Origin of the sequence: Arthrobacter sp. NicSoilB8, from assembly GCF_019977355.1 — a bacterium.
Taxonomy (GTDB): domain Bacteria; phylum Actinomycetota; class Actinomycetes; order Actinomycetales; family Micrococcaceae; genus Arthrobacter.
In genome coordinates this window covers 1945561-2405307 of sequence record NZ_AP024655.1, presented here as the reverse complement: position 1 = coordinate 2405307, position 459747 = coordinate 1945561, and the positions used below count along the sequence as shown (strand labels likewise).

At 64.9% G+C, this 459747-nt stretch carries 399 protein-coding genes and 24 pseudogenes (2 of these 423 cut by a window edge); 218 read left to right on the top strand and 205 right to left on the bottom strand.

Features of this window, described 5'->3' with window-relative positions; genetic code table 11:
• Positions 1-618, bottom strand: partial view of a multicopper oxidase domain-containing protein gene (locus LDO15_RS10780; RefSeq protein ID WP_223986916.1) — the 5' end (the start) only. It extends 1092 nt beyond the left edge of the window; the window shows 618 of its 1710 coding nt (coding positions 1-618); its start codon is at positions 616-618; its stop codon lies beyond the left edge, outside the window.
• 116 nt (positions 619-734) lie between these two features.
• Positions 735-6398: a peroxidase family protein gene (locus LDO15_RS23380; RefSeq protein ID WP_263428365.1), complete on the bottom strand. Its 5664-nt coding sequence runs from the start codon at positions 6396-6398 to the stop codon at positions 735-737.
• Positions 6399-6981: 583 nt separating this feature from the next.
• Here LDO15_RS23380 and LDO15_RS10760 point away from each other — a divergent pair.
• Positions 6982-9330, top strand: coding sequence for an FdhF/YdeP family oxidoreductase (locus tag LDO15_RS10760; protein WP_223986914.1), 2349 nt, complete (start codon positions 6982-6984; stop codon positions 9328-9330).
• A 292-nt stretch (positions 9331-9622) separates the two neighbouring features.
• Here LDO15_RS10760 and LDO15_RS10755 read toward each other — a convergent pair whose 3' ends face one another.
• Together LDO15_RS10755 and LDO15_RS10750 are read right to left on the bottom strand one after the other, a co-directional pair.
• On the bottom strand, positions 9623-9940 hold the full coding sequence (locus LDO15_RS10755; RefSeq protein ID WP_223986912.1) for a DUF6457 domain-containing protein: 318 nt from the start codon (positions 9938-9940) through the stop codon (positions 9623-9625).
• 84 nt (positions 9941-10024) lie between these two features.
• Complete coding sequence (locus LDO15_RS10750) at positions 10025-11023, bottom strand: LysR family transcriptional regulator (protein WP_223987260.1); 999 nt, start codon at positions 11021-11023, stop codon at positions 10025-10027.
• 26 nt (positions 11024-11049) lie between these two features.
• On the opposite strand from LDO15_RS10750, the gene LDO15_RS10745 reads away from it, so the two are divergent.
• Genes LDO15_RS10745 through LDO15_RS10700 form a run of 10 tightly spaced genes read left to right on the top strand, consistent with a single transcriptional unit; the run spans position 11050 to position 21467 of the window.
• Positions 11050-12033 carry a xanthine dehydrogenase family protein subunit M gene (locus LDO15_RS10745; protein ID WP_223986910.1) on the top strand — a complete coding sequence of 328 codons (984 nt, stop codon included), beginning with the start codon at positions 11050-11052 and terminating at the stop codon, positions 12031-12033.
• 5 nt (positions 12034-12038) lie between these two features.
• Complete coding sequence (locus tag LDO15_RS10740) at positions 12039-12566, top strand: (2Fe-2S)-binding protein (protein WP_223986908.1); 528 nt, start codon at positions 12039-12041, stop codon at positions 12564-12566.
• Positions 12563-14956, top strand: coding sequence for an aerobic carbon-monoxide dehydrogenase large subunit (locus LDO15_RS10735; RefSeq protein ID WP_223986906.1), 2394 nt, complete (start codon positions 12563-12565; stop codon positions 14954-14956). The genes LDO15_RS10740 and LDO15_RS10735 overlap by 4 nt, the downstream gene beginning before the upstream one ends.
• Positions 14956-15879, top strand: coding sequence for an XdhC family protein (locus tag LDO15_RS10730; protein WP_223986904.1), 924 nt, complete (start codon positions 14956-14958; stop codon positions 15877-15879). The genes LDO15_RS10735 and LDO15_RS10730 overlap by 1 nt, the downstream gene beginning before the upstream one ends.
• Positions 15863-16579: a nucleotidyltransferase family protein gene (locus LDO15_RS10725; protein ID WP_223986901.1), complete on the top strand. Its 717-nt coding sequence runs from the start codon at positions 15863-15865 to the stop codon at positions 16577-16579. The genes LDO15_RS10730 and LDO15_RS10725 overlap by 17 nt, the downstream gene beginning before the upstream one ends.
• Positions 16576-17499 carry a MoxR family ATPase gene (locus LDO15_RS10720; protein ID WP_223986899.1) on the top strand — a complete coding sequence of 308 codons (924 nt, stop codon included), beginning with the start codon at positions 16576-16578 and terminating at the stop codon, positions 17497-17499. Before LDO15_RS10725 ends, LDO15_RS10720 begins: the two co-directional genes overlap by 4 nt.
• The gene (locus LDO15_RS10715; RefSeq protein ID WP_223986897.1) at positions 17492-18787 is read left to right on the top strand and encodes a VWA domain-containing protein; all 1296 of its coding nucleotides are present in this window, start codon (positions 17492-17494) and stop codon (positions 18785-18787) included. Before LDO15_RS10720 ends, LDO15_RS10715 begins: the two co-directional genes overlap by 8 nt.
• Positions 18777-19586 carry an SRPBCC family protein gene (locus tag LDO15_RS10710; protein WP_223986895.1) on the top strand — a complete coding sequence of 270 codons (810 nt, stop codon included), beginning with the start codon at positions 18777-18779 and terminating at the stop codon, positions 19584-19586. The genes LDO15_RS10715 and LDO15_RS10710 overlap by 11 nt, the downstream gene beginning before the upstream one ends.
• A gap of 9 nt (positions 19587-19595) precedes the next feature.
• Entirely contained in the window at positions 19596-20723 is a 1128-nt protein-coding gene (locus LDO15_RS10705) for an XdhC/CoxI family protein (protein WP_223986893.1), read from the top strand.
• 24 nt (positions 20724-20747) lie between these two features.
• Positions 20748-21467 (top strand): DUF5134 domain-containing protein, encoded by a 720-nt coding sequence (locus LDO15_RS10700; RefSeq protein WP_223986891.1) that lies wholly within the window; start codon positions 20748-20750, stop codon positions 21465-21467.
• Positions 21468-21497: 30 nt separating this feature from the next.
• Here LDO15_RS10700 and LDO15_RS10695 read toward each other — a convergent pair whose 3' ends face one another.
• Complete coding sequence (locus LDO15_RS10695; protein ID WP_223986889.1) at positions 21498-22046, bottom strand: NAD(P)H-dependent oxidoreductase; 549 nt, start codon at positions 22044-22046, stop codon at positions 21498-21500.
• Positions 22043-22921 (bottom strand): SDR family NAD(P)-dependent oxidoreductase, encoded by an 879-nt coding sequence (locus tag LDO15_RS10690; RefSeq protein WP_223986887.1) that lies wholly within the window; start codon positions 22919-22921, stop codon positions 22043-22045. Before LDO15_RS10690 ends, LDO15_RS10695 begins: the two co-directional genes overlap by 4 nt.
• Before the next feature lie 433 nt (positions 22922-23354).
• On the opposite strand from LDO15_RS10690, the gene LDO15_RS10685 reads away from it, so the two are divergent.
• A complete protein-coding gene (locus LDO15_RS10685) occupies positions 23355-26294 on the top strand; it encodes a BTAD domain-containing putative transcriptional regulator (RefSeq protein WP_223986884.1) in 2940 nt (979 codons plus the stop codon).
• Here the strand turns inward: LDO15_RS10685 and LDO15_RS10680 are convergent.
• The 17 genes from LDO15_RS10680 to LDO15_RS10595 form a co-directional block, all read right to left on the bottom strand.
• Positions 26218-26748, bottom strand: a complete 531-nt coding sequence (locus LDO15_RS10680) for a hypothetical protein (protein ID WP_223987716.1) — start codon at positions 26746-26748, stop codon at positions 26218-26220. The two genes, LDO15_RS10685 and LDO15_RS10680, sit on opposite strands and share 77 nt — an antisense overlap.
• 694 nt (positions 26749-27442) lie before the next feature.
• The gene (locus LDO15_RS10670) at positions 27443-28012 is read right to left on the bottom strand and encodes a phage tail protein I (RefSeq protein ID WP_223986881.1); all 570 of its coding nucleotides are present in this window, start codon (positions 28010-28012) and stop codon (positions 27443-27445) included.
• 1 nt (position 28013) lies between these two features.
• Positions 28014-29963, bottom strand: a complete 1950-nt coding sequence (locus LDO15_RS10665; protein WP_223986878.1) for a putative baseplate assembly protein — start codon at positions 29961-29963, stop codon at positions 28014-28016.
• Positions 29963-30376, bottom strand: coding sequence for a GPW/gp25 family protein (locus tag LDO15_RS10660; RefSeq protein ID WP_223986876.1), 414 nt, complete (start codon positions 30374-30376; stop codon positions 29963-29965). Before LDO15_RS10660 ends, LDO15_RS10665 begins: the two co-directional genes overlap by 1 nt.
• A gap of 45 nt (positions 30377-30421) precedes the next feature.
• The gene (locus LDO15_RS10655; RefSeq protein ID WP_223986873.1) at positions 30422-32215 is read right to left on the bottom strand and encodes a VgrG-related protein; all 1794 of its coding nucleotides are present in this window, start codon (positions 32213-32215) and stop codon (positions 30422-30424) included.
• 13 nt (positions 32216-32228) lie between these two features.
• Complete coding sequence (locus tag LDO15_RS10650; RefSeq protein ID WP_223986871.1) at positions 32229-33074, bottom strand: peptidase M23; 846 nt, start codon at positions 33072-33074, stop codon at positions 32229-32231.
• A 15-nt stretch (positions 33075-33089) separates the two neighbouring features.
• Complete coding sequence (locus tag LDO15_RS10645) at positions 33090-33524, bottom strand: phage tail protein (protein WP_223986869.1); 435 nt, start codon at positions 33522-33524, stop codon at positions 33090-33092.
• An 8-nt stretch (positions 33525-33532) separates the two neighbouring features.
• Positions 33533-36472, bottom strand: coding sequence for a hypothetical protein (locus LDO15_RS10640; protein WP_223986867.1), 2940 nt, complete (start codon positions 36470-36472; stop codon positions 33533-33535).
• A gap of 3 nt (positions 36473-36475) precedes the next feature.
• Positions 36476-36634, bottom strand: coding sequence for a DUF6760 family protein (locus LDO15_RS10635; RefSeq protein ID WP_223986865.1), 159 nt, complete (start codon positions 36632-36634; stop codon positions 36476-36478).
• Entirely contained in the window at positions 36631-37095 is a 465-nt protein-coding gene (locus LDO15_RS10630; RefSeq protein ID WP_223986863.1) for a hypothetical protein, read from the bottom strand. Before LDO15_RS10630 ends, LDO15_RS10635 begins: the two co-directional genes overlap by 4 nt.
• Complete coding sequence (locus tag LDO15_RS10625; protein WP_223986860.1) at positions 37095-37538, bottom strand: phage tail protein; 444 nt, start codon at positions 37536-37538, stop codon at positions 37095-37097. Before LDO15_RS10625 ends, LDO15_RS10630 begins: the two co-directional genes overlap by 1 nt.
• Before the next feature lie 24 nt (positions 37539-37562).
• Positions 37563-39119, bottom strand: a complete 1557-nt coding sequence (locus LDO15_RS10620) for a phage tail sheath subtilisin-like domain-containing protein (RefSeq protein ID WP_223986857.1) — start codon at positions 39117-39119, stop codon at positions 37563-37565.
• A 247-nt stretch (positions 39120-39366) separates the two neighbouring features.
• Positions 39367-43257: a hypothetical protein gene (locus LDO15_RS10615; RefSeq protein WP_223986855.1), complete on the bottom strand. Its 3891-nt coding sequence runs from the start codon at positions 43255-43257 to the stop codon at positions 39367-39369.
• Between the two features lie 18 nt (positions 43258-43275).
• Complete coding sequence (locus tag LDO15_RS10610; protein WP_223986853.1) at positions 43276-44064, bottom strand: DUF4157 domain-containing protein; 789 nt, start codon at positions 44062-44064, stop codon at positions 43276-43278.
• Positions 44065-44180: 116 nt separating this feature from the next.
• A complete protein-coding gene (locus LDO15_RS10605) occupies positions 44181-46268 on the bottom strand; it encodes an ATP-binding protein (protein ID WP_223986851.1) in 2088 nt (695 codons plus the stop codon).
• A gap of 19 nt (positions 46269-46287) precedes the next feature.
• On the bottom strand, positions 46288-46941 hold the full coding sequence (locus tag LDO15_RS10600; protein ID WP_223986849.1) for a DUF4255 domain-containing protein: 654 nt from the start codon (positions 46939-46941) through the stop codon (positions 46288-46290).
• 3 nt (positions 46942-46944) lie between these two features.
• On the bottom strand, positions 46945-47568 hold the full coding sequence (locus tag LDO15_RS10595; protein ID WP_223986848.1) for a response regulator transcription factor: 624 nt from the start codon (positions 47566-47568) through the stop codon (positions 46945-46947).
• Between the two features lie 249 nt (positions 47569-47817).
• Between LDO15_RS10595 and LDO15_RS10590 the strand changes: the two genes are divergently transcribed.
• Together LDO15_RS10590 and LDO15_RS10585 are read left to right on the top strand one after the other, a co-directional pair.
• Positions 47818-48633 (top strand): hypothetical protein, encoded by an 816-nt coding sequence (locus tag LDO15_RS10590; protein WP_223986846.1) that lies wholly within the window; start codon positions 47818-47820, stop codon positions 48631-48633.
• An 8-nt stretch (positions 48634-48641) separates the two neighbouring features.
• Positions 48642-48959, top strand: coding sequence for a PAAR domain-containing protein (locus LDO15_RS10585; RefSeq protein WP_223986845.1), 318 nt, complete (start codon positions 48642-48644; stop codon positions 48957-48959).
• A 538-nt stretch (positions 48960-49497) separates the two neighbouring features.
• On the opposite strand, the gene LDO15_RS10580 is transcribed toward LDO15_RS10585, so the two are convergent.
• Positions 49498-49677: a hypothetical protein gene (locus LDO15_RS10580; protein ID WP_223986843.1), complete on the bottom strand. Its 180-nt coding sequence runs from the start codon at positions 49675-49677 to the stop codon at positions 49498-49500.
• Positions 49678-50012: 335 nt separating this feature from the next.
• On the opposite strand from LDO15_RS10580, the gene LDO15_RS10575 reads away from it, so the two are divergent.
• A complete protein-coding gene (locus LDO15_RS10575) occupies positions 50013-50633 on the top strand; it encodes an L-threonylcarbamoyladenylate synthase (protein ID WP_223986840.1) in 621 nt (206 codons plus the stop codon).
• Positions 50634-50646: 13 nt separating this feature from the next.
• Here LDO15_RS10575 and LDO15_RS10570 read toward each other — a convergent pair whose 3' ends face one another.
• The 3 genes from LDO15_RS10570 to LDO15_RS10560 form a co-directional block, all read right to left on the bottom strand.
• The gene (locus LDO15_RS10570; RefSeq protein ID WP_223986836.1) at positions 50647-50910 is read right to left on the bottom strand and encodes a hypothetical protein; all 264 of its coding nucleotides are present in this window, start codon (positions 50908-50910) and stop codon (positions 50647-50649) included.
• 225 nt (positions 50911-51135) lie between these two features.
• On the bottom strand, positions 51136-51978 hold the full coding sequence (locus LDO15_RS10565) for a BTAD domain-containing putative transcriptional regulator (protein WP_223986833.1): 843 nt from the start codon (positions 51976-51978) through the stop codon (positions 51136-51138).
• A gap of 461 nt (positions 51979-52439) precedes the next feature.
• Positions 52440-53423 (bottom strand): trypsin-like peptidase domain-containing protein, encoded by a 984-nt coding sequence (locus tag LDO15_RS10560; protein ID WP_223986830.1) that lies wholly within the window; start codon positions 53421-53423, stop codon positions 52440-52442.
• Between the two features lie 184 nt (positions 53424-53607).
• On the opposite strand from LDO15_RS10560, the gene LDO15_RS10555 reads away from it, so the two are divergent.
• From LDO15_RS10555 to LDO15_RS10545, 3 genes are all read left to right on the top strand, one after another.
• The gene (locus tag LDO15_RS10555) at positions 53608-54117 is read left to right on the top strand and encodes an HtaA domain-containing protein (protein ID WP_223986828.1); all 510 of its coding nucleotides are present in this window, start codon (positions 53608-53610) and stop codon (positions 54115-54117) included.
• Between the two features lie 125 nt (positions 54118-54242).
• A complete protein-coding gene (locus tag LDO15_RS10550; RefSeq protein ID WP_223986826.1) occupies positions 54243-56153 on the top strand; it encodes an alpha-amylase family protein in 1911 nt (636 codons plus the stop codon).
• Between the two features lie 496 nt (positions 56154-56649).
• On the top strand, positions 56650-58074 hold the full coding sequence (locus LDO15_RS10545; protein WP_223986825.1) for a HAMP domain-containing sensor histidine kinase: 1425 nt from the start codon (positions 56650-56652) through the stop codon (positions 58072-58074).
• Here LDO15_RS10545 and LDO15_RS10540 read toward each other — a convergent pair.
• Together LDO15_RS10540 and LDO15_RS10535 are read right to left on the bottom strand one after the other, a co-directional pair.
• Positions 58022-58732, bottom strand: coding sequence for a response regulator transcription factor (locus LDO15_RS10540; RefSeq protein ID WP_223986823.1), 711 nt, complete (start codon positions 58730-58732; stop codon positions 58022-58024). The two genes, LDO15_RS10545 and LDO15_RS10540, sit on opposite strands and share 53 nt — an antisense overlap.
• A gap of 100 nt (positions 58733-58832) precedes the next feature.
• A complete protein-coding gene (locus tag LDO15_RS10535) occupies positions 58833-59132 on the bottom strand; it encodes a hypothetical protein (protein ID WP_223986822.1) in 300 nt (99 codons plus the stop codon).
• A gap of 247 nt (positions 59133-59379) precedes the next feature.
• Here LDO15_RS10535 and LDO15_RS10530 point away from each other — a divergent pair, with 247 nt between their 5' ends.
• Positions 59380-59682 carry a DUF4193 domain-containing protein gene (locus LDO15_RS10530; RefSeq protein WP_223987258.1) on the top strand — a complete coding sequence of 101 codons (303 nt, stop codon included), beginning with the start codon at positions 59380-59382 and terminating at the stop codon, positions 59680-59682.
• A gap of 178 nt (positions 59683-59860) precedes the next feature.
• Complete coding sequence (locus LDO15_RS10525; RefSeq protein WP_223986820.1) at positions 59861-62167, top strand: EAL domain-containing protein; 2307 nt, start codon at positions 59861-59863, stop codon at positions 62165-62167.
• Positions 62168-62188: 21 nt separating this feature from the next.
• Here LDO15_RS10525 and LDO15_RS10520 read toward each other — a convergent pair whose 3' ends face one another.
• The gene (locus LDO15_RS10520) at positions 62189-63136 is read right to left on the bottom strand and encodes a cation diffusion facilitator family transporter (RefSeq protein ID WP_223986817.1); all 948 of its coding nucleotides are present in this window, start codon (positions 63134-63136) and stop codon (positions 62189-62191) included.
• A gap of 421 nt (positions 63137-63557) precedes the next feature.
• Between LDO15_RS10520 and LDO15_RS10515 the strand changes: the two genes are divergently transcribed.
• The 3 genes from LDO15_RS10515 to LDO15_RS10505 all read left to right on the top strand — a co-directional run bounded on the left by LDO15_RS10515 (position 63558) and on the right by LDO15_RS10505 (position 65386).
• On the top strand, positions 63558-63881 hold the full coding sequence (locus LDO15_RS10515; RefSeq protein WP_223986814.1) for a cupredoxin domain-containing protein: 324 nt from the start codon (positions 63558-63560) through the stop codon (positions 63879-63881).
• A gap of 11 nt (positions 63882-63892) precedes the next feature.
• Positions 63893-64354, top strand: a complete 462-nt coding sequence (locus LDO15_RS10510) for a hypothetical protein (protein ID WP_223986811.1) — start codon at positions 63893-63895, stop codon at positions 64352-64354.
• Positions 64355-64591: 237 nt separating this feature from the next.
• Positions 64592-65386, top strand: coding sequence for a CDP-alcohol phosphatidyltransferase family protein (locus LDO15_RS10505; protein WP_223986808.1), 795 nt, complete (start codon positions 64592-64594; stop codon positions 65384-65386).
• Here the strand turns inward: LDO15_RS10505 and LDO15_RS10500 are convergent.
• A complete protein-coding gene (locus tag LDO15_RS10500; protein WP_223986805.1) occupies positions 65351-66856 on the bottom strand; it encodes an FAD-dependent oxidoreductase in 1506 nt (501 codons plus the stop codon). The two genes, LDO15_RS10505 and LDO15_RS10500, sit on opposite strands and share 36 nt — an antisense overlap.
• A 135-nt stretch (positions 66857-66991) precedes the next feature.
• Positions 66992-68428, bottom strand: coding sequence for a DUF2252 domain-containing protein (locus LDO15_RS10495; RefSeq protein ID WP_223986801.1), 1437 nt, complete (start codon positions 68426-68428; stop codon positions 66992-66994).
• A gap of 342 nt (positions 68429-68770) precedes the next feature.
• Here LDO15_RS10495 and LDO15_RS10490 point away from each other — a divergent pair, with 342 nt between their 5' ends.
• Positions 68771-69100 (top strand): carboxymuconolactone decarboxylase family protein, encoded by a 330-nt coding sequence (locus LDO15_RS10490; protein WP_223986798.1) that lies wholly within the window; start codon positions 68771-68773, stop codon positions 69098-69100.
• 132 nt (positions 69101-69232) lie between these two features.
• Positions 69233-69811: a TMEM175 family protein gene (locus tag LDO15_RS10485; RefSeq protein WP_223986796.1), complete on the top strand. Its 579-nt coding sequence runs from the start codon at positions 69233-69235 to the stop codon at positions 69809-69811.
• Between the two features lie 43 nt (positions 69812-69854).
• On the opposite strand, the gene LDO15_RS10480 is transcribed toward LDO15_RS10485, so the two are convergent.
• The 3 genes from LDO15_RS10480 to LDO15_RS10470 form a co-directional block, all read right to left on the bottom strand.
• Positions 69855-70202: a GNAT family N-acetyltransferase gene (locus tag LDO15_RS10480; protein ID WP_223986794.1), complete on the bottom strand. Its 348-nt coding sequence runs from the start codon at positions 70200-70202 to the stop codon at positions 69855-69857.
• A gap of 71 nt (positions 70203-70273) precedes the next feature.
• Positions 70274-71278, bottom strand: a complete 1005-nt coding sequence (locus tag LDO15_RS10475) for a pirin family protein (RefSeq protein WP_223986792.1) — start codon at positions 71276-71278, stop codon at positions 70274-70276.
• A gap of 64 nt (positions 71279-71342) precedes the next feature.
• Positions 71343-72626 (bottom strand): cyclopropane-fatty-acyl-phospholipid synthase family protein, encoded by a 1284-nt coding sequence (locus LDO15_RS10470; RefSeq protein ID WP_223986790.1) that lies wholly within the window; start codon positions 72624-72626, stop codon positions 71343-71345.
• A gap of 180 nt (positions 72627-72806) precedes the next feature.
• Here LDO15_RS10470 and LDO15_RS10465 point away from each other — a divergent pair, with 180 nt between their 5' ends.
• Positions 72807-73154 (top strand): hypothetical protein, encoded by a 348-nt coding sequence (locus LDO15_RS10465; RefSeq protein WP_223986788.1) that lies wholly within the window; start codon positions 72807-72809, stop codon positions 73152-73154.
• Between the two features lie 96 nt (positions 73155-73250).
• Here LDO15_RS10465 and LDO15_RS10460 read toward each other — a convergent pair whose 3' ends face one another.
• From LDO15_RS10460 to LDO15_RS10450, 3 genes are all read right to left on the bottom strand, one after another.
• A complete protein-coding gene (locus LDO15_RS10460) occupies positions 73251-74015 on the bottom strand; it encodes a sulfite exporter TauE/SafE family protein (protein WP_223986786.1) in 765 nt (254 codons plus the stop codon).
• Positions 74012-74605, bottom strand: a complete 594-nt coding sequence (locus tag LDO15_RS10455; RefSeq protein ID WP_223986784.1) for a rhodanese-like domain-containing protein — start codon at positions 74603-74605, stop codon at positions 74012-74014. Before LDO15_RS10455 ends, LDO15_RS10460 begins: the two co-directional genes overlap by 4 nt.
• A 162-nt stretch (positions 74606-74767) precedes the next feature.
• The gene (locus LDO15_RS10450) at positions 74768-76171 is read right to left on the bottom strand and encodes an MBL fold metallo-hydrolase (RefSeq protein WP_223986781.1); all 1404 of its coding nucleotides are present in this window, start codon (positions 76169-76171) and stop codon (positions 74768-74770) included.
• Positions 76172-76406: 235 nt separating this feature from the next.
• On the opposite strand from LDO15_RS10450, the gene LDO15_RS10445 reads away from it, so the two are divergent.
• Positions 76407-76772 carry a hypothetical protein gene (locus LDO15_RS10445; protein WP_223986778.1) on the top strand — a complete coding sequence of 122 codons (366 nt, stop codon included), beginning with the start codon at positions 76407-76409 and terminating at the stop codon, positions 76770-76772.
• Here the strand turns inward: LDO15_RS10445 and LDO15_RS10440 are convergent.
• From LDO15_RS10440 to ligD (LDO15_RS10430), 3 genes are all read right to left on the bottom strand, one after another.
• Complete coding sequence (locus LDO15_RS10440; RefSeq protein ID WP_223986775.1) at positions 76762-76899, bottom strand: hypothetical protein; 138 nt, start codon at positions 76897-76899, stop codon at positions 76762-76764. The genes LDO15_RS10445 and LDO15_RS10440 overlap by 11 nt on opposite strands.
• 87 nt (positions 76900-76986) lie before the next feature.
• Positions 76987-77592, bottom strand: a complete 606-nt coding sequence (locus tag LDO15_RS10435) for a thymidylate kinase (RefSeq protein WP_346655996.1) — start codon at positions 77590-77592, stop codon at positions 76987-76989.
• Between the two features lie 449 nt (positions 77593-78041).
• Entirely contained in the window at positions 78042-79064 is a 1023-nt protein-coding gene (gene ligD / locus LDO15_RS10430) for a non-homologous end-joining DNA ligase (RefSeq protein WP_223986771.1), read from the bottom strand.
• A 216-nt stretch (positions 79065-79280) separates the two neighbouring features.
• Between ligD (LDO15_RS10430) and LDO15_RS10425 the strand changes: the two genes are divergently transcribed.
• Positions 79281-79946, top strand: coding sequence for an alpha/beta family hydrolase (locus LDO15_RS10425; protein WP_223986769.1), 666 nt, complete (start codon positions 79281-79283; stop codon positions 79944-79946).
• A 48-nt stretch (positions 79947-79994) separates the two neighbouring features.
• Here LDO15_RS10425 and LDO15_RS10420 read toward each other — a convergent pair whose 3' ends face one another.
• The 4 genes from LDO15_RS10420 to LDO15_RS10405 form a co-directional block, all read right to left on the bottom strand.
• On the bottom strand, positions 79995-81218 hold the full coding sequence (locus LDO15_RS10420) for a macrolide family glycosyltransferase (RefSeq protein WP_223986767.1): 1224 nt from the start codon (positions 81216-81218) through the stop codon (positions 79995-79997).
• A gap of 160 nt (positions 81219-81378) precedes the next feature.
• Positions 81379-84030, bottom strand: a complete 2652-nt coding sequence (gene hrpB, locus LDO15_RS10415) for an ATP-dependent helicase HrpB (protein WP_223986765.1) — start codon at positions 84028-84030, stop codon at positions 81379-81381.
• A gap of 112 nt (positions 84031-84142) precedes the next feature.
• Entirely contained in the window at positions 84143-84871 is a 729-nt protein-coding gene (locus tag LDO15_RS10410) for a zf-HC2 domain-containing protein (protein ID WP_223986763.1), read from the bottom strand.
• Positions 84868-85374 carry a sigma-70 family RNA polymerase sigma factor gene (locus LDO15_RS10405; protein WP_223986761.1) on the bottom strand — a complete coding sequence of 169 codons (507 nt, stop codon included), beginning with the start codon at positions 85372-85374 and terminating at the stop codon, positions 84868-84870. Before LDO15_RS10405 ends, LDO15_RS10410 begins: the two co-directional genes overlap by 4 nt.
• A 157-nt stretch (positions 85375-85531) precedes the next feature.
• Here LDO15_RS10405 and LDO15_RS10400 point away from each other — a divergent pair, with 157 nt between their 5' ends.
• The 3 genes from LDO15_RS10400 (at position 85532) to LDO15_RS10390 (ending at position 87019) form a co-directional block, all read left to right on the top strand.
• The gene (locus LDO15_RS10400) at positions 85532-85966 is read left to right on the top strand and encodes a hypothetical protein (protein WP_223986758.1); all 435 of its coding nucleotides are present in this window, start codon (positions 85532-85534) and stop codon (positions 85964-85966) included.
• A 40-nt stretch (positions 85967-86006) separates the two neighbouring features.
• Positions 86007-86600, top strand: coding sequence for a hypothetical protein (locus LDO15_RS10395; RefSeq protein WP_223986755.1), 594 nt, complete (start codon positions 86007-86009; stop codon positions 86598-86600).
• A gap of 152 nt (positions 86601-86752) precedes the next feature.
• On the top strand, positions 86753-87019 hold the full coding sequence (locus LDO15_RS10390) for a hypothetical protein (protein ID WP_223986752.1): 267 nt from the start codon (positions 86753-86755) through the stop codon (positions 87017-87019).
• An 89-nt stretch (positions 87020-87108) separates the two neighbouring features.
• Here LDO15_RS10390 and LDO15_RS10385 read toward each other — a convergent pair whose 3' ends face one another.
• Complete coding sequence (locus LDO15_RS10385) at positions 87109-87438, bottom strand: DUF1508 domain-containing protein (RefSeq protein ID WP_223986749.1); 330 nt, start codon at positions 87436-87438, stop codon at positions 87109-87111.
• 834 nt (positions 87439-88272) lie between these two features.
• Here LDO15_RS10385 and LDO15_RS10380 point away from each other — a divergent pair.
• The gene (locus tag LDO15_RS10380) at positions 88273-89340 is read left to right on the top strand and encodes a quercetin 2,3-dioxygenase (RefSeq protein ID WP_223986746.1); all 1068 of its coding nucleotides are present in this window, start codon (positions 88273-88275) and stop codon (positions 89338-89340) included.
• Positions 89341-89471: 131 nt separating this feature from the next.
• Here LDO15_RS10380 and LDO15_RS10375 read toward each other — a convergent pair whose 3' ends face one another.
• From LDO15_RS10375 to LDO15_RS10320, 12 genes are all read right to left on the bottom strand, one after another.
• A complete protein-coding gene (locus LDO15_RS10375; protein WP_223986743.1) occupies positions 89472-90719 on the bottom strand; it encodes a DUF3500 domain-containing protein in 1248 nt (415 codons plus the stop codon).
• A complete protein-coding gene (locus tag LDO15_RS10370; protein ID WP_223986739.1) occupies positions 90697-92508 on the bottom strand; it encodes an FAD-dependent monooxygenase in 1812 nt (603 codons plus the stop codon). Before LDO15_RS10370 ends, LDO15_RS10375 begins: the two co-directional genes overlap by 23 nt.
• The gene (locus LDO15_RS10365) at positions 92508-93380 is read right to left on the bottom strand and encodes a fumarylacetoacetate hydrolase family protein (protein ID WP_223986736.1); all 873 of its coding nucleotides are present in this window, start codon (positions 93378-93380) and stop codon (positions 92508-92510) included. Before LDO15_RS10365 ends, LDO15_RS10370 begins: the two co-directional genes overlap by 1 nt.
• Positions 93381-93497: 117 nt before the next feature.
• Positions 93498-94403, bottom strand: coding sequence for an alpha/beta hydrolase (locus tag LDO15_RS10360; protein ID WP_223986733.1), 906 nt, complete (start codon positions 94401-94403; stop codon positions 93498-93500).
• Positions 94404-94566: 163 nt separating this feature from the next.
• Complete coding sequence (locus LDO15_RS10355; protein WP_223986730.1) at positions 94567-95634, bottom strand: alpha/beta hydrolase fold domain-containing protein; 1068 nt, start codon at positions 95632-95634, stop codon at positions 94567-94569.
• Entirely contained in the window at positions 95631-98324 is a 2694-nt protein-coding gene (locus LDO15_RS10350; protein ID WP_223986728.1) for a glycoside hydrolase family 78 protein, read from the bottom strand. The genes LDO15_RS10355 and LDO15_RS10350 overlap by 4 nt, the downstream gene beginning before the upstream one ends.
• Before the next feature lie 179 nt (positions 98325-98503).
• Positions 98504-98863, bottom strand: coding sequence for a VOC family protein (locus tag LDO15_RS10345; RefSeq protein WP_223986726.1), 360 nt, complete (start codon positions 98861-98863; stop codon positions 98504-98506).
• Positions 98864-98942: 79 nt separating this feature from the next.
• Entirely contained in the window at positions 98943-101702 is a 2760-nt protein-coding gene (locus LDO15_RS10340) for an alpha-L-rhamnosidase (protein ID WP_223986724.1), read from the bottom strand.
• Positions 101703-101771: 69 nt separating this feature from the next.
• Complete coding sequence (locus tag LDO15_RS10335) at positions 101772-102779, bottom strand: ABC transporter ATP-binding protein (RefSeq protein ID WP_223986722.1); 1008 nt, start codon at positions 102777-102779, stop codon at positions 101772-101774.
• Positions 102776-104869 (bottom strand): dipeptide/oligopeptide/nickel ABC transporter permease/ATP-binding protein, encoded by a 2094-nt coding sequence (locus LDO15_RS10330; RefSeq protein WP_223986720.1) that lies wholly within the window; start codon positions 104867-104869, stop codon positions 102776-102778. The genes LDO15_RS10335 and LDO15_RS10330 overlap by 4 nt, the downstream gene beginning before the upstream one ends.
• Positions 104866-105819, bottom strand: coding sequence for an ABC transporter permease (locus LDO15_RS10325; RefSeq protein ID WP_346655990.1), 954 nt, complete (start codon positions 105817-105819; stop codon positions 104866-104868). Before LDO15_RS10325 ends, LDO15_RS10330 begins: the two co-directional genes overlap by 4 nt.
• Before the next feature lie 64 nt (positions 105820-105883).
• Positions 105884-107437: an ABC transporter substrate-binding protein gene (locus LDO15_RS10320; RefSeq protein ID WP_223986714.1), complete on the bottom strand. Its 1554-nt coding sequence runs from the start codon at positions 107435-107437 to the stop codon at positions 105884-105886.
• 371 nt (positions 107438-107808) lie between these two features.
• On the opposite strand from LDO15_RS10320, the gene LDO15_RS10315 reads away from it, so the two are divergent.
• The 3 genes from LDO15_RS10315 to LDO15_RS10305 all read left to right on the top strand — a co-directional run bounded on the left by LDO15_RS10315 (position 107809) and on the right by LDO15_RS10305 (position 110772).
• The gene (locus LDO15_RS10315; RefSeq protein ID WP_223986711.1) at positions 107809-109089 is read left to right on the top strand and encodes a family 1 glycosylhydrolase; all 1281 of its coding nucleotides are present in this window, start codon (positions 107809-107811) and stop codon (positions 109087-109089) included.
• Between the two features lie 264 nt (positions 109090-109353).
• Positions 109354-110193, top strand: a complete 840-nt coding sequence (locus LDO15_RS10310; RefSeq protein WP_223986708.1) for an IclR family transcriptional regulator — start codon at positions 109354-109356, stop codon at positions 110191-110193.
• Between the two features lie 282 nt (positions 110194-110475).
• Entirely contained in the window at positions 110476-110772 is a 297-nt protein-coding gene (locus LDO15_RS10305) for a hypothetical protein (protein ID WP_223986705.1), read from the top strand.
• A gap of 244 nt (positions 110773-111016) precedes the next feature.
• Here the strand turns inward: LDO15_RS10305 and LDO15_RS10300 are convergent, their stop codons facing one another.
• On the bottom strand, positions 111017-111487 hold the full coding sequence (locus LDO15_RS10300; protein ID WP_223986703.1) for a universal stress protein: 471 nt from the start codon (positions 111485-111487) through the stop codon (positions 111017-111019).
• Positions 111488-111641: 154 nt separating this feature from the next.
• Positions 111642-114227 (bottom strand): LuxR C-terminal-related transcriptional regulator, encoded by a 2586-nt coding sequence (locus tag LDO15_RS10295; protein WP_223986700.1) that lies wholly within the window; start codon positions 114225-114227, stop codon positions 111642-111644.
• Positions 114228-114430: 203 nt separating this feature from the next.
• Here LDO15_RS10295 and LDO15_RS10290 point away from each other — a divergent pair, with 203 nt between their 5' ends.
• Both LDO15_RS10290 and LDO15_RS10285 read left to right on the top strand, forming a co-directional pair.
• Positions 114431-114991, top strand: coding sequence for a potassium channel family protein (locus tag LDO15_RS10290; protein ID WP_223986697.1), 561 nt, complete (start codon positions 114431-114433; stop codon positions 114989-114991).
• A gap of 501 nt (positions 114992-115492) precedes the next feature.
• On the top strand, positions 115493-117067 hold the full coding sequence (locus LDO15_RS10285; RefSeq protein WP_223986694.1) for a hypothetical protein: 1575 nt from the start codon (positions 115493-115495) through the stop codon (positions 117065-117067).
• A 115-nt stretch (positions 117068-117182) separates the two neighbouring features.
• Here LDO15_RS10285 and LDO15_RS10280 read toward each other — a convergent pair whose 3' ends face one another.
• Positions 117183-118013, bottom strand: coding sequence for a class II glutamine amidotransferase (locus tag LDO15_RS10280; RefSeq protein ID WP_223986690.1), 831 nt, complete (start codon positions 118011-118013; stop codon positions 117183-117185).
• A 344-nt stretch (positions 118014-118357) separates the two neighbouring features.
• Between LDO15_RS10280 and LDO15_RS10275 the strand changes: the two genes are divergently transcribed.
• The 4 genes from LDO15_RS10275 (at position 118358) to LDO15_RS10260 (ending at position 121236) form a co-directional block, all read left to right on the top strand.
• Positions 118358-118813, top strand: a complete 456-nt coding sequence (locus LDO15_RS10275; RefSeq protein ID WP_223986687.1) for a hypothetical protein — start codon at positions 118358-118360, stop codon at positions 118811-118813.
• 66 nt (positions 118814-118879) lie between these two features.
• Positions 118880-119266: an SHOCT domain-containing protein gene (locus LDO15_RS10270; RefSeq protein ID WP_223986685.1), complete on the top strand. Its 387-nt coding sequence runs from the start codon at positions 118880-118882 to the stop codon at positions 119264-119266.
• 107 nt (positions 119267-119373) lie between these two features.
• Entirely contained in the window at positions 119374-120528 is a 1155-nt protein-coding gene (locus tag LDO15_RS10265; protein ID WP_223986683.1) for an AI-2E family transporter, read from the top strand.
• Between the two features lie 39 nt (positions 120529-120567).
• Entirely contained in the window at positions 120568-121236 is a 669-nt protein-coding gene (locus LDO15_RS10260; RefSeq protein ID WP_223986680.1) for a GAP family protein, read from the top strand.
• Between the two features lie 51 nt (positions 121237-121287).
• On the opposite strand, the gene LDO15_RS10255 is transcribed toward LDO15_RS10260, so the two are convergent.
• Positions 121288-122883, bottom strand: coding sequence for an MFS transporter (locus tag LDO15_RS10255; protein WP_223986678.1), 1596 nt, complete (start codon positions 122881-122883; stop codon positions 121288-121290).
• Positions 122884-123275: 392 nt separating this feature from the next.
• Between LDO15_RS10255 and LDO15_RS10250 the strand changes: the two genes are divergently transcribed.
• The 3 genes from LDO15_RS10250 to trxB all read left to right on the top strand — a co-directional run bounded on the left by LDO15_RS10250 (position 123276) and on the right by trxB (position 127087).
• Positions 123276-123920 carry a LysE family translocator gene (locus tag LDO15_RS10250; RefSeq protein WP_223986676.1) on the top strand — a complete coding sequence of 215 codons (645 nt, stop codon included), beginning with the start codon at positions 123276-123278 and terminating at the stop codon, positions 123918-123920.
• Positions 123921-124088: 168 nt separating this feature from the next.
• Positions 124089-125957 carry an alkyl sulfatase dimerization domain-containing protein gene (locus LDO15_RS10245; protein WP_223986674.1) on the top strand — a complete coding sequence of 623 codons (1869 nt, stop codon included), beginning with the start codon at positions 124089-124091 and terminating at the stop codon, positions 125955-125957.
• 137 nt (positions 125958-126094) lie between these two features.
• On the top strand, positions 126095-127087 hold the full coding sequence (gene trxB, locus LDO15_RS10240; protein ID WP_223986671.1) for a thioredoxin-disulfide reductase: 993 nt from the start codon (positions 126095-126097) through the stop codon (positions 127085-127087).
• A 180-nt stretch (positions 127088-127267) separates the two neighbouring features.
• On the opposite strand, the gene LDO15_RS10235 is transcribed toward trxB, so the two are convergent.
• The 6 genes from LDO15_RS10235 to LDO15_RS10205 all read right to left on the bottom strand — a co-directional run bounded on the left by LDO15_RS10235 (position 127268) and on the right by LDO15_RS10205 (position 134632).
• Positions 127268-128500, bottom strand: coding sequence for a hypothetical protein (locus LDO15_RS10235; protein ID WP_223986668.1), 1233 nt, complete (start codon positions 128498-128500; stop codon positions 127268-127270).
• 103 nt (positions 128501-128603) lie between these two features.
• Positions 128604-129122 (bottom strand): universal stress protein, encoded by a 519-nt coding sequence (locus LDO15_RS10230; protein ID WP_223986665.1) that lies wholly within the window; start codon positions 129120-129122, stop codon positions 128604-128606.
• A gap of 194 nt (positions 129123-129316) precedes the next feature.
• Positions 129317-130174, bottom strand: a complete 858-nt coding sequence (locus LDO15_RS10225; protein ID WP_223986663.1) for an SDR family oxidoreductase — start codon at positions 130172-130174, stop codon at positions 129317-129319.
• Positions 130175-130347: 173 nt separating this feature from the next.
• Positions 130348-131145, bottom strand: a complete 798-nt coding sequence (locus tag LDO15_RS10220) for a class III extradiol ring-cleavage dioxygenase (RefSeq protein ID WP_223986661.1) — start codon at positions 131143-131145, stop codon at positions 130348-130350.
• A gap of 75 nt (positions 131146-131220) precedes the next feature.
• Positions 131221-132909 carry an acyl-CoA dehydrogenase family protein gene (locus LDO15_RS10215; protein ID WP_276572946.1) on the bottom strand — a complete coding sequence of 563 codons (1689 nt, stop codon included), beginning with the start codon at positions 132907-132909 and terminating at the stop codon, positions 131221-131223.
• Positions 132910-133216: 307 nt separating this feature from the next.
• On the bottom strand, positions 133217-134632 hold the full coding sequence (locus tag LDO15_RS10205; RefSeq protein WP_223986659.1) for a PLP-dependent aminotransferase family protein: 1416 nt from the start codon (positions 134630-134632) through the stop codon (positions 133217-133219).
• Here LDO15_RS10205 and LDO15_RS10200 point away from each other — a divergent pair.
• The 3 genes from LDO15_RS10200 (at position 134631) to LDO15_RS10190 (ending at position 136680) form a co-directional block, all read left to right on the top strand.
• A complete protein-coding gene (locus LDO15_RS10200; RefSeq protein ID WP_223986657.1) occupies positions 134631-135671 on the top strand; it encodes a DMT family transporter in 1041 nt (346 codons plus the stop codon). The two genes, LDO15_RS10205 and LDO15_RS10200, sit on opposite strands and share 2 nt — an antisense overlap.
• 124 nt (positions 135672-135795) lie before the next feature.
• Entirely contained in the window at positions 135796-136476 is a 681-nt protein-coding gene (locus LDO15_RS10195; protein ID WP_223986655.1) for an FMN-binding negative transcriptional regulator, read from the top strand.
• Between the two features lie 15 nt (positions 136477-136491).
• Positions 136492-136680 (top strand): hypothetical protein, encoded by a 189-nt coding sequence (locus tag LDO15_RS10190; RefSeq protein ID WP_223986652.1) that lies wholly within the window; start codon positions 136492-136494, stop codon positions 136678-136680.
• Positions 136681-136747: 67 nt separating this feature from the next.
• Here LDO15_RS10190 and LDO15_RS10185 read toward each other — a convergent pair whose 3' ends face one another.
• The gene (locus tag LDO15_RS10185) at positions 136748-137119 is read right to left on the bottom strand and encodes a VOC family protein (protein ID WP_223986650.1); all 372 of its coding nucleotides are present in this window, start codon (positions 137117-137119) and stop codon (positions 136748-136750) included.
• 730 nt (positions 137120-137849) lie between these two features.
• Here LDO15_RS10185 and LDO15_RS10180 point away from each other — a divergent pair.
• On the top strand, positions 137850-138134 hold the full coding sequence (locus LDO15_RS10180) for a hypothetical protein (protein ID WP_223986647.1): 285 nt from the start codon (positions 137850-137852) through the stop codon (positions 138132-138134).
• A gap of 67 nt (positions 138135-138201) precedes the next feature.
• Here LDO15_RS10180 and LDO15_RS10175 read toward each other — a convergent pair whose 3' ends face one another.
• Together LDO15_RS10175 and LDO15_RS10170 are read right to left on the bottom strand one after the other, a co-directional pair.
• Positions 138202-139404 (bottom strand): alanine racemase, encoded by a 1203-nt coding sequence (locus LDO15_RS10175; RefSeq protein WP_223986645.1) that lies wholly within the window; start codon positions 139402-139404, stop codon positions 138202-138204.
• Positions 139405-139445: 41 nt separating this feature from the next.
• Positions 139446-140375, bottom strand: a complete 930-nt coding sequence (locus tag LDO15_RS10170; protein WP_223986643.1) for an aquaporin — start codon at positions 140373-140375, stop codon at positions 139446-139448.
• 162 nt (positions 140376-140537) lie between these two features.
• Between LDO15_RS10170 and LDO15_RS10165 the strand changes: the two genes are divergently transcribed.
• Together LDO15_RS10165 and LDO15_RS10160 are read left to right on the top strand one after the other, a co-directional pair.
• Complete coding sequence (locus tag LDO15_RS10165) at positions 140538-141308, top strand: potassium channel family protein (protein WP_223986641.1); 771 nt, start codon at positions 140538-140540, stop codon at positions 141306-141308.
• Positions 141309-141489: 181 nt separating this feature from the next.
• Positions 141490-143178, top strand: a complete 1689-nt coding sequence (locus LDO15_RS10160; RefSeq protein WP_223986639.1) for an alkaline phosphatase D family protein — start codon at positions 141490-141492, stop codon at positions 143176-143178.
• 126 nt (positions 143179-143304) lie between these two features.
• Here the strand turns inward: LDO15_RS10160 and LDO15_RS10155 are convergent.
• Positions 143305-143571 (bottom strand): annotated as a pseudogene (locus LDO15_RS10155) (3-oxoadipyl-CoA thiolase); the annotation flags it as partial.
• On the opposite strand from LDO15_RS10155, the gene LDO15_RS10150 reads away from it, so the two are divergent.
• From LDO15_RS10150 to LDO15_RS10140, 3 genes are all read left to right on the top strand, one after another.
• Positions 143555-143701 carry a hypothetical protein gene (locus LDO15_RS10150; RefSeq protein ID WP_223986637.1) on the top strand — a complete coding sequence of 49 codons (147 nt, stop codon included), beginning with the start codon at positions 143555-143557 and terminating at the stop codon, positions 143699-143701. The pseudogene LDO15_RS10155 and the gene LDO15_RS10150 overlap by 17 nt on opposite strands.
• A gap of 291 nt (positions 143702-143992) precedes the next feature.
• Positions 143993-144136, top strand: a complete 144-nt coding sequence (locus LDO15_RS10145) for a zinc-binding dehydrogenase (RefSeq protein WP_263428360.1) — start codon at positions 143993-143995, stop codon at positions 144134-144136.
• 219 nt (positions 144137-144355) lie between these two features.
• A complete protein-coding gene (locus LDO15_RS10140) occupies positions 144356-145066 on the top strand; it encodes a dienelactone hydrolase family protein (RefSeq protein WP_223986633.1) in 711 nt (236 codons plus the stop codon).
• A 98-nt stretch (positions 145067-145164) separates the two neighbouring features.
• Here the strand turns inward: LDO15_RS10140 and LDO15_RS10135 are convergent, their stop codons facing one another.
• The 4 genes from LDO15_RS10135 to LDO15_RS10120 all read right to left on the bottom strand — a co-directional run bounded on the left by LDO15_RS10135 (position 145165) and on the right by LDO15_RS10120 (position 149192).
• Complete coding sequence (locus tag LDO15_RS10135) at positions 145165-145467, bottom strand: hypothetical protein (RefSeq protein ID WP_223986630.1); 303 nt, start codon at positions 145465-145467, stop codon at positions 145165-145167.
• Between the two features lie 96 nt (positions 145468-145563).
• Positions 145564-146838: an MFS transporter gene (locus LDO15_RS10130; RefSeq protein ID WP_223987254.1), complete on the bottom strand. Its 1275-nt coding sequence runs from the start codon at positions 146836-146838 to the stop codon at positions 145564-145566.
• 106 nt (positions 146839-146944) lie between these two features.
• A complete protein-coding gene (locus LDO15_RS10125) occupies positions 146945-148030 on the bottom strand; it encodes a DUF3616 domain-containing protein (protein ID WP_223986627.1) in 1086 nt (361 codons plus the stop codon).
• A gap of 529 nt (positions 148031-148559) precedes the next feature.
• Positions 148560-149192, bottom strand: coding sequence for a bacterial transcriptional activator domain-containing protein (locus LDO15_RS10120; RefSeq protein WP_223986624.1), 633 nt, complete (start codon positions 149190-149192; stop codon positions 148560-148562).
• Positions 149193-149597: 405 nt separating this feature from the next.
• Here LDO15_RS10120 and LDO15_RS10115 point away from each other — a divergent pair, with 405 nt between their 5' ends.
• Positions 149598-150671 (top strand): M4 family metallopeptidase, encoded by a 1074-nt coding sequence (locus tag LDO15_RS10115; RefSeq protein ID WP_223986621.1) that lies wholly within the window; start codon positions 149598-149600, stop codon positions 150669-150671.
• Entirely contained in the window at positions 150668-150979 is a 312-nt protein-coding gene (locus tag LDO15_RS10110; RefSeq protein ID WP_223986619.1) for a protealysin inhibitor emfourin, read from the top strand. The genes LDO15_RS10115 and LDO15_RS10110 overlap by 4 nt, the downstream gene beginning before the upstream one ends.
• A gap of 15 nt (positions 150980-150994) precedes the next feature.
• On the opposite strand, the gene LDO15_RS10105 is transcribed toward LDO15_RS10110, so the two are convergent.
• On the bottom strand, positions 150995-151435 hold the full coding sequence (locus LDO15_RS10105) for a histidine phosphatase family protein (RefSeq protein WP_223986617.1): 441 nt from the start codon (positions 151433-151435) through the stop codon (positions 150995-150997).
• Between the two features lie 410 nt (positions 151436-151845).
• Here LDO15_RS10105 and LDO15_RS10100 point away from each other — a divergent pair, with 410 nt between their 5' ends.
• From LDO15_RS10100 to LDO15_RS10090, 3 genes are all read left to right on the top strand, one after another.
• Positions 151846-153039 (top strand): zinc metalloprotease, encoded by a 1194-nt coding sequence (locus LDO15_RS10100; protein ID WP_223986614.1) that lies wholly within the window; start codon positions 151846-151848, stop codon positions 153037-153039.
• An 814-nt stretch (positions 153040-153853) separates the two neighbouring features.
• On the top strand, positions 153854-154417 hold the full coding sequence (locus LDO15_RS10095; protein ID WP_223986612.1) for a dihydrofolate reductase family protein: 564 nt from the start codon (positions 153854-153856) through the stop codon (positions 154415-154417).
• A 188-nt stretch (positions 154418-154605) separates the two neighbouring features.
• On the top strand, positions 154606-154839 hold the full coding sequence (locus tag LDO15_RS10090) for a hypothetical protein (RefSeq protein ID WP_223986609.1): 234 nt from the start codon (positions 154606-154608) through the stop codon (positions 154837-154839).
• Between the two features lie 45 nt (positions 154840-154884).
• Here LDO15_RS10090 and LDO15_RS10085 read toward each other — a convergent pair whose 3' ends face one another.
• Complete coding sequence (locus LDO15_RS10085) at positions 154885-156321, bottom strand: MFS transporter (RefSeq protein WP_223986606.1); 1437 nt, start codon at positions 156319-156321, stop codon at positions 154885-154887.
• Between the two features lie 235 nt (positions 156322-156556).
• Positions 156557-156832, bottom strand: coding sequence for a hypothetical protein (locus tag LDO15_RS10080; RefSeq protein WP_223986603.1), 276 nt, complete (start codon positions 156830-156832; stop codon positions 156557-156559).
• 416 nt (positions 156833-157248) lie between these two features.
• Between LDO15_RS10080 and LDO15_RS10075 the strand changes: the two genes are divergently transcribed.
• Together LDO15_RS10075 and LDO15_RS10070 are read left to right on the top strand one after the other, a co-directional pair.
• Complete coding sequence (locus tag LDO15_RS10075; RefSeq protein ID WP_223986601.1) at positions 157249-158937, top strand: FAD-dependent oxidoreductase; 1689 nt, start codon at positions 157249-157251, stop codon at positions 158935-158937.
• Complete coding sequence (locus LDO15_RS10070; protein ID WP_223986599.1) at positions 158934-160178, top strand: cytochrome P450; 1245 nt, start codon at positions 158934-158936, stop codon at positions 160176-160178. The genes LDO15_RS10075 and LDO15_RS10070 overlap by 4 nt, the downstream gene beginning before the upstream one ends.
• A 101-nt stretch (positions 160179-160279) precedes the next feature.
• Here LDO15_RS10070 and LDO15_RS10065 read toward each other — a convergent pair whose 3' ends face one another.
• Complete coding sequence (locus LDO15_RS10065) at positions 160280-161308, bottom strand: Gfo/Idh/MocA family oxidoreductase (RefSeq protein ID WP_223986597.1); 1029 nt, start codon at positions 161306-161308, stop codon at positions 160280-160282.
• Positions 161309-161659: 351 nt separating this feature from the next.
• On the opposite strand from LDO15_RS10065, the gene LDO15_RS10060 reads away from it, so the two are divergent.
• Positions 161660-163108: a sugar porter family MFS transporter gene (locus LDO15_RS10060; RefSeq protein ID WP_223986595.1), complete on the top strand. Its 1449-nt coding sequence runs from the start codon at positions 161660-161662 to the stop codon at positions 163106-163108.
• Between the two features lie 202 nt (positions 163109-163310).
• Complete coding sequence (locus LDO15_RS10055; RefSeq protein WP_223986593.1) at positions 163311-164348, top strand: LacI family DNA-binding transcriptional regulator; 1038 nt, start codon at positions 163311-163313, stop codon at positions 164346-164348.
• An 81-nt stretch (positions 164349-164429) separates the two neighbouring features.
• On the opposite strand, the gene LDO15_RS10050 is transcribed toward LDO15_RS10055, so the two are convergent.
• The 4 genes from LDO15_RS10050 to LDO15_RS10035 all read right to left on the bottom strand — a co-directional run bounded on the left by LDO15_RS10050 (position 164430) and on the right by LDO15_RS10035 (position 166571).
• A complete protein-coding gene (locus LDO15_RS10050) occupies positions 164430-164852 on the bottom strand; it encodes a hypothetical protein (protein ID WP_263428359.1) in 423 nt (140 codons plus the stop codon).
• Between the two features lie 239 nt (positions 164853-165091).
• Positions 165092-165451, bottom strand: coding sequence for a hypothetical protein (locus LDO15_RS10045; RefSeq protein WP_263428358.1), 360 nt, complete (start codon positions 165449-165451; stop codon positions 165092-165094).
• A gap of 95 nt (positions 165452-165546) precedes the next feature.
• The gene (locus LDO15_RS10040; protein WP_223986591.1) at positions 165547-165690 is read right to left on the bottom strand and encodes a hypothetical protein; all 144 of its coding nucleotides are present in this window, start codon (positions 165688-165690) and stop codon (positions 165547-165549) included.
• Positions 165687-166571, bottom strand: a complete 885-nt coding sequence (locus LDO15_RS10035) for a helix-turn-helix transcriptional regulator (RefSeq protein ID WP_223986588.1) — start codon at positions 166569-166571, stop codon at positions 165687-165689. The genes LDO15_RS10040 and LDO15_RS10035 overlap by 4 nt, the downstream gene beginning before the upstream one ends.
• Positions 166572-166673: 102 nt before the next feature.
• On the opposite strand from LDO15_RS10035, the gene LDO15_RS10030 reads away from it, so the two are divergent.
• From LDO15_RS10030 to ligD (LDO15_RS10005), 6 genes are all read left to right on the top strand, one after another.
• Positions 166674-168125, top strand: a complete 1452-nt coding sequence (locus LDO15_RS10030; RefSeq protein WP_223986583.1) for an MFS transporter — start codon at positions 166674-166676, stop codon at positions 168123-168125.
• A 111-nt stretch (positions 168126-168236) separates the two neighbouring features.
• The gene (locus tag LDO15_RS10025) at positions 168237-169268 is read left to right on the top strand and encodes a zinc-dependent alcohol dehydrogenase family protein (protein ID WP_223986581.1); all 1032 of its coding nucleotides are present in this window, start codon (positions 168237-168239) and stop codon (positions 169266-169268) included.
• Between the two features lie 185 nt (positions 169269-169453).
• On the top strand, positions 169454-170464 hold the full coding sequence (locus LDO15_RS10020; RefSeq protein ID WP_223986579.1) for an aldo/keto reductase: 1011 nt from the start codon (positions 169454-169456) through the stop codon (positions 170462-170464).
• A gap of 267 nt (positions 170465-170731) precedes the next feature.
• On the top strand, positions 170732-171064 hold the full coding sequence (locus tag LDO15_RS10015; RefSeq protein ID WP_223986577.1) for a carboxymuconolactone decarboxylase family protein: 333 nt from the start codon (positions 170732-170734) through the stop codon (positions 171062-171064).
• An 8-nt stretch (positions 171065-171072) separates the two neighbouring features.
• Positions 171073-171474, top strand: a complete 402-nt coding sequence (locus LDO15_RS10010; protein ID WP_223986574.1) for a cupin domain-containing protein — start codon at positions 171073-171075, stop codon at positions 171472-171474.
• Positions 171475-171669: 195 nt separating this feature from the next.
• Positions 171670-172893 carry a non-homologous end-joining DNA ligase gene (gene ligD, locus LDO15_RS10005; RefSeq protein WP_223986572.1) on the top strand — a complete coding sequence of 408 codons (1224 nt, stop codon included), beginning with the start codon at positions 171670-171672 and terminating at the stop codon, positions 172891-172893.
• A gap of 91 nt (positions 172894-172984) precedes the next feature.
• Here ligD (LDO15_RS10005) and LDO15_RS10000 read toward each other — a convergent pair whose 3' ends face one another.
• The 5 genes from LDO15_RS10000 to LDO15_RS09980 form a co-directional block, all read right to left on the bottom strand.
• A complete protein-coding gene (locus LDO15_RS10000; RefSeq protein ID WP_223986569.1) occupies positions 172985-174448 on the bottom strand; it encodes a protein adenylyltransferase SelO in 1464 nt (487 codons plus the stop codon).
• Between the two features lie 91 nt (positions 174449-174539).
• Complete coding sequence (locus tag LDO15_RS09995; protein ID WP_223986567.1) at positions 174540-175601, bottom strand: hypothetical protein; 1062 nt, start codon at positions 175599-175601, stop codon at positions 174540-174542.
• 42 nt (positions 175602-175643) lie between these two features.
• Positions 175644-175889: a DUF1876 domain-containing protein gene (locus LDO15_RS09990; RefSeq protein WP_263428357.1), complete on the bottom strand. Its 246-nt coding sequence runs from the start codon at positions 175887-175889 to the stop codon at positions 175644-175646.
• Between the two features lie 250 nt (positions 175890-176139).
• Positions 176140-176463, bottom strand: coding sequence for a hypothetical protein (locus tag LDO15_RS09985; protein ID WP_223986563.1), 324 nt, complete (start codon positions 176461-176463; stop codon positions 176140-176142).
• A gap of 215 nt (positions 176464-176678) precedes the next feature.
• Entirely contained in the window at positions 176679-177755 is a 1077-nt protein-coding gene (locus tag LDO15_RS09980) for a hypothetical protein (RefSeq protein ID WP_223986561.1), read from the bottom strand.
• Positions 177756-178320: 565 nt separating this feature from the next.
• Here LDO15_RS09980 and LDO15_RS09975 point away from each other — a divergent pair.
• The 5 genes from LDO15_RS09975 to LDO15_RS09955 all read left to right on the top strand — a co-directional run bounded on the left by LDO15_RS09975 (position 178321) and on the right by LDO15_RS09955 (position 182477).
• Positions 178321-179133, top strand: a complete 813-nt coding sequence (locus tag LDO15_RS09975; RefSeq protein ID WP_223986559.1) for an MBL fold metallo-hydrolase — start codon at positions 178321-178323, stop codon at positions 179131-179133.
• Between the two features lie 239 nt (positions 179134-179372).
• Positions 179373-179957 carry an HhH-GPD-type base excision DNA repair protein gene (locus tag LDO15_RS09970; protein WP_223986558.1) on the top strand — a complete coding sequence of 195 codons (585 nt, stop codon included), beginning with the start codon at positions 179373-179375 and terminating at the stop codon, positions 179955-179957.
• Positions 179958-180142: 185 nt separating this feature from the next.
• Complete coding sequence (locus LDO15_RS09965) at positions 180143-180670, top strand: DUF427 domain-containing protein (protein WP_223986555.1); 528 nt, start codon at positions 180143-180145, stop codon at positions 180668-180670.
• A 274-nt stretch (positions 180671-180944) separates the two neighbouring features.
• A complete protein-coding gene (locus LDO15_RS09960; protein ID WP_223986551.1) occupies positions 180945-181628 on the top strand; it encodes a DedA family protein in 684 nt (227 codons plus the stop codon).
• A gap of 375 nt (positions 181629-182003) precedes the next feature.
• Positions 182004-182477 carry an SRPBCC family protein gene (locus LDO15_RS09955; RefSeq protein WP_223986548.1) on the top strand — a complete coding sequence of 158 codons (474 nt, stop codon included), beginning with the start codon at positions 182004-182006 and terminating at the stop codon, positions 182475-182477.
• 369 nt (positions 182478-182846) lie between these two features.
• Here LDO15_RS09955 and LDO15_RS09950 read toward each other — a convergent pair whose 3' ends face one another.
• Positions 182847-183560: a dienelactone hydrolase family protein gene (locus tag LDO15_RS09950; protein ID WP_223986546.1), complete on the bottom strand. Its 714-nt coding sequence runs from the start codon at positions 183558-183560 to the stop codon at positions 182847-182849.
• A 218-nt stretch (positions 183561-183778) separates the two neighbouring features.
• On the opposite strand from LDO15_RS09950, the pseudogene LDO15_RS23525 reads away from it, so the two are divergent.
• The 5 genes and pseudogenes from LDO15_RS23525 to LDO15_RS09930 all read left to right on the top strand — a co-directional run.
• Positions 183779-183937, top strand: a pseudogene (locus LDO15_RS23525) (hypothetical protein); the annotation flags it as partial.
• Between the two features lie 47 nt (positions 183938-183984).
• The gene (locus tag LDO15_RS09945) at positions 183985-184431 is read left to right on the top strand and encodes a GNAT family N-acetyltransferase (protein WP_263428356.1); all 447 of its coding nucleotides are present in this window, start codon (positions 183985-183987) and stop codon (positions 184429-184431) included.
• A gap of 285 nt (positions 184432-184716) precedes the next feature.
• Positions 184717-185013 (top strand): hypothetical protein, encoded by a 297-nt coding sequence (locus LDO15_RS09940; RefSeq protein ID WP_223986544.1) that lies wholly within the window; start codon positions 184717-184719, stop codon positions 185011-185013.
• Positions 185010-185975, top strand: a complete 966-nt coding sequence (locus LDO15_RS09935) for a hypothetical protein (RefSeq protein ID WP_223986542.1) — start codon at positions 185010-185012, stop codon at positions 185973-185975. The genes LDO15_RS09940 and LDO15_RS09935 overlap by 4 nt, the downstream gene beginning before the upstream one ends.
• Before the next feature lie 25 nt (positions 185976-186000).
• The gene (locus LDO15_RS09930; RefSeq protein ID WP_223986540.1) at positions 186001-186858 is read left to right on the top strand and encodes an oxygenase MpaB family protein; all 858 of its coding nucleotides are present in this window, start codon (positions 186001-186003) and stop codon (positions 186856-186858) included.
• Between the two features lie 409 nt (positions 186859-187267).
• Here LDO15_RS09930 and LDO15_RS09925 read toward each other — a convergent pair.
• Positions 187268-188479: pseudogene (locus tag LDO15_RS09925) on the bottom strand (CoA-acylating methylmalonate-semialdehyde dehydrogenase); the annotation flags it as partial.
• Between the two features lie 295 nt (positions 188480-188774).
• On the opposite strand from LDO15_RS09925, the gene LDO15_RS09920 reads away from it, so the two are divergent.
• Positions 188775-189017 (top strand): hypothetical protein, encoded by a 243-nt coding sequence (locus LDO15_RS09920; protein WP_223986538.1) that lies wholly within the window; start codon positions 188775-188777, stop codon positions 189015-189017.
• A gap of 227 nt (positions 189018-189244) precedes the next feature.
• On the opposite strand, the gene LDO15_RS09915 is transcribed toward LDO15_RS09920, so the two are convergent.
• Positions 189245-189907, bottom strand: coding sequence for a DUF2182 domain-containing protein (locus LDO15_RS09915; RefSeq protein ID WP_223986536.1), 663 nt, complete (start codon positions 189905-189907; stop codon positions 189245-189247).
• Between the two features lie 122 nt (positions 189908-190029).
• On the bottom strand, positions 190030-190635 hold the full coding sequence (locus tag LDO15_RS09910) for a DUF1326 domain-containing protein (protein WP_223986534.1): 606 nt from the start codon (positions 190633-190635) through the stop codon (positions 190030-190032).
• Positions 190636-191002: 367 nt separating this feature from the next.
• Between LDO15_RS09910 and LDO15_RS09905 the strand changes: the two genes are divergently transcribed.
• The 8 genes from LDO15_RS09905 (at position 191003) to LDO15_RS09870 (ending at position 202251) form a co-directional block, all read left to right on the top strand.
• Positions 191003-194269: a BTAD domain-containing putative transcriptional regulator gene (locus LDO15_RS09905; protein WP_223986531.1), complete on the top strand. Its 3267-nt coding sequence runs from the start codon at positions 191003-191005 to the stop codon at positions 194267-194269.
• Between the two features lie 75 nt (positions 194270-194344).
• Positions 194345-195751: an FAD-binding oxidoreductase gene (locus LDO15_RS09900; RefSeq protein ID WP_223986528.1), complete on the top strand. Its 1407-nt coding sequence runs from the start codon at positions 194345-194347 to the stop codon at positions 195749-195751.
• 707 nt (positions 195752-196458) lie between these two features.
• The gene (locus LDO15_RS09895; protein ID WP_223986525.1) at positions 196459-197142 is read left to right on the top strand and encodes a GAF and ANTAR domain-containing protein; all 684 of its coding nucleotides are present in this window, start codon (positions 196459-196461) and stop codon (positions 197140-197142) included.
• Between the two features lie 307 nt (positions 197143-197449).
• Positions 197450-198631: a GAF domain-containing SpoIIE family protein phosphatase gene (locus LDO15_RS09890; RefSeq protein ID WP_223986522.1), complete on the top strand. Its 1182-nt coding sequence runs from the start codon at positions 197450-197452 to the stop codon at positions 198629-198631.
• A 736-nt stretch (positions 198632-199367) separates the two neighbouring features.
• On the top strand, positions 199368-199529 hold the full coding sequence (locus tag LDO15_RS09885; RefSeq protein ID WP_223986520.1) for a hypothetical protein: 162 nt from the start codon (positions 199368-199370) through the stop codon (positions 199527-199529).
• A 946-nt stretch (positions 199530-200475) separates the two neighbouring features.
• Positions 200476-201081, top strand: coding sequence for a dihydrofolate reductase family protein (locus tag LDO15_RS09880; protein WP_223986518.1), 606 nt, complete (start codon positions 200476-200478; stop codon positions 201079-201081).
• Positions 201082-201308: 227 nt separating this feature from the next.
• Entirely contained in the window at positions 201309-201749 is a 441-nt protein-coding gene (locus tag LDO15_RS09875; protein WP_223986516.1) for a hypothetical protein, read from the top strand.
• Positions 201736-202251: a DivIVA domain-containing protein gene (locus LDO15_RS09870; RefSeq protein WP_223986514.1), complete on the top strand. Its 516-nt coding sequence runs from the start codon at positions 201736-201738 to the stop codon at positions 202249-202251. Before LDO15_RS09875 ends, LDO15_RS09870 begins: the two co-directional genes overlap by 14 nt.
• A gap of 10 nt (positions 202252-202261) precedes the next feature.
• On the opposite strand, the gene LDO15_RS23370 is transcribed toward LDO15_RS09870, so the two are convergent.
• Positions 202262-202390: a hypothetical protein gene (locus LDO15_RS23370; RefSeq protein WP_263428355.1), complete on the bottom strand. Its 129-nt coding sequence runs from the start codon at positions 202388-202390 to the stop codon at positions 202262-202264.
• A 705-nt stretch (positions 202391-203095) separates the two neighbouring features.
• Between LDO15_RS23370 and LDO15_RS09865 the strand changes: the two genes are divergently transcribed.
• A complete protein-coding gene (locus LDO15_RS09865) occupies positions 203096-203488 on the top strand; it encodes a hypothetical protein (RefSeq protein WP_223986512.1) in 393 nt (130 codons plus the stop codon).
• A 202-nt stretch (positions 203489-203690) separates the two neighbouring features.
• Here LDO15_RS09865 and LDO15_RS09860 read toward each other — a convergent pair whose 3' ends face one another.
• Positions 203691-204239: a hypothetical protein gene (locus LDO15_RS09860; RefSeq protein ID WP_223986510.1), complete on the bottom strand. Its 549-nt coding sequence runs from the start codon at positions 204237-204239 to the stop codon at positions 203691-203693.
• 205 nt (positions 204240-204444) lie between these two features.
• Between LDO15_RS09860 and LDO15_RS09855 the strand changes: the two genes are divergently transcribed.
• Both LDO15_RS09855 and LDO15_RS09850 read left to right on the top strand, forming a co-directional pair.
• Complete coding sequence (locus tag LDO15_RS09855; RefSeq protein WP_223986507.1) at positions 204445-205137, top strand: GAF and ANTAR domain-containing protein; 693 nt, start codon at positions 204445-204447, stop codon at positions 205135-205137.
• A 28-nt stretch (positions 205138-205165) separates the two neighbouring features.
• Positions 205166-205879 (top strand): GAF and ANTAR domain-containing protein, encoded by a 714-nt coding sequence (locus tag LDO15_RS09850; protein ID WP_223986504.1) that lies wholly within the window; start codon positions 205166-205168, stop codon positions 205877-205879.
• Positions 205880-205979: 100 nt separating this feature from the next.
• Here LDO15_RS09850 and LDO15_RS09845 read toward each other — a convergent pair whose 3' ends face one another.
• The gene (locus tag LDO15_RS09845) at positions 205980-206987 is read right to left on the bottom strand and encodes an EamA family transporter (RefSeq protein ID WP_223986501.1); all 1008 of its coding nucleotides are present in this window, start codon (positions 206985-206987) and stop codon (positions 205980-205982) included.
• Positions 206988-207060: 73 nt separating this feature from the next.
• Between LDO15_RS09845 and LDO15_RS09840 the strand changes: the two genes are divergently transcribed.
• Entirely contained in the window at positions 207061-207966 is a 906-nt protein-coding gene (locus tag LDO15_RS09840; protein WP_223986498.1) for a LysR family transcriptional regulator, read from the top strand.
• 157 nt (positions 207967-208123) lie between these two features.
• Here the strand turns inward: LDO15_RS09840 and LDO15_RS09835 are convergent, their stop codons facing one another.
• A complete protein-coding gene (locus tag LDO15_RS09835) occupies positions 208124-208312 on the bottom strand; it encodes a hypothetical protein (protein WP_223986495.1) in 189 nt (62 codons plus the stop codon).
• Between the two features lie 168 nt (positions 208313-208480).
• Between LDO15_RS09835 and arr the strand changes: the two are divergent.
• A pseudogene (gene arr / locus LDO15_RS09830) lies at positions 208481-208891 on the top strand (NAD(+)--rifampin ADP-ribosyltransferase).
• A 279-nt stretch (positions 208892-209170) separates the two neighbouring features.
• Positions 209171-209614 (top strand): FCD domain-containing protein, encoded by a 444-nt coding sequence (locus tag LDO15_RS09825; RefSeq protein WP_223986493.1) that lies wholly within the window; start codon positions 209171-209173, stop codon positions 209612-209614.
• A gap of 230 nt (positions 209615-209844) precedes the next feature.
• Here the strand turns inward: LDO15_RS09825 and LDO15_RS09820 are convergent.
• Positions 209845-210048: pseudogene (locus LDO15_RS09820) on the bottom strand (L-arabinose isomerase); the annotation flags it as partial.
• A 168-nt stretch (positions 210049-210216) separates the two neighbouring features.
• On the opposite strand from LDO15_RS09820, the gene LDO15_RS09815 reads away from it, so the two are divergent.
• A complete protein-coding gene (locus tag LDO15_RS09815; protein WP_223986491.1) occupies positions 210217-210648 on the top strand; it encodes a nuclear transport factor 2 family protein in 432 nt (143 codons plus the stop codon).
• A gap of 857 nt (positions 210649-211505) precedes the next feature.
• Complete coding sequence (locus LDO15_RS09810) at positions 211506-212225, top strand: hypothetical protein (protein WP_223986490.1); 720 nt, start codon at positions 211506-211508, stop codon at positions 212223-212225.
• A 357-nt stretch (positions 212226-212582) separates the two neighbouring features.
• Here the strand turns inward: LDO15_RS09810 and LDO15_RS09805 are convergent, their stop codons facing one another.
• The gene (locus tag LDO15_RS09805) at positions 212583-212729 is read right to left on the bottom strand and encodes a helix-turn-helix domain-containing protein (protein WP_223987248.1); all 147 of its coding nucleotides are present in this window, start codon (positions 212727-212729) and stop codon (positions 212583-212585) included.
• Here LDO15_RS09805 and LDO15_RS09800 point away from each other — a divergent pair.
• Both LDO15_RS09800 and LDO15_RS09795 read left to right on the top strand, forming a co-directional pair.
• A pseudogene (locus LDO15_RS09800) lies at positions 212728-212937 on the top strand (aminotransferase class III-fold pyridoxal phosphate-dependent enzyme); the annotation flags it as partial. The gene LDO15_RS09805 and the pseudogene LDO15_RS09800 overlap by 2 nt on opposite strands.
• Positions 212936-213757: pseudogene (locus tag LDO15_RS09795) on the top strand (IS256 family transposase); the annotation flags it as partial. The pseudogenes LDO15_RS09800 and LDO15_RS09795, both read left to right, overlap by 2 nt.
• Before the next feature lie 310 nt (positions 213758-214067).
• Here LDO15_RS09795 and LDO15_RS09790 read toward each other — a convergent pair.
• Entirely contained in the window at positions 214068-214316 is a 249-nt protein-coding gene (locus LDO15_RS09790) for a hypothetical protein (protein ID WP_223986488.1), read from the bottom strand.
• 205 nt (positions 214317-214521) lie between these two features.
• Positions 214522-214779 (bottom strand): hypothetical protein, encoded by a 258-nt coding sequence (locus LDO15_RS09785; protein ID WP_223986486.1) that lies wholly within the window; start codon positions 214777-214779, stop codon positions 214522-214524.
• Positions 214780-215251: 472 nt separating this feature from the next.
• Between LDO15_RS09785 and LDO15_RS09780 the strand changes: the two genes are divergently transcribed.
• The gene (locus tag LDO15_RS09780) at positions 215252-215473 is read left to right on the top strand and encodes a hypothetical protein (protein WP_223986484.1); all 222 of its coding nucleotides are present in this window, start codon (positions 215252-215254) and stop codon (positions 215471-215473) included.
• A gap of 115 nt (positions 215474-215588) precedes the next feature.
• On the opposite strand, the gene LDO15_RS09775 is transcribed toward LDO15_RS09780, so the two are convergent.
• Entirely contained in the window at positions 215589-216083 is a 495-nt protein-coding gene (locus LDO15_RS09775) for a DUF1801 domain-containing protein (protein WP_223986482.1), read from the bottom strand.
• A 156-nt stretch (positions 216084-216239) separates the two neighbouring features.
• Here LDO15_RS09775 and LDO15_RS09770 point away from each other — a divergent pair.
• Positions 216240-216428 (top strand): annotated as a pseudogene (locus LDO15_RS09770) (hypothetical protein); the annotation flags it as partial.
• A gap of 190 nt (positions 216429-216618) precedes the next feature.
• Here the strand turns inward: LDO15_RS09770 and LDO15_RS09765 are convergent.
• The 5 genes from LDO15_RS09765 to LDO15_RS09745 form a co-directional block, all read right to left on the bottom strand.
• Positions 216619-217107 carry a hypothetical protein gene (locus LDO15_RS09765; RefSeq protein ID WP_223986480.1) on the bottom strand — a complete coding sequence of 163 codons (489 nt, stop codon included), beginning with the start codon at positions 217105-217107 and terminating at the stop codon, positions 216619-216621.
• A 345-nt stretch (positions 217108-217452) separates the two neighbouring features.
• Complete coding sequence (locus LDO15_RS09760) at positions 217453-218799, bottom strand: dipeptidase (RefSeq protein ID WP_223986478.1); 1347 nt, start codon at positions 218797-218799, stop codon at positions 217453-217455.
• Positions 218800-218802: 3 nt separating this feature from the next.
• Positions 218803-219249, bottom strand: coding sequence for a hypothetical protein (locus LDO15_RS09755; protein WP_223986475.1), 447 nt, complete (start codon positions 219247-219249; stop codon positions 218803-218805).
• On the bottom strand, positions 219246-220688 hold the full coding sequence (locus LDO15_RS09750) for an APC family permease (protein WP_223986472.1): 1443 nt from the start codon (positions 220686-220688) through the stop codon (positions 219246-219248). Before LDO15_RS09750 ends, LDO15_RS09755 begins: the two co-directional genes overlap by 4 nt.
• 364 nt (positions 220689-221052) lie before the next feature.
• Positions 221053-221253 carry a hypothetical protein gene (locus LDO15_RS09745; RefSeq protein ID WP_223986470.1) on the bottom strand — a complete coding sequence of 67 codons (201 nt, stop codon included), beginning with the start codon at positions 221251-221253 and terminating at the stop codon, positions 221053-221055.
• A gap of 310 nt (positions 221254-221563) precedes the next feature.
• On the opposite strand from LDO15_RS09745, the gene LDO15_RS09740 reads away from it, so the two are divergent.
• On the top strand, positions 221564-222739 hold the full coding sequence (locus LDO15_RS09740) for a glutamate--cysteine ligase (RefSeq protein WP_223986467.1): 1176 nt from the start codon (positions 221564-221566) through the stop codon (positions 222737-222739).
• 260 nt (positions 222740-222999) lie between these two features.
• Here LDO15_RS09740 and LDO15_RS09735 read toward each other — a convergent pair whose 3' ends face one another.
• The 6 genes and pseudogenes from LDO15_RS09735 to LDO15_RS09710 form a co-directional block, all read right to left on the bottom strand.
• Positions 223000-224139: an aminopeptidase P family protein gene (locus LDO15_RS09735; protein WP_223986463.1), complete on the bottom strand. Its 1140-nt coding sequence runs from the start codon at positions 224137-224139 to the stop codon at positions 223000-223002.
• Positions 224140-224559: 420 nt separating this feature from the next.
• Positions 224560-226026 carry a cardiolipin synthase gene (cls, locus tag LDO15_RS09730; RefSeq protein WP_223986460.1) on the bottom strand — a complete coding sequence of 489 codons (1467 nt, stop codon included), beginning with the start codon at positions 226024-226026 and terminating at the stop codon, positions 224560-224562.
• On the bottom strand, positions 226001-226435 hold the full coding sequence (locus LDO15_RS09725) for a hypothetical protein (RefSeq protein WP_223986456.1): 435 nt from the start codon (positions 226433-226435) through the stop codon (positions 226001-226003). The genes cls and LDO15_RS09725 overlap by 26 nt, the downstream gene beginning before the upstream one ends.
• Before the next feature lie 180 nt (positions 226436-226615).
• Positions 226616-226926: pseudogene (locus tag LDO15_RS09720) on the bottom strand (hydroxyquinol 1,2-dioxygenase); the annotation flags it as partial.
• 106 nt (positions 226927-227032) lie between these two features.
• A complete protein-coding gene (locus LDO15_RS09715) occupies positions 227033-227326 on the bottom strand; it encodes a hypothetical protein (protein WP_223986453.1) in 294 nt (97 codons plus the stop codon).
• 64 nt (positions 227327-227390) lie between these two features.
• Positions 227391-227660 carry an SOS response-associated peptidase family protein gene (locus LDO15_RS09710; protein ID WP_346655989.1) on the bottom strand — a complete coding sequence of 90 codons (270 nt, stop codon included), beginning with the start codon at positions 227658-227660 and terminating at the stop codon, positions 227391-227393.
• Positions 227661-228213: 553 nt separating this feature from the next.
• Between LDO15_RS09710 and LDO15_RS09705 the strand changes: the two genes are divergently transcribed.
• On the top strand, positions 228214-228768 hold the full coding sequence (locus LDO15_RS09705; RefSeq protein WP_223986450.1) for a putative immunity protein: 555 nt from the start codon (positions 228214-228216) through the stop codon (positions 228766-228768).
• A gap of 14 nt (positions 228769-228782) precedes the next feature.
• Here LDO15_RS09705 and LDO15_RS09700 read toward each other — a convergent pair.
• Positions 228783-228967 (bottom strand): annotated as a pseudogene (locus LDO15_RS09700) (carbonic anhydrase); the annotation flags it as partial.
• Between the two features lie 196 nt (positions 228968-229163).
• On the opposite strand from LDO15_RS09700, the pseudogene LDO15_RS09695 reads away from it, so the two are divergent.
• The 13 genes and pseudogenes from LDO15_RS09695 to LDO15_RS09635 form a co-directional block, all read left to right on the top strand.
• Positions 229164-229586 (top strand): annotated as a pseudogene (locus LDO15_RS09695) (CBS domain-containing protein); the annotation flags it as partial.
• A 168-nt stretch (positions 229587-229754) separates the two neighbouring features.
• Positions 229755-230291 carry a hypothetical protein gene (locus LDO15_RS09690; protein WP_223986448.1) on the top strand — a complete coding sequence of 179 codons (537 nt, stop codon included), beginning with the start codon at positions 229755-229757 and terminating at the stop codon, positions 230289-230291.
• Positions 230288-230521 (top strand): DUF6036 family nucleotidyltransferase, encoded by a 234-nt coding sequence (locus tag LDO15_RS09685; protein WP_223986446.1) that lies wholly within the window; start codon positions 230288-230290, stop codon positions 230519-230521. Before LDO15_RS09690 ends, LDO15_RS09685 begins: the two co-directional genes overlap by 4 nt.
• A 494-nt stretch (positions 230522-231015) precedes the next feature.
• Positions 231016-231507: pseudogene (locus LDO15_RS09680) on the top strand (MSMEG_4193 family putative phosphomutase); the annotation flags it as partial.
• Positions 231508-231531: 24 nt separating this feature from the next.
• Positions 231532-232086, top strand: a complete 555-nt coding sequence (locus LDO15_RS09675; RefSeq protein WP_223986444.1) for a DUF3090 domain-containing protein — start codon at positions 231532-231534, stop codon at positions 232084-232086.
• Complete coding sequence (locus LDO15_RS09670) at positions 232086-232853, top strand: SCO1664 family protein (RefSeq protein WP_223986441.1); 768 nt, start codon at positions 232086-232088, stop codon at positions 232851-232853. Before LDO15_RS09675 ends, LDO15_RS09670 begins: the two co-directional genes overlap by 1 nt.
• Positions 232854-233913: 1060 nt before the next feature.
• A protein-coding gene (locus LDO15_RS09665) for an IS3 family transposase (RefSeq protein ID WP_223979232.1) occupies positions 233914-235058 on the top strand; the annotation gives its coding sequence in 2 pieces (ribosomal slippage) (positions 233914-234187 and positions 234187-235058; 1146 coding nt in all).
• Between the two features lie 427 nt (positions 235059-235485).
• Positions 235486-235920, top strand: a complete 435-nt coding sequence (locus LDO15_RS09660) for a hypothetical protein (RefSeq protein WP_223983828.1) — start codon at positions 235486-235488, stop codon at positions 235918-235920.
• Positions 235884-236924 carry an IS3 family transposase gene (locus tag LDO15_RS09655; RefSeq protein ID WP_223983825.1) on the top strand — a complete coding sequence of 347 codons (1041 nt, stop codon included), beginning with the start codon at positions 235884-235886 and terminating at the stop codon, positions 236922-236924. The genes LDO15_RS09660 and LDO15_RS09655 overlap by 37 nt, the downstream gene beginning before the upstream one ends.
• Positions 236925-237227: 303 nt before the next feature.
• Entirely contained in the window at positions 237228-238436 is a 1209-nt protein-coding gene (locus LDO15_RS09650) for an IS110 family transposase (RefSeq protein WP_223986247.1), read from the top strand.
• Between the two features lie 265 nt (positions 238437-238701).
• The gene (locus LDO15_RS09645) at positions 238702-239028 is read left to right on the top strand and encodes a hypothetical protein (protein WP_223986439.1); all 327 of its coding nucleotides are present in this window, start codon (positions 238702-238704) and stop codon (positions 239026-239028) included.
• Positions 239029-239870: 842 nt separating this feature from the next.
• Entirely contained in the window at positions 239871-240869 is a 999-nt protein-coding gene (locus tag LDO15_RS09640; RefSeq protein WP_223987245.1) for an NADP-dependent oxidoreductase, read from the top strand.
• 47 nt (positions 240870-240916) lie between these two features.
• Entirely contained in the window at positions 240917-241798 is an 882-nt protein-coding gene (locus LDO15_RS09635) for an alpha/beta hydrolase (protein ID WP_223986437.1), read from the top strand.
• A gap of 333 nt (positions 241799-242131) precedes the next feature.
• Here LDO15_RS09635 and LDO15_RS09630 read toward each other — a convergent pair whose 3' ends face one another.
• Both LDO15_RS09630 and LDO15_RS09625 read right to left on the bottom strand, forming a co-directional pair.
• Positions 242132-242845, bottom strand: a complete 714-nt coding sequence (locus LDO15_RS09630; protein WP_223986434.1) for an SDR family oxidoreductase — start codon at positions 242843-242845, stop codon at positions 242132-242134.
• 67 nt (positions 242846-242912) lie between these two features.
• Positions 242913-243992: an alkene reductase gene (locus LDO15_RS09625; protein WP_223986432.1), complete on the bottom strand. Its 1080-nt coding sequence runs from the start codon at positions 243990-243992 to the stop codon at positions 242913-242915.
• Between the two features lie 163 nt (positions 243993-244155).
• Between LDO15_RS09625 and LDO15_RS09620 the strand changes: the two genes are divergently transcribed.
• Positions 244156-244758, top strand: coding sequence for a TetR/AcrR family transcriptional regulator (locus LDO15_RS09620; RefSeq protein ID WP_223986429.1), 603 nt, complete (start codon positions 244156-244158; stop codon positions 244756-244758).
• A gap of 663 nt (positions 244759-245421) precedes the next feature.
• Here LDO15_RS09620 and LDO15_RS09615 read toward each other — a convergent pair.
• A complete protein-coding gene (locus tag LDO15_RS09615; RefSeq protein WP_223986427.1) occupies positions 245422-246438 on the bottom strand; it encodes a LacI family DNA-binding transcriptional regulator in 1017 nt (338 codons plus the stop codon).
• Positions 246439-246740: 302 nt separating this feature from the next.
• Here LDO15_RS09615 and LDO15_RS09610 point away from each other — a divergent pair, with 302 nt between their 5' ends.
• From LDO15_RS09610 to LDO15_RS09560, 11 genes and pseudogenes are all read left to right on the top strand, one after another.
• The gene (locus LDO15_RS09610; RefSeq protein ID WP_223986424.1) at positions 246741-247439 is read left to right on the top strand and encodes an extracellular solute-binding protein; all 699 of its coding nucleotides are present in this window, start codon (positions 246741-246743) and stop codon (positions 247437-247439) included.
• The gene (locus LDO15_RS09605) at positions 247388-248032 is read left to right on the top strand and encodes an extracellular solute-binding protein (RefSeq protein WP_263428354.1); all 645 of its coding nucleotides are present in this window, start codon (positions 247388-247390) and stop codon (positions 248030-248032) included. The genes LDO15_RS09610 and LDO15_RS09605 overlap by 52 nt, the downstream gene beginning before the upstream one ends.
• A gap of 81 nt (positions 248033-248113) precedes the next feature.
• Positions 248114-249085 (top strand): sugar ABC transporter permease, encoded by a 972-nt coding sequence (locus LDO15_RS09600; RefSeq protein WP_223986419.1) that lies wholly within the window; start codon positions 248114-248116, stop codon positions 249083-249085.
• A 44-nt stretch (positions 249086-249129) separates the two neighbouring features.
• Positions 249130-249969 carry a carbohydrate ABC transporter permease gene (locus tag LDO15_RS09595; RefSeq protein ID WP_223986416.1) on the top strand — a complete coding sequence of 280 codons (840 nt, stop codon included), beginning with the start codon at positions 249130-249132 and terminating at the stop codon, positions 249967-249969.
• Positions 249970-250026: 57 nt separating this feature from the next.
• Positions 250027-251007, top strand: coding sequence for a glycosyl hydrolase family 32 (locus LDO15_RS09590; RefSeq protein WP_223986413.1), 981 nt, complete (start codon positions 250027-250029; stop codon positions 251005-251007).
• Positions 251008-251047: 40 nt separating this feature from the next.
• Positions 251048-253288 (top strand): alpha-galactosidase, encoded by a 2241-nt coding sequence (locus LDO15_RS09585; RefSeq protein WP_223986410.1) that lies wholly within the window; start codon positions 251048-251050, stop codon positions 253286-253288.
• A gap of 114 nt (positions 253289-253402) precedes the next feature.
• Positions 253403-253678 carry a hypothetical protein gene (locus LDO15_RS09580; RefSeq protein WP_223986407.1) on the top strand — a complete coding sequence of 92 codons (276 nt, stop codon included), beginning with the start codon at positions 253403-253405 and terminating at the stop codon, positions 253676-253678.
• Positions 253679-253765: 87 nt separating this feature from the next.
• Positions 253766-254791 carry an L-glyceraldehyde 3-phosphate reductase gene (mgrA, locus tag LDO15_RS09575; RefSeq protein ID WP_223986405.1) on the top strand — a complete coding sequence of 342 codons (1026 nt, stop codon included), beginning with the start codon at positions 253766-253768 and terminating at the stop codon, positions 254789-254791.
• Between the two features lie 2 nt (positions 254792-254793).
• Complete coding sequence (galT, locus tag LDO15_RS09570) at positions 254794-255957, top strand: galactose-1-phosphate uridylyltransferase (protein WP_223986403.1); 1164 nt, start codon at positions 254794-254796, stop codon at positions 255955-255957.
• A complete protein-coding gene (galK, locus tag LDO15_RS09565; RefSeq protein ID WP_223986399.1) occupies positions 255954-257126 on the top strand; it encodes a galactokinase in 1173 nt (390 codons plus the stop codon). The genes galT and galK overlap by 4 nt, the downstream gene beginning before the upstream one ends.
• Before the next feature lie 60 nt (positions 257127-257186).
• A pseudogene (locus LDO15_RS09560) lies at positions 257187-257323 on the top strand (NAD-dependent epimerase/dehydratase family protein); the annotation flags it as partial.
• Positions 257324-257908: 585 nt separating this feature from the next.
• Here the strand turns inward: LDO15_RS09560 and LDO15_RS09555 are convergent.
• The 6 genes from LDO15_RS09555 to LDO15_RS09530 all read right to left on the bottom strand — a co-directional run bounded on the left by LDO15_RS09555 (position 257909) and on the right by LDO15_RS09530 (position 265844).
• On the bottom strand, positions 257909-259240 hold the full coding sequence (locus tag LDO15_RS09555; RefSeq protein WP_223986397.1) for an MFS transporter: 1332 nt from the start codon (positions 259238-259240) through the stop codon (positions 257909-257911).
• A 45-nt stretch (positions 259241-259285) separates the two neighbouring features.
• Positions 259286-260515, bottom strand: a complete 1230-nt coding sequence (locus LDO15_RS09550; RefSeq protein WP_223986395.1) for a M20 family metallopeptidase — start codon at positions 260513-260515, stop codon at positions 259286-259288.
• A gap of 142 nt (positions 260516-260657) precedes the next feature.
• The gene (locus LDO15_RS09545; RefSeq protein ID WP_223986393.1) at positions 260658-261497 is read right to left on the bottom strand and encodes an ATP-binding cassette domain-containing protein; all 840 of its coding nucleotides are present in this window, start codon (positions 261495-261497) and stop codon (positions 260658-260660) included.
• Positions 261494-263188 carry a dipeptide/oligopeptide/nickel ABC transporter permease/ATP-binding protein gene (locus tag LDO15_RS09540; RefSeq protein WP_223986389.1) on the bottom strand — a complete coding sequence of 565 codons (1695 nt, stop codon included), beginning with the start codon at positions 263186-263188 and terminating at the stop codon, positions 261494-261496. Before LDO15_RS09540 ends, LDO15_RS09545 begins: the two co-directional genes overlap by 4 nt.
• Positions 263178-264209: an ABC transporter permease gene (locus LDO15_RS09535; RefSeq protein WP_223986386.1), complete on the bottom strand. Its 1032-nt coding sequence runs from the start codon at positions 264207-264209 to the stop codon at positions 263178-263180. The genes LDO15_RS09540 and LDO15_RS09535 overlap by 11 nt, the downstream gene beginning before the upstream one ends.
• A 15-nt stretch (positions 264210-264224) precedes the next feature.
• Entirely contained in the window at positions 264225-265844 is a 1620-nt protein-coding gene (locus tag LDO15_RS09530; RefSeq protein WP_223986383.1) for an ABC transporter substrate-binding protein, read from the bottom strand.
• Between the two features lie 287 nt (positions 265845-266131).
• Between LDO15_RS09530 and LDO15_RS09525 the strand changes: the two genes are divergently transcribed.
• Positions 266132-267715, top strand: coding sequence for an amidohydrolase (locus LDO15_RS09525; RefSeq protein ID WP_223986381.1), 1584 nt, complete (start codon positions 266132-266134; stop codon positions 267713-267715).
• Positions 267716-267842: 127 nt separating this feature from the next.
• Here LDO15_RS09525 and LDO15_RS09520 read toward each other — a convergent pair whose 3' ends face one another.
• On the bottom strand, positions 267843-269171 hold the full coding sequence (locus tag LDO15_RS09520; protein WP_223986378.1) for an MFS transporter: 1329 nt from the start codon (positions 269169-269171) through the stop codon (positions 267843-267845).
• A gap of 126 nt (positions 269172-269297) precedes the next feature.
• On the opposite strand from LDO15_RS09520, the gene LDO15_RS09515 reads away from it, so the two are divergent.
• The 4 genes from LDO15_RS09515 to LDO15_RS09500 all read left to right on the top strand — a co-directional run bounded on the left by LDO15_RS09515 (position 269298) and on the right by LDO15_RS09500 (position 275260).
• Positions 269298-270215: a LysR family transcriptional regulator gene (locus tag LDO15_RS09515; protein ID WP_223986375.1), complete on the top strand. Its 918-nt coding sequence runs from the start codon at positions 269298-269300 to the stop codon at positions 270213-270215.
• Positions 270216-270330: 115 nt separating this feature from the next.
• The gene (locus tag LDO15_RS09510) at positions 270331-272007 is read left to right on the top strand and encodes an amidohydrolase (RefSeq protein ID WP_223986372.1); all 1677 of its coding nucleotides are present in this window, start codon (positions 270331-270333) and stop codon (positions 272005-272007) included.
• Positions 272008-272207: 200 nt separating this feature from the next.
• Entirely contained in the window at positions 272208-273857 is a 1650-nt protein-coding gene (locus LDO15_RS09505; RefSeq protein ID WP_223986368.1) for a thiamine pyrophosphate-dependent enzyme, read from the top strand.
• A 29-nt stretch (positions 273858-273886) separates the two neighbouring features.
• Complete coding sequence (locus LDO15_RS09500; RefSeq protein ID WP_223986365.1) at positions 273887-275260, top strand: NAD-dependent succinate-semialdehyde dehydrogenase; 1374 nt, start codon at positions 273887-273889, stop codon at positions 275258-275260.
• Positions 275261-275640: 380 nt separating this feature from the next.
• Here LDO15_RS09500 and LDO15_RS09495 read toward each other — a convergent pair whose 3' ends face one another.
• Entirely contained in the window at positions 275641-276948 is a 1308-nt protein-coding gene (locus tag LDO15_RS09495) for a PLP-dependent aminotransferase family protein (RefSeq protein WP_223986363.1), read from the bottom strand.
• Between the two features lie 487 nt (positions 276949-277435).
• Here LDO15_RS09495 and LDO15_RS09490 point away from each other — a divergent pair, with 487 nt between their 5' ends.
• The 5 genes from LDO15_RS09490 (at position 277436) to LDO15_RS09470 (ending at position 282195) form a co-directional block, all read left to right on the top strand.
• Positions 277436-277726 carry a hypothetical protein gene (locus tag LDO15_RS09490; RefSeq protein ID WP_223986361.1) on the top strand — a complete coding sequence of 97 codons (291 nt, stop codon included), beginning with the start codon at positions 277436-277438 and terminating at the stop codon, positions 277724-277726.
• 70 nt (positions 277727-277796) lie between these two features.
• Positions 277797-277964 carry a hypothetical protein gene (locus tag LDO15_RS09485; RefSeq protein WP_223986359.1) on the top strand — a complete coding sequence of 56 codons (168 nt, stop codon included), beginning with the start codon at positions 277797-277799 and terminating at the stop codon, positions 277962-277964.
• Positions 277965-278794: 830 nt separating this feature from the next.
• Entirely contained in the window at positions 278795-279268 is a 474-nt protein-coding gene (locus LDO15_RS09480; protein ID WP_223986357.1) for a hypothetical protein, read from the top strand.
• Positions 279269-280030: 762 nt separating this feature from the next.
• Positions 280031-281239: an IS110 family transposase gene (locus tag LDO15_RS09475; protein ID WP_223986247.1), complete on the top strand. Its 1209-nt coding sequence runs from the start codon at positions 280031-280033 to the stop codon at positions 281237-281239.
• Positions 281240-281544: 305 nt separating this feature from the next.
• The gene (locus LDO15_RS09470; RefSeq protein ID WP_223986355.1) at positions 281545-282195 is read left to right on the top strand and encodes a hypothetical protein; all 651 of its coding nucleotides are present in this window, start codon (positions 281545-281547) and stop codon (positions 282193-282195) included.
• Between the two features lie 280 nt (positions 282196-282475).
• Here LDO15_RS09470 and LDO15_RS09465 read toward each other — a convergent pair whose 3' ends face one another.
• Positions 282476-283381, bottom strand: a complete 906-nt coding sequence (locus LDO15_RS09465) for a LysR family transcriptional regulator (RefSeq protein ID WP_223986354.1) — start codon at positions 283379-283381, stop codon at positions 282476-282478.
• Between the two features lie 146 nt (positions 283382-283527).
• Between LDO15_RS09465 and LDO15_RS09460 the strand changes: the two genes are divergently transcribed.
• The 8 genes and pseudogenes from LDO15_RS09460 to LDO15_RS09425 all read left to right on the top strand — a co-directional run bounded on the left by LDO15_RS09460 (position 283528) and on the right by LDO15_RS09425 (position 292375).
• On the top strand, positions 283528-284556 hold the full coding sequence (locus LDO15_RS09460) for an amidohydrolase family protein (protein WP_223986352.1): 1029 nt from the start codon (positions 283528-283530) through the stop codon (positions 284554-284556).
• 12 nt (positions 284557-284568) lie between these two features.
• Positions 284569-285261 (top strand): 4-carboxy-4-hydroxy-2-oxoadipate aldolase/oxaloacetate decarboxylase, encoded by a 693-nt coding sequence (ligK, locus tag LDO15_RS09455; RefSeq protein ID WP_223986349.1) that lies wholly within the window; start codon positions 284569-284571, stop codon positions 285259-285261.
• Positions 285261-286199: an amidohydrolase family protein gene (locus LDO15_RS09450; RefSeq protein WP_223986346.1), complete on the top strand. Its 939-nt coding sequence runs from the start codon at positions 285261-285263 to the stop codon at positions 286197-286199. Before ligK ends, LDO15_RS09450 begins: the two co-directional genes overlap by 1 nt.
• Position 286200: 1 nt before the next feature.
• Positions 286201-287502, top strand: a complete 1302-nt coding sequence (locus LDO15_RS09445; RefSeq protein ID WP_223986343.1) for a protocatechuate 4,5-dioxygenase subunit alpha/beta — start codon at positions 286201-286203, stop codon at positions 287500-287502.
• A gap of 25 nt (positions 287503-287527) precedes the next feature.
• Positions 287528-288481: a Gfo/Idh/MocA family oxidoreductase gene (locus LDO15_RS09440; RefSeq protein WP_223986340.1), complete on the top strand. Its 954-nt coding sequence runs from the start codon at positions 287528-287530 to the stop codon at positions 288479-288481.
• A complete protein-coding gene (locus tag LDO15_RS09435) occupies positions 288478-289452 on the top strand; it encodes an aldo/keto reductase (protein ID WP_223986338.1) in 975 nt (324 codons plus the stop codon). Before LDO15_RS09440 ends, LDO15_RS09435 begins: the two co-directional genes overlap by 4 nt.
• Positions 289449-290147 (top strand): substrate-binding domain-containing protein, encoded by a 699-nt coding sequence (locus LDO15_RS09430; RefSeq protein ID WP_223986336.1) that lies wholly within the window; start codon positions 289449-289451, stop codon positions 290145-290147. Before LDO15_RS09435 ends, LDO15_RS09430 begins: the two co-directional genes overlap by 4 nt.
• Positions 290148-291281: 1134 nt before the next feature.
• Positions 291282-292375 (top strand): annotated as a pseudogene (locus tag LDO15_RS09425) (IS701 family transposase).
• A gap of 414 nt (positions 292376-292789) precedes the next feature.
• Here LDO15_RS09425 and LDO15_RS09420 read toward each other — a convergent pair.
• From LDO15_RS09420 to LDO15_RS09400, 5 genes are all read right to left on the bottom strand, one after another.
• On the bottom strand, positions 292790-293332 hold the full coding sequence (locus LDO15_RS09420; RefSeq protein WP_223986334.1) for a hypothetical protein: 543 nt from the start codon (positions 293330-293332) through the stop codon (positions 292790-292792).
• A 942-nt stretch (positions 293333-294274) separates the two neighbouring features.
• On the bottom strand, positions 294275-294934 hold the full coding sequence (locus LDO15_RS09415; RefSeq protein ID WP_223986332.1) for a Type 1 glutamine amidotransferase-like domain-containing protein: 660 nt from the start codon (positions 294932-294934) through the stop codon (positions 294275-294277).
• A 1303-nt stretch (positions 294935-296237) separates the two neighbouring features.
• The gene (locus LDO15_RS09410; protein WP_223986330.1) at positions 296238-296606 is read right to left on the bottom strand and encodes a type II toxin-antitoxin system death-on-curing family toxin; all 369 of its coding nucleotides are present in this window, start codon (positions 296604-296606) and stop codon (positions 296238-296240) included.
• Positions 296603-296809, bottom strand: coding sequence for a ribbon-helix-helix protein, CopG family (locus LDO15_RS09405; RefSeq protein ID WP_223986328.1), 207 nt, complete (start codon positions 296807-296809; stop codon positions 296603-296605). The genes LDO15_RS09410 and LDO15_RS09405 overlap by 4 nt, the downstream gene beginning before the upstream one ends.
• Before the next feature lie 268 nt (positions 296810-297077).
• Positions 297078-297401 carry a VOC family protein gene (locus tag LDO15_RS09400; RefSeq protein WP_263428353.1) on the bottom strand — a complete coding sequence of 108 codons (324 nt, stop codon included), beginning with the start codon at positions 297399-297401 and terminating at the stop codon, positions 297078-297080.
• A gap of 235 nt (positions 297402-297636) precedes the next feature.
• On the opposite strand from LDO15_RS09400, the gene LDO15_RS09395 reads away from it, so the two are divergent.
• The gene (locus LDO15_RS09395) at positions 297637-298686 is read left to right on the top strand and encodes a transposase family protein (RefSeq protein WP_223986326.1); all 1050 of its coding nucleotides are present in this window, start codon (positions 297637-297639) and stop codon (positions 298684-298686) included.
• A 352-nt stretch (positions 298687-299038) separates the two neighbouring features.
• On the top strand, positions 299039-299206 hold the full coding sequence (locus tag LDO15_RS09390; protein WP_223986324.1) for a hypothetical protein: 168 nt from the start codon (positions 299039-299041) through the stop codon (positions 299204-299206).
• A 358-nt stretch (positions 299207-299564) separates the two neighbouring features.
• On the opposite strand, the gene LDO15_RS09385 is transcribed toward LDO15_RS09390, so the two are convergent.
• From LDO15_RS09385 to LDO15_RS09365, 5 genes are read right to left on the bottom strand one after another with little or no spacing between them, the layout of a single operon-like run.
• Positions 299565-299975, bottom strand: coding sequence for a hypothetical protein (locus tag LDO15_RS09385; RefSeq protein WP_223986321.1), 411 nt, complete (start codon positions 299973-299975; stop codon positions 299565-299567).
• The gene (locus LDO15_RS09380) at positions 299972-300628 is read right to left on the bottom strand and encodes a hypothetical protein (RefSeq protein ID WP_223986318.1); all 657 of its coding nucleotides are present in this window, start codon (positions 300626-300628) and stop codon (positions 299972-299974) included. The genes LDO15_RS09385 and LDO15_RS09380 overlap by 4 nt, the downstream gene beginning before the upstream one ends.
• 5 nt (positions 300629-300633) lie before the next feature.
• Entirely contained in the window at positions 300634-301020 is a 387-nt protein-coding gene (locus LDO15_RS09375; RefSeq protein WP_223986315.1) for a DUF1348 family protein, read from the bottom strand.
• Between the two features lie 12 nt (positions 301021-301032).
• Positions 301033-301965 (bottom strand): pyridoxamine 5'-phosphate oxidase family protein, encoded by a 933-nt coding sequence (locus LDO15_RS09370; protein WP_223986312.1) that lies wholly within the window; start codon positions 301963-301965, stop codon positions 301033-301035.
• Positions 301966-301980: 15 nt separating this feature from the next.
• Positions 301981-302850 carry an alpha/beta hydrolase gene (locus LDO15_RS09365; protein WP_223986309.1) on the bottom strand — a complete coding sequence of 290 codons (870 nt, stop codon included), beginning with the start codon at positions 302848-302850 and terminating at the stop codon, positions 301981-301983.
• A 104-nt stretch (positions 302851-302954) separates the two neighbouring features.
• On the opposite strand from LDO15_RS09365, the gene LDO15_RS09360 reads away from it, so the two are divergent.
• The 4 genes from LDO15_RS09360 to LDO15_RS09345 all read left to right on the top strand — a co-directional run bounded on the left by LDO15_RS09360 (position 302955) and on the right by LDO15_RS09345 (position 305438).
• Positions 302955-303551: an ABATE domain-containing protein gene (locus LDO15_RS09360; RefSeq protein ID WP_223986306.1), complete on the top strand. Its 597-nt coding sequence runs from the start codon at positions 302955-302957 to the stop codon at positions 303549-303551.
• Between the two features lie 201 nt (positions 303552-303752).
• A complete protein-coding gene (locus tag LDO15_RS09355; protein ID WP_223987238.1) occupies positions 303753-304346 on the top strand; it encodes a sulfite oxidase-like oxidoreductase in 594 nt (197 codons plus the stop codon).
• Between the two features lie 10 nt (positions 304347-304356).
• The gene (locus LDO15_RS09350) at positions 304357-305094 is read left to right on the top strand and encodes an FAD-binding oxidoreductase (protein WP_223986304.1); all 738 of its coding nucleotides are present in this window, start codon (positions 304357-304359) and stop codon (positions 305092-305094) included.
• On the top strand, positions 305091-305438 hold the full coding sequence (locus LDO15_RS09345) for a DUF6510 family protein (RefSeq protein ID WP_223986303.1): 348 nt from the start codon (positions 305091-305093) through the stop codon (positions 305436-305438). The genes LDO15_RS09350 and LDO15_RS09345 overlap by 4 nt, the downstream gene beginning before the upstream one ends.
• A 117-nt stretch (positions 305439-305555) precedes the next feature.
• Here the strand turns inward: LDO15_RS09345 and LDO15_RS09340 are convergent, their stop codons facing one another.
• Positions 305556-305768, bottom strand: coding sequence for a hypothetical protein (locus tag LDO15_RS09340; RefSeq protein ID WP_223986301.1), 213 nt, complete (start codon positions 305766-305768; stop codon positions 305556-305558).
• 425 nt (positions 305769-306193) lie between these two features.
• Between LDO15_RS09340 and LDO15_RS09335 the strand changes: the two genes are divergently transcribed.
• The 4 genes from LDO15_RS09335 (at position 306194) to LDO15_RS09320 (ending at position 309125) form a co-directional block, all read left to right on the top strand.
• The gene (locus LDO15_RS09335) at positions 306194-306871 is read left to right on the top strand and encodes a hypothetical protein (protein ID WP_223986299.1); all 678 of its coding nucleotides are present in this window, start codon (positions 306194-306196) and stop codon (positions 306869-306871) included.
• 168 nt (positions 306872-307039) lie between these two features.
• The gene (locus LDO15_RS09330; protein ID WP_223986297.1) at positions 307040-307744 is read left to right on the top strand and encodes a glycosyltransferase family 2 protein; all 705 of its coding nucleotides are present in this window, start codon (positions 307040-307042) and stop codon (positions 307742-307744) included.
• A gap of 8 nt (positions 307745-307752) precedes the next feature.
• On the top strand, positions 307753-308421 hold the full coding sequence (locus LDO15_RS09325) for a DUF2064 domain-containing protein (RefSeq protein ID WP_223986295.1): 669 nt from the start codon (positions 307753-307755) through the stop codon (positions 308419-308421).
• Entirely contained in the window at positions 308421-309125 is a 705-nt protein-coding gene (locus LDO15_RS09320; protein ID WP_223987236.1) for a methyltransferase domain-containing protein, read from the top strand. The genes LDO15_RS09325 and LDO15_RS09320 overlap by 1 nt, the downstream gene beginning before the upstream one ends.
• Here LDO15_RS09320 and LDO15_RS09315 read toward each other — a convergent pair.
• Together LDO15_RS09315 and LDO15_RS09310 are read right to left on the bottom strand one after the other, a co-directional pair.
• Entirely contained in the window at positions 309065-309511 is a 447-nt protein-coding gene (locus LDO15_RS09315) for a hypothetical protein (RefSeq protein ID WP_223986293.1), read from the bottom strand. The genes LDO15_RS09320 and LDO15_RS09315 overlap by 61 nt on opposite strands.
• A 50-nt stretch (positions 309512-309561) precedes the next feature.
• Positions 309562-310740, bottom strand: coding sequence for a molybdopterin-dependent oxidoreductase (locus LDO15_RS09310; protein ID WP_223986291.1), 1179 nt, complete (start codon positions 310738-310740; stop codon positions 309562-309564).
• Between the two features lie 112 nt (positions 310741-310852).
• Between LDO15_RS09310 and LDO15_RS09305 the strand changes: the two genes are divergently transcribed.
• From LDO15_RS09305 to LDO15_RS09295, 3 genes are read left to right on the top strand one after another with little or no spacing between them, the layout of a single operon-like run.
• On the top strand, positions 310853-312319 hold the full coding sequence (locus tag LDO15_RS09305) for a glycosyltransferase family 87 protein (protein WP_223986287.1): 1467 nt from the start codon (positions 310853-310855) through the stop codon (positions 312317-312319).
• A gap of 51 nt (positions 312320-312370) precedes the next feature.
• Complete coding sequence (locus LDO15_RS09300) at positions 312371-313252, top strand: MTAP family purine nucleoside phosphorylase (protein ID WP_223986284.1); 882 nt, start codon at positions 312371-312373, stop codon at positions 313250-313252.
• On the top strand, positions 313249-314310 hold the full coding sequence (locus LDO15_RS09295; protein WP_223986281.1) for an NAD-dependent epimerase/dehydratase family protein: 1062 nt from the start codon (positions 313249-313251) through the stop codon (positions 314308-314310). The genes LDO15_RS09300 and LDO15_RS09295 overlap by 4 nt, the downstream gene beginning before the upstream one ends.
• Positions 314311-314533: 223 nt before the next feature.
• On the opposite strand, the gene LDO15_RS09290 is transcribed toward LDO15_RS09295, so the two are convergent.
• The 4 genes from LDO15_RS09290 to LDO15_RS09275 form a co-directional block, all read right to left on the bottom strand.
• Positions 314534-314860 carry a YciI family protein gene (locus tag LDO15_RS09290; RefSeq protein ID WP_223986278.1) on the bottom strand — a complete coding sequence of 109 codons (327 nt, stop codon included), beginning with the start codon at positions 314858-314860 and terminating at the stop codon, positions 314534-314536.
• A gap of 129 nt (positions 314861-314989) precedes the next feature.
• Positions 314990-315427: an SRPBCC family protein gene (locus LDO15_RS09285; protein WP_223986276.1), complete on the bottom strand. Its 438-nt coding sequence runs from the start codon at positions 315425-315427 to the stop codon at positions 314990-314992.
• A gap of 32 nt (positions 315428-315459) precedes the next feature.
• Entirely contained in the window at positions 315460-316437 is a 978-nt protein-coding gene (locus tag LDO15_RS09280; RefSeq protein ID WP_223986274.1) for a TIGR03086 family metal-binding protein, read from the bottom strand.
• On the bottom strand, positions 316437-316952 hold the full coding sequence (locus tag LDO15_RS09275) for a metalloregulator ArsR/SmtB family transcription factor (protein WP_223987234.1): 516 nt from the start codon (positions 316950-316952) through the stop codon (positions 316437-316439). The genes LDO15_RS09280 and LDO15_RS09275 overlap by 1 nt, the downstream gene beginning before the upstream one ends.
• A 103-nt stretch (positions 316953-317055) precedes the next feature.
• Between LDO15_RS09275 and LDO15_RS09270 the strand changes: the two genes are divergently transcribed.
• The 4 genes and pseudogenes from LDO15_RS09270 (at position 317056) to LDO15_RS09255 (ending at position 319898) form a co-directional block, all read left to right on the top strand.
• Positions 317056-317490: an SRPBCC family protein gene (locus LDO15_RS09270; RefSeq protein WP_223986272.1), complete on the top strand. Its 435-nt coding sequence runs from the start codon at positions 317056-317058 to the stop codon at positions 317488-317490.
• 423 nt (positions 317491-317913) lie between these two features.
• A pseudogene (locus LDO15_RS09265) lies at positions 317914-318092 on the top strand (IS481 family transposase); the annotation flags it as partial.
• A 124-nt stretch (positions 318093-318216) separates the two neighbouring features.
• Entirely contained in the window at positions 318217-318651 is a 435-nt protein-coding gene (locus LDO15_RS09260) for a universal stress protein (RefSeq protein ID WP_223986270.1), read from the top strand.
• Positions 318652-318716: 65 nt separating this feature from the next.
• Positions 318717-319898, top strand: coding sequence for a cation:proton antiporter (locus LDO15_RS09255; RefSeq protein ID WP_223986268.1), 1182 nt, complete (start codon positions 318717-318719; stop codon positions 319896-319898).
• Positions 319899-320091: 193 nt separating this feature from the next.
• On the opposite strand, the gene LDO15_RS09250 is transcribed toward LDO15_RS09255, so the two are convergent.
• Both LDO15_RS09250 and LDO15_RS09245 read right to left on the bottom strand, forming a co-directional pair.
• Positions 320092-321279 (bottom strand): FAD-dependent monooxygenase, encoded by a 1188-nt coding sequence (locus LDO15_RS09250; RefSeq protein WP_223986266.1) that lies wholly within the window; start codon positions 321277-321279, stop codon positions 320092-320094.
• A 244-nt stretch (positions 321280-321523) separates the two neighbouring features.
• Complete coding sequence (locus LDO15_RS09245) at positions 321524-323647, bottom strand: transglycosylase domain-containing protein (protein WP_223986264.1); 2124 nt, start codon at positions 323645-323647, stop codon at positions 321524-321526.
• Positions 323648-323828: 181 nt separating this feature from the next.
• Between LDO15_RS09245 and LDO15_RS09240 the strand changes: the two genes are divergently transcribed.
• The 7 genes from LDO15_RS09240 to LDO15_RS09210 all read left to right on the top strand — a co-directional run bounded on the left by LDO15_RS09240 (position 323829) and on the right by LDO15_RS09210 (position 332138).
• Complete coding sequence (locus LDO15_RS09240) at positions 323829-324305, top strand: MarR family transcriptional regulator (RefSeq protein ID WP_223986262.1); 477 nt, start codon at positions 323829-323831, stop codon at positions 324303-324305.
• 53 nt (positions 324306-324358) lie between these two features.
• On the top strand, positions 324359-325345 hold the full coding sequence (locus LDO15_RS09235; RefSeq protein WP_223986259.1) for a cytochrome c oxidase assembly protein: 987 nt from the start codon (positions 324359-324361) through the stop codon (positions 325343-325345).
• Between the two features lies 1 nt (position 325346).
• Positions 325347-326249 (top strand): cytochrome c biogenesis protein CcdA, encoded by a 903-nt coding sequence (locus LDO15_RS09230; protein ID WP_223986257.1) that lies wholly within the window; start codon positions 325347-325349, stop codon positions 326247-326249.
• Positions 326250-326314: 65 nt separating this feature from the next.
• Positions 326315-327475, top strand: a complete 1161-nt coding sequence (locus tag LDO15_RS09225; protein WP_223986255.1) for a redoxin domain-containing protein — start codon at positions 326315-326317, stop codon at positions 327473-327475.
• A gap of 206 nt (positions 327476-327681) precedes the next feature.
• A complete protein-coding gene (locus LDO15_RS09220; protein WP_223986253.1) occupies positions 327682-329013 on the top strand; it encodes a DUF2254 domain-containing protein in 1332 nt (443 codons plus the stop codon).
• 294 nt (positions 329014-329307) lie between these two features.
• A complete protein-coding gene (locus LDO15_RS09215; protein WP_223986251.1) occupies positions 329308-330705 on the top strand; it encodes an amino acid permease in 1398 nt (465 codons plus the stop codon).
• Positions 330706-330839: 134 nt separating this feature from the next.
• Positions 330840-332138, top strand: a complete 1299-nt coding sequence (locus tag LDO15_RS09210; RefSeq protein WP_346655988.1) for a potassium transporter TrkG — start codon at positions 330840-330842, stop codon at positions 332136-332138.
• A 1945-nt stretch (positions 332139-334083) separates the two neighbouring features.
• On the opposite strand, the gene LDO15_RS09200 is transcribed toward LDO15_RS09210, so the two are convergent.
• Positions 334084-334389: a helix-turn-helix domain-containing protein gene (locus LDO15_RS09200; protein ID WP_223986249.1), complete on the bottom strand. Its 306-nt coding sequence runs from the start codon at positions 334387-334389 to the stop codon at positions 334084-334086.
• A gap of 722 nt (positions 334390-335111) precedes the next feature.
• Between LDO15_RS09200 and LDO15_RS09195 the strand changes: the two genes are divergently transcribed.
• Positions 335112-336320, top strand: coding sequence for an IS110 family transposase (locus LDO15_RS09195; RefSeq protein WP_223986247.1), 1209 nt, complete (start codon positions 335112-335114; stop codon positions 336318-336320).
• Positions 336321-336592: 272 nt separating this feature from the next.
• Here the strand turns inward: LDO15_RS09195 and mmuM are convergent, their stop codons facing one another.
• Complete coding sequence (mmuM, locus tag LDO15_RS09190; protein ID WP_223986245.1) at positions 336593-337564, bottom strand: homocysteine S-methyltransferase; 972 nt, start codon at positions 337562-337564, stop codon at positions 336593-336595.
• Positions 337565-337888: 324 nt separating this feature from the next.
• Here mmuM and LDO15_RS09185 point away from each other — a divergent pair, with 324 nt between their 5' ends.
• From LDO15_RS09185 to LDO15_RS09175, 3 genes are read left to right on the top strand one after another with little or no spacing between them, the layout of a single operon-like run.
• Positions 337889-338338 (top strand): hypothetical protein, encoded by a 450-nt coding sequence (locus LDO15_RS09185; RefSeq protein WP_223986243.1) that lies wholly within the window; start codon positions 337889-337891, stop codon positions 338336-338338.
• Positions 338335-339087 (top strand): cyclase family protein, encoded by a 753-nt coding sequence (locus tag LDO15_RS09180; protein WP_223986241.1) that lies wholly within the window; start codon positions 338335-338337, stop codon positions 339085-339087. The genes LDO15_RS09185 and LDO15_RS09180 overlap by 4 nt, the downstream gene beginning before the upstream one ends.
• Positions 339088-339120: 33 nt before the next feature.
• Entirely contained in the window at positions 339121-339897 is a 777-nt protein-coding gene (locus LDO15_RS09175; protein ID WP_223986239.1) for an IclR family transcriptional regulator, read from the top strand.
• Here LDO15_RS09175 and LDO15_RS09170 read toward each other — a convergent pair.
• From LDO15_RS09170 to LDO15_RS09160, 3 genes are all read right to left on the bottom strand, one after another.
• Positions 339894-340694 carry an IclR family transcriptional regulator C-terminal domain-containing protein gene (locus LDO15_RS09170; RefSeq protein ID WP_223986237.1) on the bottom strand — a complete coding sequence of 267 codons (801 nt, stop codon included), beginning with the start codon at positions 340692-340694 and terminating at the stop codon, positions 339894-339896. The genes LDO15_RS09175 and LDO15_RS09170 overlap by 4 nt on opposite strands.
• Before the next feature lie 53 nt (positions 340695-340747).
• Complete coding sequence (alr, locus tag LDO15_RS09165) at positions 340748-341896, bottom strand: alanine racemase (RefSeq protein WP_223986234.1); 1149 nt, start codon at positions 341894-341896, stop codon at positions 340748-340750.
• Positions 341897-341977: 81 nt separating this feature from the next.
• Complete coding sequence (locus LDO15_RS09160) at positions 341978-343417, bottom strand: amino acid permease (RefSeq protein WP_223986233.1); 1440 nt, start codon at positions 343415-343417, stop codon at positions 341978-341980.
• Between the two features lie 300 nt (positions 343418-343717).
• On the opposite strand from LDO15_RS09160, the gene LDO15_RS09155 reads away from it, so the two are divergent.
• From LDO15_RS09155 to LDO15_RS09145, 3 genes are all read left to right on the top strand, one after another.
• Positions 343718-344770: a homoserine dehydrogenase gene (locus tag LDO15_RS09155; protein ID WP_223986231.1), complete on the top strand. Its 1053-nt coding sequence runs from the start codon at positions 343718-343720 to the stop codon at positions 344768-344770.
• A complete protein-coding gene (locus tag LDO15_RS09150; protein ID WP_223986229.1) occupies positions 344763-346175 on the top strand; it encodes an aldehyde dehydrogenase family protein in 1413 nt (470 codons plus the stop codon). The genes LDO15_RS09155 and LDO15_RS09150 overlap by 8 nt, the downstream gene beginning before the upstream one ends.
• Positions 346176-346278: 103 nt before the next feature.
• Positions 346279-347688 (top strand): aspartate ammonia-lyase, encoded by a 1410-nt coding sequence (locus tag LDO15_RS09145; protein WP_223986227.1) that lies wholly within the window; start codon positions 346279-346281, stop codon positions 347686-347688.
• 5 nt (positions 347689-347693) lie between these two features.
• Here LDO15_RS09145 and LDO15_RS09140 read toward each other — a convergent pair whose 3' ends face one another.
• Positions 347694-348161, bottom strand: a complete 468-nt coding sequence (locus LDO15_RS09140; protein WP_223986224.1) for an Lrp/AsnC family transcriptional regulator — start codon at positions 348159-348161, stop codon at positions 347694-347696.
• 78 nt (positions 348162-348239) lie between these two features.
• Between LDO15_RS09140 and LDO15_RS09135 the strand changes: the two genes are divergently transcribed.
• Both LDO15_RS09135 and LDO15_RS09130 read left to right on the top strand, forming a co-directional pair.
• Complete coding sequence (locus tag LDO15_RS09135; protein WP_223986222.1) at positions 348240-349001, top strand: HAD hydrolase-like protein; 762 nt, start codon at positions 348240-348242, stop codon at positions 348999-349001.
• Positions 348995-349261, top strand: a complete 267-nt coding sequence (locus tag LDO15_RS09130; protein WP_223986219.1) for a recombinase family protein — start codon at positions 348995-348997, stop codon at positions 349259-349261. The genes LDO15_RS09135 and LDO15_RS09130 overlap by 7 nt, the downstream gene beginning before the upstream one ends.
• A gap of 798 nt (positions 349262-350059) precedes the next feature.
• Here the strand turns inward: LDO15_RS09130 and LDO15_RS09125 are convergent.
• Positions 350060-350587, bottom strand: a complete 528-nt coding sequence (locus LDO15_RS09125; protein ID WP_223986217.1) for a hypothetical protein — start codon at positions 350585-350587, stop codon at positions 350060-350062.
• A gap of 275 nt (positions 350588-350862) precedes the next feature.
• Here LDO15_RS09125 and LDO15_RS09120 point away from each other — a divergent pair, with 275 nt between their 5' ends.
• The 7 genes from LDO15_RS09120 to LDO15_RS09090 all read left to right on the top strand — a co-directional run bounded on the left by LDO15_RS09120 (position 350863) and on the right by LDO15_RS09090 (position 359267).
• Complete coding sequence (locus LDO15_RS09120; RefSeq protein ID WP_223986215.1) at positions 350863-352140, top strand: extracellular solute-binding protein; 1278 nt, start codon at positions 350863-350865, stop codon at positions 352138-352140.
• A 69-nt stretch (positions 352141-352209) separates the two neighbouring features.
• Entirely contained in the window at positions 352210-353097 is an 888-nt protein-coding gene (locus tag LDO15_RS09115; protein WP_223986213.1) for a sugar ABC transporter permease, read from the top strand.
• Positions 353097-354134, top strand: a complete 1038-nt coding sequence (locus LDO15_RS09110; RefSeq protein ID WP_223986211.1) for a carbohydrate ABC transporter permease — start codon at positions 353097-353099, stop codon at positions 354132-354134. The genes LDO15_RS09115 and LDO15_RS09110 overlap by 1 nt, the downstream gene beginning before the upstream one ends.
• A 24-nt stretch (positions 354135-354158) precedes the next feature.
• On the top strand, positions 354159-355526 hold the full coding sequence (locus tag LDO15_RS09105) for a NosD domain-containing protein (protein WP_223986209.1): 1368 nt from the start codon (positions 354159-354161) through the stop codon (positions 355524-355526).
• A 118-nt stretch (positions 355527-355644) separates the two neighbouring features.
• On the top strand, positions 355645-356736 hold the full coding sequence (locus LDO15_RS09100) for a LacI family DNA-binding transcriptional regulator (RefSeq protein ID WP_223986207.1): 1092 nt from the start codon (positions 355645-355647) through the stop codon (positions 356734-356736).
• A 49-nt stretch (positions 356737-356785) separates the two neighbouring features.
• Positions 356786-357739, top strand: a complete 954-nt coding sequence (locus LDO15_RS09095; protein WP_223986205.1) for a carbohydrate kinase — start codon at positions 356786-356788, stop codon at positions 357737-357739.
• Positions 357732-359267 carry a glycoside hydrolase family 32 protein gene (locus LDO15_RS09090; protein ID WP_223986203.1) on the top strand — a complete coding sequence of 512 codons (1536 nt, stop codon included), beginning with the start codon at positions 357732-357734 and terminating at the stop codon, positions 359265-359267. The genes LDO15_RS09095 and LDO15_RS09090 overlap by 8 nt, the downstream gene beginning before the upstream one ends.
• 802 nt (positions 359268-360069) lie before the next feature.
• Here LDO15_RS09090 and LDO15_RS09085 read toward each other — a convergent pair.
• Positions 360070-360483 (bottom strand): annotated as a pseudogene (locus LDO15_RS09085) (zinc-binding dehydrogenase).
• Positions 360484-360954: 471 nt separating this feature from the next.
• On the opposite strand from LDO15_RS09085, the gene LDO15_RS09080 reads away from it, so the two are divergent.
• The gene (locus LDO15_RS09080) at positions 360955-361989 is read left to right on the top strand and encodes a DUF4192 domain-containing protein (RefSeq protein ID WP_223986200.1); all 1035 of its coding nucleotides are present in this window, start codon (positions 360955-360957) and stop codon (positions 361987-361989) included.
• A gap of 273 nt (positions 361990-362262) precedes the next feature.
• Here the strand turns inward: LDO15_RS09080 and LDO15_RS09075 are convergent, their stop codons facing one another.
• The 3 genes from LDO15_RS09075 to LDO15_RS09065 form a co-directional block, all read right to left on the bottom strand.
• A complete protein-coding gene (locus tag LDO15_RS09075) occupies positions 362263-363723 on the bottom strand; it encodes an MFS transporter (RefSeq protein WP_223986196.1) in 1461 nt (486 codons plus the stop codon).
• A gap of 118 nt (positions 363724-363841) precedes the next feature.
• On the bottom strand, positions 363842-364027 hold the full coding sequence (locus LDO15_RS09070) for a hypothetical protein (RefSeq protein ID WP_223986193.1): 186 nt from the start codon (positions 364025-364027) through the stop codon (positions 363842-363844).
• Positions 364028-364361: 334 nt separating this feature from the next.
• Positions 364362-365579, bottom strand: a complete 1218-nt coding sequence (locus tag LDO15_RS09065) for an MFS transporter (RefSeq protein WP_223986190.1) — start codon at positions 365577-365579, stop codon at positions 364362-364364.
• Positions 365580-365983: 404 nt separating this feature from the next.
• On the opposite strand from LDO15_RS09065, the gene LDO15_RS09060 reads away from it, so the two are divergent.
• Positions 365984-366373, top strand: coding sequence for a MerR family transcriptional regulator (locus LDO15_RS09060; RefSeq protein ID WP_223986187.1), 390 nt, complete (start codon positions 365984-365986; stop codon positions 366371-366373).
• Positions 366374-366440: 67 nt separating this feature from the next.
• Positions 366441-366836 (top strand): hypothetical protein, encoded by a 396-nt coding sequence (locus tag LDO15_RS09055; RefSeq protein WP_223986184.1) that lies wholly within the window; start codon positions 366441-366443, stop codon positions 366834-366836.
• Between the two features lie 428 nt (positions 366837-367264).
• On the opposite strand, the gene LDO15_RS09050 is transcribed toward LDO15_RS09055, so the two are convergent.
• Complete coding sequence (locus LDO15_RS09050; protein WP_223986181.1) at positions 367265-367870, bottom strand: VOC family protein; 606 nt, start codon at positions 367868-367870, stop codon at positions 367265-367267.
• Positions 367836-368513, bottom strand: coding sequence for a GntR family transcriptional regulator (locus LDO15_RS09045; RefSeq protein ID WP_223986178.1), 678 nt, complete (start codon positions 368511-368513; stop codon positions 367836-367838). Before LDO15_RS09045 ends, LDO15_RS09050 begins: the two co-directional genes overlap by 35 nt.
• Before the next feature lie 167 nt (positions 368514-368680).
• Here LDO15_RS09045 and LDO15_RS09040 point away from each other — a divergent pair, with 167 nt between their 5' ends.
• The 4 genes from LDO15_RS09040 to LDO15_RS09025 all read left to right on the top strand — a co-directional run bounded on the left by LDO15_RS09040 (position 368681) and on the right by LDO15_RS09025 (position 375630).
• On the top strand, positions 368681-370879 hold the full coding sequence (locus LDO15_RS09040) for a thiamine pyrophosphate-dependent enzyme (protein WP_346655987.1): 2199 nt from the start codon (positions 368681-368683) through the stop codon (positions 370877-370879).
• Positions 370880-370905: 26 nt separating this feature from the next.
• Positions 370906-372219, top strand: coding sequence for a dihydrolipoamide acetyltransferase family protein (locus LDO15_RS09035; RefSeq protein ID WP_223986172.1), 1314 nt, complete (start codon positions 370906-370908; stop codon positions 372217-372219).
• 124 nt (positions 372220-372343) lie between these two features.
• Positions 372344-374026 (top strand): thiamine pyrophosphate-dependent enzyme, encoded by a 1683-nt coding sequence (locus LDO15_RS09030; RefSeq protein ID WP_223986170.1) that lies wholly within the window; start codon positions 372344-372346, stop codon positions 374024-374026.
• 101 nt (positions 374027-374127) lie between these two features.
• Entirely contained in the window at positions 374128-375630 is a 1503-nt protein-coding gene (locus LDO15_RS09025; RefSeq protein WP_223986167.1) for an NAD-dependent succinate-semialdehyde dehydrogenase, read from the top strand.
• Between the two features lie 95 nt (positions 375631-375725).
• On the opposite strand, the gene LDO15_RS09020 is transcribed toward LDO15_RS09025, so the two are convergent.
• From LDO15_RS09020 to LDO15_RS09010, 3 genes and pseudogenes are all read right to left on the bottom strand, one after another.
• Positions 375726-376184: a nuclear transport factor 2 family protein gene (locus tag LDO15_RS09020; RefSeq protein WP_223986164.1), complete on the bottom strand. Its 459-nt coding sequence runs from the start codon at positions 376182-376184 to the stop codon at positions 375726-375728.
• A 3-nt stretch (positions 376185-376187) separates the two neighbouring features.
• A pseudogene (locus LDO15_RS09015) lies at positions 376188-377383 on the bottom strand (IS481 family transposase).
• Between the two features lie 503 nt (positions 377384-377886).
• Positions 377887-378609: an NADPH-dependent F420 reductase gene (locus LDO15_RS09010; RefSeq protein ID WP_223987228.1), complete on the bottom strand. Its 723-nt coding sequence runs from the start codon at positions 378607-378609 to the stop codon at positions 377887-377889.
• Between the two features lie 146 nt (positions 378610-378755).
• Between LDO15_RS09010 and LDO15_RS09005 the strand changes: the two genes are divergently transcribed.
• On the top strand, positions 378756-379106 hold the full coding sequence (locus tag LDO15_RS09005) for a helix-turn-helix domain-containing protein (protein ID WP_223986161.1): 351 nt from the start codon (positions 378756-378758) through the stop codon (positions 379104-379106).
• Here the strand turns inward: LDO15_RS09005 and LDO15_RS09000 are convergent.
• The 7 genes from LDO15_RS09000 to LDO15_RS08970 form a co-directional block, all read right to left on the bottom strand.
• Positions 379094-379636: an NUDIX domain-containing protein gene (locus tag LDO15_RS09000; protein WP_223986158.1), complete on the bottom strand. Its 543-nt coding sequence runs from the start codon at positions 379634-379636 to the stop codon at positions 379094-379096. The two genes, LDO15_RS09005 and LDO15_RS09000, sit on opposite strands and share 13 nt — an antisense overlap.
• A gap of 35 nt (positions 379637-379671) precedes the next feature.
• Entirely contained in the window at positions 379672-380211 is a 540-nt protein-coding gene (locus tag LDO15_RS08995) for a flavin reductase family protein (RefSeq protein WP_223986155.1), read from the bottom strand.
• A gap of 75 nt (positions 380212-380286) precedes the next feature.
• Positions 380287-381036: an SDR family NAD(P)-dependent oxidoreductase gene (locus tag LDO15_RS08990; protein ID WP_223986152.1), complete on the bottom strand. Its 750-nt coding sequence runs from the start codon at positions 381034-381036 to the stop codon at positions 380287-380289.
• A gap of 394 nt (positions 381037-381430) precedes the next feature.
• Positions 381431-383131 carry an NAD(P)/FAD-dependent oxidoreductase gene (locus tag LDO15_RS08985; RefSeq protein ID WP_223986149.1) on the bottom strand — a complete coding sequence of 567 codons (1701 nt, stop codon included), beginning with the start codon at positions 383129-383131 and terminating at the stop codon, positions 381431-381433.
• Positions 383132-383377: 246 nt separating this feature from the next.
• Positions 383378-384526, bottom strand: a complete 1149-nt coding sequence (locus LDO15_RS08980) for a MaoC family dehydratase N-terminal domain-containing protein (protein WP_223986145.1) — start codon at positions 384524-384526, stop codon at positions 383378-383380.
• A complete protein-coding gene (locus LDO15_RS08975) occupies positions 384523-386649 on the bottom strand; it encodes an acetate--CoA ligase family protein (RefSeq protein ID WP_223986142.1) in 2127 nt (708 codons plus the stop codon). The genes LDO15_RS08980 and LDO15_RS08975 overlap by 4 nt, the downstream gene beginning before the upstream one ends.
• Positions 386650-387168, bottom strand: a complete 519-nt coding sequence (locus LDO15_RS08970; RefSeq protein WP_223986141.1) for a VOC family protein — start codon at positions 387166-387168, stop codon at positions 386650-386652.
• A 197-nt stretch (positions 387169-387365) separates the two neighbouring features.
• On the opposite strand from LDO15_RS08970, the gene LDO15_RS08965 reads away from it, so the two are divergent.
• Positions 387366-388187, top strand: coding sequence for an IclR family transcriptional regulator (locus LDO15_RS08965; RefSeq protein WP_223986140.1), 822 nt, complete (start codon positions 387366-387368; stop codon positions 388185-388187).
• Here the strand turns inward: LDO15_RS08965 and LDO15_RS08960 are convergent.
• The 3 genes from LDO15_RS08960 to LDO15_RS08950 all read right to left on the bottom strand — a co-directional run bounded on the left by LDO15_RS08960 (position 388173) and on the right by LDO15_RS08950 (position 392128).
• On the bottom strand, positions 388173-389735 hold the full coding sequence (locus tag LDO15_RS08960) for a CocE/NonD family hydrolase (RefSeq protein ID WP_223986139.1): 1563 nt from the start codon (positions 389733-389735) through the stop codon (positions 388173-388175). The genes LDO15_RS08965 and LDO15_RS08960 overlap by 15 nt on opposite strands.
• 40 nt (positions 389736-389775) lie before the next feature.
• Complete coding sequence (locus tag LDO15_RS08955; protein WP_223986138.1) at positions 389776-391032, bottom strand: M24 family metallopeptidase; 1257 nt, start codon at positions 391030-391032, stop codon at positions 389776-389778.
• Between the two features lie 268 nt (positions 391033-391300).
• Positions 391301-392128 (bottom strand): crotonase/enoyl-CoA hydratase family protein, encoded by an 828-nt coding sequence (locus LDO15_RS08950; RefSeq protein WP_223986136.1) that lies wholly within the window; start codon positions 392126-392128, stop codon positions 391301-391303.
• Positions 392129-392304: 176 nt separating this feature from the next.
• Between LDO15_RS08950 and LDO15_RS08945 the strand changes: the two genes are divergently transcribed.
• Positions 392305-393180 (top strand): isocitrate lyase/PEP mutase family protein, encoded by an 876-nt coding sequence (locus LDO15_RS08945; RefSeq protein WP_223986134.1) that lies wholly within the window; start codon positions 392305-392307, stop codon positions 393178-393180.
• Positions 393181-393355: 175 nt separating this feature from the next.
• On the opposite strand, the gene LDO15_RS08940 is transcribed toward LDO15_RS08945, so the two are convergent.
• From LDO15_RS08940 to LDO15_RS08885, 12 genes are all read right to left on the bottom strand, one after another.
• Entirely contained in the window at positions 393356-394171 is an 816-nt protein-coding gene (locus LDO15_RS08940) for an enoyl-CoA hydratase-related protein (protein WP_104187857.1), read from the bottom strand.
• Positions 394172-394378: 207 nt separating this feature from the next.
• On the bottom strand, positions 394379-396001 hold the full coding sequence (locus LDO15_RS08935) for an FAD-dependent monooxygenase (protein WP_223986131.1): 1623 nt from the start codon (positions 395999-396001) through the stop codon (positions 394379-394381).
• On the bottom strand, positions 395998-396918 hold the full coding sequence (locus LDO15_RS08930) for an SDR family NAD(P)-dependent oxidoreductase (RefSeq protein ID WP_223986129.1): 921 nt from the start codon (positions 396916-396918) through the stop codon (positions 395998-396000). The genes LDO15_RS08935 and LDO15_RS08930 overlap by 4 nt, the downstream gene beginning before the upstream one ends.
• Positions 396915-397520 carry a nuclear transport factor 2 family protein gene (locus tag LDO15_RS08925; RefSeq protein ID WP_223986127.1) on the bottom strand — a complete coding sequence of 202 codons (606 nt, stop codon included), beginning with the start codon at positions 397518-397520 and terminating at the stop codon, positions 396915-396917. The genes LDO15_RS08930 and LDO15_RS08925 overlap by 4 nt, the downstream gene beginning before the upstream one ends.
• Positions 397521-397544: 24 nt before the next feature.
• Positions 397545-398735: an acetyl-CoA C-acetyltransferase gene (locus LDO15_RS08920; RefSeq protein WP_223986125.1), complete on the bottom strand. Its 1191-nt coding sequence runs from the start codon at positions 398733-398735 to the stop codon at positions 397545-397547.
• 42 nt (positions 398736-398777) lie between these two features.
• The gene (locus tag LDO15_RS08915; protein ID WP_223986123.1) at positions 398778-399521 is read right to left on the bottom strand and encodes an NAD(P)-binding domain-containing protein; all 744 of its coding nucleotides are present in this window, start codon (positions 399519-399521) and stop codon (positions 398778-398780) included.
• 76 nt (positions 399522-399597) lie between these two features.
• Positions 399598-400521 (bottom strand): SDR family NAD(P)-dependent oxidoreductase, encoded by a 924-nt coding sequence (locus LDO15_RS08910; protein ID WP_223986121.1) that lies wholly within the window; start codon positions 400519-400521, stop codon positions 399598-399600.
• A 42-nt stretch (positions 400522-400563) separates the two neighbouring features.
• Positions 400564-401322: a glucose 1-dehydrogenase gene (locus LDO15_RS08905; RefSeq protein WP_223987226.1), complete on the bottom strand. Its 759-nt coding sequence runs from the start codon at positions 401320-401322 to the stop codon at positions 400564-400566.
• A 17-nt stretch (positions 401323-401339) separates the two neighbouring features.
• Complete coding sequence (locus LDO15_RS08900; protein ID WP_223986118.1) at positions 401340-402290, bottom strand: isocitrate lyase/PEP mutase family protein; 951 nt, start codon at positions 402288-402290, stop codon at positions 401340-401342.
• Positions 402287-402808, bottom strand: coding sequence for a cupin domain-containing protein (locus tag LDO15_RS08895; RefSeq protein WP_223986115.1), 522 nt, complete (start codon positions 402806-402808; stop codon positions 402287-402289). The genes LDO15_RS08900 and LDO15_RS08895 overlap by 4 nt, the downstream gene beginning before the upstream one ends.
• 35 nt (positions 402809-402843) lie before the next feature.
• Positions 402844-404046, bottom strand: a complete 1203-nt coding sequence (locus LDO15_RS08890) for an LLM class flavin-dependent oxidoreductase (protein ID WP_223986112.1) — start codon at positions 404044-404046, stop codon at positions 402844-402846.
• A gap of 74 nt (positions 404047-404120) precedes the next feature.
• Positions 404121-404657, bottom strand: a complete 537-nt coding sequence (locus LDO15_RS08885; RefSeq protein ID WP_223986109.1) for a flavin reductase family protein — start codon at positions 404655-404657, stop codon at positions 404121-404123.
• Between the two features lie 324 nt (positions 404658-404981).
• Between LDO15_RS08885 and LDO15_RS08880 the strand changes: the two genes are divergently transcribed.
• Positions 404982-405965 carry an AraC family transcriptional regulator gene (locus tag LDO15_RS08880; protein ID WP_223986107.1) on the top strand — a complete coding sequence of 328 codons (984 nt, stop codon included), beginning with the start codon at positions 404982-404984 and terminating at the stop codon, positions 405963-405965.
• A gap of 39 nt (positions 405966-406004) precedes the next feature.
• On the opposite strand, the gene LDO15_RS08875 is transcribed toward LDO15_RS08880, so the two are convergent.
• Positions 406005-406172, bottom strand: a complete 168-nt coding sequence (locus tag LDO15_RS08875) for a hypothetical protein (RefSeq protein ID WP_223987713.1) — start codon at positions 406170-406172, stop codon at positions 406005-406007.
• Between LDO15_RS08875 and LDO15_RS08870 the strand changes: the two are divergent.
• The 3 genes and pseudogenes from LDO15_RS08870 (at position 406159) to LDO15_RS08860 (ending at position 409645) form a co-directional block, all read left to right on the top strand.
• Positions 406159-407212, top strand: a pseudogene (locus tag LDO15_RS08870) (IS1380 family transposase). The gene LDO15_RS08875 and the pseudogene LDO15_RS08870 overlap by 14 nt on opposite strands.
• Before the next feature lie 870 nt (positions 407213-408082).
• Positions 408083-408643, top strand: a complete 561-nt coding sequence (locus LDO15_RS08865; RefSeq protein ID WP_223986105.1) for an OsmC family protein — start codon at positions 408083-408085, stop codon at positions 408641-408643.
• A 183-nt stretch (positions 408644-408826) separates the two neighbouring features.
• The gene (locus LDO15_RS08860; protein WP_223986103.1) at positions 408827-409645 is read left to right on the top strand and encodes an IclR family transcriptional regulator; all 819 of its coding nucleotides are present in this window, start codon (positions 408827-408829) and stop codon (positions 409643-409645) included.
• Between the two features lie 82 nt (positions 409646-409727).
• On the opposite strand, the gene LDO15_RS08855 is transcribed toward LDO15_RS08860, so the two are convergent.
• On the bottom strand, positions 409728-409940 hold the full coding sequence (locus LDO15_RS08855; protein WP_223986101.1) for a hypothetical protein: 213 nt from the start codon (positions 409938-409940) through the stop codon (positions 409728-409730).
• On the opposite strand from LDO15_RS08855, the gene LDO15_RS08850 reads away from it, so the two are divergent.
• The 5 genes and pseudogenes from LDO15_RS08850 to LDO15_RS08830 form a co-directional block, all read left to right on the top strand.
• Complete coding sequence (locus tag LDO15_RS08850; protein ID WP_223986099.1) at positions 409941-411209, top strand: MFS transporter; 1269 nt, start codon at positions 409941-409943, stop codon at positions 411207-411209.
• A 580-nt stretch (positions 411210-411789) separates the two neighbouring features.
• Positions 411790-412671 carry a hypothetical protein gene (locus LDO15_RS08845; RefSeq protein ID WP_223986097.1) on the top strand — a complete coding sequence of 294 codons (882 nt, stop codon included), beginning with the start codon at positions 411790-411792 and terminating at the stop codon, positions 412669-412671.
• A 156-nt stretch (positions 412672-412827) separates the two neighbouring features.
• A complete protein-coding gene (locus LDO15_RS08840) occupies positions 412828-412992 on the top strand; it encodes a hypothetical protein (RefSeq protein ID WP_223986095.1) in 165 nt (54 codons plus the stop codon).
• A 446-nt stretch (positions 412993-413438) separates the two neighbouring features.
• The gene (locus LDO15_RS08835) at positions 413439-414890 is read left to right on the top strand and encodes an MFS transporter (RefSeq protein ID WP_223986092.1); all 1452 of its coding nucleotides are present in this window, start codon (positions 413439-413441) and stop codon (positions 414888-414890) included.
• 289 nt (positions 414891-415179) lie between these two features.
• A pseudogene (locus LDO15_RS08830) lies at positions 415180-415749 on the top strand (IS1380 family transposase); the annotation flags it as partial.
• A gap of 157 nt (positions 415750-415906) precedes the next feature.
• Here LDO15_RS08830 and LDO15_RS08825 read toward each other — a convergent pair.
• Together LDO15_RS08825 and LDO15_RS23520 are read right to left on the bottom strand one after the other, a co-directional pair.
• Entirely contained in the window at positions 415907-417259 is a 1353-nt protein-coding gene (locus LDO15_RS08825; RefSeq protein ID WP_346655995.1) for a glycoside hydrolase family 15 protein, read from the bottom strand.
• Positions 417260-417376: 117 nt separating this feature from the next.
• Positions 417377-417700, bottom strand: a pseudogene (locus tag LDO15_RS23520) (trehalase-like domain-containing protein); the annotation flags it as partial.
• A 545-nt stretch (positions 417701-418245) separates the two neighbouring features.
• Between LDO15_RS23520 and LDO15_RS08820 the strand changes: the two are divergent.
• A complete protein-coding gene (locus tag LDO15_RS08820; protein WP_223986086.1) occupies positions 418246-419292 on the top strand; it encodes an AraC family transcriptional regulator in 1047 nt (348 codons plus the stop codon).
• On the opposite strand, the gene LDO15_RS08815 is transcribed toward LDO15_RS08820, so the two are convergent.
• Complete coding sequence (locus LDO15_RS08815) at positions 419289-420245, bottom strand: IS481 family transposase (RefSeq protein WP_223986083.1); 957 nt, start codon at positions 420243-420245, stop codon at positions 419289-419291. The genes LDO15_RS08820 and LDO15_RS08815 overlap by 4 nt on opposite strands.
• 393 nt (positions 420246-420638) lie before the next feature.
• Between LDO15_RS08815 and LDO15_RS08810 the strand changes: the two genes are divergently transcribed.
• The 8 genes from LDO15_RS08810 to LDO15_RS08780 all read left to right on the top strand — a co-directional run bounded on the left by LDO15_RS08810 (position 420639) and on the right by LDO15_RS08780 (position 431715).
• The gene (locus LDO15_RS08810) at positions 420639-422108 is read left to right on the top strand and encodes an MFS transporter (protein WP_223986080.1); all 1470 of its coding nucleotides are present in this window, start codon (positions 420639-420641) and stop codon (positions 422106-422108) included.
• 639 nt (positions 422109-422747) lie between these two features.
• Complete coding sequence (locus tag LDO15_RS23365; protein WP_263428351.1) at positions 422748-422876, top strand: hypothetical protein; 129 nt, start codon at positions 422748-422750, stop codon at positions 422874-422876.
• Between the two features lie 482 nt (positions 422877-423358).
• The gene (locus LDO15_RS08805; RefSeq protein WP_223986078.1) at positions 423359-424435 is read left to right on the top strand and encodes a sugar ABC transporter substrate-binding protein; all 1077 of its coding nucleotides are present in this window, start codon (positions 423359-423361) and stop codon (positions 424433-424435) included.
• Between the two features lie 572 nt (positions 424436-425007).
• On the top strand, positions 425008-426105 hold the full coding sequence (locus LDO15_RS08800; protein ID WP_223986076.1) for a sugar ABC transporter substrate-binding protein: 1098 nt from the start codon (positions 425008-425010) through the stop codon (positions 426103-426105).
• An 80-nt stretch (positions 426106-426185) separates the two neighbouring features.
• Positions 426186-427754, top strand: coding sequence for a sugar ABC transporter ATP-binding protein (locus tag LDO15_RS08795; RefSeq protein ID WP_223986074.1), 1569 nt, complete (start codon positions 426186-426188; stop codon positions 427752-427754).
• Positions 427751-428767, top strand: coding sequence for an ABC transporter permease (locus tag LDO15_RS08790; RefSeq protein ID WP_223986072.1), 1017 nt, complete (start codon positions 427751-427753; stop codon positions 428765-428767). Before LDO15_RS08795 ends, LDO15_RS08790 begins: the two co-directional genes overlap by 4 nt.
• Before the next feature lie 230 nt (positions 428768-428997).
• On the top strand, positions 428998-429759 hold the full coding sequence (locus LDO15_RS08785; protein ID WP_223986070.1) for a glucose 1-dehydrogenase: 762 nt from the start codon (positions 428998-429000) through the stop codon (positions 429757-429759).
• 249 nt (positions 429760-430008) lie between these two features.
• Positions 430009-431715 carry a CocE/NonD family hydrolase gene (locus tag LDO15_RS08780; RefSeq protein ID WP_223986066.1) on the top strand — a complete coding sequence of 569 codons (1707 nt, stop codon included), beginning with the start codon at positions 430009-430011 and terminating at the stop codon, positions 431713-431715.
• Between the two features lie 234 nt (positions 431716-431949).
• Here LDO15_RS08780 and LDO15_RS08775 read toward each other — a convergent pair.
• The 4 genes and pseudogenes from LDO15_RS08775 to LDO15_RS08755 all read right to left on the bottom strand — a co-directional run.
• Positions 431950-432078 (bottom strand): annotated as a pseudogene (locus tag LDO15_RS08775) (IS3 family transposase); the annotation flags it as partial.
• Between the two features lie 1131 nt (positions 432079-433209).
• Positions 433210-433503, bottom strand: a complete 294-nt coding sequence (locus LDO15_RS08765) for a Dabb family protein (protein WP_223986062.1) — start codon at positions 433501-433503, stop codon at positions 433210-433212.
• A 10-nt stretch (positions 433504-433513) separates the two neighbouring features.
• Positions 433514-434040, bottom strand: a pseudogene (locus tag LDO15_RS08760) (SDR family oxidoreductase); the annotation flags it as partial.
• A gap of 255 nt (positions 434041-434295) precedes the next feature.
• A complete protein-coding gene (locus tag LDO15_RS08755; RefSeq protein WP_263428350.1) occupies positions 434296-435030 on the bottom strand; it encodes an NAD(P)-binding domain-containing protein in 735 nt (244 codons plus the stop codon).
• A 140-nt stretch (positions 435031-435170) separates the two neighbouring features.
• Here LDO15_RS08755 and LDO15_RS08750 point away from each other — a divergent pair, with 140 nt between their 5' ends.
• Positions 435171-435539, top strand: a complete 369-nt coding sequence (locus tag LDO15_RS08750) for a winged helix-turn-helix domain-containing protein (protein WP_223986060.1) — start codon at positions 435171-435173, stop codon at positions 435537-435539.
• A gap of 531 nt (positions 435540-436070) precedes the next feature.
• Here LDO15_RS08750 and LDO15_RS08740 read toward each other — a convergent pair.
• The 8 genes and pseudogenes from LDO15_RS08740 to LDO15_RS08705 form a co-directional block, all read right to left on the bottom strand.
• Positions 436071-437393, bottom strand: a complete 1323-nt coding sequence (locus LDO15_RS08740; protein ID WP_223986058.1) for an NtaA/DmoA family FMN-dependent monooxygenase — start codon at positions 437391-437393, stop codon at positions 436071-436073.
• A gap of 52 nt (positions 437394-437445) precedes the next feature.
• On the bottom strand, positions 437446-437733 hold the full coding sequence (locus tag LDO15_RS08735; RefSeq protein ID WP_223986056.1) for a hypothetical protein: 288 nt from the start codon (positions 437731-437733) through the stop codon (positions 437446-437448).
• A 297-nt stretch (positions 437734-438030) separates the two neighbouring features.
• Positions 438031-439590: a DHA2 family efflux MFS transporter permease subunit gene (locus tag LDO15_RS08730; RefSeq protein ID WP_223986054.1), complete on the bottom strand. Its 1560-nt coding sequence runs from the start codon at positions 439588-439590 to the stop codon at positions 438031-438033.
• A gap of 534 nt (positions 439591-440124) precedes the next feature.
• Positions 440125-441465 (bottom strand): NtaA/DmoA family FMN-dependent monooxygenase, encoded by a 1341-nt coding sequence (locus tag LDO15_RS08725; RefSeq protein WP_223986049.1) that lies wholly within the window; start codon positions 441463-441465, stop codon positions 440125-440127.
• Positions 441466-441569: 104 nt separating this feature from the next.
• The gene (locus tag LDO15_RS08720) at positions 441570-441791 is read right to left on the bottom strand and encodes a flavin reductase (RefSeq protein WP_223986046.1); all 222 of its coding nucleotides are present in this window, start codon (positions 441789-441791) and stop codon (positions 441570-441572) included.
• A gap of 53 nt (positions 441792-441844) precedes the next feature.
• Positions 441845-442606, bottom strand: a complete 762-nt coding sequence (locus LDO15_RS08715; RefSeq protein ID WP_223986043.1) for a glucose 1-dehydrogenase — start codon at positions 442604-442606, stop codon at positions 441845-441847.
• Positions 442607-442831: 225 nt separating this feature from the next.
• Positions 442832-442948: pseudogene (locus LDO15_RS08710) on the bottom strand (NAD(P)-binding domain-containing protein); the annotation flags it as partial.
• A 60-nt stretch (positions 442949-443008) separates the two neighbouring features.
• Positions 443009-443743 carry an NAD(P)-binding domain-containing protein gene (locus LDO15_RS08705; RefSeq protein WP_263428350.1) on the bottom strand — a complete coding sequence of 245 codons (735 nt, stop codon included), beginning with the start codon at positions 443741-443743 and terminating at the stop codon, positions 443009-443011.
• A 140-nt stretch (positions 443744-443883) separates the two neighbouring features.
• Between LDO15_RS08705 and LDO15_RS08700 the strand changes: the two genes are divergently transcribed.
• From LDO15_RS08700 to LDO15_RS08685, 4 genes and pseudogenes are all read left to right on the top strand, one after another.
• Positions 443884-444243, top strand: coding sequence for a winged helix-turn-helix domain-containing protein (locus tag LDO15_RS08700; protein ID WP_223986025.1), 360 nt, complete (start codon positions 443884-443886; stop codon positions 444241-444243).
• 737 nt (positions 444244-444980) lie between these two features.
• A pseudogene (locus tag LDO15_RS08695) lies at positions 444981-445992 on the top strand (transposase).
• Positions 445993-446411: 419 nt separating this feature from the next.
• Entirely contained in the window at positions 446412-449531 is a 3120-nt protein-coding gene (locus LDO15_RS08690; protein WP_223986023.1) for an MFS transporter, read from the top strand.
• Between the two features lie 190 nt (positions 449532-449721).
• Complete coding sequence (locus LDO15_RS08685) at positions 449722-450618, top strand: hypothetical protein (RefSeq protein WP_223986021.1); 897 nt, start codon at positions 449722-449724, stop codon at positions 450616-450618.
• A 607-nt stretch (positions 450619-451225) separates the two neighbouring features.
• Here LDO15_RS08685 and LDO15_RS08680 read toward each other — a convergent pair.
• A complete protein-coding gene (locus LDO15_RS08680) occupies positions 451226-451366 on the bottom strand; it encodes a C40 family peptidase (protein WP_263428383.1) in 141 nt (46 codons plus the stop codon).
• An 807-nt stretch (positions 451367-452173) separates the two neighbouring features.
• Between LDO15_RS08680 and mobF the strand changes: the two genes are divergently transcribed.
• The gene (mobF, locus tag LDO15_RS08675) at positions 452174-455731 is read left to right on the top strand and encodes a MobF family relaxase (RefSeq protein WP_223986015.1); all 3558 of its coding nucleotides are present in this window, start codon (positions 452174-452176) and stop codon (positions 455729-455731) included.
• A gap of 1194 nt (positions 455732-456925) precedes the next feature.
• On the opposite strand, the gene LDO15_RS08670 is transcribed toward mobF, so the two are convergent.
• The 4 genes from LDO15_RS08670 to LDO15_RS08655 all read right to left on the bottom strand — a co-directional run.
• Positions 456926-457429: a single-stranded DNA-binding protein gene (locus LDO15_RS08670; protein WP_223986012.1), complete on the bottom strand. Its 504-nt coding sequence runs from the start codon at positions 457427-457429 to the stop codon at positions 456926-456928.
• 57 nt (positions 457430-457486) lie between these two features.
• The gene (locus LDO15_RS08665) at positions 457487-458566 is read right to left on the bottom strand and encodes an ArdC-like ssDNA-binding domain-containing protein (RefSeq protein ID WP_223986009.1); all 1080 of its coding nucleotides are present in this window, start codon (positions 458564-458566) and stop codon (positions 457487-457489) included.
• A gap of 163 nt (positions 458567-458729) precedes the next feature.
• Positions 458730-459242 (bottom strand): hypothetical protein, encoded by a 513-nt coding sequence (locus tag LDO15_RS08660; RefSeq protein WP_223986006.1) that lies wholly within the window; start codon positions 459240-459242, stop codon positions 458730-458732.
• On the bottom strand, positions 459229-459747 hold the 3' portion of the coding sequence (locus tag LDO15_RS08655; RefSeq protein ID WP_223986003.1) for a type IV secretory system conjugative DNA transfer family protein. 1164 nt of this gene lie beyond the right edge of the window; only the last 519 of its 1683 coding nucleotides appear in the window; its start codon lies off the right edge, out of view; its stop codon occupies positions 459229-459231. Before LDO15_RS08655 ends, LDO15_RS08660 begins: the two co-directional genes overlap by 14 nt.

Below are 459747 nucleotides of genomic sequence, written 5' to 3'. Positions count from 1 at the left end.
GTAGAACCCCGCGAGCCCCGAGTACACGTTCTGGGCGGTGATGTGATGCTTGTGGTCGTGGTACCAGAGCGTCCGCGCCGTCTGCCAGTTGGGATAGTGGTAGTTCTTGACGTTGCCCGGGACCGTGATGTCGTTGGCGTAGCCGTCATACTGCGGCAGCGACGCCGAGCCGTGCAAGTGGGTGACCGTGTCAAAGCGAGCGGGTTGTAGAAGCCCGGCAGCGGGCAGAGCGTTGCGGATCCGCACTTCGATCCGGGTGCCCTGCGTGGCTCGGATGGTGGGGCCGGGAAAGATGCCGTTGTAGCCCGCGACCGTGGTGTTCAGGCCGGGCACGAACTTGGCCTGCCCGAGCTTTTGGGTGAGGGCGTACTTGGCGAAGGGACGGGCGGGGTCGCCGCCGTCGAACCCCGTCTGATAAGGGACGAGTTCTGGCGGGCGGCGGAAGACGCCCGCGTAGGGTACGGGCATATTCTGGGGTGCAAGAAGGCTGGCGGCCACCGGAAGCGACGCCGGCGCGGTCGGGCTTGCGGTCGGTAGGTCGTCATCGCCGCCCTTGAATCCTGCAAGGCCGAGGGCGCCGACGGCTCCCAGTTTAAAAATCTCTCGTCGTGTAGTCATGGCCCCTCCAAGTGGGCAATCGAACTGAATACCGAGTCGAAAAGTATCTTTCGAACAAGTGAGGAAGCCGGCTGGCGGACCACTGTGGCCCGCCAGCCGGCGTTCTCGAACTGCTATTACAACGCTGCCCCCGTGGTGAACGTCCACGTACGGGTGACCAGCGGGTTCCCGGCCAGGTCACGGACGCCAGCGGTGCCACCGGTGATGGTGACGCGGTACTGGGTGTTCGCGAGCAGGCTGGTTCCGGGGTTGATCGTCAGCACCCGGGTGATGGTGTCGAACGCGATTGCCGAGGCAACCTCCGCTCCGGTGGAGACCTGATTGATCCGGACCGTGCCGGCAACCGTGAAGCCGGTAATGGCCTCACTGAACGTGGCGGTCACGTTGCTGTTGCGCAGCACGCCTGTGGCTCCCGAAACGGGTGTCGTGGCGGTGACGGTCGGGGCCGGGCCCGTGGTGAACGTCCACCTGGTGAGCGTGATCGGGTTGCCCGCCAGGTCACGGATCCCCGAGAGGGTCACCGTGTACACCTGGTCCGCGGCCAGCGTGGCGCTCGGGTTCAGAGTCGCAACCCTGGTGAGCACGTTGTACGACACGACGGCGGGGATCAGGGTAGTGCCGAGCCGCAGCTGGAACGTGGTCCCGCTGACTCCCGTCACCGCCTCACTGAACGTTGCCGTCACATCCGCCGCCTGACTTACGGAGCGGGTACCCGATCCGGGTACGTGCGACGTCACGGTAGGAGCCACGAATTCCGTCCGCGGTGTCACCGCTGCCGTTCGGCCCGAGAACCGGCCCGTACCAACAGCGTTGACGGCGGCGACGTCAAACGTATACGCCGTTCCGTTGGTCAGTCCCGTCACGACGGCGGTTCCAACGTTTCCGGTGACCGCCTGCGTGCGTGCCAGGACGGTTCCGGCGAAGGCCCGCACCGTGTAACCCGTGATGAGGGATCCGCCGTTGGAGGTCGGCGCGGTCCACGTCACCGTCGCCGAGGCGTTCCCGGCCGTAGCCGTCCCGATGACCGGCGTTCCCGGTATGCCCGCCGGCCTTACCGCTGCCGTCCGGGCTGAGAACGCGCCCGTACCGACCGCGTTGGTGGCGGCGACGTCGAACGTGTAGGACGTCCCGTTGCTCAGACCCGTCACGACGACGGTTCCGACGTTTCCGGTGACCGCCTGCGTGCGGGCCAGGACGGTTCCGGCGAAGGCCCGCACCGTGTACCCGGTGATTGCCGATCCGCCGTCGGACGCCGGTGCTGTCCAGGTCAGGGTCACCGAAGTGTTCCCTGAGGTGGCAGTCCCGATGGTCGGCGCTCCCGGCACGGTCGTCGTCGTCGGAGTCACCGTGTTGGAGGCTGCCGAGAACGGACTGTCGCCGAGGGCGTTGCTGGCCAGCACCTGGAACTGGTAACGGGACCCGTTAGTCAGGCCGGTCACCACGAGGCTGGTGGCGCCTGCCGGGGCAGTGCGCAGGGCACCGACCTGGACGCCGGCTGCGTTCGTCGTCACGTCAAGCACCTTCACCGAGAAGGTGTCGGCGATGCCGACGGTCGGAGCCGTCCAGGTCACCGTCGCCTGCCCGGCGCCTGCGGTTGCCGCACCGATGGCCGGAGCGTTCGGCAGGACGTTGTCGGAGAACTGCAGGAACTCGATGTTGCGGATCGTGTCCGTGCCGTCGGCGCCGACGTTGTCCACCACCGTGGTGGTTGAGCCCGCCGAGCCCACAGTGCCGTTGCCGCCGGTCGTGGTGACGGTGTAGTTGGCCCGCGGGCCGGAGAAGATCGCGACGTCCCGGTTACCCGTGGTTTCCAGGGCCGTGGGGGTCACGATTTCGCGGACAGCCACCAGGTTCCCGGGGTTGACCACGCCGGCAGCCACTGCGGCCGCCAGGGACAGCGGGTTCCCCGTCTGGTACTGGCGCTCCATGAGGTCGGTGGTGCCGATCTCGACGCCTGCGTCGTCCCGCACGCTGATGCGGATCTTCAGGTACCGGTCACCGTCGATGACGTCGTTGCCGCCGCGGCCCTCGATCTTGTCGCTGCCAAGCCCGCCGATGAGGATGTTGCCATCGCCCCAGACCGGACCGGTCAGCGGGCAGACGCCCATCGGTGACAGCGCAGCCACGGGAGCCAGCGGCGTTGACGGGGCCGGGAGGATGGCCGCCAGGCCGGCGACCCGGTTGATGCCCGTCTGGTCGAGGACGTCGCAGCCACTGAAGCCTGCACCACCTACGGTGCTGGGCACTGCGTCGTCGCCCCGGATGACGTCATCGAACTTCGAACCCGAGTTGGCTTCCACTTCCTGCCAGCGGTCGCGGTTGACCACGACGGGGAGCGGGACGCCGATCAGGTTGTTGTTGATCTTCATGTCGTCGTCCGCCGCCACGGTGTCGTACTGGTGCGTGGCCCAGTCGAAGCCGGCAGCACCGGCGTAACGGTCGATGGCGGCGTTGCTGGACATGATGTCGTCGCCGCCCTCGGCGTCGTAGTCGTTTTCACCGACCTGGCCGACGAAGATGTCGTTGCCGGGCTTCGTCTGCGCCGGGTCGTCGAAGAACGGTGCGCCGTGGTCGCCGATCAGCAGGTCCTGGCCGGATCCGCCTTGGATCCAGTCGTCGCCGCCGTCGCCGAAGGTCGCGTCCGCGCCGTCGCCGGACTGCACGAAGTCGTTTCCTTCGCCGGCGAACGTTTCGTTATCGTTGGCGCCGCCGTTCGTGAAGTCCTGGCCGTCGCCGCCCATGTTGATGTCGTCGCCGATACCGGAGTTGAGGTAGTCGTTGCCCGGTCCGCCCTTGAGGACGTCGGCGCCGGACAGGTCGGTGACCCGGTCGTTGCCGTCGCCGCCGAGTGCGATGTCGTCGCCGCCGTTGCCTTCAATGACGTCGTTGCCTTCGTTGCCGAGGAACGTGTCGTTGTCGTTGCCTCCGGTGACGCGGTCAGCGTTGGCCGTGCCGTTGTAAACGGACTGGCCGTTGATGCCGCTGGGATCGACCGTGTTCTTCTCCATGTACTGGATGGTGCCGTCAGGCTTGCGCAGCAGAAGCAGGTTCTCCTGGCACTCGGTGGTTACGTCATCGGCGACCGTGGTCCCCGAAGTCGTGTAGCCCGCCGGCGTGCCCGCCAGGTTGCCGAGCTGGAACTTGCAGTCGGCGGTGGCAAACGCATCGGCCTTGAGCGAGTGCGCGTTGGTGTTGCGCATGATCATCTCCGCAAAGGAGTTGCTCTCCAGCTGCGCCCGCAGGTTCATGCCGGGGGTGCGCAGGAGGTAGTAGAACCTGTCACCGTTCTGCAGATCGGTCAGCTGGTTTTCGAACACGTAGTTGAACGTGCTGCCCAGGAGTCCGCCGAAGAGGTTCGTCTTCTCCGCCAGGCCGCCGACCCAGAGATCAACCTTGTTCAGGCCGGTCTCCTGCGTCGCCCACGGGCCGGCACTGTTCAGGAAGTCCGTCATGTCAGCCGTGGGAGGGGTCGCCAGGGTGCCCGGATCAACGATCGCCTTGGCCGCTGCCCGTTTGCCCGCCAGCGTGGTTTCGCTGGTGATGGTCGGGTAGGTGCCGTAGGCGGCGACAAAGTTGATCAGCGATTCCGGGTGCTTGAGGTTCTGCCCGAAGTCTGCCCAGCTCGTGTAGGGGGCCAGCTGGGCGTCGCCGGTGGCGTTGTTGATCTGGCGCCGCAGCTCGTTGAGCGGCGGTACGCCTTCGGAGCGTGCGCGTGTCATGTTGATCGTTGCCAGGTCCAGGGGAAGGCCCAGCAGGTTGTTGCGCAGGGTGCCCGTCACGAACTCATCGAGTTCGTTGCCGACCTGGTCGCTCATGCCCATGACGATGCTGCCGGCGGCCTCTTCCGAGGTCAGGGACCCCGCCGATCCGCCGTTGGTGTACTCGGGCGGGTTCAGGAAGCCGTGCAGCAGGGAGATGGAGTTGTCACTGCCGTCCCCGTTGGTCCGGGAGATCGTCTCGGTCAGCATGGAGTGGCCAAACCGGTAGACCGCATGGGCGAACTCCGCCTTGATGGCCGAGTCGAGGTCGGTGTGATAGACGTGGAACGGCTGGACCGCCGGCTGGACCTTGCGGGCGAACTCCTCGAAGACGAGGTGCTGGTATTCCATTTCCGTGACGAACCGGGCCGCCTGGAACAGGCGCTCGCCGTTCCATCCGTTGGCACCGGCAGCCAGCTTCCACTCGGCCAGCGCGGCAGCGCCCGTGGTCGAGGTGTCGTTGGTCAGGGTGTTCTGGATGTCCGCGACAAGGCGGTCATGCTCCGAGTGGAATATCTGGTGGATGGTGGTCAGGCCGATGTTCTCATTGACGCGACCGTCGCCGGCACAGAAGTGCGCGTTGAGCATTTCGTCGTCGTAGGTCCCGGCGGGCTGGTTCGCGAAGTCTGCCGAGGCCGTCGTGTCAGCGTCCGGAGTGGGCGCGACCGGCGGGGTGGCAGGGTTGCGGTCCGTGTCCTGCGGTGACGGATCGGCGTTGTGCGCGATGTCGGTCAGGAACGGGGTGTCGAAGTACCGCACGTTCGCCGGCACCGGCACGGGGTTTGCCGTGTCGCCCTCGACCAGGCCGGTCAGGGTGACATACTGCGGCAGGCCGCGCGCGGGTCCGGGGATGAACTTGCCGTACGGATCCGCGGCGATCATCGGGATGTTGGTGACATCCTTGTCCTCGAGCCTGAGGCCCAGGAAAATTGCCGCCTGCGCCTTGACGTCCGCCCACGTCGCCATGCCGCCCGCAGTGGGGCCGGCAGGACCGCCGAGCAGTTTGCCGGTTGCGACCGGCCTGCCATCGGCGTTGTTGATGTATTCCCGCAGGAACACCTGGTGGGAGGGGTGGGACGTGTACGTCTGGGACTGGTCCACGTAGGGCGAGTCCGTGTTGGCCGCTTCCTGCACGTCATCAGCGGTGCCCAGGACGCCGTCCGGGCCGGGCTGGTTCTGTGCCCGGGTGAGGACCATGAACGCATTGGGGCTGTCGGGGGCCACCTCGTCGCCCGTGCCCGCCTTGCCGTCAGGTCCCACTGTGATCAGCGGGTCGTCGGCCTTGAGCGGAACGAACACCGTTCCGCCGCCCTTGACGGTCTGGTCCACCCCGTGATCGAAGAACTGCCCGAACAGGGTGAACAAGGAGTTGTACGGCGGGGAGAGCCCGACGTCGGTGGTGACGTTGGGGATGAACAGCGTGTCCCCGGTGGGGACACAGCCGGCCGGCACAGCCACGACCGGCGGAGTCGCCAAGGGGTCAGGATCGGTGGTGCAAGGGAACAGCCCGGGATTGCCTTGGGTTCGGACCGGGAACCCGGCAGCGGCCACAGCGGCGGGATTGGTGGATGTCTGGTCCACAATCAGATTGCTGATTTGGCGGGGCTGGGAGTCGAACACATTGCCCGACTTTTGCTGGTACGAGGACGGGCCGGCGGGACCGAAACCGGCCGGCACCGAATCCGCGTTACCGAATGACGGCGTCGTCAAACGCGGAAAAACCTGATCGGCGGCCCCGTAGGTTTCGCGGCCGGCGAGCAGGTTGTTGCAGGAGCCGTCCACTGTGCGGAGGCCGTACGAGGTGAGGGCGTCGGGAATCTGGTTGGGGCCCCTTCCGACGAGCGCCCCGCAGGGGCCGGTGGCCGACGTCGTGTTGGCGACGTGCGCCTCGGCGATCTTGATCTGCTTGAGGATGTAGGCCAGGTCGGCCGCGGTGACGGTGAAGCCCGCGCCGACGGGTGCCGGCGCTGCGTTGGCGCCAAGCGCCGTGGTGGTAAGCCCGATGAAACTCAGCAGGGTCATCGCTGTCCCTGCGGCAACTGCGCGGGTTGGCCGGCTAAAGACACGTCTTTGGCCATCGACCTTCCTGCATGCGAACAAATTCATTGCACACCTGCCTCCTTGAGTGAGTGATTGTGCAAGAGTGCTGGGTGTTTCCTTCGGGAAAGCTGGGACTTTCCGATTGCTTGAGATGCGGACCGCGGTCCGGTGATTTCCGTTGCTTCCGGCCACCCGGATCACCGGCTGCGGGTACGCGCGCCGGCCCCCGAGGATACTCGGGCCGAGACCGACGGCGGCACCGTAACCTACGCGGGCAGTACTGCGCCGACGGGACGCCGGCGGATAACAGACGGGTAACGGGTACGCCTGCAGGACCCGACTTTTGGCCTGTTGCTACTTGCGGTCTACGCACGGCGAATACTCAGCTTGCGCCATGTCAGCTCTGGTATAAGGGGGCTTACTCCGGTGCCGGACGGTGCCTGAGTCAGGGACGGGCCAACTGCTTGCGGCACTCAGGTCTAGCTGATAGGCCTGACGGTAGGGTGCATAGTGGCACATCAGCGTGCCGTCCTGTCCGGGCGGCGGTTGCAGAAGGGAAGTTCACGTGACTCGCAAGACTCCTCAGGTCGAGGAACCGTCCGAGAAAGAGCTTGTTGTCGAGAGCGGGCCGAAGAGCTGGGCCGCCGGAGTCCCAGGCGTGTACCACTCGATGAAACCGGCTATCGAGCAGATGGGGCTGAACCGGACCCGCAAGACGGTCATGGCCATGAACCAGAAGGACGGCTTCGACTGCCCGAGCTGCGCGTGGCCGGACCCGCACCACCGCAAGGCGTTCGAGTTCTGCGAGAACGGGGCGAAGGCGGTCACGTGGGAAGCGACGCCGGTGGTGGTCCCCGGAAGTTTCTGGGCCGAGAATTCCGTCAGCGAACTGCGCGGCCGGTCCGAGTACTGGCTCGGCATGCAGGGCAGGCTCACGGAGCCGGTCTACAAGCCGGCCGGCGAGGACCACTACAAGCCGGTCAGCTGGGACGAGGCACTCCGGCTTGTCACCGACAAGCTCAAGGGGCTGGACTCCCCCGACCAGGCGGCGTTCTACACGAGCGGGCGGACGTCCAACGAGGCGGCCTTCCTGTACCAGCTGCTGGTCCGCGGTTATGGCACCAACAACCTGCCGGACTGCTCCAACATGTGCCACGAGTCCTCGGGCTGGGCCATGGGCCAGACCATCGGCATCGGCAAGGCGACCGTCAGCTTCGACGACTACGCCAACGCTGACCTGATCATCATCATGGGTCAGAACCCGGGCACCAACCACCCCCGGATGATGACTGAGCTTGAGAACTGCAAGCACAACGGCGGCGAAATCGTGGCCGTCAATCCGCTTCCCGAGGCCGGGCTGCGCCGGTACAAGAACCCGCAGCAGGTCAACGGGGTCATCGGCCACGGCGTCCAGATCGCGGACCAGTTCCTGCAGATCCGGATCGGTGGGGACATGGCGCTGCTGCAGGCTGTCTCGAAGCGCGTGCTCGACGCGGAGGCGAAGAACCCGGGGACTGTCCTGGACCACGCCTTCCTTGCGGAACACTGCGAGGGGCTCGAGGAGCTAAGGGAGCATCTGGCCCGGCTGGATGAGCGCGCCGTACTGGAAGCCACGGGCCTGCGCAGCGAGGACATCGACGAGCTCGCCGCCCGTTACCTCAAGGCCGAGAAAGTCATCATCACCTGGGCCATGGGCATCACGCAGCAGAAGAAGGGCGTGGCCACCATCAAGGAGATCATTAACCTCCTGCTGCTCCGCGGCAATATCGGCAAGCCGGGCGCGGGGGCCTCCCCCATCCGCGGGCACAGCAATGTGCAGGGCGACCGAACCATGGGTATCTGGGAACAGATGCCGCAGTCCTTCATGGATGCCCTCGGCAAGGAGTTCGACTTCGAGCCGCCCCGCGAGCATGGCACCGACTCCGTTGAGACCATCAACCGGATGCGCGCCGGCGAGATCAAGGTCTTCGTGGCCCTGGGCGGGAACCTTGTGGCGGCTATCTCGGACACGAATGCCGCCGAAGCCGCGATGCAGGAAACGGAGATGACAGTCCAGATCTCGACCAAGCTGAACCGGTCCCACACCGTGACCGGCCGCGAGGCGTTAATCCTTCCCACGATGGGCCGGACCGAGATTGACATCCAGGAATCCGGGCCCCAGTTCGTGTCCGTGGAAGACACCGTCTGCGCCGTGCACCCCTCCTGGGGAAGCGTCGAGCCGGTGTCCCATCACCTGCTGTCGGAGCCGGCCATCCTGAGCCGGCTGGGCAAACTTCTGGTGGGCAACAAGATCAAGGCCGACTGGGACGGCTTCGAAAAGAACTACGACCTCATCCGCGACCACATTTCGCGGGTCGTGGGCGGTTGCGAGGACTACAACCAGCGGATCCGGCAGGAAGGCGGCTTTGTCCTCGCGAACGGCCCCCGCGACTCCCGCACGTTCCCCACTCCCACCGGCAAGGCCGTGCTGACGGTCAACGACCTCGAACTTGTCGACCGGCCGGCGGGCACCCTGATCCTGCAGAGTATGCGCTCCCACGATCAGTTCAACACCACCATCTACTCGCACAACGACCGCTACCGGGGCATCAAGAAGGGCCGCCATGTGGTGTTCGTGAACCCGGACGACATCGCCGAACTCGGCCTTGCTGACGGGCAGTACGTGGACATCCGCGGCGTGCACAAGGACGGCGAGGAGCGTGTGGTCCGCAAGTTCCGCGTGGTGGCGTATCCCACGGCACGCGGCTGCGCGGCGGCCTACTACCCCGAGGCCAACGTGCTCGTCCCGCTCAACCACACGGCCGAGGGCAGCAATACCCCGATCTCGAAGGCGGTCATTGTCCGGCTCGAGCCCAGCTTGGACCAGACGCCGGACGGCGCGGCGGCGGTCCCTGCCAGGATCACCTCGCCCTAAGCGCACGCGTGCCCAGGCCGGGGCCACGGGACATGCCCAGTCCCGGCCCCGGCCACTGGACATAACACCACTATGCCCACCCCCGGGCACCACCGCTGAGCATGTCCCACGGTACGGATCCGGGCAACGGAAAGGCCGCGGCCCCGATGGGAACGCGGCCCTATCCGGGATCGGGTCCTGTTCGGCCGACTCAGCCCGCGGCACTCGGCCCAGACGGCGGCCAGCCTGCGGCAGAGGCGCTACTGGGCCCGCTTATTGGGCCAGCCTGCGGCAGAAGCGTTGCTGGGCCTGCTTATTGGGCCCGCTTGGTCCAGCCCTCTTCGTCCGGACCGCCGGACTCGCCATGCTCGCAGAGCTCAATGACTTTGTTCGCCGCGGCGTGCACGGCCTCCTGGGTGCCCTTGCGGCCGTTGGTGGATGCGGTGCCGGCAGCGTAGCCCACGATGAACGCGCTGATGGCATCCGCATGCGGTCCAACGGCTTTGACGGATTCATCGGCGACCTGGACGATCTTGTCGTGGTCGACTTCCAGGTCGAGGATCTGCAAGGCCTGGATGAGTCGACTGCTCCAATGCCGCAGTGAGCTGTCTTCGTCTCGGGACAACGTCATTGCTACTCCTTCTCGCGGGGTGAATGGATCGTCTAACCCTCAAGGGTTAGCACCCGGCCCGGCGTTGCGCAACGCGACACAGCGTCAGGCGCCTGAGCTCCAGAGCGCCACGTGGAACTTGGACCCCCGCCGTTCCAGCCCCCGCGAACCGCCGGGAGCGACCATGGCCGCGGTCGCATCGGCAGTGGCGGCAAACCTTTGCAGGGTCCGCGCCATGGTGGTGGCCCGGCGGCGGTCCAGGGTACTGGCCCACCAGAGTCCGGCGACCGGCGTCCCGGCCACCGGCACCCGGACCAGTGCGCCGCTGCGGATTTCAGCCCGGACAATGTGTCCGAGCGCCATCATGGTTCCTTCACCCGCCCTGACGGCGGCCAGGGCCTCCGTTTCGCTGCTCAGCCGGACGATCTCCGGCGCCACCCCCTGGGCGGCCAGCCAGCGGCCCTCCTCGCTGGCCGCCTGGATGCCGGCGGGGCCGGCAAACCACGGCCTGGCCAGCAGTTCGGCCAACGCGACCGGCCCGTGGAGCGAGGCGAGGGCATGCCCGGCGGCCGCCACGACCACCCGCTGGTACCGCAGGAAAGCGACAGAATCGAGGCCGACGTCGCCGGTACCGTTGAGAGCTGTACCGTTGGCGGCGGCGGGCCGTGCACCCAGGGCGATGTCATAGACGCGTTCCAGCATCAGCGGCGCAATGTCCTCCGCATCCTCCACGACCACATCGACGACGGCGCCGGGAACCCGGCGGGTGAAAAGGTCCAGCAACCGCCCGGCAGCGTGCTCCGCAAACGGCGCGGTCGCCACGATCTTCAGGCGCCCGGTCTCGGTCTGGGCGTGCGCTACCTCCCACCGGGCCTTGTCTGCAAGGCCCACGATGTCCTGGGCGTAGTCGGCAAGTGCCCGGCCGCCGGGGGTCAGCGCGATCCCGCCATGGGCGCGCACAAACAGCGGGTCGCCAAGGTCCTGCCGCAGGGCTGCGAGCGCCGTCGAAACGGCGGGTTCGCTGACTCCAAGGTGAGCCGCGGCGGCGTGAAGTGAACCCAGCTTGGCTACCAGGGCGAACGTGCGCAACTGTCCCAATGTCATCGCCACGGCTTCATAACCTTTCGCTTATGACGATATTGACACTCCGGTTCACCCGGGGCAAGACTGACCTCAATCCGGCGCTCGACAACCGCTACACCATGCCGCCGGCACTTCGGAGTGAGGTAGGGACTATGCAGATTCCGGCTCCATTTGACTACGTGCGCGCCACCACGGTGGACAACGCGCTGGAACTTCTCGCCCGCTACGGCCCGGATTCGCGCGTGGTGGCCGGCGGCCACAGCCTCCTGCCGATGATGAAGCTGCGTCTGTCCCGGCCCGAATGGCTGATCGACATCAACGACCTCTACGAGCTGGACTTCATTCTTCGGGACGGCGACAAGCTGAGGGTTGGCGCCCTGACCCGCCACACCACCTTGCTGGAGTCGGACGAGGTTGCCACCCTGTTCCCCCTAGTGCGGGATGCGGAATTGGTGATCGCCGATCCCGTGGTGCGCAACCGCGGCACTATCGGCGGCTCACTTTGCCAGGCCGATCCAGCCGAGGACCTCTCCACCGTTTGTGATGTCCTGGCTGCCCAGGCAGTGATCCGCGGGCCGGGCGGCGAGCGCATTGTCTCCATGTCCGAGTTCCACCGCGGACCCTATGAAACGGCGGTCGGGCCGGATGAGCTGCTCGCCGAACTCAGGTTCCCCATCCGTCCCCGCTCGGGTAGCGCCTATGAGAAGGTCGAACGCCGGGTGGGAGACTGGGCCGTCGGCGCCGCCGGCGCAGCCGTCTCCCTCGCCGCTGACGGGTCTGTTGAGGACGCCGCCATCGGTCTCACGGCCCTGGGCCTTGACCACACGGTGGCCGAAGCCGCGGCCGTGCTCCGCGGCAATCGTCCGGACGAGGAGCTGTTCGCCGAGGCCGGCAGGCTGGCGGCAGCAGCCTGCAATCCGGTACCGGACCAGCGCGGCCCGGTCGACTACAAGCGGCATCTCGCCGATGAGCTCACCCGGCGGGTACTGCGGCGGGCCTGCGCCCGCGCCGCCCAGATGCAGGAAGGCTGAACGCCATGCAGATCAGCATGACCGTCAATGGCAGCGACGTCACGAGCGAGATTGAGCCCCGCGTGCTGCTGGTCCACTACATCCGCGAAGTCCTGGGCCTCACGGGTACGCACTGGGGCTGCGACACGAGCAACTGCGGGACGTGCGTGGTCCTGATGGACGGGCAGCCGGTCAAGTCCTGCACTGTCCTGGCCGCCATGGCCGCGGGGCACGACATCCGCACCGTCGAGGGACTGGCCACCGGCGGCACCCTCGACCCTGTCCAGCAGGGCTTCATGGAGGAGCACGGGCTGCAGTGCGGCTTCTGTACCCCCGGGATGATGCTCACCGCCCGTGCGCTGCTGGATAAGAATCCGCACCCCGACGACGCCGAGATCAGGCAGGCCATTTCCGGCCAGATCTGCCGGTGCACGGGTTACGCAACGATTGTCCGCTCGGTGCAGTGGGCCGCCGCCCATCCTGCCGGCAGCGGCCCGGACGATGCAGCGGCGGCAGAGGACGCCGCGGCAGAGGACACGGAGGTGAAGGCATGACCGTCATCCATGACCGGCCGTCAAACCCGGCCGCCGGCGACGCGGACCGCCCGATCGGCTATGGCCGCATCCAGCGGAAGGAAGATCCGCGCTTCGTGCGCGGCAAGGGCCACTACGTGGACGACATCGTGCTGCCCGGCATGCTGCACGGCGCCATCCTGCGGGCCCCGGTGGCGCACGCCCGGCTCGTGTCCATCGACACCACCAACGCCCTGGCCCATCCAAAGGTGGTGGCAGTCATTACGGGCAAGGACCTTCTGGGCCTGAAGCTGGCGTGGGCGCCGACGCTCTCCGCGGATGTCCAGGCCGTCCTGGTCACCGACAAGGTCCGGTTCCAGGGGCAGGAGGTCGCGTTCGTCGTGGCCGAGGACCGGTACGCCGCACGGGACGCCCTGGAGCTGATCGACGTCGAATACGATGTCCTTCCCCCGCTGGTGGATGCCCGCAAGGCGCTGGACCCGGACGCCCCGGTGATCCGGGACGAGATCGAGGGCCGGACGGACAACCGGATCTTCGACTGGGAGATGGGCGACAAAGCCGAAACCGATGCGGTGTTCGCGTCCGCCGACGTCGTGGTCAGCCAGGAGGTGGTGTACCCGCGGGTCCACCCTGCACCGATGGAGACCTGCGGCGCCGTCGCCGACTTCGACGCCGTCAACGGCAAACTGACCCTCTACGAAACCACCCAGGCCCCGCACGCCCACCGGACCCTGTTCGCGATTGTCGCCGGCATCCCCGAGCACAAGATCCGGATCGTCTCCCCCGATATCGGCGGCGGCTTCGGCAACAAGGTGGGCATCTACCCGGGTTACATCCTCGCCGTCGTGGGCTCGATCGTCTCCGGCCGCCCGGTCAAATGGGTGGAGGACCGCTCGGAGAACTTGATGTCGACCTCGTTCGCCCGGGACTACATCATGCAGGGCGAAATCGCGGCGACCAAGGACGGCAAGATCCTTGCCCTGCGCACCCACGTGCTGGCCGACCACGGAGCGTTCAACGCCACCGCCCAGCCCACGAAGAACCCGGCCGGCTTTTTCTCCATCTTCACCGGCAGCTACGACCTTCAGGCCGCCCACTGCTCCGTCACCGGCGTCTACACCAACAAGGCGCCCGGCGGGGTGGCGTATGCGTGCTCGTTCCGCGTCACCGAGGCCGTCTACCTGGTCGAGCGGATGGTCGACATCCTGGCCCGTAAGCTGGACATGGACCCGGCGGAGCTGCGGCTCAAGAATTTCATCAAGCCGGAGCAGTTCCCCTATGCCAACAAGACCGGCTGGGTCTACGACTCGGGCAACTACGAGGCCGCGATGCGGCTGTCGATGCAGCTGGCCGGGTATGTGGACCTCCGGCGCGAGCAGGCCGAAAAGCGCGAACGCGGGGAACTCATGGGCATCGGGGTCTCGTTCTTCACGGAGGTCGTGGGCGCCGGCCCCCGGAAGCACTTCGACATCGTGGGCCTTGGCATGGCCGACGGCGCCGAGCTGCGTGTCCACCCCACCGGCAAGGCCGTGGTGCGCCTCTCGGTGCAAAGCCAGGGTCAGGGCCACGAGACCACGTTCGCGCAGATCGTGGCCGAGGAGCTCGGCATCCCGCCGGAGGACATCGATGTGGTGCACGGGGACACGGACCAGACCCCGTTCGGTCTCGGCACCTACGGCAGCCGTTCGACGCCGGTCAGCGGCGGCGCCGTGGCCCTTGTCGCCCGGAAGGTGCGGGAGAAAGCCAGGCTGATCGCCGGGGCCATGCTCGAGACCCGCCCGGAGGACCTTGAGTGGGAAAAGGGCCGCTGGTTCGTCAAGGGCGACCCCAGCGCCGGGAAGACCATTGCCGAGATCGCCATGGGCGCCCACGGCACCGTGGCGCTGCCCGAGGGCGTGGACGGCAACCTCGATGCCGAGGTCACCTACGACCCGCCCAACCTCACCTTCCCGTTCGGAGCCTACATCTGCGTCGTCGACGTCGACCCCGGCACCGGACAGGTCAAGGTGCGGCGCTTCATCGCGGTGGATGACTGCGGCACGAGGATCAACCCGATGATCATCGAGGGCCAGGTGCATGGCGGACTGACGGACGGCGTCGGCATGGCCCTGATGGAGATCATCGAGTTCGACGAGGCCGGCAACTGCCTCGGCGGGTCTTTCATGGACTACCTGATTCCCACGGCCATGGAGGTACCGGACTGGGAGACCGGATTTACCGTCACGCCGTCCCCGCACCACCCGATCGGGGCCAAGGGCATCGGCGAGTCCGCCACTGTCGGCTCACCGCCGGCGATCGTCAACGCCGTCGTCGACGCCCTGGCGCCGTACGGCGTCACGCATATGGACATGCCCTGCACACCGGCCCGTGTCTGGGCTGCCATGCAGGGCCGGCCGAGGCCGCCGATCTGATGCCCACCGTCGCAGAGGCCCTGGCCGCCAGGGCGGAAGAACTCGCCGGCCGCCGTGAACCGTTCGTCCACGCCACGGTGGTCCGCGCCCAGCATCCCACGAGCGCCCACGCCGGGGACACGGCCTTGGTGCTGCCCTCCGGGGAGATCCAGGGCTTTGTGGGCGGAAACTGCGTCGAGGCCTCGGTGCGCGAGTACAGCCTGCAGGTTCTGGCCTCCCAGGAGCCGCTGTTGTTGCGGGTGCTGCCCGGAGAACCGTCCCGCACCGCCGAGGAAGGCGCCGTCGAGGTCTCCAACCCGTGCCTCAGCGGCGGCGCGATCGAGATTTTCCTCCAGCCGCGGATCCCGGCGCCCCGGGTCCTGGTGGTGGGCACGACGCCGGTGGCGCAGGCCCTCGCAACGCTCGGCTCCGGCGTCGGCCTGGACGTCGAACTCACGGACGGCGACTCCGCGGACCCGCGCCGCGATGACGCGGCACTGGTTGTCGCCTCGCACGGCAAGGCGGAGGAGGGTGCCTTGGAGGCGGCCCTGCGCGCGGGCGTCCCCTATGTGGCCCTCGTGGCCAGCGGGACACGCGGCGCCGCCGTGCTGGAGTCCCTCGACGTCGATGACGAGCTGCGACAGCGGGTTTACACGCCGGCCGGACTGCGGCTCGGTGCCCGGACGCCCGGAGAGATCGCTTTGTCAATCCTGGCCCAGCTGGTCGGGGAACGGTCCAAGGCGCGGCGCGCCGCCCCGCCCGTGGCCGGCACCGCCGCGGAGCCAGTGCCGGCCACCGCGGTGGATCCGGTATGTGGCATGTCCGTCCCGGCCGTCGAGTCCTCCCTGCATCTGGACTACAACGGGGTCAAGGTCTATTTCTGCTCGCCCGGTTGCAGGGCCGCCTTCCGCAAGGATCCGGAGCGCTATGCCCTCGCGACCTGAACCCCTGCGACAACCCCTGCGCCCGGGCGGTAGCCCCGGTTCCCGGACAGCAGGCATCATCCTCGCCGCGGGGGCCTCCCGCCGCCTTGGCCGGCCCAAGCAGCTCCTGCCCTACGGCTCAGGGGTTCTGCTGGATGCCGTCCTGGCGACCGTCCACAACTGCGCCTTCAGCCAGACGGTACTGGCCCTGGGCGCAGCTGCGGCCGAGGTGCAGCGTGCCGTCGACACCAGCGGCTGCGACGTGGTGCTCAATCCGGACTTCGGCGACGGGTGTGCGTCCTCGATCGCCGCCGCCTTGGCCGCCGTGCGCCCGGACACGGATGCCGTGGTCCTGTTGCTCGGTGATCAGCCCGGTGTCAGCGCCGCAAGCGTCCGGGCCGTGCTCGACGCCCTCCAGCCAGCAGGATCCGGGGCCGCTGCCGCCGCCGGCACTGCCGCGGGCACCGCGCAAACTGCCCAGGTTGCCCGGGCCGGCATCGCGGTGTGCCGCTACGACGACGGCGTGGGCCACCCGCTGGCATTTGCCCGTCGGCTGATCCCGGAGCTGGCCGCTCTCCACGGGGACAAAGCAGTCTGGAAGCTCCTCGAACAACGGGCTGATGACGTCGTCGAGGTCCGGACGCCGGGCCCCGTCCCCCTGGACGTGGACACCGAGGAGGACTATCGGCGGCTCCTCGATGGGCTGCAGGGGGTCAGATGACGACGGCGGCGCGGGCCGGCGCGGAAGAGGACGTGCGGCGCCGGGTCCCGGACGTCCCGTCACTGATGGCCGCACTGGACCGCAACAACTACCTTGCCGACGTCGGGCTGGCGACGGCGTTGTTCCTGGCCGTCCGCCTGCCGCAACCCATCCTGCTGGAGGGCGAGGCGGGAGTAGGGAAGACCGAGGCGGCGAAGGCCCTGGCCGAGCTCCTCGACACACCGCTGTACCGGCTGCAGTGCTATGAGGGTATCGACGCCGGTGAGGCGCTCTACGAATGGAACCACCAGCGCCAGCTACTCGGCATCCGGCTGGCCGAGGTACGCGATGCTGCCGTCACGGAAACCGACCTGTTCGCGCCCCAGTACCTGCTGCGGCGGCCGCTCCTGCAGGCGCTTGAGCATCCCGGGCCGCGGCCTGCCGTGCTGCTTCTGGACGAGATCGACCGCGCAGACGCCGAATTCGAGGCCTTCACCTTTGAGCTGCTGGCCGAGGCCGCGGTCACCATCCCTGAGCTGGGCACCATCCGCGCCACCCATCCCCCGATCGTGATCCTCACGTCCAACCGGACGCGCGACCTCCACGACGCACTCACCCGCCGCTGCCTGTACCACTGGATCGACTATCCCGGTCCCGCCCGGATCGCCGAAATCGTGCGCCGCCGGGTGCCGGCCAGCAGCGGCCCGCTGGCCCTCCAGGCAGCGGCCGTCATTACCCGGCTGCGTACCCTGGACCTGGCCAAGCCGCCCGGCATTTCCGAGGCAATCGACTGGGTCTCCGCCCTCGCCGTGCTGGGAGTTGAACACATCGACCCCGGGACCGCCGAGCAAACATGGGGATCCATCGTCAAGAACCGCGACGACCTCGAACTCGTCGGCTCCCGCGGGGCAGCTTGGCTTGTGGAGGGCACCGATGGCTGACGAGACCCGGGCCGCGGGGCCGCAGCCGCCGCGCGTCGAGGCAGCCGCCTTGTCCGCCGCGTTTGTCACGGCCATCCGCAGGGCCGGCCTGACCACGTCGCCGGACCGGGCCGCCCGGCTTGCCGAGGCGCTCCACCTGATTCCGCCGGCCGGGCTTGACCAGCTGTACTGGACCTGCCGTGTGGTGCTCGTGTCCGCGCGCGAGCAACTGCCCCTGTTCGATGCCGTCTTCGCAGCCGTCTTCCGCGGGTTCGCCGCCCCGGCCCGCCCCGGGAGCCCGGCCGGCCCGGCAGTGCCGCCGCCCGGGCCTGATACCCGGACCCGCCCCGCAGCGCCGGACGCCCGGGCCCGTGGCACCGCACCTGCCAGCACCCCCGGCACGCACCGGCAGCCGCACGTGGCCTCCCCGGGCCGGGACAGCACCACCGAGCCCGGCCGCGCCGGGCAGGAGGCCGTCCTGGCCATGGCGTCCGCGGACGAACACCTGCACGAAACATCCTTCGCCGAACTCTCGCCCGAGGAAGTCGCGCAGGTGCGTCGGCTGGCAGCGGCGCTGCTGTTGGCCACACCGCTCCGCCTAAGCCGGCGTACACGAGCCTCGGCGCACAGCACCGCGCGGCTGGACGTGCGGGCGACGGTCCGCGCCGCAAGGCGGTCCGGTTCGGACGCTCCACGGCTGCTGTATGCCCGCCGTCGCAAGCAGCGCCGCAAACTGGTGCTGCTGTGCGATGTTTCCGGCTCGATGGAACCCTACGCCCGCATCTTCGTGTCCCTCCTGCAGGGGGCGGTGGCCGGCGCCGGGGCCGAGGCCTTCGTTTTCTCCACGCGGCTGACCAGGCTGACGCGGCAGCTCGCCCTGAGGGATCCCGACGAGGCACTGGCCCGGGCCGCTGCCTCCGCGCCGGACTGGGCCGGCGGAACCCGGATCGCGGAAAGCCTCCGGCGCTTTGTCGACGAGCATGGCCGCCGCGGACTGGCGCGGGGCGCGGTGGTGGTGATCTTTTCTGACGGCTGGGCCGACGAGGATCCGGAGCAGGTGGCGGCCCAGATGGCCCGCCTGCGCAGGCTCGCCTACAGGATCATCTGGGTGAATCCCCGCAAGGCGGCGCCGCAGTACGAGCCCCTCGTGGGCGGCATGGCGGCGGCACTACCCTACTGCGACGCCTTCGTCAGCGGTCACAGCTACAGGGCTTTGGCAGAGGTGGCGGCCGCAATTCGCGGCAACGGCCAGGTTTCGGATCAGCGGTACATACGAACGAGAGGCAAGGGACCAGCTTATGCAGATTGACAGCACGTTCTCAGTAGTCGCACCGATAGACCGGGTGTGGGACACGCTCATGGACTTTGAGCGGGTGGCGGGATGCCTTCCCGGAGCCAAAATACTGAACAAACTTTCCGAGGACGCTTACCAGGTGGGCATGACGGTAAAGCTCGGCCCGGTAACCATGCAGTACAAGGGCTTGCTGAACGTCATCGAACGCAATGCGGCAGAACACCGCGCCGTCCTCGGCGGCAAGGCCCAGGAGACCCGCGGACAGGGCACCGCTGAGGCGACCGTGACCCTGGTACTGGCCGAAGCCGGCATGGCCACACGGGGGTCCGTCAGCGCGGATCTCGCGCTGTCCGGAAAGGCCGCTGCCATGGGCAAGGGCGTGATCGGCAGCGTCACGGAACAAATGATGGCCCTCTTTGCCGACAACCTGCAGGCCATGCTGGCAGAAGGAGCTCCAGCCGCCCCGGTAGCTGTGCCGGAACCGGTCCCCGCGTCGGCTGCGGTTTCTGCTCCCGGTTCTGCTGTAGGTTCCGCTGCAGGCCCGACGGAGGCGGCGGCACCTTCGCTGCCCGCCGGGCCCGCGAAAGCCGGAGCCGCCGGCGCCGGTTCCGCCGGCGCGGGTTCCGCCGGCGCGGGGCGGCAGGCCGCACCGGCCGGCAGCCTGGATGCCCTGAGCCTTGCCAAGGGCATCGCGGCGGACCAGCTGTCCAACCCGGCGAAGGTCCTCGGCGTCGTCGCCGTGGTGGCGTGCATCGCCTACTGGGCCGGCCGGCGTTCGGCGTTCCGGTTGCTCCGCCTGTGCGGAAGGCTCTGAGGAGCGCCGATGCGCGATGTCCTCGCGGCCATGTTGCCGGACTGGCGGAGAGGCGCCACGGCGGGCCTGGCCACTGTCGTGAGCACCTTCAAATCCGCGCCCAGACTCCCCGGAGCGGCCATGCTGGTGACGGCCGACGGCGAGGCCGTGGGCTCCGTCTCCGGCGGCTGCGTTGAGGGTGCCGTCTACGAGCTGGCCAGCCAGGTCAAGGACGAGGGCGGGCCCGCCCTGGTGCGCTACGGGATCAGCGACGACGACGCCTACGCGGTGGGCCTGACCTGCGGGGGGATCATCGACATCTTCGTCGAACCTGTCTCACGGCAGCACTTTGCCGAGCTCGACGACGTCGCTCAGGACATCGCCGCAGGGCGGCGGGTGGGCGTCGCCACGGTCATCGAACACCCTGATGCCAGCCGGGTGGGGCGGCACCTCATCGTCAGGCCGGAAGGGTTTGAGGGCGACCTGGGTTCGGAGCGGACGAATCACGCGGTGGGCGATGACACCCAGGGCCTCCTCGCAGCCGGGCGGACGGGAATCCTCACCTACGGTGTCGACGGCGAGCGGCTCGACACTGGCATGCGCGTCTTCTTCGCCAGCTATGCTCCGCCGCCGCGAATGATCGTCTTCGGCGCCATCGACTTCGCCGCGGCACTGGCACGGCTCGGCGCCTTCCTTGGGTACCGGGTGACCGTCTGCGATGCACGCCCTGTCTTCGCCACGCCCGCGAGATTCCCCGATGCCGCCGAGGTCATCAACGCGTGGCCGCACCGCTATCTGAGCGACCAGTTTGCCCAAGGACTGCTGGATGCCAGGACCGTGCTGTGCGTCCTGACCCACGATCCGAAGTTCGATATCCCCGTCCTTGAGGTTGCACTGCGCGGCGGCCCGGTGGCCTTTATCGGCGCAATGGGATCCAGGCGCACGCACGAGGACAGAATGGCACGGCTGCGTGAGGCGGGGCTGAGCGAGGCCGAGCTGTCCAGGCTCCACAGCCCCGTGGGCCTCGATCTGGGCGCCCGCACCCCCGAGGAAACGGCCGTATCCATCGCCGCAGAGTTCATCGCCCAGCAGTGGAGCGGCAGCGCGAACCCCTTGCGGGAACTCGGCGAGCGGATCCACCACGACGAGCAGCTGTGACAGAACTGCCATGACAGTGCAGCCATGATGGCGAACGAGGCCCTGCGCTGGATAGTGGCGGTGCTGCTGCTGGCGGCAACGCTGTACGCGGCGTTCCGTGCCGTGACGGTCCCCGGCCCGGCGGCCCGGACCAGCTCGGTGCTGCAGGCCCTCATGACGGCGGCGATGGCTCTCATGCTTGTGCCGGGGAGCCAGTGGCCCCTCCTGCCGCAAGTGCTCCTGTTTGCCGTCGGGGCCTGGTGGTTCATGCTCCAGGCCGTTTCCCGCCGCGTGCGTGCCAGGGACGATAAGTCAACGGTGGGACGCGTGAAACTTATTTACCATGCCGCGGCCATGGCATCGATGGTATTCATGCTTGCCGCAGCGGGTTTCTGGCCGGTCCCTCCGTCCGGAGCGATTCCATCAGCGCTGGATCGCCCGGTCCCGGCACCCCACCACGGCGCCTCGGCAGCCGCTGCGCTGGCGGCACCGGCCCACGGGTGGAGCGTTCAGCCGGCCCTGGTGCCGGCTGTGGCTTCCGCGCTGGCCGTGGTCTTTGGCCTGGCCAGTGTGCTGTGGGCCCTCCGGCTGATCCTGCAAGTCCGGGCGGGATCCAGCGGCCGGTTTGTGCCTGCCGCGTTCCGATCACACCCCGGGGGTCTGCGGGGGCGCCGTGCTGCCGCCTTCCGGGACGTTGCCGACACCGCGGTAGAGGTCGTGGGGGCCGCCGCCCTGGCCCTCATGTTCGCCGCCTGGGCCGTCTGAGCCCCTGTTGACCAGCGCGCCGGATCGCCGCTAGAGTCCGGCGACGGCCACCGCGGGGGTCAACAGTGCACGGTACCGGGCAGCGTGGCGCTCGAGTTCGTCGGCGTCCACCCGCGGGGCCGCGTGCAGGACGAGCGGCTCCGCCATGTCCAGTCCGCACAGGTGCGCGGTGGCGTCTAGGGGGCGCAGGAGTTCGTCCATGGTGAAGCGGTTGTGGCCCCCGGGAGCGTAGGAGGATTCCGGCCCTCCGGTCGACAGGACCAGCTGGAGCCGCTTTCCATGCAGCGCGTCGCCTCCCGCTCCATAAGCGAAGCCGTACGTGAGCACCCGGTCCATCCACTCTTTCAGGATCCCTGGCACAGAGTACCAGTGCCACGGGAACTGCCAGACGATCGTGTCGTGCCCGCGCAGCAACTCCTGCTCCCGGACGGCATCGATCCGGCGGTCCGGGTAAGCGGCGGAGAGGTCGTGGACAGTGACGCGTTCCATGTCCCTGATGGCGGTGGTGAGGTGTGCGGTGATCCGGGACGCTGCCAGATCAGGGTGGGCAACGAGGACGAGGGTGCGGGGTGGAGTCATGGAAGGTTTGTGCTTCTTTCTGAATCGGATTCGAGGCCGACCAGAGCCGCGCTGACCTGCCAAAGACGGTCAGCATCGGCCTGGCTGTAACTGCGTTTTGATGATTTCTTGGGTGTGCTGTCGGCGAAGTACTGTCCCGTGACGTTTTCAAGTTCGGGCGCCGAGGCGAGATGGATGGATGTCTGGGCACCTTGCTCCGGAGTTTTCATCCACCGCTGGACGAGCGGCGTCAGGAACCCCTGCAGCGGGCCCGGATCCTCGGCTCCGAACGCCGTTGCCACCACGCCGGGGTGCAGCGCGTTGGCGGTGACTCGGGTGCCGTGGAGCCGGGCGGCAAGTGCGTAAGTGAACAGGACGTTGGCCAGTTTCGATTGGTTGTAGGCCCGCTGCCCTGAATAGGAGCGTTCGGCCTGCAAATCCGTGAAGTCCATGCGCCCCATGGACTGGGCGCCCGACGAGACCGTCACGACACGGGCCGGTCCGCTCCCGTTCAACCGCTCCAGGAGAAGGTTGGTGAGCAGGAACGGCGCGAGGTGGTTAAGGGCAAAGGTGTACTCGAGTCCGTCAACGGTGACCCGGCGGGTGTTCCAGAAACCGCCGACGTTATTGGCCAGTACGTCGAGGCGGTCCAGGCTTTGCAGCACATCGGCGGCCAGGCGGCGGACCTCCTGCTGGGAGGAGAGGTCTGCGAGGAAGACCTCGACAGGTGCCGAGGCCACAGCGCGGATCTCCGCCGCTGCCCGGGCAGCGCGGTCAGCATCACGTCCTGTGATGGCTACCCGCGCACCCCGCGCGGCCAGACCCAGAGCCGTGGCCTTGCCGATCCCGCCGGTGCCGCCAGTGATCAGTACCGTCTTTCCGGCCAGTGGCTGCATGTGGGCCTCGCTCTCAGAATTGGTTCGCCGGATACATGCGTCAGTGGGTGCAAGCGTCCACACTGTGAACGAAGCTACCAGACAGAACTGTCTGTACACAAGCAGCGGTCCGGCACGCGCCAATCCATGTTCGCGGCGCCCAGGGCGCTAACAGGAAGTGCCGGCGGATGCTCCCGCTCACGTCGACCCCGGGACTCGTCAGCGGCCCGGATCGAGAGTCGAATTGTCGGGGAAAGCCGGCGGGTGCTCGATTCACTGGACGGATGAGTCCTACACTATAAGCCACGCTGGGACGCAATCCTTCCGGGGGAAGCAGGACGGTATGGCACCCACACAGCATGGATATTTCCTGAAGGGCCCGGAAGTCCAAGGTCTTCTGCGCCCCCGCCTGATCCCGTGCGTTGAGGGCACCCCAAGCGCGAGGCTAGGACTCGTGATCGCACCGCCCGGAACGGGTAAAACGACTCTCCTGGCGCAATGGGCGGCGCACCGGTCCTCCACGGTGGCGTGGTTCCGGTCGAGCCCGCGTGACGCGCAACCGGGCCGGATGCTCACCCGATTCGCCGCCGCCCTCGCCCTGGCTGCAGACGAGGCGTCGCCCCGGTCATTCGCCGAAATGGAACTCATGGCCGGCCGGCTTGATAAGCCGCTCGTCTTCGTCGTGGATGACCTGCATGCGCTTGCCCATACCTGCGCGGAGTCGGAACTTGAGCGGCTGCTCGCCCTGAACTCACCGCAGGTTCACTTCCTCGTGGGCAGCCGCCGCCCGCCACCGTTCAATCTTGCCAGATCCGAGCTCCCCGCCGCTGTGACAGTTTCCGGTGATGACCTGCGCTTTCGCGCCACTGAAGTGGACCAGCTTTTCCGACATATGTACAAACAGCCCCTGAGCCCGGCGGGGACGCTGAACCTGGCGCTGAGGACAGATGGCTGGGCCGCGGCGCTGCACCTCTTTCATCTGGCAACGAAGAACCGTTCCGAGGTGGAACGCAGGCGCGCGGCCGAGTCGCTCGGCCCGGCGCCGCAGTACGTCACGAGCTACCTGACACACCATTTCCTCGCCGGTGTGTCAGAGGACATGGAACTGCTGCTTCGCCACAACTGCCTGTTCGACGTGCTCACTCCGTCCCGCTGCGATGCGCTCCTTGAGCGCCGTGACAGCCGTCAACTGCTGGAGCGCCTTGAACAGATCGGTGTCGTTTCGAGCGAGGATGGCGGGGCAACGGTGCGGGCACCTGAGGTGCTTCGGCAATATTTCGTTGCGGCGCTAATCGAGGCGGAGCGCGGCCTGCCGCACGGCACACGTGAGCGCACGGCGATGATCCTGGAACAGGAGGGAGCCTTCGGCCCGGCACTGCAGGTCCTGGCAGAAGGCCAGGAGTGGGAGAAGGTGCGCGGCCTTCTGCACAGGGCGCGGAACGCAGCCATCCAGCCTGGTGCGTGCGCATGGGCCGCCCTTCTTCCACGGCCGGCCGTGCATGATGATGCCGCGTTTGCGTTGGCCTCGTCACGGCAGCTCGTCGACGACGGCTGTGTGGCAGCCGCCTACAGAACCGCCGCGCAGGTCCCCGCCCTAACCAGCGATCCCGAGTGGCTTGCACTGGCCCGGAACCTTCAGCTGACGGCCGCCTTGTGGGCCGGCGGCGCGCCCGCCAACGGCCCCGGCCCGGCACACGGCTTGCGGGACGCGACCCGGGGCAATCCTGGCGGCGTGGCCCGATCCATGGGCGATCCCCGCCGGCCTCAGGAATTTCTGGCCAAGGGGCTGGCCTACCTTCTGGCCGGAGATCAATGCTCCTCCCTCCCGCCGCTGCGGCGGTGTGCCGGACTGCTCGACGACGACCCGGGCGCCGCGCTCGCCGCACAGCTTGCGCTGGCAGTATTTGGGCCGGAATCGGCTGATTCGGGCCCTGGCGGACCTGCCGCCGAACTGGACGCCGTCCAACGGCAGGCAGAACGCCGCGGTTTCACGTGGCTGGCCCGCGTGGCGCAGGGTGTCCAGGCCGGCCTGGCGGGATCTTCCAGTTCCCAGGACGCCGTCCGGACGATCATTGACAGCTGCGAGCGGCGGGGCGATGACTGGGGTGCGGCGTTAGTGGCCGCTTCCGCAGCCCTGATGCAGTGGCGCGCGGGACACCCGGATATCCCGGCGTTCGATGCGCTGGCCGGACGATTCCGGCGTCTCGATGCCGGGGCACTGGAAGCCTGGGCGCAGTCGGCGCAGGCCCTCGTCAGTGCCACGATGGACCTGCCGGCTGCCACGGAGGAGTCGCGTTCCGCGGAGGCGTTCGCGCGGGCGGCGGGTGTTCCCGGCGCCCTGGCGGTCGCCTACGCGGCCGTGGCGGTGCAGTGGCCGGAGCACTATGGCGAACTGATGAATGTGGCACGCGAGACCGGCATGTCGGCCGGATTGGTATGCCGCCCCTGGACGTGGATGTTGCCGGCACCGCCGGCGCTCGCGGCCCGGTGCGCCCTGCCCCGTCCTGAGCCGGCGGCCCGCCGCGCGGACCGGTACGTCGGCGCTCCGGTAGTTGAGGTAGCCGACTGCTCGGCCCTGCCAGCCCTACAGATAGGCTGTTTCGGCGGATTTGCGCTCCTCAGTGACGGAGCTGGCGTGAACCTGTCCAGAGTGCGGCCCCAGGCACGGACCGTGCTGCGGATTCTTTCACTGAATGCCGGCCGCCCGATTCACCGCGAACGGCTTGCGGGGATCCTGTGGCCAGACCTGGACACAGCCTCGGCGCTTCATGCGTTGCAGGTGAGTGTGTCCAGTTTGCGGGGAGCTCTCCAGCCTGAGGGACAAGCCGACGGCCAGCAGCTCCTCGTTCGGCAGGGCGAGGCCTATGCCCTGGTACTCGGCAAGGGATCAGTGTTCGACCTCGCGGATTTCGACCGGACAATCCATGATGCATCACTGGCACGGTCAGCGGGAGACAACGCCACCGCCGCCGAAGAGCTCCGCCGCGCCGTCCAGCTGTACACCGGCGAGGTGCTTCCGGAAGATGGCCCCGCGGAGTGGGTGAGCGCCACCCGCGAACGGTACCGCCTGCGTGCCGCCGAAGCTGCGGCGTCGCTGGCGGGTCTGGAGCTCCATCTGGGCAATCCAGACGATGCCGCCGCGGCAGCCACCAGGAGTGTTGAAATTGATCCTTGGCGGGACGAATCATGGCGAACCTTGGTCGAGACCTTCCGGCGGCTCGGGGATCCCGCCGCAGCGGAACGCGCGCAGAGGAGATACGACCTCATTCTGAATTCCCTGGGTGTGCCAGCGGCATCTGCACTTTCGGGCACGGAGGTCACCGCCGGCCAGCGAACTGGACGTCCGCGACGGACACGTGTCCCCCCTCCGGACCGGCCGATTCCAGGATCCTAAGCTTCACGGCGGAAGTCTGGTCCGCTCCAAAGTAGAAACTCTGGGGACCGGACACGCTGTCGCTCAGTTCCACAGTGAGGGAGGCTTGGGCTCCGTCGCTCCGGATGGCGACGATCTCGACCTTGACCGGCCTCCGTTCCTTGGCGGGGTCTTGATCCGACCCGGACGCAACGGAAGTGATGACCACGTACGTCAAGCGGAACGGGACGCCGAAACCGGCCTCAAGGTAGTCAACACCGCCGTTGGCGGGGCCCTCGGACGCCCATGAGCGAACAGACCCGTCGAATGCCCGTTCCGCACCGCGTCCGCGCTCGGCGCTCGACGCCTGTGGGTTCTGGACAGAAATCGGTTTCTCCCAGATTTCGTCCACGACGCGCGTCACGGACGCGGCGATCACGTCCCGGCCAACGTAGGCGACGCCACAAAATAGTCCCAATACCGTGAGGAACGACACGGTCCCCGCGGGAAAGTGCCTCTGCTTCCGCCATCTGGGCCGGGTTCCTGCCGGCAGCGCAGGATGCTTCGTGCGGCTCAGGATCTGCCGCCACCATGGCGGAACGGGCGGTGCAGGAGCTGCTTCCTTCAGGCTCGCCCCGCATTGTCGACAGAAGTTCACTTCCGGCTTGTTCCCCGCCCCGCACCGGCGACAGATGAGTCCGCCCGGAAACTGCGGCGGTTCGTCCTGCGGTGCGTGCGGCATGGTCCTGTGTTGAACGCGGTCTCCCTCCCTCCCGGGTTGGCGCTCTTCCGGTCCGGCGCCGCGGGTCGCGGCGTCCCGCGTCGCCGTGACTCCGATGCTCCCGGGAGCAGTCACACGGGCGTTGCCCGCCGCGTGCGCCCCCGACGTCGCTCCGTCGGACGGGAGGTCCTGCAGGTCGCGGGTCGCAGTGACCGGTGTTCCAGCACCCGGTGATCCAGCACCCGATGATCCGGCGTGCCGGGCATCCGACGGCCCGGGAACTATCGGAAGCTGCGCCGTCGTCACGTCTGGACCTGAGCTGGTGCTCGGGCCTGTCCGGACCGGGCGTTCTTCTTCTGCCTCGGGGGGCGTCCGCTGCCAGACAAGGTAGGCTCCACAATTGCTGCAGAATCGCTCGCCGTCGTTGTTGCGGGCGCTGCAGTCTCCACAGATCAGCACCGTGGGCTCCTCAGGAATCGTGTGCGTCGGGGGCAACCACGGGCACGATCTCCAAGGTATGGGGAACATGCGCGGGCTTCACGGCATTGACAATGCCCTCAAGGCGCCGGATGTTCACGTCCTCCCGGGCAGCAGCGTAAACCCGTATGTGCAGCATCGCAGCGGACCGGCCCGGCAATGCCGCGCCCGGCGTCGAGGACCAGGTGGTGCCGCCGTTATCTTCAACTTCGACGCCCACCACACCTCCGACGGCGAGCCTGACTGCGTCGGCGACCCCTGCAACGGTGCCCCGTCGCCGGTGGATTGCTGCCGCGTGCGCCACCACGTCGCGGCGCCGTGCCGTGGACCATGACTCGTCCAGGCGTACCCCCACCCAATCGGCCAGCCAATTCAGGAAGTCTTCGGGAGCCAGGCTGGGATTGAGGTAGGAGTCGAGGCCGTCCAGAGTGGTAAATACCGGCGCTAGGGCGTCGTCGAAGGCGAGCAGGAACCGCTGCAGGAAGGCGTCTTCCTGCAGCACGGCCGGCAGGCCGGCGGCCAGCGGCACCGCGCTGGGCAGCCCCTCCACCATGCCCCGCATCTCAGACCCCTTCCGTCACCCGGACACGGTGGTCAAAGGAGAACACCAACGCATTCCGTTCCAGTTCAACGCGTTGCTGTGGCTCACCGCGCCGGCCCGTGACGGGGTCGGCAGCGAACACGAGCACTTCGTCCACGATTTCGGTTCCGGCGAGCCGCTGGAGCACCGCATGCACTTCGCCGGCCTGCACAGGACGGCCGAACGGCCATCCTTCGCCGTCCGGACCGCCCCGGATTGGATCAAAATACTCGTAGAGCGCCCGTAGCGCGTTACGTTTCAGCGCCTCGCGCGACACCCTGGGCCGCGTTGTGAGTTGGGCGACGACGGTAACCCCGCGGTAGTACGGCGGTTCCACCACGACCCTGGTACCCACCGGACGGCGTGCGTCCAGATACGCTGCGACCACAGAGAGCGTCTGTGCGTCCGGCACCAAATCCTCGAAGGTCAACCGCTGATCTTTGTCCGGGACGGCCGCCGGAACCACCAGCACCCTGACTCCGCCAGCTTCGTCGGGACCGTTGGCCGGGATGCACCGGACCCTGGCAATATCCGGGGCGGCGCGCTTCGCCAGTTGTTCGTAATCTTCGGCCGTGATGGCCCGGTCGCGGGTCCGCAGCGCAAGGGGCCCCCGGAGCTTGGCCTGTTCGATGGTTTCCGGAGCCACCCCGCCGTGGGCGGCACGGCGGTTCTCAACGCTGTTGACAAAGGGAATGCTGGATCGCAGCACTGAAAGCGCCCTGGCAGCAACGTTACCCGCCGGTCCCCCGCCCGTGCGGTACTGCGGAACCCTGACTGGGCTGCCGGCAGGCGGGACGGCACCGTAATGGCGCAGTGAGCCGTCGGGCTCCCGCACCGCCGGCGGGAAATGGACCAGGCCGGCCGTACGGTCGATGGCAACGACCCGGTCCTCAGGACCGCATCCTGCGAACGAGTCCACCTCGGTCCACGTATCCCAGCCGGAGCCGGAGGCGATCTCCACCACGAACGGCTCGCCGCCGGGAACTACGGGGTGACGCCCCAGTTCAAAAGACTGTCCCGGGACACCTTCAGACATCCCGATAACCTCATCGGCAATCGTCTCTGCATGGACGCCGGGAACAGACCCGCCGATAGTGAAAGCGCTCGCGGAACGCACGGTGGGGGACGCACTGTAGGGCGGGTAGCCGTCCTTCGGATCCACCACGCGGCATCGCAGCCAGCCCGCTCGTACTCCCCCCATCAGCGAGGCCGTGTGCGTGTGCGGCACATGGATGATCACGTCGCCCGGCCGGTTGAGGCCGCCGGTCCCGTCGCTGTCCAGCTCGCAGGACGCCCAGCCGTTTCCATCCCAGGCCTCCCAGACCAGCGGCGGGTTGCGGGGGTTAACGCCCACGCCTCGGACCTCGCACGCGAACCGCAGGGCCACCGCGCAGGAGGGCGCCTGATCGTTCAGCCCCAACAGCAGCGAGTCCCCCGGCAGCGGCGGCGTGCCGAAGCAGGCGAAGTCCCCGTCCCCGTGCAAAGCCTCGGAATGGAGCACCGGGACTCCGCCGCGGCCCTGCGTCAAAACGTGCGCTAGCCGTCTGGGCGGCACGGCCAGGTCCCGCGTCGTAGAGAAGACCACTGCCTCGTCCGATTCGGTGCGCCGGGTCGACACCTCTGTTCCTTGCGGAATGACGACGGTGTCCGGCTGCGGTGCTGACAGCCACATCAGCAGCTCAACTGAGGCGGCGGTCGGCGGGTGCAGCGTGACGCCGAGGAGCTCCAGGAATGCGATGTACAGGCGGTCGGGTACGCGGTTGAGCCGGTAGAAGAGCTGATCAACCATAAACGCGAAAGATTCGATCAGGGTGACGCCGGGATCGGAGACATTGTGGTCGGTCCACTCCGGGCAATACTGCGCGACCATGCGTTTGGCGTCGTCCACAAGGTCCTGGAACCGGCGGTCATCGAGGTTGGGTGATGGGAGCATTAGGAAGCGGCCTCCTCGCCGGTGCGCGGAATGACGTAGAAGGGAAAGACAAGGTTCCGGGGGTCGTTTGTTCCCCGGACGGTGTACTGCACATCGATCAGCAGCACTCCGTCGCCGGCCCCGTCAAAATGGACCAGCACCTTTTCGACGTCGATCCGGGGTTCCCAGCGGTCGAGCGCCACCCGGACCGCGTAGGCGATGTCGCCGGCTGTTGCCGCGTCTGCGGGTGCGAAAACATAGTCATGGACCGCGCAGCCGAATTCCGGGCGCATCGGCCGCTCACCCGGAGAGGTCGCCAGGATGAGGTGGATGCTCTCCTCAATCTCGCGCTGGTCATGAACGAGGGCGATGCTGCCGGTCCGGTCAGTGCGCAGCGGGAAAGCCCAGCCGGCTCCGATGAATTCCTGTCCCACCTTGCTGCCTCCTATCCCCCAGCGGGCTGTCCACTGCTTTGGGGCTCAGTTGATGCGGACCAGGCCGCCCTTGACCGTGGTGGTGGCGCCGCCGGACAGCTCGGCCGTTGCGTCGCCAGCCACCTTGACGCTCGGTGCCTTCACTTCGGCCGAGCCGCTGCCCGTGATCGTCACCGTGGCGCCCTTCAGGTCAAGGCCTGCGGCGGCTTCCACGGTCACGTTCTTGCCCTTGATGACCACCTCACCCGTAGACGTTGTCACCGAAACGTCCTTCCTGGCCGTGATGTTCACGGGGCCCTCGGACAGGATTTCGATCTTCGCGTCCGGTTTCTGCACGAGCGAGACTTTTTGCTTGCCGCCGTTGGTGCTCACGGTGAGTTGTTCGCCGTCGGGCGATTCCAGGAACTCCACCAGCATCCCCGTGCGGGAGACAAACGCGCGGCGCTGCACCGCGCCGTCGGTGGAACCGACGTGGTCCGACCAGGGTTTGTCCGGCTTGTCCTTGCCGTTGAACAGGCCGCCGAGCACGAACGGCTGCTGGAAGCTCCCGTGGCCGAAGGCCACAAGGACCTCGTCACCGACTTCGGGGAGGACGACGGCGCCGCGCGAGGCGCCGGCTCCGGCCTGGACGGTGCGCGCCCACCAGCTCTCGTAGGTGTCGGACAGGACCGGGAACTTCACTTTGACCCTGCCCTGGTTCTCCGGATCCTTCGCGGCGGTCACCACGGCATTGACGACGCCGGGAACCGGAGCCCTGCTGTCCGCCCCGGCGGCGACTCCGTAGAGTGAACGCTCGGACTCGTGGCTCACGGCGAACGTGGTGAGGTATCCCGTGTCGGGGCTGAAGTCGTGCCGGGAGGAGCTCAGCGTGTAGCTTCCGTCAAAGGGCTTCCCGGCCCCGTTCAGGGTGACGGCAGCTCCGGCCCGCAGCTTGGGGTTTCCGCGGGCGACGCCTTCCAGTTCAGCGAACGCCCCGCTCAGGCGGGAAGCGATGGCCGCTGCGGTGGCGTCGCACTGTGCCGCCTGGTCGAAGGCCGTAGCCGGAGCCACGTACCGGGGGCTGTCGAACTTCTTGGCAAGGGCACCGGGAGTCACCTCCGGCAGCTTGGCGCTGCGGGTCTTTGCCGGCGCGACGGCGACAATCGCCCGCTTCGCCGCGACGTCCCAGCCCCTGACCTCGACGTCGGGGACCTGATCAGCGGAGGTGACAGTTCCCCGCAACGACACGAGGTTCACTCCCCGTTGGAGCACAAGCGGCTCGTTCCTTGCCCCGCCGGCATCCGGCGGGGCTGTTGCCGCATCCGTCGACGCGGTGAAGTGCAGCGCGCCGCCGGACACGGAAAGCACCACACCGGCCTCGACGGCCAGCCTGTGCAGGAAGTCCCAGTCGCTGATGCCGTCTTGTGCGACGTGCTGCAGCACCGGTCCTTTGGCGTCGATCGTGCCGGCCTGGATTCCGGCGCGCCGGGCCACCTTGCGGACAATGTCCGCCGCGGTGCTCTGCAGGTAGGCCTCAACGCGGCGTCCCCTGAACAGGCGGTGGGAATGGTCCAGGCCCCGGACGATTGTGTACAGGCCGTCGTGGTCCATTTCCGTTTCGAGGGCAGTGACTTCGCCGGACAGTAGCGGCGCGGGGCCTCCGGGGCCGCTTTGTTGAACGAACAGCTTGACGGGCGCCCCGATGCTGATCCCGCCCTTGTCCAGCACGGTGGAGTACTCGTCGCTGAAGCGGAGCAGGAAAAGATCCGGAACATTGCTGCTGTCATCGACGTAGCCGGATACCAGCCGCGCGGCAATGTCTGGCGGAAGCGGCTGCCCGGCGACTTCCACCAGCAACATGTTGCTGAATTCTTCACCATGCGCCACGGAGCACCTCCCGCCCCTGGGCGGGGCCATCCCGCAATGCCACGGAGGGCAGCTCATTGACTGCGGGCAGCAACACGGAGGTGCCGGAGCGCAACCGCATCGGATCGTCGATGCGGTTGGCGGCCGCGACCGCCCGCCATAACGACGCGTTTCCGTATTCGTTGTAGGCGATGCCGGCTAGGGTTTCGCCCTCAATGAGGACATGCACGCGTCGCGGCACCAGGCCGCCGGACGTCGGGTTCTGCTTCGGCGGATCACCCGCTATCTCTTCAAGCGCCACGGTACAAGTGGCGCGCACCGGGACCCCTGCGGCAGTGAAGAGGGTGTACTTGACTTGCACGCTGGCGATGTAGGACAGCGATCCCGTCAGCTGCCCCCAGCGGAAGAGCACCCATGGCGGAGACCCCTTGTTCTGCTTCAGGGACGCAGGGGTTGGGGTGCAACAGGAAAATAGCTTTTCCACCCGTTTGACCACCGCGTCGTCCTGCTTCGCTGAAGCGTCAAAGAACATCTCCAGGGAGAGCTTGGAAGGCATCGGCCCGTTGTACTGCGGCGGCCCCGCCTTCTTGTTGCCCTTGGCAGTATGCCGGGTCCAGGACGCCGCCTTGCCCAGCGTCAGCTCCTTCGGGTTGAACTGAAAGTCGATCCTCCCCAGCAGCGGTCCGGCCTTGTCCAGCGAGCCGTCTTTTGATGGTTCGAACAGTTCCAGGTAGGCGTGGGAGAGCTTCAGTGCCGCCTCTCCGCCGGCGCCTGCAGGGCCGGCCGCGCTGGCTCCCGCCGCGGGCGCGGCGGCGGTGCTCGACGCCCTGCCTGCTACCGCGCTCGTAGTCACGTTTGGCTCCTTCGGCTAGCGTGTCTTTGAAACAAAGCCATGGTGGGCGATCTCCAGCGTCTCCATGACGACCTTCGGCTGGTCAGGGTTCAGTGACGGGCCCTTCCACCGCACCGGGACGACGTCGTAGAGCTCCCAGCCGGCGATCTTCCGGCCGTTGCCGGTCATCGCCTCGATGATGCCCGTGCACCGGGTGTAGCCGGAGGCCATGTCGGCGAACCACTTGGCAATCTTTTCGGTGTCCCGCCCGAGCGGCCGGCTCAACGTGATGTTGGGATATTTGAGCCGCGTGGGCAATTGCCAGATGAAGGAGTTGTTGCCTCCTTCTTCACGGGACTCGATCACTACCTCACAGCCCAATCCTTCGCAGGTGGTGAAGGTTCCGAGATCCAGATTGTCCAGCGCCACGGTGTAGCGGACGCTGACCGCCGTATCCACATCCTCCAACATGATCTTCCTCAGTTCGTGTCTGTCCGTAGACCGCGGCGCTCGCGGTCCAGCAGCATTTCGGCCTTGATGCGCCGGATCAGCGGTCCGGCAAGCCGCTTGGCGAGATCCTCAAGCTGTTCAGGTGTCGCCCCGGCCGGGATGCCCGACGCCGCCGCTCCCCTCGCTGCTACTCCCCCCGCTGCCTGTTCTTGCCGAGCTGCCCCGGCCGGAGTGGCGTCGGTACCGCCCTGGACCGGAATACCGCCACCGGCCTCTTCCGTCGCACCGGACGCCGATGCCGGCACAACCGGCATGGCGGATGGGGAATCCATCCCAGGGTGCCCGGTCTCACGCTGAACAGCCTCACCGCCCTCGTCCTGATGCGGAGAAGGAAAAGCCAGACTCAGGATTGCAGCTTGTGACATTTCCGATCCGGATCCAGCGACGGGATGGGCTGCCGTGCCGGTCGGGCCCATGGTGAACGATGTGTTCGGGAAATTTCCCAGCGTCGCCGTGCGCTCCGGCGTCGAACCGGCTGCTCCCGTCACCGGGCCCGCGGGGGCGCTCAAGCGCTGCACACGGGCCCGCTGTTCTCCGCCACGTGGTTGCACAGGCGCGGACGGGATGAGCATTTGCGTCGTTGCAACCGACCCGGCCGGGAACCGGGCCGCAACGGCGTCCGACGGGCCCGGCCCCACTGCCGGATATCGTTCCACTGAAATCGTCCGCTGAATGACCCTCCCGACGGCGGCGCTCGGTCCGGGAGGGGCGTCCGGCTCTTCGCGGGAGGCAGCACCGGCCGCCCGGCCGGATTCAGTCCGGAAATCGAGTTCCCCGTCGACGTCGAATCCACCGCCGGCGCCAGGGAGCATGTCTGCAGAGGGAGCGAATGCCGCTGCCGCGGCAGCGACGCCCCGTTGGCCTTCATCGGGCCCGGCAGTGTTCGCCGGTAACTGTCCTGACAGCGTGGCCGTGGCCGGCACCAAGGCGGTACGCGGCGCGGGCGCCGCTACGGGCAGGGTGGTCAGCGGTTGCCACGTAGCCGGAGCGGGGACCGGACCGGTGGCGGAGACAATCCGCAGGACAACCGGTCCGGCCGTGGTGGGGATTGCCCGGGCCTTCTGGTCGGGTGCCGGACTGGCGGGCCGCTGGATCCCGAGCGAGTCATGCGGAGTGGATGACTCGTTAGTTGCCGGGTTCCCCGCATCGGTCCGGCCGTCGACGCGTGGGGCGTCGGAGGACGATTCGGCGCTCGGACCGGGGGCAGGCTCAAGCGCGATGGCGGGAACGGTCCGCTCCGCCGCGCTCGGGGCCGTTTCGCCTGGGGCATCGTTGCCGATGCTGCGTTGAACTGCAGGACTGTCGGCCGGCATGGTCTGCCGCTCGGCGGCCGGACCCAACACGAGTGGAAGGGCAGCGGCTGCGGCGTGGGGCCGCTCATCGGCCCGCGGTATGTCGGGATGTGCTGTCAGGGCGCGCTCGGGCGGCCCGGTCACAGGCCGGGCCGTTTCAGGCACCTCGGAGAAGGACACCGCTGGGAAAGACATCGCTCGGAACGACGCCTCGCCGAGAGTCGCCACGGAATCCGAACCGTGGCCCGCGTCGTTGACTTCGGACACGGGGTCGGCGGCTGGCCCGGAACGGGAGACGACCGGCATGCCTGCCGGATTTCCTTCAATGATGCGAGGTGCGGGACGTTCCACACCGGCAGAACTGTCGCCTGCCGGGTCAAGGGCGCCCGAAGACACAGTGGCCGACAGCAGCGGCGCCGCCCCATCATCCGAAGGCGGCGCACCTTCCGAAGGCACAACCTCCGACGGCGGGGATATCGTCGCTGCTGCAGTCCCGGTGTCGGCCTCGGGGGCCGGCTCGTCAATTCCTGGGTCCGGCTCCGGCTCGGTCTCGAAGTTGGGCGGATCCGAAGACACTGCGGCTGTGGTCTCGGGACCGGTAGCCGTTCCTGCTCCAGCGCCCGGAGGGATGGCGTCGGCGGCGCCACGAGTGTTGGCGTCAGCGGCAGGTGGACCCGCGGGCGGGCCCGGAGGCGGGAGGTCCGGTGTCCGCTGGACTGGCAGCGGGAAGGCGCCGGAAGTCGCGCCGGGGAACGCAACGGCAGCCGTCCCGGAGAACGGCATCGAACCCGTCCCGCGGAAGGACTCAGGCGACTCGGCCGGTTCCGTGAAAGACAGCGGCATGCCGAGTCCCAGCCTTGGCGGGTGCGGCGCCTGCCGGATAGACGGCGACGAGTCTGCCGCAGCCGATGTCCGCTGCACGGCCCCTGCAGACGGCAGAGGAACGTACGTGGCACTTCCGTCGGAGGTGCTGCCGTCGGAGCGCCCGGGCAGGGCCTGGCCGGATGGTTCCGGGTGCGGAACCGGCATGGACACCGGACGGCCCAGAGATGGACCCGCTGCCTGCAGCGGTTCCGCATCGACATGCAGCACCGGAAAGGCCTCCGGTGGCGCCGCGAGCAGGGAGCCGCCGTCCAGGGAGCCGTTATCCAGGGTTCCACCATCCAGGGTTCCACCGTCCAGCGCGTCCCCATCCGGCCGGCCGCCGGACTCTGCGCGCTGCGCCGTCGTCGGCAACCCGCCCAGCCTGCCCGGCAACGGACTGATGCGTGGCGCCGGAGGCGGCAACAGCGTCATCTCCATTGATGGCGCAGCGTAGCCGCCGTAGCCCGGAACCGGGCCGCCGCCGTCGACGTCGATGACCCCCGCCGGAGCCTGTGTGCTGACCAGATGGGACATGGGGCCGGTGAACGACGGATCGCCCCACGAGGCGAGGGAGCCGGCGAAGTGGTCCGGGTCCGACGTCAGCTGGATGCTTCCGGTGCTGCGCTGCATCGGCGGCAGGAACGCCCAGCCCGCGGGCGCAACCGGAGGCTCAATAGCCGCTGGTGCCAGCGGCTCGCGCGGTGCCCTGTCCGTCCGGGGCTGGTCCGTCCCGCGTTGCCAGGGCCACCGCATGGTTCACCGCTCCTGGGACAGTCGCGTGTTGATTGCCGCGATCTCGCGGACATAGCGAAGCCGTTGTCCGTGTTCCAGATCCAGGATGTCATCGAGGGGCCAGTGGAAGTGATAGGCCACGTACGACACCTCCTCGTAGATCCGGTCCGGCGCGTACGTCATGATTCCCCCAGGCGGCCACCGGCGAGGTCGGCGGTGAAACGGTGGGAGCACTCCGGGCACGTGACGGCGATGCGGGTATGGCCCTCGGCATTGATCCGCCGGTAGAAGTCCTGAAGGAATGCGACGTCGGAGGCGAACATGTTTTCCACGACGGCGGAGGTGACGGCCCCCAGCGTGCCGAGCGAAGTAATGACTCTGCCGAGCAGGACCACTGTCGTATACGCCGCATTCTCCTGGACGCGGGCGTCATAGAGCGGCAGCAGTTCGTCGCGCGCGGTCGCCAGCCGCATGACGCCGGATTTGTGGACGGTCCCGTCCTGGTCCACGTAGCCGCGGGGAAGCTCGAAATTGAACTCGGTACGAAGCGGCTGGCGCCCGTTGTCCGGCCTCCGGTCAGCCGGAACACCGGAGGCAAGGGCCTCCGGGTCCGGCATCACCACCGCGCCATGTGTCCGCTGCATCACGAGATGGTGGATTCGTCGTAGCAGATGACAAATTTTTCCGTGGCCTGCTCAGTGGCGCCGGCCTTCAGGGAATTCAGTTCGACGCTCTTCACCCAGCAATTGACGAAGTTGTAGGTTTTCAGCGTCTCGCCCTTGTAGTCCAGGAGTGAGACGGCGGCAGTCTTGCGTGCCCCGGCAACGTCCCCCTCCATGACCTTCTTGAGCCAGTCGGTCACGGTTTTGCTTTCGGTCAGTCCCCTGGTGACCGTCAGTTCCCCCGCTTTCGGCCGGCCGATGAGCTGCCGGACGACGTATTTGCCGTCCTTCGTCTGCTGCTTCAGTTCGATCTTGTCGACCTCGGTCTTGAGGCCGCTCACCTCGATCACCCTCGGCACTTCAATGCCGTCAATCGTGACCGTGAATCCATTCGCTGATGAGTTGTCAAAATCGCCGAGGGCCATGGTCTTGCTCCTTTTGAACTGGGATTACTCGCTCACGAGGCTGGTGCCGCCGGAGAACTGGGACAACTGGAAAATGACGAACTCGGCCGGTTTCACCGGGGCCACGCCGATCTGGCAGACCACCTGTCCGGCGTCGATGCCTTCTGCCGGGTTGGTCTCTTCGTCGCACTTGACGAAGAACGCCTGTTCGGGTGTGAGTCCAAAGAGGGCGCCCTTGCGCCATTCGTTAGTCAGGAAGGCGCTGACGGTCCGGCGTATGCGCGCCCACAGCGCAGGGTCGTTCGGCTCGAAGACCGCCCACTGGGTGCCCTGCAGGATGGACTCCTCCAGGTAGTTGAAGAGGCGCCGGACGTTCAGGTACCGCCATTCGGCGTCGCTGGACATGGTGCGCGCTCCCCAGACACGGATGCCGCGGCCCGGAAAGGTGCGGATGCAGTTGACGCCGATGGGGTTCAGCAGTTCCTGTTCGGTTTTGGTGATCTGGGTCTGCAGGCTGGTGACGCCGCGAATCACCTCGTTGGCGGGCGCCTTGTGGACGCCCCGGGTGTCATCGTTGCGGGCCCAGACGCCGGCCATGTGGCCCGACGGCGGGATGAACCGGTTTGTTCCCGTGCTGGGGTCGAACGCTTTCACCCATGGCCAGTAGAGTGCCGCGAACTTGGAGTCGTAGCCGCCGCCGTCCATGCGCCAGTTCTTGATCTGCTGGGCGTTGAGATTGGGCGGCGGATCGATGATGGCGATCCGGTCCCCCATCAGCTCGCAATGAGCAATGACGGCAAGCTGGACGGCTTTGACCGTTTCCAGATCGATGGCGCCTTGCTCGTAGGCGGCCAGGAGGTCCGGAACGGCCACCATGGTCACCTCGTCGACGGCCTCGAGGCCACTGAACCCGGTGCGGTCGGCGGCGTCGCCGACGTAGTCGTCCACGTTCAGCTTGTCAGCTGTTGGCGGTTCTGGCTCCGGTTCCGGTGCGACCAGCTGGATGGTCCCCTTGTCCGGTTTGACCAGGGCGCCGCCTGTAGCTATCTCCTCGATGGTGACGATCTTCGACTCGGCGCTGATCTTGGTGGCGACGTTGTTAGTGCCACGTTTGGTGGTGACGTTGTCCCAGACCTCGGGCGGCTTGCCCTCCACCGTGATGACGATCTTGAACTGGTCCTCTGACGGATTCTCACCCCCCGGGTCTGCGATTTCCACGCTGACGGGCTTCGGGTTGGCCGCACTGGATTTGGCCGTCAGGCGGTACCCGCCGAGCTCGGCCGTCGGGGACGCCGTCACAGCTTTCGGCTGCTGCTTCGGTTTGTCCTCCCGTGCTCCGTCGGCGCCGATCCGGACCACGTAGCAGTTCCCTCCGCCGTTGAGGAAGTAGCCGTAGACGGCGTGGGCAAGATACGAGCCCGGAACGAAGTCTCCGAAGGTTTCGGAGAACTGGGTCCAGTTGGACACAAGGGTTGGTTCATTGTCAGGCCCCTTGGCGGCAAGCCCGACGAATGCAGCAACTGCCGTGCCTACTCCCTCGATTGGACGAGTGCCCGCTCCGACCTCGTTGACGTACACACCTGGCGAAAGATAGTTCGGCATTTTGTCTCCTCAGTGAACCCAAAACGTGGTTCAAGGGTCCCGCGGAGAGGTGTGCGGCGATACGGCCATCTGGATGCGCTCATGGGAAGGATGGGGTGCACGAAGGGGCAGTGAACGGTAGCCCTTGCGTCCGCCATGACAAGCGGTCCATCCGCGACTCGTGTGCCCGTTGCCTGCCGGCGCGCGGAGCTTGCTTCCCCCGGCGCAATCTTCTTCCCTCCGGACGGCCTGTGGAGTACTTCGCCCCTTACCGCAACCCGTTCGGGCCAGTGAAGTCCTTCCCGACTGGCGGATCGTAGTGGTCACCCAGCGATTGCTTCGAGTCGTTACACGCCTTGCAGAGGAGTTGGAGGTTATCGATGTTGCCATACCAAGAGACTCGATCGGTCTGGCCGCTATTGTTACCTGGCCTGCTTGAGAGCGATGCATCTCCGTTCTTCCAATGAGTCGCCGCACCGACGATATGGTCGACAGCGTACCCGTCGGCAAAACGTGCCAAATGTGCATACCTGTTGCGCTGCACAACGCCCGGACACCAGAATCTGTCAGCCACCTTGGTCGGATCCGGGTAGCGGGCGTTCCTCTCGTTGATCGTCTTCTGCCGAACGGCTCCGACGTGTTGCTGGTACACGCGAGACGGACCATAGAAGGTTTGGCGTTCCTTCCTCCGATAGTCCGGGTGCACCTGGTCATCAAGTACGTACTTGCCACCTGTCAGTTCGGAGATGTCGAAAGTCTTCCCGAGGTCGATCATTTCCGCCTCAATTTGGTCCACCGTGATGATCATGCTCGACTCAGTGTCACGGATACGCTTCATGTCGTCGCCGATCTGCATCGCTTCAAGGAACAGAGACTCAGCGCGCACGACCTTGGCGCGTGCCGTGCTCAACCTTCCGAGGACTCCCGGGGTGCCCTTCGCCTTCGAGCTGCTAGCCGCGCGGTCGATGCGCGCAATCAACTCAGAGGGTGTGCTGGCCAACATCACCTTGTATCCTCCGCTTCGCTGGCCGACAAACAGTTCGTGGGTCCTGCCCTCCATAGGCACGGATCGCTTTCTTGCGAGGCGTCGGAAGAAGGTATCGCGAATCGCCGCGACTCCTGTAGTGACCTTTTTCTTGGCCCAGGCCTTTCCGGCCTCTGCTTTGCCCTTCACCCATGCCTTGCCCGCGGCCACCTTCGCCTTCACCTTCCCGGCGAATCCCTTGATCCCGCGGATGATCGGGCCTGCCAGCTTGAGGCCGGTCTTGATCACGAAGTCGAGGGCCTTGTTGACCGGCTTCTGCAACGTCTCGATGATCTGGCGGACCTTTTGGCCGATGCCGCCGATGCCGATCACGCTCGCCAGGAAGCCGATGAGGATCGGGACCATCTGGCCCAGGACGTCTTCGATCTTGTTCACCACGCTGCTGACGTTGCCGCGCACGATGTCGGCGACCGAGTCGATGATCGTGTTGACGAACTTCATGATCCGTTCGGCGTTGGTCACGAAGAACATCACGACGTCGTAGATCAGCTTGCAGGCCTTGATGAACGCCGCGGCGGGGTTGAGCAGGCCGATCAGCCAGGTGATGCCGGCGGTGATGATCTTGGTGATGACGAAGTCCTTGACCTGCTCAAGGATCATGTCCTTGATGTTGCCGAGTTTCTCCAGGAGCATCTGCCACAGGCCTGCGAGGCCCTGGCTGGCGATGACCTGGAAGATCTCCACGCCCTTCTCCACGGCGGCCATCGCCTTCTCGCCGATCTGCTTGACGATCCTGTTGCGGATGTTGGCCCAGGTAAGCCCGAAGATCGAGGCGAGCAGCTTGATGATGCCCTTGATGTCGAAGGTGTCCGGAAGCTCGACGCCGCCCTCCGCCAGCGCGCCGAACAGCCAGCCCATCAGACCCTTCTTGAGGTGGCCAAGAATGTTGTCCTTGAACTTGAGGATGCCGCCCTTTACCCCCTCGATCAGGTTCCCCAGGAACGCGACAGGGTTCTTGATGATGTCCCCGACGACGCCCGCAGCCCGGGAGAGCACGTTCCTGAGCATTGCGGCGAGCTCGCGGATGGTGTTGATGATCGCCTTGATCGCGCCGATCGCCTTGTCCACCAGGCCCTTGTTTTCGGCCTGCAGGGCTTCAATCCGCTCGTCGAGCCCCTTGCGCGCCTCGACGTACTTGGTCGCCAGTGCATCAACCACCGACTCCTGCTTGGCGTTGACGTCGCTCTCGAGCGCGTCGAACTTGTCGCCGATTTCCTTCGTCGCCTCGGACCCGACCTTCTGCAGGTCGGAAGGGAGGCTCTTGACGTAAGACGCGATCTCGGTCTTGCCCCTCGCGATCCGCTGCTTGGCAGCAGTCAGGTCGTTGCCAACAATGTCCGCCACGTTGGAGATCACGACGTTCATCTGCCTGAGATACAACTCGCGGCCAGCCTCGTAAAATTCGTTGACCTTCGCCGGCATGCCCGCGATCTTGTCCCGCAGCCAGCGGTACCCGCCGAGCCAGCCGCCGTACCGGTCCTTCTTGTACGCGGACATCTTCGCCCCAACGTAGGCCTCGAACATCGACCGGGCAGCGGCCTCGCCTGTCTCGAACGCCTTATCCACCTTGGGATCGATCCCGTCGAGGGTCTTCTTCACCTCGGCTTCGGTGGCCGCAAAGATGCTCTGGACCTTGGCCGTGACCTCCGCGCGCTTCGACTCGTCCTTGGACTTGGTCTTGCCCTTGTCTGCCACCAAGTGCGCCAGCGCCGTGGCCTTGGCAGTTTGCATGCCGTTAACGCCCGCCGCGGTCTGCGCGCCGGCCTCCGCTTTGCCCTGCTGAAGGACCTGCTGCTCCTGCTGGCGGAACTCAGCGGGCGCGGTCCGGGCATGCTCGGCTGCGGCGTTCTTGTCGGCGAGGCCCTGCTGGAACTCAGGCTCGTTGGACTGCGCCAGCTGCGGCTCGCTGACCCCGGCGTCGGCCATCTCCTGGTTGGCTTGGTGCGGGCCGGCGGCGAGGTTGAGCTGCTCGGCCGGTGCCGGTTTGGGCACCGCGCCGGCGGCCGGGACGGGCGCGGCCTGCCCCGGCTGCTCCTGGGCCATCGGGGTGACCGGCTTCGGAACAGCCTTGGACTGGTCCGGCGGAGCCCCGGTCGCCGCTTCGATGTCCTTGGCCTGTCCCGCTTTCCCCTGCCCGACCAGGCCCTTGACCTCCCCCTTCGCCTCACCGGCTTTGCCGGACTTTTTGTATTCGTCGGCTTCCTCCAGGGTCTTCGGCGACTTCGCCTCAATCGCGGCCTTGACCGCTGCGATGAAACCCTGCTTGTCGAAGGTGCCGGGCTGCTGGGCATCCATGGTGTCGACCTTGGCTGCTTTGGCCTGCCCGGCGACGTCGTCGGTAGGCGGCAGCGCGGCCCCTTGGGCCTCCCTGGCCTTGGATGCAGCAGGCGGGTGGGCCTTCTTGGCCCGCGCGAACCCTTTGATGCTGCCCGTAACCCGAGTAAAGGCCGGATCTTCGTCAGGGCGGACAGGGGACGGCGCCACGGGAGGCTGAAAAAGCTTGTCGGCAGGCAGGGCAGCCGGTGCCATGATGGCCGGGGCTGCTGCGCCCCCTGCGGGAGCCGGGCCAAGGGCCTTTCCTCCTGCCACGTCTTTGCCCTGTCCACCCACCTTGGCGGCTGCAGCTTTCCCGAGCGGGCTCACGGCAGGGACCGGCTTGGGTGGCGGCACCGGCTTCTTGGCAGGCACAGAGCCGGGGCCGAATCCCGTCTTCGTCACCGCGAGCGCCGCGGCCGGAGGCTTGGGCCCCTCAAGTTCGACGGGCACGCCAACCGCCTTGGCGGCCTTGAGCCCCTTCTCTACCGTGGCGATCGCGGGCTCGTCCCTTCGGATCTCCTTCAGGGCTGCGTCGATCTCGGTCGCGGCCTGCTCCGCGGGCGACTTCAGCTTCGCCGCCACGAGAGCGCCCACAGCGGCGTTGCCGGCCAGGCGCTGAAGCGCCAGAAAGGCGTTCGGCCCGACGGCGGTGCCTGCCGGCCGGCCGGTCCTCGCGCGGCCCCCGGCGAGCGCCTGGGTCGCCTCGGTTCTCGCGGTCCCTGTCGCCTGGCGTGCGACGGTCGGCCCAACGCGTTGCGCCGGAACCTTGCCGGATCCGCTCTTGAAGGAAGTCGCCATGGACCGCTCCCGCCGGGATCAGCCCGGCTCTTCCTCTTCCGCCTCGTCGCGCTGCACGGCCCGCGCGTCAACGAAGGATCCTTGGGCGGTCTCCTCCTCTTCCTCTTCTCGCTGCAATGATTCCTCTCGCTGTAGCGCGGCGCCTTCGGCAAAGCTTTCTTGGGCTGTGTCCTGGTCAGCATCGCGCTGGACGACGGCGGCGCCCGCCGCGAAGCGCTGTGCCGCCGGGACGGGTGCCGACATGGCCCGCTCGGCTGTAGCGGCCGCCTCACGTTCAAACCTGTCGGACGGATCGCTCACACGCACACCTGTACCTGTGGCGGTCCCGTCCACCGGGCCGCTCCGCTGCTGGACCACATGTGTGAGTTCGTGGGCGATCATCGTACGGCCGGCGTCGGAGCCGGGATCGTACTTGTCCCGCTGGAACACGATATTGGAACCCACCGTGTAGGCGTGGGCGTTCACCGACGCCGCGGAATTGTGCGCCGCCTCGCCCGTATGGACACGGACGTCGGAGAAGCTGTGGCCCAGGCGGCCCTCCATGTCGGCGCGCACCGGCTCCTCAAGCGGCTGCCCGGCTCCAGACGCGACGACGTCGAGCACGGGCGACCGGTCCTCCTCCGCGAGGCCGCGCACACCGCTGTTGCCGACCGTGCGCTGAAGGGCCAGCATGCCCCGGGATCCGACGACGTCGGTCCGGCCGGCGGCCGCCGCCCGGTACAGGACTGCAGGATCCGCGGCTTCCACCCGCGCCGGTTTGGTGCCCACACCGTCGACGTCGGACTGGTCATGGTCGTGGCTGTGCATGGCGCACCCCTTTCATCAGACCTACACCGACGATGCTCCCGGCGATTCCGGCCCGCAAGCGCCGCCACGGCGCCGGAAAGGGCAGCCGCTCTTGCCCAAAAGGGCAGCGGGCGCTCTTAGGCGCCGGATTTCCTCGCAGTGGAGAGCATCCCCCAATACGGGCCGAACTCGCTCTCCAGGGTCAGCCTTCCCAGCTTGCGGTACTCGCGCTGCACTGCGGTGACCAGATGTGCCATGGTCAGCACTCCGCCGTCATCTGCTGCCAGGTACGCGCCGGTCACGGCGGCGGACCTGATGGCCCCGCCGGCCAGTTCGAAGGCCTGCCCCAGGAAGGCGAGGTCGATGTCCGCTGCCCGGTCGATCGTCCGTCCAAGGCACCGGTCCCAGAGCACGCTGCGGTGCGCGGCATCAGGCAGCGGAAAGTCCACGACGACGTCCAGCCGGCGGGTGAACGCCTCGTCGATGTTCGCCCTCAGGTTAGTTGCCAGGACGGCGAGCCCGTCGAACGTCTCCATCCGCTGCAGCAGGTAGGCGCTTTCGATGTTGGCGTAGCGGTCATGGGCGTCCTTGACCTCGGATCGGCGCCCAAAGACGGCGTCGGCCTCGTCGAAGAGCAGCACCCCGTTGACCCCCGCCGCCGCCGTGAAGATCCGTTCGAGGTTCTTCTCCGTCTCCCCCACGTATTTGTCGACAACGGTGGCCAGGTCCACGACATACAGGTCCAGTCCCAGCGCCCGGGCGACCACTTCGGCGGACATCGTCTTCCCGGTCCCGGAATCTCCGGCAAACAGGGCCGCCACTCCGTGCCCGCGGCCGGCTCCCGGCCGCATGGCCCAGTCACCGAGGACCTTTTCCCGGTGCTTGGCCCGCAACGCCACCTCCTTCAGGGCCAGCAGCACGGTATCGGGAAGGACCAGGTCATCCCAGCCCACCACCGGCTCCACCCGGCGGGCCAGCCGGTCAAGGGCTGATCCGTTTTCGGCGCGTGCCCCGGCGCTGAGATGCGACGCGGTGATCCGGCCGTCGGCAGTCAGGGCGGCCTGTACCTGAGCGGATCCGGCGGCCCGTGCAACCTGCTCCGGGCGCAAGCGGAACGCCGAGGTTGCTGCTTCCACGTCCACCCCATTGAGAGGGCCAAGCGCGGTCTGCCACAGGTCCGATCTCTCGGCCGACGTGCTGACGGGAACCTCCACCAGCAGCGGCGGACGGCTGGTCCACGCCGGGTCCCACGCAGCGTCCCCGATGAGCAGCACGGGCTGCGGTTCGGCATGCAGGGCCTCCAGCACGGCGGGGCGGTCCGCCACGGCAGCAAGGGGCCCTGCCACCAGTCCGGCGCCCCGGAGCCTGGCTTCCCTTACGGCGAGTTCCGCCAGTTGGAGCGGATCCCGTTCGGCCGCCAGCCGCACCAAGTCCACATACACGCCGTCGCATCCCCTGGCCCGCAGCGCCTCGGCTGCCAGCACACGGCCGGAACCGGTGGCAGGCTCCCGAAGATAGACGAGAAGGACACCGGCTCCTAGTGCCCGGGAAAGCGGTGCAGCGTCACCCCAGCTCACGGCCGGGCGTTCGGTCAGCACGGCTTGGAGAGCAGGTTCTGCGGTGTCATCGCCCAGCAGATGCCCGACGACGCGGTCCGGCACCCGCAGTGCCCGCCCGGGCAGCGGGCGCTCGGCGTCCTCGACGACGAGCAGCCCGCCCGTGATGAGCGGGCCGGACAGCAGCCGGGCCCTGCCGTCTGCTGCGGACAGGGGTGTGCCGCAGAGCGCCAGGGCGACGGCCACGGAGGGACGGCGCCGGGTGACGTCGTCGTTCAGATAGCCGAAGAGCTGCTCGAAGCGCGGGTCCAGGTCGGCGGCGAGCGCGACAAGCAGCAAATCGATGTCCAGGGGCAAGAGCCCGAAGTTGGCGCCGAGCTCCCGGAGCCGCAGCTGGTGCCCTGCTTGTTCGGCGTCGTCCGCCAGTTGTTCGCACAGCAGCTGCCGGGGTGCGAGACCGCCGGGTCCCTCTTCGCGACTGTCTGGCTCGAGGGACGGGTGCACGTCCCCTAGCAGTCGGTCCACGGCCTCATCGCTGAGATAGAGCCCGCGGAAGGGGTCGTCCGGCTGGGGGTCTTCGGCACGGCGGGCCGCCACGAGCAGGCGGATGCGTTCCTCCACCACTCCGACGCGGCCGAGCACGTGGGCGAGGCTGGGGTTCGCAGTCATCTTTGCTCCCACCGACCGATCACCCTGCCGTCCGGCGGGGCCCGCGGACCGCTGCAGGCGGGGCGGTGTGCTGGCGGCGGCCCACGTCGGCGGCGCCACCCGTGAGGTCGGCCATATCCACCTGAGTCCCCTGGGACGCCGGCGGACCGGCCTGGTAGACAATGCCGGTATCGACCGGGGCGATGACCACGATGTCGAGGGACGGCTTGAGCTCTCCCCCCAGGGCGGACCACACATCGGCGAACGCACGGTCCTCCGGCGGGGGAAGCCCTACCGTCACGGGCACCACCAACCCGGTCTCCGCGAGCGGACCGACCACGAGGTCGTCCGGGAGCGCGTCATACTTGAGGAAACAGCGCAGCAGCTGGTCAAGCAGGCGGTGCTCGTCTTCCGGGCGCTGAGTCCACGCCGTGACCAGGTAGGACAACTTGAAATGGCGGGGAGCGGGCCGGCGCGTTCGGACGTAGCCGTCATCTCCTCGTTGCTCGGACAGACCGCGTTCCCTGCGCCGGACGTCCTCACGGATGTCATAGAGGTACAGGTTGACCGTCGGGGCGTTGCGCCGGGCGGCCCAATCCTTGGTGGGCGCGTCGAACACCACGTCCACCTCAGAGCCGCCCAGGGCCTCGTTCCGTACCAAGGTGCGCAAGGCGTCGTCAATCTGCGCGATCACGGCTTAGATCAGTCCCTCCCGCAGCGCGTATGCGACGGCGTGGGACCGGTTGCGCAGCTGGAGACGCGTCGTCACGTCATGAACGACGTTCTTCACCGTCCGCTCCGAGTAGGACAGCTGGTTCGCGATTTCGGACGTGTCCAGCCCATCAGCCAGCAGCCGCAAGACCTCCACTTCCCTGGGTGCCAGGCCGGTAAACATGATTCCGCGCGGCCCCAGAACGTGCCGCTGCAGTTTGCCGACCTGATCCAGGAGACGGCCGAGCAGATCCGGAGGCACGCTGCCTTCACCGGCGGCGGCGGCCGTGATCACCGCCACCAGGCGATCCGGTGTCGCTTCGCTGCGACGGACCAGGCCAACCACCCCCGTTTCAACTGCCTTGACGAGGTCGCCGTCGTCGAGGTGGCCCGCCACAAGCACGGCGCGGGACAAACCGCGCCGCTGCACAACGCGGAGCAGCGTCAGCGCGTCATCGTCTACCGAGTCCGTTACGACGACGACGACCCGCGCCTGCTCGGCGTCGTTTGCCCTGACCACCCGCACCTCGGGGCGCGCCCGCAGCTCGCTGGCCACGCCCGCCTCGGAGATCGGGTCACGCGCGTGGACCCGGACAGTTATTGGTTCCATGAATCCTCCCATCGAGAATGCGGGGCTGACTGGGTGTGGCACGGGTCTGCCGTACTTGCCTGTTCCATCCCGCTGCATCGACCATAGCGGGCGGTGCTCTTCGTGCAGTCAACACAGGCTCAACGGGCAGCGGCCTTGCCCGCAAGTCCGGCCGACAGTGGTGCTGCGCCCACGGGCGTCCCCGTAGCCTCGGAGTACGGATGTGGTCCTTTCGTCGTTGGACGCGGAGCAGGTCCGCAAGGAGGAGCCATGAGCACCACTGCAACATTGGATTCGCCGTTGGTCAGCCTTGAGGCCGGCGCCAAGGCGGCTGTTCCGCTGCACATCCGCAACGACGGCGAGATAGTCGAGGAGTACAGGCTCCAAGTCGTGGGGCCGAGCGGCGCCTGGACGGAAGTGGTACCCGGAATCGTGTCCCTCTACCCGGGCCAGGATGCCACGGCTTCCGTGGAGTTCCGGCCGCCGCGGTCCTCCGAAGTCCCGGCCGGCGAGTTCCCCTACGCGGTTCAGGTGTTGCCGACCGAGCATCCTGAGGATGCCGTTTCGCCGGAGGGCGTTTTCCAGCTCCTTCCCTTCCACGAGACAAGGGCTGAACTGCTGCCCCGGCAGTCCCGCGGGTGTTTCGGCGCCCGGCACCGGGTCGCCGTAGACAACTACGGAAATGTGCCCATCACTGTCACGCTCACCGGTTCCGACCCAGGCGATCTGATGCAGTTTTCCATCCGGGAGCCGGCTCTGACCGTTGCCGCCGGAACTGTCGAATTCGCCCGTGTTCGGGTGCGCGCGCGCAGAACGGTCTGGCGCGGGATGCCTGCCGTGCACCCTTTCACGGTGGCTGCCAAGCCCGCGGACGGCCCCCCGGTCGTGCTGGATGGAATCCACTTGCAGGAACCTGTCCTGCCGCGATGGATCGTCAAGGCCGTGCTCGTCCTTGTGCTTTTCGCTTTGGTCCTGGTGGCCCTGTGGTTTGTGCTCCTCCATCCTCCGGGGGAAACTCGTTCCTCCGGGGTGGACGCCCCCCGAGCGTCAGCCAGTCGCACATCCGCTGCACCGGCTTGGCTATAGGCGCCCCCATGCCCACCGGGCCAGCTCTCCGCGCAGGAGACACGGCACTCTGCCCCTTGTCCGACGGTCCTAAGCCGCATGTCGGCGGACCCGTCACCCCTGCCGCGGCCGTTGTGACCGTTCTCATCGGGGGGATGCCGGCCGCCGTCGCGAACTCAATGCCCGGGGGCATCGTCTGCGTTTCCCCTGCACCGAACGGCATCGCCAGCGGCAGCCTGACCGTGATGATCGGTGGCTTTCCCGCTGCCCGGGTGGGGGACCTGAGCCTGCACGGGACACCCATCGCTCCGGGTCCGGGGTGCCCCACCGTCATTATCGGAGGATGACCGCGGTGGAAGATTCGGCCGGTATGTAGTCGCCGCAACGCCCTGGCGCGACGTCCCTCCCTCGGGTGTCCTGCAAGCCACTCAGCCCGGCTTGGAGGGATCGGACAAGGACGGACACGGCGTTCCAGTCGGGGACTGGGTCACCGTTGGAGTCTCTTCCGGCCTCGCTCCCAGCGTCGGCGTCGTTGTAGGGGAAACGCATGCCTCCGGCTGGAGCCCGGCGGCCGTTATACACGGCGCCGGGCTCCCGCCAGGCTCCGCCGGTGGACACGTCACACACGGCGACGGCGACGGCGTCCCGTTCGGGTCCGGCGGCGGACACGTCACACACGGCGCAGGCGTCCCCTCCGCAACCGGCGGCGGACACGTCACACACGGCGCAGGCGTCCCCTCCTGTCCTGGTGTCGGACAGGTGATACAGGGTGGCACCGGCGTCGTGCCGGATACCGCTGTCGGCGATGTGCACGCCGGGGTTGGCGTCTGGGTAGTCACAGTGGGCGTCGGGCTGGTCGATCCGCTCGATTCAGTGGACGTCGGGCTAGTCGACCCGGTCGACGGCGGACTGGTCGAGCCACCCGACCCGGTCGACGGCGGACTGGTCGAGCCACCCGACCCGGTCGACGGCGGACTGGTCGACCCGCTGGTCGCATTGGCGGATCCGGTAGTAATCGGGGGCGACGATGCAACGGCAGAAAGCGGTTCCGTGGGGGGCCCGCAACCCGCAACGCCAAATTGGAGCAGGACGAGCAACCCGATGCAAGCAGCGTATCCACGACGATTACCCATATTGCGTCCCGCTCCGCTCGTAGTCGGTTCGCCAGCTCAATTCCCTGCGCGGCAGGGCTCTGGCCCACTACGCATCCAGCTTGCGGTTCGCACCCGAAAGGAACACGCCTCGACGGGGCACACTTTCGGGCAGACTTGACGGCCGTAATGTTTGAGACCGCAGACGGCGCGCGAGCCGCTGCCAGGGTTCGGGGTTTGAACCAAGGCTGAAGCAACGGTGCCCACCCGCTGAGGCACCCGGGCCGCCGTCGGGCGTAAGCTCGTGGCATGGCGAGATACTTCGATGTGCACCCCGAGAACCCCCAGTCGCGTTCGATCCTGCAGGCAGTGGAGATCGTGCGATCAGGCGGCCTGATCGCGTATCCCACCGATTCCTGCTACGCCCTCGGCGCGCAGTTGGGCAACCGGGAGGCCCTGGACCGGATCAGGAGCATCCGCCATCTCGACAGCAAACACCACTTCACCCTGGTCTGTAAGGACTTTGCCCAGTTGGGTCAGTTCGTGCAGATCGATAACGATGTGTTCCGCAGCATTAAAGCCGTGACCCCCGGCAGCTATACCTTCATCCTGCCCGCCACCCGGGAGGTCCCCAAGCGGCTCCTGCACCCGAAGAAGAAGACGGTCGGCGTGCGGATCCCGGACAACCATGTGGTCCAGGCACTGCTTGCCGAGCTCGGGGAGCCGCTGTTGTCCAGCACGCTGTTGCTTCCGGACGAGGAGGAACCGCTCACGCAGGGCTGGGAGATCAAGGAGCGCCTGGAGCACGTGGTGGATGCTGTGATCGATTCCGGTGACTGCGGTGCCGAGCCAACAACGGTGATCGACTTCTCAAGCGGCGTCGCGGAGGTCGTCCGGCGGGGCATGGGCGACCCCTCCCGCTTCGAGTAAGAGCAGGTGCCGGCTAGCCGGATTCCGCCGCGCGCACTTGCCGGTTCCGCAGCCAGCGACGCACGAGGTCGATGGCGGCGACCAGCCCGGCGAGGGGCGACAACACCGCTGCCGCGTAGACGAACAGCAGCCAGGTCAGCGTGGTCACCGGTGACTGGCGGGTGCTCAGCAGCGACAGTCCGCCGAAGAGGCCAAGGACCCAGAACAGAATGACCCCTGACAGCACTGCTGCCGCGGGGAAGTACTCGTTCGTGACGACTTTCTTCAAGGTTTCCATGGGCCCTCCTCACACCCTGCGGCGGGACTGTCCGCCAGGGTCCTTCCCAGTATGAGGCCCGGCGTGGCGGATTCTCCGGAGAATCCCGGCCACGTGACGAACCTAACTCCCTGCCCGCTTCCGGGTACCGCGCAGGCGGTCATCTTTGCTATCAGTCCGGCCCGGGCGAAGCTCCGCCGACAACGTTCGACGTGCAGTGCCTTGCCGGCCTACGGCCCCGGAGCGTTAGACGGCCGCCCGGACACGCTGCAGGAAGGAATCGAGCACCCGCCCGGCGTTCTCATGCATGCGCCGCGACTCCGCCGCCGGCAGTTGCCGGCTCTTGGGCCCGTTGAGCCGCTCACCCAGATAAAGCAGCGCCGCCAGCACCTCGGAGAGCTCGGAATTGCTTTCGGCACGCTGCCGCAGGAGCCTCAGATGGGCCTCCTGCAAGGCCGGCCCGGGCGTGCAGCCAAGGTCGCGGTCAAAGAGCCGACGGCAGCGGTCGTAGGCCGCGAGGCCCTCTGCCGGCAGGCCGGCCTGTTCATAGGCTGTCACCAGGACGGTCCACGCCCGTTCGTTGAGGGGCTCAGCCCTGATGGCCGCCTGAACAAGGTTGACGGCGTCATCCGGTTTGTCCAGCAGGGCCGCCGTTTCTGCGGCGAGGATCTGCAGTGCCACCTTGTCGGCTGCATGGCGCGTGCGTGCCTCTTCGGCCCAGTCGGAAGCCAGTTCGAAGCCAAGGAGCGGCTCGGCGGAGATCTCCAGGGCCTCAAGCAGCAGCGGGTACGCCTCAGCGGGAGGCAACTCCCCGGCGTCCCGGACCAGCCCACGGAACCGGAAAAGGTCCAGGTCCACGAGGCTGGGGTCAAGGACGTAGCCGCTGTTGGCGGTGCGCAGCGGGCCGGTCTTGGTCTGGCCCGGCTGGATGGCGCGCCGGATCCCGCTGATATAGCTCTCGAGCGTCGCCACGGATCCATCGCTGGCGCCCGCTCCCCAGAGAAGGTCGATCAGGCGGGTCTTTGACACGGGCGTGCCAAGGTTCAGCAGGAGGATTTCCAGTATGTGCCGGGGCTTGCATCCCCCCATGTCGGCGGCGGTGAGCGCGACGCCGTCCCGGCGAACTTCGAATGATCCGAATAAGCGGACCGAAATGGAGGGGGCAGTTCCCGTTAGGCTTTCCACGATGTTCTCCGATTTCCCCAGGTAAAACGAACTCAATCGTCTGTGAAGAGCCGAATCAACCACGGAACCAGGCCGTACTGAGACTCTGTTCCCTCCGGCTTCCAATGACACCGTGACACGCGGAACTTGGCGCAACAAGGCATGCCGCTACCCGAAATTTCGCCCAGAAAAAGACGCGTACAGGCCTCAGTACCGCCGAGTAAGGCCGCGCAGCGTCGCGCAGGTATTTACGCAGCAAAACAAGTAATTCCGCGCGGCGCCGCGACGGGAATATAGGTAGTTCGCGGGACGCCGAGGATCGGCTCCGGCAGGATAACTCCATCGAGTGGAATCGCTACAGCCCCACTGTCGGGGCTGGATTTCGGCTACTGGTTGTCGGTCATCTCCGCCGGCACCGCCACCAGTCGCAGTTCCGCACCGTCACGGAGCACGGCAAGATCCAGCGGTTCCCCGATCGCTTCCGCAAAGAGCAGTTTCTGCAGGCTCTCGGCATTGGAAACGTACATCTGCCCGACCTTCAGGAGGATGTCGCCGGCCCTCAGCCCGGCGCGTTCAGCGGGCGAACCGGGGAGGACTTCGACCACGAGCAAGCCCTCCCTCCGGCCGGTCCGGACGACGGCCCTGGGCTGAAGCTGGATAGGTGTGTTCACCAGGCCAAGGTAGGCGCGGCGCACACGGCCGTCCTTGAGCAGGGAAGCGATGATCCGCCGGGACGTGGCGTTGATGGGAACGGCCAGGCCGAGCCCCACGCCGGCCACTGCCGTATTGATCCCTACGATCCGCCCGCGGGCGTCCGCCAGCGCACCTCCGGAGCTGCCGGGGTTGAGGGCTGCATCGGTCTGGATGACGTCCTCGATCACCCTTCGGTTCCGTCCGGACCAGACGGGGATGGAACGGCCCAGCCCGCTGACCACTCCGGCCGTGACGGAGCCTGAGAGCCCGAGCGGATTGCCCACGGCGATGACAAGCTGGCCGACCCGGAGCAATTCTGCGTCGCCCAGTTCAGCCGGCGCCGCCGTCGGTGCCCTGCCGTGGACCACGGCAAGATCGGAGAGCGGGTCGGCACCCACCACTTCCACGGCCGTAGTGGTGCCGTCAGCAAAAGCCGCATTGCCGGACTCTGCGCCACCTACCACGTGGGCGTTCGTGAGCAGGTACCCGTCCGTGGTGAAGAGCACGGCCGACCCCGCACCTACCCTGAGCCGGCCGGCACGCCCGCTGCCGGTCATTTCAAGCGCGGCGACGTGCGGAGTTACAGCCGCCGCCACGCGGATGACTGTTGCGGAATAGGAGTCCAGCGGGTCCTCGAACACTTCGGATCCGGATGCCCTGCTGATAGCTTTGGCCACTGTAAACCTCCTGCGAACCAGTTCTCATCCAAGTCAACCACCGCCGCCCCGGCGGTAGTCCTGGAGCGCCTACGCCGTCAGAGAAATACGCCGGATGAAGCGGTTGCGGTGCAACAGTTCAGCCCGGCACGGATCCGCGACTAGGCTCGGACGTAGATCCGCACGACAGCCCAGGAGAACCTTCGTGAAACCAGCGTCCGCTTCCCCCGCTCAGCTGCCCCGGCAGGGTCTGACCTGGGGCATCAAGCGCAGCTTTATGGATTACATCGCGGGGCTCCCGGACGGTGCCGTCTCCGCGGCGGACGGTGCCACGGTTACCGCGTCCGGTGAGTTCTGTTTCTCCCCCGCCGGTTCCGAGTACGATCCCGCCCGCGGCACGGGCGTGCTGCGATTCCGCGGCGACGTTCGCGTCGCAGGCCATCACGGAATGATGTTTGTCCGGCTGCTGGATCCATGGGTCGAGTTCACCGCGGGCCACGGCGTCCTGTCCATCAGCACCGGCGACGACGGCGGGAAGGAACGCACCGACGTCGGAACCCTGCGCACGGCCGCGCCCCGCAACATGGACGGGTTCCTGGTCTGGGAGCACGTCGACGTAGCCGTATCCGAGGCAGGCTCCGAACTGTTCGACGGTCAGTACGCCGCCGGCCAGGCGATGGATCCTCTGGTCATCCGCGTCCCTGCACAAGCCTAAGGGGCTGTGCCGGCGTGGCGGAGCCGAGCCGGGACGCACCCGTGCTGGGCACCGGTCCCTTCGTCTGCAAGGATGTGAACTGTCGTGGCGCCGTCGAGGGCCGAACTTCGTCGAAGGAGACCCCCATGGTTGAACCTGTGCTGATGGATCAGCTGGCCCGCGGACACGTGCTCAGTGCCCTGTCGGATCAGGGAATCGTGCGGGAAGGCCCGGACCGGGCCGCCTTCGAAGAGCGCTTTGACCGGCACTTTCCGTCCTTGTTCCGGCTCTTCCACGATCTGTACGGCACACGGCACGACTGGCTGGACCAGCTCACCGAACTCGTCATGCAGTCTGCCCGGTCCTGGGCCGAGAGGCCGGCCGATCTCAAGGCCCTCGACGCTAAACGGGAACACAACAGCGGATGGTTCCAGGCCAACACCATGCTCGGCGGCGTCTGCTATGTCGACCGGTATGCGCAGGACCTGGCAGGCGTCCGCGCCCGGATCCCCTACTTCAAGGAACTCGGCCTGACCTATCTGCACCTCATGCCGCTCTTCCTGACCCCCGAACCGCATTCCGACGGCGGGTATGCCGTCTCCAGCTACCGGGACGTCAACCCGAAGCTGGGCACCATGCAGCAGCTGCGCGACCTTGCCACCGAGCTGCGGGCGAACGGCATCAGCCTGGTGGTCGATTTCATCTTCAACCACACCTCCGACGAACACGAGTGGGCCCTGAGGGCGGCCGCAGGCGACCCGGCGTTCAGCGACTTCTTCTGGATCTACCCGGACCGGTCGATGCCGGACGCATTCGAGCAAACCGTGCGCGAGATCTTCCCGGACGACCACCCCGGCTCCTTTATCGAATTATCTGACGGCCGCTGGGTCTGGGCCACCTTCCACACGTTCCAGTGGGACCTGAACTATGCCAACCCGGAAGTCTTCCGGGCCATGGCCGGTGAGATGCTGTTCCTGGCCAACCAGGGCATCGACATTCTCCGGATGGATGCCGTCGCCTTCATCTGGAAGCGGCTCGGCACTCCGTGCGAAAACCTCCCGGAAGCCCACACGCTGCTGCAGGCCTTCAATGCCGTGTGCCGGCTGGCCGCGCCCTCGCTGCTGTTCAAGTCCGAGGCGATCGTCCACCCCGATGAGGTGGCCCGCTACATCGACCCCGCCGAGTGCCAGCTGTCCTACAACCCCCTGCAGATGGCACTGATCTGGGAGGCACTGGCAACCCGCGACGTGTCACTGCTCTCGCAGGCCCTGGAGCGGCGGCACACCATCCCGGCCGGCACCTCCTGGGTGAACTATGTCCGCAGCCATGACGATATCGGCTGGACGTTTGCGGATGAGGACGCCGCCGAACTCGGCATCAACGCCTTCGACCACCGCCGCTTCCTCAATGCCTTCTACGTCAGCCGGTTCCCGGGGAGCTTCGCCCGCGGCGTGCCCTTCCAGGACAACCCCCGGACCGGGGACTGCCGGATTTCCGGCACGACGGCATCCCTCTGCGGGCTGGAGGGCGGGACAGCCACGGCGGTGGACCGGATACTACTGGCCCATTCGGTGGCATTCAGCACCGGGGGCATCCCGCTGCTCTACCTCGGCGACGAGGTCGGCCAGCTCAACGACTACCAGTACGCCCTCGAGGAGGGTCACGAAGCGGACAGCCGCTGGGTGCACCGGCCGCATTACCCGGCCGCGGACTACGCGCGACGCAACGACCCGGCCACCCCCGCGGGTGCGGTCTACGCCGGGCTGCGCCGGATGATTTCCGTACGCTCCGCGACCCCGGAACTTGCCGGGACAATTTTGCTCGGATTCGCCACGAACAACCCGGGGGTCCTGGGATACCAGCGTCCGGGGGACGGAACCCTGATTTTGGCGCTGGCCAACTTCAGCGACGAGCCGCAGGAGGTCGCGGCGGTGACGCTGTCCGGCTTCGCGCCCGACGCCGTCGACATCCTGGCCGGCGCCGACGTGCACCTCGACGCCGGAATCGTCCTGGATCCCCTGAAGTTCGTCTGGCTCCGGGTGACGCCGCGCCTGTGAGGCCGGTGGTCGTGCTTCAACGGCCCGGGACGCAAGGGGGCTCAACAGACCGGGACGAGGTGCGCCGGATATCAGCCGCAGCACTGTAGGGAGGCTGCTGTGGGGCCTGTGCAGAGGGACCGTTCGGAGGCGCTGTGCGGAGAAGGTCGTGCCCGGCCGCACGCTGGTTGAGGAGAGCGTGCGGCCGGAAACTGTGGACTAACGGCTGCCGGTGCACCCGGCGGCCCGTATCCGGGTCCTGGTCCAACTTTCCCGCATCCCGCTGAGAAGAGACTGAGAGGCTCCTCTCCCGAAGAGGCCGCCCCCGGGGCGGACCCCCGAGGCGACCATGCTACCCGCGGACCGCCTCCGGCCAGGGGCGGGAGGCCTGCGGGGGCCGGGCGCGGGCCGCGGCGCCGCGGCCGCAGTGGTTGTCCGGAGCCACGCCTTGCCGCATCCTTGGAGCATGGCACTAGGCAAGCGAGCCACATCCGGCAGAAGCGAGCATCGTTGGGGCGTGCGGAAGCGCTCGACGGCGGTGGCCGTCGGAGTCGTGGCCGTTGCGCTGTTGCTCGGCGGCGTGCTCCTGCTCGTACTGCTGCAGACGTCCCTGGCCAGGTCGACTGACACCGCCGCCCGGCAGAAGACCCTGGACGTGATCGCCGAAATGGAGGACCTGGACGTCGCGGACGCCAAGGCGTACATCATCGAAACGGCGCATGCCGGCCAGTTTGTCCAGGTGCTGGACGCCAGCGGGTACGTCCTGGCGGCCTCTGATCCGGAGGTCGCCAACGCCCCGCTCTCAGCCCAGCGGCCTGCACCGGGGCAGACCATGACGCAGGATGTCTCGAGCCTTCCGAGCATCGGTGACGGCGACGACTACCACATCGTCACCGTCGGCGCCCGGACCGGAACGGTCAACTACACCGTGGTTGTGGCCCAGGCGTCGCAGATCCAGGCTGACACCATTTCCACGGTCGCATGGTTCATGCTGGGCGCCATGCCGGCCCTGCTGGTCACCGTGGCAGTGTCCGTGTGGCTGTTGGTGGGGCGTTCCCTCCGCCAGGTGGAGCGGATCCGGGGCCAGGTGGCCCGGATCAACGCCGAGCGGCTGGACGGACGCGTCGATGTGCCGCCCACCAACGATGAAATTCAGGCCCTGGCACTGACCATGAACACGATGCTGGACCGGCTGCAGGCCTCGGACAGTGATCAGCGCAGGTTTGTCTCCGACGCCAGCCACGAGCTGCGCAGCCCGCTGGCCACTCTGAAGGCAGGAATCGAGATCGCCGCCGCTGATCAGACCGGGGCGATGTGGCTCCAAATGAAGGATGTCCTGGCCGAGGAGACGGCCAGGATGAGCTTCCTCGTGGAGGACCTTCTGACGCTCGCGAAGGCAAACGACGGCGGGCTGAAAATAGAGCAGAAGGACGTCGATCTTGACGACGTGCTGGACCAGGAGATCCGTCGGCTGCGGTCCACCAGCCGGAAGCAGATCACCGTGGACCTCGTCCCGGCACGGATCCGCGGTGACTCCCGCCGCCTGGCGCAGGTCCTGCGGAACGTCCTGGACAACGCAGATCGCCACGCCCTGACCCGAATCGCCGTGGACGTCCACACCTCCGGGGACCAGGTCATCATCACGGTCGACAACGACGGCGAGTCCATCCCGGAGGCGGACCGGGACCGGATCTTCGAACGTTTTGTGCGGCTCGACGGAAGCCGCTCGCGTGAAGGTGGCGGCAGCGGACTGGGCCTGGCCATAGCGGCCGGCATCGTGGCCGCCCATCACGGCACCATCCGTGCCACGGACGCGCCGGCAGGGCTCTGCCGTTTTGAGATCGCCTTTCCCAACCCTGAGCCGGCTGAACCGGCGGGCCCGGCGGCCGTCAGTCCCCGGGGACTCCGGCGTCACGGGTCCCAGGCGTCGGGTCGGCGCTGAGCAGATAGCCCATGCCACGCACGGTGGTCAGGGTGTGGAGACCGAAGGGGACGTCGATCTTGCGCCGCAGGTAGCCGATGTAGACCTCCACCACGTTGTCCGCCCCCTCAAAGGCCGGGTCCCAGACGTTTTGCAGGATCTCCGGCTTCGAGACGATCTGGCCGTGCCGTCGCATCAGGTAGTGCAGAAGCCCGTATTCGCGCGCGGTGAGGCTGATAGCGGTTTCTCCGCGCCGGACACTGTGACTCCCGGGGTCCAGTGACAGGGTGCCGAGGGTCATGATGACGGGCCGGGCTGGTGCTCCGCGCCGGATTAGCGCCCTGATCCGGGCCACCAGGACCAGGAAGCTGAAGGGTTTCGTGAGATAGTCATCCGCACCGAGGTCGAACGCATCGGTCTGGTCGTACTCGCCGTCCTTGGCCGTCAGCATCAGCACCGGAGTCCAGACTTTGCGCTGCCGCAGTTCTTTCAGCACGTCATAGCCGTTCATCCGCGGCAACATGAGGTCCAGCAGGATCGCGTCGTAGGCGTTCCCGACCGCCGCCGCGAGTCCGCTGACGCCGTCATGGGCCACGTCAACGACGAATCCCTCGTTCTTCAGTCCGCGGCGGACTGTTTCCGCAAGGGCGTGCTCATCCTCCACCAAAAGAATCCGCAATCCGGGACCCCTCTCTCTAAGAGAAGTATGGCCCCTTCCGGGCCGGCCCGAGGGGAATCCGGCGTGTCCCGGCGCGTGTCTGAGCTTCTCCTGGGTCCGGCTATGCCTGCCGGGCGGGCCCGAAGAGCCAGCCGGAAACGTCGCTGCGCAGGATCATGTAGGGTCCCCCGGTGGAACTGACGCTGCCGTTCGGGACGTAGTATCCGCGACCGGCCCCGGGGCCGCCCGCGGCGCGATCCAGGGCGTCGGTGAGCCGCCGTGTCAGGTGCCCACTGGGCCCCACGGATCGCAATTCATCGAGTTCGTCCGGTGTGAGCCGTCCCAGCACTGCAGCGATATCGGCCATGGTGGTCCTCCGGCGGATGGTGCGGTTGGTGGGGTTGGTGCGGATAGCGGTCAAGACAGATCGTCCCTAAGGACTCAGGCTAGGGCACACACATTAACGCCACATGACGCCCTGGTGACCAGTGGCGAACGGGACGTGAACGGCGGCGCCGCGGGCTGCCGCCCCCGGGTGTCACGAGAGTCACTGCCGCTACGGCCCCGCTCCCCAGCATTTACACGGTGTAATGCTGTACCGTTCAATCCCGGAGATCCGCCAGAGACTCCAGACCAAACACCACAGCAACGGAAATGAGTACCACCAGGTGGCAACCGATTATGACGAAGTACGCTCCGACGTCGCGGAATCACGCAACGCTTCCCTGGAGGCCCTCCGTTCGGCGAACGCGCCCGACGCCCGAAGCGTCGTCCGGGAACTCGACGAGGCTGACACGTCCGAAGGCGTAGAGCTTCCGGGAGCAGACTTGTCCGGAGAGGAACTGACCGTCACGGTCATCCCGCAAAAAGAGGACGAATTCACCTGCTATTCCTGTTTTCTGGTGCGGCACCGGTCCCAGCTCGCCAAGGAGAAGGGCGGCCACGCGTACTGCGCGGACTGCCTCAGCTGACGAACTCCCGCGGGAGGAGTTCAGTCCGGAAGAAGTAGCGCCCGCCTGCCGAATGCACTTCTGTAACATGCTTCACAATAGTGTCCTTAGGACTCCGGACATGACCCGCCGGGGGCGGTTCGGCTACGCTCCTGAATGACGATGCGGCGAGTGCCGGCACGTGGCCGGAGGCAGACCCATGCGTAACTCCAACAGCAAGTTGACGGACCCGGCTGTTGTGACGCCGTCGCACGCTGCCGCCAGCGTCCCGGGACCTTCGGACGATGCGGCGCCGCTGCCGGCTGGGGGGCTGACCGCCCCGCGAACTCGGACCGGAACGCACCCCCGTGCCGGGAGCCTCAAACGCGAGTGGTCCAGGGTCTTCACGCTGATGCTCCTGGCCCTCCTCGCGGGCGTGGCGGCGACTGTCGTTGGTGTCCGTGTTGTCACGGAGCAAATCCAGCACGCCACCGCGCAGCACCGCCTCGAGTCGGAAGCCGTCGCCGAGCTGAGGGCCGGCCTTGATGCCCACGAACAGGCGGCACTGCAACTGCTGTCCGCGGTGCCGGTCGACACATCGGCTTTCTTGCGGCAGCAAAATGGCATTTCCGCCCAGTTCGATACCGCCGCCGGTATCCTGCCGGACGAGCACGGCATGCGGGCCACAGTCGGCGAGGCTCGGGCCGCGTGGCAGGAAGGCCTGTCCGCGCATGGTCTCTGGGGCGAGCAGGCGGCCAGGCTGCAAGGCGATCACGTCGCGGAGACCCCTGCTTTCGCCGCTTCCGGCGCCAAAGCCCGTGCCCTGCTGGCCGAGGTCCGACGCGCCTCCCTCGACGCTCTCGACGACGGCGTCGCCTACGGGGCGCAGCTTCAGCAAATGGTGGTGGCCGGCCGCGCGGCCCTCTTCACGCTGGCCGGGGCGGGCGTGCTCTTTTTCCGCCGCAGGATGACAAAGTACCTCGTGCGCCCCGTCGAGGAGCTATACCGGGGAGTCCTGAAGCTGCAGTCCGGCGATTACAGCCACAGGATCAACGTTGTCCGCAATGACGAACTGGGTCAGTTGGCCGGGGCATTCAATTCCATGGCAGCCACAGTGCACGACAGCCACCTGGAACTGACTTTCCGGGCCACCCACGATCCCCTCACCGGTCTGGCCAACCGGGCAGTCCTCACCGAACGCCTCGCGGCCGCGTTCGGTTCGGGAGCCGACGGGGCGGCCACCGAAGGAGCCGACACCAGCCGGCCCGGCAACGGAAGCAGGGACCATCGCGCGGGCCTGTTGATCATCGACGTCGACGATTTCAAGGACGTCAACGACTCGCTGGGCCATGAAGGCGGCGATGCGCTGCTCATACAACTCGCTCAGCGCCTACGGCGCTGCGTGCGCGCCCACGACCTCGTCGCCCGGCTTGGCGGGGATGAATTCGCGATCGTCGTGGTGGACGATCGCGGCACGGCCACGGGCGACGTCGCCGGCCGCGTCCAGGACGCACTGCGTGATCCGTTCTCCATCGGTGACGTCCGGCTGAAGGTGACTGTCAGCATGGGCGCCGCCCAGCGCGGCGCCGAAACGGCGGATCCGGCCGAGCTGATGCGCCAGGCAGACTTCGCCATGTACATGGCCAAGCACGGCGGCAAGGGGCGTTACCAGCTCTTCGATGCGCGGGGCTATGACGAAATGACGTACCGGGCCGCCCTCCGGGCCGACCTCGCCACGGCCGTGCAGGCCGGACAGTTGCGCCTCGACTACCAGCCGGTGGTTGACCTGGGGACCGGCGGGATTGTCGGCGTGGAGGCCCTCGTGCGCTGGGAACACCCGACGCTCGGCCGGCTGGGACCCGCAGACTTCATTCCCCTGGCCGAGGAAACCGGTGAGATCGGCTCCATCGGCTGCTGGGTGCTCGACACCGCAAGCCGTCATGTCGCCGGCTGGCGGCGCTCCCCTGGCACGGCCGCTGACATCTGGGTTTCGGTCAATCTCTCCACCCTTCAGTTATCCAGCGACCGGAACCTCGCCGCCCTCGAACGCATCCTGGCCAACCCCGCGGCCCAGGCTGACAAGGTGATCCTCGAGGTCACGGAATCTGCCCTGGCCACGAGTTCCGACGGCGGGGTCGGCGCACTCAACCGGCTAAAGAGCTTCGGCGTCCGCATCGCTATCGACGACTTCGGGACCGGGTTCTCGTCGCTCAGCACTCTCGCGGTGCTGCCGGCGGACATCCTCAAGATTGACCGGGCGTTCCTGGCCGGGCTGCCGCAGGACGCTCCGGCTGCGGCGATGCTCGAAGGCATCCTGGAGGTGGCCCGGAAGCTGAATCTGGCCGTCATCGCCGAAGGCATCGAGGACACCGGGCAGCTGGAGCTCCTGCGTTCCCTGGGCTGCGACATGGGGCAGGGCTTCCTCCTGGCCGGGCCCAGCCCGTCCCCGGTTCTTGAAGCGCTGCTGGCCTCCGGGGCGGCTCTCCATCCACCGGCCGGAATAGGTGCACCGGCGGACCGCGCCTAGGCACCATCTTCCTCAGCTTCCTCACACACCCGGGAAGACCAGCGATGGTTCGTCTGCGGTGGCGAGTGTCAGGACGGCCTCTTCGACTGTTTCGTGGTCTTCGAGTTCGTGCTCGACGCGGCGCAGGGCCACGGCGACATCATGTTCGGGGTGGTCCCCCAGCATGTCCACTGCCGCCACGACGTAGAGCTTGCGCGGGCCTACGAACTCCAGATGCAGGTAAGTGATGCGCTCGATCTCCGGGTGCCCGAGGAGGCGCCTCGCCATGCTTTCTTCGATATCGCTCGTCACTGCCTGCCCGACCAGGAAGCGCCGGTTCCGTTCGATCAGCACGAAGGCGACAGCCGCGAGCAGGATGCCCACAAGAATGGAACCCACGGCGTCCGGCACGGAGGACCCCGTGAGCTGATGAAGGGACATACCGGCAAACGCGATGACCAGGCCGATCAGCGCGGCCGCATCTTCGGCAAAGACCGCACGCAGTGTGGGGTCGGAGCTCTTGAGGACCTGCTCCAGCGTGTTCCTGTCCAGCGCACGAGCAGCTTTGCGGCTCTGCCGGAAGGCCTGCGTGAACGATACGCCTTCGAGGACGAAGGCAACCGCCAGGACGACGTAGGCGATTGCGTAGTCACCCGCCGGCTCAGGCGTGATGAGCTGTTGGATGCCGTGCATCACCGACACCACTGCACCGGCCGTGAACAGGCCGAAGGCGGCGAACATGGACCACACGTAGGCCTCACGTCCGTAGCCCATGGGATGCGTCTTGTCCCGTTTCCTGGCCGCCTTGCGTTCGGCAACAAGCAGGAATATCTGGTTGCCGGTGTCGGCCCAGGAATGCGCGGCCTCGGCAGTCATGGAAGCCGAGCCGGAGATGAGAGCGGCAACGGTTTTGGCGGCAGCGACGAGTACGTTGGCTGCGAAGGCGATGAGCACCGTGAGCGATACGGGCCCGGACTTTTCACGATTCACGCAATATTCCTTCCTGGAGCCGCTGAAATGCGTGCCAGTGACTACGCTATCCCCCCGGCCCGGCCCCCGGACATCGCGCCGCGGAGCGGCCCTTGGGGCAGGCGGCACTTGGGGACGCACCCCGGAGACAGGTCCCGCTCCCGGCCGGACCAATTTGTACGGATCCATTTGTGCAGTTCCATCCGTACGGTTCGGCTCCTGCCCTCCTGCCGGTGTAATTCGTGCCGGTTTCATTCGTGCAGTTCCACTGGTGCCGGTTCAATTGTCACCGGGCAGGCGCACAATGAAATGAGCACGTTCCATTGCAAGTTGTCCCATAATCGGTTCGGGGTGGTGCGCCATGAATGCTGGCCGGAAGCTGTCGTCGCTGGGGATGGCTTTGATCTTGTTGGGGACCGCCGGGTGCGCGGGCGGAAGCGGCATGCCGGCGTCGGCGTCCGCGTCCAGTCCCGGTTCCGGTTCCGGTTCCGGGGCCAGTCCGGCGGCGGGCACGGCCGCCGGGACCATCACGATCAAGGACTTCGGCTACGGCGACCCGCTGACCGTGGCGCCCGGCGCGACGGTCAGCATCACCAACATGGATACGGCTGCGCATACCGTCACCGCCGACGAGGGCTCGGCGTTCGACACGGAGGTCAAGGGCGGCGGAGGCACCGCCACGTTCACCGCCCCCACAAAGCCCGGTTCCTACCCCTTCCACTGCACCTTTCACCCGGGGATGCACGGGGTGTTGATCGTCAAATGAACGATCGTTAAATGAGCGCCCAAAGCCACCCCGCACGGTCCGTAGGGGCCCACGGAACCGGCATGACCCTGCGCATCCTCACAGCCGGTGCCTTGTTCATCGACGCCGGCATCCACCTCCACCTGGCCCCCGGCTACCAGGCGGGGAACTCCGCCGGGATCGGCCAGGGCAACCTGTTCCTGCTCGAATCGGCCGCGGCTGTGTTCGCCGGGTTGTACGTGCTGCTGCGCGGCAGCAGAGCCGCCTACGCCGTCGCGTTCGTGGTCGCGTTGAGTGCCTTTGTCGCCGTGGTCCTGTACCGCTATGTGGATGTTCCGGCGTTCGGGCCTTTTCCGGCCATGTACGACCCCGTCTGGTTCTTCGAGAAATCCGTCAGCGCGGTGGCCGAAGGTGCCGGAGCAGTTCTGGCGGCCGTCGGCTTCGCGCGGGCCGGACGGCGGACGCCCCGGCCGCGCACCCACTCCCCGAGTTGAGCGCACCGTGTTGAGCGCACCGAGTTGAGCGCACTGGCGTGAGAGTACCGGCGTAAACGCCCGGAAGGGGGCACCGGTGCCGCTGCCGGCGGGGCGCCGGAGAGGCGTCCGGAAAGCCGCCCCCGTAATTGCTAGCATGTTGGCGGGGTGGTTCAGGCTGAAGTCGTTTGCAGAGGGCACGAAACTGACGGGCAACACGTCCGGAGGCTCTGCGCGCAAAGCGCAGGGCCAACCGGCATGAGGGCAACAGTCGAAGGCGCACGCCGTGCCGTGGCCGATGCCGGAGTTGCCGTCACCGCCTATCTGCTGGCTTGGGGCTGGCTCGGCGCAGCAGTCCTAGCCGATCCCGGGCTCTGGGCTCTGGCCTTTGGGGCCGGCGCCGCCGTGATCATGCGCGCGGCAGGCTCCGTTCTACGGCGCAATCCCCGGTTTTCGACGCCCGCGGACCGAGTCACTCTGGGCAGGGCCGTCGTCGTGGCCTGCTGCGCTGCCCTGACCGCAGGCGCCTCGTTCGCCGGAGCCCGGGTAAGCGCCATGGTAGTTCTCTTGGGTACCGCGGCGTTCCTGCTCGATGCCGTGGACGGATGGGTGGCCAGGCTGACGGGATGGGCAACAGCCGAGGGGTCGCGGCTGGATTCGGATACGGATGCCGCGCTGGTCCTGGTGCTGTCCTGCGCGGCGGCGGGGGTCTTCGGCCCTTGGCCCCTGGGCATCGGCCTCATGTACTACGCGTTCCTCGCGGCAGCATGGTTCCGGCCGTCGCTGAAGAAACCGCTGCCGTCCAGCCCTCTGCGCAAGCTGATTGGAGCCATCCAGCCTGCGGCCCTGCTGTTCGCCCTGTTGCCCGGCGTCCCTGCCGGGCCAGGTGCCGTGGTGCTCGGCCTGGCGCTGGGGCTGCTGGTCTATTCGTTCGGCAGGGACGTCGTCGAGTTGGAACGGCTCCGTGGCCCGGTCCAAACGGCGGAGGCCGGCGAGGAATCGGCGGCGTTCCGGAGCTCAGCCGGGCAGGGGCCCAGCCGGACGGGAGGGTAAAGGCCTCGGCCCCAGGTCCTCTGCCGCCGGGCCCTGGATGACAGCGCCGTCCGCGGCAAACCGGGAGCCATGGCAGGGGCAGTCCCACGTCACGTCGTCCGCATTGAACTCGACCGTGCAGCCCAGATGCGTACAGATGGCCGAAACGGCGTGGAGGTCGCCGGCGTCGTCGGCATACACGGCGGTCTTGTGGCCGCCGATCTCCACGACAGTGCCTTCGCCCGGACGCAGGCCAGCAAGGGCTGTTTGTTCTGTCTGTGCTGGTTGTTCCGGTTGTTCGCTTGTTTCTGCTGGTACCGTTTCGGGTTGTGCTGCTTCTGCTGGTTCCAACCGCTGTCCCTCCCGGCCGGCCCGGCCTGCCGGAGAAATCCGGCTGGTGTCGAAAACGGCGGCCCAGGGGTTGTGCCGCCCGGACAAGGTGTCGGCCAGAATCAGCGCCCCGGCGGTGCCGTTCGTCAACCCCCATTTCCGCAGGCCGGTGATCACATGGACGTGGGCCGCAGTAGGGGACAACGTTCCCACGTAGGGCAGACCGTCGAGGGGCATCACGTCCTGCGTGGACCAGCGGAAGCTGGTCACCCCGGCGCCGAGGCGTTCGCGGGCGAATGCCTCGAGCCGGCGGTACCGGAGGGCGGCGTCGCCGGTCTCGGTGGCCCGGTGGCCCTCACCGCCGGTGAGGACATACCTGGAACCGTCGACGTCGATCGCCAGGATGGAGCGCATCGGTTCGTCGACGCTGATGAAGGTCCCGTCCAGGCGCGCCGATGGGGCCTGGCTGGCGACGATGTAGGAACGGTGCAGGTAGCACCGCTCGGCAAACAGTCCGGGGTCGCCGATGGGGAAATTGGCGGCCACGATCACCTCGCGCGCCCGAACGGTCCCGCCCCCGGTCTCGACGACGGCGGGGGCACCATCGCGGACAGCGGTGACACGCGTGTCCTCGAACACGTGGCATCCGCTCCCGTCCACGGCGCGGGCGAGGCCCTGGAGGTATTTCACGGCGTGAAACTGCGCCTGGTGGTCGAAGCGGAGCGCGCCGCGGACGGCGAACGGCAGCGGCACGTCGGAGGTGAAGGTTGAAGGCAGGCCGAGCCGTCCGGCCAGGGCGGCCTCGTCGCGGATCCGGGCGAGGGCATCGTCGGATTCCGCGTACGTGTAGTTGGACACCCTGCGGAAGTCACAGTCAATGCCTTCCTCCGCGACGACGCGCGCAATGTGCTCGACGGCGGCCTGGTTGGCCTGCCCGTAGCTGCCCGCGACCTTCGGCCCGTGCCGGTCCGCGAGTTCGGTGTAGACGAGCCGGTGCAGGGAGGTGATTTTTCCGGTGGTGTGCCCTGTGACGCCGGTGCCGATGCGCGCGGCCTCGAGTACGGCGACCTTGTGCCCGGCACATTTGAGGGCCAGCGCCGCGGTCAGGCCGGCGATTCCTCCCCCAATTACGGCGACGTCGACGTCCAGATCCGTCTCCAAAGCGGGATAGGTAGTAACTCCGGCGGTCGCGACCCACAGGGAAACTTGTCTTCCTTCAAGCCGTCCGGTCATGGTGCGGCACTCCGGCGTGCATGTCTTCCCTGTCCCGGCATCCGAACGGCTCCCCCTGCCGGCCTACAGGCCCTCGACTGCTTCCAGGCGGCCGGAACGAACGGCCTCGGCGAAGGCCTGGTAGTCCTTTTCGTTCTGGTCGGCGTAACGCTCGGAGAAGTCGGTGATCGACACGTCGAATTTGTCGCTTTTGCCCAGATACGCGGAGATCGCGATCGGGTCACCTGAGCGGGCGTGCGCGCGCGCCAGTGTCCATCCGCAGGCCCCGGCATAGAACCGCATTCCGAGCGGTTTCATCGCTTCCACAACGGCGGATCCCTTCATGTCACGCAGTTGGCGCCAGTACAAGTACCGGTTGTCCTGCGCGCCCTTGGTCCAGCCGAGGAAGATGTCGCTCGCGGCCTGCATCATCCGCTGCCCCTGTACCACGCGCTCGCCCGGCTGTTTGAACCGGCTCTTGGGCAAGTGGTCCTCGAGCACTGATCTCGTGGCCTCCTTGACCTGCAGGAACAACGGATCCTCTGGATCACGCCCTTGAAGCAGGGCGATGAACGCCCGAGTGCCGACGCTGCCGACGCCCACCACCTTGCGGGCGACGTCGATGATTTCGAAACGCTCAAGCAGATGACGCCGGTCATCCGGCAAGGACGCCCGGTAGGACCGCAGCTGCACACGGATAACGTGCTCAAGCTCATCGGCAGACATCCCGAACGATGCACCCAGTTCCCGGGCCGGGATCACGATCGGCGGCTGGCTGACGATTCGGTACCTCCCGTCCACACGCTCGCCCAGCTTAGCGAGCGCCTGCAGGCTGTCCCGGGTATGGGCTTTCGCAACGTTTGCGCGCGCCGTCTTTTCCATGCCCTCGGCGGTCTTCTTCTGCGCTTTGCCCTTCTGCGCGCTCACGGCCAGTTCCATAGCTTTCATCAACTGTTCCTCGGACAGCTTCGCGTACCAGATGTCCAGGGTGCGCATTTGCGCGAACTGGGCCATCGCCTCGCGGTAGGCCCGGACCGCGGTGAGGGTCATGTCGCGGGTTTCGTCCTGGGTGAATGCGTTGTTCCGCGCCGCGATCGTGAAACTCGCGGACATGCGCTTGACGTCATACTCAAACGGTCCGGGAAGCGTCTCGTCGAAGTCGTTCAGGTCGAACAGCAGGTTCCGCTCCGGCGAGGCGAAGACACCGAAGTTGGACAGATGGGCGTCCCCGCACAGCTGGGCAATCAGGCCGGCCCGCGGCGTGTCCTTCAGGTCGGCGGCCATGATCTTGGCCGCACCCCGGTAAAACGTGAATGGTGAGACCATCATCCGGCCGTGCCGCACCGGCACGAGGTCCTGTTCCCGGGTGAGGTTCTGCTCCTCGAGGAGCGCGACGGGATCCGGGCGGTCCGGCGCGGGAACCCAGCCGGTGTGGCTGGAGACGGGCGTGTCCTTCCGGCACTCCTTGCCCTTCGCCTCACGTTCCTTGACGCTCGGGTGCTTGACTTTGGTCTCGGCCATGATCGGCGACCTCCCTTTGACGTCAGGAACCGCCACCGGCACGGGTTGCCTGGGTCTGTCCTGCTGAGCGCGCGAACGCGCATGGGTCGAGCTAATGCGATTCTGGCCCCGAAGCGGCCCCCCGTCAACGCGATGCCGCTGTCTTGCCGGACCCCATCACTGCACACTCACGGCCCGTCCGTCCCGGAGCCCGCTCGCTGGCAATCGGCTCATCCCGTTCGGGTGATGTCATCCCGGGCCGTATCGGGTTACGTTGCAGACGAGTCGTGGCGGCCCGTCCGCGTCGCACCGCTCCCCCGCAAACACCCCGCACCAACACTGCAATCAATTGGAGACATGACCATGGCCGAAGCAGAAGCCCCCGTACTGGAAGCCCTCGCAGACATCACTGCTGTATCGCTTGAGCGCTCCATGCTCGATCCTCGCGAGTTGATGCTGGCCCGGATTGCGGCACTCGCCGCGGTCGATGCTCCGGCCGCCTCCTACCTGTTCAACGCCGGTACCGCGGTGGACGTCGGCATCACCCTGGAGGACGTTCAGGGCGTCCTCATCGCTGTCGCTCCCATCGTCGGCACTCCCCGCATCGTGGCGGCGGCCGGCAACGTTGCCAGCGCCCTCGGCTTCGCCGTGGAAATGGCCGAGGCCGAACTCGAAGCCGAGGCCGAGGGGTAGGGGGCAAAAGGGGTTGAGGGCTAGAGGGGTCCCCGACAGGCGGACTGCGCGGTAGCGTTTCCTTAGACCCGCGCGTGGCGGCGTCTGCAGTCCCCGCTGCATCGGCCACGATGCCCTGATCAAAGGCGCCCCATGAATAAGAACCGGCTGGAAGCCTTCAGCGACGGTGTACTAGCCATCGTGATCACCATCATGGTGTTGGAGCTTCGCGTCCCGGCTGAACCCACGTGGCCGGCGTTGTTTCATGAGCTCCCAACGATTCTCAGCTACGTGCTGAGCTTCGTTTATGTCGGGATCTACTGGAACAACCACCACCACATGCTGCATCTGGCCGGGAGGATCAACGGCGGCGTCCTCTGGGCAAACCTGCATCTGCTGTTCTGGCTGTCCCTCATCCCGTTCACCACACGGTGGATGAATGACGCGGGTCTGGCGGAAGTCCCCGTGCTGGTCTACGGACTAAACCTGCTGCTTGCCGCCCTCGCCTACTACATCCTGAAGTCGGCGCTGATCCGCCAGCAGGGCCGGGGCGGTGCCCTGGATGTGGCCATGGGACAGGACTGGAAGGGCAAGGGATCCCCGGCGTTGTACATCGCGGGGATGGGGCTGAGCCTGGTGAACCCGCTCCTGGGAATCGCCGCCTATTCCGTGGTCGCCGCGATCTGGCTCATCCCCGACCGGCGCGTGGAGCGGTTCATCGCACGCACCTGAATCGCACACCCTTCAATCGCATGCACCTGCGGGTCACGAGCGGTTACTGCCGGACGCGGTGGGCCAGCGAGGCGCTCAGGAACTCCAGATGGACAGGAGTGGGCGCCAGCACGTTCGCAGCATAGCCGGGGTGCTTTCCTACGTACTTCTTGATGTACGGGCACACGGGAACGATCAGGAGGCCCGCGGCAACTGTCTCATCCAGCGCCTGTGCCGCCAGCACACCCGCCAGCCCCCGGCCGCCATATTCCTCGCTGATCACGGTGTGGTAGAAAATCCGCTGATCCGACCCGACATCATCCACGTACGCGGCCTGGCCGATCACGGCGTCGGCGTCGAGCACCTCGAACCGGCTGCGGTCCGGGTTGTTCCTGATGGTGATCGTGGTCAATGTGGTCTCCTGGGCTGGAATCGGGCGTGCTCTTGGTCTGGCTGGCGTGTATGGCCGGGGAGGCGCACCACTTAGCCGCGTGGCTTGATACGGGCATTCGGCAGAGCCGGGGCCGGAAGCGCCGCAGGCTGACCCGGCGGAAACGGGCCGAACCGCAGGTCCGAGGATCCCCCGGTACCCGCCGCAGGCGCTGCAACCACCTCAGCACCGATCTCGGACTGCCACTGGGCCCGGTACGCGACGATCTCCTCGTGGCTTCGTCCGACGAAGTTCCACCACATCACAATCTTTTCGCCCAGCGGCTCCCCGCCGATCAGGAGGACGCGGGCTCCGTCGCTGCCCGCGGACAGGGTGAGGGACCCGTGACCGACGGGTAAGTACGCGAGGTTGTCCTTCGGGACCGGGTGTCCTTCCAGGACCAGGCTGCCGGAGTCCACCAGCAGGCCGTGCTCAAAGGACGCATCTGTTTCGAGCGTCAGTTCCGCCCCCGGGTCGAGCAGCAGCTCCGCTCCCAGCAGGGGCGTGTGGGTGGTGACGGGCGAGACGGACCCGCGGAGCGCACCCAAGAAGACACGCAGGGTCCAGCCTCTGCCGCTGACAGGCTCCGGACGATAGTGCTCAAAGGTGGGGGCCATGTGGCGCGCAGTGTCTGGCAGCGCAACCCACAGCTGTGCACCGTGCAGGACCGTTGTGTCCGGGGTGGAAAATTCCGAGTGGCTGATGCCGCGGCCGGCGGTCATGAGATTCACTTCTCCCGGCCGCACCGCTGCGTGGAAACCGGCCGAGTCCCGGTGTTCGATCTCCCCGGTGAACAGCCAGCTGACGGTTTGCAGCCCGGTGTGCGGGTGGCGCGGGACCTTCATCCCGCCCGAATCGCCCACCCGGTCCGGACCGTAGTGGTCCAGGAAGCACCAGGCGCCGATGAGGCTGCGCTGGCGCTGCGGAAGCGTGCGCCGCACGTCCATTGCACGCGGGCCGCCCAGCGGGACCTGCCGCGGAACCAACAGCTCGACGCCTGAACGGGTCTCGTCGGCTTCACAGAGGATTTCCTGCGGTGCAACTTCGGTATTGCTCATGATGACAGCCTAGTCTCGAGCGCCCCGGGGGTCAGCCGCCGCGACACGGCCGGAAGCACAAGTCTCAGATCCACGCCGAGCGCCGCAAGGGTGGTTCCGCGCCGCCCGGGCGCTGGACCAGGATCTGGTTCACGCCCGTGATGCCCGCTTCAAAGCCGAGGGCGCTTGCTGCCATATAGAGCCGCCAGATCCGGGCGCGTCCCGCGCCGGCGTAGCGCACGGCCTCGTCCCAACGCTCCTCCAGGTTCCGCACCCAGGCCCGGAGTGTCAGGGCGTAGTGGCGCCGCAACGCCTCAACGTCCAGGACTTCCAGGTCCGCCGATTCAAGTGCGGCCACCATGTCGGAGAGGCTGAGCATCTCGCCGTCCGGGAAGACATACCGGGGAATGAAGGAGTCCGGGTCCGGTGCGGCCGCTCCGGCGTTCCAGGAGATCGCGTGGTTGAGGAGCCGGCCGCCCGGGCGGAGCAGGCCCTGCAGCCGGGCAGCATAGCGCTGGATCTGCTCGCGTCCCACGTGTTCGGACATGCCGATGGAGCTGATCGCATCGAACGGACCGTCGTCCACGTCGCGGTAGTCCTGCACCCGGATGTCCACCCGGTCCGTCAGTCCGGCGTCCGCCGCCCGTTTGCGCGCCAGGGCTGCCTGTTCGACCGAGAGCGTCACCCCGACGACGTCGACGCCGTAGTGCTGCGCGGCGTGCAGCGCGAAGCTGCCCCAGCCGCACCCCACGTCCAGTACGCGCATCCCCGGCTGGAGTCCGAGCTTGCTGCAAACCAGATCGAGCTTGGCCGCCTGAGCTGCTTCCAGGCCGGTGTCCTCCGTCTCCCAGACCGCGCACGAGTAGACCATGGACGGCCCGAGGACGAGCGCGTAGAAGTCGTTCCCGACGTCGTAGTGGTGGGAGATGGCAGCGGCGTCCCGCCCCTTGGAATGCCGCCGGCCGTACCGGCCCACGCGTGCTTCCTCCGGCGGCGGCGCCGGGTTCGGTCCCAGTGTGCCGAGCCGGACGGCAGTCTTGAGCAGCGCAAACACTTCTCCGGGGCGCGGCGGCCGGAACGGGCCGGGCTCGGCGAATTTCCCGGCCGAACTGAGGGCGGCGAAGGCGGCGAAAATGTCGCCGGGTGCCTCGATATCACCGGCAACGTAGGCCCGGCTGAGTCCGAGTTGCCCGGGTGACCACAACATCCTGCGAAGTGCCCGCCGGGACCGGAAGACAACAACCGGGGCGTCCTCCGGTCCGGCTTCCGTGCCGTCCCAGGCCCGCAGCCGCAAGGGAATCCCGTCGGTGCCAAGGACGATCGCTAATGCGTCGGCCAGCCGTGATGCCGCAGTCGTGGATTCTGTCATGTCCAGTGCCTCATTTCCGGTGTCTCGTATCCGGTGGATTGGGCAGCGCCCCCGCCAGCACAAACATAAAGGCAAGTCCTGTCCTGAAGCCAGAGTTTAGGTCCTTATTGCTTCCCGCCGGGGCAGGCCGACGTCGTACGGCTCTGGCGCTACAGAGTTCGGTTGCCTATCGTGTGTCCCATGACTGAGTCCTTCTCGTCCCTCGTGGACACGTTTAAGAATGTGGGGGTGTCGCGGGCGTACGGCCCCGCCGTGAACGTCGCGGGCGAAGAGATTATCCCCGTGGCGGTGGTGTCCTTCGGCTTTGGTGGCGGGAACAGCCCCGAAGACGGCCAGCCCGGCAGCGGGGGCAGTGGCGGAGGGGGCGGAGGCTTTGTGCTTCCCCTGGGCGTCTACGCCAAGGGGCCCTCCGGCCGCATGACGTTCCGACCAAACACGGTGGTGGTGCTTGCCGCGCTGGTTCCGCTGGTGTGCGCCGCCGGCGTTTCCATCCGCGGCATTCTCCGTACCGCCCGCTCCCGCGGCTAGGGCGTGGCCCGCGGGCCACGGGTCGCGCCGCAGAAGTGTCGCGCCAAATCGGGGCGTCGGAGGCTGGACCTCCGATGCCCCGTGCCGGCGACGTGGTCAGGCCATGAGCGCCTGGACTGCCACGTAGGCGGCGATCACCAGGACCAGGATGCCGAAGCCGCGTTTGAGCACCCTGTCCGGGATGCCGGTGCCAAGCCTGCCCGCGGCCAGCGAGGCGATCATTGCCGCCCCCGCGAAGGTCCCCGTCACGGCCCAGTCGAGGTGCAAGTCGCCGAGGTGCGCCGAGAAACCGGCCAAGGAGTTGATGACGATGATCACCAGCGACGATCCCACCGTCAGCGCCATGGGGAGGCCCAATACGAGGGACAGCGCGGGGACGATCAGGAACCCGCCTCCCACACCCAGCAACCCGGTCAGGAAACCGACGACGGCGCCCGTGGCGACTGCCTTGGGCAGGCAGCTGCGCCAGTTGACCCCGCCGCCGGGCAGCGCGCAGGCCCCGCCCCGTGCCTGGGTGGTGCGCAGCATCCGGAGGCCGGCGAGAACCATGATGGCGGCAAAGGCCGCGAGCAGGACCTTCGGGTCCAGCAACCGGTTGACCATGGCCCCGAGGTAGGCGGTTGCCATCCCGGCTGCGCCGATGATCAGCGCAAGCCGCCAGTTGACGCCGTTCCGCAGCCTGGGCAGGACCGCGACGGCGGAGGAAGCCCCGACGACTACCAGCGAGCTGGGGATGGCCGCGGCAAGCGGAATTCCCACCCCGTACACGAGGGCGGGCACGGCCAGGATCGCTCCCCCGCCGCCGACCAGGCCCAGGAGTCCGCCGACCAGCAGACCGAACGCCGCCGCGGTGACGATCACGCCGTGGCGCCCAGTCTCTGCAGGGCTTGGTGCGCGGTGGGCTCGTTGGCCGAACGGTTCCACGGCATCCTTGAGAGGACCTGGCCCATGGCGCAGCTGTTCGTGGCGGCAGAGAACGTCAGGCCGGCGCCAATCCCGCCGGCCACAAGGCCCAGTTTCGGGGAAATGAATTTGCTGCCCAGGACGCCCGCGAGAACCAGCGATCCCGCGGCCATGCGGACCTGACGTTCGAGAGCCCAAACGCGGCGGCCCCTGACGACGTCGCCGCCGGCCGCCTCGTACGACGGGACCCCGCCGGTGAGGACGCTGGCGGCCAAGAGGCCCGCGGCACCCAGCTTGTTCCGTGCCTGTTCAGCGCGGTTGCCGGACTGGCATACGAGGACGACGCGGGTGCCGAGCTTTGCGGCGAATTCGGCGGCGTGCTCGCTGAGCATTCCGAGCGGGACGTGGTAGGAGCCCTTGATGTGCAGGGATTCGAACTCGGCGCCGCTGCGGACGTCGATGATCATCAGGTCGTCGTGCCTGTCCTGCCAGTTCTTCAGGGTTGCGGCGTCGATGGCTTTGGGGGTTGTTCCAACAGTCGTGGTCATGATCTCTTTCGATGGTGCGGGGGGTGACGGCCGGTGGGCCGTGCATGGACATGCCATGCCGGCGTCGCAAGGCGCGGCGTCACAGGGCGGTGAGGTGCCCGGGCGGCTTGGGGGAAACTGCCCGGGCGGTCAATGGCGGCCGGATTACCCGGCCAAGCTGAACTACCCGGCCAAGGCCGAAGCCTGCTGGCGGGCGGCCCAGGCGGCGTAGCTGCCGTCGAGTTCGACGACGTCGTAGCCGGCCCGGCGCAGGGCGCTGGCCGCGACGGAGTTGCGGACGCCGCTCTGGCAGTAGGACACGATGGTGCCGTCGGCGGGGAGCTGGTCCAGGTTCCACATCACCCGGCCGCCACTGAGCTGATGGGAACTGGGGATGTGTCCAGCGGCGTGTTCGGTGCGGTTGCGGACATCCAGGACCATCGCGGCGTCAAAGCCTTCGAGGTCTTCGGGCTGGATCAGCTGCGGCGTGCTGGAGGGCAGCCCCTCGAGGCTGGTGACGTAGCCGGCGACCTGGTCGATGCCGACCCGGACCAGGTGGTCCCACATCTGGTGCGCGGCGGCCTGGCCGGGGGCCAGCAGCACGAGCGGATTCGTGTCGGTTTCCGGGTTCACGACCCAGGCGCCGAAGCTGGCGGTGGACTTGCCGGCGGGGATGTTCAGGGATCCGGTGACGGTTCCTGCGTGGACCTCGGTGTTGTGGCGGGTGTCCACGAACGTCAGGGTGTCCTCTTCCAGGCCGCGGGCGACGTCGGCGGTGGCGAGTTCGGTCAGCGGCTTGCGTTCGCCCATGACGGCGGGGCCCTCACGGTTTTCGCGTTTCATCCGGCCGAAGTAGGCGTGGGCGTCAGGCTGGCCGTCGAGGAGTTCGGCGACGAAGCCTTCCTCGTCGTTGGCGGCCAGGTAGGGGCCCCACCACGAGTAGAGCCGTTCGTAGCCGACCGTGGACGAAGGGATGGCGCCGAGGGCCTTGCCGCAGGCGCTGCCGGCCCCATGGCCCGGGTGGACCTGGACGTGGTCGGGCAGGGTCAGGAACTTATCCCGCAGGCTCGCGAAGAGCTGCCGCGCGCCTGCGAAGCGGGTGTCGATGCCGCCGGCTGCCTCGTCCAGCAGGTCCGGGCGGCCGAGGTCGCCGGAAAAGACGAAGTCACCGGAGAGCAGGTAGCCGGGAGTGTCGGCGAACGCGCCGTCGGTGATGAGGAAGGACAGGTGCTCGGGGGTGTGCCCCGGGGTGTGCAGGGCCTTGACGGTGATGTTGCCGAGGGTGATCTCGTCGCTGTCGTTCAGTCGCTCGGCCTCGAAGCCGTACTGCCAGTCGGTGCCGCCCTCGCCGGAGACGTAGGCGGTGGCGCCGGTCGCGGCGGCCAGTTCACGGGTGCCGGAGAGGAAGTCTGCGTGGATGTGGGTCTCGGTGACGGCCACAATCTTCATCCCGTTGGCTGCCGCAAGCGTCCGGTAGACGTCGATGTCGCGGCGGGGGTCGACGACGACGGCCTCGCCTTTGGCCTGGCAGCCGATGAGGTAGCTGGCCTGGGCGAGGTCTTCGTCGTAAATGCGCTCGATGAGCATGTAGCTCTCCTTCAGGGACGGGGCTCGGTGGGTGATCCGGAGGAGATTTCCTCCTCGTCACATATCCAGAATAATACCCCCAGGGGTATCTTTACAAACCGGCATTACGCAGTCACCCCCTCCTTCCCCGGCCAACGCCCCAAGGATTCCCCAAGCAGGGCAGTGCATCGTGTGGCGTGGGCGGCCTGGGTCTCGGGCAGCTCTGGGAACAGGCGTCGGACGGAAATGATCGACGATGAAGAATTTCGCAACTGCATGCGCCGCGGCTGTGGGCGTCGTGCTCGTGACGGCAGCCTGCGCAGCCCCTGCGGCCACGCCGGGTCCCACGACCACTGTGACGGCCACGCCTCCGCCGTCGGTGGTGGTCTTCGACCCGCAGACCAGCGGCAAGGTTCTGGCGGAGCGGATCAAGGCCCGCGCCAAGCCCAAGGATCCCGGTGTCACGATTTCCGGGGTGGAGTGCAAGAACTTCCCGGACATCAAAGTAAACACGCATACGGACTGCCAAATGGTGGTCAACGGGGTCAAGCGCGGGTACCGGGCAACGTTTACCGAGCGCGACGGCCACTACGAAATCAAGGCGCAGGAACTCACGTGGTAGGCGGGACGGAATACGACATGGAGGGTTCCTGGTCGTCGTCGGCGTCGACCCATGCCGCGAAGTCCTTCAGCGACATGAAGCAGTAGTAGTCGCAGTACCGCAGGTTCTTCTTCTCCGCCTTGCTCATGCCGGTAATTCGTTACGGCGGCGGACGCGGATTGGATCGCGACGGCGGCCGGGCCGGAAGGATCGTCCCGGCCTTGATGAGCCGGTTCTATTCGGCCGGTTTAGCTGCGGCAGGGGCCGGGCCTGCGCCCGGGCGGTTGCCGGCGTCGGCGATGGCGAGCGTCAGGTTGGCGACCACTTCCTCCGGTGTGCCCGACGCAGCCAATTCGGTGAAGTGCTCGTATTCGGGCATCGATTGGTAGCCGGCACGCAGTGAGGTGAGCTCCTCGAGCGTTTCCGTGTCAGTTCCGCGTGCCAATACTCTCCGGTGGGCCTGTTCAGGGTCGATGACGAGGTGCACCACCGCGTCTGGCTGCGGAAGCCTCGTCAGGAGGAAGGGAAGGAGCCGGCCCCGCGGAAGGCCCCGCGCCTCCCGCAGCGCAAGCTGGCAATGCAGGTGCCGGTCCATGATGACCAGGCCGGGACGCCTGTGCGCCCTGGCATGGGAGACCACGACATTTGCTGTGCGGATAACCGTCTCCACCGCATCCGCCAGCCGCGGGTGGAGTTGTATGCCGAACTGCGTGCTCAAGAGGGACATCCTGCGCCGGCCTGCGTAGTTTCTGAGCAGAAGCGCTTCCGTGCCTGCCCGGCGCGCGGCTGTGACCGCTGCCCGTGCAGCAGTTGTCTTCCCTGATCCATCAATTCCCGTCAAGACAATCAGCAATCGAACTCCTTCTCATCGTGGGGTGTTCGCGCCCGGGATCCGGCTAGCGATCTTCCGGTGGCGGGGCCGCACCAACGGGAGTCGTGTGCACCACCCACAGCCCAGGACACCGCCAGCTTGTAGCCGCCGCAGCCCTGCCTACTACTACCAACGGTAGAAGCCGCTAATTCGTCCCGCGACGGAGCAGTGAAGCGTGCCACGACCAGAAAGGCGTCGGTGAACGGCACGGCCCGCGGGGATACACACGGCGCACCGGACCACCGGCAAATGGCCGGCAAATGGACGGCGCAGCCGGCGTAGTGGATTCGGCGCTGCCGCCGGCGTAGTGGATTCGGCGCCGCGGCCGGCGTAGTGGATTCGGCGCCGCGGCCGGCGCGGTGGATTCGGCGCTGGCTCTGCCCCGCTGCTCGGGCCCGACGGCGGGGAGCCCGCCACAGTCACCCGTTGCTGCGGGCCCGGCTGGGCTGCACCCGCGGCGGCTCCCCGGGCATCTTGGGGAAGTCCGGCGGGAAGGGCAGCTCCCCCAACCCGGTCTCGAGGTCCCGCTCCCACCATTCCAGGAGGCGATCGATGGTGCCCGAATTCGCATGCATGCCGGCCCACGGATCACCGGTTGCCTTAAGCCGCTCCGGCACGGTCATGATGGTGAAGGCAGCAGGATCGGCGGCCTCGAGCTCCTCCCAGCGGAGCGGGCACGATACCGCCGCGTTCGCGAGCGCGCGCGGGCTGTAGGCCCCCGCCATCGTGCGGTCGCGGTTCGCCTGGTTGAAGTCGACGAAGATACGGGCACCCCGTTCTTCCTTCCACCAGGCGGTGGTGACCTGCGCGGGCAGGCGCCGCTCGAGTTCCCGCGCTGCAGCGATGACAGCGTGGCGCACGTCCAGGAATTCACGGACAGGCTCAATCGGGGCAAAGACATGGAGCCCGCGGCTGCCCGAGGTCTTAATGAAGGCTTCGAGCCCGGCCTCTGCGAGGACGCGCCTCAGCTCCCACGCGACCGGCACGGCTTCCGCGAACCCGGTGCCGGGCTGCGGATCGAGATCGATCCTTAGCTCGTCGGGGTTGTCGGGATTGCCGGCCCGGGAAGCCCAGGGGTGGAACACCACCGTATTCATCTGCACCGCCCACACCGCGGCGGCGATCTCGTCGATGACCAGCTGGGGATGCGAGCGCCCGCTGGGATAGGCGACGTCGACCGACCGGATGAAGTCCGGTGCACCCTTGGGCGGGTTCTTGGAGAAAAACTGTTCGCCTTCCACCGTGTCCTTGAAGCGTTGAAGGGTCAGCGGGCGGCCGCCGTTCGCCGCGAGGAAGGCGTCCCCGACGTCCACGATGTACCGGGCAAGATCCAGCTTGGTCAGTCCCGGCCCGGGCCAGAGGACCCTGCCCGGGCTCGACACCCTCATCTCCCGGTCGCCGTGCGGACCGCTGACAGTGAGGTGCGCTTCTTCCCTGGCCATGGGGACAACGTACTCCGGCGGCCTGGGCAATTGAAGAGCAAAGATCCCCAGCGACCGCCGGGAGGCACCGACGACGGCGGGCAGCGCCGGCGGCGGATCGACGTCAGCGCCCGCGCGTCGCCGCCGTCGCCGGCTTTGCAGTCACCGGCGACATCGCCGTTGCCATCGTCTTGTCCCGGAGAAGCGGAACAGTCCGTGGCACGGCATGATGGACGCATGACCACCACCGAGTACCCGATCACCATCGACGTCGGTGATGCCACCGTTTCGGGTGACTTCGCCGACCCTGCCGGCGCTTTCGCCGTCCTGGTTGTTGCCCACGGTGCCGGCGCGGGAAAGGACCACCCGTTCCTGTTGGGCTTCACCCGCGCCTTGAACGCCCTGGACGTGGCCACGCTGCGATTCAACTTCCCCTACCGTGAGGCCGGCAAGAAATTCCCGGACCGGCCGCCGGCGGCTATCGCCGCCTGGCGGGCCGCCATGGACGTCGCCGCTTCGCGTTCAGCCGGCCGGCCGGTGTGGGCCGCCGGTAAGTCTTTCGGCGGACGCATGGCCTCAATGGCGGTGGCTGACGGCATGCCGGCCGCCGGGTTGGTCTACCTTGGCTATCCGCTGCATCCGCCGGGGAAACCGGAAAAGATCCGTGATGAGCACCTCTACGGGTTGACACTGCCGATGCTTTTCCTGCAGGGCACGCGCGACACGTTTGCCACCCCGGAACTGCTCGAGGCCGTGGCGGGCAGGATCGGGCCGTCCGCGACCGTGGAGTGGCGCGAGGGCGGCGACCACTCCTTTGCGGTTGCCGGCGCGAAACTGAGTGCCGAAGCGGCGGGGGCGTCGCTGGCGGCCACGGTCGCCGAGTTCCTAAAGACCCGCTCCTAAAGACCCGCTGCGACAACACCGCGGCCGTCCTCCCCTGAACGTCCGCCGCTAACCGACGTTCCCGAACCGGCTCGCCCCGTGGCGTACATGGGCTTCGATCGCCTCAGCGGCTGCCACGGCTCCTCCGGCGTTGCGGACGATATTGCTCATCGCGGCAACGTTCCGCCAGACCCCGGCATCAGTGTGGAGCGAGTCCACGGCAGCCCGCAGTGCCTCCGGTGCGACATCCTCCGCGGCTAAGTGCCGGCCAAGGCCCAGTTCCTCGAGCCGGCGGGCGGTGGCCGCCTGCTCCGGCTGCTGCGGCACGGCCAGCATGGGGACGGCGTAATAGAGCGCCTCCATGGTCGAATTCATGCCGGCGTGGGTGATGAACACAGCCGCCTGGCGGAGGACCTGGAGTTGCGGGAAGAACGGCCGGATCCGGACGTTGGACGGAATGGTCCCGAGCTCGGCCATGCTGGTCTGTTCCCCGACGGCCATGGCGACGTCCCAATCGCTCCCGCCGAAGGCGTCCAGGCACATTTTGAAGAAGTCCGGCTGGCGGTTCAACGGCGTGGTACCGAGCGATATGAACAGCAGCGGGCCCGTTCGCTCACGGGTCCACTCGCCGTCGATGTCCCTGCCGCCCACGCTCGGCCCGACAAACCGGAACCGGTCATCGAATGTCTCCCCCTTGGGCTGGAACTCGCGGGGAATGAACACGATGTTGAAAGGTGCCGGCGGACCGTCGAACATCCGTGGGGTCCGCACCCCCTGCTCGGCCGCGAACTCCGCGAGCAGCCGGCCCATGGCCATCCTGACCTTGGCCATATCATCCGCGCTTCCGGGGGGCGGGGCAGGCATGAGTGACCGCAGCGAGAAATGTTCGTTCGTGGCGTAGGTGGGCATGAGGGCGATGGGCGGGGCGCCGATCTTCTCTGCGGCCATGCTGCCGCTGAGCGTCATCGCGTCGAAGCAGACAGCATCCGGCGGGTCTTGCCGCAGGCGATCCACCAGCGCGGGAAAGCTGGACCGGATGTCCTCGAAGACCTGATTCATAACGGGCAGCATCAGGTTTGCCTGCGCCCGCTGGCCGGGGCCCAGGCCGGGCAGTGATGCCAGCCAGTTGCCGCCGGAGGCGAGGAAGTCCGCGCCCGCGTTGCGGATCCGCGGTTCGAAGTCGGCCGACGTGAAGTACGTGACGCGGTGCCCCCGGCGGACGAGTTCCGCCACCAGTGGCAGTGTCGGGTTCACGTGTCCGTAGGCGGGAATGGAGACGAACGCGAAATGCATGGCCATCACTCTTCATCGCCGGGCTGAGATCACGCTTGATTGACCACTTGGCCGGCGTCCCGCGTGCCTGGCGTTCCGCCGGCGTCGCCCACCTTCATCATGCCCCCGTTGTCCGGGCGGCGCGAGTGCCCGGCCGACGGCGTGGGGCCGGGTTCCGGCCTCAGCCGCGGGGCTTGGTCCGGGCCGTCGCGGGGGCGGTCCACGGGTCTTCGGGCCAGGGATGCTTGGGGTAACGGCCCCGCATTTCCGCCCGGACCTGCGCATAAGGGCCGGACCAGAACGATGCGAGGTCATCCGTCACTGCCACGGGCCGGCGGGCCGGCGAGAGCAGGTGGAACAGCACAGGCACGCGCCGGTCGGCGAGCCGCGGCGTCTCGGCCCAGCCAAAGCACTCCTGCAGTTTCACGGCGACCACCGGCCGGCCGGTGGTGTCCTCCGCGTCCGGGTAGTCAATCCGGATCCGTGACCCGCTGGGGACCGCCAGCTGCTCCGGTGCCAGTTCCCCCAGGCGGGCCGCCTCGGGCCACGGGAGGAGACGGCTGAGCGGGCCGGCGAGGTCGATCCCGCCGGTGGATGCGCCTCCCGCCAGGGCGGCGAGCTCCGGGGCCAGCCACTCGTCCAGCCGGGCCAGCAGCGCCGGTTCGGAGACGTCCGGCCAGGGCGCGCCCAGCTCCCGGTGCAGAAGGGCAAGACGGCGGCGCAAGGCTCCCGCCGACGCCGACCATCCGATGGTCGCCAACCCCTCGCGTGCCAGGGTGCGGGCCACTGCCGCACGGCCTTCCTCCGCGGTGGGCCTTACCGGGGTGGAGGAAAGCACGATCGCTCCCAGCCGGCGCTCCCGCCGGGCTGAGACCCGGCCGTGGCCGAACCGTGCCTCCAGCGTTTCGCTCAGGAGGTGGCGTGCGGCGGCTTCGGCGGTGTCCGCCGTCAGCGGAGCCGCTGAGCGGATGACGGCGCCGGTCCCCGCGGCGTCGCGACCCTGCGCGCGTGATACTTCGGCCACGGCCAGCCACTCGTGCCCTGACAGGGGGCTGCCGGCCGGCAGTCCGGCCCGCGTGCCGGAGGTAAGCAGGTAACGTTCCGGTCCGTCACCGGGCACGCGGCGCGCCACGCGGTCCGGGAAAGCCAGGGCGACAACGAAGCCGGTCGCCTCCGCGGCGCCCACGCTTCCGGCAGCCGCGGACAGTGCGACGCCGGACGACTCCTGGCGGGCGATCCCCTCCATCCGCCGGACGTCCTCCGTCCAGCGCCGCGACCCGGGATCCCTGCCCGACTTCAGTGCGGTCATCAGGCGCGTGAGGTCTGCGCCCGGGGCGCGCTGGTCTCCAGAGACGAGCGCGACAGCCTCGGCCGCAGTGCGGTGGCCCGCCGTCGCGGCGCCGTCGAGCAGGGCGCGGGCGAGCCGGGGGTCCGTCGGGACCCGGGCCAGGATTTTGCCCAGCCCGGTCGCGTGGCCGTCCTGTGTCACGGCGCCAAGCTCCCGCAGCACTTCGACGGCCTCGTCCATTGCGGCCTGGGGCGGCGCGTCCGGCAGGGCCAGCCCCCGGCCGCCGGGGGCACCCCAACACGCCAGGACCAAGGCGGCGCCGGTAAGGTCTGCCGCCGCGATCTCCGGAGTCTGGTGGGCCGGCGCCGCGCCGAAGGCCCTCTCGTCATAGCAGCGGACCACGGTACCCGGCCCCTGGCGGGCCGCACGGCCGGCACGCTGTTCCGCGGACGCCCGCGAGCAGGACGCTGTCACGAGTCCGGACATACCGCGGCTGGAGTCGCGCCGCGGCTCGCGCGAGAGCCCGGAGTCGATGACCAGCCGGACGCCCGGGACGGTGAGGGAGGACTCGGCGAGCGCGGTGGAGACGATGATCCGGGCGGTCGCGCCGGGGCTGCGCCCGGAGACGGCCCGGTCTTGCTCCGCCGGGCTTGCCTGCCCGTGGAGTTCCAGGACCTCGGCCTGGCTACGGCTCCGCAGCCGGGCAGCAATGTAGGACACTTCCCATGCGCCGGGGACGAACACGAGTGCGTCAAGGTCCTGTCCGGCAGCCAGTGCGGCGGCGTGAGCCGCCGCCGCCGTGTCGGCCACATGGTCCAGGAACGCCCGGGTCACGCCCCGTTCATCCAGCCGCGGCACCGCCGCGGGGGCCCAGTCCACGTTCAGGGGGAACAGCGCGGAGGGACAGTCGACGACGGGCGCCGGGCCGCCGTCGTCGTCTCCGGCCCCCGCGTCGCCGATCAGCGCGGCGAAGCGGGGCGCGTCGAGGGTCGCCGACATGGCCACCAGCATGAGGTCACCGCGCAGCTGGCGGACTTCGGCGAGCATGCCGATGAGGAGGTCGGTCTCCAGCCCGCGTTCGTGGACCTCGTCGAGGATCACAGCATCGGTGCCTTCAAGTCCCGGGTCAGCGAGGAGGCGGCGCAGCAGGATGCCCGGAGTCACGAACTCAATCACGGTGCCGGGGCCGGTCTGGCGTTCCCCGCGGACGGTGTAGCCCGCACGGTCACCGAGCCGGGTGCCGTCGAGGGCGGCCAGGCGCCGGGCGGCGGAGCGCGCTGCGACGCGGCGTGGCTGGGTGACGACGATCCGCGGACGCCCGGAACTCGAGGCGGCCGCGATGTTGGCGAGCAGCGGCGGTACCAGCGTCGTCTTGCCCGTTCCCGGTGGAGCCTGCACCACCGCGGATGCCCCGGCACCCCTGCCCTGCAGCGCCGCGGCGAGGTCCCCCAGCGAGTCCGCAAAGGTCAGGCCCGCCCCGATGACGCGGAGGTCGAAGAGCCCCTGGCAGAACGCCGGGTCCAGGAGTGCGGTCGCGGAAGTCACCCCTCCATTGTCTCTGCAATTCCTTCCCGGCTGTGCCGGTTGACCAGCACGCCGTCGCCCCCAGGGCATCTATGGGCATCCGGCCGGCCTCCGCCTGGGCGTGAGCCCGGGATTACACGCTCGCACTCAGGAGCGTCCGTCCGCCGGCGACGGCTCGGATTTCGACCCGGCGGATGTCGGCCACCGGGACATTGGTGGTCGCCGTCGGCGCGGCGACCGTCCCCGGTGTTGCCGTCCAGGTAGCCACCTGCGTGGTGCCACCCCGGGAGTCGATGACCACCAGGCCGTACTCTTCCGGTGTACGGGGCCCGCCGGGTCCCGCCCATGACGGGGATTCGGCCGGGGAAATCTTGTACGTGCACTCCCAGTCGATCCGCGTTCCCCACGGCTGCCGGGTCAGGGAGCCCTTCGCAACCAGCGCGCTGTCCACCACAGGGGTGAAGTTCAGAGTCACGTCAGACGTCGCCTGTGTCTGCACGGCCGTCGGGGCGGGGGTCGTGACCGCGACAGCGACCACGCCCGATGCGGCAGCCGCGCCCAGCACCAGTCCGGCAACTGCGAGGCGCGCACGCCGGCGCCCGCGCTGGGCCCTTTTCGCCAGCCCCGGGGGCAACGCGCGCACCGGGCTCTCCCCGTCCGTGCGCCCGAGGGCCTGCGCCTCCTCCGGCGAAAGGGCGGCCAGCAGCGACGGCAGTCCGGCAAGTTCGGCCACGGCCGCCCTGCATCCCGCGCAGCCGGACATGTGCTGCTCGAACTCGTGGCGTTCGGAGGACACCAAGGATCCCAGCACGTAGGCGGCATCCCAGCTGCGGTACTCATCGAATCCGTTGTTGTGGCTCATGGGGTCACGCCTCCCTCCTGCAGAGCCAGCCGCAGCGCCCTCAGCGCATAATGCAGCCGCGACTTCACAGTTCCCTCGGCCAGTTGGAGGCTTTGCGCGATTTCAGCGGTTGTCTCACGCCGGTAGTAAGAGTGGATGATGACTGCCCTGTGCTCGACGGACAATCCGGCCAGGGCATCCGATATGAGCCACTCCTCCAGGATCCTGTCCACCCGGTCGGCCTCTGGGATCTCCGGAAGCTGCTCGGCGCGGGTCTCGTGCCGGCGCCGGGCGCTGCGCCGGTCATCGATGACGAGGTTGCGGGCAACCGTGAAGAGCCAGGCCCGCACCGCCGCCTCCGGGCGCTGCAGAATCGCAGGGTGCTGCCAGGCGCGGATCAAAGTCTCCTGCACGACGTCGTCGGCAAGGGTGCTGTCACCGGTCAGTCTCATGACGAATCGCCATAGCGCCGGGCCGTAGGCCTCGTGCAGCGAACGCAGCAGCTCGGCTTCATGATCGGACATGTCCGCCTCCTAGCCTTTAATACGACGCCGGCACGCTTTCCGTTCACCGCTCCGGGCGGTGTCCGGAAACCGGGCCCGGCGTTGAACCCCGGGGCGGCCGGGACCGTTCTAGGGACAGCCCGGCTGAACACGGCCGGCCTTCCCCGAGGAGTGCACCATGAAGATTTCCCGTCCGGCGTATGCTGCCGCTGCGCTGGGCACGACGCTGTTGCTCGGAGCCTGCTTCGCCGGGAATACGGCGACGCCGGCACCCGCCCCGGTCACCCCGGTGCCCGCGACGGCGAGCCCCTCACCGTCGCCCAAGGACCCCGTGGGCGCTACCCCGCCGCCGCCGGCCGGGCCGGCACCGGTGGTCCCGGCCCAGGTGGTCCCCGTCCCGGTCCCGGCGGCCCCGGTGGCGCGGCCGCCCGTCCCGGCGGTCCCTGCTCCGGCACCGGTAGTGCGGCCGCCCGCCACCGCGCCGCGACGCGTGGTTCCGCCGGCAGCCCCTGCACCGCGCCCCATGATTCCGCCGCCCGCCCGCGCGCCGGGTGGGAACGACCACGATGCCGATAACAACGGAGGGCCCGACGACGGTGACGGCAACAAGTAGGACCATCAGGCCGCTTCGATCGAGCCGCCGAGGGGCACTGTTGGTCGTCGGGCTGCTGGGGGCTACGGCGGTGATGGTCGCCGGCGGCTGCGGTTCCCGGCCTGAGAGCCAGATACCGGCGTCGCCTGCTTCTGAGGCCGGGGCGACGCCGTTCGCCTGGTTCCTCGCCCGCCCGGCCCCGGCAGGGTGGCAGAGCCTGGAGCTTCCCGATGCCACGGCAACGCTGTCCATCCCGCCCGATGCAACCCCGGTACCGGGCGATCCCGGCAGCGTGTCCGCCGTTGTCACCGGACCGAACGGTGAACTCAGAATGTATCTCAACGCTACGCCGCAAGAGGGCGAGGAGTCGCTGTCCAATTGGCCCGGGTTCCGGCTGGCCCACCTGACAGGCGAGAACGCCGCATCAGCGGACCGGCTGTCGGACCGTACCGGAGTGCCGTTCCGGGGAGGCCTCGGTTCGTGCGTGGAGGACACTTACGTGACACGCATTGGCTCGCATGTGTACCGGGAAATAGCCTGCCTCGTTGCAGGAACCCGGGGCGGCAGCGTCCTGGTGGTCGCCGCACCCGCCGGCTCCTGGGACCGTGACAGCGCCGTGCTCGAAGAAGCTGTGGACTCGTACAATGCCGAGTAGGCGCCGGAACGTCAACGACGCCGGCCACCGACCGGATGGATCAGTCAGGTTGGATCTGGCCCGCTGGATTACACCGGTTGGATCACACCGGTTGGCTTAGGCACAGCGAAGACGGGAGACTGGATCAACTCGATCGCGAAAGTGGGAACCACATGATCAATCTCAAACAGGACGCCGACGGCTTCATCCGCATGAACCGGCATTTCCCGGACACGGCGCTCATCAGCATCACGTTTACGGACGGCTCAGAGCAGACATATTCCGGACGCCGGCTCAACGGCGTCTATGACGAGGCCCTGGCCGTCTACCGGACCCGGAACCATTTGGACGCCAAGGGCTATTCGCGGGCACCCAGGAAGACGGTGCACCCCGCCAACAAAATCGAGTTTGTTCCGGTACACGCCGGAATGGCCCCGTAGGGTCGGGGCCCGGCATCCGTCCGGGCGGCCCGGCCATCGCGCCAGAGGTCCAGCCCGAGGGCTTCGGCCGGGGGTTAGGATCCGCCGGGTCAAGCCACTCCGATCGTCCCGTGCGCCGGGCGCCGGAGCGCCCTGGCGCGGATGCGGAGATCGTTGTCGTGCACCCGCCGGTCCACGCCGGGAACCGGTGCCGCGGCTGCCCTGGGCCGCGGCGCGTCTTGAGAGGCCGGCGGCCCCGCCGGACATAAGTCACTGATCAGCCCCATGCCGGCGTATTCACGCACGGCGGTGATGCCGGCCACGGCCGAGGGCTTGTCCGCAAATGCCTTGGAGACGGCCAGTATCGCCCCGTCCGGGGCCCTGAGCCGGAACCTGAAGCAGGCATCGGCGTCAACAAAGAGTTCAAATGTGCCGGCCATGATGATCCTCCCGAAGTGCGGGCTCCGCCCCGGACATCGTTGCCACGGATTGGAAGGGAAAGCTTCGCTGCTGCCCGCTGGTTTGGTTTTCATAGGCTGAACAGATCGTGTCGGCCCGTACTAAAAGTCTCGCTGTGGCCTTGAAACGCTCACAAGGCCGTGCACGTAAATCCTAGGTAAACAGGAGTCAACCGCTTCCTGCGGGGACCCTGCTTGCGCCGGAATCCCTGCACCTGAATCCCGCGCCTCACACCCGTGTCCGCACCGCGTCCGCACCGTGACCGGCACATGGTAGAGCCGGGGGCCGGCACGGTGCCGCCTGTCGCGATTCCGCCTAAACGCGGTTCCGCCTATAGGGGCGGCCAATGGTCGCGGCAGTAGGCCACGCGGCTGGCGCCGGATGATGCTGGCGGGGTGACCCGGTCCCGGTTCGGGGCGACGGCGTCGCTCCGCTCGGAAGACTCCGTCGCAGCCATGCGGCCTGCATCGCCGGGTAGCCAGGTCGTGACTGAATCGTTGGACAACGTACCCCCCATTGTTCTTGGCTGGAGACGCACCGGCTCGAATCACGGACCGCCATGCGCCTTACGCCACCCTAGCCGGGGGACCGACGCGGAAACAGGGACTTAGGACCGTATCCAGGATCATCGTTGCCGCCTAGACCGAGGCGGGCGGACCGCCACAAAGAACGCCACAATGCCTCATCTCCGGCGCACAGCCGGGCGGAAGGATCCTGCGGAAGTGTTTCATCCATTGGAAATTGATGTCCTCGAACCGGACAATTCGAGGCAGTCTAGGGGCAGACCGCGGTCAACAAACAGGAAAGAAGGAACCATGTCCCTCAGCGTTGAGGAAATGAACAAGCAGCTCCCGGTGGCCAATGTGCTGCCCGGCGAAGCCGTTCCGTACTATATGGCGTCGGGCGAAGGTGCCCGCTACGAAATCAACGGCCAGCTCGTCACAGTCATCGCCCGCGCGGCGGATACCGGCGGGATTTTCAGCGCCGCCTACATTTCCGGCGGCATGGGCCCGGAATCGCCGTTCATCAGCCACGCGGTGGAGCACAAGACGCTGTACGTCTTCGACGGCGTCCTGCACGTCTGGCTGCCCGGCGAGAGCCGCATCCTGACGCCCGGGGATTCCGTGGTGATCCCACCCGGGACCCCGCACGCCTACCGGATGGCAAGCCACTACACCCGGTTCCTGAACTGGATGACCCCCGGCGGCGCCGAGTCGTACTACGAGCGCCTCGGCACGCCCATCGATTCGCACGTCCCGCCGGTCCGTCCGGGCCGGAAGCCCAGCCTGCGGGAGTGTGCCGAGGTGGGCGCCGAGTTCGGCATCACGTTTCCCGACGTCGAACGGGTGGCGCCGAGCTTCCGGCAGGATGCCGGTCTGCCGGCCACCCAGAGCCCGTACTTCCTCAGCGCCGGCGAAGGCGAGCGCATGGTCAGCTACCAGACCATGTTCGCCTACCTGTCCCGGCCGGCCAATACCGGATCGAACTACTTCGCCGTCCACACCAAGGGCGCCAAGTCTCCCTACATACCACTGCATTTCCACGAACAGCACACGGAGAACTTCCTCTGCACCGAGGGCCGGATGTGGATCTACGCCAACGGGCGCGAGGTCCTGCTCACCAAAGGCGACTTCCTCCATGCCCCGGCGGGGACCATCCACTCCTTCGCTTTCGATTCCCACAACACGCAGATGGTCGGGTTCCTGACGCCGTCGGTCTTCAACGGCTTCTTCGAGTATTTCAACACGCCGACCGAGGACTACATGTACGCCGAGGGCGGCGCGCCTTATATGGATGTGGAGGGCTTCGGCCGGGCCCAGGCCGAGATGGACCTGACGGTGGTGGGTCCCCCGCCGCAGCGTCGCGCAGCGTTGGACATCTAGCAGCGCTGGACATCTAGGCGCCGGCTAAGAACTCAACTTTTTCAACAGTCAGGGTCCGGACCTCCTCGGAGTTCCGGACCCTGGCTGTTTATTCTGTGGCCGCGTATTCAGTTCCGGGCCTGGCCGGCTCCCTAAAAGCGGCCGGCCTCCTGATGCTGGCGGACCAGCGCGCGGCCGTAGTCGTTGCCGTTGGGCGTGCGCATCACCGTGTGCATGTGAAAGGGCGCGGGGGTGTCATTGCTCAGGAAGACGCCGGTATGGTGATCCAGCTCCAGGACGACGACGGGACTTTGGATCCGGAAGTAGAAGGCATCCTCGAGACCCCAGCCCCCGATCCAGCAGAACCAGGTTTGGCCGTACTGCTCCTGGATTTCCCGGCGGCGTGCTGCCCTCGGCCCGTCCGGCAGGTGGGCGATGAAGTCATCCACCAGCAGGTCAAGTGTGGCGCGTGACCCGGCCGGCATCGACGCCACCCTGATGCCCTCGTACGGGATCACCCGGTTGTCCTGGAAGCACCCCGCCAGGTGCCGCTCATCGCCCGGGTGCATCCGGCCTTCAGGCATGGCGGGGTCCTGCATGTCCTCAAACACCGTGGCGTCACACTGCAGCTGCTCCGGGAGGGATGCCATCAGCTCGCGTGCCAGGGCGATCCGCTCCTTGAGCACTTTCACGCCGCGGTGCGGGCCTGCGTCGATAACATCCGGCTCGGCTCCCAGGAATACCGGTGAGACCACCAGCTGGCTTCCCGCCACGAGGCAATTAAGGGCCACGTGATGGCCGAAAATTTGCCAGCCCCACGGTTCGGTCAGGGACGGGGTACCAAACAGGGCGACGTTGTAGCTGAACTCGTTCATCAGCTCCGGCAGCTGCACCAGATCTCCCAGGAACCCGTTGATCCGCATCAGGTTCCGGACCAGCTCGTAGCCGGCCGGGCTGAGGCTGGCCTCCACCAGTGACAGGGCGGCATCGCGAACCGGGCCGTCCAGTTCGTCGAGCCGGAGCCCGGTGTCGTGCTGCATGAACTCCGGGTTGGCCCAGCTCTGCCATTCCTCCGCGTCCACCGTGTACACGAGCTGTTCGGCCTGGGCGGGCGTGAGGGCGCAGAGCAGCGTCCCGGCAGCCGCCACCATGGCGGCCGCAGGAGCTTCCTCGCCGGGTTCTGCCGGGCCCGCCCGGTACAGGCCGGGGATCACGGTGCCGTCGCTGGTGACACCCACGAACGGCTGCGGGTACAGCGCTTTCCAGCCCTCGATCATGGGCCCGGCGAAGGAGTCCGATCTGGCGGATTCGGCATAGGACCTGGCGTCCAACCCGCGGATCGCCGCCAGCCGGGGATGGTCCGGCGGGTAGAGGAAGTCACGGAACGATTGCTTCGACACGGGAACTCCTGTCATCTACGTCGGAAATTTGTTGGTCGGAAATTTGTTGGTTGGAAATTTGCTGGGTGGAATCCGCTGCTGTGCTTTCAAGCGGCCAGCCGGCGGCTACGCCGATCGCCGCCGCCGCGGCGTCGGGGGCGGTTCCGCGCCAGGCGACGTGCTGGTCCGGCCGGACCAGCACAGCGTCGGCACGCCACAGGTCCGCCATCGGTGTCCCGTCATCTGTTGGCCCGACGGCGGCGACGGTCACCGGAATGCCCTGCCGGGCCGCCGCAGACAGCACCGGCTCATAGGCCTCCCGTGCGGGCACGCCGGCCAGGCTCCCGGCGTCCACTAGCAGGGTGAAGCCGGGGCCGAGAATGTCGTAGAGCGATGTCGAGCGGTCCAGCCAGGCATGCGGCAGCAGTGCGCCGGGGCTGGCCGACGGAACGTACCTGATCGGGTCCTCGGCCGGCACGGGCAACCCGTCCGGGACAACCAGGGGCGAGGAAGGGTAGCCGTAACCCAAGACCAGGCCCAACGAATCGAATTCGCTCAGTTTGATCGAGAGTGCCTCCCTCGCCCGGAGCCGCGCGTCCTCGCCCGGAGCTCCGGCGCTGCGCAGTGCGGGGTCCGCGAAGTGATACGCAAGCGCCTGGCCGTTGGCGGCGGCGTCCCGGATGGTCCGGTCGGCTACCGGGCGCCGCTCCAGTTCGTAGCTCCCGAGGAGTGCCGGACCTCCCCAGCCCTCTATCGCCGCGGCGATTTTCCAGGCCAGGTTGGCGGCGTCGCCGATGCACGTGTTGAAGCCGTGGCCGCCCCACGGCGGGTTCAGGTGCGCGGCGTCGCCGACAAGGTATACGCCGTCGCGGCCATAGCCGGGTGCCAGCAGCATGCGCGCTGTCCAGGGGTCTGTGGCGACAATCTCGAGGTCAACCTCCGGGCCCACGAGCGAACGCACCAGGGCGGTGGCGTCGAAGGACTGCCGCCCGTCCACGCCCTGGATGATGGCCCACCAGGTGCCATCGAGGTCCATCCTGCCCACCATGCCGGCCACGCCCGGTCCCAGAACCCAGTACTGGACGGCGGGATCCAGGGCAATGGCGTTGCCCAGGTCCCGGGAGCGGAAGAGGACGCTGATGTTGGACAGTTCCGCGGAGCCGCCGTCCAATCGGATGCCGAGGCTGCGCCGGACGGCGGAGGATCCGCCGTCGGCGCCGGCCAGAAAGCGGCATTCGACGGCGCGGCGGCGTCCGGTGCTGTCGGAGACCGACACCCGGGCGTGGGAAAGGTTCTGGCTGGAACCAGGGTCGCCATAATCGTGGCCGTAATCAACGTCGCCAACGCTGAGCCCGGTCAGCAGGGTAACCAGCGGGGATGCTGCCACGGCGTCCCGGAGGACGGTTTCCATCACGGGCTGCGGTACCTGCTGCCCGCACTCGGGCTGTTGTTCGTAGCGGCCGGGAACCAATTGGAAAGCCTGGCGGAACCGGGTGATTTCCCGGCCGGCGTCCCCCGTCAGCCCCGAGCAGAAGATAACGTCCTGGGCGTAGGAAACAGGCAGGGGCGCCGCGTTCCGCAGGGTGTCCGCGAGGCCCAGCCGGCGCAGGTGCGTCATGGTGCGCGCGTTGGTGGTCTTCGCCCGCGGCCTGTGCGGATCGATTGACGTCCGGGGTTCGATCACGATGCTGGGGATGCCGTGCCGGGCGAGGTCCAGGGACAGGAACAGCCCACTGGGGCCGCCGCCGGCAACCAGGACCGGGACGTCCTCCGGCAGGTCGTCCAGGGAGGCGTTCTCTGTGGCGGTCATCAGGCCCTCGCCCTGAGGCCCGGCGCGCCGATTGGAGTGGTCAGGGTCCCCAGCCGGTCGATTTCCACCTCTACCGTGTCGCCGGGCTGCAGCAGACACTGCGGGGTCCGGGCATAGCCCACGCCTTCAGGGGTGCCGGTGGCGATGACGTCGCCGGGATGCAGGGTAAGGATCTGGCTGATCAGCGCGATGATGGCCGGGACGGAGAAAATCATGTCCCGCGTGTTGCCGTTCTGGACTTCGGCGCCGTTCACCCGGGTCCGGACGTGCAGGCCGTCGCGCAGGTCCCCCACCTCGTCACGGCCGACCAGCGGGCCCATCGGCCCGGTGAAGTCGCCGTTCTTGCCAAGGGTCCACTGCGACGTGAGTTTCTGGGCCCGGCGGGCGGTGAGGTCATTGAACGTGGAGTAGCCGAAGACCGAGTCTGCGGCCGTGGCCTCGTCGGCGGATTCCACGCGCTGGCCGATGTAGGCGGCCACCTCACCTTCCCAGTCCAGTCCGTCTTCGCCCGCGGGTACGGGGACCGGCACGTTTCCCACCGACAGGGAGGCCGTCCAGCGCCCGAACAGTGTGGGGTAGGGAGGCAGTTCCTGGTCCTTGTAGCTGCCTTCCGCGGCGTGCGCCTTGTAGTTCAGGCCGACGCAGATCACCCGGGCCGAGGCCGGCACCAGCGGGACCTCGGTGACGTCGGCGCGCTCCAGCGCGTCCCCGGAGTCATCCGTCAGCGCGCCGGGAGAGAGGGAGAGCGCTTTCTCCTGCCAACCGGCGGCATCGGCCCAGAAGTCCGGAACCGGGGCCAGCGGGATCACCCGTGAGCCGAGGAGGGCAGCCGCCCATGCGCCGCCGTCGTGATTGATGCCTATGTACTGCATGTGGTTGGCCTTTCTGGTGCCGCCCGCAGGGGCGGGGTGGTAGGTGGGCACGGCAATTTGGGGCCCTGTGCAGGTGTCTGTGGGCCGATTGTTGGTGTGCTGTTGTGGAGTGCCCGGTCAGGTCGCCGGGGCTCCCGGGTGCCGGGATTGCCGGAGGAAGAAAGAGACGGTCGCCGCCATCGCCTTGTCGGCCGCGGCCTGGCTGTGGTCCGGGAGGATCCACATGTGGTCTGCATCCTCAATCAGGAGAAGTTCGACGGCGGCGCCGGCACCTTTCAGCGCGGCAGCCAGCGACGCTGACTGGGCGGGCGGAACGAAGCGGTCGGCGGTTCCGTGGGCCAGGAAGAACGGAGGCGCCGAACGGCTGGCATAGCTGATGGGGCTTGCCGCCGCCGCCTTCGCCGGCTCGTGGGCCAGCACGGCACCGACAAGGAGTTCCTCGCGGGATCCCGGATCGTCGGCCCGGGCGACGGCTGCGGGGAGGGCCTGTTCGGCCATTCTGGCCAGGTCCGTGGGCGGGTACCAGGCTGCCACCGCGGCGACGGCAGCGTCAGCACTGGCAGCGTCTGTACCGGCAGTGTCTGCACCGGCGGCGCCGGCATTGGCCGTGAGACCCACCAGGGCGGCGAGATGGCCGCCCGCGGAGTCGCCCCACGCGTAGATCCGGTCCGGGTCCACGTTGTAGTCGGCGGCATGGTTCCGCAGCCAGCGGACGGCGGCCTTCGCGTCGTGCAGCTGCGCCGGGAAGTGCGCCTCCTGGCTGAGCCGGTAGTCGGCCGACACCACCACGAATCCGGCGTCAGTGAGCTTTTCGAAGGCGCCGATGCCGGATCCGTCCAGGACCGGGCCCAGGGAAGACCGCTCCCCCGCACGCCAGCCGCCGCCGTGGAAATGGACCACCGCCGGGCGGGGAGCCGCCCCGCCTTCAGGACCGGGAAGGTAGAGGTCCAGCAGCAGCGGGCGGGAGCCGTCGTGGCCCGTGCGGGCGAATTCGATGCCGCTCAGCACCCGACTTTCCGTCATCGTCGACTCCATCCGTTTCCTGTGCCGGTTCACATGATGTCCCCGTTCACTTGGCGCGCCGGTACGCCCGACGCGCCTATTGGCTTGTGCGCCGGTTCCGTGATGCCCGGCGTCTCCCCTAAGACTGTCGGAACGCCGGACCGGCGCAAACCATGGATTTCAATCATTGAAAGGGCTTTGCCGAGGCCAGTTCCGCCGCAAGGAATGCCAGCCCTCGCCGCACGATCTCCAGCGCCGCCGAGTGGTTGAGGTACCCGTGCGTGGCCCCCGCTTCGAGCCGGAATGCCACCGGAACGCCGGCCGCGCGGAGCGACGCCCCGAAGAACTCGGCCGACGGACGCAGGTCATCGTATTCACAGGCGATGACCGCCACCGGCGGGAGCCCCGAAGGATCGGCGTGGCCGGGCAGGGCGTACGAGGACGCCATCCCGGCGGGGCCGCCGATGTAGTTCTCCACCATTGCCCGGCAGTCATCCTCGGTGAAGCGCAGGATCCGCGGCAGGCCGGAAAGCACCCCGCCGTCGGGCACCGGGGCCGGCGCCAGTGGCGGCAGCACGGCGTGCAGGAACGGATACGCCAGAAGCAGCTTGGCGGGCAGCGCCAGGCCGGCGTCCTTGAGATACATGGCGGCGCCGACGGCGAGGTTCCCGCCGGCGCTGGCACCCCCAAGGCAAAGACCTCCCTGCGCCACCCCAAGCTCCTCGGCGTGGTCGGCCGCCCAGATCCACGCCGCGACCGCGTCTTCGTGCGGAACCGGGAAATGGACGCCGTCACGGGCCAGACGGTAGTCGACGGAAAACACCAGGCCGCCGGTCCGGTCAGCCAGTTCACGGCCAACCTGGTCGGCCTCCCGCATGTCCAGCGTCCCTCCGGCGAAGCCGCCGCCATGCAGCCACACCAGGCCGGGCAGCCCGGCACCGGACGCGTTCCCCGGCGCGGAACCCCGGCCACCGTCCCACCCAATGGCACCGTCCCACCCAGTGGCACCGTCCAGCCGAATGTCACCGTCCAGCCGAAGGACACCGGGGCCGTAGATCCGGATGGGCACGGGTCCGTTGGGCCCTGGCGCCTCCGCGGAGCGGGTGGGAACCGCAGGGGCCGTGTAGGGCAGACCCCCGCCGCTGAACGCCTCCAGCCGCTGCATCCCGGCAGGGTCGGCGAAGAGATCGGCGAAGGAGCCGGCTTCAGCCACGTGGTGCATGAGCCCGGCCAGCTCCGCGTCCAGGCTCATGGCTGAAACACCGGCTCCCGGGAGCCCGCGGTCGCGGCCTCGGGAACTGCGCAGCTGAACGAATGCGTGCCGGACCCGACCTCGACGCCGGTGCTCACGCCGTCGGGCAGGTACACCTCGGCAGTGCAGCCGGCCGGGACCGTCACCGCAAGCGAGAATTCCTGGCCCGCCAGGTCCCAGCGGACCGCGGCTTCGCCGTAGGGAGTCTCGTGCCGGGCCTCCGCCCAATGCAGTCCCCCGCCGGGCAGCGGCCGGACCAGCAGCTTCCGGTACCCGGGTTCCGCAGGTGCCAGGCCGGCCACGCTGCGGTGCATCCAGTCGGCCACGGCGCCCAGGGCGTAATGGTTGAAGGAGGTCATTTCGCCCTCATTGATGCTGCCGTCGGGGAGCATGGAGTCCCAGCGTTCCCAGATGGTGGTGGCGCCCATTGTTACGGGGTACAGCCAGGACGGGCACTCGGTCTGGAGGAGCAGACGGTAGGCCGCCGTGGCGTGGCCATCATCGCTGAGCGCGTCGCAGACGAGCGGGGTTCCCACGAACCCGGTGGCGATGCGGTAGCCGTCTGCTTCCACGGTTTCCGCCAACCGGGCGGCCGCGGCGGGATGTTCCGCCGGTTCGAGGAGCCCGAAGCGAAGGGCCACGGCGTAGGCGGTCTGCGTGGACGGCCGGAGCCGGCCGTCGTCGTCAAGGTAGCGCTCCCGGAACACCAGCCGGGACCGGGCGGACAGCCGGCGAAGCCGTTCCGATTCAGTGTCGCGGCCCAGCAGTCCTGCGGCCGCACCCGCCACCGAGGCCGAGTACGCCAGGTAGGCCTGCGCCACGAGCTGCCAGGGGGTGCGCGCATCACCGGGTGAGTCCGGTGGTGCGGCCGGGTCCAGCCAGTCGCCGAACTGGAAACCCTGCTCAAAACGCAGCTCCGGGCCGGCGGCCTGGGCCGCGGCTTCCAGCCAGGCCATCATTCCCGGCAGTTGCCGGCGGAGGAACTCGAGGTCCCCCGTGCGCTGGTACAGCACCCAGGGAACAAGAACGGCGGCGTCACCCCAGGCGGCCATCACCGGGCGGTCCGGGAACGGCGGCTTTTCGGCCACCACTTCCGGAACTACCAGCGGCGGCGGCCCGTCGGTCCCCTGCTCTGCGGCGAGGTCCTTGAGCCAGGACGTGGTGAAGCCTGGGATCCGGTACAGGAAGGACGCGGTGGCGGCGAAGATCTGGAAGTCGCCGGTCCAACCGAGGCGCTCGTTGCGCTGCGGGCAGTCCGTGGGCACGTCGACAAAGTTCCCGCGCATTCCCCACACCACGTTTGAGTGGAGCTGGTTCAGCATCGGGTCGGAGCATTCAAAGGCGCCGGTTCGCACCAGTTCGGAATGGATCACGACGGCGGTGAAGGCTTCGGGGTCCAGCTCGCCGGGCCAACCGCTGACTTCCACATAGCGGAACCCGTGGATGGTGAACTCCGGTTCCCACCGCTCCTCCCCGCCGCCGCGCAGGAAGTAGCGGTCGGTCTGCTTGGCTACGCGCAGCGGCCTGACGCCGAGTTCGCCGTGCTCCAGAACCTCGGCGTGCCGCAGCACCACCTCGGTGCCGGCCGCACCGTTCACCTTGAAACGCACCCGGCCCACCAGGTTCTGGCCAAAGTCCAGGATGGTCTTTCCGGACGGCGTTCCCAGAACGGTTCTGACCGGCAGCTCGTCGGTGGCCCGGACGGGCGGGCCGTCGGGTGCGGCCAGGACTGCAGGATCGAAGCCGCCAACCACGACGGCGGGCTGCAGCGTGTCGGTGCCCGCTCCGGTTTCAGTCCCGGTCTCAGCCCAGCCACGGTTCCGGAGCCGCGCATCAAAAGTTTCGCCGTCGTACAAGTCTGCCGACAGCACCGGCCCCCGCCCGGCCAGCCACGACGCATCCGAGCCAATCACGCTGACTGCCCCGCCGGCGTCGGTCATTTCCAGCTGGGCGATCACGGCGGTGCGGCTCCCGTAGGTGTTGCGCTTCTCCTGGAAGCCCAGATTGCCGCGCCACCAGCCGTCCGCGAACTCCAGGCCGATCACGTTGGTGCCTTGCCGGAGATACTCAGTGACGTCGTAGCTCTGGTAGCGCAGGCGGTGGTGGTAGCTGGTCCAGCCCGGGGCCAGGATGTCCCGGCCCACTCGGCGGCCATTGATGTGTGCCACGTAGACGCCGTGGGCGCTGGCGTAGAGCCGGGCGGACGCCACGGGCCCGGCCACTTCGAATGTCCGGCTCAGGCGCGCTGCCGGCTCGTTGGCGGCGCTGGCCTCGACCCAGGCCGGGCGGATCATGGCTGCCTGCCAATCGGACGCGGTCAGCAATCCCGCCTCTACGTAGGCAACGGGGCTCCATTCGGAGGGCATGTCGTCGCCGTTGCCCCAGACGCGGACGCGGACTGCGGCGCGCTGGCGGCTCTCCAGTGGCGGTGCGGGCCAGGGCTGCAGGAGCTGCTCCCTGGTCTCGGTGCGGCCGTAGCTTGTCAGGCTGGCCTCATCGGGGCCGAGCTGGAGTTCGTAGGCGGTCTGGACCCAGTCACGTATCCCTGTGGCGACCTGCCAGGAAAGTCGGGGCCGGCCCTCGCCGATGCCGAACGGTTCCTCATGGTGCTCGAAGCGGACGGCGGAGGGAATGGTGGCCATCGGGAGGGCGGTGTCCTGGGACGGGGAACGCAGGGTGTTTGGAGTCAACGTCGGCTCGATTCGTCACGAAGGGGAAGTCTTGGGCTTCCCCCAGCGTCCCGGGAACTGCTATGCGCCCGCTAGCGAAGTTTCATTGACTGGAAACCGGGTACGAGAGCCGGCTTGCGCGGCTGTCCTGCCGCCGAGGCTGACCGGACACGGCAAACTGCCTGGTCAGTGCCGAATGCTCAGTCCACGCAGAGACAGAAGGGGTGGCCGGCCGGGTCGAGGAATACACGGAAGGTGGTGCCGGGCTGGACGTCCGCCTTGGTGGCCCCCAGCCCGACGGCGGCCCTCCCGCCCTCGTCCAGGTTCTGCACCATCAGGTCCAGGTGCATCTGCTGTGGCACTGCCTGGCCCGGCCATTCCGGCGCCCGGTAGCCGTCCACCTGCTGAAACGAAATGCAGTCGCTGCCATCGTCAGGGCGGATCTCGGCCCAGTCACCGTCAACCTTCACGTTCCAGCCGAGCAGGGCACCGTAAAAGCCCGCGAGGGCCCCGGCGTCGGGGCAATCAATGACGAGACCTGGGAAGCGTGCGATAGCCATACCGGAATGCTACCGCCGGACATTGAGCCCGTCGCTAGAGCGCGCGGGCGAAATAGTCCACCGACGGCGGCTTCCGGGGTCACGATGAACTCCTTGCAAGTCGGGGTTGGTGGTCGAGGCCGCCGGCCGGGGCGGCGAGGATATGCCTCCCGGGCCCGACGACGGCGGGCGGCAGGCCGGGCAGCCGTACTTCCGCGGTGGTTCCGGACGGAACGGATGCCGTAAGCGTCAGCCCGCCGTCGTCGATTGCCCAGCTGACTTCGATGAGGCCCTGCGGGCCGCGATGCGACGTGGCCGCCGAGGTGATCCCGGCACCGGGCCGGGGCTCGATGATGATCCGCTCGTAAGCCGCGCTCCCGGGTGCCTGGCGCAGGCCGGCCGTGTAGCGGTGCAGGAACGAGATGACGGCGCCCTTGCTGTAGTGGTTCAGTGACTGGCGCGCTGTACCGTCCGCGCCTATTCCGTCCCAGGCCTCCCAGACCGTGGTGGCTCCGCGGTCCACCATCACCAGCCAGGACGGCTCGGAGTCCTGTATGAGCAGCTCATAGGCGAGGCCTGGGAATCCGTTGTCGGCCAGGACGGGCAGCAGGTACGGCGTGGCCAGGAAGCCGGTGCCAAGGTGCGTGCCGGCGTCGCGGACGAGTTCTGCCAGTTGCCTGGCCACGGCGGAGCGGACGTCATCGGACACGAGGTCGAAGGCGAGCGCCCGTACACAATTGGCCTGCGTGCCGCCGTCGGCTGTCCCGTCTCCGGCTGTCGTAATCCCCACTGTCCTGGTCCCCGCTGTCTTTGTCCCCGCTGTCTTTGTCCCCACTGTCCTGGTCGCCACTGTTCCGTCGGCCCGCACGTATTCCCGCTGCCAGGCACGGCGGACGTTCTCGGAGAGCTCCGCCAGTTCCCGGGCTTTGTCCTCCTTGCCCAGGACGGCGGCAATCCTGGCCATGATGGCGGAGGTGTGCCGGTAGTAGGCGGTGGCCACGATGCCGTTGTCGGCGGACCGGGAGGCGAAGAGGTCCGGCTCCGGCCCGCCGGGCTCCATCCATTCCCCGAAATGGAAACCGGTGTCCCAGAGGAACTGCTCATGCGGGGCCGGCGTGCCGTGCGCCGCCGCCCTGGCCGGGTGCCGGCTGCCCTCGGCGGTGCTGCGGATGTAGCCGAGCCAGCGTTCCATGGCCTCCCAGTTCTGTTCCAGGATGCCGGCGTCCCCGGTGGCGAGATGGATCTCCCAGGGCACCATAACCACCGCATCCCCCCACCCTGCAGACCCGTTCGTGAATGCCATGAATTCGGCACTCGCTATCTCCGGTCCCGGCGAGGGAGAGATGTTGGTGACCACCCCGTTGTCCCATTGATCGGTCCGGACATCCCTGAGCCACTTCGCCGTAAAACCTGCAACGTCGAAGAGGTAAGCGGCGGTGGGCACAAACAGCTGCCAGTCGCCGGTCCAGCCGGCCTTTTCCCGTTGCGGGCAGTCGGTGGGAATCTCACAGGCGTTGCCGCGGAAGCTCCACTCCACAATGTCGTGGAGCTTGTTAAGCCTGACGTCGCTGCACTTGAAGGTGCCCAGGCGTTCCAGGTCCGTCTGGACCATGCATCCCACGATGTCCGCCGGTTCAAGGTCTGCGTCCAGGCCCTGCACGGCGATGTACCGGAAGCCATGGGTGGTGTGTCGCGGCTCGAACACCTCGCCCCGGGCTCCGGCGGCCACCACGGAATCCACTTGCCCGGCTCCGAGGAACTGCCCCGGATTGCGGAAATCATGCGGACGGAGGTGTTCCAGGCTGACGTCGCCGTCAGCGCCCAGGGCTTCGCCGTACACCAGCGCGACAGTCTTGCCCGGGGCGCCAAGCCGGCTCAGGCGGATCCAGCCATTGATGTTCTGGCCCAGGTCCACGATCTGGTTGCCGTTGCCCAGCCGGGTGATGGCCACCGGGCTGAGCTCTTCCACGATGCGCGTCGGCGGCGCCACCGGGCCGGTGAGGGTGGCGCCGCCGCCGTCGCGCATTACCGCGTGCCCTGCTCTCTGGTGGCTGCGGCGGAGATCCACGCGCTGGCCGGCCATGAGGTCAGCGCTGAGGATCTCCGTCGCGGAAACGTGCCACGAGCCGTCGGTGCCGACGACCGTCCGTTGTCCGCCGGACTCCAGCTCCAGCTGAGCCAGGAAGGCCGTCTGCGTTCCGTACATGTCGGCGTCGCGCGTGTACCCGAAGGTGCCGCGGTACCAGCCGTCGGTGAGGACGGCCCGTACCGTATTGGCGCCGGACCGGAGCAAGCCGGCAATGTCGTAGGCCTGCACCTGGAGCGTGCTGTGATAGCTCGTCGAGCCGGGTGTGAGCTGTTGGTCCCCCACCCGCACGCCGTTGATGAAGAGCTCGTAGATGCCGTGGGCTGTGGCATAGGCGCGCGCCGTTTCGGGGGCTTCGTCCAGCGCGAAGGTCTTGGACAGCCCATAGCCGGGGCGCTCCGCTGCTTCCGGGACCGGCGTTTCGTCCGGGCCGATCCAGCGCGCGGTCCAGTCCGCGGGGTGCAGGAGGCCCAGTTCCACGTCCATCGGGTCGGACCAGGCGGACAGCACTTCGGTGCCATCAGAGGCCACGTTCCAGGTCCGGACCCGCCAGTCGAAACGATCCCGGGAGCCAAGGTCCGGCCCTCCGTAGGGCACGAACCCATGGGTGCCGCCATCCACGCGCCCGCTGTCCCAGCCGTTGCTCGTGGTGAGCTGGTAGGCGGACTGCCGGAGCGTGCCCTCCGGCGGTGTCCAGCTGAATTTGGGCAGCGGATTGGTGACCCCGAAGGCTTCGCTGAGGTGGTCGGTCCTAAGGCGCGTGGGGTGGTTCATGCGGGCGGAGGCTTCCTGACGTTGGGTTCATCCGGCTGAGGCGGACCTGAAGTTGGGCTGCGCACGGGCTCAGGCGTAGTGGCAAGCGACGTCGGCGGCGCCCACCCGGCGGAGGGCCGGACGCTCGGCGGTACAGAGTTCCGTGGCGAGCGGGCACCGCTGGCTGAAGGGACAGCCACCCGGCGACGCCGCCACTGCAGCCGCCGTGCGGACGCCAAGGGATTCGCGCACGGCCCGACGTTGGGCCTGTTCTGCGGGCCTCGGCACGGGTGAGGCGGCCACGAGGGCCTGGGTGAACGGGTGCCCGGGCGACTCCGTGACGGCTTCCGTGGGCCCGCTTTCCATGACCTGGCCGCGGTAGAGGACCACAACACGGTGCGCCAGGAACTGGACCACCGAGATGTCGTGGACGATGAACAGGTAGCTCAGGCCGAGCTCGTCGCGGAGGTCGGCCAGGAGGTTGAGCACCTGGGCCTGGGTGGAGAGATCCAGGGCGCTGACGGCCTCATCGCACACCACGAGCTTTGGTTCGCAGATCAGGGCACGGGCAACGGCGATCCGCTGGCGCTGGCCGCCGGAGAGCTGGCTGGGGTAGCGGTTCACGGCTTCGCGGGGCAGGCCCACACGTTCCAGCATGGCCTCGGCCTTGTCCCGCGCTTCCGCGGCGGAAGCTCCGCGGAGGCGCAGCGGTTCGGCCAGCGAAGCACCGATGCTCTGGCGCGGGTTCAACGAGGAGTTGGGGTCTTGGAAGACCGCCCGCAGATCTCCGCCGAGGGCACGTCGCTCTGCGGCACCGGCGTGGGTGATGTCCTTGCCCTGGTAGTGGATGGTGCCGCCGGCGCTTTTCTGGAGGCCAAGGATCGCCTTGCCGATGGTGGATTTGCCGGAGCCGGATTCCCCCACCAGGCCCACGGTTTCGCCGGGACGGATGGAGAAGCTGACGCCGTCCACCGCTGCCGGGGCTGCTGCAGCTTTACGGCCGCGGCCGTACCGGACCAGCAGGTCCTTGACCACCAGCATGGGCTGCTCCGGTGCAACCGGCGCCGTGTCCTGCCGTATTGCCGTCTCGATGCTCATGCCAGGTCCTTTTCGACGATTTTCAGTACTCGGTGAGTGGGCACTTCGGTGGCAAGCCATTCCAGGCCCTCCACCGCCAGTTCGTCCGCCTTGACACAGCGGACCAGTCCGTCCTCGGAGCCGGAAGACAGCAGCGGCACCGGGGCGGCGCACGCGGACCCGGCGAACTGGCAGCGCGCCATGAAGCGGCAGCCGGCGGGCCAGTCCTTCGGCTGCGGAACCTGGCCACTGATGGTGGCCAGCCGTTCAGGCATCTCCGCCGCGGAGTTGGCGTGCGGGTCGGCGGCCAGAAGCGCCAAGGTGTAGGGGTGGCGGGGGTTGTCGAGAATATTGCCGGTCCGCCCGCTTTCCACCACTTGGCCGGCGTACATCACGGCGACGTTGTCGCAGATGTCCGCCACGACGCCGAGGTCGTGCGTCACCATCACCACGGACATCCCGGTGTCCTTCACCAGGGAGCGCAGCAGCGAGAGGATTTCGGCCTGCACGGTGACGTCCAGCGCTGTGGTGGGTTCATCGGCCACCAGCAGCCGGGGCCGGCCGGACAGTGCGAGGGCAATTGCGACGCGCTGGGCCATGCCGCCGCTGATTTGGTGCGGGTAGGTCTTGAGGATGCGTTGGGCATCCACGATGCCCACCTTTTCGAGCAGGCCGAGGGCTTCGGCACGCGCCTCGGCTTTGCCCAGCTGCCGCAGCCGGCGGATGGCCGCGGTGAGCTGGTAGCCGACGGTGAACATGGGGTCCAGGGCCCGCATGGGTTCCTGCGAGATCAGGGCGATGTCCCGGCCGCGGATGCCTTCCATCTCGCGCTCAGTGGCAACAGCCAGGTTCTTGCCGTTCCACAGGATCTGGCCGCAGGCGGCCGACACCCCGGCGGGCAGTAGTCCCAGCAGCGACAGCGCCGTCATGGTCTTGCCGCAGCCGGACTCCCCCACCAGGCCCAACACGGTTCCCTGTTCGACGTCGAACGAGACGTCCGTGACCAGCGGAGTTCCGCCGTCGACCCCTACAGAGAGTCCGCGGACGCTCAATTGGCCTTTCGCCGGGAGGGCTCCCGCGTCGGCAGGCGGTGCCGCGGCGCCCGCGGCGGCGCCTGCCCTGGCAACAACACTGCCACGCAGGCGGCGCGCCGCTGCCGAGGGCAGGTGCGAGACGCCAGCGTTCGGCGCCTTCGCCAGGGCGTTGCCGATCGCGTTGGCGGCCAGGACGGTCACGGCAAGGACCGCGCCGGTGGGAACCATCAGCCACGGGGCGTCGTAAACATGCTGGGACGCGCCCTGGATCATGCCGCCCCAGCTGGGTTGCGGGATGGGCGGGCCGAAGCCGATGAACGCCAGGCCGGCCTGGATGAGCATGCCGACGGCGAAGATGAGGGCGGACTGGACCACGACGGTGTTGGTCAGTCCGGGCAGGACGTGGCGGAGGCTGATCCCCAGGGTGCTGACGCCGTCCACCTTGGCGGCGTCCACGTACAGCTGTGACTGGAGCGACTTGGCCTGGCCCAGCATGACGCGGTAGATGCCGGCGGAGATGAGCACGCCCAGGATGGCCATGATCAGCGGGATATTGGTTCCCACGGCCCCTATGACCGCCAGGATGATGACGGTGCCGGGCAGGGACATCATGACCTCGGTGACGCGGCTGATCAGTCCTTCCGTCCGGTCTCCGCCGGCGGCCACCATCGCCAGGGCGGTTCCAATCCCGACGCCGACAATCACCGTGATCAGTGAGGTTCCCAGGGTGCCTGCGGCGGCAGCGAAGATGCGGCTGAGGAGGTCCCGGCCGAGTTCGTCGGTGCCGAGCCAGTGCGCGGCGGTGGGACCGGACAGGATTGCGGTGAAGTCCTGGTCCTCCGTTTTGTAGGGTAGCCACCATTGGGCCGTCAGTGAGGCGACCACCAGGGCGGCCAGCCATACGACGCCGGCCACACCTCCGGGAGAGGCGAAGAACCGGGGCGCGGAAAGTTTGCTCAAGGCGGGCCGCGGACCAGGCCTGGGCGGGCCGGACGTGGGCTGGTCTGTGGCCGCAGTCGTGGCTGTTGCACTGGCTGTTGCACTGTCGGCAGGGGCGGGAGCGACGTTGGGGATCATGAGGCACGCAACTTCGGGTCGAGGAACTTGGTGGCGAATTCCAGCACCAGGTTCACTGCCACCACCACGACCGTGGCGATGACCACGACGCCTTGGACGGCGGGGGCGTCGTGGGTGCTGACGGAGGTCTGGACCGCCTGGCCCAGGCCCGGCATGGCGAACAGCTGCTCCGCGATTACTGAACCGCCGAACAGTCCGATGAACTGCAGGGCGATGCCGGCGACGATGGGGAGGCTGGCGAAGCGCAGGGCGTGGATGTAGAGGATCTTCCAGGTGGGGGTGGCCGTGGCGCGGAGCGTCCGGATATGTTCCTGCTGCAGCGCCTCAAGCATGGAGGCCCTGGTCTGGCGGGCAATGAACGCCGCGCCGCCCACGGCGAGGGTGATCACGGGAAGGGCCAGTGACAAGGCCCAGTCCCGAGGCGAGACCTCGAAGGGGATGTAGCCGGTGGCGGGAAAGATCGAGGACTGGACGGCGAACAGGTACACGAAGATGATGCCGATCCAGAAGGCGGGCAGGGCCACAGCCAGGCCGCAGATCCCGCCGACGATACGGTCTGCGATGCCGCCGCGGACCGCCGCCGTGACGCCCAGGCCAATGCCGAGGACTGCGCTCAGCACGGTGGCGCCGGCGGCGAGGGACGCGGTCACGGGAAGCCTGGTGGCAAGGTCCGCCGAGACGGAACGCCCGTCGATGAGGGACGTGCCCAGATTCCCGCCGACTGCGTCTGTGAGCCAGCGGAAGAACTGGGCGGGGAGCCGGTCGTTCCAGCCGAGCCGGACGTTGACCTCGTCGATGGCCTCCTGGGAGGCGCCGGCGCCGAGTGACACAGCGCCTGGGCTGCCGGGCATCGCATGCACCACCAGGAAGGCCAGTACCGCGACCAGCAGCACGGTGGCCAGCGCCATCAGCAGACGCTTGGTGATGAATAGTGCCATGGTGACCTCCATCGGTCAGGACCTGCCTGACGGCTGCCCCCTTTGCGAGGCGGTGGCCGTCCGGCAGGTTCGGTGATCAGCTAGCCGGTGCGTAGGACGAGAGCAGCGGGTACGCGTTCGAACCTGCGAACTGCACCTGCTGAACTTTCTTGGTGTTGTAGCCCTGGTTGGTGAGTGACTCGTAGAGCGGGATCATCCAGCCGGATTCCACCAAGCGGGCGTTGAGCTTGATGAGGGCGGTCTTCTTGGCGGCGGCGTCCTTCGCGGCCGCGGCCTCGCCCGTAGCCGCAGTCAGCTGCTCATCGGAGGCCTTCTGCACGTTGGTGAAACCGTTCAGGACCACGCCGTACATCAGGCCCACCGGGTTGTCCCAGCCGAGCGCGGCGTAGCCGAGCGGTGTGGTTGCGACGGCCGCGAAGGCTTCATCGGTGGAAGTGGCCATCTTGATGTTCATTGTGATTCCGACGGCGGCCAGATCCTTCTGGACGGCCTGCAGGTCCGTCTGGGTTTCGGCGCTGCCTACAATCGTGAACTCGAAGCCGTTGCCGTAGCCGGCCTCCGCCAGAAGGCTCTTGGCCTTCTCCGGGTTGTAGGCAAAGGTGGTTTCCAGTTCCGTCGTGAACCCGGCAGAGTCTTTGGGCAGGGCGTTCCAGGAGGGGATGTCGCCCTTGTGCAGTGCGTCCACCAGTGACTGGCGGTTGATGGCGTACTGGAACGCCTGGCGGACCTTCTCGCTGGCGAAGGCGGGAGCGGTCTTCCCTGTCTTATCGAAGGAGACCATGGTGTGCAGCGTTCCACCGATCTGCGACACGCCGAGTCCCTTGGACTTTGCGAAGTCCACCGTGGGGGAAGTGAGCATGGCGACGTCGGCCTGGCCGGAGACAAGAGCGTTGGCGCGCGCCTGGGGATCCTGGATGACGCTGAAAGTGATCTTCTTGTAGGCGTAGCCTGCGGCGCCGGCGTTCTTGTCGTTCTTCACCATGACGTACTTGTTGCCCTTAACCGTGGAGGGGTCGAGCGTGTAGGGGCCGGAGCCGTCCGGGGTTTTGGCGAGGCTGGCCGTATCGGCAACACCGCTCTTACCGACAACCATGCCCATGGTGGAGGCGAGGTTCTTCTCGAATCCTGGCTGCGGCTTGGCGAACCTGATGGCCACCTGCGTGGGACTGACAACACTCACCGAAGTGACTTCCTGGGCTCCGCCCTGGGCGATTGCGGAGTAGGCGCTGAGTGCGGGGTCGCTGCGGCGGTCCAGGTTCGCCTTCACCAGAGCCGCATCCAGGGCAGCACCGTCCGTGAAGATGACGCCCTCCTTGAGGTTCAGCGTAAGGACCGTGTTGTCCGCGCTGTAGCTGAACTCCTTGGCCAAGCCCGGCCCAACCGAACCATCCGGCTGCAGGGTCAGGAGGTTTTCGTAGAGGCCTTCAAAAAACTGCCGCTGCGCGTCGGCGACTCGCAGCGGATCGAACCCGAAGGAAGCGCTGTCGCTGTCGACGGCGATGGTCAATGTGTCTTTGTTGGCGGCGGTTGCCGCCTGGGTCCCGCCGCCACAAGCGGTGAGCGAGCTCATCAGAAGCGCCCCGGCCAGAACGGCCGCGCTCCGTCGTGCGGTGGAGTTCAGAAGTTTCATGTAGTGCGCCTTCGCATTCTTTCTCAGGAAACGGGGGTCAACATCCGGGGGAGCCTGGGGCCTGTATGCCGATCGTCCGCGACCAGCTACCGGGCCGTTGCGCCGGTGCCCCTCTCGCCAGATGGGTCCCGGCGACCGGCTCACTCAAGGATCACGGTGACGCCTCAAACGGAAACACGAGAATGTCATTGATTGAAAAAGTATTGTGGTGGGGGTCACTCCTGACGGGCCCGGAATGGACGCAGTGGCCGCACGAAGCAGCGATAAGCCTTTCAACCAATGAAAACGGCCGCCCCTCCCTGACCTTGACCACGGAGGATGGACAGTCAGCCCAGGCACCGTCGCTTGGCGCTCAGCTCGAAAGGAACCAGATGACCGACTCTTTTGCCTTCCCGCACGATTTCCTGTGGGGCGTCGCCACGGCAGCCCACCAAGTTGAAGGAAACAACACCAACAGTGACTGCTGGTTCCTGGAGAGGCTCCCAGGCACGATCTTCGCCGAACCGTCCGGGGACGCCGTCGACCACTACCACCGGTACCGCGAGGACATCGCCCTGATCGCCGGCCTGGGGTTCACCAGCTACCGCTTCTCGCTGGAGTGGGCACGCATCGAGCCCGAGGAAGGCCATTTCTCGGTGGCGGAACTTAATCATTACCGCCGCGTGCTGGAGACCTGCCATGAGCACGGACTCACCCCGGTAGTCACCTTCCATCACTTCACCTCACCCCGCTGGCTCCTGGCGGCCGGCGGCTGGGAGGACCCGCAGACTCCCGAACGGTTCGCCCGCTACTGCGACCGGGCGATGCGGCACCTCGGCGACCTCATCGGCGTCGCCTGCACACTCAACGAGCCCAACCTCCCGTGGCTGCTCAAGGAGCTCGGGCTGGGCGGCGAGGCCCCCGAGCGCAGGGCGGACGTGCCGCTGTGGGCGGCAGCGGCTGACCGGCTCGGGATCGATGCAAGCCGCGTGGCGCCCTTCCAGTTCACGGTTTCCGAGCCGGGCTTCGATATCAAGCTCGCGGCGCACCACGAGGGCCGGGCCGCCATCAAGGCGATCCGGCCGGAACTCCCGGTCGGGTGGACGCTGGCCAACACCGACATCCAGGCGGCCGGACGCGGACAGGAGCGGGCGGACAGGATCCGCCGTGAGGTCAACGAACGCTTCCTCGTGGCGTCCCGCGACGACGACTTCGTGGGAGTCCAGACATACGGCCGGACGGTCTTCGGCCCGGACGGGGTGGCATCGGTCCCCGAGGGTGCCGAGACGAACCAGATGGGCGAGGAAATCTACCCCGAGGCCCTCGAAGCGACGATCCGTGAGGCGGCCCGCGTCGCCGGCATCCCCGTCATTGTCACGGAGAACGGCCTGGCGACTGACGACGACTGCCAGCGCCTGGCCTACCTCCGCACGGCGGTAGCCGGCGTGGCCTCCTGCCTCGCCGACGGCATTGACGTCCGCGGCTACATCGCCTGGACCGCCTTCGACAACTTCGAGTGGATCTTTGGCTACAGGCCGAAGTTCGGCCTCATCGCGGTGGACCGGACCACGCAGGAACGGACCCCGAAGGAGAGTGCACGGTGGCTGGGCGGGCACGCCCGCACCAGCAGCGCCCGGCTGGCCCCCTGGGCAGTTGACGCTCCCACCAGATAGAGAGGCACCCCGTGTCCCGCCTGTCCGAAAGGATCCCCTTCGGCGCCGCCTATTAGTGCGGGTACCGGACCTGGACCCGGCGTGAAGCAGACCTGGACCCGATGCAGCTGGGGCGCCGGCCAGGAAATCCACGGCACCCATCCGGCGCACGGCCGCCGTACGCCTTGGCCCGGCAGGAGGCCGTGGTGAGGTGCGCTGGGGGTTTCATTGGATGAAACCGTATTGTGGTGAGGGTCTCTGGCGGCGAAGAAGGAACGGTTTGAAATGACAGCATTCCCGGAAAAGGATCCGGACAGGGCGGGGCCGGCCGCCCCCGCTCCTGCCCGCGGCAAACGCCCCAAACAGGGCGAACCGGTCATCGACCGGGCCCTCAGCCTTCTCGCCGTCTTTTCCGACCGCCGGCGGGCGCTGACGTTGTCGGAAATGGCCAGATACGCCGACATGCCCGCCCCGACAGCACTCCGCTTGATTGCCCGGCTGGTTGCCTGGGGCGCCTTGGAACGACTCGAGGACGGCCGTTACGTGGTGGGCGTGAGGTTGTGGGAAGTCGCGTCACTGTCGCCCCGCGGTCATGGCGTGCGGGAAATTGCGCTGCCGTATCTGGAAGACCTCTTTGAGGTGACGCGCCATCACGTCCTGCTGGCGGTGCGCGACAAGAACGAGGCCGTGCTGATCGAACGGCTGTCCTCCAAAGAGGCAACCGAGGTGGCCTACCGGGTTGGCGGCCGCGCGCCGCTGCGCTCGACTGCAGTAGGCCTGGTTCTGCTCGCCGGAGCCGACACGGCCTTCCAGGAATCCGTCATCCAGCAGCCCGCTGACGTGGAGGCCGGCGTGGACGCGATGCCGGAGGGGCAGCTTAGACGCACGCTTTCCGACGTGCGCCGCACCGGCGTCGCCATGATCAGAAGGTCGGCGCCCTCCCGGACAGTGTCCGTGGCCTCGCCCATTTTTGACGCCCAGGGCGCCGTCGTCGCAGCACTTTCCATTGTGGTTCCCGACGGCGCCACTCCCCCGAACGTGCTGGCGCCGGCAGTTCAGGCAACGGCCAGGGCGGTGTCCCGAAATCTCGGGTACAGGGCCGAAGTCAGCGCCGTTTCGAGGTAGGGTCCGGATCCGGGCCCTGCCTGGGACACGAACAGTAGCTGCTAACTCACCCGGGTTGGTTGGTCCTGGCCGAGGGCGGCAGCGAACGCGGCCACGCGGTTTCCGCCTGCCGGAGCACTTAGCCTCCGAACGCCCGCACTGGCGCTGGATATCACCGGGCAACCAGCCCGCTCTTTCACCGCCAAGTCTCCTGAGTGCCCTAAACCTCAGCCCCTTGACAGGCCCCGCGGCGAAGTCTAGGACTGGCCTTGTCGAGATCCGTCCACCATCCTAGGAGTAGCCATGGAAACCTCGCCCTACGGAGTCGTGCATTTTTTCCCGGGAGGCACCAAGGAGCAGTACGAAGCGTCGCTTGCCGCGGTCCATCCTGGCCAGGGACTCCTGCCGGAGGGCCAGATCTTCCACGCCGCAGGGTCGTCCGCGGGCGGTTGGACCGTCGTGGCAGTCCATGATTCGAAGGAGAGCTGGGAGAAATTCCGGGACACGATTCTCGTGCCGCGGATGCAAGCGGGCATTGAGGGCGGCTTCACCTCTCCGCCTGAAGAGACGGTCATCGACCTCTACAAGGTCCTGCCCTAAGTACCCGTTTCTGCCGGAGCTGCCAGCCCCTGCCCTAACGCCAGCCACTTCAGGCCGTGTGTTCGGACCAGTCCAGGGGCCCGACGGCGGAGGGCACTGCCGCTGTCCCTCCGGAGTCCGCCCGGCCGTCAGCAAGGGAGCCAGTCAGCAAGGGAGCCAGTCAGCAAGGGAGCCAGTCAGCAAGGGAGCCAGTCAGCAAGGGAGCCAGTCAGCAAGGGAGCCAGTCAGCGAGGGTGGGAGTCAGTCAGCTGGACGCGCCCGCCGCCTTCGGACGCACCACCAGCACAGGGCACGGAGAGTGGCCTACCACGTGCGTCGAGACCGAGCCGATGTGCATGCCGGCAAAGCCACCGTGGCCGCGGGAGCCGATGACGACCAAGTCGGCTTCGCGTGCGGCCCCGAGAATGGCCGATGCCGCAGAGTCGTGATGGACGGTCCGCGTCACAACGTTCACACCCGCCGCGGCCGCCGCCGCGGCCGCCGCCGCGCTGAGGGCCTCAGCCTGCTGCTCCGGGGACTCCTCTGCCACGATTTCCCCTGCGGCGGTTTCCAGCAGCGCCGGATACCACGACATCGGCGCCTTGTTCCAGACTGTCACTACCCGCAGTTCCGCATCGCGGTATCGGGACTCTTCAATGGCCCATTCGAGGGCGCCGTGCGATTGCTTCGAACCGTCAAACCCAACCACAATCACAAAGGGATCTGAATTTGTCATGGTTCCAGACTTTCACTGCCGGCAAGCGGCGCCTAGAGGCCTCTGGCCCGATCTGGTCCTTGCCGGAAGAGTCGCGCGGCCCGGGCCAACTTCCCGGCACCGGACCTCGCCTGGATTTGGCCAAGACTCGTCAGGACTCACCAGGAACGCAGGTTCAGACGATGCCGCGCTTGGCTGCAGTCTTGAGGGCGTCCCGCCGGCTTCCCGCACCAAGTTTGCGGTAGATGGACCGTTCGTGCGTCTTGACGGTATTCACCGAAATGTACAGCGCGTCGGCAATTTCGGCCGCGGTCATGATGGAGCGCATGTAGGCAAGGACTTCGCGTTCACGTTCCGTCAGGCTCCAATACGACTGGGGCCGGAGACGGGTCTCACCTTGCGTCTCGCGTGCCATGAGGGCCGCGATGAAGGACTCATGGGCGGTCCCCCAGACCGCATGCTGCACAAGCAGGTCCGCGAGTTCGCCTCGCCGCTCCACGAAAGGCCGCAGAACTGACTCGGGTTCGGCCCGTTGGACTGCGTGTTCAAGCCGCTCGTGTGCGGCCGCAGTATCCCCGGTCCCGTTCGCCAGAAGCGCCTCGGTCAGGCTCAGGCAGGTGTCGACATAGGAGTTCCGACGGCGGTCGGCCACTGACTCCGCACAGCGCTGGGCAGCGTCGACGTCCCCTCCGCGACGCAGCATCTCCGCCAGCAGGGCGTCCGCCAACGCCCCATGGCCTCCGGCGCCCAGCGGTTGAACGATCGCCAACGCACCGGCGACGTTCCCCTGGGCTTCGGCGAGTTTTGCCACGGCGATGGTATGCAGGGCATCTCCCGACACGGCGTAGAACCCACGGGTGTGAAAGGACTCCAGCGCCGCACCGGAGTCGGCAAGCCGGGGCGCATCACCCGCGGCATGATCGACCAGCACCCGATAAACGGCGCTGAGCGGACCGGCCGGGAAGAGGTCGCTGCCCAATCGCTGGGCTTTCACCAGGCACGTCCGCGCGGCTGTCAGGTCATCGCGCCAGTAGCACGCAATACCGCGTGCCAGCCAGGCCGGAGCGATCCGCTGCCTCGAACTCCAGCCCAGCGCTTCTGCCCGCCCCACGGCTTGGGTGGCATGTTCGTCCGCGCCGACCAGGTCGCCGGCTGCCGCGAAAGCCAACGCGAGATCCGCCTGGGCGGGGATTTCCACCGCTTCCAGTTGTTTGGGGTTGCCGCTGCCGCTGACTGCGTGGAGCAGTACGGTCGCCTGATCGCTGCTGCGGTGCAACCGATATTCCGCCTGGGCTAGGAGGAAGAGTCCGGACGAGCAGGAAGCGGAACGGCCGTCGTCTGAAGCGCCAACAGCTGACCGGCCATCGTCCGCCAGGGTAGTGAGAAGGTCCAGACGGCCACCGGCAGGCGAAGACTCGAAGAGGACCCGGTAGCCGTCAAGCTGCCGGCGGCGGACTGCATCCAGCACAAAAGTCCGTGACAGCGCCCGTTCGGAGAGCTCCGATGCTGCCGCGGCATCGCCGGCAAGGACGCGGCAGACAGACCGGATCATCAGGATCTCTGGGTCCTCGTTCCACGGCGCCGGCAGTTCCCTGCACAGCCGCTCCAGGGTCTGGGCATCCTTTCCAAGCACGAACTCGAGCCAATGCGCTCCGAGGGATATCACTGCCTGCCGGGGTGCACGCCCTTGCAGCGCCTGGGCTGCGCACTCGACGACGTCGGTGTCCTGGTAGTACCGCGCCGCCACGCGGTGCAGCCGCTCGGCCAGAAGGGGATCCCGCCTCTGAAGTATCCGCCGGCATTGCGCCGCGAAGAGTGACTGCCAGCGGTACATGGATTCACCGCCGCGGTAATCGTGCTCCTCAATGAAGAGACCGTTGCGGAGGCATTCCTCAAGCAGCACGCCGCCGCGGGGCCGGCCATAGAGTTCAACGGCGAGCCGACGGCCGAGCCAGTCGCTCGTGGTGGCCCGAAGGATGAACTCCGCCAGCGCCGGTTCGAGCTGGTCGAGGATCTCTTCCGCGACGTAGTCGGCCAGGGGGATGTGCGCCGGCGTGGAGCCCGGCGTCGTGACCGGTACGTTGCGGGATTGCGCCAATGAAACCAGGCTGGCGTGGACGGCGACCGGCCAGCCGCCTGTCACCGCCCACAGGGATCCGGCGTCGAAGTCTCCGTCCTGTCCCAACGATGTGGCAAACTGGGCAACTTCCTCCCGGGTGAGGGCGAGTTCGGCGGCGCGAAGCTCGCCAAGGCCCTCGCCGTACCGGAACCTTTCCAGCTGGATGGACGTGTGGCCACGTCCGGAGAGCACCAGCCGCAATGAAGGGGGTGCCGAGGCCGCGAGGACCCCGACGATTCCGTTGGCCAGCCCCGGCCCTGCCAAATGAACGTCGTCGATCACCAGGGCAATCGGCTCGGTGAGGTGCTCCAGGGCACCGAGGAGTAGGTCGTAGGAGGCGGCCCGGTCGTGGGCAAGGCCCTGGTCGAGGGCCAGGAGGGCATCTGTGCCGGGCAGCGGAAGCCTGCCGGCCGCGGCCTGCACCGCTCCGACGACCCCGCTAAACAGCCGTGCGGGCTGAGTATCGAACCGGTCGAGCGACAGCCACGCGCACGGAAGATCGCACTTGCGGACCCAGTCACCCAATAACGTGGACTTGCCGTAGCCGGCTGGTGCCGCGACGAGCGTCAGACGGTGCGAATCGGCGGACGCGGACAAGGCGCTTTCCAGGCGCGGGCGCTCCAGCGCTCCGAGGCCTCGCACAGGTGGCCTGATCTTGAACTGAGGACCAGGCACCCATCCGGCATTTAGCATCTCTCCCACGTAGCACATGCTAGGCTCGCGCAAAAGGGCCCTAACAGGGCGCAAAGACCCCTTGTCGTCCTCGGCGTGGCGCGCCGGAGTAGCGGCCAGGAATGTCCAAATGCGCCACGGCACAAATTTCGCGGGCGGGGGTATCATCAGTCATGGCTTCGAAGCACGGCAGCCAAACGGACCCGCTTTTCCTCCGCGACCTCGATAAAGCCGGCCGAAGGCGCGTCCTTATTTTCGCGGTAGTCCGTCTGGTCGCATTCACCGTCATAGTGCTCGGCCTTTATTTCCTTATTCCAATAGGGGGTTTCAACGACGCCAATCCCGCGGCCGCGTGGATCCGGCTGGCGGTCATAGTGCTGATTTTCTTGGCCACCATGGCCATCCAATTACGGATGATCCTGACGGCGCATATCCCCCAGGTCCGGGCGGCAGAGGCGGTCGTCGAATCCGTTTTGCTGTTCTTGTGTCTCTTTGCCTTGCTCTACACATCCATGTCGGTAACAGACCTGTTGTCATTTAGCGAACCCCTGGACAGAACAGACGCGCTCTACTTCACAACCAGCACGTTTGCCACAGTTGGGTTCGGCGACATTACGCCGACAAGTCAACTGGCCCGCGCAGTCGTATCCGTGCAGATGATTGCTGATCTGGGGGCTCTCCTTTTAGTGGCAAAAGTGTCCTTTTTTGCGGCCGGCCGGCGTCTGGGCCATTAGACCCAAATCCGGACTTTCTAATCACCCGCACGGGGTGATGCCGCATCGAGGCGCCAAGGAGATACGGAACTGAAAGAGGCGGATATCCCGCCCCTGCGGCCATGCCGGGATCCGATTTGCCCATCATCACGACATCCCACGTTCCGCCCCAACCACCGCCCGGCCGGGGCGAAGTACCCTTCGGGCTAACAGATCACCCTGTGTGGATGGGGCTGGGCACGCACGCCGAGCGGACAATGAAAATTGTCATGAGTGCCCAACCGCGGAACGGGAGCGGCATCCGCCACTCCCGCTTCCTGCTTCAGGCAGGCGTCCAAGGAAGACGCGTCAGACCCGGCAACGCGGCCAGACGCCGTCGGCATATTGTTGGAGGTGGTTCGCGTGCCCGTATCCAGCAGCCCTGCCTCAACGGGTGCTTCCATGACGGCGCTGACTCATCCACACCCAGCCGCCTGTAGCAACGGGCCGGCGCGACGAGTTGCTACTTAGGCGGAGCCCCTCATGTCTCTCCAGGACCAGACCCCCGGCACCGGCAGCCCGGAACAGGAAGAAATACTGCGGCTTCGGGCGGAGGTTGCCCGGTTGCAGCGCGAACGGGACGACGCCAGAAAGGCCCGCCCGAGGACGGCCGGGCCTCATCCCGGACTGGCCCGCCGGATCATAGCGATCGTGCTGGTCGTACTGACCGCCGTACTGGCCCTCGCCGCCGTGCCCGCCATGTATTTGCGCAGCGAATTAATCGACACCGACCGCTACGTGGCCACCGTGGCGCCGTTAGCGTCGGACCCTGCGATCCAGGCCGAGATCGCAGACAAGGTCACGAAACAGATCACCGACTCCGTGGACTTTGAGACCATCACTCGCGATGCGCTCAACGAACTCAGCAAAACGGCGCCGCGCGTGGCCGCAGTGATCACCGGGCTGGCTCCGGTGATTGCGGAGCAGACAAAGAACCTCATTCATTCCACCGTGTCCAAATTCGTGGCAACGCCACAGTTCCAGGATCTTTGGATCCAGGTGAACCGGGTGGCACACCAGGGCCTGGTGAACCTTGCCACCGGTAACACCGGCGGCACGGTCAATATTGACCAGAACGGCACTGTAACGATCTCCACCAAAGAGATCATTGCCCGGGTCAAGACCGCCCTGGTCCAGCAGGGAATCGAGATCGCCGCCAGGATCCCGGACGTTGACGCGCAGATTACCCTGTTCCAGTCGCCGGAGCTGGTCCGGGCCACTAACGCCATCAGGACCCTGGACTCGACTGCCCCAATACTGGCGTGGCTGACGGTGATTACCGCCGTAGGTGCCATCGCGGTGGCACCGCGTGGCCGGAAACGGAGCACCACCAGCGGCGTCGGTTTGGGCGTGGCCATAGCCATGGCGGTGCTGGCGCTGGGACTAGTGATCGGGCGCAGTATCCTGTTGAATTCGATTCCTCCCGACTCTGTCTCCCCGGCGGCGGCTCAAAGCCTGGTCGAGACACTTCTGGTGCCCCTGCGGAGCAGCGTGCGGCTCGTCTTCGTGGTGGGACTCATCATTGCCCTGGCCGCATTCCTGAGCGGCCACTCACGTCCCGCTGAGTTTGTCCGCCACGGGCTGGCGAGTGCGGGCGACTACATCAACGGCAAGGTTGGTGCCGGCCAGGTCCAACCGTGGCAGCGGTGGTTGGCCCGTTACCGGAGGATACTGGACGCCGTCGTCGTCGGAATCGCCGTGCTGGTGCTGATCTTTTGGCAGGACCCGACGGCAGCCGTCGCCATCTGGACGGCGGTCCTCGCCGTCCTGGCCATTCTCCTCATCGAGCTGCTATGCCGGCCAGCCATTGTCCTAGGTCCGGAGGCCGACTCCGCCGCGGTGTCCGGGACCGGGACCGTCATGGAGCCCGCCGCCGGGACCGGTACCGCCGCCGGGACCGGTACCGCCGCGGGGGCCACTACCGACGCGGGGTCCGCCGCCGGGCCGACCGCGCCGGCGGCCTCATCCGGCCCCGGGTCCGTCGCCGCGTCCGCCGCCGGCCCCGCCACGTCGGCCGGTCCGCGGGACGAACCAAACCCGACGATTCCTCTGCCGTAGGGGCTCACGGTTTAGGGGCTGTCAGGGGCTCATTTGCCCCCGGCAAGAGGAAGCCGCCCGCCTGCTGCGGCGGGCGGCCCGGCTCTCGGCAACTGCGGGCTAGGCAACTGCGGGACTAGACAACTGCGGGCGAGAACTCCAGCAGGTCTTCCCCGCCGCCGTGGACCACAACGCATGTGGACTCCGGCACTTCCCGCCAGGCGCCGCGCAAGTCGCCCAACGGCTCGGAGACAATCAGCCGGGCGTCGTCCGAGAGGGCATGGAGCATGGGGTTGTCCGGGTACTGGGCGCGAAGCGTCGCGACGTCAGTGCTGTGGAACAGCGACCTGGACCGGCCTTCGCTTGAGTAGCGGAACGCCCAGGTGGTGTCGCCGTCGGTGGTTGCCACCGTCATCTGGATCGGAAAATCGATGCCGTGCTGCCTTCCGACGTCTTCAATCAGCCCTACCGCGGCAGAAACGGCCCCGTGGGGATCCTGCTCCAGGCCGAAGGTGAGCGCGAGGAAGAAGAACAGCTCCGAGTCCGTAGCTCCCTCGATCTGCGGAAAAAGCGAAGGTTCCACGGCCATGGCCAGGTCACGCTTCACCGCCGGAAAATCCGTGATGAGCCCGTTGTGCATCCACAGCCATCGGCGATGCCGGAACGGATGGCAGTTCGTCTGTTGGACAGCCGAGCCGGTCGAGGCCCGGATATGTGCGAAAACCCGCCCGGATGACGCCTGGCCGGACAGTTCGCGGAGGTTACGGTCGTGCCAGGCCGGCTCCGTGCTGTGGAACAGTCCGGGATACGGCGCCGAACCATACCAGCCAACACCAAAGCCGTCCCCGTTGGTGGTTTCAACTCCCAACCGTGCGTGTCTGCTTTGCATCACGAGCGAGTTGGCGGGTTTGTACAAAAGCTCCTCAAGGTTGATCGGCGAACCCGAATACGCGAGCCAACGACACATGGCGTCCTCCCTCTCCTGTGGACTGAAGTCCATCACGTGTGCGTGGCCGGCACATCATCACCCCGGGGTGATTCGACGGCCCAGATTCTCCGGCACGGATTTGCCGGCCCAGATTCTCCGGCACTGCTCCGAGGGGCCCACTTGGGGAAACTCCGACGACGCCGATCACCCCCTCTGCGTCTGAGGGACGGCCTTGCCCGGCGCTGGTGGGTGCCGCCCAGGATCACCCCCGGCGGGTGAGGTGCCCGTGTGGCGCGAAGCCAACACTGGTGATACCTGCCAGTGCCTGGGCTGCCAGGCGCAAGCGCATGAAGAGTGCGAGCCCATGAAGAGAGGGGCCTCCGATGTCGAGACCACCATCAACCGTCGCCCGGGTGTTGGCGCTCGGGGCCGCAATTGCGTTGCTCGGCGGCTGCAGCACCACCAGCCCGAGCAGCAGCCCCAGCGCCAGCCCCACCACCAGCCAGACTAAGACCGTTTCGCCCGTGTGTGCCGCCGCCGATGCCTTCTCGGCGGCCTTGACCAATTTCAAGGACACCCTCAAACCAGGCGCCACGATAGACCAGATCCAGACGGCCCGGGATCAGGTCCGGACGGCCTATGACGAGCTGGTCAAGGTTGCCGGGGACGCCGCCAAGGACCGGGTGGATGCCGTCAAAGCTGCTCAGCAGAAGTTTGCTTCCGCCGTGAACTCCGTGCCCGACAGTGCAACGCTTACTCAGGCTGTGAACTCGCTGCGGGACGAAGCCGCTAACGTGCAGGCGGCCATCAGCGACCTCACGAATGACGTCAAGTGCTAGGCCCACGGCCCGACCAGAGCCTGCGTCCAAAACAACGCCGCGCCGAGTGAAAGCAGGGAAGCCGAAATGAGTTTCTTCCAGAACTTTTGGGACATTGTCTGGTGGTTGTTCTGCGTCTACGCAATTTTCGCCTTCCTGTGGGCATTGTTCATGGTCATTGCTGATCTCTTCCGGGACCACGAACTCAGTGGCTGGTGGAAGGCCGTCTGGATCTTCTTCCTGGCCTTCGTGCCCTTCCTGTCGCTGTTGGTATACATGGTCGCGCGCGGCAAGGGAATGACGGAGAGGTCCAGGGAACAGGCCCGCAAGAGCCAGGCGGAAATGGATTCCTATATCCGGCAGGCCGCCGCAGCGAGCCCCAGTGAGGAGATCGCCAAGGCCAAGGCGCTCATGGACGCCGGAACCATCAGCGCGGCGGAGTTCGAACGGATCAAAAGCAGAGTAATTGCCTGACTCAGATTGGGGATCCCTATCAGCCGGCCAGCAGGCCACTATTAATCCACTACTCGCCACGCCTCCTCGCCTCTAAACTAGGGCCAGACTGAACCAAGGAGGGCTCAATGGAGCCGGCATCATCGGAATCCGATCCACGCCCTGCCCTCCCCCGCACCGTCACGATCCTGCTCACACTGGCCGGCGCCACTGTCGTGGCGTTCGGCCTTGGCGCCATGAGGGGAATCGTCACCCCCATATTCTTTGCGTTCGTTCTCACGCTGTGTGTTCATCCCATTCGCCGCTGGATGCAAGCACGGGGAATTTCCCGGGGCATCGCCACGGGGACAACCATCGCAGCCGTCTTCGGGTTGCTGACAGCTTTCGCGGCTGTCCTGATTGCCTCCCTCGCACAGTTCTCCGCGCTGCTGCCGCAATACGCCCCCCAGGTGGCCCAACTCGGCGCCAGTCTCGCCGGTCTGTTGGAATCGGTAGGTTTTGGGCCAGAGCAAGCCCAGGAAGTCCTCAACGGGTTTACGCCGGGCCGTATCATCGGGTTCCTCGGCGGCCTCCTGGGGAATATTGCGAGCCTGGTGGGGAGCCTCGTGGTCATCCTGACCATGCTCATCCTCATGGCCGTTGATGGCTCCCGCGTACCGGCCCTCCTGACGCATCTGAACTACCACCGGCCGGCACTGGTCACCGCGTTCATCGGCTTCGGTATAGGTGTGCGCCGTTACATGGTCGCCACCACGGTCCTCGGAATCGCCCAGGGCCTGTTCAACTGGCTGGTCCTGGTCATCCTGCAGGTCCCCGGCGCCCTGCTCTGGGGGTTGTTGTCGTTCATTTGCAGCTTTATCCCCAACATCGGCTACTTCATCGCGATCGTCCCGCCGCTGTTCTTTGGTTTCCTCACCGGCGGCTGGCCGACTGTCGTGGCCATCATCGTCATCTATGGCGGGATCAACAGCGTGATCCAGTCCATCATCCAGCCCAAGTACGTGGGCAACGCGGTGTCGCTCAGCGAGACTCTGACCTTTGCCTCCGTCCTCTTCTGGGCCCTGCTTCTGGGCCCGGTCGGAGCCATCCTTGCAGTCCCCCTGACGCTCTTCGTTCGCACGATCCTGCTCGATTCCGACCCGTCGATGTCATGGTGGCGGCCCTTCACGGGCGACAGAACCGACCTGCAGGTGCTCCTCAAGCAAGAGGACGAGGCGATCCGGGCCCGCCGCGGACGGCCCCGGCCGGGGCGCCCGGAAACGGGCAGTGCGCCGAAGGCATGACGTGCCGCCAGGGTGCCGTCCGGGGCAGGTGACAGCCGCATGCTGAACACGTTAGCCAGTCTGGTGCTCTTCGCCCTCGCCGGGGCCGTGAGCACCGTGCCCGTCAGCGTGACGATCATGATTCTGCTCTCGCCAAATCCACGCCGCGGCGCGCTTCCCTTCCTCATCGGCAGCCTCGTCGGTTCAATTGTGATGGTGAGCCTGTCGGCGGTCGGGCTCCAGCTCTTGCCCGTCAGGCCGCCGCTCCTGCGCAAGGACGAATGGGTGGCCCAGTTTGGCATTGTGATCGGTGCAATGCTGATCGGCTACTCCCTGTACCTCTTCGTGAGCAAGAGCCGGCGGGAAAACGCCATGCTCGGCAAGATGAAGTCGAGGTTCCGTTCGGCCCGGCCCTGGGAATTCGTCGTCCTGGGCCTGGGCCTAAACCTGCGTCCCAAGGCAATCCTGCTGGCCGTCGCGGCAGGTGCCGTGATCGGTGTCCAGGGCCTGCCGCCGCTGGAAGGAAGCGTACTGGTCCTCGCGTACGCCGCGGTGGTCCAGTCCGCCGTCGTTGTTCCGGTCGCCGTGTGGCTCCACTCTCCGGAGCGCGCCCAAGTGCCCCTGACCGCCCTCTACAACTGGCTGCAGCGCCACGGCCGCAGGATAGCGGCGATCGTCACCCTCGCGATCGGACTCTTCATCGTCGGCTACAGCTTCCTGCAACTCTGATCCGGAAGAGGCCGCGCAGATCAGGCCCGGGCGGGCACACCCCCGCGAGGCTCAATCCAGGAATGCGCCCTCGCCGGTGCCGGAGGGCTTGGGATCAGGGATCCGCATCATGCGGAAGGAGATCAAGAGGCCGGCCACGCTGGCGAGAATCGGGATCAGCAGACCGATCTGCAGGGCGATGGGCCGGGCGTCCGTGTTGATGCGGATGACTTCGGCCTGGATGTCCGCCGGCTGGCTGACGAGGAGTTCCGAGAGTTGGGTGTTGCTGAGGACCTGGGCGTCCTCCTCCAGCGCCTGCGCCACCTGCTGCTGTTCGGCGGGCGGGAGCACCGTGCTCGAGGTCGCCATGGCGGTGAAAATCAACGACAGCGAGGCCAGCATGATGGCGCCGGCGAACGCGAGACCGAACGACAATCCGAACGACCCTGCGGCCGAGTTCACTCCGGCAGCCTCGCTGACGCGCTCGTCCGAGATCGGGGACAGCGTGTAGTTGTTCAGCTGCGACACCAGCAGCCCGAGGCCGCAGCCCGCAATGATCAGCGGGACCAAGAGCCACCAGCCGGAGTCAGCGCGCGGCACAACAGGCAAGATCGCGAGCAAACCCACCAGCAGGAGAATGAAGCCCCATCTGATGATGCTTGCAGGGCGCCGCGTCCCGGCCCTCTTGCCGGCCAGCAGGGCAATGCCGAACATGCTCAGTGAGAGCGGCGCAATGGACAACCCTGCCTGCATCGCGTTGTACTCGAGCACCATCTGAAGGTAGATCGGCAGCACGATCATGGTGCCGCCGAGGGTGACCTGCTGGAGCATTTGCTGTGTAGCGCCGAACCGGAAGCCTTGCGACCGGAACAACCCTGGATCCAGCAGCATCGGCTTTTTGAGGCGCTCACGCCGCACGAGCCAGAAGAAGAGCCCGCCCAGTCCGGCCGCCCCGACAATCAGGAGGGCGCCAACAGCCTCGCCGCCTTCCTGCCAGACCAGTATTCCCAGGACGATTCCGCCCATGCCCAAGACGGAAAGGAGTGATCCGACGACGTCGAACTCCCGGGGTCCCGTATACGGGACGTCCTTCACGAGCTTGATTCCGGACAGGACGACGGCGATGATGACCGCTTCCAGCAGGAAGGCCACCCGCCAGGACAGAAATGTGGTGATGAAGCCGCCCAGGAGGGGCCCGACGGCGGCGGCGATCGCCGCCGAGGCCCCGACGAACGCATAGACGCGCTTGCGGGCATCGCCGTCGAAGTTGCCGTGGATGAGGGACTGCATCGCCGGAAGAAGGAGCGAGGCGCCCAGGCCGCCGATCAGGGCCCAGAAAATGAGGATCGCCGTGATGCTCTGAGCCAGCGTCATCGCCACGGCGCCCACAGCGTATCCGCAGAGGCCCAGGACATAGGCGCGCTTGCGTCCGATCAGGTCGCCCACTTTGCCGCCGATCAGGATGAACGCGGCGGATACCAGCGCTTCAAGGGCAATAGCCGCTTGAAGGTCACTGACGGTGCTGTTGATGTCCCTGACAACAGCGGAGATCGAGACGTTCATGATCGATGTGTCGACAACGAGCACGAACATCGCCATCGCCAACAGCAGCGCGAGTTTCTGGTTGAACTGCACCGGCTGGTTCCCGGCGTCGTTGGGAACGGTCATCGGTGGCCATCCCGCCGGTTTGCCGGGTCCGGGGTCATTTCACGACTCGACGTTTCACAACCGGGCATTTCACAACCGGGCATTTCACAACCGGGCATGTCGCCTCCTCTGGCGTTTGGCCGGGCAGGCGCACACATCAGCACGGCACTGCGGGAAAACATCCCGCCAGAGCCCGCCGTGGTGCGATGTTAATGCAAAGCTAACCGTCCGGTGCCCGGACCGAATCATTCCCGGCGGGTGAAGTTCCAGCCCCCGCCGCCCGCGCAGCCATAGAAGAACCGTGATCAACGCCGGTCATGCCGAATATGCCCTAACGTAGAAGCCTGCCCTGCTCTGTCGCGGGCAGATTCATCCCGTCCCGCTGAAGAACCCGACGCCCGGAGGCAACCACCATGGTCGAACAGCTAACGGCCTTTGTGCTGACCTGCCTGGTGGTGGTCCTCGTGCCCGGCCCGGACTTTGCCTTGGTCATCAGGAACGCGGCCCGCGGCCCCCGGTCCGCTGCAACAGCTGCCGCCGGCATCATGGTGGGCAACACGATTCTTGCGCTGCTGGCGGTGCTCGGTGTCACGGCGCTGCTGGGGGCCTCGGAGGTGCTCGGGACCGGGATAAAGATCGCCGGGGCCGCCTACCTGCTCTATCTGGGTGTCCGCGCGCTCGCCGAGGCATTCGCCAGGGCTCCCAAAGAACACACGCAGCCCGCGGGACCGCGGCCGGGCCGACAGCTTGGTGGCAGCTCGCCATTCGTGCAGGGAATGGTGAGCAACCTGCTCAACCCGAAGGTCGCCGTTTTCTATTTGTCGCTGTTCCCGCAATTCAATTTCGCCCCGCTGCCGTCGCTCGCCCAGCACACCGTAATGGCGTGCATCTTCCTGCTGATTGCCTTTGCCTGGTATGTGCTGCTCCTCAGCGGGCTCAAGAAGATCACGGGCTTTCTCGCCCGGCCCCGGACCGGCCGGATGGTCGTCGGTGGTTCGGGCGCTGTCCTCGTCGGGGTTGGCGGCACGATCCTGACCAAGACGCTGGCCTCCGCCTAAGCGCTCGGGCTAAGTGCTCGGGCTGGGCGCTCGGGCGTAAGCACGGGCGTCAGCACGGGCACGCTCAGTGACCCCGGCCCGGGTGTCACCCGAATCGGGTGATGGCCTGCGCTCCGGCTGTGTGCCACGATGAACGCCCGTGGTCCGTCGGAGGGATGGCGAAATCCTATGACCCGCAAGCCAGCCGAGCAGGCCGTCGCGGCTGCCCACCGTGAGCTGTCCGCATCATTGCCCTTCGCGGACGCTGCCGATCAGGAGGACGCGGCACGCGGGTTCATCGCGGCCCTGAGTCCCGCCGTCGTGCACGCAGCCGACGGGCGGGTGGTGTGGGACAACGACAAATACTCGTTTCTTGGCGGTGAGGCCCCCGACACGGTGAACCCGAGCCTCTGGCGGCAGTCCGGCCTCGTGGCCAAACAGGGCCTTTTCGAAGTGGTGGACGGCATCTACCAGGTCCGCGGCCTCGACCTCTCGAACATCACCTTCGTGGAAGGTGACACCGGGGTCATTGTGATCGACCCCCTCATCTCGACTGAGACGGCCGCCGCCGCGCTCAGGCTCTACCGGTCGCACCGGGGTGAGAGGCGTGTTGCCGCCGTCATCTACACCCATAGCCATGTAGACCACTTCGGCGGAGTCTTCGGTGTTGCCACCCAGGCGGATGCCGATGCCGGGCTTATCGAGGTGATCGCCCCGGACGGCTTCGTGGAGCATGCCGTCTCGGAAAACGTCTACGCCGGCACCGCCATGGCGCGCCGGGCCGGCTACATGTACGGGGCGGCCCTCGCATGCGGCCCGCGGGGCCAGGTGGGCGCCGGCCTCGGCCAAACGACCTCAACAGGGGAAATCGGGCTCATCGTGCCGACGCTGGACATCCGCGAGACCGGCCAGCGCCACACAGTGGACGGCCTCGAGATCGAGTTCCAGATGGCTCCTGGGACCGAGGCGCCGGCGGAGATGCACTTCTACTTTCCCCGGTACCGCGCCCTGTGCATGGCCGAAAACGCGACCCACACGCTCCACAACCTGCTCACCCTGCGGGGCGCGCTGGTCCGTGATCCGCATGTCTGGTCCACGTACCTCACGCAGGCGATCAGGATGTTCGGCACGCGGACGGACGTCGTCTTCGCCTCCCACCATTGGCCGACGTGGGGAGCGGACCGGATACTTTCCTTCCTCTCGACCCAGCGCGACCTCTATGCCTACCTCCACGACCAGACCCTGCGATACCTCAACCGGGGGTATACCGGCGCCGAGATCGCCGAGGCCATCGAGCTGCCGCCGGCCCTCGCGAACGCCTGGCACACCCGGGGCTACTACGGCTCCGTCAGCCACAATGTGAGAGCGATCTACCAGCGCTACATGGGGTGGTTTGACGGGAACCCGGCGCGCCTCTGGCCGCATCCTCCCGCCGGGCTGGCCACCCGCTATGTCGATGCCATGGGAGGGCTGGACCACGTCATCGGGACCGCGCGGACTGCCTTTGAGGCAGGTGACTTCCGCTGGGCAGCCACGCTGCTCGACCACGCCATCTTCGTCGATGCCGGCAACCCCGGGGTGCGGGAGCTCTACGCCGACACGCTGGAACAGCTCGGTTACGGCTCGGAGAACGGGACGTGGCGGAACTTCTTCCTCTCCGGGGCCACCGAACTGCGCGACGGCAACTTCGGGACGCCAACGGCGACGGCGGCACCGGCGATCGTCGCCCAGCTCACCCCCGAGCAGCTCTTCGGATCCCTCGCCATCGCGGTGGATGGACCCAAAGCCTGGAATCTGGACCTCTCGCTCAATGTCACGTTCACGGATCTCGACGCCACATACCATCTGACCCTCCGCAATGGCGTGCTCATCAGCGAGTTAGTGGCGGGCGAATCGGCGGACGCCGAGATCCGGCTCACCAAGGCCAGGCTGCTTGCCCTGCTCGGCGGGGACACCGCCTCGCCGGGCATCACCCTGACCGGCAGCACCTACGTCCTGCCGGCCCTGCTGGGAGTGCTCGACACCGGGGACCCGGCGTTCAATATCGTCACCCCGTAACGGGGGCAGTTCCCCGCGGCCGCGGCCCCTTGATCGAAGTCGCCGTCCTTGTTGCACTGGATACCTGGCCCTGATCGCATCCCTCATTCCCGCCGCCAGGCAACCGGAGCCGATACCAACCGCCAAGGAGCATGACCATGAGCGCTGACAACGTAACTACTGAACAGCTGATCATCATCGGATCCGGCCCGGCCGGCTACACCGCGGCGATCTACGCCGCCCGCGCCGGGCTAAGGCCGCTCGTCATCGCCGGGGCCGTCACCGCGGGAGGTGCCCTGATGAACACCACCGAGGTGGAGAACTTCCCCGGCTTCCCGGACGGCATCCAGGGCCCGGAACTGATGGACGGGTTGCAGAAGCAGGCCGAGAAGTTCGGCGCCCAGGTGGTGTTCGACGACGTCACCGGCGTCCGGCTCGCCGGCCACCTCAAGCGCGTGGTCACCGGCGCCGGAGAGACTCACGAGGCTCCCGCCGTCATCCTCGCCACCGGCTCCGCCTACAAGGAACTCGGCCTGCCGGAGGAAAAGAAGTTCAGCGGCCACGGCGTCTCCTGGTGCGCCACCTGCGACGGCTTCTTCTTCCGCGACCAGGACATCATCGTGGTCGGCGGCGGGGACTCCGCCATGGAGGAGGCGACCTTCCTGACCCGCTTCGGAAGGTCCGTGACGGTGGTGGTCCGCAAGGGTGAACTGCGGGCCTCCCGCATCATGGCCCAGCGGGCAAAGGACAACCCCAAGATCAGTTTCGCGTGGCACTCCGCCGTCACCGCGATCCACGGCAATGCCAAAGTCACGGGCGTCACCTTGACGGACACCCGCACCGGCGCAACCCGCGAACAGGCCGCCACCGGGATCTTCGTCGCGATCGGACATGTCCCCCGGACCGAACTGCTGGCCGGCCAGGTGGAGCTCGACGCCGAGGGCTACATCACGGTGGACTCCCCGACCACCGTCACCAACCTGACAGGGGTTTTCGCGTGCGGGGACGCTGTGGACCACCGCTACCGCCAGGCCATCACCGCCGCCGGCACCGGCTGCGCCGCGGCCCTCGATGCCGAACGCTACCTCGCCGCGCTCGACGACGCGGACAGCATCGCCACCGCCCTCGTCGAGGAACCCACCCATTCGTAGGTCACCGCATCCGCCCCGCCCAGCCCCGCCCCGCCCCCAACTAGCTAGCAGCAGGGGCCGTTTTGAGGGCTCAAAACGGCCCCTGCTGCTAGCTAGTTGGGCGGCCCTTCACTGAACCGCCACACCAGGACCAGGTCCAGGCCCAGGCAACACCGCTGCACGCAGTCTTGGCCGGCCGCGCTACGGCCCGGACGCCGTTTCATCCTTCGCGGTTGACGCCGGCCCGCCTTTACTGTCCAGTGCCTGCCGCCGGGCTGGCCTGGCCGCGTCGAACTGAGCCGTGTCGGTTTGGTCCGCGTCGAACTGAGCGGTGTCGAGCCGGTCCGCGTCGAGTCGGTCCGGGTCGAACTGAGCGGTGTCGGCTTGGTCCGCGTCGAGCCGGTCCGCGTCGACGGCGGCGAGGTTGCGGATCAGGACAATGAGCCAGGAGAAGATCAGCGAGGCGGCGATCAGCTCCACAGCGGTGAGGTTGTAGTAGCCGACGGGGAACCACAGCACTGCCGCGACGCCGATGGCCGCCAGGAACACCCACCCGAGCGCCGCGAAGGTCGCCGGGAGGGACGGGACGAGCGCGCGGATGCGGACAGCCAGGGATCCGAACACCACCACCATGCCGGACGCGGCCAGCGTGTGGAGGCCGAAGCGCTCATCGACGGGGAACACGCCGACGCAGGCGAGGAAGACGCCCATGAGGATGATGCCGCCTTCGAGCAGCTTCGCCCGATGACGCGCGGAAGGCGTGGTCGACGTCGTCGCAACAGTCATGGTGGCGTATCCCGCGAGGGTGGTGACCACGACGCCGGCGATGATCAGGGTCAGGTTGAAGGCCACCCCGGAGACGTCGGAGCTCGCGCCGAGGGCACTGAGGTTCTCCTGCCACCACTGAGGGTCCTGTGCCGTGAGCATGCTCGTGAGGACACCGGTGACCAGGAACGCGGCGAGGAGCGCGGCGAGCCGGTAAGCGCTCATGCCGAGCGCCGAGAGGTACGCGATGTAGGCGCTGACGGCTCCCGTGGTCCCGACAAGGACAGCCGCCGCCACGGGATAGAGGACCGCACCGATAAACGCCTGCTGGAAGATCGAGAAGAGGGCCAGCCAGCCGAGCAGGAAGATACACCCGTGGGCCAGTGCAAGCGCCGCGATGTCAATGACCTTGCGCGTCCGGCCGCCCCCACGCCCCGGCGGTGACAACGGCGGCCGGCGCTGCAGGCAACCGGCCACCACCGCCCCGGCACCAAGGACGGCCGTGCCGATCGCCGCGATGTCACCGGCTGAGCCGCGACCCGACAACGGAACCGGTTCCCGTCCGACCAGCAGAAACGCGACGCCGCCAAGGACCACGAAGCCCACGCTGCCGATGAAGAGCGCCCGCGACTCTGACGTGACGGCTGCGTGTTTGTTCCGGCCTGACATCACTCACTTCGATTCGCTGGCGTGGTGGTAACCCAACGCTAAAGCCCTCTGGGTTCGGCGCCGTCACCCGGAAGGGGTGAAACCCGCAGCGTCGGCCGGCGGATCACGGGCCTGGGCGCGGAATAATGTGCGGAACGATCAGCACGGGCTTGGCCTGCAGGCGGGTCAGGGACACGCTGACGGAGCCTTCCAGGAGCCGGACCATTTTGGCAACCCGCCCGGGCCGCTGCCCGCCGACTATCAGCGCAGCCGCATCCGCGCTTTCCGCCAGGCGACCCAGGGCCTGGGCCACTTCCCCGTTCAGCACCCTGAAGGACCATGCCCCGCCGGGCGGCCCAAGCACGCGCTCGAGCCCGGCCAGCATCTGCCGGGAGGGATACTCGGCGTCGACATTGCGGACGGGATCGAGCGAGGTGCCAGGCTGCGAGCCGGCGGGTGCCCACTCCGTGAGGTAGCTCGCCGGGTCCACGAACGCGCAGATCAGGTGAGCGTCCATGATGGCCGCGAGCCCCGCGGCGGCCCGCACCAGCCGCACCTCGAAATCCCATGGCACGCCGAGAACCAGCGGGCCGTCCGACCACGCCCCGGCGCCGGCCAGGCCGAAATCACCGGACGATTCCACGGGAACCATAAGTCGAGCCGCGCAACCGCTGGCCGGTTATGCCTTGAGGGCATGCAGAGAATCCACGCCTTCATTATGCCCATTCCCGGCCCGCCGGCGAAGGGCGCCGGGACTCCGGTTCACCCGGTCCGCCTCCGGCGGCTGACCGAGCGGCTGCTGACCGTCTGGTCCGGGGGCCGGGCCGGACGTGGTGCCTAGCTCGCGGTGGCAGACCGCAGGGCCTGCAGCAGCGGCGTCGTCGGGCGCCCGATCAGCCCGGACAGCTCGCCTGTGACGGTTGCCAGCAGACCGGCTTGGGTGTCCGTGTCAAGGGCGGCGAGGAATCCCGCGGTCCCCTGGTCGAGTCCGGCGCTGGTCAGGACCTCCACCAGCTCGGCTGCGGAGACGGGCTGATACACCACTTCCCGGCCCGCGATCTCGGTGAGCGCGGTCGCAAGTTCCTTGAAGTCCCAGGCGTAGTCGCCGGAGAGTTCGTAGACGCGCCCCTCGTGTCCCGCGGAGCTGAGCACCGCCGCCGCGGCGGCCGCGTAGTCGGCCCGCGCCGCGCTGGCGACCCGGCCGTCTCCTGCAGCGGCCACGACGGCGCCGGTCTGACGGGCCGTGGTCACGGCCTGGACATAGTTTTCGGTGTACCAGCCGTTGCGCAGGATCGTGTTCTCGAGTCCGGACTCGCGGATGAGTTCCTCTGTCGCCTTGTGCTCGGGTGCCAGGATCAGCTCCGTGGTGTCCGCGGCCAGGACGGACGTGTAGGCGATGAAACGGACGCCCGCGGCCTTGGCCGCGTTGATCACATTGGCGTGCTGCGCCACACGGGAGCCCACTTCGCTGCCGGAGACCAACAGGAGTTTGTCGACACCCGCGAGGGCGGCCTCCAGCGCGGCCGGATCGGAATAGTCCGCGGCGCGCACCTGGACGCCACGGACACGCAGCTCCTCAGCCTTCCCGGCGTCGCGCACTACCGCCACCAGCGAGGCTGGTTCCTGGCTGGCGAGCAGTTCCTCGAGGACCAGCCGGCCCAGCTGTCCTGTGGCACCTGTTACTGCAATTGTCATGCTGCGCTCCTAGAGTCCGCGGTGAAGTTCATCAAGCTTTCGGCGGGCCGGCGAACCGGCCCGCGGTGCACAACCGGTCCCCGGTCCGGGGCATTCCGGTGTTACGTTGTGCGACGTTAATGCCGTGCGGCGCCGGCATTCGGCCGGCTGACCCTACCCCGGCGGTCGCGTGGTTAGGTCAGGGTCCAGGAGCGCTTGGACAGCCCGAACCAGAAACCGTCGATCGCCGTCTTGGCCTGGATGTCCCCCGAGCCGTATGCCGCCCCGAGGGCCACATAGAGCGGGGCCCAGTGCTCGCTCCGGGGGTGCGCCTCTCGGGCGGCCGGTGCTTTGTTCAGGAAATCGAGGATGGCGTCGACGTCGCCGCGGGCCATCGCTTCCTCGGCCCAGTGGTCGAATTCGCTGGAGGCCGCCGGCGGCGTGGTGTCCGGTCCGCCGGCGGGATTGAACCAGCGCAGGTTGTGAGTGGTGAATCCCGAACCGACGATCAGAGTTCCCCGGTCGCGCAGCGGCCCCAGCGACATCCCGAGTTCGAACAACCCCTGCGGGTCAAGCGTCGGCATGGACATCTGCACCACCGGCACGTCCGCCGCGGGGTACATCTCCTTCAGCGGAACGTAGGCGCCGTGGTCCAGGCCGCGGCTTTCGTCGCGCTCCACATGGTGGCCGTGGGCGGCGACGAGTTTCTCCACTTCGGCAGCGAGCTCCGGTGCCTGCGGGGCGTCATAGGCCACCTCATAGTACTTCTGGGGGAAGCCCCAGAAGTCGTAGACCAGGCCGGGATCGCGACCGGTGGCGCTGAGCGTCACCGGGGCGTTCTCCCAGTGGGCGGAGACCATGAGGATGTCCTTGGGCTTGCCGAACGTGCCGGACCAGGCGTTGAGTTCGCGGGTCCACGTGGAGTCGTCGGCCAGCGGCGGGGCACCGTGGCTGAGGAAGAGGACCGGCGGCCGGTCAGTGGTCTGAGTCATGGCATCATCCTATCCTGTTTTTGTTGAAGCTTCAAGCTTCTTGCCTGCCGCCCTGCCAGCGGCGTCGCCCGGCTGTCAGAACGACGGCACAGTGAACCCGAGGCCCAGGAGGCCGCGGCCGGCCTGCTCAAGAATCGGGTCCCCGGCCAGGGCCGCGTGGTTCATCAGGACGTTGACGTCGCGCTGGATCCGCTGCAGTGGATGCGCTAAGCGGTGCACGCTCCCGCCGGATCCCGCCATGACCACCCGGACCGCCGCGGCCGACGCCTCCCCGCTCAATGCGAGGGACAGACGGTACTGGCTGCGCTCCCGGTCGGTCATCGCTGCCGGCCGGCGCGCGTGCGAGGCAGAGACCACCCCAACCGCTTCCTGCCAGTGCAGCCGGGCCGTGCCGACCAGCCCGTAAGCCTGCGCATAACGGACCTGCGCGAGCGGTGAATCCGCCTGCCTGGCTTCCGCCGTATGTTTGACCTTCCGCACCATCATCAGCTCGCCGAAGAGTTCGACGGCGTACTCGGCGGATCCAAGGGCGGCGGCAGGAGCCACCATATTCAGCAGCGCACCCATGGGGGTATGAATCAGTGGGTCCAAGTGGAGCTCGCTGCCCGGATTCTCTTCCGCGGCCAGGAGTTCCCAGTCCAGCGCCCGATGCTCCGGGACGAACAGGCCCTCCGCCAGGATGTCATTGCTCCCGGTCCCCCGCAGTCCGGCCGTCTGCCACACGTCGAGCACCTCGACCTCGGCCAGCGGCACCAGGCACTGCAGGCGCACCGCGCCGTGCTGCGCTGCCAGCAGCGCCCACTCGGAATGCATCACCCCGGACGCAAAAGTCCACCGGCCCGAGATAGAGTAGCCGCCAGGAACTTTCTCGGCCACACCCGCCGGCGCGCCGGTTGCGGCCGCCAAAGGGGCCGGCCCGCTCGCGAAGACTTCATCCTGCGCCTCCCGGGGCCAGCGCGCCAGCATCCAGACATGCTCGATCAGATGGCCGGCGCTCCAGGCGGTGGAGGCGCAGCCCCGGGCAAGCCGGCGGACCACTTCGCCATAGGTCTCCAGCCCCATGCCAAATCCGCCGACCGCCGTCGGAGACAGCAGGTGAAAGATTTCGGCCGACTGCAGCTCCGCCATGGTGGACTCCGGAATGCGGCGAAGGCGCTCCGTTTCCTCGGCCCGCTCCCGCAGGGCCGGAACGAGCCCCTGGGCCCGGGCGAGCATATCCTCATGGGCCGGGACAACCGATGCCACAGCATCGGCCCGCGCCGCAGGCTCGTAGCCGACGCTGATTTTCGCCTCACTGCGGCCGGGTCCGACGTCGGGCGGCAGCGCGAGCGTGTGGGCGGTGTGGTCCTGCAGCGCATAGGCATCGAGCTTGCTGTACAGTCCGATCCCGCGGCCCTCCTGGCGGAGGTAGAGCAGGAATCCGCCTGCTGCGGCGATGCGCTCCACGGCCTCCCGCAGCTGCGGGCCGCAGTCACACCGCTGGCTCCCGAACACATCCCCGGTCAGGCACTCGCTGTGCAGCCGCACCAGCGGCCCCGCACCATCCGGCCCTATGCCGCCTGGCGCCGCATCCAGCAAGGCCTGCTCCCACTCGCCGAGGGCCAGTAGCAGGTGCTCCTTTCCGTCGGCGAGCCCGCTGAAGGTCATCACTTCAGCCTCGGCGGTGAAGCCGTCCGGAAAGCGCAGCGGCACCGAAACACGGGTGCGCACGGCGGCCGCAGGTACGGCAGACGCCTGAAAAATGGTCTCTGACGCAAGGGTCATCTCGGGTCCTCAGGTATTCGGCACTGGGCTCAGACGCCTGGCCAGAGCGGATGTGACCGGCCAGGCGGCGTCACGTTCCGCGGCTCTCCCGCGAAACTTTACTTGAAACTTTACTTGAAGATTAAAGTTATCGCCCGAACGGCCGGGGATGCAAGGGGTGACTCCGTGTGACGGCTTCTTCGACGGCTTCCGGCCGGACCAGTGGGACACTCCAGGGTCGGTGACCTGCCTGCCCGGGGCCGCCGTCTTCATGTTCGTGCCCCGCGACGCCGGATAACACCGGCGGGCGCTCCCCCGCCGGTTCGCCCTACCGGCCTGTCATGCGCTCAAGCACCCGGCCGAGGATCCGCGCACCTTCACGGAAGGCGCCCGGGTTGGGTCCGGCGTAGTTGAGCCGGATGAACGGGCCGGCCGGTTCGGCCGGGAACCACTCGGTTCCGGCGGCGATGATGACCCCCGCCGCCTCGCAGTCACGGACAAGCTGGTCGACGTCGGTCCCGTCAGGCAGGCGCGCCCAAAGGTTCAGCCCGCCCCTGGGCATATGCTCAACGTGGGCCAGCGGGGCATGTTCCCGCAGGCTGCCGACCAGCAGGTCCCGGCGGGACTGGAGCTGGTGGCGGAGCCCGCGAAGGTGGGTCTGCCACGCCGGCTGCGTCACGACGTCGAGGGCGGCCGCCTGCAGAACGCCACTGACGTACATCGACTCGGCACTGCGGTCGGCCAGAATACGCTCACGCGCCGGTCCGCGGGCGATCACCGCGGCAATGCGGATAGCCGGGGACACACTCTTCGTCAGCGAGCGCAGGTAGACGACATGGCCGGAATCGTCCCGGCTTGCAACGGGCACTGCATCGGTGGTGATGCCGAAATCGTGCGCCCAGTCGTCCTCGAGAAGGAACGCGCCGTGCGCCCGCACAACGTCCAGGACCTGCTCGCCCGCACGGGCCGACCACTGCGCGCCGGTGGGATTGGCATAGTTCGGCTGCGCATAGAACAGCCGCGCGCCGGTCTCGTCAAAGGCGCGCGCCAACTCCTCCGGATCCGGACCCTCGGGACCACTTGGCACGGGAACAACCCGGACACCGGCCTGCGCCGCGGCCAGGATGGCTCCCCAGTACGTCGGGGACTCCACCAGCAACGGCTGCCCGCTGCCAACCAGCGCCCGGAACACTGAGCTGAGTCCGCTCTGGCTGCCGGGAAGCACGATGACGTCGCTGGGCGTGGGCGGGATGACGCCGGCCGGAGTGGAGGCCCGGAGTTCGTGCGCGAACCAGGACTGCAGTTCGGGCAGGCCCGCGGCGGGCGGACGGGACAAGGCCGCATCTGCCCGGGCTGCGCGCGTCAGTGCCGCCCGGACCAGGCGCTCGGGCAGGAGTTCGCGGTCCGGATAGCCGGAGTGGAAAGCAATGGCATCGTTCGGTGCACTCCGCATCGCCGTGGAGACGGACCGGAGCGGAGCACGAGGCGTTCCCAGCGCGGCGGTCTGCCAGCCGTAGTCCGCGGGACGGGCTATCCGGACGGCCCGCACGAAGGTTCCGACGCCGGGACGGCTCTCGATCAGGCCCTGCGCGGCGAGCGTGCGGAGCACTTTCTGCACGGTCACGGGGCTGGCCTGGTATTCGGCAACCAGGGACCGCGTCGACGGCAGCCGGGCCCCGGGCGCGGCACCCGCAATCCATTCCCGGAGCCGGGCCGCGATTATCGAAGTGCTATCGTTGGACATGAAAGTCAATAGTAGCGCTACTCATCATCTTGACCAACCGTTACCGTCCCGGCCGGTCACCGGACTGTGGTGGGGCCTGCTCGGCGTCGCCGCGTTTTCCTTCACGGTTCCGTTCACCCGGGTGGCGGTTGGGGGCCTGTCGCCGCTGTTCATCGGATCAGGCCGGGCCGTCGTCGCGGCGGTCCTCGCCGCGTGTGCCCTCGCTTTGACCCGGCCGCGCCGGCCCCGGGGCGCCCAATGGGCGCGCGTTGCCGTCGTCGCCGGCGGGGTGGTGGTCGGCTTCCCCCTCCTGACCTCGTTCGCCCTCGCCTCCGTGCCCGCCAGCCATGGCGCCGTCGTTATCGCGCTACTCCCCGCGGCGACCGCGACGATGGCGGTGCTGCGTGGCCACGAGCGCCCGCCCGTCATGTTCTGGGTCATCACCGGCGTCGGCGCCGTCGCGGCAATCGGATTCGCGTCCGCGCAGTCCGGGGGCCTCGGACAACTGCACCTGTCGGACCTGCTGCTCTTCGGTGCGGTTGCGTCCGCGGCGATCGGTTACGCCGAAGGCGGCAAACTCGCCCGCGAACTCGGCGCCTGGCAGACCGTCTCCTGGGCGCTCGTCCTGGTCTCACCTCTCATGGTGTGCATGGCGGCAGTCTCCGTGGCCGGGCAGCCGCCGTCGGCTACCCCTGTGCAGTGGGCCGCTTTCGCGTACCTTGGGGTCGTGAGCATGTTTCTTGGCTTCTTCGCCTGGTACCACGGGCTGGCCATCGGCCCCATGGCGCAGGTCAGCCAGGTCCAACTGGTCCAGCCCGTGCTGAGCATCTGCTGGGCCGGGCTCCTCCTGGGCGAAACCCTGACGTGGACCACCATCCTCGGCGGCGCCGTGGTCGTTTTCTGTGCCGGCCTGGCCGTCCGCTCCCGCCCCGGCCCCATCAGGCCGTCCAGCGCAACAGTGCCTTTCAGCGAAACAGTGCCTTTCAGCGAAGCAGTGCCGTCCAGCGCAGGGCAGGAGGCGGAAGCGAAGGACCTGGCCACGGCGAAGCAGTCCCGCTGATACGGCCACCTTCTTCCCCCGGCCTCTCCGCCGGCAGCCCGCATCCGCAACCCGTACCCGTACCCGCTCCTCCTTACAACTCATCCGGTCCGCGTCCGATCCGCCACCCGAAGGAAAGATCTCCGTGTATATCCCCGCACATTTCGCCGTCAGCCCCGATTCGGTCCGGCACTTGCTGACCCGGCCGGCTGCGGCCAACCTGATCACCGCCACGGCGAACGGCATCCTTGCCACACTGCTGCCCTTTGTCTATGACCCGGCGGCCGGCGAGCTGGGTGCGCTGCACGGTCACCTCGCCCGCAACAACCCCCAATGGTCCGAACCCGCCCTCGGCGAATCGCTCTTCATCATCCAGGGGGCCGACGCCTACATCACACCGTCGTGGTACGCGTCCAAGGCAGAGCACGGGCGGGTCGTACCCACGTGGAACTACTCCACCGCCCACGTCTACGGCAACCTGGTCATCCATGACGATCCGGTCTGGCTCGCCAGCCATGTCCGACGGCTGAGCGATCACAACGAAGCCGGTTCGGAGCGGCCCTGGACGGTCGACGATGCCCCCTGGCGCTACATTGCCGGCCAGCTGCGCGCGATCGTCGGCGTCGAGCTTCTCATCACCCGGATCGAGGCGAAACACAAACTCAGCCAGAACCGGCCCGACGCCGATATTGACGGCGTCGTGGCCGGGCTGCGGTCGCGCGGGCACATGGAGAGCGCCGCCGACGTCGAGGCGGCACGCGAGGCCCGCGAGCAGGCACGGCGCCCGCACTCCGGCGACCCGGCCGGGTCCTCCGAGCTGAGCTAGGAACCGGCCCTCACGGTGCGCGGAACACCTGCGCTGCATGCTGTGGAGCTGATGGCACGGGCCATTGCCACGCGCCTAGGAGTCAAGGCATCCGGCGACCGATTCTGGGCGGCCGCGCAGGCGATGAGCACCGCCGGCGGCACCCGGGTAGGGCTCTGCGGCACCGCGGACGGCCTCATCCGCGGACGCAGCACCGGCTACTGACCCAGCGCGATGAGCCCCTGCCGCCAGCCCTGGCCCCACGGCCCGGGGCGCGGCGGGGGTTCGCTTTCTAGCCCTGGCGCAGCCCCAGGATGTTGCCGTCCGGATCACGGAACCACGCAGCCCTCGCGGGGCCGAGCTGGGCTATGTGGCCCGTCGTCGTGAGGGGGCCTTCGGCATAGTCCAGGAATTCGACGCCCCTAGCGCCCAGGTCTTGGACCACGGCCTCGATGTTCCCCACTTCGAAGTGAGCGAGGGTGTGCTCCGTCTCGACGGGCGGGCGCTTGAAAACGGAGATTTCGCTGGCAGTTCCGCAGCGGTACCGCACGCCGACGGGGGTTTCCCACAAGAATGTCAGGCCGAGGGTTTCGCCGTAGAACGCTTTCGCCCGCTCCAGGTCCGTGACCGGAATCGTGGCTACAACCATCGTGGCAGTGATCATCAGATACCTCCTAGGTGGACCTCGCAGGTTGACATCACCGGCCGAGTGCGCCCGACGCCGGGAACCGGCAGCCAGGAACCGAGAACGGCAACGGGGTCCTAGTACTTATACCCACGGATCGTCCCACCGTTCACCGGCAACGAGACAGGGTCATCGGGCCCTGCGGGCAACCGGGCGGCCGCCGTCTGAGCGACCGTGAGAAGAAGGCGGCCGGCAAGGTAAAACGGCAGAAAGTGGTATCGCTATCGAAGGGCTATCGCGACCGGCTCCGTCGCCTCTGGAGTCCATGCGAAACGCAGCCGGTGCCTCCGACACGGCCGATTTCGCGGCGTTTTCCTGCGTTTTCCCTGCGTTTTCCGGTTCCCGATGCGTCCAACGTCCGGCGCTACGGTTATGCCCGTAGCGCCGGAACTTCTCCGCATCATGAGTGCTTTACCGCAACGGAATCCGCCGCCGATATCCTCTGACGACGGCCGCCGTCTGCACCGCATGGGCGACAGTGCGTGGGTGACGCCGGCCGCCGCCGCCGAGCCCGGCCGGAGAGACTCACGTTGCCCGTCCCGGCTGGCAGCCCGTTCCGGCCTTGTGCATCCGCGCTCACAGGTCCTTACTGGTGGGAGGAGAGCGGGCCGACGGCGACCAGGGCCGCCCGTTGTGAAGGTCAGGTCCCCGGGTCTGGGGCAAGATCGGCAGGCACTCCAGTCGTCGGATCTGGATGAGGAGGATGGACATGTTCGCTCGCGTCAGCACATATCAGCCCGGCCCGGACAGTTCAGGAGCACCATCAGAGGACACGGTCAGCCGGGTGCTCCAGCTTCCGGGGTGCTTGGGCATTTATTACCTGTTGGGGAAGGACAATAAGTCACTGTCGATCACGCTGTGGGAGGATGCGGCTGCCCTGGCCGGCAGTGAGGAGGCTGCAACGAAGATCCGCACCGAGACCAGCGCTGAGCAGCACCTGCAGATCCTCGGCGTCGAGGAATTCGAAGTGCTGACAAATCAACTCAAGGAATGAGAGGGCGCCGGTTGCACGGCGAGTTAGTCACAGTCCAGGTCGCGAACCCCGCCGCTCGTCAGGCCGATCAGGAAGGAACTCTCAGGGAGGACCGGCGGAAGTCCGTTTGCCACACGTCGATCTCGTGTCCGTCTCCGTCGGTGAGGACGTAGTCGGGCCAGCGGTCAAAGGCGGAGCAGGGATGGGACAGCCCGAAATCCACGGTATCGGTGACCTCCAGTCTGGTTACCCCGGTGAGGACTGCGTGATGGTCGAAGAGATTCCGGACCACGGCGGCGGCACCGTCCTTTGGGGCACCATCTGCCGTCCGGGCCGTCAGGAAGGTGGGCAGTCCGGCGTCGTACGGAAGATCGCGTTTGCCGGCACCGACGACGGCCATCCCCTCCTCGGGGGTGGACAGTACGACGGCGCGAACGGAAATGGCCGGGATGAGTCCCGCAACGGGGCTGACGGCGGCGTATGTTCCGTGATCGTGGGTGACATAGCAGCCGGACCGCAGAACAATCCTGGTTCCAGGCACCTGGCGGGGGTCGGGAAGGAACTCAACAACGCGGTCCGGGAACGCGGACCCGCCCATGGAATAGACCGGCGCGGCGGTCTCAAAGTACGTCGCCGCCTGCAGATAGACGTCCCGCACCAGCCTGCAGTGCCGGTCAACGGCAGCGACCGTGTCCTCGGCCCTGCTGTTCGGCACGACGCCTTCGTATCCGGCGACGCCGACCAGTCTCAGCCCCGGCGCGGCACGGACCATCTCCGCCAGGAGCAGACCGTCGTGAAGGCTGCGCACGCCTGTGCGCCCGCCGGGTGTTCCGACGTCGATCAGCACTTCGAGAGGGACTGCCGCGCCGTCGAATATTTGCGCCGCCGCCTCGACCCCGGCTGCCGAATCGACGAAACAACGGAGTTCCCGTTCGGGGTCGTCCTCCAGCCACGCGCGGACACGCGTAAGTCCGGGCCTGTCGACGATCTCGTTGGCGACGAGAACGCGGCCATGGCCCCACTCCAGTACCGCGGCGACTTGATCCACGGTGGCGACGGTGACGCCGACCGCGCCGGCAGCCACCTGCCTCTCGGTGATCGGTGCCGACATGGTCGTCTTGACATGCGGGGCGAGCTCCACGCCCCGCCCGCGGCACCACTCCGCCATGACCCGGATGTTGTTTTCGAGGGCAGCGTTGTTGAGCCGCAGTTGCGGGTACGCCGGGCCCTTGAAGGTCTGCGCCGGCCCGGCCACGTCTGCGCCGCCCTGGCTCCTGTTCAGCCTGCCCACACGGATCCCCTATCCCCTATGCTTCCCGTTCCGATGCGGGCTCAGTCTTGTTTCCTGGCGGCCTCCGTGAAGAGGTCGCCCTGCGCGGCTCCGGACCCCGATGTGCCGCCGCCCGCGCCCCGCAGGATAAAGGCTATACCGACGGCGGCCACCGCACCGGCCAGCGGACCGGCGACATAGACCCAGTAGTCGCTGAAATTGCCGCCGGCAAGATCGGGCCCGAACGTTCGCGCCGGATTCATTGATGTGCCGGAAATGGGACTGCCCCACAGGCCCGCCACGGCAATGTACGCGCCCACGGCAAAAGCGCCGAGCAGCCCGACATTTTGCGCCCCGGACGCGGTTCCCAGGATGACACTGACCAGCGCCAGCGTCAGCAGCGCCTCCATCCAGAACGCGGCGCCGGCGGAATAGCCTGCCGCCGGATAGTTCGAACCATAGGTGGCGGATACGCCGATCACGGCCTGGAGCAGCAGGCAGGCAAGGGTCGCCCCGATGAGCTGAACGACGATGTAGCCGGGGACCCGGCGCCAGGGAAAGTCGCCGCGGAGCGCGAACGCGATGCTGACGGCCGGGTTCAGGTGCGCGCCGGAAATCTTGCCCATAAACAGAATGATCCCCATCACCATCAAGCCGGGGGCCACCACGGCCGCCGTGCGGCTGATGACACCGGGGAAGGCCTGGCTCATCATGCCTCCCCCGGCCGCGACGATGACCAGCAGAAATGTGCCATAGAGCTCCGAGAACAGCCGCCGCCATTCCTGGCGGGGATCATCAAAATTCTGAATCCGCAACAGGATATTTTGCTCGACTACTCCAAGTTCGCTGGCGAGATTGTGATTGCGCGCCTGGTCCTCACGCGCCCCCGCCCGTCCGGTACCGCTTTTGCCCTGATTTTCCGCCATGGCACGTCGCCTCCGCCGGTTCTGGACCCGTACCTTGCCAACTTGTTGACCCAAGCCGGCCGGCACTTGAGAGCCCCAATGTACCGCTGCCGGGCCCGCTTGTCAGCGGTGCGCCGGTGGCTCGCTGACGGCCCGGCGTCGTGCCGGCCCGACCGCCGCCTCCGGAGCCCCGAAAAGCGCCAGCAAATTCGTGCGGACATCACGAGGGCAAAGTCCTACGATTCAGCCATGACGCAAGAAACATGGCAAAAGTATTCGGAGTGGCCCCTCGTCGGCGCGGCTTTTGTTTTCCTGGCGGCCTACTCCATCCAGGTCATAGCCGATCCCCCGGACCCCTACGCCTCCGCCCTGACTCTTGTCATGGTCACGACGTGGATTGCCTTCGGCGTCGACTACATCGTGAAACTGCTCCTGGCACCCCATCGGGGCCGATGGTTCGTCCGCCACCCGCTGGACCTGCTCATGGTGGCGCTTCCGGTCGCGCGGCCCTTGCGGCTCCTGCGTCCCTTCACCCTGCGTCGGGTCATGGAAAGGGCCCCCGGCACTGCCATCAGGGCGCGCGTCATGGCCTACGTCATTGTCTCCGCCATGCTGCTGATCTATACCGTCGCCCTGAGCGTCCTCAGTTTCGAAAAGGGCGCTCCGAACGCGAATATCACGACGATGGGCGACTCCTTATGGTGGGCGATTGTCACGATCACCACGATCGGTTATGGCGACTTCTACCCCGTCACCATTCCCGGCCGCTGGGCCGCGGCGGCATTGATGGTCGGCGGGTTTGCCGTGCTCAGCATGGTCACCGCGGCGGTGTCCTCCTGGCTGGTTGAGAGTGTGACCGCCGCAACCAGTGCGCGCACGAACGCGGACGACGCCGCCAGCCGGGAGGAGCTCGCCCGCCTCACCGCCCAGATCAACCGGCTCCATGACCGGCTAGCCCGGGACGCGGGCGAATCCACCAGCAGCCCTGCCGAAGACATGCCTCACAAGGACGCCGGGTAGCGGCAGGTCCCTATGCCGACGGACGGGAACCGCCCATCCCGTGAAGCGCGACATCAGGGGCGCTGCCCACAAAACTCGGCCAGGACAGTTCGGTCAGCCGCGCTGGCGACCTCGGACCCGGTCCGCCGCATCTTTCCGCCAGAGCATGGCCGCATCCAGCCCAAGCCGGTACAACTGAGGCATGACAACCTCTCCCCTGGTGCTCGGCCCCATGATGCGGTACGTGGATGAGAAATCGGCGAGTGTCTGGGTGGAGACCCGGTTCGCTGCCCGCGTCTCGATCCGTGCCGGCGGCAGGGACTGGGCAGCCAGTACGTTTGCAGTTCATGGTCACCACTACGCGTTGGTGGAGTTGCACGGGCTGGAGCCGGCAACGGTCATGCCGTACGCCGTCGACGTCAACGGAACGCGGGTCTGGCCCGATCCGGAGTCCGGGTTCCCGCCGTCCATGATCGCGACGCTGAAGCCCGGGAAGCCGCTGCGGATGGCCTACGGCTCCTGCCGGACCAGTGTCCCGCACGATGCGTCCGGCAACCGGACCCACGGCGTCGACTCGCTGCGCGCCTACGCCCTGCAGATGGCCTCCTCCGGCGGCGGTGACCTGCCGTGGCCGGATCTGGTCGCCTTCCTCGGGGACCAGGTGTACGCCGACCTGACCAGCAAGCAGATGCAGGAGTTCATCCGCGCCCGACGGGACATCAAGGCACCACCTGGCCAGGAGCTCAAGGACTACGAGGAATACGCTCACCTGTACTATCTGGCCTGGTCAGACCCCGCGAACAGGTGGCTGCTGTCCACCCTGCCCAGCGCCATGATCTTCGATGACCACGACATCCGCGACGACTGGAACACCTCACTCAGCTGGAAGAGGAAAATGGAAGCGACTTCCTGGTGGCATGGGCGGATTGTCGCGGGGCTGGCCTCGTACTGGGTCTATCAGCATCTGGGGAATATGTCACCGCAGGAGCGGGCCGAGGACGCCATCTGGCAGCTGATCGCCGCTCACGCGGGCGAGGATGAGATCGATGTGAGCGCGGCACTGGACAGTTTCGCGGAGCGGGCCGACCAGGACCCGGGATCGTACCGGTGGAGCTACTGCCGGGATTTTGGCGACACCCGGCTGATTGTGGTGGATTCCCGGGCAGCCCGGGACCTGACGCCGGACGATCGAGCCCTCGTGGACAAGGCGGAAATGGCCTGGTTCGACGGCCGGATGCGCGGCGGTTTCCGCCACCTGCTGGTCGCCACGTCGCTGCCCTACCTGCTGCCGATGGGCCTGCACTACGTCGAGTCCTGGAACGAGGCAGTGTCCCAAGGCGCCTGGGGGAAACTTGCCGCCCGGGCCGGCGAAAAGCTACGTCAGGCTTTGGACCTTGAACACTGGGCCGCGTTCCAGAACAGCTTCCGCGAGGTGGCGTCAATGGTGACTGATGTCGCCGACGGCAAACGCGGCCAGGCACCGGAGACAATCACCTTCCTCTCCGGGGACGTGCATTACTCCTACGTTGCGGAGGTGGAGCGCACGTCGGGCAGCCGGGTCGTGCAGGCGGTCTGCTCCCCCATCCGCAACCCGCTGCCGCGGCTGATGAGGTCCTTCGCGGCGATCATGTCTTACGGACTGGCCACGCCGGTTGGCGCCCTTGTGGCACGCTCGGCGAAGGTCCCGGACCCGCCGTTTCACTGGTCCGGCATCGACGGGCCGTGGTTCCAGAACAACCTGGCCTATCTGGAGGTGGCGCCGGAGGGGCTGAAGCTGTGGTGGCAGACGGGCGTCCTGGACGACGGCGACAACCTGCATCCCAGGCTGGAACGCGTCGCTGCCCTCACTGTGGCTCCGCGGAGCGCCGCCACCGGAGCCCGGCCCGCATAGGATTGCGGGGCCGCCATGACAACAACCGCCTGCACGGCCCCGCATCCCGACGTCTGCCCAGCGGCGGGAATGTGCCCGGATCCACGCAGTCCCTGCCGGGTTATGCCGGCTGGTTAGGCCGGCTGGTTATGCCGATGCGGCGGTAGTGACGTTTTCGAGGACGACGGCGAGACCCTGGCCGACGCCGATGCAGATCGCCGCGACGCCCCAGCGCTGCCCGGAGGCCTGCAGGGACCGGGCCAGGATGCGCCCGCCCGACGCGCCGAGCGGATGGCCCATCGCGATCGCGCCGCCGTGCCGGTTCACGATGGACGCATCGATGCCCCAGGCGTTGATGCAGGCCAGGGACTGCGCGGCGAACGCCTCGTTCAGTTCGATGGCGCCCACCTCGTCCCTACTCAAGGACGTTGGACTGCTCCGCGGCGAAGTCGGTGCACTGCCCGCCGAAGAGCTCAACGGCGACGTCGAACAGGCGATCCTCCAGGCGCGGGCACTCCTGGGCTCTGGTTCCGCACGCGAGTAGCCACGAAACGGTCGCCAGGCACCGAACTCCCAGACGCTGAACTACCGGAAGGCCGTGAGCGGCGGCACCATGCGGGCCATTGTGCTGGGCAGCCCGGGATCGAAGCCGCCGGAGAAGTGGCGGACGCCCCGGCGGTGAATTCCGCGCCGGACAGAAGGCGACCACCCTAATGGGCGGCATGGGCCGCGTGTTCGACGGCGGCTACGCCGAGTACACGTGCGTGCCGGCCCGGCACTTCATACCGTTCGACGCAGCGCTGCCCTGGTCCGTCATAGGCGCCATCCCGGCAGCGTGCTGCAGGGATTCCTGCAGGCCGTCAGTGACGGCACCGCAACCGTGCCCATCGGCAAGGTCTACACCCTGAATGACATCGTCCAGGCCCACACCGACATGGAGGAAAGCCGCTCCAGCGGCAAACTCGTCGTCGCCACCTAAAGCCCCGGCGAGAGCCGCTCGGGCATGCAGGCGAGGGCCCGACGGGTATGAAGTTGTCACCATCAACAGCAGCGAAGCCTTGGTGTCCGGCCTCGTCGTGACGCCGGGCGGATCGCATCGGCAGCGGCCACATGGCGCCCGCAATAGTTGACGGCAAATACGCACTCCTGCATGATAGTTGAAACTTCAATAAATTTGCCACTACCCTCAGGAGCAGCCATGCGAATCCCCGAGACGCCCGAAATCGCGGACGGCCCATCCCAGACCGGTTCACCCGTGGTGGCGACCGCCGGGTCACCCGACCCGGCAGCGCCACTGGTGGTGCTGCTGCACGGCCGCGGCTCGAGCGAGCGCGAGATCATTACCCTCGCCGGCCAGCTGCCGCCCGGCCCTGCCTACGCCGCTGTTCGGGCGCCCATTGCCGAGGGCGGCGGCTATGCATGGTTCGCCAACCGGGGCATCGGCCGCCCGGTCGCAGAGTCGCTGGCTGATTCCGTGGCCTGGTTCCGTATTTGGCTCGATGCCACGGCCCCGGCCGGCAGGCCGGTGGTGCTCGTCGGCTTCAGCGGCGGAGCAGCATTCGCGGGCGGCCTGATACTTCAAGATCCGGAACGATTTTCCGGAGCCGCCATTCTGTACGGGACCTTGCCGTTCGAGGCCGGGGTACCGGTCACGCCGGCGCGGCTGGCCGGCCTTCCGGTTTTCGTCGCGCACGGCGACCAGGACAGGGTAATTCCGGCAGAGCTGCTGGACCGCACATGGCAATACCTGCTGACGCATTCTGCTGCCGTCACCCATGCCCGCCGCGACCCCGGAGGGCATCACATGAGCGGTGAAACGCTCGGAGAACTCGGGGCCTGGATCCAAGAGCGGTTCTCATTCCCTGCCCGTCCAGCTGCAAATGGGGACACCGTTAACAACGGGGGGTGACTGGCGCTGCCCGAAAGTAGCCAGCGAACTTCTCGCTCAAGACGCTTCAGGCATGGTCTCCGGGCCCGGTAAGGCACCGGCCCCACAGTGCTGAGGACTCAGGGGGCGGTCACATTCTCGATGGAGACCGTTTCGATGATTCTGGTCGATGGCTCACCGACCAGCGCCGGCGCCGTCACACCGGTTTTCCACGTGTCGTTCTGCAACCGGCCCAGGAAGTCCACGGCGGCCTCCTGCGTTTCGAAGTCCATCTCCAGCATCACGTAGTCTTGCTGGCCAAGCGGACGCGAGATCCGGTACGACTTCACGCCGGACGCGGCACGGTTCAGAGGATCACTGTCGAAAGCCCTCCTCCACATGTCGAAGTCCCGGACCTGGTGTTCGATTTGCAGAGTAATCACTGAGGCTCTCCTGTCGACGGTTCTACACGCCCAACTGTAGGCCCGGAAGGCCTCGGCAAGTAAGGCGCCCGGCGGAAACGATTTTCCGGTTCGCGTCTAGGCCGTCTGGGGTCCGGTGTTCGTCCCTTGGGTCGGAGCGTTGGCCTGATCGGCCCGGTGGTGCTGACGGCGGCTCGCCAGCAGGAAGGGCACAGCGAAGAGTTCGATTGCGCCGCCGATTGCCAGCGAGGCCGGGTAGCCGTACACATCGGCTGCCCGGCCGAGCATGGGCTGCACCACCACGCCACCGCTTGATCCCATGAGGGAATCGAAGCTGAGCACTGTTGCCCTTTGCTTGGAGGCGATCATGTCGTTCAAGTACGCCTGACGCACCGGGATGCCCGCCGAGGAGATCACGGCCCAGAGCGCCAAGAGCACCAGAGCCACCCAGAACACCTGCGTGAACCCGAGCACCACCAGGATTATTGCGCCCGTGATGCTGCTCAGAATCAACACCGTCGTGCGCTTGCGGACGAGGCGCCTGACGCGGGGCGCTATCCAGCCGCCGAGCACCTGCGCTCCGGCCACGATGGCCGCCGCGAGGCCGGCGACGGAATACGCGTGCGGATCCCCGAACAGCTCCAGCAGGTACGGCTGCAGGGCGTAAAACACATAGATCCCGACGCCGGCGCTGAACGGCGCGGCCAGCATCACGTAACGCACGGGTGGGTTCTTCAAGCCGTTCTCGATTGAGGCAGACAGGACTGCCCGTGTCGCCTGAAGAGGATGGGTCGAGCGTTCGGGGGTGAATCCGACGTCGCGCATGAGCCCGAAGGCCACCGCAAACATGGCTAACAGCACGCCCACGCGCAGCAGGAACGGCACGCCCAGGTTGGTGGCCTGCGCGATCACGCCGCCGGCCACCGAGCCGGCGAGCATCGCGACGCCGGAGACCATCTGGCCCCGCCCCAGCACCGTCTCCATCCCGCCTTCATACCCCGAGAAGCGCAGCGCGTCGATCAGCCAGGCCTCGACCGCACCAGAGAAGAAGGTGAACCCCAGGCCGAGCAGGACCGACACCACGGCCCACGACCAGAACGGGGCGGAAAACTGCCAGAGCAGGTAGTAGAGGTAGGTCGATCCTGCCAAGGTCACGGTGCCGAGCAGGAACGAGACGCGGCGCCCCCACGAGTCGGCGACGACGCCGGTGGGCACCTCGAAGAGCACCATTCCGGCCGTGAAGAAGGCGTTCGCGGCAAACGCCTCAAAGTTGCTGAGTCCGGCATCGAGCAGGAAGAGGGTGTTGATCCCCCAGATGAACGACGCCGCAAGGGTATTGCCCAGCGTCAACGTCAGATAGATGCGCTGAATCTTGCGGGCGGCGGCGTTCATCGCCTCGCCGCCCCCGCCGGGGCGAAGGGGAAGCACGAGCCCATTCTCGTCCCGCCGCGCCGGTGCGCGCCAGATGATCCGGCAATCCGCCGCCCGGCCGCAGTCCCTACGGGCTCAAATGGAAGACATCGGCTGTGATCTCGTGGCGTCCGGTCTTGCGTTGTCCGGCCGGTGTGCCGTACAAGACCAGGGCCGACCGGCCGTCGTCGAGTACGGTGATCCCCTCGGCGTGGTCGTCGCCTCTTCCGAACGGTGCGTCGAATTCGCAAGGCAAGTCGTCTTTGCGCAGGACGGCCTCGGCTTGCGACGTCAGCGCGTTGCGCCAGCGAAAGACGGGCGTGCGCCCGTCGAGCTCCATGGTGGGTCCTGCCAAAACGAGCAGGTCATCTCCGTGACGGCAGAGATCCCGCACGCCCAAGCCATCGAGGTGGAGAAAGTGTTTGCGGTAGCGCCGGTTCCCCGGACCGATCGGCTGTGGCTCGATGCCGGGCCCGTCGCCCACGGTGAGTTCAATAATCATCGCCCAGCCGCGCAGCACCGGCCCGCGCAGGCCGATGAACACGCGGCGGCCTGCTACGGCGAGGCCCTCGCAGTCAATGCCGTTTTCCTTGCCCGGGATCGGGTGCACCCCGGTCTTCGAGGCCTGTATGTAAACGCCAAGGTGCGGGTCATCGGACAGAAGCTCCACCAGATCCTCGCTGCGACCGAGGCCAAGCACAGCGGCGGGCTGCTGCTGCCTGGTCCGGCCGCCCGGATCCAGGAGAACCGCAGTCGGGACTCGGGCCAGCACCCGCCGACGCTGGCTGACCTCCACCGTCGCCAGGGATCTCTGCGCCTCTGCGGGCGTGGACTTGTCCTTCACCTGTTTGCGGGCCGAGCTGTGCGATCCGAGCAGCCAGAGCGTGTCAGCTTCGATATCGAGGCCTTCGATGTCCAGCTCACCCGTGTCCCCGGGCAGTTCAAGGACATTGGTGAGATCGAAACTACGATGGGCCCGGGCGCGGTCCCCATCCTCAAGCGTGAGCCGTTCGACACTTGTCGTCTCGTCATTGGCGACCCAGAGGTGGGGGCCCTGGCGAGCGATCGCGGAAAGTCCATCGCGGAGGTCATCCCCTGGGTCCAGGGTGCTGCGCTGATCCAGTACGAGCGTGATTTGGCCGGACGGTTCGTCCGGCCGCGGCCATCCGCGCATCGTGGTTCACCCTCCCAACCAGCGGGGAGCCGCCCCGCGTCCAAGCCTCAGTGCTTCATCTCGTCACCCTCATCATCCACCCGGCGGGCAGTCGGGGCCACTGCCCCGGGGCCGGGTTGAGCTGATGCAGGAAATCTCGAGATTTGTCTGAGAGACTGCGCGGAACCAAGCTGCCACAGTTGGCGAGCCAGATCAAAGGAGCCACTTTATGGTTGGATCGAGAGGAGCTGATAGTGGCAGACAAGGTAACGTCGGGGGGCTCCGAGGGCGGGAACGGTGGTCCGCCCAGCCAGGCAACCTTGGTCATCCGAGTCTGGAGGGACACGGAAAGTCCCGTCCCCTTCCGTGCCCGGATCATTGCGGGATCATCGAACAGTGACGAGCGCACGATTAGTTTTGCTCAAGACCGGGAAGAAGTCATTGCGGTGGTGAACCGTTGGCTAGACAACCTGCCTGATGTTTAGCAACCTGGCCAATTCCGCCTGGCCGGGCCGCTCCTCTTACGGGCAGCGCCAATTACCGGCTGCGCTTATAGAACGTCGGCGACGAGGCGCCGAATGCCCTCCGACGGTACAAGGCCCATGTCCTCGTTCAGTTTCGCTCGATACTTTTCGAAGGCCCGAAGCGCGGCAGCATTGTTGCCCTGATGCCTTTGAGCCTGAATGAGAAGTCCAACTGCACTTTCGTAGAGCGGTTCAAGTTCCAGTGCTGCCTCCGATGCTTCCAGGGCCAGCTCAAAGTCGCAGCGCGCCAGCGACTCGCGGGCAATGATGTGGAACGCGTGGAGCCGGTCCTGCCGCAATCTGCTCTGTTCAAAGAGCACCCAGTCGTCGTACCAGCCCGGGAGCAGTTCGGCATCGCGTAACAGGTTCAGGGACGACGCGGGGTTCCGGTTGAGCCCGGTTTGGCTTAGCTCTCGAACGCAGGACCGGACCCGGTACAGGTCGACGTCGACCAAATCGCTAAGCGAAAGCTCGGCGCCCCCGTTGACCAGCAGGCCCGGGGCTTGTCGGGAGACCAGGTGCATGCTCACGCGCAGGCTCTCCATGGCCCGGCTCTCGCGACTCTCCGGCCACAGGAGCCCGACCAGGTAGCTTCGCGGGCGGGGACCGTGGATGGCCAGGGCGGTAATGAGCCGCTGCTGACGCGCCGCAACATGCATGATGCACGAGTCACTGCGGAGTTTCCACGATTGGAAAAGGCTCAGCTGAAAATGGCAAAAGTCGCCGCTTCCCATTGGCACCCCCAAATCCAGCGTGACTGCGAGCTGGAACAGTTCTAGCCAAGAGGATCCGCATTTCGGCTGGGCCTGTCAATGGCCCGCCGATTGTGCCGGTTTTGTGAAGCGACACGGCGTGAGTGCGGGCACCCGCACAACGTGGGAGTAACGCTGCAGTAACGGCTGGGGAATTAACCTGCGGTCGACCGATCCCCTCACGGCTGGGGAAGTTCACCAGCCTGAACCGCCGCGCCGAGTCCGGCGCACCGACGTCGGACTCCATGCCCTTCGCCACTCACAAAAGGTGTTTCGCAGATTCTCAATCCTGAACTCCATGGAAGGAACATCATGACCCGAACTCCCAGGACCTGTTGCCAAATTGCCCCTCCCGACCTGCTGGGCCGGCTTGCCATCGAGGGTAAGCCCAAACAGCGCGAAGCCGCAGTACGTGCACTGGCCACATCAGCGGCAATCCGCTCACAACGGGCCGTGATGGGCCGGTTCGCACGACAGTTCAGCCTGGACGGCGGACGTATGGCCAGCTTGGGCATCAGGACAGAACGCCGTCAAACTGTCTACGACAACCAGAAGAAGGGCAGGTCGTTCCTCCCCGGTGTCCGGGCCCGCGGATGGACAGAACCACCCACCGCAGATGAAGCGGTAAACCAGGCCTACGACGGCAGCGCGGCAACATACGAGTTCTACCGCGATGTCCTTCATCGTAATTCCCTGGATGGAGCCGGCATGGAGCTCGTATCCTCCGTCCACTACGGGGTGGCGTTCGATAATGCGTTCTGGGACGGCGCGCAGATGGTCTATGGCGACGGCAGCGGCCGGATTTTCCAGGTCGGCGGCCTGACCCGGTCCCTGGATGTCATCGCCCACGAGCTCACCCACGGCGTCACCGAATTCACCGCGGGACTTGTCTACAGCAAGCAGCCGGGCGCCCTCAACGAACACTTTTCGGACGTGTTTGGTTCGCTCGTCAAGCAGTACAGCCTGAAGCAGTCGGCCGCCGAAGCGGACTGGCTCATCGGCGAGGGGATCCTTGTTCCCGCGCTGGGCAAAGCGCTACGCTCAATGAGCCAACCCGGCACGGCATACACAGGAGACCGGCAGCCAAGCCACATGGACAACTACGTTGATCTGCCCGACGATAACGATCCGCGCAACGACAACGGAGGCGTGCACATCAACTCTGGAATCCCAAACCACGCGTTCTATCTGGCGGCCACAGCGCTGGGCGGTCACGCCTGGGACGTCGCCGGCAAGATTTGGTACACAACCCTGACCACGCGCCTGGGACCCAGCACCCAGTTCGATGAGGCCGCGCAGGCCACGGTCGACGTCGCGGGCTCGTTCGGCGAGACCGAGCAGAAGGCCGTCAGGAAGGCATGGGAGGAGGTCGGCGTTCTGTCGTGAAACTGACAATCCGCAGGGGCGGCGGCATCGCGGGCATTGTCGCGCGGACTGAACTCGATGCGAGCGACCTGCCGCCGCCTGATGCGGAGATGTTTGCCGCACACATGAATCGGTCCGGACTGCGGGAGCCAGGGGAACCTCCTGCTGCCGTGCGGCGGCCGGATGACCAGCTCTACGAGGTCTCCTGGGAGGAGTCCGGACGCCAAGACAGCCGCCGATATTCCGAGGCGTCCCTCCCCGAAGGCGTCCGCCAACTGCTCGCGTGGGTTGACGGGCGGCCCGAGCGCGTCGAATCCATAGAGCCGTAGCCCCGCCCGGTTTCCCTACCCGTACCGGAGGGTGCAAAGCCTGCGGCCTGCCAGGACGAGGAGCCGGTCGAACTCGGTGGCTGCGATGGGCGTTACCGCCGGGCCGTCCAAGCGTGCGACCACGTCAGGCACGGTATTGCTGTGTCCGACCACCAGCGCCGTCGTGGAGTTCGCCAGATTTCGGATCGCGGCCGCAATAGACGCCGCGTCGTCCTGGATGATCGGCTGCAGTCCGAGGGCTGCCGCCAGCGGTTGCGCGGTCGCCTGCGTCCGCTGGAGCGAGCTCACGAAGATTGCCGTGACCCCGCAGTCGCCGAGCACGTGCCTCAGTTGCTGCGCACGGGCGGTACCGGCGGCATTCAGCGGAGGATCCGCGCCGCCACCGGGCGTTACATCCGCGTGCCGGATCAGGACCACAACAGGCCCCGGCTCTTCCACCCGTTCCCGGGAAGTCATGACGCCTCCAGTCTTCAGCAGCTCACGGTGGTGAACGACGGCGAGGACCCGATGTGAAGGGCCGGTAGCCGCCATCACCAGAGACTGCGACTCTAGCCCTACCGCGTTATTGCGGCGTTACTTGCACTGACCGGCCGGGCAACTCTTTGAGGCTGGTAACACCCGAGTAACGCCTGATGACGGAGACTCAGCGCGAGAAGGCCGACAAGGATTCTTCAACGGACGTCGGCCGACCAGCGACGTTGAATGCAACGAGGTACCGTTCGTCACCGCGCACCTCGACACCGTGCCGGGCGCCGGCGGTTTGGGCTTGTGGCCGGAGCTCCTGCGGATGAACGCCCCGTTCGTTGCTCAGCTCCTGGACAGTGGCAGCCGCATTGCTCGACCGAACAGGTGAAGGAGACCTTACGATGACCGAGTTGGACCAGCTAAACCTCACGAATCCGCGTACCCGTGAATTGTGCGGGACCATGGAAGTGCACCGCCGGCTTCTCAATACGAGCATCAGTTACCAGGAACGGCGCGCCCTGATTGACAACCGGGCCTTGGCCTACGAGCACCGGACACGCAGCATCGCGCGAAGCGGCGTAGTCAGCATTCCGGTGGTGGTCCACGTGGTGCACAATCAAGCTGATCCTTCCCAGAACATCAGCCAGGCGCAGATCCAAAGCCAGATCGAGTCCCTGAACAAGGATTTCCGGGCCAGCAACCCCGATGTGTCGCAGGTTCCTCCCGTGTGGACGGACCGGGTGGCTGATTGCAGGATTCAGTTCGAGCTCGCGTCCCAGGACCCGCACGGTAATCCAACCGACGGGATCACCCGGACCCCGTCAACAATGCCGTTCTTCTCCACTGAACTGGACGACGTCAAGTCGAATGCGACCGGCGGGGCAGACCCCTGGCCAAGCGACGAATACCTCAACCTCTGGGTGTGCAATGAACTCAGGGACGGGATCGGGCGGGTGATCCTCGGATACGCCCAATTCCCTGGCGGCCCTCCGTCCACCGACGGCGTTGTCATCGCGAGCTTTTGTTTCGGCACGAGTGGAACGGCGCAGCCTCCTTTCGATCTCGGTCGGACCGCAACGCACGAGATCGGCCACTGGTTGGACCTGCGGCACATCTGGGGCGACGACCGCGGCTCGTGCAGCGGAAGCGACCTTGTCGCCGACACGCCCAATCAGGCCGACGCCACCTTCAACAAGCCGTCGTTCCCCCAAATCAGCTGCAACAACGGACCCAACGGCAACATGTTCATGAACTACATGGACTACACCGATGACGCAGCCATGTTCATGTTCACTCACGGCCAGTCAAGGCGCATGGACGCATGTCTCGAGGGTGCCCGGGCTTCCTTCCTGACAGCGCCGGCCTTCGCACCGGCTGCCGCCCAGCCCACACCCGCGCCGGCGACTCCCGCGGCATTGGCTCCCCCGGCCCCTACCCCTGCACCTGCACCTGCACCTGGCGAGGGGGACGCTGAGGTACTCCGGCTCCGCCAAGAAGTCGAGCGACTCCGCCGCGACTACCAGCGGGCCGAGTCACTCCTGGACAGCATCCGCGCGGTGCTAAAGAGTGACGCCGCCAACCCCGGCGGTGGATGATGGAAGGATGACGACACTAACCGGGTGGGTGCAGCAGTGACTGGCCCCCCGCCGGAGATTATTGGCATTTGGCTCCACTCCCACGAGGATGACACTGCCTCGACAATGGTATTCCGCCCCCGCCACTATGCCTTCGGGCCGGCACGTTGGCGGGACGCCATTGAGCTGCAAGAGGACGGCAGCTGCGTCTGGCATGGCAGCGGCCCGGACGACCGCGGGCAGGCGATCCCGGGTCGCTGGGAGGACCTTGGAAACGGGCGGGCACAAATCACGCTCCCCACGGCGGCGGGCCAGCCCTCCCACCGCCGGATTCAGTCGTGGACGCCCGACAAACTGGTTGTAGAGAAAGAACACTAGCCGCAGGTCGCTAAAAGCACGCCAGACCGGGAAGAGCTCCCGGTGGAGCAGGCGGATGTGCGATCGCGAGCCGCCAGGCTACGCGCCGATTGTGTCGTCCGCCAATTGCCGGGCCGCTTGGCGGAGTGCCTTCAGCGCCTCCTCATAGTTGCGGGTTTTGTTTCACGATGAGATGCGGAATCGGGATGCCCAGACGCCGAACGAGGACGTGTACGGACGACGATAGAGTCATGCTGCCGGGATGCGTGGCATTTTCAGAAGTCGCCTGCACTTCGGTTGTCTGTCCGTAAGCCGATCCTTCACCGGGCAGCTCAGTTGAAACGCGGACCGAAGGCTATGGCATCCAGATCATGGGCAGTTACGGTGGTTCCATGAGCGACAGGATGCTGCCGATCATCTGCGGGACGGCAGAGTTCAATGCCGCCCTCGACCACCACGAGACGGAAGGGCTGGCGCCGTGCGGAAACTGATCTACGGCATGAATCTGACCTTGGACGGCTACATCGCTGCGGCCGGCGACGACATCGGCTGGAGCGCGCCGAGCGACGAACTGTTCCAGTGGTGGCACGACCAGGAGCGGGCTAGCAGCCTGTCCCTTTACGGGCGCAAGCTCTGGGAGACCATGAGTTCCTACTGGCCGACCGGCGACCAGCAGCCCAACGCCACCCCGGCGGAGATCGAATTCGCGCGGAACTGGCGGGACACGCCAAAGGTGGTGTTCTCCTCGACGATCGACAAGGTCGACTGGAACACCCGCCTGGTCACCGGCGACGCGATCGCCGAGATCACCCGGCTCAAGGCCGGGGACGGCGGACCGATGAGCGTCGGCGGCGCAACGCTCGCCGGGGCGGCCATGCGGGCCGGGCTGATCGACGAATACGCGCTAGCCACCCATCCGGTCCTGGTGGGCGGCGGCACGCCGTTCTTCACTGCGCTGGACAGTTGGGTGAATCTGAATCTGGTGGAGACGCGGACGTTTCCCGGCGGCGTGGTCCTGACCAGGTACGAGACGCGACGCTGAGCACGATTCCTCCGCGCGGCCGGGTAGGTACTCCGCCACCAGCGGCCCCACGTCGACGGGCGGCAGATGGTCCGGATATGCCTGCGCCCCGACCGCTGGGGGCGGCTGGGTGGTGGTCCTTGAGGATGCCCGGGTGGGTAGCGCGATGTTGGAGGCTCCGGCCGGACGGCCACGGTCGGCTCGAGCTAATGAAATGCCACTACCCGCTGGCCTTGGGCGGCGGCCGGAACGCGGCGCCGAACACCCTTGGTATCCGCCGTGTCGCGATTTCTGTCGATGACATCGACGCCGCAGCAGACGGGCTGCTGGCCCGAGGCACGGAGCTCTTCGGTGGGGTCGGAAAGTTCCAGGATACCGGCCGGTTCTGCTACGTCCGCGGCCAGGAGGGCACCATCGTCATGCACGCGGAGCGGATTGGCTGACGGCCGGACCGACCCCAAGCAGGTCCCCAGGCACCCGCTTCCGGGTCACCGCCGCGCGGCGGCCTGGGCCTGTTTGACGGGTTTTGTGGCCGGCATCGCGATGACGGCGACGACAGTAAGTACGGCACAGATCATGACGGCCAGGAACACGGCGGCGGAGGCAGCAACGATGGTGTGGGGGTCCGTGTCGCCGTGCGGGGTGCCGGCGTAGACGGCGTTCGCGATCGCCCCGAAAACGGCGACGCCGATGGAGCTGCCGATCGATCGCGCGAAAAGGTTGGTGCCGGTGACGACGCCACGCTCATTCCATTCGACACTCGACTGGGCGGCGATGAGGGTCGGGGTCGCAACGAGCCCGAGACCGAGTCCGACGATGAAACAACTGGCCGCCACCAACCCAATGCTGGGCGAGGAGGCCGTCAGGGCAAGTGCTGCCGTGCCGATGACGGTGACTGTGACGCCGATCAGGGCGGTGTTCCGGAACCCGATCCGAAGGTACAGGCGGCCCGATTGGGACGCGCTGATCGGCCAGCCGATGGTCAGCGCCGCCAGGGCGAGCCCGGCCAGGATCGGGGAGGTCGACAGGGCTCCTTCGAGGAACGTGGGAACGTAAGAGGTGAGGCCAAGCATGACGGCTCCCACGCCGAAGGCGATCATCGCCGTCGTCGCCAGCAGCCGCCGGGACACAACCCACGGCGGCAGGACCGGCTCCGCCGCCCGCCGCTCGACGAGGATGAACGCGACGAACAGGACGGCGCCGCCGGCGAACACTGCGCTGCTGATGGCGGAGTTCCAGGCCCAGGCCTGGCCGCCCTCGAGGGCGCCCAGAATGAGCAGGGTGAGCGAGACCGTGAGCAGCCCCGCCCCCAGATAGTCGACCCGGTGCTTGACGCGCTCGATATTCTCGTGGAACGACCGGAGCAGCATCCAGCCTGCCACCAGGCACAGCGGGATATTTATGAGGAAGATGCCACGCCAGATCCCGAGTGTGGCAAACACTCCGCCGAGTGTCGGGCCGACGACGGAGGAGACTGCCCACACGCTCGCCAGGTAGCCCTGCACTTTTGCCCGCTCCGCCAGGGTGTAGATATCGCCGGCGATCGTGATCGCCATGGGCTGGACCGCTCCGGCGCCCAGGCCCTGCACCACGCGGAACGCAATGAGGACCGGCATGCTCCAGGCGACTCCGCAGAGGACGGAGCCGAACAGGAAGAGGCCGATCCCGATGAGCATGATGGGCTTGCGGCCAATGATGTCCGAAAGCTTCGCATAGACCGGTACTGAAACAGCCTGGGCCAGCAGGTAGGCCGAGAATAGCCACGGGAACGACGTGAACCCGCCGATGTCATGGACGATTGAAGGCACCGCTGTCGCCACAACCGTCGCGTCGATCGCCACCAGACCCGTCGAGAGCATCAGGGCAATGAGCACCGGTCCGCGTTGGGACCGGAAGCCGACTCCCTCGGCAGGCGTTGTGGTCACGTGAGCTCATTCCCCTCGGCGCCCCAACGGGCGTTGCGCGCGGAACCGGTTCCGGCTCCGACTGCATAACCGCGTCGTTCACCGAATTAGTCCCGCATGCACCCTCAGACAATCGTCCGAGGAAGGTTCAGGCGCCCATCACCGCCAGCAGAGGAAGATTCCTTAAGAAATCCCCGCAGGTCATGTCTGGAAAGAGCCCCGGACCAGCATGGTCCGGGGCCTGCGTGGGCGCCTGTTAGCGCCCGATGCAGACGGTGAGATCCAGATGGATGTCGTTGTCGGCGACGAAGCGGTCCTGGAGGTACTGGGCAAGGCTCGCGTCGGTGGCGGTGTGAACGCTCTGCGCGATCGCTCCGCGCAGTAGCGCCTGGGTATCGGTGGACTTGACGACGTCCAGCGGCGCCCATCCGCGATGGCCGCCGGTAAGACGTTCGATGTCCGTCCGGAAGGAGCGCTTGTGGTCTTCGCGGACGGTGGCGCGCATGGTGAACGGGATAAAGGAAGTGGGCAAGGAGGTCCTTTCACGAGGCAGCCGGTCGTCGACGCCCCAGTTAGAACAAGACCGGCGCGGCCCCCGTTATTCCTCCGAAGAAGCCAAAGAGTCCGGAATCACGGCGAAGCAGATGGAATCACGGATCAGCGGACTGCAGCGCCGCCAGGGACCGGTGCCGTGATTCCTGGACGTCGGCACGTTCGCGACCGGATCCGGCCGCGGTCCCGGCCCCGCATTGTCCGGTCGCAGGCCTCTTCCGCCGCGCGTGCACGGGGCCTACACTCATCACGTCGAATCGAGTGCAGGCCCCGTTCCGTTGCCCCGGTTGGGGGAACGGAAGTTCTGACGGACCCGGGCCGCCCCGGCTGGTTCGGAAGAGGCGCCGGCCGGCTGGCTGACGGCCGGCGCAAGCCCGCTAGAGGGAGAGAAGCGGCATGAGGATCCTCGTCGATCTCACCAAATGCCAGGGCTATGCCCAGTGTGCCTTTCTCGCCCCGGACGTGTTCACGATTCAGGGGGACGAGGCACTGACCTACGATCCGCACCCTGACGGGGCGCATCTGCAGAGGGTTCGGCGGGCCGCCGCGGCGTGTCCGGTTCAGGCCATCCGGCTTGAAGAACCGGACGGGCAGGACGGGTGGCCGCATCCGGCCACACGACCGGCGACGGCTGCTCCGGTCGAAGACAGCGGGGGCACTTTTAGGAGAACTGGACGGATCGTCATCGTGGGGGCATCGATGGCGGGGCTGCGCGCGGCGGAGCGGTTGCGCGAGGAAGGTTTCACCGGATCGCTGACCCTGGTCGGCCAGGAACCGCACGAGCCCTACGACCGTCCTCCGCTGTCCAAGCAGGTCCTGTCCGGGTCGGCGCCCCTGGAAGACACCTCACTGCCACGCCGCCGGGACATCCGCGCCACTTGGCGGCTGGGCATGGCGGCGACCGGGCTGGATCTGGCTGCGAAGCAGCTCCACCTCGCCGACGGCAGCCGGATTGGATTCGACAAACTGTTGATCACCACCGGCCTGCGGGCCCGCCCCTGGCCTAACCCTGGGGAAGCGGCCCTTGCAGGTGTGATGACATTGCGCACCCGGGAGGACGCCGCAACCCTGCGGCAGCACCTCGCGAGGCGTCCGCGTCGGGTACTCGTCATCGGCGCCGGGTTCATCGGGTGCGAGGTCGCGTCCGTCTGCCGCGAACTGGACCTGCCGGTCACGGTGGCAGAAGCTGGGCCGGCTCCGCTCGTCGCTGCTCTTGGCGGGGTGATCGGCGCAGTCGCCGGGGAGCTGCAGACAGACAATGGCGTGGACCTGCGGTGCGGGGTCCGCGTGCTGTCCCTTGAGGGTGACGCCACCGGACAGCTGTGCCGGGCCGTCCTCTCCGACGGGACAACGCTCCAGGTGGATGTGGCGGTCGCCGCGCTGGGCTCCGTCCGCAATGTCGAATGGCTTGCAGATTCCGGTCTCGCGTGCGGCGTCTGGGGTGTAGCGTGCGATGCCGGCTGCCGCGCGTTCGACGCCAACGGGCTGGTCACGGATGATGTGTTTGTCGCCGGCGACATAGCCCGCGCCCCGCAGCCGATGTACGGCTATCAATACCTCGCCGTCGAGCACTGGGGAAACGCCATCTCCCAGGCCGAGGTCGCGGCACACAACATGGTCAGCGGCGAGACCGAACGGTGGCCCCACTTGGAAGTGCCGAAATTCTGGTCAGTCCAATTCGGCACGGAAATAAAGAGCGTCGGAGTACCGTCGGTCGCCGATGAGGTGGCCATCGTCCAAGGATCGGTGGACACCAAGCGATTCCTGGCCGTCTATGGCTACAAGGGCCGCATCGTGGCGGCGGTGGCCTTCAACCAGAATAAGTGGCTCGACTTCTACGAACCCCTGATCGAGCAGGCCGCACCCTTTCCGCCGGCATTCCGCCACGTCGATGAGTCAGTCCAGGCCCGGCCCGAGCCGGCCGGCTTCAAGCCCGCTGTGAGCCCTACCCAGGACGCGACTGTCGTTGTGACCGGCCACGATCCCAATGAACGCCGCGCCAGGCTGACCAACACCGCAGCCGGTGAAACGCCGTCGCGGAGACCCGCGGAATCCACCCCCCGATTGAAGGAGGCTTCACCATGACAGAGGCCAGCATCTGGGAGCAGATCCTTGACTTCTCCAACCGGGCTAACCCCTACCCGTTTTACGACGAGCTCCGCAGGACCCCCGTGACACGGCTTCCGGACGGAAGCTACCTCGTAAGCACCTACGCGGAGATCGCCGCCCTGCTGCACGACCCGAGGGTCAGTTCCGACATCAGCCGCAACCCGGCTGCTGCTGCTGCGGGCGCCGCTGCCGTCGGCGACGACGGGGACGGCCCGGGTATGTCTCCGACTTTCCTCAGCATGGACCCGCCTGATCACGACAAGTTTCGACGGATCACCATGCGCCACTTCGGACCGCCTGCGACGCCGGGCAGGGTCGCAGGGATGGAGGCGAGGATGGCGGAAATTGTCACGGACTTGGTCGACACCATGGCGGCCCACCCGCGGATCGACGTCGTCGATGATCTGGCGTATCCGCTGCCCGTCACGGTGATCTGCGAGCTGCTGGGGGTGCCTCCGGGCGACGAACAGCGTTTCCGGGTCTGGGTGGAGGTAGCCCTGCAATCCACGGATCCCGGGCTCGATCCCGAAACACAGCAGAAGAAGAGGGCCGAGGCCGGCAGGGAACTGCGCGCCTTCATGGAGGAACTGGTTGAAGCCCACCGGCGGTCGCCGGGCCCGGACCTGCTCTCGGCGATGGTCACCGATGACGGTCCGGAAGGCCGAATGCCGGACGAACAACTGGTGAGCACCGGGCTTCTTCTGCTCATCGCCGGACATGAAACCACCGTGAACCTCATCTCCAACGGCGCACTGACGTTGCTCCGCCACCCGGCCGAACTCCAGCGGCTACGCAACGACCCCGACCTCGCCATCCCGATGGTCGAGGAATTGCTACGCTACGAGCCGCCAGTACATTTCGTCCCTTTCCGCACAGCACTCGACGACATCGACATCGCCGGCACCACCATCCCCGCTGGCGCCTCCCTCACTCTGCTCCTGGCCTCGGGGAACCGCGACCCCGCCCACGTCACCGACCCCGACCTCTTCATCCCGGACCGGCGCAACAACCAACACCTCGGCTTTGGCGGCGGCATCCACCTCTGCTTCGGCGCACCCCTGGCCCGGCTCGAAGCCCAGATCGCCCTCACCGCGTTCGCCACCAGACTGGAGAACCCGCGGCTGGTCTCCGACCCGCCCCCGTACCGGCCGAGCCCGTTCCTTCGCGGCCCCGCACATCTCCTGATCGACATCGACGGCGTCGCCCCTCATCAGTAGGCAACAGCGAAGCATGCTGTCGGCGTGCGCGGCGGCGTGGAACGGGAGCCTGCCCGGCGTATCGGAGTTGGGCTGGCCGACGGGGTCAGGGAATCCGTCGTTTATTCGCCGGGGAACCCGATTCCCAGCTGGTTCCTGATGGCGTCGGCGACGGCCATGGTCCGGATGGATTCGGCGAGCGGGCGCTGCGGGACTTCCAGCTCCCCTGCCGCAATGGCGCGGGCGACGGCGGCAGCCTCGTAATGCAGGCCGTCAAAATGCGTGCCGGCCGGCTCTTCATAGGCCAGCAGGGTGCCGTCCGGGAAACGGATAGTGAAGCAGCCGGGCATGTTGAAAGGCCCGTCAATGGTCAATGAAGCCTCCGTGCCCACGATGGTGGCCGAGGTTGGCGTGAAATTGTGCAATTGGGTGTTCATCATCGCCTGGCGCCCGCCAGCAAAGGACATCACCGCCGAAAGCTGGGCGTTGACTCCGGATTCGTGCGGTTCACCGAGCGCCAGGAGGCGGTCCGGTTCGCCGAGGATGGAGGTGATCAGCGCGAGCGGATAGGTCCCCAGGTCCAGCAGCGGGCCGCCTGCCAGGGCCGGGTCGAAGATCCGGTGGCTGCGGTCAAAGTGCTCACCGTATTCGGCGAAGACGGTCGTGACGTCCCCGAGCATTCCAGCGTCGAGCACTTGACGGATGACGTCGAACTTGGGCAGGAAGAATGTCCACATGGCCTCGGCGGCGAACAGACCCGCCCCGGCTGCCCGGCTGGCGATGCCGGCCGCCTGTTCGCGGCTGATGCCGATCGGCTTCTCGATGAGGACGTGCTTGCCGGCGTCCAGCGCCATGAGGGCAGCCTTGTAGTGGAAGTTGTGCGGGGTGGCGACGTAGATGATGTCGACGTCGGCGGCCGCCAGCTCCTCATAGCTGCCGAAGGCTGCAGGGATGCCGTGGCGACCGGCAAACGCTTCGGAACGGTCCAGCGACCGGGATCCGATCGCGGCAATCACCTGCGAGGTGTGCGCTTGGACGGACTCCGTGAAGCGTTCCGCAATCCAGCCCGGCCCCATGATCCCCCACCGGAGCGGAGGTGCGTCGCGGGAGTCCGGCACCCTGGACGCTGGGAGCGAACGAATCGCGGTCATGAGCTGGCCGCCGTGGCATTGACGTCAATTCGCATGAGAGTTACAGCCTTTTTTCGATATTTTGTCCGGACATAATAACAAACTATCCCTATCGGGAGAAGCCCTCGGGACTGCGCGCCGACCCCTTTCCGCACGGCACGCCGGCTTCACGGCGCTGCGCCGCCGCCCCGCGCCGGACTGGAGGCGACCGTCATTCAGCCCGACGCCGGGCACTTTGATTGAATGTCAGTACAAAGTCTTGACGGCGGCGTTAGAGCGCTCTAACGTTGAAGGCACGTGATCCAGCACACTCCCGGAACGCTCCGAATTCAAAGTCCGCCCTTCAGGTCGGCCGAATCGAGGAAGTCAACAATGTCGTTGCACACAGCAAGCTCGCCCGCATCGGGCTCCAAACATCGCGGATATCTCGCCCGTCTTACCGTCATCTCCACGCTCGGCGGCCTCCTGTTCGGCTATGACACCGGCGTCATCTCCGGTGCGCTGCTCTACATGCAGGACTCCCTGAACATGAGCCCCGTCGAAGAGGCCACGGTCGTCAGCGCGCTGCTGTTTCCCGGCGCCGCGGTCGGCGCGCTGAGCGGAGGCCGGCTCGCCGACAAGCTCGGACGGCGCGGCACGCTGCTCGTCTGTGCGCTCCTCTTCCTCTTCGGCGCAATCGGCTGCGCCATCGCGCCGACTGTGGGATTCATGGTCGTGGCCCGCGTCATCCTCGGCCTGGGCGTCGGCGCTGCCGCCGTGACGTGCCCCCTCTACCTCGCGGAAATGGCGCCGGCGCACCTGCGCGGACGCATGGTCACGATCAACGAACTGATGATCGTTACCGGACAGATGCTCGCTTTTGCCATCAACGCCCTCCTCGACGCCGTCATCCACGACTCGGAGGTCTGGCGCATCATGCTTGGCGTTGCCTCCATCCCCGCCATCGCGCTCCTGATCGGCATGTACGTCCTGCCCGAGTCGCCGCGCTGGTTCGCTATCCGTGACAGGTTTGACGAGAGCCGCCGCATCCTCGATCTCAGCCGCAGCCCGGAAGAGGCCGACTTCGAGTACAAGGAAATCGTCGAGTCTGCGAATATAGCCCGCAATGAGCGCTCCAGTGCCTGGCGCGATCTGAAGAACAACCCCTGGATGCGCCGCCTCCTCTGGGTCGGCATCGGGCTCGCCGCTGCCCAGCAGGCAACGGGCATCAACACCGTGAACTACTACGCCCCCACGATCCTCGAGCGCAGCGGTCTCGGCGTGAGCGCTTCCCTCGTGGCGACCATCGCCGTCGGTGTGACGTCGGTGCTGATGACCGTCCTGGGCATCTGGCTGCTGGGCTTCGTCGGACGCCGCCGCATGCTGGTCATTGGCTTCTCCGGGGTCGTGGGTTCGCAGGCACTCCTCGCCGTCGTCTTCACGCTCCCCCAGTCGGACGTCGTCAGCTACACCATCCTGGCTGCGATGATGCTATTCGTGGCCTTCGTGCAGTGCTTCATTGGAACCTGTGTGTGGCTGCTGCTTTCCGAAATCTTCCCGATGGCCATCCGCGGCTTCGCGATGGGCATTGCGGTGTTCGCCCTCTGGACCGTGAACGCGGCAATCTCCTTCCTGTTCCCGATCCTGGTGGTTGCCCTGGGTTCAACCGGCACGTTCACCGTGTTCGTGCTGGTCAACATCGTGTCCCTGATCTTCGTGGCGAAATTTGTCCCGGAGACAAAGGGCCAGTCCCTGGAAGAGTTGGAGGTGCACTTCCGCACCGGAGCGATACCCGTCATCGTGCCCCCGGCGGCGGCTGGCGAGAGGGCCGCGGCCCTGTAAGTTGCTGAACGGCGCAGAGATCCACGCCGGCGGTTTACCAACGCAGTCCGGCTGGCAGGCGGCCGCCGCGGTCCTCGTCACCGCGGCGGCACCGGTTCCACCGGCGGTCCTGGTAACCGCGGCGGCGCCGGTTCCCTGGTCCAAGGTGAAGGAGCCGGAGCCCCTGTCCGTCCCGCGATACGCTTGCCGGCAGGAGGCCATTTTGTCGGGGAGTGAACTGAAGCAGCACGGTGCGGCCAAGCGCGCCACCATTGAGGACGTGGCGCGCGAAGCCGGTGTATCGCGTGCACTCGTTTCCCTGGTGCTGCGGGGCTCACCAAAGGTGAGTGAACAAAAAAGAGAAGCCGTTGCCAAGGCCATAGCCGCACTCGATTACCGCCCAAGCAACGCGGCCCGCACTCTTGCCAGCGGACGCACGCGAACAGTCGGAGTGCTGCTCGATGACCTCGCCAATCCCTGGTTCGTGGAGCTTCTCGACGGGATGCAGAGCATCTTCCGGGAGCAGAACCTCCGGATGGTCCTCGGCGACCCCCGCTATCTGGCCCACCCGGGGGAAAGCCCGGTGTCAGCCTTCATGGAACTGCGCGTCGATGGCCTCATCATCGCCGGAGACTTCAACGCCGATGAAGACCTCACACGCGCCACACTGCACACGCCAGCCGTGGTCGTCGGTACCCGCGCCTTCGATCTCCCGGCGGCGGACCGGGTGACCAACGACGACGACGCCGGCGCCCGCCTGGCCGTCGAGCATCTGATTGGCCTAGGCCACAACGACATTGCCTTCCTCACCGCTCCCACCGGATCCGCCAGGGCGCGGGCGGACGCCTACCGGGAAACGATGACCCGGCACGGCCTCCAGGAGTACATCCGGGTGATGCCCACGGACATGAGCGAACACTCCGGATATGCGGCCATGAGCAGCCTGATCGACGGCGGACGGACGCCCACAGCGGTCTTCGCCGCCAACGATATCCTCGCCGTCGGTGCCCTTTCGGCCGCCGACGGCCACGGCGTCAGCGTCCCTGCGCAACTCTCACTCGTCGGTTACGACAACACCTATCTCGCCGGAATCCGGCACGTCTCCCTTACCAGCGTGGACCCCGTCAGCCGGGAAGTAGGCGTCCGCGCCGCGGAGTTTCTCCTCGCCCGCATCGCCGATCCCTCCCTGCCGCCACGTACCAGCGTGCTGGCCCCGCGCCTCATCGTTCGCAACAGCACCGCCCGCGTCATGCAAACCTGACGCGGCCGCCCGACGGGAGAAAACGGCGCAGCCACCCTCGCCGCACCCGGATCCGGATCCGAACAGAACAGAACAGGTCTCTCACTCTCCAACCCCAGCCCTTGGGCAGGAATTCCTGTGATGCCGCATCCCCTTGCCAGGCAGGCCATGAACGTGACCAGAATGACCCGTTGCCCGAGACCTTTCCATCAGCACAGACCGCTCCCGGCCTGCTGGCTGATCCTGAGCAGACACCACTGAATAGTGCCCACCCTGCCAGTGGGCGCCAGTCCGGATCGCTGCGGAAGCGCCGGTAGAAAACGAGCTGAGCGGCGCGGACGTGAAGACGATGGCGCCGAAGATGCCGTGCGGAGTGGCCTGGGCGAAGATCGCCGACGGGTCGGCGACGAACGGCCTGGAGGCAATTAGGCTGACTCCGGTGCCCTGCGCAAGCACCCGCCCGGATTTGGCAGCCGCGCCATCGTTGAGAAATGCGGCGAGGCCACGGACGAACGTCAGCAGCAAGGTTCCTGTCTGCACGAAGTTGAGGACCTGGGCCCAGCCGTAGGGGCCAAGAGACAGCTAACGCGGCAGCTGGAGTTCCCCAAACGATATCGGCCGCGTGCAACACACAGATTCATCTGATCGCAGCTCAAGACTGTGAATAGCAGAGCTATCTGTCTCGTTTTCCACCACGCCTTTTGGAATCACCCAGGCCGCGTTCATAGCGGCGCCTGGCTGTCATGCGGAGAAGGAGCCCAGATTCAGTCCCCGGCTTTGAGGCTTCCTGCTGTAATTGTGGCCAGGTCGTCACGGAACATCTTGGGCTCACTCTCCATGGGGAGGTCGACCACGTCCTCGGCTGCATCGAGGGATCCGGCTGAGTCCGGTGCCAGGGAGGTGAAGTCGGTGGTGAGGTCGTCTTGGTCGGGTCCGTGCTCGGCGACGAGTTCGAGAGTCTGGTGGTCCGCGGCATCAGTGTGAAGACTCTCAATGAGGACGCGCGCGATCTGGTCCCAGGCGATGGCGCCGTCGGCGGGTGATCCGGACTGTCGCCTGTCGCCCTGGAGCGTGACGATCGACCGCTGGTCGGGTTGAGTGTAGGCAAACCAGCCGGGGCGCACGATCGTGTACGGGTTACCGCTGGCGCGGACGAGCCGCTCACTGCGCAGCTTCCACTGGGCTTAAGCGACGCCTGGCCGGGTGGTGCCAATGGCAGTCATGAGCGCGATATGTGTCCGGCGGCCGTCCAAGGCTTTGAGGCCCGGACCGCGTAGCCCTGCCGCAGCGCCTCGGCCACGGCGTAGCGTCCGATGCTGCCGGTGGCGCCGACCACCAGGACAGTGGAGGGACGGTGGCTCATTTATTCTCCTTGACCGCGGCCCTTGACGTTGCACGCTGGGTGGCGGCCCAGCTGGCAAGGACTTTCAGCGCGTCCTCGGAGGGTGTCCCGGGATCTGCCGTGTAGACGTTGATGCGCAGTCCCGGGTCGGCGGGGAGTTCCAGCGCTTCAAAGCTTAGGTCCAGGTCCCCGACGATCGGGTGGTGGAGCCGTTTGCGGCCGGCGCGGTGGTATTTCACGTCGTGTCTGGCCCACCGGGTGCGGAACTCTTCACTCCGGGTGGACAGCTCACCGATCAGGTCCGTGAGGTCCTTGTCGTAGGGGTTCTTCCCGGCGGTGGAGCGCAGGACCGCGACAATGTCGTCCGCTGCGCGCTCCCAGTCGGCGAAGAACTCCCGCGCTTTCGGGTTCAGGAAGGTAAATCGTGCGCTGTTCGGCGGAGTTAGCCCCTCCTCTGCCATCATGTCCAGGTACAGGGCCCGGCCCAGTTCGTTGGCGGCGAGGACATCCCCTCGATCGTTGCGGACCCAGGCCGGCGCCGTCGTGATCGCATCGATGACGCGCTGCACGCTCGGCCGGACCGTTAGCGGGCTTCGCTTGCGCCGGACCCGGGGGGAGGCCGTCGCGGCGCGGGCAAGGTCAAACAGGTGCGCCGTTTCGGCGTCGTCGAGCTTCAGCGCACGCCCGAGGGCTTCAAGGACACTGTCCGAGGCGCCGGAGAGGTTTCCCCGCTCAAGGCGTATGTAGTAATCAATGCTCATCCCGGCGAGCATGGCGACTTCCTCGCGGCGCAGCCCGGAAACCCGCCGGTTTCCGCCATAGACCGGCAGACCGGCATCCTCCGGCGTGATCCTTGCGCGGCGGGAGGTCAGGAACTTCCGCACGTCGTCGCTGTGTGTCATGGCATCCACGCTACGCGCGGCCGATGGAACGAGGGAGGCACTGGCGTTACCCGGAACGACAGTGACTCCCGACCCGCAGGAAACCAGGGTTGCCTTGAAAGCATGAAACCTGCACCCACAACCGCTCCCCGCCCGGCAGCGATCCTGGCGATCATCCTCGTCAGCTACTTCATGATCCTGCTGGACAACTCGGTCATCTTCACCGCCCTGCCGAGCCTGCAGGCAGACCTGCAGCTGAGCACCGGTGAGCTCTCCTGGGTCCAGGATGCCTACACGCTGGTCTTCGGCGGCCTGCTCCTCCTCGGCGCCCGGGCAGGCGACCTGCTCGGCCGCCGCCGGGTGTTCGTGTTCGGGCTGGTGGTGTTCTCGATCGCGTCCCTGCTGATCGGACTGGCCCCGGCGGGCTGGTGGGCAATCGCCGGCCGCGCGGTCCAGGGTATCGGAGCGGCGATCGTAGCGCCCGCCTCGCTGTCCCTGCTCACGGCAAGCTTTCCGGAGGGCCCTGGGCGCACCCGGGCCGTCGCTTTGTACGGGGCCACCGCGGGGATTGGCGCCAGCCTTGGCCTGGTCATCGGCGGGGCGCTGGCGCACTGGATCTCCTGGCGGGCCGGGTTCTTCGTCAACGTCCCCATTGGCGCCGCGATGATCGCACTCGCGCCGCGGTTCATCCCGGAGACAGGCCGGGCCAGCGGACGCTTCGACCTTTTCGGTGCGCTCAGCGCCACACTGGGTGTCGGCGCGCTTGTGTTCGGCATCATCAACACCGTCGACGCCGGCTGGACCTCACTGGTTACCATCACGGCCGTCAGTGCCGGCGTCGTGCTCCTGGTCGCGTTCGTGCTGATCGAGCGCGGGGCGGCCCAGCCGATCATGCCGCTGCGGCTGTTCGCGAGCCGCCGCCGCACCGGCGCCTACGTCGCCCGCTTCCTGTACCTGGGCGCGATGATCGGGTTCTTCTTCTTCACCACCCAGTTCCTGCAGGAAGTGCTGGGCTTTGACCCGCTGCAGGCCGGCATCGGATTCCTCCCCATGACGGCGGTCAATTTCGCCGTCGCGATGAGCATGCCGCGGCTGGCAGCACGGATGCCGGGCTCGGTTCCGCTCGTGGCAGGCATCCTGGTCACTCTTGCCGGGATGTTCTGGCTGAGCCGGGTCGGCGTGGACTCCGCATACCTGACCGGGGTGGCTCTGCCCATGATCCTCATCGGGGCCGGCCAGGGCCTCGCTTTTGCGCCGCTGACCTCGTTCGGCATCATCGGCGCCCCCGCGGCTGACGCCGGCGCGGCATCGGGCCTGGTGAACACCTTCCACCAGGTGGGCACCTGCCTGGGACTCGGCATCGCGGTGGCTGCCGCAGCGACCGTCCCGACCACGGGTTCTGCCGTAGCGCACCTGGCCGAGCAGGTCAGCGTTGCGCTCACTGCAGGCAGTGTCCTCCTGCTCATGGCCCTGGCAGTCGCTGCGGCCCTCATCCTGCCCGCAGAATTGGCCGAGCGCCGCACCAGGAGGTTTCCCGCAGTGCGGCCCGTGGCCCTGGCCGAGACCACCCGCTGAACCAGTAACCCCAAGGGGGTTCTGTCGATACCCTGATCAGCCGTGACTCCCAAGAGGTGCTTGCCCGGTGTTGACTGGAAATTGTCCGATAACTTAGTAAGGAATCCCACCATGCGAGCAACACTGATGTACGGCGCCGGAGACGTGCGCGTCGAAACCGTCCCCAACCCCACCATCCAGGAGCCCACAGACGCCATCGTGCGCATCGTCGCCGGCTGCATCTGCGGCAGCGACCTGTGGCCGTATGCCTCCAAGCCGGAGTCCGCCGAAGGCTCCCGCATGGGCCACGAATTCGTCGGCATCGTCGAAGAACTCGGCTCCGAGGTGACCGGCCTGGCGATCGGCGACTTTGTCATCGCACCATTTGTCGCCTCCGACGGCACGTGCGACTTCTGCCAGGAAGGCCTGCAGACCTCCTGCCGCCACGGCGCACACTGGGGCGGCCACGACGACGGCGGCCAGGGAGAATTCGCCCGCGTGCCACAGGCCTCGGGCACCCTTGTCGTGGTCCCTGCCGGCTTCGATGAGAAGCTGATCCCGTCGCTGTTGAGCCTCTCCGATGTCATGTCGACCGGATACCACGCGGCCAAGAAGGCCGGCATCAAACCCGGCCAGAGCGTCACCGTGATCGGCGACGGCGCAGTCGGCCTCTCCGCCGTTCTCTCGGCAAAGCTCATGGGCGCCTCGCGCATCATCCTCATGGGCCGCCACGAGGCGCGTACCGGTCTGGGACGCGAATTCGGTGCCACCGACGTCGTCGCCGAACGCGGCGAGGAGGGCATCGCCAGGGTCAAGGAACTCACGAACGGCGACGGAACCCACGCCGTCCTCGAAGCTGTCGGTCTCAAGCCGGCGATCGAGATGGCGATCGGGGTGGTCCGTGACGGAGGCGTCATCAGCCGTGTCGGCGCGCCGCAGTTCTCCGAAGTGCCGCTCGGATTCCCCGAGTTCATGCGCAACATCACCCTCACCGGAGGCGTCGCACCCGCTCGCGCGTACATCGAGGAACTGCTGCCTCTCGTGCTCGATGGAAGCATCGAACCGGGCAGGGTCTTCGACCGCATCGTCGGCATGGACGACGTTCCTGCCGGCTATCAGGCCATGGCCGACCGCGAAGCGCTCAAAGTACTCGTCCGCCCGTAACGACCGAATCAGACTTCGGCGGCTTCAACGTCGAACTCAGTGCCGACGAACTCGCCGCCATCGACGCGACCGCCACTGGAATGCGCAACGAACCGGACCCCGACGAGGCCCGCAAGGGCCGCTTCGCCCTGGTCATCCCCGAAGTCTAAGACCGGAAAAGCCCACGACAGAGAGAAGGAACCACCATGGAATACCGGCCCCTCGGCCGCACCGGGGTGCAGGTCAGTCCGTTGTGCCTGGGCGCGATGATGTTCGGCCCCTGGGGCAACAAGGACACCCCCGATTCCATCCGCATCATCCACCACGCCATCGACGCGGGCATCAACTTCATCGACACCGCCGACGTCTACTCCGGCGGGGCATCCGAAGAAATCGTCGGACAGGCACTGGAGGGCCGGCGCGATGACGTGTTCCTCGCCACGAAGTTCTTCATGCCCATGAGCGAGGACCCCAACCGGCGCGGTGGATCCCGGCGCTGGATCATCCGTGAGGTCGAAGACTCCCTGCGCCGCCTGAACACCGATTACATCGATCTCTACCAGGTCCACCGGCCCAGCCCCAATACCGACGTCGAGGAGACCCTCAGCGCCCTCAGCGACCTTGTCCGCCACGGGAAGGTCCGTTACATCGGCTCCTCGTCGTACTCCGGATCCCAGATCGTGGAAGCCCAGTGGGCATCCCGGGAACGCAACCTGGAGCGGTTCGTCACCGAGCAGCCGCCCTACTCGATCCTGGTCCGCGGCATCGAGGAAGACATCCTCCCGACGGTGCAACGCCACGGCATGGGCACACTCACGTACAGCCCGCTCAGTGGCGGGTGGCTCTCCGGGCGCTGGCGCCAAGACTCAGCGTCCGCACCCACCTCGTCCGCGCGTCCGAGCGCCCGCTTCGATATGAGCAGCCCGGCCAACCAGCGAAAACTCGATATCGTCGAAGAACTTGCCCGGCTGGCCGAACAAACCGGACTGACCCTCATCGAGCTGGCGATCGCGTTTGTGATCAACCACCCCGGTGTCACGGCGGCGATCGTAGGACCGCGCACCATGGATCAATTGGAGTCGTATCTGCCGGCGGCCGACATCACTCTTTCAATCGACGTATTGGACCGCATCGACGAGCTCGTCGCACCAGGCGTGACCGTCAACCCGGACGACAACAGTTACGGTACCCACGAACTGACGCCCGGGGCACGATGACGGCGACAGATGTGACCGCCGCCGCGGTGAGAGCGCTTCATGATGCCCTCTGCGAGGCGATGGTCGCCGGGGACGTGGCAGTGCTGGACAGCATCCTGACCGAGGAATTCACCCTTACCCACCTGAAGACATCAGGCTCCGCCAAGCCGTACTCGCGCGGAAGCGGGAAGTACTCCTGGGCTTCCGCCTCGCCGGCGTCGAAATCATCGGCCGACAGTCGTAGGAACAACCGGCCACTAAGCAGTTCAAACCGGAAGAAGGATCATCATGACTGACCAACCCAGGCAGCTCGGAGGCGGCCGAAAAATGTTCGGCGACTTCGCACCGAAGCTTGCCGAGCTCACCGACGACATGCTCTTCGAGGACGTCTGGAACCGGCCCGAACTCTCCGCACGGGACCGCAGCCTCATCACCGTCGCCGTTCTCACCACCGGCGGAAACACCGAGCAGTTGGGCTTCCATCTGGGCCGCGCCATCGAAAACGGCGTGACCCGGGACGAGCTCATCGAAGCCATCACCCATGTCACGCTCTACGCCGGCTGGCCGAAGGGCATGTCCGCGATGGGCATCGCCAAGCAGCTTTTCACAGAGAACACCTAAGGAAAATCATGAATATCGAACCCACTGTGCCGACAACCAAAAACCCGCCAGCCCAGTTCGCCGGCGACGTGTGGCTGGATCCAATCGCTCTTCCCCACGAGAGCGACCAGACGATGGTCGTCGCGACCGTCCGCTTCGCGCCCGGAGCACGTACCGCCTGGCACTCCCACCAGCACGGCCAGTACCTGCGCGTCACCCAGGGTGTAGGCCGCTTCGGCACCCGGGACGGGAAGATCATCGAAGTCCACCCCGGCCAGACGATCTATACCCCACCCGGCGAGGAGCACTGGCACGCCGCCGCCCCCGGCTGTTTCATGGAACACATTGCCATGCTGCAAAACGGTGAAGACCCGTCCAAGACCACCACTTGGAACGGGCACATCACAGACGACGAGTACAACGGCCGCTAACCAGCGGGTGACGTTTACAGGCCCAAATTGTCACGGCGTTTCCCCTCGGCGCCGGTCTATGAGTCCCGCGGCGAGAAACGGCGTCGGGATGACACAACTGCGCCGCCCAGCCGCGGGTCGGGCACTTTTCACCGCAGGCTCGTCTGCCGCACAGATGCTCTGGCTGGTACATCCGATCATTGCTAGCGTGGCGGAATGAACTCGTCGAAGACCCCCGCCGAGATCCTCAACATTGCCGGTAACGCGGTTCGCATCTCGAATCCGGACAAGGTGGTGTTCCCCGAGCCCGGGCTGACCAAGCTCGACGTGGTTCGTTACTACCTCGCCGTCGCGGACGGTGCACTGAGGGGCGCCGGCGGACGACCCATGGTGCTCAAGCGTTTCCCGAAGGGGATCGGCGCTGAGCCGTTCTTTCAGAAGCGCGTGCCTGAAAACCACCCCGACTTCATCGACACAGTGACGCTGCACTACGCGTCGGGGACATCCGCCGAAGAGGCCGTCATCCGGGATGCCGCGGGCCTGGCGTGGGTCGTGAATCTTGGATGCCTGGACCTCAACCCGCACCCCGTGCGCGCCGAGGACCTCGAGCATCCCGACGAACTCCGGGTCGACCTCGACCCGATGCCGGGGGTCGACTGGTCGCAGATTGTTGACGTCGCCTATGTCGCGCGTGACGTGCTCGACGACGTGGGACTGGTGGGGTGGCCGAAGACGAGCGGTTCGCGGGGTCTCCACATCCTGGTGCGCATCGCGCCCCGGTGGGCCTACCGGGACGTGCGGCTCGCCGCCGAGACCCTCGCCCGCGAGGTCGGGAAGCGGGCCCCGGGCCTCGCCACGGCGCGGTGGTGGAAGGAGGAGCGCGGCGAGAGTGTGTTCGTCGACTTCAATCAGAACGCCAAGGACCGCACCGTGGCATCGGCATACTCGATCCGGCCCCTGCCCGACGCCCGAGTCTCGACTCCGCTCACTTGGGATGAGGTTGCCTCCACCCGGCCGGAACAATTCACGGTGCCGACGGTGATTGAGCGTTTCGCAGTGATGGGCGACCCCCACGCCGGCATCGACAATGCTGCAGGGACACTCGACGGACTTATCAGCTTGGCTGCCGACCTCGGTCCCGCCGAAAAGCCGCCGCGCGGCGGCGACGGCGTGGGCCGCCGGCAGTCGGTGATGCCGCTGATCGAGGTGGCCCGTACCAAGACCAGGCCCGAGGCGCTTGCGGCGCTCGACGAGTGGAAGACGCTGCATGCGGACCTCGTCCCCGCCCTGCATCCCGCCGACATCCTCGTTGACGGAATGCGCGGGTCGAGTTCGCTCTGGTATCGGGTGCGGGTGAACCTGCAGCACGTCCCCGAAAATGAGCGTCCGGGCCAGGAGGGGCTCATCGCTGACTACGACCCCTGGGCGGGCAAAGAGTGACCGGGGGCTTGGGTCACGAGACCGAAGGCCCCGCCTGCCTCGACGAGCTTGGCCATAGCTCAGGACAATCCTTCAGTTTCATTCCGGGCGCTCAGGTTCCGCAGAAGGTCCGGTAAGGGCCGAAACTTTCCGGGGCGGCAGCGGCGTAATGCTCGAGACCGGTCCGTTCGTCGAAGGGTGAGGCTAATGCGTCCATCAACCCTTCCAGCGGACCGGTATTCCCGCCGGTTGCGGCAGTCAGGGTCTCTTCTACCAGGTGGTTCCGCGGGATGTAGACGGGGTTGACCCGGTCCATGGCGTCAGCATCCGGGGCCTCGGCGCGCCAGCGCCTTACCCAGGCATCGAACCCTGCCGGGTGCAGAACCTGGTCCCGCGCAGGTCCAGCGTGGCCGCGCGCGGCCTTGCCGAGGTGCCGGAAAAACGATGTCCAGTCCGCCCGTGACTCCTGAATCAGTGCCACAAGTTCGTCCACAAGAGGCGAGGTCACTTCGTCGTCGAGCCCTTCACGGAACCCCAGCTTGGCCTTCATGCCTGCCGACCAGGCTTCGCTGTACTGCCGGCGGAACTCGCTGAGTGCTTCCACCGCGAGGTCCACCGCCTGCTCCTGGTCATCGTGGAGCAGAGGCAGGAGAGACTCCGCGAGCCGGGCAAGGTTCCATTCCGCCACCACCGGCTGATTGCGGTAGGCGTAGCGTCCGGTCTCGTCGATCGAGCTGTAGACTGCGGCGGGGTCAAAGCCCTCCATGAAGGCACACGGCCCGTAGTCGAGGGTTTCCCCCGAGATCGTCATGTTGTCCGTGTTCATGACCCCGTGTACGAACCCTACGAGCATCCATTGGGCCACCAGTGAAGCCTGGGCCGATATGACCGCTTGCAATAGTGCGAGGTAACGGTTCCCTGCCTCCCCGGCGGCCCGGTGGTGACGGGTTATTGCGTAGTCGGCGAGGCGGCGAAGGAGACCGATGTCCCCCGTGGACCGGGCGTACTGGAAGCTGCCCACACGCAGGTGGCTGCTCGCAACCCGGGTGAGAACGGCGCCGGGCAGGAGTGTCTCCCGCTGCACCGAACGCCCCGTCGCGACGACGGCGAGGGATCCTGTGGTGGGGATGTGAAGCGCGTGCATCGACTCGCTCACGATGTATTCGCGCAGCATGGGACCGACGACTGCCCGGCCGTCGCTGTTCCGCGCAAACGGCGTGCGTCCTGATCCCTTGAGGTGGATGTCGCGGAGCTGCCCGTCGGCGTGCCCGATCTCGCCGAGCAGGAGCGCGCGCCCGTCGCCGAGACGTGGTGCGTACCAGCCAAACTGGTGGCCGGCGTAGGCCTGCGCCACCGGGCTGGCCTCCGCAGGGATGGAGTTGCCGGTCAGCAGAAGCAGACCCTCAGGGCTCCGGAGAAAGGCCGGATCGAGACCAAGCTCAGTGGCGAGGCGCTCGTTGAGCACCAGAAGGTGCGGGTCGGGCGCCTCCTCCGCGCGCCAAGGAATCGCCATCTCCTTGAACTCCCGGGCGAAACGGCCATCAAAGGTGACGGTTGACTGCGCAATGTCACTCATCTATCAAGGATACGGGCGACACCGTCAGCAACGTCGCGTGGTCGGATTTCCCCGCCCGGGTTCCTGAGGCGCTCGCTGTCCCGTATGACTGTCATCGCGGTACGGTCGGCCCCGGGACGATCCTGGCGTTCCACGAGCTGAGAAAGGCCAGGGCCGCAGCCAATCCCGCACTCAGCACGACGGCTCCCAGCCACATCGAAACGGGCCATTGAATCCCCGACGCGAGGGCAATCCCGGTCAGCTGGCCCGCCCAGATCAATGCCGCCAGCAATGCGGTGACCGCCGGTAACCGGCGCCTCAGCCACGGCCCATCCCGTCTGGCGAGCAACACGTCCGCCACGACGGCGACTAGCGTGGCGCCTGCCGCGCCGGCGGCCGCGGCCGGACGCAGCCCCGACATGGCCAGGGGCAGCCAAGCCACCACGGCGACCAGGATCGTGGCAATGCCGTGAGGCGGCCGCCGGGCTCCGGAGAAGCCGTAGAGGAAGGGGATGATGATCAGCGCCGTGGTCAGCAGATAGCTGGCCATTCCGAGGGCCGGGGGCAGTTCAGCTTGCGTGTGCCCGGGGCTCCCGATCGGCGTCTGCACATACGGGACGGCCGGCGGGGTCCGGACGAAGGCAGAGCAGTAGATGAGGAAAAAGGCGCCCAGACCGGTCATCAGGGCGAGAGCCAGCAGGGCAGCTGGCGTCCACTCGAAGGCTTCTGAACCGCTTGCCGCCCGCGCGCTCCGGATGCCGGTGCCGAGGATGAGGAAGAGGCTGAACCCCAGCAGCAAATGTGTCGGGCTCACCAGCGCGTCGAGGGAGACTTCGATGCCCAGGATCTCATGCCAGGCCAGATCGAGAACGCCAGCGACGGCGAAGAGGGCGAGTCCGAGGGCCGTGCCCTGATAGCCGGCTGGTATGGCCCGGGCCAGCGGCTGTCCGGGCTGACGGTTCCTCCAGATCACGATGGCCGTCCAGGCGGCCGTGGCCACGAGGCCCGAATATAGTGCCGCGTGCCAGGGGGTAAAGAAGGTCTCCAGCCCGGGAAGGTGAAGGTGTGCCCAGCCGTCCAGAAAGACCGCCAGGAGGAGCCAGATGCCCAGCAGCTGCGTTATGAAGTCGTTCCGTGCGCCTGCCCGGCGAGTCTGTGCCGCCGTGTCAACCATGGTCGCTCTCCTCAGGCAGGAGCGGATATTTCTTTCGCGAGTCTAAGGGCGGAGATGCGCAGGTTCCTTGGTAATTTTCTCGATGTCCGCAGCCGTGATTTCGATCAGCTGATGCGCCAAGTCCGCCAGGGCGCGTGCGGTCGCCAGCTCGTCTCCAATCTCGGGGACATCGGAGTCCACCGGATTCAGCCGGGCCAACCCGACCCCTTCCAGTTCAGCCCGGCCCTCGGCCTTCAACCGCGCCGTGGCCCGCGTTTGGTTTTCATGTTCGTCGATGACGATGCTCACCGACCAACTTTTCTCTTGCATAGTGCTCGCCTCCTCGATCCAATTTCCACCATGCCAAGCCCGAGGCAAGCCGTCAAGATCCCTAAACTTCCCCGCAGACCGATGCGCCAAAGGTCCTAAATTGCCCATGCGACCGGGCATTCACGGAGCTCATACAGTCACTGATGGCGCACCGGGTGCGAGGCCGTGGTCTCCACGTTCCCCGCCCGTCCCCGGCAGATCGCCACTGATCCTCAACCCGGGCACAAGGCTACGTGTTGAGGTCCCAATGGACCCGGATTGCCTCTGCAATCGGTCCAGCAGTGACATCAATTTGAAAAGCAACGGGCGCGGTCCCCGTCTCTTCGATGACCACGTCATGGTAAACACGGCCGCATGAGGGACACAGGGTGTAGAGATCCTCGTCCTCAGGCCACGATGCCAGCCCCGCGGGCACGGGAGTGGTTCCGCCGATGTGAACGGGGATGCCTTGCGAGTTGGCCTGAATCAATCCCTCATTGCTGACCGTATTGCCGCATACGCACGTGATGGTGGTGACGTCATGATCGATGACATCAGCGAATTCGGTGTCCATGATGAGCTCCCGGGCGTTGGAAGAAAGCGTTCTGTCGTAGATTATGCCTGCGGACCTGCTTTTAGGGCCCTGCGAAAGAAAAGTCAGCGGTGCCGCCGGCCTTCCGTCAACCAGTGCAGTGGCCTGCCAAGAATGACAAGCCCTTGGTCTGGCGGTCCCGTCACCCTTGAGACTTCGATGGGCCGGCACCACCACACACCGAACAGAGCACGGCGTCAGAACTCGACACCGCGCACGAGGGTGATGAGCCGGTCCTTTGTCTGTTCGGCCGTAGGCCCGGTCGGAGAGATCAGGACCTGCGCGGTGAATGTCGCGAGGTTCTGGCCCCTGACCACCATGACGGACAGGATCGTGATCGGCACGTCGCCCGCGGGGCGGAGGGACTTCGGGCCCGCGGGTTCGGTGCTCATGTTGAACGCCGCTCTGTCCCCGACTCCGTCGAGCGGCTCGCCTGGCATGTCCCGGGCGGCCGGCGCTGAGGCTGCCCCCTTGAAGACTTCGATTGAGAAGACAAGGGAGTCCGGGCCCGGTGTGCCCAAGTCACCGAATGTGTAACGGCAGTTGGCCTCGCCCGGGAGGATCTGCGGCTGGGTCGTCGCCCCGAAAGCCTGCTTGACCTCATCGGGACTGATCAGGGCGCAGACCGCGTTGTTCGTCGTGGCCGGCGGACCCACCGGCGGAGCCGCGGGGACACAGAGTGTAGTGCCGTTGCCCCAGCCGGCGTCCACTGCTGCCTGGGCGAGCGAGCGGGCCATCGCGTTGCCGTCCGGGACGCCGGACCCTTCCATCGGCGGTGAGGCCACGTAGGGCATCTCGAGAGTCTCGTGGCCCCGGACAGCCGTCAGGACGACGTTCGCGGACGCGCCGCCGGCCTCGCCGCGGAAATAGCCCGTCCACTGCAGGCAGACGAAGTCGCCGATGCCCGTGACAGGTGAGCAGTCGGACGTCGACCTGGCTTTCGAGATGTCAGCGGCCGACGCGGGAGACGTGAGGGCCACCGACAGGAACGCCGCTCCTGACTCCTTGGACTTGCTCGAATACGTGCAGAGGTAGGCTTTGCTTCCCGGCGGCTTGGGCGGGATGCTCTGCCCGACAGGCACGAGCCCGGATTCGGCCTTCGCCGCAATCTCCGGAGTGATGAGATCGCAGGCCGGGTTGCCCGTACTCGATGAGGGGCCCGGCGACGACGTTCCGTTTTGGCCCGCGAGCTGAGAACACGCGGCGAGGAACAGGGCGAGCACGGCGACGAGCGTGACGCCGAGTCGAGTTGGCCAGCGCCGGGGGCTAGGCATGGGGCTCCTTTCCGAGGCCGCAAGGGTGATTCCAACGCTGGGGCAGTCGCGCACGCGGCCGAGGGGCGGAGACAAGGAGGACGAGCCCGAGGACGACGACGCAGTTGGGCTCGGCCGGGGGAATCAGCGTCAGTACGTCACTCATGGCATCAGTGTGGCGCTGCGCGGCGCCGAGCCCCCAGAGCCAAAAGGCCGGGCCATCTGTCGCTGGCCCTCCCCCTTCAACCCATTTATGGACAGGCATCGAAAAATGGCATGACCGGACGCCAACGGCACCATAGCCAGGGTTTGTGTGCGCTCGCACAGTCAAAGGCCATTGGGCAACGTCGTCGGAAGCGGCGAAACGGCCAGTGAACAATGCTGAACCGGGTTTCACGTCCATGAACCGATCACATCTGCCTCACGTTTGCCAGACTGTTTACATAGAAAATCGACGGCCCAATAAATACCGCCATGTGCGCTCTTCCGGGGACACTTTCGCGCGGCATAGTCTGGGCACGCCAGCCTGCGGCCGAAGTTGACGGAGGCGGAAAGCGGGACACGAGTCGGTTGGAAGGGACAAACCATGCTGATCTGCGCAACCTGCGCCGTCGAACGCGACGAACCTACCCCGGGGGTCTGCCCGATCTGCGCCGACGAGCGGCAGTATGTGCCCGAGCGCGGACAAGAGTGGCTCACCCTGGACGGGCTGGCGGAGGCGGGCCAGCAGACATTGTTGAAGGAGAACGAGCCTGGGCTGATCGGGATCAAGACGGAGCCAAGAGTCGGGATCGGCCAGACCGCTCAGCTTGTAGTGACGAACGAGGGTTCTCTGCTGTGGGATCCGGTCGGATATGTCGATGACAGCGCTGTCAAGGCAGTGCTTGAGCGAGGCCCGGTCCTGGCGATCGCCGCCAGCCATCCGCACATGTTCGGCGTGCAGGTCGAATGGTCGCGGCGGCTCGGTGGCGTCCCTGTACTTGTGGCGGACGCAGACCGGCGCTGGCTCGGGCGCCATGATCCGATCATCGAATACTGGTCCGGCAGCCAGACAATCGCCGAAGGGTTGAGACTCCACCAGACCGGGGGGCACTTCCCGGGCAGCGCGGTGGTGCACTGGTCTGCAGGAGCAGACAGCAGAGGAGTCCTGCTGACCGGTGACAGCGTGTACCCGAACCCAGACCGTCGTTCCATCTCTTTCATGCGCAGCTACCCGAATCTCTTGCCGCTATCCGGCGCGGTCGCGTTGCGAATCGCCGCGCAATTGGGAGAGCTAACGTTCGACCGGATCTATGGCAACTTCAACAACGTAATCGCGTCCGGAGCCAAGGCCGTCCTGCACGATTCCGCCGAAAGGCACGCTGCGTGGACGCGAGGAGACTTCGACCATTTGACCTGACCTGTCCATGTCCCCCTTTAGCGTCAGTTTGGGATCGGGTAAAAGTTCATGCTCGTATTGACGATTACCCGGAAGCCCCGGCCTCCGCCGGCGAGCGCCAGGCGTCAAAGTTCCATGAATTCTGGAGGACGGCGCTTCAGCATCCCGCTTGCGGAGTTCGTGGGACGCCGGCGTGGACGGCAAGGCAGTGGTGTCGTCGGTGCCATGACGCGGCTCGAAGCAGATGGGAGGATGGGCCCATGGAACTGCATATCACTGGCGACCCCGCCGCCGACCAACTGCTCAGCAATGACGCGTTCGCACTCCTGATCGGCATGCTGCTTGACCAGCAGGTGACCATGGAATCTGCGTTTGCCGGACCCGAAAAAATCCGGACGCGCATCGGGGCCATGAACCCTGCCGCAATCGCCGAACATGACCCGGCAGACTTCGTGGAGATCTTCAAGGAACGTCCGTCCATCCACCGCTTCCCTAGCTCCATGGCCAGCCGTGTCCAGGACCTCGCCGCGACCGTACAGCGCGATTGGAATGGGGACGCTACTGCCATCTGGAACCAGGACGACCCCGACGGCCAGGAGGTGCTGCGCAGGTTGAAGGAATTGCCCGGCTTCGGCGAGCAAAAGGCGAAGATCTTCCTCGCACTCCTCGGCAAGCAGTGCGGACTGCAGGCACAAGGATGGCGTGAGGCCGCCGACCCCTATGGCCGGGAAAGCGCATTTCTTTCTGTCGCCGACATCGTGGATCCCGAGTCGCTGAAAAGAGTCCGCGCCGGTAAGCAGGCTGCCAAGGCCGCCATCAAGGCCGCGAAGGCATCAGAGCGCTGATACGAATGGCCTGAAGCAAAGTTGGGCCGCTGGCGACGGACACGGCCCGGCGCACAGCGGACAAAACGTGGGGATCACGACTGACTGGAACTGACCATGTCCGGTCCGACTCAACGGCGCATATGTCGGCCGAGACCTCCCGGCGTTCATGGTGGCATCCCGGCAGAAGATGGCAACATGGGGACATGACTCCTGCTCATGGTCTTTCCGGCTTCTTCCGGCGTCCCCAGCCCGTCAAACCCCAGGCCGGTCAAGAATCAGTATGGGACTACCCGCGGCCGCCAAGGGTCGAGCCGCGATCCGAACGGATTACCGTGCGGCTTGGCGGGCAGGTAATCACCGACACCACCGATGCAGTGCGCGTCCTGGAGACGAGTCATCCGCCCGTCTACTACTTGCCATTGGAATCATTCCCTGCCGGTGTACTCGTCCCGGTCGAGGGCACCAGCTTCTGCGAGTTCAAGGGAGAAGCGCACTACTTCGACGTCGTTGCTGGCGGAGTCGTTGTTCCCCGTGCCGGGTGGACCTACCCGGAACCCACCCCGGGGTTCGAGGCGCTCAGTACCCGGGTGGCCCTCTACCCGGGTCACATGGACTCCTGCGAGGTCGACGGCGAGCAGGTAACCTCCCAGGAAGGTGACTTCTACGGCGGTTGGATTACCAAGCAGATCGTTGGCCCGTTCAAGGGTGGCCCGGGCACCGACGGGTGGTGAGCACGTCACCCTTGCGCCGGCAAGATCTCCCCACTGGTTGGTGCCGCCGCGGGGACCGGAGCGCCGGGAGTGCTGTCGCGGAGCATGGCCCACAGGACGTTGAGTCGTCGCCGGCCGGGCTGTGACCGTAGCGTGCTCTTGACGCAGCCCGGCCACAAGGGTATACAAGGGCCATCCCGGTGTCGTCGCGGGGGTCACGGCCGCAGAGCAAGAGCGGGCAGCGCGGTGACCGTCATTAGGGACTACGGCGGAGCAGCGGAGTGAGGTGTGAGGGATGACCGGATTAGCTGCCCTTCGCTTCGTGGCGCTCGGCTGGGCAGGTTTCGTCGCCGCGGAAGCAGGGATTGCGGACGAATGGGGGTACTACTTCGGCGTTTTCGTGATTGTGCTTGCCCAGTGCGCCGGTGTACCGCTTCCTGCCGTGGCCGTGCTGCTTGGGGCCTACGCCTCGGCGCGCCACGGAGATCTGAACCTTGCTGCCGTTATCGCGGTCGGCAGCCTGGGCGCCATGCTCGGGAGCACCATTGGCTACGTACTCGGGCGGGTGGGAGGCCGTCCGTTGATGCTGCGACTTGCAAAGCGCTTCCACGCAGACGAGAAACGCATCGTCCAAATGGAGTCGTTCTTCGATCGGCACGGCGGCACGGCCCTGTTCTTCGGCCGCTGGGTCATTGTCGTCCGACTCTGGGGCGCCATTGCCGCGGGGGCTGCCAAGATGCCGTGGCCCAAGTTCCTGCTGTGGAACATCACCGGGTCCATTGCCTGGGTCGCGAGCCTCAGCGTTCTCGCCTATCTCGCCGGCGCACTGGCCCATGCCATCGGTGACGCTCTCGACATCGGCGGCTGGGTGCTGCTCCCCATCGTCGTGCTTGGGTTGTGGATAGTCTGGCGCCGGCGCAGACGCCGGAAGCTCAAATCCGCGGCCGCGTCAGGGGACGGCGTGCCCGACGCCGACTGAAGCCGGGGCATGAATGTCGTGCCCGGCGCCGGCGATCAGCCGCGCCAGTGGATCGGGCGGTTCGATGAATTCTCCATCCACCGGCCTTAAACGTACGAAGGTCCTTCGCCTCTGATCCAGGCCCGTGCCGGAGCCTAGCGTGAAGCACGGGCCGATCGCCAAAGGACGGCTGGAATATATAGCGTTGTCTGGCGTTTCGTGGTGCTGAGGATCCGCCGGCCCGGCCCGAGGCGCGGGTGTTCAAGTTGACGAATCCCGCTGAAGGGATCTGAATTCGGGTGATGAATCTAAAGCGGGAAAGACGTCGCCGACCACAAGGATCGACGTGCCGGCCCCGTCATGGCGCCAGTTGCCTGACCGGGAGGTGCCGGGATAGTGCCTAGCATTGAAGGTGAGATCGTCATCGGCCGGCCGGTGGGTGAGGTGTTCGACTTCGTCGCCGACGAACGGAACGAGCCACGGTACAACCCCCGCATGCTGCACGTCGAGAAAGTCACCGACGGCGCCATCGGCAACGGGACGCAGTTCCGGGCGACCGTGAAATCCATGGGACGGCCGCTGACCCTGCTCCTGGAAACCACGGATTACCAGCGTCCCACGCGGCTCGCGAACACGACAAGCACGTCCTCGGCCACGATCCAAGGAGTTCTCACGTTCGAGCCTGACCGGGCAGGCACACTGATGCGCTGGTCGTGGGACATCCGGCCCCGTAACGCCCTCAAGTTCCTCTCCCCGCTCATCAGCCGAATGGGCAAACGTCAGGAAGCCGCCAACTGGGCAAACCTGAAACGCTATCTGGAATCAATGCCGGCAGCGGGCACGCCCGAAAGCGGACCGGCACTGACGTGACTTTGCACGGTGATGCGCCCGGGCCTCGTGCATGACGCCGGTGACGTGCAAGGGGCGAACTATTGGTGAGACCCGGACCGCCCAGTGGATTCCCGCGCGGCCGGCTGCCCGCTCGCGTGGGGAGCGGATTCCCGGACCCTTACGGATGGCTTTTTCAAAGGCCGGTTCCGGACGGTGGCGGCCTCAGGCGCTGGTGATCCCGGCGAGGCGCAAGAGGTTCGAGAACTGGCGGGTCTGCATGACCCAGTGGGAAGGCTCCAGCAAGACGACACTGATGAAGGGTTGAAGCCATCGCGGTGCAAGCGCCCAATACCCGGACACCGGCGGCGGCACCCGCGGCCGGCACCACCCGGAGCGGTCCGCGGAGTGTCATTGCCTTTCCCCCTCGGCGTTCAAGTGATTCCGGAAGAAGGCCAGGATGCGCCTGCGCGCGTCCTGGGCGGAGGGCTCGTGGTAGCCGGCGGCAGCCAGCTTCGCCAGTAGCTTGTCCCCGAACGTCAGGTCCGCCGGGCCATGCTGGTTGAGGAAGCCGTGACCGGCACCGGGATAGACCTTGATGTCATGGTCGATCCCGGCGGCGGCCAGCAACGGTTCCAGACGGGCCGGTACGTTACGCACCCCCGGCCAGCGGTCACGGGCCCCGTAGCTGGCCACGATCGGGCAGGCCCGAGAGATTGCGCGGGCTGTCTCGTCGTCGAGTCCGCCGTAGTTCACGCTGGCCGCGGCGAAGTCATGATCCGGGGCCACCATGAGGGCAAAGCCACCACCCATGCAGAATCCGATCACCCCGACCCGGCCCGTGCAATCCTCACGTCCTGCCAGCCAGGCCCGGGTGGCGTCCAGGTCGCCGAGGGGCCGCCAGCCGCGGATGAGGGACCACAGACAATCGGCCCTGCTGCCCCAGTGAAACAGGTCCGGCGCCACCGCGAGGAACCCTTCGCCGGCCAGCCAATCGGCCTGTTCCCGGGTATCGCGGCTCAGGCCCAGCGCGTCATGGATGACAACGACGCCGGGCCAGGGACCGTGGCCCGGCGGGGTGGCGGAGTAGGCAGGCATTTCCCCGCGTTCAGTGCTGATGCTCACTTGGGCCACAGGAGCCTCCCGAATGTTCGGATTGGTCACGGCGTGGATATCGGTCTACCTGCGTTGAGCCGGTCACCGGAAGAGTCATTCGACACTTTGGAGTGCACGTCCCCGCTGCAGTCTGCACCGCATGCTGCGGGACCTTAGTAACCACTGTGTTGCGTCCACGGTGGCGGGGCTGACGGACTAACCGGCGCAAGCTGATTTTCGCGGACTTGATGCGCTCTGAACGAGTGGGCGGCAATAGAGTGAGGGGCCTGCTCTGTGAAGCGGCCGTCTGCGAGAATGTCTGCATGTTCACCTTCCTGGAGACTGAACGACTTCTGCTCCGGCAGTTCACCCCCGACGACGCCGAGCTACTTGTGGAACTGGACAGCGATCCGCGCGTGATGCGGTACATCACCGGCGGAATCCCCACCTCCCGGTGCGAGATAGAAGGCGATTCCTCCCGGCATTCCTCGACTACTACCAGCGCTTTCCCGGCTACGGGTTCTGGGCCGCACTCGAGAAGAGGACCGGGGAATTCCTCGGCTGGTTCCACTTCCGGCCGGGACCCGACGATCCACAAGATCAGCCGGAACTGGGCTACCGGCTGCGCCACGCGGCCTGGGGAAAGGGACACGCGACGGAGGGATCGCGCGCGCTGATCGCCAAAGGGTTCACCGAGTTCGGGGTGCAACGGGTTGTAGCCTCGACCATGGCCGTCAACACGGCTTCCCGAAGGGTGATGGAGAAATCCGGGATGCGCCTCGTGCGGGCCTTCGTCGCTGACTGGCCGGTGTCCGTTCCGGGCGAGGAGCACGGTGACGTCGAATACGCGATCACCCGAGACGAATGGGAGGCTGACAATTCTCGCCTTCGTCGCCGGTGACCCGCCGGTATCACTCGGCCGGACGTAAAGACCCCGAAATGTGGCCAACGCACACACCCCAAAGTGGCTAGCTTGAGGCATGCGGCCACCAGCCACACCCACGCAGAGGTGCGGCACGCGTACTCGTGCTCCTGTCGCCGGCAATCATGCTCGAAATCGTTCACGGGACTGCATGCCCGAGAAGCCGCCGGCAAGAAGCCTTGGCGGGAAGTCGGGGCCATCGTGAAAGACATCAACGCCGACACGGTACCAGCCAGCTGATACGCTCCTGCTTTGGGGTGGGGTGTGCCCCACGCCGCATTGGACTACTTCGAGGACTCGTTCCACATGGACTACAGCGTTGCCCGAGAGCGGGCGCGAACTGCCGCAGCCCGCCTGCAACTGACCGAACCCGTCTCCATGCGCTCCATCCAGGCCCACCTCGACCCGGATCACGTCGTCTCGGCCCTGAAGCGCACCGACCTCGTCGACGAGCCTGAGGTATCTGCCGAACTCGTTGTCGACCGGCTGGCCTCCCGCATCCGCCGTTCCTGCCGGCAGGCGGACGCGGAGCCGGACAACGTCGGGGCGGTCTTCGGATGATGCAGTTCATTATGGCCGCGTCGCTGTTCCTGCTGGCCGGGGCCCGCATTCCCGCCCTGCTTCGCAACCGGACCGATCTGGTGTTCTCCTGCGCCGTCTACGGAGGCATGGGCTCTTTGCTCATGTCCCCGACCGTCTACGTCCCCGTCGACACAGCACTAGGCGGGATGAACCTGGTCAAGCTGGTCCTGAACTCCCTGATGATTATCTCTCTCTGGTATCTGCGCCTCGCCGCGTTCGCCGCCGTCGCCCCGGAAGCCGGCGGTCGCCGGTCCTGGTGGACACGCACCCTGCCTCTGACGCTCACGCTGACCCTGCAAACCGCGTTCTTCCTCCTCACAGGACCCACTATCACGACCGCCACGTGGGGCATCTACGAAGACCGCTTCCCGGCTCTCCTGTTCTCGCTGATGCTCACCCTCTTCATCTGTTCGATGAGCGCGGAAATTGCCGTGATCTGCTTCCGCTACGTACCGCGTATGAGCCGCTCGTTCCGTGTCGGATTCTCCATGCTGGGCGCCGGCTGCGTCATGGGTTTCCTGGTGATGGCCGAAATGTGTCTCTCCTTGCTGGCCCGGCACCTGACATTCCTGGCTGTACTGGTCAGACCTGATTTCCCGTACCATCAGCTGGAACTGGTCGCGACCGTCCTGGCCGGCGCCGGACTCACGATCCCGGCGGTTGCCGGCAGGGCTGCCCGCAAGAACCTGCACCGCTGGAACACCGAAACCCTCGCCCGCGTCGAGTCCATCTGGGCCAAAGCGCTGAAGAGCACTTCTCTTGACCAGATCCTCGAGGCCGACCCCCAGGCGTCGGTACAGGACAGGCTGCACCGGATGGTTGTCGAAATCCGGGACGCTGAACTCGCCGCGGGCACTTCGGCGACCTTCCTGACCGCGGAGGAGCGCAGCTACCTGCTCTCCGTCGAAGCAAAGCTCCATGTCTCCCCTGCCCTGGCATAACCTGCGGCAGCTACAGAAAGCCCCCATGCACCTTCTGACGCACCCGACCCGCCGAACACGCCCCAGCGGTACGGACATGTACGGGATCTACCGGAACATGGTCCTCTTCGATTTCAAGAATGAAATCCATTCGGGCTTCTTCGTCGCCTACTACCGCAACTTCGCCATCCCCTCCACAGCGAGGACCCTGGCGGCGACCGGGGAGATGAAATCCCGGCCGATGAAGCGCTCCTACGACACCGGCATCATCATCCACGAGGTCATCGCCAACGGGTTCGAGCACGAACGCAGCCAGGCCATGATCGAACTGCTCCGCCGGGTCCACAAAGGGGTGCCCGGTACCTCGGACGACTTCGTCTACGTCCTCATGACCTTGCTTGTCCTGCCGCTGCGCTGGACCGAACGTCACGGTTGGCGCCGGCTGACCGGGCTGGAGAGGCAGGCCGCCACGGACTTCTACGCCGAACTGGGCCGGCAGATGGGGCTCGAGGGGATCCCAGCCACCTTCGCGGAGGCGGAACGGTTTTTGGACGGGTACGAGGACCGGAACATGGGCCCGAGTCCCGAGGGCTCGATGCTGCTCAATGCGACCGTCGAGGCCTTCGCCAGCCGCATCCCCACCCGGCTTCGCCGGTTCACCCCGACCATCCTGGCTCTGATGATGGACAAACCCCAGGTCGCTGTTGCCCTGGGCCTGAAACCTGCCCCGGCAGCGCTGCGCATGCCGTTCAACGCAGTGCTGAGGTTCCGCTCCCTCAAGGCCAGGCGGCGCCCCTTGCCAACCGAGCCCATATTTGTGCCGGGAAGAATGAACGTCGTGGCATACCCGGACGGTTACACCTTGGACCAGATCGGCCCCTGGGGGAAATCAGCCAACATCTGAGGCCGGGGGGAGCCGGTGTCCGAGCCACTTCCGCTGGCCGGCTAGCCTGACCTCTCCCCAAACCCCAGTACGCGAGGAATCCGGGGAAAATGTTTTGAGAAATACCCTCAGGTCATGTCGCAAGCAGGACCCCGCGGCATGAATAGGTACAAGACCAACCACGCCGAGCCGAACCAAGAAAGGTGAACTGCTCCCCGAAAGCCAGGACGGAATTCTCAGTCCAACTTTCGGGGAGCAATTCGTTTAGAAGTCATCACTCCTTCTCTGCCGGCGCTCCCCGACTATCCTGCGTGGGTGTGCAGGACAGTCGCGAGGACGGAGGGACCGTCTGCGCTGACCACGCCAGCGCGGCCGGTCCATGTGGGTGTCTTCCGACACCGGTCATATAGCTCCGGCCAACGCATTCAGATCAGTTCGAGGGGAAGTTGTAGGAGGCGCCGGAGGCGTGGGTCGGTTCGGGCCACCGGGAGGTGATGACCTTGCCGCGGGTGTAGAAGGAGACGCCTTCGGGGCCGTAGATGTGCTTGTCACCGAAGAGGGATGCTTTCCAGCCGCCGAAGGAGTGGTAGGCCACGGGCACGGGCAGCGGGACGTTGATCCCGATCATGCCCACCGTGACGCTGCGCTGGAACTTCCGGGCCGCGGCGCCGGAAGAGGTGAAGATCGCGGTGCCGTTGCCGTACGGGTTGGAGTTGATCAGGGCGATGCCGGCGTCGAGGTCCTCCACCCGGACCACGACCAGGACGGGGCCGAAGATTTCCTCGGTGTACGCGGTCATTTCGGTCTTGACGTGGTCCAGGACGGTGGGGCCGACCCAGAAGCCGTCCTCATGGCCGGGGACCACGAGGTCGCGGCCGTCCACCACCATGGCCGCGCCGGCGGCTTCGGCTTCGGTGACGATCTTCACGATGCGTTCCTTGGACGCCGGCGTGATGACCGGGCCCATCTCGGCGTCGGGCACGGTGCCGTTGTTGACCTTGACGGCCAGGGCACGCTCCTGGACCTTCTTGACCAGCAGGTCGGCGGCTTCGCCGACGGCGACGGCGACGGAGATGGCCATGCAGCGTTCCCCGGCGGAGCCGAAGGCGGCGGCGGCGAGGTGGTCGGCGGCGTTGTCGAGGTCGGCGTCGGGCAGGATGATTGCGTGGTTCTTCGCCCCGCCGAGCGCCTGGACGCGCTTGCCGTGGGCCGTGGCGGTCTCGTGGACGTAGCGGGCGATCGGGGTGGAGCCGACGAAGGAGATGCCGTCCACGTCAGGGTGGGTCAGCAGGCCGTCGACCGTTTCCTTGTCGCCGTGCAGGACCTGGAAGACGCCGTCGGGCAGGCCGGCCTGCTTCCACAGCCTGGCCAGCAGCATCGAGGCGGAAGGATCACGCTCGGAGGGCTTGAGGATGAAGGCGTTGCCGGTGGCGATCGCCATCGGCGCCATCCACAGCGGGACCATGACCGGGAAGTTGAACGGGGTGATGCCGGCAACGACGCCGAGCGGCTCGCGGAAGGAGAACACGTCGATGCCGGTGGAGACCTGGTCCGAGTAGTCGCCCTTGAGCAGCTGCGGGATGCCGCAGGCGAACTCGATGACCTCGAGGCCGCGGCCGATCTCGCCCTTGGCGTCGGAGAGGGGTTCCCTGTTCGAAGACACACGCGACAATCGCCGCCTCTGCGGGCAGGGCGACCAGGATGTCGCAGGGTTCATCAAGACACTGAAATCCATTGGCTTCAACGGTCCCTGGGGCGTGGAAATCCTGTCCGAAGAACATCGCGCACTTCCCGTCCGGGAGGCACTGCGGGCGGCCCATGAAACGGCTCTCGCGTGCTTCCCGGCGGATCCCGCGCCAGCCGCCGGGAGTCCTTCCGAGAATGATGGGACAGCAGGCTAACCGGGAGCCGTGGAAATCCGCTGAGGAGGAATTCCAGTGAAGAAAAAGCTGCACCTTCAGCCGCACTGGTCGCCCGTTGTGGGAGAAACTGTAGAAATTCGGCACCAGGACAAGGCTGTGAGGACGGGCAGGGTGGACGGCGTGACTCCCGACGATCAAGTCCTCTGGATAGCTGCCGACGGCGCCGAACCCCGGGCAATGTTCGAACGCTTCCACGACTATTCGGTGTGGATTGAATACAGGTGGGAAACCGCGTCCGTTGGGCCGCCACGAAGCTGAAACTACGGCGGAGCGCTCCAGCAATCATGCGGAATCAGGGCCAATGCGGCACCAAGCAAGTCAGCATAGAGGGGTCGCGCGAGCTTGTAAGCCGTGCAAGGCTTCTGCCACTAGACGGAGGGAGGGGTTATTCTGTGGCTCTCTCCCTCGACTGTGGCGCTAATGCGCAGTAACACCGTCCCCCCAGCTTCCCCGGAGGGTCATTCGACGGTAGCGATTACCTTTCCTCACATGGCCGCCGTCATGTGGAGCCCTGGCAGCAACTCCGGGTGAGCCGGTACGAAGAGCGCGAACACGATTAGTGAGACGCCGGTGATCCGGCTGAGGGCGGGCCCGTATTTCCACGTCTTCTCCAGGAAGATGACCACCGTGAGCACCGCCATCCATGCCAGGTTCATCACGCCAACAGCAATCAGCACCACCATGAGCCCCCAACAGCAGCCCACGCAATACACTCCGTGGTACATGCCGACGCGGACATCCCGCAGGCGGCCCTTGTACCCTGATACGTGCAAAAGGAATGCTACGGGAGACCGGCAGTGCCTGAGACAGAAATCCTTCAGCGGGGTCAGCTGGTAGGCGCCCGCCGCCGCGAGCACGCCAGCTCCCACCCAGGGTGCGATATCCGCCGCGTCCTCGGCCAGCAGCGCAGCGAGCGCCGCGGCCGTGTAAGCAACGACTCCGAATCCGATCCACGTCAAGAGGTAACCGCAGACCAGGGCAGTTGTCCGGACGGCCCGGACCCTGCGGCTGCGGACGGCACGGAGGGACCGGAGGTACGTCGAAGTGAGCGGCGCCAGCGCCGGCAGCATCATGGCCGTCATCATCAGTGTCCATACGCCCAAGAAACCCCAGAGCCCCAGTCCCATGGTTCCCGGGCCTGTGGACATGTCGGCCAGGCCTGAGAAAGTGAAATACCACGCCAGTGCGGCACATCCGATCAATGCCAACTCCGCGGCATGGTGGCTGGCGGTCAGGCCGCTCCTGCCCGGCACTTAGTCCTGCCCGGCACTTAGGCGGACCAGGCGAAGGGGGCAGAGAAGGAGTTCTTCCCGGCGTTATCCCAGGTCATCCCGAACACGTCGACGCGGGCGGTGCTGGATGTGCCGGCTGCCAGGGTGTCGGCCGGGAATCCGACCCCGCTGATTTTCACTCCCAGTCCTGTGGCATCAAAGGGAGACACGAAGTCCTCGACCGCCATGTCGACGGCACTGCCAATCCGGACCTGGTGGACACGCCCGTCGTCGGCGTAGGTCATGTTAAGGGACTCCATGCCCGCCATTTCACCGATCAAGGGGGCGAGGCCCTCCATCGGTCCGCCGAGCTGTCCGCCGAAGACTGCACCGAGCGCTTCGGCCTGCTCGGCTGAGGCGGCGGCGTCCATCAGAACTCCGACTTTCCAGCCTCCGTCACTCATCAGGGCCGGGGTATCGGCTACGACGCAGACTGTCAGGCCGCCGACGTCGACACCGTTCACTTCGCCGGTTTCGAGGTGGAAGGCCAGGGCCACGTTGCAGCGTTCGTTATCGGCCGGTGCGGTCTGTCCTGAAGCCGTACACGGGCAGACCATGTTGCAATTGCAATTCTCAAAATATGTGCCCTCGATATGCCACGGCATTTAGGGCTCCTTTCGAAGAGGCACCCCCCAAAAGAAAGTCTCCTCGCGGCCCTGAACCGTGTCAACGGGACGCGGCGACCCTTTCAGAGGCCCCTCTGGCCCACCCCGCGCTTCCAACCGGAGGGGTGCGACGAGCCACAACCTACCCAGCGGAAGAGACTAAACGCCGACCTGGTGCGCCTCTTCGGGAAGGGACTTTGGGACCGTACGCCGGGGCTGCAGGAGCTGGTATCCGCGGGGTGCCGCGACGTGGGTCTGGTGGCTTGCTTGCTAGTCAGGGACCGCGCACAGAGTGCGCCAAGGAAGCGAGCGTGTGGGAAATTTGCTTGTTCGACAACCCCGGTTGGCGAGCGGATACTGAAGAATCATGAAGCCTACCCAAAGCGGGTTGCGCATCCAGCTTCTCGGCGCGTTCATTGTGTACATCAACGGGAACGCCGTCGAGAACAGCCGCTGGCGGCTGCAGAAGGCAAAGGCCGTGGTGGCGATGCTGGCGTTGGCGCGTGGTCAGCGTGGCCGTCGCGAGCAGGTACTGGACCGCCTGTGGCCTGACATGGAGCCGGTGGCCGCCGCACGAAATCTGCATCAGACCCTGTACGTCGCTCGCCGGACGCTCGCGGGCGCCGGAGCCGACAGCGACGGGCTGCTCGCTATCCGCGGTGAAGTGGTGGTGCTGGATGACACGGGCCCGGTCGACGTTGATGTCCTGCAGTTCGAGCGTTCGGCCGTAGCAGCGTTGGCTGACGGTGTCGAGGCAAGCCTGCGCGATGCCGCCGACTTGTACAGCGGTGACCTTCTGCCGGATCTGCCGGATGCGGATTGGCTGACGACACGCCGCGATGAGCTCCGGGAAATCCATCGCGAAGTACTGGTGAAACTGGCGTCCACGGTGGCGGAGCGCGCACCGGAGGAAGCGCTGATCATCCTTACCCATGTGCTCGAATCCGATCCCGTCCACGAGGCAGCCGTACGCGCGCAGATGGTGGTGCTGGCTCGAATGGGCCGGCGGTCGGAAGCATTGGCACGATATGAGCGGCTGGTCGATGAACTCCTCGACGCGTTCGGGACCGACCCGGACACCCGGACGACGGGACTGTTTCGCGAGTTGTTGACCGGCTCGCCGCCCGAGCAGCGCCTCCAACAGCCCGCTGGCGTGACCGGCAAAGACGATGCCATCGGTTATCTGCCATCCCCGTTGACAAGCTTCATCGGGCGCGAGCGTGAGCTCGTCGACGTCCAGCGGCTGATGGGCCATGCCCGCCTGCTCACCCTCACCGGGGCTGGCGGCAGCGGCAAGACCAGACTGGCGTTGGAGGCCGCGAAGGCACTTCGTAGTGAGTACGTGGACGGAGTCTGGTTCGTCGACCTCGCGGCCGTTGGGGAGTCGCTGCTGGTGGCCGATGCCGTAGCCGAGGTCCTCGGGTTGGATTCCGGCGCGGCGCCAAGCCGCGTGCAAGCGCTGGTCGACCAACTGAGGCGACGCTCGCTGCTCCTCGTGCTGGACAACTGCGAACACCTGCTCGCGGCCTGTGCGCAACTCGTCGTCGCGCTACTTGACGGATCCCCCGGGGTTAAAGTGCTGGCCACCAGCCGGGAGCCACTCCATGCCGACGGGGAGTACACCTACCGGGTGCCGTCATTGCCCGTCCCCTCGCCCCTGCGGACCGAAGATCTCGACCTGGCCGTGCTGGGCCGTCTGCCCTCTGTCCGGCTTTTCGTTGAGCGGGCAGCGCAGGTCCGGCCGGGTTTCGCGCTCGACGCCGACAACGCGCAGGGAGTGACAGAGTTGTGCCGACGGCTCGACGGGATGCCGCTGGCCCTGGAATTGGCCGCGGCCAGAACCGCCTTACTCGAACCCGCCGAGATCGTCCAGAGATTGGGCGATGCTTTGTCCATGCTCGGCGGGGGAACCAGTGGCGTCACGCGGCACCAGACGCTGCGCGGCACCTTGGAATGGAGCCACGAACTGCTCACCAAACCGGAGCAGGTTCTGCTGCGCCGGCTCTCTGTGTTCGCAGGGGGTTTCACCCTCGACGCTGTGGTGTCAGTCTGCGCTGACGCGCCCCTCCAGCCGAACTTCCTGCTCGACCTGTTGGCCAAGCTGGTGGACAAGTCTTTGGTGATCGCCGAAAGGAGGGGCGCCGGGACCCGATACCGGCAATTGGAGACCGTCCGCCAGTTTGGCCACGAGAATCTAGATCATGCAGGTGAGGCGGCTCAACTGGCGGCTGCGCATTGCGCATATTTCCTTGCTATCGCCGAATCCCACAATCCCGAACAGGCCACCGGGGTGGTTATCGAACAGCCGAAGTTGCTCGACCGCGAGCACGACAACCTGCGCGCTGCGCTGCGCTGGTCGTGCGCCCACGAGCCCGAGACCGCGCTCCGGCTCGCCGCCAGCCTGTGGCGGTTCTGGTTCGTCCGCGGTCACGCGGTTGAGGGAGCACGTTGGGTCGAGCGTGCCTTGGCGGTGGCTCCCGACCCGACCCGGCCGCGCGCGGCCGCTCTAATCGGCCTGACCGGGCTGGACAGCCGGCAGGGCCGCAGCGATCGGCATCGGGCGCTCGGCGCGGAGGCCCTGGCAATCATGCGGGAGATCGGCAACCCCGACGAGGTGGCAATGGCCCGGCTCATTGAGACCTCGCTCGCCTGGAGCACTTTCGACCTGGACGAGGCCGAACAGCTGGCGACTGACGTGCACGCCGAGGCAGCCGAGGGCGGCAGACCCGACCATGCCGCTGCCAGCAGTTGGCTGCTCGGCCAGTGCGCGTTGTCCCGAGAGGACGGACCACTCGCCGCCCGTCACCTAAACACCTGCCTGAGCGAACTCGCACAGTCTCAGACCAGCACTCCACCCTTCCTGCCGGTGATCACGCCGAGCCTGCAACTGGTACCGATCGCCGGACGGTTGGTCCCCTGCGTCGAAGAGACCCTGCTGTTGGGCCGGCGGGTTGGCGTCATCCAAGCCAAAGGCTACGTGCTGTCCGCGATCGGCTACGCGGCCAGGCTTTCGACGGACACGCAGTCTGCGATATCCGTCATCACGGATGCAGCCGAACATTTCGCCGAGTTAGGAGACGACCTGGCCAGGGCGCAAACACTTCACCAACTTGGCTGCATTCTGCGCGACTGTGGCGACCACAGCAAGGCCGATGAGGCCCTGTCCTTGGCGCGGGAGCTTCGGCTCGGCCTGGGCGACCGGCGGGGCGAGCTGCTGACTGAGATTAATATCGCCCTGCTCCGCGCCATGGGTGGTGATATCGACCGCGGCCTGACAGACGCCCGGCGTTGCCTTTCAGGGTTCGAGTCCGCGGGAGATCAGGTGGGGATGGGCGCCACGCTGACCATTCTCGGTGCCGCCGAACTGATCTCCGGGGAGGTCCGGGCGGCGCGGGAAATGTACAGGCAGGCCGCGGAAAGACTCGACCCGTGGCGGCGACACGCTGGCTGGCAACGGTTGATGGTGGCAGAGCTATCCGGCGAGCTCGGCGATCCGCATCGGGCGGCCCGCGAAATTGACAGGGCTGGGGCGATCTTCGGCCGAACGAGATGCCTCATCGCCGGTCAGCGGCTGGACGCACTGCGTAGGCGGGACTCGGATGATGCTGTTGAGACGGTGTTGAGTGCTGATTGAGGACGCGTCACTAGCGTTGTTCCTGGATCTGACAAATGGATCTGACAAACAATCAGCAATCAGGAGGAACGCATCGTGACAACGACGCAGACTGGGCCGACCCGCATCGGCGAGGCCACCATCGCCGAGTTCGCCGTCGGCCTGCGCGGCACGGTCGTCCGGCCAGGGGACGCGGACTACGACCACGAACGCAGTATCTGGAACGGGGCCCACGACCGGCGCCCGACGCTCATCGCACGCTGTGCGGGGGTGGCAGATGTGATCCGCACGGTCGATCTCGCGCGCAGCGAGGGGTTGCCGTTGTCGGTTCGCGGCGGCGGCCATTCGATTCCCGGGTTTTCCACCGTCGACGACGGTATTGTGCTTGACCTTTCGCTGATGAAGGGGGTCCAGGTGGACCCTGCCCGCCGCCGCGTGGCGGCACAGGCAGGGTGTACCTGGAAGGACGTGGATGCGGAGACCCAGCAATTCGGGCTTGCTGTGACCGGCGGCCTGGTGTCCTCGACCGGCATCGCCGGCTTCACCACCGGCGGCGGCATCGGCTGGCTCGTGCGCAAGCACGGGCTGGCCAGCGACAACATGGTGGGCGCCGACGTCGTCACCGCTGACGGGCAGTTTATTCATGCCAGTGCCGACGAGAACCCCGATTTGTTCTGGGGACTGCGCGGCGGCGGCGGAAATTTCGGTGTGGTGACGTCCTTCGACTATCAATTGCACGAGGTGGGACCTATCGTCCTTTCCGGCCTGGTTTTCTACCCCGCAGAAGAGGCGGAGCAGGTATGGCGCGGCTATCGGGCGGCCTGCGCGGCGGCCCCCGATGAGCTGACAACGCTGGTCAATATGACCACGGCGCCGCCCGTCCCGTTCCTGCCAGAATCAGTGCACGGCAAGCCAGTCATCGCTGTGGGAGGGTGCTGGTCCGGCGATCTCGATGCCGGTGAGGCCGCCACCGCGCCCTTCCGGTCATTGGGCACGGTCATCGCCGATGTCTTCGCGGCCAACCCGTACGCGGGGTGGCAGCAGGCGCTCGATCCGCTCTACCCGCGGGGCGTGCACAACTATTTCCGCTCGGCATTTCTGCGCGCCGCCGACGACGTCTCCGTGCGCGTGCTGCTGGACTCGTTTGCGGCATTGCCCAACGCCATGACCGAGATTCACGTGCACCACCTTGGCGGCGCGGTCGGCCGGGTTCCGGCCGAGGCAACGGCCTTCGCAGTCCGCGACCAAGAATTCATCGTCAATGTTATTGCGCGGACGCCGACGGCGGAAGGCTTCGCGGATGTCGTCGAATGGGCCCGGGGCGTGACGTCCGCGCTCGGTCCGGATGCGGCGGCCTACGTGAATTTCACGGGTGAAGCGAATTCGACGCTCGTCCGGGCGTCTTACCCGGCGGATACCTACCGGCGGCTCGTGGGACTGAAGAACGAATACGACCCGACCAATCTGTTCCGGTTGAACCAGAACATCGCCCCCACGGTATGACAGCACTTCCTCCGTGAGAAGTGGATGATCGGCCGAGGAACGCGAAGTAACCTGACAGCCCGCGCCAAAGGAACCTCGATTTCCCCGGCAACTGACCGGTAACGCCGCCGTAGCGGTGGTCGTGTCGTCGCTCAATTCCTCAATAATCAAATGGTGCCAATTTCACCAACATTGACACCGCGGTTGGGTCCGCAGCACCCAGCAAACCGCTGACTTAAAGTTGCGTGAGTTGAGGCAGGAAGATCCCCGGGTTTCCCGGGATCTTCCTGCCCGTCTCCTGGTAGGCGGGCAAGGAGCGAGCCACAAAGCAGCAACGGCAGGACGCTCACGCCGGTGTGGGCACCGTAAACACTTCTTGACCGGACAAACGGGATGCGGCCCCGCCCCTACCAACAAGATCAAGAACCTGGGAGTAAAGGTGTACGGCGGCCCGACCGGCCGGTTCGGGCGATCAGCGCATGGTAGGCGTGTCCTGCAAACGAAGGATCCTAACGATCTTTATCGAGAGCCTAAAGATGCACCAGCCCTGCGGGAGAAACGTCTCAGGAACAGTTCTCGAAATCGGGCATCCGAGCGAGGTCCACCCGACCCTTCTGTTGACGGCGGAAGGTTATGCTGGGGTTGGACAAGGTGATGCTTGCAACGGTCCCGGCCAGGCAGGGGGCGCCCATGACGGACAGTATTGTCCTTAGCGCAGAAGGTCGCCCGTGCCGCACAAAATGCCCCGCAATGAACTCATGCTCGTCCTGGCCCGCATCAAAGGCCTTCTCCTCACCGCAGAGAAAGTCGACCGGGCACTGCAACTGTTCACCGCCGGCGTCCATGAGACATTCCCCGGAAGCACCGGCGCCAGTGTGTCGCCTTTCGACGAACAAGGCCGCGGGAGCAGCACCGCAGCCACCGACCCGCTCGTGCTCCTGGCCGATGAGGCCCAATACAAACTCGAACAAGGACCGTGCCCCACGGCAAGGGACACTCAACGAACAGTCCTGATCCACGACGTCGCCACTGATGACCGTTGGCCCCTATGGACTCAGGCGATGGACGGCCACCCCGTACGGTCAGTAATCAGCGTGCCGCTCATGTCCGGGACATATGACGAAACAACCGCATTGGCCCTCGAAAAGCTTGCCGCTCCCGCAGCCCTGCTCCTCGCTCACATTCAAACACCCGAAACACCCCGCCGATTCAGCAAACCTTTCACCGCGGCACTCACCAGCAGGGACAGCATCATCCGCGCCCAAGGAATACTCATGGAACGCGACGGGCTGAGCCCGAATGCCTCCCTCCAAAAACTCCTCCGCTTAGCCCGCACATCCACGCAGCCGATGACTGTCATCTGCACCGAGATCATCGCCGGGGGACGGCGCAGCAGCCGCGACGGGAACTGAGGGCCACGTCCGGAACCAGTGCCGCGATTTCCAGCGCCCAAGTCAGGATCCGAGGCCGAGCAACGCGCGCCAGGGGCACCGCTCAGCTCGGACAACCGCGACAGTTGCATCCCTGCCCGCGCAGGTCATCGGCTACGCGCGGTCCCCACCAACAAACAAGACCTCACAGCGCAGCGCAAGCGGTCATCAAGATGTTCAGGAGCACGTGACGCGGCCTTCGCTGATCCTTCTGGTCAGGTGTTTACGCGTGCCGCGATCCGGGGCAGCCCCAGGCAGTTAGGCTGAATCCGACGAAAGCGGGGAAGCTGTGCAAATCGACGAGGCACCAACCATCACCGAACAGGACCGGATCGCGGCTTTGCACCGTCTTAAGCTCATGGATACACCCGCGGAGGAGCGGTTCGACCGGATCACCAGGGCCGCGCGGGAGTTGTTCGGCGTCCCGCTGGCCGCAGTCAATCTTGTGGACTCCGACCACCTGTTCGTGAAGTCGCCCCAGGGCCTGGCACGGTCGGTAGTTCCCCGCGAGGAGACTTTCTGCGACGCCACTATCACGTCGCCCGACATCCTCGTGGTACCCGATGCGACGGCCGACCGCCGCTTTGCGGCACTGCCTGATGTTGTCGGTATCCGCGGTGTCCGCTTTTACGCCGGGCGTCCTCTCAGTGCCGAGCCCGGGAGCCGGGTCGGGACCCTGTGCCTTTTCAACACCCGACCGCGCGAGCTCTCCGCCATCGAACTCCGGCACTTGGATGAACTCGGAACATGGGCCGAAGCCGAGATCCGGGATTCCGCAGACCGGGACCGGGCTCGGGCCACCCAACAGGCCCTGCTTCCCGCCGCAGGGCCCGCCGGTTCCGACTACGTGGTCGCAGGGATCTGCCTTCCAAAAGCCGACGTCGGCGGGGACTTCTATTCATGGGAGGAATCCGAGGGAAGAGTGTGCCTGGCTATTGCTGACGTGATGGGAAAGGGCACAGCTGCCGCCCTCATGGCCGCCACTGTCCGGAGCGCCATCCACAGCACCGGCAGTCAGCACCCCGGCACCATCCTGGACATTGCCAGCGGCCGACTCGCCCGCGATCTCGACCGTACCTCCACCTTCGCCACGGCTTTTCTGGGCACCCTGGACACGGTCACCGGGCAGCTCCAGTACGCCGACGCCGGGCATGGGCTGACCATGATCGTCTCCCCGGACGGTTCCCACCGCCGCCTTCACGGCAGCGGCCTGCCTCTGGGTATCGGCGAACCAGGGTCCTGGACAACCTGTAGAACGGTGATGGGGCCCGGGGACACGCTGGCAAGCTTCACCGACGGAGTCCTGGATCTTTACGGCGGAACACTGACTGCCCTCGATAAGCTCGCTGACCTCATCAGGGACACGCATCCGTCAGACGTGACCAAAGCTCTCAGGGACCTGCATGTGCGGACTGCATTGGAGGACGATCTCACCGCCATCCTGCTGCGACGCGGCAGCGCGCCCGTCTGATGCCACCTACGCCCGAGACGGCCCGTCAGACCCTGTGAAGAAGGGCCGCTCGGGGAGCAGTTCGGTTCCGCCGGAAAGCCACGCTGCCGGTGCGGCGGCTTTTGAGTCTCGCACCGTTCCGCACTGCGTCTCGTGATGCCGACGACCTGACCCCCACCGCTCCCAACACACGTGTGCCCTGTCCGCATTCGGGGTAGCACCGCTCCCCCGGCATGGTCTGTCGAACAGGCGCCGGGTCGGCGGTCATACTGGCGATGCACACGGCATAAAGGAACAGACAGGAGCTGCATTTTGACCGGTTCCTGACAGAGGCACTGACTACCGACCGGGAAACCGACCGCGGCCTGGCCAGGGAAGAGCTGTACGGCCTCTACACCAGCTGGTGCCTGATGAACCAGAGCCAGCCGGAGCCCGCCGAGGCCATCCGGGCGGACCTCGATGGCCGCCGGATAAAGCCTGACGACAATAATCTCGCCATGTCCGAAACCGCGGCAATGGATTACATCGTGAGCAGCTCCCCGGACCTGACGACAAGGTCATCGTCAGCGCCTGCGACTCGACCCCCCACAGATCAGCTCCGTCGTTCAACGCCAGAGCCGGTTCTGGGTCAAGGACCAGCCCTACTCGCTCGAGAACCTGCTCGCCCAAGACGAATGGTGGATCACTCAGGACAGACGCCGTCGAGCCGACCCTCTCGCAGTCATACTTGACCCATGTCGCGGCCCGGGCGATTATCATGATCCAGTCCGACGACCCCGTCATCAGTCTCATGGCGCTCCCCGTCGGCATGATTGAGTATTGTTCGGAAGCAATGAGGTCGCTGCCCCTAAAGCGGTCGTTGGCCAGGCTCATCCTCGCCCAGCTGCCCGACCAGAATCCCGTCCTCGCCTTCGCCTAAGGGAACCCGCAACCCCGTTTGCCTGCTTGGATCCCGCGCGGGGACCAGCACGGGACCGCGCAGCTCTCATCGGCCCGCAGCTCGGCTGACCGCCATGCACAACGCATTCTAACCGGCCAACGCCCAGAGGCTCGGCGACGTTATTCCTTGAAGTTCCGGCGTCGGGCGCGCAAAACAGCCCAAACAGCGAAGCTCACGATGAACGCGACAGGCAGAAGTACCAGCGGGTTCCAGCCTTTAAGTGTCATTTGTCATCCCTTCGATCCGGTTTGCAGTGTCCTGCCCAGACTCTACGCCAGCGGAAATGAGGCGAGAATGCTGTGGGACCACTTGTCGGTGCTCCTTCTGTCCCCTTGGGCGGCGGGGCGTGCGCCCTCCAGCGCGTCCTCCATGGCAATGAGTGCGTCAGAGTCCGCCTCCGAGGCGGCTGGCCACTGCCGAACGAGACTGTATTGCACATCTGCCAACCAAGGGTGTGGAGGTGGACGAAGACCCGGGCCCACCTGCTTCTGGATGTAGAACAACTGCCTCTCCTCGGGTCCGATGACAGGTCTCGCGGAGTGATCGCTCGAGGGCGAGCATATCTGGCTTCGACCCCCGAGCGAGGACGGGGGACGAACGCGGCGGCCGCGCTGAGCAGTGCCAGATGCCAACGCCATAGCTACGCAGCCCGCCATGGCTGGACTACTTCAGCCAAGCAGTTACCCAATGTGCGCAAACAGAGCAGGGAGCGGCACGGATGCGCCAGGGCATCACGTTTACACAGGTCTGGGCGATGTACACGCCACCTTTGGCGGCTGGGCAGACAGCCACTCGGAGTGGCTTTTGAGAAAGCCCTGCAGGCGACCAGCCGCCGGACGAGGTCGGCGAGGATGCCATCACGTGCTAAGCTCCCCAGAATCCCTGCACGACCGCACGCAAGTCGCAATCACTCAGGAGGTTCGCGATGCCGGACACCACCTGCCACATGTCGATCTCCCTGGACGGCTTCGTCGCCGGGCCGGACCAGAGCCGCGAGAACCCCCTGGGCAAGCGAGGGCTGGAGCTGCACCGCTGGCACATTGGCGACCCGCGGGCCAACGGCGCCGACAAGGTCGCGAACGAGTGGCTCATGCGCCCGCGGGGCGCGTACGTGATGGGTCGGAACATGTTCGGCCCGATCCGCGGGGACTGGGATGAGGAATGGACCGGGTGGTGGGGAGCCGAACCGCCGTACCACGCGCCTGTGTTCGTGCTGACCCACCACAGACATGACCCAATCCAGTTGGACGGCGGGACGACCTTCCACTTCGTCACCGAGGGCTTCGACGCGGCCTACTCCGCAGCGCGCCAGGCCGCCGGGGACAACGGTGTGGACATCGCCGGTGGGGCCTCGACCGTCAGGCAAGCATTGATCGCCAGCGTGATCGACGAGCTCACCCTCGACATCGCACCGGTCCTGCTCGGTTCGGGCGAGCGTCTCTTCGACGGGGTTGAATCCTTCGGCTTCGAGCCCGCCGAGGTGCTTCACTCACCCTTGGCCACCCACATCCGATATCGCCGCGTCAGCTAAGTCCGTCCGCGCCGCCGGCCTCCAGTGCAGCAGAACCAAAACAACCTCCGCCGGCTACCTCAGCGGTCGCGCCGGCTACACCCTTGATGAGACGCCCCGAGGTGCAGTGAGCCGGGCCATCCAACGGAACGGCGGGCCGGGAGGGTTTCGCGGGTTCCGGTGTCCCCGGTGAACGGCGCAGGATCGGTGAATCCGGTGATGCCCTCCAGGGTTCGCGGGACCTCCTCATGGTTGCCGGCGGCACCGGGCTCGCCCCGATGGCCTCGATAGTCGACGCCGCGCGGCAGCAATGGAGCGAGCGCGGCACCGGGCCGCGGGTGGACCTCTTCCACGGGGCGCGGGTCCCGTGGAACCTCTATGACCAGCAGCGGGTCGCCGAACTCGCTTCGAGCGAGCCCTGGTTCAGCTACCACCCGGTCGTCTCCGACGACGCGACCTTCCCCGGCGCCCAGGGCTACGTGGGCACCGCGGCCGCGGCCCACCCAGAGGCACCCCGCCGACTGGCCCTCGTGGCCGGGTCGACGGCGATGGTCGGGCACACCATCAGCGAACTCGTCGCGGCGGGCACGCCGCGCTCCGACATACGGTACGAAGACTACGCAGGCGTCGAGGACAACTCCTCGGCCACCGGCGAAGACCAGGAAGAGGTATACCATGAGCACCGCTAGCCCAGAAGACCGCATCAGCCCTTCCGACATCCGCAACGCTTCGTTCGAGGTGATTGACCGCGGGTATGACCAGCATGCCGTCCACGAGTTCCTTCGGGCTGTTGCCGAGCAACTCGAGGCGGACCAGCGCCAGCCGGGCGCGGTAAGCCCCGCAGCGAAAGACGAGATGGTCAAGGTCATCACACAGGCGCAGATCCTCGCGGAGAAGTTTGTGGCCGAGGCCGAGCAGTACTCGAAGGACCTCGTAGCCAGCGCCCGCGCCCAGTACGGCGAGATCCTGCGCCGTGCCGAGGATTCCGTGGCCACGCGCCAGGCTGTTCCGGCCCCGGAGGCCACGGCGGACGGCTACATCAGCCCCATTCAGGAGATCGAGTACGTCCGCACCTACACCAAAGTGGCCCAGGTCCAGCTCCGCGCCGTGATCGACGCCCTCGCCGAACAGGTGGACCGGCTCGGCGACCTCCCCGTGGCCCGCACTGACCGCCGCAACGAGAACGGCTAGCACCCCGGAGCTAGGTCTTGCCCTCGGCGCGCCTCGCGTCCGAGGGCAGCGCGTCGGAGGACGCCTCAGCTGACGCGCGGTCGTTCACCGGCTGCGCCCGGACGGCGGTGATGGCCGCCGTGTTCACGATCTCCTCCACGAACGGAGCCTGGTCCGAAACTACGGCCCCGCCAGTGACCTACCGACAGTGGCTGACCCAGCAAAGTGTTGCGTCTGCGAGGCTTTCTCAACAGGCAGGCGGCAGCGACTGGCATGGATGACGTCGCGGGTGCGGCTCGAGAGCAGGTATGGCCAGCGCTGAACGAGGGCCTGAACAAGGGATTCGAAGTCCTCTACACCCGGCTCGCCCTCTCCCGGCCGCCGTAGGAGCATGCCGGCAGGCACTTGACCGGGCCGACGCCGGCCCCCAACCCCAGGCCTCCCACCCCGCGCCGCATTCCACGGGCCAGCTTGCCCCGAGATGCAAGGAAACCCGTAGGTTGGCCGCATACTCTCATGCCGTGGCACAGCAGCCCGCATAGGGGCACGCCACAGCGTCGTTCTCCCTCGGAATGACGATTCGCAACCCCAGTGACTGGCTCCATCGTCCGTTGGCGGCGGAGCCAGTCTGACGCGGGCACGTTATCAGTGGGTGCGTGGCTCCGCAGCGTGCTCTTCTTCGTCGGGCTTTTCATCACCCTCCTGCTACTGAACTTCCGCTAGAGTGCAGCACTCCCCTGTGAATCTCAGAGATCCAGGGAGCCCCGACCCGTCGAGCGGGATTCCCCTGTTGGGGCCCATGGCGGACTGTTAGCATGGCCCGGTGGTGACGTTATAGCGCGACTGGAAGCCAGGAGAATCCCCCATGACGGCCCGCCTCAATCCCTATCTGAGCTTCCGCAACAACGCCCGCGAAGCCATGGAGTTTTACAAGGACGTCTTTGGCGGCGAGCTGACCGTCAGTACCTTTGCCGACTTTCAGGCGAGCCAGACCAGCGACTCCCCTCGCGCCGAGGTCAGAGACCTTGGCCGCCTCAAGCCGGTCGAGCCGATGGCCCGACGGATGGGAGTACCCCTCCTCGGCGCGCACCAGGTGTACGTGATGAAGCACGGGTGGGAATACCACACCGCGTGGTGCCAGGTCGTGGCCGACAAATGGGGCCACGTACCCGGAGGACTGCTCGTGACCTTGTTGGCCGACGTCGGTGCGCGGACGCCGTGCCGGGAATGCGACCGGCCGTTGAACACAGCAGGATAGTCGTCTGCGCGAGAAGACCCAAAGCACCCCCTGCCCGAGGCGGTGATCACGCTGACGGTCGTCGGCGTCGCCCATGGAATCCTCTTCCTAACGGCCGGCCCGGAGTATCAGAATCGCTTTCGGGAAACCTCAGTGGAGCCAGCGACCCCGCTTTCGGAGATGGGCCATCGGCCGCTAGGTGTGTCCACCCCGATACGGCTGGTCATTCTGCGCTTCTTGCCGTTTGTTCCTGGGCTGCCTCAATCTTCAAAGCCTGGTCCCCGGCCATCCCCGTCCGAAGGAACAGCTCCCGGGATGCGATTTCCAGACCCATGGCAGTCGCGGCCATATCTTCCAGGGCCTGGTGAATCCGCGCCACAGCAGTCGCATCGGCCGGGCCCGTGTTCGCGCCGGAGGATTGGACTGCCCGCAACGACGCATACCGGGCTACCTTCCTTTTCAGTTCCCCGGCGAGATCCTCGATTTCACCCAGCTGCTGGTCCCGCCAGACACCGGAATCCTGCGCTCCGCTGCGACGCCGAATGGAAGAAGGCAACTGTTCCGGCCCCGGCCTTCTCCGCCCTCTCAGGAACTCGGCCAACTCGGTGGCGAGGTCCTCGAGTGCCAGGGCCGACGGCGACGGCGGCCATCCCTGGCCGGCATTAGGTTGTTCGGCCGGTGGTTCCTCTTCCAATTGCCACCGTACGATGCGCGGAACATCTGAGATGGGTCCGGACCGATGATACGGGTGGGTGGACGCTGGACGGATCATGGGATTGCCTCGCATCACGGGCCTCCTGGAAAGTGCGCTGACAGGATGGCGCTACCAGGGTCCGGGGCAACACACTTATTTTATCTGGCATTGGATCGGGGAGGTAGGCCTGAAAGGACCGGGCCATGGCACTCCCCAGCCGCCGGCAGAATATTCAACAGCTGCCAACCGGTTCCATTTCAGGCGTGCACAAACTGGAGGAACAATGGCTGACGGCACGGGCTCGGGCGCAGGTTCAATGGCGGAAGGGCTGGATGCCAGTCTGTGCAAGGGATTTCTTGAGTCGCTGACGATCTCCGGCGCCGCGATTTCAGTGTTTTCCGGCCTGTCACCCGCGACGATCGTGTGCGCCAGCGACGCGGTGGCGGCCCGAATCGATGAGTTGCAGTTCGACCTCGGCGAAGGGCCGCGCTGGGAGGCTCTGATATCCCGCAGGCCTGTGCTTCTTCCCGACGTGCGGCGGGGGCCACACACCGTGTGGCCGGTCTTTGCCGAATCCTTGTTGGAACTGCACGTTGGAGCCCTTTTCGTCTTCCCGCTCATGCTCGGTGCCCTGGACGTCGGCGTGGCAGAGCTTTACAGGTCAGAACCCGGCCCGCTCAGCCCGGCGGAGCACTCTACGGCCGCACAACTCGCCGACGCCGCGACCTGGCTGTTGCTGCGCCAGCTCCTGACCCTTACCCCGGCGGACGGAGCCGACGCCCCGGCGGATGACTCCCCGCTGTCCCGGCGCGAGATCCACCAGGCCACAGGGATGGTTCTGGCACAGGCGGGTACTTCGGCACGGGACGCACTCCTGCTGATGCGGGCGTACGCATTCGCCCAGGGCCGTACCGTCCGGGAGGTCGCCCGGGATGTGGTCAGCAGGAGCCTTGACTTCACCCCTGAGGGCGACTGAGGTGGGCCCGTACAGGTAAAATCCGAGTATGGCGATGATGGGCCGTGCCGTTCGTGTGAGCGCCGCTTTCGTCAAGATTGCGGACTCCCTTGTGGCGGACTACGACGTCTTGGACCTCCTGCACACCCTGGTGGATGAATCAGTGGGCGTTCTTGACGCCGCTGCGGCCGGACTCGTGCTTGTCGATCCGGCCGGAGACCTTCAGGTGATGGCCTCCACGAGCGAGGAAAGCCAGCTGGTCGAAGTGCTCCAACTCGAGGCCGGTGCGGGGCCGTGTGTGGACTGCTACCGTTCTGGAGCTGTTGTAGCCATCGATGACATAGCGGCCGAAGCCTCACGGTGGCCTCTCTTCCAGTCTTCTGCCCTGTCTCAGGGTTTCCGGTCCCTGCACGCCGTCCCGATGCGCCTGCGCAGCCGGACCATCGGTGCCCTGAATCTCTTTGGCCAAGAGACCGGCCCCCTCAGTGCCGAGGACGCCGCAATAGCCCAGGCGTTCGCGGACGTGGCAACCATCACTCTCCTGCAGGAACGCGCGGCGCGGGAAAACGCCCTGATCAACGAACAGCTCAAGCACGCCCTCAACAGCCGCATCCTGATCGAACAGGCCAAGGGCGTGATCGCCCACACCTCGAATGTCGACATGAACGAGGCGTTCGTGCTGCTCCGCGCCTACGCCCGCGCCCACAACCAGACCCTCTACGACACCGCGGAAAGAATCATCAACCGCAGAATCACCATCTAGCTCCTGACCCCACTTGAAAAGCGGCGGAGCGTCTCAGAAGTGAACAATGCATGGACCACCGCACAGGACCTCAGCGCGACGGGCAGTCGATCCCTTTAGGTCAGTTCCCAGGCGGTTTTCCACTGGCTGATCCCTGCAGCTGCTGGGGTTTTTGTTCGTCGGCATCTGGGACCTGCAAGCCACTGGCCGAAGCCGGCCCCAACGCTGGCGGCAAAGCGGGGCCCGGTCGTTGAATCCGCCCGCCGCTTCTGGTGAGCACCGCCGTCGCCACTCCTCCCAGCAGGAGCAGCCCGCCAGCCACTTCGGTGGCCGAGGGCACCTCCTGCAGGGCCAGCCACGCGGCGCTCATCCCCACGACCGGCACTAGCAGCGTGAAAGGGACCACGGCCGACGGCGAGTACTTGGCGAGCAGCCGGTTCCAGATCCCGTAGCCCACCAGCGAAGCGAAAACCGCAGTGTAGAGCGCGCTCAGGACAGTGGCGGGCTGGAGGTCTCCGATCGTTGCGGTGATGGCATCGGGACCATCGATGATCAGTGAAAGTCCGGCGAGCGGGAGCGGGACCACCGCGCCGGACCAGACCACCAGCCCCAGCCCCGACGCCGCCTTCGCTTTGCGTGCAACCACGTTGCCCACAGCCCACGAAAGCGCCGCGGCCAACACAACGACGAACGGAAGTAGCGGGGCAACGGCACTGCGGCCCACCGCCACTACTGCCAGGCCGGCGACGCCAAGTACGACGCCGGCCAACTGACGCCCGCTGGGCCGCTCGCCAAGGAACACTGCAGCCAACAGAACCGTCAGCAGAACCTGCGCCTGTAGTACCAGGGAGGCCAGGCCAGCCGGCATGCCCAGCGCCATGGCCAGGTACAGCAGCCCGAACTGGCCGGCGCTCATGAAGAGTCCGACGCCGATAATTGCGGTCCAGCTGACATCAGGCTTGCGCACGAAGAAGATCCAGGGGAAGACCACCAGGACAAACCGCATGGCCACGAACAGCAACGGCGGAACGTCGCGTCCGTTGGTGTGGAGGCCCAAGTCGATGGCCACGAAGTTTAGGCCCCACAAGACAGCGACGAGGGTGGCAAGCAAGGAATGGCGAAGGTTCACGCTCCTCACCCTGACAGACAGGAGAATGAAGCACCAGCGTTGATTTACACCGCATAGCATGTAGGTTTGCTTCATGATAGACATCGGAGCGCTCCGGGCGCTGGCAGCGATTGAGCACCATGGTTCCGTCATTGCAGCATCAGAGGTGATGGGCTTCAGCCCGTCGGCGGTATCGCAGCAGATCAAGAAGCTGGAAAAACAGACCGGTGTCTCGGTTCTGGAGCGGCATGGCCGAGGGGTGCTGCTGACTGAACGCGGACTGACCCTGGCCGCTTATGGGCGCCGCATTCTCGCCGAACTGGAGGAGCTCCAGTCCACGCTCCTCGCCGATCCCGCCAAACCGTACGGCCGATTGAAGGTGGTATCCTTCTCCACCGCGTGCCGGGGGCTCGTGGGGCCGATGCTGGGCATGCTGGCTTCCTCCGGAACTGATCTGGACGTCACGGTACTGGCCGAAGACCCACGTGAAGCGGTGGAACGTGTAGCCGGCGGGGAAGCCGACCTCGGCATCGTCCACGACTGGAACTCCGTCCCGCTTGTGATCCCAGAGCACGTGAAGCTCGAGTGGCTTTGCGATGACATCGCTGATCTTCTGGTTCACCGCAACCATCCCCTGGCGAGGAGGGCGGAGGTGGAAGCTGCCGCTATGGTTGATGAGCGCTGGATCAGCACCCCGCACGGCGCCATCTGCAACGAGGCCCTCTTGCGGATTTTTGCCGATCTGGGCCGTGTCCCGGATATCCGGGTCTACGATCCGGACTTCGCAACCCACATCGCGTTGGTGGAGCAAGGGGCCGTGGTGGCGCTCGTGCCTCGTCTCGGCAGGCCCGCACTGCCCGCGGACGTGGTCGCTGTACCGGTCCATCCCGTGCCGGCCCGTCGTGTGGGGATAGTCCACCGCAGGACCATGACCGAAAGCCCGGGCATTCAGCACCTTGCCGGACTCCTGCGCAAGATTGCGGGCCCGGCTGCGGGCTAGAGCGCCGTCGGCGCAAAGTAACACGCGCCCTCCCGGCATCACCACCGGAGACTCTGACGGCCGAGCATCAAGAAATGGAAGTCGGTGGCGAAGCTGCCGACCAGAAATGCCGGGTCGGCGCCGGTCACGAGGCGTATGAGCTGCCGGTGGTTCGGGATCATCGCCGCTCACCCCCAAGGGTACGGAAACTGCCGACAACAGCCCGCAGCGTTGCCGCCAGCCCGTCGCGACCGTCCACCCGGGACGCTTCTCGGGCGGCGTCGGCGAGTGGTTTTTCCCACACGGCTCCGAGGACCGCCCGTTCACCTTCCTCCGCCAGATCGCTTTCGGCCAGGACCTTGAGCACCCTGAGTCCTACCGTGCCGCGCTTCTTGTCCCCGGAATAGACCGCATCGAGGGCACCGCGATAGATGGCGGCTATATCGCAGCGATAAATGGCGTCCCCATCGCCTTTAAATCGAGAGTCCTCCGGGCCCGAGGCCGTTCGGCGATGTCGTCGGCTTAGGCTGTACCTGTGAGCCAACCGCTGGACTAGGGTCCGTTCTTTCACGGCACGAAAGCCAACCTCCGGGACGGAGATCTCCTTACGCCTGGCTTCAGGTCGAACTACCGTCCCGAAGTCGTGATGAATCACATCTATTTCACCGCTCTTCCCAACGGTGCGGGACTCGCTGCGGAACTCGCGGCCGGTGACGGCGCCCCGCGCGTCTACGCCGTCGAGCCGACCGGGGCATTCGAGGACGACCCGAACGTGACCGACAAGAAATTCCCCGGCAACCCCACCCGGTCATATCGCAGCAATGCCCCGCTCAGGGTCGTCGGCGAAGTCACCGACTGGACACGACAGACACCCGAGGCGCTACAGGCGTGGAAAGAACGTCTGGCAACACTCCGCGCGGATGAGCGAGGCGAAATCATCAACTGACGAGGATCAACGACTCCTTCAAAGGCATATGACGTAAGCGGACCCCCTTCGAGGGCGACCGCATCCGCAGAAGGGAGTGCCCTGGATCATACCGGGGCGCTCCCTTTGCTGTACCAGGGCCGCGGAGCTGCCCGGATAGAGCCTCCATATCCGCCGCCCCCGCACTTCCCATCCGGTCATGGATAGGTATGACTGATCCGCCCCAGGAACATCGGCGACGCCCCGGTCCCGGGCAACTCGAAGTCGACGGATTTGTGCGCACCCCCCAGCCGGAGCGCTGTGGTGTTCGAGTGGGACGAGTGGGCCGCCAACGACCTGTTCGACGTCAGGCTTGCCATCGAGCCGATGGCGGCCGCGCACGCCGCCCGCCAGGTAGCGCGGGGCGCGAGCATCGACGGGGGGAATGCCGCCATCGCCGCCTCCCACGCAGCGATCGACCGCGGCGACCCCTACGAGATCGCCGGGGCCAGCACACTCATCCGCGAGCGCGTCGCCGTGTTCTCCGGCAACGAACTGCTCCCTGATGCGAGCCGTCAGCGGTCGAATCACGTAGCTCGTCTACCTGACGTCCCAGCGCGATCAGAACCTCGCCTGCCAACGGCACCAAGACCCAGCAACACCATCGCTTCGGGCAACGAGGAGCTCGCTCGCGGGGTCGCCTTCGCCCACATCGAGGCGGGACGCGCCCCCTCCCTCGAGGCAATCTCCCGGCTCGCGCACTAGGAAACTGCTGAACTAGAGCGCGCTTGCCGTGCGGGCCCTTGGGTCCGTCGCGCGGGGCTCAGCCGTTGTTCGCCGGTTCCGTCGGTTCCGCCCCGCCTTCGGGTAGGTGGAGTGATGTGCGTCTTCGGTCAACAACGACTTGAATCGACCCTGAATCGCTTGCAACAGTGAGGAAATCCACGTGCTGCGACTGGTGCAGTCTCCGTGACGGAGCCCGTATTCGGCCCCCGTCACGGGCCGCCGTCCAGTTTGTAGAAGGCGGCGATCCAGGCCAGTTCGTTCTTGAATCCGCGGATGGTGGTGCCGTCGTCGATGGTGAGGAGTTCGGTTTGGGCGATCTCGGCGAAGTCCTCGAAAACGTCCATGCCGACGGCGGTCGAGAGGAGGGTGTGGTGGGCTGCGCCGGCGGTCAGCCAGGGGTCGGCGGCGGTGGCCGGCCCGGCTTACCGCCTGCCTCATTCGATCCCTTGCCTGACGCGGCGCCACTCTGACATCCTGCTGCTCTGACCACATCCTCCTCCTTCACCATCATCTATGGGCAGGCGCTGTTGACCACTGCCATACTGTGAGAACTGGACTGGAGTGGAAGGGGAGGATGCGCTGTGGGAGCTACCGAGTTTGATGAATTGCTGGTTCAGGCAAAGGCCGCGCTCAATGCCATCGTCAACGGCGACCCGAGCGGCTACAAGACCATCTACTCCGAGGGCGAAGACATCACCCTGGGGAATCCGTTCGGTGGATTCGGGCGCGGCAGGGCTGCAGTCTACGAACAGCTCGAACGGGCGGCGTCCTACTTCCGGGACGGGGCACTGGTCTCTGTCGAAACGATCGCGAAGGGTGTCGGCGAGGATCTGGCTTACACCGTGGAAGTTGAGCGTGTCCGTGTGAAGGTCGGCGGGCAGGACGACCTGAGCGACGTCGCGATCCGCGTTACGTGCGTATACCGACGCGAAGCGGACGGGTGGAAGCTCCTTCACCGGCACGCCGATCCACGAGTGGGGCGACAGACCGCTGAATCCGTGATCCAGCGCTAAACCTGTTTGGCGCGACGTGGCATCCCCGTCAAACTGGCGTTCCGAATCACCCTCCTTCACTAGCGATCGTCGGTTAGAACCAAGGACATAATCGCCTGCCCGCAAGCCGGTCCCCCGCCGCGACACTCTCAACCTCACTAGCCTGGGTGTTGGCATATCTTTTGCGCTAGGTCCGGAATCAATGGATCCACATCGGAGCCTTTTTCGCGGCGCCCACCCTCGTGTTCTGGCTGCAGTGAAGCGTCGTGGGCCTGGGCAGCCCTGGCTACTGATCCCATGGGCCACAGTTGGCGCAGCGGCAGCCATCGCGCGTTGGGCAATCCGCAAAGACGTCATTGCCTCGAATTCTGCAGCTGACCCGGTCTGACTGCCCGCTGCACGATCCCTCTGCGGACGGGTGAAAGCGGCTGCACTAGAGCAGGGAAGGTGTTGTGGCGCGGGAGGCCGGGCTTTCAGTCGACGTGGTGTCCTTCGATTGTTCCCCGTCATCGCCTTTCCAGGTGATGCGGAGAATGCCCTAGCCGCCACCGTAGGTGTAGAAGGTATTGATACGCCGTGTTTGGCCGTGATGGACGAGCGTCGACTCTTCAGAATTGCCCAGATGCATCGCTGTGGGCTGTCCGACCGATGCAACGTCGCCCCTTCAGCGTCCTGAGTTCCCGTGCTGGAAGATGGTCTCCGAATATGCCGGGTTCCCTCCAAGGGGCTACCCTCGCGCTGATGCCCGGCCCCTTTCCCCCGGGGCCGGAGCGCAGCTTCCAGCCCGCGGCGCCTCTCGCGCGGCCCTTGCCATCCCCGCGGCCGTTCGGGATGATGCCTAGGCGCGGTGCTTTAGTGCCTAAGCCGAAGGGGGTCCGATGCTGCAGGCATTTGGTTGGGGTCTGCTAGCCGGGTCCTCGTACTTCCTGGGTGGACTGCTCGCGCTGCGATGGCGCGTTGGCAACAGCGTCCTGCTCGGAATCCTGACCGGGCTCGGCGCCGGCGCCCTGCTCTCGGCCGTCGCCTACAAGCTTGTCGCCGAGGCCGGGCGGCTGGCCGGCGGAAGCGGTTATGTCGGGGTGGGACTGATCGGCGGGGCCGTGGCAACGGCGTGGGTGGTGACGGGTGCCGTGAGCGGCCGGCGGCTGTCCGAACCACCCGTCCATGAGCCCAGGTTCCTTGTGATCGGGCTGTCCGTGGTCGCCGAAGCGGTTGTTATCACCGGGGCGCTACTCAGCGGCTACGGCATCAGTGCCGCGGTGCTTGCCGCTGTCTTCCTCTGTGGCGTGCCCGAGGCCATGGCCGACACCGGACCCCTGCGCAAGTCAGGCATGACCACCCGCCAGGTCATGTCCGCCTGGCTGGCCATGACGTTCTTGTGCGCCGTGTCGGTGGCCTTCTTCATGGTGCTGCTGCGGGCAGCCCCGCCCGAGGTGGTGGCCTTCGCGCTGGCCTTCGCCGGCGGCGGCATCCTGACGAACGTAACGACCCGCATGGTGCCGGAGGGGCTCCGGGACGCCGGCGCCGCCACCGGCATCGCAATCGCCGTCGGATTCGGCCTCTCCTTCGCCCTTGTAGAGATCCTCGGCGGCCACTAGGCCGTCCTTGCGACGGACGATGACAGTTTTTATCACGCCGTGTTCCTTGATGCTGGCATTGAAATCGGGTGTCAGGACCGCGTCTTTGCGGAGTTGATATCCACGGTCCGGCTTGGGCGTCCCCGTGAATCCGCCGGGCCGGTTGCCAGCCGCTTACTCGCGGCCGGGCGCCGAGACGGTCGCCGTTGTGCGCTCGATGACGAGCGCGCTGCGCTGGCTTCCTGCTGCCACCAGGCAGGCATTGCGTTCCACGAACCAGGTTTCATCCAGGAGGGATGCAACCTGGTTCCATGCTGCACGGCCATCCTCCCGGCGGATGGCTGCCTATCCCGTTTGCCTGGAACGGAGATTCCGCTGCTAGAGCCCCCGCAGTCGGCGCAGCAAGAGTGCGACGTGAAGGGATGTCCTGGATTCGGCGTCGTCCAGATCCACCGCCAGCAGTTCCTCCAGCTTGGCCAGCCGCGCGTAGAGCGTAGGACGGCTCAGATAGCCGCTGCGGGCCATCGCCGCCCTCATCCTGGAAAGCGTCCCGGGCACAGCCGGGATCTACATGCCGCCCCCGGGATACCTGCAGGGCGTCCGCGAGCTCTGCACACGACACGGCATAGTCTTCATCGCCGACGAAGTCATGTCCGGCTTCGGCCGCACCGGGACGTGGTTCGCCGTCGAGCACTTCGACGTCGTCCCTGACCTGCTGACCTTCGCCAAGGGAAGACACCGTCAGCCGCATCACGGAGAAGGTCGCCGGGGAACTCGCCGAATGGTCGGCCCGACCTTTGGATCCGATCTATCCGGTGCTCTTCGTTGACGCGGTCGTGGTCAAGGTCCGTGACGGGCAGGTGCGCAACACCCCGTTCTACGTCGTCATGGGCGTCACCGTGAACGGGGAGCGGGAGATTCTGGGGATCTGGGCCGGCGACGGCGGCGAGCGTGCCCGGTTCTGGCTGCAGGTCTTTGCCGAGCTGAAGAGCCGGGGCGTGGAAGATGTGTTGATCGCTGTCTGCGACGGGCTCAAGGGCCTTCCGGAGGCGATCACGACCACGTGGGAGCGAAAGGTGGTGCAGCAGTGCATCGTGCACCTGATCGGCAACAGCTTCCGCCACACCGGACGCCAGCACCGTGACGGCATCGTCAAGGCACTCAAGCCGGCCTACACGGCCCCCTCCGAGCAAGCGGCAAAGGACCGGTTCGCCGAGTTCACGGCCGAATGGGGCCAGCGATATCCGGCAATCGTGCGGCTCAGGGAGGCCTCCCGGGCGGAATTCGTGCCGTTCCCGGAGTACGACGTGGAAATCAGGCGGGTGATCTGCACAACGAACGCGATCGAGTCGATCAACGCCCGCTACCGGCGGGCGGTGAGGGCCCGGGGGCACTTTCCAAACGAGGCCGCCGCGCTGAAATGCCTGTATCTGGTCACCAGGTCTCTTGATCCGACCGGCGGCGGTCGGGCACGCTGGGTGATGAAGTGGAAGCCTGCGCTGAATCCGTTCGCGATCACCTTCGCCGGTAGGTTCGAAAGAGCCATTCACTAATGAAAACCGGCCGGACCCACACACCGTCTATCGGACAGTCCCGTCGATAACCGACTGTAGGGCGTCGGCGCCCTGCTTCATCGCGGCCCGCTCTTCGGCGGCGCTCTTGGACCCCGAAGTTTTCGACGCAGCCGTGCGCCTTTTTTGCAGGCGCGCGGGTGGGCCCGGCGCAGTGTAGCGGCGCTTCTCGGGGCTGGGTGCCACACTTGGCGTCGCGTAAGGGGGCATTGGTCTGCACGGCATGTGTATGGACGGTCAATGACCAGAGTGACTCTGCCATGCCGGGGGGCTTGGGGAGCACTTGCCGCAATCAACGTGGTTGCTGCTCCGTGCCGGATCTGCTGTAGAACCGGTCCACTGCGGTCTGAACCCTTTCAAGAAGGGTATTGGCCGCCGCGGCCCGGTCCAGAAAATACTGCCGCTGGTTCACATCCGCCTCTGCGGCCGCCCCGTGATCTGCCTGCGCGCTAGCGGCCCCCAAGGCGTAAACCAGGATGGCATAGTCATCTTGGCCACTAAGGTCAAGGGTGACGACCAACGGCCCCTCCGATGTGCTCATGGCCTATGCCTATCGTCCGAGGAACCTGTACACGGATCCCGGGGTGCCGGCCGCCTTAGCCCTGAAGGTGCACGCATGGTGCCCTTGTGTTGGAGAGTCCGGTCCAACAGGCGGAAAGATTGCGGCCGGGATTCCCGACCGCTGGTCCGTCTGCCCGGACGGCTTCCTGCAGCGGCACCGCCCCCATGCCCGCTGGAGGTGGTGGTCAGGGTTGGACGGCGTCAAAGAAGCGAAAGTCTGAAGGGGTTCCAGTGCCCAGGGCTTCGCGTGCCTTGGCCTGAATGAATTGCCTGTCCTCTTCCGTGAGCACTGCTTCGCCATGCATATCGGTGTCGGCTTTCTCACTTGTTTCCTTGTTGAAAATGGCCGCTAGGGTGCGTGGCAAGACCATGCAACCGGGGTTGTCCATCAGCCACTGCTGCGTGGTCGGATCGAGCCGGTTCCATTGTTCCTTGATATGCATATGAGTCACTGCTGCCTCTCGGGCATCGGTTCAACAAAGAGACCTGTCAGACCGTTGTCAGCAGGGGAATGCGTGCCATGCCATCGGGCTGTCCGTTACGGAACGTCGATGCCGCCTAACCCCCTTGGACTTGAGGCAGGACCGGGAGGAAACATCCGGACGGTGAGGATGCGTCTGGATTGGTGCACGAGGGGCACTTGTGCCGACAGGACTGAAGTCCCCCACCGGAGTCCGCTCCCCCTAATCAAACCTTACGTTCCCCAAGGTAGAAAAGAACGTCAGTCAACTTGACAAATTACCTGTCAAGTTAGGGCTCAACGCCGGCAAAAGCGCATTGTACTGATCTTCGCTGACGCCTGTATCTTCTCTCCGGGCGTCCTGCGCTGCCGTACTCCAGGCGGACGGCCACTAGCTGGTTCGCGTCCGGCCAATTCATGAAACACGTGCTCACAGCCGTCGGTTCCACTGCCTGATGACCACAAAACGGATCGACGACGGCCAAGGTGAAGAACAGGCCGTGGTCGTCATGTCAATAACCGCTCTGTCGGGCAAGGACAGACCAACCACGGCGGGAACGGCGCAGATGAAGGTCACGATCCCGCCCACCACGCTGCCGTTCGACATTCGGACGGGCGACTTGGCCATGACCCGCAAAAAAGGACAGCACAACGCGCCCGAAAATCATGTCAGATAGCACTCGTCGATGCGCGAAGTCGTGTGAGCAGAACTGGTCTTCAACCGCAAAGACTATTCGCGTCACGTGTCATGCATTTCCCGGCGACGGCTTGCCTCGGCAGCAAGCCTCGGGTTCAACGCTTCTTGCCCCCAACACCCGGCACGGACGCGACTTGCTTCATCCACGCCGCGATCTGACGTTCGTCGATGTCGTCCACAGATTCGAGCTCCACACCCCGCGTCGACTTGCCCATCCCCACCGGTGACACCGGCGGTACAGGCTCGAGCGCCACGCCATTGATAAACATGAGCTTCACGTGGCCGGCAAAACCGCCGCAGCTGAAGCACCACCCCTCGCCGACGCCGTAGTACGACATGCCCCACTTCACGGAGCGCCGGAGGTCGGGCAGCGTCTTCGCCGCCAGCACATCGACCGCTTCCGCGATGCCGCGCTGCGGCTGCGGCAGGCTGGCGATATAGGCGAAGACCGGCTTGTCGCCGACCGCCGCTTTCGCGGGGCTGGCCCTGCCGGTCATGGCCTCCGGCAGAGTAATGACGACATCGACATGTGCCGCTGTGCCCGTGGCGGGCCTTTCGGACTCCCTCTTACCGGTCTCCCTGCTGGCCATGCAGAGCAATATTCCTCACGCATCGCGAGAAGGAGCTGGCGAGTATCTCCGACCCAGACGACCACCCACCAAGCCTCGAGGTCCAAGCATGCCGTAACGGCGTTTCTCGGGGCTGCGCGTCCCGCTTGGCGTCGCGTAAAGAGGGATCCCGGGACAATCCAGTTCTTCGATGACCAGGGCACCCACATCACGTCCTACCCCCACCCACAGGCCGGGACCAAAACAGTCGGAAACGGCAAGCCCCCCGGACGCACCGTCAAAAACAACCCGCAACCGTCACCAATGTCCCGATACAGAACCGTCACCCATGCCCCGAGACACCACACGACCCGATCCAAAGCCTAGGGTGCGCACAATGTACACACGCCAAATTGGCTAGCTCCAAGGATTAGGACGAGGCCGTGCCTGCCCTAGTGCCCCCATACGCTTGAACAGTCACTGATAGCAGCCAATGAGTCAAGCGGCTGCTCGGGAGGACCTGATTCGGGAGTTCCTATGAGTCTCTGGCTTCCGGCAATCGGGCTTCCGATTTCTATCAGGACCGGATCGAAGGCGAGCCCGGCGGGGTGGTTGTGGAGGGTTCCGCCTGGACTGGCCGGGCCTCCGGCGCGGTCGCTTCCGCACGATCCGGCGCCGGCTCGGCCGCGTGTAGCACACGCCACACGGCTACCCCGGCGAGCACGGCCGCAATGGCGGCGCCCACGATTAGCCACGGTTTCCCTGTCCAACGTCCTTTGGGTTTGTGAGTGACCCGCGCTTCCACTTCGGGAATGATCCGCGCAATGCGCTCGTGGACCCGCGGGGTGACCGCTTCCACTCCCCCGGCCAGCTCGTCGGCAATGGACCTCAACGTGGCTTGGAGCCGGGGCGACGCTACGTCGATGCCAGCATCAATTTGTCCCAGCGCACGGCGGAGGGCGGCTTCGACGCCGGGTGTCGCCCATTCCCTGCCCTTGGCCAGACGGTCTATAAGGTTTTCTTCGAGATGACGGGCTTGAACCGCCCGGTCAGGTTTTTCGGACACACGCACAGTGGCCTCCACAGATCGATAAGTGTGAGGCACAGCCTAGAGTTTGATCCGTGTGAAGAACAGCCTTGATTTTCAACCGCGTCTGCACCTTCCGTGCAGGATCGCCGGCATGCGTCGGCTATTTCAGTGGGGGACGGCCGAGGCCTCTCCCCTCTGCGTTCCGCTCCTCAGCGCAACATCCATGTTGGGCATGGCAAGTATCTGTGGGCAGACGGGCGGCCTCTTGTATTTGTCGATGGTTCGAGCCCCATGGTGAGACTTTATTAGAGCCACACCGGATACTGCATCGTCATGGAATGCGGCGCTTGCCTTTGCCGCGGCGTGGGTGGCCGGACGCGACTAACCGCGCAGCGTGGCGTACCGCTGGAAAAACAGGGCCAAAGACTCGGCCAGGGCGCTCATCTCGCCCGGATCGACGCTCTCGTTCGGTGCGTGGATGAGCGCGAGTGGTTCCTCGACGCCCAGCAGGATGATCTCCGCGTCCGGGTAGGTGTCGGCGAACACGTTGCACAGCGGGATCGACCCGCCTTGCCCCAGGGTTGTCATCGGTCGTCTGTAGGCCTCGGACATCGCTGCGCTCATTGCTTCAAAGGCCGGACCGCCGACCACTGCTTGGAAAGGTGATCCGATAGCCTCCAGGTCCACGGTGACTCGGACTTTCCAAGGTGCGGCGGCCTTGAGATGGTCGACCAACGCCCTGTGGGCGTCGACGGCCGCCATGCCTGGCGGGACGCGCAGGTTAAGGCGAGCGGACGCGCGCGGCACGATCGCCGCCGTCGAACCTGTCACCGGCGGGCAGTCGATGCCGAGCACGGTGAGCGCCGGACGTGCCCAGAGCATGTCGGACACGCTGCCGTCGCCCAGAAGCGCGACACCCTCAAGCACTCCGGCGTCGGATCGGAACTGTTCGGGCGGATAGGGCGCGCCGGTCCAGGTCTGGGTGTTGTCCAGCCCGGTGACAGTGGTGTTGCCTTGTTGGTCGCGCAGTGATGCCAGCATCGAGATCAACGCAGCGAGCGCATCTGGGGCTGCACCGCCGAACATGCCGGAGTGGAGTTCGGATGCCATGGCCTCCACGCTCACGACAACGTTGACCATCCCACGCAGGGTCACGGTCGCCGCGGGGTGTCCCACGGCGGCGTTGCCGGTGTCGCAGACGAGGATGGTATCGGCACTGAGCAGCCCGGGGTGACTCGCCACGAATGCCTCGAGGCCGCCGGTACCCTGCTCCTCCGAGCCTTCAACTACCAGCTTCAGGTTCACCGGCACGTCGTTGCCGAGCGCTCTCAATGCGAGCAGATGGGCGAGGATGTTGCCCTTGCAGTCGGCGGCGCCGCGTCCGTACCAGCGGCCGTCTACCTCTGTGAGTTCGAAGGGCGGCGTGCGCCATGCGGCATCATCGAGGGGTGGCTGCACGTCGTAGTGCGCGTAGAGGAGCACAGTGGGCGCATCCGGATCCGGGCCGGGTCGCGAGCCGACCACCGCGTCGGAGCCGTCCGGCGTCCGTTCGAGGTGGACATCTGAAAAACCGAGCCCGGCAAATTTATCGAGCACCCACTGCGCCGCCCTGGCGCATTCCTCAGCGGGAAACTGCCGCGGGTCCGCCACCGACCGGATGGCCACGAACTCGGCCAGCTCCTCCCGTGCCGGACGCATCAGATCGGTGATGCGTGAGCGCAGGTCCACGGTTTACGCACCACCCGTGTGGTACGTCTTGAGGCCGTCGATGAACTGCTGGAACTCAGCCAGCTTGTCCGGGCAGTAGACCTTGATAATCGCGAGTTCGCCTAAGGCAATCTTGGCGTTCGCGATCACCGGCCTGTTTCCGGGCCCGGTGGCCCCGTTCGTCAACTGGCTCAGGAAGGTGGCCCGGCTCAGCGCGTCGTTGGGGTTCGCGCAGACTGCGCCGCCGTCGTCGCCAAGCACCCGGGCTATCTGCTCGCGCGAGGGGGCCGTCCCCCCGGCCGCATCGATCGTCGCTATCAGCTGGTCGGCCTTCGCCAGCGACTGCTGCGTCTCCCTCGCCTGCCTGAATGTCAGCAGCGCGACAACGGCGAACACCACGAGCAGGATCATGGAAACGATGTAAAGGACCGAGCGGCCGCGCTTGGTTGAGGACTCCATATGCGTGCTCATGACCTCGGAACCTCCGTCTGCGTTTCTTGGTCGGGCAGCTTCCAGGAGGGCTTGCGCAACTTGTAAAACAGGAAAGGCACGAGCAAGCCGAGCCCCAGCGCGCCGCCGCCGACGATCAGGAAGTAGACGAGCGGATCGCCGTTGCCGAACTGCGACGGCGGGACGAACCCGACGAGCAGTGCCGCCAGGGAGGCGGTGAATCCGACGCCGCACAGCGCCATCAGCATCGGTGCCCGGAAGCCACGCGGGTGGTCCGGGTCGTTGCGCCGGAGCCGGATCGCGGCCACGAACATCAGCAGGTACATGATCAGGTAGACCTGGGTGGTGATCACCGAGAAGATCCAGTACGCGCTGGAGACATCCGGGATCAGCGCGTAACCGAGCGCGATCACGGTGGTGATGAGTCCCTGGACGACCAGAAGGTTTTGCTGGACGCCGTTCTTGTTCAGCTTTTGCAGGAACGGCGGGAGGTAGCCTTCCTCCCGCGAGATCAGCAGCAGGCCCTTGGACGGACCGGCCAGCCAGGTCAGCATGCCGCCGAGGGCAGCGGCGACCAGCATGATGCCGAGGATCGGCGTCAGCCCTTGCATATTGAACGAGGCCAGCACCGCGTCGAAGGCCTGCATGACACCTGCGGTGAGGGAGAGCTCCTCGGCCGGGACGATCCAGCTGATCGCCAGTGCCGGCAGGATAAAGATGAGCAGTACGAGTCCCATGGCCAGGAACATCGACTTCGGGTATTCTTTGCCGGGGTCTTTCAGGGAGGACACGTGCACCGCGTTCATCTCCATGCCGCTGTAGGACAGGAAGTTGTTCACGATCAGCACGAGGCTGGCCAGCCCGGCCCACTCGGGGAAGAAGTTCGCCGCGGTCATCGGAGCCGCCGACGGATTGCCCTGGCCAAGGAAGACGGCGCCCAGGATCACGAGCAGCGCGCCGGGGATCAGGGTGCCAATAATGAGGCCGCCGCTGGCCAGGCCTGCCACGCCCTTCGTGCCGCGCGATGAGACGTACACACCGGACCAGTAAGCAACCACAATCACCAAGGCTGTCCACACACCGTTGCTGGCCAGCGCCGGGTTGAAGACATAGGCGAGCGTGCTCGCGACGAAGCCTAGCAGGGTTGGATAGTAGAAAATCGTCATCGCGAACTGGCACCACACCGCCAGGAAGCCCATCGGTTTGGAGATTCCGGACGATACCCAGTTGTAGATGCCGCCCTTCCACCCGGACGCCAACTCGGCGGACACGAGGGAGGTGGGCAGCAGGAAGACAATCGCGGGAACCACATAGAGGAAGACTGAAGCGAGGCCGTAGACGGCCATGGTCGGGGCCGCGCGGAGGCTGGCCACCGAACTCGTGGTCATCAGCGCCAACGCCACCCAGGAGATCCACACGGCCGGAGGCGCCTTCGGCCTGGTCACTGCCTGCTCGCTCACTTTAGACACACCTTGCGGTGCACCGTGGTCAGTGCCACGGGCCGTGCGGGAGAATACCGCCTGAGGCGAGTAGTTGACGGTTGGAACATGCCACAGCCCCCTATCACACAAAGTGCTCGGTGCGTACAGCATGGACCTTGGAATTCGCCGGGAGTAGTCTCTATCTCCTCTTTACGTCAAGTCGCCGCGGTGCTAGTTTGCGCGGCTCTGAGCGCGTCCAGAGCAGGGCAGCGGTCAGGGCCCAAGGCAAGAACGACCTCCAGCGCTGCGGCGGTGGCGGGTGTATCGGCCGTTCTGGTGGCGGATGTCACCACCACCGGCGGGTGGCAGTCAGAGGGCTGGGAGAACGTCCATGACAACATTCTCACCGCACGTCGGTAGCCAGCTTCCAGCGGCTCCAACCGGCGTAGGGTTTGCGGGCGTGGTCGGACAGTTGGGCTGCCTTTAGGGCGAAATTGTCCGGGCCGTTGGACTGGCCGGACTTACAGTGGAAAAACACCTCGGCGGTGATCGCATCGAAACAGGCGCCACGGATGCAGAACCAGAGCGTGGTGGTGTCGTCCACGAAGTGGGTGCCGTACCCGAAAAGTTCCCTGTTCCGGTCACTGATGCGGCCGACGGTGAGGATGATTTAGGGCCACGATCCGGCGTCCCATCCCTCGCTGCCCCGGTTCGGCATGCCCGCGAGCGTCTGGATGGCCGTCTTAGTGTCTTTTCCTTCCGGTGTGCTTTTATCGGGGATACTCTGGGGAAATCAGCAGCGCGAGCGGGCCGGTGATCATGGCTCGTGGAGGAGGCTGCATAGCTTCATTGGCAGCCGCCCTGCAGTAGCAGGGCTGGAGGCCTTCCTGTTAGGAGCTGCCTTGAATTCTTCAATGACGAGACCACCCAACCGTTCTGGCGGCGGGGTTCAAAGGACGTTCGGCGTCGAGGAGGAATTCCTGCTCGTCGATGCCACGACAGGGCAGCCCGTACCCGCCGCTGAAGCGTGCTTGGCCAAGGCCCCGCAGCGCCCTGAAACCAGTGGCGGCCCATTCTTGGCTTTGGAGGTCCAGCAAGAGCAGCTCGAGGCCGTTGGGCCTGTCTGTTCCACGCTGCAGGAAGTGGTTGCGGGCATCCGCGAGGGCCGGCGGCTTGCCGACGAAGCGGCCCGTTCGGTGGGCGCACGAGCGGTCGCTGTGGCCACCAGTCCCGTCCCGGCCACTCCTACCCTTGTACCGCAGCCCCGATTCCTGAACATGGCAACCCGGTTCGGGTTGACGCTCCGGGAGCAACTCACCTGCGGCTTCCATATTCATGTCGGTATCACCGACGGTGAGGAAGGGGTGGCAGTCCTGGACCGAATCCGGGTCTGGCTGCCCGTGCTGCTGGCGCTGAGCGCGAACTCCCCTTTCTGGCAGGGCGCCGACACCGGATACGCAAGCTTCCGCTACCAGGCTTGGAACCGCTGGCCGACCTCCGGGCCCAGCGAAAGGTTCGGATCAGAACGGGAATACCACCGGTACGTGCAATCCCTGCTGACAACGGGTGTACTCCTCGACGAAGGCATGGTGTACTTCGACGCGCGCCTCTCCCGGAACCACCCGACGGTGGAGGTACGCATAGCCGACGTCTGCATGGAGGCCTCACACGCGGCCGCGATTGCCGCGATAGTGCGGGGACTCGTTGAACGGGCCGCCCAGGAATGGCGCGCCGGGATTTCTGCGCCCCGGCTTTCCGCCGGGCAACTGCGCCTGGCGGCGTGGAAGGCAAGTCAATCAGGAGTCGACGACACCCTCCTGCACCCCCTGCTGAACATTCCATGCCCGGCCGGAGAAGCGGTCCAGGTCCTCCTCTCCCATATCCGCCCAGCCCTGGCCGACAGCGGAGACGAGGAGCAAGTGACCTCGGAAGCAGCCCGGATCCTGACCTCCGGCACGGGTGCCCGCCGGCAGCGGGAGATCATGATGAGCACCCAGAGCCTGCCCGCCGTGGTGCTCGAGGCCATCGGACACACCCACGGGACCGCCCCGGCCCCGCATCGCCGGTCACGGCGCCTGCAATCTAGCTGACAGACCCTCCAGGACACGAATGGACAGCCACGACAGCGTTCGGTGGATGCTCACGCGAGCCAGAAAACGGGCACGTCTGGGCCGTGGCCGCTAAGCCGGACTACCTGCTTGTCCGCATCGGCCAAATCGCGCCTGCCGGCGGGATCGGTGGTGCATGGGTTCTGCCTAGCGCTGAGCCTGGCCAATATGAGATCGTTCCTGAGGACTCTCCGGAGCGATCTCGTTCCGGTCCACGTCAGGTCGTGGACCACGTCGGCTGACTAGTGGACGATTCTCATCTGGTGCGAGGTCTGATTGAGTCGCCGTCCGCCGTCGGGAACGACCGTCACAATGTCCTCGATCCTTACGCCGAACCTGCCCGGCAGGTAGATTCCGGGTTCGATCGAGAAGCACATGCCGGGGTGGAGGATCTGGGTTTCGCCCTCAACCATGTACGGCGGCTCGTGAGTCGTCAGTCCGATTCCGTGACCGACACGGTGAATGAAGTAGTCGCCGTAGCCGGCTTCAGTGATCACCGCCCGGGACACGCGATCGATCTCCTGGCACTCGACGCCGGGCAGCACGGCCTCGAACCCGGCCTGCTGTGCATGTCTGACGACGTCGTGAACCTCGCGTTCCTCGGCGGTGGGTTCGCCGACGTGCACAGTCCGCGTCGTGTCTGATCCGTAGCCATGTTTGAGGCCGCCGAAGTCGAGCACCACCATGTCGCCGTTCTCGATGATCCGCGGGCCGATCTCGTGGTGGGGGTTGGCGCCGTTCGGACCCGAACCGACGACGGTGAAGTCCACCTGCGAATGACCGAATTGGCGAAGTAGGTCTGCGAGTTCAGAGCCGACGTCGGCCTCGCTGCGCCCAGCGAACCGGACGGTGACGATCTCCTCGTACGCCTGGTCTGCGGCCGCGCCGGCCGCCGCCAGCCGCTCGATCTCGTCGTCATCCTTGATCGCCCGAAGCATCGGCAGGGCGGTCGTCATCGAGACGTAGGACGACTTGGGCAGTCGATCCTGCAGGCCGAGGAGGTGCATGGCCCAGGCCGAGTCAGAGACGGCATAACGTCCGGTTCCGGCCATCAGCCTCGCAGATTCCGTGTAGGGGTCGCTCCCGTCGGTCCAGTCGGTGATCCTCAGAATCGAGGCGCCAGCGGACGCTTCCGCGTCGGGCCTCTCGAGCCTCGGAACGATCATGGCGGGCTCCGCATCGACGGGGATCACGAGCATGGTGATGCGTTCAGTGATGGCCACGGGTGCATACCCCGTGAGGTAGAGCAGGTCCGGTCCGGGAGTGACCAGGATGCCGTCGAGCCCGGCATCCTGGGCGGCGTGGGCTGCTCGCCGCAACCGCTTGGCGAAGTCATCGGCGGTGAACGGAGCCGGCTCGGAAAGGCTGCGACGATCACTCATGGTTCGCATTTTCGTGCGCGGGGCATCACTGGTCAACCCGTCGCGCCTACGGCCGCTCCAGTAATTCTGGAATCACCCGTCGCGGGTGAGGCGGTGGTCTGTCGCTGCGGACGCGCAGCGGCCGCAGCGAGCTGCTCATCATCGACGAATCCGACCGGCTGAAAGTCACCGGCCTCGAACAGGTTCGGGACTATTGCTGAACGACGCCCTGGCGGCGGTCCGGGCCGGCCGGACCCTGGTCATCACCCAACCCGAACGGTTCGCCCGCTAGCATCGATCCGGCGTTCAACTCCCTGCTGGAACGGACTCCCCCGTGGTCAGCGACTGTCATCGACTGTCATCGACTGAGCCTGACCACGTCTACGGCTTCCTCGCGAGGGCTTCGGTGCGTGCGGCGCGGTCGGTTCTGAACCTGTTTCCCTATTGGAGGGAGGCGGTCAGGCGTGCCAGGTTGTCGAATACTTTTTGGGCCACGGGCCGCCGGATCCAGTCCTCGAGCTGCAGCTCACGGCTTTCCACGCGGTACCCGTCTTCGATCCCGCGAATTGCGTCGACAAAACCGCGGCCGTGCACAAGTACGGATACCTCCATGTTGAGGCTGAAAGAACGGACATCCATGTTGCTGGACCCAATCACCGCTACCTCCTCGTCGATGGTGAAGTGCTTGGAGTGCAGCACCTTGGGCGCCCGGTATAGGTAGATCCTGACGCCGGCGCGAAGCAGTGCCTCGTAGTAGGAACGCTGCGCGTGATAGACCATGCTCTGGTCTCCGACCTCGGAAACAAAGAGCTCGACGCTGAGCCCCCGCGCGGCTGCCGTGACGATAGCCATGAGGATGGATTCGTCCGGCACAAAGTAGGGGCTGGTGATGCTGACGCGACGCTCAGCTTTGTGAATAAGCGTCGCGTAGAGCTTCAAATTGTTGTCGTTGTCGAAGCTGGGACCACTGGGCAGGACCTGGGCGTCAACAAGCGCGGAATGTTTGCTGACGCCCATGGGGCTTGAATCCAGAGGCAGCATCACCCCGGTTTCGCTGTACCAGTCCGTCGCGAAGACCGCATCCAGCTCCCGGACCACAGGTCCCTCAACGCGCATCATCAACTCGTGCCACTGGAGCCCGCGCTTCAGGTTGGCCTTCGTGTCGTAACTCGCGTCGATGACGTTCTGGGACCCGGTGAATCCCACGCGGCCATCGACGACGAGGATCTTCCGGTGATTGCGCAGGTCCGGCCTCTGCCATTCGCCACGCCACGGCCGCACCGGCAGCATGGGGCGATATTCCGCCCCTATCTCCTGGAGGAAGTCCAGCGTTTCTTTCCGTCCAGGGAACTTCAGGCCAGCCAGATGATCGGACAGGACCCGGACTGCAACGCCGCGTGATCTTGCCCGGGCCAGCGCTTGAAAAAACGGCGCCGTCGTTGCGTCCAGCACCAGGATGTAAAACTCCACGTGCACATAACTGGTGGCCGCATCAATCTCAGCGATCATGGCGTCGAAAGTGCCGTTGTAGTCGCCCAACAGGGTCGCACTGTTGTCCGCGACCATAGGGAGCGCCCCAAGGTTACTGTTCAACACCACCGCCGAATGCAGCCACTCCGGCCAGTCGAGACCGCGGCTAATCAGCGGGCTGCCCTCAGTCCGTGCCAGGACCAGATTGTTGATTTCGCGCTGTTTGTCGCGGCGCGCCTTGGGCAGTTTCGAGTAACCGACAAAGAAAAACGCGACGGCACCAAGAATCGGGATGAAAATTATGGCGAGCACCCAGGCAATAGCGGACGATGGACGCCGATTCATCGACACCAGGACAGCTGCTACGGCCACAATTAAAATGTGGGCCGCCAGCAGGAGTAACGCGAACGTTTCAGCGTCCTGGAAGAATCCGCGCACTGCTGCCTAAATGTATGTCGATGCCGCGAACGCCGTCAAACCAGCACCCGGCTCTTGATTCCTTCAAATCCTTTAGCGCTGAGGGTTCCAGCCTCGACGTGGAAATACCCTCCGCGGGGTTTACTAAAGCGACCGTACCGCTGCAGGAAGTGTCGGACTTCGGGTCCCGCTGGTCGTATTCCATCGACCGCCCAGCCATGCCGCTACACCGGGCAGCCAGATGCGCCAGCAGGGTCACGACGGGCAGGAAGCATAGGAATAAGATCCAGACCGCCTTCCACCAGCCGTTCAGTCTCTGATCGCGAAAAAGGTCACCGATGATCGCAAAAACACCACACAGGCAGGCGAAGAATACGGACGCTGTGAAGATCCACCAGAAGAAATCCCAAAAGTCGTCCCAGAAACTCATTTGCCTTTCCTGCTCTCAAACATGCGTTCTCATTTCCGGGACGGCCTATCCCTCAGCCCTACCAGTGGAGGGTATGACTATTGTTGGCGTCAAGCCCGGCATGGACCTCACCCACTGCGGGTGAAATCCCTAATTGTTGCCAGACGGCTGGTTCCCGGACTTCTCCAGCGACGAGGCCGCTCAGGGCTTTTCTGGAGTGAGGACGATATCGAAGCGGGCTCGAGCCCACTCACCTTCGAGCCGCCGCTCATCGGGGTGGGAGTTCCCTTGAGCTGTGTCTCGAAGTCCTTGATGAGTGAGTCTTTGACGCCGAATACCGTGTCGTGTTCCACCTGTTCGTCACCTCTGACGAAGATATGGGTCACCAGGGTGCGCAGCCGAGTTGCGGTGACCATGAAGTGCAAGTGGGAGGCGCGCATCGGCGAGCGGCCGGTGGCTTCAAGCATCTTTCCGACGGGCCCGTCGGGCGGGATGGGGTAAGGCGTCGGTGTGAAGCCTGCGTTCATATGCCGACAAGGAGTGGAACAACAATCTGCTCTCGTTGCCCCACTCTGAGCGTCCGGCAGCGATCGTCCGGCCAAGGCTCAGAAATCGGCTTCACATACCCTCGGCGATCATGCTGAAGAGGGCAAGCAACAAGCCGGCGCAGCATATTCCCAGAGCAATGGCTCCTGGCACCCTGCCGCTCTTATCGACGAGGGAGCTCACGCCCAGAATGGCGCCGAGCACAGTCAAGATGGCGACGAAGATCCCCATGTAGCCCGCACCATAGCCTGATGTGGGATCCCTGAACGCCCAGATCATCCACGCGACAACGGCGGCATTGAAAATCATGAGAATCAGTGCAATCAGCCCTGTCGTGATTCTTGGGCGGCGCTTCACTGGCGTCATCTCGGCGTCCTCCCAGATCTCCCAGATCTCCCAGATCTCCCAGAGTTCATCTGACCGTCGGTGCTCACTCGACCGGCTCGATGAGCTTAGGCACAGCTAGGGGGATCTTCTTGCCTTCTTCGGTTTTCTGCCATTCAAAGTAACCGTCGGCCGGGACGATCGCCCGGCGTTTGACGGCAGCTTTGCGGAAAGAAGGCATCTCAAGGATGGTCTCGCCGCGGGCATTGATCAGCTTGTTGCCGGTCTTGGTGTCTTTGGCCCAAGAAGGCACCATGTCCCAGTGGGCCACGAGCAGATGCCGCTCGACGCTACCCTCGTCCATGCGTTCAGCCACGATGGGCACGTCCTGGGTAGGTGCTGCGTTCCACCTCCTTGGCATCGAAGTAGCTCAGAAGGTCGCCGGTGGCCTTGGACATCACGTATCTGCCGCACATGAGGCCATTCTGCCTGACGCCGCCCTGGATAGAAGTTGCCGATGTGAATGACCATGAGCTTTTGGTCTTCCGCCAGGCGCTTCCAACTCGACGAGGCTGCACGCGACGCCCCACCTGCAGCCTCGCATGGCAGTCGACCGACACCGCCCACCAAGGCCGTATCCGTCCGCGGGCAGCCGTCCGAGGGTTACTTGAAGGTTGTCCACCTCGAACGCCACGTTGGGCAGGCCTAATTCGGTGGACATCTCGGCTGGAGAACATGGCTCGTGGTCGGGTTGGACAATGCTCGACAGCCCCAAGCCGGCGCCTCCGTCATGCGGTCTCAGCATGACGATCTCGCTGCGGGATTCGGGAATACCGATGACGGTGTCCGCGAACTCGCCCTTCATGACCATCCGCCCCTCGACCTCAAGACCGGGGGATGTGTTTGCTAGCCGTGTGTAGGGTACTGATATGGCTTCCCCGCAGACGCTAAGCGAGGCCGAGCGCCGTGTCGTAGCGGCTTGGGCCGCAGACTGCGCTGAGCGGGTCGTGGCCTTATTTGAGGCAGAGGCGCCGGCAGATGGTCGCCCCCGCGACGCCATCGCCCGGGCCCGGGCCTTCGCCCGCGGTGAGCTCAGTGCCACCGAAGAAATCCGCCGGCGGTTTGTTGCCGGACGTGCCGCACGCGAGGTGACTAGCCCCGCTGCGGTGGCTGCCGCCCGGTCCGCCACGCAAGCCGCCGCCGTCGCCCACATGGGAGCGCACGCCTTGGCGGCAGCCGCGTATGCCGCGAAAGCGGCCGGACTGGCGGCGCCCGATCGGCCCCAGGCGGTCGACGACGAGATCCACTGGCAACTCGAGCACATGAGCGCCGACGCCCGGTCCGCGCTCCGGTGCTTGCCACCGCTGGGCGGGAATTCCGCCGGTCCGCTGGGGCCAGGACTTCTCACGTCCGGGATCCTCGCCTCGATCATCCGCGCGATCCAGACCGACGTGGCCCGCCCCGACCAGCCTGCCGCCAGCTGAACCTGCCGCTCCACGGCTGTGCGCACAGCCAAAACGTCGCCAAGGCCAACGTCGAAGATGATCTCCGCGGCCAGACGGGAGTCCGCGCAGCCAACGATGACTGCTAACGGGTTTTGGCTGCTCACCAGCTCGCGGCGTCGGAGGCGTTCTAGTGCGGGTGTATCGAATCTCCCGAGACGAAACGGTCGTTGACCTGTATGTGTGCGGCCGGGTGGTCTGGCGGGGCGGGGACCCCAACCGTGCTGGCGACGCCAGTCGTGCGGGGCCTCCGCGCTCCCGACCGTGAAGGTTCGGAACCGCCGTCGACATCGGCGCTGGCCCCGGCGTAGGCTGGCAGCATCGGCGCATGTGCCCGGTGACTCTGCGTCGATACCTCAATCGATGAAGGAGGACCAATGAGTGCCGTACGTGAATTCATGAGTACGGAGGCACAGTGCATTAAGGAGAACCAGTCCCTCGTAGATGCCGCACGGATGATGCTGGATCTGGACTGCGGATCGTTGCCAATCTGTGGTGACGACGGCAAGTTGAAGGGCATGATCACTGACCGGGACATCGTGCTCAGGTGCGTTGCCGTGGGCCGTGATCCACGCGAGATGATGGCCCGCGACCTCGCCACCGGTACACCCCACTGGATTGACGCCGACTCGAACGTTGACGCCGCCATCGAAATGATGGAGAAGTACCAGGTCCGGCGGCTCCCGGTCATTGCTGACCACAAGTTGGTCGGCATCATCAGCCAGGGTGACATCGCGCGCAACTACTCAGAGGAGCGTGTGGGCGAACTGGTGGAGCACATTTCGGAACGCAGCCGAATGCAGTCGAGCAGTTCAAGAAATTCATCCGCAAACAGGCGCCACGGAGCAATCTCCGTGGCGCTACTCTGTGCCCGCAGGGAACCGGTCTACGAAGACAATTCCTAGCTCCTGGCCCGTGCTTTCCAAGGCGGCCACGCGACGCGCCTCCAACAACGCCGTGCCCGCCGGGTGGTCTCAGCAGGCCTTTGCGGACATGGCCGGGGTGTCACGGAATTCCTCATCGACCTGGAAGCAGGCCACGACCGCGCCGAACTCGGCAAGACCCTGGCCGTCCTCGGCCTCTCCTTGGCCGCCACCGATCCCATCCCCCGCGGCAGCGGCCACGACCCGGCACGGCGCGACTACGCGGCAACGTTTACCCGACTCATCGCCGAACGCGACTTTGAGTTCGCCATCAAAATGCTCGCCGGCTACGCCACCGCATCCCTCACCGCAGGCGCCCCTCTGCTCCAGCGCAGCCCCCGCCCCAAGGACCCGCACTGGTCAGCGGCCCTCGCCGGAATCACCAACTACACCGCGCACCGCCTCGGCCAACCAGCGCCATCCTGGACGCGACGAATCAAGCCCCTCGACGCGGCGTGGATGCCGGCAGAGTCCTACCGCAGCATCCGAACACCTATGAAGGAACTCACTCGCGCCGAAACACCCCCGGAACTAGCAGCTTTGAACGTCTTCATCCGCGAACGCAGCCTGGCCACCGCATGACCGGCGGAGAACTCACCGCCGCACAAATCCGGGCCCTCCTCCACGAACTCGGCCGACGCCTACAGGCCGCCGGCGCCCACGGCGACATCAAACTAGTAGGCGGTACCGCCCTCATCCTCCAAGGCATCGGCAACCGCCCCACCGCAGACATCGACGCCAGCTACGCCGACCCACACACCATCCACGCCGTCGTCGCCGACATGGCGGCAGACTACGACCCTCGCCCCTGACTGGCTCAACACCAACGCGTCAGCCTTCGTCCCCGACAACGCCACCTAGGTCGACATCGAACAGCTCGACGGACTCACCATTCAGGCCGCAGACACCGAAACCCTCCTGGCCATGAAAATCGCCGCCGAACGCGACAAAGACACCCTCGACATCGCCCGGCTCCTGCGCCGGCTCAACATCACCAACGCCGCCGACGCGGCGACCCCGCTCCAACCCGAAACCGACAAATAAGTCACCCGTCCCGAACGATCGATACTCAAAGCAGAACCCAAATTCGAAGCACATACGGGCTCCGAGGCAGCAAATGGTCAAAACGCTGCCCCGCGCTTCATGACCCATTTCTGCGTCGCGGACATGAAGTCCATTGGGACTTCTCTTCGCCCAGGCATGCGAGCCGTTCGAGCAGTTCCGAACCAAGATGGGCGCTGCGCTGGCGCAAGCCGACAAGGCGGGCAGTTCGGGCCGCGTCGTCGCCCGCCGTCTTCTCTAAAGAGTGGCGCGCCAGGCTGGCACACCGTACGCGCCGGTCGATCCCGATCTCACCGAGTGCGATTACGGCCGGTGGCAGGGCCGTACGCTCAGTGATCTCGCGACCGAGGATTTGTGGCCGGTTGTGCAGTCGCAACCGTCCGCCGTCGTCTTTCCCGGCGGTGAATCCATGGCCGCGATGCAGGCTCGGTCGGTGGCAGCGATTCGACGCCACGATGCAGCCTTCGAAGCCGAGTACGGGCCAGGGGCCGTGTGGGTGGCGGTGAGTCACGGTGACATCATCAAGTCAATCCTCGCCGACGCGCTCGGCATGCACCTTGACCTGTTCCAGCGGATTAACGTAGGCCCCGCCTCCGTGTCGATCGTGCGCTACGGCGCTAATCGGCCGAGCGTCTACGCGACCAACACCGACGCGGGTGATCTGTCGTGGCTGTCGAACGGCATCCACTCTGGCGATGCGCCGGTGGGCGGCGGGGCAGGGCAAAAGGCGCCATGAACCTCATGTGCCTAGAATACTGACATGCCTACACGTGTTCACGAGTTTGCCTGGCCTGATCGGGTCGTCGTTGGCACCATTGGCCTTCCGGGCGCGCGCACGTTCTACCTGCAGGTGCGCGCAGGGACGCAGATCGTGAGTATTGCCCTGGAGAAGCAGCAGTCGGCTCTGCTCGCGGAGAAGATCGACGAAATTCTCGACCAGCTCAGCACCGTCGAGGGCAACCCCTTCAGCGTTCCCACGAGTACCCCCCTTGAACTTGTCGACAATGACCAGCTCGAGGCCGTCCAGGAGCAGTTTCGCACCGGCGCCATGAGCCTAGGGTGGGACCCAACCACAGCCCAGGTCGTAATAGAGGCCTACCCCATCGCCGATGTCGATGCTGATGACAACGACGAATCGCTTGATGTGGACGGCGCTAACGAGCCCGAAATGCTGCTGGTGCGAATGCCGGTCGGCACCGCCCGCGCATTCGCCAAGCGCACCCGGGAGATCGTGGGCGCCGGGCGTCCGACGTGCCCGCTCTGCGGATACCCCATGGATGCCGACGGGCACATCTGCACCCTTCCCGAGGTCTGATGCCAGCGCCGGACCTAGTGGCCGCCGAGCTGACGCTCACCGGCCGCATCACGACGGCTTCAAACGCCACATTTCTGGGCCGCATCGGCGACGTGGTGGTCGTCTATAAGCCGATAGCAGGCGAAAGTCCGCTGTGGGATTTTCCCCACGGCACTCTGGCTCACCGGGAGGTGGCCGCCTACCTGGTCTCGCAGGTCTTCGGCTGGGACGTTGTGCCGCACACCTGGCTGCGCGATGGTCCGATGGGCGAAGGAATGGTGCAGCTCTGGCAGGAGCGAGACCCCGCCCAACGCGCCGTGAACCTGGTCGCGACGGAGCACGTGCCGGAGTCGGGCTGGAAACACGTTCTCGAGGGACGAGATGAGAACGGGCGGATGGTCGCCCTTGTTCACGAAGACTCGCCAGCGCTCAGACGCATGGCGGTGTTCGACATGGTCGTCAACAACGCCGACCGTAAAGGCGACCACATTCTTGCCATGACGGACGGACACCGGCACGGCGTGGACCATGGGCTCACCTTTCACCGCGACCACAAGCTGCGCACGGTGCTGTGGGGATGGCTGGGAGACGCTCTGACCGCCGAGGAACGCGACGGCATAGATCGTGTCAGCGAAGGACTGCACGGTGGGCTGGGCCGGAACCTGGCGGACTTGCTCAGCGCCGATGAAATCGCATCACTCGCCGCCCGCTGCGCCCGGTTGCGTTTGGCAGGGCGGTTTCCGGCTCCGAGCGGTGAGATGTCGGCCGTGCCCTGGCCGCTGTTCTAAGGGAATTGCGGCTACGGGCTTCGCAGCTGCAAGACAACCCCATGGGCGCCACACTACGACTGGATCTTCCTTCCAGCTCGAAACATGCAAAGATTTACGGGCCCGGACCGTCGCCGGCCACCTCGGAAGCGAAGCCGACGCGACAGCATCGGTCTTCGCAATCTTCGCGGACGCACCCCGAACAGCGCAGCGACGGCAATTCCTCCGTCCAACCATCCACGAAGTCGCACAAGAGCTGGCAGAGGCCGGCATGCCGATCCGTGCAGGCTGGATCGTAGGGCCGTCTTCAGTCGCCGGGTACCAGCCACACACAGCGTCCCACGGCCCGGAAGTCCCGCTCGAGACTGTCCAGTCCAGCTACATCAACGCGGATCGCATCTTCCGCGGGAGCCACATCCAGGACAGCCTCACAGTCGTCCCGTCCCGACCCGCCGCGTGGGCAATTCAGCGATGACGTCCGACGCCGGCAATCCCCGAAGGAGGCGACCGGCGCCTTCGCTGTAGACCAATCACGCCCGGCCCCATCACCGTTGATGCCGCTGTCTGATGACTCGCCAAAGGAATCTGGTACGACCAACGTAGACGAGCTCTCGCCGGAGTCATGTCGGAAAGTGTCCTGCCGGTTATGGACAGGTATGACTGAAGAAGCACCGCAGGAACGGCGACGGAACACGTCGCCTGTCTCGAACACCGCTATTTCGTGGAAGCTTCTGACGCAGTCCACGAAATCCAGGGCGCCCGTCCCGGCGGAGCATTCGGAAAGTCATGCCAAAGGGACTTCATGGGTGTATGACCTCGTGTCATCAGAATTAGGGACGAAGGGAACCAGCCGCCAGCAACGGCGCCACTCGCACACAGATGTGGACAATGTACACGCCGCCTTTGACCGGACAAGACGGCAGCCATCTCTCTCCCCAGACCACAGCAAACAAGGAATCCGGACAAAAATATTCAGGAAAATCCCCGCAGATCATGCCAACACCACAACCCCAGGGGACTGCCCCCGGTTTTGTTGACTCCTGACTTGTGAGGATTCAGTCCTTGCAGCAAGGATGTTCACATGCCCAAGCCTTTCCCCGCTGAGTTCCGCCGTGACGTGGTCGCCGTGGCACGCAAGCACGAAGCCCCGATCTCACAGATCGCTAAAGACTTCGGGATTTCCGAAGCGACCCTGCACAACTGGCTCAAGAAAGCCGACGTCGAGGACGGCGTCCGCCCCGGAGTGACGGAGAAGGAAGCGGCAGAACTCAGGGATGCCAGGAAGCGGATCCGGCTGCTGGAGCAGGAGAACGAGATTCTGCGCCGGGCAGCGGCCTTCTTCGCCCGGGAGCTGCCCCCAAAATGAAGTTTCCGCTGGTCCTTGACCTTGCCGCGGACGGAATTCCCGTCGCGGTGGCCTGCCGGGTGCTGGGTTTCTCCAAACAGGCCTTCTACGAATGGAAGAGAAGTCCCGTCTCCGAGCGCGACTGGTCAGATGCCCACCTGATCAACGCGGCGGTGGACGTCCACCGGGACGATCCGGGGTTCGGGTACCGGTTTATCGCCGACGAGCTCGAAGACCAGGGTTTCAGCGCCGGAGAGAACCGGGTCGCACGGCTGTGCAGCAGCCAGCGGATCTGGTCTGTCTTCGCCAAGAAGCGCGGCCTGACCCGCAAGGCCGGCCCGCCCGTGCACGATGACCACGTCCGGCGGGACTTCACAGCAACGGCACCGGATCGGCTGTGGCTCACGGACATCACCGAGCACCGGACCGACGAGGGCAAGCTCTACCTGTGCGCCATCAAAGACGTCTACTCCAACCGGATCGTGGGTTACTCCATCGATTCCCGGATGAAGGCGTCCCTGGCAGTCTCGGCCCTGCACAACGCAATAGCGCTCCGGGAGCCGGAGGGAACCGTGATCCATAGTGACCGCGGCTCCCAATTCCGCTCAAACGCCTTCGTGCGGACGTTGAAGGGCAACCGGCTCACAGGATCGATGGGACGGGTCGGCGCGTGCGCCGATAACGCCGCCATGGAATCCTTCTTCTCGCTCCTGCAGAAGAACGTGCTGGACAGCCAGCGATGGTCCACAAGGGCGGACCTGCGCCTGGCCATCGTGACGTGGATCGAGAAAACGTACCACCGGAAACGCCGCCAGCGGCGCCTCGGACGGCTAACACCGGTCGAGTTTGAGACAATCAATAGCGGCCTCAAAGCCGCCTAGCGACACCAAACCCCGAGAGTCAACGAATTCCGGGGCAGTCCCCAGGGCATGAATAGGTACAGGACCAAGCACGCCCGCCAAAACAAGCCACAAGGGGACCCGCATGCCCCACATCCCAGCGGACTGAGGGCCCACCAGCCTGGGCTCTGAACCCGCCACCCACACAGCTTCACAGGCCACAGCGACAGGCCGCTACAAGCGTCAGAGGGACCCCAGCAGCGTCAATATACACACGCTAAAGCAAAAACCCCCTCTGACGAGGGGAAATGCCGTGCCCGAGGTGGGACTCGAAGTGCATTCCCTCCCCCGCAAACACCGGGCTCCCGCGGAAACATGCGGAATACCCTGTGTGTCAGGCTGTTGTGTGACAGGTTTCCTGTTGCTGGAGCCGGGGCAGTGCGGGGAAAGGTCCATCATGGATTTCGTTATGCCTGTTCGTGTTTCGAACCGGAAGCACTTCACTACCGAGCAGAAGCACGCGATGCTGGATGAGTACGACAAATGCCTCGAGTGGGGCGCTAAAGCCGCATTCATCAGGGCGGCGGGCATCACCGAGGGCACCATGAACCGTTGGTGCCGCCAGCGGGAGTCCGGGGAGCTGAGGTCCAGATCGGACAACCTGGAGGAGGACCAGCGATTGAACGCGGGCGATAAGCAGTTACTCAAACGGGTCTTGAAGGAAAACGAAATCCTCAAGGCCAAGCTGGCGCGGTCCGAGGCTGCCGTGGACATTCTGGGAAAAGCTTCCGCGCTCTTGGACGCGATGGCCAAGAGCGCGGCGGCGACGGATCCAAAAGTGGAGGAACCGGAGCCGGGCCGGCCGGAGTGGCTGACGCCAAAACCTGGAAAGACATCGCCCTGACCTTTGCCGGGAAACTGATCACGGCCGGCTGGTCCGCGGTGAAGGCCTGCGCCCTGGTGGGCGTTCACCGCACGGCCTGGTACCGGCACCTGAGCCCGCCTGCACCGTCGGGGATCATGGTGCCCCATCCCGACCGCGCCTACCCGAACCGGATCACCGATACCGAAGCCGACGCCTTCATGGAACTGCTGAACTCCAGGGAATACGCCAACCTCTCCGTCACCCAGGCCTACTACCGGATGCTCGACGCGGGGCACTGTTTCTTCTCCATCGCCGCCGCCCACCGCATCGTGGCCCGGAACGGGCAGAACGGCGACCGCCGCGAACAGCGCACGGGAACCGGCCCCAAACGAGCCAAACCCATCATCCACGCGACCGCCCCGAACCAGCTCTGGAGCTGGGACATCACGATGCTCCACGGCCCGGGAAAACACACCTACCGGCTCTACGCGATCCTGGATGTCTTCTCCCGCAGAGTCGTCGGGCACCGGGTCGAACACACCGAAACGGCCGCCCTGGCCGCCGCACTGATCACAGGCGCGGTCACCGAAAACCGGCAGCGCCCTGCCGTGCTCCACGCCGACAACGGCGCACCCATGCGCGCCGGCAGCACCCTCCAGCTTGCCCAGTCCCTGGGCATCACACTGTCCTACTCCCGCCCGCGGGTCTCCGACGACAACCCCTACTCAGAATCCCTGTTCAAGACAGTGAAATACGACCTGGACTTTCCCCGCCGGTTCCAGGACCTCCAGCACGCCCGCGACTATATGGCGGCATTCTTCGCGGACTACAACGCCAACCACCGCCACAGCGGCCTGAACTACTACACGCCCGACACCGTCCACGCAGGACGAGTCGACCAGGCACGCCAACGCCGCCAAGCAACCCTCAACGCCTGCCACGCCCGGCATCCTCACCGCTACCGAAACAAACCCACCGCACCAGCCGCCCCGGCCCACGCCGGCATCAACCACAAAGCCAACCCGCTGTCACAAACAGCTTGATTCATTCCGAATACGGGCCAGTCCGGCACCAGCACGACCCGATCCGTAACCCGAAGTGTGCACAGTAATGATGGAATTGGCCTGTGTTGCGGCGTGGCTCGAAGTGTGACTGACGCCCGTGTGAGGGTTTGTCTTGACATTGATCTGTCCGCCGCACCACAGCCTGCAGTTGACGCGGCGGCCAGGTGGACATGACCTCATAGGAGCCTGTTCGAAGAGTCCCATTACTGTCTTGTCTGCCCACCCGGCCGGCGTGCCCTTCGTGTTCCACCGCACGCAACGGAAGGTCAGGGCAGTTTCATCATGGCAAACGAACAAACGAAAGTCATCGCCGGGATCGACACCCACGCCGATACCCACCATGTCGCCGTCATCACCGATACCGGCCGGCACATGGCCGACAGGGAATTCCCGGCCGCGGGTGCCGGCTACCAGGGGATCATCGACTTCATCACCGGATTCGGTCCCGTCCTCGCCGTGGGCGTGGAAGGGACCGGCAGCTACGGTGCCGAACTCTCACGCGTGCTCGTGCGCGAGGGCATTCACGTCGTGGAGGTGATGCGCCCGAACCGGCAGGCGCGCCGGCTGCAGGGAAAATCCGACCCGCTCGATGCCTACCAGGCCGCCGAATCGGTGCTCGCCGGCCGCGCCGCCACCACCCCGAAATCCCGCGACGGAGCGGTGGAATCGTTGCGGGTGCTGCGCGCGGAACGTGCCACCGCCATGCGCGCCCGGGTCGCCGTGATGGCCCAGGTCAGGGCGATCCTGGTGACCGCGCCGGAGAGCATCCGCGCCAAATACCGGGCCATGACGAGCCCGGCCCTGATGGCCGCGCTGGAGAGGACACGGCCCGCCGGACCGGTCTCCGAGCCGCTGGCCAGCACCGCGACCGTGCTGAAACGGCTCGCCGTCCGCTACCGGCACCTGCACCACGAGCTGGCACAGATCGATGCCGAACTCGACGCCATCCTCGCCTTCCACGCACCGATGCTGCGCGACCTTCAGGGCGTCGGCACCGACGTCGCCAGTCAGCTGCTGGTCACCGCGGGCGACAACCCCGAACGCATCACCACAGAGGCGAAGTTCGCCGCCCTGGTCGGCGTCGCACCGATCCCCGCATCATCGGGAAAGACGTCCCGTCACCGGCTCAGCCGCGCCGGCGACCGGCAGGCCAACAAAGCCATCCACCACGTGGTCCTTGTGCGGATGCGCTACGACAGCAGAACCAGGGCCTACGTAGCCAGACGGCGTCAGGAGGGCAAAAGCACCAAAGAAATCATGCGTTGCCTCAAACGCTACGTCGCCCGGGAAATCTACGACCAACTCCGCCACCCGCGCCCCGCACCCGACGCCGGAACCCTCCGGACAACACGCACAGCTAAGCACCTGACCCTTCAGCAAGCCGCCGACGCCCTCCACGTCTGGCCCACCGCCCTGTCCCGCCTGGAACGCGGACTCAGCCGGGATGATGTCTTCCACCAGCGCTACGAAACCTGGCTCAGAGAACATTGACGTGTATAGGAGCATCAATGTACACACGCGAATTTCATCATTCCAATGCACTTCACCAGCGCACCGCCCCCAGATCGTAGGGGCGAGGCTCGCCTTTTAGTACCGACAAAATTCGACTGTCTTGAAGTAGGCATGATCGCCCTGCGTGTGCAGTCGCCAGCACGGTTGCGTCCCACTCAGGGATGGTGTTGTTATCCAGGTCACATTGCGTCTATCGTTGTCGGGGGCCACAGCGTGGTGGCCCCGATTTAGAGCGGAGAACTTTGTGAACGAGAAGCTTCGGGTGCTGGTCCGCGTGGACCTCGACGGCGCCAAGGCCCATGTCAGGGTCCAGGGCCACGTGACGGTTCAGAGCGTCCATGGCCTGTATGACGTGGTCAAGCGCGCCAGCTCACTCGCCTCCGGACTGGCGCTGGAACTCGACGTGACCCGTGCACAAATTGAACCCGACGCCATGGGAGAGCTTCACGCGTGCGCAAAGTCGCATCACCTGCCGGTGCACGTCGACCCGCTTCAGCACGACTATCGGATCGGCATCCTGACGCCGGAGCACGCGACGTCCGCGGCCCCGTCACTAGCCCTGGCAGCCTGACAAGCCAGCACCAGCTGCCGCAGCAAGCCCCGCGGTAACCCACAACCCGGTTCCGCGTGCCTGAATCCTCCACGCACGCAGCGCGCCTATCGCTCTATCGCTAGCATGCGACGCGAGCAACGGGACGATACGCCTTCAGATCCTCGCCGCCGCGCAGGAGAAACAAAGGCCCTGAGTCAATGCGTCTCCCGACAAACACGTGGGATACGCACGAACAGTTGACTGACTTCTTGACGTGAGTGCTTGCGAAGGCAGCCTCATGTGGCCACAGCCCAGCCCCGGTCACGCACCTTGCCCATCGCCGCGAGGATCCCTTCACGAGACCCGCTGGCGGCAGGCAGTCCTGAGCGCGGGGCTGGGCAACGGCTGTCAGCCCCTCTTCCGGATCCAGCGCCAACAGCAGGACCATGCCCTGCGACCTCAGCAGTGCGGGGAACCTGGTACCGATACCCACCGCAGGGCAAGGAATTCTGGAACTACGACCGGCGCCAGCCGCCAGGGCGGTGTTCGCCGAAGCACCTCAACAGACTAGGCGCTCCTGTTTCCTTGCGCGAATGAAAGCAACGGTCCTGCGGTGGTCTTCCGCGAAACTAGGGCCTGCTGAATCACCCATGCGGTCTTCAACAGTTATGCGTCCCTGGAAAAGCGCATTCATGTCTGGCCGTTCAACGGCCGCGAGGGCGAAGGGACGCTTGACTGGAGAAATTCCCTGTCGCACGTCCTCGGGAACATTTAGATGAACGCGCTCACCTACCGATCCTACTTGACAATATTTCCGAGTATACTCACTATTGAGTAAGCTCATTTTTAGCCTAATGCACGTCATAGAGGAGCAGCACGCCATGAGGGCATTCGTCGTCACCAAGTACAAGGAACCGCTGCGCGCAGCAGACGTCCCTGAGCCGACCGTCGGCGACCGCGATGTGCTGGTCCGGGTCCAGGCAGCGGGCCTCAACCAGTTGGACGAAAAGATCCGCCTGGGTGAGTTCAAGCAGATCCTCCCGTACAAGCTCCAGCTGATCCTCGGCAACGACGTCGCCGGCACCGTCATCCGGGTCGGGGCGAAGGTGCGCGGGTTCAAGCCCGGTGACGAGGTCTACGCCCGCCCCGGCAAAGACCGCATCGGCACGTTCGCCGAGCGCATCGCCATCACCGAGGCCGATCTGGCGCTGAAACCCGCATCGATCAGCATGGAGGAGGCTGGCTCGCTGCCGCTGGTTGCGCTTACGGCGTGGCAGGCCCTCGTTGAGCAAGGCAACGTAGGGCCGGGGCAGAAGGTTCTCATTCACGCCGGGGCCGGAGGGGTCGGGTCGATCGCGATCCAACTCGCCAGGCACCTCGGCGCCACCGTCGCGACCACCGCAAGCGCCTCCAATGCCGACTTCGTGCGCGACCTCGGTGCGGACACGGTGATCGACTACCGTACGCAGGACTTCGAGCAGCTCCTCGCCGGATACGATCTGGTGCTCGACAGCCTCGGCGGGGAGAACCTCGTGAAGTCACTGCGCATCCTGAAGCCCGGCGGGAAGGCGATCGGAATCGCCGGTCCGCCGGACCCGGCGTTTGCGCGCCAAGCCGGCCTGAACCCTGTGCTGCGCCTGGCCATCGCGGGGCTCAGCGGCAGGATCCGGCGGCAGGCGAAGAAGCTCGGCGTCAGCTACGAGTTCCTCTTCATGCGTGCCAGCGGCGACCAGTTGCGCCAGATCACCGCCCTGGTTGACGACGGCGTGCTGCGCCCGGTCGTGGGGCAGGTCTTCGACTTCGCCCAGACCCCACAGGCGCTCGAGTCGCTGGCAAAGGGCGGCCTCCGCGGCAAAGCCGTCGTCACCCTTCCCTCCTGAGCCGCCGGCAGCCAGACCCTCAAAGACCACCCAGGAGAACAACCAGCGTGAGCAGCACCGACACCCCGAACGGCTCCGTCGTCACCTCGTACGCGAAGGCCGCCACACGCACCATCACCGCCGGTGGCGTCACCTACGCCTACCGTGAACTGGGGCCCAAGACGGGCATCCCCGTCGTGTTTTTCACGCACCTTGCCGGGACCCTGGACAACTGGGACCCCCGCATCATCGAGCCCATCGCGACGAACCGCCACGTCATCACCTTCGACCAGCGCGGTGTCGGCGCCTCCACCGGAAAGGTTCCCGACAGCATCGAGGCGATGGCCGATGACGCCTATACCTTCATCAAGGCCCTCGGGTTCGACACGATCGACATCTTCTCCTTCTCAATGGGCGGCATGATCGCCCAGGACCTGGTCCTCAAGCATCCCGACCTTGTCCGTAAGCTCGTGCTGGCCGGTACCGGGCCGCGGGGCGGCAAGGACATCGACAGGGTGGTCAGCACGACCTACTGGGACCTCCTTCGCGCGACCCTGACGCGCGCGGACCCGAAGGAGTTCCTGTTCTTTAACCGCAACGCCACCGGCAAGCGGACCGCGAAGGCGTTCATCAAGCGCCTGCAGGAGCGCACGGTCAACCGCGACAAGCCGATCAGCACCAAAGCCTTCCAGACGCAGCTGAAGGCAATCCAGAAGTTCGGCCGCTCCGCGCCGTCGGACCTGTCGAAGCTCACTCACCCCACCCTCATCGCCAACGGCGACAACGACCGCATGGTGCCGTCGATCCTGTCCGAGGACCTGCACCGGCGCATCCAGGAATCCGAGCTGATCATCTACCCCGGCTCGGGCCACGGCGGCATCTTCCAGTTCCACGACAGGTTCTCCCCCGTCGCCGTAGAATTCCTCGCCCACCGACCAGCACGCACCTGACAAGATCCCGCCAACAGAGTAGAAAGACACAATGGCGCTGCCCGCCCGTGACTACGGGCGGGCAGAGCCATTGGCGTGGGGCCTCGTCGCGCTGGCCGGCTCGAACAGGGCCCGCACAAACGCATCAGCACGGTGAGCAAACGTATCGCCACCCCTGACGCGGCCTCTGGCTGGTGACTACCCCGGCGTGTCAGGCCAACCCCGGATCCACCCTTATTCTTACACTCCCCACCCGTTCCGTCGTCTCTTAGGCATCGTGGGCCGCGGCGTCCTTGGGCAGGGGTGATGCCACCGCGCCCACTTTTGGTGAACGCGGTGGCGCCGGATGTTCGCTTATGCGTTCGCGTCCACCAACTGCGGGTAGACCGCTTCGAGGGGGGCGCTGAGTCCGGCCTTGAGCTGGACAGACGTGTCGTCGGCGAGGACCTCGTACTCCCCCGCCTCGGTGGCGTCGAACACGGTGCGCACCAGCACGGCCGGGTCGAGCTTCGGGTCGGTGGCGTGCGCGGCCATCGCGGTGTCGACGTATGCGACGTGGACGCCGACGACGTGCACGCCGGCGGGGGCGAGTTCGAGGCGGAGGGAGTTGGTCGCTGACCAGAGGGCGGCTTTGGTGGCGCTGTAGATGCCGGCGACGGCGTACCAGCTCAGGGCCGAGTGGATGTCGATGATCGTCGCTTCGTCCTTCGCCGACAGGACCGGAGCGAACGCGCGGGCGACGAAGAGAGGTCCGAGGAAGTTCGTCTCGACGTTCCGGCGGATCTCCTCGTCCGTGTGAGTGAGGATCCCGGCACTGGGAACCGACGCGCCGGCGTTGTTGATCAGCACGGTCACGTCCGGTGCCGCCTCGACCGCTGCCTGGATGGAGGCGGAGTCGGTGACGTCCAGGGCGAGTGGAACGATGCGTTCGTCGTTCCAAGTGCGGGGGGTGCGGACGGAGGCATAAACCTTTGCAGCTCCCCGTGCGAGGGCTTCGTGCACGAACTGCGTGCCGATTCCGCCGTTGGCTCCGGTGATGAGGACGACTGCTCCGTTGAGTGATGGCATGGCTGTTTCTTCTTTCTGAGGGGTGTGGGTTGGGTGAGGTCGGTGGCGGACGGCCCGCGGCAGACGATTAGGCGTGTGCCAGGGCCGGGTAGTCGGTGTACCCGGCCGCGCCGCCGCCGTACAGGGTGCCCGGGTCCAGCTCGTTCAGCGGTGCGCCGGTGCGCAGGCGCTGAACAATGTCGGGGTTCGCCAGGGCGAATCGGCCCAGCGGCGCGATGTCCGCGAGCCCGGCGTCGATGTCGTCGGCAATCTGCTCGCGTTCGCGCCCATACCGGACGACGAGGATGGCAGCAGGCCACGTGTCGCGGAAGGACCGAAGCAGTTCGTCGTCACCGAGGTGGTGTACGTGCAGGTACGCAAGGTTCAGGGTGGCGAGTTCGCCGACCAGGTGGCGGTACTGTGTCCGGACGTCCGCGGGGTCCCCTTCGTTGATTCCGCCCAGCGGGAACGCCGGTGAAATCCGGATGCCGGTCCGCTCTGCCCCGATCTCCTCGGCCACCGCGCGGGCGACCGCGACGACGAACCGGGACCGGTTCTCCACCGATCCGCCGTATTCGTCCGTGCGGTGATTCGAGTTCGGCGAGAGAAACTGGTGCAGCAGGTACCCGTTCGCGCCGTGGATCTCCACGCCGTCCGCTCCCGCTGCAATAGCGGAGGCTGCCGCCTGGCGGAACCCGGCGATGGTGGCCTGGATATCGTGGGCGCCCAACTCACGCGGCACCGGGGTCTTCTGCGGGCCTGTCGGAGTGAAAATGTCCTGCTCGGCCGAGATCGCGGACGGGCCCACAGGCCGACGGTGGTGCGGGGTGTTGTCCGGGTGCGACATGCGGCCGACGTGCATCAGTTGGATGAACAGCGCTCCGCCGCCGGCGTGCACTGTGTCGGCGATCTTTCGCCATCCCTCGATGTGTTCGGGAGTGTAGATGCCGGGGGTGTTCAAGTAGCCCTGGCCGTCCTCGGAGGGCTGTGTGCCCTCCGTGATGATCAGCCCGAGCGAGGCGCGCTGGCCATAGTACTCTGCGGCCAGTTCCCCGGGGGTGCCGTCCGGGTTCGCACGGCTCCGGGTCAGCGGGGCCAGCGCGAGCCGGTGCGGCAGCTCCACTTTGCCGAGGGTGAATGGCTGCCAGAGCGTGGATGACGTGGTCATGAGTGCATAGTCCTTTGTATTGATGGGTAATCGGCCATTACCACCCGGGTGGACCGTTGCAGCCCCCAACGGCGTGGGAGAATTAGCGAAGAGTTCAACCCGCTACAGTAATGACTATACTCAAAACTGAGTGCAGTCAGAATATATTCCCGGAGGATCCATCATGTCTCTCGCCTCCCAGCCGGTCGGACGGCGTGAGCGAAACAAGCAACAAAAGCTGGACCGTATCACCGCGGCAGCCAGCGAGCTGTTCGCCGAGCACGGCATCGAGGATGTCACGACCCAGCAGATCGCCGACAAGGCGGACATCGGCACCGGGACCCTGTTTCTCTACGCCAAGTCCAAAGGTGAACTCCTGCTGCTCGTGCAGAACGCACTCTACGCCGAAGCACTCCAGCAGGGTCGGGCGGATGCCGAAACCATACCGGATGTCCTCGATGCGGTGATGGCCATCGTCCAGCCAATCGTGGAATGCAACCGCATCCAGGTCGACAACGGACGCACTTACCTGCGGGAGATGGTCTTCGGCGATCCCGAGGAGCCTCGACACAGCGAAGCTCTGTCCATCGTCGCGCAGACCGAGGAGGCCACCGCCGCCGTCCTGGGCAGGCACGAGCAGGCCGGTGCGGGTGATGCCGCAACGATGGCCCGCATCGTCACCGCGATCATGTTCCTCAGCATGGCGGCGAGCGTGAACGCCGCCTTGAGCATCGACGATATTGTTCAGGACATCCGGGCCCAGGTCGGCGTGCTGCTGTCTCGCTGACGCAATCAAGTGCTCGCACTAACACCGGTGTCCACCAGTCGCCTGCGGTCGTGGATCGGCAGGCGCCAGTCGTCAAGGACCTCATGGCCACGGTAGGAGCCAGAGACCGCGCCCAGCTGGTCGCCCACGCATACGGGGCATGTCTCGCCTCCTGATCCATCTACTGCGAGTGCGGTCGATGGATCAGTCCATGCGGACGATGCGAGCCGACCCCATTGACTGGACGATAAGAGGGTAAGCACCGGCCGCGGCAGCGGCGGGACCCCGCCGTCTAAGGTTGCACGTGACACAGCTACCCGACAGCCAGTGCCGTGCGAGTGAACCGGTAGGAGCGCAGTCAGCTCCGTCGCCACAATGGGCGCCTCCGCCGCCGGACCTGGCACGGCAGAGGCCCTCCGCCGGAAAAGCTCCGAGGGCGGGATGTCCTGATGCGTCGCCCACAACCGCAGCATCAGTCAGGCCAGACCTGTCACCTATGCCTAGCGACCAACTGCGCGCGGTCCGTAGCCGACGTTTGCCGTACATGTCTCCGACCCCGCCGACAATGGGCGCGGTAGCAGCGCCGTCCGGCAGAGTGAGAGTGATGACCAGGTGGTGTCGCCTGGCGGCCCGTTCAGGTGCAGGGGCAGTTGAGGCACAACGTGGATCTGCTCAACGGGCTCGTCAGCAGCCACAGGAGCGGCGGATGATGAGCTCCGTGGGCAGGAGCTGGATCTTCCCGTCTGTGTTCTTGGGCGAGAGGGCTGCTTCGAGGACTGCATCTGCGATTCGGTTGATGGGTTGCCGGACAGTCGTGAGCTGAGGCCAGCTGAATTCCGATTCGGAGGTTCCGTCGAACGAGACGACGGCGATGTCCTTTGGAATGGACAGGCCGGCTTCGTGGATGGCACGCAGTGCGCCTACTGCCAGCAGGTCGGAGCTAGCAAAGATGGCCGTGGGCAGCTTCGGCAGATCAAGCAGTCGACGGGTGGCTTCGTAGCCGCCCTGCCTCGTGAAGTCGGTGAATTCCGCGGGCCCCTCGGGCAGGCCTGCCTCGTGCAGTGCCTTCTTCCAGCCGTTATGTCGTGGGTCCACGCGGGAGGGGTCGATGTCTTTGCCGACCAGAATGGCAATGTCCTTGTGGCCATGGCCGATCAGGTGCTGCACTCCGATTGCGGCTCCCTGTTCAAAGTCGGTACTGATCGTGGGGATGCCGTGCACGGCGCTGGACTGGTCAATCAGGACCCTCCGAATCCCTTGGACCGGCATGGCGGCGACTTCACTTGGGCTGAGCACGGTGGCGAGGATGATCGCGTCGACCTGGCGTGATACGAGGTTGAGGGTATTTTGGCGCTCGGTGTCGGCGTCCGTGCGGGAGTTGGCGGCCAGGAGTGCGTACCCGCGGGATCCGGCCGCCTGCGCGATGGCGTCAGTGAGCTCGGCGAAATAGGGGTTGGTGCTGTCGGGGACGATCATCCCCAACAGCCGCGCGGAACCTATTGTCAGGGCGCGGGCGGTTGCGTTGGGCTGGTAGTGCAGCGCCTTGATGGCTTCGCGCACCCGGGCCGCAGTTGTTGCCGCGACCGGCTTGGGGCCGCCGTTGATGACGTAGCTGACAACTGCCGTGCTGACCCCCGCATAGCGGGCAACATCGGTTCGCGTTACCCTTCCGGTTCCGGCCTGTACCTGCGGATTTGCCATGTAGACCACCTTCCACTCCCTTGTTCTCAGTAGTCTACCCGCGTTGACCAGCTTTCTTGCCGAACTTAACCAGCATTTGTGGGTCTCAATGAGCCCCTTGCACGACAGAGTCTACCCGGGTAGACTCACTTTTGAGCCCATGAGCAGTGATCCTCCTCACGTTTCTCGCCTGACGATATCCAGGCATTTTGCACGCATTCCAGAAAATTTCAGCTTCTCCGAAGGGATCAATGATGACCATTCCGAAATCACCGAGCGGGGCGCGGATCCTCGCCGCGGCTGCCGCTGTCTCTATCGCAGCCGTGGCGCTCACCGGCTGCGGCGGCCCGGGAGCCAGCAGCACCGGCAGTACCGGAGCCACCGTCGTGGCTGGCTCGGGCGAGGGCACGATTAATGTTTGGGCGGTCGACGGCCAGGCGGCTGAGAACGACGCGTTGAAGAAGATCATCTCGAACTTCGAGAGCTCCCAGAGCAAGATCAAAGTGAATCTCAAACTCTTTCCCTCCGACCAGTACACCAAAGCCGTCAACTCCGCAGCCCCGGGTGATTTGCCCGATGTCCTTGACTTCGACGGGCCCACCTTGGCCAGCTTCGTCTACAACGGCAAAATGGCCCCGCTGAAAGGCTCCGTGTCCGACGCGACGCTGTCGAACCAGACCGACTCCATCAAATCGCAGAACACTGTCGATGATGCCGTCTATGGCGTGGGCATGATGAACGCCGGCCTTGCACTGTGGGGCAACAAGAAACTCCTGGACGCCGCCGGCGTTGCCTACCCCACCACTCCTGAAAAGGCTTGGCCGCTGACGAGTTCACGGGAGTTCTGGACAAGCTCGTCACGGTGGTTCCGGGCGGCAAGCCGCTGGATCTTTCGGAGCAGTACGGCTTTGCCGGCGAATGGGGAACCTGCTGTTCGGCGGGCCCGGTCATCTGGTCCGGCGGCGGCACCATGCTCAAGGACAACAAAGCATCCGGAGCGCTGGACTCAGATGCCAACGTGAAGTCCCTGACACAGTTCGCCAGCTGGAAGAAATACACTGACCCGAACGCAGACGGACTCGCCTTCACGAGCGGACGCGTCGCTTTGAGCTGGGTTGGTCACTGGACCTACCCGACATACAAAGCCCTGGGCAGCGATCTCGTCTCCATCCCCCTGCCGAACTTCGGCAAGGGCACCAAGACCGCATCCGGAACCTTCGCCTGGGGCATGGGCGCCACCACCAAGAACGGCTCCGCGGCCGGGAAGTTTCTGGACTTCCTGATGACTGACCAGAGCGTCAGCACCTACACCGACGCCAATGGCGCCCCTCCCGCCACCAAGACCGCGCTGGCCGCATCCACTCTCTACGGCCCCGGAAAGCAGCTGCAGCTCCTCGGCGATCAGCTAAGCAAGGCCTGCGGCACCGAGGACCAGATCGGCGACACCTGCGTCAGCGTCACCCGGCCGGTGACGGCAGGCTACCCCGTCGTCACAGATCAGGTGGGCAAAGCCGAGGCAGCCATCTACGCCGGCAAGGACGCCAAAGCGGCCCTGAGCGCCGCCGCCCGCGCCATCGACCAAAACTTCGCCGACAACGACGGATACAAGAAATAGACCTCCGGCAGTCGTCCGGCCGCCGCATCCAAGACGGCCGGCCGGACCACTCCGGACTCGCTCCCAGCGAAAGCCACCATCATGACCACTCAAACCAAACCGCAACAGATCCAGGCCACCACGGTGCCGGCAAGGCGCCGGTCGGCCGCCGGTCTTTCCGGGCACCGGTTCGCGGGCCCCCTCTTCGCCAGCCCGGCCCTGCTCGGACTCGCTATCTTCCTTGTCGCACCTTTCGTACTCGCACTCGTGCTGTCCTTCTACCGCGTGCAGCTCAACAGCCCGCGTCCGGCGCGTTTCGTCGGATTCGAACAGTACACGCGCTTGTTCACCGATCCTGACCTGGCCGCAGCCTTCGGCAACGCGCTGCTGAACAACTTCACGTTCGCCCTCATCGTCGTACCTGTGCAGACCGTTTTGGCCCTGGCACTGGCCGTCCTCGTCAACCGCAAACTGCGCGGCATGGTGATCTTCCGAACATTCATCTTCATGCCCCTGGTCTTCCCGCTAGCCTTGACAGCCGTGATCTGGCGGCTCATCTACTCCAGGGGAGACCAAGGACTCCTCAACGCCATCCTGGGTCTCTTAAGCGGCGGCTCATATACCGGCCACGACTGGCTCGGCGATCCCTCTACCGCACTCGGATCGATCATCGTCATGTCGATCTGGCAAAGCGTCAGCTTCCAGATGATCATCGTTCTCGCGGCGCTGCAAAGCGTGCCGACCGAACTTTACGAGGCGGCATCGCTCGACCGTGCCAACAAATGGGCTCAATTCCTCAATGTCACGGTGCCTGGCATCAGAAACACCCTGATCTTCGTCGCTCTCATCACCACGATCTTCTGCTTCCGGCTCTTCGACCAGGTGTATCTCCTGAGCCGGTCCGGGAGCGTCGACCGCGCCTCGACCGAGACGGTGATGACCCAGATCATCAACACCGGCTTCGACAACAACAACGTGGGTCAGGCCGCAGCCATGACCGTCATCTTCATGCTGATCATCACCGTGATCGCAATCATTCAACGCGCCGCGGTGCGCCAGCGAGGAGGAGTCTGATGACGATCTCAAAGAGTCTGAAGTCAGGGCGGCGGGGCGGCAGCATGAAACGCACCCGACGTTGGCAAACCGCACTGCACTACCTGATATTGACCGCCGTTTCGCTGTTCTTCTTCCTGCCCGTCTATTACCTCATCGTTGGAAGCTTCCGCCCGTCTTCGGAGGTCCTCAGCGGTATCAGCGGCTTCGTCCCCACGAACCTGTCCTTCCACAACTACACCGGTGTCTTCGAGCACCTCAGTTCAGAGGCCACGGGATACTTCGGACAGTTCGCGGCCGTTTCCATCATCGTCACCACCGCGGTGGTTGCCGGCAGCCTGGTCGTAAACTCGATGGCAGCCTATTCGTTCGCCCGGATGCAATGGCGGGGAAAAAAGGTCCTCTTCCTGCTGGTGATTGTCCTGACCATCATCCCGTTCGAAGCCGTCGCCTTGCCCCTGTATTACATGTTCTCCGGACAGCGGGACACCATCGTTATCCAGGCAATCCCGTTCATTGCCAACGCGTTCTCGATTTTCCTGTTCTACACCTTCTTCCTCGACGTCCCCGGCGAGATCGAAGAGGCAGCACGCCTTGACGGCGCCGGGCCATTCCGGACGTTCTTCCAGGTCGTGGTGCCCATCACCAAGCCGGCATTCGCCACCGTCGCCATCCTGACCTTCCTGGCCCAGTGGGGATCCTACCTGTGGCCGGTCCTCATGGTCTCGGACCCCACCGTCCGGCCGCTCCCGCTGGCAATCAGCATCTTCCAAAACCAACAGCCACCGGAATGGGGCCAGGTACTGGCCTTCGGAACGATGTTCATCGTCCCGGTCCTGGCAGTTTTCCTGATCTTCCAGCGCTGGTTCGTCGCCAGCATCAGCAGCTCCGCAGTCAAGGGCTAGCACTTCCCTACCGCGGCCCCGCCCGGGCGGACCGCCACCAACAGAAAAGGTAATGAATTGGTTTTCAGTCTCAACGACTCCTGGGTGTGGGACTTCTGGCTAGCCGACGACGGCTCCACCTTCCACATGTACTACCTCCACGCCCCCAAGAGCCTGGGTGACCCGGCTCTGCGACACCGCAACGCCCGAATCGGGCACGCCACCTCACAGGACTTGAGCACTTGGGTCTCTCACGGCGTCGTCCTTCAGCCCGATAACCCCGATGCATTTGATGCAACCTCGACCTGGACCGGAAGCGTGCTCCAGGGCCCCGACGGAATCTGGCGGATGTTCTACACCGGGGCCAGATTCTACGAAAAACACAACATCGAAGCCATCGGCGTCGCAACCTCACCAGACCTCCACACCTGGACCAAGCACCCGGCCACCGTCATTGAAGCCGACAGGCGCTGGTACGAAAAATACGGCGACTCCAGTTGGCCCGAAGAAGCCTGGCGGGACCCCTGGGTCTTCGCCGACCCTGCCGGCAACGGATGGCACATGCTGATCACAGCGAGGGCAAACACCGGAGACGTCGACAACCGAGGCGTCATCGGCCACGCCGTATCGCCGGACCTGGAAACCTGGGAGGTACGGCCGCCCCTGAGCCGGCCCGGAGCCGGCTTTGGACACCTCGAAGTCCCCCAGACCACCGTCATGGACGACCGGACCGTCCTGCTGTTCTCCTGCGGGGTGGACACGCTCGCTGCCAGGAAGGCAGAAGGATTCGGCGGCGGCGGGATCTGGAGCCTGGAAACGGACCAAACCAGCGGACCTTACGACGTCGCATCAGCGGCGATCGTCACCACGGCCCCGCTCTACAGCGGCCGCCTCATAAAGAACCGTGCCGGCCAATGGATGATGATGGCCTGCCATGACGCCAACAGCGACGGCTCCTTCGACGGCATCGTCTCGGATCCAATACCAGTCCAATGGGACGCCGAACGCGGCAGCCTGACCACGACACCACCGCACACCAGCACCGCCAACGCTCTTTAGCCCGTGACGAACCTGACCGCACCAACGCATGAGGAGTTCCATGCCAACCGATAACCGGGACGCGATCCTGCAACTGACAGCCGCCGGAGTGTCCGTGCTGATAGACGCCACGGACGGCCAACTGCCCGCCATCGTCCACTGGGGAGCCGGACTTCCAGCTTTGACCGCCCAACAGGCCGAAACCCTGGTTGGGGCCAGTGTCCCGGTGACCAGCTCCAACACCGTCGACCTGCCACCCCGGCCGGGTCTGCTGCCCGGGCACCACAGCGGCTGGACGGGACGTCCGGGATTGCGCGGCTCCTTCGATGGCATCGGCTGGTCACCCAAATTCCGCACCCAAACCGTGGCACTGAGCGGCACCCCGGTCACAGCATCCACGTCCTCCGGTCCCGGACTCCTTGAAATCAGCGCCCTCGACGACGCTGAACGGCTGCGCCTTGACCTGACACTGGAGCTGCTTCCCGGCGGCCTGCTGCGCAGCCGGGCACAACTGACCAACCTCTGCGACGAAAAGTACACGGTCGAAGACCTCGCACTGTCCTTCCCGATTCCCTCGGAAGCCACGGAACTGCTGGACTTCGCAGGCAACCACAACTACGAACGCATCCCCCAGCGGGGCACGCTGCGGACCGGCACGCACCTGCGCGAGAACCGCAAAGGCCGCACCGGCGCCGACAGCGCGTACATCCTGCACGCAGGAACCCCCGGATTCGGATTCGGCCACGGCCAAGTCTGGGCCGTCCACACGGCCTGGAGCGGAAACCACCAGCACTACGCCGAACGCGTCTTCACCGGCGAGCAACTGCTCGGCGGCGGGGAACTGCTCCTGCCCGGCGAAATCCGGCTGGGCCGCGGTGACAGCTATACAAGCCCCTGGATCTACGCCTCCTATGGGACCGGACTCGACGAGGTCGCACGCCGCTTCCACACCCATGTGCGCAGCCGCAGCCCCCAGGTCCCGGCTGAGCGGCCGGTGACGCTCAACGTCTGGGAAGCCGTCTACTTCGGCCACGACGAGGACAAACTCATCGACCTGGCCGAGCGCGCCGCCGCCATCGGCGTCGAACGTTACGTGCTCGACGACGGGTGGTTCGGTTCACGCCGCGACGACACCTCCGGGCTGGGCGACTGGGTGGTCTCACCGGACGTGTGGCCGACCGGACTCCACCCCCTGGCGGACCGCGTCCACGCTCTTGGTATGCAGTTCGGCCTGTGGTTTGAACCCGAGATGGTCAACCCCGACAGCGACGTCGCCCGCGCACATCCGGAATGGATCATGGCCGCCCGCACCGAATGGCCCGCGGAGTCACGCCACCAGCAGGTCCTCAACCTCGGCATCCCCGAAGCCTACGAGCACGTCAAAAAGCAGATCCTCGCGCTCCTGGCGGAGTACCGGATCGACTACATCAAATGGGACCACAACCGCGACCTCATCGAGGCCGGCAACCAGCTCGAAGCAGGCCGCCCGGGCGTTCACGCCCAGACCCTCGCGTTCTACGCCCTGCTGGAGGAAATCCGGTCACTGCACCCGGAGTTGGAGATCGAATCATGCTCATCCGGCGGTGCCCGGGTCGATCTGGGCGTCCTGGAACACACGGACCGGGTCTGGGTGTCGGACAACATCGATCCCCACGACCGGCAGACCATGCTGCGCTGGACCACGCAACTTCTGCCGCCGGAGTACATGGGCTCCCACATCGCTTCGGGGCGCTCCCACACCACCGGCCGCCAGCACGACCTGGCGTTCCGGGCAGGCACCGCCATCTTCGGACACCTCGGCGTCGAGTGGGACCTTGCCAAGGCCTCACCCGAGGAGATATCAGGACTGCGACGGTGGATCGCCTTCTACAAGCAGGAGCGTAGCCTCCTGCTCACCGGGGACGTCGTCCGAATGGACGGTCACGATTCCAACGCCCTGTTTCACGGCGTCGTCAGCAGGGACAGGTCGTGCGCGATTTTCGCGGCTGTGGCACTCGACAGCCTTTACCCGGATCCTGCCGGCCGCCTGAAGCTCCGCGGACTCGACCCGGACGCAACGTACCGGGTGGAACCCGTCTTCCCCTGGACAACACCCTCCGGGCTTCTGCCGCCCGAATGGTGGGGCCAGCCGGCGGCCTCCGGCCGGGCGACCGAACGCACGTCCCTGCGGGGAACCACTCAGGATGACGTGGTTTTCCCCGGAGCCACCTTCCCCGGCAACGTCCTGTCAAAGGTCGGCGTCGCATCCCCGAGGATCCACCCCGACCAGGTAGTCCTCTACCGCGTCACCAAGACCGGCTGACGCGGCGCCAACCTATACCGGAAGGCGCGCACCTCGTGTCCTGTGAGGCCGGGGCGACCACGCTGACCCCCACGGGTCGAATAATTGACGAGTTCTTGAGCAGCAAAGGGAACCATGATGATCACTCCAATCGAACCAGGACAGACCTTGCACGTCACCGGCAACAGCACCGGCCACATCGAGGACGAACTGAGCGCCGCGGTGATGCTGCTGCGCCAACGAGCCAGGGACGCCCGGCAGGGCATCCTCATCACCCGACTGGGTCCCGGCACATACACCGTCGCCTGCGATGCCAGCGTCCCCTACGGCGTCACAGATGAACGCGATACATGGACCTCCCAGGGACTGTGTTGCGGCCCGGACGTAGCCGCTAAAGACCTCCCGCAGTAACCCTTCCGGCCGGCTCGTTCCTGCCTATTTCGACTCCTTACCCGTGTGCCGCACCGGTTTCTTCCAGCGGCAGGCAGAAAGGCACCCATGACTTATTTGGCAGCTGACACCCGCTACGACTCCATGCCCTACCGCCGCGTGGGGCGCAGCGGCCTGAAACTCCCGGCCATCTCGTTGGGCCTGTGGCACAACTTCGGTGACGACAAGCCGTTCGAGATCCAGCGCGCCATCCTGCGCCGCGCCTTCGACCTCGGCGTCACCCACTTTGACCTGGCCAACAACTACGGCCCGCCCTACGGCAGCGCCGAGACCAACTTCGGCCGCCACTTCAAGGACGACTTCGCCCCCTACCGCGACGAACTCATCATCTCCAGCAAAGCCGGCTACGACATGTGGCCCGGCCCCTACGGCAACTTCGGCTCCCGCAAGTACCTGCTGGCCAGCCTCGACCAGTCCCTGGGCCGGATGGGCCTGGACTATGTGGACATCTTCTACAGCCACCGCCCGGACCCGGAGACGCCGATGGAAGAGACCATGGGCGCCCTGGACCAGGCCGTGCGCTCCGGCAAGGCGCTCTACGCCGGCATCTCGTCCTACACCCCTGAACAGACCCTCGAGGCGGCCCGGATTCTGAAGGAACTCGGCACCCCGCTGCTGATCCACCAGCCCAGCTACTCCATGCTCAACCGGTGGACCGAGAACGGCAGCCCCAACCTCTTCGAGGCCTTGGAACAGGTGGGCGCAGGCTCCATCGCCTTCTCGCCGCTGGCGCAGGGCATGCTCACCGACCGCTACCTGGCGGGCATTCCGGCCGATTCCCGCGCCGCCCAGCACAAGTCCCTGGGCGAATCCATGATCACTGAGGACAAGCTGGACCGTGTTCGCGGGCTCAGCCGGATCGCCGAGGGCCGCGGGCAGACCCTCGCACAAATGGCCATCGCCTGGATCCTGCGCGAGCAGGGCAAGGGCTCGCCCGTCACGTCCGCACTGGTCGGCGCGTCCAGCGTCCGGCAGCTCGAGGACACCCTGACCGCCATCAACAACCTGGATTTCACGGCCGACGAGATCGACGCAATCGATGAGTTCGCCGTCGAATCCGACATACAAATATGAACATGACACGCACCACCACGACCAGCCTGGCCGACGGCCGGGAGATTCTCTACTTTGACGACGCCGCCACAGCGGATCGGGCCCCCGAGTCCCTGGCGGACCACCGTGAACTGCCCGTTCGCCCCGACCCGGGCCAGTTACGCTTCGACGCGCTCAGCCGGGAATGGGTCGCCGTCGCCGCCCACCGGCAGTCCCGCACACACCTGCCGCCGGCGGACCAGTGTCCGATCTGCCCGACGACCCCGGCCAACCTGACCGAGATTCCGGCTCCGGACTACGACGTGGCTGTCTTTGAAAACCGCTTCCCCTCACTGGGCCCCGTCACGAACGAGATCCCCTCGGCGCCGGGCTGGGGAACCTCGACGCCGGCCGTGGGCCGCTGCGAGGTCGTGGCCTTCACCCCGAAGCACACCGGATCCTTTGCCGAACTGGGCTGGCGCCGCACACGAACCGTGATTGACGCCTTGGCCCACCGGACCGAGGCCCTCAGCGCCCTGCCCGGCATCCGACAGGTCTTCCCGTTCGAAAACCGGGGTGCCGAGATCGGGGTCACCCTGCACCACCCGCACGGGCAGATCTACGCCTACCCCTACGTGACGCCCCGCGCGGCGGTCCTGGCCGCCGCAGCCGGCGCCCACTTCGATGCTTTGGACGGCACGGCGACGCTCGCCGCGTCCGTGCTGCAGGCCGAGCGCAGTGACGGCAGCCGCATGGTCCTGGAAGGCGAACACTTCAGCGCCTACGTGCCGTTCGCCGCGCGCTGGCCCCTGGAAGTCCACCTCGTCCCGCACCGCCAGGTACCGGACCTGGCCGCGCTGACCGGGGCCGAACGCGATGAGCTGGCGCACCTCTACCCCGAACTCCTCAAGCGCTTTGACGCCCTGTACCCGACGCCGACTCCCTACATTGCGGCCTGGCACCAAGCCCCGCTGGAGGCGGATATGCGCAGAGCCGGTCAACTGCACCTGCAACTGACCTCCCCGCGGCGCGCAGCGGACAAGCTCAAGTACCTGGCGGGCTCCGAGGCGGCAATGGGGGCCTTCATCAACGACACCACCCCCGAATCGGTCGCCACCCGGCTACGGGAAGTGGCCAGTGAAGCCGTCGGCCACCCAGCCGGCATCCCGACCCGCACCACCCTGACCCCGGAAGGCGCCCCTGCATGAACACGACCAACCGCGCCGACACCCCTCCGGACAGCCTGATCAGCCGTTTCGAGGTCACCTTCGGTGCGGCCCCGGACGGCGTCTGGGCCGCCCCCGGCCGGGTAAACCTGATCGGCGAGCACACCGACTACAACCAGGGATTCGTCCTGCCCTTCGCGATCGAAAAGCGGGCCAGAACCGCCGTCCGACTCCGCGACGACTCCACCGTCCGGCTGCTGTCCACGATTGGCGACCAAGGGCTCGTCGAGGCCGACGCCGCCGCCCTGGCGCCGGGCGCCGTCACCGGCTGGGCCAAGTATCCCCTCGGAGTGGTTTGGGCGCTGCAGCAGCACGGCATCAAAGTCCCCGGCTTCGACCTGCTGCTGGACTCCGACGTCCCGCTCGGGGCGGGGCTGTCCTCCTCGCACGCCATTGAATGCGCCCTCATCACGGCCCTCAACGAGCTCACCGGTGCCGGGCTGTCAGCCGAGGAAATGGTTATGCTGACCCAGCGCGCGGAAAACGCGTTCGTCGGCGCGCCGACCGGCATCATGGACCAGTCGGCGTCGTTGCGCGGCGCCAGCGGCCACGCCGTCTTCCTCGACTGCAGGGACCAAGCCGTGCAGTTGGTCCCGTTCGAGGCGCAGGAGGCCGGGCTGGTCCTGCTCGTCATCGACACGAAAGTCTCGCACTCCCACGCAGACGGCGGTTACTCCTCCCGCCGAGCGTCGTGCGAACTCGGTGCCCAGATCCTTGGCGTGTCCGCCCTGCGCGATGTCGCCGTCACCGACCTACAGAACGCCCGCGGGCTGCTTGATCCGACGACGTTCCGGCGGGTCCACCACATCGTCACTGAAAACGACCGCGTACTCCAGACGGTGGACACCCTCCGCGCCCACGGCGCCGCGCACATCGGGGACCTCCTCGATGCCAGCCACGCCTCGATGCGGGACGATTTCGAAATATCCTGCCCCGAACTCAACCTCGCCGTGGACAAGGCACGGACCAATGGCGCCATCGGCGCCCGCATGACCGGCGGGGGCTTCGGCGGCTCGGCGATCGCCCTCACCCCGGTACAGGACGAGCAGCAGGTCCGCGACGCCGTCATCCTTGCCTTCGCGGCGGCGGGATTCACCCGGCCGGAGATCTTCTCCGTCACCCCGTCGGCGGGCGCAGCCCGGACCTCCTGATCTGTGGCAACGCCGGCCGCATGAACACGCCACAGTCCAGTCCGCCATCCTTGGAGCCGGATGAGAATTCTCGTCAGCGGAGGCACCGGTTCCATTGGTTCGCGCACCGTTCGGTCCTGCAGGAGGCCGGGCACGATGTGGCGGTGATAGACAACCTGATCAACGCCAGCGAAAAATCACTGCACCGGGTCGCCGACACGCGCCTAAGGCTATTACTCCCGCGGACCGGGGAAGGCACCGGCGCCGCTGTGGTCTTCTGAGAAATGCGGGTTGGCTGCTTCAGTGTGAGCACAGGCTCCGTCCGGCCCCGACCCTCCAGCACGGTCGATAGCGGAAATTACGTCAACCCGGGCAGTCCCTGGCGGGAGCTCCGCCAGATAAATCTGGGGGGCGGCGACTGGAGATGTCTGATTGCACAAGTTCTCCTCAACATCTGTTCTGATCTTTTTGGGCATGGAACAACTATTGGGGTGGGACCAATGACATGGCTTCCGTGCCTCTCCGGCAATTCCGGGGCGACGCCGGTATACGTTGCATGCTGATGCAGTCGACGGCGCGGCTGATCGGGACACTGACGTTGTGGCGTGACCTGGCGGCCTAGGAGTCGCTGCCAGACGCGTTCCTCTATCGCAGGACGAATCGGCGGCGCCGACAACATCACCGACGGCCGGGTCCAGAGCCGGGAGTCTACACGATGTCCACCCTCTGGTTGCAGTTCGACAGACATTACGAGACGTCGTGCACTGATCAGCCCCTTGCTGAAAAACGCCCTTGCCGCAGGTCTATCCGGTGAGGTCCTTCGCCCGGGTTTCCGGAAGACTCCACGCGACCAGCGTGGAGATTGCCAGCAGAACCACCACATAGATGGTGAACCCTCCCGGACCGAACGACGCATTCGCCCAGTTCTGGAGATACGGTGCCGTCCCGCCGAAAACGGCCACGGCGACTGCGTAGGGCACAGCGACGCCCACTGTGCGGATCCGCGTGGGGAAGAGCTCTGCGAATACCGCAGGTGAAATGGACAGCGTTGCACCCATGAAAACCAGGATGATGGTGGCCGGCAGAAAGAGGGACCAGAAGCTCTGGCCCACAGTGTTTACCAGCAGCGGGAAGAGGATGATGGGCGCGCCGGTTCCTATCAAAAGGCTGGGTCGGCGGCCGAAACGGTCAGAGAACTTGCCCCAGAACGGCAGAGAAATGATCAGTACGACGTTGCTTAGAACGCTGGCCAGAAGTGCGGTTCCCTGGTCCATCTTGTGGATGAGGACAGCCTGCTGCACCGCGCTGACAGACCAGACGTAGTAGCAGACGGTACCCCCGACGCCCAGGCCGATCACTCGGAGGGCGGAGCGCCAGTTCCTGCGGATCTCCGGCCACATCGGCTGGCGAACGGTCGCCTTCGCGGCGGTGAACGCCTCGGTTTCCTTCATCCGTGAACGGGCGATCAGGGTGTACAGGCCCAGGAGCGCGCCGACAACGAAAGGGATGCGCCAGCCCCACGACTGCATGTCGGGCTTACTGAGGACTGTGTTCAGCAGCACCCCGAACAGCAGCCCGATCACAATGCCGGAGGTGCCGGAGACGTAGATCAACGAGGACCAGAGACCGCGGCGGGACGCCGGGGCGGACTCTGCAATGTAGGTCTGGGCTGAGGGCATTTCACCGCCGTGGGCCAGCCCCTGTAGGAGCCGGGCAGTGAGAAGCACTACGGCGGCCCAGGCACCTGCGGAGTTGTAGGTGGGAACCAGCGCGATCATCAGGGATCCGAACGATGCGAGGCCCACGGTGGAGATCATCGACGCGCGGCGGCCAAGATGGTCCGCCATCCAGCCAAAGAGTAGGCCGCCAACTGGGCGGGCAACGAAGCCCACGGCGAAGACCGCCATCGCCCCCAAAAGGGCGGCCAGGGGGTCTTTGGGGTTGAAGACCTCTGTGGCGAAGTAGATGGCGAAGGCTGAGTAGATGCCCCAGTCATACCATTCGAGAGCGTTGCCCATGCCGGTGGCGACGAGAGTCTGCCGCTGGGATTTGGTCGCCTTGAGCGAGGCCCGGGCGGCCGGGATCTTTTCCTGCACGGCGAGGGGCGCCATGCCGTTAGTTGTTGGATCCATCATCAAAAGTCCTTGGTATTGGGGGAAGGATTGGGGTAGCGGGGAAGGTCAGACGCCGGCGAGCTGGGCCAGTTGGCCCACGGCCAACTGGGTGTACAGGGCGGTACCGTCAACCAGGACGCTGTCATCGAACGCCGCGCGCGGGGAGTGGTTGAACGCCGCGTCCGGGCCGCCGGCAAGCGGGGTGGCGTCCAGGCAGATGAAGCTGCCCGGCACGCGGGCGAGGACGTCCGCAAAGTCTTCGGACCCGCCCAGCGGTGCGGCGAGCCGGTGGTGGCGTTCGGCGCCGAAAAGTTCGGTGATCTGGTCGGCGGCAAATGCGGTCTGGGCCTCGTCCGTCACCGTGACGCGTCCCCCCACGTGATAATTGATGTCGACTTCCAGCCCGTGGGCAGATGCGATGCCTTCCAGCAGGCGCGGAATGGCCGACTGCATTTTGGTTCTGGCCTCGTCGGAATACATCCGCAGGCTCGCGCCGAATTCGGCGGTGTCCGGAATGACGTTGATGGCCTCGCCGGCCTTGACCATTCCGACCGAGACCACCACGGGGTCGTGGGCGTTGAACTGGCGCGTGACCATGTGCTGGAGGCCGAGGATCATTTCCGCCATAACCGGGACGGGGTCCTGCGCCTGGTGCGGCGCCGACCCGTGACCGCCGCGGCCTATGACCTTGACGAAGAGCGCGTCCGCGGCGGACATCATGACCCCCGGCTTGGTTTCGAAGCGGCCCGTATTGCCGCCCGCGCTGAAGACGTGTAGCCCGTAAGCGGCGTCGGCCCGCCGGCCGGACAGCTCCAGAATGCCTTCCTCAATCATCATCGGAGCGCCCGCCAGCAGTTCTTCGGCGGGCTGGAACATGAAGACGACGTCGCCGGCCAGTTGGTGGCGGCGCTCGGCGAGCAGACGTGCCGCACCGACGAGCATCGCCGTGTGCAGGTCGTGGCCGCAGGCGTGCATGCGGTTGGCCACCTCCGACGTGAAATGGATGCCGGATTCCTCCTGGAGCGGCAAGGCGTCCATGTCTGCGCGTAGCAGAACGGCCGGCCGGGCGGCGCCGTCGGACGTGTCTCCGGCGGTACCGCGCAGAACGGCACCCACGGAGGTGAGGCCCTTGCCCAGGGTGATCTCCAGCGGCAGGTCGGCCAGCGCTTCGAGTACCTTCTCCTGGGTGCGGGGCAGTTCCAGACCCAGCTCTGGGTGGCGGTGCAGGTCGTGGCGCAACTGAACGATGTCGCCGTGGAGCGCGCGGGCATCTTCAAGAATTTTGGCGACGGACACGGAGTGTTCCCTTCGAATGAACAGGTGATCCACAAAAACGTGGTTTGGCTTCTTTCGAGTATGTGAGCTGTACTACCTGCCGTCCATGACCAATATTGCAGGAATAGCATGCCGTCGCGGCATGGATCAGTCGCTGGCGCCCTCAGTCGAGGGCGAAGCCGGGTGAGCCGGGGACGGAGGCGAGGAGCTTCCTGGTGTAGTCGTGTTGCGGGTCCCGGTAGACGGTGTCGATGGGGCCCTGTTCCACGATGCGGCCTTGGAACATGACCACCACTTCGTCGCAGACCTGCTGGACGACGGCGAGGTTGTGCGAGATTAACAGCATGGCGCTATCCACGGTGCCGCGCATGTCCTGGAGCAGCCGGATGACGTCGGCCTGGACTGAAACGTCCAGGGCAGAGGTGATCTCGTCCGCGATGACGAGTTTGGGCTTGAGCATGAGGGCCCGGGCGATCGCGATTCGCTGGCGTTGCCCGCCGGAAAACTCGTGCGGATACCGGGTGGCGGCGGACGGGTCCAGTTTGACGCGTTCCAGTGCGGCCGCGATGGCGTCCCGGTGCTCTCTGGGGTCCGCGCCGTGCGGGTCGAGCGCTTCGGCCAGAGTCTGCCCTGTGGTTCGGCGCGGGCTGAGCGAGGAGTAAGGGTCCTGAGGGATGTACTGGACTTCGCGGCGCATCTGCTGCCGGCGCTTGCCCTGCATACGGGTGAAGTCCTCGCTGCCGATGAAGATTTCGCCGCTGCTCGGTTTGTTGATGCCCACGAGGGTCTTGCCGAGGGTTGATTTCCCTGAGCCTGATTCACCGACCAGCCCCACCACGGAGCGGGCGGGGACGGCGAGCGTCACGTCCTTAAGCACGTGGGCGGCGCCGAAGCTGACATCGAGGTTGCGGACGGACGCGGCCATCGGAACGTCGGTTCCGCCTGGTTGAAAGCCGGCCCCGGGCCCTCCGGGAACATTGAGAACATCTGCGTGTGCGTTCATGACGTGAGAACTCCAGGATTTTCCGGAACCGGGCCGCGATCCAGAACCGGGATGGCGGCCAGCAGTGCCTTGGTGTAGGGGTGGTGGACATCTCGGGCGGCCAGTTGGGCGGACGTCAGCCGCTCGACGATTTCGCCGGACTTCATCACCAGGATGGTGTCGCAGAGTGCTTCCACAACACCAAGGTCATGGGAGATGAACAGCATGGCGGTCCCCTGCTCCCGGCGGATGCGGCGAAATTGCCGCAGGACTTCTGCCTGGACGGTGACATCGAGCGCCGTCGTAGGCTCATCGGCGACGATCAGCTTCGGCGAAGTGACAATCGAGGCAGCGATCATGGCCCGCTGGCGCATGCCGCCGGAGAGCTCATGCGGGTGCTGCCGAAGCCGGCGGGCCGGTTCAGTGATGTTCACGCTGGCCAGCGCCTGGGTGATGACGTGGCGTGCCTGGGCGCCTCCCATGCCCAGGTGGGTACGGAGCACCTCGGTGAGCTGGGAACCCATCCGCAGGGCCGGATTGAACGTGGTTCCCGGATCTTGATAGACGATGCTGATGTCTTTGGCCAAGCGTGACGTGTCGGGCTCAGCCAGCATGTTCATGTTGTCCACGCGCAGCAGGTCTGCCTCCACCGTCAAGCCTTCGGTGGGCAGCCCTGCGATGGCCATGGCCGTGAGGGACTTCCCGGAACCTGATTCGCCTACCAGGGCCAGCACTTCACCGGGATCGATACTCAACGAAATGCCCTTCACGAGGTCGGGCCCGCCGGGGACACCGATCTTCAGGTTCTCGACTCTCACGAGTGCGCGGTCCGACGCCGGGACCGCCACCGAGCGGTTCTGGTGGACCACCCGGCGGAAGAAGCTCCGCTTGGCGCGGGGATCGGCGTCGGCAGCCAGCGCGTCCCCGATCAGCATGACCGAGAGCCCGGTCAGGGCGATCATGACAGAGGGGCCGAGGGCCTCGACCGGCTGGGTGTAGAGGGCCCCGAGGCTGTCGTTCAGGAGCCGGCCGAAGTCGTAGTCCGGCGACTGCACACCGAGCCCGATGAAGGACAACGCGGAAATTTCAACAAGGGAGAGCGCGAACACCGTGGCGGACAGGATCAGCAGGGGCTCGGCCATGTTGGGCAGCATGTGCCGTACCGCGATGCGGACCGGGCTGACGCCGAGGAGGCGCGCTGTGACCACATAGTCGCTGCTGGACACCGAGGAGGCCAGATTGGCCGTGATCCGGACGAAACCGGGAATGCCGGCGATGCCGATCGCGACGACGGCGGAAGAGACACCGGGCTCCAGCACGGCGGCGATCACCAGCGCGAAGATCAGGCTGGGGTACGCTACGGCGGTCTCGAGGACGCGCAGGGCGGCCTCGCGGACACGCCGGCCCGAGAGCCAGATGGCCAGGCCGATCAGGATGCCGGAGACCGCCGTAATAGCCGCGGCACCGGCGGTCATGAGCAGGGTCAGCCGGGTCGCCACGAGGGCGCGTGCCAGCAGGTCCCGGCCGAAGTCATCGGTGCCCAGCCAGTGTGCGGGGCTGGGTCCCTGGGCGGCGTCGGGGGTCAGCTGTTCGGCCGCCTGCTTCAAGGTCAGTGGTGCAATGACGGCGATGAGAATCAGTGCGAGCATCAGCGCGGCGCCCGTTGCCATGGCGGGAGTCCAGAACTCCCGGCTCCTAAACCTAGACGTCATGGGAAGTTCCTCCGAGGTTGCGGGGGTCGATGATGGCCAGGATCAGGTCCACCAGAATGATGATGAGGGTGGCCAGAAGCCCGAGGACAAGGATGATTCCCCGGATCACGGGATAGTCTCGCTGCAGGATCGCGTTAACGATCCCCTGCCCCAGTCCGGGCCACGCAAAGACGGTTTCGATGACCACGGCGCCGCCGAGCTGCGCGGCGAGGATGAGTCCCGAGAGCGTCAGCGTGGTGGTGAGCAGGTTCGGCAGGACGTAGCGGGCATGCGTGCGCAGGGCGCCCAGCCGCCAGCCGCGGGCGGTCCGGATGTAGTCCTTGTCCAGGACCACGGCGGTTTCGCGCCGCACAATCCGGGAGATGACGCAGATCGGGCCCAACATGAGGGCCGCGGTGGGAAGCACCAGCGAGTTCAGGGTCGCCGCCCCCGCGGCGGGTAGCCATCGCAGGGTCACGGCAAACACCACCACGAGCAGTGTTGCCACCACGTACTGCGGAATCGAGTAGATGAGGCTGGTCAGGAAGTTGAACCCGGCGTCCAGCCACCGGTTCCGCCCGCCGCGGGTGAGGATGGCCACCGCCATGCCCAGCGGCACGGAGACGAGCAGGACCAGGGCAATGGCCAGCAGGGCGATCTCGGCGGTGAACGGGAATCGAGTGAAGATCAGGGTGGAGACGCTCTCGCCACTGACGAAAGAGGTTCCCAGGTCCAGGCGGAGGACGCCCGAGACATAGTTGACGAACTGGGTGAGGAGCGGCAGGTCCAGGCCGAGTTCGGCCCGGACATTCGCGATCTGCGCCGGGCTGGCGCCGTCACCGGCGGCGATCACGGCCGGATCGCCCGGGATGAGCGGCACGATCAGGAATGTCACGACGGTGAGTACCGCGAACGAGAGCAGTAGCCCGCTGAGCCGGCGCAGCGAGAACCGGGCCCACGGATGGCGGATGAGGCGGCGTCCCGCACTCCCGGCATTAACTCCGGGAGTGCGGGAAGCTTCAGCAATGCTTGAAGAAGTCATGAGCTGTTTTCCGTGCTACTTCGTGATCCGCATGGTGCTCTCGTCCGGCTGGCCATTCATGGTGTGCATGGCGAAACCGGACCGGATGGTCACCTGCGAGGGAAGGCTGGCCAGCGGGATCACGTGGGCTTCGCCGATCATGATCTTCTGGGCTTCCTGGTAGGTCCCGCAACGTTCGGCGTCGTCGGTCTGGGTCATGGCTTTGGCCACGAGGTCCAGGACGGGCTGGTTCTCCAGGCCGCCCCAGTTGAGGCCGCCCTTTTCCACCGGTGTGCCGATGACAGTGGACAGTGCGCCGTACATGGTGCCCCCGGCGTTGATACCGCCCATAACGGTGACGTCCCAGGTGTCGAGCTTCTGGGTCAGGTCGGTGCTCCACGTGGCGAGGTCCACGTTGCGTAGTTCAATGTCAGCACCGGCTGCCCGGAGGGCCTCGGCGACATAGGTGTTGGCTGCACCATTGGGGCCGAAGATCTGCGCACCGACCATGCGGATCTTGACGCCGGCCAGGGCCTTCTGCGCAGCTGCAGGGTCCGTCTTGATGAGCAGGCCGGTGTCCTTGTTGGAGCACGGCACGCCCGGGTGGGCGAAGGAGGAATAGATTTCGCCGAGACCGCCCGAGGCTGCCTGGTTGAAGGCCGTCACGTTCAGCGCCTGGGCCAGGGCTCTGCGCAGGGCCGGATCGGTGAACGGATGGCCGGGCCGCTCATTGAACATCATGTACAGACTGCCCTGCGGGATGACCTGGGTGCTGAAGTCCTTGTTGCCGTCAAAGCGGGTGGTGTCTTTGCCGCGGATGTTGGCGATATCTTTCGTGCCCGTCAGGAGCTCATTGGAGATGGCGCTGGCGTTGGCGTTGACGCTGGCCTCGGTGGTCTTGGCGGGAGTGCCCTCGATCTTGGTTTCGTATGCCGGCCAGGTCTTGTAGTCGTCCCGGAGCGCGAACGTGTATGCCACGCCATGCTGCTTCTTGCTCAGGGTGTACGGCCCCGAGAACGCGCCGGCAACGTCCCCCGTGGTCAGGGCCTTGGGGTCTTTGAGTCCGGCAGGGCAGACGATGCCGGTGGCGTGCAGGCTCATGCCCTGCAGGAGGTCGGTCCACGGCTGGGCGAGCTTGACGGTGACGGTGCCGGCGGCGTCGTCGGCCGTGACTGCGGCGGGGCCATCACCGAGGACGAGGGGGCGGAAGCTGGACTTGCTGTCCGGGGCAGCGAACACCTTGAGGGATTCCGCCACGACGCCGGCGGTAATGGGGGTGCCGTCGGAGCAGGTGGCGCCACCGCGAATGGTAAACGTTCCCTGGGTGGGGGTGATGTCCCACTTGCTGGCCAGGTCGGAGACGATCCTGTTGTTCTCGTCGCGGCGCACCAGCGTGGAGAACAGGAGACGGTTGACGGCGTAGTCGTCAGCGTTGCGGACCTCGACCGGCGCAAAGCTGGTGGGGTCGGCGCTCAGCACCGTACGGATGGTGTCGGTGGAGATCTGGCCGACCGCGGCGGCGCCCGGGGCGGTTCCGCCGCCAGTGGTACAGCCGGTGGCAGCGACAGCGATAACCGCAGCTGCGGCGGCCAAGGGAGCGAGCCTGCGTCCGCGGCGGGCGGAGATGCCTGCCGCTGACTGGTGGTTCTGGGTCACGAGTGGTCCTTCGATTGGTCCGATGCGGGTGCGGGTGCTGCCTGCAAGAGCTGAGGCGAACACCTGCTGATCGAGTATGTGATCCATCTCTCAGAACGTCTAAGACTCATTTTGTAGATATTCGATGCCTCTACGGCATAGACCGCGGCGTTCTGCGGGCAGGCGTGGGGCGCCCGCGCCGGGGCGCCCACGCGGACCGGAAATGGCCGCTCCTCCGGCACCTCATATGACTCGATTGTTGCGGGGGCCGGGGCGGCATTCCGAAAACGCGCCCGTACCCTGATTGCGTGACCCCCACCCTCTTCGCCAACGCCACGTTCCATACCCTCAATCCGAAGCAGCCACGCGCCGGGGCCCTCCTGGTGGAGGACGGCGTCATCCTGGCAGCCGGCTCGGCAGCAGAACTCCAAGCCCATGCACCCGCGGGTACGAGGACCCTCGATTTGGACAACGCCGTAGTCATTCCAGGGCTGACGGATGCTCACATCCACACGGCGAGCCTGGCCCGGTCCATGCACGAGGTCGACCTGCGGCAGGCCGGGAGCCTGACGGAAGCCCTGGCCGGCGTCGGTGCCGTGCGGCCGCGCTACAGGGATGGCGAGTGGATTTTCGGCGGCTGGTGGGACTTCAACAAGTGGCAGGTCCCGGTCCAGCCGGACCGCACCGGTCTGGACGCCATCTGCCCGCGAAACCCCGTGGCCCTGACCAGCGCGGACGGCCACACGGTGTGGGCCAACTCGCGGGCGCTGCAGCTATTGGGCATTACCCGGACGACGCCGGATCCCGCGGGCGGTGAAATCGTCCGCGACGAACACGGCGAAGCCACCGGGATCCTGCGGGAGAGCGCCGTATACCCGGTCCGGAAACTCGCCGCATCGGGGGTCTCGGGAAATCTCCCGGATCAACTGCGGGAGGCCCAGCGGTACCTGCTGTCCCTGGGCCTGACCGGCGTCCACGACATCGACGGGGCTGACGCCCTGGACGCCTACAGGGCCCTCCGCGCCGAGGGCGCACTGGCCCTGCGCGTCCACAAACTGCTGGCCCAGGACGATCTGGAAGCCTCCATTGGTGCCGGAACTCGGACCGGACAGGGCGACAGTTGGATCCGGCACGGCGCCGTGAAGATTTTCGCCGACGGCGCGGCCGGCTCCCACACCTGCCACATGAGCGAACCGTTTCCGGGCGGCACCAGCCACGGCATGGAGGTGACCGCCTACCCCGACCTGCTGGGACAGGCTACCCGGGCCGCCTCCGCGGGAATCGCCGTCGCCGTCCACGCCATCGGTGACCGCGCCAACCGCCTGGTACTCAACGCCCTGGCCGAAATCCGGGACACCACCGCCCGGCTCGGCCTGCGTCACCGGATCGAGCACGCCCAGTTTCTGCAGCCCGCGGATGTTCCGCGGCTGGCCGCCCTCGGCGTCTTGGCGTCCATGCAGCCCCAGCACTGCCCCAGCGACCTGCCCATCCTCGGCATGGTGGAGGGCCGGGGCCTGGCATGCTACGCGTGGCGGAGCCTTCTGGATGCCGGGGCCACCGTGGCCTTCGGCTCGGACTCCCCCGTAGAACTTCCCAACCCCTTCCACGGACTTCATGCCGCCCTCACGCGGACAACGGCTGAGGGGGAGCCCGACGGCGGATGGGAACCCCGGGAGCGGATCTCACTGGAGGAGGCCCTCCACGCGTACTGCGTCGCCCCGTCCTACGCCTCGGGCGAGGAAGCCGCCAAGGGAACGCTAAGCCCCGGGATGCTGGCCGACTTTGCCGTGCTGGACACCGATATCTTCGCGGCAGGCGCCGCCGAGATCAGGGCGACGAAGGTCCGGATGACCGTCACCGACGGGCTTGTCCGGTACAGGAGCGAGGACTGACCAAAGCCCGCTGAAAAGGACCTGCGGGAAGCCAGTACTCTCCGAAGCAACAACCTCAGGACAACACAACACCCCCGCAAACAGGCTGCGGGGGTGTTGTTGTTACGGGTGGACCGACGGGCGGCGGCTAGTTGCCGCGGGCGGGCACCTTGGACGTCGCGATGGCGCCGCCGAGTGAGATCAGGCCGATGACCACCAGGAGTGTGGCCGGTCCCCAGGACGCGTTCCCGGACAGGGACAGGAAGACCGTGGCCAGCGCCGGCATGAATCCTGCGACAACCGCAGACAGGTTGGCCGACAGCCCCATGCCCGTGTACTTGACCTGCGCCGGGAAGAGCCGGTCGATCAGGGCGCCGATGATGGCATAGGTGATGGCACAGGGGCCGAATGCCAGCACCATGGCCACGATGATCAGCCCGGGATCCCTGGTGTCGACGAGCCAGAAGATGGGAAACGCCAGGGCCAGGAAAATGGAGTAGCCGATGATGCCCACGCGGGCGGCCCCGAAGCGGTCGGCAAGGCGTCCGGCGACGATTGTCATGACCATCTGGGCGACGGCACCGATTGTCATGGCGGTGAGGATCACCGAGGACGGCAGGCCCAGCACCCGGGTCACGTAGCTGATCATGAAGGTGGTCAGGATGAAGAAGCCGGCGTTGCCCACCAGATAGGTGCAGACACCGATCGCCAGCCTTCCCTTGAACTTGCGGAACAGCTCAATGACGGGAGCTTTCTTGGTCCCGTCGCTGGCCTTGAGTTCCTGGAACTCCGGAGTTTCCTCCACGTTCCAGCGGAGCCAGAGAGCCACGGCCACCAGGATGATGGAGGCAATGAACGGCAGCCGCCAGCCCCACGCCATGAAGTCTTCCTTGGGCAGCAGGGCCACCAGGGTGATGGCACCGGTGGAGAGCAACGTGCCAACGGGCGAGCCAAGCTGCACCAGGGCTGCGTACAGCCCGCGGCGCTTCGCGGGGGCATATTCGATGGCCATCAGGGTGGCGCCGCCCCATTCGCCGCCGGTGGCAACACCCTGGACCGCCCGCAGCAGCGTCAGCAGGATCGGGGCGACGACCCCCGCGCTCGCATAGGTGGGCAAGAGGCCCATGAGGGTGGACGCAGCGCCCATGAGCATCACGGTCGCGACCAGCGCGCCGCGCCGGCCGTACTTGTCACCGACGTGGCCAAAGATGATCGCACCGATGGGCCGGGCAACAAAGGCCGCGCTGAAGCTCAGGAAGGCCGAGACGGTGGAGGCCACGGGGTCGGCGCTGGGGAAGAACAGCGGTGCGAAGACGATTGCGGCCGTAGTTCCGAACAGGAAGAAGTCATACCACTCAAGGGCGGTGCCGATGAAGGCTGCGGCCACAACCTTTCCGGGGCTGGACGGTCCCGGCCCGATAGCTGCCCTAACGGCACCTGCCGGGACGGCAGTGGATTGTGATGTTGGAGTTGTCATGGGTGGATCCCTCAGCTGGATAGTTCAATGTTCAATGGGTTCTGACCATGACCGTACTGCGGGCCAGTGCATACCCGCCAATACTTCTTCTTGCATTTGTGTATGCCGAAAGGGCATGCTTTCCCCATGAATCTACGCCGCCTGCAGTACTTCCTGGCCGTTGTGGACGCCGGCACCGTCACTGCCGCGGCGGAACGGATCCACATTGCCCAGCCGGCCCTCAGCCGGCAGATCAAGACCCTGGAAAATGAGCTCAAACTGCGTCTGTTCGAGGCACAGGGCAACAAGCTTGCGCTCACGCCCGCCGGCCGGGCCTTCATTCCGGCCGCCCGCCGCCTCATGCTGGAGACGCAGAGCCTGGAAGATGCCGCTGACGCGCTGCGGACAGGACGGGTCGCCACGCTCGTGGCTGCCGCTACCGCAGCCTCCGTCCGGGGCTTCCTGGCACCCTACATCGCCACCACCAGCCCGGAGGATCCGCTGATTATCACGCGCGAAACCAGCCACTTCGCCATTGCCGAGGCCCTCCTTCACGGCAGCGACTTCGCCGTCTCCCCGGCGCCGCCGGAGCCGGGCCTGGCCACCATGCCGCTGGGCAGCATCCCGCTGACCGCCTACGTCGCGGCGGACCACGAATGGGCGCGGGACGGGGTGTCCGAACTCCCGCTATCTGCCCTGTGCGGCCAGCATGCCATCCTGCCCTCACACCAGAGCGTCAGCCGCTACATTCTCGACGACGCCCTCAACCAGAGCCACCTGAGCTTCCGCCAGGTCTCCGAATGTGACGACGGGCAGACCATCATGGCACTGGCGGCGGCCGGGCACGGCATTGGCGTGACCACCGACCTGCCTGCCTATGGCACCCACCCGATTCGAATCCTGGCGGGCAGTAACGGTCAGCCGGGACATGCCCTCCGGCTGCCCCTGCACACGGCCTGGATCCCCGGGCACTTCGCCGAGGAATCCATCCGGGCGGTGGCCGTTCGTCTGCGGAGGTTCCTGAACAGGCAGGGCGCGATCATTGAGGACGAGTCGAAAGCCTAGAATAGGATGCCAGATTGGCATTGACTATCAACCAAATAGACATTAGACAGCATGAAAACGGATTCCGATACTGGATTGAACGCAATGATGCAATCCACAGAATCGGGAGAAATGCATGCTCTTGGACGTGCTCTACACCAACGGATCGTTTTACACCCAGGATGCCCGGCGTCCGCGGGCCCGCAGCGTGGGCGTCCATGATGGACGCATCATCAGCCTCGATGACGAACTGCCCGGTTCCCTCTTCCGCGACGTCCACGATCTGGGGGGCGCCGCCGTCGTGCCGGGGTTCAATGACGCGCACTGCCACCTCAGCTATGTGGGCCAGGCGCTGGTCCAGGCCGATGTCCGCCCCTCCGTGTGCGCAAATATGGACGAGTTGCTGGCCACGGTGGAGCGCGCATGCGCAGCAGCACCGCCAGGGGCGTGGGTCCAGGGCGCAGGGTACGACCAGAACTACCTCGGCAACCAGCACCCCACGGCGGAGCAGTTGGACGCGGTCAGCCACGGCCACCCCGTCTGGCTGATGCACAACTCCCGGCACATGGGCGTGGCCAATACGGCCGCCTTCGAGCGGGCCGGGTACCCCGGCCGGCGCAACGTCACCGCGCCCGACGGCGGGGCCGCCCCCGCCGATGCCGACGGCAGGGCCGTCGGGCTGCTTCAGGAGACGGCCCGGGCACTAGTCATGGACGCCATTCCCGCGCCAAGTGTGGACGACGTCGCCGCGATGGTTGGCGCGGGCAGCGCCGCGCTGCTGAAACTGGGCGTCACCAGCATCACCGAGCCGGGGCTGGGCGCCCCGCAGCACATCGGCCACAGCCTGTCCGACCTGGCCGGCTACCAGGCTGCGCGCGATGCCGGGATGCTGGGCGTGCGCGCCACGGTGATGCCCTACCTCACCACCCTGCACGGGCTGGGCGACGAGTCCGGTCCGGTCGGTCAGGCTGGCGCCGGCCCTGTTGCCCGCATGGGCCTGGATCTGGGCATGCGGACGGGATTCGGCGATGAGTGGCTCCGGCTGGGCCCGGCCAAGATCCTGTCCGACGGCTCGCTGATCGGCCGCAGCGCCTTCATGTGCTGCGACTACCAGCACGACGCCGGGGCGGAGAAGGGCAACCGCGGGCTGCTCCAGTTCCCCGCCGCGGAACTGCGGCGGCGGATCATCGGCGCGCACCGTGCCGGCTGGCAGGTGGCCACCCACGCCATCGGCGACGCCGCACTGGACGTTGTGCTGGACATTTTCGAGGAGGCCCAGGATCTCTACCCGCGGCCGGACGCACGGCACCGGATCGAGCACGTGAACGTTGCCGGCGATGCGCAGATCCGGCGGCTGGCATCGCTCGGCCTCATCCCCGTACCGCAGGGCCGCTTCATCAATGAACTCGGCGACGGCGCAGCGCGGGCGCTGGGGCCCGAAAGGACGCGACTGTCCTACCGCGTGAAGGCCCTGCTCGATGCCGGGATCGAGATTCCTGCCAGCACCGACGCGCCCGTGGTGTCCGGGGATCCCATCCTGAACGTCCATGATCTCGTGAACCGCCGGACCTCCTCCGGCGCGGACTTCGTGCCCGAGGAGCGCATCAGCGTCGCCCAGGCCGTGCGCGCCTACACCGTGGGCAGCGCGCACGCCGCACATGAGGACCACTACAAGGGCACGCTTTCCCACGGCATGCTCGCGGACTTCGTTGCCCTGTCCGAGGACATTTATGAGGTTCCGGCGGACGCCATCTGCGACGTTCGGGTCACGGCCACGGTCGTCGACGGCAAGGTGGCCTGCGGCAGCCTTTAGGCCGGCATGCCCGCCACTGAGTCCATGGACCACTCGGTGCCATCTACATGCTTTTTAGTTATGTATTTTGAACTTTTTATGTATTAGACAGCATGAACTTGATTGCCAATACTTGAGGGAAACCCACATGCCGGCCACCCTGCCAGCACCCCAGCTGTCCGCCAGTTCCCTGGCTCAAACCCCTGTTTAGGAGCACTACGTTGGAGAAGAACACCCACGCCGGCCAGGCGATCGTCGATTCCCTGGCCCTGCACGGCGTCAACCGTGTATTCGCGGTCCCGGGCGAAAGCTACCTTGCCGTGCTCGACGGGCTCCACGGAGCCGATATCGAGACCATCGTGTGCCGCCAGGAAGGCGGTGCCACGTACATGGCGGAAGCCCACGGCAAATTCACCGGCGAACCGGGCGTGGCCATGGTGACCCGCGGCCCGGGAGCCGCGAATGCCTACGTTGCCATCCACGCCGCGTGGCAGGACGCTACACCGATGGTCCTGTTCGTGGGCTTGATCCCGGTCGCGGACCGCATGCGCGAGTCCTTCCAGGAGTTCGACCCCAATGCCTGGTTCGGCACCCAGGCCAAGCGCGTTTTTGTGCTCGACGAGGCCTCCCGGGCGTCGGAGGTGGTGGCCGAGGCGTTTTTCGCCGCCAAGTCCGGCCGTCCCGGCCCCGTCGTCGTCGGCCTGCCGGAAGACGTCATCACCCACGAATTCGTCGACGACCTGCACCCGGTGATCACGGTTGCCGAAGGGGCAGTATCCTCCGCGGAGTTGGAGCTCATCACCACGGCCCTTGCCGGTGCCGAAAAGCCCGCCATCTTCGTCGGCGGCCAGCGCTGGACGCCCGCAGCGGCGGCCGCCGTGACGGCCTTTGCCGAGGCCAACGGCATCCCGGTAATCCAGGACTGGCGCGCCTCGGACCGCATCCCCTTCCACTCCGAGGTCTTCGTCGGCGCCCTGGGCTACGGCCGCACTGGAAACACGGCACGGATCTTCGCCGAAGCCGACGTACTGTTGGCCATCGGCGCCGTACCCACTGACGTTCCAACGGACGGCTACACCCTGCGGCAGTCGCCCCAGGCCACGAATATCCTCGTCAACATCGACAGCTCCCTCCGCGGACGCTCCGGCGCCGTCACCGCCCACATCCTCGCCAGCCCGGTCGCGTTCGCCGACGCAGTCAAGGACCTCCGGCTGGGAAAGGCCGCACAGTGGGACGCCTGGCGCGCCGCCGGCCGCGCCGCGCAAAGCGCGTTCAGCACGCTCCCGGATCTGGCCGCCCTCCCTGCCACCCGGGAAGGAACCGGCCACATGAGTGCCGTGATTTCCGAACTGGTGACCCGCCTGCCGCAGGACGCCGTCTACAGCTTCGGCGCAGGCAACCACTGCGCCTGGGCCCAGCGGTACCTGCCCACGAATGTGTTCCCATCGCAGCTGAGCATGCGCAACGGTTCCATGGGATACAGCGTTCCGGCAGCGGTGGCAGCATCCCTGCAGAGCCCGGAGCGCCTGGCGGTCGCGATCGCCGGCGACGGGGAATTCCTGATGAACGGCCAGGAGTTCGCAACGGCAGTGCAGCACGGCGCCGCCATGCTCATCATCGTGATGGACAACGGCCAGTACGGCACCATCCGCGACCACCAGGAGCACCACTTCCCGGGCCGCGTCAGCGGCACCCAGCTGACGAACCCTGATTTTGCCGCATTTGCCCGCGCGTTCGGAGGCCACGGCGAAACGGTGACCAGCGACGACCACGCCGCGATCGCCGTCGAACGCTCCCTCAAGGCCGTGCAGGACCAACGGATCCCGGCCATCATCCACGTCATCACCGACCCGCAGATCGCCCTCCCCTGAGCGATCCGAACCAATTGAAGGAGCACAGCATGAGCCTCTATGCCGTCACCAACCCGGCCACCGGGAAACCCGTCAAGGCCTACCCCACCGCCACCGCCGCCCAGATCCACACCGCAGTAGCCACCGCCGACGCCGCCTTCAGGGCATGGAACAAGACAGCGCTGGCGGACCGGGTGAAACTCCTCGGCCGCGTGGCCGAGCTCTACACCGAGCGCCGAGACGAACTCGCCGCGATCATCACCCGGGAAATGGGCAAACCCGTTTTCCAGGCGCGGATCGAAGTGGACATCGTCGCGTCCATCTACCGGTACTACGCCGAGAACGGCCCGTCGTTCCTCGAAGATGACGAGCTCAAGGTTGCCGCCGGTGGAAAGGCGATCGTCCGCAAGGACGGCCTGGGCGTGCTCTTGGGCATCATGCCGTGGAACTTCCCCTACTACCAGGTGGCCAGGTTCGCGGCCCCCAACCTGATGAACGGCAACACCATCCTGCTCAAGCACGCCCCGCAGTGCCCGGAGTCCGCCCTGGCCATGGAACAGATCTTCCTCGATGCCGGCGCACCCGAAGGTGCGTACGTCAACATCTTCGCCACCAACGAGCAAGTCGCCGGCATCATCGCGGATCCCCGCGTCCAGGGCGTCTCCCTCACGGGATCCGAACGCGCGGGATCCGCCGTCGCCGAGATCGCCGGCCGCAACCTCAAGAAGGTGGTGCTGGAACTCGGCGGCTCGGACCCGTTCCTGGTGCTCGACTCCGCCAACCTGGAACAGGCGGCTACCCACGCGCTGTTCGGCCGCTTCGGCAACACCGGCCAGGCCTGCAACGCCGCCAAACGCATCATCGTCGCCGACGCCGTCTACGACGAATTCGTCGAGAAATTCGTCGGCGCCGTGTCCGCTGTGAAGGTGGGCGACCCCACGGAGGCAGACACGTTCATGGGGCCGCTGTCCTCCGCCGCAGCCCTAGACGGTCTGGCCGCGCAGGTGGACGACGCCGTCGCCAAGGGTGCCACCGTGCTCACCGGCGGCAGCCGGATGGACCAGCCCGGTGCCTGGTTCGAGCCGACGGTCCTCGCCGGAGTGACCGAGGACATGCGCGCGTTCTCCGAGGAACTCTTCGGCCCGGTCGCCGTTCTGTACCGTGTTTCGTCCGAAAACGAAGCGGTGGAACTGGCCAACAACTCCGTTTACGGCCTCGGCGCCGTCATCCAGTCCACTGATCCTGTCAAGGCCCAGGAGATCGCGGACCGTCTGGACACCGGCATGGTCTACATCAACGAGGCCCCCGGCACTGCCGCCGAGCTTCCCTTTGGCGGCATCAAGCGGTCCGGGGTCGGCCGCGAACTGGGCAAGTACGGCATGGACGAATTCGTCAACCGGAAGCTGATCCGCACCGGAAAGTAGGCATGGTTATCGGCGAACCGGCCCGGCCCGTTTCGCTTCCAGCGGCCGTTGCAACGCCCCGGAACAATTTCCGGGGTGCTGCAACGGCCGCGTCGTCTATAACGAGGGACGTCAAGGCCCGAGGAGGTGCACACAAGGACCACTTAGCTGTTAGGGCGTCGAGGCAAGCCGCGGTTGCCGCTGCTTCCACGACGTTCATCGGGACCTGTCCCGCCATCGGCCGACTGGCCAGGGCACGCCACTAGCCCGGCAACGAGATGCTTCGCCATCCCCAGGGGCGATGAAGTCCGTTGCCAGGCTAGTGGTGCCGCCCCGCACGGAGCCCGCCTGCCGGCATACGGGCGACGTGGCGGTTTCGGCAGGACTTTAGGCGATTGGCCCTAGTCCGTTCGGGACCCGGCGGTGCCGGGTTCAGCGGACACCTTGGCGGCTGCGTCGCGGAAAACGTCGCCGAGGATGGCCGCGCCCTTGCGGATATCGTCCAGCGTCGGCAGACAGAAGGACATCCGGAGTTCGCTGTGGCCTCTTCCGTCCGTGTAGAACGCGGTGCCCGGAACGTACACGACGCCGCGTTCGATGCATTCGTAGACCAGCGCTTCGGTGTCAATACCCGCGGGGAGGCTCACCCACAAGTAGAAGCCGCCGGTAGGCCGGTTCCAGGTGGTGCCAGCCGGCATGACCTGTTCCAGCGTTTCCACCAGGGCGGTGAACTTCTCACGATAGATCCCCCGGTATTCCGCGAGCTTGTCCGGCCAGGCCGGATCGTCGAGGTAGGCGCTGATGAGCTGCTGGGAGAACACCGAGGGATTGAGCTGGGAGGTCTCGCTGGCGTTGACCAGGTGTCCATATAGCGTTGCGGGCGGCAGAACCCAGCCCACGCGCAGGCCTGGTGCGATCATCTTGGAGAAAGAGCCGAAATACAAGGTGATGTCTTCGAATTCCGGCTGGATGGCGCGCATGGTTTCGCCGTCGAAACCAAGCAGCCCGTAAGGGTTGTCCTCGAAGATCAGGAGATCGTTGCTGCGGCAAAGTTCTCCAACCCGGTGGCGGCGTTCCGCCGAGAGGTTCACGCCCCCGGGATTCTGGAAGTTGGGGATCGTGTACAGTCCCTTGGCCGTCTTGCCCGCGGCCCGGACTTCACCAATGAGCCGCTCCAGTTCCTCCGGGATCAAACCGTCGGCATCCATCGGCACGTGCACTATTTCGGCCTCGTAGCTGGTGAAGATGGCCATACCGCCGGCGTACGAGGGTGCTTCAGCAAAGATGACGTCCCCGGGGTTGACGAGAACGCGCGCGGCGACGTCTAGCGCCTGCTGGCTTCCCGAGGTCACGATAACCTGGTCCCGTCCGGCCGTGATGCCCTCGAATCTCATGAGTTCGACGATGTGCGCGCGCAGCTCGGGAATGCCGTCGCTGGACCCATACTGGAACGAGCGCTCACCGTTCTCAAGCAGAATCCGCTGGGCATCCAGCGCAATCCGCTCGAACGGTAGCGCGCCGAGGTAGGGCGCCCCGTTGGCAAAGGAGATCATGCCCGGCCGCTGGGCCGCCCTAAACACTTTGCGGACTTCTGAGGGGCGGGCGCCAAGGGTGCGCTCCGCAAGGACCTGCGGGGAGACCTGGACGCTGGTGCCGGTGGCTGCGGGAGTGCGGGCAGCGCCTGCGGAAGATTCCACTGATATGGACATGGGATTCCTTTCAGCCATGAGTATCCATCCATTCTCGGTTTCGCCGGCGGATGCTGTCTAAGACCAAACTCCGAAGAATGCCATACCAGAAGGGCATGAACCGGTGGGCGACGGAGGGCCAGAACGTGGCGGGCGGGTGGCAGTTCAAGTCGCCGCCTTGTGGCGCCACAGCGACCCGCCCCGTAGGGTCACGGAAGTGCAGAACTAGCTGGAATGCATCAATAGGTACGTCCGTATCGCTTGTCCCCACCGATCACGCCCCGCACTGACGGAACAAGAAACCACTATCCCGCTCCCCCAGTTGCGCCAGGTCATGCAGTTCCAGACGCTCCCGGCCATGAAGGTTGCACCGGTGGCCCGTCGGGTCGTCCCGGGAAGACCGCCGCAGGACCAAATGGCAGCAGGGCTGAGGCATGGATCGGCCGGCATGACGACACGCGCGGCGCAAGTTCCTCTAATTGACGATAACCGGTGCCACCATCGAGATATGAGCACTCCAACAGTGGAAGCAGCGATCAATGAGCTCATGGATTGGGAATGGCACGCAGTCGAGGAGTTACTCGCGAAACGTGGCCTCCTGGGCGACGGACTCCTCATTGAGGACTACACCGGACTGATGTCATGGCTCGAATCAGTGACCCGGTACACCGTCGTGCATTCCGCGTCAGTGGCCGTCCTTTTCGTGAACTCCTTCCCGGTCGATGCCATCTCCTTCCACCGCGACCTTCTCGGCTCCGACGATCCGAAGTCGTTCTTCACCCTCATGCCGCGGACGTAGCAGCTCAGCGGCACGCGGACAGGCGCGTCGACTGGCACCTTCGGCCGGTCATGCCGTACAAATGATGGCTATGACGACGACCACGACCGCGCCGGCCTTTCACGCGACAGACGAAACCGCGACCGCTCAAACCCATCGTGTGGTCTTCTCGGACCCCGACGCCGCGACGGCGACAGCGGTAGGCGACACCGACACTCGGGGCGCCGCCCAGGCCCCGGTCTTCTCGAGCCCCTACTGATCTCCCCGGCCCGCCATGTCAGAGCTCCTGCCGACGGACCTTCGCGTGCCATCCCTGACCATGGCCAAACCCGTGAACCGATTCCCCGGCCCGGACCTGCTTCCCGGCGGCTCCTGGTACGGGCCCGAGTGGGACGGCTTTCGGGTATCGGCGGTGGTCGCGGAGACGGGCGTGACGCTGCCAAGTCGGAGATGTGCTGTGTCTGGCGGCGGATGGTGGCCCTCAGGTTCAGGTTGTCGGCTTCGAGGCTTTGGCGTGTAGCCGTGGTGGCGGTGGCTGCTGCCGATGGCTGGTCGGCGGCGGTGTAAACGTCCGCGCGAAGGTCGAGATGGCGGTGGATAAAGGATCGGTGCACTCTAGCTTGGGCTGCAACTGAGGAGATGGTGATTTGGATTCCTTCTGTTCCTCCAGGTGTTGTTTCAAGCCTTCGCATAGCCAATCACAAACACTGGGATCCCGCGGAAACATCGGCAATCCGGAATCCGGCCCGATCCGACCGATTTACAACCCAGTCCGATGCCCAAAGTGTGGACATTGTCCACAAGCCAATTTCGGAAATCTTGGCTTTTTTGGTTACTCCGTCACCAGTTCATCCCGTGTGCCGGGCTCGGCGGCGGACAGCAACCCGTCCCAGCCAGGTGCGGGCATACCCTGGCGTGAATAACGCTGCTGTAACGGTTCCGTGGCTAAACTCTGCCTTCATCAAGGGTAGGACGTCGGTTGGAGAACATCGAGGCGGGCCCATCTGACGACGCGAAGCAGCGCGGCGGACGGGCTGCTTGACGCGACTCATCTGGCAGCCCGCCGTTCTTACGTCTCGAAGGATGGTCATGAACTACGGCACTCTGCTTGCTCACGTAGCGCGCATCAATCCGGCAATATGGGATGCAATTTACCCGCATGGCCCGTTAATCCGCCAAAGATTCGACGCTGTCGCCCTCAACCCCCAGCCGCTCCCTCCGAAAGAGATTGGCGAGCGACTGCAGTTGGAAGCCGGATTCATGGCACGTGAACTCGTTCGGCTTGCCGTAGAGGCCGACTTGCGCGGTGATGATCCTGTCCGCATGGTGCGTGAACTGATCGATGACTGGTGCGGCACGCCGTGGCCTCGCAAGTGGCCCTTCCCATGGCCGGGACCGGGACCAATTGATGGTCCCCAGCCTGAACCCTGGCAAATCAACGCCGGTCGGGTCGTCGGCGCCACCGTGTTCGCTTCCTATGCATCCCGGCTCGGGGAAGGACCGCTCAGGGACGCCTTAGCTGATGGCGCTGAACGTTTGGCCCAGGCCGCGGTTGGCGGGTGATCCCCAACGTTCGTTGCGGTCCTGACGGATGTCTTTCTGCCCGAAATTTGGTCTGGTCATGGCATTAGGCCCTGAGCGCTTCAATATGACAATTAGCCTGAATTCCATCTTCCGTTTCCAAGGCGATGACATCGCCAGCCTTTTTCGGCGAAGCGTCCGAACCGTACCTCTGGGTCTTTATGATCAAGTTTGATCCAGACGGAATGGCTCAGCAGGGCAACAGCCTGGTCGCTGAACCAAGTTATATTCCGCGCCGCCGGCACATGGCCTGCAGGTTCCCCGGGTGACGACTCTCCATGTGCCGCAGCGGACGGCCTATTTGTGGGGGCGTTAGGCCAGGCAGTCGGCGTTGTCCGTACCGGGACAGGGGTGGCGCAGAAGGCACGATTTTCAGCCCCGGCGACCTAGCCCTGTGAACACTAGGCTCCTCCGGAAACATGCGGAATCCGGCCCGATCCGACCGATGTACGGCTCGATCCGGCTCGATCCGAGGTGTTCCGATACCAAGCCCAAAGTGTGCACAGTAATGATGGAATTGGCCTGTGTTGCGGCGTGGCTCGAAGTGTGACTGACGCCCGTGTGAGGGTTTGTCTTGACATTGATCTGTCCGCCGCACCACAGCCTGCAGTTGACGCGGCGGCCAGGTGGACATGACCTCATAGGAGCCTGTTCGAAGAGTCCCATTACTGTCTTGTCTGCCCACCCGGCCGGCGTGCCCTTCGTGTTCCACCGCACGCAACGGAAGGTCAGGGCAGTTTCATCATGGCAAACGAACAAACGAAAGTCATCGCCGGGATCGACACCCACGCCGATACCCACCATGTCGCCGTCATCACCGATACCGGCCGGCACATGGCCGACAGGGAATTCCCGGCCGCGGGTGCCGGCTACCAGGGGATCATCGACTTCATCACCGGATTCGGTCCCGTCCTCGCCGTGGGCGTGGAAGGGACCGGCAGCTACGGTGCCGAACTCTCACGCGTGCTCGTGCGCGAGGGCATTCACGTCGTGGAGGTGATGCGCCCGAACCGGCAGGCGCGCCGGCTGCAGGGAAAATCCGACCCGCTCGATGCCTACCAGGCCGCCGAATCGGTGCTCGCCGGCCGCGCCGCCACCACCCCGAAATCCCGCGACGGAGCGGTGGAATCGTTGCGGGTGCTGCGCGCGGAACGTGCCACCGCCATGCGCGCCCGGGTCGCCGTGATGGCCCAGGTCAGGGCGATCCTGGTGACCGCGCCGGAGAGCATCCGCGCCAAATACCGGGCCATGACGAGCCCGGCCCTGATGGCCGCGCTGGAGAGGACACGGCCCGCCGGACCGGTCTCCGAGCCGCTGGCCAGCACCGCGACCGTGCTGAAACGGCTCGCCGTCCGCTACCGGCACCTGCACCACGAGCTGGCACAGATCGATGCCGAACTCGACGCCATCCTCGCCTTCCACGCACCGATGCTGCGCGACCTTCAGGGCGTCGGCACCGACGTCGCCAGTCAGCTGCTGGTCACCGCGGGCGACAACCCCGAACGCATCACCACAGAGGCGAAGTTCGCCGCCCTGGTCGGCGTCGCACCGATCCCCGCATCATCGGGAAAGACGTCCCGTCACCGGCTCAGCCGCGCCGGCGACCGGCAGGCCAACAAAGCCATCCACCACGTGGTCCTTGTGCGGATGCGCTACGACAGCAGAACCAGGGCCTACGTAGCCAGACGGCGTCAGGAGGGCAAAAGCACCAAAGAAATCATGCGTTGCCTCAAACGCTACGTCGCCCGGGAAATCTACGACCAACTCCGCCACCCGCGCCCCGCACCCGACGCCGGAACCCTCCGGACAACACGCACAGCTAAGCACCTGACCCTTCAGCAAGCCGCCGACGCCCTCCACGTCTGGCCCACCGCCCTGTCCCGCCTGGAACGCGGACTCAGCCGGGATGATGTCTTCCACCAGCGCTACGAAACCTGGCTCAGAGAACATTGACGTGTATAGGAGCATCAATGTACACACCCCGAAGATGGGAGAGATGGGAGAGTTCGATCACTGCAAGCAGTAAATCGCCGCATGCCAGTTAGTGCAGGCCGTCATTGGATTAGGGACCTCCGATGTACGCCCAAACCGCCCACGGGGTGTTCTCGAAGAATGTCATCAGCAGACTCCCTTGATCTGCTCTGATCACTCACATTCACCCGGCACTCCCCGCGGTCGTCGGCGTCATGCGCACTCCTGCGGTCTCGATCCCATTACCACCTCGACAAACCCCCGCTGTCGGCGGGTAGCCTTGATTCATGGCCTCATCCGCACCCACCCTCGCGACCCGCTGGGATCCGCTGACCCCGCGCGCCGCTGCCGAGCTGCTCGGTCTGTCATCGGCGCGCTGGTGGCTCTCCGGCGGGGTGGCACTCGACCACTGGCTCGGCACGAGCACTCGCGAGCACCACAATACCGATGTCAGCACGACGGCTGCCGACCTGCCCCGGCTGGTGCACGACATTCCGGCGCCGTTTAGCGCTTGGGTTCCGTCAGGCGACGGTGTGATCCCCTGGGCAAAGGCTGATATGGATGCCGATCTGCAGCCGGTCCGTATCCACGACGACGCGACGGGCGCATGGGTACTGCAGATCGACGTCGAGGACGGCACGGATCGCTTCTGGGTCTACCGCCGAGACCCCCGACTGCAGCTGCCGTGGGATCGTGCCGTGATCGACGTCGACGGGATCCCGACCGGGGCGCCCGAGGTGCAGCTGGTCTGGAAGGCGCTGCGTCCCCGCCCCGAAGACGACGCCGACAAGGATGCGGTGCTACCGGAGCTCTCAGACGAAGCCCGCGCCTGGTGGGAGCACGCGATTCTGACGATCCACCCGCACTCGTCGTGGTCGATCCACGTGCGCAGCCCGTTCGCTCCGGGTAAGGCCAGCTGGAACAGGACGAAACGCTAGCCTCCGCTTGAGCCCGCCGACGATGGGAGCCCTGACTTACTCTGCCTGTGAGGCGTCGATGAGTTGGCCTCAGATCCAACCGATCCTCAAGAGCGAGTGGCATCCTCCTCCCACACCATGCTGCCAGTGCCGTGGATAACAACTGCCTTCATGGCAAGAACCTCTCAATCTCCAGGTCGACTGGCGGCGCCGCGCCGCACCGTCCCCACCGACCTCTTCAGCCGAACCGATGCAGCATGAGGGGCCCGTCCGATCTTGAGACGCCCGCAGACGGTAGCGACTACGACCTGTATTCATCCGCCGCAACCGCATCAAGCACCAGCGAGCGGAACCATCGCTGCGCCTGCGAGAGGCTGGCCTCGCGCCGCGTATACAACTCCACCGGTGTGCTCTGCCCGGGCCAGGGCAGCTCGGCGATGCGAAGGCGGGGGAACCAGCCGCAGAACACCCCCGCTACATGCCGAGGCAGCAGCACGACCAGATCCGTCGCCTCAAGCACGGCAGGCACGGTGCCGTATTCCTCCATGGTCAGCACGACCTGGGACATCAGGTCGTGCTCTGTCAGCGCCTGGACGGGATACACGTGTCCCCCGCGGGCGGAGACCCGCACAAAGCGCCTCCCCGCGAACATGTCAGGCCCCGTCGCCGGCAGCGGATGCGCCCCGGACGACAGCGCCACGTACTCGACCGAGCGCACGTGCGTCCGCCACAGCCGCGGTGTGGTGATCCGCGACACCGTCAGTGCCAGATCGACGGTTCCGCGGATCAGACCGCCCTCGACCTCGTCCGAATCAAGCCGTTCCACCTGAATCCGCGGATCGGCGCCGACGCGCCCGAGGGCGGTCATGATCGGCGGGAGGAAGGTCTGCTCGCCGATCGAGGTGAGTCCGAGGACGAGTTCGCCGCTGAATCCGGTCGGCTCGAACACTTCCGACCCGATGACGGTCGCGTCTATCTGTGCCAGGGCGTTGTGTAGGGGGCCGAACAGCTGCGTAGCCTTCGCCGTCGGCACCATGTCGTTCCCCTCGCGACGGAACAGCTCGTCGCCGAACCGTTCCCTGAGCCGCTTCAGGGAGTAGCTGACCGTGGGCTGTGTCACGTGCAGCCGGCCGGCGGCGCCCGTGACGCTGCGCAGCTCGTACAGCGTGACGAATGTCCGGATCAGGTTCAGGTCGGTGAACGTCATCTCATAGATCCTATCTATGGCTCTGGCTTTGCATATCTATTGGATCACAGTGACACACATCCCCTAAAGTCAGTTTTGGGCAGCACTGGTTCAACGACATGCAGCTCCTCTCGCACCGCTTACACTCAGTGACAAGGACGACACGCGTGATTATCGACATCCACGGCCACTACACCACAGCTCCAGCACAGCTCGGAGCCTGGCGTGACGTGCAGATCGCTTTTACTGAAGGACGCGGGGACGCTCCTGACCCCTCGACCCTGCGCATCAGCGATGACGACATCCGTGAGACCATCGAGGCCAACCAGCTCAAGCTCATGAACGAGCGCGGCAGCGACGTCACCGTATTCAGCCCTCGTGCCTCGTTCATGGCGCACCACATCGGAGACCTCGCCGTGAGCGAGACCTGGGCCCGGATCTGCAACGACCTGTGCGCCCGCGTCAGCGGCCTCTACCCCGAACGCTTCCTCATGGGGGCGATGCTCCCCCAGTCCCCCGGTGCTGATCCCGCGACGAGCGTTGCCGAGCTTACTCGCGCCGTCGAGGACCTCGGCGCCGTCACCGTGAACCTCAACCCCGACCCGTCCGGCGGCAACTGGACGTCCCCGCCGCTGACCGATCGCTCGTGGTACCCGATATACGAGAAACTCGTCGAGTACGAGATCCCGGCCATGGTGCACGTCAGTACGTCGTGCAACCCGGCCTTCCACACGACCGGAGCGCACTACCTCAACGCCGACACCACCGCGTTCATGCAACTGCTCCAGGGCGACCTGTTCCGCGACTTCCCCGAGCTTAAGCTCGTAATTCCCCACGGCGGCGGCGCCGTTCCCTACCACTGGGGCCGCTTCCGCGGACTCGCAATGGCGCTGGGTAAGCCTGCACTCGAGGAGCACATGCTGAACAACGTGTTCTTCGACACCTGCGTGTACCACCAGCCGGGCATCGACCTTCTCACCAAGGTCGTCCCGACCGAGAACATCCTCTTCGCGAGCGAGATGATCGGCGCCGTGCGCGACATCGACCCGCGCAGCGGACACTACTTCGACGACACCAAGCGGTACGTCGACGCCACCACGCACCTGAACGACGCGCAGCGCGCGCAGGTGTTCGAAGCTAACGCCCGCCGTGTCTACCCACGGCTTGACCGCGCCCTCACTGCGCGCGGACTCTGAGAGGACCATCAAATGCGACTGAACAACCTCGGCATCGTCCGCACCAACATCGAACGTCCGGATCCCACGGACGTCGAACGGCTTTCGCGGTTCGGCGTCGCCACCATCCACGAGGCGATGGGGCGAGTCGGGCTCCTGCGCCCCTACATTAGGCCGGCCTACACCGGCGCCAAGCTCTGTGGTCCGGCAGTGACCGTGCTGCTGCAGCCCGGTGACAACTGGATGTTCCACGTCGCGGCCGAGCAGGTGCAGGAGGGCGATGTGATCGTCGCCGGATGCACCACCGAAAGCGAGGACGGCTTCTTCGGCGAGCTGCTCGCCACCTCGCTGACCGCCCGCGGCTGCAAGGGCCTGGTGATCGACGGCGGTGTCCGCGACGTCGCCGATCTGGAGAAGATGGATTTCCCGGTGTTCTCCCGCGCTGTCAACGCCAAGGGCACGGTCAAAGCCACCCTCGGATCGGTGAACATCCCCGTGGTGGTCGCGAACGCCGTGGTGAACCCGGGCGATGTGGTCGTGGCCGACGTCGACGGCGTGGTGGTTGTCCCGCGCGAACTGGTCGGAGCGGTGGCAGACGCCAGCCAGAAGCGCGAGGATAACGAGGAAGCCAAACGCGTAAAGTTCCGTGAGGGCGTCCTGGGACTGGATGTGTACGGCATGCGCGAGCCTCTCGCCAAGGCCGGCCTGGAATACGTGGAGAACTGATGATGACACACGGCGACACCACCGGCGATTTCGAGAAGTCGGAGGGCTGGCTCGACTGGTACGACGGGCCGAGCGCACCGACGTTCCGGCTGCCCGAGGGCTCTGTAGACGCCCACTGCCACGTATTCGGGCCGGGCGGGCAGTTCCCCTACGCACCTCAGCGCAAGTACACCCCGTGCGACGCCTCGGCGGACCAGCTGTTCGCCTTGCGAGACCATCTGGGCTTCGACCGCAATGTCATCGTGCAGGCGACATGCCACGGTTCCGACAACCGAGCCCTGGTCGACGCGTTGCAGCGCAGCGCAGGTCGCGCCCGCGGAGTTGCGACCGTCCGCCGTGACGTGACCAACGAGCAACTCGCCGAGCTGCATAAGGCCGGGGTACGGGGCGTCCGGTTCAATTTCGTCAAACGCCTGGTCGACCGCGTGCCCACCGACTCGCTCGAGGAGATCGTGGCCAAGATCGCGCCACTCGGATGGCACGTTGTGATCTACTTCGAGGCCGAGGACCTGCCCGAGCTGTACGACTTCTTCTCGTCGATCCCGACCGACGTGGTCGTCGATCACATGGGACGGCCCGACGTGACCAAGGACCCGGACGGTCCCGAGTTCGGACTGTTCCTGCGGTTCATGCGTGAGAACACCAACGTGTGGACCAAGGTCTCCTGCCCCGAGCGTCTGTCCGTCACCGGACCGCGCGCTCTCCACGGCGAACAGCACGCCTACCGGGACGTCGTGCCCTTCGCCCGCCGCGTGGTCGAGGAGTTCCCCGACCGCGTCCTCTGGGGAACCGACTGGCCGCACCCCAACCTCAAGGACCACATGCCCGACGACGGGCTTCTGGTCGACTACATTCCGCAGATCGCGGCGACGTCGGAACTGCAGCAGCAGCTGCTTGTCGACAATCCTCGCCGCCTCTACTGGCCCGAAGGAGTATGACATGACACTCGACAAGCCGTACAAGGACGTTCCCGGCACGATCATCTTCGACGCCGAGCAGGCCCGCAAGGGATACCACCTCAACCAGTTCTCGATGTCGCTCATGAAGCCCGAGAACCGCGAGCGCTACCTCGCCGACCGCGGGGCCTACCTCGACGAGTGGCCCCTTTCGCCGAAGCAGCGCCAGGCCGTGCTGGACATGGACCTCAACGCCATGATGGCCGAGGGCGGCAACATCTACTTCCTGAGCAAGATCGGCGCCACTCACGGCCTGAGCTTCCAGCAGATGGCCGGCTCGATGACCGGCATGTCTGAGGCCGCCTACCGCGACATGATGCTCGGCGGCGGGCGCCGCCCGGAGGGAAACCGCCTCAAGGATCTCGACGGATGGACGCCTCCGGTGCCCGGCGAGAAGGCCGAGACGATGCGGCAGGATGCTCCGGCGAAGTACACCTCGGCACTTTTCACCTCGCATGTGCCGGCGATCGGCGCGGCGATGGACCTCGGCAAGACCGAGGAGCCGTACTGGAAGAAGGTGTTCTCCGGGTATGAGTGGACGCGAAAGTGGGCCAGGGAGAACCTGCCCGACGTCGTCATCCTGGTGTACAACGACCACGCCACGGCCTTCGACTCATCGATCATCCCGACCTTCGTGCTCGGCACCGGCGCGGAGTACCCGGTCGCGGACGAGGGCTACGGCCCTCGCCCGGTGCCCGACGTCAAAGGCTATCCCGAGCTGGCCGCACACATCGCCCAGTCCGTGATCCAGGACGACTTCGACCTCACGCTCGTCAACGAGATGGTCGTCGACCACGGCCTCACGGTGCCGCTGTCGCTCGTGTATGGCGATGTCGAGGAGTGGCCCGTCAAGGTCATCCCCCTCGCCGTAAACGTGGTGCAGTACCCTGTGCCGTCCGGACGTCGCTGCTACGAACTCGGGCGTGCGCTCCGCCGTGCGCTCGACAAGTGGGACGGTGAGCCGCTCAACGTCCAAATTTGGGGAACCGGCGGCATGAGCCACCAGCTGCAGGGCCCGCGTGCCGGCCTCATTAACGAGGAGTGGGACAACGCGTTCCTGGACCACCTCATCGCCGACCCCGTGGGCCTGACCGAGTGGCAGCACATGGAGTACGTCGACGAGGCCGGGTCCGAGGGCATCGAGCTCGTCGACTGGCTCATCGCGCGCGGCGCGATGGATGATCAGTTCGGAGGCGAGAGCCCCGAAGTGAACCACCGCTTTTACCACGTGCCCGCGTCGAACACCGCCGTCGGCCACCTTGTTCTCACGAACCCGACCGACTGACCGCATCCGCGACAAAGGAGCCCCCATGACTGAGAAGATCCGTGTGGCCGTCGTCGGCGCCGCAGGCGCCTTCGGCATGAAACATCTCGACGGCCTGATGAACATCCCCGATGCCGAGGTGACCGTCGTCAGCGGCACGCGGCTCGAACCGACCCAGGCGGTCGCCGAGAAATACGGCGTCGCGAACGCCGTTGTCGGCTTGGACGCCGTGCTCGAGCGCGACGACGTCGATGCGGTGATCCTTGCGACGCCCACGGGACTCCACGCGTCTCAGACCCAGGCGGTGCTCGCCGCCGGCAAGCACGTGCAGGTCGAGATTCCGCTGGCCGACTCGCTCGCGGACGCGGAGGCAGCGCTCGAGGCAGCTGAGTCATCCGATCGCGTCGCAATGGTCGGCCACACCCGCCGCTTCAACCCCTCGCACCAGTTGGTGCACAACCGGATCGCCTCGGGCGAGTTCCACGTGCAGCAAATGGACGTGCAGACGTACTTCTTCCGCCGCACCAACACGAACGCGAAGGGCGAGGCCCGGTCCTGGACCGACCACCTGCTGTGGCACCACGCCGCGCACACCGTCGACTTGTTCGCCTACCAGGCGGGCAGGATCGTGCAGGCGAACGCGATCCAGGGCCCGGTCCACCCCGAACTCGGCATCGCGATGGACATGTCGATCCAGCTCAAGAGCGAGTCGGGCGCGATCTGCACGCTGTCACTGTCGTTCAACAACAACGGGCCGTTCGGCACGTTCTTCCGCTACATCGGCGACACCGAGACCTACATCGCGCGCTACGACGACCTCTACAACGGCCGTGAGGAGTCGATCGACGTGTCGCACGTCGCTGTCAGCATGAACGGTATCGAGCTGCAGGATCGTGAGTTCATCTCGGCTATCCGCGAGGGACGCGAGCCGAACTCGTCGCTTCGCCAGGTGATCGACTGCTACCGCGTGCTCGGCTCGCTTGAGAAGCAGCTGACGTGAGGCTGCCCTCCACCGGGCTCGGCTGCATGTCGCTGAGCCACGCGTACGGCGTCCCCCTGGCGCGTGACGAGGGGCTGGCGATGCTGCGCGCGGCTCTTGATGAAGGCATCGGGATGCTCGACACGGCGACGCTTTACGGCGGCGGCCGCAACGAGGAACTTGTCGGTGCCGCGATCGCGGGGCGCCGCGACGAGGTGTTCCTGGCGAGCAAATGCGGGATGGCGTCCGTCGACGGCGTGAAAGTCATCGATGGACGCCCCGATACGCTGCGCGCACAGGTCGATGCTTCGCTGAGCCGGCTCGGTGTCGACTACATCGACCTGTACTACCTGCACCGTTGGGACAAGAAGGTGCCGATCGGCGACAGCGTCGGCGCGCTGGCCGAGATGGTCGCCGCGGGCAAGATCGGCGCAATCGGCCTGTCCGAGGTGTCGGTGGCGCGGCTGCGCGAGGCGCAGGCAATCACCCCTATCGCGGCCGTGCAGAACGAGTACTCGCTGTGGAGTCGCAATGCCGAGCTTGGCATGCTCGACGCCACTCGCGAGGACGGCGTGACTCTGGTTGCGTTTTCGCCGGTCGCACGGGGCTTCCTGGCCGATGCCATCAAGGACCCGGGCGAGATGGCCCCGAACGACATCCGCCGCAGCATGCCGCGCTTCCAGCCCGAGCACTGGGGTGCGAATGCGGCACTGCTGGACTCCTGGCGAGAGCTGGCCGCGGAGGCCGGTTGCACGCCAGCACAGCTCGCACTGGCCTGGCTGCTCTCCCGCGGCGATCACGTTCTGCCGATCCCGGGAACAACGAGCGTCGCGCACCTGCGCGAGAACATGGCGGCGGTCGGCATCTCTGTCGACGGCGCGCTGCTGGCGCGGGCCGGCGAGCTGATTGGCACGACCACCATCTCTGGCGCGCGCTATGCACCGGCATCTGCCGCCGAAGTCGATGCCGAGACCTTCGAGGATGCCGCATGAGGGCGATCTCGTCGATGGCCACCCGCCACGTTCTCGCCGACCTCGCTGAAGCTGCCGCCGCGGCGGGGCTACCGCTTCTGCAGCTCGAATCCGTCGGCGGAGTGGACGCCGCCCGGCGGGTTGCCGCCGGCGAGCCGTTCGACCTTGTGTTCCTCGCCGTAGATGCTCTCCAACGCCTCGCAGCCGAGCGGCACGTCGATCCGGCATCCATCGCCCCGATCGTCCTGTCGGAGGTAGCCGTAGGCGTGCCCACACACAGCCCCGATGCAGCCAAACGTCCCGAAGGCACGGCCTTTGCGAATGCCGATGAGCTTCGCAGCGCCCTGCGCACGGCATCCCGCATCGGATACTCCACCGGTCCGAGCGGAACCGAACTGTTGCTAATGATCGACCACTGGGGCATGACCGATGAGGTCCGCGACCGGCTGGTGCAGGCCCGTCCAGGCGTGCCCGTGGCGCGCCTGCTCGCCGAGGGCGAGGTCGATCTCGGCCTGCAGCAGCTCAGCGAGTTGGTCGGGCAGCCCGGCGTGCGCATCCTCGGCGTCCTCCCCGCCGACTGCGCGATCAGCACGGTCTTCGCGGGTGCTGTCGCGACATCCTCCAGCAACGCGGCGGGCGCTGCGGAGCTGTTGGCCTTCTTCCGCTCCGACCTCGCGGCGTCCATCAAGTCCTTGCACAGTTTTGGCGCGCCCTGAAGTCTCGCTGTGACGGATTGGCTGTTATGGATCAGCAGACATTTACACCGATGCGAACCGCGCAGAGGTGGACTACTCTGCGGCGGAGGCGCTGATCAACGCACGGGCCTCGACCGTCTGGGGACGTCATCACGGGCAGTGCGAAATTCACCGTATGGGACTCGGGGATCACCGCAATCGACGGCGAACTGCGCTTGGCGGAACCGTCCGAATCAACACCACCGACGGCCGCGGCCGAAGACTCCGCCTCAGCGTCCAGCAAATACCCGGAGAAGTCATGACCGGGGCCAGCGGCCTGCCGCTCGGCCTGCTGAAAGGCGTACGCACCTCACCCTGTCACCATAGGACGGGCTCACCCACCTCACAGTCAAAGAAGAAGTCAGCTGACCCATGAAGGCACTCCTCGGAAACACCGGCCCCGACGCCAACCGAACCCTGAACGACTACGTCCACGCCGTCACCAAACGCGCCGAAATGCTCGATCGGGCCTCATGAAATGCCTGACTAATGCTCTTGGCGCCCGTGGTCTTGGAACACGGGTCCGAACACCGCTCAGCGATGTCGCTGCGTTCGCCCCGCTGATCCGAGCTCCTCGGCCTAGCCGGGCTAAATCTGCGGCCTCGGCGCACATAGCTGCAGGAACGCGCTCGACCGCCCGGGCACACTCGTGACTGCCACAGCGGAGCCCCACAAAAGTTCAGCTCAGACAGCACGGAAGCTCTCGCGTCTTCCGGCTTACCGACATGGATGATCATGACTTATTGTTCCCGGCCTCAGGGCCCCAGCAACGGCCACCACACTCCCGAAAACCTCCCCCACCCGGCGCAGTCCGACACCGGTACGACCCAGCTCGAGCCCAGTGTGTGTACATTGTGCGCAGACCACGCGACGCTGCCTAACCGCGCTGGCCAACGCTCAGGGAGGCGGCTGCCTGAAGTGCCTGTACGACCGCCGAGATCGAGAGACCCTGGTAGCGCAGATCTGCGGCTAGTACTACAGTCGCGTTTATTTTCGATCATGTCGGCGTTTTAACCGGGTTCTGTGCTGCTGGCGTGTTAATCCTGTCCGGTGGGTGATGATATTTGCGTGGCGGATGTGCGGGAATGGGCCGAGGGTTTGGTTGAGGTCGGGGAGCTGATCGGGGGCAGGTTCGCCCGGTCGGAGCCGCGGGCGAACGCGGTGGAATACGTGCGGGGGCTGCTCTCGGAGGAGGAGCGGAAGAACTCCTGGACGCTTTCCGAGCGCGCGGGGCATCGGGTGCCGGACCGGATGCAGCGGCTTCTTTCGAGCACGGATTGGGACCCGGACGGGTTGCGGGACGATCTGCGGTCTTACGTGGTGGAGAAACTTGGAGACCCGGATGGGGTTCTGGTCGTGGACGAGACCGGCTTTCTGAAAAAGGGCCGGCGCTCGGCCGGGGTCGCCCGCCAGTATGCGGGGACCGCGGGGCGGGTGGAGAACTGCCAGATCGGCGTATTCCTCACCTACGCCACGGGGCGCGGGCGGACGTTCCTGGACCGGGAACTCTATCTGCCGAAAGAATGGACCGAGGATCCGGACCGGTGCGCGGCAGCCGGCATCCCGGCCGGCCGCGGGTTCAAGACCAAACCGGCGCTGGCCATCGACATGATCGAACGGGCCCTGGATGCCGGGGTTCCGGCGAAATGGGCGGCCGGGGACGCCGTGTACGGCCAGTACCACCGGTTGCGCCGCGTCCTGGAGGGCCGCGGAATCTATTACGTCCTCGCGGTCCCGGTGACCCAGCGCGTCGTGGTCAAGGACGGGTCGTGGCTGGGTGTTGAGAAGCGCGCCGACGCGGCGGAGACCTCGTTGCGTCCGCGTGGCGGACCCGCTCCGCCGGTGCCGGGTCCAAGGGAATCCGCCATTACGCCTGGGCCAGGGTCAGGATCAACGGCGCCGAAGACGGCCGCGCCGAGCACTGGCTGCTGGCCCGCCGCAACCTGGCCAACCCCTCCGAACTGGCATATTTCATCTGCCACACCCCCAAGCGCGTCGCCCTGGCCGAAATGGCCCGGATCGCCGGTGTGCGCTGGTCGATCGAGGAAACCTTCCAGACCGCCAAAGGCGAAGCCGGGCTCGACCACTACCAGGTCCGCCAATACACCGGCTGGTACCGGCACATCACCCTGTCCATGCTGGCCCACGCCTTCCTCACCGCCGTCAAGGCCAAAAAAGGGGCACCGGAACCGGGCAGGAAGGCCTCGTAGAGCTCTCCCTGCCCGAAATCCGGCACCTCATCACCCGCCTCGCCTGGGCCTGTCTTCCCAGACCCAGGGCACGTCCTGAATCGCTCACAGTGGCGCCGAAAACACCAGCACAACGCCCGCCAACACCACTACCGGAACCGGCAATCAAGGAAATAAACGCGACTGTAGTACTAGGCAAGTTTCGTCTGTTCGAGCCCGCTGGGCCGTCCGTTTCTCATGCATTTGCCGGCAGCAACTGCACGGACGCGGCCCGCTAGTCCAATTGCACACGACCGTTCCGTTTGACCGAAGAACGCGAGCATGACCACTGTCAGTTGCGACATGGGATCCTCCGGATTGCCCAAATCAACCCGGATCGGATCGGATCGGATCGGTCAGGTTCCCCACCCCCACGCCCCGCAGAACTCACGGGCTCTAAGCACAACAGCAGCATCCGCCATATTGGTCGCAGTCGTACTCAATTCCCCAGACATCAAGCTTTATCCTATTTTTGCCTGGCTGCTTGTTGATTGGCCGGTTGTCAACAGGGCAAACTGCCTTAAATGTGGGGTTCACCTGGAAGAGGGTGGCATTCTTCAGGGCGAAAACAGAGCGGACTGCGTCCAGCCCGTGCAGCTTGATTCCCTGTTGCAGGAAATCGAAAGCGCCATACACGTGCCCACATTCGCACGTGACCGGCGTGAACCGAAAGCCAGTGAGTTTGAGTCCCAACTCTGATTTGATGCGCTCGTTTTCCTCGTCTGATATTTCCCGAAGCCCAGTCCTTCTGATTCTCTCCGGGGTCCAGAACCAATCCTTGACCGCCCGGGCCTGCTCTTTGGTGAGGTAGAACGAAGCAGAAACGTCGGCCAGGATGGCCGCCTTTACGACCTCTACCACGCCATCACCCCCATCAGCTATCACGGCCTTGCCTGTGGCAGCGATGGCGTCGATCTCCGTAAGCACTGACTTGTTCATAGCTTTTCACCCATCAAATACGTTTGGCCTGGCTTGATTTAGAGTCACCTAGAGGATCTCGACTCGCCCCCGCCTGCAGGTTGTCCTTTATCGGCCCTGCAGAGACTCACGTCTGAATGGGCGCCAAGCCGTTAGGGATGACTTCCTGCCTTATTCAGGCGAAAATAGCAGTCGGCCGTTACATAAGCGTTACGGCCATACGCGCCTGTGATGAATTAACTTAGTGTGTTCGTGTTGCCGCGGGTTCAGGGTCTAGTTCCATTCGCCGTGGAGCCGGTCCTGCCGCAAACCTGCCCTGTTCAAAAAGCACCCAATCGTCATACCAGTCAGGGACCAATTCCGCGTCCCGTAGCTGGTGTACACGGGAGGCCACGTTTCCATTGAGCCCGCTTCCGCCCAGCTGCATTCCGAGAATGAGAAGATGGCCCCCATGTCCTCGGCCCGCTCCCGGACATCGACGCGCCAAGCACGGTGCCAGGCTCTTGTCTTGACCAGATGGCGAACAGTGGAGCGGCATCGCCCTTGTGCAGGGGCAATTTCGGCGTCTTTTGAGACGGGACCCAATCGAGGCCATAAACTATTCCCGCTCGCTCACGCCGGACCTCCAAAGAGCGCATTGTCCACTAACGGTCGACGCTGTAGCCGGCTTAGGCCAACATCAGAAAGTACTGCAAAGTATTGGCAAGGCCACAGCAAACTAGACCCAACTCGGGCACTGATAGAGCGGCCGGCCCGCGACAAATGGCACGCGAAGCGGTTGAATACGCCTCGCTACAGCGGCTCACAACATCCCCCACCGGCCCGGAAAGGGAGCCGTTACCGGGCGCTGCGGCCTTAGGTGAAGTCAACAAGTCGGGGGCAGTCCCAACCTGCCCGTTTTCCTGTTCGTCCCGTTCCTGCTATGCACAAAGGCCACGTGTCGTCACAAATGCTGGGCACCTATCACCCGAACTTCCTCCATTGTCCTTCGGAAACCACCTCGACGGAGCCGTCGACGACCTTGATAGCTGTCTGTTCGTCGATGGCGTAGGCCGGGACATCTATGTCGGCGGCCCACTGCTCTGCGTGGGTCAGGGTGTTGCCCGGGAACGCGTCCAGGTGCGGGAAGATCGAAAAATCCACCACCCCCAGAGTCCGATCATCCGGAGCGGACGGCCACTCGACGAAGTATTCGCCGATCCGGGGCGTCATCACCATGCTTCCGGCACTCACTCCCACCCACACCGTGTCGGGAAGTGACGGCAGCAGCTCGGCCAGCCCGGACTCCCGCATCCAATGGGACAGGTACGTTGCGTCGCCGCCGTCGACCAGGAGCACGTCGGCCTCCCGAAGCCAGGGGACCCATCGGTCGGCGCCGATGGTGGGCAGCGCGGTGAGCTCGAGGACGCCGAGTGACGCCCACCCCAGGCCGGAGAGGTGCCGGGAGTCGGGCTCGGCGGCCAGGAGGCCCCGCACCGATGCCGGTCCGCACATCGGGTGACCCCACTGCGCTGTCGGGACGACCAGGGCGTGGCACTGGGCGATCGGCTTTTTGAGAAGCTGCACGAGCGCCGAGTGGATGCTCGGGTTCGTCACGCCGCCTGAGGTCAGCAAGAGCTTCAAACGTTCCTCCAGAGTCCGCGCGTGGATGGTGGATGTGCCCGGTGCCGCGAGAACGGGCTAGAACTCACCGACGGATCCGGTAGGCACGCCCGTCTGGTGCTCGGCCCTTCAATAGGTACACACCCAGTAAGAGTTTGTCCACACTTCGGCATGGACGCAGACCTCCCGTTGGTCTGTCCATCCATGAGGGAAATACAGCCCGGTGCTGGCGGACTCTGCTGACTGTCCCGGTAAGGGATCCTTGGGTTCTTGCGGTGATTGCAACACTTAGCGGATGGGTGTTGTCATGGCGAGGTATTCAATTTACGTAAGACCGGATCTTCTGCAGCTGTTTTGGGCCGGGATGCAGGCCGGTGATTCATCACTGACGCCGTTGTGCCAATCAACACGAGCAGACGGACCGGGCGGCGGGTTAACTGACGGGAAGGCGATGGCAGCAAGGCCCACCGGCTCCTGAAATCGCCCTCGACGCCGGCCCCGTCTACAGACTGGCCAGGGTCAGCGAGCTCATGATTAGCTCCGGATCCATTGCCATGTCATGCCGTTCCGCCCGCCTTCCTGAATGACAGGTACCTGAGCGGAAATTCCGGACCGGCCCCAACACGAGCCCGATCGAAAGAACAATCAGCAAGTCATGTTGTGAGCGGCCCTAGCCACCATGAAGTGGTGAACGCGGAATCCCAACGGAAGGACGAACAAAGATGAACTCCCGGCAGAGGCCCCACAGGGCGGTCCGCGGTCCGCCGTAGCCGGCAACTCCCCATACAACCGAATAGGTCTATCCGGGACCCCACACACCCGGAACATCAGATCAGAGGCTGGGGAGTGTGGACACTGTCCACACGAAGAAACACCAAAAGCCCCTGAACAGGGAAAACACGTGCCCGAGGTGGGACTCGAATGCATTCCAGCCCTTGCAAACACTGGGCTCCCGAGGAAACATGCGGAATCCGGCCCAGTCCGGCACCAGTACGGCCCGATCCGCAGCCGAAATGTGTACTTTGTACACACCCCAACTTGACCGTGTCAATGCTCGCAGACCAACGACCGCACCCCGCAACAAAGGGAGGCGGTCCTTCTTTGTCCTGACAGATTTTGCTCAGCTTGAGGCAGTTCTGCGGTTTCAAAATCCGAGGCCGACGGGACGCCGCAAGAGAGCCAGACGCTTGACCAGCATCCTGGCCAGCTTCCCCGATCCTCATGGTCGTTGCCACCTCCTGTCAGTCACGTCATGACCTGACCGGCACAGACCCACATGACGGGTCAGAAAGTAGCCCAAGCGCAGAGCCCACGACCCCGGCGTCTAGCGCCTGACGAGATGCGTGGCAATCATCCCGGCGCTGTCCTCCAGCGAAACGCCGCCGGCCGCCACCCCCACGACGAGATCAAACGCCGCATCCGTGCTGAGGTCATGCCGGTAGCCGTTGATCCAGAGCATCAGAACCATCAGCGTCCACGCCGTGCGCTTGTTGCCGTCGATCAGCGGGTGGAACCGCGCCACCGACTCCATGAGAGTCGCCGCCTTCGTGGATAACTGCGGATACGCCTCCACACCCATCACCGTTGTTGCCGGACGGGCCAGTGCCGAGGCCAGAAGACCGATGTCGCGGATATGGAACCCGTACCGGTCAACGACCTGCAATGCGTCCTCTATCTCGAGGTACGCGGTCACGCATCCTCAAGGCGCGTCAGGAGCTCGGCGTCATGGCTCATCACGAAATCCAGGCCCTCGCCGATGTCACGGCTGCGCCGGTGACGCTGCAGCACAAGCTCCGCGCCCTGGAGCAGTAATGCGGACTTCGATGTATGCTCTTCGGCCGCAAGCTGATCCAGACGCCGATCCAGCTCTTCGGGAACACGCAGATTCATAGCCATGACTTCATGGTACCAAACCAGTACCACCCGGCCCTGGCGATCAAGTCACTCTGCGAAGAACTGAACTATGGTCTGCCTGCCGGAGAAACGCTTCCATCCCGACGAACGCATCGAAGGCCTCACATCGAAGTTGGGCAAGAACGCCCGACCCCACTCCCATGCACGTCACCCCGGGCGTACCAACACTTGGCTCTGCCGAGAACTGATAGCGGAGATTGCGTCAGGTCTGATCGCCGTTGGCCCGGGCTTGCGTCCGGAGCAAAGTGATTCACGAGTTGGTTCCGGGCTGGTAGGTGCCGGCGCTCCATTCCTGTCCTTGGGGATCGAGCACTCGGCTGCGCCGGGTACCCCATGGGGTGTCTTCGGGCTCGATCACGGAAGTACCGCCCGCGGCGAGGGCCTTCCGGTGAAATGCGTCGACATCCTCGACCAGAAGATATAGTCCCTGGCCGGTTGACTGACCGATCAGGGGCGGCCGCTGGTAGGAGGCATCGTTAGTTGACACCATTAGGACCGCCTCCCCCATGCGAATTTCGGCGTGCAGCACCGCCCCGGCGGGGCCGTCTTGCCGGTGAATGACGTTAAATCCCACTGCCTGGAGCCAGTCCAGGGCCGCGGGCGCGTCGCTGTAGCTGAGATAGGCGAAGAGCTTGGCGTCCCTGCGGGAATGTTATGCCCCAGCGCGGCCGTCCGGAACAGTCCGCGTTGACTCATTGAAAACCTCCGCGTAGCCGGATACGTTGCCTCATTTGAAAACCTCCGCGTAGCGGCGTGGTTGAGAGTGTTGGCTCCGGTTGCCGGATATGCCCGTTTTCATGGAGCTCACGATGGCCCAGCGGCAGGCTGTGACGAAGAAGAAGGCCCTCGCGTATCGGGACGCGTCGCGAAAGGCGAAGTCCCGGATCCTTGATGAGCTGGTGGAGCTGACCGGCTGGCATCGTGACCACGCCCGGGCGGCCCTGCGGGATGCCCTGGTCCTGAAGCTCATCAAGCCCCGGCCAGGCAGGGCACCGGTCTACGGCCCTGATCTGCTGCCTGCCCTGATCAGGTGCTGGGCGGTGCTGCGGGCCCCGGCCGGCCGGCTGCTGGCACCGATGCTGCCGGTCCTGGTGCCGTTGCTGCGCCGCGACGGCGACCTGGAGCTCACCGACGAACAGGCCGCCCTGCTGATACGCATGAGTGCCGCGACGATCGACCGCAAACTCGCGCCCGAGCGGGCGAAACTGATCCCCCGCGGACGGGCCCACACCAAGCCGGGGACCTTGCTGAAGTCCCAGATCCCGATCCGCACCTGGGCCGAATGGGACGACGCGGTCCCGGGCTTTGTGGAGATCGACCTGGTCGGCCACGAGGGCGGCAACAGCTTCGGCGAGTTCTGCTTCACCCTCACGGTGACCGACATTGCGACCGGCTGGACGGTGAACCGCTCCGTGCGGAACAAAGCGGCCAAATGGGTCTTCGAGGCCCTCGAGCACGTCACCGCCGTGTTCCCCTTCCCCATCATCGGCATCGATTCGGACAACGGATCGGAGTTCATCAACGAACACCTGCTCGCCTACTGCCATGCCCGCCGGATCACGTTCACACGGTCCCGGCCCGGCAACAAGAATGACGGCGCCACGTCGAACAGAAGAACTGGGCCAGGGTCCGCGAACTCGTCGGCTACCTCCGCTACGACACGGCCGCCGAACTGGACAAGCTCAACGCAATCTGTGACCTGGACGGGACTTTCACCAACTACCTGCTGCACCAGCAAAAACTCCTCGAGAAGCACCGGCGCGGGGCCAAAGTCACCAAGAAGCACGACGCGCCGGCCACCCCGCACCAGCGCGCGGTCCGGCACGAGGCGATGCACAAACGCCCGGTCATCACCATGAATGCCGCCTTCACACGGATCAAACCCGGCGCAATCGGTAAAAGTCTGTTTTGTGTCGGACGCGAACTCCCAGAGCAGGAGCCCGCAGAGCGGGCCAGTGAACTCTTCTCTTACGCGCAGGTGCGTCATGCCGCTCACGGGTTCAATGGTGAAGGTGCGCACGCCGGTGAGCAGGCCCAGAGGCAGGCACAGGGACCCGGGGAGACCTTGAAGATGGGCGATTCCTCGTATTTCACGATGCCTGGGCCCGAAGCCGTTCTTCACCCTTATGCCGCGGACGTAGATGCTCAGCGGCACGCGGACAGGCGCGTCGACTGGCACCTTCGGCCGGTCATGCCTTACAAATGATGGCTATGACGACCATGACCGAAGCGCCGGCCTTTGGCGCGACAGACGAACCGGCGACCGCTCAAACCCACCGTGTGGTCTTCTCGGACCCCGACGCCGCGACGGCGACAGCGGTGCGCGACACTGACACTCGGGGTGCCGCCCAGGCCCCGGTCTTCTCGAGCCCCTACTGATCTCTCCGGCCCGCCATGCCAGAGCTTCTGCCGACGGACCTTCGCGTGCCATCCCTGACCATGGCCAAACCCGTGAACCGAGTCCCCGGCCCGGACCTGCTTCCCGGCGGCTCCTGGTACGGGCCCGAGTGGGACGGCTTTCGGGTATCGGCGGTGGTCACGGAGACGGGCCTGACGCTGTGGTCCTGTCAGGGCAAAGACCTGAACGGGTGGTTCGCTGACCTGGCTGCTGTCCTTACGAAGCAGGTCCCGACCGGGTGCGTGATCGACGGCGAGGCGCTCATCTGCCCTCAAGCCGGTCCCCCACCGCGACACCTTCCGCCCGCCACCTGGCGTGGTTGCCGGTGATCCTCTCGAGTCAGTGCCGGCCGAGGTGGGCTGCGTCTTTCCAGACACCATCTGCCGGCATTTCGAGCCGATCGGTCATACCCTTCCGCCATTCCGGGGTCTCAACCGGTTCCCCCCAGTAGTCCGTGATGTGGGTGACCGTCCCGTCGACGAGTTCTCCAATCGTGACGTTGCGGTAGAGGCGTCCGTCGCCGTAGTTGCAGGTCCATTCGACGACGATGGTGGTGCCCATTCGGTGGCGGCGGCCGATTTCCAGGGTGAGTTCGGGGAAGTTGCCTTCGACGTCTGCGATGAGTTGGCGGCCCCGGACGATTTCGCGCATCTGCGGCCATTGGCGGACGGCGTTCTCATGGAGGGGAGCGCCGAGGAGGTATTCGACGCGGGTGGCTCCGTTGTAGTCATCAGTGGCACTGTCGGTCATGCTGGGGTTCCTTCGGTCATGGTGAGTGAGCGCCGGAGCAATGCGGTGGCGTAGCTGCGGTCCGGTGCCCATCCTTGTCCGCGCTGACGAACCTCGTCAATGGTCGGTGCCTCGTTGAGGGTCCAGGCGCGGGCGATTGCACGGCGAACGCCGATGTCGCCGGCAGGCAGGATGTCCTGCCGATGCAACTGGTGGATCAGGAACATTTCCGCCGACCAGAGGCCAACCCCGGTGACGGCGGTCAGGGCTGTGACTGCTTCCGCGTCGCTGAGGTCGTCCATGTGCTGGATCTCGAGTTGTCCTGATCGTACCCGGCCTGCGAGGTCGAGGATGTAGCGGGCTTTGGCGGTGGAAAGCCCGAAGCCTCTGAGCCGCTCGGGACCGAGTGCGATGACGGTGTCCGGGTCAGGGATTCCACCGGTGGCGGCGGCGATCCGGTCGTAGAGGGTATAGGCGACGGTGATGGAGATTTGCTGGCCGACGATGTGGAGCGTCATTGCGGCGAAGTTGCTGGTGCCCGTGCGTCCTCCGTCGTTCCACACGAAGGGGTCCGGGGTGCCGTGGGTTTCGATCATCGCCGCCAGCACCGGGTCGTTGGCGGCGAGGGCGGAATACGCGGCCACCCGCTTCTCGTTTCCGTCTGTGCCAGTCATTGTGGTCACCAGAGCTCGGCTTCGGGGCGGGGTCCGCGGCGTTCGTCGGCGGCGATCGCGTGGTCATTAATCGACGCCTCCCGGCGGCTCATCAGCCCCAACGGGGTGAATTCCCACAGCTCGTTGCCGTAGCTGCGCCACCACTGCCCTGCAGTGTCGTGCCACTCGTACTGGAATCGGACGGCGATGCGGTTGTCGCGGAAACCCCAGAACTCGACTATCTGCTCCCGACCGGTCACGAAGGTGTCACGGTTCCGCCACACCGAATCGGGGGTGTATGCGAGGGCGACCTCTTCCCGGTCGCCGGTGTTCCATGCGTCTTCGGCGGCCCGCACCTTTTGCAGCGCGGTGTCCGTCTCGAACGGTGGGAGCGGTGGGCGTGTCTCGGTCATCTGATTCTGCTTTCAGGTGATTGCGGGGTTGCGAGGATAGAAGTGGTGTTCGGTTTGCCTGATGCCGGGCAGGTGACCGGCCACGAGACGTTCGGTGTGGAAGTGGGCTCGACGCCCGGTGTGCCCGTCATCACCGGCTTCGCCGCGGTGATCCCACTCGATGCTGGCAATCCCGGACAGTTGCAGTGTCCGGCCGCTGTCAAAGTCCACGAACAGGAGCGCTGCCGTGGGGTCGATAGTGAGGTTCCCGAAGCTGTTGAACATATTGTTGCCGGGGTAGTCCGGCCACCACACGTCGTTGCTTTCCAGGCGGACGAACCCAGCAGGTCCGCCGCGGTGTGAGGCGTCCTTTCCGCGGGTCGGATGGGCGGTGCCGAGGAAGAAGGTGTCGGCCGATCTGATCTGGGCAGCATCCTCTCCCGAGAGTTCTACATCGCTGCGCGGCTCTTCCAAGTCCGGTCGACTCCCCGGGTTAGGGGCAAGGTTGCGTTGTTGGATGTATTGCGGGCAGTTGCCGTACGCCTGTTCAACCTCCACGGTCAGGCCGTCATTGTCGGAGCCGGTGAGGGTGCCGTTGATGCGCAAGCGGCGCCCGGCCGCGAATTCCATCACCACCAAGCCCACCGGTTGACCTGCGGGTGCCGCGTCCAGCGGGTCACCGTGTGCCACGTTCGTTCGGATGCGCAGTGTCGTCGGGGAGGTGACCGTCAGGAACCCGGGTTCCCCGATCAGGGGCGAGCTCCACAGGCTCCCGGCATCATCTCGTGCGGTGATGACCGCGAAGGTTCGGTCGGCGAGGAACCCGGCGACTCCGCCGCGCAGCCCGACGGGTGCAAGCATCCCTGTCAGACGTTCGGCATCCGCCCGAACACCCGCTCGTCGCTGCACGGTCAGCTCACCGTCGTGGAATCCCCAGTCGGCGAGCTGACCATTCTGCATGTTCATCTGATTCTCCTGCGGTTACGCCGATTGCTCGACGCGTTCGTGGAAGAAGCGGGTGATGTTGTCGGCGATGTACTCGACGTGGTCCTCAACGGCGAAGTGGCCGGCGTCGAGGCGGTGCAGTTCGGCGTCGGGCAGATCGCGAAGGTAAGCCTCTCCTCCCGCGGGGGTGAAGAACACGTCACCTTGGCCCCAGAAGATAATCGTGCGCGGCTGGTTGTCGCGCAGCGCCTTCTGCCACGTCGGGTACAGCGGCGGGTTGGTTTTGTAGTCCTCCAGCAGGTCGAGCTGAGCCTCCCGGCGACCGGGCAGGTCGAGGAACGCAACGTCCACGGTCCAGTTATCCGGGGAGATGAGTTCCGGGTCGGGGTGGCCGCCGAGGTAGATGGACTTGATGCCCTCGGTGGTCAGGAAGGGGCGCAGCGCGTCCTCGGTCTCGGTGTTGCGGTCTGTCCAGAGCTTGAACCGGATGCCGTCCCAGACCTCGGTGAAGCCCTCGTCATAGGCGTTGCTGTTCTGCACGATCTGCCACTGCAGCCACTCGGGGTGACGGCCGACGATGCGGTTGCCGATCGGTCCGCCGTAGTCCTGGTGGTAGAGGCCGAAGGAAGTGAATCCGATCTGGATCAGCCACTTCTCGATCACCTCGGACAGGTTCTCGAAGGTGTAGTCGAATCCGGCCGGGGACGTGGTGTTTCCGAATCCGGGATAGTCCGGAGAGACGACGTGGAAGCCACGGGCGGCGAGGCCAGGGATGAGATCCCGCCACTGGTGGGAGGACGACGGGAACCCGCCGAACAGCACGATCTTGGGGGCGCCAGGTTCCCCGGCCTCCCTGTAGAACACGTTGTGGCCGTCAATGTTGGCCGAACGGTACCTCACAGTCATGATGACTCCTCATCTCTAACGCGTAATACATGAATAATCCGTTAGAAGTTCTATCACATCCACCTAACGGATGCAATAGAAATTACCCGTGATAAGTTGGTGGCATGACTAGATCAGCGCGTACGTGGGTCCTCCCGGAGGAACCCGTCTCTGTCCGCTTGATGGGAACGATCTGGGCCGACACTGACGGCCTCCACGATGACCTCGAGACGGCATCCGGCCTCGATGCTTGGATGAAAGCCGTTGGCGTCGACCAGGGAACGGCCTCCGCCACATCCAATGAGCTGGCAGAAGCCCGCGCACTCCGTGACTCCCTCCGGCGGCTCGCCGCCATCCAAACCGAGGACACTCGTCCCACCGCCGTCTCCCACATGACAGACGCCTCTCGGGCGGTCGATGTTCTCAACACTGCCGCCAGGCGTCTGCCTATTCCACAGCTCCAAATCCAAAACAACGCGTTCCGTCGAACCAGCACCGCGACCACCGCCGTGCCCGCCGCCCTGGCTGGCATCGCAACCGAAGCCGTCAACCTGTTCGGCGGCCCGGACGCACAAAAACTTCGTGCGTGCCAGGCCCCCGGCTGTGTCCTCTACTTCGTCAAGACCCACCACCGCCGTGAGTGGTGCTCCATCGCCTGCGGGAATCGTGCCCGCGCCGCACGCCACTACCACCGCATCCGCCAGACCACCCCGCAGGACTAACCATCGACAGCCCGGGTGTGGACGCCACCGGCTGCGACTCGTCTAGGGACGTGCTTCGTCCCCTTGAGTCTTGATGGCGGGTTTCGCGGAGGCTCCTGACGGGACCGGGAGTGTTCGCAGTCTGGACCCTGCCGTGCCGTTGCCATATCGTTGGGGAACCGAGCAAAGTTGACCGGCGGAGCTCCGTATCGGAGGTACATGATGGGAATCATCTCGTCTGGATTTCATGGAAAAAGGCGGACCGGCAATCCAGCGCTACCCCCCGGGCAATACGAGACGGGAAGCTTTCCCGTGCTGACAGCAGGCCCGGCACCTTATGTCTCCCCGGCGGACTGGGAATTCTTCATTACAACCGAGACGGGGCAGCACCGCACTTGGTCCTGGGATGATCTTATGGCGCTCCCGCAGGCTGATATCCGCTCGGACATTCACTGCGTGACCAGTTGGTCCAAGCTGGGCACCTCGTGGCGCGGGGTGTCCCTGGACACCTTGTTCGAGGATGTGGAGACAACGTCTGAGTTCACGACGGCCCACTCCTACGGCGGCTACACGACCAACGTACCGCTACAGGACCTTCTCGACGGCCAGGCATGGGTGGCCTGGGAATTCGACGGCGAACCTCTGGAACGGGCCCACGGCGGACCTGCGCGCCTGCTGATACCCCACTTGTACTTCTGGAAGAGTGCAAAGTGGATCAATGGCCTCGAACTGATGCCGCACGATGTTCCCGGCTTCTGGGAATCCAACGGGTACCACATCTACGGCGACCCGTGGCGCGAGGAGCGCTACTCATGAGGCAGGACATATGAGCACCCTGTGGCGTGTCGCCGACGTCGTCAGTGGCGTTCCCGAAACGGAATCATCCCGAACCATCGGGTTGCGCGTGGACGGTCTGAACGGCAATCTTGCCGGCCAGCACATCGATATCCGGCTCACGGCGGACGACGGCTACACCGCAGTTCGGTCCTACTCCGTGGCAACAGCCGGCATGGACGAAATCCTGGAAATCACGGTCGACGAATTGGCCAACGGAGAGGTCTCCCCTTATCTGGTCAGAGACCTGATGGTCGGAGACCAGTTGGAGATCCGCGGCCCCGTCGGCGGCTGGTTCGTCTGGCGGCCGACGGACCCGAACCCGGTTCAGTTGATCGCCGGAGGATCCGGCATCGTCCCGCTCATGTCCATGATCCGTGCCCATGAGGCCTCCGAGAATCCTTCACCCTTCCGATTGCTGTACTCGCTCAAATCCCCGGAGTCGGGGTTTTATCGGGAGGAACTGCTCACCTTGGGCCAGGAATCCCCCAAGCTCGCCGTCGACTATTTCTACACACGCAAAGTGCCCGAGGGCTGGCCCACCACTCCGAAACGGCTCACCGCTGAAACGCTGCTGGCAAGCATCCTGCCAACGGACGCTGCCCCCGACATCTTCATCTGTGGTCAGACAGTATTTGTCGAAACGGTCACCGAATGGCTGGTGGAGGCGGGCTATCCGGCCGCCTCCATCAAAACCGAACGCTTCGGCGGAACAGGAGGAATCCGGTGACTGGCAACAACGGCTCGGCTTCCCCTGGCCCTGAGGACCCGCGCCTCGAGGACCAGGACATCGCCGGAACCGCTGGCAATCCAATACCTCATCTTGACGGAAACGCGGTTGCGGGACCGCTGTGGGAACTGTTCCGCATTGACATCGTTGCAGCAATCGGTCGGTGCAAGAACTGTGGAGCCGTCCGGGTCTTCGGGGAAGCAACGGTCTATGCCGACGCCCCGGGAATCGTTGTACGCTGCAGTTCCTGTGACGGCGTCCTGCTGCGACTCGTAGAGACTCCCACTAAATATTGGCTCGATGTCAGCGGACTCAGCTATCTGCAGATCGACCGGGAGCGCTAGCGCGTACCTCTTGGAAGGCTTCCCTTCAGTCGTCCTGAGATAGCGGGGCGGCCGGGTGAGGAGGGCCAGGATCGCCGACGTCACTACAACGGCCGCGAAGTCGGCGGTCAGGTGGATTCAGAGCGCAGTGCCGTTGTACATGGTCACACGGACGTTCAGCAGCGCCGCGTCCAGGAGCGCTGTGACGGCAGCCTTTTGTCGCCGATGGCCGGCAAGAAGCAGCAGTGACGGAACGGCGTACCAGGCCACGCTGGCCGGGCCCATCGCGTTGATCTGGGTGATCACGGCCGTGCTCCCCGGAATGATGCTGACGAGCGGTTCGATGAACATCGCAGCGCAATGAAGGATCAGGCCGCTGAGACGGGCCGCTGTCAGGCCGAGGTCCCCGCGGTGAGTCGGGTTGCCAGACTTTTCGGGGCAGCCCCGGACGCGTCCGATGTAATGGACATTCTTCGATTGCGCGTCCAAGGATGCGCGATGGCCACGGCGCATGTTTCCGGTCAGATGGGGCCGCCGTCCGCGGGGATATCCGCCTGCGAGTCACTCCTGCTGCTCGTGGCGCTGCGTTGAGGCACGCCACGACGGGCGTGCTTCATGTAACAGAATGACATCATTCCCCGAGCTACCCATCCGGAGGGGTGGTCGATGTCGAAGTACTCCTGACAGACAGCCTCCGGCCCACGCAGAAATGCATTGCCCGATCCACGGTCGCGAGGGCTGGCCCACATCGATCCACAAGTTATAGGAGTACTCCCATGCGTACATCAATCAAGACTTTCCTGGGCGTCGCGGCTGCCGGTTCGCTCATGTTCTCCCTCGCCGCGTGCGGCCCGGCCAACAATGCCTCCAGTGCGCCGGCCTCCTCATCCGCTTCGGCGGCGGCCGAGATGCCCAAGCCGCTGGCCTCCATCCCGGCGCTGACCGGGACGTCCACCGCGGTGAAGCTGGACTCCTCCTTCGCCGAGGCTTTGAAGACCCTGAAGCTCACCCCCGGCGTGATCGGCACCGCGCAGCTGACCGACGGGTCGCTCGTGTTCCCGATCACCGGCGGCAAGGTCGATTACTACGACCCCGCCAAGGACTACCGCCCCTACGTCCAGGGCCTGATCAACCACGCCGGCTCCGGCTTCTCCCTGACCTCCGGGGACACCAAGGTTGATCTGACCAACTTCACGATCGACCCTGGCACCTCCAAGCTCTACGGCGACGTCGCGGTCAACGGCACGGTTGCCGCAAAGCAGGCCTACATCTTCAACCTGGACGGCTCCACCCTGAAGCCGCTGGCAAAGTCCGGGGACACCGCCATCCTTGAAGGCACCCGCGTCCTGGTCTCTGACACCGCTGCTGGCCTGCTGAACAAGACCTTCAAGACCGACGCCGTGAAGGCCGACATGCTCGTTGGCATCGCCAAGATCACCGTCAACACCAAGTAATTCCTCCGAAATAACCTGCCGGATGGATTGTTCTGCACCGGCGGGAAGTGCCGCGGCTCCTCCCTTGGGGGTCCGCGGCACTTTTCCGTCCGCATACCGTAAGGATTTCGGGGCGCGGCGGCGCTGCCGGATCCGTAGCCTTGAAGGGTGTTTGAAATGACCGGATCCATGGTTGATGTAGTGTTGCCGTGCCTGAACGAACGGGGCGCCCTGCCCTGGGTTCTGTCGCGCCTGCCGGACGGGTACCGGGCCATCGTCGTGGACAACGGTTCCACGGACGGGTCCGGCGAGCTCGCGCAGAGCCTCGGGGCGACCGTGGTCCGGGAGGACCGGCGGGGTTTCGGGGCGGCCGCCCATGCCGGGCTGCTCGCTGCGACGGCGGAATTCGTGGCCTTCTGTGACTGCGACGGTTCACTGGATCCGGCGCAGCTCCCGGCGCTCCTCGCCCCCGTGATGGACGGAAGCGCGGATCTGGTGCTGGGCAGCCGCCAGCCGCAGCCCGGCTCGTGGCCCCTGCACGCCCGCATCGCCAACCGCGTGCTGGCATCGCGGATCCGCCGCCTGACCGGGGAACACGTGACCGACCTTGGACCGATGCGGGCAGCACGCCGCGAAGGGCTGGTTTCCCTGGGCCTGGCGGACCGGCGCAGCGGCTACCCCCTGGAAATGTTCCTCAAAGCGAGCCTTCGCCGTTGGCGGATCGCGGAGATCCCCGTGCCGTATGCCCCGCGTACCGGCAAATCGAAAGTCACCGGGACCATCCGCGGAACGATTACCGCGGTGAACGACATGTCTGCCCAGCTCAGGGCGGCAAAGTCGTTGCTGCCGTCGGGACCGGTCCGGATGACCGGCCGCCGCGAAGAACGTATATGAGGACAAGCATGGACCTGACAGTGGCGGTCATCGCCAAAGAGTGCGTGCCGGGACGGGTCAAGACCCGGCTCAGTCCGCCGCTGCCACCCGAAGGCGCGGCTCAACTGGCGCAGTTGAGCCTCAGCCGCACCCTGGGTTCGGTGCGCAGCCTCCCGGCCGGCCGCCGGCTGCTGGTGATCGACGGCACGCCCACCGCGTGGGACGCCGCCGGATTCACGGTTCTGCCGCAGGCATCCGGAGGCCTGGATGAGCGGCTGGCCGCCATCTGCGACGCCGTCAGCGGTCCACTGCTCATCATCGGCATGGACACCCCGCAATTCTCCGCGGACCATCTGGCGCCACTGCTCAATGACTGGTCAGCTGCGCACGCCCGGCACCAAGCCTGGATCGGCCCGGCAACCGATGGCGGTTTCTGGGCACTGGCGCTGCGCCGGCCGGACGGAAACCTGATCCGGGGCGTTCCAATGTCCACGACGACAACCGGGGCCTCGCAGCTCGCCCGGCTCACCGCGGCCGGGCTCAACGTCGGAATGCTCCCGGAACTGCGCGATATGGACCACTTCAGTGACGCCCTGCAGATCGCGGCCGAGATTCCGGACAGCGCGTTCGCCGAAGCGGTGGCCGAAACCGCCGCCCGGGTGCCGCGCCCCCGGCAAGAAGCGGAGGCACTCCTGTGATGTCCACTGCCGTGGCACCCGCCGCCTCTTTCGGCCAGGGCGAAAGCGAGCCCTACACCCGTGCCCTGCAGACCGGCACCGGAACCCTCACCCTCCGTCCGGAAAGCGATTACCATCCTGCCGAGCCGGTGAACTTCGATGTCAGCACCTGGTGCGAGGATGCCAGCACGGCGGAGCTGTCGCTGCTGCAGAGCCTTCGGGGCCCGGTCCTCGACGTTGGGTGCGGCCCGGGACGGCTCCTGGCTGCCGCCCGGCCGCTCGGCCTGGCCGCCCTGGGCATCGACACCAGCGCCGAAGCGGTCCGGCTGGCCCGCGGCCGCGGTACCCGCGCCCTCGAACAGTCAATTTTCGCCCCGGTACCGCAGTCCGGGCAGTGGCAGTCCGTCATCCTGCTCGACGGCAACATCGGAATCGGAGGAAGCGTCACGGCCCTGCTCGGCCGGTGCCGGCAACTCATTGCCCCGACCGGCACGCTGCTGGTCGAAGTGGAAGCCGACGAATACATCGACACCGCCTACTCGGCCGTGCTCGAAGACGAGCGGGGAAACCGCAGCGAGGCGTTCGCCTGGGCGCGGACCGGCACGGCCGGCCTGGTATCCCGGGCGCAGGCCGGCGGCTGGGCTGTCACCGCCATCCGGCGCCTTCAGGGCCGCGTTTTTTGTTCCCTCTCGCCCCTGCCGGGCCCGGCCCGTTCGATCCCGTAAACAAGGACGGCGGCCAGGCCGGCCAGAACCACCCAGAACCAGAGCAGGTGGGCGGCGTAGTCCCCTTCCAGGGCGCTGGTATTGCGGGCCACGGACTGGGCCTTCAGCAAAATCCCCGCGATCACGGTCACCACGACCCCGGTCATCAGGGCGCCGCGCAGCACCGCGGCAGACGCCGGACGAAGCCCCGACCCCAGCCGGGTGAGGCCCCCGCCGGCCGCGGTGGACACCGGCACGATGACGCCGTCGTGCAAAAGGACGGCCACCGCCATCCACACCAGGAGCCCGAGCAGCTGCGGGGGTCCAAGCTGGGTCGGCAGGCCCAGGAGCCCGTATCCGGCCAGCGCCGCACCCGCGGCGCCCAGGACGATTCTCCAGATCTTCACAGCATTTCCGGCCCCTGCGGGTTTTGCGGCTTTCGCCGGCATCTCGGGTTTCACAGGACCTCCACGGTGTGCAGCCACTTTGTTTGCAGGACGCCGGGGCGTCCGGGGGCGATGATGCGGGCCGGATACCCGTGGTCCAGATCGAGCGTCTGTCCGTTCAGTTCCAGGGCCACCAGGGTCCGTTCGTCCTGTGCGTACGTTGCGTGCATGTCCATCGTCCGGTACGCGCCCTCCGGTTCGAGGCTTGTGACCCGGAGCGAGGAGGACGGCGGCGCGCCGACTAAGGCGACCAGGTCCCGGATACGCACGCCCCGCCAGGTGGCCGTCTGGCTCCAGCCCTCAACACAGGCGATGGGAAGTTCGTGCTCATACTGGGGCAGAGCCTGGAGCTCCGCGAGGCTCAGGCTGCGGTGGGTGTCCTGATGGCTCACGGTGAGCGTCCAGTCCTTTGCCCCGGCCAGGTCGGCGACCTTGGCGTCGGCGGCGGTGCGGTTCACCGGGACGGACTGCGGGCCGGTTCCCATCTTCCGCGGTGCAAAGAGGTTGAACGGGTCCAGCCAGGAGAAGGACTGTCCGGCCGTCGTGAGCACGACGGCGCCCGTGGTGACGCCGACGGCGGCCAGGAAGGCCCGCCGGGACCAGCGGCCAGGCTCCGGGGGTGCCCCGCCGTCGTCGGTCACCGGTGCCGGGGAACCGGCACCGGCCCCGGTCCCCGACCGGGCACGCCAATGCTCGATGATCAATGGAAGTTTCACGGCGATGTGGAGCAGCAGCGACCCCCAGATCACCCAGGCCAGCCAGTAGTGGGTTTGACGGAAGGGGAAAGGCCACGGGTACCACTTATAGGTGTTAATCAGGCCCGTTGTCAGCTGCAGCAGCGAAGAGGCGATGAACAAGGCAATGGATGCCCGCTCCAGGCCGTGCGCCGCGGATTTCACCGGCGGCCACTTCAGCAGTTCGGGATAGACCGACCACAGTTTTGCCAGCAGCAACGGAATGGCAGCGATGCCCGTGGTGACGTGGATTCCCTGCGTCAGCTGATAGATCCAGACGGGGCTGGTGGGGAAGAACATCCAGGACGGCGGCTCCTGCAGCCCGTGACTGAAGAGCCCGGTCAGGAAACAGATGGTGAAGCTGAGCCCCAACCAGCGCCCCAGGACCACGGTGAGCCGGGTGCTGCGCGTGGGCGAGGCGAACCTGGCGGCCAAAGCGTTGGTGAGCTTTTCCATAGCTCGATCACACCACCTTTTCAGCCCCCTGAGGTGCCGTCAGACCTTACGATTCGCGGAAGACCTCCTGTCGGATGCAAGTGCGGCGCCGGAGATGGGGCAGGATCGGAGAGTGAGCGTCAGTGCAATAGAACCCAACCGGACAACCGGCACCACCATCAAGGTCTTCGTGCTCCTTCCGCTCGTGTTCCTCACCAGTGCGGCCCTGCTGTGGTGGATGGTGGTCCCCGGAAACCCGCTCGAAACGGCGCAGATTATCGCCACCTGCCTGTCATGGCTGGCCCTCATCGCGGCTGTCGGCCTGCTGCGGCACGTTCCGCGGCGTCAGGTGGGTGCCGTCATCATCGCCGGAACGGTCCTGCTCGGCCTCGTTGCCGTGAGCGCCCCGCCCCGGACCAGCAACGATTCGGCCAGGTATGCGTGGGACGGTATCGTCCAAAAAGCCGGAATCTCCCCCTACTCCTATGTGCCCATCGATGAAACGCTCAGCAGGCTTCGCCCCGGCTGGTTGTTCGCCCCGGGTTCCACGGGCCCCGACGGCAAGCCCGTGTGTGCCAGGGACCTGTTCGGAACGGAATCCGTCGCCGCATCCGGTTATCCTTCCGGGGACCCGCTGTGCACGGCGATCAACCGTCCGCACGTGCCCACGATCTACCCGCCCACGGCCGAACTGTACTTTCTGGGCGTCCGCGCCACCGTCCCGGACACGGTCGGATATCTGCCGCTGCAGCTGGGCGGCCTGCTGATCAGTGTCGCGGTTTCCCTGATGCTGCTCCGCTGCTCGCTGGCCAGCCGCGGATCACCCCCGCACCTGGCCGCCGTGTGGGCGTGGAGCCCGTTCGTGCAGCTCGAAGCGGTCAACAACGCGCACGTCGATGTGCTGGGCGGAGCGTTGATCCTTGCCGCCGGGATGCTGCTTCTGGGCGGCAAGCCGATCCGCTCGGGGGCGTCCTTCGGTGCCGCGGTTGCAACGAAACTCATTCCGGTCGTTGCCGCCCCCGCGCTGCTGTGGCGGCGCCCGGCCAGCTTCATCACGGCGGCGCTGGCCACGTTCGTGTTGCTCTACGTTCCCTACGTGGCGATCGCGGGGGCCGGTGTCCTGGGCTTTTTGCCCGGCTATCTCAAGGAGGAGAACTACAGCCAGAGCGGCGGCATCCGCTTCGGCCTGGCACAGCTAGTTTCCGCAGGCCCCTGGCCTCCGGTGCTCAGCGCCGCGGCCCTGGCCGTCGTCGCCCTGGCCGTGCTGCGGCACACCCGTGCGGCGAACGTCTGGGAACAGCAGACCGTCATGATCGGGCTGACGTTGCTCATTGTCAGCCCCAATTACCCCTGGTACGGGCTCATGCTGCTGCCGTTCATCGTTCTGAGCCGGCGGTGGGAGTACGTGGGGGTGATCCTCGCCCTCGACGTCATCTACATGGTCCCTGCCGGCCCCTGGAGCGAGCTACTCAACCAGTGCGCCCTGCTCCTGGCTGCCGCGGCCATCGCCGGAGGCACCTGGCTGCGGCGCCGCGACGAGCTGCGGCTGGCTGCCCTCACCGGACTCATGACCGGGGCGCCGGACCCCGCGGCCTTGTGACGGGCACAAGGCCTGCATCTATCGAAACCGACGAAATGGCAGGATTGCACCATGGACACACCACTTCCTTGGACCGCGCACGCACGCATCGGCATCATCGGCGGTTCGGGCACCTACCAGCTCCCTGGGGCGGTTGTGCGCGCGACCCTCGACGTCCGGACCCCCTACGGGCCGCCGTCGGGTCCTGTGACCCTGGCCGACGTGGGCGGGCGAACCGTGGCGTTCCTTCCCCGTCACGGCGGCGACCACTCCCTTCCGCCGCAGAAGATCAACTACCGGGCCAACCTCTGGGCGCTCAAGAGCCTCGGCGTCCGGGCAGTGCTTTCCTCCTCGGCGGTGGGCGGGCTGCGGGAAGGCTTTGGTCCTGAGAGCTTCGTCGTGACCGACCAGTTGATCGACCGCACCTGGGGACGCGCCGATACCTTTTACGACGGCACGGTGGCCGACGGCGTCCCCCCGGCCGGCGTTCAGCATCTGCCGGCCTCGGAACCGTTCTGCCCGACACTGCGTTCGCATCTGGAGGCAGCGCTAGCGGCACGGGGTCTCCCCTACGCCCCGCAAGGAACGGTGGTGGTGATCAACGGACCCCGTTTTTCCACGAAGGCCGAGTCGCAGTGGTACGTCAGCGGCGGTGCCGACATCATCAGCATGACCCAATACCCCGAACCCGTGCTGGCCGCGGAGTTGAACATGGGCTTTGCCAATCTGGCCTTCGTCACGGATTCGGACACCGGTCACGACGGCTCGGACCCGGTGACCGCCGAGGCCGTCTTTGCCCGGCTGAAGAAGGCCCAGCGCGGCATCCTGGCCGTGCTGGAGGACACCATCGCGGCGATCAGCGAGGACTACGCCCCCCGCCGGCTGATGGATCGAACCGCCGTCGCCAGGATCATGGCACTCCCGGCCGCACGCGAGTCCGTGTCCGCCCGGTGAGGCTCCTCGTCACCGGCGGTGCCGGGTTCATCGGTTCGCATATCGTCGACGCCGCCCTTGCCAGGGGATGGTCGGTCCGGGTCCTGGACTCCCTGGACCCGGGCCTCCACCCGGGGCCGCCGGCCCTTGACCCGCGGGTGGAACTGCTGACCGGCGATCTCACGGACCCGGACACGGCGGACCGTGCACTCGAGGGGATCGACACCGTCTGCCACCAGGCGGCGAAGGTCGGGCTCGGCGTCAGCTTCGCCGACGCGCCGGACTACATCCGAAACAACGACTACGCCACCGCTGTCCTGCTCGCCTCCATGGAACGTCTTGGCATCCCCCGGCTGGTCCTTGCTTCCTCGATGGTGGTCTACGGCGAGGGGGCCTACACCGACTCTGAAACCGGCGTCGCGGTCAGACCAGGACCGCGCGCCGAGGCCGATCTGCGCACCGGGATCTACGACCCCCGCAACCCGGTGTCCGGCGCGATTCTCAATCCGGCCATGGTCACCGAGGACGCGCCCCTGGATCCGCGGAACGTCTACGCGGCATCAAAAGTCAGCCAGGAGCATCTCGCCGCCGCATGGGCGCGCAGCACCGGCGGCGCGGCGATCGCCCTGCGCTACCACAACGTCTACGGTCCCCGGATGCCCCGCGACACACCCTACGCCGGCGTCGCCTCGCTGTTCCGCTCCGCCCTGGCCCGCGGTGAGGCACCCCGGGTCTTCGAAGACGGCGCCCAGCGCCGCAGCTTCATACACGTCAGGGACGTCGCCACCGCGAACATCGCCGCCGCCCTGGCGCTGTCCGCGGGTGGCGTTGCCGCATTCCGGGCCTACAACGTCGGCGCCTCCGAGGTGCACACCATCGGCGATGTTGCCGCGGCTCTAAGTAAGTTCAGTGCCGGACCTGCCCCGATCGTGACCGGCGAATACAGGCTGGGGGACGTCCGCCACATCACCGCGTCCTCGGAGCGGATCAAGGCCGAACTCGGATGGGAACCGACCGTTGGCTTTGAATCAGGCATGCGTGAATTTGCCACAGCTCCCCTGCGCGGCGAACCCGGCTGACACGTGCCTGTGTCGCGATATGCCGCTTCAGGGGGCCCAACCTCGACTGACGAGGCACTTTCAGACTCTGTGAGGCTGTTGGTGCGGCGCCATTAGCGATGTGGATACACCCGGCCGCAGTTGAGGGGTCCGGGCCGGGATCCAGCGTGAGGCTTCCCCTGATCGCCGTCGGGGACGCCGGCTCCCGCATTCGCCCGGACGGCGCGGCAGGTCGGCTGTGAGACTACATCTCGCCGAGCTCGAAGATCTCCAGGGTGAACTTTCCGTTCCCGTCGGACAGGAACGGATGGCCGTCGGCCAGTGCCTTGGCCCCCGCGAGGCTTTCTGCTTCCACGATCGAGTAGCCGTTCAGGTCCGAGGCTTCCACCACGGCGCCGTCGTCCACCAGAGCGGTGCGGGACGGCGCGAACGGCGCACCCGCCTCGAGCAGGGCCGGACCGATTTTCTCCATCCAGGCGCCCCAGGCGGCCATCTGCGCCGCCGACTGCTCCGAGGTGAACTGGTCCACCGGTGTGGCCGGACCCTTGTAGAGATAGATGAACTTGCTCATGACATGTCCTTTCATCGTTGTTCGCTGTTCGTAAGGCCTGGCGCTGGGCTTCGGCCTGCCCTGCCGGCGTGAATCAAACCGGGCAGGGCTTCCTCGGGGCGGGCCGTGCCGTGCGCGCACGCACGGCGGTCAGGCAGCCTCCAGGATCTGTTTCAGCTTGGCGAGGTCTTTCTGCATCGCGCGGCGCATCACCGGTGCCATGACGAGGTTCACGACGGCGGAGAATCCCGCCGGCTTGCCGGTGTTGCGCAGTGCCATGCGGGTAGAGGAGCGGTCCGCGTCCGCCCAGGTGTAGGTGGTCTGCATGGGGAACGGGCCCTGGGCTGTCTGCATGACCAGCCTCGCGCCCGGGTCCAGCTCCGTGAATTCGTACACGTAGTCCAGGTCCCGGCCCAGGAAGTGGGCCCGGAAAGCCACCCGGGATCCGACCGTCAGGGGCCGCGCGGTTTCCCAGTCGACCGCCTTGATGTTGGTATACCACTCGGGGGCATTCTCGGGGTCGGAGGCATAGCTGGCCACAACCGCGCGCGGCCGGTGGATGACAATCTCTGTCAGTACGTCAACCATTGTCTTCTCCTTCTGCCGGGGAAGGCGAAGCATCAGATCCCGGCGACTTCGCGGCCGGTGAACGCGATGAGACGCTCCATGCTCGCCGCCGACTCATCGACCAGCGCCTCCTCCGCGAAGGTGGCCCCGCGCATCCGGGGACTGATGGTGTTCCGGGCGAGGCCCAGCACGTAGTCCGAGAGTACCGGCGAGACCGCGAGTTCCTGCCCGGTGGCCGCGGCAAAGTCCCAGGCGTGCACCAGCAGTTCCAGGTTCAGGATGTTTGCGACCAGCGTCGCGGGGAGCTCCGCGAAGCCCATGTCCAGGCTTCCTTCGAGGCCGCGGGCACGGAAGGCCTCCAGGGTGATCTGCGAGGCCACGGCGATCCGGACTTCCGGCGACGCCGTCGGCCTGTCCGGAACGGTAACGCCAAGCGCCGTGCCGATCGATGCAATCGATCCGAAGAGATGGTCCAGCAGACCGTCAACGGTGAAGTCCTCGCAGGGCGTGCGGGCGTCCATGTCCGAGTCCTTGAGTCCTTGCAGGACGCGTTGGGCCACGGCGAGGGAGGCTTCGGCGCTGGCGAGTTCGTCGATGGGGTCCGGTGCTGCCGACCATTCGTCGGGGCCGGCATCGCCGGTCGTGGCCAGCAGCACGAGGCGCTCCAGGAAGTGGTTCCAGCCCTCGGCGTGGCCGACTTCCTGCTCCGTTGTCAGCCCTTCGTGGATCAGCTGGACGGTCGTTCCGCCGTCGACAGCTTCCAGGTTCACGGTCACGGTGGAGGCACCGGGCGGTAACTGGGCGTCACCTTCCCAGCCCCAGGTGTAGACGACTCGCTTTCCGGGCTCGATTTCCGTGAAAGTCCCCCTCGCCGCATGCCCGGGGGTGATGGTCCAGCGGTAGTCACCGCCGACGCGCAGGTCCACCCTGGCCGCCACGGTTTTCCAGCGGCGGAGCCTCTCGGGCTCGGTGATGAGCGCGAAGGCCGCGTCCGGATCGACCGGGAGGAAGACAGTTTTGTTGAATGACATCAGATTTTCCCTTGCGATGTGGGTGGGTGGAGCCGGCCGGCGTCAGCCACCAGCAGATCCAGTTCGTTGGTCCAGAAGGAGTCAAATTCTTCACGCAGCCGGACCATTCCTGCCGCGTCCAGGCTGTAGTACCTGTTCCTGCCGTCCTTCCGGGCCGACACCAGCCCCACTTCGGACAGCAGCAGCAGATGCTGGGAAATTGCCGACCGGCTGACCGCGAAATGCCCGGACAGCTCCGTCACGGTCCTCTCTCCCTCAGCCAGGAGCCGAAGCAGTGCCCGCCTGTTTGGTTCCGCGGCAACTTCCAGAAGATCAGGCACAACTAATACGTTAGTCGGCACTAACGTATTATGCAAGCGGTCTTCCCGGGCGCTCTCGGTAACAGGCGCGTGAACGCCGACGCCGCAGGGGCCAACCTCGATGGTCTTGGCGGCACGGCTTTGAAGGGTGCTTGAGGCCCGCTGGTGGAGGCCCCGAAACCCACTGCAGCGGGGCGGCCCTAACCTGCTCCGCATCGGACGGGTCGGGGTGGTGGGCACAAGCTCCGGCCCGACGTACTGTGTGGACATCATCAACCGCCGAAATCGGCGGGCACAGGGAACCATTGAAGGGTAAGCCATGGCCCACGCCGAGAACGAGACGACCATCAGCCGTTCACCGGAGGACGTCTACGCGTTCCTCGCGGACGGACTGAATAACCCCAAATGGCGTTCAGGGATTCAGGACATCGCCCTGAAGAGCGGAACACCCGGGGCATTGGGGGCCGTCTACAGCCAGACCCTCGCCGGCCCCGGCGGCCGGCCCATCGCCGGTGACTACGAAATCACCACCGCGAACCCGGGACAACGCCTAAGCTTCCAGGTGGTAGCGGGGCCGGCCAGGCCGTCCGGCGAGTACCACCTCAGCGCGGCGCCCGGTGGAACGAAGGTCCGGTTCACCCTGGACCTGCAACCCAAAGGACTCATGAAGATCGCAGGGCCGATGATCGCCCGCGCGATGCAGACCGAGGTCGCGCAACTGACCAACCTCAAGAGCATTCTCGAAGCCGCATAGCCTAAGCAACCACTGCTCGCCGTCGTCCTCGCAGGGACCGTGGACCCCGGGCTGATGCGACCGTGCCGGTTCGTCAGCGGAAGCGGCTGGCCGCGTTTTCTCCTGCAGACACCGGCCAGCAGCGTCACTAACCGGCCGTTCGAATGCAGGCAATTTTGGCTGGTTTGTTCCGTTCGGGGCGATGTCCTCCGGCGGCGCGTATGCATTTGACTCGGTAGATGGGGAAGTTGCAGAAGCCCAAAAAACAATCCGAAAGTCAGGCGGCCCCGAGGACACCCGGCAGTTCCGCGCACGGACACTGATTCATTCCGCCCTCTCCTGACCGGATGTCGCTCTGGCTGAATGTATGCGACGGGATGGTTCCACTCCGGTCCAGGCCCTGCTGGATGAGGCATTCGCAATCATCAACCGTTGAGGCATTTGTGGCAGCTGGACGCCACCGAGTACGTCCTCACCGGTGGCCGTAAATGCGTGATCTTCCAGCTCATCGATCACCACTCCCGGTGGTAACGCAGGGCATCACCACCGCGCACGGGGTGCCGCAAAAACTGCTCACCGACAACGGGGCCGTGGTGATCCCTTCACGGCGGTGCCATCAAGGTTAATTCGTCACGTACATCACCTCTCCGGGCTGCTTGATGAGGGCCTTGACCGCTTCCGGCTGACGGCACAGACTGACACTGCCCGGGGCGGTGGGCCGAGGCCGCACGTGAAAGGACGGAAGACATGAACGCAACCAGCAGGTTCTTGATCGTCGCCGGTGTGGACGGTTCCGAACACTCCCTGGCGGCTCTTCGCTGGGCTGTGGATGAGGCGCGTCTTCGGCACGGCAATGTGCGGGCCGTCACTGCCTGGCACTACCCTCCTGTGCCGTCAACGCTGGAGGACAGCGGCAGCAACGACTCCTTTCACGCCGCTGAACGTGTCCAGGCCGACGCGCTGACGGCCGTCGCTGCTGAGGGCGTGGACATCGAGGGAACGCTCGTTAGGGATACCGCCGCCACCGCTTTGCTGGATGCAGCCAAAGATGCGGACCTCCTTGTCGTCGGATCCCGGGGCCACGGAGGGTTCGCCGGGCTGCGACTCGGATCAGTCTCGAGCCAGGTCGTGCACCACGCCCCCTGTCCCGTTCTGGTTGTCCGTCCCAGGAACGGTACCTGAGTCCTGACGCCGCCCCCCGTTCCGATCCCGAATTCTGACGCATGCAACCCTCCGGGGGAACGCGGATGATTCCGATGCTCACGCTCGCCTTTGCGGTACTGCTTCTGCTGGGCGTCCTCATCTCCGAACGCGCCAGCCGGACGGTACTTTCCACCGCAGTGTTGTTTCTTCTCGGCGGCTTCGTCCTGGGCCAGGGCGTCCTTGGGGTTGTCCCCATAGCGCCCGGCGATCCGGTCGTCGGGGTTCTGGCCCAGCTGGCACTGTTCTCGGTCCTGTATACGGACGGCATGAAAGTGGGGCTGTCCGACCTTAGGAAGGCGTGGCGTTTGCCCGGCCGGGCGCTGCTGCTCGGCCTGCCCCTGACACTGCTGGTCACCGCGCTGCTGGCCCATTACGTGGTGGGGCTTCCCTGGCTTCAGTGCTTCCTGATCGGTGCCGTGCTGGCCCCGACCGATCCCGTGTTCGCGGCCGCCATTGTGGGGCGTAAGGAAGTCCCGGGCCGGTTGCGCCACCTCCTGAACGTGGAGTCTGGACTCAACGACGGGCTGGCCCTGCCTGTAGTTCTCGTGCTACTGGCCGTTGGGGGTGGAACGGACGTCGGCCTTGGGGTTCTGGCCGGAGAAATCTTCCTTGGCCTGCTGATCGGTGTCCTGGTCCCGCTGATTGTCATCTGGCTGGAGCGGCTTCCCTTTTTGATGGCAACGAAAGGGCTGCAACCGCTGGTGGCTGTCTCCATCGGCCTGCTCGTCCTTGCCATCTGCCTGGTGACCGGGGCCAACCTCTTCCTCGCAGCGTTCGCGGCAGGCATCACGGTCGCTACCGCAGGACCGGGCTTTCGGGACGAATTCGAGCAGTTCGGGGAACTGGTCTCCGAACTGCTCAAGCTCGCCGCCATCCTGGTCTTTGGTGCTTTGATCACGCCCACCTTCCTGTTCGGTGAAATCGCCTGGTCGGGGTGGGTCTTCGCAGTACTGGCCATCGTCATCGCCCGGCCGCTGGCCCTGCTGGTGTCATTCCTCGGCACGCGGCTGCCCGTCAAGGAACAGCTCGCGGCCATGTGGTTCGGTCCCAAAGGGTTCGCGTCCGTGGTTTATGGGCTTCTCGTCCTCGAATCAGGCGTGGAGCGCTCCGATGAGCTTTTTCATCTCGTGGCCCTGGTCATTGTGCTCTCCATCCTGGCCCATTCCTCGACCGACGTCCTCGTCGCCCGGCAGTTCGAGAATCCGGGACCCCGTACGCCGCAGTAGCCTGCCATGGTTCACGAGATCCGGGGGCGGGCGGGTCTGGACGGCCAGGCCGCGCAGGCTTGCCCGCAGTTTCGCCCGGCGGCCCGGCGCCGGCGCCGACGCAGCATTTCGCGACCTTCTGAGCGGCAAGCTCCCGGCGGATGTTGAGCCGTTCGTTTGCCGGCGGTCCTCCACCGCTACTTGACAGTCGGGTTTACTTTGCGATTCTGCCCAGGATCTGGCGGGCCACGAGCCGGTCGATTCCCGGCAGGTGGGTGGCCCGGATGATCCACCGGCGCAGGAGGCGCTGGGCCCGGTTGGCGGGGAGGAAGGAAGATGCGGTGCGCCTCCCGGCTGCCTGGGCCTCCTCGACGAGGGGTCTCCAGCGGCGCTCATATTCGGCGAGGGCAGGACTGATTCCCCCAGGTGAGGCCACGGGTCCCAGGAAGTCCCCGAGCAGAGCGGCGCCGGCGATGGCGAGCGAGCCGCCTTGGCCGGCGAGGAGCGACACGGCGCCGCAGGCGTCCCCCACGAGGACGGTGCGCCCCCGCTGCCAGCCGGGCATGACGATTTGTGCGACGACATCGTCGTACGGATGCTCGGGGCACAGTTCCAGCAGCCGGTCGATCGCGTGGCCGAGCCCGGCGAACTCGCGGCGCAGCCGTTCCCGCGGGCTCCCGGAACGCTGGTGTCCTGGGGAGCCGGTGGAATCCCGGTAGACCATGAACGTCGCGACCTCGTCCGAACGGAGGCTGTAGAGCCCGGCCATCCGGTTGATGCTGTCGGTGAGGACGAACCGGTTCCGGAAGCGGGCATTCAGGAGCGGTTCGGTCACGATGAAGGCGGCGGCACGCATGCCCAAAGGGCGCAGGTACTCCTCCTCGGGGCCGAACACCTGGGCTCGCACCCCGGAATGGATGCCATCAGCGCCAACCAGTACATCCGCGGCGACCGTCATGTCCGGTGGGCCGCCGACGGTGACCCGCACGCCGTCCTCATCACTCCATACCCGGGACACCGACGCCCCGTAGCTGACTTGCACCCGGCCGGGGGGCACGTCGTCGAGCGCAGCGAGGGCGGCGCGCTCCATGTCCGGGCGCAGCAGACTCAGGACCTTCCCGCCGGCAAGCCTGGCGAACCGGTCGTAGTCGAGGCTGGAGGTGGGGTGTCCTGTTGCATCGACGTACTCGGCTGCCTCGACGTGGTACGCCACTGCTGCGAGCCGCGGGTAGAGGCCGATCCGCTCCGCGGCCTCCACTCCGGGACCAAAGAAGTCCATCATGTAACCCTCGGGGCGCGGAGCAGGAGATTTCTCCAGGAGTTCAACGTCCCAGCCGGCCAAGCCCAGCTGGCGGGCCGCGACAAGGCCCGCGATGCCTGCCCCGACAACCACTGCCTTCATGTCCTGCCTCCACCGATCAGATCGGCGGGCCGCCGGAACCCTGCCGGGAGTGCAGGAGTCCTGGCGGCACCCGCCGGCTCATTCCCGGCGCATTCCTCGCTGGCTGTCCAGCGCTCACCACTCCCCGTCGGACGCCTGGAATTCTGTTTCCTGGAGAACACCCGATAACGCTGGGCCAAGGCCATGTGTTTGGTGGCAGGGATAGCAGCACAATCCTGACGTTTTATGTCTACTCGGCCATTTGTCATCGGGCTGGCGTTTCGAGCGTCGGTGCCGGCGGACGGCCGAAGGCGCTTGTTTTGAATCGGGGTGCGGCTGCGTCCATGAAACGTCCCCATTGGCCGCCGGCGAGGTCGGCGCCGTCGACGCCGGCGTAGTAACGCCCGTTGATGGTGATGTTTTGGTTGACCCATTGCGGGCCGGTGCCTTTGTAGCTGCCGAACCAGGATGCGGTGGCGATCCCGGCGGTGGCGCCCACGGTCCAGGTCATGGTGTTTCCGTCGGTGGTACCGGTTTTGGCGAAGATGTCGTAGCCGGTTTTGTTGACCGGGATGTTGTAGCCGGATCCACGTGTCAGGACGTTTTTGAGCGCGTAGGTCACCCCTGCGGCGACGCCGGGGTCAATGCTTTGGTGGCAGTCCGGCCCGGGGACCGGGAGCGCGCTTCCGTGGCTGTCGGTGATGGAAACGAGCGCCCTGGGTGCGCAGTAGGTTCCTCCGCTGGCAAAGGTCGCGAAGGCGTTGGCCATGGTCACCGGGGCGACATCGACGGAGCCGATGAGGTTGGAGATGTTGGAGAAGTCGTAGGGCTTGTTCGTGTGTCCATCCGTAATGCCGGCCGCCGTCGTCATTTTCTGGACATCGCAGAGGTCCAGGAGGCTGGCGGACTGGAACGTAATGGTGTTGATGGACTGGTACAGCCCCTGCAGGACGCTCATCGGGTAGTAGTGGTTGGGGTCGTCGTTGGGCAGTAGGTGAGTTCCGGTCGCCGGGTCATAGGCGCCCGTGGTGGTGCCGCAGGAGTTCGTCCAGGGGAAACCCGGCGGGTAGTCCCGGACGGCCCCGTTCAGGACGGTGTTCATGGATTTTCCGGCGTTGAGCCATTGGGCGAAAATGAACGGTTTGATGGTGGACCCGATCTGGAACCCGCCGGCTCCGTCCAGCGGATGGCCGTTGGCGTCGGTGGCGGGGAGCGCGAAGTTGCCCATGTAGTTCCCCGGCGCGGGCGCCGGGTTGTAGGCAGTGTTCTGCGCTATGGTCAGGATTTTGCCGGTGCCGGGTTCGATGCTGACCAGTGCCGCCCCGCGCTGCAGCGGGTCGGTACCCGCGATGGTGGCGTTGACCTGATCCTGGGCGACCCGCTGCAGCCCTGGGTCCAGGGTGGTCCTGATGGTCAGGCCGCCGCGGTAGAGGACGTTGCGCCGCGCATCCTCATCGGCGCCGTAGGCCGGATCGTTGAGGATCAGCCGTTGGACATAGTCGCAGAAGTACGGGGCCGTGACGGCGGCCATGCAGCCTTGCCGGGCCGGATGAACGTTTAGCCCGATCGGGCTCTTGATCGCGCTGTCATGCGCTGCGGCCGTGATTTTTCCCTGCTCGAGCATTTTGTGCAGCACGATATTGCGCCGCCCGATGGCATGCGCGGGCTCGGTCACGGGGTCGAAGTAGGCCGGGTTGTTGATGACGCCGGCGAGGGTGGCGGCCTGGGGCAGGCTCAGGTCCTTGGCATGGACGCCAAAGTAATACTCCGCGGCCGCCTCGATCCCGTAGACGTTGTGGTTGAAGTAGATGATGTTCAGGTAGCCCTGGAGGATCTGGTCTTTGGAATACGTCTTTTCCAGGGCGATGGCGAGTTTCATCTCCCTGATTTTGTCCCCGACCGTTTTGGCGGCTCCGAGTTTGACCTGGTCCGGGTGCCCGGCGGCGATGTGGGACTGGATGATGACGTTGTTCACGTACTGCTGGGTGATCGTCGAGGCGCCCTGGCGTCCGCCGCCCGCGGTGGCCGCCAGCGCCCTGAGGATTCCGGTCGGGTCGATGCCGCCGTGCTCGTAGAACCGGGCGTCCTCGATCGCGACGATGCCATTCCGGATGGACGGCGACATCTGATCCAGTGCCACGCTGTCCCGGTTCTGGCTGAAGAAGGTGGCGATGACGGATCCGTCGCTGGCCAGGACCGTGGTGGCCTGGGCGGGAGTGTCGATTTTCAGCTCGTCGGGGAGTTTTCTGATAAATCCGGCTGAGAACCCTGCCGCCGAACCGGCCACCGCGGCGGCGGGAATCATCAGCCCCGCCACCATGACCCCGCACACCGCCCCGACGAAGAGAAGGAGGAGCAACCGTCCCACGGCAGTCCCGGGATGAGCCATTGAGATGATCCTTCACTGTCGGGGACATTATCTTGAGTGCTGTCGGCGCCCGCCGGTGCGCCGGCGGGAACAGTAATTTAGAGCGTCAGCGCAGGAGACCCGCGATGTATGCCCTCACGCAATATATGTATTATAGCAAGTATGAATTCTGTAAGTTCCTTCATTCCCGGGCGGTCGCGGCGTGGACGCTAGAACCGTCCACCGCCGCGACGCTGCCATCGAGGGCACCCTCACCGCCTCGCGCGCCCTTCTGGGCGTAATAGCCAGGTCGCTGGCTCCGGTGATGGACACCGTCACGCTGCCCCAGTTCCGGGTCCTCGTGGTGCTCTCCAATTTCGGGCCGCTGCGCATGGGTGAAGTGGCCCAACGCCTGGGAGCGAACCAGTCCAGTTTCAGCCGCTTCGCGGACAGGATGGTCGCCGGCGGCCTGATCGCGCGCTCGGCCAGTCCCGGCAGCCGGCGAGAAGTCATCGTCTCACTGACCGAGGAGGGCTCCCGGGTCTACACCGAGGTCACGGACGCGCGCAGGCGCGAGATTTCCCGGGTACTGGAGACGTTGTCGGGACCGGATCTTGACGCGGTCCGGACCGGTTTTGAAGTTTTTGCCAGGGCCGCGGGCGAACCGTCCGCGGACGAGACCCTCATCCTGGGGATCTAGGGGTGGCGCCGGGCACCAGCCTGCCGGTCCCGGGTGCCGGAGATCCTGGCGTGATGATGAGCGGGCCGATGTGGATGCCGGTCCAGCCGCCGACCCTGGCGCGTGTCCTGGCCTGGCACCCCCAGCCCGTTCCGCTCCTGCCTGTGCTTGTCCTCGTCCTGCTCGGGTTGTACGGCTGCGGCGTCGTTGTTCTCCACCGCCGCGGCATCAGGTGGCCCGTATCCCGGAGCATCTGGTGGCTTCTGGGCCTGGGCATCATCCTGGCCGTCACCGCGACCGGGATCGAGGGCTACGGCATGGAACTCTTCAGCATCCACATGATCCAGCACATGGTCCTGAACATGCTCGCCCCGGTATTCCTGGTCCTCGGGGCGCCGATAACACTGCTGCTGCGCGCACTGCCGAGCGGCACCGGCCGCCGCGGCCGCCTGCGGCGAGCAGTGCTGCGGGTCATCCAGTCGCACCCGGCCGCATTCCTGGCGCATCCGGCGGTGGCCTTTGGCCTGTTCATCATGAGCCTGTATGGCCTGTATTTCACCCCGGCCTTTGACGACCTCATGGGCACCTGGTGGGGGCACAACCTGATGCTCGTGCACTTCCTGGCCATCGGGTTCCTCTACTTCTGGGGAATCCTCGGCGTCGACCCCTCCCCCAGGACCCCCGCCCGGGGACTCCGGCGCCTCGCGGGCCCCGTCCTGCCCGTGCTCGAACTGGCCGCCACCGCGCCGTTCCACGCCTTTTTCGGCGTCGTCGTCATGATGTCCACCGCGCTGATGGTCAAGTTCTACTCCCGGCCCGTGCCCGGCTGGCACATCTCCCCGCTGGCCGATCAGGCCGCCGGCGGCGGAATCGCCTGGGGATTCACCGAGCTTCCAACCCTGCTCGTCCTCGGCGCGCTCGTGGTGAAATGGCAGAAATCGGACCAGCGCGCAACCCGCGCCGCCGAGCGGCGCACGGCCCGGGACGGCGGCGACACGAACCTGTCGGACTACAACGCCTACCTGCAATCGCTTCACCGCCAGCCCGGATCCAGGCACTGACATGGCTCCCGCCATCTCCGCCGGACCAGTCCTCTATGCCTTCACACTCGGGCTCGTCGCGGCCCTGAACCCCTGCGGCTTCCCCATGCTCCCCGCCTACCTGGCCATCTTCACCGACACCACCGCCGGCAGAACCGGCGCGGACTCACAGGCGGTGCGCATCACCCGGGGGCTGTTGGCCGGCGCCTGCGTCAGTGCAGGATTCATAGCCGTTTTCGGCGTCCTCGGTCTCCTTCTCGAAGGCGGTGCCCGGCTCGCGACCGATTGGCTGCCCTGGGTCATGGCTGCCATCGGGGTGATGATGGCCGGCGCCGGAATCTCCACGCTCCTCGGCCGGGCCCCCGCGCTGAACCTGTCCGCTCCCCGGTTCCGCGCGCGACGGTCCGTACTCGCCATGGCCGGCTACGGTGCAGCCTACGCGGTGGGGTCACTAAGCTGCTCCCTCCCGCTCTTCCTAGCCGCCGTGGCCGGGTCCTTCACCGGCCAGAGCCTCCCGACCGCACTGGCCACCTACCTTGCCTACGCCCTGGGAATGGCCCTGTTCGTGACGACCGCCGCCCTGATCACCACCACCCTTGGTGCGGCCGCCGTGCGCAACATCCGAACCGCGGGAAGATGGCTGCCGGCCCTCTCGGGTATCACCCTGGCCGCGTCCGGCGCTTATCTGGCCTACTACTGGGTGCGGGACCTGCTGGACCCGGCAGGGGCATCGCCCCTGACATCGACGGTAACCGGAGCTCAGGCCGCCCTCGCCGCCGGCATCGCAGCACAACCGCTCCTCTCGGCAACACTGCTCGCCACTGTCGTGCTGACCGCGATCGCCGTCGTCATCCACCGGACCCTCACCGAAACGCCGGCCCCCGCGACCGGACCCGAGCCCTCGAAAGGCAGCCCCACCCTATGAGCACCAGCCCGCCAAGCTCTGAGCCCACCCACCAGGGACACCGGAGACACCGGAGGGCCATTGCCGTGGCCTGGGCCGCTGCCGGGCTGGCTATCGCCGTAGCCCTCGCCGGAATTTTCCTTGCGGCCCTCCGGCCGGAATCGGCAACCGGGCCCGCAGACCCCGGCGCCGCACAGCCGCCCCTGGGTTCCGCTGCGGCCGAGCTGCTGCAGCTTGACGTCCTGTCCGCCCCTCTGGATAAGGCCCCGGATTTCTCCCTCACGGACCAGAACGGAAAAAACGTCAGCCTGTCCCAGTACCGGGGGAAGTCCGTGGTGCTGTCCTTCAACGACGACGAATGCGAGGACCTGTGCACGCTCCTGGCCCAGGACGTCGCAGCCGCCAACACCGATCTGGGCGCGGCCGCCGCCGACGTCGTCTTCCTCTCCGTGAACGCCAACCCCCTACATACCGCCGTCAAAGACGTCAAAGCCTGGACCGACGGCCACGGCCTCGCATCAGCCCCCAACTGGGTCTTCGGCACGGGAACCCCCGCACAGCTGTCCACCGTCGCGGCCAGCTATCACGTTCCTGTCAGCGTCAACCCGAAAACCGGCGAAGTGCTCCATGGGTCCGAGCTATTCTTCATCGACCCTGCCGGCAAGGAAGCGGCCATCGGGCAGTTCGGCACCGGCTCTGCAAACACGGCCCTGTTCTCCCAGGCCATGGCGCAAACAGCAGCGGACCAACTGCCCGGCCGCGCCGGCTGTCCGGTCGGCGGCCCGGCTCCCTCCGGCAACGCCCCCGCCGGACCCGCGGCACTCGGCCAGCCGGCGCCGGCCTTCACACTGCCCGGACTCGCCGACCCCGGAACCCCGCACTCTCTCGCCGAGGCCAAGGGCAAGTACACAGTCGTGAACTTCTGGGCCAGCACCTGCACCGCCTGCGCCGGCGAAATGCCCGAACTCCAGAAAGCCCACACCGACCTCGGCTCCACCGTGGCATTCCTGGGAATCGACGTCGCCGACCCCGCCGCACCGGCGGCGGCCCTGGCCGCAAAGAACGGCACCAGCTACCCGCTGCTGGCCGATGCCAACGGCACCACGGCGGGGGCATACCAGATCCCCGGGCTGCCCTTCACCGCCATCATCGCTCCCGACGGCACCCTGGCAGTCCGACACCCGGGAACCTTCAGCGCGGAACAACTCGAGTACGTCCTCCACACCCTCGAAAATGCCCCCTCCTGATCCGAATAGCGAGTGCACCACGGGCTTCGGAATGGCAGCGACACAGCGGGACGAAGAAAGTCCCTAGCAGCTGCCCAGCGGCATTCCCGGGGATCCTGCCACTCGCCATCGCCCGGCCTGTGTTAGAAAGGAGGCCCCGAACCGCGCAACCTGCGGGAACGGGGCAGGAGGACGGCAATGCTGGAACCACACGGTAACGAACGGGGATGATCATGATCGATCGCCGGGCAGCGCAGGTCACGGACGCAGTGCGGACACAGCTGTGGCCATTGCCGGCTGTGGCCGTGGTTGTCGCCGTTGTCCTCGGTATCGCCCTGCCGACCCTCGACGCCGCGGTAGATGACCGGCTGCCGCAGGGCGTTGCCGCCCTGCTCTTTGGCGGCGGTCCCGAAGCTGCCCGGGCCGTGCTGCAGGCCATCGCGGGATCCCTGATAACAGTCACCTCGCTGACCTTTTCCCTCACCGTGGTGACCCTCCAGCTCGCCAGCAGCCAGTTTTCGCCCCGGTTGCTGCGCACCTTCTCCAGCGACAGATTCGTGCACGCGACCCTTGCGTTGTTCCTGGCCACCTTCGCCTTCGCGTTGACCGTCCTGCGCAGCGTCCGGACAGAAACCAGCCAGAGCCCCGCCTTCGTCCCTGAAATCTCCGTCACCGTGGCCTACGCCCTGACGATCGCCAGCATCATGGGACTCGTCCTCTTCCTCGCCCATCTGACCCGTGAGATCCGCGTTGAAACCATGATGCGCAAGGTCAACGCCGAGACCCGGGCCACAATGGACCGCGTATTCCCGGCCCACCGGCCCTCCCGGCAGCCCGTACCAGCCACCGGCGCCGGCAGTATGAACATCCGTCGCTCGCGCTCCGGATTCCTCACCGGATGGAACAAGAACGCCCTCCTGCGGGCCGCCCGGGAGGCAGGTGCCGTAATCCGGATCGATCGCGAGCCCGGCAGTTCCCTGGTGGAAGGAGTTCCTTTCGCCACCGCGTGGCCCCTGCCTCCCGCGACCGCCCTCAGCCCCGAAACCGCGGAGCAGTTGACAGAACAGATCAACGCCGCCGTCGACACCGGCTTTGAACGCACCAACGTCCAGGACGTCGGCTTTGGCTTCCGCCAACTTTCCGATGTCGCCGCACGCGCCCTCTCCCCGGGCATCAACGATCCGACCACAGCGGTGCACGTGATCGGCCACCTCTCGGACCTGTTGTGCCGGCTTGCCAACAGGACCACCGGACCGGAGGTGATCACGGACGATAGCGGTGAGGTCAGAGTCATTCTTGCCCAGCCCCGGTTCGAGGACCTCCTAGACCTGGCGCTGGCGCAGTCGCGGCAGTACGGGGCCGGTGACCCGGCTGTCGCCGAAAGGCTTCTTGTCCTACTCAGGGAGCTCTCCTCGCGGGACGAACACGCCCAGAACCGAAGTCGGATCCTGGCTCAAGTGGACCAGACGCGGGAGACAATCGCGGCAAACGCCTACACCAGCGTCGAACGCCGACACCTCCTGGCCCTGGCTGACGCCGTGGGATCCGGCGCAGCTTGAGAGCATGCCCGGCCCCGTCGGTTCCTGCCCGGATCCACGCTGCGCGTGGCCCGTCAGGAGATACGCCCCCTATCACCCCTCGCTCCTAACCTTCACGACGTCCTCAGCCCGGCGGCGAGGCCCAGTAATCCACGAGGGACGGGACACGCATCTGGCGTTAAGGATTCGCAAAGGCTGCCGCGGGGGCCGGTAGTTCGCCGGATTTCCAGTGATAGGCTCCCTGATGTTGCCGACAGTATTGCCGGGTCCCGGACCGGATCAGCAGGGCGGGCCGACGAGGGGAAGGATCATCCGATGCCTGCACGTGAGAACGTATCCCCCGGGCACGGACTCGCAGGACCACTCCGTTCCCGGACAGCCTTACTGCTCGCATTCTCGTTTGCCGTGATGGCAGACCCCGTGTCGTCGGTCGCCTACGCGATTGAGGCAGCGCTCCGGGCTTTGAACGGCGATCTGGCCTTGCTTGTGCCCACGATGGTCCTCGTCGTGGCGATCATCGCGCTGGTGATCGTCAATTACCGGCAACTGGTCATCCGCTACCCCCAGGGCGGCGGAGCGTCGGCAGCAGTCGGGGAGGCTTTCGGTGACCGCTGGTCGTTCGTACCGATCGGCGCGCTGGTCGTCGATTTCGTCCTCACGATCGCCATCAGCGTCTCTGCCGGCGCGTCCGCGGCAATCGCCTACTTTCCCTCCCTGGCGCCCTGGCGGCTGCTGCTCGCTCTGGCACTGGTCATCCTCGTCGGCGCCGCGACGTGGTTCGGGCATCTGGGCCGGCTGGTCTTCGCCGTCATGACTGCGGGATTCATCATCGTCTCCGCCCTCGTCTTGTTCTACGGACTGGGCGCCACCCCGCAGCCGGTAGGAACGATCACGGACACACCGGGGCACACCCCGGTCCTGGCCGTGGTGCTGGCCTTCCCCGTGGCCATGGCCCTCGCTACGGGCGTGGAAGCGCCGTCTTCGGCGATCGCCCAGCTGGGCCAGCTCGATGATGCCGGCCGGAGCCGCTTCGGGAGGGTCACGCTGTGGCTGACCCTTGGCATTGTCGGGTCGATCACCCTGGGCCTGACGCTGGAAGCCGCGCACCTGCAGGTCGGCATCCCGCCCGAGGACAGCACACAGATCGCCGAGCTGGCCCGGCTGGCAGCTCCCGGTCCGGTGTTCGCCGCCTTCCAGCTCGTTACCGCCCTACTATTGCTCTCGGCCGCCAGCTCCTCGTTCCAGGCAGGACCCGGGCTGCTCAAGGCCCTCGCCCGGCACACAAACAGGCAAGGCGCTACGGTCGGCATCCTCCCTCCTTCCCTGGGACATACGAACACCCACCACACGCCGTACTGGGGGGTGGCGCTGTTCATTGCTCTGGCCTGCGCAGTCACCGCCGCAGCCGGCGGCAATGATCAGGAACTTGTGCTCTTCTACGCTGTGTCCGTCTTCCTGAGCTTCTTGGCCGGTCTGCTTTCCATGGCCCTTTTCTCCCACCGCGACGGCCGGCGCGGCTATCTCATCATGAATCTCGCGGGCGCTGCGGTGGTGGCATTCACCCTGATCGCCAATCTCTCCCGGGGCCTGCCGATTATCAGTCTGGCCGCGGCCCTGGGCATTGCTGCCATCCTGTACGTGGCATGGGTCGGCGCCGGGCGGCCGCGCGGCATCCGCAACGTCGAGGCAGAAGCCGAGGAGATGGCCCAGTGAGGACCGGCGCCGGCAGGCAAAAGGACCTGAAAATTCTTCATCCAGCTTCCCGGAATGGCGGCCGCCGGCGGCAGCCCCGGATCAGAGCCCACGGCGACGGGATCGGACGAGCGCTGCTGCATCCTGTCCGGTCGGTGCCTCTGGCTTTCCTCGCCGTGATCCTCCTGGGCTCCGGGCTCCTGATGCTGCCAGCCGCGCGGATGGCCGCGGAGGCAGACCCCGTGCTCCCGGCACTGTTCACAGCCGTCTCGGCCGTCTGCGTCACAGGCCTGATCACGGTCGACACCCCCACGTTCTGGACTCCTTTTGGACAGGTTGTGATCCTCGGGCTGATTCAAGTCGGAGGATTCGGCATCATGACGCTGGCGACCTTGCTGGCGCTGCTCGTGCGCAAAAGCATCGGACTCCGAGGCCAACTGGTCGCGCAATCCGAAACCCAAACCCTGAACTTCGGCGACGTCCGCTCCGTCCTTTTCCGGGTCGCCCGGATCATGATTGCCTTCGAAGCCGTCACGGCCGCCGCCCTCACCATCCGCTTCTGGTTCGCCTACGACGATAATCCGGGCACAGCACTCTGGCACGGGACGTTCCACGCTGTTTCAGCGTTCAACAATGCCGGCTTCGCTCTCTACAGCGACAACCTGATCAGCTTTGCCGATGACCCATGGATCATCATCCCGGTCTGCCTGGCAGTGATCGCCGGCGGCCTCGGCTTCCCTGTGCTCATCGCCCTGCTCAAGGGCGGTGTCAGGATGAAAGACTGGACCGTCCACCTTCGCCTGACCGTCTTCGGCACCCTGGTCCTCCTCGCCGCCGGGTTCGCTCTCTTCGGCGCCTTTGAATGGAACCGGGACGAGACCCTTGGTCCCATGTCCGTGGGCGGGAAACTCCTGGCGACCCTGGCCGGAAGTGTCTTCCCTCGCACGGCAGGGTTCAACAGCATCGATTACGCCTCCGCTTCGCCCGAGACCCTCATGATCACCAATATCCTGATGTTTATCGGCGGTGGCAGCGCAGGCACCGCCGGCGGCATCAAGATCACCACGTTCCTGGTCCTTGGGTTTGCGATCTGGAACGAGATCCGGGGCCGCGACCACGTCACCATTGCCCACCGCTCCATCAGCTCCCCCGCCCAACGCCAGGCCCTCTCTGTCGCACTCCTTGGCGTCGCCGCCGTGGTCAGCGGCACGCTGCTGCTCCTGATGTTCACCGACTACAGCCTCGAGAAAGTCCTCTTCGAATCAATTTCCGCGTTCGCCACCGTGGGCGTAAGCACCGGAATCACCTATGACCTTCCCGCCAACGCCCAATGGGTACTCATGGCCCTCATGTTCACCGGCCGCATAGGCACTATCACTGTCGCCTCCGCCCTCGCCCTGTCCTCCCGCCCACGCCTCTACCAACTCCCGGAAGAACGACCCATCATCGGCTAGCCCCGCGCCCGCAGGACTGTCTAAACCAACACCCTCGGCTCACGCACCCGAGCCCAGGCCGTTACCGATAGCAGCACCGTGCATCGGGAGCCTCCAGGCACAACGGCAGCGATAGAACGAAGCTGATGCAGACTGGTATCCACCCGAATGTGAATCAACAATTTCGGTACTGCTACTACCACAGCTTCATGTCTCTCGCGGACTTTGTTGTCTGGGTAGAGAGGAATGAGGTACTGAGCCGGACATCTCGCGCGTACAGGGCCGCTGACTACAAAGCGCCCCTGAACAGGCATGACCCAGACGGGCACCGGCTACGCGAGGACCCGGCCGGGCGCTTGTCTGAGATTCAGAAATGACCAACCTATCGGAGTCACCCCACCCAGCGGCGACGCCTTCTGGTACCCAATCATCGCTGGGCGGTCACTGCTCGCAACCCGGGCGCTCCGCGCCGGGCATTCCTCTAAGAATTTTTCCTCGGCGCTCCTAATTCGTCGCATATTTCCTCGCAAGAATTCTCTCCTCCTGCCGCCGGTCCCCCGGATTGCCCTCCGGTCCCTCATACCCAGCGGTGATCTCCTCTACCAGAAGGCTCCACAAGAGCAGACGGCCAAACACGCCGGCAACGCAAAACAGGAGAAGATCACCATGGAAACGCTTCACATCACCACCGCGGCTGACTTGATCAGCTTGATCGGGCACAGCCTGGGCTATTGGCCACACGAAGGCTTGGTCTGCATCTCGCTGCAAAGCAACCGCATGGGTGCCACACTGCGGCTGAACCTTCCGTCCAGCCCGGAACATGCCAGGGCCTACGCTAAGTGCGTCGCCGGCCACCTCGGAAGCGACGAAGATGCGACAGCAACAGTATTCGCCATCGTCACGGACGCACCGTGGACAGCGCAACGACGGGAATTCCTCCGTCGAATCATCCACGAAGTCGCACACCAGCTGGCACAGTCCGGAATGCCAATCCGGGCAGGCTGTACCGTACGGCCTTCCTCATTCGCCGAGTACCAGCCACACACAGCGTCCTACGGCCCGGAAGTCCCCCTCGAGGCTGTCCAGTCGAGCTGCATCAACGCCGAAATTGTCTTTCGTTCGAGCCAGGTAGAGGACAGATTTACCGTCGCTGTCCCCACCCAGCCCCGTGGACAATCACCGACCACGTCCGACGCCGGGAATCCCCAGCGACGGCGACCGGCGCCTTCGCTTCCGGCCAGCCACGCCCGCCGGCTGTCGCCGTTGAGGTCGCTGCCTGATGACGCGCCAGAAGAATCGAGGACGACCAAGATAAGAGAGCACGCTCTGGCAGTCATGTCAAAAACCGCCCACGCGGGTATGAACAGGTATGACTGATAAACCACAGTAAGACCGGCGGCGGAAGAAGGCGTCGGTCCCGCACCATGCTGCCGTGGACGGTTCCAGCACTGTCGACGCAATCCATGGCGGGTAGTGTCAGAGTATTCGGATAGGCAAGAAAAATGGGTACCGATGAGCCTCGGCATCACGCTGACACGGGTGCGGCCGCTGTACACGCCCGTGGCCGGACAAACGGCCACCAGCCTCTCCCCAAGCCATCAGGAAGCAGCGAATCGGGGCCAAGAATCTGGAAAGAATTTCGTTCAGGTCATGTCGTCACCACAACCTCAGGACATCAATAGGTAGGAGGCCAACCACGCCCACCAGAACAACAAACAAAGGAGACCCGAATAACCTCACATCCCAGCAGGCGGAGGACCAACCAGCCAGGGCTCTGAACCCGCCACCCACACAACCGAATAGGCCACGCGGCAGCCAGGCACCAGCCGCGACAAGCGTCAGAGGGACCCGAGCAGGGTCAATGTACACACGTTAAGTGCACAATGTACACACCCCTTTTTCCCACCTTTTGGACCCCGCTGTCCGGGCAGACGGCTGCCCTAGCGGATCGCTCCGAGCCGCTTCGTCAGGCGATCTGGATTCGTTCGTCGCCGAGTTCGACCTCGACGCGAAGCCGCCCGCCGAGCGCCTCTACGTATTTTCGCAAGGTGTCGATCTGGGCACGGTCAATGTCACCGTGTTCGATGCGGGACACTCTGTTCTGACTGACGTGCAAACGACCGGCCAGCTCAACCTGCGTCAGCTCCGAAGCCTCGCGGAGCTCCCGAAGACGGTAGGCCCGGACCTCATCGAGCATGCGCTTCTTGTTGGCGTCCACAGCAATCCGGTCAACCGGACGCTGTGCCAGCAGTTCCTCAATGGACTTCGCCATTACACATCTCCTTTCAGAATCCTCAGATGATCGTCAACAGGTCATCGGCAACCGGAATGTTCGTCTTGTACCACTTGGTCCAGTTGCCCGCCTTATCCCCAGCGACAAGCAGGATGGGACTGCGCGGCATGAATGAGTAAAGGACCAGCCACCGCCACCAGAACAAGCCAGAAAGGAGAAGTAAATGGTCCCACATCTCAGCAGGCGGAGGGCCCACTAGCCCTGATCCTGATCCCGCCACCCACACAACCGAAGAGGCCACCACAGCGGCCTGGCACCAGCCACGGACCGAAGTCAGAGGGACCCAAGCAGCGTCAATATACACACGTTAAAGCAACAACCCCTCTGACGAGGGAAAACACGTGCCCGAGGTGGGACTCGAACTGCATTCCAGCCCTGCAAACACTGGGAAAGCGCATAAACATGCGGAATTCGGCCCGATCCGCCCCCGTACGACCTAGTCCGAAGTTGAAAGTGTGAACAGTAATGATGGAATTGGCCTGTGTTGCGGCGTGGCTCGAAGTGTGACTGACGCCCGTGTGAGGGTTTGTCTTGACATTGATCTGTCCGCCGCACCACAGCCTGCAGTTGACGCGGCGGCCAGGTGGACATGACCTCATAGGAGCCTGTTCGAAGAGTCCCATTACTGTCTTGTCTGCCCACCCGGCCGGCGTGCCCTTCGTGTTCCACCGCACGCAACGGAAGGTCAGGGCAGTTTCATCATGGCAAACGAACAAACGAAAGTCATCGCCGGGATCGACACCCACGCCGATACCCACCATGTCGCCGTCATCACCGATACCGGCCGGCACATGGCCGACAGGGAATTCCCGGCCGCGGGTGCCGGCTACCAGGGGATCATCGACTTCATCACCGGATTCGGTCCCGTCCTCGCCGTGGGCGTGGAAGGGACCGGCAGCTACGGTGCCGAACTCTCACGCGTGCTCGTGCGCGAGGGCATTCACGTCGTGGAGGTGATGCGCCCGAACCGGCAGGCGCGCCGGCTGCAGGGAAAATCCGACCCGCTCGATGCCTACCAGGCCGCCGAATCGGTGCTCGCCGGCCGCGCCGCCACCACCCCGAAATCCCGCGACGGAGCGGTGGAATCGTTGCGGGTGCTGCGCGCGGAACGTGCCACCGCCATGCGCGCCCGGGTCGCCGTGATGGCCCAGGTCAGGGCGATCCTGGTGACCGCGCCGGAGAGCATCCGCGCCAAATACCGGGCCATGACGAGCCCGGCCCTGATGGCCGCGCTGGAGAGGACACGGCCCGCCGGACCGGTCTCCGAGCCGCTGGCCAGCACCGCGACCGTGCTGAAACGGCTCGCCGTCCGCTACCGGCACCTGCACCACGAGCTGGCACAGATCGATGCCGAACTCGACGCCATCCTCGCCTTCCACGCACCGATGCTGCGCGACCTTCAGGGCGTCGGCACCGACGTCGCCAGTCAGCTGCTGGTCACCGCGGGCGACAACCCCGAACGCATCACCACAGAGGCGAAGTTCGCCGCCCTGGTCGGCGTCGCACCGATCCCCGCATCATCGGGAAAGACGTCCCGTCACCGGCTCAGCCGCGCCGGCGACCGGCAGGCCAACAAAGCCATCCACCACGTGGTCCTTGTGCGGATGCGCTACGACAGCAGAACCAGGGCCTACGTAGCCAGACGGCGTCAGGAGGGCAAAAGCACCAAAGAAATCATGCGTTGCCTCAAACGCTACGTCGCCCGGGAAATCTACGACCAACTCCGCCACCCGCGCCCCGCACCCGACGCCGGAACCCTCCGGACAACACGCACAGCTAAGCACCTGACCCTTCAGCAAGCCGCCGACGCCCTCCACGTCTGGCCCACCGCCCTGTCCCGCCTGGAACGCGGACTCAGCCGGGATGATGTCTTCCACCAGCGCTACGAAACCTGGCTCAGAGAACATTGACGTGTATAGGAGCATCAATGTACACCCCCCAAATTCGCCGTTTCAGAGCATTCTAGTCATCAGCCCCATCTCAGACAGTGGGTTGAGAATGGCGGGTTAATACACAGTTGGGATGGCGGTTTCGGTGCCCCGTGTGGAGAAGCATCTGTGCTGCTGCACAGATGCCGTTGCATCGTTACTCAATAGGGGGCCAACGCCACATGGGTTAACTGCATATGGGCCAGGTTCGTGACGCGTCACAAGTTCCTTGCACCAGCAGAACCAACCAGTCGTTATCCAGATTTGTGATTTTCTGACAGCGCCGTCACGGCGGCAATATCCTGGGGGGTCGTTCGACAGCACCCGCCAACGAGCCGGGCACCAAGTTCACGCCAGATTGGCGTCCCCTCCGCAAGGCTTGCGGGCTGTTTGAGATCGGGGCCCGAAGGGCTCGCCGCGGCCGGCCCCCACGTTTTGGTGACTGCGTCATAGCTTTCGCCCGAATTCGGATATGCGATCAGGGGCGTATCAGTGGCTCTGCCCAGGGCTTCCAGCGATGGGGAGACCAGCTCCAGCGGCACGCAGTTCACGCCGATCGCCGCCACGAGCGGCTCCGCCGCAAAAAGCTTTGCCGCCTGAGCCAGCGGCGTACCGTCGCTGATGTGGCCGCCGTCCCGTAGCGTGAAGGAGAGCCAGGCTTCGACGTCGAACTCTTTAATGAGTGCTAACAAGGCTTCGGCTTCCGGCAATGAAGGCAGCGTCTCACAGGCAAGAAAGTCCGCTCCGGCCTCCACCAGCGCTGCGATTCGAGGCCGGTGGAACTCCAAAAACTCGTTTCGGCTGAGGACATAGTCGCCCCGGTATTCCGATCCATCGGCAAGGTACGCGCCGTAGGGCCCGACCGATCCTGCAACCAGCAGGGGGCCCGCATCAGGGTTTTCCGCCAGGTACTCGCGGCGCGCCTCGTCGGCCAGGCGCACACTCAATGCCACCCGCTCCAAGGCCTCTTGCTCGCCGATGCCGCGCCGCGCAAATCCCCGGGGTGTGGCTTGATAGCTCGCCGTAATGGCGACGGCGGCTCCGGCGCGGAAGTAGTCGTGGTGTACGCGCTTGACCAGTTGCGGTTGTTCCAGAAGGACTTTAGCCGACCACAAAGGGTCTTCCAGGTCGCAGCCGAGCGCTTCAAGCTCGGTGGCGAGTGCACCGTCCACGGTCAGGTTCGCTCCGGCGTCGAGCATGCGGGAAAGCGTGGTGTTACTGGGCATCGTTCAGGGCTCCAAGCGGTTCGGTTCGTTCTTGTCTGCCGGGCAGTTGCGGCCCTTATGGCCCGGCAATGCAAAGTAGCACAACGTGCAGTGCCAAAAAGCGCAGTGCAGCCCGGGGTTGCAGATGACGGTCAGCAGACACTTGCAGCAGCCGGTGCTCCGCGGCCCAGTCACGCCGAAAGTCTGGCGGATGTGCCGAGTGAACACAAACCCCTCCTCCACTATTGTGCGTAATACGCATTTATTCATGCTTGTAATGAACATCACTCTATGCCACCATGACATTCAGACACCTTTTGAGAACTGCCCAGGAAGAGGCTTCCCTTGAAAATTGCAATGAAATCAGTCCGCAAGCTGCGCGTGCATTGGCCCATAGCTTCGGAAACTTTCTCGCGGCTCGCCAGGGGCGACGCAGAAGCATTCAAAGATGAGGCCGGCATCGCGGCCCTGCTCCAGGCTTCGTCGGAATCCCCCGACTTAGGGGATTTTGGCAACTACAGGCATGTATTCGAATCCGGCCTGGGCTTCGAGGGGTTCACCTGCAGTGAAGGCGCTAACCCTACGTTGGGGCAGGTGGGGCAGCGGACAATTTCACCTACCTTTGTCTTCACGACGTATTTCGATGCGGCGCTCCCTGACGCCGCCGTGGAACGCTTCTTGCAGCACATCGTGGATATCCATCCCTGGGAGGTACCGGTCATCGAACTGACAGGCCCAGTCAGCGTCTCCAGCGCTACCCTTCCGGCAGTCTTTGAGAGCGAGGCCGCATCATGATTGAAGCCACCACTGCCGGACTTTGGGACGGTCTGCAAGCGTTGCTCGCGGGCAGGTCGTTCACCGATCTGACGCACGCCTTCCACCCCGGCCAGCCTCATTTCTCGGCATTCCCCGACGAAATCAGGGAGGCGGTGTTCGATCTGGAGAACGGCGACGGTTTCACCGCTCACCGCTATTCGATCATCGGCCAATGGGGTACGCACGTTGACCCTCCCTCGCATTTCATCCGCGGTGGACGGACCTTGGACCAGATTCCTGTGGAGGATATGGTCCTTCCACTGGTCATCCTCGACATCACCGCGCGGGTCACCGCAAATACGGACGCCACGCCCACGATGGAGGACGTCCAGGCATGGGAGCGCCGCAACGGCCCCATCGCCCCCGGGTCCTTTGTGGCGTTGCGGACAGGGTGGAGCCATCGTTGGCCCGACTCCGACGCCATGGCGAACAGGGACGATAAGGGGGTCAGCCACACGCCTGGCTGGTCGCAGGAAGTCCTCTCCTTCCTGATCGAGGAGCGGTCGGTAACTGCCGTCGGCCACGAGCAGACAGACACAGACCCGGGGCTGGCTACGTCCCGCCAGGATTTCAGCTTGGAGACCTATGTTCTGGCGCGCAACCGGTGGCAGATCGAGCTGATGGCGAACCTGAACGGACTTCCAGAAGCCGGCGCGATCCTCATTGCAAGCTGGCCGAAACCCCTGCACGGCAGCGGTTTTCCAGCCCGGGTCTTCGCCATCCACTAAGACACGTTGATCCAGGTGACTAGAATCGGTTCCATGTCTAAGACGTCCAGCATGGGCCGGGGAATCATGGCTGTCTTAGCGGTGGGCTCCTGCAAGCCAGGAGGGCTTCCTGGCGGAACGGTCGCTGACATAGCCGCCGATCTGGGCAAAGACCGCAGCCAGGTTTCGCGCAGCCTCCGGACCGCCGAGCAGGAGGGGTTTTTGGCCCGCGGCGAACATCGGTCCTACACCCTGAACTGGTCACTCCTGACAGACGCGCAGCTGTTGACAGAGCAGCGGCTGCAGAGCGACGGCGTGACCGCACTGGAAGGCTTGGCCGGTGAAACTGATGAAGGATGCTTCCTTGGAATTCTGAGCGGAAACAGTACTGTCACCATCGGCGAGCGTGTTCCGGCAAGCAGCAACATGGTCGGGTCCTGGCTGGGCCGGCCCTACCCGGCCTACTGCAGTGACGCCGGTCAGGCCCTGATGTGGGAAGCGTCGGATGCCGAGGTCCGAACCGTTTTTTCCGGCGTTGACTTCGTGCGTCATGGTCCCAACACCGCGCTCGACGTCGAGGACTTCCTGTCGCGTCTGCGCGGGGCGCGGGCACGGGGGTACTCCATTGTCGATGAGGAAGCCGAGCCCGGACTGTATTCCCTGGCCGTTCCGATTCGGGACTTTAAGGGCGACGTGGTCGCAGCGCTTCAGGTTGTAGGCACCAAGACCCGCCTGGGGCCGCGGCGGGAAGTCTGCGCCACGGCTCTCCTGTCCTGGGGAAAGTGGCTTGAATCGGCGTTGGGCCACACGTCGGCACCGAACGGGCTCTAGCTGGCAAGGCCCTTACGGCCGGAGTCGCCCCGGCTGCCGCCCTCGCAGGACCCCAGCCGTTCGGCTGCGGCCGTGAGGGCCTCGGCAATGTCATCGGTGCTGGATGTGATCTCGGCCCGGCTGCCCAGGACGCTCAGCGCAGCAAGAATGGATCCTTCAACGCTGCGGACGGGAACGGCCAGTTCGTAGACTCCATGCTCGAATTCTTCCTCCGCGACGATGAAGCCCCGCGCCCGGTCCCGGTCCATCAGTTCGGCGACCTCTTGTGGCGAATGGGCCGCTCCCGGGCCGCCTACGCCGATGAAGTTGACGTCCTGGAGGAGGGCTTGAACGGCAGGCTGCTGGTCGTCCCACAGCAGGGCCCGGCCGGACCCGGTACACCATACGGGCGTCACCATGCCGGGTTTCACGAAGCTTCCGGGTACCGCGTCGTTACTGGAGGCACGCAGGAGAATGACGCGGTAGCCCTCGCGGACGGAAACTCTGGCCCTGAGGCCGAACGAAGCCACCAAAGCCTCAAGCTCAGCTCTTGATTCGTGGACCCATCCGGCATTCAGCGCTGCGGCCAGACTGAAAAAACGTGGGCCGGTTCGGAAAGGTCCTCGTTCGACACGTTCCAGCAGTCCCAGGTCGCATAATTCCTGCGTCAGCCGGGAGACACGGCTTTGTTCCATATCCAGCTCGGATGCGAGCTGGGAAACGCCGAGAAGCCGCCTGCCCCACTTCTCCCGGTCTGCGACCAGCCGGACTATTCGAAGTCCTTGGGCCATGGACGACGCTTCCGAGGAAGAATCCATGATCCGTGCTCCTTCCGCCCGATAACTACGCCTATTCTCACATGTCCTCATTGTTAACGAGGACGCGGTTTCCTTGCGCCCACACAGTGTAGAGGTCCGCGAGGATTGCTGAAATTCGCTGCATCGAGTTCTGCCGGAGCGATTTCGGCGCTTCCCTGCCGGCCGAACAGCACGACTTCGTCTCCCGGGGAGACGTTCGCTATATCGGTGACGTCGATAACCATCGAATTCATCGAACCAACATCGACAATGGCAGCGCGACGGCCACGGACAAGTACGCCGCCCTGGCTGGCCAACGCACCCCGGTAGCCGTCCCCGTACCCTGCTGTCACTGACGCCAGCCTGGAGTCGCGGTCCAGGGTGTGGGCTAGCCCGTAGCCGACCTTCGTTCCTGCTGCGTAGCTGTTAATAGACGCGATTCGGGCTGTGAAGGCCACGCACCGCCGGAACTGCCCCGATGCAGGCTCTGAATCGCCGTAGAGGAATGCCCCAGCACGAACCATGTCCAGCCACGAGCCGCGCATGTTCAGCGCGGCGTACGAATTGGCGCAGTGAATAGGCACCTCCTCCCGGGGAACTCCTGTCAGTTGGAGCAGCGCCAACGCCTGGCTTTCAAAACGCACAAGAGCCGTTTCGATGTGACTGTTGTCGTCCTTGGGAAAGTGCGTCATGATCCCGGCCAGTCGAAGTCCCGGGTGGCTCACGATCGCTACCGCGGACGCCCGCCCAAGTACGGATGAGACGTCGAGGCTGTGCCTGCCGATCCCGGAAGAGTTGATATCGAGGTGGATTCGCACCACTTTCCCGGCCTCGGCAGCGATCGTGTGCATCTCCCATGCGCTCTGCGGGTCGGCAGCGAGCTCTTCGATGTCGTGACGCAGGCCGGCCTTGATCTCCTGCGGCGCCGCGGCACGGACACGCAGGATCCGGCCCTCAAAACCGCAGCGGCGTGCGATGGCCGCCTCTTCGTTACTTCCCACTCCCACGAAGGGGACGCCGAGACGAACAAGGGAAGGGAGAAAGAGGTCAGCTTCATGTCCGTAAGCCTGGGACTTAACCACGGCACACAGGAGAGACCGACCATCGATCATGGACAGGAGATTCCGGACGTTTGACTCGAAAGCGGCGGCGTCAATCTCCAGCCAGCTGCCGGCGTCCTGGGCCGAACTGCTCATTTGTTGCATCAGGTCTTGTGAACTCATGGCTATATCCGTTGGACTGCTTCACGGCCGGGAACGAAAGTCCCGGCCGTGAAGCTGAGTAGGCGGTAGTTGATGACGGCCTTAGGACAACTGGCTTTCGCGCGCCTTGCGTCCGTACTTGAAATAGAAGTAGGCATAGCAGGCGCCAACAAAAGAGACTCCAAAATAGAGGGCTGCGACCTGGTTCGGGTCGTAGGCGATGCCGATGAGCGAAATAAGGCAGAGCGAGAAGGCCAGGATCGGCACCAGCGGGAACAGCGGCGCTTTGTACGGAAGGGCAGCAACATCGCCGCCCTTCCTGACGAAGGACCTCCTGTGGAAAAAGTGCGAGGCGGTGATAGACATCCAGACCCCGACGACGGCGAATCCTGCCACCGAAACGAGCGCCAGGTAGACCGTTTCAGGTGCGACGACGCTGCTGATGAGAGATGCCAGGCCTCCGAGCATGCTTACTGACAACGCGATCATGGGGATCCCGCGTCGGGTCAGTTTCTTTAGCGCCCGCGGCGCGTGCCCCTCGTCGGCAAGGGAGTAAAGCATCCGTGCGCAGGAGAAGAGACCGCTGTTTCCGGCGGAGAGGAGGGCGGTGATGATGACGAAGTTCATGATGTCGGCGGCAAAAGGAATGCCTATGGATGAGAAGACCGTCACGAACGGGCTTTCATCCAGTCCGACCTGCTCGAACGGGATGGTAGCGGCGATGACGGCGATCGCCCCGACGAAGAAGATCAGCAGGCGGATGACTGTGCTGCGCATCGCTTTCGGGATGCTGGTGGCAGGGTCAGCTGTTTCGCCTGCCGCCACGCCGATGAGTTCAGAGCCTGAGAAGGCGTAGAAGACGGCCAGAGCAGTGACGAGGACGCCGGCGAAGCCGTTCGGGAAGAGGCCGCCGGATGTGTTGAAGTTCTCCAGCATGAACGGGTGGTTGGCCCCCTCGCTAAGCGGGTGAACTCCGAAGAGCGCCGCGCCGCCGAGAACGATGAGGACCACGATGGCGCCGACCTTGACGATGGCAAACCAGAATTCAGACTCGCCGAAGAACTTCGAGGAAATGGCGTTGAAGCCGAAGAGGACCGAGGCGAAGATGACGCACCAGACCCAGACCTCGACCCCGGGGAACCAGCGCTGCATCAGGAGGCCTGAGGCAGTGAACTCCGATCCGATGGCCACTGCCCAACAGAGCCAGTAGAGCCAGGCCGTGACGAAGCCGGTGGCCGGCCCGATCGACCTCGCAGCGTAGATGTGGAAGGCGCCTGAGACCGGATACGCGATGGCAAGTTCGCCGAGGCAGGCCATTACCAGGTACACAACGAAGGCACCGATGAGATAAGCGACGACGGCCCCGAGTGGCCCGGCTTGGGAAATGGTGTAGCCCGAGCTAAGGAACAGCCCGGAACCGATCACCCCACCCATGGCGATCATGACCAGATGCCGTGCCCCCATAGACCGCCGGAGCCCGGAATCGGTCGACGGGGGAATTATGGGCTGTGGTTCCAGCTGGACAGGTGTTGACGGTTCCATGGTTTCTCCCAGGTGAGTGGACAGGTCTGATGCGAAAGGTGCGCATATCGTCCCGGTGGGCAGGACGGGCCGCCTCGAACTGTGCAATGGCGGTAGTGATGAAAGTAACACGAAAACTAGCTTCTGGTCATTAAAAACATTTCACCATGCCTATGTTGCACTGGGTTACATCGGGGCGTCGATGTCGAATCGGCAGGCACATGGTCACTTCGCCCTGTTTTTCGGTCACAATCACATGCCCTGACGGACATGGAATGCGGTGAGCATTGGAAGACCGATGTAACTGATTGAAGGAGCACCATGACCACCTACGACATTGCGCTGATCGGCTTCGGCGGCGTCAACCGGACACTGGCCGAACTGATCGCAACACGCGGCGAGACACTTCATACCGAGCTGGGCTTCGGCCTGCGGGTCGTGGCCATCACCGACCTGCGCCTCGGCTCCCTGGTCCAGGCTGAGGGCATCGACCTTTCCATCCCCCTCAATCTGGGTGGTGGCGGCGAAACCTTCGCCGAATACGGCGGATCCGCGGACACCAATAACGAATCCGTTATCCGCAACTGCACCGCTGACATCATCTGCGAGGCCACGTTCACGAATCCCGACGACGGCGAGCCGGCAGTCTCGCACGTGCGATGGGCGCTCGAATCCGGCAAGAGCGTCTGCACCACGAACAAAGGCCCCGTTGCCCTCCGTGGCGCTGAGCTGACCTCCCTGGCCGAACAGAACGGCGTGCACTTCGAGTTCGAGGGTGCCGTTATGAGCGGCACTCCCGTCATTCGCCTGGCCAAGAAGATGTTCGCGGGGCTGAAGTTGAAGGGTTTCGAAGGCATTCTCAACGGCACCAGCAACTATGTGCTCGGGCGGATGGAAGCCGGACTGGACTTTGAAGCGGCCATCAGCGAGGCGCAGGAACTCGGCTATGCCGAGGCAAACCCCTCAGCAGACATTGAGGGCTACGACGTTCAGCTCAAGGTCCTCATCCTCGCCAACGAACTGCTTGACGCAGGCATGGAACTCCAGGACGTTCAGCGGCAGGGGATTTCAGCTGTGACGCCGGAGAATATCCGGAAGGCAGCCCGCGAGGGCCGCCGATGGAAGCTCGTCGGTTCTGCAAGGCGGAACCTGGACGGGTCAGTGACAGCAGGCGTATCCCCCGTAGCACTCCCCCTCGACCACGGGCTGGCCGGCATTTCAGGCGCAACCAATGCCGTGTCCTTCGACACCGACCTTCTGGGGGCAGTAACTGTCTCAGGACCGGGAGCCGGCCGCGTGGAAACCGCATACGCCCTGCTCTCCGACATCATCGCCATGCACGCCGTCCGGACGGGAGCAGCTGCAAATGCTTGAGTCCACACTGTATTCGACGGAAACCGTGCTGCCGCAGTTCCGAGACGTCAGGAGCCCCTACGACGGCAGGGTGGTCGGCGCGGTTTCGCTGACCGAAGCCACCGCCGGCGAAGCCGTGATTGAAACAGCCCGCATCGGCGCCCGGAAAGCACGGGCGCTGTCCCGCAATGCCCGCGGGAAGATACTCGACGGCGCCGCAACAGAGATCGAGCAGCGCCACGAGGAGTTCGCGCAAACCATTGTGTCTGAGGCCGGGAAAACGATCCGCCAGGCCCGGAAGGAAGTACTGCGGGCGGTCAACACGCTCCGCCTCTCCGCTGCCGAAGCGCGCCGAAACGCAGGCGAAGTCATCCCCTTTGACTCGTACGAGGGCTCAGAGGACCGGACCGGGTGGTACTCCCGCGAACCCTTGGGCATCATTGCCGCGATCACTCCGTTCAACGACCCCCTCAACCTGGTGGCTCACAAGATCGGCCCGGCCATCGCCGGAGGAAACGCCGTGATCCTCAAACCCTCGGCCCTGACTCCGCTGTCAGCCCAGCTGCTCACGGACGCCCTCGTCAGCTCCGGTCTCCCGCCGGAGACCCTCACGATTGTTCACGGCGACCGGGAAGTGGCCGAGTCAATCATCAGGTCCCGGGACGTAAGAATGGTGTCCTTCACCGGGGGGTTCTCCACGGGTGAGAGTATCGCCCGCACCGCAGGTCTGAAGAAGCTTTCGATGGATCTCGGTGGAAACGCACCCGTGATCGTCCTGGACGATGCCGACATCGAGAACGCGGTGGAATCCTGCGTCTCCGGAGCGTTTTGGGCCGCCGGACAGAACTGCGTGGGAGTGCAGCGGATCCTCGTAGCCGCCCCGGTATACAGCGCGTTCCGCCAGCGCTTCCTGGAGGAAACGGCGCGGTTGGTTGCCGGAGATCCATCGGATGAACGGACGGATGTCGGGCCCATGATCAGCCCCGCCGCCATGCAGGAGCTCCAGACGAAGCTGGACGGGGCCCTCGGTGCCGGCGCTGTCCTGCTCTCAGGCAATGTCAAGGACGGCAATGTGCTTCAGCCGACCGTCCTGGAAGCCGTCCCGGCGGACAGCAGGCTGTGGAAGGAGGAGGTTTTCGGGCCGGTGGTGATGCTTCATAAATTCACCACTTTCGAAGAGGCCATCGACGTCGCCAACGCCATCGAGTTCAGTCTCCATGCGGGCATATTCACCGACTCCCTGGCCAGGGCCATGGATGCGGCCCGCAAGCTCGAAGCAGGCGGCGTCATGATTAACGATTCCTCTGACTACCGGTTCGACGGCATGCCGTTCGGTGGGGCCAAGTACGGGAGCATGGGCCGGGAGGGCGTCCATTTCGCGTATGAGGAGATGACGCAGCCAAAGGTCATTTGCATCAAGAACTGATCGAGCTGGAGGGCGCGACCGGGCCCTGCGCCCTCCGGTTCCTCCGAGCAAGCGGCACTCAACAACGCCACCACCCACACTTCCACATAGAGGATGGAAAACCATGACCAGCCGCATCGAGACGGATTCGCTCGGGAGCGTTCCTGTACCGGCCACAGCCTACTGGGGAGCGCACACCGCCCGGGCTCTGGAAAACTTCACCATCAGCGGGATTCCCATCTCCCGCCACCCGCACCTGGTGCGTGCGCTGGCGATGATCAAGAACGCTGCGGCGCAGGCCAACTGCGAACTGGGCATCCTTGACCCGCGGGAGGCGACAGCGATCCGCGAAGCGTGCCAGGAAATCCAGGACGGACATCACCACGAACAGTTCTGTGTGGACGTCATTCAGGGCGGTGCCGGAACGAGCACGAACATGAATGCCAACGAGGTGATCGCGAATCTTGCGCTGGAAAAACTGGGCCACCGCCGCGGTGACTACCAGCACCTGCACCCCATTGATCACGTTAACCGGTGCCAATCTACCAATGACACCTATCCGACGGCGATCAAACTGGCACTGATTTTCGCCACCGCAGAGCTCCACCGCGAGTTGGGCAAGCTCGCCGAATCCGCCCGCAGCAAAGGTGCTGAATTCGCCGACGTGGTGAAGATGGGCAGGACACAGCTTCAGGACGCCGTCCCGATGACCCTTGGGCAGGAGTTCAATGCCTTCGCCGCGACGCTGGAAGAAGACCGCTCCAGGCTGATGGAATCCACAGCGCTGCTGCTCGAGTGCAGCCTGGGCGCCACCGCCATCGGGACCGGTATCACCGCCGAGCCGGGGTATCAGCAACGCGTGCTTCTGGCGCTCTCCGAGGTCTCCGGCGTCCCGGTCGTTCCCGCCGCCGACCTCATCGAAGCGACGTCCGACGTCGGTGTTTTCATGCACTTGTCGGGCATGCTGAAGCGCACAGCCATAAAGCTGTCCAAAATCAGCAGCGACCTACGGCTGCTGTCGAGCGGTCCACAGAATGGCTTCGGCGACATTATCCTGCCCCCGCGCCAGGCCGGGTCATCAATCATGCCGGGAAAGGTCAACCCTGTAATCCCGGAGGCCATGAATCAGATCGCCTTCGCAGTCGCCGGAGCTGACACAACAGTCACGATGGCTGCAGACAATGGGCAACTCCAACTCAATGCCTTCGAACCTGTAATTGCCCATTTCCTTCTTCAAAGCATTTCATGGGTCGAAAACGGATCGCACGCCCTTCGTCGATACTGCGTGGAGGGTATCGAAGCGAACACCGGACACCTCGCCCGCCAGACGTCAGTCTCGGTGGGTCTCGCAACGGCCCTAATACCGGCCATCGGGTATGCCGCAGCAGCAGCGGTGGCAAAGGAAGCCCTTCAGGACGGGTCAACCATTCTGAACGTCGTCACCAGAAGGAAGCTCTTGGGCCGGGAGGCTGCCCAGTCGCTGCTTGAATCCGCCGTGCTGCCAGTCAGGAGTACGGACACATGCGGGGTCTGATCACTTCACTCCGTGGCCCGGGCACCACTGGCGCCCCGCCTGATGTAACTGGACAGCGTCATGGCCGTGACCGTGTCCGTGACTCCGGGAATGGCCGCGATCTGCTCCCAGATCTCCTGAACCCTCTCCAGCGACCGGGCCTCGACCCTCACCAGGAGGTCATAGTCACCGCTCACGACGTCGCACAGAACCACTTCGGGAATAGACCGTAAAACGGAGATGACGTCAGCCCCCCGCACCCGGTCCTTCCGGTAAACCATCAGGAAAGCGGACACCGGGCCCTGGCCCGGTGGGCCGGCAACAATCGTGTACCCCTGGATATACCCCTGCCGCTCCATCCGTTCGATCCGCTGGCGCACAGCATTCCGCGACAGGAGGACTTTGGTCGCCAGTTCTGCGTGGCTCATGCGGGCGTTCTTCGTGAGCTCCGCAAGAATCCTCTGATCTATCTGATCAAGACTCACTCGATCCATGCCTACCCTTCACCGCGATAATCCCCCGGGTACAACCGGAATGGAACCAAACTTCAAGACCGAAAGACCTCGAAAAGAATGACACACCTGCACCAAACCCCGTCCACTGGCATAAGCTGCATCCTGTTCGACATGGACGGAACGCTTTTGGACTCAGCACCAGGCGTTACAGCAAGCGCTGCCCAGGCCTTGGCCGCTGTAGGCGCACCGGTCCCATCGATGGACACACTGCGCAGATTCGTCGGACCACCGATGATCGAGTCCTTCAGAACCGTCTCACAACTGGACGAAAAAACCGCCCAAAAGGCCCTCCAACACTACCGCAACGCATACGCCGAGCACGGCGCCGAACAGTCCAGCCCATACGACGGAATCATCGATCTACTGGAACGCCTACATTCGGCCGGCGTTCCGATGGCCGTAGCCACGTCCAAGGTTGAAGATCAAGCAATAAGACTGGCACGAATGTTCGGAATTGATTGCCACTTCATCAATGTATGCGGAGCATCAGATACCGAGGGAAGAGCGAGCAAGGCAGACGTCATCGCCGAATTGCTGCTTCGGCTCCATTCCACAGGCGTAGACGTCTCCAGTCCCGCAATGGTCGGAGACCGAAGCTACGACGTCGCGGGAGCAGCTAAACACGGAATCCCCACAATATTCGCACTCTGGGGATACGGGGAGGCCGAGGAAGCCTCGCAGGCCGCCGCCGTTGCTCCCTCCCCTGCGGCCCTTCTGCCACTGATCATGGATAACCGCCGCTGGTCATCAGCGCAGCATCCCTCGTGCGACGAGTCCACGAATGCGACCAGCAGGCATGCACAATCCACGCCTTGCTAGAAACTGCGGTTGGGCCTCAGGCGCTTACGGGGGTGGGCCCCGAGGGCCTGATCAATGGTGACCACGGCCTGACCGGCAGGAACAACGAACGGCCGGGACCGAACGAAGCCCTGGCGGCTGGCCGGGCCGGCATCGCCCCGGTCGTCACCAAGCCCGATCGGTCCGCCCGGCCCAACCAGATGCTCGAGAACATCATCGAGGGCATGACGAGAATTTCCCAGGAGTTCCAGCGGCCGACCGGGACGATCACGAGAATTTGATCCGATGTCGCTGCAAGTCATGCAGTTCAGGCGCTCCCGGCCATGAAGGAGTACACAGCAACACCGCTGTCCAAGCCCAGAGAAGGAGCCATCACCAACAAAAATGGGCCCCCGCAGGGGCCCATATAAGGAGATTTGTACACACTCAGCGGCCCACAAGCCCCTGAGCAGGGAAAACACGTGCCCGAGGTGGGACTCGAACTGCATTCCAAGCCTGGCAAACACTGGGAATCCGCGAAAACACCGGCAATCCGAGCCAGTCCGGCCGATGTACCGCCCGGTACGACGCGAAAAGCGTTGACATTGTCAACACCCCATATTTCATAACTATTGAACCCGCTCGGGCCCGCACCGACCTCATGGCTCCGGACGACGTCGATACTAGCGGCGCATCACGCCACGAGGTCGATCCGGCAACGGCCCCAATCAGCTGGTGGTCCGTACAACGCCGATTCCCGCCCACGTCTCCCACGATACGGCGCGCCAAATGACAAGCAATTCCGTAAATCCAGAGAATACAGAAATTCCCTGACCAGAAATTCTCATCAGGGATTCTGCTGGTCGAGCTGCCAGTATTTGGACCTGCGCCCCATTTGACCCCAGTCAGGTGCGCTACCAAGCTGCGCTACAGCCCGCTATTCAATTTTCTGGTCTGCCAGGGGTAAACCCACTTAACCATCAGGCGTCCAAAGATGCTGCTCAGCCTCGTCTTCCGCATGGATGTGGGGGCAGACTGCCATATCGCAGGTCGTGCCTTGCACGGGTTTCATGGTTTTGGTCCCCTTCTGGTCCCCCTCGTCAGGAGCTCGCGAGAGCTTCCGCTGCACGCTTGGCGATTGCGATGACGCGGTCGACAATCTCCCGATCGTCGAGCACGTCTTGGTAGCGAACTTGCCGACCGGCGTACGCCAGTACCAAGGCCCATAACTCGCGTTCACTGGTCCGGCACTCACTGATCCAGTCGTGAACGCCACGGAACCAAAGTTCGCAAGGGTGGCCTTGCCCGAAGTCTCCTGTCGCGAAGGTCGATTCGATCTCGGAGATGACCGGCCATGCTGCACCACGGATCGGCGAAGCTGGATGGACCAGAGTCGAGTTGAACATGGTGATTGGGTCTAGCACGCCGGCCGCGAAGGCTTCGCTATCGAAATCACTGAGCACTGCCTGTCCGTTGTCGATCAGGACGTTCCCTGGGTGAAGATCTCCATGGCGAGGGCCCACTTGAGTGGTGACCGTGAGACTTCCGGCAGGCACAGAGATCCCGTAGGCGCCAAGAAGCTCTGACAGACGCTCCCAGGCGATCAGAGGTTCGCAGAGCTCGGCCACGGTGAGCGTCCTTCGCTGTGCTACCACTCCGTGCATAGCGTCCCAGACGGGCCGAGCGGAGTCTACAGCTTGGGCGGGTCGCTCGGCGATGATATCCATGAGCGCGTACGGTGCTTCGCCGGCGACCTCTCAGGCCGATGCCAAAACGATTTGTGACCCTTGACACCCTCTGCAGTCTGCGCATAATCTTGTGCCAAGTCGTTTTGGCAAAACGGTTTGTCAATGATCATCCAATCTTTCGTATCTCCGTTCCCAGAGAAAGGGAGTCGACAGCGATGTCCTCTCGAAAAACAATCTCCAGGCTCGCCGTGGTCGGCAGCGTCTCCGCCGCGGTACTGCTGGCCGCCACCGCGTGCGGAGCTGGCGGCCCGGCCGCGTCCGGCGGGGCCGCCGGCTCCATCAACGTCCTCGTGGAGGCCGGCGGCCACGCCGAACTGACCGCGGTGGCCGAGAAGTGCAAGCAGGAAACCGGGGTCAGCGCCAACTTTGTCGAGCTGCCCTACGACGGTCTCTTCAACCGGCTCTCCAGTGAGTTTTCCTCCGGCAGCGTCTCCTTTGATGTCGCGGCCCTTGACTCGGTGTGGTTGCCCAACTTCAAGGACGCCGTCCAGCCGCTCGACGAGCTCTTCACTGACGATGTCAAGAAGGACATCTTTCCCTCGCTGGTGAAGGAAGCCAACGTGGACGGACATTTCATCGGGATGCCGGCATGGACCAACGCCGAGATCATCCTCTACCGCAAGGACCTCTTCGAGAACGCCCAGAACAAGGCCGACTTCAAGACCAAGTACGGATATGACCTCGCTGCCCCCACGACCTGGAAGCAGTACCAGGACATTTCGGAGTTCTTCACCAAGGACGGGATGTACGGCACAGATGTCAAGGGCGCTGTGGAAACGGAATGGCTGGCCCATGTGCTGCAGGCGGGCTCACCCATGGTCCTCGATGCGAACAACAACGTCGTGATCGACAACGCGGCCCACAAGGAAGCCCTCGACTTCTACGTCAGCATGACCAAGTCCGCTCCCCCGGGCGCCGCACAGGTGGACTGGGCCGCCGCCCAGAACCTCTTCAACCAGGGCAAGACCGCCATGACCCGCTTCTGGGCCCACGCCTACCGGCAGATCCCCAAAGACTCTCCCGTCTACGGCAAGGTCGGAACCGCGGCCATGATCGGCGGCTCCGCCGGCGTGGCCGGCGTCCCGGGCCCCTGGTACCTGTCCGTTCCGAAGGCAAGCAAGAACGCCGAGAACGCCAAAAAGTTCATCAAATGCGCATATGACCACAACGACCTTGGCATCCAGTCCTCGCTCGGTCTGGCCTCAAGGATTTCCGCGTTCGAAAAGTACCAGGACCAGCCCGGCTACGAAAGCTTCAAGCCGCTGATCGCCACCCTCAACGCACCGGCCACGGCAACCCGCCCCGCGACGACCAAGTGGCAGCAGATCGTCGACACCGTCCTGGTGCCGACCCTGCAGAAGGCCGTGGCCGGCGGGGACACCACAGCGTTGCTGTCCGAAGCCAAGAAAAAGGTCCAGGACCTGATCAAGTAAGCCCTTCGCGGCCGGCACCCGCAATCAGCGGTGCCGGCCGCGAAGATCCACCAAACAGAAGAGATTCCCGTGCGTATCCCTGATCGCCGTTTCGCGCTGTTCCTGATGACCCCTGCCGCCGTTTTCCTCGCGGTGTTTGTGGCCTACCCGCTCATCCGGCTCATCACCGACAGCTTCTACAAAATTTCCCCCAATGTCGGCGGCACCCGCGAATTCATTGGCCTGACCAACTACATTGAAGCTTTCAGCTCCGAAGCCTTCACCGGCGCCGGATGGCGGACCCTCGCCTACACCACCATCGTCGTCACCCTCGAATTCACCCTGGGGCTCGGCATGGCCCTGCTGTTCACCATGCTGGGCAAACGGTCACAGATTTGGCGGACAGTGTTCCTGTACCCGCTGATGATCGCCCCGATCGTGGCCGGCCTGCTCTGGAAGTTCCTCATGATCGACAACTTCGGTCTGATCGGCACCCTCCTGCACCAGGCCGGCATCCTGGAGAACCCGAACCAGATCGGCTGGCTCTCCAACCCGGACATCGTGCTGTTTTCCGTGGCCGTTCCGGATATCTGGCTTACAACCTCGTTCATGTGCCTGGTGCTCTTCGCCGGGCTCCAGAACATCCCCGGAGACCTCATTGAGGCAGCACGGTTGGACGGGGCCCGGGCTCCGGCGCTGCTGTTCCGCATCATCCTTCCCCTAATGCGGCCAGTGATCGCTGTCGCCCTGGTGGTCCGCGGCATCGATGCCGCCCGGGCCTTCGACACGATCCTCATCCAGACCAACGGCGGCCCCGACTCCGCCTCGGAGACCATGAGCCTGCTGATCTACCGGACCATGATCCGATTCGGCGATCCAGGCCTGGCCAGCGCCATGGGCACCATCTACCTGCTCGCGATGCTCGGCGTCGCATTCTTCGCCGTGGCAACCATCTGGCGGCCCGGAACGGACACCTGATGAGCACCGCCCAGACCCCAGACGACGGCGCCTTGCCGACTCACGTCGTCCCCTACCGGCCACGCCACGCAGGCTTTGCAGCACGCGTCTCCGCAGCGCATGACAGGAGCGAGATCCCTTTGGCTACCGCAACAGCCCCACCCTTGCCTATCACCGAGGCTCCCGCAAGTACCCCCCGGCGGCGCCGCCGCTACAACGCGGAAGGCCTCGAGGCCGGAAAGCGCAGCACGCGGACCCTGCTCTGGATCCTGCTGGCCGCGGCCATGGTGCTCTACAGTTTTCCGTTCCTGTACCTGCTGTTCACGTCCTTCAAGACGCCGATCGACACCATCGCGGTACCGCCCACCATCCTGCCCCGGGAATGGACGCTGGAGAACTACACCAACGCCCTTGGCCGCAGCGGGGTCCTCCCGTCGTTCATCAACAGCGTCCAGACGGCCATCATCAGCACCGTGCTGTCCCTGGTGCTGGCGGTTCCCGCGGCGTATGGGATCACCCGCTACAAGACCCCCAGCGGCCGGGTATTCATCATGGCTGCCCTGGTCACCAGGATGGTCCCGCCCGTCGCCATCGGCATCCCGCTCGCGTCCATGATGGCCGGTGTTGGTTTGGCCGACACCCCCATCGCACTGTCGATCGCGCACACCACCATCTCCCTGCCGCTTTCCATCTGGCTGATGTCCAGCTTCTTCGAAGCCGTCCCGCAGGACCTGGAGGAAGCGGCTACGGTGGACGGCTGCAGCCGGCTGGGCGCCTTGTGGCGGGTGGTCATTCCGGTGGTGTCCGGAGGCATCGCCGTCACGGCCATCTTCGCCTTCCTCGCGTCCTGGAATGAGTTCCTGTTCGCCCTGCTGATGACCGCCGTCCGGTCCCAGACCACCCCGGTGGTCATCGCCAACTTCCAGACCCAGTTCGGACTCGACTGGGGATCCATGACTGCGCTGGCGGCCGTGTTCTCGATCCCGGTCATCCTCCTCACGCTTCTCTTGCAGCGCAAGATCGTCGCAGGCATGACGCTCGGCGCCGTCAAGGGCTGAGAAACAACACAAAGGGAAGAACCTATGTCAAGCAACAACTACTACGACGTCACTACGTGGCCCGTCGGCAATCCGTCCGAGGACGTCGGTGAAGTAATCAACAGCATCATCGCTGACATCAAGGACCGCCAGACCGTCACCGATGCGAACAATGGCGGAAAACCAGGCGCGGTGATCTACATTCCGCCCGGGGACTACCACCTTCGTACGCAGGTGGTGATCGACGTCAGTTTCCTCAGGATCTATGGCTCGGGACACGGCTTTACATCATCGAGCATCCGGTTCAACGTTCCCGAAGACGAATGGCCCGACTTGCATGAGCTGTGGCCCGGGGGGAGCCGCATTCTGGTCGACATTCCCCTCGGCCGAGACGGGGAGGAATCCAAGGGGGCCGCCTTCTACGTTGAGCGAAGCGGGAGCCCACGGATCAGCTCGGTCGAGTTCTCCAACTTCTGCATCGACGGGTTGCACTTCAACTCGGACGGCTCGGGGATGCATCCGGAGAACACCTACGTCAACGGCAAGACCGGTATCTATGTCGCGAACGCCAATGACTCATTCCGCGTAACCGGCATGGGGTTCGTCTACCTTGAGAACGCTCTCACTATCTACAACGCGGACGCGCTGTCCGTTCACGACAACTTCATCGCTGAATGCGGAAGCTGCATCGAGCTGCGCGGGTGGGGACAGGCGTCAAAGATCACCGACAACTTGGTCGGAGCAGGCTTCAAAGGACACTCGATCTACGCCCAGAACCATGGCGGGCTCCTGATAACCGCGAACAACGTCTTCCCCCGTGGTGCGAGCAGCGTCCATCTCGACGGCGTCACGCGTTCGAGCGTCACCAACAACCGTTTGCATTCGTTCTACCCCGGGATGGTGGTGCTTGCAGCGAATAGTTCGGAAAACCTCGTGGCCACGAATCACTTCCTGCGTGACCACGAGCCCTGGACGCCCTTCCTGGGAGTCGACAACGGACTGAACGACCTCCACGGACTTCTCTGCGTCAGCGGCAGCAACAACTCTGTCATCGGCAACCACTTCTCCGAGATCATCAACTCCCAGAGCATCCGGCCGGCAGGTGCGACGCCTGTCATCATCCGGCTGATGGCGGGAGTTGGCAACTTCGTCTCCAACAACCACATGGTGGCGATGGACGTTCACTCCAAGTCAAGTGACTCCTGCTTCTCGGCCCAGGTGGACGCTCTGTTGACGACCGAGGCTTCGGACGCCCTCGCCGTTACGGCCGTCATGGTCGATTCCGAATCAGCCCGGAATACGATCCTTGATTCCGGAAGTGACGCCCAAGTTATCGCAGACAGGGCTGTTAACGCCTTCAGGGCCACACCCACGATCGGTATCCAGACGGCACAGGCACTTGTGGCCCAGTAACCCGCTCAGACCCGGCGAGACCCCCCGGGGATCGCCATCGGGCCTCTGGGACGAATAAAACGCACGCAGCCATTACCCGAACGTAGAATCAGCATCAACATAAGGACGTGGGAGACCAATGAACAAGTCAGTTGGCATCAAGGACGTGGCAGCCGCAGCCGGCGTCTCTGTCACGACGGTGTCCCACGTCCTCAATGACGTTGCCTACGCCCGGGTGGGGGTGGAGACGAGGGAACGGGTCCACGAAGCGGCGCAGCGTCTCGGCTACGGCCCGAACCGGCTGGCGCAGGCCCTGCGCACCCAACGCTCGGGCATGATCGGGTTCATCAGCGAGGAAATCGCCACCACCCCGCACGCTGGCCGGATCATTTTGGGGGCCGAGGAGACGGCACGTGCCCGCGGGTACCGCATCATGATCATCAACTCCACCAGCACCAGCTCCCAGGATTCCAGGGAAAGTGATGTGGCGGATCTGCTGGACCGGCAGGTAGACGGCATCCTGTACGCCACGATGTATCACCGCCAACTGGCCGTCCCCAAGAACCTTGTCGGACTCCCCGCTGTCCTGGTGGACTCCGAAGACATCAGCCAGACGGTTTCCTCCGTAATCCCCGACGAAATCGCCGGTGCGAGGTCGGCCGTGCAAACCCTGATCGACGCCGGACACACCCGCATCGGCATGCTCAACAACACCGACGACGTTCCGGCCACCCACTCCCGGCTCAGGGCCTTCAAAGAAACACTCGCGGACGCCGGGCTGCCCTTCCACGAAGAACTGGTCCAGTCCGAGCATTCGGAGGTGCCCGGCGGCTACCAGGCGGCCCTGCGCCTCCTGAAACCCCCAAGCCGGCCCACGGCGGTCTTCTGCTACAACGACCGCATGGCCATGGGCGCGTACCGGGCCGCCGGGGAACTTGGTCTTAGGATTCCGGATGACATCTCCTTCGTCGGTTTCGACAACCAACAACTCATCGCCGAAAACCTCTACCCCGCACTCACAACCGTCGCCCTGCCCCACTACGAAATGGGCGCATGGGCAACCGAAAACCTGATCGACGCCATCGAGGGCAAAACCGACCTGCAGCTGTTCGCCGCTCACCCGACCCTTCTTCCCTGTCCCATGGTTCTTCGCGATTCCGTCGCCTCCCCAAGACATAAGGACGCTTCCAGTAGAGCGGCCCTGGACTCTCCTACACACGCCAACACCTGACCTCGAGCGCGTCCAGTAACAGACGCGCCCACCCCTCCAAGGACCTCAAATGCACATCACCCCAGTTCCCCCATGCCCCGAAACGGACGTCGTCGTCGTCGGCGAGGCCATAATCGACATCATTGATACCGCCGCAGGACCCGTCGAGTTCCCAGGCGGATCGGGGATGAACGTCGCGTTCGGACTCGGTCGGCTAGGTGTCAGCACCGCATTTCTCACCGCGCTGGGCAGGGATGAACGCAGCAAGAGCATCCAACGGCACCTGGGCACCGCGGGGGTACGCCTGCTTCCGGGAGCCGAACACCTCGACCGCACATCCACTGCCAGGGCGCTTCTCGACAGCAGCGGTTCCGCAGAGTACGAATTCGACTTCGAATGGAACCTCCCCCAAATCAGCCCCACGTTTCTCCCGAAGGTGCTGCATACGGGGTCGCTGGCCTCCTTCATGGAACCCGGAGCAACCCAAGTCCGGTCCTTGCTGGAACTGTTCTCCCGCCGTTGCTTGATCACGTACGACCCCAACATCCGCCCGACACTGCTCCACAGCCACACTGAAGCACTCAGGACCTTCGAAGACACAGTTGCCCTGGCTACCGTCGTGAAGCTCAGTACCGACGATGCCCAGTGGCTCTACCCCCGCACGTCCCCTCCCGACGTCGCGCGGCGGCTGCTTGATCTCGGGACAGAACTGGCAATCATCACGGATGGCGGATCCGGATCCTATCTGCGTTCGAATGCCGCCGAGATCGAAGTGCCAGCACCGCCAGTAGCCGTCAAAGACACTGTCGGCGCAGGCGACTCCTACATGTCCTCGCTCATCGCGGGCCTCCTCGACGAGCCCGAGGACGATTTCGGCTACGGCAAACTCACGCGCCTGGGAACAGCCGCCTCGCTCGCTGCGGCCATAACGGTCGGACGGCACGGGGCGAACCCGCCAACACGGGCAGAACTGATCCAATCTCTGGAACTGGCCCAAACTTCCCGAAAGAACTCCGATGACTGAGACAACGACGCCACCGGCCGGCGCCGCCGAAGACACCGCCCTTAACATCCGGCCGATACTTCACTACACAGCCAGGAACACGTGGCTGAACGACCCCAACGGACTCGTGTGGCACCAGGGCATCTACCATCTCTTCTACCAAAACAACCCCTTCGACAACGTCTGGGGCAACATGTCCTGGGGACACGCCACCTCAACCGACCTTCTGCACTGGACCGAACACCCGGTTGCCATCGCCTGCGACGAGGAAGAAGACGTCTTTTCCGGCAGCATCGTGGTGGACCACGGCAATACCTCGGGATTCGGCACAGTGGAAGATCCGGCCTTGGTGGCCATCTACACGAGCGCCTTCAAGGAAGGCTCGGTGCACCAAGGGACACAAGCCCAGTCTCTCGCGTTCTCCACGGACGCCGGCATGACGTGGAACAAATACGCAGCCAACCCGGTGCTTGGCCGCGGCTCGGCCCATTTCCGGGACCCCAAGGTGTTCCGCTACGAGGGACCGGCCGGTACCTGCTGGGTCATGGTGGCGGTGGAGGCCCAGCACCAGCAGGTTGTGCTGTACCGCTCCGCCAACCTCAAGGACTGGGAATACCTGAGCACCTTCGGCCCTGCAAACGCCACAGGCGGCGAATGGGAATGCCCCGACCTGTTCCCGCTCCCCGTCGACGGAGACCCAGACAACGTCAAGTGGGTCCTAGTGGTCAATATCAACCCGGGTGCCGTGGCCGGCGGCTCCGGAGGGCAGTACTTCGTCGGCGACTTCGACGGGGTGCAGTTCACCGCCGACTCTGATTCACTCGTTCCAGCGGGTGCCGACGGGACCACGGATCTCAGACACTGCCTGTGGCTCGACTGGGGACGTGACTACTACGCCGCCGTCTCCTTCAGCAACGCCCCGGAGAACCGCCGCATCATGATCGGCTGGATGAACAACTGGGACTACGCCAACACCTTGCCCACGTCCCCGTGGCGCTCCGGGATGTCCCTTGCCCGCGAGGTCGAGCTCGCGACAGTGGACGGCTTGCCGCGCCTGGTGCAGCGCCCGGTGCTGCCGTTGGACTGTGGGGAGCCGACCCGCACCATCCACGACCTGGAACTTAACGGCTCCCGGTTGCAACTGCCCGACGCGATGCCCGGATCAGCCCAGCTGATCGAGGCCGAGATCCTGCCCGGGACGGCCCGGACCGTTGCCTTCAGGCTTCTCGGCGCATCGGGCGGGAGCGCCGCAACGGTTCTCAGCTTCGATGCCGATACGAGCCGGCTCACCCTGGATCGCCGCAACTCCGGAAACACCGCCTTCCACGGAAAGTTCGCATCGGCCGAGTCGGCGCCAGTGAAGCTCGACGGCGGCGTGCTAAGGCTACGTGTAATCGTCGACCAGTGCTCCGTGGAGGTCTTCGCCCAAGGCGGGAGGGTGGTCCTGAGCGATCTGGTGTTCCCCCTGTCCGGGAACCTCGGCACCGACGTGCGCGTGGAAGGCGGCACGGCCATTGTGCGGAAACTGGCCGTCACGGCCCTGTCCTAATGACAGCACCGCACTGCAGTGCCCACCCACGGCCTGCCGTAACCAGGGCCAGCCACCGGCAGGGCCAGGACCGCGCAGCTAGTTGCCTGTAAAAATGGGGCATGCCCGCGCATAACTTTCCGATCAGACTCTTGGCCGAAGACCCGGCCAACGTTCTCGACCGCAGTCGTGGCCAGCTGTTCTACCCCGTGTCGCCCAGGTTGTAGACCAAGGGCTCGAGCTGACTCCAGCCACTAACTTTATAGGGGAGATTGGGTCGGGAAAATCCACTCTCGGGGAAGCCACTGCACGGTCCGATGGCTTGTCCCCCGAAGACGGATCTACAGGGGCCCGACACAGCACCCGATCTACGGAGTGCAGACTCGCCGATCGCCTGCACCTGGTCCGGACCGCCGGCGCCACAAGACGCGACTACTTCCCGCGGGCGGAAACAAGGCACGGCTTTCTCACTTACCTTGAGCAGAACCCGAGCTAGGTCATCATGTCCACACACTCCCCTGTTCTTGCCGCACTTCCGGGCGCGCAGATTCTCGAAGTCAGCCCTGGGGACTTCGGCAGCAAGAATGGACCGACCGTGATCTGGCCTCCAACTGGCGATCGTTCCTGGACTCGCCTGCAAGAAACCTCCGACCCCTTTAGGGCAAGCCCGGGTCACGTGCCCCTAACAGTCACATTTTCAACGGCCTCAGGTGGTTGCTGAATGGTATCTCGAAAAGCTGTTGTTTCATGAGACTCGACGTTGAGGCGTCTTCAGCTCGCATGCCGCCTCTCTATTGCCTGAATAGAGAGGCGGTATGCCTTGCTACGCAGGGGGAACGGTGATGACAACTTTCCCAACTAGTGAGTTGTCCTCCAGGTAGGTGAACGCCTCGACGATCCGCTCCAGCGGGAACGCTTGGTCGATAGGAGGCTTCAATACTCAGTGTTCGATGCCATCAGTGATGAAAGCCACGGCCTTGGCCAACCGTGCGTCGTCCGAGACGACCTCGACCATGTAAAATCCCCGGATCGTGAGCCTGTTCTGAAGGAGCGACAGCGCCGGAATCTGCGTGGGTTCGCTGCTGAGTGCGCCGTAGACGACGATCCTGCCGTACTTCGCGATCACCGCCGCGAGTTCGGTCAGCAACGGTCCACCGACGGGGTCAAAGACGACCTTCACACCGCCGGGCGCAAACTCCGTCAGACGTGCTGTGACGTCGTCCTCCCCGGTTGCGATCAGAAATCAGATTTAGCCCTCGCCTACAGGCCCAGTGATGGTGAAAACAGAAGATTTCGGAAGCCAGCGCCGACGCAATGAACATCATCAACACACTGCCGCTGACCGTCTCCGGACCAGAGGGCGAGCACTAAGCGCTCCCAACCCCCAGTGTCTGTGAGTGGTCATGCCGCTTGGGCCTTTGGCTTCGATGGACAGGCAGAAGTTCGATCACTGCTTGTCGTTCTGATATGCCCCAGGATCGCTGGGCGGGTCCTCCGCGCAACCAGGGCGCTACCGCGCCGACCCCGAACCGAAAACTTCTTCATCAGCACGGTGAAGCACTGCCTCTAGCTGAAGTTTTCGCCCCGGGGCCGGTTCCCAAGTTGCGCTCCAGCCCCTCAGCCCAGCGGGTAGTCCCCTACCAGAACGACGCCCACAACCAACAAACGCAAAAACACGGCAACACAAAGGGTGAAGGGAATCAGGACCATGGAAAAGCTAACGATCAAGACACCATCGGATGTGCTCAGTTTCATCGGTCACACCCTCGGCTTCTGGCCCCAGGAAAGCCTGGTCTGCATCACTCTCAACGACAACAGCATCGGTGCGACCCTGCGCATCGACCTCCCCCGCCAACCCGGGCAGGAACTCCCCTACGCACGCACCGTCGCCCACTACCTGACCAGCGACACCAACCCCACATCCATCCTCTTCGCCGTCTACACCAGCGAAACCAGCAACCATGGACAGGCCAAACCCCATGCCGTCACCATCGCCGCGCTCACCGGGGTCCTCGCTGAACAGGGCATCACCATCCGGGACGGACTCCTCGTCGGAGACCAAACCTTTTCCCCCTACGACGGCGAACCCGGAACCAGCCTCGCCCGGCCCGTCAGCTCCACCCAGACAAGCGCGATCAACGCCGAATTCATTTACCGAGGCAGTTTCATCGAACCCACCGACCGGATCACCCTCCCAACCACCGGTCAGGCAGAAGCTAAGGCCGCCGCCGTCGAACACCACATGGACACCATCAGGACCCAAACAACCGACGCCGCGCTGCAGCAAGGCAGGAAACTCTGGGCAGACATGCTCGATTCCAAGACCTTCCCCAGCGACGACGACTGTCACGCGCTCGTCGCGAACCTGCAGTTCCCGGCAATCCGCGACCGGCTCATGGCAGACATCCCAGGGGTAGACGAGCCCATGCAGCAAATCCTGTTCGCCCAAACCGAGCAGGCCCCGGAGTGGTCACGCATCGAGTGGGCCCAGCAACTGCTGCTGCACGCCTACACCCGCACGAGCGCCGAGCACGCAGCCCCGGTCCTCACGGCCATCGGCTACATCAACTGGTGGGAAGGCAGAGGCAGCAAAGCCCACCAATTCCTCCAACTTGCCCTCGACACCGACCCCGCCTACCGCCTTGCCCGCCTCAGCGACCAAATGATCGGCTCCGGCATCGTTGCCGGCTGGAACATGAACAAAGACACCGCCTACAAAACACTGCCCTTCGATCTGCCGTAAGCATTCGAACCTTTATCCCGAAGAGCCAACCTGCTTCAGTGCGACGGGGAACAATTTCCATTAGGTCTTCCACCGCTATTGCTTCTGAGGAAACTACCCCGACGGTGACCAACGTCCAGCTGTGGATAGCTCAAAGTGACCCCGGCCCTGACCTGCTCAATCGCCCTAGTCGCGACAGTAGGTCAGCGCAGGGTTTGTTCGAGTTGAGTAGGCTGACGGTACATCGGCGGCGGTTCGATTGGACAAGTTCGCAGATCTATAGGGCCAGGGGTCCTAACCATGTGAGGAAGCAACATTGTCCTTGTCCGATGCCTCGAGAGTAGCGCTCGCATCGTCCTCGGCGGGCATCGCGATAACGGCGACAACGGAAAGTATGGCACTGACCAGTACGGCCATGAACACAGCAGCAGACGCCGACACGATTGTCTGGGGATCGGAATCGCCGCCGGGGGCGCCGGCGTATATCGAGTTAGCTACTGCCCCGAAAACGGCGACGCCGATAGAGCTTCCAATCGAACGGGCAAAGAGATTAGTACCGGTGACTACGCCGCGCTCATTCCACTCGACGCTTGACTGGGCGGCAATGAGGATCGGGGTCGCTACCAGCCCCAGTCCCAGACCGACAATGAAACAGCACGCCGCCACAACCAAAATGTTGGGGGAAGAGGCCGTAAGCGTAAGAACCGATGCACCGATGACCGCGACCGTGACACCGATCAGTGCCGTCCTCCGATACCCAATCCGGAGATAGAACCTGCCCGCCTGGGACGCACTGATCGGCCAGCCGACAGTCAATGCCGCCAGGGCGAGCCCGGCCAGAACGGGGGAGGTCGTGAGGGATCCCATGAGGAACGTGGGCACGTAGGAGGTAAGGCCGAACATGGTTGCCCCAATGCCGAAAGAGATGATCGACGTCGTCAACAACAGACGCCGGGACACGACCCACGACGGCAGTACAGGCTCTGCGGCCCTCCTCTCGACGAGAACGAACACCGCGAACAGCAACGTGCCGACTCCAAACACGGACATGCTGGTGGCGGAGTTCCAGGCCCATGCCAGGCCGCCCTCGAGAGCCCCAAGGATAAGCAGGCTGAGGGAAACTGTTAGCAGTCCCGCCCCCAAAAAATCCACCCGGTGCTTGGCGCGCTCGATACTTTCGTGGAACGTTCGGATCAGCAGCCACCCAGCCAAGAGGCAAAGCGGGATGTTCACGAGGAATATCGCACGCCAGATGCCGAGTGAAGCGAACAAGCCACCTAACGTTGGGCCAATGACCGAGGAAAGTGCCCACACACTGGCAAGGTAGCCCTGCACCTTAGCCCGTTCCGTCACCGTGTAGATATCGCCGACGATGGTCATAGCCATCGGCAGTACTGCTCCCGCGCCCAGGCCCTGCAGCACGCGGAAGGTGATGAGGGCCGGCATGCTCCACGCCACTCCGCAAAGGATCGAACTGAGCAGGAATAGAGCGATACCGCTAAGGATGATCGGCTTACGGCCTACGACGTCCGAGAGCTTCGCGTAGACGGGAACGGAGACAGCCTGCGCCAACAAATAGGCCGAGAAGAGCCATGGAAAGGATGTGAAGCCGCCAACGTCATGCACGATCGAAGGTACAGCCGTCGCCACAATCGTCGAATCAATCGCCACCAGGCCCGACGAGACCATTAAGGCAATAAGGATGGGGCCCCTCCGGGACCGAAACCCGACTCCGTCGGCAGTCGCTGTCGTCACTTAATCTCATTCCGTCCGTCGAGGCATCTTCTTGCTGGCCGCCCGCAAATTTATCCGTTTCGGCAGTAGAGTTGCCGCCTCAGTGTCCGTGGCCCGCTGCGTTCTATGACCTTCTCGGCTACCAGTTCATTTTCTCCATGGTTGTGCCGTACGGTACTTTTTCACTCAAGCTGACGGTAAAGGTCTCTGGGCCGCTGCGCGTCACCAGCATGCCCTGCTTCCGCAGTTTCGCATTTTTTATCAGTTTGCCAACGGCATTATCGAGTCGCTGCTCCAATTCGGAGCGCCGCTGGATTGTCAACATAATGGAATTCTCGGAACTGTAATTCATTGCCGGTCGAAATACCTTCTAATAGTGACGTTGCTCTACAAACCGAGCACGGCGGGTTATGGCAGAACGGTCGGCGCGGGGCATTTGATCTTGGTCAATCCCACAACAAAGCGCTGCTTTGATGGCAGTGCGATGGATTTCTCGCTAAGCCTCGTTCTCCACTAAGGCTAATAGCGTGCCGTGCCGGCCGGACATAGGTATCCACGCCAACAACACCCGAATACGCGTCACGTTGGGCTTTGACCCAGCTCTGGGCGCAAGCTCTGCCCGCTCCTGGCGGGCAGCGTCGGCGACAGTTGGCTGACGATCAGTGTGTGAGGTCTCGTCCCTTGGTTTCCGTCAGGAAGAATACGCACGCTGCTGTGATGAGCCCGGCGATGACGAGATAGAGGGCGACCGACCAGGAAGCCAGAGTTGCCGCATACAGGCCGGTTGCGATCAGGGGCGAGAATCCACCGCCCAGGGTCTGTCCGAGCTGGTAGCCCATCGACGCACCGCTGTAGCGGAACTTGGTTGCAAAGAGCTCACTAATCAAAGAGGCCAGCGGGCCGTAAATCATGCCACTCAGGGTAAGGGAGACGGCCATCGCAACCACGATGAGTACGGGACTCTTGGTGTCGACCATGGCGAACATCGGAAATGCCCAGACCGCGTAAGCAATTCCACCAGTGAGGATGACGGGGCGTCGACCTACCCGATCGGAGATGGCGGAGCTCACCCAGTCACTAATGCCGTAGAAAACATAGCCAATCACTAGGGCAATCAGCCCCAGGCCCGCACCAATCTTGAGGTCCACAGCGGTGTAGCTCAACAACCACCCCAGTACGACGTAATTGAGGGTGCCGAATCCGAAACTGATCCCCGCGGCCAGGAGAAGTTGCTTGGGGTTGGTCTTAATCACTTCGAGGATGGGCTTACGGGTGGTCTTTCCCTGCGACTCTGCGTCTTTGTATACCGGGGTCTCCTTCAGCCGAAGCCGGATGATGAGGCCAGCCACGACGAGGATAATCGATAGCAGGAACGGGATTCTCCAGCCCCATGCCTCGAAAGTTTCCGGTGGCATGAGACTCACAGCGAAAAGTACGACTGTCGAAAGCAGACCGCCGAGCGCTGATGATGCCGGGATGAACCCTGTGTAGAAGCCCCGCTTTTCCCGGGGAGCCGTCTCGCTCACCATTAGGATGGCGCCGCCGTATTCTCCACCAAACGAAAAGCCCTGCACGAAGCGCAGTATGACGAGGAAAATTGGTGCCCAGATCCCGATGGCAGCGTAGGTCGGAAGAAGCCCGATGGCGGTGGTCGAAATGCCTGCGACGAGCAGCATGGCGACCAGGACGCGCTTTCGACCATGCAGGTCACCAACATGCCCGGCTACCAAGCTACCGAGCGGGCGCGCAATAAAGCCAACGGCCTGGGTCGTGAACGCGGCAAGCAGGGCGACAGTCGGGTCGAAACTTGGAAAAAACAGCTTTCCGAAGATTAGGGCGGCCGCCGATGCGTACAAAGCGAAATCGTATTGCTCCATGATGTTGCCTACAGCGCTACCGGCGATGGTCCGGCGCAACAGCTTCCTCTGCTGCGGCCCGAACTCAGTGTGCGTTGCCGGGGATAGAACGGTGGTAGCCATGTGTTGCCCCGCCGTCGGTTCAGCAGCCGTTAGGGCCTGCGACTTCGTCGTCCGCATTGTTCTCCTGAGTGCGTCGTGCCAGCGCCAAAGGCGGCTGGGATGCATGTGATGGCCGCCCGAAGCTTCTCTTCTTCGCAACTCGGGGTCGGTATGCCGACGGTACTTCTGCTGGGGGTCCTCGTCAAGAAAAACTTTCGCAAGGAGAGCAAAACGTTCATAGTTTGAGTGTTTAAATATCGAGGCATATTCTCAGCGTTGTCATTAGTGTTAACGTCAAGCCGGACCGACGACAGAGGAGCGCCATGCGTATCGGAGAATTGGCAGAGCGGTCGGGCGTGCCCGCACGCATGCTGAGGTATTACGAAGAGCAGGGCCTGGTCGTGCCGCGTCGGCTCGACAACGGCTACCGCGTCTATGACGACCATCTCCTGGACCGGGTGCAGAAAATCCGCGGCCTGATTGACGCTGGGATTCCGACGAGGATTATCAGTGACATCCTGCCGTGCTTGGATCAACCGCAGGAGATTGTCGTCGCGGACCCCGACCCGAAACTTCGGGAGCTGCTGATTCATGAGCGGGAGCGGATGTCGCAGAAGATCGATCTGCTCATCCAGAACCGCGATGCGATCACGCGTTACATCGAAGCCTTGGACGACGCCGCCACGCGTTCGCGAAAGGTCCCCGCGGGCTAGGAGCCGCCGGCCTGCCACCATCCGGACGCCCGCTTCAAGCCCGGATTCGACATTAACAATAGTGTGAATGTTGCATCATGGGCGCATAACCCAAACACATTCCTATCCTTCGATTTCCCAACGATCCAAACGCCTGCCGCTGGGGAGCCTGCTCGCTCTCTCAACAGCAGGCTTCCTGACGACGATGCTCGAGGCGATACCCGCCGGGATCCTTCCCGCCCTCAGAAGCGGAATGGGGGTGACCGAGACGGCGGCAGGGCAGACGGTAACGGTCTACGCGATCGGTTCGCTAACCGGCGCAATCCCCATCATCGGTGCAAGCATGGGCTGGCCCCGCCGCCGCCTGCTTGCCATTGCCCTCGCCGGCTATGTGGTGACCAGCCTCGTCGTCGCCATTTCTCCAGCTTTTGCACTGACCTTGATCGCATGCTTCGCTCCCGGCATCTTCGCCGGCGTCCTGTAGGGGATCCTCACGGATACGCCAGTCGCCTGGTAGATCCCGAGCAGCGGGGGCGCGGGGTCACCATCGCCCTGGACGGCACCCCGATTGCCCTCGCCTTGGAAACACCCGCGGGCGCACTCCTCCCCGCAGCCTTCGGCCGGCGGCATGGCGTCCCTGCACCGCTTCACATCTAAGGAACGCTCATTAGCGAGCGCAACATGATCCTCGGAATGCCCCAGGTTCGAGGCCGGGAGCTGTCGATGGTTTCTGGATGCCTGTGGACATTTAGGAGGACGGGATCGACACCTTCGTCGACGAAGTCGTGCCGATCCAGCGGGAAAGCGGCCTTGCTGGACTCCGACTACGAAGGCACCACCCTCCGCGCACACCTCGGCGTCCCCGAGCAGTACGGGCTCGACCCGAGGCTGCAGTAGGCACGGGCCTCCTCCTCAGGGCATCCAGAGCCGCAGGGCGGTTTGCGATTCGTAGCCTTTTCCTTGCGGAAAGGACACGAGTTCGAATTGCATCCCCCACGGCGCCAGGAAGTAGATCCAACGCTGGCCCTTGCTGGCTCCAGAACTCGAGGTCGGTTCCCCAAGTACCCGAATCCCCTGGCCTTTGAGGTAGTCGACAGCTACGTCGAGATCCTCGACGTAGAAGGCGAGGTGATGACCGCCAATGTCACTGTTGCGGGGCTGTTCCCGCCGTTGATCCGGGGAGGAGTAATTGAAGACCTCGAAATTCGCCCCGTTGAAGCACCGGTAAAAGCGAATTTCCACCAGAGTCGCCTCCGGGTGGACATTGAGCTTCGTCCGCATTAACCCGGGGTCCTGCGGATAGGGCCCCAGCGAGTAGACATGCTGGCACCCAATAACGTTGACGAAGAATTCGTGAGCCTGTTCCAAGTCGGGAACAGTGAATCCGATATGGTCGGTCCCCCGTATACCCGGCAGACCGCGCACTTCTTGAAGGGCAACAGATTCATGTTCAGCGTCCTGGCTCATATCCTTATCCGGCTGGCTAGCTCTGGCGATCAAAAATTTCAGGGTGGTCAAGCAGGGCAATTCGGGTCTTCCGGACATGCATCGCCAGCAGTTCCTCCGCCGAGCGGATGTCGCGCCGGCGGATGGCCGCCAGGAGGAGGCGATGTTCCAAATTCGTGTCTTCGAGTCCCTCAGGGCCGATGAGCTGGACGTACGCGCGCCGATAGTGCTGCGTGGTGTTCCAGAGCCTTTCGACCATCTCCAACAAGGTTGGCATGCCCGCGTCCTGAAAACTTAGCAGGTGGAATTCGCGGTCCAGCTCGACGAAGTCCTCCACCACCGTGCAGTTCTCCATCTCCTCCGCCAGCCGGCTGAGCCGATCCATGGTTTCCACACTGACGCTGTCGATAGCTTGCCCCAGCGCGAGCGGCTCGATGCGTTCACGGATCAGATATGTCTCCTGGCACTCAGCGAGGTTCATGGAACTGACCCACGCCCCGGAGGAGGCAACCAGCGTGACGAGCCCATGCGATTCAAGAATGCGCAACGCTTCACGAATCGGCAGCCTGCTCACGCCGAACTCTTCCGCGATCTGCTCCTGGCGGATCCTCGCGCCGGGCGCAAGGTGTCCGTCGAGAATCCTTTGACTCAGTTCATTTGCGATGCGCTGACTTGCAGCGCCCGATTTCTTCAACAGCACAGCTTCGATGGCCATATCTACAGCATACGTACTCCGGCCGATTGGATCCATTCGACCCACGAAAGGGCCTCTAAACAGCAGATTGGCCTTGCATTGGATCCAATCACTGCCCTATGGTGGGACGAACGCATAAGCCCTGCACGTACGCCCCTTGGGAGCCATAGATGTCAACCATTACGCCTTTGACCTACTCGACAGAGTGCACAGAGCTGCGGACAACCCGAGAAGACTGGGACGCAGCAGCTCCGGAATTGCTCGAATCCATGCTGGTGCAGATGCACACCATCCGGATTTTTGAGGAAGTTGTCCTGCAGCTGGCAGCAGAAGGCCTGGTGCACGGGCCCGCCCACTCCAGCATTGGCCAGGAGGGAGCGGCCGTGGGATCCGTCCTGGCGCTGCGCGGTGCTGACGGCGTCAACGGCACCCACCGGGGCCACCATCAATTCCTGGCCAAAGGTCTTGCGTATCTATGCCCGAACGGCATGTCGATAGTGGACGGGATAAAGGACGACCGGGTAACGGAGTTCATCCGGCGAACCATGTCCGAAATTTTGGGCCTCAAGGCGGGATTCAGTGGTGGCCGGGGCGGCTCAATGCACTTGCAGTGGCTCGAGGCAGGAGCTCTAGGCACGAACGCCATCGTCGGCGGCGGCGTGCCCCTTGCCGCGGGCAATGCCTGGGCCCAGCGCCACGACGCAGAGGTGCATGCCGACGGCGGTCAGGCAGACGGGATGGGGGTCACCGTGACCTATTTCGGTGACGGTGCCTCGAACATCGGGTCGACGCTTGAGACCCTGAATCTGGCGGCGGCATGGCGCCTGCCGCTGTGCTTCTACATCGAGAACAATCTCTACGCCGTCTCCACCCACGTTGCCGATGTAACCGGTGAACCCCGGCTCGCGGCTCGTGGCCCTGGTTTTGGCATCCGGTCCTGGCGTGTGGACGGCATGGATCCCCTCGCGGTCTACTTGGCCCAGGAAGCAGCCGTGGCACACATGCGTGCCGGCAAGGGTGCCACCCTGATCGAGGCGGAAACCTACCGCTATTTCCATCAGAACGGCCCCTTCCCCGGCAGCGCCTTCGGCTACCGAAGCAAGGAAGAGGAGAAGCAATGGCGCGACCGCGACCCGTTGGCCAGGCTGGCCACAGAGATGACCCGGCGCGGACTCCTCACCGACGAACAACTGGGTGACCTCACCTCGCAGATCACGGAGCACATTACCCGGATTGTTGACGGAATCACGGAGAAGGATCCGGAAAGCACCAAAGCCGCCCGCCGGATTCGCCCCGTGCTCTGGCCGGATCCCGCCGCCGTGGATACCGACATCAGGAGCGAACCGGCCCTGACCCGATCAACCTCCGGGGAACAGACGGGCGCCGGCACCGAGGAGCGACGCTTCGTGGATGCAATTGCAGATGTACTGGGGCGCCGGATGGACGTGGACCCCGGTGTGCTGGTCATGGGAGAGGACGTTCACCGGCTCAAGGGCGGCACTAACGGGGCCACCCGCGGGCTTAAGGACGCTTATCCCGACCGGGTCCTGGGTACGCCAATCAGCGAGAACGCCTTCGCGGGCCTGGCAGGCGGCCTGTCCATGACGGGGCGCTACAAACCGGTCGTTGAATTCATGTACTCGGACTTCCTCTGGGTCGCCGCTGACCAGATTTTCAACCAGATCGGCAAGGCCCGGCACATGTTCGGCGGCCAGTCCGCGATGCCTGTGGTTCTGCGCTCCAAGGTTGCAATGGGCGCCGGCTATGGCTCCCAGCATTCCATGGATCCGGCGGGTATCTTTGCCAACAACCCGGGCTGGCGCATCGTAGCGCCGTCAACACCGCACGACTATATCGGGCTGATGAATACTGCTTTGGAACTCCAGGACCCCGTACTGGTGCTTGAGCACGTCGATCTCTACGGGACCAAGGGAGACATCCCCGCGGGGAATCTCGACTACCAGTTGCCCGTTGGCAAGGCTGCCGTGCGCCGGGCCGGCGAAGGCGTCACCGTACTGAGCTACCTGAACATGGTGGGTGTTTCGCTTCAGGCTGCCGGGCAGCGCCTCGATCTCGATCCCGAAATCATCGATCTGCGGTGGCTTGACCGGGCCTCGCTGGACTGGGACACGATCGGCGCCTCAATCCAGAAGACCAACAACGTCCTGATCGTCGAGCAGGGTGCCCGCGGCACCTCGTATGGTGGCTGGCTGTCCGACGAGATCCAGCGCAGATTCTTCGACTACCTCGACCAGCCCATTCAAAGGGTCACGGGCAAGGAAGCCGCGCCGAGCATCTCGAAAGTCCTTGAGGCTGCCGCCAACGCCGATATCGACGACGTCCTTGCCGGCTTCGACGAAATAGCCCGCAACCTCGGCCGTTCCTGAACCGGATCCATCGAAGGATATTCACCATGGCAACCATCATCACCATGCCGGCCGTCGTCGCAGACGCCACCGAGGCAGCCCTCCAGGACTGGCTCGTGAAAATAGGCGACACCATCGCCGCCGGACAGCCCATCGCCGAAATTGAGACTGAAAAGGCCACTGTTGAACTACAGGCTGAGTTTCCGGGCACCATCGGAAGGCTGTTAATACAGCCGGGAACTTCCGTGGGTGTCGGTGAGCCCATTGCTGTGCTCGTGGAAGCGGGGGAAGACGACGCGTCCATAGACAAACAGATCGCCTCCGCCGGCGGCGCCGCGCACAGCCTTGCAGAGCATCCCGTGCCGGAGGACACTGAAGCACCGACAACCCGGCGGGATACGCGGCCTGCGGCTCCGGACGCCAGCCAGGAACCGTCCCGTAATGCTCAAGGACGGGACTCGCGCATATTCGGGTCACCCCTGGCCCGAAAGCTCGCAAAGGAAATGGGCATCGACCTTTCAGCCTTGGCGGGCTCCGGACCCAACGGCAGGATCCTGCGCGGAGATGTTGAAGCTGCCGGAAGGCAACAAGCAGCAGGCCCGCAGCCCGTCCCCAAGGCGGAAGAACTCCTCCCCGCTGCCTCAACGGCTTTGTCGCAGACGGCGGGCATGCAAAACTTCCAGGACGTACCGCTCTCAGGCATGCGCAAGGCCATCGCACGGCGGCTGACCGAGTCGAAGACGACCGTTCCCCATTTCTATGTCTCAATCGACGTCGAAATGGACGCCCTCCTGGCTTTACGCAAGCAAATTAACCAGGACTCCCTCCCTGCGGGCCAGAAGGCAACCGTCAATGATCTTGTCCTGAAAGCCCTGGGAGGTGCCCTTGTAGACGTGCCCGCCGCAAACGCGTCATGGCAAGGAGGCGCCATCCGCCGCTATTCCACCGTCGATGTCTCAGTGGCCATCGCGACGACAGACGGCCTGCTGACACCGGTGGTCCGCGGCTTGGAAAACCTCTCCCTCAGCTCCCTGGGCAGAACCATGGGTGACTACAAAGAACGTGCCGGCGCCGGCCGGATCCGGCAGCAAGAACTCGACGGCGGGTCCTTCAGCCTCACGAACCTGGGAATGTACGGAACACGGGAGTTCTCGGCCATCCTCAACCCACCCCAGGCAGGGATCCTGGCCGTCGGGGCTGCAGAGCAGCGCCCGGTGGTGCGCTCCGGCCAGTTGGCAGTTGCCACGGTCATGAGCTGTACTCTCTCCGCGGACCACCGTGTTATCGACGGCGCGGTGGCAGCCCAATTGCTGGGCGCGTTCAAGACCCGCATAGAGAACCCGCTCAGCATTCTCCTTTAATTCCAGCCAGGCCGGCCAGCCCGCGTCCTTCTGGTGACCCGGGCCCCCATCCTGCGGCCCGGGTCAGTGACCAACTGAATTCCTGTTGCGCAAAGACGCGGCATCCAGCGAAAAGGTTTTATCCATGACTCAAGTAACAGCCGAGCAAGACGAGTTGCCAGGGGACCCGCTGCCATCCCTCAAGTCCGCTGGCCACGTCATCGTTGATACGCTGGCCGCCCATGGCATCAAGCGGGCCCATGTGGTGCCGGGCGAGAGCTTCCTTGACGTTCTTGACGGACTCCACGACTCGCCCATCGAAACCATCGTGTGCCGCCACGAGGGTGGAGCGACGTACATGGCAGAGGCTGACGGGAAGATGAACCAGCTGCCCGGCATTGCGATGGTTACCCGTGGTCCCGGCGCTGCCAATGCCCACGTTGGACTGCACACCGCGTGGCAGGACTCCACCCCCATGGTTCTGTTCGTGGGGCTGATCCCCTTCGCCCATAGGGACCGCGAGGCCTTCCAGGAATTCGATATCAAAGCCTGGTTCGATACCGGCGCGAAGCGCGTGATGGTCCTGGACCACGCCGCACGCGCTTCCGAAATCGTCGCGGAAGCCCTGTTCGCGGCGATGAGCGGACGGCCCGGCCCTGTCGTCGTCGGCCTGCCCGAAGACGTTATCCGCCAGCAGATCCCCGCCGAACTCCATCCACCCATCCCGGTCGCCACCGGTGGAATGACCACCGTGGACGCGGCCGCGCTGGCCGATGCCCTGGCCGCATCAAGCAAGCCATTGTTCGTCACCGGCGGCAATGACTGGACGCAAGAAGGGGCGGATCAGCTCACACGCTGGCTGGAGAAGCACCACATTCCTGCAGCGGCCGAGTGGCGCACCGAGGGCACCATCCCGTTTGATTCCCCCTCTTACGTTGGCCCCATAGGCTATGGCCGTCCGCGGCCCACCTATGACCTGCTCGAAGAAACTGACCTGCTGGTTTTTGTGGGCACAGTCCCTGGTGACGTGATTACCGATGGATTTCTTTGCCGCCAGGACTGGTCAAAAAAGAACTTCCTGGTCACTATCGACCCATCGCTTCGTGGCCGCTCGGGACCCGTCTCGTACCAAATTGTCGCCAAGCCAGATGTATTCGTCCGCGACCTCGCGAAGATCGAGCTTCCCGTCAAAGATGAGTGGAAGAGTTGGACGGCAAAGATGCGTGCGGAGCAGGTTGCCTTCGCCGCCCTTCCCTCAGCGACGCCGTCCGATGGTCCAGCTCGCATGGACACCCTGATGGCCAACCTCGTCCCCACCCTCCCGCATGACGCCATGATCACACTGGGCGCAGGCGAGCACACGAACTGGGCCCACCGCTACTTTCCCACCCAGCGCTACGCCTCGATGATCAGTGCCCGCAACGGCTCCATGGGCTACTCGGTACCGTCCGCTATCGCCGCTTCATTGGAATACCCCGGCAGGCGCGTGGTGACGATCGCCGGAGACGGGGAATTCCTCATGAACGGCCAGGAACTGGCCACCGCGGCCCAATACGGCGCCACCCCTCTGGTCATCGTGATGGACAACCAGGAGTACGGGACCATCCGCACACATCAAGAACGGCATTACCCCGAACGTGTTTCGGGCACCCAATTGAAAAACCCGGAGTTCGCGCTCATGGCACAGGCCTTTGGGGGTGTCGGCATCAAGGTGGAACGCGATGCTGACATTCTTGCCGCTATCACAGCGGCGCTGAGAGCCATCGACGAGGACCGCGTCTTCGCGCTCATCCATTTGGTGGTTGAGCAGCGGGTCAAAGCCTACTAACCCACCCCCCACCGCCCTCCGACCCGGTGGTTGAGCCTGTCGAAACCCACCCACGGTGGTTGTGCCTGCCGAACCCCTATACCTGCTAAGGACTTCCCTTTATGACTGTCTCCGCGCTTTACCCTGCCGTTTCAACCGAACGTGAAGCTGCCTTGCTCGCCGCTGTTCCTACCGGCCTTTTGATTGACGGGCAGTGGCGTGAGGCGTCCGACGGCGGCACATTCGACGTGCACGACCCCGCCACCGGTGAGGTGCTCGCCACCCTCGCCTCCGCGACGAGCGAGGACGCCCTCGCCGCCCTGGACGCCGCCGACAAGGCCCAGGCCTCCTGGGCGCGCACCGCGCCGCGGATGCGGGCCGAGATCCTGCGCCGCGCTTTTGACCTGGTCACCGAGCGGGCCGAGGACTTCGCCCTGCTGATGACCCTGGAAATGGGCAAGCCCCTGGCCGAGGCCCGCGGCGAAGTCACCTACGGCGCCGAGTTCCTGCGCTGGTTCTCCGAAGAAACCGCCCGCGACTACGGCCGCTACCTCACCACCCCCGAGGGCAAGAACAAGATCCTGGTCCAGCACAAACCCGTCGGCCCCTGCCTGCTCATCACCCCCTGGAACTTCCCCCTGGCCATGGCCACCCGAAAAGTAGCCCCCGCCGTCGCAGCCGGCTGCACCATGGTCCTCAAACCCGCCAAACTCACACCGCTCACCGCCCAGTACTTCGCGCAGACCATGCTCGACGCCGGGCTGCCCGCCGGAGTCCTCAACGTCGTCCCCTCCTCATCCGCCTCCGGCATTTCCGGGCCCCTGCTCGCCGACCCGCGGTTGCGTAAGGTTTCCTTCACGGGCTCCACCCCGGTCGGCAAACGCCTGATGGCCGACGCGGCGCAGAACGTGCTGCGCACCTCCATGGAACTGGGCGGGAACGCCCCCTTCATCGTGTTCGAGGACGCCGACCTTGATAAAGCCGTCGAAGGTGCCATGGCCGCCAAAATGCGAAACATGGGCGAAGCCTGCACCGCCGCCAACCGGTTCCTGGTCCAGGAATCCGTCGCAGCCGAGTTCACTGCCAAGTTCGCCGCTGCCATGGGCGCCCTCGCTACCGGCCGCGGCACCGCACCCGATACCCAGGTCGGTCCGCTCATCGATGCCGGCGCAAGAGAGGACGTGCACGCTCTGGTGAGTGCCGCCGTCGACGCCGGAGCCACCGCCGTCACCGGCGGCGCACCGGTGGACGGTCCCGGGTACTTCTACCAGCCCACAGTCCTGGCTAACGTGCCCAACGACGCGGTGATCCTGGGCCAGGAGATCTTCGGTCCCGTCGCCCCCGTCACCACCTTCAAAACCGAGGAAGACGCCATCCGGCTCGCCAACGCCACCGAATACGGCCTCGCTTCCTACCTCTACAGCCGGGACTTCAACCTGCTCCTGCGCGTTGCCGAGCAGATTGAGTTCGGCATGGTCGGATTCAACGCGGGCGTCATTTCCAACGCCGCAGCACCCTTCGGCGGCGTCAAGCAGTCAGGCCTTGGCCGCGAAGGCGGGACCGAAGGCATCGCGGAATACACCACCACCCAATACATCGGCATCGCGGACCCCTACGCGAACTAGCCCCGCATAACAGTGAAGCGCCTGCCGGCCCCGTAAATGGGGCCGGCAGGCGCTTCACTGTTAGCTCAGGAACGCATGCCGCTGCAGGTGTAGGGCTACCGGCAGAATTCCGTCGCCGGGCTGTCCACCCAGTCCTTGTAGATCGGGTCCTCAGGATGCCACGCTCCCCAGTGCGAGACTCGAGGGACATTCACAATGTCCCAGTCCGAGTTGACGGGCCGGACGTCGATCCAGTCCCAGATGCACGTCCGATGAAGGATTTTCCACACGCCATCGCGCTTCTCACACAAGTCGCGGTAGCGGCCGGCCTGGAACATGGTTACCTCGGGGTCCTTGAACGGGACAACACAGACAAACATGCTCTCGCGCTTTGCCCGGGTGCCGTCAATCTCCGACAGGACATTGGAAATGTGGTGGCTGCAGCTATGGATCTTGTCGTGCCAGGTCATGGCAGCATCAGCCCACTCCTGGCCGTTTCCAACGTAGCCGCCGTGATTATCAAATGAATCGGGCCAGTAGGTGTGTGATGTCTCATCACATCGTTGACACTTCATGTCTCAACTGATCGTGGACAGTTCGTGTCTCAGGACTTCGTGGACGGTTGCTCGGCCGGGCCGCTGAGGCCGATGTAGACGGTTCCTTTGGGCGGGCGCGGGTGGCTGATGATTTCCGTTCCCCGGGCGTCGAAGAACATGATGGTTGCGTCGTCGTAGAGGACATGGACCTGTTGGCCTGCGTGGCTCGTACCGATGTAGAAGTGCATCCCGATGACCGTGACTTCGCCCTGACGCCCTACCTTCCGTTGCACGCTCTGGCGCGGGGTGGGTTTGCGGGTCTCGGGCGTCGGGGGTTCGGGCGGCAGGGCTGTCGCGGTGGCGTTCCAGGCCTCGGCCGGGGTTGTGCCGGGCGGCAGCGCCTGATGCTCCCTTTCGGTGTTGTAGTAGGTGTCGAAGACATCGACACGGGCCTGCAGTTCCTCGATGGTCGCGGCTTGGGCATGGCGGTTCAGGTAGGTGTGGAGGGTTCGGTGGAAGCGTTCGTTCTTGCCCTGGGTGGTGGGTTTGTAGGGTTTGCCGGTGATCGGCTCGACGCCGAGGGTTTTGAGGTATTCCACCAGGGCGCCGGTGCGGCCCCTCCGGGTGGGATTGAACGCTGCCCCGTTGTCCGACAGGAACTTTTGGGGCACTCCGTGGCGATCGATAGCTACTCGCACCACCTGGATGGCCGCCTCGGATGTCTCTGCGTCTGCGACCAAAGATGCCAGTGCCAGGCGGGAATGATCATCGATGAGCTGGAAAATGGCCACCTTGGTTCCGCCGGCCAGCAGCCACTGCGTGGAGTCGATCTGCCAGCATCCGTTGGGTTCCGGATAGACGAATCTTTGGTAGGCGCTGCGCGGTTTCTTCCTCGGTTCCGGGACCACAGCCCCGGCCCGGGTGAAGATCCGGGCCAGGGTGGCACGTGATGGCGGCTGGACCCCTTGGCGCCGCAGTTTGGCAGCGACGCTCAGCGGTCCATGATCAAAGCCGAGGCTCTTGAGGGACTCCCGCGTCGAGAGAGCCAGCTGCGCCAATGAGTTGTCGATCCTAGCCGGGCTGGTAGTTGGCCTGGTCGAGGCCGTTTCCAGGGCCTTGATCGGACCCACGGCTGCAGCCGCGGCCCGGATCTTGTAAAACCAGGCCCGGGACACCTTATGACGTCGGCAGAACTGTGTGACCGCACCCCTCTCAGCGTCGTCAGGCCATGTCGCCACCAAGTGCCGGATCTTGATATCGGGCTGCATTTTGCTCATGATCCGAGCAAAACCGGCCCGAGTGTCCACGATGTCCTGAGACACACTGTCCACGATGTCCTGAGACAGAAATGTCCATTAAGTCATGAGACTCAACATCGGGCCAGTAGGTAGACTTCATCAGCTCGCGGTCATGCCGGTCCGCGCCCCTCGCGTACAGCATCAGGTTGTCGTGGAGGGCTTGCTTGTCATACAACTCAGTCAGTTGAGCATCTGTGAGGGACATATATCCAGACTTTCTACTTCAAACGCCAGGCAGCTTCTTTGCTGCCCTCGTTAGAAACAAGGCTAGAAGCAGGAGTTGCTGGACGGGTAGCATCTTGGGCGCCATGCAGTTAAGAAGCAACGCCAGGCGCGGGGCACCGGGACCGCCTCCATTGGCACTTCGCAAGAGCCTGTATGCCCCGCTGGCCTTAGTGCCGCCGTCAAAGGCTTTACCCTAAGGCCAGCAAGCTGGAACCGTTTTAGAAGGTGCGCGCGGCAACCCGCACCGGTTCGGCCCGCTTCAGTGCGTCGCGCAGCCGCTCAGCGGGCACAGGTGCGGCGGGAGCTTCGAGCATGCGTTCGTCCGGGGTTGAGGAGTCCGCCAGGTAAAGTCTTGTGTAGGCAGTGGCTTCCGGCTCGAAACGCCAGCTCTCAGCCAACGTACCCGCGTCCACTGCATCGAAACCCAGTTGCTCGATGAGGCTCATTACTTTGGTCTTGGCAGAGATGTCATCGCCCGCAACGGGAAGGGCGGTGCGATCGGTTGCGCCCGAGGGGCGCGCCAGCTGGGGAATGTGGTGCGCCAGGATGTTGTTGAAGGCCTTGGTCAGCCCGGCTCCCTGGAAGTGCCGTAGGACGAGCTCGCTCGTTGTCAGCCTCTCCTCGTCGAGCTCAGCAACCCTTCCGTCCCGGAACGGGTAGTAGTTGGTCGTGTCGAGTACCGCCTTCCCTTCCAGCAGAGATGCAGGAACGGCGGTGTGCGCCGTCAGCGGCACGGACAACACAACTACGTCTCCGGCCGCTGCAGACTGTTCGATGGTGCCGGCGGCAGCGAGGGGTCCCAACTCTGAGACGAGGCTGGCGAGGGTCTCCGGACCACGGGAATTGGACAGCACTACAGCGATGCCGGCATTCACGGCCAGACGAGCGATGGCAGCACCAATGTTCCCGGTGCCAATGATTCCAAGGGTGGACATATCTATTCCTAATTTGAGAGTCGTGGATGGGGGCGGGGAACCTGAGCGGCGGCCCGTTGTGTGGCACGCACTTCATTGGTGGGCCAGTTCTCAACGCTATCCTATGTTCGCATCAACGTAAACATAGGAGCCATTGCGGATAGAATGGGCACATGGCCAGCCGAACCTCCACCCCCCTGACCCACCCTGACGTTAGCGAACTGGACTTGTTCCGCCTGATGGCGGCCATGACTGACCCCGTGCGGCTGGGGATCGTCATCCAGCTGGCTGACAGCAGCGATGACATCCCGTGCACTGACTTTGCCCTGCCAGTAACAAAGTCCGCCGGAACCCGCCACTTTCGGGTGCTTCGTGAAGCGGGCGTGATCCATCAGCACGACGTCGGTGTCCGCCGCATGAGCCGGCTGCGCAGCGATGACCTGGAAACCCGCTTCCCCGGCCTGCTGAAACTGATCCTCCAGGAGGCGGCCCACTACAACCGCGGGGATCGTCAGGCCTCCTGACGTGGAGCGGCACCCAGGCTCCATCCCGGAACTGCCCCAGGTTCACGCGCCGAAACGATACCCGGGACGTGGCCGGTTGCATCGAGCACGTTGTCCAGCCAGGCCACCCGGTTAGCGAAACGCTTGGCCTTATGTGGAGCGGTCCACCGGTAGGCGTCGTTTTCCCAGTTGATCTTGAGCCGCCGGCGGGACGTCAAGGCAGTGAAAGTGTGGATGAGCCACGGATTCCCCAAAGAGTCGGCCACCACCAAGTCCGGTCCCGGCAGGAGTCCCAGGAGATCTTTGGTTTGCAGACCGGTTTCTTCAGACAACTCTTCCAGGGTCTGCTGTTCAGGCGTGGCACCGGCTTCCATAAAACCGGTAATGCAGTGCCAAAGGCCACTGTCGTGGCCAAGGTTTCCGCTCCTTCTGAATAGGGCAATTTTGTCCCGCCACTGGACGACGGCCGCTATCACGGTACGGTCCGCAGGGATGTCATGCGCAGCGCGCGAGGGAAACCCGACGCCGGACGCCGCATCAATGGCGCTCATATTTTCCTTCCAACGGGCAGCAACCGCTCAGTCCGCTACACGACGTCGATCGACTGAGCGTTGGCAAGCTCGCGGAACTTGGCACCGTGCCAAATGAGCGGCTCGTTTTCGCCGACTCCGAGCTTCTTCACCTCAAGCAGCGCCATCCAGTGATCGCCGGCCTCTGAAACCTCATGGACCGAGCACTCGAGCCACAACGCCGCGTCTTCTATGAACACTGCCCCGTCCTCGCCGACATCAATGGCCACCTGCTCAAAGCGTGCAGCACGGTCCTTGCCTGCGAGCTTGCGGGTCAGATGTCCCTGGCCCTTGCCAAAGATCGAGACTCCGAGTGTGGCAGCATCCTTGATCTGTTCCCATGTCTCCGACGACTTCTGCACAGCGACCGCGACGAGGCACGGTTCGAGCGACACTCCAACCATGAACGAGGACGCGACGAGCGCGTGCTTCTCGTCGCCGGCTTCGACTGCGAGCACCGCCACGCCCGACGGAAATTGCGCGAACGTGCTTCGCACCACCAAAGGGTCGTTGCCGAATGCACTCACCTTCGGCCGCGTCATGAATTTTTGGGTCATTAGTTTTCTTCCTCTCGGTGCGCGATTGGGAGTGATCGCCCTGCGACCACTCCCGGACCGAATACGGCCGGACAGTTATGCAGCGGTCTGGCCGCCGTCGATTGGCAGTGCGACGCCGGTAATGTAAGAAGACTGCTCACTGGCGAGGAATAGGACGGCATTCGCGATTTCTTCTGCGGTCCCGACACGACGTGCAGGCACCATATTGATGAGGTAGTCGGCGGCAGCGGGGTTTTCCGCGAGTGCTTCATCCATCATTGGAGTCCTAATGGGTCCAGGGCAGATGGAGTTGGCGCGGATGTTCTGCGCAGCGTATTCAAGGGCGATGGTACGGGTCAGTCCAAGGAGGCCGGTCTTGGCAGCACTGTAGCTGCCGTAAAGAGGCGTTCCCATCAAGGCTGCGGCTGAAGCCACATTGACTATCGATCCCCCGCCGCGCTCCAGCATCGCCGGAATGGCAAACTTCATCGTGAGGAAAGCACCTCGGAGATTCACGTTGATCATCTTGTCGAAGTCGGACTCCAGCGCCTCATGGTGCTGCACCATCGGAGCATTTGCGCCCGCGATATTGCACAGAATGTCGAGTCCACCGAATTCGCTGATGGCCAGGCTCACCATGGCCTTCGCGTCTGCCGCTTTTGAAATGTCAGCCTGGATCGGTACCGTGCGGTCTCCGAGCTCCACAGCCGTTTTCTCCTGTGCCCCGGAAAAATCCGCCAAGACGATGTTTGCGCCGTGCTGATGAAACAGGCGGGCAGTTGCCAAACCCATCCCGGAGCCGGCACCGGTGACTATTGCGGTCTTGCCTTCGAGTACGTTGCTCATCATTATTCCTTCATGTCCTTTAGTCGTGGGGCATTCCCGGTAGTTGAAGGCATGCCCACCGGCGCGAGCTGGCCTCGCCTTTGGCGGCCTAGCGTCGGCGGCCGGATGAGGGTCTTGGACTGGGAAGCTCACCGGATCTCCTTTGATCTCAGTGCGTAGGCTTTCTCTGCTGACTTCGCCACAATCAACGCTATGTCCGGGTGGCGCTGCACCGGCATGGCCATCGGCGCCAACAAGGAATGAAACCGCGCCAAACTATGTCCTCTCTTGAGGGCACGCCAGAAACCCTTGCGCCGCACTTCGGCGGACACGTCGCACGCAGGAATAAAAGTGCTCCCCGGAAGCCGGAACTGGATGACCAGTCCGGCCTGCGGGGAGCACCTTGGCTGTCTATTTACTTTGCCGTGAGAACCGCATCACGGCTCCGGCTTTCATCTGCGGTTTGCAATGCATTGCCAGGTCCGGAGGCCTTCGTGAACACGAAGCCGCGGTAGTCGTCGGAGACAACTTCTTCGACCTTCTTGACGTATTTGTCGAAGCCACCCGCATACGGAATGAAATAGCGGGAGCCGTCGTATTTGTTGACGTGGACCATGTAGTTGTCCACGGCTCGCCGCAAGAGCGGCTCCGCGATCTCATTGCAGTGGTCACCCCACTCCTGCTCCGCCTCTAGGCTGGCCTCAATGCGGACCGCGCCCTTCTTTTCAGCGTGCGCAATGATGTCCGCGACAAAATCGACGTGCTGGTTGTTCCCCACGAAGAAGTTTGCAAGCACACTGGGGCTCTGCGCGCCGGTGAGCATAAACAGGTTCGGGAATCCATGCGTCATGACCCCCAAATGAGTCTGCGGCTTATGTTTCCACCGGTCGCTCGGCTGCTGGCCGTGCTCATTGCGTACGTTGGCCTGGTCGAGGGCGCCCGTAAAGGCCTCGAAGCCGAGTGCAAAGACGATGAGGTCAACGTCGAACTCATTGTTCCGGGTCTTAATGCCAGTCTTGGTGATGCGCTCGACCGGATCACTTCTCAGGTCAACGAGACTGACATTGCTTTGATTGAAGATCGGGTAGTACCCGGTGTCGATGCAGAGCCGACGGATGCCGATCGGGTAAGCGGTCGGCATCAACTTCTCGGCGGTCTCGGGATCGTCGATCATGTCGCGGATCTTGCCGCGGACGAACTCGGCGACGACGTTGTTGACATCGATGTTCGTCCCCTGGTCGGAGAAGGTCCCCAGCAGGGTCTGGCCCCCGAACGCCCATCTCGACTCGAGAATCTGCTGCTGCTGTTCCTCGGAGAAGTCTGAAGCCTTACCGGCAAAGCCCTGCATGACGTAGCCGACTGGGGAATTGTATGACTCGTCACGCAGTTGCAGAGCTTTCTTATTGAGCCGGGCCTTCTTCCTCCTGTCCGCCGGCCCATTGTGTGCAGGTATCGAGTAGTTTGGGGTCCGCTGCAGGACATAGAGGTGCCCGGCGGTCTTGGCGATCTCAGTGGCAGCCTGCACACCCGAAGATCCTGTTCCTATGAGGGCCACGCGCTTGCCGGCAATCTCAACGGGGGTTTGAGGCCAATGGGCGGTTTGATACCACTCCCCCTCGAAATCATCGAGGCCGGGGAAGTCCGGCTTCCGCGGCTTGGAGAGCTGTCCCGTCGCCATGACAAGATAGCGGGCCCAAACCGTCCGGCCGGTATTGGTCTTAACGAGGTACTTGTTCTCGTTGGGGTGCCAATCGGCGGAAGTCACCCAGGTGCTCAGCGAGAGGTTGCGACGCACTTCGAGGCGATCGGCGACATAGTTGAGGTACCGCAAAATTTCGGGTTGTGCGGCGTATCGCTCGCTCCAGTCCCATCCCGCGTAGAGCTCGGGATCGAACATGAAGGCGTAGCTGTGGCTCTCCAAGTCCACCCGGGCACCAGGGTAGGCATTGTGATACCACACGCCGCCGACGCCGTCTGCTCCCTCGAAGCCGTGTACGTCGTGTCCCAGCTCCGCAAACCTGTGGAGGGCGTAAATGCCCCCCATGCCCGCGCCGATCACGACGACGGAGTATTCCTCAGTCTCGCCCGTGGGGTTCTGGATGTGGTTGTTTGACATGACTTCGCTCCCTGGACGCGCGTCTTCACTGGTCACTGGCGTCACCACTCGTTGGATGGAACGACCCATCCTGATTTCGTACGTTTGAAAAGCCCACCGGATCTCCTTTGATGTCAGTGCGTCGGCTTCTTTGCCGATCCTCGTTCACAAATAACGCTAAGAGCCGCCGGGGCAGGACCGGCATGGCAATGGACGCCAATAAGGCGGGAAAATGCGTCAGCTGTTCACCCTCCGCCCATGCGCGGGTCAACTGATCCGGGTTTCGGCCAGCGATACGACCGCTACGGCACTCGTGGTCTCCACGCCCAGCTGGTTGATGGCCTTCACCGTGACCTCCGCGCATGCTCCATGGATCTCATCGCGGAACACGCGGGTGACCTCGCCTCCGATCCACTGGGTGTCACCGAAGACACCCGGCTGCTTAATGCGCACCGAAAGCGAGACGAGATCCGCGTCGTCCCCCATCCAGTTGGTCACGCAGTGTGCCATCCATGACACGCGCTGGTTGCCGTTGTCGTACGCGCCCGGCATACCGATTGCGTGCGCCATGGCAGCATCCTGGTGCCCCAGGCTCGGGAAGGGCTCGGAGAGGAAGTGCTCGGGACCCAGGTTCGTCGGCGCGCTTGGGTCACCGTTCCTCACCCGCTCCTGCTGGCGCACACGGGTCTCGACGCCGCGGTAGCCGGCGGTACCGATCGCTCCCGCGTAGTACGCGGTCATGGTGATGAGATCGAGCGGTCCCTTGACGACCTGCGGGACGACGTCCCCAACGGACACCGTCTCGGCAAAGCGCGTGCGCTGGCCCCGGATCTCCTCAGCCAGGATCGCCGCACGGATCTGCTCCTTCTCCTCGTCCGTATAGACGTGGGGGTCGCGCGGTTCGTGCATCCGCTGGCCCTCGGAACTTCGAGCCACGCAGACGATCGTGTTGCGTACGATCCCGACAAGCTCCTCGCCGACGAAGTAATCGGTGCGCCCCACCTGCTCCACCAAGCGACCCGACCGGCGGCCCACGCGTTCACGGACGTCTTCGACGAAGGCTCGGGCGCGAACCCGCTCGCCCAGGCGGATCGGCCGGCGGAAGTCGAGGTCGGCACCGAGGTGGATGGCCTGGATGCCCTCCGACATCCCCATCGCGACTTCGGCGTCGCACACGGAGTAGACGAATGTGGGGGGTGCGATCCGGGTGCCGTAACGCGTTGTCTGCGCGTACGAATCGGACAGCCACAGCGGGTTCTCGTCACCGATCCCCCACGCGTAGTGGCGGATTGAGTCGGTGCTGGCCTCCTCGTTCCATTGCACAACAACGGCTGATTCACCGATGAAGCTCTTCATGTAGGCGACATCTTCATCGGTGATCTGCTTTGCAGGTACGCCGGTAGTGGCTGTGGTCACGTTGTTGGTCCTAACGAGGTGGTGTGGACCGACACGACAGCGTCGACGACAGTGACGGTTGCTGTTGCCGGGTCCGCAAGGATCGGATTGAACTCGAACTCGTGGATGTTCCCGTGCTGTTCCGCCCAGGCAAGAATGTCCATCACAGTAGTGGTGAGCGCGTCGAGGGTCTGCCCGCCGGCCTCGCCGCGAAGGCTTGTGGCCACCACCCGCGCGTCAGAGATAGCTTGGCGGACCTCCGGCCGGGACACTGGCAGCGGAAGTATACTGATATCGTCAATCGCCTCAGTCATCCCGCCTCCCGCACCGATGACGAGGACTGGACCGAACTCGGGATCGCGCCGGAGCCCTACGAGGACTTCGGTCTTCCCTGGCGCCATCGCCTGGACGGAGATCGTCGCGGCCTCCCCCTGGATGGATGTCAGCTGGGAGGCTGCCGCGCGGGCGCTGTCGGAGTCATTGACGCCAATGAAGACGCCTCCGGCGTCTGCCTTGTGAAGGATCTCGGCATCATCGATTTTGATCGCTACCGGGAAGCCGATTTCCTCGGCAGCCCGGACGACGCCGTCGACATCACGGACGGCGCGGCTGGCCGGTACAGGAACGCCGGACTGGGCCAGGGATTCGGCCACCTCGCGCCAGGTCAGGTTGCACGTCCCGCCCGTTGTCACCGTCTTAAGCGCTGCCCCCACCAGATCGCCGCGGTTGGCACGGGTGCGTTGGACCTGCGCCCAGGAGGATGCGGCCGCGATGGCATCCAGTGCCCGCCCCGCTGTAGGCAGGGACAGGACTCCTGCCTTGCGCAGGATTCCGGCCTGGGCCGCCGTGACCCGGTCGTCCTCGGACAGCGGGACCACCATTACACGTACTCCCGCCGGGATGGTCATAGCGGCGATACCAGCCGCCAGCTCATCGAAGTCGTGCGCAAGCCGGGTCGCCGTCACGATAATCCACCCGCCCGACGTCGTGGTGAGAACCCGCTCAACGATGTGCAGGTAGTCGGCGGTTGTTGACTGGACTCCGACGTCGATGGGATTGCCGAGGTGATTGCTGCCCACCGCATCACCTATCGAGCGGAGCGCTTCCGGTTCGAGATCGCGGAACGTCAGGCCGCGGTCATCGGCCAAGTCGTTCCAAAGCCCCACCTGGGCGCCGGAGGTGGTGACGACGGTCAGCGCCTGGTCGCGGCCAGAAAGCTGCCCATGGAAGACGTCGAACGTCTCGGTCAGATCAAGGAGTTGCTCCGGCGAGGTGCACACCATTCCAAAACGGTGGCGGAGGACGCTTAAGGCGACGCGGCCACTGCCTGCGAGTTTCCCGGTATGGGACTGGGCACTCATCGCGCCGCGGGTGGACCGTCCCAGCTTCAGGACGATGACCGGGATACCGCGGTCCCCCGCGGCGGTTGCGGCGGCCTCAAGGTCATCGTTTGCGCTGAAGCTCTCGACGATGCAGGTGAGGACATGCGTGTCCGGATCAGCGCCCAGCCACTGCGCCCAGTCGGAAAAGCCCGTCGAAATCTCGTTCCCGGAGCTGGCCCAGGCGCTCAACCCGCTCGCACCGCGTGCAGCGAGGGACTGTATGAGCGCGTTCCCCAGTCCGCCGCTCTGGCTGAACATCGCCACATGACCGGCCGGAATCGCGGTGCGTTGCAGGACCGATGAGAAGGTTGCGGTCAGCGACCGGCCCACGTGCATGAAGCCGATGCAGTTAGGGCCGATAAGTCGGGTAGTGCCCTTGGCCAATTCCGCACGGAGCAGCTCATCGCGGTCATGCCGGCCGGTTTCACCGAAGCCGGCGGCGAACGCGACCGCGAAGGGGACGCCGAGCGCGACGCACTCGCGCAGATCCTCGATGACCCTATCCGCGGGTCCCACGAGGACGGCAACGTCGGGCACCTCGGGGAGGTCAGAGAGCGTTTCCGCCGTGGGTACACCGAGCACTTCCTTGTGCACACTGCTGACCGCGTAGAACCGCCCCTCGAATCCGAGGCGGGCAAGGTAATCGAGTGTCCGCCCTGACGTCTTCCAGGGGTCCCGGGAGGGACCAACCACAGCCACGCTCTCTGCCATCAACGGGTTATCGATGCGCACGGGGCTCAAAACAGCCTTGCTATCCAACATTTACATTCCTCCAGTCCGTCGCACGGTCGCCGGCCTGCGGGTGGCCGGGATCTCTATTGCCTCGACCACCACGCCAAGATCACAGTCGGTGTCAAAGTAGGCGAATCCGCCGTCGCCGCCCTGGCCATAACCGCGCGCCGTTTGCGTAACCCGGTATCCGGACCCCTCCATAAGCGTGATCGCGGCATCCAGGCTGTCCACGAATACGCCCAGGTGGTGGAGGCCGGTGCGGCCCTGCTCGGTGAACTCGTGGTAGATGCTGGGGCCGGCCAATGGCTGGATGAGTTCGATCTGGGGATTGGAACCGCCCATGGCAATGCGCATCGCGAAAGTGCCTTCCTCGGCGCCAAAGCGCGACCAGGGCATGAACTCCTGGTCGTAGTGGTAACAATTCCACTCTTCGATGCCGAAGGCGCGTCCGTACAGGTCGATGGCCTCGTCGAGGTCCGGGACGAGGATCCCCACCTGTCCCACGCTCCCGATCGGAACAGGACCTCCGAACCCACCTGCTGCCGACATTTCCGCAGTTTCCTTACCAACGACAGCCGCGGCACCTTCGCCGTCACCGCCAAACTCTCTTGATGTGATAGTTGCATTCATAATGTAATAACTACGCTACCCTTCTGGTTGCTGTCAACGGATGGTAGTACTGCTCCCGGACCAAGACCCCTCATGGCGATGTGGCCCTTCTTTCGCCATGTGCGTATGATTTCCGCATGGCAAGTACAACGAAAACGGCCGATAAAACGGCTACTGACTCAGAAGCACCGAAGGACCTGGTCCAGTCGGTTGCCCGTGCCCTCAATATCGTTGACGTCGTCGCGGCCTCGAGGGAGCCGATGAGGGCCCAGTCCATCGCGAGCGCAGTAAATCTGCACATCGCGACGACATCGCATCTGCTGGCGACACTTGTACATGCCGGTTACCTGGAACGTAACGAGCGCACCTACAAACTCGCTGCCGGGAAAATTCTGGATCTGAGTTCGCGGGTGGAAGAAGACTGGCGCCCCTCCCCGCTGGCGCTACGTCTTCTGAAGATGGTGGTTGAGGCTACCGGCGAAAGCGCCTTCTTGTCCGCATGGCAGGGAGGCACGGTCACCGTCGTCGCCGTGGAAGAAGGCAGCCACGCTGTCAGAGTGGCGGACCTCCGGGTCGGTGTTTCCGGCGATATTCATGCGCGGGCTTCCGGGAAAGCCCTCCTCGCCTTCGGTCCGGAATTGCAACTGCAACGGGTCCGGTCCGTAGACGGTGAACTCACACGACGAACCGACCACACGATCACCACCCTTCCTGAATTTCTGGCTGATCTTGATTTGACCCGGTCTCGTGGTTACGCACTGGACCACCAGGAATACGTCGCCGGTGTTTGCGGCATAGCAGTTCCTCTCTTCGAAGGTTCGCAACGCCCGCGCACCGCGCTGTCGATTACCGTTCCTCTTCATCGCTTCACAAATCCCGAGCACTTCCAACTGTGCCTCGATGCGCTGATGGAAGCCCGCCGCATAGACAGTGAAGAAAGCGACTCAACCCAGCCGTAGTACGTCAAGTTCCAACACGGGACCCTTGTCTCCACAAACGTTCAAGAACGTCCGGGGCCCGTCCTCCAACCGGGGAAAATCTGAAGTGGCAACGTAGGCGCACAAGCGTGTTCCTTTCGCGATCCGAATTGCAGTGGAACCCAGATCCACCGTGATTGATTCCGCACTTCCACCGCCTGGCCTGCTGTACGAAGACCCCTCGCACAGCAGCTGAGAGGGGCCGGTACCGTCGAGCGTCGCCAACTTAACAACTACCGGCGTGGGGCCTGCGCTTGCCACCTCGAGTCGGCAAGCGACAGTGCCCAGGATTTCGATATCGTCAGCCAGGGGATCCGAAACGAAGGTGTGCACATCCTTCCGCGCATGCATTGCCTCCAACATGCGTGGACCTGAGTTCGCACCCACCTTGTAGCCAGGGAAAAAGGTTCGCCCGCCGATCGTCGGAACAGGGGGTTCCAATGAGAACCCGTGCCGGTCATCCGCGCTCGTTTTAGGGCTCTCAACCACATTGGGGCGCAATTGAAGCTGCATTCGGTGGGCGTCCTGGGGCGGCCAGCTTGAGAAACATCGCCATTCATCAGCTCCCATGGAGAAAACACTCACAGGAGGAGCGGATTGATTGCCACCGTCACGCACTTCCTCCAACCAACCGAGTTGGAGCGACGTCGGGTCGAGGCTATCGAACGAGGATCCCGGACCAAACGAGCGGGCCGGGAACCAGCCGCCCATGAGCCCATGCGCCCAGGGCCCAACCAACAGGCGGTCGTGGGGATTTTGTGTGCCGGCGGCCTCCCGCCGGACAAAACTGGCAACGGTTCCCCGAAGGAAAATGTCGAACCAGCCTCCGATGACAAAAGCCGGCACTTCAACGAGACCAGCCAGTTCTGGATCGACCAGGGAACGGCTTCGATCCCGCCAGTCCTGCAGATAGGGCGCGAATTCGCCGGCTTCCTCAACCAACTGGTGGAAGGTGCGGATTCGGCCGTCTGCCACGTTTCGCTCCAGGGCTGCGATCCGCGGTCGGGTTTTCTCATCCATTCCGCTACTTGCGAGGAGGATTGATACCCAGTGTGCAAGGAATCCCAACAGGACGTTGTTATCCTCATAAAGCCAGCCTGAATGGACGTCGTCGGCGGTCACAGCGGGAACGATGCCAATGAGGCCTTCAGGATTTCTGGCTGCCGCCAACCATTGGCTGATACCTACGTATGAGCCGCCCACCATGCCGACTTTGCCGTCTGACCATGGCTGTTCGCGTACCCATTGGATAGTGTCCACACCATCGTCGGCTTCATTCACAAAAGGCACGAAGTGGCCCTCGCTTCGGAACCTGCCCCGTACGTCCTGAACCACCACCACCCATCCGCTTTCCACGGCGCGCAAAACGTTAATCCACGTGTTGGCGTGCGCTGGGTCATCCTTGCAGTAGGGCGTCCTCATCAGCACTGTGGAGCGGGGTTCGCCGTCATTTGTCCGATACACATCTCCCGAGAGCGTAACGCCGTCGCGCATTGCGATGGGGACGTGCTTTTCAACTATCAGGTTCATGGCAACCTTCGCTGTGTCGCTTTCGCAGTCGGCTGGGTGGTCACCCGGCGGTTTGGACCATGTCCAGGCGCGGGTAGTGGTCAAGCAGTTCCGCACCACTGGCCGTGACGACAACGAGGTTCTCAAGGCGTACACCTCCGACCCGGTGCTCCCCTTCGATACCTTCAATGGCAATGACCATGCCTTCTTTGATCTCCTCAGGATGGTCAAGCGACCACGACCGGGTAATAGTCGGAGGGTTGTAGTGGATTGCCCGCGACCCTGCGTTAACCAGGCCGATCCCGTGCCCGAGTTCGATGCTGAAGCATTCCGCCTCGGACGGAAAGCCCAGGTCTTCCGCGGGTGCAAGTACGGCGGCCACGTCAGCTGTGCTGGCGCCTGGTTTCATGAGCGACATCGCAAGATCCAGACGGTCCGTCAGCTTTGTGTAGGATGAGCGTTCGGCTGAGGTTGGAGCGCGGCCGACGACGTACTGACGGTAGAGGCACGCCGTGTACCCCATGTAGGAAGTTCCGCAGGTGAGCAGGTACGCGAGATCGCCATGCTCTACGATGCGGTCTCCCCCGCTGATCCCGCGGGGGAATGACAGTGGTCCGGAGAGCAGGCGGGCAGCTCCCACTTCAGCGCCGGCATCTTCGATGGCGCGACGGGCCATCAAAGCGATCTGGGCCTGCTTGGTCCCGGGCCGCAATGCGGCCCGCGTCGCCTCGAACCCTGCCGTACTCAAGCTGGCCGCCATCGAGATACAGGAGATTTCATCAGCGGTCTTGATCGTTGAGCATTCGAGCAACAGCGGGAGCCCCGGGATCGTCTCGATTCCCGCATCGGCCAGCGCATTCATACCTGGCTCATCGATCTCGCTGACTGCCAGCCGCTCGCCCGCGAGAGAACGTGATGCAAGTTCGTCGCGAATCTGGGCTGCGAAAATGGCCGATAGTTCGGCGATGGCAGAGCTGGGCGCCACGCCGCCAAGCCAGGAAATGGCGGGGCGCCACTGGGTGATCCAGGGAGCCTGGTCAGGCATTTGCTGGAGGGATCCTGCTGGTGCGAACACGATTGGTTCGTCATCTGCGAAGAACAGTGCATAGCCGACTTGGAGCGAGAATTCTCCCCACCAAAAGCCCGTCAGATAACGCACATTGTCCGCGCCCGTGAGCAGGAGCGCCGCTATACCCTTCGAACGCATCAGTGCCCGCATACGGTCAGCGCGCTCACGGCGCATCCGCTCGAGATCAACGCCGACGTGGAGTTCTGTACGCGCCGGTCCGAAGTGCAATTTCTGGTGGTTTTCGGGCATCGTTGCCTTGGCCTTTCATTTTTTTGTACCGATCGATGGTCCCGCGGCTATCGGCGGCGTCGTCCGCGGCTATGCGGTCGGGCCTTCCTAGAGCCACGGCCGTCCCGTAAAAGTTGGGGAAGCCCACCGGTTGTTCGTTGATGTCAGTGCTGCGGCGTTTCAGCCGACCGTTGTTCTGAAATAACGCTACGAGCCGGCGTACCCTGAGCGACACGGCATAGAACGCCAATGACGTAGGAAGCCACGCCAGACTTCCAATTTCAGTAGTTCAGTGGCCATCGTTGCCCTGTGCAGCGACGACCCAGGCCGGGTCGCGCCGTTCCACGAAAGCCAGGGCACCCTCACGCGCTTCCGGTCCGCTTCGCAACGGAGCGACGATTTCTTCCTGAGCAGCGAAGCGCGCCTCCGCCGCCGCATACCGCGACTCCGAAATGATGCGCTTGGCAGTCTTCATTGCAACGGGTCCATTGAGCTGGATTTTTCCGGCGAGTTCGAGCGCGGTCTCGAGCGCTTTGCCCGGGTCCGTGAGCCTGTTGATGAGACCGAGCTCGGCGAGTCGTGCCGCAGTGATTGGCTCCCCCAGCAGCGCCAGCTCCATCGCGATGTGGTAGGGCATACGGTCTGGCAAGCGGAGCAGCCCGCCGCCGGCTGCGATGAGTCCCCGCTTTACCTCGGGCAGGGCAAACGACGCCGTTGAGCTGGCGACGATCAAATCGCATGCGAGGGCAAGCTCAAATCCCCCGGCGTAGGCGTAGCCTTCGACGGCGGCAATGACAGGTTTCACCGGCGGCCTGCGGGTTATGCCGGCGAACCCGCGTCCCTCAAGGACCGGGATATCCCCTGCTGCAACCGATACGAGGTCAGCGCCCGCGGAGAAATATCCGCCAGCTCCGGTGAGGATGGCGACACTTGCAGAATCATCGGCATCAAACGCGTCGAACGCAGCCGCAAGCGCCAGGGCGGTGGGCCGGTCAATCGCATTTCGCTTGTGCGGACGGGTGATCGTTATGACGCGAACTCCTCCGGAGTTGCTGACATGAACACTTGGCTCACTGACGTTGTTGTTTGCTCCGGCTTGGGGCTTGGTCTGTTGCATGTTCATCCTTTAGGTCGTACTGAGGAGGAGAGAGCAACATGGTTGCTCTCTCCTTTGTCGGCGGCGTTTTTCAAATAGTGAACGCAGCTAGCGTGATACGATAGTATCACTGCTACGTTTCGCGGAAACTCTTTCTCGTCGTAGCCATAACCTCCGACGAAAAGAAGGGAAAGCCCATGAAACCCGCACAAAGACTCCGGGAACTGCTTGCGGACTCCAAAATGATCATCGCGCCGGGAGCCTACGATGCACTCTCGGCGAAGTTGATTGAGCAAGCCGGCTTCGACGTCGTGCTCATCGCCGGGGGTACCTACTCCAACTTCCATTACGGGGTGCCGGACAACGGCTTCATCTCCCAGGGAGAGCTCATCGAGGCCGGCAGGCGCATCACTGCAGTCACCGATCTGCCACTCATTCTTGACTTCGATGATGCAGGAGGATCGCCGCTTCAAGCATTCCGCGGCGTCCAGCTTGCCGAGCAAGCCGGCGTCGCAGCCCTGCTCGTCGAAGACATGGTGCCCGCAACGAAGCACTTTTGGACACCCAGAGACGGCGGGGAGCGCTGGAAGCCGCAACTCAAACTTCGCAGCGTCGAGGAGATGAGCGACATCATCCGTGCTTGCGTGGAAGCCCGGACGTCCCCGGACACTGTGATCGTGGCCCGCTCGGACGCCAGCCGCTTTGGCTTTGACAATCTCGCTGAACGCATGGCCGCCTATTCTGCTGCCGGCGCAGACATGCTCTATCCGTGCGGCTACCCCCTTCTCGACTTGCCCAAGCTCTCGGCAGTGGTTCCGGGCAAGTACGTCATGGTGACCGTGAAGAATCCCACCTTGGAGGAGCGTCAGGAACTCGAAGACGCTGGTGTGAAGATGCTGCTGGTCATCAACACAGTGAATGGGGCCGTGGCGGGCTTTCGCGAGAATCTGTCTCTCCTTGCGCGTGGTGAATTGCTCGAGGGTGAAGCAGAAGGCGGCGCTTACATACCCATCATGGAAGCAATCGATGCGGCAGAGTGGGCCCGGCGGGCCCGCCACTTCGGTTATTCCTGAGAGACTTTCCGGACGCAACCGTTCCTGGCCGGCCCCTAGGCCCGGCCAGGAACGGAACCCGTCGTTCTCATCCAGCGGATTTCGCGTGGCGAAGATCTTATGTCCCTAGTTGTGGCAGTTAAACACGAGCAGAAAGCGCCGACGACATCTCAAGTCGTCGGCGCTTCCGTTTGCCTCAGGCGGGCGTCTTGACGCCCGCGGCCAGTTCCGGTCCGGTGAGCGGAGTCGGATTCCAGCCCTCGCCCATGGCAACAAGACCTTCGGTCATCATTCCGTGGCTGACCGCGTCATTCATAGTCTTCTTGAGTTCGTTCACCATCAGCATCCGCGTGGAACGCAGCGTCAGCGTAGGCTTCGCAGCCAGCATCCGTGCAAGTTCATATGCCCTGGTGACTACCTGATCCTTGGGCACCACTTCGTTCACCGCACCCCATTCGTAGGCCTGCTGTGCAGTGATCTCCTGGCCGGTGAGGTGGAAGTACCGGCCGCGGTTCAAACCAATGACGAGCGGCCAGATAATCTGCATCCCGTCGCCGGGAATGTTCCCCTGGGAGAAGTGTGCATGATCGGCGAACACGGCGTCCTCCGAGGCGATGACGATGTCGCACAGCAGCGCCTGCTCATTGTGGTACCTCGCGGGACCGTTAACTGCGGCAATCATCGGGACTTCGATGTCGAGGTGGCCGAGCACAAGGCGCTTGGCGTCGTGATGCAGACCGAGCCAGATCTCGGGGGTTACCCAGTTCTTGTTTTCAATCGGGGCTTCCTTGTCGATGAAGGTGTCGCCCGCCCCGGTGATGATGACGACGCGGTTCCCCCGGTCCCTGCTGATGTCATCCCAGAGCGATGAAACATTGTCATGGACTCCTACACCCCAGACGACGTCGCTGCCGTCCGTGTGGAACGTGACAAGCAGAATGCCGTCTTCGTCACGTTCCAGTTTGATGTGCTGGTACTTGTCCTTGTAGTCATCAAACGTTATCCACGCCATCGTGAATCTCCTTATTTCTGTGATTGAGCGATGAGTTGCGGCTACAGCGCTACTTGTCTAGCCACTGACCGAACTATCGTAATATGAACCTTATATACAAATAGCGCAAGTTCTCAAGAGTAGAGATCGAAAAAGAGCGCCGGGAAAGCGGAATGTTCGGGCCCTGTCCTCATCCTCCCGGCGGCGGCAGGTTGAGTTCTCCCGGAATCATGGAGCTGTCGTCCGGCCGGCGTAAGCGAACAGGGCGCGGTCCACGGCGGCCGGGTCGTTGCCGTCCAGGCGGGCAAGCACGTGGCCGTCTGGCCGTACAAGGATGGCCTCATCCCCGTGTACACGGTAGGCGGCCGCCCACTCGGCCTCGGCAGCGACGAAGTCCCCAAAGGGACCGAACGTCACCACGCGGTGTGGAATGCCGTGAGTCTCGGCGCGCCGCGCTGCCTCCAGTGCAGGTTCCGAACCGGAGCGCGCGAGGACGGTCAGTTCACGTCCGAACAAGTCAAGCGTTGAGACAGTGCCCTCAGCGTTGAGCCAGACATGCGGGGCGCGTTCACCCACGGCAGCAGTTGGGGTGAAGGTTCCCACGGGCCAGCCGGCATCGGGTGATGTGGCTCCGGCAACCGCTCCACGGTCGTAGCGGAATCCGATGTCCAGGCCGGGGTGTACGAAATTTTCCGGCCGGAAGGAGCGCGGGCCTTCATCGGCGTTGCCCACAATGGATCGGAAGTTGCGGACAGCTTCGGCCATATTGAACTGTGCGACGGGCCGCCGCTCCACTTCGTAGGTGTCCAGGAGGGCCGGATCCGCCCATCCCTTAAGAACGGCTGCCAGCTTCCAGGCGACGTTGTGGACGTCCTGAATGCCGGTGTTTTGGTTGAACCCGCCGTAAGGAGGCATGACGTGCACCGCGTCTCCGGCGAGCAGGATCCGGCCGGATTGGTAGCGGTCGGCCACCCAGGCCCCCACGGTCCAGGTCCGGGCGTCCATCAACTCCACCGACTCATCGGGATCGCCGATCGCGTCGCGTATTTGCGTCGTCCAATCGATGTCCTCGAAGGGCATCCTGTCCATGACCAGCGGGCGGCCCAGCATCGCCACCCGGTCGGTCGCGTCCACGGGAGCGATCACGACAGCCCCGATCGTGTCCGGATTATCGAGATAGATAAAACTGGACGGGTCGCCTGTCCGCCGCTGGATAACAGGTGAACGGAACAGCACGCTCACCGCCGTCTGCAGGTCCTGATCGCCCGTCGTCCCGATCCCCAAGGCGGTGCGCACCTGGCTCGCGGCGCCGTCGGCCGCGATGACATACTTTGCGGCGACGTCCTCCGGGCCACTGTCACTGGTGACGGACACGAGGACCTCTGCCCCTGTGTCGTTTACCGTCGATACCGTCCTGCCGAACTCGATCGTGACGGTGTCCTCAGCCTGCGCCGCATCAACCAGGATGGGTTCGAGCACGTCCTGGGAGCACAGCACCACGTCCAGGGTCTCCGGACCGAGGCTGGTGTCCACGGGTCCATTCGCAGTCCCGTTGCTGGTAACCACTGAACGCCACGGCGATACGGCATCGCTTCCCAGCAGGCGGCGTGGTCCGCCGGGAAGCGCGGCTGCCCGCACTTCGTCAGCGAGGCCGAGTTCGCGAAACACCTCCATGGTGCGGCAACTGACCGCCCGGGACCTGGGGTGGCGCGACCGCTCGGTTCGTCGCTCGACCACGAGCGTATCGATACCGAACCGTCCCAAGAGGATCGCCGCCGAAAGCCCGACCGGACCGGCTCCGATGATCAGGACGTCGACGCTGCGCTTAGCGGGTTCGTTCCGCTCGTTCACTGGCTGACTCCTGCAAACTCCGTCAGCTCGGGCTCCGTGATGCGGGAGTCCATGTACGTCAGTTGGCCGCACGGCTGCATCCTGGCGCGCAGCACATCATCGAACGCCGCGCTGACATCGAGGGGCGTCCATGTCTCGCGGGTGAGGGCGGAGTCGACGACGGCGGGGTGCGAAAGCAGCATCAGGTCATGCCCGTTCGCAAAGCGGACCACCTGACCGTTTACTCCCTGGCTGAGGTCGGACAGGAGATAGACGACCACTGGGGCGTTTGTGGAAGGCGGCGGCGCGACGGGGTTGCCGCCGAAGAACTTCGTGTAAGCCTCGGTGCCCGCCGTCATCATCGGCGTGTCGGCGTGGGGTGCCATGGCGTTGACCCGGATGTATCCACCTTCGGCGCCGAACTCGGTGGCCCAGGCGAAGGTCAACGAGGCGATCGCCGCCTTGGCTGCAGCATAGGCGCTCATCATCCGAAGGCCCACAACCGCGCCCGAGGTCACGTTGACGATCGATCCCCGTCCCTCCATGGCGGCGAGTCCGTGGACAGACATGAAGTAAGTACCACAAACGTTGATGTCGACGTGGCGGCGAATGTGCTCCTGGGTCTCCTGCCCGGCAGTTACCGTCTCCAAGTAGCCGGCGTTGTTGACCAGTCCGTCAAGCTTCCCGAAGCGTTCCACCGCAGAAGAGACCAGCCGCTGGCAACTGTCCCAATCAGTGACGTCCGCCGCGAGGGCAAATGCTTCGCCGCCGGCCCGGTTGATTGACTCCGCCACGGCCTCGGCGCTTTCGGCATTAATGTCGGAGACAACCACGCGGGCGCCTTCCGCAGCGGCCGCGCGTGCATACGCCTCGCCGAGGCCGCGGCCGGCGCCGGTGATGAGGACGTGCTTTCCAGCGATGATTTGATCGCTAGTCATTGAGATGCTCCTTTGCATTCGTAGTCTGGACCGGGGGATGCTTTTCCCCAATCCGTGGCATAGGTCGGGTCACGCGGATAGCGGTCACCGAAGTTGGACGTGGGTGGGATACCGAACAGCTCGGCGACGTCCGCTTCCGGGGCGAGTCGTTGCGCCCCGTCCCAAACGCAAGTCCTCGCGAGCACCTTCCACTCCCCCTGTCGCCGCTCGCACAAATCCCGGTATCGGCCAAACAGCAGGTCGGTAGGGCCGCCGTCGGCCGGCACTGCCAGGTAGATAAACGCTGTTTCACGCTTTGCCTGGTTGCCGTTCAGTTCAATGAGTATGTTGGTCACGAAGTGGCTGGCCTTGTGGGAGGACTCCCGCCGCATGGAATACGCCCAGTCGCAGAAGTCATGGGACAGGCCCACGAACATGCCATGATCTTCAGTCGCTTCAGGCCAGTAGGTGGACTTCATCAGGCCAAGGTCCTTGCGGTCCATGCCTCGGCAATAGCGGATCATGTTCTCGTTCAACTCCTGCTTGGCAACGAGGACCCGCAGTTGCTGCAGTTCGGCGGCCCAGTCCACCGTGTTGCCGTTGTTCGACGCAGCCTCCTTCATTGGCTCAAATACTCCAGTCATCTATCAGCCCAGGGACAGGAGCAGTGCCTCGCCCTGCCCGCCTCCACCACACAGGGCCACCGCGGCCTTGCCCCTTCCGCGGCGCTGGAGTTCGTACACGGCCGAGACGACGACACGTGCCCCCGAGGCGCCGATGGGGTGTCCGAGAGCAATGGCACCGCCGTTGACGTTGACCCTGTCCATCCCAATTCCGAGCTGCGCCGCCGAGTGGAGCGCCACGGAGGCGAACGCCTCGTTAATCTCCATGAAGTCCAGCTCCCCCACGGTCCAACCTGCGGCTCCGAGCGCCTTCGCAATGGCCTGGGCGGGTTTGTCTGGCAGTGATGTGTCCGGACCTGCGATCTGTCCATGTGCCCCGAGTACCGCCACGACCTCTAAACCGTGGGCTTCCGCATAGCCGCGCGTGGTCAGAACGACGGCGGCAGCGCCATCCGTGAGCGGCGAGGCGTTGCCCGCCGTGACGGTACCTGTGGGGGAAAAGGCCGGCCGAAGTTTGCTGAGGGAATCCTCAGTGCTGTCCGGCCGGACGCCCTCGTCGCTGCCGGCCAGTTCAGGCGCTCCCCGACGACGAGGCACTTTGACCGGAACAATTTCCGTATCGAAGTACCCTGCGTCCTGGGCCGCTGCTGCCCGCCGGTGGGAGTCTGCAGCGGCCTTGTCCTGCTCGGCGCGCCCGATGCCGAGTAAGTCATTGGCACGATCAGTGTTGAGGCCCATTGACTCGTGGTCGAAGGCATCGGTGAGTCCGTCGCCGGCAAGGGCGTCTGTCAGCACGGCGTCCCCGTACAAGTGCCCGGCGCGCGAACCGGGAAGCAGATGCGGGGCATTGCTCATTGATTCCTGGCCTCCTGCGATGACCACTTCCGCTTCTCCAAGCTGGAGCAGCCGGCTGGCTTCGATGATCGCGCTCAGCCCGGACAGGCACACCTTATTAACGGTGACAGCGTGGGCACAGAGCGGGATCCCCCCGGCTACGGCTGCCTGCCGCGCAGGGTTCTGGCCGGCCCCTGCCTGGATCACCTGGCCCATGACAACGGCGTCAACAGCATCAGCACTGATGCCTGCCCTGTCCAAAGCGGCAGCGATTGCAACCCCGCCGAGCTCGACGGCGGACACCGAGGCGAGCTGGCCCATCAACCTGCCCTGGGGAGTCCGGGCAGCCCCCACGATGACTACATCTTCCTTACGGTTCACTTCTGCTCCTTGGCCTGCGGCCGACGGTGAATTGTCACGAGTTCAGCTGTAGATGGCCCGATGCAGTCGGACAAGGTAGTCGGCGGTGACTTCCGAATAGTCCGGGAACCGTTCGGTGATGGCTGCAAGCGCGATGTCCCGTCGCTGCGGGAGCCGGGCCTTATCAGCGGCGGCAAGGGCCTCGGGCAACTTCTGGCGCGTAAAGTCGGTGCAATAGCTGGGCGCTCCGGGCTGCTGGCGCCAGGAGTCCGCCAGGGATCCGGCGTCGACCGCGTCAAACCCGGTCTCCTCGACGAGGGCCATTGCTACCGCTTTGTCGCGATCGCGATCCGCGGCCACAGGGATCGCGATCCGGTCGGGATCCCCATCTTCTCTTCCATAGGCTTCGAAGGACCCGGCCGTGATGGCGTTCCAGGCCTTCGCAACCGGGCGCCCGAGCTGCTCGGTAATCCAGACGCTTTCGACCTTCCCGTCTTCCAGGGCTTCCACCCGCCCATCACGCAGTGGGTAGTAGTTGGATGTATCGATGATGACGGTGTTGGCCGGGAGGCCGGTGATAAGAGTTTTGACCTCGGGCATCCGGCTGAGCGGAATGGACGTGATGAGGACATCGACGTCGGTGACAGCGCTGCTTGCCTCTACTGGTCGGGCACCCGATGCCACAATGTCGGAATTGATGGTTTCGGGGCCGCGGGAGTTCGCAACCTTAACATCATGGCCGGCTCCACTCAGCTTGCGGGCGAGTGTGGCGCCTATCGAACCTGCTCCTAGAATGCCGATCTTCATGAGAATCCTTGTTTTGAGTTGAGAGCCAGTTTTGGCCGTGACTTTGCCGCTAAGAGATGGTGATGCAGCGACGCGGTCACCTTGAGACGTCTGCTGCGTTGGCCGGGAGGACCTCGTCCAGTTCGGGCGCCAAGTACACCATCTGGTCACGGAACGACTCGCTCGCGGTGCGGAATGCCCGCAGGTCGCCGTCCTTCATGAGCGCCTCCCCGCTGTCGGCCCAGCTCTCGGGCGTAGGTGCTTCGACCTTCATTCGCGGCATGCCGGCAATTGCCACGCGACCGGCTGCGACTCCGGCGATCTCAAACGTTTCGCCGAAGACTGTTGTGTCCTGGTGTGCCAGCCACGCCACGAAGGCAGACACCGAGCTCGCCGGAACCGTCGTGCGCATGGCGTCCTTAATGACAGGGTTGGGGAAGGCGTCCTCCGTCATCGGCGTCAAGGCCACCGGCATCAGGGTGGTGACTTGAACTCCCACCTCGCGGGCCTCGGCGGCGAGGGTGATGCCGAGACCCCAGATGGCGGCCTTGGCGGCGTTGTAGGCCGAGTCGGTTGGCACGCCCATGACCCCGTTCGAGGAGATGTTGATAAGCCGGCCACTGCCTGAGGCAATGAGGTGTGGCATGGCTGCACGCGAGACTCCGACCACGCCTTTAACGGCCACGTCGAAGATGCGCCACCACGTATCGGATTCCATCTCCCAGAAGCGGCCGAACGCGTTAATCCCGGCGTTATTCACGACGATGTCAAGCTGCCCAAAGGAATCGAGGGCGGTCTGGACGATCTCAGGCGCCTCGTTGACGACGTTATGGCTGTCAACCACTGCGGTGCCGCCTGCGTTGGTTATCTCGGCCACAGCTTCGGCCGCATTCGCCGCGTTGACGTCATTGACGACCACCCGCGCTCCGCGGGAGGCGAGCATCTTTGCGTGCTCGCGGCCCATTCCCTGCCCCGCGCCAGTGACGATTGCCACCCGGCCCTTGAAATCAAGATTGGTCATTTTCAGTTGCTCCATTTCTTTTAATCCGGATGGCAGTGCCACTTACTTTCCGGCCAACCAGCCGCCGTCGACCGCCAGGGAAATCCCGGTTACCATGCGGGCCTGGTCAGAGCAGAGCCACACAACCGCATCTGCCTGATCCTCGGGTTCGGCCAGCCCGCGCATCGGAATCGCCGACAGAATCCTTTCCCGGAATTCGGGCGGGTTCTGCTCGAAGGCGTTTTTCATCATGGGACTCGTCGTCGACCCCGGGGTGAGAGCGTTGATACGGATGCCAAGGGGGCCGTAGTCCATGGCCGCGTTCCTCGTAATGCCGACGACGCCGAACTTCGAGGCGGTGTACGGGGCGTTGTTGGCGATTCCGACGAGGCCCGCAGCAGACGCAGTGTTGACGATCGCACCGCCTCCGGTCTTCAGCATCGCGTTGACTTCGTGCTTCAGGCAGTAGAAGGTGCTGTACAGGTTCACCTTCATGACCCGGTCCCAGGTCGCGCTGTCGGTCTCCCCAATAGGTGCGAAGACACCGTTCATCCCGGCATTGTTGAAAGCGAAGTCCAGCTGCCCGAAGTTGGACACCGTCGCGTCGACAAGGGCCTTGACCTGCTCCTCGTCGCTGACATCGCACTGGAAGAAGACAGCCTTCCCACCAGATGCTGCGATGATCTCCACCGTTTCGCGCCCGGCTGCCTCATCAATATCGGACACCACTACGCGCGCGCCGTTCTTTGCGAACGCCAGGGCACCTGCCCGGCCAATGCCCGAGCCTGCGCCGGTGACGAGGCCGGCTTTGTCCTTCATCATCAATTTCTCCTCATTCATTAGTAGCTCTCTCCAACGTGGACGTTGTTGTCATAGTTGCGGCGCGATTCCTGCGGGAGGAACCTGTCCTCGGTTTCACGCACGTAGTCGGTCAAGGGACGGCCGAACATTGCGCCCCAGCCGATGCTGTCGGGGCCATCGTTCAAGTGGTCGATGTACTCGCCGATGGGTGTGGCCTCGCCCGATTCCTTGACCTGCATGAGCAGGCGCCAAACCTCTTTGACCCCCGGTAGCACGAAAGCCACGGGCTGAATCGCCTGGCCGATCGCGGTCATCTCGGCGACGGTCTTACGTCCGATCAGCGGAACCCCGACGGCGTAGGCGGGTCCGGGTGTCTCCTTCAGCGCGAGTTCGGCCTGCTCCCAGGTATGGAATCCCTCGTAGAAGATGACGTCCGCGCCGGTCTCGGCTTTGTAGACCTGCGCGCGGCGGATCGCCTCGTCGACGCCGCCTCCGGCGGCACCGTAGCCGTCGGTGCGGGCGACGATAACGAAATCTTTGTCCAACCTGTCGCGGGCTTCGACGGCGGCGTTCAGTCGTCCGATGGCCTCGGCGTCGGAAACCAATTCGATCCCGGCCACACCGCCCGATTTCTTGGGCTCCCGCTGATCCTCAATGTGGATTCCGGCGACGCCCGCGTCGATGAACTCGGACACCGTGCGCTGCACGTTGATGGGCGCACCGAAGCCAGTATCGGCGTCGCAATAGATGGGAATGTCAGCGGCGCGGGCAGTGCGCTTTGCATGCTCAACCACCTCGGTCAGGGTGAGCCATCCCGTGTCGGAGACACCCTGCCACCAGGCAGACATGCCGCCGGAGAGCTGGAACGCGTCGAAGCCCGCGTGCTGCGCCATCTGAGCGTGGAGCGGCAAGGCGCCGAACGGCACCAGCGCCGTCTCGGGACTGTCGAAGACTGCACGCAACGCCTTGCCGGGTGAGGTCAGACTCATGATGCGACCTCGGGGGTGTTGAAACCGACGGTGACCACGACGTAGACGCAGTCCTCGTCGTACGGGTTCTTCCAGGCATGGGGCACGCCGGCCATGACGAGCAGGTCTCCCGGAACGAGCGTGCGCTTCTTCCCTCCGGGGAGTACGAGGTCCACCTTGCCCGAGATGACCACCTCGTAGTCGATGGTGTCGCTCGCGTGCATCCCGGCGTCGCCGTCGTCGTCGGTGGCGGTCATGCTTTCGTCCAGCGTCGCCGCGTCCACCTCCCCCGAAGAGTTCGCGGGGAAGCTGCTGATGCCGAAGGTGGATCCATTGGGTCCTGCGAGGGCGACCTTGCTTGGAGGGGCACCGAAGTTCGTTTTGCTGTGGCCCCCGTCCACAGCCCAGAAAAAGGCACCCGCTGCCACGCCGGGGAAGTCGAACTCGGCGGCCGGGCCGACTTCGAGGAAGTCGGCTTCGCCGGACTCGTTCGGTCCCGCGACGACGAGTTGGAATTTCTTAGGATCAGGAAAAGTCATCTGTGTTCACTCCTTCGTGGATGGACGCTTCGTCGTCAGGCGCGCAGGCCCGCCTCGCGCATCAGCGGGAAGATCTGCTCGTTCAGCCGGTCGAGGCCCTCGTCATAGTCGACGAGGCCGGTGCAGATGCCCGTGATGCCCGAGGCCTGCAACTTCTGCAGCTCCTCGACGACCATCTCAGGGGTACCAGTGATCGGCATGAGTGCCGCGCGGCCAAAGGCCCTCACCGACTCGTCACGCTTGTAGTCCTCGGACTGCTTGTACTCATCCCAGTTGAAGCTCTGGGTGCCGCTGCGGATGATCTCGCGATAGCGAAGCGCGCTCTCCCAGTCGGTGCTCTCTGTTACGTAGTCGGCGTAGGCGCGTGCTTCCTTCTCGGTGTCCTTGACGATGATGTGCGCGCCCGCCCACAGGCCGAGGTCCTCGCGACCGGCCGCGTCAGCTTTCTGCCGGATTTTTGGAGTGATCTCCCCGCTGTGCTCGACGCTGGCAACCGACGCGAACAGGACGTTTGCGTGCTTGAACGCGAACTCCTGCCCTGCGGGGCTTGAACCGGCACTCATCACCATCGGGCGAGGGGACTGCACCGGCTTCGGGTACGCCTGCGCACCCTTCAGATTGAAGAATTTGCCGTCGAAGTCGAACTGCTGCTCCTCGTTCGCCCACAGGCGCTCGGCGATCTCAATCCACTCGTCGGCGAGTTCGTAGCGCACGTCGTGCTCGGGGAGTTCCACGCCGAAGATATCGTACTCGGGCTTGAAGTAACCCGCTGTTACGTTGAGCCCCATGCGGCCGCCGCTGATGTGGTCAATGGTGGTTACCATCTTCGCGCCCATCACGGGGTTCATGAACTGCACGTTGCATGTTGCGATGATCTGAATGTTCTGCGTCACTGCGGCGAGTCCTGCCGCCCAGGTGAACGTCTCGAACTGACGGCCCCAGGGGCGGTCGGGACCTGCGAGCCCCTGCCAGCGCGCGATGGGGATGAATCCGTCCACTCCGTACCGGTCCGCCTTCTGCGCAAGATGCTGCACCTCGCCCCAGTTGCCAAGCTTGATCGAGTTCTCCGCGAAGTTCAGGCCGCCTTGCCCGGTCGAGACGTTCGCCCCGAAGATCGCGACCTTGAAAGCGTTATCGCCTCCGACCATCGGGCTACTGTCACGCTCGACGGTGTAATCCGCGACGAAGTCGCGATCAACGGGATGGTCGGTGGCAGTTTCGTTAGATGCGATGCTCATAACCGCAGTCCTTTCGGGAGATGAAAATTGGGTGTAGAACGGGTTGGATTTCTTACGACCAACAGGGTCACGGTTCAGATCTGGGATGCATCCCCAAGGGCGTGCCAACGCCGGTTGTGATAGACCAGCGGGTCCCCGGGTGCCGCGTCGCCTGACAGCGCCGGCGACGCCTGCAGCGCCTCGACAGCCACGATGGACGACCCGCCGGCTGCCATCGAGTTGATGATCCTGCCCCGGATCCAGGCCTGGGCCTGCACAAAGTAGGGCTCTCCAGTCTCCAGTCGCGACCAGAGAGAGGTGTCAGCAAAACGGTCGATGCCGCTGGTGGCGCAGAGCTTGGCAATGTCCACTTGTTCAGCGCTCAGTAGATGCACAACGACAGTGTCTGCACTGAGAATGGTCGGGGTACTGGACGAAAATTCCGATACTGAGAATGCCAGAATCGCAGGTTCTGCGCTGGCCGAAATAACAGACGTTGCTGTCAGGCCGACCGGCCCGTTGCCCGCATCAGCCGTAATGACAGCGACCCCACCGGGATGGTTACGGAATGCCGCCTTGAATTCGTCGGCAGTGATTGCCGGTTCAAGGCTTTGGGCGATGGATATGCTCACCGGATCTCCTTTGATATCAGTGCGCCGGCTTCACTGCCGGCCCTTGCTCAGGGCTTCAACGTTAGGTGGGTAGGTGAGGTAAGCGGCATGGCAAGACATGCCAAACAGATGGGAAACTGCGTCAGGCTAGGGCCGCTTGTGAATACATGGCGTGGGATGCAAAGCTGGTGACGTGCTTCACATGCTCGGCCGTTGCGACTCCTCGCCCCGGGGCCCTGAAAGACTGGAGCGTCTCTTCCTCAACGGTGAAAGTGGGCAGCAGTGAAACTAAGCTCTTATCAGAATTTGCGACTACCCAACTTCAGCGTTCACGCACTATGCGCAGTGTTGAAAGACGCGGATCTTGATTGGCAAACTGCGCTCACAAACGCAGAAATCGACCCCGACGCGATCGACCGCCCGGGAGGCACTATTCCTGCGAAGAAGGAGTTGGCCTTCCAACTGCAGTTCGTCGCTCTCACAAAAGATCGTGTAGACCTCTGGGTGAAGGCCGCACAGGCCTACACACTGGGATCCTTCGGTATTCGCGGATTGGCCCTCGCTACGGCGCCGACCATTGCGGCCTGGGTAGAAGCTGGCAGCTCAACAGACTATGCCCCCGGCCTGATGGAAATTACGCCTCTCCGGACATCGGATGGCACGGTGACTGGCATGGAGTACACCTACCCCGATACTCCTGCAGAGCTCATCCCGTTCAGCGTCTACCGCGATTTCTGCGTCATTGCCCGAACGTTCACGTGGATGTACGGCGGCCCTTTCCCCTTCACCCGGGTCGAATTCCCTCTCGCAGAAGCCTCCCCTGAGATTTTCCCCTTCGTCCCGTGCGCCATCGACTGCGGATCCGACGCACTACGGCTCTGGTGGGCTCCTGAAACATCGGTACAGGAGCTCCCCTTCGGCAACGCCTTTCAACACGAAGCTTGGCTCAAAGCGGATCACCAAATTCTTGACAATCTCAGGGCAACCGGCGACTGGCCCGACACTGTCATGAAGACCATAAGAGCCGCGCCGGAGCTAAACCGCAAACTGGCAAATGTGGCCGCAACACTGCGGGTCTCCCCCCGCACCCTGCAACGCAAGCTCGAACTAACCGGTGACGACTTTGCCCAGCTCCGGGACAAAGCCCTGGGTGACCTCGCCGCCGATCTGCTCTCGAAAACGGATCACTCTGTAGCACGGATATCCCGCGCTCTTGGCTACACAGACCCAACGAGCTTCACCATCGCCTTCAAACGATGGAATGGGATGCCACCGACGGCCTACAGGGATGCTGCCCGGTACAAGAACAATGCGAAGTCCAAGGCTTAGCCGTGATCCACCGATATTGGTTGGGGCGCCGACGGCGTTCTAAACCGAGATGCCCGCCTTTTCAAGGAAAATGGAGCTTGTCTCGAGCACATTGACCACCGAAAAGAGGAGCGCCTCGTAGGTGCAGGTTTCCCACAAGCCGTCCGCGGTGTCAGTTTCCTTCGACGAGCCGAATCTCGTGTCTGCGGCCGGGCTGCTGCCGGTCATGACCCTGGCCCGGGGACGCCGGGCTCCACGAACTCGCCGACAACTGGCTGTCGGTCCCGACGGACAAGGGTGCGAATGCCGGGCTGAAGGTCGCGTCTCTGGTGGCGGGGATGGTCGCCGGCGCGGAAAGTATCGACGATATGGCCGTGCTGCGCCAAGGCGGGATGAAGCGGCTCTTCAACGCCTGCTACGCGCCCTCGACCTGGGTTCGTTCCTGCGGTCCTTCACGTTCGGGCACGTCCGTCAGCTCGACGCGGTCGCGTCCCGCTTCCCAGGAAATCTCGCATCCCGGGCACCTTTGCTGGGAACCTGTGGCGCGGAGGACTTCGTATCCGTGGATGTCGATGACACGATCATCGACGTCCACGACTACTCCAAAGTGGGCTCCGGATACGCGTACTCCGGGGTCCGCCGGCTGAACGCGCTGCTGGCCGCCGTTTCCACGAAGGACACCACCCCGGTGGTCCTGGCCCAGCGGCTGCGAAAGGGAGCAGCGAACTCGGCCCGCGGCGCCAAACGCCGGATTACCGATGCCCTGTCCACGCTCAAACGTCTGCAGACCGGCGGGCGGGTGCTCTGCCGGTTCGATTCGGCCTTCTATGGCCATGATTCGGTGGCCGTGGCGCTGGCCGGCGGGGCGTACGTCTCGCTGACCATGCACATGGACCCGGCCGTGAAACGCGCCATCGCCGGGATCCCTGAGACGGCGTGGGAAACGATCGAAAACACCGACACGGTCTTCGGCGGACAAAACCCACCGCAACCACGCCATCATCGAGCAGGTCAATGCCGACCTGAAGGACAGCGCACTGGCTCATATGTCATCAGGTGTTTTTCCCGCGAACTCGGCCTGGCTCCTCGCCGCAGGGCCCTTCCGCAAAGCACGGACCGGGACGATCCGCCGCAAACTCATCCATGTCCCGGCCCGCATCGCCACCAGCGCCCGGAAAACACGGCTCCACCTCCCCGAAGCCTGGCCCTGGCAAACACCATGGCAGGCCCTATTCGACCACCTCTACCCGCCGCCCCAACCAGCCTGAACCCCGTCAACCCAGCCACACGGCGCAACCAGGACCAACCGCGGAACACCACAGGGCAGCAAGGCCCGGAATCAGCCAAGCCCGAAGGCCGCAAACCCGCCGAAACCGCCGAAACCGCCGAAACCGAATTCAGATCCTCGTCCCAAGCGGATAGGTGGATCAAGCTAAAGCTGGCGAGTTGAATGAGTGATTCATGTGGATTGTCAGCCTTGTTGGCGAATTGCCAAACGATATGGCGAATTTTTCCAGCGAGTCAGCGAATCGCCGGTTCCGACCGGTCACGCGAGCCGCGAATGGTGCGCGTTGGACCGGGTCGGCGTTTGGCCTGGGCGACGCAGCCCGACCCTGCACTCCGCGGGAACGAACTTTCCGCCAATTCTAGTGGCAACGCGAGACGCTCGAGATCTGCTCATACAGGCGCGCTGCCCGCACCGTTGGCCAACAAACGCCACCCGAATTCCCGCACCCGCCGCGCTCCTCGGCTCGCCAACTGGGTTGTCAGTCTCGCCAACTAAGCTGGCAAGCCACAATTCAGGCCGCCGCCTATCATCCAGACCTGTGCCGCCCCCTAAGGACGACGCTCGACTTGGGAATCGCCACTGCGCCTTACCTCGTCTTGAAACCAGCCATACTACAGCGTTACGCCAGCCAGATTTAGACGACCCCTGGCAATTCCACTTCCCAATTTCCACTAGTCAGATCACGTATTCCGAATTAGGACATTAGAACTCATCCCACTGGGCATTTCGTCAGGAGTGGTTCCGCATAGCGGAACATGCGCTTGACTTTGGGTTTCGCGTCGATTTCACTGACAAGAACCGGCGCGGACACTTTCCGCTCATTGGGTCCGAAACAGGAGTGAGGAACAAGATGGAAACAACGCAGGCGGTAAATGGAGTCGATCTCGGTGGTCTTAGGGACACTATCGACGCAGTTCGGGCCAACCGCTCTCTTGGTAAGGTCACGTTTGCCGTAAATGGGGTGTGGGAGAACGGATTCCGGCTGCAGTCGACCACCGGCGGTCTGACTCAGGCGGGCAGCGTCGACGACTCACGCCGGGGCAAATTCACCATGAGCAGCGACGAACCTGCTCAGCTTTTGGGCGCCGACACCGCCGTTTCTCCGGCAGAGTATGTGCTTCAGGCGTTGGCAGGGTGCTACACGGTGACACTCGTAGCCAATGCCGCGTCTCGTAACATCGAGCTTGAAAGTTACCATCTGGAACTCGAAGCCGACTTCGATCTGGCGTCCTTCTTGGGTGTCGCCCCTGAGGAGGCGCCCGGGGCCAGACAGATCCGAGTGAAAATCGATGTGAAGGCACCAGGTGCCAGCCGTCAGGATCTGGAGGAACTCGTCGAGGCGGTGCAGAAGCGTTCTCCGATCCGGGACACGTTGATTCGGCCTGTCGACGTGGTAACGACCCTCGTATAAGACGCTGCGGTGGCGGACCTATATTCTGGTGGCAGCGGCGCCACCGCGCTCTCCCGCTCCAGGCTTGGCGAGGACAGGCAAGGCTTCGATGCCGGCATGTTGACTCTTAAGTGGTGAGGTCCGGCAGCGGTGACTAGGCCGTACTGACTGAGTGGGTGCAAAACAGTGGGAAGGAGAAGGGCATTGGTCGACGAGTCAACGACCTCAATCCGCAGCGTGGAACGCGCTGCTGCGATCGTGCAAGCTATCGCCGACGCCGGTAAGGCCGGAAGCCGGTTGACCGACGTTGCCGTCGCCACGGGGTTATCCAAGACGACAACGCACAGGCTCCTCGGGACGCTGTGCAACCTTGGCTGGGTTGAACTCGATGAGCAGAACGCCACTTATGTCCTCGGGTACCCACTCGTGGCACTCGGACTGGCCGCATCAGACCGTCACGGCTTCCTCAACTTGGCTGCGCCGCACCTACTCCGACTGGCAGAACTGACCGGAGACACCGTCTACCTCACTGTTAAGGCCGGAGCTCAAGCAGTCTGTATCGACCGAGTGCTCGGGACATTCCCCATCCGAGCCGTCACAACGAATATCGGCGAACGCCGCATCCTCGGCTCGTGCGCGGGTAGCCTTGCGCTACTGGCGTGGGCAGACCCGGACGAGGTCGAACGACTGCTCGTCTCGTTGCCTAGTGTCGAACTCGCCGCAGGCCCCGTTCCGGATCCGGCCGAACTCCCCATGCTGATCCAACGGGCGCGGGTCCGCGGGTATACACAAACGCCGGCCATGCTCGTGCCGGGCGCGGAAGGCCTTGGAGTCCCGGTGCTCAGCGCAACAGGGACCGCGATAGCAGCCTTTAGTGTGGACGCGATCGCTGCCCGCTTGTCCGAGCCTCGACGGTCACAAGTTGCGGAGTGGATGAAACGAGAGGCCGCGGTTCTCGCCCATCGCCTGCGACAATTCGACAGCGCGCCTAGCGAGGGTACAGTGCGTCGGCTGCTGCAATAAAGACAGGTTCAGCCTTTTTGCCCGCTTGACGCAACGGGGGCGACGCCTGTTCCCAGCTCGAACCTGCTCTGTTCTGCGCAAGCTAGCGGCCGAAGCTGGCGTGCGCACCCTGGTCCTCACGCACGTAACTGCCATGTTCGATGCAGAGAGCGCCCGCCAAGAATGCCGCACCGCGTTCATTGGCGAGGTCATCCCGGGAGAAGACCTCGCCACCAATCATGCAGAATGACGCGCCCCGAATAGCCGACCCATAGCTGCAGCCACCCACGACGGCGAAGATGAGGAGGAGACGCATTTGAGCAAACCTAAAGCAGGACGACAATTGGCACTCATCGCGATGGTTCAAGTGCTCGCACTCGGGGTCTGGTTTTCCGCTTCAGCCGTTGTGCCGACGCTCCGGACCGAATGGGGCATCAGTTCCATCGAGGCCGTCTGGCTTACGGCTTCCGTTCAGGTCGGATTCGCAGTCGGCGCACTTGCCTCCGCTTTCCTCAACCTGGCAGACCGAATAAGACCCCATCTGCTCCTGGCAGCAAGCGCAGGAGCGGCAGCCCTGACAACAGGAGCACTTGCCTTGCTGGTCGGGGATTTCGCAGCCGCGTTGCCGCTGCGTGTACTTACAGGAATCTTCCTCGCCGGGGTGTATCCGGTTGGAATGAAGTTGGTGGCATCATGGTCACAGCCGGCCCGCCGCGGCAAATCCATGGGGCTCCTACTCGGGGCCCTGACATTGGGGTCGTCATTTCCCCATCTGATCAGCGGCCTCGGATCCCTCAATTGGAAGGTTGTTCTCGGTTCCGCCGCTCTCGTGTCCGGCACAGGAGCAGCGGTCGCCCTCATCTGGGTGCGACCAGGACCCTATCTTCACGCTGGAATGGCTAGACCCAGCCCACGATACATCGTCGAGCTATTTCGTCACTCGACACCACGACTCATCAATTTTGGATACTTCGGCCACATGTGGGAACTCTATGCCGTCTGGACCTGGCTCCCCTCCTTCATGGTCGCCAGTGAACTCGTACACGGCAATACACTCGGGAACGGTCTCAGTCTTGGCGCTTTCCTGGCGATCGGTGTTGCCGGAGTCGGCGGGTGCCTCATAGGCGGGTGGCTTGCCGATCGATTCGGGCCGCCCCTGGCCGCAGGGGGCGCCCTTCTGATTAGCGGTACCTGTTGCTTGATCTCGCCCCTTCTCTTCGGTCTGCCCTGGATCATCTTGATGGGATTCTGCATTGTGTGGGGCGCCTCCGTGATCGCGGACTCAGGTGTGTTCTCCGCAGCACTCAGCGAGAGCGTCGATCACCAATACACCGGCTCAGCACTAACAATCCAAACCGCCATCGGTTTTTCCCTGACAGTTGCGCCAATCCAAATTGTCCCCTTGGCTGCCGACATGCTTGGCTGGCAGTTTGCTTTTCTCCTGCTTGCTCCAGGTCCCTTACTCGGAGCCCTCGCCATGATGGCGCTTAGAGCGCGCAACGCCGCGTTGCGGCCCCGGACAGACAACAGTTGCGCGGCAAATGACTCCGCCATAGATCAATCTTTTTGGGAACACCGATTATGAGGTCGACGGCGCGACAATGGGTAAGGTGCGATGCACCCAGGGTCGAATCGCACGCATGGAGCGTAACTTGCTCAGTAGTGGCCGCGAGGTCGATGGCGGCACACTCCCAGCATGCGCCTCTGCATGCTCGCCTGAGTGTGACCAGGCGGTTCATGATGACGGCAGACGACTTCTGGCAGCCAGTCCCTCCAAGTTCCACTAGACGAACCTGGTGTTCCGGTAGGCGAGTTAGCTCGAATTCCCAGAGCTACCTCTCAATAGGCAGTTCCGCAGTGCGGAACATGTCCTTGACTTTGGGTATGGCGTCGATTTCACTAATACCAACCGGTGCGAAATGGTGGGCCGAGCGACTTTACAACCTAAAGCGTCACCTGTCCCTGCTGATCAAAACCATCTATAAGGGATTCGTCAATCCGCCTGTCAGCATCACGAAGCGGATGGATTAAGGGCGACCGCACTCCGACGCCAGCATGTCACGACTCGACGCGCGAGTGTGCCTCGACGAAGCAAACCGGGTGGGAGTTCCCTTCATCTCTGCAATTCTTTTGGCCGATTTCTAATGCATTGGAAAGTGACGAACATGAACTACCAGCCCCTGATCGATGTCGACAACGTGATTGCGGATCCGTCGGTTCTTGATCCCGAATATCCCCCAGAGCATTTCGTCACTCATTTCCGGACCAATGGTGAAGTGGTGCATGCCAGCTTGTGGATCGCTCAAGGAAAGCAACCCAAGGGCACGCTCGTCCTCGCTCCCCAGATGTACGGTGGGGACCGACTAGAGAGCCTGATCATCCCTCTGATGAACTCCGGCACTAGCGTGCTGACATTCCAGCCACGGGGCATGTGGGACGGCAACGGTCAGCACACATTAATCAGTGCCATGGAGGATGTGAACTCCGCTGTTGAGTTTCTCCGCACTGCCGACGAACGGGGCCAGCGCACGCCCAGCGGCGCAGGATATCGCGTTGATCCTTCAAAGATCGGGGTGTTTGGGCTCAGCGGAGGCGGCGGCGGCGTTGCGATGGCGTCGTGCGCCGAGAACGACGACGTTGCCTTCGCGATCGCCATGGCTCCGCAAAACCTCGAGCTTATACGTGATCTAGCATGGCTTGACCAGCCTGAGAATTCCGCGTCGATGGCTGAGGTCACGGCAGAGACGGCAGGTCGTGTAGACATACCGAAGTTGCTCCGCGGCATGCGGGAAGAAGACTTCGATCGCCTCAGCATCATTGCTCAAGCTCCGCGCCTGGCACGCAAGAAGATGCTCTTGGTGGGAGCGGCCCACGATGCCGGCACCCCTGTGGAGTACCACCACGTTCCGATCGCCAAGGCCCTCCAGGCAGCAGGCGCCGCCGGCCTCACCGAGGTCATCTTGGACACCGACCATCTGTTCTTGACCAAGCGTGTGGCCCTCGCTCGACTCGTGGTCTCGTGGCTGCGGGCCGAGTTCGACCTGTGAGTCGAGACAGAAGGAGGGAGTACCGACCCCGACGCCGAGTTCTTCCCAATGGCACCCCGCAGCGCGCCGCAAGAACGAGATATTGGAATCAGTGGGCCCCCTCGTACAATGCCGAAAATTTTTAGCCCCGAGCCGAGCCTCGTGAGGAGTCTTAGTATGAACGAGCCTGTTTTCGTCGACGTCGTCCGCCACGTCGACTTCGTTGCCCTCGACAACTACTACTCGGCGGACGTGTTTGATGCGGAAACCCTTCCAGTTCAAACAGATTGCGTTCGTGGGGATGCGTGGTTCGGGGGGAGGAACCCCACGGAACGGCACTAAAAATACTTGGTCCAGAACAAATGGCTTCACGTCTGTTTGGCCCTTACATTGGCGAGATGTACACCCAGTACAGCAACATCGAAAGACGTTCAGTGAAGGCCATCGGAATCGCCTATCCGGCTCTGCCGGTACCCTCGCCCCTACAGATCAAAAAACTGGTCACAGTCAATGCCTTCGCGGACAACGCTACGACGGTATCGACAAGTTGTACATCCCGGTCGCGTGCTGCCCGCTATTAGCGTTATTCCCGACCGAGGATTGAAAGAGAAGCCGACGCATGACAAACGCAGTGATCCCGATCCGATAACGGACCGGCGGATCAGAAACAATACTCCGAGTAGTGGCGCATGGCTCCATCCCGGCACAAGTCCCGACGGGGTGCCATGTGCCATGCCGGGCAATAACGACTCCAGCAGCTGCTGGGTCCAAAATAAGGATGGTCAAAGATGACCCAATCTACATTTGTCGAGGCCCGTAGCGGCCGAAACACATCGATAGTTGCACTACTTCTGCTCAGCGGCATAACCCTCGACATCCAATATGGCATCCTGGCGCCGTTGGTCGGGGTGATAGCGACGGAATCAGGCCTTTCAGGGCCGGAAATTGGCTGGGTCCTTAACGCGCTGATGATCGGCAGTGTCATCTCCGTCGGCCTCACCGCGCCTATGGGCGACATTTACGGGCATCGCAAGGTTCTCATCGCCCTCATCGCCCTTGCACTGGTGGGATGCGCCCTGGCCGCGATCGCCCATGGCTTCTTGCCTCTGGTTATCGGCCGATTCCTCATGGGCCTCGCTGTTGCCATTCCGCTGAGCTGGGGGCTCCTGCGTCCACGCGGTACGGCGCGCCAGATCCGACTTGTCTCGCTGGGTCTGTCGACTGTGATGACTTTCTTTGTACCGCTCGCACTCATTGTCGGCGGCGCTATCGTTGAATTGGGATTGCCGTGGGAAAGCGTCTTCTGGGTGATCTTCGCTCTGTACGCGGTGATGCTGATCCTCGCCTTCGTCTCGCCTGAGACGCCTGCCTCCGCCCGTGCAGTCGTTCGCCTGGACTGGTTCGGTGCACTGGGGCTCGGCATTTGGGTCACAGCAATGCTGATCGGAATCAGCGAAGGGCCCGCCCTTGGCTGGACTTCACCCATCGTGCTCGGCGCGTTTTTCCTAAGCGCCGTGACGTTGGCTGCGTGGATTATTCAGCAGCGACGCACTCAGGAGCCGCTCGTCTCGTTCCGCAACATGGACCTCCGCCAGACCCTTATTGGATATTCCGGGATCCTCTTGATAAGTCTCGTCGGTCAGGGCCTGTTTATCGTGCTGCCGGCACTGCTGCAGACGCCAACGTCCTCCGGGTTCGGCCACGGACTGTCCGCCCTCGAATCGTCATACGTACTGCTCGCGCTGATTCCCGGCGGCGCACTGGGATACCTTTGGACGAGGTGGGGAATCACGCGATTGGGTCCAAAGACCGTCTTGGTCGTTTCCGGAACCGCATCGATCGGTGTCTTCCTCGGGCTCGCGTTCGCGAGTGACCAGGTGTGGATGCCCTGGATGTGGGTGTTCGGCTACGCCCTTACGACCCTGAGCTGCATAACCACGGGATACACCCTCGTTGCGTCGGCCGGCCGTCAGGACAACATGGCGGTGACGATCGGCATGCAAAACATCGTCCAGTTCCTCGGGGCGATGATAGCCGTCGCGATTGTGTTGAACGTCCTAGTCCCAGGCGCCGACGGATACATTCCAGAGGCAACGTTTATCGGCTTCTATGTCGCTTCAGCCCTGGTCGTCGCCCTGTTCGTCATCGTGTGGGCCTTCCTTGCACCGAAACACATCACTGATCGACACGCAATCGATACGGAAGCCGATCCCGTAAAGGTGCATGCTGCCGCCCCCTAGAAAGGCGCAGCGCTGATCGTGGACGTGCGGGAGGCAGAACGGGAACTCTCTGCCTCCCGCGACCCGTCGACACTTCGCCGCACTGCTACACGGCAACCCACTGGCACCATGTCAGCTGGTTCACTACCGACGACACCTCTCGATCAAGGAATGAAAGTAGAACACGTCACCTAGGGCTGGCATGGTCGCCATCATCAATGGCGCCGCTAGCGGGTTGGGAGACCAGACCCTAAGGGAACATCTAGGGTAGCGACGACCTGCCCACGGCGAAAGACCGGTCCGCGCTGGGATCCCTGAGACGGCGTGGGAAACGATCGAATACACCGACACGGTCTTCGACGAGACCACCAACTCCTGGGTCTCGAAGGCCGAGGTCGCCGAAACCGTGTTCACCGCGTTCACCTCCCGCAAAAAGGCCGAGCAGACCACAGGCCGCCTGGTCGTGCGCCGGATCCCGGAACTGAACCCGAAGGCCAGTGACGGACAACCCACCCTGTTTGAAACCCACCGGCACCACGCATTCTTCACCACCGTCCCCGCCGCAGTCCTGGACACCGTCGCGGCGGACAAAACCCACCGCAACCACGCCATCATCGAGCAGGTCAATGCCGACCTGAAGGACAGCGCACTGGCTCATATGTCATCAGGTGTTTTTCCCGCGAACTCGGCCTGGCTCCTCGCCGCAGGGCCCTTCCGCAAAGCACGGACCGGGACGATCCGCCGCAAACTCATCCATGTCCCGGCCCGCATCGCCACCAGCGCCCGGAAAACACGGCTCCACCTCCCCGAAGCCTGGCCCTGGCAAACACCATGGCAGGCCCTATTCGACCACCTCTACCCGCCGCCCCAACCAGCCTGAACCCCGTCAACCCAGCCACACGGCGCAACCAGGACCAACCGCGGAACACCACAGGGCAGCAAGGCCCGGAATCAGCCAAGCCCGAAGGCCGCAAACCCGCCGAAACCGCCGAAACCGAATTCAGATCCTCGTCCCAAGCGGATAGGTGGATCAAGGCTTAGACGCCCTCGCTGTGCATGGCGTCCGCGGCCCGTACCAGGGCCAGGTGCGAGAAGGCTTGCGGGAAGTTTCCCGCCATCCGTTTTTCGTTCATGGAATATTCTTCGCTGAGCAGGCCGAGATCATTGGAAAGTCCCACCAGGGCGTCCATGAGGTTCTTGGCGTCTGCCCGTCGGCCCGAGCGTGCGTACTGTTCCACCAGCCAGAAGGAGCAGGCAAGGAATGGATGTTCTCCGGGCGCCAATCCGTCGACGCCGGTTTCGGTGCGGTAGCGCATCAGCAGGCCCTCAGCGGTGAGTAGCTCCTTTTCCAACTGGGCGACTGTTCCCAGCATCCGTTCATCGTCGTAGGCAAGGAAGCCGACCTGCGGCAAGACCAGCAGTGCAGCGTCCGTCTCCTCACCGCCGTATGTCTGGGTGAAGGAATTAAGGTCACGGTTGAATCCCAGATCCATTATTTCTGCGGCCAGTCGATCCCGATGCCGCTCCCAGTGCCCGAGCGGCCCGGGCAGTCCGTGGTCCCGGACAGCCCGCACTCCGCTGTCATAGGCCGCCCACATCATGACCCGGGAGTGTGTGAAATACTGCGGAGCGCCCCGCATTTCCCACAATCCCAAGTCTTTGTCTTCAAAGTGTTTGTCCACTGATCCAAGGAGGGCACGCTGTAGGGCCCAGGAGAAATGGTCCTCCTTGCCCCCGGCGAGGCGAAGCCGCTCCAGTACCACCATCACCTCCCCCACAACATCGGCCTGATGCTGGGAGACGGCTGCGTTGCCGATTCGAACAGGTCTGGCGTCCTGATAGCCGGGCAGCTGCGGGAGTTCCTTTTCCGTCAGGTCGCGTTCGCCCCCTACGCCGTACATTATTTGCAGATCTTCCGGATCCCCTGCGAGCGCCCGAAGAAGCCAGTTGCGCCACTTCAGGGCTTCGGATTCGTAGCCATGCGTCAACATGGCTTCGAGTGTCAAGGATGCATCGCGCAGCCAACAGTACCGATAGTCCCAGTTGCGTGGTCCGCCAAACTCCTCGGGCAGGGAAGTGGTAGGAGCGGCGACAATGCCGCCCGTCTCATAGTGGGTTAAAGCACGTAAGACCAGTAGTGAACGCTTGACTGCACTCTGATAAGGCCCGTCGTAGCGACAATTCGCCGCCCACGTGGTCCAGTAGTGGACGGCGTCGTCCAGGGCTGCGTCAATGTTGATGGCCGACGGCACGTCCTGGTAGGAGGGGAACCATGTTAGGTGGAAGTCCACATTCCGTCCTTGCTGAACCGTGAACTCCCCCGCATGCCGGTGGTCTTCGGCCTGCGGAAGGCAGGTTCCCCGCAAAGATAGAGCATCCGGACCAGACATTGCGAGAAGTATTTCCCCGCCGTGGTCTGCGCTGTCGCGGGTCCTGCTCACCCAAGGCAGGACGGTGGCGTACTGGGGTCGAATCCTTATCTCTTGATGCATAGGGACTGTCCCGCTGAGTCCAGTTACCCGCCGGACGAGTGATGGCTGGGCGCCACCTACCGGCATAAAGTCCGTCACCAAGACCTTTCCGGAATTGGTCTGCCACGTTGTCTGGAGTACGAACGTCGAGTCCATATATTGACGGTCCACGACAACGGCCTCCGGCGGACTCGGTGCCAACAGCCACCGGCCATGGTCTTCATGCCCGAGCAGGGAGGCAAAGACCGAGGGCGAGTCGAAACGCGGGAAGCAGAGCCAGTCCACACTGCCCTGCCGGGAAACAAGGGGTCCGGTGTGGAGATCCGAAAGCAGCGCATAATCCTCAATCGGGGCAGCCATGCTTCACTCAATCACAACATGAAGAATCCCCATAGGCCTTGCGGGTATGGCCACGACCGCAGGGTCAATTACCGTTCTCGGGAGTGTCGCTGGCCTGGTGTACAGACAAAGAACTGAGGCTGTGCGACCGGGGCAAACGGAACGATGAGCCACTGATTGCCGTAGAGCTCCACGTAGGAGTCGGAAGGGCAGAGTGTGAAGGCTTCTTCGCGTGTCATCTCGTTCTTCATCTTTCTTGCGTTGTTTCGGCTCCACTGCGGCGCCTTGTTTAGCTTCAACGTTATGAGCCCGCAGCGTTTGACCGGCATGACAAGCGACGCCAAGTAGGTGGGAAACTGCGCCAAACGTGACCTCTTGTGTGTTGAAGGCCGCCGGAAGTGCAAAGCTACTGATGTGACTTCACGAGCCTTCTGATACTCGGATTTGCCGAAGCGCTTTCGAGCAGGAGCCCGTCCCTCCACAAAGAAGAGGAGAGCGATGCATCCCAGGACCGGTCCTGAATGCACTGAGGCACCCCGGTATGCCTGCGGCAGAGGGCGGCAACGGTGAAAGGCGGAACCTATCAGAACCTGCGGGTACCAAACTTCAGCGTTCACATACTGCGTGGACTGCTTGAGGACGCGGATCTGGATTGGCAAACTGCGCTGGCCCATGCGGAAATAGACCCCGACGCGGTGAACCGCCCGGGAGGCACTATTCCTGCGAGGAAGGAGTTGGCCTTCCAGCTTCAGTTCGTTGGTCTCACAGGAGATCGTGTCGATCTCTGGGTGCGCGCCGCGCGTGCCTACTCCCTGGGCTCCTTCGGGGTTAGAGGACTGGCCCTCGCTACTGCGCCGACCATCGAGGCATGGGTGGAAGTTGCAAGTACAACTGACTACGGCCCTGCACTGTTCGAGCTTGCGTCGCTGAGGACAGCGGAGGGCACGGTAACTGGGATGGAGTTCACCTACCCCGATGCCCCGGAACAGCTCATCCCGTTCAGCGTTTACCGAGACCTCTGTTTCATTGCCCGAAATTTCACATGGCTCTACGGCAACCCTTTCCCCTTCACCCAAATTGAATTCCCACTCGCAGAAGCTTCCCCTGAACTTTCGGCAAACGTCCCCTGCACCATCGACTGCGGCGCTGAAACGCTGCGACTCTGGTGGGATCCCGCAACATCAACAGAGGAACTCCCCTTCGGTAACGCGTTCCAGCACGCGGCGTGGATCAAAGCGGATACGCAGATCGTCGACACTCTCAGGGCGACCGGAGACTGGCCCGACACCGTGGCGAAGACCATACGATCCGCGCCCGAGCTCAACCGCAAACTCGCAAATGTTGCCGCAACACTTCGAGTTTCCCCCCGCACCCTGCAACGCAAGCTCGAACTCACCGGGGACGACTTCGCCCAACTCCGGGACAAAACCCTTACCGACCTCGCCTCCGACCTGCTCTCAAACACGGATCTCTCCATAGCACGGATATCCCGCAGGCTGGGCTACACAGAGCCAGCCAGCTTTACCATCGCCTTCAAACGGTGGAAGGGGATGCCACCCACGGCCTACAGGGAAGCTTCCCACTACAAAAACAAGGTCAACTCCACGCCCTAGGTGTAATTCCCACGGACGTTGTGAACGCGGCTGATGGGGGCTTTGCCTCCGATGCCGGTGTGGGTCCTGTGGTGATTGTAGTGGTGCAGCCAGTCCGGGTAGGTGGCGGCGCGGTCGGCTTCTGAAACGTAGGGGCGGGCGTAGGCCCATTCGGTGGCGAGGGTTCGGTTGAAGCGTTCGACCTTGCCGTTGGTCTGGGGCCAGTACGGGCGGGTCCTGCGGTGCTTGATGTGCGGTCCCAGGGCCGCGGCGAAGGCCCGGGATCGGTAGCAGGACCCATTGTCGGTCAGCACGGCCTTGACCCTGATTCCGTGGGCGGCGAAGAACGCGGTGGCGGTTTCCTGCGTCTCGTCGCCCAGGATTTCCGAGTACGCCAGACGCGAGTGGTCATCGACGGCGTGGTGCAGGTAGGCGTACCCGGTCCCGGCCCGTTTGTTCCGTCGCCCCTGGGCCCGGCCGAGGGCGCGGTGTCCGCCGCCGTTGGGGATGCGTCCGAGCTTTTTGATGTCCACGTGGACCAGGTCCCCGGGATGGTCGTGCTCATACCGTTGCGGTGTGGGCTTGCGCACGGGCAGGCCGGTGCCCTGGTCCAGGCACACCAGCCGGGGCATCCGGTACCGGCCCAGGACCTTGCCGACAGTTGAACGGGTCAGATGCAGGTGGGCCGCGATGCGGTGGGGTCCCCACCGGCGGGTGAACCGCAGCGCCACGATCCGCCGCTCGGTCCGGACGCGGGTGCGGTTCGGGCTCCGTCGCGGCCGCGAGGACACGTCCGCCATGCCGGCCTGGCCGCAGATACGGAACCGGGCTGCCCACTTCTTCGCCGTCGCCGGCGAGCACTGGAAGCGCTCCGCGGCCCGGCGCAGGCTCCAGCCCTCCTCGACGACCAATCGGGCGAGCTTTCCCCTTGCCTTAGGTGTCAGGTCGGCGTTGGCATGGGTAACGTAGGACACGAGGGCCTCCTGGGCGTTGAGATGAGTGTGGTAACCCAAATCGATACCGGAGGCCCTCGCCCTTTACATCACGCCACGCTGTTCACAACGTCCGTGGGAATTACACCTAGGTCTGCCGCACCGCCCTCATAAATCGCGACGAACCTTGGCGTACATTCCTAGCTGAACGGCGTTGATTGCCGTGCCGGGCTGGGGCCGCCCCAACCTAACGTTGAAGCCTGCGCAAGCCCGGCAAAGAAGCCGGATTCTTCCGCGGGACACAACGCTTGGCGTCGACGTCGTCGGCACATCGAACCAATGATGCGCCCCCGGGTCCCTCCGACCTCATGCGCTACTCTCCGCGGTCAGGAACGACCCCAGCGGCTGCTGGGTATATACAAAAGGTGGTCAAAGATGACACAAACAACATTGGTCGAGTCTCGCACCGGCCGAAGCACACCGATAGGCCGAAGCACACCGATAATTGCCCTGCTCCTGCTGAGTGGCGTAACGCTCGACATCCAGTACGGAATCCTCGCTCCGCTCATCGGGGTGATTGCGACTGAATCAGGCCTGACGGGTTCGGAAATCGGGTGGGTCCTTAACGCGTTGATGATGGGCAGCGTGATCTCCGTCAGCCTGACAGCCCGTATGGGTGACATTTTCGGGCATCGCAAAGTTCTCATCACGCTTATCGTCTTGGCACTGGTGGGATGCGCCCTGGGTGCAACCGCCAACGGTTTCTGGCCTTTGGTCGCGGGCCGATTCCTGATGGGCCTCGCTGTCACGATTCCACTGAGCTGGGGGCTTCTGCGCCCACGGGCTACCGCCCGGCAAATCCGGCTGGTTTCGCTGGTGCTCTCGACAGTGATGGCAGTCCTTGTACCGCTCGCACTTATTGCCGGCGGCCTCATCGTTGGCTTGGGTTTGCCCTGGGAGACCGTCTTCTGGGTGACCTTCGCTTTGTACGGGGTGATGCTGATCCTCGCCCTGATCTCACCTGAGACACCCGTCGCCGCCCGCGCTGTGGTGCAGTTGGATTGGTTCGGCGCGCTGGGGCTCGGCGTGTGGGTCACAGCACTCTTGATCGGAATTGCTGAAGGGCCCGGCCAGGGCTGGACCTCACCGCTGGTGCTCGGTGCATTCATCGTGAGCGCAGTGACATTGGCTGCTTGGATCATTCAGCAGCGACGCACCGAGGAGCCCTTGGTGTCATTCCGCAACATGGATATTCGCCAGACGCTCATTGGTTACTCCGGAATCCTCCTGATCAGCTTAGTTGGCCAGGGCATATTTATCGTGCTTCCGGCATGGCTGCAGACGCCGGCTTCTTCCGGGTACGGCCATGGCCTCTCTGCTCTGGACTCCTCGTACGTACTGCTCGCAATGATTCCTGGGGCGGCATTGGGATACATTTGGACCCGATGGGGCCTTCGGCGGCTGGGACCGAAGACCGTCCTGGTTGTTTCCGGATCCGCTGCGGTCCTCGTCTTCCTCGGGCTCGCCCTGGCCGACGGCCAAGTGTGGCTGTCGTGGTTGTGGGTGTTCCTGTACGCACTCACTATCCTCAGCTGCCTGACCACCGGATACACCCTCGTTGCAGCCGCTGGCCGCCAAGACAACATGGCGGTGACCGTTGGCATGCAAAACATCATCCAGTTCGTCGGAGCGATGATAGCCGTCGCAATTATCTTGAACGTGCTGGTTCCCGGCCCCGACGGATTCATTCCGCAGGCAACCTTTGCCGGCATCTACATCGCATCGGCGGTGATCATTGCTGTCTTCGTGATCGTCTGGGCGGTGCTGGCACCCAAGCGCATCACGGATCTGCATGCAGTCGACACAGAGACCGATCCCACGAAGGTCCTTGTTGCCAGCCACTAAAAGGACCGAAAGCTGATCTTGGCGTCGTGCCTCCAGGAGGCGTGCCCTGTCGCCGGGGCCGGTGAGCAATTCGCACGCTCAAACCGCGGTTGCTCACCGGCCGATGGGGGCGAAGCAATCGCGCGCACCCCCTGACATCTCGTCTCCGGACTCGTGGACGCATGTCGTTACTGGCATAGTGACGCCTCGGAACGGAATGCTCTATCTTGCCTCCGAGGAAGCGAAATTCGTCGCCGGTGAGGAGCTCATCACCGACGGTGGGTTTACCTCTCACTGAATAGCACGGGGTAAACGTGCTCGGTGGTGCACCGTCAGCAGGAACCTACCGGGGAGACTGCATGTACCCGCCACCGGACCCGTTTGGGAAGCGACATGGGCACACGGACCCACAGCGTGGGACGTTCCAGCAGTTGCTCGGTCGCGGCCTGCTGCCTGCGACGGACGCGACTGCGCAATCAAGATTCAGGGCTGCCCCCGCCATGCGCGGATCTTTTGACGGGGCAGCCACGACCGAAAAGACACTAGTAAACGGACACCGCAATGAAATATCACAAGCAAGATGACTGGCTTCCTCTTGTCGGGGAAACCGTGCAAATAAGACAGTATGGCCAGTTTCTCCGGACTGGGATGATTGACGCTGTGACGATCGACGACGGGATCCTTTGGCTTGCAGCCGATGGCGTGAACCAGCGTCGGTTGATCAGCAAAGCTGACGGATATGAGGTCTGGATGACCTACAAATGGGAGACCGCCGGAGCCTGGAGATGACTTGCAAGGGACGGTGCACGCGAATACACCCCCCGCACCGTGATCGGGTTTGACGTCTGGCCAACAGTGCCATCCTTAAACTGGCCTAGTACGGGCTGCTGCCCGCAGCTTGCGTTGACACCTCGCTAGCGACCGGGGCCTTGTTTTGACTCCTTGTGTGGTTGATGATCCGCCACGCACCAAGACGATTCACTTCCTGATGCTTTCGACAACGATGACCACTTCCATGCTGCCGCCGCCGGAATCATTCTGATAATGATCAAACTACGATAGCTACAGACAAATTGTGCAAGTTTTCTATTGACGTGCTACCTCAAACTCAAGTAGCGTCGGCCTAGCACCCACCGAGATCGCTAAGCAAAGAAGCTGGCGGCGAGTCACCCTGCCTTTCGGTCGTCAACGGCGCCGGCCGAATGCATAGGAGGCCATGGGGACGAACGCTTCGCAGCGTGCGAAAGAAAAGCGAGGAGAAAATGCGAACAATGAAGTCGCGAATCATGTTGACTGCTGGATCGACGGCGGTGCTGCTGGCTCTGGCTGGCTGCGCTGAAAGCGCGAGCAGTCAAGGCCCCGCTGACACTGTCGCGATCGATGTCGGCAATAGCATGAAGGTCAACCTGAAGACCAGCCCCAACCTCAAAGTGGCCGTCTTTATCCCTGGTGTCGCTAATGCATACGGGCAGGCGCAGGAGCTTGCCGCGAAGGAGACGGCCAAGGAGCTCGGCATGGAGATGACCTTGTTCGACGGGGGCTATAATCCGAGCCAGCAGCTCAACCAAATGCAGACCGCACTGGCGTCCGGGGGCTACGACGCTGCGGTCGTGCAGGCGCTCGACGGCACGGTAGTCTGCAAAACCATCACCGAGGATTACCCCAAGGCCAACATTCTTGTGGTGAACAATGTCACACCATTGTGCGAGTACGGCATAAATCAGACCGGTAAGTCAGTTGACGAGCTCTGGGCGCCGGGAACGATGAACTTTGTAGGTAGCAACAACACCCGCGCTTACATCGACGGCTGGTTCTCCGCGGCAGCAAAAGCGAACCCGGGCAAGCAGAATGTTGTTGCCGTTCTTGGTCCTGCAGTCGCCGCCCAAACGCGCGTGATTGAAGTTGCTCTGGCGAAGTTTGCAGAGGACAACCCCGACTACACGGTCAACAAGATCTACACCGACTACACGACTACTGGCGCATTTAACGAGACCCAGACGTACCTGCAGGGCCATGCGGACACCACCCTCATCCTGTCCATGTACACGCCAGACATCTCACGGGGAATCGTCAAAGCCGTAGAAAACGCAGGCCTTCTTGGAAAGGTCCACATTGTGGACCAGGGTTTTGGCGAGTTTTCAATCGAACAGATAAAGGCGGGAAGTATCCAATTCTCAACACTGTTCTTCCCATACAACGGGATAAAGGTATCCCTCGAGACCATCGCTGCGGCTCAACGCGGGGAAGCCGGCCCTCGTTTTGTGGATGACTCGGTCATCGGCACTGCGAAAAGTCCTTTCACCATCACGACTGGCACGATCTCCGAACTTCCCGCCGAACTGCGCTAGCCCCGCAGATCGCTTAGAGAGGGCGCCGGGGCGGCGTTCACCCGAACACCGCCCCAGCCCCGTTTAGAAAGAAGACCCGTTTAGAAAGAAGAACTGGCACGGCGGCCGGGTCGACAAGTCCGTTGAGCGACCTAAGGGAGGTCGCCTGACCCGACATGCGTTTCGTCTCGATCCCCTCAGCGACCCTGACGGAGGGCGGCACGTTGCCCCTGTCGGACTCAGCTGACTGGACGGGGTATTCGATTGTGGCCGCTCGGTCGGAGGGACCCTGCCGCTTCGGCCGCAACTCGCACATGCGCCTATGGCAGCCCGTGCGCCCGTGGTGGCCAGGTGCTCCCACTTCAGATGGTGTCGGAACATTCATACTCACCCCTTCCCCACGCACCCAAAATCCAAATAATGCACACATTGCGATAGTTGCATCCAAACTGTGCGATTTTTCTATTGACGCGCTGTCGCTTCCCCAAGTAGCGTCGGCGTACCACATCACGATCGCGAAGCAAAGAAGCCCCGCGACACATCACATGCATCCCGGCCGCCCAAGGTGCCGGAACGAGGCAATCAGGAGAATTATGCGTACAACGAAGTCGCGGGCCATGTTGGCTGCTGGATCCACGGCGGTGCTGCTGGCCCTGGCCGGTTGCGCTGGAAACGCCAGTGGTAACCCGGGCAGCCAGGGCCCAGCTGGCACGGTCGCAGTCGATGTCGGCAATGAGATGACAGTCAACCTGAAGACCGGCCAGGGCCTTAAGGTCGCCGTTTTTATCCCGGGTGTGGCCAATGAGTTCGGGCTGGAGCAGGAGCGCGCGGCGAAGGAGACTGCCAAAGAACTCGGTATGGACATGACCTTGTTTGACGCAGGCTATGACCCGAACAAGCAGCTCAACCAAATGCAGACAGCGATGACATCCGGAAACTTCGACGCCGCGGTAGTAATGGCCCTCGACGGCGTGATGTCCTGCAAGCTCCTCACCCACGATTTCGCTAAGGCGAATATCCTTACGTCGATTTCAGGCTCGCCCCTGTGCGACGACGGCGCAAATCATACCGGCAAGTCGGTTGACGAGGTCTGGGCCCCGGGTACGTTGAACTTCGTGGGCAGCAACACCACGCGCGATTACGTCGACGGGTGGTTGGCGGCCGCAGCAAAGGCTAACCCGGGTAAGCAGAAGGTGCTTGCCGTTCTTGGCCCGGCGGTCAACACCCAGACGCGCGTCACAGAAGCCGCATTGGCAAAGCTCGCGGCGGACAACACCGACTATTCGGTTGACACGATCTACACGGACTGGACGACGACTGACGCGTACAACAAGACCCAGACCTACCTGCAGGGCCATCCGGACACCACCCTCATCATGTCTGCGTCCTCGCCCGACCTCACCCAGGGCGTCATCCAGGCTGAGAAAGGCGCCGGCCTTTCGGGAAAGGTTCATATTGTGGACATCGGTTTCGGCAAGTTCCAGATCCAACAGTTGGATGCCGGCAACGTCCAGCTCTCTACAATGCTGTTCCCTTACAACCAAATGAAGGCAAACCTCAACTCCATCGCCGCCGCCCAACGCGGGGACGCCGGCGCCCGCTTCGTCGACGACTCGGTCATTGGCACTGCAAAGAATCCCTTTGTGGTCACGAAGGAAACGATCTCCCAACTGCCCGCCGAGCTACGCTAGCGCCGCAGTTCGCCCAGCTCGGGCCGGGGTGACGTTCGTTCGAACGGCGCTCCAGCCCAGTATAGAAAGAAGAACTGGCCATGGAGCCTTCGCAATCGGACCCGGCTATCGCCGTCGCGCTCAAAGCGGTGTCGAAGACCTACGGTGCCACTCGCGCATTGATCGATGTGGACGTCGAGATCCAAGAAGGAACAGTACATGCACTGATCGGCGAGAACGGAGCGGGCAAGTCCACGGCGTTGGGCGCGATCGCCGGCCGCGTCGACTTTGACGGGGGTGTCGTCGAAGTCTTCGGTGAACCGCTTGAACCGGGGAATCTACGCGCTGCGCGCCGGAGCGGCGTCTCGGCCATCTATCAGGAACTTACGATCGTCCCGCATCTGGATGCAGCAGCGAATGTATTTCTTGGGTCCGTCCTGGCCCGGTTTGGAGTTCTCTCCAGCCGCGAAATGCGTCGCCGCTACGTCCAACTGTGTGCCGAGCTGGACGTCCGGGTCATACCTGCCGGCGTGTCCGTGGGCTCCCTCTCGGTGGCAGAGCAGCAGTTGCTCGAAATCATGCGGTCCCTTGTGGTCGAGCCTCGCGTCATTCTCTTCGATGAGCCCAGCGCCTCGCTTGCCGTCGAGGAACGGGAGGCGCTCTATAAAGCGATCGAAGGGTTGCGCAAGCGTGGTGTCACCATCGTGATCGTGAGCCACAACTTCGACGAAATCGAACGGCTCGCGGATTGGTTAACGGTATTCCGGAACGGCCGGGCCATCACCACGAGCAGGCGCGGGGAGAAATCCCGGGCCGAACTCGTGCGCGCGATGCTCGGTGACCAGCGAGGTGATCAGACGCTTGGCCGGGTACTCATGGACAAGCCCGTGGAAATACACTCGAGACCGGTCGAGCCGGGCGTGGCCCCGATTCTTGAAGTGGTTGGGCTCACCGTCCCGGGAGCCATTGAAAATATCGACCTGGAAGTGAAGCCCGGGGAAATACTTGGCATTGCCGGTCTCGTAGGTTCGGGCCGCTCAACATTGCTGCGCGCAATCGCTGGCGCCGAACCCACCGCACGGGGAACCATCCGCCTGGCGGGCGCCGAGCCTGGCTGGCCACGAACTGTGCGCGCCGCACGCAAACTCGGAATCGGTTTGATCCCCGAGGATCGCAAGGGAGAAGGACTCGTCCTGCTCCGAAGCGCCGCGGACAACATCGCACTCTCCAATCTTGGCGCAGCGTCATCCGGCGGTGTGATCGGGCGAAGGAAACTCCGTGCGATGGTCGCTGAGGCTGCCTCACGGCTGAACTTTCCTGTAGCCCGACTCGGTGAACGCAGCGACAGGTTCTCCGGAGGCAACCAACAGAAGCTGCTGATGGCACGGTGGCTGTACGACCGACCCCGAGTGCTCCTCGCCGACGAGCCCACACGCGGCATAGACGTCGGAGCCAAGGGCGAGCTCCTGGAGACCCTACGCGTGATGGCGGCCGAGGGCGTTGCCGTGATCATGGTCTCGTCCGAGCTTGAAGAAGTGTTGGCGGTGTCCGATCGGGTGCTCGTTATTGCCAAGGGCCGCAGCATGGGGCTCCTCGAGCGGACCGGTGATCAGCAGATCGCCATGGAAGACGTACTGCAAGCAGCATTTGGATTGAAGGAGCACGCATGAGCGCCACCATCGACCGGGATACCACCCCGGAAAGCACTGTTACTCCCAAGGTGACGGCAAACAGGAGGCTCAACCTACGAGAGAGAGCAGCAAGCCTCGGGATGGTCTGGGTACTCATCATCCTCGTCATCACGGCGATCATCCTCAATCCCCGCTTCCTCAACCCGGGAAACCTGATCAACCTCCTGACCCAGAACGCTCCCGTCGGCATCATCGCCGTAGGGATGACGTTCATTATCATCGCGGGAGGCTTCGACCTTTCGGTGGCCGCCGTGCTGGCTATCGGCGGAGTGTCCTATGCGACCCTGTCCCACATGATGCCCGCGGGGCCGGCGATACTCATCACGCTGGTGATCGGATTCCTCCTCGGCCTGATCAACGCCCTCCTCATCACAAAAGCGAAAGTAAATGCGTTCATCGCAACTCTCGCGACCGCCTCATTGTTCAGCGGGCTGACCTTGCTGTACACGAACTCCAAACCGGTTTCCATGGCACCAGGCGGCTACGATTTCCTTTCCGACGCAGACTTCCTCGGAGCGCCGCTCTCCGTCTGGCTTCTTGCAGTCCTCGTCGCGGCAGGATGGTTCGCCCTTTCCAAGACCGTGTACGGCCGGGGAATCTACGCGATCGGCGGCAACAACGAAGCCGCACGGCTGGCCGGACTCCCCGTGACCTCACTTCGGGCAAGTACCTACGTGCTGACAGCTATGCTCGCCGCACTCGCGGGAATCGTTTTGGGGTCCGTCATCGGCGTCGGACAGCCAGGCGTGGCCGTTGGAGTCACGCTCAACTCGATCGCGATCGTTATCATCGGCGGAACTTCACTGCTCGGCGGAGAAGGCGCCATGTGGCGAACGCTCATTGGCATCCTTATCTTTGGAACCATCAACAATGTCTTCGACATCCTGGCATTTCCACAGGCAACACAAGAGGTGGCCCTCGGCGTGATCGTCCTCGCCGCCGTATCGCTGGACGCCTACACACGGTCACGAAAGCGGTCAGGAGAAGCCTGACCTGTCGCATAACTACGACAAGCACACAAACATTGCCGCGAGAAGCCGGAGTCACCGCCAGTTGCTCAAGGTACGCTACGGCGTCGTGGCCCGCACCTCCAACACCCGCGAGTCCTCATTCCGAGAACTGCCGCTTCCGCTCCCCCAGCACTGTCAGAAGGAGCCCGTGCAGAACAATCTCGACAACGGCAGCTGCTGAACGAATCAACTATCAGAGAAGGAAGATGAATATGTCACGATTGGCCGGCAAGGTTGCCATCATCACGGGCGCAGCCAGCGGTATGGGGCTCTCCGCCCTCAAGCTCTTCGTGGCCGAGGGGGCGCGGGTAGTGGCCACGGACATCTCGACGGAGGCACTGCGACAGGCGGTCGAGGAAGTCACCGGGCATGGCGGCGAGGCGATCGCCCGCACGCACGATGTTTCCTCTGCCGGGGACTGGAAGCGTGTGGTTGACGACGTCCTCACCGAGTGGGGCACGATCGACATCCTGATAAATAACGCCGGCATTGCTATGGCGAAGGGTGTCCTCGAAGCCGAGCTTGACGACTGGAACAAGGTGATGGCCATCAATGTCACCGGACCTTGGCTCGGAATGAAGAGTGTCATCCCCGCTATGCAGGCGGCTGGCCACGGCTCCATCGTGAACGTGTCATCGATCGCCGGAATTGTCGGCGGCCCCTCGGACGGCGGCAGTGCCGCGTACTCCGCTTCGAAGGGGGCGGTCCGCTCCCTGACAAAACACACTGCCCAATGGTTTGCAAAGGACAATATCCGGGTGAACTCAGTGCATCCCGGTCCAGTGGACACCGGCTTGACCCGAGGCTACGGGCTCACGAGGGAAACGCTGGCCAACCCCGGAACCGTCCCCTTGCCGCCCCATGCTGGGGAGGCCTCCGACATCGCGTACGGCATGCTCTACCTTGCGTCGGACGAGGCGAAGTTCATCACCGGAACGGAGCTCGTTATCGACGGCGGATTCATCTCTCGCTGAGACCCCCCCTCCTACCAAGACAGCGGGCCTTCATTGCCAGCGGAGACTGATCCGCCCAGTTGCGTCGGGTGCCACCGAATGACCCGCCAAGAACGGTCATGACCCGATCGCTCGCCGGACATTCGTAGACAAGCTGTCAAGTTGACCATCAGTCTTGTAGCTGTATCGCTTCCACCAGTTAATCCATAGGCCGTCCCACGACCCCAAACCAGGTCGTACTGAATGCGGTCGACTTCAGAGGACAAGCACATGCATGAAATCACCCTCCAACTAGACGTTCCCGCAACGATGCGCGACGGCACCATTCTGCGAGCCAACGTTTTCCGCCCTGAGGGAGAAGGTCCCTTCCCTGTTCTTCTTGCCCGCCACCCGTACGACAAGAATTTGATGGAGACCGGCCAGCTCGACATTAGGACGCTGGTGCGAGCCGGCTACATCGTGGTCACGCAGGACTCCAGGGGTCGCTTCACTTCCGACGGCGAGTGGCAACCCTTGCTACACGAACGCGAGGACGGCTACGACACCGTTGAATGGGCAGCTTCTCTACCGGGCAGCAACGGCAGGGTGGGCATGTTCGGCCCCAGCTATCTCGGCAGCACTCAGTGGAGCGCCGCGATTGCCCGTCCCCCACATCTGGCGACCATCGTCCCTGCCACAACTTTCGCCGACCCGGACAACGGCTTACTGTTCCGAGGAGGGGCGATCGAGTTCGGAAACAACCTTTTCTGGGGACTGTTTACCGCCCTGGGCCAGATCCCGAAGGCCGGGCTCGAGGCCGACGCAATGATGAGGCAGTTGGGGACGACGTTCAGCGAACTTGATGCGCTCGCGAGCCGCACGTATTGGCAGTTGCCGGCAGGTGCCCCTGCGGCGCTGGCGGCGACAGGTCAGCCGGACCTCGGGGTCACCCTAGCCCTGGCGGAGCCCGCAACCATGGAGGACATACGCGTCTCGAGCAAGTACGACGATATCGACGTTCCCACCTTGGGGTTCGCGGGCTGGTACGACCTCTTTCTGCAAGGAGACATCGACAACTACGTCGGCCTGCGGGCACGCGGCCGTATCGCTCGCCTAGTGATCGGGCCCTGGCACCATGGCAGCCTCTCATCACCTTGGAATGGAGGCCAGGTAGGCGAAATCAACTTCGGCCTGTCCGCCCAGACCCCGGGCGGGCAGACGGTCACTGATATCGAGCGTGAGTGGTATGACCACTGGCTCAAGGACATGCCCGCCACCCACGCACACGAACCCGGTGTCCTGATCTTCGTGATGGGTACAAACCAGTGGAGGTCCGAAGAGGACTGGCCGCTCGCACGGGCCAAGGACACGGCGCTGTATCTCAACGAGGACAGGACTCTGACATGGTCAGTGCCCGAGCTTGACGTGGCCGGGTCGGGCTTCACCTACGACCCGGCTGACCCCGTCATCACACGGGGGGGAAGCATCCAAATGGCCTCCGACTTCCCCGCAGGCCCGTTCGACCAGCGCATCGTGGAGGCCCGTGACGACGTTCTGGTTTTCACCACCGACCCACTCGAGGCCGACCTCGAGATCACCGGACGCATACGCGCAACCATCTTCGCCTCCACGGACGGACCCTCCACCGACTGGGTAGTGCGGGTGTGCGAGGTCGACGCGGCTGGCGTATCGCGCAATATCACCGACGGGATAACACGTGTGCATACCGAATCGGAGCGTGTCGACGAGGTCGATGTCGACCTGTGGTCGACCTCCATCGTTATAAGGGCGGGCCACCGCCTGCGCGTGCAGGTGACTTCCAGCAACTTCCCCCGCTGGGACCGCAACCTCAACACGGGCGAACCCGTGACGGAGGGCACTACCATCCGCGTCGCACAGCAGCGGCTCTACCACGATCGCAAACGTCCCTCGCGAATCATTCTCCCGATCGTCCCTAGCGGACCCGAGAACGGAATGGCCAATCGCGAGGGTCTGTAAAGTTTTCGGCTCTTGCACACTTTCGGTGGTGTGGTTGGCCTCGTTGGGCTCCAAGAGAGCGGCGAACGCCTGGACCAGGCCGAGAACTGCGGCGATCTCCGGGCAGGAGGTGGCGAGCTGGTCGAGGCGCTCTTGCTGTCCGACGGTGAGCCTGTCCGGCCTGCTCAGAAGGAGGCCGGGCGGCACGACGGGGTGAGAGGTGCGGGCGCTCGTCCTCGGCGCGGCCCTGGACGCGCGGGCGTACAGGTCGATGACGGTGGCTAGGTACCAGGGCTTGGAGCCCTTGATCAGCAGGTAGGTGATGTCCCCGACGCAGCGCTGGTTCGGGGCCGAGGCGGTGAAGTCCCGGTCCAGGAGGTCCGGGATCCTTGCCGTGGCCGGGTCGGGGACGGTGGTACGGTGCTGGCGCAGCCGGATCCCCGGGGGGCGAACACGGGGCGAAAAAGACTCTCACGCCGGAGCGGGCCGCCGAACTGGTTCGGCGGCCCGTCGCTTCGGTGTACCGAAAGCCCTCCTTGCCCGTGATACGGGATCAGCAGAGAGACCGTCTCCTAGTACACCGGCAAGCAAAGCTGGAATGAGCGTTTCCGTGCCGGGGTCGTCGCTATCCCATATCCGGATGTCGCCGTGGCTTGACGGAATCTACATGCGGGGGGAAGGGGGAGGTCCACCGAGAGGGCAGCTAGGACCACGATATCGACGAGTTGCCCCAGCCCAGATGCTAGCTGGCACGGTGTTCCTTCCGGAAACGGCTGAACAGCCTGAGCGCCGGTTCTCAGTGGTCGTAGACAGGGCGGGTTCTCCCTGGAGTTCGCGGACGACGACGTCCGGGGGCATGCCAGAGGTTGCACCGAGGGACTGCGTCGAAAGGGACGACTGGCAGACCGCCCAGTTCGCGGCATGAGGAGGGATTCGCCCTTCGCCAGGGCGTTACCGAGGGCTCCCACGAAAGTGTCGCCGGCGCCAGTGGGTGTCCACCACATTCACCGAGGGCGCCGGGATCTGGGTCGTCTCTCCGCTGAGCCAGATCAGGGCGCCTCGACCTCCGAGAGTTACGACGAGGAAAGTCGGCGCCTTTCGTCCGGCCACGGCCTCCCCAAGCAGAGCCGGGTCCTGTGGGACGCGCTGGCCGAAGATGACATCGAACTCGCCTTCGTTAACGACCATCACATCGGACGAGCACCAGGAGTTCCGTGTCGAGCGCCCGGGCCGGCCCGGGGTTGAGCATGAAGATCCCCCTCGACCGCTGCGCAGCTCTGCGAACTACTTCCAGCGGCACTTCGAGCGAGCACTACGGCTGCTTCTGCGACCGCTTCGGCTGCTTCCGTGACGCTGTCGGGACTGAGGGTCGCGCTGGCCTCGCTGACGACGATCGAGTTTTCGGCGGTTGCGGGCGAAGTTCTGTCACAGTTCTGCTGGGATCCAAAACCCACCTCGTCTGCCATCGCGTCGAGCGGGGGCTCCCGAACCGCTAGTTCGGGGGCCCCCGCGTTGTTAGATCTCGAGGTCGAGGATGGCGATGTCGGTGTTTCTGCGGAACTCGAGGATGAACATGGCCACCTCCATGTGGGTGGGGTCGGCCGAGAACACTTCCAGGGCGGCGCGGTCATCGAGCTCGGCGACGAGGCCGAAGTCGAAGTTGCCTTCGATACCTATGTCGATGCCTGCCTTTAGAGAGCGCAGGCCGGGGATGACACCGACGAGTGCTTCAAGTCGATCGATGGCCTCCTGCACGCGCTCGGCCGGTGTGCCTTCGATGACGCGGAATAAAACGATGTGTCGGATCATGATGTCTCCTTTAATGGGCGGTGTAGCCGCCGTCGATGATGATGTCGGTGTCGGTGCCGGTCACGAACCACAGCTCGGCGAGGAAGAGCATGCCGTAGGCGATGTCGATCGGACCGGCGGCGAAGCCCATCAGGATCTTCGCACGCACCGCGTCGGTGGTTTGCTTCGAGAAGGCCTCCATTATGGGGGTGCGGATGAGGCCCGAGTAGACCGTATTCACGCGAACGTCAGCCTGGCAACGTCCAGCGCTATCTCCTTTGTGACCGCGCGCAGAGCATCCTTGATAGACGAATACGCCGCTGAGCCACCGCTTGCACCGCCCACTCGACTGGCTGCAGGCGAGGTGTCAAAGATCGAACCTGTGCCGTTCTTCTTCATCTCGGCATCGCAGCTTCCGAGCAGCATGCCGAGGATGTTGACGCTGAGGGTGCGGATCGTCTCGTCGGCGTCGAGATCCCACACATCCTCACGTGCCTGCCCGGGGAGCGCGGCGTTGTTGATCAGGGTGTCCGCCTTACCGAACACCTCAACGGCCTTTGAAACGACGTCGGCTCAGTCGCTCTCTGTGGCGATGTTGTGCTTGAGCCCGATGACTACCTCGGATCCAATCGCTTCATTGATCTCCGCGACCGTCTCCTCAACAGCGCGTCGTTGACGTCTGTGGCGACGACCTTCGCGCCCTCATGGGGCGAGACCTTAGCCTCAACCTTGCCTTGTCCGCCTGCTGCTCATGTGCAGATTACGGACTGGCTGTCTAGACGTCCCATGATGTTTGCCCTGTTTTGGCAGATGCTAGTTGTGTGCTGCGCGGTTGATCGCGACAGTTTCGTCGAGCGAGGGCATCTTCTCGAAAGAGCCGAAGTACTCGATGAGACGGTCACGCGTGATCGTCGCCTTGTCTTTCTCGGCCGAGGTCAGAGCCTTAGCGAGGTCCTCAAGGCCGAGCTCGGTGCAGTAGGCCGGGGTGCCCGGCTGCTGGCGCCACGAGTCCGCGATCACGCCGGCGTCGAAGGGGTCGAAGCCGGTGTCGTCGACGAGCTGCATGACCGTAGCGCGAGCCTCGGCGGAGTCCGCAGCGACAGGGATTGCAATTCGGCCAGGAGATCCCGCGGGGAGCCCCTTGGTCTGCTGGGTACCGGCGAGTGCTGCATTCCACGCCTTCACAACGGGACGACCGAGCTGTTCCTGGCTCCATTCGCTTTCGACCTGTCCGTTGTCTACTGCCTCAACGGGGCCCATCATGTAGGGGTAGTAGTTCGACGTGTCGACCACGATCGTGTCCTTGGACACGCCGGCCAGGAGATCGGCGAGATCCGGCTGTACCGAGAACGGGATCGCCAGCACGATCGCGTCGCGGTCCGTGACCGCGGCGTCCACCTCGGCGGCACGCGCGCCGGCGGCGAGGACGTCTTCAGCGACGACTTCCGGTCCGCGGGCGTCAGCGACGAGAACGTCGTGTCCTGCTTCGCTGAGACGACGTGCGAGGTTGCCGCCGATAGCTCCAGCGCCGATAACAGTGATCTTCATGGGTGTTTCCTTTTGTTGTTTGGTCCCACACGACAGGTGCGGACTGGATGTACACTTATTCGTGTACAAGAAGCGTAACCCATGTACGCGCAAATGTGTACATCGGGCTTTGTAAAAGTCAGACAGATAGGAACGCCATCATGGCCAGTCGCTTGGCGAATCCCCTTACGATCCCGGCCGAGGAGGATTTCAACCTGTTCGCCGTCATGTTCGCGCTGAACGATCCCACCCGGCGCGCGATCGTCGAGTTCATCGCCGCGGAGCCCGGCACCGGGTGCAGCGGCTCCGACTTCGGCGTGTCGAAATCGGCCCTGACGCGGCACTGGCGCGTCCTCCGCGAGTCCGGAATCATCAAACAGGAAGCACAGGGCAACCGGCACAGGAACTGGATTCGCCGCGAAGAACTCGACCGCCGCTTCCCCGGCCTGATGGAACTCGTCCTGGCCGCGAACGCCGAGGCATCCCCCAACCCGTCGGAACCGGCGACAAATACCGGCCAACAGGTCTGACAACGCCAGAGCCCGAAGTGGGTGGCGGCAAACGTCTCACTGCCCCTCTCGCCGACAGCCCGTCGAGTGGTGCAGCGCGGCAGCTGGAGGTGACTTTTGAGCTGTCTATAACTGGCAGTGACGGCCTGTCCCGGGGCGGGCTTTGTGTCCCTCATAGGCGCATTTTTTGACGGGATCATCTTTGTCCATGAGGAAGCGCATGTGCGGGCCAGCGTGGTTTTGCCACCAGGTGCTTACGTAGAGGGCCCGCTTCAGCCGTAGGTGTTCCCTGCCCTGCAGATGGCTTCCATTTGGATAAGGGCTCCGGCCACCTCATCCACGTCGGAGCACCAGGACCAATAGCCGTCGTCATTTCCTTCGTGACCGGTTCCAGTAGTTGAACGGTGCGGGGGTTTCAGGCCCCTTCGAGCCACCAGCTTCACCGCGTGTCCGGCCGCTGACAGCTTTCGTGCGAGCGTAGCGCCGATATATTTCCCGCGCCGATAATGCTTTCTTCATGTCGATTTCCTTCCGGGTGATGTTTGATTGAAGTCACCGCGTGACGCGCGGATCGACTCCGTATTGGGCCGGAGCGCCCAGATGAGCGCGGAGGGTAGCACCGTCATATTCCCGATGGAACAGCCCGCGATCCTGGAGGATCGGCACCACGCCATCAACGAAGGCGTCAAGTCCGTCCTCGTATATGTCCGGCGACACCCAGAAGCCGTCAACAGCATCTGCCTCGAACCACTCCTGCATGTGGTCAGCGGCGTCGGCGGCCGGTCCGACAATGACGGGGTGGTAATCGATCACACCGTGCGCGAGCACGTCGCGGACCGTCCAGCCTTCACGCGCGATCTTAAGTGCGTGGACCGAGCGCGGGTCGGCCGGTGATGGCCGCGCCTTGGACAACTGCTCCGGCGATAGCGGCTCGTCGAGCCGTGCAGGATCGAGGCGCAGGCCGAGCATCTGTCCGAGATAGGAGGCGCGCTGAGGAAATGTTCGTCCGCTCAACGTGATTCGGCGATCGAGACCTTCCCGCCTATCGCTCGCGATCGTCGTCATCAGGCCGGCAAAGAATTTGATCTCGTCCGGGTTCCGCCCGGCGCGTTCGGCCGCTTCACGAAACGCGACGCGCTGCGCACGCGCATCGTCGATCGTGAAAGCCGCGCCGATGACGCCACTGGCGTAGCGGCCGGCGAGATCAAGGGCGTTCGGGCTGCCTCCAGAGTGGAAGATGACGGGTTGCCCCTGCTCGGAGGGAGGAATGTACAGCGGCCCGCGGGAGGCGACGAATTTACCGCCCATATTGATGGGAGCGACCTGCACGGCGTTCGCGTAGCGGCCCGTCGCCTTATCGTGCACCCATGCAGTCTTTCCCCAGCTGCCCCAAAGGGACTGAACCAGCTGGACCGTCTCATGTGCCCTCCCGTAGCGTTCGGGGCTGGACGGCAGTCGTTTGCCATAATTCGCCGCGACGTCCTCGCCGCTCGATGTGACGGCGTTCCAACCGGTCCGTCCATGACTCAGGACATCCAGCGCCTTGAACTGTCGTGCGAGGTTGAACGGCTCGTTGAAGGTGGTCGAGCCGGTGGCGACGAGGCCAATCCGACTCGTTTCCCGGGCAACAGCTGCCAAGGTAACCATGACGTCGAGATTGAAGTTAGGCGGCTCATTCTCAATGTCGCCGACGTGACTGGGGCCGTCCGGCAGGAACAGGAACTGGAGCTTTCCGCGCTCGGCCGCTTGGGAATGCCGAACCTTCGCGTCGAAACTCGTATAACTCGTGGGGTCGACCGCCGGGGCGCGCCAGGCACCAGGCAGGTTGCCGTACCCGTTGCCCAGATGCATGCCGATAATCATTTGTCTGTTCATAATGTCCTCTTTCTGTGCGCAGATCCGAGCTGTTCGTGCTGTCGACCGCGCGCTATACGGAGATTGCCTCCGTTTCGAATCCGATGTTCAAAGTCAAAAAAAGTTGAGGGCGGTGTGCGCGATGCCTCGCAGCCTTCGCGGTTTCTTGCAAGCTTTGTTGGTCCCGGTGAGGACGACGCTCTGAGACGGGATGTTCGAGGGCGAGCCCTTCGGTATGGAACTGCTTCACGCACACCGGGATGTCGCGGGTGTTGACGATTTTGACGTCGTAGCAGGACTTACTCAGCGGTCTTGCCAGCGTTGTACAAATCGTTCCCGCGCCGAGGAAGCCCGCCTTCATACGTCCTCCTTTCAAACGGAGTCGATGCCTTGGCTCAGTCTCAAAATTGCCACTAGTCTCGGGAAAGAGACCGGATCTCGGTGAAAATCCATTTCCTCCTTCATAGCCATGACGCGATCAACCGCTACTTCGAAGCCATTGACCGAGCCGCCCCATCACAGCACCAGGACGCGCAGGCTACCTAGAGAATTTGATTCAACTCGCTGGCTGATGCATGAGACCACCCCTTGACCTCTCCAGGCGGCGCCCGTTACGGCCGGTCTCCTTTGTTCAGGACCACGAAGAGGTGCACACGGATCAGCGCAGCGTGGTCGCCACCGAAGCTACGCCGTCCATGTTTCCTGCTGCGTCAGTAGCGGGCTCGGAATCTTTGAAGGTCGTCCGCGGCTTGCTGACAAATAGCGTGCCGAGGACAGCGCCGAAGGCCAGAACGCCGGCGACAGTGAAAGCGGCCCGCCCCGCGGAGACGGTTTCAACCAGCTCCAGAGCGCCGGCATGGGATGCGTTTGCTCCAATCGTAAAGGCGGAGATGAGCACTGCTCCGCCGGCGGCGCCGGCGAGCTGCTGGACGGTTGCGAATGCTGCAGTCCCGTGGGGGTAGAGGTCCGTTCGCAGCGAGCTTAGGGCAGCTGTGGTCATGGGAGCCCACATCAGTGCTTGGGTGCCGGTGAGGACGAGATAGACGAGTAGGACTGTCCACAGACTGGTGTTCTCATTGATGGTTGTGAGAAACCATATGGACGCCGCCCACAGAATCGAGCCGGGGATGGCTAGTGGCCTGGGCCCAACGCGGTCGTAGACTTTTCCGCCCAGTGCGGACACGAGAGCGATCATGGCTCCACCAGGAAAGAGGAACAGGCCCAGTTGAAGGGTGCTCAGTCCGAGGACGGCAGTCAGCACGAGAGGCAGCACGAGCACCACGCCGAAGGCGTTCATGGCGACGAACACCATCACCAGCGTTGGGAGGACATAGAACCTGGACTGAAAGATCCGCATGTCTAGGAACGCGTCGCGGTACTTCTGCAGTCGAACCTGGCGGTAAACGAACGCGCCAACACCGGCCAGTCCGACCAGGATTGGAATATACGCCGGCATCGGCGCATGACCGGAGACCGATTCGCCAATGGAGGCCAGCCCGAAGACCAAACCACCGAACCCGACGATGGAGAGCAGCAACGACGGCACATCAAGAGTCACCTGCTCCGGCACAGTGAGATTCTTCAGTTTCGCCGCTCCCAGGGCCACTGTCACCACGGCGATCGGGAGCATGAGAATGAATAGCCAGCGCCAGCTCAGCTGGGACAGCACAAAACCAGCCACGGCTGGGCCGACTGCTGGCGCAACCGCAGGAACCGCCGTCACCAGGGCCATCATTCGGCCGCGACGTACTGCGGGAACAAGGCGCATAGTTGTCGTGATCAGCAGGGGCACGAAAACGGCAGTGCCCACCGCCTGCACGATCCTGCCGGCGAACAGGACACCGAAGCCGGGAGCCAGCGAGGCGATCAGAGTGCCGATTGTGAACAGTGACATCGAGCCCAGAAAGATCGTGCGAAGGTGGAATCGCCGCATCACGAACCCTGTAGCGGGGATGAGCACGGCCAGGGTTAACAGGTAGCCCGTTGTCAGCCATTGACCCGTTGTGGGAGTTATGGACAGATCGACGATCAGGGTGGGCAGCGCCACACCCAGCATCATCTCGTTCAGTAGGACGACGAACGCCGAAACCATCAGCAGCCCGATGATCAGTCCGCTGCCTGGAGCCATGCGGTCACTAGAACGAGCTGGTGTGGAGTTATTCCCCACCTCCACTGGAGGTGAGTCGATGGCGGGCGCGTCCGGGTTAGGCGCTGGCATGAAGATCTCCTATGAGTGAAATGTTGCGGACAGCCGGGATCAGCTGAACGATTGCGCTTGCCCGTTCGGAGCCGACCGGGAGGCGGAAGCGTCGGGCTGACTTTGCGCTGCATGTGCTCAGGCGCACGGGACGAATTCCTGCGGCGCCAGGGCCTGAAGGCCTTGGAGCCTCGACAATTAGCAGGTGGGGTTGGGCAAAGAAAATCTGCAGGGATGGCGAACTCACCTACCCATCGTGCAACCTTCTCACCAATGAGAAGGTCAAACGAAGCGTCCATTTATGAAGACTGATTTCGACCGGCAAGTGCGTCGAGTCTCCGGTTGGGTTCCGATTTGACCTTGACCCCGCTGGAAGGTCTCGACGCAACACTGGCATTCAAACCCAGCGAGGCTGGGCACGAGGCCAAGGTCGCCAATTCGCGTGGCCCGGAGACCGTTACTCCGCTCATGGCAGGAGCCACAGCAGTAACAGGGAGTCGAGATCGCGGATCTTCAGCGTCTTCCTTCGTTCTGCGTTCACTGTCCGGTGTTCGTTTACTGTCGTAACCGTCCGCTTCCCAGACGAGGGTCGAGTCCGTACTGCTGGTGAGCTCCAAGATTGTCGCGCAGAGTGGGGCCTTCGTAGTCCAGATGGTAGAGGCCTCGCTCCTGAAGCAGAGGAACGACCTCGTCGACGAAGGTGTCGATCGCGTCTTCGTAGACGTCGAAGAGGAGCCAGAAGCCGTCGACGGCGTCGGCTTCGAACCACTCCTGCATGTGGTCAGCGGTAACTGATGCGGGACCAACTGATGTCGGGTGGTAGTCGATGACGCCGTGAGCCAGCACGTCCCGGATTGTCCACCCCTCCCGGGCGATCTCCAGCGCTCGCGGAGAGCGGGGATCGAACGGACTGGCGTGAGCTGCCGCCAGTTGGGCGGGGTTCAGCGGCTGGTCCAGCTGATCGACCTTCAGGTCCAGGCCCAGCATGGAACCCAGGTAAGAGACGCGGGCGGGGAAGGTCTGCTCGCCCAGCGCCACCCTGCGGTCCAAGGCTGCCCGCTTGGTGGCGCCGATCGCAGGCATGACCCCAGCGAAGAACTTCACCTCATCGGGGTCCCGGCCGGCCCGACGAGCGGAGTCGCGGATTGCTTCGCGCTGGGCGCGAGCGTCCTCGATAGTGAACACGGCTCCGATGACCCCGCTGGCGTAACGCCCAGCAAGCTCCAGCCCATTCTGCCCGCCGCCAGCGGAGAAAATAACGGGCTGGCCCTGCTCCGAAGGCGGGATGGGCAGAGGGCCGCGTGAGGCGACATACTTTCCTTGCAGATCGACCGGCTGGATCTTGGCCGGATCGGCGAATCGACCGTTCTCAGTGTCTTTGAGCCAGGCGTCTTCCTCCCAGCTGCCCCAGAGTGCCTGCACAATCTGAATGGTCTCGTGAGCGCGCTGGTAACGCTCTGGGCGCGGAGCGATCTGGCGGCCGAAGTTGGCCGCCGATCCAGGGTCGCTGGTGGTCACCGCGTTCCACCCCATTCGGCCGTGACTCATGACGTCCAACGCTTTGAACTGGCGGGCGATGTTGAACGGCTCGTTGAAGGTCGTGGACGCAGTGGCCACTAAACCGATGTGACTCGTACCACGGGCGACGGCTGCCGCGGTCATCAGGGGATCGAGGGTCTGTTGCGGAGCCTCGTGATCCAAGTCCCCGGACTGGGCCAGGAAGTCAGGCAGAAACAGGAACGCGAACTTGCCCCGTTCAGCGGCCTGGGCGTACCGCACCTGCGCGTCGAAGTTGGCGTAATTGGAGGCGTCAACACCCGGCGCCCGCCATGCCGCGCCCTGCATTCCGTACCCGTTGCCCAGTTGCATGGCCAATGTCATCTGTCGTTCGGTCACAATGACTCCTTCTTTGAGTGTGGGGTGGAAAACGCCGCAGTTAGCCAGAGACGCGATTCCTGCAGCAGGGTGGGCGCCACGGTGACGGGCTTTCCTGATGGGTGCTAGTTGTGTGCCGAAGGCGGTAGTTGCGTTCGGTACTGCCCGTGGAAGTAGAGAAGCGGAGCGGGAGCGGGGTTCTCGCTCGCTCCGAGTTCGAGGACTCGTCCGAGGATGATGAGGTGGTTGCCGGCATCGTGCTCGGCCCAGATGCTGCAGTCAAGCCAGGCGAAGACCACGTCAAGGACGGGGTTCCCCACCCTCGACGGAGTCCACTGGACGTTCACCCCTTTGTCCCGTCGAACGGGTTCAAAAGCCCCACAGATTCTGTGGGTTGGGGTTAGTGGGTGGCGAATCCGCCGTCGATGATGAGTTCTTCGCCGGTGACGAACTTGGCTTCGTCGGAGGCAAGGTAGAGGATTCCGTAGGCGATGTCGGAGGCCTCGCCGATGTGGGGCGGCAGGGTCACATTCAGCGGATCGGCTGCTTGTTCCTTGGTGATGCCGTAGTTCTGGATGAGGCTGGTGTAGATCGGGCCCGGGTGCACGGAGTTCACCCGGATGTGGTCTTTGGCAAACCACTGCGCGCCGTGTTTCGTGAGGGAGCGGACGGCGCCCTTGGACGCGGAGTATGCGGCGCCACCGCCGTCGGCAGCCCCGGAGATGATCGCGGCGAGCGACGACACGTTCACGATGGACCCGCGTCCGGCTGCCTGCATGACGGGCAAGACGTTCTTCATTCCCAGCCACGTGCCGGTCGCATTGATTGCCAGGACTTTGTTCCAGTCCTCCAGCTCGGCCTCGAGGATACCCTTCGGGATAGCAATACCGGCATTGTTGACGAGAATATCGATGGTTCCCCACTCGGTGACGACGTCGTTCACAACCCGCTGCCACGACTCCGGTGAGCTGACGTCCAGAGTGCGGGCGACGACGTTTCCACCTGTGGCGGTGACAGCCTCGACCGCACGGTTGAGAGCGCCTTCAGAGACGTCGGTGGCGATGACCGTCGCTCCTTCTGCAGCGAAGATCTCGACGGTGGACAGGCCGATCCCGCTGGCCGCTCCGGTGATGATGGCTACTTTGCCGTTCAGTCTTGACATGGTTGTTGCTCCGTTTCTTGTTCTTTAGGGGTTCTCCGGAGGGGCCACTCAGGTAAGAGCCCAGGCATTAGCTTGACGAGGGTCGCGCCGGATCGCCTGGTCGCTCCGGATCAGGGTGTTGAGTGCGGCATGATGCCGTCGGCCACAAAGGGCGGCGGCGAGGTTGCGGTCTTCTGGGAAGGTTTAATCGGCGGCCGTGACCGCTCGATGATCAGGAGACGATCCTGCAAGTGTCTCGGGCTCCCGGCTGTTGCTCAACACCACCTGGTGGGCCGCCGCGATGCCAAAGCGCGCCACACCACTTCCGATGTTCCCGCTCCCGATCAAGCCAATGGTCGTCATGATCTCTTCTTCTTCGGGCACGTGTCAGTGCCGCTGACGCGGGGCCTTTATTGGCAGATGCTAGTTGTGTGCTGCGCGGTTGATCGCGACAGTTTCGTCGAGCGAGGGCATCTTCTCGAAAGAGCCGAAGTACTCGATGAGACGGTCACGCGTGATCGTCGCCTTGTCTTTCTCGGCCGAGGTCAGAGCCTTAGCGAGGTCCTCAAGGCCGAGCTCGGTGCAGTAGGCCGGGGTGCCCGGCTGCTGGCGCCACGAGTCCGCGATCACGCCGGCGTCGAAGGGGTCGAAGCCGGTGTCGTCGACGAGCTGCATGACCGTAGCGCGAGCCTCGGCGGAGTCCGCAGCGACAGGGATTGCAATTCGGCCAGGAGATCCCGCGGGGAGCCCCTTGGTCTGCTGGGTACCGGCGAGTGCTGCATTCCACGCCTTCACAACGGGACGACCGAGCTGTTCCTGGCTCCATTCGCTTTCGACCTGTCCGTTGTCTACTGCCTCAACGGGGCCCATCATGTAGGGGTAGTAGTTCGACGTGTCGACCACGATCGTGTCCTTGGACACGCCGGCCAGGAGATCGGCGAGATCCGGCTGTACCGAGAACGGGATCGCCAGCACGATCGCGTCGCGGTCCGTGACCGCGGCGTCCACCTCGGCGGCACGCGCGCCGGCGGCGAGGACGTCTTCAGCGACGACTTCCGGTCCGCGGGCGTCAGCGACGAGAACGTCGTGTCCTGCTTCGCTGAGACGACGTGCGAGGTTGCCGCCGATAGCTCCAGCGCCGATAACAGTGATCTTCATGGGTGTTTCCTTTTGTTGTTTGGTCCCACACGACAGGTGCGGACTGGATGTACACTTATTCGTGTACAAGAAGCGTAACCCATGTACGCGCAAATGTGTACATCGGGCTTTGTAAAAGTCAGACAGATAGGAACGCCATCATGGCCAGTCGCTTGGCGAATCCCCTTACGATCCCGGCCGAGGAGGATTTCAACCTGTTCGCCGTCATGTTCGCGCTGAACGATCCCACCCGGCGCGCGATCGTCGAGTTCATCGCCGCGGAGCCCGGCACCGGGTGCAGCGGCTCCGACTTCGGCGTGTCGAAATCGGCCCTGACGCGGCACTGGCGCGTCCTCCGCGAGTCCGGAATCATCAAACAGGAAGCACAGGGCAACCGGCACAGGAACTGGATTCGCCGCGAAGAACTCGACCGCCGCTTCCCCGGCCTGATGAAACTTGTTCTACGCGAGCACGAGGCGACTCTCAGACGAGCCAGCCAGGCAGACCCGGACGTCGTCTGACCACAAGCCCCCGAACAGGGAAAACACGTGCCCGAGCTTGGACTCGAGCTGCATTTCAACCCCTGCAAAAACTGGGCAACCATGGAAACATGCGGCATCCGGTCCAGTCCGGCCCCGGTACGACCCGATCTGGAGGCCAGAGTGTGCACACCCCCTTTTTGCCATCTTCCAAGCAACTCCGAATGACTACCGCTCCCCTACAAGGGGGCGGCAACTCCACGTCCTGCCGGAAGCCTTCCGGACCGTGCGGGCTTACCGCCAGCCAGTCCCGACCCATCATGGTTGCCACACATGTGTCCGCTCGAAATCTTGACCCCTGCTCAATGAAGCATCAGTAGCCCTTTCGCTCCGTGACGAAACGTTCATTACGTGAACTAAATTAGTTGCAACTTCAACTAATTTTAGTTGACACGCACCTCAGTTGCGTCTCCCGGTGAGTCCTGATGCGGCTGGTCTGGGACTGGCTGGCAGGGTTGGTGCTGGACGCCACTTCCTGGCTGTGACTCAACACCCCGTCGGCCCTTTCGTGGGCCTTGGATCCGAATTGTCCGGTCACGGGAATGGCGGCCAGGCCTGCCCGGCCCACCTCGATGGCTTGATCAGAAGACTGCCCAGCCCCTTAGGGACTGTGGGTCATCACAGGAATGCCTCGGAGTGACCTTCACCCGGGCCGGCGTCCGGCCGCACCGCGCGGCCTGAAGCATCTGCCCGTTTGTAAGGAAGGAACCCCGGCCGCGATGACCACTGTCGCATGCTCCCACCCGTTCGTCATCGGCGTGGACACCCACGCCCGCACACATACCTATGCCGTTAGCGCTGCCAGCGGCGAGCATCTGGGCACCCAGGCCTTCCCGAATACGCACGCCGGCAGGAACCGTGCGATCGCCTGGGCCGCACGCCGCACGGGCGGCGACCTCGGTGCCTTGTAGGTCATCGAGGGCACCGGCAGCTACGGGGCCCTGCTCACGGGCACCGTCGGAAGGGCGGGTACCGAGTCGTTGAAGCCCCCAGAGCCTACGCACCCGCCCGCCGGGGCGCCGGAAAATCCGATCCGCTGGACGCGGCCGCGATCGCTGCAGCAGCTCTTCCACTGGACCAGGCTCATCTGCGAATCCCCCGACAGGACGATGGAATCCGTGCCGCCCTGCGCGTCCTGGTCGCCGCCAGAGAGCAGATGACGCTCGAGCGAACCGCTAAGGTCAACGCCCTTACCGCCCTACCGCGGGCCGTCGACCTAGGAATCGACGCCCGCAAGCCCCTCACCGATACCCAGATCACCGAGACATCTCACTGGCGCGCCCGCGACGAAGAGCTGGCCCTGTCGACTGCGCGGGCCGAGGCCGTCCGGCTCGCCAAACGCATCACCACGCTGGACGCCGAGCTTAAGGACAATCACACCCGCACCACGGAGCTCCTGGAGGCCAGCCCCGCCGCTCCGCTTCTGGAAGAAACAGGAATCGGGACCGTGACCGCCGCCGTGGTCTACACGGCCTGGTCGCATCTGGGCAGGGTACGTTCGGAGGCCGCCTTCGCCGCTCTGGCCGGAGCCAATCCCACATGGCCACCGTCGTCAGGATGGCCCGCGACCTCGTCACCCGGGCCTATGACGAACGCGAGAAAGCCGAAGGCAAGAACCCACGAGAGACCCGCCGCATCCTCAAGAGATATCTCGCCCGGCACCTCTACCGCGCCCTGAACGCACTCCACACCCCTAACGACACGGTCCTAGGGCGACTTGACAGATATTGAAGATTCGGATCATCAAATGACAGGGCAAGAAGTCATACCGGGCACAGCGACCAAATCCCCGGCCCTCGGGGACCCGATAAATGTAACGGGTGGAGCCGCATCACGTGCTACTTCGTCGAGAGGCGCCATTAGGCGGGGGATCAGAGCGATATCCTGCAGCGGACGGCGGGTTCTATAACTCCTCGCGGCCGTTAATAATGATTGGTACCGGGTGCACGATCACCCGGTAGCTAGCGAAAGAGGAACCACAATGTCGTGTCTGATCCGCGGAACCGGCATCAGACGGAGTACCTCGGCTACACCCAGATGATGCTCGTCCGGAGCCGGGCGAGTGCGTCACGTCGTCTCCTGGAGAGCGCCGCGTCGCTTTGTCCGCGCATGTCTCGCGCACTAATAGGTCACGTCGCTAGGAAGGTCTTATGTCAAGTATCACCAAAGAACACTCGGACGATCCCACACTGTGGTTTCCCGTTGACGCCTTGACTACGTCAGAAGATGCTGAGTCTCGGTGCAACACCGACGTTATCCAGGATGCGCTGCGGAGCATTCCCGGCGCGACCGTGACTATGGTCCAGATCAATCGGAGAGGCGTCTATCAGCCTCCGCCGGGGCCATTCGGGAGTCTTCCGCCCGAAACCGACCTGCCGGGCTTCTGCGACGTGCGAATAGATCTGGAATCCCTCGGCGGACACGTCGAGAAAATAACGGTGTGGGTTCCGCTTGCCTGGAACGGCAGGTTTCTGGGCACTGCAGGCGGCGGAAATCGAACGGCATTAAACGCTTTGATACCTCCGTATGTGCGTTTGCTGAACTTAGCGAGGGGCTTGCGGAACGGGTTCGCCACCGCATCGACGGATGGAGCCAACCGCGACGACCGCTTCGCCGATTGGGGACTGGACCCCGAAACTCAAGAACTCGACTGGGACCTGATCCGCATATGGGGGCACTTGGCTACGCACGAGATCGCTGTCGTGGGAAAAGCGGTCACGGAGGCCATCCACGGAGCATCCCCTCTCTATTCGTACCTCCAGGGAACGTCGGGTGGCGGCAGGCAAGCCATGTCGCAGGCGCAGCAGTATCCAAAGGACTACGACGGGATTTGGGCCGCTGATCCGGGGATCTACTTCGCTCGGCAACTCATACACACGCTGTGGCCCTCGGTGGTGATGAAAGAGCACGACAACTACCTGCCAGCGATGAAGATGCGCGTCTTCCGCCAGGCCGCCTTGAGGGATCTAGAGCAGGAGTTCGGCGTGGTCAACGACGGAATCGGCATCTTCAACACGTGGGCCTTCGATCCGGCTCGGGTCGTCGGAAGAATGACCGAGGCGGGCCCGATCACCGAGGACGACGCGGTCGTCATGGGCAGAATCTGGGATGGACCACGAGCCGCAGATGGAACACGGCTCTGGTATGGGTACCCGCCCAGCACTGAGTTCTGGGGAGATAAGCCTCTGCCAGCCGGCACGGCCATCACTGCTGAAGTTGACGGACAGCTGACGGCGATGCCGTTTGAGCTTGGAGTCGCTCTCGGCATCTGGTACACCCGCGACCCGAAGTGGGACTGGAGAACCCTCACATTCGAGACGTACGGACATTTCTGCGAGGAAGTCGCGCGCGAGTTCGCAGAATTCGCGGCAGACGACCCGGATCTGTCCGGGCTACGCAATAGCGGCCACAAACTGATCATCTCGCAGAGCGTGAACGATGAGATCATTCCTCCCTCCAATGTACTCGATTATTACCAGCGCGTCCTGGCGACCATGGGAGGTGTGGACAGCACTCGTGAGTTCGCTCGACTATTCGTCTCGACGGGCGACTCCCACTCCAACCACGGGTGCGGCCCCGGCATATCACTGGCTCAGGGGATGGCCGCACTCATGAACTGGGTCGAGAACGGACAGGCCCCAGACGTGATCGAGGGAGCCACGTTTGATTCCCAAGAGAATCGTTTGACGTCGACCCGACCCGTTTTCGCGTATCCCTACACCTCTCGGTGGAACGGCACTGGAGACCCGCGATTTGCACACAACTACGACCGCGTGCTCCTGAGCGATCCACTTCCGAACGCTCTTCCGCAACAGGCATCGACTAATTCCGGCCACCCCCCCCCCCCCCGCGTCAGTGGAATAAGCCGTCCGCAAAACACCTCATCACAAAGGAGTGATATGACACTTTCGGAAGCCGACCTGAGTACCCGTCAGGACGTTCAAGCTGGGCTAGTAGAAGACCCCGGGATCCGCCATAGACGTCGCAACGTCGCCCTGCTGGGCGGGGCGATGGCTTTTGACGGAAGCACATTCGGATTGGTCAGTACTCTCTTCCCAGTCATCCAAGCATCCTTTGGGCTGGCGGCCGGGGCCTTGGGAGTGTTCGCGTCGGCCGGACGGCTGGTCGGAATCGCTTCAGGTCCCCTCGGCGTGCTCCTCGCGCGCAGGTTCGGTCGACGGATGGTTCTGGCAACTGCCGTCGGTTTCTGGGGAGTCTGGGGAGTCCTTGCGGGCTTGTCGCAGGACTTCATCCAGCTCTTACTTTTGTACACAATCTCTGCTGCTGGAATTTCCGTCGGACACGCCCTCATACCGGCCGTCATTTCCGACTCATATGAAGACGATCGTCGCGGCAGAATACTGGGGCTCTTCTACATGTTGATGGGCGTCGCCTCCGCGGTCTTCGCGCCCATCATGGGCCAGCTTTCGAACGTGGAGGACGGCTGGCGATACGGTTTCTTCGGCCTCGGCGCAGCGAACATCATCTTCGGCTTCCTGATCCTCATCTTCTACCGAGATCCCGCGGTCGGCGGCGGCGAACCCGAACTCGCCGACATCCCATCGGACACGCGAGAAGCCAGGATAGTAACGGCGAAGACCACCCACACGCTTCGAACGCTCCTGCGCATACCAACTTTCACCGTCCTCATTCTGACGAGATTTCTGTCCGGCTACTGGGTGTTCGCCGCCTTCTCCGTTCTGGCACTCGTGCAACTCTTCGGATTCGAAACCGCGGCAGCAGCCGGTTTCGTCGCGTTTCTCGGACTGGGCTCCGTCGCGGGGACTCTGGTCTCAGGCGTCTTGGGCGACAGGCTCGACAAGTTTTCATCCGCACATGGCCGACCCGCGCTTTTGCAGGCTCTGACCCTCCTGTACGCCGCGCTCACGTTTGTCCTGCTCCAACTGAACTCGACGGATGTCGCTGCAATCATCGCCATTTTCGCGCTGATGGGTTTCGTGATCGGCTCCGACATTGCTCTCACGAGACCCATCGTGGCCTCGGTCGTCCGGCCAGAAATGCGAGGCGCCGCATTCGCCCTCCTCATCACCGTCGTGGAGTCCTTCGCCGTGGTGCTCCTGTCATTGGCCGCGGGAGTCGTGGTGGACACGGTCGGGCTGTTGCCGGTCATCGTCTGGCTCGTAGGCGCGGCAATGACGGGAAGCGGTCTCCTCATGTCCGTTCTCCATTTCACCTACGCCCGAGATCGCCGCCGCCTTGCCAACGGGTTGCGTGCGGTGCGGGAGAAGCTCACAGAAGAACGGTACTGATAATCGCACCGCCGCGTGATCGAGCCGAGGAATCGGCTCGATCACGCGCGTACCATTGAGATTCATCGCCGTCCTGGAAAGGCTTCGAATGCATGAGATTCACAAACGAGTCGCGTTGGTAGATCCCAGCTCAAGCAAGAGTCTGGGAATAATCCCCTACTTTGATGCACTTGTCGCCGAGGGTGCCAGCGTGGACAGTCTGCTCCATGCGGCTGCGGTCCTTTCCGGGACGATCGCCGGTTACCGCACGGCAGCCGATTTCCGTCGCGTCGACCCGCAGGGAGTGCGGTCCAGCGCCGCGCATTCCTCACTCGACTCCTTTCCGACGTGGCAACTGCGCGACGGATCCGTCGTGTGGGTCGAGGCAAGCCAAGAACTCTCCACTCTTGTCGGGATGGTCCTTGAGCGCCTCGCCATGGCTATCTCGATCACAGTATTCCAACGCCCGCCGGTGGGTCTCGGCCCTATCGAGACCGCACTCAGCTCCAGTACCTCTGAAAACGATCGCCTACTGGCTCTCGAGCGACTCGGACTAACGGGATTTGAATCAGTGCGTGCAGTAGCCGTGCCGTTAGACACCCACTTCCCCAGAAAGATTTCTTCCATACCCATGGTGACCACGCGAGGCATCGCACGCGCCGCGATCGTTCCTGAAAGCTTTAGCGTTCCTTCCGACTTTGGGCGTGCCGGATTGGGCATCCCCACAAAATCCAAAGGACTACCTGAGTCATGGTCGACGGCTCTTACTGCGCTGCAACTGGCATCCGAGGATGAACCCGTTGTCGACGCCATCGGGCTGGGATCGATACTCGCTCTCGCCGAGGCTGCCGCTTCGATGGAGGCTCCACCCGACGTCGCAGCGCTTGCGAAACTCGACGCGGAAGCTCTCAAACTGCTCGACATCCTCGCCGAAACGGCGAGTGTCCGAGGTACGGCAATCAAATTGGGACGGCATCACTCAACCGTTCAAGACCGGATCAACTCGATCGCGGGCAAACTGGGCTATGACCCGCGAACTTCCAAGGGTCGTACACGCTTCACCATCGCTCGATCACTTCTCGCGCTATCGAGACCGATCGGATCTTGATGATGACCGGGGAGACCAGACTCTCAGGACGCTCCCCAGGAAACGCGAAGCCCTTGAGGCAGGCCTCTGGGGGCAGCATGGTTAAAAGACCAGTAGGAAATGCACTCTAGGAGCACGAGGATTGCCCCTGCTGGTGCGGCCAGAACTGGTATTGAGCGGCACCCAGCTAGGAACTTCGCCACGTGCATTCGCGTTGGCGACCAGGTTTGCATGGAGTCGTGACCCCTCTCCCCCGCGATGCATAGGCACCGCATGAGAAAAGTCACAGTCCTAACCAACTCTTAACCTAGAGATGGGTAGCGAATGTCCCTCTACACCCATCCCCCAACTTTCGTCGCTGACGGCGCTCAGGTGGCGTAAACGGTCCGCTTATCGGGACTAAGCTAAGCACTTCATCCCGCACGCCGCTGTCGCCGGTGCATCCCGGGCAGGAGTCCTGCAGCGTCGTGCACGGGGATCGATGCCCGCGCTGACATGGTGGTGGTCTCCGCAGGGTTAGCTGAGCAGGTCGAAGTCTCGGCCCCTGAGTTCCAATCAACTGGATGCAACAGGGGCCCTGCTGAAGGATTGAGAGCGCTGTACATCATGCCGTTCCCCGAATAGATACTTACATGGCCCCCAGTTGTCCGGCCCTTGGGGGGTTCTGAACCACCAAGTCGCCCGGCTGCGAGTGGTTGGTTCGGCTACCAACCCGCCATTGCTCCACGCGTGGCAGCTCTATGCAGGCTTGGCGATAAATCCACTGCACATAACCCGAGCAGTCCGGTCCCAGGCTTTGAAGCTTGCGATGCACGACGAGGCGGACTAACCATTAGCGGAACCATGGAGCCCATGAAGAAGACTGGATGATCAACATGAGTTAGCGCAGCAGTGCCTCGAGCTAACGACTGCTGCGACCATGGCAGAGCGCGCAGCTCTATGTGCCGTCCCACTTCTGCCACGAGCCATCACCGCATCAACCCCTCACACCTCTGGCATCCAAGGCCATCAGCGTGAGCGCTGGCCACGTCTAGTCATGTCGGGAGTCGACCTCGCGCAGATGAACACACGTGACCACCAAAAAATGCGAAGAGTGCACTGCAGACTTCGAGTCTTCCCGCAGGACACAGCGCTTCTGCTCAACGCGCTGCGCCAACAGGCAACGGGACCGTCGACGTCGGGCTCGAAACCGTCCCGCGATAGCGGCAAAGACAGACAAATTAGCCACTGACCTCCAGGCCCAGCTGGAGGCAGTCGGACGACAGCTGGAGTCCAAAACAAGGTCTTGCCAACGGCGCCGGGAAGTACTTCAGTCCAAGCTCCGGTCCCAAGCCTGCGAGATCGATCGACTCGAAGCGGAGAACTCCGAACAGCGAGTAGCCAACAACCTTCTCCAGTCAGAGGTCTCCCGCCTCAAACGCGCACAAAGAACCAACGTCCAAGACCTTGCACACATGTCTGCCTGGCTCGTCTCCCTCGCCCAGGCCAAGGGCGTCGCGCTCGATCAAGCAACACTGGAAATTTTCCGCCGTCGTGGATGGCAACCAACGAGGCGCCAAGCTGGAGCGCCACGACTATGACGATGTCCATCGCACGGCTCTCGGCACAATCCGGCCTACGCTACCTGTTCAAGACGACGATGATGGATGACCTCTCCACTTCTCCCCGGGACGCCACCACCTACTACATGAAGGCCGGCACTCCGGAAGGCCGATGGATTGGCAGCGGACTGCAAGGAATCAACAGAACGGCCGCTGAGCCCATCTCCGAATCTGACGCGCGGGCAGTCTTCGACCTAGCGGTTCATCCCGACACAGGCGGCCCGCTGGGCCGCCCGCACAGCCAGCCCACCGCCGTCGACAAAAAGACCGGCCAACCCACCGTGAGGCACGCCGTCGTGGGCTTTGACCTGACCTTCAGCGTTCCAAAATCGGTGTCCGTCCTGTGGGCACTCAGCCCCCGCAGCACCCAGGACCGCATCCTCCAAACCCACCACGACGCCGTCGAAGAGACCCTTGCGTGGCTCGAAGAGAACGTCATCCACACGCGTGCAGGACGGAACGGCGTCGCCCACCTCGGCACAAGGGGTGCCATCGCCGCTGCTTTCGACCACTGGGAATCACGGACCGGCGACCCTCAGCTCCACACGCACTTGGTGATAGCCAACCGCATCCAGCGCATCACCGATGGAGCTTGGGTCACCCTCGACTCCCGCACCCTGTACAAGGCCGCCGTCGCCGCCAGCGAACACTACAACGGACTCCTATTTGACGCCCTCCATCGGCACCTCGGAAGCGACACAGATATCCGTAACCCTGTCACCAGCACCCAGAATCCCAGCCAGCAGCTCACCGGCATAGACGAAGCACTCGTCCGCGAATTTTCGAACCGGTCACGTCGCATCAATCTGGAAACGGACCGCCTCGTGGCGAAATGGGTCACGGAACACGGTCATCCTCCCACCGCAGTAACGATAATCAAGCTTCGTCAGCAAGCCACTCTGGATACCCGTATCCCAAAGGCCGACCTACCCACACCTCTTCATGAACTCTCGGGGCATTGGCGGGAACGTGCGGTCGCCAAAGGTTTCCACCCGGGCGACGTCCTAGCCGCCACAATTAACCGCTCTTGGGACTCCCCCTTTTCGTTCACGGACTTCACCTCCGATTGGATCGACAGTGTCGCCTCCCTTGCCCGTGAACGTGTCAGTGGCAAACGCTCAACCTGGAACCGCTGGAACCTCCTCGCCGAAGCGGAGAGGGTCTGCGCACAGATCCGTTGCCGCTCCGCTTCCGACCGGAATGCACTAATGGATGCCGTCGCCACAGCCGCCGAACACCAGTCCGTAGCGCTCAACGAGTACCGCTACGCCGCCCCACCAGACGCTGCGCCCGACCTCCACAACAGGCATGGCAGCGTCTTCGACTTCCACGGATCGCGCCTCTACACAGATACCTCAACGCTCGTCTGCGAGGACGCCATCATGGCGGCAAGAAACGACGACGGCGGCCCGGTCGTGCGCGCGGATGTCATCATGGATTCGCTTGACCGGGCCCGACGGCCCGCGAAGCCGGAACTGCACTCCGATCAGCGCGCCGCCGTCGCCACGGTCCTCCTTAGCGGCAACCGCCTCGACGCGATCGTGGGCCCAGCAGGCGCGGGAAAGACAACGACCCTAGGCGCGGTGAAGGCGATATGGGAAGCGGAACACGGCGGCGGTAGCGTGATCGGGCTTGCCCCGGCGGCGGCAAGTGCGGACGTACTGGGCCGCGAACTCGCTATGGCCACAGAAAACGTCGCCAAGTGGCTGCACGAGTCGGAGGGCCATGCGGCAACTTCCAGGGCAGAGCGCTTCTTCGACGTCCAGACCCGTCTGGCAAAGTCTCATGCCGGCGACCGCAGGAGCATGGCATTCGCGCAGGAAGCTGCACGGCTCGCTGCAACCCAGCAGCGATGGTGCTTCCACCCGGACCAGCTCGTCATCATCGACGAAGCTTCCATGGTTTCCACGTTCCAGCTCGCCGCCCTCGTCCAGCAGGCACACGAGGCCCACGCGAAGATCCTCCTGGTGGGTGACCCAGGCCAGCTGGACGCGATCGACGCCGGCGGCGTCCTCGGTTGGCTGGACCGGCAAGAAAAGACCACCCGGCTCAGCAGCATCTGGAGATTCCACGAAAAGTGGGAGGGCGCATCATCCCTCAAGCTCCGGAGGGGAGACTACTCAGCGATCCTGGACTATGAAAAGCATCGACGGATAAGTCACGGCACCTACTTGGACATGGTCGACCAGGCGTACCTGGCGTGGCAGGCCGATATGCGGGCCGGCAAGTCATCCATCCTTATCGCGGCCGACAATGACACCGTCGGCATGCTCAACGAACGCGCCCAAGCCGACCTCGTCGCCAAGGGCGAGGTGGATCCCGAACGGAACGTTCTGCTCAACGATGGCCTACACGCCGGTTCTGGCGACACCATCATCGCCCGCGGAAACGACCGCAGGCTCATCGACAGCAACGGTGACTTCGTCCGGAATGGAACACTGTTCGACGTCGAAAGTGTCTGTAAGCGGGACGGCTCACTTCAAGCGGTTCGGCGGCAAACAGGAGCGAGGATCATACTCCCCCGGACCTACCTCGAGTCGTGCGTTGAGCTGGGCTATGCAACCACCGCACACCGCACCCAGGGCGTCACCGTGGACACCGGTCACACTGTGGTTAGACAGGGCCGCCTCACCCGCGAGCTCCTCTACGTCAGCATGACCCGAGGCCGGTCCGGCAACTTTGCCTACGTCAGCGAAGGTGATGACTCCGAGCACCACGCCATTGATCCCACCCTGCAGCCGTCGTGGCGAAGCATCTTAGGCGAGGTACTCGCTGCGGAAGGTGCTGAGCGGACCGCCCATGAAGTACGCGACGCGGAACGGAAAAAGGCAGACAGCCTCGAGCGCCTCTACGCCGAGTATGACTATTTGGCGCAAATAGCAGCTGCCCAAGGTCTCAAGCAATGCTTGAACAAGCACGACGGCGGCCCATCACTCGAACTCGAACAGTCACCTTCGTGGGGCGCGGCCGTTGCGGCGTGGCGGAAGGCGGCCGCCGTCAGCCTTCAGGGAGCCGAACGTGTGTTGGAGGAGACTCTCCGAAACGCCACAGGTGCGCACGATCCCTCGGCTCTGCTCAGCATGTGTTTGCGCCGGTTCATTAAAGGGGTGCCGACGGCGACGGCGGACCCTTTGGTCGAGGAGCTTACTACCTCTCGTCCTGACTTAGCGGAGATGGTGGATCAGGTCCGCCAACGGATCCGGCAGAGGACCGACGCCGTAAGCATGTCTGCCCTGACAGAGGATCCCGACTGGAAACGCGCGCTGACCGCCTCCCTTGGCAGCGGCGCGTCAGGCCAACTGATTCGTGACGTAGCCCTCTTCAGGGACAGGTGGGGAATCTCGGACTCTCCCCTGCCGCTGGGTCCGACTCCAGCCGAGCACGAGTGGGTTCAGCAGGGGCAACGGGAAAGACTGCAAGTAGCAATGGACGACGCTCGTCAGCGCCCAACGGCAGCTGAGCTAGCGACGGGGGCCGCGAATTTGGCCACTTCCCAGAAGGTCGCCCTTACAAGTGCTGGTTGGCAGCTCTAAGCTGGCGAAGGAGGCGAGACTATGGTCCTGAACCCGACAGCAAAACCCAAAGTTGCGACAGCTGGGCTGGTATCGACCAGCACCGTTGTTCTGATAGCCCTCGTTGTGTTTCTGGTGTCTTTCCCTGCGGCCGAACTCCCTGCCTTATTCAAGGTAATTGTTGCCGGCCTCTTGGTGGCCGCTGCACTGCTGTCAGGTTGGCTTTGGTGGAAACGCGTCAACCACCTCCGTACATGGCTGGCCGAAGCAAGGGAACAATGGAGGTCCTTCGACAATGCCAGACTGGCCAGCGGGACCACGACCGAGATAACGCTCCTCAGCGTTGACGCAATACAACCCACTGGTTCATGGGTAACCATCGAGTGGAACCGCTTCAACCATGTTCAGCCAGCTTGGATTGAAGCGCAGTCGGAACCGATATGGCCTGGATCCGTCCTGCTCATCACTCCAGACCCAGCCCAAGTGAGGCCTAGCGCGCCCTGGCCTGAAGCGTATTTCATTCGAGCCGCGGATTGCCTAGCTTGGGCACCTAGCGAGGGGCGGCCGATTGCGAGCCTTCTGACGTCACCTATCCAGCAAGGCGAAGGCTCAATCCAACATCGCCAGGGGTAGCGACTGGCGGGCTCCACTGAGAACAACGCGAACAAGTGCCGACCAGCCACGCTATCGATTCGAACATATGTTCTATACTTTCCTCGTGATTAAGTCTGGCTCCCCTGACGATGTCGAGCGCATGCTGGCTCGCATGGATGCTGAGGCAAGCCGACCAATAGATGACCCTGCACCTATCCGAGACTTTCCGAAGTTTGGCCGGCCACTGGTGTACGTGGGTGGCATCTATGGCAAGGCTGTGGGGTGGACGCACAAGTACGGTCTCATTGAGTGGCTGGATTCATCCGGAAAGTACCACATGGGGTGGGCACAATCCTCGAGCATCAAACGTGTGCCGCCCGACGACTGGAAGGGCAGTAGCAGGCTCTAGCCGAAGGTAGGTGATTCGGGGGAGAAAGAGGCGGCGGCAATCTACGTCAGCGAAAGCGAGTGCACTGACAGCCCGATCCAGACGCACAGCCCTGAGTGCATGACGTAATGGCCTGGTCTCACAAGAGGACCAGGCCATTACGCGTTGTTTAGGTTTCAAGGCAGTGCCGCCAGGTAACGCCTCGATCGAAAATCCGGCTTTGGCCCACCGACTCAGAGGCTAATCTCGTTCCGCGCCGGCCCGCCTAAAGGGGCCCACTCAACCGGTCCCTTCGTAGCAATGCTGTAGGCAGGTTGGGCCGCTTCAGGAGCCGCCTGCAGACCCGCACCCGCTTCAGCTTCGGGAGCAGTCGCCGCTCGTGGAGAACGCTGGTACGCGGCGGTGCCGAAGCGGAGGTCAGGACCGATGGTTTCAGCCACGATGCGGCGCGCTTCCCGCTTCTCCCCGTCCTTTTCGAAGGCACGGAACTCGAGTTCACCCGAAACGGTGACGGGGTCGCCCTTCCTAAGGGACGTCGAGGCATTCTCGGCGAGCGCCCGGAATGCCGAGACGTTGTGGAATACAGGCTCTCCGTCCTGCCAGGTTCCGTCTGCTCCTTGGATCCGCTGGTTTACAGCCACCCGCAGTTTGGCGTGTGCCACACCCGACTCCCCATACGTGAGTTCGGGATCGGCGACGAGATTGCCGACGATGTTGACCGGAATCTTGGTGCTCATATCTTCTGTCCTTTCCTTCGCAGACGGGGCGGTCCCGTCCAACGCTTTGGGGGTCGGCTATGGGCCCGAGATCTCCAAGCCACGCGACGGCTCACCAGGCTGCTTCAGGCCTGCATAGGTGTCCGGATTACTAACCATCGGAGAGATCTCAGCCGCAGTGACCTTCCCACCGAGTCCCGGAGGATCAGTGACTTCAAGGATTTGCTTGGCGGCCGCCGTGACGCGGCCCAGGACGGACTTCGCGATGTCCACGCGAGAAGCAGGCTGATTCCGGGAGGAGCCGTCGCCGGTCGCTGAATGCTCCGCTGCAATCACAGCGTCAGCCCAGCCTGACAAGTAGCTTGCTGACTGGGGGCCCCGATCAATCCCGTGCGCCTTCAACACCGTGTAGGCAACCGACTCGGCCTCGACTTCAGCCAGCCCGCGGTGGTCCACGCTGCTGCCATAGAGCTTGCCCACATTGTCGTCCGGACCATGCAGTAAGACATGCCCAAGCTCATGCGCCAGCACGGCAATCCGTTCCTCAGGGTTCAGCCACCCACCCACCTGCACCTGGCGCTGACCGAAGTCGGTGAAGCCGCTTGTTAGTCCGTATTGCGCATCCGTGACGTTAATCGAGAAACCATGCGAGCGGGCAACTCCAGCCAATGATGCCCACAGCTGAGGCGCCTCCACCGATGAGTTGCCGGGTCTCGGAACAAACAGCGGGGCGCCCTGAGTCTGGGAAACGTCAAAGACTGCCTGGCCACGCCAACCGGATATGAGGGTCTTTTTCCCCTCATCGACAGCACCGCTGGGCAGCTTACTGCCCACGGGAACGCGCTGACGGGTACCGTCGGGCAACAGCATCTGTTGGACACGGGAGGTCCTGGGTGCAATGACCCATAGGGCATGCTCACCGCGAAGGACAGTGCGGCCGTGTCGTTCCCATTCCTTGTACCCCGCGACGAGCGTCGGCTCGTCCGTTCCCCGCTGTGCCATCTGCATCATGAGCAGGGCAACGTTCCCGCCCGAATAGCGCCACAGGTTGGCGGAAGCATCGAGCAAAACCTGCCAATGAGAGGGTGACTCAACCGCGTTCTCCAGGATTGAGTGCAAACCATCCATGAGGGCGGCAACGCGCTCCTCAGGAGCCATACGGCGAGCGCCTGGTCCGGCCAGTGCGGAACTTTGGTCAGACGGGATGGTGGACGGAACTTCGGATGTAGCGGCCACGACAGCCACCCTTCATGCTTCTTGGGCCGCAGCCTTTGCTGCGCAGACACCCGTTCATGGCTGTGACTGACACGAGCGACATGACTCAGAATTCAGAAACCACTTGATGAGCAGCCTTGCGCCACTCGGTGAAAGCGGCGTCGTCGTTAGCCAGCACGCGAAGTGCAGGCTCCTTGTGCACCTGCAGGCCAACGCATCCTGCGGTCCTGGTGTGCATCCTCAGGCGTTCGACGGCATGCGGGAGCCTTTCGTGGAAGGCGAGCGGACCGAATCCAGGGTCGTCCTCTGTATAGGAGGCAAGCTCCGCGCGCTGAAGCGCATAAAGCTCAGCCACGATCTCGGAGTGACGCCACCAGCAATCCGGAACGACCGACGTCGTCAGTTGATAGGTGGCGACCAGCCATGTCACCCACGTGAAAAGGGACCCCCAGACGTCCTGCGACTGCTCTGGCGTCATTTCCCTCCAGCGTCGGGTCACGTTTTTGGTGCCAGTGGGAATGGGAAACGCAGACCTAAACAACTGTGCGGTTAGCTCGTCGTCCCCAAAGGAAGCCCGGGAGGGCACATCAAACTGATCGGTGTCGTCATGGCTGCGCATCCGGCACCTCCTCATTCTTCTGCTGGCGTTGCCTGTGCCCGTCCGCCAATTCGCGCTCCATCTCCGCTTTCAGGCGGCGCAACTCCCCTGCGTCCTTCCGCTTGTGCCACTCAAGAAGATCCAACAGAATGGGGCGGGTTCGCCGGCCGAGCATAAGGGCCGTTCCAACCGGGAGGCGTCGAATCTCGTCCAGAGCAATGACCGGACTCTCGCGTATCTGCTCACCGTCCTGCCGGCCCTGCGACGACCATGACCGTGTAGTGAGCGTAAGGCTCCGCTCCCCAAGCAACCCGGCAAGTGAGCGAAGGTCCCGTTCGTCGGATCCCCCGCCAAATATCACTTTGATAATGGCCGAGTCCCAGATCGTCGCCGCCTCGTCGATGGACCAGCCTGAACGGGCCTGAGATAGGGATTGCAGAACCACGAGGGTCGAGATGCCAATGCCGCCGCCGTCAGAGAGTGCCACCGGCAGTCCGGGCCATGGAGCCAGGTTGGCGATCTCGTC

Excerpts from the sequence above, each read along its gene's own strand:
- LDO15_RS23380 (WP_263428365.1), bottom strand. The coding sequence starts at position 6,398 with ATGACCCTGCTGAGTTTCATCGGGCTTACCACCACGGCGCTTGGCGCC.
- LDO15_RS10755 (WP_223986912.1), bottom strand. The coding sequence starts at position 9,940 with ATGACGTTGTCCCGAGACGAAGACAGCTCACTGCGGCATTGGAGCAGT.
- LDO15_RS10750 (WP_223987260.1), bottom strand. The coding sequence starts at position 11,023 with ATGACATTGGGACAGTTGCGCACGTTCGCCCTGGTAGCCAAGCTGGGT.
- LDO15_RS10745 (WP_223986910.1), top strand. The coding sequence starts at position 11,050 with ATGACGATATTGACACTCCGGTTCACCCGGGGCAAGACTGACCTCAAT.
- LDO15_RS10740 (WP_223986908.1), top strand. The coding sequence starts at position 12,039 with ATGCAGATCAGCATGACCGTCAATGGCAGCGACGTCACGAGCGAGATT.
- LDO15_RS10735 (WP_223986906.1), top strand. The coding sequence starts at position 12,563 with ATGACCGTCATCCATGACCGGCCGTCAAACCCGGCCGCCGGCGACGCG.
- LDO15_RS10730 (WP_223986904.1), top strand. The coding sequence starts at position 14,956 with ATGCCCACCGTCGCAGAGGCCCTGGCCGCCAGGGCGGAAGAACTCGCC.
- LDO15_RS10725 (WP_223986901.1), top strand. The coding sequence starts at position 15,863 with ATGCCCTCGCGACCTGAACCCCTGCGACAACCCCTGCGCCCGGGCGGT.
- LDO15_RS10720 (WP_223986899.1), top strand. The coding sequence starts at position 16,576 with ATGACGACGGCGGCGCGGGCCGGCGCGGAAGAGGACGTGCGGCGCCGG.
- LDO15_RS10715 (WP_223986897.1), top strand. The coding sequence starts at position 17,492 with ATGGCTGACGAGACCCGGGCCGCGGGGCCGCAGCCGCCGCGCGTCGAG.
- LDO15_RS10710 (WP_223986895.1), top strand. The coding sequence starts at position 18,777 with ATGCAGATTGACAGCACGTTCTCAGTAGTCGCACCGATAGACCGGGTG.
- LDO15_RS10705 (WP_223986893.1), top strand. The coding sequence starts at position 19,596 with ATGCGCGATGTCCTCGCGGCCATGTTGCCGGACTGGCGGAGAGGCGCC.
- LDO15_RS10700 (WP_223986891.1), top strand. The coding sequence starts at position 20,748 with ATGATGGCGAACGAGGCCCTGCGCTGGATAGTGGCGGTGCTGCTGCTG.
- LDO15_RS10695 (WP_223986889.1), bottom strand. The coding sequence starts at position 22,046 with ATGACTCCACCCCGCACCCTCGTCCTCGTTGCCCACCCTGATCTGGCA.
- LDO15_RS10690 (WP_223986887.1), bottom strand. The coding sequence starts at position 22,921 with ATGCAGCCACTGGCCGGAAAGACGGTACTGATCACTGGCGGCACCGGC.
- LDO15_RS10670 (WP_223986881.1), bottom strand. The coding sequence starts at position 28,012 with ATGCGGGGCATGGTGGAGGGGCTGCCCAGCGCGGTGCCGCTGGCCGCC.
- LDO15_RS10665 (WP_223986878.1), bottom strand. The coding sequence starts at position 29,963 with ATGCTCCCATCACCCAACCTCGATGACCGCCGGTTCCAGGACCTTGTG.
- LDO15_RS10655 (WP_223986873.1), bottom strand. The coding sequence starts at position 32,215 with ATGTTGCTGGTGGAAGTCGCCGGGCAGCCGCTTCCGCCAGACATTGCC.
- LDO15_RS10645 (WP_223986869.1), bottom strand. The coding sequence starts at position 33,524 with ATGTTGGAGGATGTGGATACGGCGGTCAGCGTCCGCTACACCGTGGCG.
- LDO15_RS10640 (WP_223986867.1), bottom strand. The coding sequence starts at position 36,472 with ATGCGGTGGCCCTGGCAACGCGGGACGGACCAGCCCCGGACGGACAGG.
- LDO15_RS10635 (WP_223986865.1), bottom strand. The coding sequence starts at position 36,634 with ATGACGTACGCGCCGGACCGGATCTACGAGGAGGTGTCGTACGTGGCC.
- LDO15_RS10630 (WP_223986863.1), bottom strand. The coding sequence starts at position 37,095 with ATGCAGCGGACACATGGCGCGGTGGTGATGCCGGACCCGGAGGCCCTT.
- LDO15_RS10625 (WP_223986860.1), bottom strand. The coding sequence starts at position 37,538 with ATGGCCCTCGGCGATTTTGACAACTCATCAGCGAATGGATTCACGGTC.
- LDO15_RS10620 (WP_223986857.1), bottom strand. The coding sequence starts at position 39,119 with ATGCCGAACTATCTTTCGCCAGGTGTGTACGTCAACGAGGTCGGAGCG.
- LDO15_RS10615 (WP_223986855.1), bottom strand. The coding sequence starts at position 43,257 with ATGGCGACTTCCTTCAAGAGCGGATCCGGCAAGGTTCCGGCGCAACGC.
- LDO15_RS10610 (WP_223986853.1), bottom strand. The coding sequence starts at position 44,064 with ATGCACAGCCACGACCATGACCAGTCCGACGTCGACGGTGTGGGCACC.
- LDO15_RS10605 (WP_223986851.1), bottom strand. The coding sequence starts at position 46,268 with ATGACTGCGAACCCCAGCCTCGCCCACGTGCTCGGCCGCGTCGGAGTG.
- LDO15_RS10595 (WP_223986848.1), bottom strand. The coding sequence starts at position 47,568 with ATGGAACCAATAACTGTCCGGGTCCACGCGCGTGACCCGATCTCCGAG.
- LDO15_RS10590 (WP_223986846.1), top strand. The coding sequence starts at position 47,818 with ATGAGCACCACTGCAACATTGGATTCGCCGTTGGTCAGCCTTGAGGCC.
- LDO15_RS10585 (WP_223986845.1), top strand. The coding sequence starts at position 48,642 with ATGCCCACCGGGCCAGCTCTCCGCGCAGGAGACACGGCACTCTGCCCC.
- LDO15_RS10575 (WP_223986840.1), top strand. The coding sequence starts at position 50,013 with ATGGCGAGATACTTCGATGTGCACCCCGAGAACCCCCAGTCGCGTTCG.
- LDO15_RS10570 (WP_223986836.1), bottom strand. The coding sequence starts at position 50,910 with ATGGAAACCTTGAAGAAAGTCGTCACGAACGAGTACTTCCCCGCGGCA.
- LDO15_RS10565 (WP_223986833.1), bottom strand. The coding sequence starts at position 51,978 with ATGGGGGGATGCAAGCCCCGGCACATACTGGAAATCCTCCTGCTGAAC.
- LDO15_RS10550 (WP_223986826.1), top strand. The coding sequence starts at position 54,243 with ATGGTTGAACCTGTGCTGATGGATCAGCTGGCCCGCGGACACGTGCTC.
- LDO15_RS10525 (WP_223986820.1), top strand. The coding sequence starts at position 59,861 with ATGCGTAACTCCAACAGCAAGTTGACGGACCCGGCTGTTGTGACGCCG.
- LDO15_RS10515 (WP_223986814.1), top strand. The coding sequence starts at position 63,558 with ATGCCGGCGTCGGCGTCCGCGTCCAGTCCCGGTTCCGGTTCCGGTTCC.
- LDO15_RS10510 (WP_223986811.1), top strand. The coding sequence starts at position 63,893 with ATGAGCGCCCAAAGCCACCCCGCACGGTCCGTAGGGGCCCACGGAACC.
- LDO15_RS10505 (WP_223986808.1), top strand. The coding sequence starts at position 64,592 with ATGAGGGCAACAGTCGAAGGCGCACGCCGTGCCGTGGCCGATGCCGGA.
- LDO15_RS10495 (WP_223986801.1), bottom strand. The coding sequence starts at position 68,428 with ATGGCCGAGACCAAAGTCAAGCACCCGAGCGTCAAGGAACGTGAGGCG.
- LDO15_RS10490 (WP_223986798.1), top strand. The coding sequence starts at position 68,771 with ATGGCCGAAGCAGAAGCCCCCGTACTGGAAGCCCTCGCAGACATCACT.
- LDO15_RS10485 (WP_223986796.1), top strand. The coding sequence starts at position 69,233 with ATGAATAAGAACCGGCTGGAAGCCTTCAGCGACGGTGTACTAGCCATC.
- LDO15_RS10475 (WP_223986792.1), bottom strand. The coding sequence starts at position 71,278 with ATGAGCAATACCGAAGTTGCACCGCAGGAAATCCTCTGTGAAGCCGAC.
- LDO15_RS10470 (WP_223986790.1), bottom strand. The coding sequence starts at position 72,626 with ATGACAGAATCCACGACTGCGGCATCACGGCTGGCCGACGCATTAGCG.
- LDO15_RS10465 (WP_223986788.1), top strand. The coding sequence starts at position 72,807 with ATGACTGAGTCCTTCTCGTCCCTCGTGGACACGTTTAAGAATGTGGGG.
- LDO15_RS10455 (WP_223986784.1), bottom strand. The coding sequence starts at position 74,605 with ATGACCACGACTGTTGGAACAACCCCCAAAGCCATCGACGCCGCAACC.
- LDO15_RS10450 (WP_223986781.1), bottom strand. The coding sequence starts at position 76,171 with ATGCTCATCGAGCGCATTTACGACGAAGACCTCGCCCAGGCCAGCTAC.
- LDO15_RS10445 (WP_223986778.1), top strand. The coding sequence starts at position 76,407 with ATGAAGAATTTCGCAACTGCATGCGCCGCGGCTGTGGGCGTCGTGCTC.
- LDO15_RS10440 (WP_223986775.1), bottom strand. The coding sequence starts at position 76,899 with ATGAGCAAGGCGGAGAAGAAGAACCTGCGGTACTGCGACTACTACTGC.
- ligD (WP_223986771.1), bottom strand. The coding sequence starts at position 79,064 with ATGGCCAGGGAAGAAGCGCACCTCACTGTCAGCGGTCCGCACGGCGAC.
- LDO15_RS10425 (WP_223986769.1), top strand. The coding sequence starts at position 79,281 with ATGACCACCACCGAGTACCCGATCACCATCGACGTCGGTGATGCCACC.
- LDO15_RS10420 (WP_223986767.1), bottom strand. The coding sequence starts at position 81,218 with ATGCATTTCGCGTTCGTCTCCATTCCCGCCTACGGACACGTGAACCCG.
- LDO15_RS10410 (WP_223986763.1), bottom strand. The coding sequence starts at position 84,871 with ATGAGCCACAACAACGGATTCGATGAGTACCGCAGCTGGGATGCCGCC.
- LDO15_RS10405 (WP_223986761.1), bottom strand. The coding sequence starts at position 85,374 with ATGTCCGATCATGAAGCCGAGCTGCTGCGTTCGCTGCACGAGGCCTAC.
- LDO15_RS10400 (WP_223986758.1), top strand. The coding sequence starts at position 85,532 with ATGAAGATTTCCCGTCCGGCGTATGCTGCCGCTGCGCTGGGCACGACG.
- LDO15_RS10390 (WP_223986752.1), top strand. The coding sequence starts at position 86,753 with ATGATCAATCTCAAACAGGACGCCGACGGCTTCATCCGCATGAACCGG.
- LDO15_RS10385 (WP_223986749.1), bottom strand. The coding sequence starts at position 87,438 with ATGGCCGGCACATTTGAACTCTTTGTTGACGCCGATGCCTGCTTCAGG.
- LDO15_RS10380 (WP_223986746.1), top strand. The coding sequence starts at position 88,273 with ATGTCCCTCAGCGTTGAGGAAATGAACAAGCAGCTCCCGGTGGCCAAT.
- LDO15_RS10370 (WP_223986739.1), bottom strand. The coding sequence starts at position 92,508 with ATGACCGCCACAGAGAACGCCTCCCTGGACGACCTGCCGGAGGACGTC.
- LDO15_RS10365 (WP_223986736.1), bottom strand. The coding sequence starts at position 93,380 with ATGCAGTACATAGGCATCAATCACGACGGCGGCGCATGGGCGGCTGCC.
- LDO15_RS10360 (WP_223986733.1), bottom strand. The coding sequence starts at position 94,403 with ATGACGGAAAGTCGGGTGCTGAGCGGCATCGAATTCGCCCGCACGGGC.
- LDO15_RS10355 (WP_223986730.1), bottom strand. The coding sequence starts at position 95,634 with ATGAGCCTGGACGCGGAGCTGGCCGGGCTCATGCACCACGTGGCTGAA.
- LDO15_RS10345 (WP_223986726.1), bottom strand. The coding sequence starts at position 98,863 with ATGGCTATCGCACGCTTCCCAGGTCTCGTCATTGATTGCCCCGACGCC.
- LDO15_RS10340 (WP_223986724.1), bottom strand. The coding sequence starts at position 101,702 with ATGAACCACCCCACGCGCCTTAGGACCGACCACCTCAGCGAAGCCTTC.
- LDO15_RS10335 (WP_223986722.1), bottom strand. The coding sequence starts at position 102,779 with ATGAGCATCGAGACGGCAATACGGCAGGACACGGCGCCGGTTGCACCG.
- LDO15_RS10330 (WP_223986720.1), bottom strand. The coding sequence starts at position 104,869 with ATGATCCCCAACGTCGCTCCCGCCCCTGCCGACAGTGCAACAGCCAGT.
- LDO15_RS10325 (WP_346655990.1), bottom strand. The coding sequence starts at position 105,819 with ATGGAGGTCACCATGGCACTATTCATCACCAAGCGTCTGCTGATGGCG.
- LDO15_RS10320 (WP_223986714.1), bottom strand. The coding sequence starts at position 107,437 with ATGAAACTTCTGAACTCCACCGCACGACGGAGCGCGGCCGTTCTGGCC.
- LDO15_RS10315 (WP_223986711.1), top strand. The coding sequence starts at position 107,809 with ATGACCGACTCTTTTGCCTTCCCGCACGATTTCCTGTGGGGCGTCGCC.
- LDO15_RS10310 (WP_223986708.1), top strand. The coding sequence starts at position 109,354 with ATGACAGCATTCCCGGAAAAGGATCCGGACAGGGCGGGGCCGGCCGCC.
- LDO15_RS10305 (WP_223986705.1), top strand. The coding sequence starts at position 110,476 with ATGGAAACCTCGCCCTACGGAGTCGTGCATTTTTTCCCGGGAGGCACC.
- LDO15_RS10300 (WP_223986703.1), bottom strand. The coding sequence starts at position 111,487 with ATGACAAATTCAGATCCCTTTGTGATTGTGGTTGGGTTTGACGGTTCG.
- LDO15_RS10290 (WP_223986697.1), top strand. The coding sequence starts at position 114,431 with ATGGCTTCGAAGCACGGCAGCCAAACGGACCCGCTTTTCCTCCGCGAC.
- LDO15_RS10285 (WP_223986694.1), top strand. The coding sequence starts at position 115,493 with ATGTCTCTCCAGGACCAGACCCCCGGCACCGGCAGCCCGGAACAGGAA.
- LDO15_RS10280 (WP_223986690.1), bottom strand. The coding sequence starts at position 118,013 with ATGTGTCGTTGGCTCGCGTATTCGGGTTCGCCGATCAACCTTGAGGAG.
- LDO15_RS10275 (WP_223986687.1), top strand. The coding sequence starts at position 118,358 with ATGTCGAGACCACCATCAACCGTCGCCCGGGTGTTGGCGCTCGGGGCC.
- LDO15_RS10270 (WP_223986685.1), top strand. The coding sequence starts at position 118,880 with ATGAGTTTCTTCCAGAACTTTTGGGACATTGTCTGGTGGTTGTTCTGC.
- LDO15_RS10265 (WP_223986683.1), top strand. The coding sequence starts at position 119,374 with ATGGAGCCGGCATCATCGGAATCCGATCCACGCCCTGCCCTCCCCCGC.
- LDO15_RS10260 (WP_223986680.1), top strand. The coding sequence starts at position 120,568 with ATGCTGAACACGTTAGCCAGTCTGGTGCTCTTCGCCCTCGCCGGGGCC.
- LDO15_RS10255 (WP_223986678.1), bottom strand. The coding sequence starts at position 122,883 with ATGACCGTTCCCAACGACGCCGGGAACCAGCCGGTGCAGTTCAACCAG.
- LDO15_RS10250 (WP_223986676.1), top strand. The coding sequence starts at position 123,276 with ATGGTCGAACAGCTAACGGCCTTTGTGCTGACCTGCCTGGTGGTGGTC.
- LDO15_RS10245 (WP_223986674.1), top strand. The coding sequence starts at position 124,089 with ATGACCCGCAAGCCAGCCGAGCAGGCCGTCGCGGCTGCCCACCGTGAG.
- trxB (WP_223986671.1), top strand. The coding sequence starts at position 126,095 with ATGAGCGCTGACAACGTAACTACTGAACAGCTGATCATCATCGGATCC.
- LDO15_RS10235 (WP_223986668.1), bottom strand. The coding sequence starts at position 128,500 with ATGTCAGGCCGGAACAAACACGCAGCCGTCACGTCAGAGTCGCGGGCG.
- LDO15_RS10225 (WP_223986663.1), bottom strand. The coding sequence starts at position 130,174 with ATGACAATTGCAGTAACAGGTGCCACAGGACAGCTGGGCCGGCTGGTC.
- LDO15_RS10220 (WP_223986661.1), bottom strand. The coding sequence starts at position 131,145 with ATGACTCAGACCACTGACCGGCCGCCGGTCCTCTTCCTCAGCCACGGT.
- LDO15_RS10215 (WP_276572946.1), bottom strand. The coding sequence starts at position 132,909 with ATGACCCTTGCGTCAGAGACCATTTTTCAGGCGTCTGCCGTACCTGCG.
- LDO15_RS10200 (WP_223986657.1), top strand. The coding sequence starts at position 134,631 with ATGAAAGTCAATAGTAGCGCTACTCATCATCTTGACCAACCGTTACCG.
- LDO15_RS10205 (WP_223986659.1), bottom strand. The coding sequence starts at position 134,632 with ATGTCCAACGATAGCACTTCGATAATCGCGGCCCGGCTCCGGGAATGG.
- LDO15_RS10185 (WP_223986650.1), bottom strand. The coding sequence starts at position 137,119 with ATGATCACTGCCACGATGGTTGTAGCCACGATTCCGGTCACGGACCTG.
- LDO15_RS10180 (WP_223986647.1), top strand. The coding sequence starts at position 137,850 with ATGTTCGCTCGCGTCAGCACATATCAGCCCGGCCCGGACAGTTCAGGA.
- LDO15_RS10165 (WP_223986641.1), top strand. The coding sequence starts at position 140,538 with ATGACGCAAGAAACATGGCAAAAGTATTCGGAGTGGCCCCTCGTCGGC.
- LDO15_RS10160 (WP_223986639.1), top strand. The coding sequence starts at position 141,490 with ATGACAACCTCTCCCCTGGTGCTCGGCCCCATGATGCGGTACGTGGAT.
- LDO15_RS10150 (WP_223986637.1), top strand. The coding sequence starts at position 143,555 with ATGGCGCCCACCTCGTCCCTACTCAAGGACGTTGGACTGCTCCGCGGC.
- LDO15_RS10140 (WP_223986633.1), top strand. The coding sequence starts at position 144,356 with ATGCGAATCCCCGAGACGCCCGAAATCGCGGACGGCCCATCCCAGACC.
- LDO15_RS10130 (WP_223987254.1), bottom strand. The coding sequence starts at position 146,838 with ATGAACGCCGCCGCCCGCAAGATTCAGCGCATCTATCTGACGTTGACG.
- LDO15_RS10125 (WP_223986627.1), bottom strand. The coding sequence starts at position 148,030 with ATGCGCGGATGGCCGCGGCCGGACGAACCGTCCGGCCAAATCACGCTC.
- LDO15_RS10120 (WP_223986624.1), bottom strand. The coding sequence starts at position 149,192 with ATGCATGTTGCGGCGCGTCAGCAGCGGCTCATTACCGCCCTGGCCATC.
- LDO15_RS10115 (WP_223986621.1), top strand. The coding sequence starts at position 149,598 with ATGACCCGAACTCCCAGGACCTGTTGCCAAATTGCCCCTCCCGACCTG.
- LDO15_RS10105 (WP_223986617.1), bottom strand. The coding sequence starts at position 151,435 with ATGACTTCCCGGGAACGGGTGGAAGAGCCGGGGCCTGTTGTGGTCCTG.
- LDO15_RS10100 (WP_223986614.1), top strand. The coding sequence starts at position 151,846 with ATGACCGAGTTGGACCAGCTAAACCTCACGAATCCGCGTACCCGTGAA.
- LDO15_RS10090 (WP_223986609.1), top strand. The coding sequence starts at position 154,606 with ATGAAATGCCACTACCCGCTGGCCTTGGGCGGCGGCCGGAACGCGGCG.
- LDO15_RS10075 (WP_223986601.1), top strand. The coding sequence starts at position 157,249 with ATGAGGATCCTCGTCGATCTCACCAAATGCCAGGGCTATGCCCAGTGT.
- LDO15_RS10070 (WP_223986599.1), top strand. The coding sequence starts at position 158,934 with ATGACAGAGGCCAGCATCTGGGAGCAGATCCTTGACTTCTCCAACCGG.
- LDO15_RS10065 (WP_223986597.1), bottom strand. The coding sequence starts at position 161,308 with ATGACCGCGATTCGTTCGCTCCCAGCGTCCAGGGTGCCGGACTCCCGC.
- LDO15_RS10060 (WP_223986595.1), top strand. The coding sequence starts at position 161,660 with ATGTCGTTGCACACAGCAAGCTCGCCCGCATCGGGCTCCAAACATCGC.
- LDO15_RS10040 (WP_223986591.1), bottom strand. The coding sequence starts at position 165,690 with ATGAGCCACCGTCCCTCCACTGTCCTGGTGGTCGGCGCCACCGGCAGC.
- LDO15_RS10035 (WP_223986588.1), bottom strand. The coding sequence starts at position 166,571 with ATGACACACAGCGACGACGTGCGGAAGTTCCTGACCTCCCGCCGCGCA.
- LDO15_RS10030 (WP_223986583.1), top strand. The coding sequence starts at position 166,674 with ATGAAACCTGCACCCACAACCGCTCCCCGCCCGGCAGCGATCCTGGCG.
- LDO15_RS10025 (WP_223986581.1), top strand. The coding sequence starts at position 168,237 with ATGCGAGCAACACTGATGTACGGCGCCGGAGACGTGCGCGTCGAAACC.
- LDO15_RS10020 (WP_223986579.1), top strand. The coding sequence starts at position 169,454 with ATGGAATACCGGCCCCTCGGCCGCACCGGGGTGCAGGTCAGTCCGTTG.
- LDO15_RS10015 (WP_223986577.1), top strand. The coding sequence starts at position 170,732 with ATGACTGACCAACCCAGGCAGCTCGGAGGCGGCCGAAAAATGTTCGGC.
- LDO15_RS10010 (WP_223986574.1), top strand. The coding sequence starts at position 171,073 with ATGAATATCGAACCCACTGTGCCGACAACCAAAAACCCGCCAGCCCAG.
- ligD (WP_223986572.1), top strand. The coding sequence starts at position 171,670 with ATGAACTCGTCGAAGACCCCCGCCGAGATCCTCAACATTGCCGGTAAC.
- LDO15_RS10000 (WP_223986569.1), bottom strand. The coding sequence starts at position 174,448 with ATGAGTGACATTGCGCAGTCAACCGTCACCTTTGATGGCCGTTTCGCC.
- LDO15_RS09995 (WP_223986567.1), bottom strand. The coding sequence starts at position 175,601 with ATGGTTGACACGGCGGCACAGACTCGCCGGGCAGGCGCACGGAACGAC.
- LDO15_RS09985 (WP_223986563.1), bottom strand. The coding sequence starts at position 176,463 with ATGGACACCGAATTCGCTGATGTCATCGATCATGACGTCACCACCATC.
- LDO15_RS09980 (WP_223986561.1), bottom strand. The coding sequence starts at position 177,755 with ATGCCTAGCCCCCGGCGCTGGCCAACTCGACTCGGCGTCACGCTCGTC.
- LDO15_RS09975 (WP_223986559.1), top strand. The coding sequence starts at position 178,321 with ATGCTGATCTGCGCAACCTGCGCCGTCGAACGCGACGAACCTACCCCG.
- LDO15_RS09970 (WP_223986558.1), top strand. The coding sequence starts at position 179,373 with ATGGAACTGCATATCACTGGCGACCCCGCCGCCGACCAACTGCTCAGC.
- LDO15_RS09965 (WP_223986555.1), top strand. The coding sequence starts at position 180,143 with ATGACTCCTGCTCATGGTCTTTCCGGCTTCTTCCGGCGTCCCCAGCCC.
- LDO15_RS09960 (WP_223986551.1), top strand. The coding sequence starts at position 180,945 with ATGACCGGATTAGCTGCCCTTCGCTTCGTGGCGCTCGGCTGGGCAGGT.
- LDO15_RS09935 (WP_223986542.1), top strand. The coding sequence starts at position 185,010 with ATGATGCAGTTCATTATGGCCGCGTCGCTGTTCCTGCTGGCCGGGGCC.
- LDO15_RS09930 (WP_223986540.1), top strand. The coding sequence starts at position 186,001 with ATGCACCTTCTGACGCACCCGACCCGCCGAACACGCCCCAGCGGTACG.
- LDO15_RS09915 (WP_223986536.1), bottom strand. The coding sequence starts at position 189,907 with ATGTCCACAGGCCCGGGAACCATGGGACTGGGGCTCTGGGGTTTCTTG.
- LDO15_RS09910 (WP_223986534.1), bottom strand. The coding sequence starts at position 190,635 with ATGCCGTGGCATATCGAGGGCACATATTTTGAGAATTGCAATTGCAAC.
- LDO15_RS09905 (WP_223986531.1), top strand. The coding sequence starts at position 191,003 with ATGAAGCCTACCCAAAGCGGGTTGCGCATCCAGCTTCTCGGCGCGTTC.
- LDO15_RS09885 (WP_223986520.1), top strand. The coding sequence starts at position 199,368 with ATGATCCAGTCCGACGACCCCGTCATCAGTCTCATGGCGCTCCCCGTC.
- LDO15_RS09880 (WP_223986518.1), top strand. The coding sequence starts at position 200,476 with ATGCCGGACACCACCTGCCACATGTCGATCTCCCTGGACGGCTTCGTC.
- LDO15_RS09875 (WP_223986516.1), top strand. The coding sequence starts at position 201,309 with ATGGTTGCCGGCGGCACCGGGCTCGCCCCGATGGCCTCGATAGTCGAC.
- LDO15_RS09870 (WP_223986514.1), top strand. The coding sequence starts at position 201,736 with ATGAGCACCGCTAGCCCAGAAGACCGCATCAGCCCTTCCGACATCCGC.
- LDO15_RS09865 (WP_223986512.1), top strand. The coding sequence starts at position 203,096 with ATGACGGCCCGCCTCAATCCCTATCTGAGCTTCCGCAACAACGCCCGC.
- LDO15_RS09860 (WP_223986510.1), bottom strand. The coding sequence starts at position 204,239 with ATGATCCGTCCAGCGTCCACCCACCCGTATCATCGGTCCGGACCCATC.
- LDO15_RS09855 (WP_223986507.1), top strand. The coding sequence starts at position 204,445 with ATGGCTGACGGCACGGGCTCGGGCGCAGGTTCAATGGCGGAAGGGCTG.
- LDO15_RS09850 (WP_223986504.1), top strand. The coding sequence starts at position 205,166 with ATGGCGATGATGGGCCGTGCCGTTCGTGTGAGCGCCGCTTTCGTCAAG.
- LDO15_RS09840 (WP_223986498.1), top strand. The coding sequence starts at position 207,061 with ATGATAGACATCGGAGCGCTCCGGGCGCTGGCAGCGATTGAGCACCAT.
- LDO15_RS09810 (WP_223986490.1), top strand. The coding sequence starts at position 211,506 with ATGCTGCAGGCATTTGGTTGGGGTCTGCTAGCCGGGTCCTCGTACTTC.
- LDO15_RS09805 (WP_223987248.1), bottom strand. The coding sequence starts at position 212,729 with ATGGCCCGCAGCGGCTATCTGAGCCGTCCTACGCTCTACGCGCGGCTG.
- LDO15_RS09790 (WP_223986488.1), bottom strand. The coding sequence starts at position 214,316 with ATGAGCACATCGGAGGGGCCGTTGGTCGTCACCCTTGACCTTAGTGGC.
- LDO15_RS09785 (WP_223986486.1), bottom strand. The coding sequence starts at position 214,779 with ATGCATATCAAGGAACAATGGAACCGGCTCGATCCGACCACGCAGCAG.
- LDO15_RS09780 (WP_223986484.1), top strand. The coding sequence starts at position 215,252 with ATGACCACAAAACGGATCGACGACGGCCAAGGTGAAGAACAGGCCGTG.
- LDO15_RS09775 (WP_223986482.1), bottom strand. The coding sequence starts at position 216,083 with ATGGCCAGCAGGGAGACCGGTAAGAGGGAGTCCGAAAGGCCCGCCACG.
- LDO15_RS09755 (WP_223986475.1), bottom strand. The coding sequence starts at position 219,249 with ATGAGCACGCATATGGAGTCCTCAACCAAGCGCGGCCGCTCGGTCCTT.
- LDO15_RS09740 (WP_223986467.1), top strand. The coding sequence starts at position 221,564 with ATGACGAGACCACCCAACCGTTCTGGCGGCGGGGTTCAAAGGACGTTC.
- LDO15_RS09735 (WP_223986463.1), bottom strand. The coding sequence starts at position 224,139 with ATGAGTGATCGTCGCAGCCTTTCCGAGCCGGCTCCGTTCACCGCCGAT.
- LDO15_RS09725 (WP_223986456.1), bottom strand. The coding sequence starts at position 226,435 with ATGAGTTTCTGGGACGACTTTTGGGATTTCTTCTGGTGGATCTTCACA.
- LDO15_RS09715 (WP_223986453.1), bottom strand. The coding sequence starts at position 227,326 with ATGACGCCAGTGAAGCGCCGCCCAAGAATCACGACAGGGCTGATTGCA.
- LDO15_RS09705 (WP_223986450.1), top strand. The coding sequence starts at position 228,214 with ATGGCTTCCCCGCAGACGCTAAGCGAGGCCGAGCGCCGTGTCGTAGCG.
- LDO15_RS09685 (WP_223986446.1), top strand. The coding sequence starts at position 230,288 with ATGACCGGCGGAGAACTCACCGCCGCACAAATCCGGGCCCTCCTCCAC.
- LDO15_RS09675 (WP_223986444.1), top strand. The coding sequence starts at position 231,532 with ATGCCTACACGTGTTCACGAGTTTGCCTGGCCTGATCGGGTCGTCGTT.
- LDO15_RS09670 (WP_223986441.1), top strand. The coding sequence starts at position 232,086 with ATGCCAGCGCCGGACCTAGTGGCCGCCGAGCTGACGCTCACCGGCCGC.
- LDO15_RS09660 (WP_223983828.1), top strand. The coding sequence starts at position 235,486 with ATGCCTGTTCGTGTTTCGAACCGGAAGCACTTCACTACCGAGCAGAAG.
- LDO15_RS09650 (WP_223986247.1), top strand. The coding sequence starts at position 237,228 with ATGGCAAACGAACAAACGAAAGTCATCGCCGGGATCGACACCCACGCC.
- LDO15_RS09640 (WP_223987245.1), top strand. The coding sequence starts at position 239,871 with ATGAGGGCATTCGTCGTCACCAAGTACAAGGAACCGCTGCGCGCAGCA.
- LDO15_RS09630 (WP_223986434.1), bottom strand. The coding sequence starts at position 242,845 with ATGCCATCACTCAACGGAGCAGTCGTCCTCATCACCGGAGCCAACGGC.
- LDO15_RS09625 (WP_223986432.1), bottom strand. The coding sequence starts at position 243,992 with ATGACCACGTCATCCACGCTCTGGCAGCCATTCACCCTCGGCAAAGTG.
- LDO15_RS09620 (WP_223986429.1), top strand. The coding sequence starts at position 244,156 with ATGTCTCTCGCCTCCCAGCCGGTCGGACGGCGTGAGCGAAACAAGCAA.
- LDO15_RS09615 (WP_223986427.1), bottom strand. The coding sequence starts at position 246,438 with ATGGCAAATCCGCAGGTACAGGCCGGAACCGGAAGGGTAACGCGAACC.
- LDO15_RS09605 (WP_263428354.1), top strand. The coding sequence starts at position 247,388 with ATGCTCAAGGACAACAAAGCATCCGGAGCGCTGGACTCAGATGCCAAC.
- LDO15_RS09600 (WP_223986419.1), top strand. The coding sequence starts at position 248,114 with ATGACCACTCAAACCAAACCGCAACAGATCCAGGCCACCACGGTGCCG.
- LDO15_RS09595 (WP_223986416.1), top strand. The coding sequence starts at position 249,130 with ATGAAACGCACCCGACGTTGGCAAACCGCACTGCACTACCTGATATTG.
- LDO15_RS09585 (WP_223986410.1), top strand. The coding sequence starts at position 251,048 with ATGCCAACCGATAACCGGGACGCGATCCTGCAACTGACAGCCGCCGGA.
- LDO15_RS09580 (WP_223986407.1), top strand. The coding sequence starts at position 253,403 with ATGATGATCACTCCAATCGAACCAGGACAGACCTTGCACGTCACCGGC.
- mgrA (WP_223986405.1), top strand. The coding sequence starts at position 253,766 with ATGACTTATTTGGCAGCTGACACCCGCTACGACTCCATGCCCTACCGC.
- galT (WP_223986403.1), top strand. The coding sequence starts at position 254,794 with ATGACACGCACCACCACGACCAGCCTGGCCGACGGCCGGGAGATTCTC.
- galK (WP_223986399.1), top strand. The coding sequence starts at position 255,954 with ATGAACACGACCAACCGCGCCGACACCCCTCCGGACAGCCTGATCAGC.
- LDO15_RS09555 (WP_223986397.1), bottom strand. The coding sequence starts at position 259,240 with ATGATGGATCCAACAACTAACGGCATGGCGCCCCTCGCCGTGCAGGAA.
- LDO15_RS09545 (WP_223986393.1), bottom strand. The coding sequence starts at position 261,497 with ATGAACGCACACGCAGATGTTCTCAATGTTCCCGGAGGGCCCGGGGCC.
- LDO15_RS09540 (WP_223986389.1), bottom strand. The coding sequence starts at position 263,188 with ATGACGTCTAGGTTTAGGAGCCGGGAGTTCTGGACTCCCGCCATGGCA.
- LDO15_RS09535 (WP_223986386.1), bottom strand. The coding sequence starts at position 264,209 with ATGACTTCTTCAAGCATTGCTGAAGCTTCCCGCACTCCCGGAGTTAAT.
- LDO15_RS09520 (WP_223986378.1), bottom strand. The coding sequence starts at position 269,171 with ATGACAACTCCAACATCACAATCCACTGCCGTCCCGGCAGGTGCCGTT.
- LDO15_RS09515 (WP_223986375.1), top strand. The coding sequence starts at position 269,298 with ATGAATCTACGCCGCCTGCAGTACTTCCTGGCCGTTGTGGACGCCGGC.
- LDO15_RS09510 (WP_223986372.1), top strand. The coding sequence starts at position 270,331 with ATGCTCTTGGACGTGCTCTACACCAACGGATCGTTTTACACCCAGGAT.
- LDO15_RS09500 (WP_223986365.1), top strand. The coding sequence starts at position 273,887 with ATGAGCCTCTATGCCGTCACCAACCCGGCCACCGGGAAACCCGTCAAG.
- LDO15_RS09495 (WP_223986363.1), bottom strand. The coding sequence starts at position 276,948 with ATGTCCATATCAGTGGAATCTTCCGCAGGCGCTGCCCGCACTCCCGCA.
- LDO15_RS09490 (WP_223986361.1), top strand. The coding sequence starts at position 277,436 with ATGAGCACTCCAACAGTGGAAGCAGCGATCAATGAGCTCATGGATTGG.
- LDO15_RS09485 (WP_223986359.1), top strand. The coding sequence starts at position 277,797 with ATGACGACGACCACGACCGCGCCGGCCTTTCACGCGACAGACGAAACC.
- LDO15_RS09480 (WP_223986357.1), top strand. The coding sequence starts at position 278,795 with ATGAACTACGGCACTCTGCTTGCTCACGTAGCGCGCATCAATCCGGCA.
- LDO15_RS09475 (WP_223986247.1), top strand. The coding sequence starts at position 280,031 with ATGGCAAACGAACAAACGAAAGTCATCGCCGGGATCGACACCCACGCC.
- LDO15_RS09470 (WP_223986355.1), top strand. The coding sequence starts at position 281,545 with ATGGCCTCATCCGCACCCACCCTCGCGACCCGCTGGGATCCGCTGACC.
- LDO15_RS09465 (WP_223986354.1), bottom strand. The coding sequence starts at position 283,381 with ATGACGTTCACCGACCTGAACCTGATCCGGACATTCGTCACGCTGTAC.
- ligK (WP_223986349.1), top strand. The coding sequence starts at position 284,569 with ATGCGACTGAACAACCTCGGCATCGTCCGCACCAACATCGAACGTCCG.
- LDO15_RS09450 (WP_223986346.1), top strand. The coding sequence starts at position 285,261 with ATGATGACACACGGCGACACCACCGGCGATTTCGAGAAGTCGGAGGGC.
- LDO15_RS09445 (WP_223986343.1), top strand. The coding sequence starts at position 286,201 with ATGACACTCGACAAGCCGTACAAGGACGTTCCCGGCACGATCATCTTC.
- LDO15_RS09440 (WP_223986340.1), top strand. The coding sequence starts at position 287,528 with ATGACTGAGAAGATCCGTGTGGCCGTCGTCGGCGCCGCAGGCGCCTTC.
- LDO15_RS09430 (WP_223986336.1), top strand. The coding sequence starts at position 289,449 with ATGAGGGCGATCTCGTCGATGGCCACCCGCCACGTTCTCGCCGACCTC.
- LDO15_RS09420 (WP_223986334.1), bottom strand. The coding sequence starts at position 293,332 with ATGAACAAGTCAGTGCTTACGGAGATCGACGCCATCGCTGCCACAGGC.
- LDO15_RS09405 (WP_223986328.1), bottom strand. The coding sequence starts at position 296,809 with ATGGCTATGAATCTGCGTGTTCCCGAAGAGCTGGATCGGCGTCTGGAT.
- LDO15_RS09395 (WP_223986326.1), top strand. The coding sequence starts at position 297,637 with ATGGCCCAGCGGCAGGCTGTGACGAAGAAGAAGGCCCTCGCGTATCGG.
- LDO15_RS09390 (WP_223986324.1), top strand. The coding sequence starts at position 299,039 with ATGACGACCATGACCGAAGCGCCGGCCTTTGGCGCGACAGACGAACCG.
- LDO15_RS09385 (WP_223986321.1), bottom strand. The coding sequence starts at position 299,975 with ATGACCGACAGTGCCACTGATGACTACAACGGAGCCACCCGCGTCGAA.
- LDO15_RS09380 (WP_223986318.1), bottom strand. The coding sequence starts at position 300,628 with ATGACTGGCACAGACGGAAACGAGAAGCGGGTGGCCGCGTATTCCGCC.
- LDO15_RS09375 (WP_223986315.1), bottom strand. The coding sequence starts at position 301,020 with ATGACCGAGACACGCCCACCGCTCCCACCGTTCGAGACGGACACCGCG.
- LDO15_RS09370 (WP_223986312.1), bottom strand. The coding sequence starts at position 301,965 with ATGAACATGCAGAATGGTCAGCTCGCCGACTGGGGATTCCACGACGGT.
- LDO15_RS09365 (WP_223986309.1), bottom strand. The coding sequence starts at position 302,850 with ATGACTGTGAGGTACCGTTCGGCCAACATTGACGGCCACAACGTGTTC.
- LDO15_RS09360 (WP_223986306.1), top strand. The coding sequence starts at position 302,955 with ATGACTAGATCAGCGCGTACGTGGGTCCTCCCGGAGGAACCCGTCTCT.
- LDO15_RS09355 (WP_223987238.1), top strand. The coding sequence starts at position 303,753 with ATGGGAATCATCTCGTCTGGATTTCATGGAAAAAGGCGGACCGGCAAT.
- LDO15_RS09350 (WP_223986304.1), top strand. The coding sequence starts at position 304,357 with ATGAGCACCCTGTGGCGTGTCGCCGACGTCGTCAGTGGCGTTCCCGAA.
- LDO15_RS09340 (WP_223986301.1), bottom strand. The coding sequence starts at position 305,768 with ATGTTCATCGAACCGCTCGTCAGCATCATTCCGGGGAGCACGGCCGTG.
- LDO15_RS09335 (WP_223986299.1), top strand. The coding sequence starts at position 306,194 with ATGCGTACATCAATCAAGACTTTCCTGGGCGTCGCGGCTGCCGGTTCG.
- LDO15_RS09330 (WP_223986297.1), top strand. The coding sequence starts at position 307,040 with ATGGTTGATGTAGTGTTGCCGTGCCTGAACGAACGGGGCGCCCTGCCC.
- LDO15_RS09325 (WP_223986295.1), top strand. The coding sequence starts at position 307,753 with ATGGACCTGACAGTGGCGGTCATCGCCAAAGAGTGCGTGCCGGGACGG.
- LDO15_RS09320 (WP_223987236.1), top strand. The coding sequence starts at position 308,421 with ATGTCCACTGCCGTGGCACCCGCCGCCTCTTTCGGCCAGGGCGAAAGC.
- LDO15_RS09310 (WP_223986291.1), bottom strand. The coding sequence starts at position 310,740 with ATGGAAAAGCTCACCAACGCTTTGGCCGCCAGGTTCGCCTCGCCCACG.
- LDO15_RS09300 (WP_223986284.1), top strand. The coding sequence starts at position 312,371 with ATGGACACACCACTTCCTTGGACCGCGCACGCACGCATCGGCATCATC.
- LDO15_RS09290 (WP_223986278.1), bottom strand. The coding sequence starts at position 314,860 with ATGAGCAAGTTCATCTATCTCTACAAGGGTCCGGCCACACCGGTGGAC.
- LDO15_RS09285 (WP_223986276.1), bottom strand. The coding sequence starts at position 315,427 with ATGGTTGACGTACTGACAGAGATTGTCATCCACCGGCCGCGCGCGGTT.
- LDO15_RS09280 (WP_223986274.1), bottom strand. The coding sequence starts at position 316,437 with ATGTCATTCAACAAAACTGTCTTCCTCCCGGTCGATCCGGACGCGGCC.
- LDO15_RS09275 (WP_223987234.1), bottom strand. The coding sequence starts at position 316,952 with ATGCGGAGCAGGTTAGGGCCGCCCCGCTGCAGTGGGTTTCGGGGCCTC.
- LDO15_RS09270 (WP_223986272.1), top strand. The coding sequence starts at position 317,056 with ATGGCCCACGCCGAGAACGAGACGACCATCAGCCGTTCACCGGAGGAC.
- LDO15_RS09260 (WP_223986270.1), top strand. The coding sequence starts at position 318,217 with ATGAACGCAACCAGCAGGTTCTTGATCGTCGCCGGTGTGGACGGTTCC.
- LDO15_RS09255 (WP_223986268.1), top strand. The coding sequence starts at position 318,717 with ATGATTCCGATGCTCACGCTCGCCTTTGCGGTACTGCTTCTGCTGGGC.
- LDO15_RS09250 (WP_223986266.1), bottom strand. The coding sequence starts at position 321,279 with ATGAAGGCAGTGGTTGTCGGGGCAGGCATCGCGGGCCTTGTCGCGGCC.
- LDO15_RS09245 (WP_223986264.1), bottom strand. The coding sequence starts at position 323,647 with ATGGCTCATCCCGGGACTGCCGTGGGACGGTTGCTCCTCCTTCTCTTC.
- LDO15_RS09235 (WP_223986259.1), top strand. The coding sequence starts at position 324,359 with ATGATGAGCGGGCCGATGTGGATGCCGGTCCAGCCGCCGACCCTGGCG.
- LDO15_RS09230 (WP_223986257.1), top strand. The coding sequence starts at position 325,347 with ATGGCTCCCGCCATCTCCGCCGGACCAGTCCTCTATGCCTTCACACTC.
- LDO15_RS09220 (WP_223986253.1), top strand. The coding sequence starts at position 327,682 with ATGATCATGATCGATCGCCGGGCAGCGCAGGTCACGGACGCAGTGCGG.
- LDO15_RS09215 (WP_223986251.1), top strand. The coding sequence starts at position 329,308 with ATGCCTGCACGTGAGAACGTATCCCCCGGGCACGGACTCGCAGGACCA.
- LDO15_RS09200 (WP_223986249.1), bottom strand. The coding sequence starts at position 334,389 with ATGGCGAAGTCCATTGAGGAACTGCTGGCACAGCGTCCGGTTGACCGG.
- LDO15_RS09195 (WP_223986247.1), top strand. The coding sequence starts at position 335,112 with ATGGCAAACGAACAAACGAAAGTCATCGCCGGGATCGACACCCACGCC.
- mmuM (WP_223986245.1), bottom strand. The coding sequence starts at position 337,564 with ATGCCCAGTAACACCACGCTTTCCCGCATGCTCGACGCCGGAGCGAAC.
- LDO15_RS09180 (WP_223986241.1), top strand. The coding sequence starts at position 338,335 with ATGATTGAAGCCACCACTGCCGGACTTTGGGACGGTCTGCAAGCGTTG.
- LDO15_RS09175 (WP_223986239.1), top strand. The coding sequence starts at position 339,121 with ATGTCTAAGACGTCCAGCATGGGCCGGGGAATCATGGCTGTCTTAGCG.
- LDO15_RS09170 (WP_223986237.1), bottom strand. The coding sequence starts at position 340,694 with ATGGATTCTTCCTCGGAAGCGTCGTCCATGGCCCAAGGACTTCGAATA.
- alr (WP_223986234.1), bottom strand. The coding sequence starts at position 341,896 with ATGAGTTCACAAGACCTGATGCAACAAATGAGCAGTTCGGCCCAGGAC.
- LDO15_RS09160 (WP_223986233.1), bottom strand. The coding sequence starts at position 343,417 with ATGGAACCGTCAACACCTGTCCAGCTGGAACCACAGCCCATAATTCCC.
- LDO15_RS09155 (WP_223986231.1), top strand. The coding sequence starts at position 343,718 with ATGACCACCTACGACATTGCGCTGATCGGCTTCGGCGGCGTCAACCGG.
- LDO15_RS09150 (WP_223986229.1), top strand. The coding sequence starts at position 344,763 with ATGCTTGAGTCCACACTGTATTCGACGGAAACCGTGCTGCCGCAGTTC.
- LDO15_RS09145 (WP_223986227.1), top strand. The coding sequence starts at position 346,279 with ATGACCAGCCGCATCGAGACGGATTCGCTCGGGAGCGTTCCTGTACCG.
- LDO15_RS09140 (WP_223986224.1), bottom strand. The coding sequence starts at position 348,161 with ATGGATCGAGTGAGTCTTGATCAGATAGATCAGAGGATTCTTGCGGAG.
- LDO15_RS09135 (WP_223986222.1), top strand. The coding sequence starts at position 348,240 with ATGACACACCTGCACCAAACCCCGTCCACTGGCATAAGCTGCATCCTG.
- LDO15_RS09120 (WP_223986215.1), top strand. The coding sequence starts at position 350,863 with ATGTCCTCTCGAAAAACAATCTCCAGGCTCGCCGTGGTCGGCAGCGTC.
- LDO15_RS09110 (WP_223986211.1), top strand. The coding sequence starts at position 353,097 with ATGAGCACCGCCCAGACCCCAGACGACGGCGCCTTGCCGACTCACGTC.
- LDO15_RS09105 (WP_223986209.1), top strand. The coding sequence starts at position 354,159 with ATGTCAAGCAACAACTACTACGACGTCACTACGTGGCCCGTCGGCAAT.
- LDO15_RS09100 (WP_223986207.1), top strand. The coding sequence starts at position 355,645 with ATGAACAAGTCAGTTGGCATCAAGGACGTGGCAGCCGCAGCCGGCGTC.
- LDO15_RS09095 (WP_223986205.1), top strand. The coding sequence starts at position 356,786 with ATGCACATCACCCCAGTTCCCCCATGCCCCGAAACGGACGTCGTCGTC.
- LDO15_RS09090 (WP_223986203.1), top strand. The coding sequence starts at position 357,732 with ATGACTGAGACAACGACGCCACCGGCCGGCGCCGCCGAAGACACCGCC.
- LDO15_RS09080 (WP_223986200.1), top strand. The coding sequence starts at position 360,955 with ATGGAAAAGCTAACGATCAAGACACCATCGGATGTGCTCAGTTTCATC.
- LDO15_RS09070 (WP_223986193.1), bottom strand. The coding sequence starts at position 364,027 with ATGTTGACAATCCAGCGGCGCTCCGAATTGGAGCAGCGACTCGATAAT.
- LDO15_RS09065 (WP_223986190.1), bottom strand. The coding sequence starts at position 365,579 with ATGGAGCAATACGATTTCGCTTTGTACGCATCGGCGGCCGCCCTAATC.
- LDO15_RS09060 (WP_223986187.1), top strand. The coding sequence starts at position 365,984 with ATGCGTATCGGAGAATTGGCAGAGCGGTCGGGCGTGCCCGCACGCATG.
- LDO15_RS09055 (WP_223986184.1), top strand. The coding sequence starts at position 366,441 with ATGTTGCATCATGGGCGCATAACCCAAACACATTCCTATCCTTCGATT.
- LDO15_RS09045 (WP_223986178.1), bottom strand. The coding sequence starts at position 368,513 with ATGGCCATCGAAGCTGTGCTGTTGAAGAAATCGGGCGCTGCAAGTCAG.
- LDO15_RS09035 (WP_223986172.1), top strand. The coding sequence starts at position 370,906 with ATGGCAACCATCATCACCATGCCGGCCGTCGTCGCAGACGCCACCGAG.
- LDO15_RS09030 (WP_223986170.1), top strand. The coding sequence starts at position 372,344 with ATGACTCAAGTAACAGCCGAGCAAGACGAGTTGCCAGGGGACCCGCTG.
- LDO15_RS09025 (WP_223986167.1), top strand. The coding sequence starts at position 374,128 with ATGACTGTCTCCGCGCTTTACCCTGCCGTTTCAACCGAACGTGAAGCT.
- LDO15_RS09020 (WP_223986164.1), bottom strand. The coding sequence starts at position 376,184 with ATGAAGTGTCAACGATGTGATGAGACATCACACACCTACTGGCCCGAT.
- LDO15_RS09005 (WP_223986161.1), top strand. The coding sequence starts at position 378,756 with ATGGCCAGCCGAACCTCCACCCCCCTGACCCACCCTGACGTTAGCGAA.
- LDO15_RS09000 (WP_223986158.1), bottom strand. The coding sequence starts at position 379,636 with ATGAGCGCCATTGATGCGGCGTCCGGCGTCGGGTTTCCCTCGCGCGCT.
- LDO15_RS08995 (WP_223986155.1), bottom strand. The coding sequence starts at position 380,211 with ATGACCCAAAAATTCATGACGCGGCCGAAGGTGAGTGCATTCGGCAAC.
- LDO15_RS08990 (WP_223986152.1), bottom strand. The coding sequence starts at position 381,036 with ATGAGCAACGTACTCGAAGGCAAGACCGCAATAGTCACCGGTGCCGGC.
- LDO15_RS08985 (WP_223986149.1), bottom strand. The coding sequence starts at position 383,131 with ATGTCAAACAACCACATCCAGAACCCCACGGGCGAGACTGAGGAATAC.
- LDO15_RS08975 (WP_223986142.1), bottom strand. The coding sequence starts at position 386,649 with ATGTTGGATAGCAAGGCTGTTTTGAGCCCCGTGCGCATCGATAACCCG.
- LDO15_RS08970 (WP_223986141.1), bottom strand. The coding sequence starts at position 387,168 with ATGTCGGCAGCAGGTGGGTTCGGAGGTCCTGTTCCGATCGGGAGCGTG.
- LDO15_RS08965 (WP_223986140.1), top strand. The coding sequence starts at position 387,366 with ATGGCAAGTACAACGAAAACGGCCGATAAAACGGCTACTGACTCAGAA.
- LDO15_RS08960 (WP_223986139.1), bottom strand. The coding sequence starts at position 389,735 with ATGAACCTGATAGTTGAAAAGCACGTCCCCATCGCAATGCGCGACGGC.
- LDO15_RS08955 (WP_223986138.1), bottom strand. The coding sequence starts at position 391,032 with ATGCCCGAAAACCACCAGAAATTGCACTTCGGACCGGCGCGTACAGAA.
- LDO15_RS08950 (WP_223986136.1), bottom strand. The coding sequence starts at position 392,128 with ATGCAACAGACCAAGCCCCAAGCCGGAGCAAACAACAACGTCAGTGAG.
- LDO15_RS08945 (WP_223986134.1), top strand. The coding sequence starts at position 392,305 with ATGAAACCCGCACAAAGACTCCGGGAACTGCTTGCGGACTCCAAAATG.
- LDO15_RS08940 (WP_104187857.1), bottom strand. The coding sequence starts at position 394,171 with ATGGCGTGGATAACGTTTGATGACTACAAGGACAAGTACCAGCACATC.
- LDO15_RS08930 (WP_223986129.1), bottom strand. The coding sequence starts at position 396,918 with ATGACTAGCGATCAAATCATCGCTGGAAAGCACGTCCTCATCACCGGC.
- LDO15_RS08925 (WP_223986127.1), bottom strand. The coding sequence starts at position 397,520 with ATGAAGGAGGCTGCGTCGAACAACGGCAACACGGTGGACTGGGCCGCC.
- LDO15_RS08915 (WP_223986123.1), bottom strand. The coding sequence starts at position 399,521 with ATGAAGATCGGCATTCTAGGAGCAGGTTCGATAGGCGCCACACTCGCC.
- LDO15_RS08910 (WP_223986121.1), bottom strand. The coding sequence starts at position 400,521 with ATGACCAATCTTGATTTCAAGGGCCGGGTGGCAATCGTCACTGGCGCG.
- LDO15_RS08905 (WP_223987226.1), bottom strand. The coding sequence starts at position 401,322 with ATGATGAAGGACAAAGCCGGCCTCGTCACCGGCGCAGGCTCGGGCATT.
- LDO15_RS08900 (WP_223986118.1), bottom strand. The coding sequence starts at position 402,290 with ATGAGTCTGACCTCACCCGGCAAGGCGTTGCGTGCAGTCTTCGACAGT.
- LDO15_RS08895 (WP_223986115.1), bottom strand. The coding sequence starts at position 402,808 with ATGACTTTTCCTGATCCTAAGAAATTCCAACTCGTCGTCGCGGGACCG.
- LDO15_RS08890 (WP_223986112.1), bottom strand. The coding sequence starts at position 404,046 with ATGAGCATCGCATCTAACGAAACTGCCACCGACCATCCCGTTGATCGC.
- LDO15_RS08875 (WP_223987713.1), bottom strand. The coding sequence starts at position 406,172 with ATGACCGGCAGCAGCCCGGCCGCAGACACGAGATTCGGCTCGTCGAAG.
- LDO15_RS08865 (WP_223986105.1), top strand. The coding sequence starts at position 408,083 with ATGGAAACAACGCAGGCGGTAAATGGAGTCGATCTCGGTGGTCTTAGG.
- LDO15_RS08855 (WP_223986101.1), bottom strand. The coding sequence starts at position 409,940 with ATGCGTCTCCTCCTCATCTTCGCCGTCGTGGGTGGCTGCAGCTATGGG.
- LDO15_RS08845 (WP_223986097.1), top strand. The coding sequence starts at position 411,790 with ATGAACTACCAGCCCCTGATCGATGTCGACAACGTGATTGCGGATCCG.
- LDO15_RS08840 (WP_223986095.1), top strand. The coding sequence starts at position 412,828 with ATGAACGAGCCTGTTTTCGTCGACGTCGTCCGCCACGTCGACTTCGTT.
- LDO15_RS08835 (WP_223986092.1), top strand. The coding sequence starts at position 413,439 with ATGACCCAATCTACATTTGTCGAGGCCCGTAGCGGCCGAAACACATCG.
- LDO15_RS08825 (WP_346655995.1), bottom strand. The coding sequence starts at position 417,259 with ATGTCTGGTCCGGATGCTCTATCTTTGCGGGGAACCTGCCTTCCGCAG.
- LDO15_RS08810 (WP_223986080.1), top strand. The coding sequence starts at position 420,639 with ATGACACAAACAACATTGGTCGAGTCTCGCACCGGCCGAAGCACACCG.
- LDO15_RS08805 (WP_223986078.1), top strand. The coding sequence starts at position 423,359 with ATGAAGTCGCGAATCATGTTGACTGCTGGATCGACGGCGGTGCTGCTG.
- LDO15_RS08800 (WP_223986076.1), top strand. The coding sequence starts at position 425,008 with ATGCGTACAACGAAGTCGCGGGCCATGTTGGCTGCTGGATCCACGGCG.
- LDO15_RS08795 (WP_223986074.1), top strand. The coding sequence starts at position 426,186 with ATGGAGCCTTCGCAATCGGACCCGGCTATCGCCGTCGCGCTCAAAGCG.
- LDO15_RS08790 (WP_223986072.1), top strand. The coding sequence starts at position 427,751 with ATGAGCGCCACCATCGACCGGGATACCACCCCGGAAAGCACTGTTACT.
- LDO15_RS08785 (WP_223986070.1), top strand. The coding sequence starts at position 428,998 with ATGTCACGATTGGCCGGCAAGGTTGCCATCATCACGGGCGCAGCCAGC.
- LDO15_RS08780 (WP_223986066.1), top strand. The coding sequence starts at position 430,009 with ATGCATGAAATCACCCTCCAACTAGACGTTCCCGCAACGATGCGCGAC.
- LDO15_RS08765 (WP_223986062.1), bottom strand. The coding sequence starts at position 433,503 with ATGATCCGACACATCGTTTTATTCCGCGTCATCGAAGGCACACCGGCC.
- LDO15_RS08755 (WP_263428350.1), bottom strand. The coding sequence starts at position 435,030 with ATGAAGATCACTGTTATCGGCGCTGGAGCTATCGGCGGCAACCTCGCA.
- LDO15_RS08750 (WP_223986060.1), top strand. The coding sequence starts at position 435,171 with ATGGCCAGTCGCTTGGCGAATCCCCTTACGATCCCGGCCGAGGAGGAT.
- LDO15_RS08740 (WP_223986058.1), bottom strand. The coding sequence starts at position 437,393 with ATGAACAGACAAATGATTATCGGCATGCATCTGGGCAACGGGTACGGC.
- LDO15_RS08735 (WP_223986056.1), bottom strand. The coding sequence starts at position 437,733 with ATGAAGGCGGGCTTCCTCGGCGCGGGAACGATTTGTACAACGCTGGCA.
- LDO15_RS08730 (WP_223986054.1), bottom strand. The coding sequence starts at position 439,590 with ATGCCAGCGCCTAACCCGGACGCGCCCGCCATCGACTCACCTCCAGTG.
- LDO15_RS08715 (WP_223986043.1), bottom strand. The coding sequence starts at position 442,606 with ATGTCAAGACTGAACGGCAAAGTAGCCATCATCACCGGAGCGGCCAGC.
- LDO15_RS08705 (WP_263428350.1), bottom strand. The coding sequence starts at position 443,743 with ATGAAGATCACTGTTATCGGCGCTGGAGCTATCGGCGGCAACCTCGCA.
- LDO15_RS08700 (WP_223986025.1), top strand. The coding sequence starts at position 443,884 with ATGGCCAGTCGCTTGGCGAATCCCCTTACGATCCCGGCCGAGGAGGAT.
- LDO15_RS08690 (WP_223986023.1), top strand. The coding sequence starts at position 446,412 with ATGTCAAGTATCACCAAAGAACACTCGGACGATCCCACACTGTGGTTT.
- mobF (WP_223986015.1), top strand. The coding sequence starts at position 452,174 with ATGACGATGTCCATCGCACGGCTCTCGGCACAATCCGGCCTACGCTAC.
- LDO15_RS08670 (WP_223986012.1), bottom strand. The coding sequence starts at position 457,429 with ATGAGCACCAAGATTCCGGTCAACATCGTCGGCAATCTCGTCGCCGAT.
- LDO15_RS08665 (WP_223986009.1), bottom strand. The coding sequence starts at position 458,566 with ATGGCTCCTGAGGAGCGCGTTGCCGCCCTCATGGATGGTTTGCACTCA.
- LDO15_RS08660 (WP_223986006.1), bottom strand. The coding sequence starts at position 459,242 with ATGCGCAGCCATGACGACACCGATCAGTTTGATGTGCCCTCCCGGGCT.